This window comes from Pseudoduganella sp. GW821-FHT05F09 (assembly GCF_059419605.1).
In genome coordinates this window covers 279,045-690,950 of the sequence record NZ_JBWKSD010000004.1, presented here as the reverse complement: position 1 = coordinate 690,950, position 411,906 = coordinate 279,045, and the positions used below count along the sequence as shown (strand labels likewise).

General features: G+C 65.5%; 401 protein-coding genes, 5 tRNA genes, 6 pseudogenes and 1 riboswitch (1 of these 413 cut by a window edge). Of the genes and pseudogenes, 161 read left to right on the top strand and 251 right to left on the bottom strand.

Going from position 1 to position 411,906, the window contains the following annotated elements; translation table 11 throughout:
* The 51 genes and pseudogenes from AC07S4_RS16855 to AC07S4_RS16605 form a co-directional block, all read right to left on the bottom strand.
* Positions 1-581: pseudogene (locus tag AC07S4_RS16855) on the bottom strand (hypothetical protein); the annotation flags it as partial.
* 47 nt (positions 582-628) lie between these two features.
* Entirely contained in the window at positions 629-1,756 is a 1,128-nt protein-coding gene (locus AC07S4_RS16850; RefSeq protein ID WP_494987736.1) for a hypothetical protein, read from the bottom strand.
* On the bottom strand, positions 1,753-7,053 hold the full coding sequence (locus tag AC07S4_RS16845; protein ID WP_494987735.1) for a phage tail length tape measure family protein: 5,301 nt from the start codon (positions 7,051-7,053) through the stop codon (positions 1,753-1,755). Before AC07S4_RS16845 ends, AC07S4_RS16850 begins: the two co-directional genes overlap by 4 nt.
* A gap of 6 nt (positions 7,054-7,059) precedes the next feature.
* Entirely contained in the window at positions 7,060-7,287 is a 228-nt protein-coding gene (locus AC07S4_RS16840; protein ID WP_494987757.1) for a DUF1799 domain-containing protein, read from the bottom strand.
* A gap of 89 nt (positions 7,288-7,376) precedes the next feature.
* Positions 7,377-7,850 carry a phage tail assembly chaperone gene (locus AC07S4_RS16835; RefSeq protein ID WP_494987734.1) on the bottom strand — a complete coding sequence of 158 codons (474 nt, stop codon included), beginning with the start codon at positions 7,848-7,850 and terminating at the stop codon, positions 7,377-7,379.
* Positions 7,851-7,952: 102 nt separating this feature from the next.
* On the bottom strand, positions 7,953-8,594 hold the full coding sequence (locus AC07S4_RS16830; RefSeq protein ID WP_494987733.1) for a phage tail tube protein: 642 nt from the start codon (positions 8,592-8,594) through the stop codon (positions 7,953-7,955).
* Between the two features lie 105 nt (positions 8,595-8,699).
* Positions 8,700-9,053 (bottom strand): DUF3168 domain-containing protein, encoded by a 354-nt coding sequence (locus tag AC07S4_RS16825; protein WP_494987732.1) that lies wholly within the window; start codon positions 9,051-9,053, stop codon positions 8,700-8,702.
* Positions 9,050-9,571 (bottom strand): HK97 gp10 family phage protein, encoded by a 522-nt coding sequence (locus AC07S4_RS16820; protein ID WP_494987731.1) that lies wholly within the window; start codon positions 9,569-9,571, stop codon positions 9,050-9,052. The genes AC07S4_RS16825 and AC07S4_RS16820 overlap by 4 nt, the downstream gene beginning before the upstream one ends.
* Entirely contained in the window at positions 9,568-9,876 is a 309-nt protein-coding gene (locus AC07S4_RS16815; RefSeq protein ID WP_494987730.1) for a phage head closure protein, read from the bottom strand. Before AC07S4_RS16815 ends, AC07S4_RS16820 begins: the two co-directional genes overlap by 4 nt.
* Positions 9,877-9,884: 8 nt before the next feature.
* Positions 9,885-10,445: a head-tail connector protein gene (locus AC07S4_RS16810; protein WP_494987729.1), complete on the bottom strand. Its 561-nt coding sequence runs from the start codon at positions 10,443-10,445 to the stop codon at positions 9,885-9,887.
* Between the two features lie 298 nt (positions 10,446-10,743).
* Positions 10,744-13,245 carry a fibronectin type III domain-containing protein gene (locus AC07S4_RS16805; RefSeq protein WP_494987728.1) on the bottom strand — a complete coding sequence of 834 codons (2,502 nt, stop codon included), beginning with the start codon at positions 13,243-13,245 and terminating at the stop codon, positions 10,744-10,746.
* Positions 13,246-13,248: 3 nt separating this feature from the next.
* Positions 13,249-13,743: a hypothetical protein gene (locus tag AC07S4_RS16800; RefSeq protein WP_494987727.1), complete on the bottom strand. Its 495-nt coding sequence runs from the start codon at positions 13,741-13,743 to the stop codon at positions 13,249-13,251.
* A 7-nt stretch (positions 13,744-13,750) separates the two neighbouring features.
* Complete coding sequence (locus tag AC07S4_RS16795) at positions 13,751-13,996, bottom strand: hypothetical protein (protein WP_494987726.1); 246 nt, start codon at positions 13,994-13,996, stop codon at positions 13,751-13,753.
* A complete protein-coding gene (locus AC07S4_RS16790; protein WP_494987725.1) occupies positions 13,996-14,310 on the bottom strand; it encodes a hypothetical protein in 315 nt (104 codons plus the stop codon). The genes AC07S4_RS16795 and AC07S4_RS16790 overlap by 1 nt, the downstream gene beginning before the upstream one ends.
* A gap of 40 nt (positions 14,311-14,350) precedes the next feature.
* Positions 14,351-14,794, bottom strand: a complete 444-nt coding sequence (locus AC07S4_RS16785; RefSeq protein WP_494987724.1) for a hypothetical protein — start codon at positions 14,792-14,794, stop codon at positions 14,351-14,353.
* Between the two features lie 53 nt (positions 14,795-14,847).
* Positions 14,848-16,233: a phage major capsid protein gene (locus AC07S4_RS16780; protein WP_494987723.1), complete on the bottom strand. Its 1,386-nt coding sequence runs from the start codon at positions 16,231-16,233 to the stop codon at positions 14,848-14,850.
* A 65-nt stretch (positions 16,234-16,298) separates the two neighbouring features.
* Positions 16,299-17,297, bottom strand: a complete 999-nt coding sequence (locus AC07S4_RS16775; protein ID WP_494987722.1) for a head maturation protease, ClpP-related — start codon at positions 17,295-17,297, stop codon at positions 16,299-16,301.
* An 8-nt stretch (positions 17,298-17,305) separates the two neighbouring features.
* A complete protein-coding gene (locus AC07S4_RS16770; protein ID WP_494987721.1) occupies positions 17,306-18,517 on the bottom strand; it encodes a phage portal protein in 1,212 nt (403 codons plus the stop codon).
* A complete protein-coding gene (locus tag AC07S4_RS16765) occupies positions 18,517-18,708 on the bottom strand; it encodes a hypothetical protein (protein ID WP_494987720.1) in 192 nt (63 codons plus the stop codon). Before AC07S4_RS16765 ends, AC07S4_RS16770 begins: the two co-directional genes overlap by 1 nt.
* Positions 18,705-20,411, bottom strand: a complete 1,707-nt coding sequence (locus AC07S4_RS16760; RefSeq protein ID WP_494987719.1) for a terminase large subunit — start codon at positions 20,409-20,411, stop codon at positions 18,705-18,707. Before AC07S4_RS16760 ends, AC07S4_RS16765 begins: the two co-directional genes overlap by 4 nt.
* On the bottom strand, positions 20,401-20,889 hold the full coding sequence (locus tag AC07S4_RS16755; RefSeq protein WP_494987718.1) for a phage terminase small subunit P27 family: 489 nt from the start codon (positions 20,887-20,889) through the stop codon (positions 20,401-20,403). Before AC07S4_RS16755 ends, AC07S4_RS16760 begins: the two co-directional genes overlap by 11 nt.
* A 113-nt stretch (positions 20,890-21,002) precedes the next feature.
* Positions 21,003-21,182, bottom strand: coding sequence for a hypothetical protein (locus AC07S4_RS16750; RefSeq protein WP_494987758.1), 180 nt, complete (start codon positions 21,180-21,182; stop codon positions 21,003-21,005).
* A 165-nt stretch (positions 21,183-21,347) separates the two neighbouring features.
* A pseudogene (locus AC07S4_RS16745) lies at positions 21,348-21,431 on the bottom strand (DUF8602 domain-containing protein); the annotation flags it as partial.
* Positions 21,431-21,676 carry a hypothetical protein gene (locus tag AC07S4_RS16740; protein ID WP_494987717.1) on the bottom strand — a complete coding sequence of 82 codons (246 nt, stop codon included), beginning with the start codon at positions 21,674-21,676 and terminating at the stop codon, positions 21,431-21,433. The pseudogene AC07S4_RS16745 and the gene AC07S4_RS16740, both read right to left, overlap by 1 nt.
* Entirely contained in the window at positions 21,673-21,903 is a 231-nt protein-coding gene (locus tag AC07S4_RS16735; protein WP_494987716.1) for a YodC family protein, read from the bottom strand. The genes AC07S4_RS16740 and AC07S4_RS16735 overlap by 4 nt, the downstream gene beginning before the upstream one ends.
* A gap of 243 nt (positions 21,904-22,146) precedes the next feature.
* Complete coding sequence (locus tag AC07S4_RS16730) at positions 22,147-22,344, bottom strand: hypothetical protein (protein WP_494987715.1); 198 nt, start codon at positions 22,342-22,344, stop codon at positions 22,147-22,149.
* A gap of 97 nt (positions 22,345-22,441) precedes the next feature.
* On the bottom strand, positions 22,442-22,648 hold the full coding sequence (locus tag AC07S4_RS16725) for a hypothetical protein (protein WP_494987714.1): 207 nt from the start codon (positions 22,646-22,648) through the stop codon (positions 22,442-22,444).
* 248 nt (positions 22,649-22,896) lie between these two features.
* Complete coding sequence (locus AC07S4_RS16720) at positions 22,897-23,058, bottom strand: hypothetical protein (protein ID WP_494987713.1); 162 nt, start codon at positions 23,056-23,058, stop codon at positions 22,897-22,899.
* A gap of 100 nt (positions 23,059-23,158) precedes the next feature.
* Positions 23,159-23,653 carry a hypothetical protein gene (locus tag AC07S4_RS16715; RefSeq protein ID WP_494987712.1) on the bottom strand — a complete coding sequence of 165 codons (495 nt, stop codon included), beginning with the start codon at positions 23,651-23,653 and terminating at the stop codon, positions 23,159-23,161.
* A 115-nt stretch (positions 23,654-23,768) separates the two neighbouring features.
* Positions 23,769-24,818 (bottom strand): tyrosine-type recombinase/integrase, encoded by a 1,050-nt coding sequence (locus AC07S4_RS16710; RefSeq protein WP_494987711.1) that lies wholly within the window; start codon positions 24,816-24,818, stop codon positions 23,769-23,771.
* 93 nt (positions 24,819-24,911) lie between these two features.
* On the bottom strand, positions 24,912-25,283 hold the full coding sequence (locus tag AC07S4_RS16705; RefSeq protein WP_494987710.1) for a DUF1064 domain-containing protein: 372 nt from the start codon (positions 25,281-25,283) through the stop codon (positions 24,912-24,914).
* Positions 25,280-25,642, bottom strand: coding sequence for a hypothetical protein (locus AC07S4_RS16700; RefSeq protein WP_494987709.1), 363 nt, complete (start codon positions 25,640-25,642; stop codon positions 25,280-25,282). The genes AC07S4_RS16705 and AC07S4_RS16700 overlap by 4 nt, the downstream gene beginning before the upstream one ends.
* 22 nt (positions 25,643-25,664) lie before the next feature.
* The gene (locus AC07S4_RS16695; protein WP_494987708.1) at positions 25,665-25,964 is read right to left on the bottom strand and encodes a hypothetical protein; all 300 of its coding nucleotides are present in this window, start codon (positions 25,962-25,964) and stop codon (positions 25,665-25,667) included.
* Positions 25,965-25,966: 2 nt separating this feature from the next.
* Complete coding sequence (locus AC07S4_RS16690; protein ID WP_494987707.1) at positions 25,967-26,722, bottom strand: ATP-binding protein; 756 nt, start codon at positions 26,720-26,722, stop codon at positions 25,967-25,969.
* Positions 26,723-26,732: 10 nt separating this feature from the next.
* The gene (locus AC07S4_RS16685; protein WP_494987706.1) at positions 26,733-27,632 is read right to left on the bottom strand and encodes a DUF1376 domain-containing protein; all 900 of its coding nucleotides are present in this window, start codon (positions 27,630-27,632) and stop codon (positions 26,733-26,735) included.
* Positions 27,620-28,432 (bottom strand): hypothetical protein, encoded by an 813-nt coding sequence (locus AC07S4_RS16680; protein ID WP_494987705.1) that lies wholly within the window; start codon positions 28,430-28,432, stop codon positions 27,620-27,622. Before AC07S4_RS16680 ends, AC07S4_RS16685 begins: the two co-directional genes overlap by 13 nt.
* A complete protein-coding gene (locus AC07S4_RS16675; protein WP_494987704.1) occupies positions 28,429-31,032 on the bottom strand; it encodes a DNA methyltransferase in 2,604 nt (867 codons plus the stop codon). Before AC07S4_RS16675 ends, AC07S4_RS16680 begins: the two co-directional genes overlap by 4 nt.
* Before the next feature lie 7 nt (positions 31,033-31,039).
* Complete coding sequence (locus tag AC07S4_RS16670) at positions 31,040-31,540, bottom strand: Ref family recombination enhancement nuclease (RefSeq protein ID WP_494987703.1); 501 nt, start codon at positions 31,538-31,540, stop codon at positions 31,040-31,042.
* On the bottom strand, positions 31,537-31,950 hold the full coding sequence (locus AC07S4_RS16665; RefSeq protein ID WP_494987702.1) for a DUF6283 family protein: 414 nt from the start codon (positions 31,948-31,950) through the stop codon (positions 31,537-31,539). The genes AC07S4_RS16670 and AC07S4_RS16665 overlap by 4 nt, the downstream gene beginning before the upstream one ends.
* A gap of 169 nt (positions 31,951-32,119) precedes the next feature.
* Positions 32,120-32,590, bottom strand: a complete 471-nt coding sequence (locus AC07S4_RS16660) for a hypothetical protein (protein WP_494987701.1) — start codon at positions 32,588-32,590, stop codon at positions 32,120-32,122.
* Positions 32,587-34,824: a DNA cytosine methyltransferase gene (locus tag AC07S4_RS16655; protein ID WP_494987700.1), complete on the bottom strand. Its 2,238-nt coding sequence runs from the start codon at positions 34,822-34,824 to the stop codon at positions 32,587-32,589. The genes AC07S4_RS16660 and AC07S4_RS16655 overlap by 4 nt, the downstream gene beginning before the upstream one ends.
* The gene (locus AC07S4_RS16650) at positions 34,821-35,204 is read right to left on the bottom strand and encodes a DUF4406 domain-containing protein (protein ID WP_494987699.1); all 384 of its coding nucleotides are present in this window, start codon (positions 35,202-35,204) and stop codon (positions 34,821-34,823) included. Before AC07S4_RS16650 ends, AC07S4_RS16655 begins: the two co-directional genes overlap by 4 nt.
* Positions 35,201-35,560, bottom strand: coding sequence for a hypothetical protein (locus AC07S4_RS16645; protein ID WP_494987698.1), 360 nt, complete (start codon positions 35,558-35,560; stop codon positions 35,201-35,203). The genes AC07S4_RS16650 and AC07S4_RS16645 overlap by 4 nt, the downstream gene beginning before the upstream one ends.
* Positions 35,557-35,835, bottom strand: a complete 279-nt coding sequence (locus tag AC07S4_RS16640) for a hypothetical protein (RefSeq protein ID WP_494987697.1) — start codon at positions 35,833-35,835, stop codon at positions 35,557-35,559. The genes AC07S4_RS16645 and AC07S4_RS16640 overlap by 4 nt, the downstream gene beginning before the upstream one ends.
* The gene (locus AC07S4_RS16635) at positions 35,832-35,963 is read right to left on the bottom strand and encodes a hypothetical protein (RefSeq protein WP_494987696.1); all 132 of its coding nucleotides are present in this window, start codon (positions 35,961-35,963) and stop codon (positions 35,832-35,834) included. Before AC07S4_RS16635 ends, AC07S4_RS16640 begins: the two co-directional genes overlap by 4 nt.
* On the bottom strand, positions 35,960-36,202 hold the full coding sequence (locus AC07S4_RS16630; protein ID WP_494987695.1) for a hypothetical protein: 243 nt from the start codon (positions 36,200-36,202) through the stop codon (positions 35,960-35,962). The genes AC07S4_RS16635 and AC07S4_RS16630 overlap by 4 nt, the downstream gene beginning before the upstream one ends.
* A 27-nt stretch (positions 36,203-36,229) precedes the next feature.
* Entirely contained in the window at positions 36,230-36,616 is a 387-nt protein-coding gene (locus AC07S4_RS16625; RefSeq protein WP_494987694.1) for a hypothetical protein, read from the bottom strand.
* Between the two features lie 70 nt (positions 36,617-36,686).
* On the bottom strand, positions 36,687-36,959 hold the full coding sequence (locus AC07S4_RS16620) for a hypothetical protein (RefSeq protein ID WP_494987693.1): 273 nt from the start codon (positions 36,957-36,959) through the stop codon (positions 36,687-36,689).
* Positions 36,960-37,026: 67 nt separating this feature from the next.
* Complete coding sequence (locus AC07S4_RS16615; RefSeq protein WP_494987692.1) at positions 37,027-37,335, bottom strand: hypothetical protein; 309 nt, start codon at positions 37,333-37,335, stop codon at positions 37,027-37,029.
* A gap of 42 nt (positions 37,336-37,377) precedes the next feature.
* Positions 37,378-38,094, bottom strand: coding sequence for an Lcl C-terminal domain-containing protein (locus tag AC07S4_RS16610; protein ID WP_494987691.1), 717 nt, complete (start codon positions 38,092-38,094; stop codon positions 37,378-37,380).
* Positions 38,091-38,414, bottom strand: a complete 324-nt coding sequence (locus AC07S4_RS16605) for a Cro/CI family transcriptional regulator (protein ID WP_494987690.1) — start codon at positions 38,412-38,414, stop codon at positions 38,091-38,093. The genes AC07S4_RS16610 and AC07S4_RS16605 overlap by 4 nt, the downstream gene beginning before the upstream one ends.
* A gap of 91 nt (positions 38,415-38,505) precedes the next feature.
* On the opposite strand from AC07S4_RS16605, the gene AC07S4_RS16600 reads away from it, so the two are divergent.
* The 12 genes and pseudogenes from AC07S4_RS16600 (at position 38,506) to AC07S4_RS16545 (ending at position 46,261) form a co-directional block, all read left to right on the top strand.
* On the top strand, positions 38,506-39,027 hold the full coding sequence (locus AC07S4_RS16600) for a helix-turn-helix domain-containing protein (RefSeq protein WP_494987689.1): 522 nt from the start codon (positions 38,506-38,508) through the stop codon (positions 39,025-39,027).
* Between the two features lie 623 nt (positions 39,028-39,650).
* Positions 39,651-39,878, top strand: a complete 228-nt coding sequence (locus tag AC07S4_RS16595) for a toxin-antitoxin system HicB family antitoxin (RefSeq protein ID WP_494987688.1) — start codon at positions 39,651-39,653, stop codon at positions 39,876-39,878.
* An 816-nt stretch (positions 39,879-40,694) separates the two neighbouring features.
* The gene (locus tag AC07S4_RS16590; RefSeq protein WP_494987687.1) at positions 40,695-41,336 is read left to right on the top strand and encodes a hypothetical protein; all 642 of its coding nucleotides are present in this window, start codon (positions 40,695-40,697) and stop codon (positions 41,334-41,336) included.
* Between the two features lie 318 nt (positions 41,337-41,654).
* Complete coding sequence (locus AC07S4_RS16585; protein ID WP_494987686.1) at positions 41,655-41,885, top strand: hypothetical protein; 231 nt, start codon at positions 41,655-41,657, stop codon at positions 41,883-41,885.
* On the top strand, positions 41,882-42,025 hold the full coding sequence (locus tag AC07S4_RS16580; protein ID WP_494987685.1) for a hypothetical protein: 144 nt from the start codon (positions 41,882-41,884) through the stop codon (positions 42,023-42,025). Before AC07S4_RS16585 ends, AC07S4_RS16580 begins: the two co-directional genes overlap by 4 nt.
* Positions 42,022-42,336, top strand: a complete 315-nt coding sequence (locus tag AC07S4_RS16575) for a hypothetical protein (RefSeq protein ID WP_494987684.1) — start codon at positions 42,022-42,024, stop codon at positions 42,334-42,336. Before AC07S4_RS16580 ends, AC07S4_RS16575 begins: the two co-directional genes overlap by 4 nt.
* Positions 42,326-42,529 carry a hypothetical protein gene (locus AC07S4_RS16570; protein ID WP_494987683.1) on the top strand — a complete coding sequence of 68 codons (204 nt, stop codon included), beginning with the start codon at positions 42,326-42,328 and terminating at the stop codon, positions 42,527-42,529. The genes AC07S4_RS16575 and AC07S4_RS16570 overlap by 11 nt, the downstream gene beginning before the upstream one ends.
* An 81-nt stretch (positions 42,530-42,610) precedes the next feature.
* Entirely contained in the window at positions 42,611-43,021 is a 411-nt protein-coding gene (locus tag AC07S4_RS16565; protein ID WP_494987682.1) for an Lcl C-terminal domain-containing protein, read from the top strand.
* 18 nt (positions 43,022-43,039) lie between these two features.
* On the top strand, positions 43,040-43,393 hold the full coding sequence (locus tag AC07S4_RS16560; protein ID WP_494987681.1) for a four helix bundle protein: 354 nt from the start codon (positions 43,040-43,042) through the stop codon (positions 43,391-43,393).
* A gap of 197 nt (positions 43,394-43,590) precedes the next feature.
* A complete protein-coding gene (locus tag AC07S4_RS16555) occupies positions 43,591-44,817 on the top strand; it encodes an RNA-directed DNA polymerase (RefSeq protein ID WP_494987680.1) in 1,227 nt (408 codons plus the stop codon).
* A 1-nt stretch (position 44,818) separates the two neighbouring features.
* Positions 44,819-45,712 (top strand): annotated as a pseudogene (locus AC07S4_RS16550) (recombination-associated protein RdgC); the annotation flags it as partial.
* A gap of 180 nt (positions 45,713-45,892) precedes the next feature.
* Positions 45,893-46,261, top strand: a complete 369-nt coding sequence (locus AC07S4_RS16545; protein WP_494987756.1) for a DNA translocase FtsK — start codon at positions 45,893-45,895, stop codon at positions 46,259-46,261.
* Between the two features lie 37 nt (positions 46,262-46,298).
* On the opposite strand, the gene AC07S4_RS16540 is transcribed toward AC07S4_RS16545, so the two are convergent.
* Positions 46,299-46,610, bottom strand: a complete 312-nt coding sequence (locus tag AC07S4_RS16540; protein WP_494987679.1) for a hypothetical protein — start codon at positions 46,608-46,610, stop codon at positions 46,299-46,301.
* A gap of 38 nt (positions 46,611-46,648) precedes the next feature.
* Here AC07S4_RS16540 and AC07S4_RS16535 point away from each other — a divergent pair, with 38 nt between their 5' ends.
* The 10 genes from AC07S4_RS16535 to AC07S4_RS16490 all read left to right on the top strand — a co-directional run bounded on the left by AC07S4_RS16535 (position 46,649) and on the right by AC07S4_RS16490 (position 53,883).
* On the top strand, positions 46,649-47,632 hold the full coding sequence (locus AC07S4_RS16535; protein WP_494987678.1) for a phage Gp37/Gp68 family protein: 984 nt from the start codon (positions 46,649-46,651) through the stop codon (positions 47,630-47,632).
* Positions 47,629-48,009 (top strand): hypothetical protein, encoded by a 381-nt coding sequence (locus AC07S4_RS16530; RefSeq protein ID WP_494987677.1) that lies wholly within the window; start codon positions 47,629-47,631, stop codon positions 48,007-48,009. The genes AC07S4_RS16535 and AC07S4_RS16530 overlap by 4 nt, the downstream gene beginning before the upstream one ends.
* Complete coding sequence (locus tag AC07S4_RS16525; protein ID WP_494987676.1) at positions 48,006-48,311, top strand: hypothetical protein; 306 nt, start codon at positions 48,006-48,008, stop codon at positions 48,309-48,311. The genes AC07S4_RS16530 and AC07S4_RS16525 overlap by 4 nt, the downstream gene beginning before the upstream one ends.
* Before the next feature lie 115 nt (positions 48,312-48,426).
* Complete coding sequence (locus AC07S4_RS16520; protein ID WP_494987675.1) at positions 48,427-50,391, top strand: hypothetical protein; 1,965 nt, start codon at positions 48,427-48,429, stop codon at positions 50,389-50,391.
* Between the two features lie 160 nt (positions 50,392-50,551).
* A complete protein-coding gene (locus AC07S4_RS16515; protein ID WP_494987674.1) occupies positions 50,552-51,055 on the top strand; it encodes a DUF1643 domain-containing protein in 504 nt (167 codons plus the stop codon).
* Complete coding sequence (locus AC07S4_RS16510; RefSeq protein ID WP_494987673.1) at positions 51,052-51,321, top strand: hypothetical protein; 270 nt, start codon at positions 51,052-51,054, stop codon at positions 51,319-51,321. Before AC07S4_RS16515 ends, AC07S4_RS16510 begins: the two co-directional genes overlap by 4 nt.
* The gene (locus AC07S4_RS16505) at positions 51,314-51,997 is read left to right on the top strand and encodes a hypothetical protein (RefSeq protein WP_494987672.1); all 684 of its coding nucleotides are present in this window, start codon (positions 51,314-51,316) and stop codon (positions 51,995-51,997) included. The genes AC07S4_RS16510 and AC07S4_RS16505 overlap by 8 nt, the downstream gene beginning before the upstream one ends.
* Positions 51,994-52,593, top strand: coding sequence for a hypothetical protein (locus AC07S4_RS16500; RefSeq protein WP_494987671.1), 600 nt, complete (start codon positions 51,994-51,996; stop codon positions 52,591-52,593). The genes AC07S4_RS16505 and AC07S4_RS16500 overlap by 4 nt, the downstream gene beginning before the upstream one ends.
* Positions 52,590-52,814, top strand: coding sequence for a DUF4224 domain-containing protein (locus AC07S4_RS16495; protein WP_494987670.1), 225 nt, complete (start codon positions 52,590-52,592; stop codon positions 52,812-52,814). Before AC07S4_RS16500 ends, AC07S4_RS16495 begins: the two co-directional genes overlap by 4 nt.
* Positions 52,807-53,883: a site-specific integrase gene (locus tag AC07S4_RS16490; protein WP_494987669.1), complete on the top strand. Its 1,077-nt coding sequence runs from the start codon at positions 52,807-52,809 to the stop codon at positions 53,881-53,883. The genes AC07S4_RS16495 and AC07S4_RS16490 overlap by 8 nt, the downstream gene beginning before the upstream one ends.
* Positions 53,884-53,964: 81 nt before the next feature.
* Here AC07S4_RS16490 and AC07S4_RS16485 read toward each other — a convergent pair.
* The 6 genes from AC07S4_RS16485 to AC07S4_RS16460 all read right to left on the bottom strand — a co-directional run bounded on the left by AC07S4_RS16485 (position 53,965) and on the right by AC07S4_RS16460 (position 59,340).
* A tRNA-Arg gene (locus AC07S4_RS16485) sits at positions 53,965-54,041 on the bottom strand.
* An 80-nt stretch (positions 54,042-54,121) separates the two neighbouring features.
* Positions 54,122-54,198, bottom strand: a tRNA-Pro gene (locus AC07S4_RS16480).
* Positions 54,199-54,269: 71 nt separating this feature from the next.
* Positions 54,270-55,619 carry a phosphoglucosamine mutase gene (gene glmM / locus AC07S4_RS16475; protein ID WP_494987668.1) on the bottom strand — a complete coding sequence of 450 codons (1,350 nt, stop codon included), beginning with the start codon at positions 55,617-55,619 and terminating at the stop codon, positions 54,270-54,272.
* A gap of 17 nt (positions 55,620-55,636) precedes the next feature.
* Positions 55,637-56,470 carry a dihydropteroate synthase gene (gene folP, locus AC07S4_RS16470; protein ID WP_494987667.1) on the bottom strand — a complete coding sequence of 278 codons (834 nt, stop codon included), beginning with the start codon at positions 56,468-56,470 and terminating at the stop codon, positions 55,637-55,639.
* A gap of 129 nt (positions 56,471-56,599) precedes the next feature.
* The gene (gene ftsH / locus AC07S4_RS16465; protein WP_494987666.1) at positions 56,600-58,483 is read right to left on the bottom strand and encodes an ATP-dependent zinc metalloprotease FtsH; all 1,884 of its coding nucleotides are present in this window, start codon (positions 58,481-58,483) and stop codon (positions 56,600-56,602) included.
* Positions 58,484-58,671: 188 nt separating this feature from the next.
* Complete coding sequence (locus AC07S4_RS16460) at positions 58,672-59,340, bottom strand: RlmE family RNA methyltransferase (RefSeq protein WP_494987665.1); 669 nt, start codon at positions 59,338-59,340, stop codon at positions 58,672-58,674.
* Positions 59,341-59,383: 43 nt separating this feature from the next.
* On the opposite strand from AC07S4_RS16460, the gene AC07S4_RS16455 reads away from it, so the two are divergent.
* Complete coding sequence (locus tag AC07S4_RS16455; RefSeq protein ID WP_494987664.1) at positions 59,384-59,851, top strand: YhbY family RNA-binding protein; 468 nt, start codon at positions 59,384-59,386, stop codon at positions 59,849-59,851.
* A 34-nt stretch (positions 59,852-59,885) separates the two neighbouring features.
* Here the strand turns inward: AC07S4_RS16455 and AC07S4_RS16450 are convergent, their stop codons facing one another.
* From AC07S4_RS16450 to carA, 4 genes are all read right to left on the bottom strand, one after another.
* Positions 59,886-60,338, bottom strand: coding sequence for a DUF4149 domain-containing protein (locus tag AC07S4_RS16450; protein ID WP_494987663.1), 453 nt, complete (start codon positions 60,336-60,338; stop codon positions 59,886-59,888).
* Positions 60,338-60,814 carry a transcription elongation factor GreA gene (greA, locus tag AC07S4_RS16445; RefSeq protein WP_132137431.1) on the bottom strand — a complete coding sequence of 159 codons (477 nt, stop codon included), beginning with the start codon at positions 60,812-60,814 and terminating at the stop codon, positions 60,338-60,340. Before greA ends, AC07S4_RS16450 begins: the two co-directional genes overlap by 1 nt.
* A 96-nt stretch (positions 60,815-60,910) precedes the next feature.
* Complete coding sequence (carB, locus tag AC07S4_RS16440; protein WP_494987662.1) at positions 60,911-64,129, bottom strand: carbamoyl-phosphate synthase large subunit; 3,219 nt, start codon at positions 64,127-64,129, stop codon at positions 60,911-60,913.
* 4 nt (positions 64,130-64,133) lie between these two features.
* Positions 64,134-65,294, bottom strand: a complete 1,161-nt coding sequence (gene carA, locus AC07S4_RS16435) for a glutamine-hydrolyzing carbamoyl-phosphate synthase small subunit (protein ID WP_494987661.1) — start codon at positions 65,292-65,294, stop codon at positions 64,134-64,136.
* Between the two features lie 247 nt (positions 65,295-65,541).
* Between carA and AC07S4_RS16430 the strand changes: the two genes are divergently transcribed.
* Positions 65,542-66,666, top strand: a complete 1,125-nt coding sequence (locus AC07S4_RS16430) for a DUF4351 domain-containing protein (RefSeq protein ID WP_494987660.1) — start codon at positions 65,542-65,544, stop codon at positions 66,664-66,666.
* Here AC07S4_RS16430 and AC07S4_RS16425 read toward each other — a convergent pair.
* The 9 genes from AC07S4_RS16425 to pstS all read right to left on the bottom strand — a co-directional run bounded on the left by AC07S4_RS16425 (position 66,663) and on the right by pstS (position 74,707).
* Positions 66,663-67,067 (bottom strand): heme-binding protein, encoded by a 405-nt coding sequence (locus AC07S4_RS16425; protein WP_494987659.1) that lies wholly within the window; start codon positions 67,065-67,067, stop codon positions 66,663-66,665. The genes AC07S4_RS16430 and AC07S4_RS16425 overlap by 4 nt on opposite strands.
* 33 nt (positions 67,068-67,100) lie before the next feature.
* Positions 67,101-68,084: a patatin-like phospholipase family protein gene (locus AC07S4_RS16420; RefSeq protein WP_494987658.1), complete on the bottom strand. Its 984-nt coding sequence runs from the start codon at positions 68,082-68,084 to the stop codon at positions 67,101-67,103.
* Positions 68,085-68,155: 71 nt separating this feature from the next.
* Complete coding sequence (gene phoR / locus AC07S4_RS16415) at positions 68,156-69,433, bottom strand: phosphate regulon sensor histidine kinase PhoR (RefSeq protein ID WP_494987657.1); 1,278 nt, start codon at positions 69,431-69,433, stop codon at positions 68,156-68,158.
* A 4-nt stretch (positions 69,434-69,437) separates the two neighbouring features.
* A complete protein-coding gene (gene phoB / locus AC07S4_RS16410) occupies positions 69,438-70,127 on the bottom strand; it encodes a phosphate regulon transcriptional regulator PhoB (RefSeq protein WP_161072171.1) in 690 nt (229 codons plus the stop codon).
* A gap of 9 nt (positions 70,128-70,136) precedes the next feature.
* Positions 70,137-70,841: a phosphate signaling complex protein PhoU gene (phoU, locus tag AC07S4_RS16405; protein WP_057155568.1), complete on the bottom strand. Its 705-nt coding sequence runs from the start codon at positions 70,839-70,841 to the stop codon at positions 70,137-70,139.
* A gap of 28 nt (positions 70,842-70,869) precedes the next feature.
* A complete protein-coding gene (gene pstB, locus AC07S4_RS16400; protein ID WP_494987656.1) occupies positions 70,870-71,670 on the bottom strand; it encodes a phosphate ABC transporter ATP-binding protein PstB in 801 nt (266 codons plus the stop codon).
* Between the two features lie 18 nt (positions 71,671-71,688).
* Complete coding sequence (pstA, locus tag AC07S4_RS16395) at positions 71,689-72,552, bottom strand: phosphate ABC transporter permease PstA (RefSeq protein ID WP_228896010.1); 864 nt, start codon at positions 72,550-72,552, stop codon at positions 71,689-71,691.
* Entirely contained in the window at positions 72,549-73,517 is a 969-nt protein-coding gene (gene pstC, locus AC07S4_RS16390) for a phosphate ABC transporter permease subunit PstC (protein WP_494987655.1), read from the bottom strand. Before pstC ends, pstA begins: the two co-directional genes overlap by 4 nt.
* Before the next feature lie 152 nt (positions 73,518-73,669).
* Positions 73,670-74,707 (bottom strand): phosphate ABC transporter substrate-binding protein PstS, encoded by a 1,038-nt coding sequence (gene pstS / locus AC07S4_RS16385; RefSeq protein ID WP_494987654.1) that lies wholly within the window; start codon positions 74,705-74,707, stop codon positions 73,670-73,672.
* A 266-nt stretch (positions 74,708-74,973) separates the two neighbouring features.
* Between pstS and ppk1 the strand changes: the two genes are divergently transcribed.
* A complete protein-coding gene (ppk1, locus tag AC07S4_RS16380) occupies positions 74,974-77,073 on the top strand; it encodes a polyphosphate kinase 1 (protein ID WP_494987653.1) in 2,100 nt (699 codons plus the stop codon).
* A gap of 19 nt (positions 77,074-77,092) precedes the next feature.
* Positions 77,093-77,560: a phosphohistidine phosphatase SixA gene (gene sixA, locus AC07S4_RS16375; protein WP_494987755.1), complete on the top strand. Its 468-nt coding sequence runs from the start codon at positions 77,093-77,095 to the stop codon at positions 77,558-77,560.
* Positions 77,561-77,841: 281 nt separating this feature from the next.
* On the opposite strand, the gene AC07S4_RS16370 is transcribed toward sixA, so the two are convergent.
* From AC07S4_RS16370 to alr, 5 genes are all read right to left on the bottom strand, one after another.
* On the bottom strand, positions 77,842-78,960 hold the full coding sequence (locus tag AC07S4_RS16370) for a polyamine ABC transporter substrate-binding protein (protein ID WP_494987652.1): 1,119 nt from the start codon (positions 78,958-78,960) through the stop codon (positions 77,842-77,844).
* Between the two features lie 114 nt (positions 78,961-79,074).
* Positions 79,075-80,481 (bottom strand): flagellar filament capping protein FliD, encoded by a 1,407-nt coding sequence (gene fliD / locus AC07S4_RS16365; RefSeq protein WP_494987651.1) that lies wholly within the window; start codon positions 80,479-80,481, stop codon positions 79,075-79,077.
* A 75-nt stretch (positions 80,482-80,556) separates the two neighbouring features.
* On the bottom strand, positions 80,557-80,877 hold the full coding sequence (locus tag AC07S4_RS16360; RefSeq protein WP_494987650.1) for a PilZ domain-containing protein: 321 nt from the start codon (positions 80,875-80,877) through the stop codon (positions 80,557-80,559).
* Positions 80,878-81,023: 146 nt separating this feature from the next.
* Positions 81,024-82,403: a DNA repair protein RadA gene (radA, locus tag AC07S4_RS16355; protein ID WP_494987649.1), complete on the bottom strand. Its 1,380-nt coding sequence runs from the start codon at positions 82,401-82,403 to the stop codon at positions 81,024-81,026.
* Between the two features lie 2 nt (positions 82,404-82,405).
* A complete protein-coding gene (gene alr / locus AC07S4_RS16350; RefSeq protein ID WP_494987648.1) occupies positions 82,406-83,503 on the bottom strand; it encodes an alanine racemase in 1,098 nt (365 codons plus the stop codon).
* 227 nt (positions 83,504-83,730) lie between these two features.
* Between alr and lplT the strand changes: the two genes are divergently transcribed.
* Positions 83,731-84,993, top strand: a complete 1,263-nt coding sequence (gene lplT, locus AC07S4_RS16345; protein WP_494987647.1) for a lysophospholipid transporter LplT — start codon at positions 83,731-83,733, stop codon at positions 84,991-84,993.
* A gap of 3 nt (positions 84,994-84,996) precedes the next feature.
* Here lplT and AC07S4_RS16340 read toward each other — a convergent pair whose 3' ends face one another.
* The 4 genes from AC07S4_RS16340 to tsaB are packed head-to-tail and all read right to left on the bottom strand — an operon-like array spanning position 84,997 to position 88,322.
* Positions 84,997-86,106, bottom strand: coding sequence for a DUF1853 family protein (locus AC07S4_RS16340; RefSeq protein ID WP_494987646.1), 1,110 nt, complete (start codon positions 86,104-86,106; stop codon positions 84,997-84,999).
* Positions 86,090-87,145 carry a uracil-DNA glycosylase gene (locus tag AC07S4_RS16335; RefSeq protein ID WP_494987645.1) on the bottom strand — a complete coding sequence of 352 codons (1,056 nt, stop codon included), beginning with the start codon at positions 87,143-87,145 and terminating at the stop codon, positions 86,090-86,092. Before AC07S4_RS16335 ends, AC07S4_RS16340 begins: the two co-directional genes overlap by 17 nt.
* A complete protein-coding gene (gene rimI, locus AC07S4_RS16330) occupies positions 87,142-87,612 on the bottom strand; it encodes a ribosomal protein S18-alanine N-acetyltransferase (RefSeq protein WP_161072185.1) in 471 nt (156 codons plus the stop codon). The genes AC07S4_RS16335 and rimI overlap by 4 nt, the downstream gene beginning before the upstream one ends.
* Positions 87,609-88,322, bottom strand: coding sequence for a tRNA (adenosine(37)-N6)-threonylcarbamoyltransferase complex dimerization subunit type 1 TsaB (gene tsaB, locus AC07S4_RS16325; protein WP_494987644.1), 714 nt, complete (start codon positions 88,320-88,322; stop codon positions 87,609-87,611). The genes rimI and tsaB overlap by 4 nt, the downstream gene beginning before the upstream one ends.
* Positions 88,323-88,398: 76 nt before the next feature.
* Here tsaB and AC07S4_RS16320 point away from each other — a divergent pair, with 76 nt between their 5' ends.
* Complete coding sequence (locus tag AC07S4_RS16320) at positions 88,399-88,824, top strand: thioredoxin family protein (protein ID WP_494987643.1); 426 nt, start codon at positions 88,399-88,401, stop codon at positions 88,822-88,824.
* Between the two features lie 22 nt (positions 88,825-88,846).
* Here AC07S4_RS16320 and AC07S4_RS16315 read toward each other — a convergent pair whose 3' ends face one another.
* Together AC07S4_RS16315 and AC07S4_RS16310 are read right to left on the bottom strand one after the other, a co-directional pair.
* Positions 88,847-91,108 (bottom strand): xanthine dehydrogenase family protein molybdopterin-binding subunit, encoded by a 2,262-nt coding sequence (locus AC07S4_RS16315; protein WP_494987642.1) that lies wholly within the window; start codon positions 91,106-91,108, stop codon positions 88,847-88,849.
* Between the two features lie 28 nt (positions 91,109-91,136).
* The gene (locus AC07S4_RS16310) at positions 91,137-94,256 is read right to left on the bottom strand and encodes an EAL domain-containing protein (protein ID WP_494987641.1); all 3,120 of its coding nucleotides are present in this window, start codon (positions 94,254-94,256) and stop codon (positions 91,137-91,139) included.
* Positions 94,257-94,432: 176 nt separating this feature from the next.
* Between AC07S4_RS16310 and AC07S4_RS16305 the strand changes: the two genes are divergently transcribed.
* Positions 94,433-94,939 (top strand): DUF1993 domain-containing protein, encoded by a 507-nt coding sequence (locus AC07S4_RS16305; RefSeq protein WP_494987640.1) that lies wholly within the window; start codon positions 94,433-94,435, stop codon positions 94,937-94,939.
* A 9-nt stretch (positions 94,940-94,948) separates the two neighbouring features.
* Here the strand turns inward: AC07S4_RS16305 and AC07S4_RS16300 are convergent, their stop codons facing one another.
* Together AC07S4_RS16300 and AC07S4_RS16295 are read right to left on the bottom strand one after the other, a co-directional pair.
* Positions 94,949-95,170, bottom strand: a complete 222-nt coding sequence (locus tag AC07S4_RS16300; RefSeq protein ID WP_494987754.1) for a DUF1289 domain-containing protein — start codon at positions 95,168-95,170, stop codon at positions 94,949-94,951.
* A gap of 20 nt (positions 95,171-95,190) precedes the next feature.
* On the bottom strand, positions 95,191-95,766 hold the full coding sequence (locus AC07S4_RS16295) for a DUF1415 domain-containing protein (RefSeq protein ID WP_494987639.1): 576 nt from the start codon (positions 95,764-95,766) through the stop codon (positions 95,191-95,193).
* A gap of 229 nt (positions 95,767-95,995) precedes the next feature.
* On the opposite strand from AC07S4_RS16295, the gene AC07S4_RS16290 reads away from it, so the two are divergent.
* The 4 genes from AC07S4_RS16290 (at position 95,996) to AC07S4_RS16275 (ending at position 100,005) form a co-directional block, all read left to right on the top strand.
* Entirely contained in the window at positions 95,996-97,396 is a 1,401-nt protein-coding gene (locus AC07S4_RS16290) for a transglycosylase SLT domain-containing protein (protein ID WP_494987638.1), read from the top strand.
* A 177-nt stretch (positions 97,397-97,573) separates the two neighbouring features.
* A complete protein-coding gene (fabI, locus tag AC07S4_RS16285; RefSeq protein WP_494987637.1) occupies positions 97,574-98,365 on the top strand; it encodes an enoyl-ACP reductase FabI in 792 nt (263 codons plus the stop codon).
* An 84-nt stretch (positions 98,366-98,449) separates the two neighbouring features.
* Positions 98,450-98,992 carry a sigma-70 family RNA polymerase sigma factor gene (locus AC07S4_RS16280; protein ID WP_494987636.1) on the top strand — a complete coding sequence of 181 codons (543 nt, stop codon included), beginning with the start codon at positions 98,450-98,452 and terminating at the stop codon, positions 98,990-98,992.
* Positions 98,989-100,005 (top strand): hypothetical protein, encoded by a 1,017-nt coding sequence (locus AC07S4_RS16275; RefSeq protein WP_494987635.1) that lies wholly within the window; start codon positions 98,989-98,991, stop codon positions 100,003-100,005. The genes AC07S4_RS16280 and AC07S4_RS16275 overlap by 4 nt, the downstream gene beginning before the upstream one ends.
* Positions 100,006-100,012: 7 nt before the next feature.
* Here AC07S4_RS16275 and AC07S4_RS16270 read toward each other — a convergent pair whose 3' ends face one another.
* A complete protein-coding gene (locus AC07S4_RS16270; protein WP_494987634.1) occupies positions 100,013-103,000 on the bottom strand; it encodes a DUF2135 domain-containing protein in 2,988 nt (995 codons plus the stop codon).
* Positions 103,001-103,117: 117 nt separating this feature from the next.
* Entirely contained in the window at positions 103,118-104,257 is a 1,140-nt protein-coding gene (locus AC07S4_RS16265; protein ID WP_494987633.1) for a helix-turn-helix transcriptional regulator, read from the bottom strand.
* 389 nt (positions 104,258-104,646) lie between these two features.
* Between AC07S4_RS16265 and AC07S4_RS16260 the strand changes: the two genes are divergently transcribed.
* The 4 genes from AC07S4_RS16260 (at position 104,647) to AC07S4_RS16245 (ending at position 108,982) form a co-directional block, all read left to right on the top strand.
* Positions 104,647-106,110 (top strand): DEAD/DEAH box helicase, encoded by a 1,464-nt coding sequence (locus tag AC07S4_RS16260; protein WP_494987632.1) that lies wholly within the window; start codon positions 104,647-104,649, stop codon positions 106,108-106,110.
* A 103-nt stretch (positions 106,111-106,213) separates the two neighbouring features.
* Complete coding sequence (locus AC07S4_RS16255; protein ID WP_494987631.1) at positions 106,214-106,666, top strand: MarR family winged helix-turn-helix transcriptional regulator; 453 nt, start codon at positions 106,214-106,216, stop codon at positions 106,664-106,666.
* 10 nt (positions 106,667-106,676) lie between these two features.
* On the top strand, positions 106,677-108,002 hold the full coding sequence (locus AC07S4_RS16250; protein WP_494987630.1) for an MFS transporter: 1,326 nt from the start codon (positions 106,677-106,679) through the stop codon (positions 108,000-108,002).
* A gap of 113 nt (positions 108,003-108,115) precedes the next feature.
* A complete protein-coding gene (locus AC07S4_RS16245; protein ID WP_494987629.1) occupies positions 108,116-108,982 on the top strand; it encodes an outer envelope protein in 867 nt (288 codons plus the stop codon).
* Here the strand turns inward: AC07S4_RS16245 and AC07S4_RS16240 are convergent, their stop codons facing one another.
* From AC07S4_RS16240 to AC07S4_RS16230, 3 genes are read right to left on the bottom strand one after another with little or no spacing between them, the layout of a single operon-like run.
* Positions 108,983-110,290, bottom strand: coding sequence for a glycerate kinase type-2 family protein (locus tag AC07S4_RS16240; RefSeq protein WP_494987628.1), 1,308 nt, complete (start codon positions 110,288-110,290; stop codon positions 108,983-108,985).
* An 8-nt stretch (positions 110,291-110,298) separates the two neighbouring features.
* Positions 110,299-111,195 carry a 2-hydroxy-3-oxopropionate reductase gene (gene glxR / locus AC07S4_RS16235; RefSeq protein WP_494987627.1) on the bottom strand — a complete coding sequence of 299 codons (897 nt, stop codon included), beginning with the start codon at positions 111,193-111,195 and terminating at the stop codon, positions 110,299-110,301.
* A gap of 27 nt (positions 111,196-111,222) precedes the next feature.
* On the bottom strand, positions 111,223-111,993 hold the full coding sequence (locus AC07S4_RS16230; RefSeq protein ID WP_494987626.1) for an aldolase/citrate lyase family protein: 771 nt from the start codon (positions 111,991-111,993) through the stop codon (positions 111,223-111,225).
* 140 nt (positions 111,994-112,133) lie between these two features.
* Here AC07S4_RS16230 and AC07S4_RS16225 point away from each other — a divergent pair, with 140 nt between their 5' ends.
* From AC07S4_RS16225 to AC07S4_RS16210, 4 genes are all read left to right on the top strand, one after another.
* Positions 112,134-113,096 (top strand): LysR family transcriptional regulator, encoded by a 963-nt coding sequence (locus AC07S4_RS16225; protein WP_494987625.1) that lies wholly within the window; start codon positions 112,134-112,136, stop codon positions 113,094-113,096.
* Between the two features lie 161 nt (positions 113,097-113,257).
* A complete protein-coding gene (locus AC07S4_RS16220; RefSeq protein WP_161074024.1) occupies positions 113,258-114,544 on the top strand; it encodes a Glu/Leu/Phe/Val family dehydrogenase in 1,287 nt (428 codons plus the stop codon).
* A gap of 82 nt (positions 114,545-114,626) precedes the next feature.
* The gene (locus AC07S4_RS16215) at positions 114,627-115,859 is read left to right on the top strand and encodes a malic enzyme-like NAD(P)-binding protein (RefSeq protein WP_494987624.1); all 1,233 of its coding nucleotides are present in this window, start codon (positions 114,627-114,629) and stop codon (positions 115,857-115,859) included.
* A gap of 188 nt (positions 115,860-116,047) precedes the next feature.
* On the top strand, positions 116,048-116,827 hold the full coding sequence (locus AC07S4_RS16210) for a glycosyltransferase family 2 protein (RefSeq protein WP_494987623.1): 780 nt from the start codon (positions 116,048-116,050) through the stop codon (positions 116,825-116,827).
* Positions 116,828-116,831: 4 nt separating this feature from the next.
* Here the strand turns inward: AC07S4_RS16210 and senA are convergent, their stop codons facing one another.
* Positions 116,832-118,043 carry a selenoneine synthase SenA gene (gene senA, locus AC07S4_RS16205; protein ID WP_494987622.1) on the bottom strand — a complete coding sequence of 404 codons (1,212 nt, stop codon included), beginning with the start codon at positions 118,041-118,043 and terminating at the stop codon, positions 116,832-116,834.
* An 89-nt stretch (positions 118,044-118,132) separates the two neighbouring features.
* Here senA and selD point away from each other — a divergent pair, with 89 nt between their 5' ends.
* Positions 118,133-119,179 carry a selenide, water dikinase SelD gene (selD, locus tag AC07S4_RS16200; protein ID WP_494987621.1) on the top strand — a complete coding sequence of 349 codons (1,047 nt, stop codon included), beginning with the start codon at positions 118,133-118,135 and terminating at the stop codon, positions 119,177-119,179.
* 2 nt (positions 119,180-119,181) lie between these two features.
* On the opposite strand, the gene AC07S4_RS16195 is transcribed toward selD, so the two are convergent.
* From AC07S4_RS16195 to AC07S4_RS16160, 8 genes are read right to left on the bottom strand one after another with little or no spacing between them, the layout of a single operon-like run.
* Positions 119,182-120,402 carry an acyl-CoA reductase gene (locus tag AC07S4_RS16195; RefSeq protein WP_494987620.1) on the bottom strand — a complete coding sequence of 407 codons (1,221 nt, stop codon included), beginning with the start codon at positions 120,400-120,402 and terminating at the stop codon, positions 119,182-119,184.
* A complete protein-coding gene (locus tag AC07S4_RS16190) occupies positions 120,402-121,487 on the bottom strand; it encodes a LuxE/PaaK family acyltransferase (RefSeq protein WP_494987619.1) in 1,086 nt (361 codons plus the stop codon). The genes AC07S4_RS16195 and AC07S4_RS16190 overlap by 1 nt, the downstream gene beginning before the upstream one ends.
* On the bottom strand, positions 121,484-122,071 hold the full coding sequence (locus AC07S4_RS16185; protein WP_494987618.1) for an esterase/lipase family protein: 588 nt from the start codon (positions 122,069-122,071) through the stop codon (positions 121,484-121,486). The genes AC07S4_RS16190 and AC07S4_RS16185 overlap by 4 nt, the downstream gene beginning before the upstream one ends.
* Positions 122,071-123,093 (bottom strand): N-acetylneuraminate synthase family protein, encoded by a 1,023-nt coding sequence (locus tag AC07S4_RS16180; protein ID WP_494987617.1) that lies wholly within the window; start codon positions 123,091-123,093, stop codon positions 122,071-122,073. The genes AC07S4_RS16185 and AC07S4_RS16180 overlap by 1 nt, the downstream gene beginning before the upstream one ends.
* Positions 123,094-123,102: 9 nt before the next feature.
* Positions 123,103-124,875, bottom strand: coding sequence for a thiamine pyrophosphate-binding protein (locus tag AC07S4_RS16175; RefSeq protein ID WP_494987616.1), 1,773 nt, complete (start codon positions 124,873-124,875; stop codon positions 123,103-123,105).
* On the bottom strand, positions 124,872-125,345 hold the full coding sequence (locus AC07S4_RS16170) for a 3-hydroxyacyl-ACP dehydratase FabZ family protein (RefSeq protein ID WP_494987615.1): 474 nt from the start codon (positions 125,343-125,345) through the stop codon (positions 124,872-124,874). The genes AC07S4_RS16175 and AC07S4_RS16170 overlap by 4 nt, the downstream gene beginning before the upstream one ends.
* A gap of 2 nt (positions 125,346-125,347) precedes the next feature.
* Positions 125,348-125,581, bottom strand: coding sequence for an acyl carrier protein (locus AC07S4_RS16165; protein WP_494987614.1), 234 nt, complete (start codon positions 125,579-125,581; stop codon positions 125,348-125,350).
* Between the two features lie 18 nt (positions 125,582-125,599).
* Positions 125,600-127,027, bottom strand: coding sequence for an AMP-binding protein (locus tag AC07S4_RS16160; RefSeq protein WP_494987613.1), 1,428 nt, complete (start codon positions 127,025-127,027; stop codon positions 125,600-125,602).
* A gap of 115 nt (positions 127,028-127,142) precedes the next feature.
* Here AC07S4_RS16160 and AC07S4_RS16155 point away from each other — a divergent pair, with 115 nt between their 5' ends.
* Positions 127,143-128,246 (top strand): DegT/DnrJ/EryC1/StrS family aminotransferase, encoded by a 1,104-nt coding sequence (locus AC07S4_RS16155; protein ID WP_494987612.1) that lies wholly within the window; start codon positions 127,143-127,145, stop codon positions 128,244-128,246.
* A gap of 27 nt (positions 128,247-128,273) precedes the next feature.
* Here the strand turns inward: AC07S4_RS16155 and AC07S4_RS16150 are convergent, their stop codons facing one another.
* Positions 128,274-129,599: a glycosyltransferase gene (locus AC07S4_RS16150; protein WP_494987611.1), complete on the bottom strand. Its 1,326-nt coding sequence runs from the start codon at positions 129,597-129,599 to the stop codon at positions 128,274-128,276.
* Between the two features lie 476 nt (positions 129,600-130,075).
* On the opposite strand from AC07S4_RS16150, the gene AC07S4_RS16145 reads away from it, so the two are divergent.
* Positions 130,076-130,537, top strand: a complete 462-nt coding sequence (locus AC07S4_RS16145; RefSeq protein ID WP_494987753.1) for a methyltransferase domain-containing protein — start codon at positions 130,076-130,078, stop codon at positions 130,535-130,537.
* A gap of 777 nt (positions 130,538-131,314) precedes the next feature.
* On the opposite strand, the pseudogene AC07S4_RS16140 reads toward AC07S4_RS16145, so the two are convergent.
* Positions 131,315-131,737: pseudogene (locus AC07S4_RS16140) on the bottom strand (glycosyltransferase family 4 protein); the annotation flags it as partial.
* A gap of 467 nt (positions 131,738-132,204) precedes the next feature.
* Complete coding sequence (locus AC07S4_RS16135; RefSeq protein WP_494987610.1) at positions 132,205-133,026, bottom strand: glycosyltransferase family 2 protein; 822 nt, start codon at positions 133,024-133,026, stop codon at positions 132,205-132,207.
* 505 nt (positions 133,027-133,531) lie between these two features.
* On the opposite strand from AC07S4_RS16135, the gene leuA reads away from it, so the two are divergent.
* From leuA to AC07S4_RS16095, 8 genes are all read left to right on the top strand, one after another.
* Entirely contained in the window at positions 133,532-135,232 is a 1,701-nt protein-coding gene (gene leuA / locus AC07S4_RS16130) for a 2-isopropylmalate synthase (protein ID WP_494987609.1), read from the top strand.
* A 36-nt stretch (positions 135,233-135,268) separates the two neighbouring features.
* A complete protein-coding gene (locus AC07S4_RS16125) occupies positions 135,269-136,057 on the top strand; it encodes an alpha/beta fold hydrolase (RefSeq protein WP_494987608.1) in 789 nt (262 codons plus the stop codon).
* Between the two features lie 89 nt (positions 136,058-136,146).
* Positions 136,147-137,709: a methyl-accepting chemotaxis protein gene (locus AC07S4_RS16120; protein ID WP_494987607.1), complete on the top strand. Its 1,563-nt coding sequence runs from the start codon at positions 136,147-136,149 to the stop codon at positions 137,707-137,709.
* A gap of 142 nt (positions 137,710-137,851) precedes the next feature.
* Positions 137,852-138,094, top strand: a complete 243-nt coding sequence (locus AC07S4_RS16115; RefSeq protein ID WP_494987606.1) for an acyl carrier protein — start codon at positions 137,852-137,854, stop codon at positions 138,092-138,094.
* Between the two features lie 6 nt (positions 138,095-138,100).
* Positions 138,101-139,138 (top strand): ketoacyl-ACP synthase III, encoded by a 1,038-nt coding sequence (locus tag AC07S4_RS16110; protein WP_494987605.1) that lies wholly within the window; start codon positions 138,101-138,103, stop codon positions 139,136-139,138.
* Entirely contained in the window at positions 139,135-139,887 is a 753-nt protein-coding gene (locus AC07S4_RS16105; RefSeq protein WP_494987604.1) for an SDR family NAD(P)-dependent oxidoreductase, read from the top strand. Before AC07S4_RS16110 ends, AC07S4_RS16105 begins: the two co-directional genes overlap by 4 nt.
* A gap of 3 nt (positions 139,888-139,890) precedes the next feature.
* Positions 139,891-140,523: an acetyltransferase gene (locus tag AC07S4_RS16100; RefSeq protein WP_494987603.1), complete on the top strand. Its 633-nt coding sequence runs from the start codon at positions 139,891-139,893 to the stop codon at positions 140,521-140,523.
* Positions 140,524-140,534: 11 nt separating this feature from the next.
* Positions 140,535-141,656, top strand: coding sequence for a 3-oxoacyl-ACP synthase III family protein (locus AC07S4_RS16095; RefSeq protein ID WP_494987602.1), 1,122 nt, complete (start codon positions 140,535-140,537; stop codon positions 141,654-141,656).
* Here AC07S4_RS16095 and egtB read toward each other — a convergent pair.
* Together egtB and egtD are read right to left on the bottom strand one after the other, a co-directional pair.
* A complete protein-coding gene (gene egtB / locus AC07S4_RS16090; protein WP_494987601.1) occupies positions 141,653-142,864 on the bottom strand; it encodes an ergothioneine biosynthesis protein EgtB in 1,212 nt (403 codons plus the stop codon). The genes AC07S4_RS16095 and egtB overlap by 4 nt on opposite strands.
* Positions 142,865-142,875: 11 nt before the next feature.
* A complete protein-coding gene (egtD, locus tag AC07S4_RS16085; RefSeq protein WP_494987600.1) occupies positions 142,876-143,886 on the bottom strand; it encodes an L-histidine N(alpha)-methyltransferase in 1,011 nt (336 codons plus the stop codon).
* A gap of 145 nt (positions 143,887-144,031) precedes the next feature.
* On the opposite strand from egtD, the gene AC07S4_RS16080 reads away from it, so the two are divergent.
* The 10 genes from AC07S4_RS16080 (at position 144,032) to AC07S4_RS16035 (ending at position 156,363) form a co-directional block, all read left to right on the top strand.
* Positions 144,032-144,898, top strand: coding sequence for a putative selenate ABC transporter substrate-binding protein (locus AC07S4_RS16080; protein WP_494987599.1), 867 nt, complete (start codon positions 144,032-144,034; stop codon positions 144,896-144,898).
* 13 nt (positions 144,899-144,911) lie between these two features.
* Positions 144,912-145,742 (top strand): phosphonate ABC transporter ATP-binding protein, encoded by an 831-nt coding sequence (locus tag AC07S4_RS16075; RefSeq protein WP_494987598.1) that lies wholly within the window; start codon positions 144,912-144,914, stop codon positions 145,740-145,742.
* 8 nt (positions 145,743-145,750) lie between these two features.
* Positions 145,751-146,605 (top strand): PhnE/PtxC family ABC transporter permease, encoded by an 855-nt coding sequence (locus AC07S4_RS16070; RefSeq protein ID WP_494987597.1) that lies wholly within the window; start codon positions 145,751-145,753, stop codon positions 146,603-146,605.
* Positions 146,602-147,396, top strand: a complete 795-nt coding sequence (gene phnE / locus AC07S4_RS16065; RefSeq protein ID WP_494987596.1) for a phosphonate ABC transporter, permease protein PhnE — start codon at positions 146,602-146,604, stop codon at positions 147,394-147,396. The genes AC07S4_RS16070 and phnE overlap by 4 nt, the downstream gene beginning before the upstream one ends.
* Positions 147,397-147,402: 6 nt before the next feature.
* Positions 147,403-148,086 carry an ABC transporter ATP-binding protein gene (locus AC07S4_RS16060; protein WP_494987595.1) on the top strand — a complete coding sequence of 228 codons (684 nt, stop codon included), beginning with the start codon at positions 147,403-147,405 and terminating at the stop codon, positions 148,084-148,086.
* 172 nt (positions 148,087-148,258) lie between these two features.
* A complete protein-coding gene (locus tag AC07S4_RS16055) occupies positions 148,259-148,546 on the top strand; it encodes a hypothetical protein (protein ID WP_056404796.1) in 288 nt (95 codons plus the stop codon).
* Positions 148,547-148,677: 131 nt separating this feature from the next.
* Positions 148,678-150,102 (top strand): hypothetical protein, encoded by a 1,425-nt coding sequence (locus AC07S4_RS16050; protein ID WP_494987594.1) that lies wholly within the window; start codon positions 148,678-148,680, stop codon positions 150,100-150,102.
* Positions 150,099-151,994 (top strand): hypothetical protein, encoded by a 1,896-nt coding sequence (locus AC07S4_RS16045; RefSeq protein WP_494987593.1) that lies wholly within the window; start codon positions 150,099-150,101, stop codon positions 151,992-151,994. Before AC07S4_RS16050 ends, AC07S4_RS16045 begins: the two co-directional genes overlap by 4 nt.
* Positions 151,987-154,704, top strand: coding sequence for a DEAD/DEAH box helicase (locus AC07S4_RS16040; RefSeq protein ID WP_494987592.1), 2,718 nt, complete (start codon positions 151,987-151,989; stop codon positions 154,702-154,704). Before AC07S4_RS16045 ends, AC07S4_RS16040 begins: the two co-directional genes overlap by 8 nt.
* 93 nt (positions 154,705-154,797) lie before the next feature.
* Positions 154,798-156,363, top strand: coding sequence for a methyl-accepting chemotaxis protein (locus AC07S4_RS16035; protein ID WP_494987591.1), 1,566 nt, complete (start codon positions 154,798-154,800; stop codon positions 156,361-156,363).
* Here the strand turns inward: AC07S4_RS16035 and AC07S4_RS16030 are convergent.
* The 11 genes from AC07S4_RS16030 to AC07S4_RS15980 all read right to left on the bottom strand — a co-directional run bounded on the left by AC07S4_RS16030 (position 156,360) and on the right by AC07S4_RS15980 (position 167,668).
* On the bottom strand, positions 156,360-156,917 hold the full coding sequence (locus AC07S4_RS16030; RefSeq protein WP_494987590.1) for a TetR/AcrR family transcriptional regulator: 558 nt from the start codon (positions 156,915-156,917) through the stop codon (positions 156,360-156,362). The two genes, AC07S4_RS16035 and AC07S4_RS16030, sit on opposite strands and share 4 nt — an antisense overlap.
* Positions 156,918-156,934: 17 nt before the next feature.
* A complete protein-coding gene (locus AC07S4_RS16025; protein WP_494987589.1) occupies positions 156,935-157,405 on the bottom strand; it encodes a nuclear transport factor 2 family protein in 471 nt (156 codons plus the stop codon).
* A 68-nt stretch (positions 157,406-157,473) separates the two neighbouring features.
* Positions 157,474-157,965: a molybdenum cofactor synthesis domain-containing protein gene (locus tag AC07S4_RS16020; RefSeq protein ID WP_494987588.1), complete on the bottom strand. Its 492-nt coding sequence runs from the start codon at positions 157,963-157,965 to the stop codon at positions 157,474-157,476.
* 2 nt (positions 157,966-157,967) lie between these two features.
* Entirely contained in the window at positions 157,968-158,726 is a 759-nt protein-coding gene (locus tag AC07S4_RS16015) for a GNAT family N-acetyltransferase (protein WP_494987587.1), read from the bottom strand.
* A 94-nt stretch (positions 158,727-158,820) separates the two neighbouring features.
* A complete protein-coding gene (locus AC07S4_RS16010; RefSeq protein ID WP_494987586.1) occupies positions 158,821-159,441 on the bottom strand; it encodes a hypothetical protein in 621 nt (206 codons plus the stop codon).
* Between the two features lie 38 nt (positions 159,442-159,479).
* Positions 159,480-160,607, bottom strand: coding sequence for a response regulator (locus tag AC07S4_RS16005; protein ID WP_494987585.1), 1,128 nt, complete (start codon positions 160,605-160,607; stop codon positions 159,480-159,482).
* A 7-nt stretch (positions 160,608-160,614) separates the two neighbouring features.
* Positions 160,615-163,782: a hybrid sensor histidine kinase/response regulator gene (locus AC07S4_RS16000; RefSeq protein WP_494987584.1), complete on the bottom strand. Its 3,168-nt coding sequence runs from the start codon at positions 163,780-163,782 to the stop codon at positions 160,615-160,617.
* Positions 163,782-164,591 carry a substrate-binding periplasmic protein gene (locus AC07S4_RS15995; RefSeq protein ID WP_494987583.1) on the bottom strand — a complete coding sequence of 270 codons (810 nt, stop codon included), beginning with the start codon at positions 164,589-164,591 and terminating at the stop codon, positions 163,782-163,784. Before AC07S4_RS15995 ends, AC07S4_RS16000 begins: the two co-directional genes overlap by 1 nt.
* Before the next feature lie 2 nt (positions 164,592-164,593).
* Positions 164,594-166,048, bottom strand: a complete 1,455-nt coding sequence (locus AC07S4_RS15990) for a Ppx/GppA phosphatase family protein (RefSeq protein ID WP_494987582.1) — start codon at positions 166,046-166,048, stop codon at positions 164,594-164,596.
* Positions 166,049-166,195: 147 nt separating this feature from the next.
* Complete coding sequence (locus tag AC07S4_RS15985) at positions 166,196-167,359, bottom strand: GGDEF domain-containing protein (RefSeq protein WP_494987581.1); 1,164 nt, start codon at positions 167,357-167,359, stop codon at positions 166,196-166,198.
* 33 nt (positions 167,360-167,392) lie between these two features.
* Positions 167,393-167,668, bottom strand: a complete 276-nt coding sequence (locus AC07S4_RS15980) for a hypothetical protein (protein ID WP_161073990.1) — start codon at positions 167,666-167,668, stop codon at positions 167,393-167,395.
* 149 nt (positions 167,669-167,817) lie between these two features.
* On the opposite strand from AC07S4_RS15980, the gene AC07S4_RS15975 reads away from it, so the two are divergent.
* Together AC07S4_RS15975 and AC07S4_RS15970 are read left to right on the top strand one after the other, a co-directional pair.
* A complete protein-coding gene (locus tag AC07S4_RS15975; protein WP_494987580.1) occupies positions 167,818-168,609 on the top strand; it encodes a spermine/spermidine synthase domain-containing protein in 792 nt (263 codons plus the stop codon).
* Positions 168,610-168,734: 125 nt separating this feature from the next.
* Positions 168,735-171,602: a bifunctional diguanylate cyclase/phosphodiesterase gene (locus tag AC07S4_RS15970; protein WP_494987579.1), complete on the top strand. Its 2,868-nt coding sequence runs from the start codon at positions 168,735-168,737 to the stop codon at positions 171,600-171,602.
* Positions 171,603-171,619: 17 nt separating this feature from the next.
* Here AC07S4_RS15970 and AC07S4_RS15965 read toward each other — a convergent pair whose 3' ends face one another.
* The 5 genes from AC07S4_RS15965 to AC07S4_RS15945 all read right to left on the bottom strand — a co-directional run bounded on the left by AC07S4_RS15965 (position 171,620) and on the right by AC07S4_RS15945 (position 173,720).
* On the bottom strand, positions 171,620-172,075 hold the full coding sequence (locus tag AC07S4_RS15965; protein ID WP_494987578.1) for a DUF4351 domain-containing protein: 456 nt from the start codon (positions 172,073-172,075) through the stop codon (positions 171,620-171,622).
* A 207-nt stretch (positions 172,076-172,282) separates the two neighbouring features.
* Positions 172,283-172,747, bottom strand: coding sequence for an acyl-CoA thioesterase (locus tag AC07S4_RS15960; protein WP_161073987.1), 465 nt, complete (start codon positions 172,745-172,747; stop codon positions 172,283-172,285).
* 33 nt (positions 172,748-172,780) lie between these two features.
* Entirely contained in the window at positions 172,781-173,149 is a 369-nt protein-coding gene (locus AC07S4_RS15955; protein ID WP_494987577.1) for a hypothetical protein, read from the bottom strand.
* 111 nt (positions 173,150-173,260) lie between these two features.
* A complete protein-coding gene (locus tag AC07S4_RS15950; RefSeq protein WP_494987576.1) occupies positions 173,261-173,410 on the bottom strand; it encodes a hypothetical protein in 150 nt (49 codons plus the stop codon).
* 157 nt (positions 173,411-173,567) lie between these two features.
* On the bottom strand, positions 173,568-173,720 hold the full coding sequence (locus tag AC07S4_RS15945; protein ID WP_494987575.1) for a hypothetical protein: 153 nt from the start codon (positions 173,718-173,720) through the stop codon (positions 173,568-173,570).
* A 133-nt stretch (positions 173,721-173,853) separates the two neighbouring features.
* On the opposite strand from AC07S4_RS15945, the gene AC07S4_RS15940 reads away from it, so the two are divergent.
* From AC07S4_RS15940 to AC07S4_RS15915, 6 genes are read left to right on the top strand one after another with little or no spacing between them, the layout of a single operon-like run.
* Positions 173,854-174,711, top strand: coding sequence for an HTD2 family dehydratase (locus AC07S4_RS15940; protein ID WP_494987574.1), 858 nt, complete (start codon positions 173,854-173,856; stop codon positions 174,709-174,711).
* A gap of 14 nt (positions 174,712-174,725) precedes the next feature.
* Complete coding sequence (locus AC07S4_RS15935) at positions 174,726-175,886, top strand: acyl-CoA dehydrogenase family protein (protein WP_494987573.1); 1,161 nt, start codon at positions 174,726-174,728, stop codon at positions 175,884-175,886.
* A gap of 10 nt (positions 175,887-175,896) precedes the next feature.
* Entirely contained in the window at positions 175,897-177,075 is a 1,179-nt protein-coding gene (locus AC07S4_RS15930) for a CaiB/BaiF CoA transferase family protein (protein ID WP_494987572.1), read from the top strand.
* A 26-nt stretch (positions 177,076-177,101) separates the two neighbouring features.
* Complete coding sequence (locus tag AC07S4_RS15925) at positions 177,102-178,457, top strand: MmgE/PrpD family protein (protein WP_494987571.1); 1,356 nt, start codon at positions 177,102-177,104, stop codon at positions 178,455-178,457.
* Positions 178,454-179,314, top strand: a complete 861-nt coding sequence (locus tag AC07S4_RS15920) for an HpcH/HpaI aldolase/citrate lyase family protein (RefSeq protein WP_494987570.1) — start codon at positions 178,454-178,456, stop codon at positions 179,312-179,314. The genes AC07S4_RS15925 and AC07S4_RS15920 overlap by 4 nt, the downstream gene beginning before the upstream one ends.
* 45 nt (positions 179,315-179,359) lie before the next feature.
* A complete protein-coding gene (locus AC07S4_RS15915; protein ID WP_494987569.1) occupies positions 179,360-180,358 on the top strand; it encodes a TRAP transporter substrate-binding protein in 999 nt (332 codons plus the stop codon).
* Here AC07S4_RS15915 and AC07S4_RS15910 read toward each other — a convergent pair.
* From AC07S4_RS15910 to AC07S4_RS15885, 6 genes are all read right to left on the bottom strand, one after another.
* Positions 180,324-181,250 carry a LysR family transcriptional regulator gene (locus AC07S4_RS15910; RefSeq protein WP_494987568.1) on the bottom strand — a complete coding sequence of 309 codons (927 nt, stop codon included), beginning with the start codon at positions 181,248-181,250 and terminating at the stop codon, positions 180,324-180,326. The genes AC07S4_RS15915 and AC07S4_RS15910 overlap by 35 nt on opposite strands.
* 35 nt (positions 181,251-181,285) lie before the next feature.
* Entirely contained in the window at positions 181,286-182,962 is a 1,677-nt protein-coding gene (locus tag AC07S4_RS15905) for a glycoside hydrolase family 30 protein (RefSeq protein ID WP_494987567.1), read from the bottom strand.
* Positions 182,963-182,966: 4 nt separating this feature from the next.
* The gene (locus AC07S4_RS15900) at positions 182,967-183,704 is read right to left on the bottom strand and encodes an SIMPL domain-containing protein (RefSeq protein ID WP_494987566.1); all 738 of its coding nucleotides are present in this window, start codon (positions 183,702-183,704) and stop codon (positions 182,967-182,969) included.
* An 88-nt stretch (positions 183,705-183,792) separates the two neighbouring features.
* Complete coding sequence (locus AC07S4_RS15895; protein ID WP_494987565.1) at positions 183,793-185,670, bottom strand: sensor histidine kinase, YfiR-like protein-associated; 1,878 nt, start codon at positions 185,668-185,670, stop codon at positions 183,793-183,795.
* On the bottom strand, positions 185,670-186,311 hold the full coding sequence (locus AC07S4_RS15890) for a TOL_0243 family YfiR-like periplasmic protein (RefSeq protein ID WP_494987564.1): 642 nt from the start codon (positions 186,309-186,311) through the stop codon (positions 185,670-185,672). The genes AC07S4_RS15895 and AC07S4_RS15890 overlap by 1 nt, the downstream gene beginning before the upstream one ends.
* Positions 186,299-188,230, bottom strand: a complete 1,932-nt coding sequence (locus AC07S4_RS15885; RefSeq protein ID WP_494987563.1) for a TOL_0244 family TonB-dependent receptor — start codon at positions 188,228-188,230, stop codon at positions 186,299-186,301. Before AC07S4_RS15885 ends, AC07S4_RS15890 begins: the two co-directional genes overlap by 13 nt.
* Before the next feature lie 550 nt (positions 188,231-188,780).
* Here AC07S4_RS15885 and AC07S4_RS15880 point away from each other — a divergent pair.
* Both AC07S4_RS15880 and AC07S4_RS15875 read left to right on the top strand, forming a co-directional pair.
* A complete protein-coding gene (locus tag AC07S4_RS15880) occupies positions 188,781-190,562 on the top strand; it encodes an ABC transporter permease (protein ID WP_494987562.1) in 1,782 nt (593 codons plus the stop codon).
* A 10-nt stretch (positions 190,563-190,572) separates the two neighbouring features.
* A complete protein-coding gene (locus tag AC07S4_RS15875; RefSeq protein WP_494987561.1) occupies positions 190,573-191,844 on the top strand; it encodes an ABC transporter ATP-binding protein in 1,272 nt (423 codons plus the stop codon).
* Positions 191,845-191,985: 141 nt separating this feature from the next.
* On the opposite strand, the gene AC07S4_RS15870 is transcribed toward AC07S4_RS15875, so the two are convergent.
* Positions 191,986-192,075 (bottom strand) — tRNA-Ser (locus AC07S4_RS15870).
* A 60-nt stretch (positions 192,076-192,135) separates the two neighbouring features.
* The gene (locus AC07S4_RS15865) at positions 192,136-193,269 is read right to left on the bottom strand and encodes an FAD-dependent monooxygenase (RefSeq protein WP_494987560.1); all 1,134 of its coding nucleotides are present in this window, start codon (positions 193,267-193,269) and stop codon (positions 192,136-192,138) included.
* 108 nt (positions 193,270-193,377) lie between these two features.
* Here AC07S4_RS15865 and AC07S4_RS15860 point away from each other — a divergent pair, with 108 nt between their 5' ends.
* Positions 193,378-194,130 carry an IclR family transcriptional regulator gene (locus AC07S4_RS15860; protein WP_494987559.1) on the top strand — a complete coding sequence of 251 codons (753 nt, stop codon included), beginning with the start codon at positions 193,378-193,380 and terminating at the stop codon, positions 194,128-194,130.
* Positions 194,131-194,269: 139 nt separating this feature from the next.
* Here the strand turns inward: AC07S4_RS15860 and AC07S4_RS15855 are convergent.
* From AC07S4_RS15855 to AC07S4_RS15835, 5 genes are all read right to left on the bottom strand, one after another.
* Positions 194,270-194,359, bottom strand: a tRNA-Ser gene (locus AC07S4_RS15855).
* Positions 194,360-194,390: 31 nt separating this feature from the next.
* Positions 194,391-194,480 (bottom strand) — tRNA-Ser (locus AC07S4_RS15850).
* Positions 194,481-194,546: 66 nt separating this feature from the next.
* Positions 194,547-195,836 carry a serine--tRNA ligase gene (serS, locus tag AC07S4_RS15845; protein ID WP_228895923.1) on the bottom strand — a complete coding sequence of 430 codons (1,290 nt, stop codon included), beginning with the start codon at positions 195,834-195,836 and terminating at the stop codon, positions 194,547-194,549.
* Positions 195,837-195,940: 104 nt separating this feature from the next.
* Positions 195,941-196,144, bottom strand: a complete 204-nt coding sequence (locus AC07S4_RS15840) for a hypothetical protein (protein WP_494987558.1) — start codon at positions 196,142-196,144, stop codon at positions 195,941-195,943.
* 238 nt (positions 196,145-196,382) lie between these two features.
* Positions 196,383-197,054, bottom strand: a complete 672-nt coding sequence (locus AC07S4_RS15835) for a glutathione S-transferase family protein (protein ID WP_494987557.1) — start codon at positions 197,052-197,054, stop codon at positions 196,383-196,385.
* Positions 197,055-197,151: 97 nt separating this feature from the next.
* On the opposite strand from AC07S4_RS15835, the gene AC07S4_RS15830 reads away from it, so the two are divergent.
* Together AC07S4_RS15830 and AC07S4_RS15825 are read left to right on the top strand one after the other, a co-directional pair.
* Positions 197,152-198,069: a LysR family transcriptional regulator gene (locus tag AC07S4_RS15830; RefSeq protein WP_494987556.1), complete on the top strand. Its 918-nt coding sequence runs from the start codon at positions 197,152-197,154 to the stop codon at positions 198,067-198,069.
* A 66-nt stretch (positions 198,070-198,135) separates the two neighbouring features.
* Entirely contained in the window at positions 198,136-198,840 is a 705-nt protein-coding gene (locus AC07S4_RS15825) for a GntR family transcriptional regulator (protein ID WP_494987555.1), read from the top strand.
* Positions 198,841-198,954: 114 nt separating this feature from the next.
* Here AC07S4_RS15825 and AC07S4_RS15820 read toward each other — a convergent pair whose 3' ends face one another.
* Together AC07S4_RS15820 and AC07S4_RS15815 are read right to left on the bottom strand one after the other, a co-directional pair.
* Complete coding sequence (locus tag AC07S4_RS15820; protein ID WP_494987554.1) at positions 198,955-200,331, bottom strand: 8-oxoguanine deaminase; 1,377 nt, start codon at positions 200,329-200,331, stop codon at positions 198,955-198,957.
* 127 nt (positions 200,332-200,458) lie between these two features.
* The gene (locus AC07S4_RS15815; protein WP_494987553.1) at positions 200,459-201,814 is read right to left on the bottom strand and encodes a uracil-xanthine permease family protein; all 1,356 of its coding nucleotides are present in this window, start codon (positions 201,812-201,814) and stop codon (positions 200,459-200,461) included.
* A gap of 363 nt (positions 201,815-202,177) precedes the next feature.
* Between AC07S4_RS15815 and AC07S4_RS15810 the strand changes: the two genes are divergently transcribed.
* Entirely contained in the window at positions 202,178-203,059 is an 882-nt protein-coding gene (locus AC07S4_RS15810) for an alpha/beta hydrolase family protein (RefSeq protein WP_494987552.1), read from the top strand.
* Between the two features lie 18 nt (positions 203,060-203,077).
* Here AC07S4_RS15810 and AC07S4_RS15805 read toward each other — a convergent pair whose 3' ends face one another.
* The 4 genes from AC07S4_RS15805 to AC07S4_RS15790 form a co-directional block, all read right to left on the bottom strand.
* Positions 203,078-203,524 (bottom strand): Hsp20/alpha crystallin family protein, encoded by a 447-nt coding sequence (locus AC07S4_RS15805; RefSeq protein WP_494987551.1) that lies wholly within the window; start codon positions 203,522-203,524, stop codon positions 203,078-203,080.
* 89 nt (positions 203,525-203,613) lie between these two features.
* A complete protein-coding gene (locus tag AC07S4_RS15800; RefSeq protein ID WP_494987752.1) occupies positions 203,614-204,921 on the bottom strand; it encodes a replication-associated recombination protein A in 1,308 nt (435 codons plus the stop codon).
* A 71-nt stretch (positions 204,922-204,992) separates the two neighbouring features.
* Positions 204,993-205,610 carry an outer membrane lipoprotein chaperone LolA gene (gene lolA / locus AC07S4_RS15795; RefSeq protein WP_494987550.1) on the bottom strand — a complete coding sequence of 206 codons (618 nt, stop codon included), beginning with the start codon at positions 205,608-205,610 and terminating at the stop codon, positions 204,993-204,995.
* A gap of 11 nt (positions 205,611-205,621) precedes the next feature.
* Entirely contained in the window at positions 205,622-208,180 is a 2,559-nt protein-coding gene (locus tag AC07S4_RS15790; protein ID WP_494987549.1) for a DNA translocase FtsK, read from the bottom strand.
* 199 nt (positions 208,181-208,379) lie between these two features.
* Between AC07S4_RS15790 and trxB the strand changes: the two genes are divergently transcribed.
* The 3 genes from trxB (at position 208,380) to AC07S4_RS15775 (ending at position 210,732) form a co-directional block, all read left to right on the top strand.
* Complete coding sequence (gene trxB / locus AC07S4_RS15785) at positions 208,380-209,333, top strand: thioredoxin-disulfide reductase (RefSeq protein ID WP_161074952.1); 954 nt, start codon at positions 208,380-208,382, stop codon at positions 209,331-209,333.
* A gap of 4 nt (positions 209,334-209,337) precedes the next feature.
* Positions 209,338-210,030 carry a Smr/MutS family protein gene (locus tag AC07S4_RS15780; protein ID WP_494987548.1) on the top strand — a complete coding sequence of 231 codons (693 nt, stop codon included), beginning with the start codon at positions 209,338-209,340 and terminating at the stop codon, positions 210,028-210,030.
* A gap of 75 nt (positions 210,031-210,105) precedes the next feature.
* Positions 210,106-210,732, top strand: a complete 627-nt coding sequence (locus AC07S4_RS15775; RefSeq protein ID WP_161074950.1) for a trimeric intracellular cation channel family protein — start codon at positions 210,106-210,108, stop codon at positions 210,730-210,732.
* Positions 210,733-210,734: 2 nt separating this feature from the next.
* Here the strand turns inward: AC07S4_RS15775 and AC07S4_RS15770 are convergent, their stop codons facing one another.
* Together AC07S4_RS15770 and AC07S4_RS15765 are read right to left on the bottom strand one after the other, a co-directional pair.
* The gene (locus tag AC07S4_RS15770; protein ID WP_019922031.1) at positions 210,735-211,073 is read right to left on the bottom strand and encodes a P-II family nitrogen regulator; all 339 of its coding nucleotides are present in this window, start codon (positions 211,071-211,073) and stop codon (positions 210,735-210,737) included.
* 23 nt (positions 211,074-211,096) lie between these two features.
* Positions 211,097-213,160 (bottom strand): NAD(+) synthase, encoded by a 2,064-nt coding sequence (locus tag AC07S4_RS15765; protein ID WP_494987547.1) that lies wholly within the window; start codon positions 213,158-213,160, stop codon positions 211,097-211,099.
* 183 nt (positions 213,161-213,343) lie between these two features.
* On the opposite strand from AC07S4_RS15765, the gene AC07S4_RS15760 reads away from it, so the two are divergent.
* Positions 213,344-214,477, top strand: coding sequence for a GNAT family N-acetyltransferase (locus tag AC07S4_RS15760; RefSeq protein WP_494987546.1), 1,134 nt, complete (start codon positions 213,344-213,346; stop codon positions 214,475-214,477).
* An 18-nt stretch (positions 214,478-214,495) separates the two neighbouring features.
* On the opposite strand, the gene AC07S4_RS15755 is transcribed toward AC07S4_RS15760, so the two are convergent.
* Positions 214,496-214,882: a hypothetical protein gene (locus AC07S4_RS15755; protein WP_494987545.1), complete on the bottom strand. Its 387-nt coding sequence runs from the start codon at positions 214,880-214,882 to the stop codon at positions 214,496-214,498.
* Positions 214,869-215,396: a winged helix-turn-helix transcriptional regulator gene (locus AC07S4_RS15750; RefSeq protein WP_494987544.1), complete on the bottom strand. Its 528-nt coding sequence runs from the start codon at positions 215,394-215,396 to the stop codon at positions 214,869-214,871. The genes AC07S4_RS15755 and AC07S4_RS15750 overlap by 14 nt, the downstream gene beginning before the upstream one ends.
* 107 nt (positions 215,397-215,503) lie before the next feature.
* Between AC07S4_RS15750 and AC07S4_RS15745 the strand changes: the two genes are divergently transcribed.
* The gene (locus tag AC07S4_RS15745; RefSeq protein ID WP_494987543.1) at positions 215,504-216,685 is read left to right on the top strand and encodes an MFS transporter; all 1,182 of its coding nucleotides are present in this window, start codon (positions 215,504-215,506) and stop codon (positions 216,683-216,685) included.
* Here AC07S4_RS15745 and AC07S4_RS15740 read toward each other — a convergent pair.
* Complete coding sequence (locus AC07S4_RS15740) at positions 216,678-218,084, bottom strand: heavy metal sensor histidine kinase (RefSeq protein ID WP_494987542.1); 1,407 nt, start codon at positions 218,082-218,084, stop codon at positions 216,678-216,680. The two genes, AC07S4_RS15745 and AC07S4_RS15740, sit on opposite strands and share 8 nt — an antisense overlap.
* Entirely contained in the window at positions 218,081-218,752 is a 672-nt protein-coding gene (locus AC07S4_RS15735) for a heavy metal response regulator transcription factor (RefSeq protein WP_494987541.1), read from the bottom strand. The genes AC07S4_RS15740 and AC07S4_RS15735 overlap by 4 nt, the downstream gene beginning before the upstream one ends.
* A 143-nt stretch (positions 218,753-218,895) precedes the next feature.
* Here AC07S4_RS15735 and AC07S4_RS15730 point away from each other — a divergent pair, with 143 nt between their 5' ends.
* Positions 218,896-219,228 (top strand): CzcE family metal-binding protein, encoded by a 333-nt coding sequence (locus AC07S4_RS15730; RefSeq protein WP_494987540.1) that lies wholly within the window; start codon positions 218,896-218,898, stop codon positions 219,226-219,228.
* Between the two features lie 129 nt (positions 219,229-219,357).
* Here AC07S4_RS15730 and AC07S4_RS15725 read toward each other — a convergent pair whose 3' ends face one another.
* A complete protein-coding gene (locus AC07S4_RS15725) occupies positions 219,358-220,128 on the bottom strand; it encodes an alpha/beta fold hydrolase (RefSeq protein ID WP_494987539.1) in 771 nt (256 codons plus the stop codon).
* 81 nt (positions 220,129-220,209) lie between these two features.
* Complete coding sequence (locus tag AC07S4_RS15720; protein ID WP_494987538.1) at positions 220,210-220,995, bottom strand: TlpA family protein disulfide reductase; 786 nt, start codon at positions 220,993-220,995, stop codon at positions 220,210-220,212.
* A gap of 183 nt (positions 220,996-221,178) precedes the next feature.
* Here AC07S4_RS15720 and AC07S4_RS15715 point away from each other — a divergent pair, with 183 nt between their 5' ends.
* The 5 genes from AC07S4_RS15715 (at position 221,179) to AC07S4_RS15695 (ending at position 228,296) form a co-directional block, all read left to right on the top strand.
* Positions 221,179-222,903, top strand: coding sequence for an Hsp70 family protein (locus tag AC07S4_RS15715; RefSeq protein WP_494987537.1), 1,725 nt, complete (start codon positions 221,179-221,181; stop codon positions 222,901-222,903).
* A 15-nt stretch (positions 222,904-222,918) separates the two neighbouring features.
* Positions 222,919-225,216, top strand: coding sequence for a tetratricopeptide repeat protein (locus tag AC07S4_RS15710; protein WP_494987536.1), 2,298 nt, complete (start codon positions 222,919-222,921; stop codon positions 225,214-225,216).
* Positions 225,217-225,362: 146 nt separating this feature from the next.
* Positions 225,363-226,709, top strand: a complete 1,347-nt coding sequence (locus AC07S4_RS15705; RefSeq protein WP_494987535.1) for an MFS transporter — start codon at positions 225,363-225,365, stop codon at positions 226,707-226,709.
* A 47-nt stretch (positions 226,710-226,756) separates the two neighbouring features.
* Complete coding sequence (locus AC07S4_RS15700) at positions 226,757-227,845, top strand: porin (protein ID WP_494987534.1); 1,089 nt, start codon at positions 226,757-226,759, stop codon at positions 227,843-227,845.
* Positions 227,835-228,296 (top strand): cache domain-containing protein, encoded by a 462-nt coding sequence (locus tag AC07S4_RS15695; protein ID WP_494987533.1) that lies wholly within the window; start codon positions 227,835-227,837, stop codon positions 228,294-228,296. Before AC07S4_RS15700 ends, AC07S4_RS15695 begins: the two co-directional genes overlap by 11 nt.
* 6 nt (positions 228,297-228,302) lie before the next feature.
* On the opposite strand, the gene AC07S4_RS15690 is transcribed toward AC07S4_RS15695, so the two are convergent.
* Positions 228,303-229,217 carry a LysR family transcriptional regulator gene (locus tag AC07S4_RS15690; protein WP_494987532.1) on the bottom strand — a complete coding sequence of 305 codons (915 nt, stop codon included), beginning with the start codon at positions 229,215-229,217 and terminating at the stop codon, positions 228,303-228,305.
* A gap of 111 nt (positions 229,218-229,328) precedes the next feature.
* On the opposite strand from AC07S4_RS15690, the gene AC07S4_RS15685 reads away from it, so the two are divergent.
* Genes AC07S4_RS15685 through pcaD form a run of 9 tightly spaced genes read left to right on the top strand, consistent with a single transcriptional unit; the run spans position 229,329 to position 237,339 of the window.
* Positions 229,329-230,438, top strand: coding sequence for a muconate/chloromuconate family cycloisomerase (locus AC07S4_RS15685; RefSeq protein WP_494987531.1), 1,110 nt, complete (start codon positions 229,329-229,331; stop codon positions 230,436-230,438).
* A 12-nt stretch (positions 230,439-230,450) separates the two neighbouring features.
* Positions 230,451-230,741, top strand: a complete 291-nt coding sequence (gene catC, locus AC07S4_RS15680; RefSeq protein WP_494987530.1) for a muconolactone Delta-isomerase — start codon at positions 230,451-230,453, stop codon at positions 230,739-230,741.
* Between the two features lie 25 nt (positions 230,742-230,766).
* Positions 230,767-231,687, top strand: a complete 921-nt coding sequence (catA, locus tag AC07S4_RS15675) for a catechol 1,2-dioxygenase (protein WP_494987529.1) — start codon at positions 230,767-230,769, stop codon at positions 231,685-231,687.
* Between the two features lie 12 nt (positions 231,688-231,699).
* The gene (gene benA / locus AC07S4_RS15670; protein ID WP_494987528.1) at positions 231,700-233,079 is read left to right on the top strand and encodes a benzoate 1,2-dioxygenase large subunit; all 1,380 of its coding nucleotides are present in this window, start codon (positions 231,700-231,702) and stop codon (positions 233,077-233,079) included.
* Positions 233,076-233,561, top strand: coding sequence for a benzoate 1,2-dioxygenase small subunit (gene benB / locus AC07S4_RS15665; protein WP_494987527.1), 486 nt, complete (start codon positions 233,076-233,078; stop codon positions 233,559-233,561). Before benA ends, benB begins: the two co-directional genes overlap by 4 nt.
* Before the next feature lie 14 nt (positions 233,562-233,575).
* Positions 233,576-234,595, top strand: a complete 1,020-nt coding sequence (benC, locus tag AC07S4_RS15660; protein ID WP_494987526.1) for a benzoate 1,2-dioxygenase electron transfer component BenC — start codon at positions 233,576-233,578, stop codon at positions 234,593-234,595.
* 1 nt (position 234,596) lies between these two features.
* On the top strand, positions 234,597-235,382 hold the full coding sequence (locus AC07S4_RS15655; protein ID WP_494987525.1) for a 1,6-dihydroxycyclohexa-2,4-diene-1-carboxylate dehydrogenase: 786 nt from the start codon (positions 234,597-234,599) through the stop codon (positions 235,380-235,382).
* A 2-nt stretch (positions 235,383-235,384) separates the two neighbouring features.
* On the top strand, positions 235,385-236,551 hold the full coding sequence (locus AC07S4_RS15650; protein ID WP_494987524.1) for a benzoate/H(+) symporter BenE family transporter: 1,167 nt from the start codon (positions 235,385-235,387) through the stop codon (positions 236,549-236,551).
* An 11-nt stretch (positions 236,552-236,562) separates the two neighbouring features.
* Positions 236,563-237,339 carry a 3-oxoadipate enol-lactonase gene (pcaD, locus tag AC07S4_RS15645; protein WP_494987523.1) on the top strand — a complete coding sequence of 259 codons (777 nt, stop codon included), beginning with the start codon at positions 236,563-236,565 and terminating at the stop codon, positions 237,337-237,339.
* Positions 237,340-237,427: 88 nt separating this feature from the next.
* On the opposite strand, the gene ppa is transcribed toward pcaD, so the two are convergent.
* The 5 genes from ppa to hemC all read right to left on the bottom strand — a co-directional run bounded on the left by ppa (position 237,428) and on the right by hemC (position 242,364).
* Positions 237,428-237,970, bottom strand: a complete 543-nt coding sequence (gene ppa / locus AC07S4_RS15640; RefSeq protein ID WP_161074928.1) for an inorganic diphosphatase — start codon at positions 237,968-237,970, stop codon at positions 237,428-237,430.
* 149 nt (positions 237,971-238,119) lie between these two features.
* Positions 238,120-239,316, bottom strand: a complete 1,197-nt coding sequence (locus AC07S4_RS15635) for a heme biosynthesis protein HemY (RefSeq protein ID WP_494987522.1) — start codon at positions 239,314-239,316, stop codon at positions 238,120-238,122.
* Between the two features lie 3 nt (positions 239,317-239,319).
* The gene (locus tag AC07S4_RS15630; RefSeq protein WP_494987521.1) at positions 239,320-240,513 is read right to left on the bottom strand and encodes a uroporphyrinogen-III C-methyltransferase; all 1,194 of its coding nucleotides are present in this window, start codon (positions 240,511-240,513) and stop codon (positions 239,320-239,322) included.
* A complete protein-coding gene (locus tag AC07S4_RS15625; RefSeq protein WP_494987520.1) occupies positions 240,510-241,283 on the bottom strand; it encodes a uroporphyrinogen-III synthase in 774 nt (257 codons plus the stop codon). Before AC07S4_RS15625 ends, AC07S4_RS15630 begins: the two co-directional genes overlap by 4 nt.
* Before the next feature lie 22 nt (positions 241,284-241,305).
* Entirely contained in the window at positions 241,306-242,364 is a 1,059-nt protein-coding gene (gene hemC, locus AC07S4_RS15620; protein WP_494987751.1) for a hydroxymethylbilane synthase, read from the bottom strand.
* Between the two features lie 134 nt (positions 242,365-242,498).
* Here hemC and ppc point away from each other — a divergent pair, with 134 nt between their 5' ends.
* From ppc to AC07S4_RS15600, 4 genes are all read left to right on the top strand, one after another.
* Positions 242,499-245,321, top strand: coding sequence for a phosphoenolpyruvate carboxylase (ppc, locus tag AC07S4_RS15615; protein WP_494987519.1), 2,823 nt, complete (start codon positions 242,499-242,501; stop codon positions 245,319-245,321).
* Between the two features lie 237 nt (positions 245,322-245,558).
* Positions 245,559-247,169, top strand: a complete 1,611-nt coding sequence (locus AC07S4_RS15610) for a methyl-accepting chemotaxis protein (protein WP_494987518.1) — start codon at positions 245,559-245,561, stop codon at positions 247,167-247,169.
* A gap of 163 nt (positions 247,170-247,332) precedes the next feature.
* Positions 247,333-248,352, top strand: a complete 1,020-nt coding sequence (locus AC07S4_RS15605) for a PEP-CTERM sorting domain-containing protein (RefSeq protein WP_494987517.1) — start codon at positions 247,333-247,335, stop codon at positions 248,350-248,352.
* A 128-nt stretch (positions 248,353-248,480) separates the two neighbouring features.
* Positions 248,481-249,734, top strand: a complete 1,254-nt coding sequence (locus AC07S4_RS15600; RefSeq protein ID WP_494987516.1) for a PAS domain-containing sensor histidine kinase — start codon at positions 248,481-248,483, stop codon at positions 249,732-249,734.
* Between the two features lie 26 nt (positions 249,735-249,760).
* Here the strand turns inward: AC07S4_RS15600 and rpoD are convergent, their stop codons facing one another.
* Entirely contained in the window at positions 249,761-252,289 is a 2,529-nt protein-coding gene (gene rpoD / locus AC07S4_RS15595; RefSeq protein WP_494987515.1) for an RNA polymerase sigma factor RpoD, read from the bottom strand.
* 357 nt (positions 252,290-252,646) lie between these two features.
* Between rpoD and AC07S4_RS15590 the strand changes: the two genes are divergently transcribed.
* Positions 252,647-253,105, top strand: a complete 459-nt coding sequence (locus AC07S4_RS15590) for a ProQ/FINO family protein (protein WP_494987514.1) — start codon at positions 252,647-252,649, stop codon at positions 253,103-253,105.
* A complete protein-coding gene (locus AC07S4_RS15585) occupies positions 253,105-253,785 on the top strand; it encodes a 3'-5' exonuclease (RefSeq protein ID WP_494987513.1) in 681 nt (226 codons plus the stop codon). Before AC07S4_RS15590 ends, AC07S4_RS15585 begins: the two co-directional genes overlap by 1 nt.
* A gap of 75 nt (positions 253,786-253,860) precedes the next feature.
* Here the strand turns inward: AC07S4_RS15585 and AC07S4_RS15580 are convergent, their stop codons facing one another.
* Positions 253,861-255,303, bottom strand: a complete 1,443-nt coding sequence (locus tag AC07S4_RS15580) for an aminotransferase-like domain-containing protein (protein ID WP_494987512.1) — start codon at positions 255,301-255,303, stop codon at positions 253,861-253,863.
* 103 nt (positions 255,304-255,406) lie between these two features.
* Between AC07S4_RS15580 and AC07S4_RS15575 the strand changes: the two genes are divergently transcribed.
* Positions 255,407-256,144 carry a c-type cytochrome gene (locus AC07S4_RS15575; RefSeq protein WP_494987511.1) on the top strand — a complete coding sequence of 246 codons (738 nt, stop codon included), beginning with the start codon at positions 255,407-255,409 and terminating at the stop codon, positions 256,142-256,144.
* Positions 256,141-257,415: a c-type cytochrome gene (locus AC07S4_RS15570; protein WP_494987510.1), complete on the top strand. Its 1,275-nt coding sequence runs from the start codon at positions 256,141-256,143 to the stop codon at positions 257,413-257,415. Before AC07S4_RS15575 ends, AC07S4_RS15570 begins: the two co-directional genes overlap by 4 nt.
* Positions 257,416-257,424: 9 nt before the next feature.
* Here AC07S4_RS15570 and AC07S4_RS15565 read toward each other — a convergent pair whose 3' ends face one another.
* Positions 257,425-258,540, bottom strand: a complete 1,116-nt coding sequence (locus AC07S4_RS15565) for a type IV pilus twitching motility protein PilT (protein WP_494987509.1) — start codon at positions 258,538-258,540, stop codon at positions 257,425-257,427.
* 40 nt (positions 258,541-258,580) lie between these two features.
* Positions 258,581-259,228, bottom strand: a complete 648-nt coding sequence (locus AC07S4_RS15560) for a class I SAM-dependent rRNA methyltransferase (RefSeq protein ID WP_494987508.1) — start codon at positions 259,226-259,228, stop codon at positions 258,581-258,583.
* Between the two features lie 169 nt (positions 259,229-259,397).
* Here AC07S4_RS15560 and AC07S4_RS15555 point away from each other — a divergent pair, with 169 nt between their 5' ends.
* Positions 259,398-260,183 (top strand): head GIN domain-containing protein, encoded by a 786-nt coding sequence (locus tag AC07S4_RS15555; protein WP_494987507.1) that lies wholly within the window; start codon positions 259,398-259,400, stop codon positions 260,181-260,183.
* 50 nt (positions 260,184-260,233) lie between these two features.
* On the opposite strand, the gene AC07S4_RS15550 is transcribed toward AC07S4_RS15555, so the two are convergent.
* The 8 genes from AC07S4_RS15550 to purU all read right to left on the bottom strand — a co-directional run bounded on the left by AC07S4_RS15550 (position 260,234) and on the right by purU (position 267,317).
* Positions 260,234-261,268 (bottom strand): Rpn family recombination-promoting nuclease/putative transposase, encoded by a 1,035-nt coding sequence (locus AC07S4_RS15550; RefSeq protein ID WP_494987506.1) that lies wholly within the window; start codon positions 261,266-261,268, stop codon positions 260,234-260,236.
* A 109-nt stretch (positions 261,269-261,377) separates the two neighbouring features.
* Positions 261,378-263,657 (bottom strand): TonB-dependent receptor, encoded by a 2,280-nt coding sequence (locus AC07S4_RS15545; RefSeq protein ID WP_494987505.1) that lies wholly within the window; start codon positions 263,655-263,657, stop codon positions 261,378-261,380.
* A 7-nt stretch (positions 263,658-263,664) separates the two neighbouring features.
* Complete coding sequence (locus tag AC07S4_RS15540) at positions 263,665-264,177, bottom strand: YcnI family copper-binding membrane protein (protein WP_494987504.1); 513 nt, start codon at positions 264,175-264,177, stop codon at positions 263,665-263,667.
* An 8-nt stretch (positions 264,178-264,185) separates the two neighbouring features.
* On the bottom strand, positions 264,186-264,641 hold the full coding sequence (locus tag AC07S4_RS15535) for a copper chaperone PCu(A)C (RefSeq protein WP_494987503.1): 456 nt from the start codon (positions 264,639-264,641) through the stop codon (positions 264,186-264,188).
* A 55-nt stretch (positions 264,642-264,696) separates the two neighbouring features.
* A complete protein-coding gene (locus AC07S4_RS15530) occupies positions 264,697-265,089 on the bottom strand; it encodes a DUF2946 domain-containing protein (RefSeq protein ID WP_494987502.1) in 393 nt (130 codons plus the stop codon).
* A gap of 32 nt (positions 265,090-265,121) precedes the next feature.
* A complete protein-coding gene (locus AC07S4_RS15525; RefSeq protein WP_494987501.1) occupies positions 265,122-265,817 on the bottom strand; it encodes a M48 family metalloprotease in 696 nt (231 codons plus the stop codon).
* 61 nt (positions 265,818-265,878) lie between these two features.
* On the bottom strand, positions 265,879-266,421 hold the full coding sequence (locus tag AC07S4_RS15520) for a YaeQ family protein (protein WP_494987500.1): 543 nt from the start codon (positions 266,419-266,421) through the stop codon (positions 265,879-265,881).
* Positions 266,422-266,447: 26 nt separating this feature from the next.
* Positions 266,448-267,317, bottom strand: coding sequence for a formyltetrahydrofolate deformylase (purU, locus tag AC07S4_RS15515; protein ID WP_494987499.1), 870 nt, complete (start codon positions 267,315-267,317; stop codon positions 266,448-266,450).
* A gap of 148 nt (positions 267,318-267,465) precedes the next feature.
* On the opposite strand from purU, the gene AC07S4_RS15510 reads away from it, so the two are divergent.
* Both AC07S4_RS15510 and AC07S4_RS15505 read left to right on the top strand, forming a co-directional pair.
* On the top strand, positions 267,466-268,482 hold the full coding sequence (locus tag AC07S4_RS15510) for an NADP-dependent oxidoreductase (RefSeq protein WP_494987498.1): 1,017 nt from the start codon (positions 267,466-267,468) through the stop codon (positions 268,480-268,482).
* Positions 268,483-268,582: 100 nt separating this feature from the next.
* On the top strand, positions 268,583-268,903 hold the full coding sequence (locus AC07S4_RS15505; RefSeq protein WP_494987497.1) for a KGG domain-containing protein: 321 nt from the start codon (positions 268,583-268,585) through the stop codon (positions 268,901-268,903).
* A gap of 30 nt (positions 268,904-268,933) precedes the next feature.
* Here the strand turns inward: AC07S4_RS15505 and AC07S4_RS15500 are convergent, their stop codons facing one another.
* From AC07S4_RS15500 to modA, 4 genes are read right to left on the bottom strand one after another with little or no spacing between them, the layout of a single operon-like run.
* Entirely contained in the window at positions 268,934-269,770 is an 837-nt protein-coding gene (locus AC07S4_RS15500) for a TOBE domain-containing protein (RefSeq protein ID WP_494987496.1), read from the bottom strand.
* Positions 269,763-270,455 (bottom strand): ATP-binding cassette domain-containing protein, encoded by a 693-nt coding sequence (locus AC07S4_RS15495; protein WP_494987495.1) that lies wholly within the window; start codon positions 270,453-270,455, stop codon positions 269,763-269,765. Before AC07S4_RS15495 ends, AC07S4_RS15500 begins: the two co-directional genes overlap by 8 nt.
* Before the next feature lies 1 nt (position 270,456).
* Positions 270,457-271,122, bottom strand: a complete 666-nt coding sequence (modB, locus tag AC07S4_RS15490) for a molybdate ABC transporter permease subunit (protein ID WP_494987750.1) — start codon at positions 271,120-271,122, stop codon at positions 270,457-270,459.
* A gap of 15 nt (positions 271,123-271,137) precedes the next feature.
* On the bottom strand, positions 271,138-271,884 hold the full coding sequence (gene modA / locus AC07S4_RS15485; RefSeq protein WP_494987494.1) for a molybdate ABC transporter substrate-binding protein: 747 nt from the start codon (positions 271,882-271,884) through the stop codon (positions 271,138-271,140).
* 94 nt (positions 271,885-271,978) lie between these two features.
* Between modA and AC07S4_RS15480 the strand changes: the two genes are divergently transcribed.
* On the top strand, positions 271,979-272,485 hold the full coding sequence (locus tag AC07S4_RS15480; protein ID WP_161075115.1) for a YgjP-like metallopeptidase domain-containing protein: 507 nt from the start codon (positions 271,979-271,981) through the stop codon (positions 272,483-272,485).
* A 70-nt stretch (positions 272,486-272,555) separates the two neighbouring features.
* Here AC07S4_RS15480 and AC07S4_RS15475 read toward each other — a convergent pair whose 3' ends face one another.
* The 5 genes from AC07S4_RS15475 to AC07S4_RS15455 all read right to left on the bottom strand — a co-directional run bounded on the left by AC07S4_RS15475 (position 272,556) and on the right by AC07S4_RS15455 (position 276,618).
* A complete protein-coding gene (locus AC07S4_RS15475; protein ID WP_494987493.1) occupies positions 272,556-273,089 on the bottom strand; it encodes an LOG family protein in 534 nt (177 codons plus the stop codon).
* Positions 273,090-273,866 carry a hypothetical protein gene (locus AC07S4_RS15470; RefSeq protein WP_494987492.1) on the bottom strand — a complete coding sequence of 259 codons (777 nt, stop codon included), beginning with the start codon at positions 273,864-273,866 and terminating at the stop codon, positions 273,090-273,092. It lies immediately after the preceding gene.
* Between the two features lie 10 nt (positions 273,867-273,876).
* Positions 273,877-274,542, bottom strand: a complete 666-nt coding sequence (locus AC07S4_RS15465; protein WP_107870807.1) for a TetR/AcrR family transcriptional regulator — start codon at positions 274,540-274,542, stop codon at positions 273,877-273,879.
* A 70-nt stretch (positions 274,543-274,612) separates the two neighbouring features.
* Entirely contained in the window at positions 274,613-275,827 is a 1,215-nt protein-coding gene (locus AC07S4_RS15460) for a patatin-like phospholipase family protein (RefSeq protein ID WP_494987491.1), read from the bottom strand.
* A gap of 98 nt (positions 275,828-275,925) precedes the next feature.
* Positions 275,926-276,618: a phasin family protein gene (locus AC07S4_RS15455; protein ID WP_494987490.1), complete on the bottom strand. Its 693-nt coding sequence runs from the start codon at positions 276,616-276,618 to the stop codon at positions 275,926-275,928.
* 192 nt (positions 276,619-276,810) lie between these two features.
* On the opposite strand from AC07S4_RS15455, the gene AC07S4_RS15450 reads away from it, so the two are divergent.
* The gene (locus tag AC07S4_RS15450) at positions 276,811-278,796 is read left to right on the top strand and encodes an SDR family oxidoreductase (protein WP_494987489.1); all 1,986 of its coding nucleotides are present in this window, start codon (positions 276,811-276,813) and stop codon (positions 278,794-278,796) included.
* A gap of 1 nt (position 278,797) precedes the next feature.
* Here the strand turns inward: AC07S4_RS15450 and AC07S4_RS15445 are convergent, their stop codons facing one another.
* The 7 genes from AC07S4_RS15445 to AC07S4_RS15415 form a co-directional block, all read right to left on the bottom strand.
* A complete protein-coding gene (locus tag AC07S4_RS15445; RefSeq protein WP_494987488.1) occupies positions 278,798-279,580 on the bottom strand; it encodes a substrate-binding periplasmic protein in 783 nt (260 codons plus the stop codon).
* A gap of 72 nt (positions 279,581-279,652) precedes the next feature.
* Positions 279,653-280,462 (bottom strand): substrate-binding periplasmic protein, encoded by an 810-nt coding sequence (locus AC07S4_RS15440; protein WP_494987487.1) that lies wholly within the window; start codon positions 280,460-280,462, stop codon positions 279,653-279,655.
* A 4-nt stretch (positions 280,463-280,466) separates the two neighbouring features.
* Positions 280,467-284,099, bottom strand: coding sequence for an EAL domain-containing protein (locus AC07S4_RS15435; RefSeq protein WP_494987486.1), 3,633 nt, complete (start codon positions 284,097-284,099; stop codon positions 280,467-280,469).
* Between the two features lie 35 nt (positions 284,100-284,134).
* Positions 284,135-285,229 carry a sensor histidine kinase gene (locus AC07S4_RS15430; RefSeq protein ID WP_494987485.1) on the bottom strand — a complete coding sequence of 365 codons (1,095 nt, stop codon included), beginning with the start codon at positions 285,227-285,229 and terminating at the stop codon, positions 284,135-284,137.
* A 156-nt stretch (positions 285,230-285,385) separates the two neighbouring features.
* Positions 285,386-286,336 (bottom strand): esterase/lipase family protein, encoded by a 951-nt coding sequence (locus tag AC07S4_RS15425; protein WP_494987484.1) that lies wholly within the window; start codon positions 286,334-286,336, stop codon positions 285,386-285,388.
* 7 nt (positions 286,337-286,343) lie between these two features.
* A complete protein-coding gene (locus tag AC07S4_RS15420) occupies positions 286,344-288,017 on the bottom strand; it encodes a GMC family oxidoreductase (protein ID WP_494987483.1) in 1,674 nt (557 codons plus the stop codon).
* Positions 288,017-288,535, bottom strand: a complete 519-nt coding sequence (locus AC07S4_RS15415) for a hypothetical protein (RefSeq protein ID WP_494987482.1) — start codon at positions 288,533-288,535, stop codon at positions 288,017-288,019. The genes AC07S4_RS15420 and AC07S4_RS15415 overlap by 1 nt, the downstream gene beginning before the upstream one ends.
* A gap of 138 nt (positions 288,536-288,673) precedes the next feature.
* On the opposite strand from AC07S4_RS15415, the gene AC07S4_RS15410 reads away from it, so the two are divergent.
* Positions 288,674-289,372, top strand: coding sequence for a DUF8198 family protein (locus AC07S4_RS15410; protein ID WP_494987481.1), 699 nt, complete (start codon positions 288,674-288,676; stop codon positions 289,370-289,372).
* Here the strand turns inward: AC07S4_RS15410 and AC07S4_RS15405 are convergent.
* The gene (locus AC07S4_RS15405; RefSeq protein WP_494987480.1) at positions 289,365-290,156 is read right to left on the bottom strand and encodes an RNA methyltransferase; all 792 of its coding nucleotides are present in this window, start codon (positions 290,154-290,156) and stop codon (positions 289,365-289,367) included. The two genes, AC07S4_RS15410 and AC07S4_RS15405, sit on opposite strands and share 8 nt — an antisense overlap.
* A 169-nt stretch (positions 290,157-290,325) precedes the next feature.
* Between AC07S4_RS15405 and AC07S4_RS15400 the strand changes: the two genes are divergently transcribed.
* From AC07S4_RS15400 to AC07S4_RS15375, 6 genes are all read left to right on the top strand, one after another.
* A complete protein-coding gene (locus AC07S4_RS15400) occupies positions 290,326-291,108 on the top strand; it encodes an inositol monophosphatase family protein (RefSeq protein ID WP_494987749.1) in 783 nt (260 codons plus the stop codon).
* Positions 291,109-291,314: 206 nt separating this feature from the next.
* Complete coding sequence (locus tag AC07S4_RS15395; protein WP_494987479.1) at positions 291,315-292,721, top strand: DEAD/DEAH box helicase; 1,407 nt, start codon at positions 291,315-291,317, stop codon at positions 292,719-292,721.
* 116 nt (positions 292,722-292,837) lie between these two features.
* On the top strand, positions 292,838-293,629 hold the full coding sequence (gene hyi, locus AC07S4_RS15390) for a hydroxypyruvate isomerase (protein WP_494987478.1): 792 nt from the start codon (positions 292,838-292,840) through the stop codon (positions 293,627-293,629).
* Between the two features lie 61 nt (positions 293,630-293,690).
* The gene (locus AC07S4_RS15385; RefSeq protein ID WP_494987477.1) at positions 293,691-294,599 is read left to right on the top strand and encodes a hypothetical protein; all 909 of its coding nucleotides are present in this window, start codon (positions 293,691-293,693) and stop codon (positions 294,597-294,599) included.
* Positions 294,600-294,609: 10 nt separating this feature from the next.
* Positions 294,610-295,188, top strand: coding sequence for a hypothetical protein (locus tag AC07S4_RS15380; protein WP_494987476.1), 579 nt, complete (start codon positions 294,610-294,612; stop codon positions 295,186-295,188).
* 48 nt (positions 295,189-295,236) lie between these two features.
* Positions 295,237-296,118 (top strand): universal stress protein, encoded by an 882-nt coding sequence (locus tag AC07S4_RS15375; RefSeq protein ID WP_494987475.1) that lies wholly within the window; start codon positions 295,237-295,239, stop codon positions 296,116-296,118.
* 11 nt (positions 296,119-296,129) lie between these two features.
* Here the strand turns inward: AC07S4_RS15375 and AC07S4_RS15370 are convergent, their stop codons facing one another.
* Positions 296,130-296,489 carry a hypothetical protein gene (locus tag AC07S4_RS15370; RefSeq protein WP_161075367.1) on the bottom strand — a complete coding sequence of 120 codons (360 nt, stop codon included), beginning with the start codon at positions 296,487-296,489 and terminating at the stop codon, positions 296,130-296,132.
* Positions 296,490-296,839: 350 nt separating this feature from the next.
* Between AC07S4_RS15370 and AC07S4_RS15365 the strand changes: the two genes are divergently transcribed.
* From AC07S4_RS15365 to AC07S4_RS15340, 6 genes are read left to right on the top strand one after another with little or no spacing between them, the layout of a single operon-like run.
* Positions 296,840-299,053: an EAL domain-containing protein gene (locus tag AC07S4_RS15365; protein ID WP_494987474.1), complete on the top strand. Its 2,214-nt coding sequence runs from the start codon at positions 296,840-296,842 to the stop codon at positions 299,051-299,053.
* Positions 299,050-299,388, top strand: a complete 339-nt coding sequence (locus tag AC07S4_RS15360) for a hypothetical protein (protein WP_494987473.1) — start codon at positions 299,050-299,052, stop codon at positions 299,386-299,388. Before AC07S4_RS15365 ends, AC07S4_RS15360 begins: the two co-directional genes overlap by 4 nt.
* A 1-nt stretch (position 299,389) precedes the next feature.
* Complete coding sequence (locus AC07S4_RS15355; RefSeq protein ID WP_494987472.1) at positions 299,390-300,235, top strand: HDOD domain-containing protein; 846 nt, start codon at positions 299,390-299,392, stop codon at positions 300,233-300,235.
* 18 nt (positions 300,236-300,253) lie between these two features.
* Complete coding sequence (locus AC07S4_RS15350; RefSeq protein ID WP_494987471.1) at positions 300,254-301,741, top strand: ATP-binding protein; 1,488 nt, start codon at positions 300,254-300,256, stop codon at positions 301,739-301,741.
* Positions 301,738-303,087 carry a response regulator c-di-GMP phosphodiesterase, NosR family gene (gene nosR / locus AC07S4_RS15345; protein WP_494987470.1) on the top strand — a complete coding sequence of 450 codons (1,350 nt, stop codon included), beginning with the start codon at positions 301,738-301,740 and terminating at the stop codon, positions 303,085-303,087. The genes AC07S4_RS15350 and nosR overlap by 4 nt, the downstream gene beginning before the upstream one ends.
* Positions 303,084-303,602 carry a response regulator gene (locus AC07S4_RS15340; protein ID WP_494987469.1) on the top strand — a complete coding sequence of 173 codons (519 nt, stop codon included), beginning with the start codon at positions 303,084-303,086 and terminating at the stop codon, positions 303,600-303,602. The genes nosR and AC07S4_RS15340 overlap by 4 nt, the downstream gene beginning before the upstream one ends.
* Here the strand turns inward: AC07S4_RS15340 and AC07S4_RS15335 are convergent.
* From AC07S4_RS15335 to AC07S4_RS15320, 4 genes are all read right to left on the bottom strand, one after another.
* On the bottom strand, positions 303,592-304,902 hold the full coding sequence (locus AC07S4_RS15335; protein ID WP_494987468.1) for an ATP-binding protein: 1,311 nt from the start codon (positions 304,900-304,902) through the stop codon (positions 303,592-303,594). The genes AC07S4_RS15340 and AC07S4_RS15335 overlap by 11 nt on opposite strands.
* Before the next feature lie 78 nt (positions 304,903-304,980).
* Positions 304,981-305,901, bottom strand: a complete 921-nt coding sequence (locus AC07S4_RS15330; RefSeq protein WP_494987467.1) for a M90 family metallopeptidase — start codon at positions 305,899-305,901, stop codon at positions 304,981-304,983.
* 125 nt (positions 305,902-306,026) lie between these two features.
* Positions 306,027-306,638, bottom strand: coding sequence for a winged helix-turn-helix domain-containing protein (locus tag AC07S4_RS15325; RefSeq protein ID WP_494987466.1), 612 nt, complete (start codon positions 306,636-306,638; stop codon positions 306,027-306,029).
* An 11-nt stretch (positions 306,639-306,649) separates the two neighbouring features.
* Entirely contained in the window at positions 306,650-306,880 is a 231-nt protein-coding gene (locus AC07S4_RS15320) for a hypothetical protein (protein WP_494987465.1), read from the bottom strand.
* On the opposite strand from AC07S4_RS15320, the gene AC07S4_RS15315 reads away from it, so the two are divergent.
* From AC07S4_RS15315 to AC07S4_RS15305, 3 genes are all read left to right on the top strand, one after another.
* The gene (locus tag AC07S4_RS15315; protein WP_494987464.1) at positions 306,879-307,148 is read left to right on the top strand and encodes a hypothetical protein; all 270 of its coding nucleotides are present in this window, start codon (positions 306,879-306,881) and stop codon (positions 307,146-307,148) included. The genes AC07S4_RS15320 and AC07S4_RS15315 overlap by 2 nt on opposite strands.
* Before the next feature lie 295 nt (positions 307,149-307,443).
* Positions 307,444-308,496 carry an OmpA family protein gene (locus AC07S4_RS15310; RefSeq protein ID WP_494987463.1) on the top strand — a complete coding sequence of 351 codons (1,053 nt, stop codon included), beginning with the start codon at positions 307,444-307,446 and terminating at the stop codon, positions 308,494-308,496.
* Positions 308,497-308,570: 74 nt separating this feature from the next.
* Positions 308,571-309,467 carry a YihY/virulence factor BrkB family protein gene (locus tag AC07S4_RS15305; RefSeq protein WP_494987462.1) on the top strand — a complete coding sequence of 299 codons (897 nt, stop codon included), beginning with the start codon at positions 308,571-308,573 and terminating at the stop codon, positions 309,465-309,467.
* Here the strand turns inward: AC07S4_RS15305 and AC07S4_RS15300 are convergent.
* The 3 genes from AC07S4_RS15300 to AC07S4_RS15290 form a co-directional block, all read right to left on the bottom strand.
* Positions 309,464-310,042 carry a hypothetical protein gene (locus AC07S4_RS15300; protein ID WP_494987461.1) on the bottom strand — a complete coding sequence of 193 codons (579 nt, stop codon included), beginning with the start codon at positions 310,040-310,042 and terminating at the stop codon, positions 309,464-309,466. The genes AC07S4_RS15305 and AC07S4_RS15300 overlap by 4 nt on opposite strands.
* Before the next feature lie 84 nt (positions 310,043-310,126).
* On the bottom strand, positions 310,127-311,245 hold the full coding sequence (locus tag AC07S4_RS15295; protein ID WP_494987460.1) for an AI-2E family transporter: 1,119 nt from the start codon (positions 311,243-311,245) through the stop codon (positions 310,127-310,129).
* A gap of 52 nt (positions 311,246-311,297) precedes the next feature.
* Positions 311,298-311,612, bottom strand: a complete 315-nt coding sequence (locus AC07S4_RS15290; RefSeq protein ID WP_494987459.1) for a BON domain-containing protein — start codon at positions 311,610-311,612, stop codon at positions 311,298-311,300.
* Positions 311,613-311,819: 207 nt separating this feature from the next.
* Here AC07S4_RS15290 and AC07S4_RS15285 point away from each other — a divergent pair, with 207 nt between their 5' ends.
* The 3 genes from AC07S4_RS15285 to AC07S4_RS15275 are packed head-to-tail and all read left to right on the top strand — an operon-like array spanning position 311,820 to position 312,823.
* Positions 311,820-312,263 (top strand): outer membrane lipoprotein, encoded by a 444-nt coding sequence (locus tag AC07S4_RS15285; protein WP_494987458.1) that lies wholly within the window; start codon positions 311,820-311,822, stop codon positions 312,261-312,263.
* Positions 312,264-312,294: 31 nt separating this feature from the next.
* Positions 312,295-312,447: a DUF3309 domain-containing protein gene (locus AC07S4_RS15280; RefSeq protein ID WP_161075382.1), complete on the top strand. Its 153-nt coding sequence runs from the start codon at positions 312,295-312,297 to the stop codon at positions 312,445-312,447.
* A 25-nt stretch (positions 312,448-312,472) separates the two neighbouring features.
* Complete coding sequence (locus AC07S4_RS15275) at positions 312,473-312,823, top strand: hypothetical protein (RefSeq protein ID WP_494987457.1); 351 nt, start codon at positions 312,473-312,475, stop codon at positions 312,821-312,823.
* Positions 312,824-312,882: 59 nt separating this feature from the next.
* Here AC07S4_RS15275 and AC07S4_RS15270 read toward each other — a convergent pair whose 3' ends face one another.
* From AC07S4_RS15270 to AC07S4_RS15245, 6 genes are read right to left on the bottom strand one after another with little or no spacing between them, the layout of a single operon-like run.
* Positions 312,883-313,308 carry a hypothetical protein gene (locus AC07S4_RS15270; protein WP_494987456.1) on the bottom strand — a complete coding sequence of 142 codons (426 nt, stop codon included), beginning with the start codon at positions 313,306-313,308 and terminating at the stop codon, positions 312,883-312,885.
* Between the two features lie 18 nt (positions 313,309-313,326).
* The gene (locus AC07S4_RS15265; protein WP_494987455.1) at positions 313,327-313,707 is read right to left on the bottom strand and encodes a phage holin family protein; all 381 of its coding nucleotides are present in this window, start codon (positions 313,705-313,707) and stop codon (positions 313,327-313,329) included.
* Between the two features lie 21 nt (positions 313,708-313,728).
* A complete protein-coding gene (locus AC07S4_RS15260; protein ID WP_057155779.1) occupies positions 313,729-314,031 on the bottom strand; it encodes an ElaB/YgaM/YqjD family protein in 303 nt (100 codons plus the stop codon).
* Between the two features lie 56 nt (positions 314,032-314,087).
* Entirely contained in the window at positions 314,088-314,654 is a 567-nt protein-coding gene (locus tag AC07S4_RS15255) for a ferritin-like domain-containing protein (protein ID WP_494987454.1), read from the bottom strand.
* A 19-nt stretch (positions 314,655-314,673) separates the two neighbouring features.
* A complete protein-coding gene (locus tag AC07S4_RS15250; protein WP_494987453.1) occupies positions 314,674-315,594 on the bottom strand; it encodes an OmpA family protein in 921 nt (306 codons plus the stop codon).
* Positions 315,595-315,607: 13 nt separating this feature from the next.
* The gene (locus AC07S4_RS15245) at positions 315,608-316,000 is read right to left on the bottom strand and encodes a DUF4398 domain-containing protein (protein ID WP_494987452.1); all 393 of its coding nucleotides are present in this window, start codon (positions 315,998-316,000) and stop codon (positions 315,608-315,610) included.
* A 155-nt stretch (positions 316,001-316,155) separates the two neighbouring features.
* On the opposite strand from AC07S4_RS15245, the gene AC07S4_RS15240 reads away from it, so the two are divergent.
* From AC07S4_RS15240 to AC07S4_RS15230, 3 genes are all read left to right on the top strand, one after another.
* Positions 316,156-318,198, top strand: coding sequence for an AsmA family protein (locus tag AC07S4_RS15240; protein ID WP_494987451.1), 2,043 nt, complete (start codon positions 316,156-316,158; stop codon positions 318,196-318,198).
* A gap of 108 nt (positions 318,199-318,306) precedes the next feature.
* Entirely contained in the window at positions 318,307-318,618 is a 312-nt protein-coding gene (locus AC07S4_RS15235) for a BON domain-containing protein (protein WP_494987450.1), read from the top strand.
* A gap of 27 nt (positions 318,619-318,645) precedes the next feature.
* A complete protein-coding gene (locus AC07S4_RS15230) occupies positions 318,646-318,858 on the top strand; it encodes a YMGG-like glycine zipper-containing protein (protein ID WP_494987449.1) in 213 nt (70 codons plus the stop codon).
* A gap of 13 nt (positions 318,859-318,871) precedes the next feature.
* Here AC07S4_RS15230 and AC07S4_RS15225 read toward each other — a convergent pair whose 3' ends face one another.
* Complete coding sequence (locus AC07S4_RS15225; protein WP_494987448.1) at positions 318,872-319,615, bottom strand: Crp/Fnr family transcriptional regulator; 744 nt, start codon at positions 319,613-319,615, stop codon at positions 318,872-318,874.
* A 137-nt stretch (positions 319,616-319,752) separates the two neighbouring features.
* Here AC07S4_RS15225 and AC07S4_RS15220 point away from each other — a divergent pair, with 137 nt between their 5' ends.
* From AC07S4_RS15220 to AC07S4_RS15205, 4 genes are all read left to right on the top strand, one after another.
* Entirely contained in the window at positions 319,753-320,424 is a 672-nt protein-coding gene (locus AC07S4_RS15220) for a glycine zipper 2TM domain-containing protein (RefSeq protein ID WP_494987447.1), read from the top strand.
* A 98-nt stretch (positions 320,425-320,522) separates the two neighbouring features.
* The gene (locus AC07S4_RS15215; RefSeq protein WP_161075394.1) at positions 320,523-320,669 is read left to right on the top strand and encodes a lmo0937 family membrane protein; all 147 of its coding nucleotides are present in this window, start codon (positions 320,523-320,525) and stop codon (positions 320,667-320,669) included.
* A gap of 15 nt (positions 320,670-320,684) precedes the next feature.
* Complete coding sequence (locus AC07S4_RS15210; protein ID WP_494987446.1) at positions 320,685-321,356, top strand: YiaD family glycine zipper/OmpA-like lipoprotein; 672 nt, start codon at positions 320,685-320,687, stop codon at positions 321,354-321,356.
* Positions 321,357-321,393: 37 nt separating this feature from the next.
* Complete coding sequence (locus tag AC07S4_RS15205; protein WP_494987445.1) at positions 321,394-321,933, top strand: DUF3617 domain-containing protein; 540 nt, start codon at positions 321,394-321,396, stop codon at positions 321,931-321,933.
* An 11-nt stretch (positions 321,934-321,944) separates the two neighbouring features.
* On the opposite strand, the gene AC07S4_RS15200 is transcribed toward AC07S4_RS15205, so the two are convergent.
* Both AC07S4_RS15200 and AC07S4_RS15195 read right to left on the bottom strand, forming a co-directional pair.
* On the bottom strand, positions 321,945-322,781 hold the full coding sequence (locus AC07S4_RS15200; protein ID WP_228895834.1) for a branched-chain amino acid aminotransferase: 837 nt from the start codon (positions 322,779-322,781) through the stop codon (positions 321,945-321,947).
* A 49-nt stretch (positions 322,782-322,830) separates the two neighbouring features.
* Positions 322,831-323,898, bottom strand: a complete 1,068-nt coding sequence (locus AC07S4_RS15195) for a porin (protein ID WP_494987444.1) — start codon at positions 323,896-323,898, stop codon at positions 322,831-322,833.
* A 157-nt stretch (positions 323,899-324,055) separates the two neighbouring features.
* Between AC07S4_RS15195 and AC07S4_RS15190 the strand changes: the two genes are divergently transcribed.
* From AC07S4_RS15190 to cls, 3 genes are read left to right on the top strand one after another with little or no spacing between them, the layout of a single operon-like run.
* Complete coding sequence (locus AC07S4_RS15190; protein WP_494987443.1) at positions 324,056-325,366, top strand: acetyl-CoA hydrolase/transferase family protein; 1,311 nt, start codon at positions 324,056-324,058, stop codon at positions 325,364-325,366.
* Between the two features lie 48 nt (positions 325,367-325,414).
* Positions 325,415-327,418 (top strand): site-specific recombinase, encoded by a 2,004-nt coding sequence (locus tag AC07S4_RS15185; protein WP_494987442.1) that lies wholly within the window; start codon positions 325,415-325,417, stop codon positions 327,416-327,418.
* 3 nt (positions 327,419-327,421) lie between these two features.
* Positions 327,422-328,819: a cardiolipin synthase gene (gene cls / locus AC07S4_RS15180; RefSeq protein ID WP_494987441.1), complete on the top strand. Its 1,398-nt coding sequence runs from the start codon at positions 327,422-327,424 to the stop codon at positions 328,817-328,819.
* Positions 328,820-329,048: 229 nt separating this feature from the next.
* Here cls and AC07S4_RS15175 read toward each other — a convergent pair whose 3' ends face one another.
* The 3 genes from AC07S4_RS15175 to AC07S4_RS15165 are packed head-to-tail and all read right to left on the bottom strand — an operon-like array spanning position 329,049 to position 331,552.
* Positions 329,049-329,867: a metallophosphoesterase family protein gene (locus AC07S4_RS15175; protein WP_494987440.1), complete on the bottom strand. Its 819-nt coding sequence runs from the start codon at positions 329,865-329,867 to the stop codon at positions 329,049-329,051.
* A gap of 10 nt (positions 329,868-329,877) precedes the next feature.
* Complete coding sequence (locus AC07S4_RS15170) at positions 329,878-330,807, bottom strand: diacylglycerol/lipid kinase family protein (RefSeq protein WP_494987439.1); 930 nt, start codon at positions 330,805-330,807, stop codon at positions 329,878-329,880.
* 10 nt (positions 330,808-330,817) lie between these two features.
* On the bottom strand, positions 330,818-331,552 hold the full coding sequence (locus AC07S4_RS15165; protein WP_494987438.1) for a phosphatase PAP2 family protein: 735 nt from the start codon (positions 331,550-331,552) through the stop codon (positions 330,818-330,820).
* 140 nt (positions 331,553-331,692) lie between these two features.
* Between AC07S4_RS15165 and AC07S4_RS15160 the strand changes: the two genes are divergently transcribed.
* Complete coding sequence (locus AC07S4_RS15160; RefSeq protein ID WP_494987437.1) at positions 331,693-331,920, top strand: hypothetical protein; 228 nt, start codon at positions 331,693-331,695, stop codon at positions 331,918-331,920.
* A gap of 1 nt (position 331,921) precedes the next feature.
* On the opposite strand, the gene AC07S4_RS15155 is transcribed toward AC07S4_RS15160, so the two are convergent.
* Positions 331,922-332,821, bottom strand: coding sequence for a LysR family transcriptional regulator (locus AC07S4_RS15155; RefSeq protein ID WP_494987748.1), 900 nt, complete (start codon positions 332,819-332,821; stop codon positions 331,922-331,924).
* A gap of 99 nt (positions 332,822-332,920) precedes the next feature.
* On the opposite strand from AC07S4_RS15155, the gene AC07S4_RS15150 reads away from it, so the two are divergent.
* Complete coding sequence (locus AC07S4_RS15150) at positions 332,921-333,934, top strand: zinc-binding alcohol dehydrogenase family protein (RefSeq protein WP_494987747.1); 1,014 nt, start codon at positions 332,921-332,923, stop codon at positions 333,932-333,934.
* Here AC07S4_RS15150 and AC07S4_RS15145 read toward each other — a convergent pair.
* Positions 333,931-334,443 carry a hypothetical protein gene (locus tag AC07S4_RS15145; RefSeq protein ID WP_494987436.1) on the bottom strand — a complete coding sequence of 171 codons (513 nt, stop codon included), beginning with the start codon at positions 334,441-334,443 and terminating at the stop codon, positions 333,931-333,933. The genes AC07S4_RS15150 and AC07S4_RS15145 overlap by 4 nt on opposite strands.
* Before the next feature lie 245 nt (positions 334,444-334,688).
* Between AC07S4_RS15145 and AC07S4_RS15140 the strand changes: the two genes are divergently transcribed.
* Positions 334,689-336,704, top strand: a complete 2,016-nt coding sequence (locus AC07S4_RS15140) for a methyl-accepting chemotaxis protein (RefSeq protein WP_494987435.1) — start codon at positions 334,689-334,691, stop codon at positions 336,702-336,704.
* A 29-nt stretch (positions 336,705-336,733) separates the two neighbouring features.
* Here AC07S4_RS15140 and AC07S4_RS15135 read toward each other — a convergent pair whose 3' ends face one another.
* From AC07S4_RS15135 to AC07S4_RS15025, 23 genes are all read right to left on the bottom strand, one after another.
* On the bottom strand, positions 336,734-337,195 hold the full coding sequence (locus tag AC07S4_RS15135) for a lysozyme (protein ID WP_494987434.1): 462 nt from the start codon (positions 337,193-337,195) through the stop codon (positions 336,734-336,736).
* A complete protein-coding gene (locus AC07S4_RS15130; RefSeq protein WP_494987433.1) occupies positions 337,192-337,668 on the bottom strand; it encodes a hypothetical protein in 477 nt (158 codons plus the stop codon). Before AC07S4_RS15130 ends, AC07S4_RS15135 begins: the two co-directional genes overlap by 4 nt.
* On the bottom strand, positions 337,665-337,904 hold the full coding sequence (locus AC07S4_RS15125; RefSeq protein WP_494987432.1) for a hypothetical protein: 240 nt from the start codon (positions 337,902-337,904) through the stop codon (positions 337,665-337,667). Before AC07S4_RS15125 ends, AC07S4_RS15130 begins: the two co-directional genes overlap by 4 nt.
* Positions 337,904-338,266 carry a hypothetical protein gene (locus AC07S4_RS15120; protein WP_494987431.1) on the bottom strand — a complete coding sequence of 121 codons (363 nt, stop codon included), beginning with the start codon at positions 338,264-338,266 and terminating at the stop codon, positions 337,904-337,906. The genes AC07S4_RS15125 and AC07S4_RS15120 overlap by 1 nt, the downstream gene beginning before the upstream one ends.
* A 14-nt stretch (positions 338,267-338,280) precedes the next feature.
* Complete coding sequence (locus AC07S4_RS15115) at positions 338,281-339,333, bottom strand: phage late control D family protein (protein ID WP_494987430.1); 1,053 nt, start codon at positions 339,331-339,333, stop codon at positions 338,281-338,283.
* Between the two features lie 9 nt (positions 339,334-339,342).
* Positions 339,343-339,549 (bottom strand): tail protein X, encoded by a 207-nt coding sequence (locus AC07S4_RS15110; RefSeq protein ID WP_494987429.1) that lies wholly within the window; start codon positions 339,547-339,549, stop codon positions 339,343-339,345.
* A complete protein-coding gene (locus AC07S4_RS15105; RefSeq protein WP_494987428.1) occupies positions 339,524-340,432 on the bottom strand; it encodes a phage tail protein in 909 nt (302 codons plus the stop codon). The genes AC07S4_RS15110 and AC07S4_RS15105 overlap by 26 nt, the downstream gene beginning before the upstream one ends.
* Positions 340,423-342,531, bottom strand: a complete 2,109-nt coding sequence (locus AC07S4_RS15100) for a hypothetical protein (RefSeq protein WP_494987427.1) — start codon at positions 342,529-342,531, stop codon at positions 340,423-340,425. Before AC07S4_RS15100 ends, AC07S4_RS15105 begins: the two co-directional genes overlap by 10 nt.
* Before the next feature lie 93 nt (positions 342,532-342,624).
* Positions 342,625-342,966, bottom strand: coding sequence for a phage tail assembly protein (locus AC07S4_RS15095; RefSeq protein ID WP_494987426.1), 342 nt, complete (start codon positions 342,964-342,966; stop codon positions 342,625-342,627).
* Positions 342,967-343,033: 67 nt separating this feature from the next.
* Positions 343,034-343,537, bottom strand: coding sequence for a phage major tail tube protein (locus AC07S4_RS15090; protein ID WP_494987425.1), 504 nt, complete (start codon positions 343,535-343,537; stop codon positions 343,034-343,036).
* Between the two features lie 27 nt (positions 343,538-343,564).
* Entirely contained in the window at positions 343,565-344,734 is a 1,170-nt protein-coding gene (locus AC07S4_RS15085) for a phage tail sheath subtilisin-like domain-containing protein (RefSeq protein WP_494987424.1), read from the bottom strand.
* 105 nt (positions 344,735-344,839) lie between these two features.
* On the bottom strand, positions 344,840-345,379 hold the full coding sequence (locus AC07S4_RS15080; RefSeq protein ID WP_494987423.1) for a DUF4376 domain-containing protein: 540 nt from the start codon (positions 345,377-345,379) through the stop codon (positions 344,840-344,842).
* Positions 345,380-345,386: 7 nt separating this feature from the next.
* The gene (locus AC07S4_RS15075) at positions 345,387-347,303 is read right to left on the bottom strand and encodes a DUF7483 domain-containing protein (protein ID WP_494987422.1); all 1,917 of its coding nucleotides are present in this window, start codon (positions 347,301-347,303) and stop codon (positions 345,387-345,389) included.
* Positions 347,300-348,040 (bottom strand): hypothetical protein, encoded by a 741-nt coding sequence (locus tag AC07S4_RS15070; protein WP_494987421.1) that lies wholly within the window; start codon positions 348,038-348,040, stop codon positions 347,300-347,302. The genes AC07S4_RS15075 and AC07S4_RS15070 overlap by 4 nt, the downstream gene beginning before the upstream one ends.
* Positions 348,041-351,520: a DUF4815 domain-containing protein gene (locus tag AC07S4_RS15065; RefSeq protein WP_494987420.1), complete on the bottom strand. Its 3,480-nt coding sequence runs from the start codon at positions 351,518-351,520 to the stop codon at positions 348,041-348,043.
* 10 nt (positions 351,521-351,530) lie between these two features.
* Complete coding sequence (locus AC07S4_RS15060; protein ID WP_494987419.1) at positions 351,531-352,013, bottom strand: BW3TFN family phage tail fiber component; 483 nt, start codon at positions 352,011-352,013, stop codon at positions 351,531-351,533.
* Between the two features lie 3 nt (positions 352,014-352,016).
* Positions 352,017-352,937: a phage tail protein gene (locus tag AC07S4_RS15055; protein WP_494987418.1), complete on the bottom strand. Its 921-nt coding sequence runs from the start codon at positions 352,935-352,937 to the stop codon at positions 352,017-352,019.
* Entirely contained in the window at positions 352,931-353,788 is an 858-nt protein-coding gene (locus tag AC07S4_RS15050) for a baseplate assembly protein (protein WP_494987417.1), read from the bottom strand. The genes AC07S4_RS15055 and AC07S4_RS15050 overlap by 7 nt, the downstream gene beginning before the upstream one ends.
* On the bottom strand, positions 353,785-354,117 hold the full coding sequence (locus AC07S4_RS15045) for a GPW/gp25 family protein (RefSeq protein ID WP_494987416.1): 333 nt from the start codon (positions 354,115-354,117) through the stop codon (positions 353,785-353,787). Before AC07S4_RS15045 ends, AC07S4_RS15050 begins: the two co-directional genes overlap by 4 nt.
* Positions 354,118-354,119: 2 nt before the next feature.
* Positions 354,120-354,314: a hypothetical protein gene (locus AC07S4_RS15040; protein WP_494987415.1), complete on the bottom strand. Its 195-nt coding sequence runs from the start codon at positions 354,312-354,314 to the stop codon at positions 354,120-354,122.
* Between the two features lie 60 nt (positions 354,315-354,374).
* Positions 354,375-354,911: a phage baseplate assembly protein V gene (locus AC07S4_RS15035; RefSeq protein WP_494987414.1), complete on the bottom strand. Its 537-nt coding sequence runs from the start codon at positions 354,909-354,911 to the stop codon at positions 354,375-354,377.
* Positions 354,912-354,921: 10 nt separating this feature from the next.
* On the bottom strand, positions 354,922-355,464 hold the full coding sequence (locus AC07S4_RS15030) for a hypothetical protein (protein WP_494987413.1): 543 nt from the start codon (positions 355,462-355,464) through the stop codon (positions 354,922-354,924).
* A 154-nt stretch (positions 355,465-355,618) separates the two neighbouring features.
* The gene (locus AC07S4_RS15025) at positions 355,619-356,278 is read right to left on the bottom strand and encodes a hypothetical protein (protein WP_494987412.1); all 660 of its coding nucleotides are present in this window, start codon (positions 356,276-356,278) and stop codon (positions 355,619-355,621) included.
* Positions 356,279-356,385: 107 nt separating this feature from the next.
* Here AC07S4_RS15025 and AC07S4_RS15020 point away from each other — a divergent pair, with 107 nt between their 5' ends.
* From AC07S4_RS15020 to AC07S4_RS14995, 6 genes are all read left to right on the top strand, one after another.
* On the top strand, positions 356,386-357,108 hold the full coding sequence (locus AC07S4_RS15020) for an XRE family transcriptional regulator (RefSeq protein WP_494987411.1): 723 nt from the start codon (positions 356,386-356,388) through the stop codon (positions 357,106-357,108).
* Between the two features lie 45 nt (positions 357,109-357,153).
* Positions 357,154-357,807: a MarR family transcriptional regulator gene (locus tag AC07S4_RS15015; protein WP_494987410.1), complete on the top strand. Its 654-nt coding sequence runs from the start codon at positions 357,154-357,156 to the stop codon at positions 357,805-357,807.
* A 60-nt stretch (positions 357,808-357,867) separates the two neighbouring features.
* Positions 357,868-358,410 (top strand): carboxymuconolactone decarboxylase family protein, encoded by a 543-nt coding sequence (locus AC07S4_RS15010; protein WP_494987409.1) that lies wholly within the window; start codon positions 357,868-357,870, stop codon positions 358,408-358,410.
* A 13-nt stretch (positions 358,411-358,423) separates the two neighbouring features.
* Positions 358,424-358,960, top strand: coding sequence for a redoxin domain-containing protein (locus AC07S4_RS15005; RefSeq protein WP_494987408.1), 537 nt, complete (start codon positions 358,424-358,426; stop codon positions 358,958-358,960).
* Between the two features lie 128 nt (positions 358,961-359,088).
* Entirely contained in the window at positions 359,089-359,526 is a 438-nt protein-coding gene (locus AC07S4_RS15000; RefSeq protein ID WP_494987407.1) for a hypothetical protein, read from the top strand.
* 98 nt (positions 359,527-359,624) lie between these two features.
* On the top strand, positions 359,625-360,143 hold the full coding sequence (locus AC07S4_RS14995) for a pyridoxamine 5'-phosphate oxidase family protein (RefSeq protein ID WP_494987406.1): 519 nt from the start codon (positions 359,625-359,627) through the stop codon (positions 360,141-360,143).
* A 7-nt stretch (positions 360,144-360,150) separates the two neighbouring features.
* Here AC07S4_RS14995 and AC07S4_RS14990 read toward each other — a convergent pair whose 3' ends face one another.
* The 3 genes from AC07S4_RS14990 to AC07S4_RS14980 form a co-directional block, all read right to left on the bottom strand.
* Positions 360,151-364,347 (bottom strand): DUF3857 domain-containing protein, encoded by a 4,197-nt coding sequence (locus AC07S4_RS14990; protein WP_494987405.1) that lies wholly within the window; start codon positions 364,345-364,347, stop codon positions 360,151-360,153.
* A 126-nt stretch (positions 364,348-364,473) separates the two neighbouring features.
* Entirely contained in the window at positions 364,474-364,821 is a 348-nt protein-coding gene (locus AC07S4_RS14985; RefSeq protein ID WP_494987404.1) for a YggL 50S ribosome-binding family protein, read from the bottom strand.
* Positions 364,822-364,889: 68 nt separating this feature from the next.
* Positions 364,890-365,462: a hypothetical protein gene (locus AC07S4_RS14980; RefSeq protein WP_494987403.1), complete on the bottom strand. Its 573-nt coding sequence runs from the start codon at positions 365,460-365,462 to the stop codon at positions 364,890-364,892.
* A 230-nt stretch (positions 365,463-365,692) separates the two neighbouring features.
* Here AC07S4_RS14980 and AC07S4_RS14975 point away from each other — a divergent pair, with 230 nt between their 5' ends.
* Both AC07S4_RS14975 and AC07S4_RS14970 read left to right on the top strand, forming a co-directional pair.
* Positions 365,693-366,853, top strand: a complete 1,161-nt coding sequence (locus tag AC07S4_RS14975) for an iron-containing alcohol dehydrogenase (protein ID WP_494987402.1) — start codon at positions 365,693-365,695, stop codon at positions 366,851-366,853.
* Positions 366,854-366,867: 14 nt separating this feature from the next.
* A riboswitch (TPP riboswitch) is annotated at positions 366,868-366,967 on the top strand.
* Positions 366,968-367,015: 48 nt separating this feature from the next.
* Positions 367,016-369,139 carry a TonB-dependent siderophore receptor gene (locus AC07S4_RS14970; RefSeq protein WP_494987401.1) on the top strand — a complete coding sequence of 708 codons (2,124 nt, stop codon included), beginning with the start codon at positions 367,016-367,018 and terminating at the stop codon, positions 369,137-369,139.
* A gap of 8 nt (positions 369,140-369,147) precedes the next feature.
* On the opposite strand, the gene AC07S4_RS14965 is transcribed toward AC07S4_RS14970, so the two are convergent.
* The 3 genes from AC07S4_RS14965 to pnuC are packed head-to-tail and all read right to left on the bottom strand — an operon-like array spanning position 369,148 to position 371,061.
* Positions 369,148-369,897: a hypothetical protein gene (locus AC07S4_RS14965; protein WP_494987400.1), complete on the bottom strand. Its 750-nt coding sequence runs from the start codon at positions 369,895-369,897 to the stop codon at positions 369,148-369,150.
* A complete protein-coding gene (locus AC07S4_RS14960) occupies positions 369,894-370,427 on the bottom strand; it encodes an AAA family ATPase (protein WP_494987399.1) in 534 nt (177 codons plus the stop codon). Before AC07S4_RS14960 ends, AC07S4_RS14965 begins: the two co-directional genes overlap by 4 nt.
* A gap of 10 nt (positions 370,428-370,437) precedes the next feature.
* Positions 370,438-371,061: a nicotinamide riboside transporter PnuC gene (pnuC, locus tag AC07S4_RS14955; RefSeq protein ID WP_494987398.1), complete on the bottom strand. Its 624-nt coding sequence runs from the start codon at positions 371,059-371,061 to the stop codon at positions 370,438-370,440.
* A 157-nt stretch (positions 371,062-371,218) separates the two neighbouring features.
* Between pnuC and AC07S4_RS14950 the strand changes: the two genes are divergently transcribed.
* Entirely contained in the window at positions 371,219-373,195 is a 1,977-nt protein-coding gene (locus AC07S4_RS14950) for a S9 family peptidase (RefSeq protein ID WP_494987397.1), read from the top strand.
* A gap of 68 nt (positions 373,196-373,263) precedes the next feature.
* On the opposite strand, the gene AC07S4_RS14945 is transcribed toward AC07S4_RS14950, so the two are convergent.
* The 7 genes from AC07S4_RS14945 to AC07S4_RS14915 all read right to left on the bottom strand — a co-directional run bounded on the left by AC07S4_RS14945 (position 373,264) and on the right by AC07S4_RS14915 (position 388,841).
* Positions 373,264-375,408, bottom strand: a complete 2,145-nt coding sequence (locus AC07S4_RS14945) for a S46 family peptidase (RefSeq protein WP_494987396.1) — start codon at positions 375,406-375,408, stop codon at positions 373,264-373,266.
* A gap of 64 nt (positions 375,409-375,472) precedes the next feature.
* Entirely contained in the window at positions 375,473-376,678 is a 1,206-nt protein-coding gene (locus tag AC07S4_RS14940; RefSeq protein WP_494987395.1) for a sensor histidine kinase, read from the bottom strand.
* Positions 376,675-379,251, bottom strand: a complete 2,577-nt coding sequence (locus AC07S4_RS14935; RefSeq protein ID WP_494987394.1) for a chemotaxis protein CheB — start codon at positions 379,249-379,251, stop codon at positions 376,675-376,677. Before AC07S4_RS14935 ends, AC07S4_RS14940 begins: the two co-directional genes overlap by 4 nt.
* Before the next feature lie 74 nt (positions 379,252-379,325).
* Positions 379,326-380,882, bottom strand: a complete 1,557-nt coding sequence (locus tag AC07S4_RS14930) for a TolC family protein (RefSeq protein WP_494987393.1) — start codon at positions 380,880-380,882, stop codon at positions 379,326-379,328.
* Entirely contained in the window at positions 380,879-384,106 is a 3,228-nt protein-coding gene (locus tag AC07S4_RS14925) for an efflux RND transporter permease subunit (protein ID WP_494987392.1), read from the bottom strand. Before AC07S4_RS14925 ends, AC07S4_RS14930 begins: the two co-directional genes overlap by 4 nt.
* The gene (locus AC07S4_RS14920; RefSeq protein ID WP_494987391.1) at positions 384,103-387,240 is read right to left on the bottom strand and encodes an efflux RND transporter permease subunit; all 3,138 of its coding nucleotides are present in this window, start codon (positions 387,238-387,240) and stop codon (positions 384,103-384,105) included. Before AC07S4_RS14920 ends, AC07S4_RS14925 begins: the two co-directional genes overlap by 4 nt.
* Positions 387,237-388,841, bottom strand: coding sequence for an efflux RND transporter periplasmic adaptor subunit (locus AC07S4_RS14915; RefSeq protein ID WP_494987390.1), 1,605 nt, complete (start codon positions 388,839-388,841; stop codon positions 387,237-387,239). The genes AC07S4_RS14920 and AC07S4_RS14915 overlap by 4 nt, the downstream gene beginning before the upstream one ends.
* A 263-nt stretch (positions 388,842-389,104) precedes the next feature.
* Between AC07S4_RS14915 and AC07S4_RS14910 the strand changes: the two genes are divergently transcribed.
* Together AC07S4_RS14910 and AC07S4_RS14905 are read left to right on the top strand one after the other, a co-directional pair.
* Positions 389,105-389,797 carry a response regulator gene (locus AC07S4_RS14910; RefSeq protein WP_494987389.1) on the top strand — a complete coding sequence of 231 codons (693 nt, stop codon included), beginning with the start codon at positions 389,105-389,107 and terminating at the stop codon, positions 389,795-389,797.
* The gene (locus AC07S4_RS14905; RefSeq protein ID WP_494987388.1) at positions 389,797-391,308 is read left to right on the top strand and encodes a sensor histidine kinase; all 1,512 of its coding nucleotides are present in this window, start codon (positions 389,797-389,799) and stop codon (positions 391,306-391,308) included. Before AC07S4_RS14910 ends, AC07S4_RS14905 begins: the two co-directional genes overlap by 1 nt.
* Here AC07S4_RS14905 and AC07S4_RS14900 read toward each other — a convergent pair.
* The 3 genes from AC07S4_RS14900 to AC07S4_RS14890 form a co-directional block, all read right to left on the bottom strand.
* Positions 391,284-391,490, bottom strand: coding sequence for a hypothetical protein (locus AC07S4_RS14900; RefSeq protein ID WP_494987387.1), 207 nt, complete (start codon positions 391,488-391,490; stop codon positions 391,284-391,286). The two genes, AC07S4_RS14905 and AC07S4_RS14900, sit on opposite strands and share 25 nt — an antisense overlap.
* A gap of 222 nt (positions 391,491-391,712) precedes the next feature.
* Positions 391,713-393,584, bottom strand: coding sequence for a signal peptide peptidase SppA (gene sppA, locus AC07S4_RS14895; RefSeq protein ID WP_494987386.1), 1,872 nt, complete (start codon positions 393,582-393,584; stop codon positions 391,713-391,715).
* 44 nt (positions 393,585-393,628) lie between these two features.
* A complete protein-coding gene (locus AC07S4_RS14890) occupies positions 393,629-395,092 on the bottom strand; it encodes a sodium:solute symporter (RefSeq protein WP_494987385.1) in 1,464 nt (487 codons plus the stop codon).
* Between the two features lie 98 nt (positions 395,093-395,190).
* Here AC07S4_RS14890 and dgt point away from each other — a divergent pair, with 98 nt between their 5' ends.
* The gene (dgt, locus tag AC07S4_RS14885) at positions 395,191-396,408 is read left to right on the top strand and encodes a dGTP triphosphohydrolase (protein WP_494987384.1); all 1,218 of its coding nucleotides are present in this window, start codon (positions 395,191-395,193) and stop codon (positions 396,406-396,408) included.
* A 20-nt stretch (positions 396,409-396,428) separates the two neighbouring features.
* Here the strand turns inward: dgt and AC07S4_RS14880 are convergent, their stop codons facing one another.
* Positions 396,429-397,646 carry an MFS transporter gene (locus AC07S4_RS14880; protein ID WP_494987383.1) on the bottom strand — a complete coding sequence of 406 codons (1,218 nt, stop codon included), beginning with the start codon at positions 397,644-397,646 and terminating at the stop codon, positions 396,429-396,431.
* Between the two features lie 98 nt (positions 397,647-397,744).
* On the opposite strand from AC07S4_RS14880, the gene AC07S4_RS14875 reads away from it, so the two are divergent.
* Positions 397,745-397,993: a DUF3820 family protein gene (locus tag AC07S4_RS14875; protein ID WP_494987382.1), complete on the top strand. Its 249-nt coding sequence runs from the start codon at positions 397,745-397,747 to the stop codon at positions 397,991-397,993.
* The gene (locus AC07S4_RS14870) at positions 397,990-398,553 is read left to right on the top strand and encodes a DinB family protein (RefSeq protein WP_494987381.1); all 564 of its coding nucleotides are present in this window, start codon (positions 397,990-397,992) and stop codon (positions 398,551-398,553) included. Before AC07S4_RS14875 ends, AC07S4_RS14870 begins: the two co-directional genes overlap by 4 nt.
* Here AC07S4_RS14870 and ampC read toward each other — a convergent pair.
* Positions 398,550-399,566, bottom strand: a pseudogene (gene ampC / locus AC07S4_RS14865) (class C beta-lactamase); the annotation flags it as partial. The gene AC07S4_RS14870 and the pseudogene ampC sit on opposite strands and share 4 nt — an antisense overlap.
* 63 nt (positions 399,567-399,629) lie before the next feature.
* Positions 399,630-400,400: pseudogene (gene blaOXA, locus AC07S4_RS14860) on the bottom strand (class D beta-lactamase); the annotation flags it as partial.
* Positions 400,401-400,531: 131 nt separating this feature from the next.
* Here blaOXA (AC07S4_RS14860) and AC07S4_RS14855 point away from each other — a divergent pair.
* A complete protein-coding gene (locus tag AC07S4_RS14855) occupies positions 400,532-400,930 on the top strand; it encodes a BlaI/MecI/CopY family transcriptional regulator (protein WP_494987380.1) in 399 nt (132 codons plus the stop codon).
* On the top strand, positions 400,927-402,708 hold the full coding sequence (gene blaOXA, locus AC07S4_RS14850; RefSeq protein WP_494987379.1) for a class D beta-lactamase: 1,782 nt from the start codon (positions 400,927-400,929) through the stop codon (positions 402,706-402,708). The genes AC07S4_RS14855 and blaOXA (AC07S4_RS14850) overlap by 4 nt, the downstream gene beginning before the upstream one ends.
* On the opposite strand, the gene AC07S4_RS14845 is transcribed toward blaOXA (AC07S4_RS14850), so the two are convergent.
* The 3 genes from AC07S4_RS14845 to AC07S4_RS14835 all read right to left on the bottom strand — a co-directional run bounded on the left by AC07S4_RS14845 (position 402,703) and on the right by AC07S4_RS14835 (position 404,764).
* A complete protein-coding gene (locus AC07S4_RS14845) occupies positions 402,703-403,098 on the bottom strand; it encodes a PPC domain-containing DNA-binding protein (protein WP_494987746.1) in 396 nt (131 codons plus the stop codon). The genes blaOXA (AC07S4_RS14850) and AC07S4_RS14845 overlap by 6 nt on opposite strands.
* Before the next feature lie 2 nt (positions 403,099-403,100).
* Complete coding sequence (locus tag AC07S4_RS14840) at positions 403,101-403,478, bottom strand: glutaredoxin (protein WP_494987378.1); 378 nt, start codon at positions 403,476-403,478, stop codon at positions 403,101-403,103.
* An 83-nt stretch (positions 403,479-403,561) separates the two neighbouring features.
* On the bottom strand, positions 403,562-404,764 hold the full coding sequence (locus AC07S4_RS14835) for an MFS transporter (protein ID WP_494987377.1): 1,203 nt from the start codon (positions 404,762-404,764) through the stop codon (positions 403,562-403,564).
* Between the two features lie 100 nt (positions 404,765-404,864).
* On the opposite strand from AC07S4_RS14835, the gene AC07S4_RS14830 reads away from it, so the two are divergent.
* Entirely contained in the window at positions 404,865-405,773 is a 909-nt protein-coding gene (locus AC07S4_RS14830; protein WP_494987376.1) for a LysR family transcriptional regulator, read from the top strand.
* A 3-nt stretch (positions 405,774-405,776) separates the two neighbouring features.
* Here AC07S4_RS14830 and AC07S4_RS14825 read toward each other — a convergent pair whose 3' ends face one another.
* From AC07S4_RS14825 to AC07S4_RS14815, 3 genes are all read right to left on the bottom strand, one after another.
* Complete coding sequence (locus AC07S4_RS14825) at positions 405,777-407,945, bottom strand: putative bifunctional diguanylate cyclase/phosphodiesterase (protein WP_494987375.1); 2,169 nt, start codon at positions 407,943-407,945, stop codon at positions 405,777-405,779.
* A complete protein-coding gene (locus AC07S4_RS14820) occupies positions 407,938-408,909 on the bottom strand; it encodes an EAL and HDOD domain-containing protein (RefSeq protein ID WP_494987374.1) in 972 nt (323 codons plus the stop codon). The genes AC07S4_RS14825 and AC07S4_RS14820 overlap by 8 nt, the downstream gene beginning before the upstream one ends.
* A gap of 116 nt (positions 408,910-409,025) precedes the next feature.
* The gene (locus AC07S4_RS14815; protein WP_494987373.1) at positions 409,026-409,943 is read right to left on the bottom strand and encodes a LysR substrate-binding domain-containing protein; all 918 of its coding nucleotides are present in this window, start codon (positions 409,941-409,943) and stop codon (positions 409,026-409,028) included.
* Positions 409,944-410,096: 153 nt separating this feature from the next.
* On the opposite strand from AC07S4_RS14815, the gene AC07S4_RS14810 reads away from it, so the two are divergent.
* From AC07S4_RS14810 to AC07S4_RS14800, 3 genes are all read left to right on the top strand, one after another.
* On the top strand, positions 410,097-410,798 hold the full coding sequence (locus tag AC07S4_RS14810) for a pirin family protein (RefSeq protein ID WP_494987372.1): 702 nt from the start codon (positions 410,097-410,099) through the stop codon (positions 410,796-410,798).
* 136 nt (positions 410,799-410,934) lie between these two features.
* The gene (gene ribA / locus AC07S4_RS14805) at positions 410,935-411,585 is read left to right on the top strand and encodes a GTP cyclohydrolase II (protein WP_056397224.1); all 651 of its coding nucleotides are present in this window, start codon (positions 410,935-410,937) and stop codon (positions 411,583-411,585) included.
* Between the two features lie 36 nt (positions 411,586-411,621).
* Positions 411,622-411,906, top strand: partial view of a S1 family peptidase gene (locus AC07S4_RS14800; protein WP_494987371.1) — the start only. The gene runs 1,128 nt beyond the window's last position; 285 of the gene's 1,413 nt are visible here — the first part of the coding sequence; its start codon is at positions 411,622-411,624; the stop codon falls past the right edge of the window.

Genomic DNA, 411,906 nt, shown 5'->3' with positions numbered 1-411,906 from the left:
CCGATGGTGACAGTCGTCATCGCCGGAATGAACCCGATCAGCGTGCCGGCCGAGTTCAGGATCTTCCGGCCGAATGTAGAGCGCTCAGCCACGGTGAACAGCAGCGCGCACTTCAAGCACGTCGTTGCATCCGGCAGCGTCACGCTCTGCCCGAACGTCGTGGCGGTCAGCGATTGCGCGCCCGCGCTGCTGGAAGTCAGCGTGACGTTGCCGCTGGCGGCCGAGCCCCCGAGGCCGATCGGGCTGAGCTGAATATTCCAGTTCACGCCGTCCAGCGCGGGGTCGGTGCTGCCTGCCCCGGCACCGTTGCGGCGGTATGGCATGCGGCTGAGCGGCGACCAAACCACTACACCGTCGGCATATGCCGTGCCGGCGACCCACTTCGGGGCATTCGATGCGGCCTGGGACGCCCATGCAGACGACTCGGACGCCTGGGCGGAGGCAGCTGAGGCCTGCGCGCTGGCGTCCGCCGCCAGTGTGTTCGCATTCGTCTCGGCCACCGCCGCATTGAACTGCGCTGTGTACACAGGCTCGGCAGCGATGCGCGCCGCGTTCGCCTGGTCAAATTCCAGCTGCGTCATGCTGCGGTTCGGCGCCGGTTGCGGCATGGGATCTACATGTGTCACCATTAAATTACTCCATCAATTTTGAGGGCCATACGGGAGGTCGGCCAGTCAGCGATGACCGATTTGAATGTGTTCCGCTTGCCGAAGACGATGGTGTGCCCGAAGGTGGACTCTCCAATCCAGACCACGTTGCGCTGCCGGTAGTCGGCCATTTGGTCGACAGCCGTGTCGATCTGGTCGTTGTAGATCACGACGTCCAACGTGAGTACCTTCGAATACCCGCGCACTACAGTTTCGCTGGCGCCGTCCACGTCGAACCTCGTGCTGGAATAGTCCTTCTCCTCCAGGCCCAGGCCGTACTGGGTAAAGCCCAGGTCCGTCAGCGGACCGATGGCGCACATGCCGCACTTTGCAATGCCACCTGGCTTGTTGATCGAGACCGTTACGACGGCCTCCCAGTACGCGGGCAGGTCCAGCGCCACGAAGAAATTCTTCTTGCGAAGCTTGTTAAAACACCAGCCCCAGAAGCTGCTGCCAGAGTTCGGCAGGTCCAGGCTCGTGGTTTTGTCGTACACCAGGCCATCGGCGCCGCCGACCACGTGCACGTCGACAGATTCGCCCACCACGCCTCCAAGGTAGAGGCCCGTAGCGATCTGGCTGGGTGTCAGCTGAACGACGATTGCCTCAGGGTTTGTCGTCTGCGTGTTGTTGACCGAGTCGAACATCTTCCGGGCGTTGGTCGCACTGACCAGCGTCCATGAAAGAGGGCTACTGGCCGGCGCCTGCCCGATGGTGTTTGCTGTCAACGTGTGCACGCCGGACTGTGCGCCTGTCGTGTTGATAGCTGCTCCGCCCACTGTCGCCGCCAGGTTGAACGTGTTGGTTGCCGTCCCGACGACGTAGTACGTGGCGCCGGCAGTGAGGCCGGTGGGCAGCGCCCCGGTGGTGGTCAACTTCACCGGCTGACCATTGGCGAAGGTGTGCCCGGTCTTGGTCACTACACACGGACTCGCCACCGTCAGCGTGACCGTGCCGACGGTGCCCAGCAACTGCTGATAGATGTTGTGCGCATCGATCACGCGCTCGCCGGGTCCGTACACGCCGGTGAGACTGTATGCGGAATGCTCGTTCTCGGGGACGTTTGTCACCAACATCGCATCGGTGATCGTGATTGGATCCAGAACAATCATGCTGTCTCCTTAACGGCCAGCGGCACCTCGCCGCGCTGCGCAGCATCGAGCACATCCGCAGTCTCGCCGGTGTTTTTGGCAATTGCGTAGAGCGCAGCGTCGAGACGCTTTGCCATGTCGGCGTTCTGTTCACGCAGTGCGCGGACTTCGGCGACAATCTCGCTGGTCGACTCACTTTGCCGCGAGAATGGACGGTTCGATGCGGCCGGCGTGATCTTCTCGCCCTCGTGGATGAGGGCCAAGCCGGTGCGGGACACGTAGTCGGTGCCCTCGGCAAACGCCGGCACCTTCAGGCCGTACTGCGCCCCCAGCAGGCCGCCGGTCTGCGTCAGGCTGGCCGCCGCCTGGGCGCGCGCCAGGCGCAAGTCGAACGCGGTCACGGCATTGGCTTCGGCCAGGTCCAGCATGGCCTTGCTCAGGCCGGGCAGAAGCTTGGCGGCCTCTTGGTCGCCGGCCCTGGCCTGCGCCGTGGCGATGGCGAATGCGGATTGCGCGCCAGCGTAGGATTGCTGGCCGCTGCCGTCGATCAGCCCACGGATGCGCGCCACCTCATCGAAAATCGAGTCAGTAGCTGACTTCCACGCAGCAGTCAGCGCCTCAGCTGCACGCCGCGAACTTTCAGCGGCCTGCTGCTGTGCCTGAGCAATCGCTTGCGCAGCTGCCGATGCAGCTTGGTCGGCGGCCATCTTGTCCTGCAGATCGTAGTAGGCCTGCTTCGCAGCACGATTCGCCGGGTCCAGCGCTGCCAACTCGAGCGCGCGCAGGCCGGCAGTGTCGCCTTGCAGCTGCAGCACGTCGCGCCGGATGCCCGCACCTTCTGAGGCGACATTCGCAGCCTTCTGGGCCGCTGCTTGAATATCGTTTGCAGCCTTTGTCGCGGCATCAGCCAAGTCCTTCTGCGCATTGATCTGCAACTGCAATGCGGCAACCGTAGCTGGCATTGCATCCAACTCGAGCTGCCGCGCGCGGGCCAACTGCTCCGCCTCGGTGTGCGTCAGGTTGTACAGCTCGGTTTCCTTGGCTGCGTACTGGGAGGCCAGCGCCTCCTGGTCAGCAAGCTGCTTCTGGTACGCGGCAGTGCTCGCAGCGATGTATTCCTGCATACGCTGGTTTGCCGCAGCATCAGCATCGGCGCGCGTCTTGGCTGCAGTAACCGCTGCGGCATCCTCCGCCTTCAACCCGGCCAGGCGCTCGTATAGCGCGAGCGTGCTGGACTGCATGCCTGCCGTCTCTAGATCGCGAAGCTGCTGCTCCGTCATCCGTGCTTTCAGGATTGCGTCGATCTGCTGCTGATAGCCGGCGTTCGTGCTGGCGAGCGCATCGGCGGCAGCCTTTGCATCCGCCACCGCCTTGGCCTCCGCTTGCAGCGCTTCGCGGCGCTCGTACAGAGCAAGCGTGGTATCGGCCATGCCAGCCACTTCAAGCTTGCGCTGCTCGGACAGCGGCAGCGAAGCTTTCACCAGCGCATCGATGTCGGCTTGGATGCCCTTCTCGATTGCCACACGCGCAGCCACCGCATCGGCCGCCGCCTGCGTTGCAGCATCGATTGCGGCCTTCTCGGCCAGCCGCACCTGCAGCGAGTCGTAGAGGTCGACGTTGGTGGCCGCGATGGCAGCCTTTTCCTTCTCCTTATCGGACATGAAGGCTTGATCGTATTGCTTTTGCAAGTCGGCGCGCTCAGCGGCAATGTCAGCGGCCGAGCGCAAAGCGGCACTGGTCGCTTCGATGGCCGGATGCACTTGGGCGAACGCATCTTGCAAGCCCATCAGCGATGCATATTGTTTGGCGCCCGCCTCGGTGGTCAGGTCCAGGCCAAGCACGACCTGCTTGAATTGATCGCGAGTGTTGACGCCGGCAAGACCAAGGCCAGCCAAGGCCGCCTCGACTGCTTTCGCCACCGGTGCCAGACGCTCGGATTCGGTCAGGTAGTTCTGCGCGAAGCCCGACACGTTGGTAGAGAGCTGTTGCAGGCCGCCGGACAGTTCAATCAGCCGCTCGCGGGCGGCGATACTGTCAACGCCCACCGCACCAAACTTGAGGCCAATAGTGCCCAGCACCAAGTCCAGCCCGGCGTAGTTCGTGGCCAGGCGCTCCAGCGTTGCGCTGGCCGCCTCGCCCTCTTTGGAGAACTTCGCAAGACCTGGAACCAACTCGCCAGCCACGGCATCTGCTACGCCGGCGAAGAAGGCGCCGATGGCCTTCTCGTTCTCCGCTGCATCCTTGCCCAACTGAATATCGAATATCTGCGAGCGGCTGGAAATATATTCCGCGTTAACGCCCAGTGCCTCGGCATATTCTCGGCTGGCCCCAATGATGGCCTTGTAGGTACTGCCCAGACTGGTGACGGTTTCCATGTCAGCAGTTGCCGTGTCGATGCCGGACTTATCGGAACGAAGCAGTCCACCTTTTTGCGCCCACTTGCTATAAGTGCTGACACTAGCACCACCAGGGCCCAATTCGCCATAGATGCCACTGGCAGTCTGCGTCTTCGCACCCATCCCAAAGGTGCGATTAATTAGGCCGCTAATTGCACCTGCGATAGATCCGCCCAAAGGACCGCCAAAGTAGCTAGCGACTGCTGTAGCGATCTTCTCGGCTGCTTGGACGCCACTACCGGTCTGGTACTGGCCGGAGATCAGGCTATTGATGCCGGAACCAAGGCCGTAGCCAGCAAAAGTACTTCCTGCTTGACCGAGAATCGACGCGAGTTGACCGGGCGCGCCGCTGCTCATTGACAGGCCGAGCTTATCGAAACCAGTCTGTATTGATTTGGCGATCGCGTCCGACGTGCCAGTCCACAGAGAGCTTGCACTTGAGGCGAGGCCGGCCACGGATGAGCCACCGCCGGAAGCGCCCCGGCTGCCACCAATTGCGGCCTGGACAGCAGAGGCCATGCTGCCGTTGTCAATTGAAGTGCCAACGTTGACGAGCCACTTCTTCAACGTCATCTGGTAGAGCCAGTCGAAGAAGGTGTTTTTGAACGCGTCTTTCAGGCGCTGAGCTGCAGTCTTGCCGCCGTCGGCGATGCTCACAAACGTCTGGTGCGCGGTTTGCTCGATAGAACTCCAGAAGGCCTTCTGCTGCTCAAACACTTCCGACTTAATGACGCCTTCGCGCTGCGCCGCTGCGAGCTCGCGCATCTGCTGCGCGGACGCCATCATGGCGGCAGCTTCTTCCTTCCGAGCGTCATTCGCACCAATGGTGGCGGCGCGACTCTCCAACTGGAGGGCGTTCTGCTCGGCCAACCGCACGTTGTAATCGGCGATCTGCAGCTTGCTCATGCCGATTTGGGCGTTTGCATCGCGCTGGGCGCGCACCTGCGCTTGGAGCGACTGTAATTCTTCGGCGCGCTTGTCGCTCAGAGCCGCCAGATTGGCGGCAGCCTGCCGCGTGTCCTTGACATCCAGTTCGTAAATCTGATTCTTCAGCTGCACTTTGCGGGTGAGCGACTGCTCCTCGTTCAGCGCGATCTGCGCGCGCAGGGCTTCCTGGGCCTTCCTGTTTTCGGGCGAATCCGGCAACTGCTTCTGCAGAGCGATCAGTGCCTGCAGGCGCGCCTTCTCGCGGGCCAGCGCGGCTTGGTCAAGGGCTTCTACCTGTTCCGCATAGCCGATCTGTGCAGCGAGACTGGTTGCGATACCAGCGGCCTGCGCAGATGCGATAGCCATCGCTGAGCGCTTCGCAACTTCCTCCTCGATCTTTCCGCGCTGCTCCACCGCGGCGATCTGGTCGTTAATGCTCTTGAACGCAATATCAGCATATTTCTTGCGCACCTCGCCGACCTGGATGGCAATATCTGCATCAGATGCACCAGCATCCAATCCCTTCTGCCGGACCAGCGCGACATCCCTCTGCATTTGCAGTTCTCGCGTTAGGCCCTGTTCCTTTTGCTTCTGCCACGCAATATCAGCCTCATCCAGCTTCAAACGCCCCGCCTCGATAGCTGCAAGCCGCTTCTGCCAATCGATCTGCGCAATGAGGCTCGCCTCCTCCGCCAGGTTCTTCTTCAGCGAGCCACGATCCTCCGCATTGCCGCCGAAGGATATGTCCAAGGGCTTCTGACCCTTTTTAATGGCGGCCTGCACTTTTGCCAGCTTTTGCTCGAGCGTGTCCTCTCGGCCCACGTCCAGCATGGCGTCCCATGCGCCTTTTGCAACGCCGGTGATGCCGGCCCACGCGCGCTGCGCCAGGCCCAGATTCGCAATCAGCTTGTTCGAGCGCGAATCCATCGCATCGGCGTAGGCCTTCTGCGCCACCTCGCCCGCCTCTTGAATCTTCCCTTGCTCCTGCAGGGCCTTGATCTGGGCGTAGATGGAAGCGGTCAGGTAGCGGTATTGGTCGTTCAGCTTCTCGCTGGTCGCGAGCGGCGCCTTGCCCAGGTCGCCAAAGATCGTTGCCGTATCAGCAGCGCTCTGGCCGATTGCCTTCTGTACCCGAACAGCGGTTTCGCCGAAGCGCTGCAGGTTCTCAACGCCGACCCGGCCTGAGCCGGCGAGCGCTGCGAGCGCCTCTGCTGCGGCGCCCTGGGTGCCGATGGACTTGCTGATGTTGCGTGCCATATCGGACAACTGGTCCGATGTCGTACCGGCAGCATTGCCGGTCAAGATGAGCGCTCGGCTGTACGCTTCAGCCTCTTTGCTGCCCTGGTGATACGCAACACCCAGCGCAACAACTGCAGCCACCACGACGCTCAGCGGCGTGATCAACCCCGCAATGGTGCTGCCGAGCGCACGTGCGGCGCCGCCCACGCTGCCGAACATATCGCGCAACTGGCCACCCTGCTGGAACAGGACGGTGAGTGGCGACTGCCCACCCTGCAGCGACACAGCGATATCGGTCAACTGCGCCGGCACCCCGCGCAACGCCGCCGCCGTGGCGCGCGCTGACATCTGGACGCCATTCAGCGCAGACGACGCCCCGCCAAGGGAGGTGTTCGCGCGTCCTTGGGCGGTTTCCACCGCGCGCAGCTGTGCCAAATATGGCTCAAGAATTGCAGGGTCGATCCCGCGCTGCCGCGCCAGAACCGAGAAGTACTCGGAGCTGGAGCGCCCACCGGCCTCCATCGCCGCAGTCGTACGCTGGATGGACCCAATGAGGCTGCGCTGCGCATTCTCCACAGTTCGCGCGGCGCGATCCGCCCCATCGCCGACCCCACCAACGGCGCGGCCAGCACGGTCACCAGCAGCTGCGACAGTGGCGGACATGGTTGTCGCCTGCTGCCCGATCTCCTGGAATCCTTCGCGCGTGCGCGTCGTGTCGACGTCTGCAACAAGCTGGATGCGGCGCTCTTCAGTCATGGTTCCTCACTCTTGTTTTTCATTCATGGCGTCAAGCGCTGCAAATTCGAGAACGCGCACGTCTGCCTCCCACCGTTCGTACTCATCGGGGGATAGCGCCTTGCGGTCCAGCTTGTGAAACAGGGTGTTGTAGTCCAGGCCGAGGACGCCATTTGGGGCGGCGCGCCATTGGGTTTGCAACTCGCAGAAGAGAAGGAATACCGGCCAGTTCTCTGGCCAGACTTCTAGTTCGATCTCCCCTTGCGATTTCGCTATGGATGCGAGCCAAGGATTGCCTTGCGGCGACTTCTCCTTGGGTCGATATAGCTCGGCGCCGGCCTGCCTCAGTTTCCCAGGCGACCTTCCGTGATGGCTTCGCGGTAGGTATCGATGATGGTGGTAGCCGCCAGGGGCAGCTCGGCGACCAGTTGGCCCACCGCCTCACGGTCAAATGGGATATCCAGGTTCCAGTCAACGACGTTGTCCAGAATGAACGCCACCTGGCCAGCAGTCTTCTTCTCGTACATCTGGACCTGGCTTACGCCAAAGTCGATAGTCGGCAGCGGCGGTTCTGCGCCGTCGGCGGCAGCCAGCTTGCGCTGCTCCGTTTCTGCCTTGGCCGCATCCGAAATCGCCTTGATCTCCGCTTCGCTGGTACGCTTGATCTCGGCCAGCCGTTCGTCCATGTAGGCGGCGAAGTCTGCGCTGGTACGGTATTTGTAATCCACCTTGATGTGACCGACGGTGCCATCCAGCATTGGGAATTTCAGTTCTTTAGTGAACGATTTAGGGGTGCGGCCGAGGATAATTTTTGCCATGGTGTTCTTTCGCGGGTAGGTAAATGCCCGTGCCAGCCGCCGCGCCCGCGAAGGCGACAGCGACCGGCCGGTGCTCAGTTCAGGCTTGCGCCTTGGGAGGGGTTAGTACGAGATCGAGCGGCCCAGGAACGCCATTGCGACGTCGACCGTGTTGACCTGGTTGTTGTTCAGCTTGGGGAATTCCGACACGCTCATGTAGCCGTAGCCGTAGGTGATGGCGCCGCCATTCAGCACCTGCTTGAATGCCACCTTTTTCAGCGCGCGGCCGATCTTGACCATGGTCTTGTAGTTCGCGTTGCTGGCGTCGTGGCCCAGACTCACCGTGACGCTGGTGGCGTTGAAGCCGGTCGGGATCTTGATGGCGTTGCGCTTGGCCAGCGGAGCCACGTCGGTGAACTTCGGATCGCCGCCCGAGCTGCCGATGGTCAGCACCTGCGGCATTGCGACCCAGGTGCTGATTTTCTGCGTGGTACCGACGCCGGAGCCGGCTGGGAAGAAGTTGGTGTCGGACGCATCCAGGCCGTCGATGCTGTACGTGTCGGCGGTCAGCACGGTGACCTTGAACACCGCATCGGTCGCGTCCTCCCAGCCGATGTTGAACAGCAGTTCGTCGCCCGTGGTGTAGCCGTGCGCAACGCTGGTGGCCACGGCCGGGTCCGCGTTGGTCAGCGCCGTGATGGTCTTCGCGGGTGCGAAGGTCTGCGAGAACTGCTGCGAGCTGCCCTCTGGGAAGTTGTAAGCCATGGTGGCCCTTTCTATGGACGAAAAAAAACCGCATTTCTGCGGCTGGTTGCGCCCTGTGCGGGCAAGAAAAAGGCCCGCCGAAGCGAGCCTTGAATTGGATTCTGCCTACCTGTCGTGCCAAATACTGAAGTCCTGCCTGCTGCAGTACACAGGCACGTCCGCGTCGAAGTCGGACTGTGGCGCCGCCACTGGTTTCGCGACGAAGTCTGGTGACAGGATCAACGCGGCCTCGATGGCCTTGATCATCACCTTGGCCTCGGCGCGCGAGTCAGCCCAGACGTTGATCTGCATGACGGCGTTCTCTTTGCCCGGCACTTCCCTGCCCAGCGGCTTAATCGTGTCGCCACCGATTTGCTGGAAGGTGATGTAAGGGCGTGGCGTGGTTGGTGGCGCAAAGTCACCGAAGGCGCGTGGGCTGGATTGCTTCAGCAGCGCAACCAAAATGGATTCCAGCGTCATACGATCCGCTCCAACAGCACAGCCTTCGCCGCATCAGCCGCAGCGGTGAATTTCGAAACCACCTTCCGCACGAACGGGTTGGCGGCCACCTGGCGCGGCGCCGGCAACGGCACGTAGTAGGCATCCTTCACCGCCTGGGACGCGCTGCGCTTTGGGCGCGGTTTGCCGCGCATCTCCGGGCGCACTGCGGTGTACCAGCGCCCGTCGCTTCCGACATAGGTTTTGTACCGCTGGATGTAGCCGAACTCCACTAGCCCGCCGTGCGGCGCCTTGCGGTGATTCCAGCTCACGTGATAGGTGGCATGGCCAGGGCCGCTGTTCCGCGCCGAATAGGCTTGGTAGACGGCGCGATCCAAGTTGCCCGTGACGCGACCAAGTGCGGCCACGTTGGCCTTCACGCCGTCGTACAGGACCTGGGCGGCTGCCTGCGCCGCCGGCCGCGCCGCGTCCTCCGCCTGATCCCCCATCTGCTCCAACGTGGCATGCAGCCCGGATAAATCCACGCTCAGCATCCTCATACAACCACCTCGCAAACCAGGTCGGTGTGCACCTTGCGAACCAGATCGGGCAACACCGCCTTAATGTTGTAGATCACGCCGGCGTGCACGACGCGCATGCCAGCGTTCAGATCGGTCCGGTATCGGATGCGGATGGATTTTTTGACCACCGATGTCTCGGCACCGCCTTTAATCGTTTCAAGCCCGCCGGCGCCGCGAATGTCAGCCCAAGGCTCAGCGAACAAGTTCCACGTGGACGATGGCTGCCCTTCATCATCGCTGCCCACCACAGGAGCCTCAATGCGCACTTTGTGGCGAAGCGTCATGGGGAAGCTCATCCGTACACCTTGAATGGATCTAGCAGGTGGTCGATGAACGTGCTCTGCACCGTGTCCTTCTCTGGCCGCGCCGCAGGGTCGAACTGCTCGACCAGCTTCGCCAAGATGAACAGCTTGATGCCGTCAGGCACATCCGCGTCGCCTGGGCCATAGCCGCAGGTGTAATCGACCTGGACCGCATTGATCTCGTCGAACGTCTCTGGCCAAGCGCGGCCGCGTGCCGGCACGACATAACCCGGCTCGCTCACGTCGTCTACCACGTAGTCGGCGGGATCCAGCGTCTGTTGCACGCCGTCCGCATCCATGAAGCGAACCGCGCTGACTTCAATCGTCGGCGGTTTCCCCAGTTCGATGGCATCGGGGAAATCGTCCAAAGTCACGCGCCAGCCCTGGGAGATCAGCGCGCGCCCGATATAGTGCTCCACGTAGGCGGTGATGCCGGTGATCCACGCAGTGATCGAGACGTCCAACTCAGTGCCATCGGTGCGCACCGCCTCCCGCGCAGCAGCCATGGACACCGGAAGCGCAGCCGGCGGCGTGATCAGTCGTGCGGTCATCGGTCATTCCTTTGAATTGCGGCGGGCCGCTGATGTAGCTCTACGCGTCGTGGCTTGTAGCCAGAGCCAAGCGGAGCTCGAACATAAAGCTCATCCCCAGAAATCAGGTAAGCCACGGTCAGATCCGAGTTCACGCGCGCCGCGATGGCGTATCCCCCGGCGAGATCTGAATTGACCCTGGCCTTGACGCTATAGGTACCAGACAGATCGGAGCTCACCTGCGCTGTGACAGCCGGTGGCAGCAGTGGAGCTAAATATGCGTCGCCTCCGACCAGACGCGGTGCGAAGTAGACTCCCATCACGACACCGCGACCGCGCCGTTGAAGTGGCGCCCATCAGCGGCGCGCACTTCAATACTGCCGATACCGCCTGAGGTCAGAGTCGTGTTCACGGAAAACGTCAGCACACCGGAGCCGTCTGTCACTGCGCTTCCACTTTGGTAACGCGGCACCGTGTACAGGTCCGGCGTCGCCTCGTCGTAGAAAGCGACCTTCAATCCCGTTAGGTCAGCCAGCGGCCCAGCGGTATCAGCGAGCGTGATCGAGACGCTGCGGGAAGTGAGCGCCGGCGGCGAGGCACCATCGATAAGCGCCTGCATCTTGACGGCCATCGCCGATGCAATGCGCGCGTTCCAGTTGCTGCGCGGGTGCAGGTTGTCAATGGCCTGCTCGGTTGCGTTGCCGAATCCCGTTAAGCCAACTTGCCAAGCGGTCCCCAGGTCAATCAGGTGCACGCCGGTTTCCGCCGGGTGCGCCGACAGATATGCCGCCACGGCGGACGTGATGTTCGCCCGCCCCGTGCCACCAACAGGGACCACCACGAAGATGCGGGCAGCAGGGGCAGCGGCGCGCATGTTGACCATGCTCGTATTGACCTCGCCCGTGGTTGGGTTGCCATTGGCACCAAACCATAGCGCGATGTAATCCGGGGCTGGGGAGAACAGCCCGCCAACCAACCGTGTCCGCCCGTTGTAGTAGGAGGAATACGAAGTGTTGAACGCCGGGACAGAGTTAAAGCCGCCCCCGTAGTTCTGGCCGCCAAAGGACACGTTGCCAAGCTCGCAGCCGAGCGAAGCGGCCAAGTACATCGGGGCGCTCTCGTATGCGTTCTGGCATCCCGGCTGTACGTCGCTGTAGTTGGCCCGGATGCCCTCGCTGATCGAATCGCCGCCCCACAGCATGTTTTTGTCGAGCCAAACAGGGGCAGCAGTCGCCGCCCCTGCGTCGATAGTCGCGCCCGTCACCTTGACGCAATATACCGGCGTCGTCCAGCGGTCAGGCGCAGTGCCGCCGATGTTCTCCCACCAGCCACTCAGATACCACACGGAGATGCGATGCGATCCTGCCGCCAGCCCCGAGATGGTCAGCGCCGTTGTGGTGGGGGTTAATTGGATGTCCGTCTGCGGGCCACCATCAACCGAATATCGCAGGCTCGGATACCAGCTGGACGGCACTCCTCCGGCAACCAAGCTGGATACATCCAGGCCAATGGTCACGCTGGTGCCGGTGAAGCCCAGTTTGAAGTAGGCGCTACCATTGACGGCAATTTTCTTGCCCGCGCTCGTATCCCAGTTGTAGGGGGAGAACTTCCAGTTCGCATCGGTGACTGGCACCACAACGGGGCCGGTTGACGCCGTGTATGTGATGTTCGATGGGTTTGTCAGGCCGCCGTTATTCGTGACGCTGATCGTTTTCGCGCCCGCACTCGCTGCCGTGTAGGTGAACGTCGCAGTCGGCGCGCCGGACGAAATTGCCACGCTGGTCGGCGTGAAAGTGCCTCCACTACCGCCGGAGGACGGCGTTACCGTAACCGTGCCGGTGATCGTCCCGTTTGCGCCGATAGTGAAGTTCGACGAAGCTGCACCGACCGAACCGCTGGAAGGTCCGGACATAGTAATCGCCGTGGCCGCAGTTGACGCCGGGGTAACGCTGTTAGATGCTGCCGATTCAGTGGAATTGCCCACGGCGTTCGTCGCATGCACGGTGAAGGTATAGGCCGTGCCATTTGTCAAGCCTGAAACTGTGATCGGGCTAGATGCCGCGCTTCCCGTAATGCTGCCTGGCGTAGATGTCGCAGTGTACCCGATGATGGCGCTGCCGCCATCGCTGCCAGGAGCAGTGAAGGCGACACTTGCCGTCGTGTCACCGGCGGTAGCGGTTCCGATAGTTGGCGCGCCTGGGACCGAAGCAGCACCGGAAGCATCATCGAAAACGAAGTCATCTATTTTCATGGTTACTGCAACCCCATCCTTGGAGTTGTATAAGCCAGGGTATCCCGCTGCAGTAATACTGGAATCGGTGATCGTCAGGGTCGGTGAGCCAGGGATGCTACCGTTTCCAAGGTAAATACTGATTGTATTCCCCACGATCTTCGTGCGCATGTAAATAACATCATTTAGCGCCTGAGCAAGAGAGACCGCGTGGTCACTGCCAATTTGAGAATAAGAGCCACTTATTTTTTTAAAAAGAAGAACTTTCCCACCAGTGGATGTACCTGCGCTAAATATAATTGCATAATGATTGTTGTTTCCGGAATCGGATCGCAAGATATGGCTCATCAATGGGAAAGCAGGCCCCCCGCTCCCCTGCTTCTGCTTAGTGTCAAGCTGCATATCTGCAACGGCAGAACTTCCAGTATAAAGAACAACATCGCCGTCGCCGTTGGTAGTCGAACCCAGCGTATTCGGCGCGCTAACCGGGTTCGTTGTGCCGATTACCCAGGTGCCGGTTTTATTTGCCCAGCCGGTTGGCAATGACCCGACTGCGTCTGACTCAAAATTATTGGAATAGATAGTGGTCATAATCTACGCTGCCGTGTCGCCGGTCACGCGAATAGTGAATGTGTCGTTTGCAGCAATGGTTCCTGCACCAATCACGCGGCGGAACCAGACCGAACGGCCCTGCCCGGCTGGGATATCTCCCAGGGCCACACCAGCGCCAAACGAAGCGGCGGGTGAGAATGAAACTCCGGATGGTGCTGCGCTCTCGTCGGCCACCGTCTGCTCGACGCCGTTCATTGCCGCCGCGCCCAGGCCCACCTCTATTGCCGTCGTTGGGCTCGGCGTGTTCGCTGCCATCCACAGCACGCCCCCAGTCAGAGGAAGCGTCGCATGAGCGTTATGCACGTAGACACACCTGTACTCGATGTCTCCAGCAGCGCTCTCCGCCGACTGAACCGTGTCGAACAGGTTGGCGCCGGCGGCCACGCTCGACTTGGTGCCACCCAGCGATGCGGCGGGCACTGCGTTACTTGCGCCGCCGGATAGGCGGTACTGGATGTCAGATGGTGCAATGGGCATAGTTCGCCTATCGGGAAGGTGGTGGCTCGTCGCCCCAGTGCGCGCGGCCGGCGAAGACCGGCGGCGGGCAGGCCTTGAAGGCCGTGTTGTTCGGTTTGTAGCTGACGATGCGGATCCGGCCGCGCCGCACCTCCGCATACAGGAAGTGCGGCGTCCAGCCCAGCCGCGAGCGGCGCGCCAACAGGTAGCGCTGCCCTGCCCGCCCGCGCCGGCGCCAGTACAGCGCCAGGGCGAAGAGCAGGCAGTTGGTCATTACGACGCGGCCAGCAGCGCCTGCAATTCCGCCTTATTGGCGGCGGCAGGGTATTTGATGCCCTTCTCGTCCAGCGCAGCCTGCAGCTCGGCCTTGCTCATATCACCGCCAGGTGCCGGTGCAGCCGGGGTTATTGGGACCGATGGGTCAGCGTCGCCCCTCACTTCCTCTGCCATCCCGGCGGCAACGAACGCAGCGGCCAGGTCCAGCGCGCCCAGAGGCCGCGCCAGTTCATACTCGCAGCCAGCCTCGTATGTAGCAATGCGAATGCCATCCACCGACCCTTCTTGGGTCGAAATCATTTTGATTTTCATGGGAGTCCTTTATGCGGCGACCTAGGCCGCCGCGGAGGTATTACGCCAGATCAGGATCGCTGATGGTCGTGCCGGCGATCACAGTCGAGCCTTGAACGACGGGCTTGTTGCCTGCGCCATACTGGATGGCCAAAATACCGTCGAACGGCGCGTTTGCGGTCACATGGAAGATCTGGCACTCCAGGTAGCGCTGGTTCGGCTTAACCACGTCCAGGACCAGCAGCTTGTCGTCATAGTCCGATGCGCCGGCCGTGCCGCCAGCGGCGCCGGCGATCAGCGCCATGGTGCCGGTGCTGTTCGTGTCGGAGCCTGCAACGCGCAACGAAACTGCAGCGGTGGCCACGACGTCGCCCATCATGGCGACGAACATCACATTCTGGAAGCCCTGCATGTCGATGATGTCGCACTTCGTCGGCGTGGCCGATGCCGCGCCGGCACCGTCTGCTTTAACACGGGTAATCTTGCAATTCTTGAGCAAATTCATATTGTTCTCCTGGCGATTGAGGTGAGATGCACCCGGCGACCCGGGCGTTTCGATTAGGACGTGGCGATTTTCAGTTTGCGAATCGCCTCGGCCTGGCGCACGCCGCCGCCAGTACGCTTGCGGGCACGGAACACGATCAGGCCGTCGTCGGCACCCGTGGTGTAGTCGGCCTGGAAGGAGATCGCGATGCGGTCGACGATGACGTAGGCACGCTTGAAATCGCCGAAGACGACTGGGAACGAGTTCGCCGCGATGTTGGGCATGTCGGGCATCTCGACATAGCTGGCGCCCAAGATGGTGTTTGGCACGTTACCAGCGATGCCAGGTGCCCACAGGTACTGGCCGCTGACGGAATCCTTCAGCTTCCGGATGGCAGCCAGAGTCAGGCGGTTCAGGCCGAACACGGCGTTGCGGGTGTAACCGGTCTTCAGGCCATAGAACAGGCTCATCAGCCCGTCAGCGGTGATCAGCGAGGCGTCGCCGCCAGCGCTGTAAGCTACATCGGGGTTCACCAGAATGCCTTCTGCCTGGTTGGCTGCGCCAGCGCCGCTGATATATTCCAGGCCTTCGCGCACGGAGAACTGCTCGCTGGCGTCCTCGCGCATTTCGGCCATCAGGTCGTAGTCGCTGTCTTCCAGCATCTGCTGGGAGACCTCGATGCGCGCGAACATCTCCGGCGCGGTCGCTTCGAACAGGCCATATGCTGGGTCGCCAGTGTTGACGCGCCGTTGCACTTCGCCAGTGCGGGACGCGGCGCCGGTGCCGGTCTTTTTCGGCTGCTTCAGGCTCGCGGAGCCGATGGTGCGCACCGTCGCCAGAGTGCGGAACGGCGTCATCTCGATCAGGTTTTTGATGATTTCGGCTTGCATTTCTGCCGGGGCCAGCAGATATCCGGCGCCGGTATCGCTGCCACTGACCAGGGCATTCTGGCGCTGGATGATCGCCATGTCGGCTGCCTCGCGTGCATCCGCTGGCTTTCGCATGACGCGGTTGAAGGCGGCGGCGTGCTCCTTAGCTGCCTTGGCGTTGGCATCGGCGCCGCCCAGTTCAGGGCGATTCAGGATGGTTTCAACGCGGTCCAGTTGCTCTTGCATTGCCTTGGCCTGCTGCTCGCCCAGGGTGAGCTTCTGGTTCGTGGTTTCGAACTGGTTCAGTGCCTTGTCGATGTTGGCCAGCTTCGCATCCAGATTGTCATCGCGCTTTTTCTGGTTTTGGTCGTTTGCCTGCTTGTACTGTTCCCAGGCCTGCCCCTGCTGCTCGACCATGTCTTTGATTTCGGTCAGCGATGTATTGCCCATGGCAAACGGCGCCAAGCCCAGTCCAGCCATGGTTTCAGGGGAGACCAGCGGAGCGCCGCACAGCGACGCGATGGTCATGATGGACAGAACTACGACCATCATGATGGTCACGTGCTTCATGGTGAGTTTGGAGAATTTCATATATGCCTTTCAGACGAAAAAAAACCACCTCGCGGTGGTCTTGTGGTTTAGAACGATGGTCCGCGTTATGCGGCTAAAGCCTTCGCCCGGCGTTTCAGGGCCTCTTGAAGTTGCTGCATTTCGCCCCCATCAGAATCACTCTGTCCGAGGCCCTTGACCCGTGACAGGAACGCCACGGAAGCGGCGCGCGAGATACCTGAATCCCTCAGGTATTGCTCGGCGTCGCGCAAGTCGGTAATTTCTTCAATATTCGTGCTGATAGTCGTTGCCGTTGCTTTGCGCGGCGCCAACAGATTGCTCGGCGTCTTCTTGAACAGGTTCAGCAGGCTGGAATTGGCCGCTTTTTTCTTCTTGGCCGGCACCATCTCATCGGCAAAACCGGCGTCGACGGCTTCTTTGCCAAGGAACCAGGTTTCAGCCTCCACCCATGCAACCAGATCAGCACGATCAGCGTCGGTGCGGGCTGCATAGATGTCGATCAGGCCAGCCTCCAACTTATCAAGAATGTCGGCCTCCTTGCGCATACTCGCCGCGTCGCCCATCGCGAATGACCACGGCTTATGGATCATCACGTGCGCGCCCTCGCTGATGAGGATGGTGTCACCAGCCATTGCGATAATGCTCGCGATAGAGGCAGCGATACCGTCGATGTGCACAATCACATTCGCCGGGTGCCGTACCAGCGCGTTGTATATCGCGATCCCCTCGAAAACCAGTCCGCCGCCACTGTTTATGCGCACGTGTAGGTCATCGACATCGAGGTCAGCGATTTCATTCGCAATCGATTCGCCCGTAATGCCTTCGTCGTACCAGCCGTAGCCGATGTCGCCATAGATCAAGATCTCGGCTTCGCGCGCAGTCGCGCCGGCGGCAACGCGCACTTGGCCGGAATGGAGTGCGGCGCATGCCAGATGACGCGCATGTGCAGCTTCCTCACTATCGTCCCCAGCCAACTGCTCCAGCACACTGTCCAGACTGTCGCGCGCGGCGCGGAGCCGCTTTTCGTTTTCAGCGGACAGCACTCGGCCCGCCGCCTTAGGCCGCATAATCTTATTTCGGTGCATTTTTTCTCCTACGTGGATTCGGCTGACGCGTCGGCTGGCGACTTCGATGCGTCCGTGGTGTTGAGCTGCACGCGATAGATATCGCCGCCGTCGTATGGGTTCTGATCTTCCATCGCGCGGATCTGATTCGGATTCAAGGTGCCCATCGACCACATCTTGTAGTAGTAGTCGGCGCGGTCCTTGGCCGTACCACGCATCAGCGCATTCGGCAGGAATTTGGAGTAGAGCCCTTTGGCACGGTCCTCGCGCGAAAGTAGGTTCTTGTCGATCGACTTCTCGATTCGGCGGTACCACGGCATGAGGGTGTACCGGACGTGCGCAAGGAACATCTGCTCGGCGCTGGCATACGTAGCGGCCTTATCGGCCTGGCCGATCATGATCGGCATCACACGGAGCGCGCGGCAAATCTCCATGATCTGGTGAACCCGTGTCTCCAAATGCTGGGAGTCAACGCCATTCATCGCGGACGGGGTCCACTTCGCGCCGCGGTCCAGGATAAGTGGCTTGGATCGGTTGGCACCCGCAATCTGGCGGGAAACCCAATCGCTTAGGGCCTTGTACTGCTCCTTGCTCAGCTCGCCATCAACTGAATATAGCCCGCTTGGTTGCGCGCCGTTTGCATGCAGCTTTGCGTGCGCGTCCTCAGTTGCGATGGCTAGCCCGATCGCCTCGCGCGCTTGGCGAATGGCAGCCAAACCTGTGCGGGTATCCCACGATAGGCCGCGCACGTGCCAAATTGCACTCGCCGGGAACTCCTGCTGCTTGCCATTTGCTGTCGCCAAGTACGACGGGATACCTCTGTCCGACCACAATTCTTGCACTGTGCCAGGTGGGAACGGGATGATCTCCCTGATACTGCTGCGGACAGTGTTCTTGAAGCCGTAGAAATTGCCGCCAAGAGCCGCCTGAATTACCAAGTTCTCAATGAATTCAAAGCTGGTTTGCCAGTCGTTCGGGCCCACGTCGAATGCATCGGCAAGCGGATGATCAGTGACCTCCTCACTGCCACCAGCCTTCTGCTTTTGGAATAGCTTAAGAGGAACTTGAGCTACATCCTCCGAAATCACACGCACGCAGGCCAGTACCGCCGTCACTTCCAATGCACTCGCCGCGTTGACGACGGGACCGGCACGCGACTGCCCCAGCGACATCAGCCCACCCCAGAAATCCTCCGAGAAAGCTTTATTGCTGCGCTTCGCGTTAGGTACGAACAAGGCCATTATTTAGGAGCCTCTACGTCAGCCTCAGAGGCAGCGCGATTTCGCGCTGCAATCCATCCGCCGGTGATGGAAAGGATGCCGCCAGCGATGACGCCGGCAGCCACGTTCAACATGCCAATCCCGCAAGCTAGCGCAACCGCCCCTCCGACAACGAGCGCATCGGGTAACGCCAGCGCAACTGATTTTTTCATTCTTGCTCCCAGAAGGACTTGGCGGCCGGTTCGGCGAGCAACGCGCGGCCCACGCCCATAATCAGCGTCACGGCGCCGTCGATCTTGTTGTCGGCGCCCTGCTTGATTGGGCGAACGACGTCGTCGTTGCCCGGCAAATTCTTGCCGATCACGTTACTGATGCACCAGGTCATGATCGGATTTCCATCGTGATGGAAGCGGCCGGAGATGATGGCCGCCTCGAGCTCCTTCATCGGGTCGCTCATGTTGGTGTAGTTCTGCGTCACCGTGATGGGGTTCAGCCCTTCGTCGTCCAACTGGTGCCCCAAGTTGGTTGCGCCGCTTGGGTCCATCGGGCAGCACGTGACCGGCGCAACCCTATTCGCCTGCACCGCCTCCTCCAGGATTTCCCGATAGTCGATCTCGGAGCCGTCGGTCTCGGTGAGCAGCCCCATATCCACCCACTTCTGGTAGCGCTCAGCCATGCGACGGTTGTCGGTGTCCTTGACCGTGTCCTCCGGTACCCAGAACTTGGGCGCGACGCTGTAGTAGTGCTTCTTCCCTTCTATGTCGCGCGTGAAAATGCGGCTCATGCTGTTCATGTCCAGCTTGCGCGCCAAGTCGAAAGACAGAATGCAGTCCTGCCCCTCGAACGAATCCAAGGTCAGCGAGGTGTCCTCGCAGTCCTTCCACTTCTCCAGGTTGAAATAGCCCGCCTTCGCCGAGGTCCAGATGCCCAGGTGCTTCATCTTGAAGCTGTTAGCGAAGCGCGCGCTTCGGATCGCGCGCTGCTGCTGGCTCTCCAGGTACTCGCGGTAGACCGACACCCCCATGTTCGGATTGGCCTTGGCCAGCACCTTGGGGTCCGTCCAGTCGTCGCCCGGGTCAATCGTAAATATCCAGCCGAACAGCTCGTCGTCGGGCGTCACGCCCTCAAGCATTTCCACCACCTGGCGGCGCTTGTCGTAGCACGGTCCTTCAATATTGGCGCCAGCCGTGGTGATCATCAGAATCAGCGGCTGCCGGCGCGCGCCCATGCCGGTCAGCATGGTCTCGTACAGCGCCGCCGAGTCATGCTCGTGATACTCGTCAATGATCGAGCACGACGGCGATTGGCCGTCGCCCGGATTCCCGATCAGCGGTTCGAAGCGACTGCCGTCGGCGGGGATGTTGATGTTCGAGGCATTGACCTCGATGCCCGCCGCCTCTACCAGCATCGGCGACCGCTTGACCATCAGCCGGGCCGGGCGGAACACCTCCCAGGCTTGCTTTTCCGTCGTGGCGCCGGAGTACACCTCGGCGCCGAATTCGTTATCGAGCACAAACATCGCTAGCCCGACGCCGGCGCCGATCACCGACTTGCCGTTCTTGCGGTTGACCTCCCAGTAGCTCTCGCGAAAACGCCGGAGCCCCGATTTTTTGTGCTTCCAGCCGAACGTGCACGCCAGGCCAAATTTCTGCCATGGCTCCAGCGTCACTAGTTGCCGCTTGAAGCCCCATTCACCTTTGGTATGCGGCAGCAGCTCGATGAATTTCAGTTTGCGTTCAGCTGCTTCAGGGTCGAATTTGAAGCGATACGTCTTCTTCCGACTCTCTGCCATATCGTCGAAATGCCGTTGGCACGCGAGCTTGACGTAACGGCACGCTGGCAGCTTCCCAGCAACGATGGCCCGCGCGTATTTGATGGCCTGGGCGACGCGCGGATATTTCTCTTTACTTGCCACCGATCAAATTCCCAAACGGGTTTGTCTTCTCGCTCTTTCGTCCACCCATCACCCTGCTGCGGCTGGAAGGATCCAGTCCCAGCAGCGCTCCGAAAGATGCCATCTGCTTACTCGCTTCATTCAGCGCGGTGAGCGCCGGGTTCTTCACCGGCCCACCCGTCGCGCCCGCCACCACCACGCCGTTATTCGCGATATCGACGCTGGCCAGCCGCCAGTTGCTGTAGGCCATGCAGAAAATCTCGACGTTGTGAATGTCTGTTTCTTGCAGGACGCCCTCGCGGCAGAGCAGCGGCGTGATGCGCATCCACATGTCGCGCGCAGTGCCGGTGATCCAGTCAGGCGGATCGATATTTACGACGACGCCAAAATCAGGTTCGTTGTCGTTGAGGGCGCGCTTACCCGGGTTGCCGGCGGCCTTCTTGCGGGCGGTCGGTTTCGGTTTTCGCCCCCGGCCAGGGACCGTAGCGATCCCTCCCATGCCGCCACCTTTCAATTTTTAATTACGCGGGTGTGAAAATTTGACGGACATGACGGTCTAGGGGATCAAAAGCCCCAAAGATTTAACCCGCCCCACCCCTCTACCACCCTGATTCAGCCGCCGTCCGCGCCGCGGCGCCGGCCAAAGCCGCCATCCTCGGCCGCCGTCTTCGCGTCGTGGTGCGGCTTGCACAATGGCTGCCAGTTGTTGGCGCTATCCCAGAACAGTGCTCGCGCACGCTGGATTGCCGCCGGATCGCCGCTGTCAATTGCCTGCTTGAGGCGATGCGCCACGATGTGATCGACGACGGTCGCCGCTATCGGCCGGCCCGTTGCCAAGCACTTGACGCAGAGCGGGTGCTTAGCAAGGTAGGCTGCGCGGGCGCGGGCCCAGGCGCTCGTGTAACCACGCTCGGATGCTGAGCCACGCTGCGACCTGTCTGCTTGGTCGCGCTCTTTCGTGTGCGTCGCGCAGTAGCCGGGCTTATCAATCAGCTCGCCGCAGCCACGCTGCCGGCATGTGGTTTTAGGGCGCCGAGGCATTACTGCGGGTCGACCGCTAGCATTACAGGCGGCATCGTTACGCCTAACACGTGCAGCGCAACGGATCCGCCAGCATTCAGCACAGCCAGTTCGGCCGCGTCCGGGCGCCAGTACGACACCACGGCGGGCGTGCCGCCCACCTCAGTGCGAGTGATCGCCAGAGCGTTGCATGGCACGCGCCCTTGGTCCCAGCCGGCCGGCGCGCCAAGCACATCGTTGTTCGATGGGTGTTGGATTTTGTTCATTTAGCGCCGTAGCAGGTCAGGCACACGAGCGGGAACGCTGCCGACTGCAACTTGCCGGTAGCTCCCACCCACTGGCACAGCGCATCGCCGTTTGGCGCGATGTCGTAGACCGTCATCTCGGGCCCGCCGGAGCGCAGCATGACCTTATTGCCCAGCATGACGGAATGCAGATTGGCTGGAGCGTAGACCTGTATTAGATCGCTTATGCTGAATTTGCCTGTGTTCATTTTTATTCCCTCTATCGCGCCGCGCGCTCCGAGCGGGAACCGCTTCGCCTTGCAGGGCGTTGCGGCCGAAACCCTGCCGCTGGTGCGCGATGACAGGCCCGCTCAGCTTCGATTGCCAATCAGGATGAAGTACAGGCTGGCACCAACCCAGCCACAGCACCATGCGTACTGCGGGACAGCCAGCGCGGGCCAATGCACTCAGGCCCGCGATGCTTGCGCCGGACAGGAGACGAATAGCGAATTTCATGCATGACCTCGGCTGCTCGGTACTTGCGCGGCCGTGGCGCTGGCCGACATGCCGCTGGCGCCATAGCCCTTCGCCCGAAGGATCTCGCGGGCGCGCTCGGCGTCCGCCAACTGCGCCACCAGCAGGTCCATGGTCTTGCCATTGCGTTCGGCAGCGGCGCGCAGCACCAGGCCGCGGTAGCAGCGCGGTGTCATTTGAACGGCCAAGTGCTGGGTACCGGCACGCGCGGCGCAGATGGCACCGGCGCCGGACGGTCGACGCTAAACAGAATCAGCATGGCGACGAGCAGGCTCACGACAACAGGCCAGACTGAAGAATGATCGGCAGCCCGCCAATTGTCTCCAGCAGCACTTCGCCAGCGCGCAGTTCAGGAACTGCGTGCGTGAAGGTTGGGTCGCCACCTAGGTACTGCACCACATCTCGGATGTGCGCTCGCCGGCGGTGCACAGCGCCGTTGATCATCACCTTCATGAGTCCGTCCGAATCGATGGCCTGCATAGCGCACCTCAAATAGAAAAGCCGCCAGCGCAGTGATGCTGCCGGCGGCGAAGGCCGGCGCTTGGTAGCGACGGCGGAGACTCTGTCTGGTGCCAGGGTACAGCGTCCTGGCGGCCGGTCTGGCGCGCGGCCCGAAGGCGGTGCCCGGCTGATGATCTTGCTACGGGTGATCGTTTGCAACTACTTCATGCCCAGGCCCTCCCTTCAGCGGCGCCGCGCCTGGACCGGCCAGCGCGCGGCCTCACCGCTCATTCCCTTTCGGCCTGGTCGGGCCGCTTATTCTCGTCGATCAGGTCCCAGCCCAGCTGGCGGCGAATCTCTTCGGGGCTCGGCGGCGGGTCGTCGCTGTCGGCGCGGCGATCCATGTAGTCGCGAACAAGCTGCTTCAACGACCTTTGAATCTCTGCCATAGCGGCCTCGCGGAACGGGCTGCGGAAATGAAAAAGCCCGCAATCCTTTCGGAGCGGGCTTTTCTTTAGGCGAACGAGGTCCGCCTGTGCTGACACTATATCAGAACAGCACTGCCGTGCAAATGTTTTTGCGCAGTTTCTCGGACAACTCAATGCGCGCTTCAAGCACAACGTCCTGCAAGCAAGCATTCGGAAAGCGCCAGGCCGTGGTCAGACTGCATGCCCGATAGATAGCCCACACGTGGATCCTTGTAAGGCTGTTGATCATCGCGTCCGTGGCCTGGGCCATGCGCATGTCGCTGGCCTGCTGTGCCTCGTGCAGGTCCTCGCCGTGCCCGTCGCCCTCGCCGCTCAGCCCGCGCATCGTCTTCGCGCCCAGGTCGCGGTCTGGATCGCCGGCCATCCAGCGCTTCCACATGTCCAGGCACAGGTCGACGGGATCATCAGTCGCCGGCGCGGCGGCGTGCACCATCTGCACGGCCGGCGTGATCACCCTCACGCGCAGCACCGGCGGTGGCACCTCTTCCACGAACGTGATGTCCGGTACCGGCACCGTGGCGCCGCGCCAGCCCAACGTCAATTTTTCTCGTTTCATATTTTCCTTGCCGCTCAAGTTTTGGATAGTGCTGCTGAGCGCTGTTCCGCGCCTCGCTCTGCTTGCTACCGATGACTGCTAGTCATCATCAACATCAATGCCCGCTTGGGCTACTTCAAAGACCATTGCCATTTTCTTGCCGCACATATCCCAATTTTCCAGTGATATTTGATTGCGCCTCGGAGACCTTCGTCATGTCCTTTTCCAAATAGCCCATGGTGGTGATGTGGCTCTTGTGGCGCATCACCGCCTGGATCGTCTGAATGGTGGCCCCGTTCTCCGACAACAGCGTGGCGAAGCTGCCGCGGAGGCGGTGCGGCGTGATGCCCTTGGTGCTGCATTTGCTGTTGGCCTGCTGCATGGGCGTGCGCGCGAATCCTGGCGGCATCTGCGTGCCGTCAGCGCGCGGGGCGATCAATCCCTCATCCTGGCGCAGCGGTCGCAGGTATTCCAACAGCCACTCCGGCAGCGGGATCGGCTCGGCCTCCCTGCCCTTGGTGATGCCCGGGGTATAGGTGCCGCGTGCCCAATCCAACCATTCCCAGCGGGCAGTCGCCGACTCACTCTCGCGCAGGCCGGCGCCGAACATCAACCTGATGGCCGTGGCCACCGAGGGTGTGCGCGTCGTGACCGCATCGATTTCCGCAAACCAGTCCATCGCGGCGTCGACTGGCAAGATTGCGCGCGGGCGCTTTTGCACCTTGAGCATGTCCAACTGCCACGGCATTCGCACGAGGATCCCGCGCTTCACCGCCCAGCCCACCATCAGCTTCATGATCCGCAGCCAGTGATTGACCGATGCCGGCTTGTGCTCCAGTAGATGTTGGTTGCGGGCCCGCTCCATTCGGTCAGTGGTCAGCTCGGTCAATCGCAGGTCGGCCAGGTCGTGCAAGTGCAGGCGCCGCACCACGTCGACCGCCTTTCGGTGGGCCACGCTGGCCACAGGGGCGCGCTGACGTTCCCAGTCGGCGAACAGTTCGCGCAACGTGGGCACCGCCTGGCCGCCATTGGCAAGCTCCAGTGCTTTGGCATAGGCGCGCGCGGCAACCTTCTCGGCTTCATCTTTGTTGCGCAAGCGAGTGGTGCGCTGTTCACGCACGCCCTCGACCTGGAACCTGTAGTGGTACACATTGCAACCCTTGGGCTTGAAGACGTCAATACTCATCCGTAAAACCCTCCTTTGCCGAGAATGGTAGGACGGTTATTCGGAAACGCCAAATGTGACCAAGTTGCCGAAAGGTAATGTATTTCCACCCCTTCATTTTGTTTCAAGAACATCTATTCCATGCACGGTTTTGAGAAGGTGCCGCTTGATTTTGTAGGCCTCGGTCAGCACTCCCTTGACGTCCTCCACCACCAGGCGCCCCGTTGCCGTCTCGCGGTACTGGAAGTCAGCGCGGTAGTCCAGGCGGCGCTTCGGTTTGCCGGCCACAATGGCGGCCGGCGCCAAAGTGAACGACACCTGGCGCGTCAGCTCGCTTATCCGGCCGGCCTGCTGCAGCTGCAGCAGGACCTGGTACCGCGCCAACTCCGCCCTCGAGTCGAACGTCTCGCCGTTCAGCGTCACCTTTGAGTTGCCGTACTTCGGGGCGCGCTTCGCACCGGGCTGCCGCCAGATCACGGCGGTCACCCCCGCTGCTCCAGCATCGCCGCGACGGCACGGGCGGCGGCGAGCCGCACCGCATTGTCCGGCGTCACGTGGTCCGCCAGTTGCTCGGTGAATTTTTCGTACATCCCGCGCGTATTGACCAGTGCCGTCACGGCCGTATCGCCGTGTGACCAGTCCAGGTCGATGCCGTAGGCGCCGAGCAGCGGCCCGGCTGCCGCCCAATCGCCGCACCAGTCCGGGACCGGTGCCTGGCCACGACAACTCGGCGCGCCGGCCGGCGGCGTGCCCAACAACGCGCCGCCGGCGGCAAAGAGGTTCGTCCAGCCAAGCAACGTGGCCAGGCGCATATTCGCAGCATTCATGATTTCGCTATTTTTCAACAGGACGCTCCAGGATCAATTATTATCGCCACACATGAGGCGAGGTAGCGGACAGGTCGTCCGCGTGCCGTGGCGGCCCCGCAGAATCGACCCCAGCCGCATTGGAAGGATTGCCTTTCGCCGCAACTCGTGCCGCAACCCACTTCTCGCGCTCGGCTGTCGTCTTCGCGGGCCGATAGATGCCGCACCGGGGACGGTCCCAGGCGACAAGCTCCTGCAGGGACTCAAGGTACCCGACGCACTGTCCTTCGTCAGCGGTGGCGCCGGCCGGCAGGTCTTTGCGCGTGAAGAAGCGGCAGCTGGCGCAGATGTCGTCCGCCATGCTCACACCTTGCCTGGCCGTTGGTCTGCCCAGTCGTGCGCGCAGAGCAGCATGTGTTCTTGCAGGCGGCTGTACACGCGGTCGCCGACGAATTTCGATAGGCGCTCCATCGGCTGGTTGCTGATGGCGACCAGTGGCCGCATGGCGTTGTAGCGTCGGTTGACGACCTCGCTGAGCAGCAGCGCGGCGTTCTCGCTGGAGCGAATGACATCGATTTCGTCGAGAATCAGCAGGTCGTACTTGGCGAAGCGAGCGATTTCGCTTTCCTCCGTTTTCCCCTCGGCGCTGTAAGCCGCCTGGATTTCCGAAATCATCTGACTGGCGGTGCAGTAGCGCACCTCGAACGACGCCGCAATCAGCGAGCGCGCCACCTCGGTGGCGAGCAGCGACTTCCCGGTGCCCGTGACACCGATCTGCAGCAGAACCGACCAGCCAGCACGGGCGATCACACCATCCCGGAATGCCCGGGCCGTGGCGCGAACCCGCTTCTGCTCCGGAGTTGTCGCTTCGAACTGCTCGTTCCGGTATCGCTCGGGCAGCTGGGCGATCCGCAGCAGCCGTGCAGCCCCCTCACGCACCGACTTGGCCTCGCCTTCCTGGCGATCAAGATCCTCGCGACAGGACGGGCAGCACCAGCCGCTGGCGAGCTTAGGGTGGATCAGGATGTTGCTAAATCCGTGCTTATCGCACGTGCCAGACACCTCGCGCAGCACGCGCAGCCCAGCCGGCTTGGATATGAATTTTGACGCTTCGTTCATGACTTCTCCCCTAGAGCGGCGCGTTGTCGGCGTCGTTGACGATGATGTTGTTTCGGCGCATCGATTCTTCCATGGCCGCCCTGCTTGCGCTGTAGTCCTGCCCGGCGACGGCGAATTTCTCACCAGCCTGCCCCTTCGGCCGCCCGATCCGGGCGTTCAAGGACGCCGCCAGCCAGCTCGCGGGCTCAAGCGGCTTTTCGCGCATGCAGTCCGATGCCAACTCCCAAGCGCCATCGTCACCAAGCTGTTTGCGAGCGGCGCCGAGCAGGGAACGCGCCGCCTTATCGGCCATGCCGCGCTCGACCATCCACGGCACGGCGACCTGGAAAACTGCATCAGCAGAGGAGAGTCCAGCCGGCGGCGCGGCAGCGCCCGTTCCGTCAGGAACGGAATAAGGTTTTACTTCACTTCCCTTCACTTCACTACTTAACGGTTTCGTCGCTGCGTCGAAACGCGTTTCAGAATCGTTTCCATCAGTGTTTCCAATGCTGTTTCCATCTGGCGTTGACACGTGTTTCTTATCGCGCCATCCGCGAAGTCGGTCAGCGTCCTTCTCACGTTTCTTCACGTAGGCGACACGCTGGGCCCATGCCTCCATCACTCGTTTGCAGAGGGTGCGGTGGTACAAGCGGCCATCGCTGCACAGCACAAAGCCACGCAGCGCCATGTCGCGCACCTTCTTCCAGTTCTTCGCCTTGGAGAAGGCCGCCAGAACCCGATCATCATTCGGCAACGAGCCATGAGGCGTCTGCTGCCAGGCGCGGCACCAAAGCATCAGCGCAGCGGTGATCTCCTCCGCTGACGCCAGCGCGACCATCTCGCTTGCGAGCAGGGCCTCTACGTCCAATACGAACCCAGGGAACCCCTTAAGGTCGACATCCATGGGAACAAGCGGTGCTAATTCAGACATGCGGCCTCCGGAAATACGCGGTTCAGGAAGTCGCGCAGCACCAGTGCTTCGGCGCGCGCCAGCGTGCCGACAGGAGCGCCATCACGCTGCATCTCGATCACGTCGTCCAGCCATATGCCACAGCGGAACGTAGAGGGCGATACGGCCGGGCCCGGCGCCGGCGGCGCTGCAACCGACGGCCGCGGCGATACGGCCTTCGCTGGGCTGCGCGGGAGCGGCGTCGAACCTGGCAGGCTAAGCGCACCGCCAAATGCGGTACCACGCGGCTTCGGATCCGCACCCAAGGTATAGACCTTCCCATCCCACTTCACGCGGCCATCCTGCAGCGCGCACTTGAGGTATGACGACGGCGATCCGGTCTTTTCAACCAGCCCCATCACCTCGCGCAACTGGGCGCTGCTGGCCTGGCCGTGTTCGCTGATGTAGCCGATGGCCCGATCGACCTTGGAAGGTGACGATGGCCACGCCGCAGGTGCTGGCAATGGCGCACTGGTCGGCACCTGCGGCACCGCGCTGGGCGCCGGCGTAGATGCCCTTCCTGACTCAGCGCCCTGGGCCGCGATGCGCGCCAAGATGGCGGTGCCGTCCTTGGACCGCTTGAACTCTGCACTTAGCTCGTAGACCTGCGTCGGGTTCCCTTTGGGCGTAAAGCCGGCGCTCTGCACCACATCGCCCATTTCGACCAGCGGCCGCAGCGCATCGCTCACGTCGACCAGCTCCTGGCTGAGTGCGTCTGCGATCTGGACGGCGCGGATCTTGGGCGTGCGCGCGATCAATTCGTAGAGTTTCTGATCATTCATGCTGCTTGCTCCTGGTCGAGTGCCACTAGATCGAACAGCGTCGGCATGCTCAGCTCGCGCTCCATCGCGCGGCAGTAGTGCACCTGGTCGGTGAAATATGCAGGGTTCAGTTCGGAGCCGGCGCCACGGCGGCCCAGCTTCATGGCGCGCACCGGGACCGTGCCCAGGCCGCAGAACGGGTCGTAGACCAAGTCGTCCGGATTGCTGTAGCGGTTGATGATCCGGTCCACGATGTCGATCTGGAACGGGCACACGTGCTTTTCGACCGCACGCGCCGACTGCTCGCCATTCAAGGTGCGCATGCGCACGATGTCGTGCCACACCATCGGATCGGCGCTGCCCGGGGCTAGGCTCAAGTAATCGGCCGGCAGCGCCTTGTTCGCCAGCAGCGTCTCGCCGACGCGCACGTGCAGCTCGTAGTCGTAGACGTTGGTCAGCGACAGCTCGGTGAACACCTTGGCCAGCTTGGCCGGGCCGTAGGCGGCTATCTCGCCGGCGCCCAGCAGGCGGTTGCCGCTGGAGCGCCAGAATGCGTGCGCGTCCACCTGCCAGCGCGCGACGCTGTAGCCGCTGCCAGGGATCGGCGCCAGCTTGCGGTCGAAGTCGACGGCCGCGCCGTCGTCGGTCAGGCATAGGGGCTTAGCCTTCGTGACCGGCTCGTCCGCGTAGCCGCGCGTGCGATCGGTTTGCGGCTTGTGGAACAGCAGGATGTATTCGGGCGAGCCCACACCCATCTTCGTGCCGTCCTTGCACACCTCGGAATAACCCAGGCGGTAGGTCTGGTTGTTCTCGCGCACCACGTCCGTCACCACCGTGATCATGCCCATGTAGTCGAAGCCGTGTTTCAATCCATGGAACAGCGCCTCGGCGTGGAAGGGGCTTACGGTGGGCACGCCGGCGCCGGTCACGTTACCGAAGTTGATCCGGTCCTTCACATGGCAGGCGTAGATGCGGCCGGGCTGCAGGATGCGCAGCAGTTGCGGCGTCAGGAAATCCATCTGCTCCCAGAAATGGGCGTTGTCCTGAGTGTGGCCGAAGTCGTTGTAGCTCGGCGTGTATTCGTAATGGTTGGCAAATGGAACACTGGTGACGATCAGCCCGACCGAGTTGTCCGGCTGCTGCAGCGCTTCCAGCACACAGTCGTTGTTCGCGACGCTGAAGCGCTCGCCGGCCACGACCTGGCGCTCGACGCCAATGGTGCGCGCCAGCGTGTCCTGCATGGACAGTTGGTCCAGACCATAGGTCCGGATGATCGCGCCCATCTTGGTCTGCATTTCCTCGTGCTGTCGCCACTTCTCCATGAGGCTGGCCAGCACCGCGCGCTCGACTTCGGTGTGCACGATATCAATCCGCACACGGTGCTGCTGCTGGAAGCGCTGCAGGCGGTGGATGGCCTGGATGAAGTCGTTGAACTTGTGGCCGATGCCGGCGAAGATCGCCCGGTGGCAGTGCTGCTGGAAGTTGCATCCGCTGCCAGCGATGATCGGCTTGGTCGACAGGTCCTTGATCTTGCCATCGCTGAAGTCCGCGATGCGCTGCTCGCGCTGCTCTAGGTCCTGCGTACCCCACACGCTGACGACGCCCGGCACCGCTCCCTGGATGGCGTGGCGCTCATCCTCGAGGTCGTGCCAGATGACGAAGTGGTCGTCCGGATCCGCCGCGATAATCTCGGCAACCTTGGCAACGCGGGCGGCCATGCTCTCGCGCTTCTCGCCGGCGGCAGCCGACAGGCCCATGGCCACGTTCGGGATCAGCAGGCCTTGCCCGTTCTTCTCGGCGCCGGCCGCATCGTAGTTGCTGGCGACTTCATGGAAGCGCACGTCCAGCTCGGGCAGGTCATAGCCCTCGTCCGAATGGCCCAGGTCGCTCGGCTTCTGGATGAATACCGCCCAGCTGGCCACCCAAAGCCAGAACTCCTGCTCCTTGTGTGGGTAGAGCGTCAGGTTGCCCGCCTTCTCGCTGTCGCGCTGGAAGAAGCGCGTCAGGGCCTGGCCGGTGTCCATCACGCCCAGGAAGCCGGCGTAGTGGATCAGCTCCTTGAAGCGGTTCGGGCTCGGCGTCGCCGTGTAGACGAACTTGAACTCCACGCCATCGAACATCGGCAAGAATTCCTGATAGGTTTTGCTGCCGTAGCTGCGCAGCACGCTGGCCTCGTCCAGCGCCACAGCGCGGAACCGCTTGACGTCGATCTTGCCCTCACGGACCGACTCGTAATTCGTCAGGTAGATGACGCTCGGGTCGACTGCCTCGGCGTCGCTGCGGATGAAGCGCACCTCGATGGCCTGCTCGCCAGTGAAGCGGCGCGCCGCCTCACGAATGAACTCCTGGCGCACGCCCAGCGGCAGCACGATCAGGCGCAGGCCAGGCCGGTGGATGCCGATCTGGCGCATCACCTCCAGGTTGGTGCTCGTCTTGTGCAGGCCGAACGAAGCGAAGATGGCGCGCTGGCCGCCTGCGAGCGCCCAACGGACGATGTCGCGCGTGTGGGGCTTTAGCCTAGGGTGGATGTCCGCCAGTGGGACGTCGAAGCCCTTGCTCTGCGCCAGACGGATCTTGTTTCGGAGGAATGAATTGTAATCGGCTAAAATGTTGTCAAACATAACTTCCTCAGAGGTGGTGGTGTTCAGAAGCCGGGCGGGCTGCAACCTGCTCGGCTTCGTCTTTTGTGGTGTTGATGTGGTGCATGCACTCTGCGAGCAGCTCGAGTTGGGTGCCGTAGCGAGCCTCAAAGCGCGCCTTCCATGGGTGGACCGCGACCAGCGTCTTGTCCTCGCCGGTGCCATCCTGGTGGTGGCCGGCACACAGCGGCAGCACCAGCTGGTGACAGCCCGGCTTCGTGCGGCCGTCGATGTGGTGGATGCTGACGCGCGGGCTGTGTACGCCATCCTTTATGCAGGCGATGCAGCCCAGCGCGGCCAAGCGGTCGTGCAGCAGGATGTCGGCCGGCGTGCGCGGGCGCTGCCCCGACTTCATGGTCGCCTCCCGCACCGGCGCCGCACGCTGGTGCGCCTGCACGGACAGCATGCCGGTGCTGGGCATGGGGGCGCGGCGCTTGAATGGCGTGCGTGCCAGCGGCATGGTGCTGGGCTTCATGCCGGTGCGCTTCATGAGCGACACCCCGCTATCGCTGGATCGTCTGCAGGGACGCCGTTGGCGATTGCCATTGCCCGATAGTTGGCGTGCAGCGCGTGGCCGCCGTCGCTCACATCATTGCGGTACCGGCCACGGATAAGGCCCAGGCGCACACTCATGTTGTGCGCGGCGCCGCGCAGCAGGAACCCCGCGCAGGTAGCTGGCTTGATGGTGCCGGATTCGTGGCAGCCGAACGTCGTGGTCGACATGTCGTGCGCAGTGTGTGCGCTGTGCCGAAATGCCTCGGCCGGAAACTCGCCTATCGCGTCGACGCGCCACGGGCAATTCGCGCAGGGCTGGCGCCGGTAGCCTGCGTGGCCGCCCTCGGTCGTTACAACCTGGTTGTTGGCGTCGGCGGGCCGGATGTTGGTGATGCGGGCGATCATGGCGCCCGCCGAGCGCAACGCATGCACACCGTGCTGCCGGCCGCGAACTGGCCAACGGAGCGCTGCCGGCGGCACTCGCCGGTGCAGGTGCGCATGGAGAAGTGCATCGGAGGCCGGGTGTCGGCCTGGATAGCGCGGTGCTGGCGCTCCGCTCTTGCTAAATCGTAAATCATGCCGCCTCCATTATTTCACGCACGCATCCGGACATCGCCGCCGCGTGGCGAGCACGCACCTCGGCGGCCAGCTGCTCGGAGCCAGTCGCCAGCCTGCCCTCGTCGGCCAGGCGCTGCAGGTCGTCATTGCCGTGGTATTTGCCCAGTTCCGTCAGCTGCACGCTGATGGCCAGCGCCCGGTGTAGCGGGCAGCTCTCCACCCACGAGCCGTATTCCGGCGCGGCGTAGATGCGCACGCTGGCTAGGTCGCCGGTGATCGTCTCGATCACGCCCGGCAGCATCTGGGTGTAGCGGCGGCCGACGCCCTCAATCTCGCAGAACAGCGGCAGGCTCGTGACAATGCCAACCTTCCAGTGGGCACGAGCCATAGCTGCGGGATCCTCAGTCTGGCGACGGACGGTACCGGCGCTGCGCGGTGCGCCCGGCGCCAGCGCGTCGAAATCGAAGCTTGCTTGCACGCCTATCATGCTGCCCGTCCTGCAATCTGGCGCTCATGACCGAAATTCGCCGCAATCAGGGCGCGCGCCATGGGCGGGCAAACGCTGTTGCCACACATGCGCACTTGGGAGCTCTTCGTCAGCGGGATGCGCGGCAGGTCCAGAGGGCTGCCATCCACTTGGTGCCCGTCCTTGAACAGCAGGTCAGGGTCCGGGATCTCACGGATGATGTAGTCGGCCGGAAAACCTTGGGCGCGGTATAGCTCTGCCGGATCCAGCATGCGTAGGCCGATGTCCACGATCTGGTAGTCCACGCCCCGGATGGTCACCAGACCAAAGCGGTCCCGGCTCGTCACTGTCGCCAGCGGCGAATCTGGAGATTGGTCCTGGTCGGTTCCGTAGTACGCCAGCAGGAAGGCGCGCACCTCGGCGTGGTGCTGGCCGCCGGCGCTGACCGTATGCAGCGGCTCGTCCATGCTGGCGGTGCTACTGGTTCCGCGCAGCTTCACCAGGCTGCTCGTTACGATACCGCCGGCTGCACCGCTGGCCGTGATCGTGTTTAGCGGCACTTCTAAATCACGGATCCCGTGACTGAAGCGCTTGCCGCCATCCTTGCCCTCGCCGTGCCCCATGTGAATGAGGTTTGCCGTGACGATCCCCATCGCGTGCGCATTGCCTGCGGGGTTCTCTTTCGGGCCAGCTGTAATCGTGTGCAGCGGCTCGTTCATATCGCTGCCGGTGGCGCCGGTGCGGAACTTTGTGATGTGCGCCGTGACCAGGGCCTGGTTGCCGGCAGATGTGACGGTCGGCACCGGCGCGCCGACTTCTGCGCCAGGGTGTCCGGTGGTGTTGGTCATAACGAAAGGCGCGAGTTCAGCAGGCGCCAGCGCGGTGTCACCCGTTGCGGGGATCGTGGCCGCCGCTTCGTTGGCGCCGCGCGGGTGGCACTCACCACCACCTCCCATGCCCACCAAGGTGGCGGAGACTGCGCTGAAGTGCCCACCCTTTACCTGGGCGCAGATCGTGCGCAGCGGCTCGTCCACGGGCATTACCCGCTGGTTGCTGCCGTTGGCGTGCTCGTTCAGGAATGCGCTGACCAGCGCGGCCTTGCCGCCGCCGGCAGTGATCGTTCCCAGCGGCTTCTCGATATCGAGTGCACGTGGCGCCTGGCCCTCGCGCTCGCCGTAGCCCACCTGCACCATGGATGCCACGGCCAAGGCCTTCTCGCCGCGCTGCGCGCCGGTGATCGTGCGGAACGGCTCGTGCACGGATTCGCTGCGGTCGCCGCCCTGGTGCGTGACTGGCACAATGCTGGGCACGACCACAGCCCGGTGGTTCTCTGTGGTGAGCGTGCCGAAAGGCTGCGCCGCCGACACTGGCTTGCCGGAATAGATCGGACCACCCTGCCCCACGATGAACGGCGCGGGCGCGTCGACTACGTAGCGCATGATGCCCTTGGCGATGCGCCGCAGCGTGGCAGGTGCCAGCGGGCGCTTGCGCTCGAAGATCGACGGACACGGGATGGACCAGTCGATACATTCGGCGGCCGTGCGGTGCGGCAGCAGCTTTCCGGCCAGCACGGCCGGCGAGCTTGGCGCGCCGTGCGTTGCGGCCGGCCAGCGGATCGGCAGGCCATCGCGGCGCGCCACCAGAAAGAAGCGCTTGCGGATGGTCGGCGTGTCGTGGTCGCTGGCGCGCAGCTCCTTGTGGTCAACCGTGTAGCCGTGGCCGCGCAGCTGGCGCAGGAAGCTCTCGAAGGTCTTGCCCTTCTTCGCAGGATCGGGCATCCACGCTGATGTCGTAATTGGTTTTCCGCAATCGTCGATTTCCTGGCGCTCAACACGAATGAGCGGCCCCCACGTTTTGAACTCCTCGACGTTTTCCAGCATGATCACGCGTGGCTTGCACTTGGCCGCCCAGCGCAGCGTCACCCAGGCCAGGCCGCGAATGTTCTTCGCCACCGGCGTGCCGCCCTTGGCCTTGCTGAAATGCTTGCAGTCTGGGCTGAGCCAGACCAGGCCGACGGGCTGGTTGTTGGTCACCTTGATCGGATCGACATCCCACACGCTTTCGCACAGGTGCTTCGTGTGTGGGTGGTTCATGGCGTGCATAGCCAGCGCTTCGGGATCGTGGTTGATCGCGATATCGACCGGGCGTCCGAAAGCCTCCTCCAGGCCCGTGCTCGTACCACCGCCGCCGGCGAAGTTGTCGATGATCAGCTCGTGGCCCAGGTCCAGTGCCATGCTCATGAGATCGCGCTTCATGCAGCCTCCCGATCCACGTCGCTGAAATTCGACACGCGCGCCACCAGGTCACTGACCATGCTCACCGACATATCGAACTTGGAGGCAATGTGCACCTCCAGGCTCGCGCCTTTGGATTTATACCAGCCGGGAAGCAGCGCCACGCCGGCGCAGGTCAGCAGCGCTGCGATGTCGTTGCGCATGCACGCGCGCCAGTGCTCGCGCAGCTGGTCGGGCGTCATGGCTGCCGTGTCCACCAGTTCGTCGGCGCCGCCGTTGATCTCGGCCGGGTTGACGACGTCATAGCCCAGCACGCGCAGGCGGGCGGCTTCGGCATGGAACAGGGGGAAGTTCAGATCAGGGTGTCCGGACATCGGGCCGGCGAGGTAGATGCGGGTCATGGTCGGACCTCGCTCACGGTGGCGCGGCCGAAGAAGTGGGCTTCGAGCAGGCCGATGCGCACGGTCACGCTCGGCAGGCGGATGATGCCCTGGATGTCGACCTGGCCAGCCATGCCTGGCACGATTGGCTCCGGGCCGGGCGCCCAGATGCCGCCAGCTGGCGCGCGGCGGCCGGCGGGCTTGACGCGGTGCACGCGCCCACGCTTACTCAGCGCGCGGATGTGGCGGCTCGTGGTGACGGCACTCATGTTAAGCGCGGAAGCGAGGTCGGCGCCCTTGATCGGGCAGCAATCGCGGACGATGCCCTCGATCTTGCGGCGGGTCTGCTCAGTCGGGATGATGGTCCGGATGGTCATGGCTGGCCACCTTTGCGGATGTCGCGGTCGCAGGCCTCGGATAGGCGCTGCTCGGCGGCGTACAGCTTGGATTTCGCGCGGGTTTTCTCGCCGGCCGGCGCCGCGATGCACTGCTTGCGATCGGCATTCCAGTTGTGCGCGCACTGCACGATATGATCTTTGGGCGTGACTTTCCCGTCAGCGCTTGCCGTGGTGGCCGCGCTGCTGTCATGTGATATGCTCATGGTGTCTTTCGAAGTCTTGGATTGGCCGGCCTGCACGCCGGCCTTTTTCATTTCTGCTCGGCTGCCGCTTCCTGGGCCATGCGCTCGTAGTGCACGCGCTGCATGACGTGGCCAGGCTGGTGGTCAAGCACTTCGTCGGCGACGTCGTCGCGCCGCTCGTTTTGCTTCTGTTCGCTCATGCCGGGACCACCACCATGTGCGAGCGAATTTCGGCGACTGGAATGTCAAACTTTTCGTGGATCCGTAGGATGAGGCGATCAATCGGGATCGGCTTGCCGTGGCGACCCTTGCTGATTTCCGGCGGCGCCACTTCCAGCGCGCGGGCAAGCGCGGCGTCGTTCTTCAGGTGGAACTGCCCCAGCAGTTTGTCGAACAGCGGGACCAGCGAATAGCGGGTGGATGCGGACTTCTTGGGCATGATCAATCTCCTTGTGTTTGGTAAGAACTATGGTTGCGCGCCGCGCGCGACTGCCGGCGCGGCACCTTGTGGTGAAACGGATCGGGCTGCAGCGCAGCGGCGGCGATAGATCTCGCGGCCGGCTGCGCCAAGCATGTAGAGCAGTGCGGCGGTCACCTGGAGATTGAGCAGGAGCAGGAGCGCAATCACCTGCGTGCTGGCGGCGCTGGCGGCCATGCGGGCGACGCTGCGCTGGCACAAGCCGCGGTTCGGCCACAGGCACGCCGCAAGCATGCCCGTGACACCGAACAGCCAGGCGACGACCTGCAGCAGCACCAGCGCGCTGTCGATGCCGGCCAGGCGCCACAGCGATATCAGCCCGAACACCAGCACCTGCCATGCGATAAACCTGCACCACCCGCTCAATTTCTTCATCTCCGCCTCCACTGGTTGTTACTCGACCTGCACGCTGCCATCCGGGTTAATGCGGTATCGGAATGCCCCATCAAAGACGCTGGTGAACCATCTGCGGGCCGAACACCGCCCGGCGCGCCGTCGCCAACATGGCCATGTTCTGGCCAGCGCCTGGCCATTCCTTCTTCGCACGCGGCGGCATACCATTTGTGCAACGGGCGACGAAGCCCTTAATCAGATCACGGAGGGCTTTGCTATGCGAAACATCGGACTTGTCGCACGCGTTACGAAAGGCCAGGAACTCGTCAGGGTTCAGCAGCGCTTTAACAACAACGTCGCGCGGGGATTTGGCGCTCTGGGTCATGGTGGTTCTCCTAGTAAAGGTGGTGCAGGAAAAGGGATGATGAATCGGGTGATGCGTTCGTAGCGGGCTAACCCGGTAGGCCGCCGAGGTCGGCGATACGCACCGGATCGCTGGCGGCGCTGACGTAGTCCAGCTGAAACTCGCCCTGCTTCGCGATCACCTCCAGCAGAGTGGTCTGCTTACGCAGTTCCGCCAGCGCCAGGTCCTGTGCGTCGCCGGCGCGCAGCACGCCGGCGAACGCCACGGCCAGGTCGGTCAGCACGCCGGCGGCGGCTTCCTGATTGGAGTCGTCAGCCTTGAAGGCGGCGAGGATGGCTTGGTGCAGTACTGCCCTTACGGTCGGCACATCGGCATGGTCTTGGTCGGCGGTTTGCATAGCGGCTCCTCGGAATGCGAAAGGACAAATCGAATGGATGAATTACTGAATTGGCAATCTGCGGACGGCGCGAGCGCGGCCGGCGAACGACTTGTGGCCGTAGTACTGGTAGCCGTCGTAGAAGTACTGGTCCCAGGCATAGCCGCTGTCGTCGGCGTGCTGCGCGCAGGACCAGTACCAGCGAGGCTGGAATTGGCTCTGGAGCCTTTCGAACAGCAGGCGCTGCTCGGCACGCGTAGGCAGCGCACCACCTTGCAGCTCGGCCCACTTCATCGCTTCGTCCCAGGACACGTCCTGCGCATCGCCATCGAGCAGGATCACGCGCTCACGCACGCGGGCGGCGCTTTCTACGATGCCCAGGTAGATTCCGCCGTCCACGCGATCGCCAGCAGCTGGCTCTGGCGCCGCGGCGGAGATTGCGCAAGCAACCTTCAGTTCAGCGACCTTGGCCAGCGCCGCGTCGATCTGGCTGGTGTCGACTTCCACGACCACGCGGCGGACGATGGCGACCTGCTCCGGTGGGCGAACGAGTGCGGTGGGGAGCGCGAAAGCTTCATTGATTTTCTGCTGCATCTCGGCCATCAGCTGCTGGATGTCCCCACTCAAAGTCGCGAAGCGCGCAGCAGGCGCAGGGGTTGGGTTATCCAGCACCGCCTTAAGGTACTCCAGCACGTCGCCGGCAGCCGGATCGGATTCGAATACGTGACGGGTCTGAGCGATGGCAGCGGCCAGTTCTTCAGCGTTAATTGTGTCGGTCATGGCAGGCTTTCGGAATCAGGAGCGCCGACAACCACTGCCGCATGCTCCGGCACGGTGTCGAGGATGTTGTTGGTGGTGGGCGGCTGGCGGCCGGCGCGGGCAGCAGAATTGGAGTCGGCAGCGCGGCGAGGTGCAGATGCGGTAGCCTTAAACACGTCTGGTCGAGCCAAGCGCAGATACTTTAGTTGCGTCTTGGGAACGCCATTCTTCTTCCACTGTGAAACGGCACTTTTTGAAATGCCGAGCAGCTTCCCTGCGGCTGATGGGCCACCTAGCGCATTTATGATGCGACTAGCTTCAGCTTGTTCCTGGTAGGTCATGGCGTCCTCGATTCAACATTGAGTCGAGTATAGAACGCTACACCCAATCAGGTCAAGCACACTTTACCCCTATTTGTTTAGAGTTCTAACCATGGACGATTTGATTTCTAGAGTTAAGCTCATCTGTGATGACCTGGCCGGCCCAGATGGGAGTGGCGGCCAAATCGCGCTTGCGAAAGCTGCGGAGGCCTCAAAGAGTGTGGTCAACCAATGGCTTGCTGGCAAGATTAAGTCGATAGATATCAACTATGCATTGGCGATCGAAAAGAACTTGGGGTACAACCACATCTGGCTAATGATTGGCAAAGGTCCAAGAAAGCTAGGGTCGCTTCCGGCGCCAGAGACTAAAATCCCAGGGGCTGACGAGGCGCACCATGCGCTTCCGCTGCCGAGAACAGATAGCCCTGTTCATGCCGACGTGTTGATGAGGATTGGATTTATCACAGATTTTGAGGCAAGGATTCTAAACCTCGTTCGTATGGCGACGCCGAAGGGTAGAAAACTCATTGAGGTTGCTGCCGCCGCTGCGCCCAGAGCCGGGCTCGCCTCTGTTCTTGCTAGCGACGAGCCTCAGAATCGGCTTCCTGGGGCAAGCGACAGCCAAAGCAGATAACACAACGAGCATATCGTTCTTGCTTTCGTCATCCAATGCTCGATAGGCTTTCATGGCCGATTCGATAGCGTTCATTTTAGGCAAGTTGTGTATTTGAAGAACAACAATACGCCTATTCCTACTCTTGCATTCTCGCCAATTGTAACGTTCAGTGCAGATTGTCACCAGGACGATTGATCTGCGAGGTCGAGGCAGATCAATATTTAACAATTAGTCGTGCCGCTTCGTGCCCTCTTTGATGACAGCCAGGTCGGTGCGGGGCTGCCTTGGGTGCTTCTTTGCCATCTCCTCCATCATCTTGGTGGCCATTGCCAAGGCATCGTCGTCCATGCGCTCCAGTGCCGCCCTAGCCCGGTCCTCGTCTGCGCGGCGTGGGTCACTACACTCCATTGCTAACTCCTTGTGTTGATTGGGGAATTCCAAATATACGCGAATTGTCACACACTCCCAATTGGGAATAAGTATTGCCAAGTGGAACTTAAGAAGCGGTCACTATCGTTTGCGTAGTTAGCAGAGAGGACTGGGAATTGTTAAATTCACCACTAAAACCGTTGAAGAGAAAATTTGACGCCAAATGGCGTCAAAAACAACACTAGCCGGTTGGCGCGCGCAATCATCGCGCGATGAAAAATCCAAAAAAACAACTGGAGCAGAAGAAGTTGTCTCTGCGAGTGTCTCTGCAACTGCACGATGAATTGCTGTCGGCAGCGGAGTCCAATGGCTGGAGCGTAAATGCCGAGATCAATCATCGCCTGCGTGCCGGCCCTATTCTTAACCACATTCGTGAACTTTCTCTAGAACTAGCCGAGGTCAAGGCCGCCCTTAGGGTGCTACAAGATGCCCAACAATAGGGCGCGAAACAATTGAATAGAATTGAAAGAGCCGTTCCCCGGTACCATCGCCCTACTACCCGACTCCTCCCAATGAAATATGGCACTCATCCCATGTACTGAATGTGGCAAACCTGTCAGCAGCAAGGCGCGATCCTGCCCTGGGTGCGGGGCTAAAGTGCGTCGACACAAACTGGCCCTTTACATTGTACTGGGCGGGATGGCTACTTTTTTCGGAATTGGGTATTTGGCTAGTGGGACGTCCGAAGGGCAAGCGCGATCCGCTGCCAGAGCCGCTATAGAGCAATGCTGGGAAACGCAAAAGGTGAAGTCCAATAGTCCTGGCGACGCCCGTTTCATAGCTAGTGCTTGCGAGCGCATGGAGCGTGAGTATTCGACGCCAACCGCGCCAGCATCGCTGGCAGCGGTCATCCCAGCTGGCACGTCTCCTGAGATGCAAAAGCTTATAGAAAAGAGCAACATCGACCAATGCCTCGATGACATTAGGGCGTTCCGCCCGGGCGAGGCAATGGACAAGCGCTCGCAGTGCGATGCATTAACAACATCCTATAGAGTCAAATACGGGCACGCGCCTTAATTCGTACCGTAACTCCTTTCCTCCTTAGTCGAATTCGGCCGAGCAAACGGCGCAACATATCGACATGCCTTACCTGTCCGCCAATTGAATATTCACCGCTCTCGGGGCACTTTATCGTACTGACTGCGTAAAAATCTCCGATCGTAAAATATTTCAAACAATCGGTGTAGAACACTTGACTTTAGTGGGTTAAGAGTTCTACACTTATCCATCGAAACACTAAACCGATGGAGACCGAAATGTCCGCACAACTCGCAGCAGCACCTGTAGTAGCAGAATCCACCACGCCATCCCCTTCCCTGCCCGCCATTGGCGCGCCGTTCGGCGGCGGGTTCTTTATCGGCGTCACGATCGAGAATGGCCAGCGCTTCGCCAACATCTCCGCTGGCGCCGCCGGCGAGCTGAGCGGCGCGTGGAACGTGAGCCTGGCGCGCGTAGATGGCGCCACCAGCCGCACCGACGGCCTGTCCAATACCATCGCCATGGCCGAAGCCGGTAGCGAGCTGGCCAAGGCCGCCCTGGCCCTGACCATCAACGGTTTCACCGACTGGGCCATCCCGGCGCAGGACCAGCAGGAACTGCAGTACCGCCACCTGAAGCCGACCGACGATGAGAACTACGCCGACGGTATCGATGGCGTGAATCCGAGCAGCCTGCCTGTTGGCGAGGCCTATGGTGACGAATCCCCGCTGCAGACCACCGTCGAGAGCTTCCGCGCCGGCGGCGCCGATGCCCTGGCCGCCGGCTGGTACTGGTCCAGCACGCAGCACGCCGACTACAGCGACTTTGCCTGGATCCAGTACTTCTTCAGCGGCTTCCAGAACGTCAACCGCAAGTCGTTCGCCGGCCGCGCTCGCGCCGTCCGCAGATTGCCAATTTAATCATTTATCCATTTCTTGGAGCAGATGATGACGCCTACTTCGCACCCGACAAAACAGCAGGTCCGCTATTGGGGCCAGCTGCGCCGGCTCTCCAGCTTGCCGCCGCCAACGCCAGAAGAAACCCGCCGCCAGCTTGGCTGGGGGCTTCTGGGCTCGACCACGCGCTCGCGGTAACGCCTCACCCGCGCAAGGGTGTCAACACGAGGGCCAACTGCCCGCCAGGCGGCTCTCGTGTTGGTGGTCCAGCTTCACTCATCAGGAATCTCGCGCCCGACCGTACCGCCGGGCCGCCAACAACGACTTTTAAAGGAGATCGACATGCACCGAAACCATGCTTCACTGCTGCGAAATGCCACAGGCGGCCGCGCCGCGCGGCTGCGGGTGTGCGACCAGTTGGACTTCGCCTATCAGGACAGCGGAATGCTGCCATCCCTCATGGACGGCAACCTCGATGCGCCTGACGACATCCCGGCCGGCGGCGTCCTCGCCCATGAGTACCATCGCTGCGGCGCAATGCAAGTGGCCGCTCGTTCCGGAGCGGCATCGTGAGCGCGCGCATATTGTTCGGCGAACCGGGCGGCTGGTGCGAGCGTCACGGCGGCGTGCTGGTGGTGAGCGTGTTTCTCCTCGTAGCGCTGGCGGACTGGATGTCGAACGTCGCCGGCGCCGCCGTAGCGAGCCTGCCATGACCTGGCGCCTGCTTCTCCGTATCCTGGCCGCATTCGTGCTTGGCATCCTGGTGTACGCCAACGCGCTGCGCAAGGATGAGGACCACCTCGGCGAGATCGCCCGCGCCACTGCGAACACCGCAAGCTCCGGGCAGCCTGCAAACCCTTCGACCAGGCAGCGCGAAATGGACGCGCTCAGCCTAATGGTGGCCGAAATCTCGAAGCAAGCCGCCCGAAACTGGCGCGCCGGCCACACCATTCAGCATTCGGTACGGCTGGCCATCGCCAGCGCCAAGGCCTCCGCCCTGCTGCGGAGGGCGCATGTCCGATAAGACTGATTCAAACGGCATGACCGCTGAGGATCGCAAGGCGGCGCGCACCTTCCGAACCCGCCAGCACCTCCGGGGAACCAGCAAGGGATTCACCGCGCGCGAGGCCGACGACGATGAGCGTTCTCGCCTCCAGGCCGCCGCTGATCAAATGCTTGCCGATGCACGCGCCATAGCGCCAAGGGGCAAGAAATGATCACTGTGCACGTCGTTGGCGAACCGCCCTGATTTGCCGCATGCAGTACACGGCGCCCTATCAACCATACAAGGAAATTCCATGAAATCCACTGTAGTAGAAGTCGAATCGGTGATGGCGGCGGCAAAGCGCCAGTTCCTCGCCGAAAACCTGAAACCGGGCGAGGTCTACGCTGGCCTGCTGCTGGGCGAGAGCGGCGCGCCTGACGCGCATCTGTTCCTGCTGCCAGGCGATGCAGCCAAGGTCACGTGGCAGCAGGCCAAGGATTGGGCCAAGACGGCTGGCGGCGAACTGCCCACCCGCCGCGAGCAGCGGCTGCTGTTTGCCAATGCCAAGGATGCTTTCGAGAAGGCATGGTACTGGTCCTGCGAGCAGCACGCCGGCAACAGCGACTATGCCTGGACCCAGTACTTCGGCAACGGCGACCAGGACAACATCCTCAAGTCGTTCGCCGGCCGCGCTCGCGCCGTCCGCAGATTAGCAATTTCTTAATTTAACTATTTTCTCAGCATGGCACTCCATACCTCTCTGCCGATCTATAAGGTCGCCTACAACCTGTTCGATATCAGCGTGGCGCTGGTCAAAAATATGCCTCGCGACTTCAAGCAGGGTGTCGGTGGACGCCTTCGCGACGAATGCCTTTCCATCGTCATGCTGGTGTTCCGGGCGAACGTTGCGCAGCACAAAGCGCCTCACCTGTCCGAACTGATTGAGCGCCTGCAGGTCGCCGAATTGCTGCTTCGCCTGTCTTGCGACCAGCAGCTCATATCGAAGGGCCAGTACGCCAAGGCCATCGATTTGACGACCAGTGTGGGCAAGCAGGCAGCCGGCTGGCGCCGTTCCGCAACTTCGCTCGCTTCATAATGGTCAAGGCCGCTATGACTACGCGAATCTTTAATCTGGTCGTACCGCTGGCTCACAAGGCCACCGACATGCGCGCAGCAGATACCACTGGCGTCGTCCAGGCTCGGTCTGGCGCAGTTTCCCCGCTGACTGGCCACGGCCCTTGGCTCGGCGACGTAGTTAGTACGATAGGACGCAGCACGCCGACAACAGCGACTATGCCTGGAACCAGAACTTCAACAACGGCAACCAGAACAACAACCACAAGTCGTTCGCCGGCCGCGCTCGCGCCGTCCGCAGATCAATCCGCGCGCCACCATGCTGATTTTTCTTTCACCGAACTCGTCGAGGCCTACTTCGACTGCCGCCGCACGAAGCGCAACAGCGCAAGCGCCCTCGCCTTCGAAATGAACCTCGAGCAGAACCTTGCCGACCTGCGCGACGACCTGGTCGACGGGAGTTACCGGCCAGGCCGCAGTATTTGCTTCGTCGTCACCCGCCCGAAGGCGCGCGAGGTGTGGGCCGCCGACTTCCGCGACCGGGTCGTCCACCACCTGCTGTACAACCGGGTGGCGCCGCGGTTCCACCGCTCTTTCATTGCGGACAGCTGCGCCTGCATCCCCGACCGGGGCACGCTGTACGCGGCTCGGCGGCTCGAATCGAAGGCGCGCAGCATCACCCAGAACTGGACCCGGCCGGCGTGGTACCTGAAATGCGATCTCGCTAATTTTTTCGTCGCCATCGACAAGACCGTGCTGCACGCGCAGATCGCCGCACGCGTAACCGAGTCCTGGTGGCTACGCTTGGCCGAGACGATTCTGTGGCATGACCCACGCCAAGACTTCGAACTGCGCGGCGCGGCCGAGCTGCTGGAGCGCGTTCCGCCGCACAAGCGGCTGACCAACCAGCCGGCTCACCTCGGCCTTCCAATCGGCAATTTGAGCTCGCAATTCTTCGCGAACATCTACCTGAATGCGCTGGACCAGTTCGCCAAGCACACGCTGCGCGCGCACCACTACATTCGCTACGTCGACGACTTCGTGCTGCTTCACGAATCGCCGCACTGGCTAAATGACGCGCTCGCCCAGATCGCCGCGTTCCTGCCACGTGAACTGCACGCGCACCTGAATCCAACCAAGACCATCCTGCAGCCCGTGGCACGTGGTCTGGACTTCGTCGGCCAGGTGATCAAGCCGCACCGCACTATCACCCGGCGGCGCACCGCGCACGAGGCAGTGAAACGCATCGAGGCCGCATCGCCGGAAGACCTGTACGCCTCCGCCAACAGCTACTTCGGCCTGTTGCGCCAGGCCACCCACAGCCACGGCGACCGGATCTCGCTCGCCCGCGCGCTGATGAAGCGTGGCCACTGCATCAATCAGGCCATCACCAAAACCTACCGGAAGGCGGTCACACCATCCTCCGCCATTCTCCTGGAGCAATAGCATGTTCAAAAACTCACAAATTTACCGGCTGCCCGCCGCGTGGCAGTTCACCGCCGAGCAGATGATGTCCGCCCTGGCTGCCAACCGCTTCACGTCCGCCAGCAGCAACGAGCTGCTGCGCCAGGGCTGGACGCCGCCGCGCGGCACCGGCCCGGCCGCGCCGCTGGTGCACGTCGTCAACGGCCAGTGGCTGCTGCAGCTACAGTGCGAGAAGGCGCTGATGCCCGCGACCGTTGTCAACCAAGTCACGCAGGAGCGCGCTGCCGTGCTGGAGGATGAGCAAGGTTTCGCGCCCGGTAAGAAGGCCATGAAGGAATTGAAGGAGCGCGTCGCTGACGAACTGCTGCCGCAGGCCTTCCGCATCAAAAACACCATGCACATCTGGATCGACCCGGTGCACGGCTGGCTGGTGGTGGACGCGGCCAGCCCGGCCAAGGCCGATGAGGCGATCAAGCTGCTGCTCAAGGCCGTCGACCGCATGCCGCTGGAATCGCTGCGCGTGCAGCGCTCGCCAGTGGGCGTGATGACCGAGTGGCTGCAAACCGACGAGGCGCCGGCCGGCTTCACGGTCGACCAAGACGCGATCATGCGCGCTACCGGCGAGAGCAAGGCCCAGGTGGCGTACAAGCGCCACACGCTGGAAGCGGACGAGGTGCGCCGCCACATCGCCGCCGGCAAGCAGTGCACGCGCCTGGCCATGACCTGGGAGTCGAAAATCTCCTTCGTGCTGGACGAGAGCCTGGCCATCAAGAGCATCAAGCCGCTGGACGTGCTCAAGGAATCCGAGTCCATCACCCGCAACGACGACGAGCGCTTCGACGGCGACTTCGCGCTGATGACGGGCGAGCTGGCCAAGATGCTGGCCGACGTGGTGGAAGCGCTGGGCGGCGAGGCCGATGGCGAGGCGCCAGTGGTGCGGCCGGCGGCGCGCGCGGCAGGCGCTGGCCAGCAGAAACTCGAGCGCGCGGTGGGCCTGTCGGCCGAACTGTACCAGCTGCGCGCGCGGCACCGTGACGTCCTTAACGAGCTCTACGAGCAAACTGTCCTACCTGTGATTAAGCGGCTGCGCGAGCAGATGCTGGCTACCGGCGACACGCCGATCAAGTGCGCCATCGACCTCGCCAAGCTGCTGCCGGCAGGCTCATCCGCCGGCGATATGCTGCTGGTGGCCGCTGTCGAGATGCTGGAGCCAAGCGGCGCGCTCATACCGGCCGCATCCGACGTGCCCGCCGGCGACGGTAGCGCCAGCGACCCGCTGTACGAGCAGGCCGTGGCCGTGGTGCGCACCAACCAGCGCGCGTCGATATCGCTGGTGCAGCGTCACCTGCGCATCGGCTACAACCGCGCGGCGCGGCTGCTGGAGGCGATGGAAGGAACGGTAGTCGGGCCGATGCAGTCGAACGGCAATCGGGAAGTGCTGAGCACCTTGGGGCTCGCATCGTGAGCCAACATCGTCACTTCCGCGTGACAACCTGCCAAGTTCACCCAGGGAAATGGTATGGACGCAGCTCGCCAGACCACGGCTCAGTACGCTCGTCAAGCGGGGCGGGCGAATACATAACATTGCCCGTTCGCGCACCGCGTGCCACAAACATCGCTATGGCGATACGGCACAGCGTCGTTTTCGAACTTTCATCGTACTGGCGAGGCGGTATTGAACGCGAAATCTCAAACCGATCGGTCTGCGTCCTGCGACCTCGTCCGCATGAAACACTGACTTCTGCGGAAAAGCCATTGGTCCAAAACGTGACGAACCCTGCTTCAATACCGGCCGCCGAGAATTCGAATTCCATAGTAGTCGCCAATTAGATAACGGGAGTGCAATACTACCATGAGCGAAAACACAAAAATCGAATGGGCGGACCACACGTTTAATCCGTGGGAAGGCTGCCAGAAGGTTAGCCCCGGGTGCGACCACTGCTACGCCGAGACGCGCAATGCTCGCTTCGCCGGCGGCAGGGCCATCAACTGGGGCCCGGGTGCGCCGCGCCGCCGCACCAGCGCCGCGAATTGGATGAAGCCGCTGGCCTGGAACGCAGCTGCAGCCGAATTCATGGCCTCGCACGGCCGGCGCCAGCGCGTTTTCTGCTCGTCGCTGGCCGACGTGTTCGACAACGCAGTGGATCCGCAATGGCGCGTCGACCTGCTGGAACTGATCGCCAAGACGCCGCACCTCGACTGGCTGCTACTGACAAAACGCATCGGCAATGCCCACGCCATGCTGGACCAGGCGCTGGACGTCATGTCGCATGGGCTGACGCGCTGGCGCGACGCGCCGTGGCCGAGCGTGTGGATCGGCGCGACGGTGGTGAGTCAGGCCGAGGCCGACCGCGACATTCCGAAGCTGATGGCCATGCCGGCCGCGCGTCGATGGCTCAGCATGGAGCCGCTGCTCGGCGCGGTCGACCTGCAGCAGTTCCTCTGGCAAGACGTGAACGGCAACATCGTGCCGCAGGGCAGCCGCCAGCCGCGCCTGGACTGGATCGTGGTCGGCGGCGAGTCCGGTGCCGGCGCCCGCCCGATGCACCCGCACTGGGCGCGCAGCCTTCGGGATCAATGCGCGGCCGCCGGGGTGGCCTTCCTGTTCAAGCAGTGGGGCGAGTTCCATCCTGCATGCGAGCACGATCCGGCATCGCATACCAACACCGTCGAGTTCGCCGCGCTTCATGTTGACGGCGCGCGTGAGTTCCGCCCGGCAGAGGCCTATGCAAACACCGGCGCGCCAGGCTGGGAAATTCTCTGCCGCATTGGCAAGAAGGCCGCCGGCCGCGTGCTGGACGGCGTGCTGCACGACGGCTATCCGGAGGTCGCATGAAAGAAGCCCACGACCACCACCGCGTCAGCGCCGCCGGCAAGGCCATGGGCCGCACGGCTGCTGCCTTGGCGGATGCCGAGTGCGCGGCCCTGGCCCGCGCTGACGAGGCGGACGAGCGCTGCCCATCGTGCGCCTTCCGGGCTGGCACCGTGCCAAACGGCTGCGTGCAGACCCAGTTGGACGTTATGAAGGCCGTGGCCGAGGACGTGCCGTTCATGTGCCACTGCCACCGCGACGCGGCCGGCCGCCCGACGCGCATCTGCCACGGCTGGTTTGCGGTGCGGCGCATTGCCGACCGCTACGAGAAGGCTACCGGCCAGAAGCTGGCGCCGGCGCCGTATGACTTCTCGCCACCTGACACTCCGGAGGCCCCATGACCGGCATCCTGATCGGAGGCCGCAAGACTGGGCGCCATTTCGCCCTGCTGAGCATGGCCGTCGGAATACCTGTGGCCCGAGAAATTATCGAGTCTGCGCAGCGGGCCGAGGCCGAAGCGATCGGCGCAGAACTCACCAGGCTGGGGCTGAAGGCGATGCGAAGCGTGGAAGCATTCCGCGTCGTCGTCAACGCCATGAATGTCCTGGCCGGCCCTGCGGTAGTGCCGCTGGAAGACCCACAACCCGCGCCGCGCTGGCAAAGCGCCCGCCCCTACCTGAAACGCAAGAAAGGACGCTCGTGATGAACAACCAACAGAAACGCGACCCTAACTGGGGCCTGATCCTCCTGCTGCTCATTGTCGCCGGCATGTGGCTCGGCGCGCTGGTCAGCGCATACACAAAATGGAGTGCAGCATAATGGATTCGAACAGCATGAACCTGGTCAACGCCGGCAGCCAGTTGGCCAACATCGCCTATAACCTGGCGCAGCGCGCGGGCGAACCCCTTACGCAGCACGAGGCCTCGCTGCTGGACGCCGCCTGCAAGCAGTGGGACGAGGCGCGCCACGCGCTGGCAGCGCCGGCCGCACCCGTCACCCAAAACCCGCACACCGGCGCGGCGTGCGACAAGCGCGATATCGCCAGCGACCCGCAGGCCGTTCTGTGCGTGGAGCCGGGCGTGCCGCTGCGCGCCGCAGCCCAGCCTGCCGTAGTGCTGGATGAGGCCGTTATCCGCATGCTGGCTAGTGCCAGTGGCGAGCTGGATGGTGATGACGCCGACTGGTGCTTTACTGATGCCGCGCTGATCGCGTTCGCCAACAATATCGCCGCTCAGCCAGCACCAGCCGATGCCGTCGCCCTGCCCACCAACGCCGACCAGGCCGCGCTCATGGCGCTGCTGGGCACCCAATGGCTGGAGCAGCACGCGCCCGAGCGCCTGAAGGCCTCAGCCGATGCAGGGCAGGCACAGGCTTGTTCGCCAAAACCCGTCACGAATGAACATCAAGAAGGTTTGACCGCCAAGAATGGCGAAGAAGCGCTGGCGGATGCGGAACCGTCCGCGCAAGAGCAGAAGCTGGCCGAACGCGTGAACTGGACCACGAAGCAGTGGTACGAGCACGTCGGGGCGCGCGAAGACGACAAGGACCAGATCATATTCGGCACAGTGATGGCGCTGTGGGCCATGCTGGTGCAGTTCCAGGCAGTGACGCTGCATGCCGCCGAGCGCCGCGCCACCCAGCCCGCCCAATGCGCAGCACCGGATGAGCGCGCGGCGTTTGAGCGTGAGTTCCGCAACGATATTGGGGCCAAGGATAGTGATGACCTGACCCACGTATTCGGACATTCTTGGGCATGGAAATGGTGGAGCAAGGCCCACGCATCCCTCGCGCCAGCACCAGATCAGCACGCCGATTCCGACTTCGCCTCGATGTCAGTTTGGGAGCAGTCGATATTCATGCGCGGCGTAAATCGCGGTCGCGCCGCGCCAGCATTTCAGGCACAGCCAGTAGCTGCGCAGCAGACCATCGACACTCCGGAATTCAGCGAGAAGCTGGCGAATGCACAGGAAGCGCACGAAGCAGGCGAGGAAGCCTACATGGATGCTCGCGCCGCTCTGATCGCCCACATCAACCTGTGGGGCCATGGGCGATATATTCGCGGCTACGACAAGCGCAAGGCAGAGGAAATCGCCCCACCAGCACCAGCCGCGCAGCCAGAAGCCAAGGCCGCGCCAGTGGATGCGCTGAGCGACAGCGAAATTAAGATGCTCGCCTACAAGGCGGGGATAGGATCCAGCGCTGCGCTGCGCTTTGCCGCCCTGCTGGCCGCTGCCGGCAACAGTCAAGGGCAGGCCGCGCAGCCAGCCCAGGGTACATCAGAACTCCGCGCAGGGATCGCGTCGAATCAGAGCTACTGGAACGGCATGCAGCAAGGATGGCGTCTTTGCGCCGCTGGCGACGTCGAGAAATTCCACGCTGAACTGAATGCGGTGAAAGCTGAGATCGCGCCTGCCCGTGCCGAGCTGCAGGCCTCGCAGCCAGAACAGCAGCCAGACGATACCGCAGCATGCCTACCGCCTATTGAATTGGACAGCATCGCCACCTTCTCTAGCCTACACGGAACATTGATTCGGCGCGCCGATGTCGAATGCATGCTTGCGCGGCTGCGACCTACTGCCCACGCCGCGCCTGTACCAGCAGCCGCACCCGAGCCGCTGCAAGGCTGCGAGTGGACGCATGACGAACCGCAGTATTCTTGGGATTCCGCGTGCGGCGAAAAGTGGAGCTTCATCGAGGGCGGCCCGAAGGAAAACTTCGTGCGTTTCTGCCAAGGCTGCGGCAAGCCTGTTGTGCTGGCCGCCGCTCCAGTAGGAGGTGCATGATGGCTACCGGCTACAGCGACAAAGTGAAATGTCCCAAGGGTCACACCTTCCGCATTCAGCGCCGCGCCACCACCGCAGGCAAGACTGTGCGAACTTACTGCCGCATTTGCGAGTGCACCTATCAGATCAAAGCAGGGCCAGTTCAAGTAGGAGGTACGCAGTGAGCGCCATCATCAGCCCATGCGGCCAATATCGGTACAAGCTCACCCGCGAGGCGCACGACCTGCACACGACCTGCGGCCCCGCGCTGTTCATCATGTTGAACCCGAGCACCGCAGACGCCGCGCTGGACGACCCGACCATCCGCCGCTGCCGTGGCTTCGCAAAGGCATGGGACTGCGCCGGCATCGTGGTGGCGAACCTGTACGCCCTGCGGGCGACGAATCCGGCCGAGCTGTGGACGCATCCGGATCCAGTCGGGCCGGACAATGACATGCACCTGGCCGCCCTGATCCGCGAGCACGAGACCATCGTCTGCGCATGGGGCGCGAACGCGGCGCCGGATCGAGTGGAGCAGGTGCGCAAAATGTTCGGGCGCATGAACCGTCCGATGAGCCTGGGCGTGACGAAGGCCGGCGCGCCGCGCCATCCGCTGTACATTCGCGCGGACCAGCCGCTGGTTGATTGGTCAGGGCAAGGCCCAGTAGGAGGCACCCAGCCATGAGCGTAGTTGCAATGTACTACCTGCGCGCCACTCGTGGCGGGATAAATGGCCGCAAGAAATGCTACCTGAATGGGGTTAGCGACGATGGGCTACTCGCAACTTTTACGGCGGAAACTAAGCTGGCGTGGTCGTTTGATAGGACGCAGCGCGACGATTTCATAGCCAAGCACCCCCACATCAAGGGGCGATGGGTTTCGCTGCACAACGAGCTGGCACGAATCCGGGCCGCCGCAGCCCCAACACCTAAAGGAGAGCAGCATGGCTGACGTGAAGACGTGGCAGGAGCGCATGGCCGACTACTACACGACCGGCGACGGCAAGCAGTTATGCCGTCGTGACGCGCACTTCATGAAGGAAGAGATAGTCGACCTTCGCGCAGCCCTCCAGACTCAGCAGGGCGCGCCGTTTCAGGCCCGCGTGCAACCGTGGCTGCTGGCCTGCTTTGGCGAGATGATCGCTGGCGACCGAGAGGAACGCAACCATCGCTTCCTGGAAGAAGCGCTTGAACTCGTGCAGGCTTGCGGTTGCACGACGAGTGAGGCGCACCAGCTGGTGGACTATGTGTTCGGGCGACCAGTGGGCGCGCCCGCGCAGGAAGTCGGCGGCGTCATGGTGACGCTGGCGGCCCTGTGCCTGGCGAACGGCCTGGATATGCACCAGAATGGCGAGACCGAGTTGGCGCGCATCTGGACGAAGGTCGAGCAGATCCGCGCCAAGCAGGCCGCCAAGCCGAAGCACGGCCCGCTGCCAGTCGCACCCCAGCCCATCTCCGTGCCAGCGGGAAGTGAGCTAGCGGCAGTGCATGCGTTCCTGCTTGGCGAAGGCCCGCTTGATGGGCTGCAGTTCAGTGAGCGCGATGAAAACCACAACGCGCCATACTGGTGGCGCAAGAACCTGCGTTCTGCAATCGCTGCGCAGCAGAAGAGCGGAGGCCAGAAATGAGCGACCTGATGTTTTACGGGGTATTGGAAATGCCCTACGACATGGCCATGAGCGACGAAATCAGCCGCCTGCAGTTCTACCAGCGCGTGCAGCAGGCTGTAGTGCGGCTGAAGGCGGCCGAGGCGGCGCCGAACTGGCAGTGGCTGGCCATCGCCGCCCGCGCCGCGCAGCTCGAGGCGTCACTGCACGCCATGGTGGCGGACGCCGCGACGTTCCCAGCGCACTTGCAAAACGCGGCCGTGCTGGAAGCCGCGCGCGCGGCTTTGGCTGCCCCACAGGTGGCTATGGCAGACCCGCTCGACATGCCCCTGCCCTGCGACATCACCGTGGGCTCCGCCACCATTCGCCAGGGGTGCAAGCTCCGCACGCTGGTGGCCAAGATGCAGGTACTGCACGACATGGCCATGGAGTCGCCGCTGGCGCTGCGCGCTGTCCAGTTCGAACTGATCGCGGCCGGCACTGCCGACGTGCAGGTGCGCGAGAAGGCCGACCACTCTGCGAGCCAGGATGGCGCCTGCAGCATTTGCCGGGGCACGCGCGTCACGTTCGGGAAGCGCTGCGAGTGCGCCGGCGCAGCTGCGGGAGGCCCACCATGAGCAGCACATTCCTCGATGCCGAAGAGGTGGTGGAAATGACTGGCCGCGTCCAACACCGGGCGCAGGCCAAGGCACTCAACGCATTGGGTATCATCTACAAGGTGCGGCCGGACGGCTCGTTGCTGGTGTTGCGCTCGCACATCGAGAAGGAGCTCGGGGGCGCGCCCGCCGGCGGCAGGACGAAAGAATTCAAACCGAACTGGGAAGCGGCGAATGCCTAGGAAGCGCAACAAGGAAAACGAAGGCCTGCCAACGCGCTGGAAGCACACCCACGGCGCGTATTACTACCAAGTGCCGCCTGGCTTGGAAGATAAGTGGGATGGCAAAAAGAAATTCCGTCTTGGCAAGACCCTGCCGGAAGCCTATGCCCTCTGGGCCAAGCGGCTGGTCGTGGTGGACGCGGCCAATACCATCGGCGCGCTACTGGACCGGTACGCCTTGGAAGTTGTGCCAACGAAGGGCGCGCGCACGCAGGTGGAAAACCAGCGGGCAATCCGCAATCTACGCGCAGTGTTTGGTGAGGCCCCCTTAACCTGGTTAAAACCTCAGGCGGTGTACCAATATGTAGATAAACGCAAGAAAACACCAGTCGCGGCCAATCGCGCAATCGACGTCCTTTCTCACGCCTTCACGAAAGCGGTTGAGTGGGGCTACATCGATCGACACCCATTTAAGGGTGAAGTCCGCCTGCCAGGCGAGAACTCGCGGACGCGGTACATCGAGGATTGGGAAATCGTGGAATGCTTGTCCATGGAATCGAAACGGAAGAAAGGCAGCGTGCGGGCCATTCAGGCGTATATCCGAGTAAAGCTGTTGACCGGCATGGCGCGCAGCGATTTACTCCGACTCGACCCTACGCCTGGCCGCAGCTTTAAGGAAGATGGCATTCATATAACACGCCATAAGACCGAAGGGAAGACGGGGAAGGCAACCATTTATGAATGGTCCGACGACTTGCGCGCGGCGGTTGCGCTGGCACTCTCGGTGCGGCCAGTCGACATTGCCCCATTCCTTTTTTGCACGCGAAATGGTGATGGTTATATCGACGAGGAGAAGGGAACTGCGTCAGGCTGGGACTCGATGTGGCAGCGCTATATGGAGCGCGTGATGGCGGAAACGAAAGTGACCGAGCGCTTCACCGAACACGACCTGCGCGCCAAATGCGCGAGCGACGCGGAGACTCTGGAGCATGCCCGCGCCCTGCTTTCCCATGCTGACAGCAAGACGACCAACCGCATATATCGGCGCAAGCCGGAGCGGGTTAAGGCCGGGAAAATCACATTTGAATAGCACAACCGCATTTGAATAGCACAGTGCTATATTTTTAAGCAGCGAGCGAATGCTGCAACTTAATGATTTGAAACGGAATTTTGGCCTGCCCAGCTGGGTTCGAACCAGCGACCCTCAGCTTAGAAGGCTGATGCTCTATCCAACTGAGCTATGGGCAGTCAGGGGTTTTGATGCCGGCAGAGAAGCTCTGCGGAAATGAAAAACGGGCTGTCTTTCGACAGCCCGTCTTATACGTTCTTGGTCGGAGTACAAGGATTCGAACCTTGGACCCCCTGGTCCCAAACCAGGTGCGCTACCGGGCTGCGCTACACTCCGATGAACGTATTATAGGCCCTGGCCCCCTATGGCGTCAATGAAACGGCGGAAAAGTTTCAACTGATTAATACTTAGGCAGCGAGCTTGGCGTCCACTTTATCGGCGATGCGGCGGGCGCAGCTTTGCGCGGCGGCGGCGTCGCGCGCCTCCACCATCACGCGTATCAGCGGCTCGGTGCCGGAGGCGCGTATCAGCACGCGGCCGCTGTCGCCCAATTCGCGCTCCACCGCTTCCTTCTCGGCCACCATGGCGGCATTCTTCTGCCAGTCGAAACCTGGCTGCACGCGCACATTGATCAAGGTCTGCGGGAACAGCACCAGCTCGGCGGCGCACTGCTCCAGCGACTTGCCGCTGCGCTTGAGCGCGGACAGCACTTGCAGCGCGGACACGATGCCGTCGCCGGTGGTGTGCTTGTCCAGGGCCAGCAGGTGGCCGGAGCCCTCGCCGCCCAGCAGCCAGCCGCGCTCCTGCATCACTTCCAGCACGTAGCGGTCGCCCACCTTGGCGCGCGCGAAGGGGATGTTCTTGTGCTTGAAGGCCACTTCCAGCGCCATATTCGTCATCAGCGTGCCGACGGCGCCGGCCACCGGGCCGGTGGCGCAGCGGTCCATCACCATCACGTACAGCAGCTCGTCGCCGTTGTAGAGGCGGCCCTTGGCGTCGCACATGATCAGGCGGTCGGCGTCGCCGTCCAGCGCGATGCCGAGGTCGGCGCCCTGCTCGACCACGGCGGCGGCCATGGCGGCCGGCGCCGTGGCGCCAAAGCCGTCGTTGATGTTGTAGCCGGACGGCTTGTTGCCGATGGCGATCACTTCCGCGCCCAGTTCATGGAACACGTGCGGCGCGATGTTGTAGGCCGCGCCGTGGGCGCAGTCGACTACCACTTTCAGGCCGCGCAGGTCCAGCGCGTTGGGGAAGGTGCTCTTGCAGAATTCGATGTAGCGGCCCTGCGCGTCGTCCAGGCGCTTGGCGCGGCCCAGCTTCTCGGGGGCAACGCATTCCATGGGCTGGTCCAGCTGGGCTTCGATGTCCAGTTCCACCGCGTCGGGCAGCTTGGCGCCCTGGTCGGAGAAGAACTTGATGCCGTTGTCCTGATACGGATTGTGCGAGGCGGAAATGACCACGCCGGCCTGCAGGCGCAGCGCGCGCGTCAGGTAGGCAATGGCCGGCGTCGGCATGGGGCCGGCCAGCATCACGTCCACGCCGGCGGCCGCGAAACCGGCTTCCAGCGCCGCTTCCAGCATATAGCCGGAGATGCGGGTGTCTTTGCCGATCAGCACGGTCGAGCGGGCCGTGCCGCTCATGTTCTTGACCAGCACTTTGCCTGCGGCGTAGCCCAGGCGCATGACGAAGTCGGGGGTGATGGGCGATACGCCCACCAGGCCGCGAACACCGTCGGTACCAAAATATTTACGTGCCATGTCGGATCTCTTTATCGTTAGTTTGCCGCTTGCCATACTTTCAGCGCATCGACGGTCTCTGCCACGTCGTGCACCCTGACTATCCGCGCGCCATGCGCCACCGCCGCCAGCGCGCCGCCTATGCTGCCGGCCATGCGCTGCTCGACCGGCTTGCCGGTCACCGCCCCTATCATGGACTTGCGCGACAGGCCCGCCAGCAACGGCACGCCCAGTTCTTCCACCATGCGGCGGCCAGCCTTGATCAAAGCATAATTATGCTCGACAGTCTTGCCAAAGCCAAATCCCGGATCAATCCAGATGCGACTTGGATCAATACCGGCGCCGGTCAGCGCGGCGATGCGCTCTCGCAGGAACGCCGTCACCTCGCTCACCACGTCAGTGTAATCGGGCTGCTCCTGCATGGTGGCCGGTTCGCCGCGCATGTGCATAATACACAACGCACAGTCGCTGTCGCGCACGGCTGCGATGGCGCCTTCGGCGCGGAAACCGTTGATGTCGTTGATCATGTCCACGCCGGCCAGCACCGCTTCGCGCATGACGGCGGGCTTGTAGGTGTCCACCGAAATGGCCTTGCCGCAGTCGCGCAGCGCGTACACCACGGGCATGACGCGGCGCAGTTCGTCCTCCAGGCTGACGGCCGGGGCGCCGGGGCGGCTCGACTCGCCACCGATGTCGATAATGTCCACGCCCTGCTCTATCATCTGCTCGGCGTGGGCGATGGCGAATTCCAGCGAGGCATGCTGGCCGCCGTCGGAGAAGGAGTCCGGGGTAACGTTGAGGATGCCCATGACCAGGGCGCCTGCAGGGTGCAGCGGGAGGTTGAAACGGCCGAAGGGGATGGTCTGTCGCATAAAAACTGATAATGGCGTCTGAAAAGGAAAAAGGGGGATCGTACCGCAGTGCGGGACGATCCGAGCCCAGTAGCCAAAAGCAAAAAGGGCGAGGATTGCTCCTCACCCTTTCTGTCTGGCGCGCGGCGTTTAGGCCGGTGCGGTGGCGCTGCTCGGCGTGGCGCCGGGGCCGTCGCCGCTAGGCTGCTTGCGCAGCGTGACGCCGGCCTTCGGCGGACGCGGCTCGATGCCGGCCATGATGTCGTTGATCTGGTCTGCGTCGATGGTTTCCCATTCCAGCAGCGTCTTGGTCATCACTTCCACCTTGTCGCGGTTTTCTTCCAGCAGCTTGCGGGCCAGCGCGTATTGCGTGTCCAGGATGTTGCGGATTTCCGCATCCACCTTTTGCTGCGTGGCTTCCGAAATGGTCTTGTTGGTGCCGCCCATGAAGCCTTCGTTCTGGGTGTCCTCGTAGACCATGACGCCCAGCGCGTCGGACATGCCGAAGCGGGTCACCATGGAGCGGGCCAGCTTGGTGGCGCGCGAGAAGTCGTTCGAGGCGCCGGTCGACATCTGGCCGACGAAGATTTCCTCGGCAATACGGCCGCCGAACAGGATGGAGATCTCTTCCAGCATCTTGTCCTTGTAGCCGGAGATGTTGTCGTGCTCAGGCAGCTGCCAGGTCAGGCCCAGGGCCCAGCCGCGCGGCATGATGGTCACTTTATGCACCGGATCGGCCTTCGGCAGCAGCTTGGCCACGACGGCGTGGCCGGACTCGTGGTAGGCCGTGTTGCGGCGCTCTTCCTCGCGGATGATCATGGACTTGCGTTCCGGACCCATGAAGATCTTGTCTTTCGCGTCCTCGAAGTCCTGCATGTCGACCAGGCGCTTGTTGCGGCGCGCGGCGAACAGGGCTGCTTCGTTGACCAGGTTGGCCAGGTCGGCGCCCGAGAAGCCGGGGGTGCCGCGCGCCAGGATGTCGGCCTTCACGTCGGTGCCGATAGGCACTTTGCGCATGTGCACGTTCAGGATCTGCTCGCGGCCGCGGATGTCCGGCAGGCCAACGGAAACCTGGCGGTCGAAACGGCCCGGACGCAGCAGCGCCTTGTCCAGCACGTCGGCACGGTTGGTTGCCGCCACGACGATCACGCCGGAGCTCGCTTCAAAGCCGTCCATCTCGACCAGCAGCTGGTTCAGCGTCTGTTCGCGTTCGTCGTTGCCGCCGCCCATGCCGGCGCCGCGATGGCGGCCGACAGCGTCGATCTCGTCGATGAAGATAATGCAAGGCGAATGCTTCTTGGCGTTCTCGAACATGTCGCGCACGCGGCTTGCACCGACGCCGACAAACATTTCCACGAAGTCCGAACCGGAGATCGAGAAGAACGGCACCTTGGCTTCGCCGGCGATGGCGCGCGCCAGCAGGGTTTTACCGGTGCCCGGAGGGCCGACCATGAGCACGCCGCGCGGAATGCGGCCGCCCAGTTTCTGGAATTTGGTGGGGTCTTTCAGGAAGTCGACGATCTCGGTCACTTCCTCTTTGGCTTCGTCGCAGCCGGCCACGTCGCCGAAGGTGACGGTGTTGTTGGTTTCATCCAGCATGCGCGCCTTGGACTTGCCGAAGGAGAACGCGCCGCCCTTGCCGCCGCCCTGCATCTGGCGCATGAAGAATATCCACACGCCGATCAGCAACAGCATCGGGAACCAGGACACGAACACCTGCTGCAGGAACGATGGCTCCTCCGGCGGCTTCACGTCGAAATGGACGTTGTTGTCGCGCAGGTCGCCGATCAGGCCGCGGTCCAGGTAGGTGGAGGTGGTGCGCACCTTGCTGCCGTCGTCCTTGGTGGCGGTGATGACGTTGCCTTCAATCACGACGTCCTTGACGCGCCGGCCTTTTACGTCATCCAGCAAATCGGAATAAGCAATGGTCTTCGAACCAGCGGCCGTGCCATGATTCTCGAATTGCTTAAACAGCATGAATAATAGCAGGGCAACGACTACCCAAATGGCTGATTTGGAAAACATGTTATTCACGAAAACTCCTTGAATGCGGGGCGCATCTTTGACCGATAGCTAGAAATCCGATTTTACTCGCAATACCGCCAACCGTGCCATAAACCTGCCCCGTACGGTGCACAAATCCGGCGTGCACCTGCCGCGAAGAGACGCAAAGCCGCTCCTCACCGCAAGATTTGCGGCCGGGACCGCAAATATCAAGGGCTTTACACTATGGGATTGGACTTATTTTCCACGGGATTTTTCAATCCGCGGCCCAGCAGGAAGATTTCCGAAGACTTATCGCGGCTGGCCTTGGGCTTTTTCTGCGTCACGGTCTTGAACTCGGCGCGGAATTTCTCGTACACCGAGTTGAAACCCATGTCCTTGAAGCATTTGACCAGCAGCGCGCCGCCCGGTTTCAGGTGCAGCTGCGAAAATTCGATGGCCAGGTCGATCAGATCCTCCATGCGCGCCGAATCCGCCGTGGCGATGCCGGACAGATTGGGCGCCATGTCGGACAGCACGAGGTCGCATTTGCGTCCTTGCAACACTTCGCCCAGCTGCTCCAGGATTTCGATCTCGCGGAAATCGCCTTGTATAAAATGCATGTCCGCGATCGGCTCCATGGGCAGCATGTCCAGGCCTATCATGGTGCCGTTGATGCCGCCGCCCTCCTTGCCGGCCAGCTTGCGCCGGACGTACTGGCCCCAGCTGCCGGGGGTGCAGCCCAGGTCGACGATCACCTGCCCTGGTTTGACCAGATGTTCGTCTTCGTCGATCTCCTTGAGCTTGTAAGCGGCGCGGGCGCGGTAGCCATCTTTCTGCGCTGCTTTCACGTAAGGATCGTTAATATGGTCATGCAACCAGTTTTTGTTTAATTTCTTCTTCTTCATTCGCGTAGAATACTGCCTTTAGAGAACCACCGAAAATAATATTATGATCAAACTCACCCCCGTTGAACGCGCCGCCCTGCGCGCCGAGGCCCACGGCCTGAAACCTGTCGTCATGATAGGCGAAGCGGGCTTGACGCCTGCCGTCATCAAGGAAATCGAACTGGGCCTCGACGCCCACGGCCTGATCAAGGTCCGTGTGTTCGGCGACGACCGCGAAGCCCGTGCCGGCATGTACGACACCATCTGCGAGGAGCTCAAAGCGGCTCCGGTGCAGCATATCGGCAAACTGCTGGTCCTGTACCGTCCGAAAAAGGACGTGGAAAAGGAACGCAGCGGCAAGGTCGGCAAGGGCATGCGCATGGTCACCATCGTCAAGCCTAGCGCCAGCGGCACCAAAAAGCCGTCGGTCAGCAAGGTCTTGCTGAAGGGAAATGAACGCGTTACCGAAGGCGGCACCATCAAACGTGCCAAGGTACGCCAGAAAAGCACCAAGAAGTCGTCGCTGGCTTAAAAAAGAAACCGGGGTTTGCGCCCCGGTTTTTTTATCACTGCTTCAGCACCAGCCAGCCGGCCAGCAGGCTCTGGATCAGGTAGATGCCGCTCGACACACCGTGCAGCATGCCGAAGCGGCTTTTCATGGCCGACTCCATCACACCCGCCGGCCCCGCGGCCTCGCGCAGTTGCGCCATCATCGGCTGCAAGCCGAAGTGGCTCACCACCGTGCACATCACCATCAGCACAATAATCGCCAGCACCGTGCGGCGGCGCTGGCCGTCCCAGTCTGGCGTGCCGCGCCACAGCAACAGCAGCATGGCCAGGCCGCAGCCGAGCGACAGCATGGCCATGGCGTGGAACATGCTGCCGGCGATGGTGCCGGCCAGCACGCGGTCGCTCAGGGTGGCGAACAGCGTGGGCGCCACCAGGTAGCCCACCGCCCACAGGCTGCCGGCCCACAGGACGGCCACCAGCAGGCGCAGCTTGGGCAGCAGGCCGCGCATCAGATGTAACGCACTTCCAGGATTTCGTATTCGCGCGGGCCGGACGGCGCCTGCACTTCCACCACGTCGCCGGCCGACTTGCCGATCAGCGCGCGGGCGATCGGCGAGGTCACCGACACTTTGCTCAGTTTCAGGTCGGCCTCATCCAGGCCGACGATCTGGTAGGTCACCTTGGCGCCCGATTCCAGGTCTTCCAGGTCCACGGTGGAGGCGAACACCACGCGGCCTTCCGCGTCCAGCTGGGTAGGATCGATGATCTGCGCTGCGCTCAGCTTGCCTTCCAGTTCCGCGATGCGGCCTTCCACGAACGCCTGGCGCTCCTTGGCGGCATCGTACTCGGCGTTTTCGGACAGGTCGCCATGCGAACGCGCTTCGGCGATCGCGTCGATCACGATGCGGCGCTCCTTGGTCTTCAACTGGTGCAGCTCCTCCTTCAGGAGTTCTGCGCCGAATTTAGTCAATGGAACTGAAGTCATATTTGTCTCTCTAGGTTACGAAAAGCACAGAGCCCGCGCCATGCATCGGCGCGGGCTCTGTGTCAGCGATTTGGATTGCGTATCGCTTAAAGGAGCTTAGTGTAAGGTTTTATGCAGGCCTTGTAAATCGTACACACGCAACTCGTCCAAATGGCGGATACCGGCCACGGCCGCTTCGGCGCCGGCGATGGTGGTGTAGGTCGTCACGCGGGCGGCCAGCGACGAGGTACGGATGGCGCGCGAGTCCGTGATGGCGCTGCGCTTTTCTTCCACCGTATTGATCACCAGCTTGATCTCGTGGTTCTTGATCATGTCGACCACGTGCGGACGGCCTTCGGCCACCTTGTTGACCGCCGTCACCGGCACGCCTGCCGCCGAGATCACCGCTGCGGTGCCCTTGGTGGCCACCAGGGTGAAGCCCATGTCGACCAGGTCTTTCGCCACTTTCACGGCGCGCGGCTTGTCCGACGCTTTCACCGACAGGAACACCTTGCCCGACTTCGGCAGGTTCACGCCGGCGCCCAGCTGCGATTTCACGAAGGCTTCGCCGAAGGTCATGCCCACGCCCATCACTTCACCGGTCGATTTCATCTCAGGGCCGAGGATGGTGTCCACGCCGGGGAATTTCACGAACGGGAACACGGCTTCCTTGACGCTGAAGTAAGGCGGCACGACTTCCTTGGTGATGCCTTGCGATTCCAGGGTCTGGCCGACCATGCAGCGCGCGGCGATCTTGGCCAGCTGCAGGCCGGTCGCCTTGGACACGTAAGGCACGGTGCGCGAGGCGCGCGGGTTCACTTCCAGCACGAACACCACGTCCTGGCCATCCTGCTTCTGGATGGCGAACTGCACGTTCATCAGGCCCACCACGTTCAGGCCCTTGGCCATCAGCGAGGTCTGGCGCTTCAGTTCGTCGATCGTTTCCTGCGACAGCGAGTAAGGCGGCAGCGAGCAGGCCGAGTCGCCCGAGTGCACGCCGGCTTGTTCGATGTGCTCCATCACGCCGCCGATAAAGGTGGTCACGCCGTCGGAGATGCAGTCCACGTCGCACTCGATGGCGTCGTTCAGGAAGCGGTCCAGCAGCACCGGCGAGTCGTTCGACACCTTGACCGCTTCGCGCATGTAGCGCTCCAGGTCGCGCTGCTCGTGCACGATTTCCATCGCGCGGCCGCCCAGCACGTAGGAAGGACGCACCACCAGCGGGTAGCCGATTTCCTGCGCCAGCGTCAGCGCTTCGGCTTCGGTGCGCGCGGTGCGGTTGGGCGGCTGGCGCAGGCCCAGGTCCTGCAGCAGCTTCTGGAAACGCTCGCGGTCTTCGGCGGCGTCGATCATGTCCGGCGAGGTGCCGATGATGGGCACGCCGTTCGCTTCCAGGTCCAGCGCCAGTTTCAGCGGGGTCTGGCCGCCGTACTGCACGATCACGCCCACCGGTTTTTCCAGCGCCACGATTTCCAGCACGTCTTCCAGCGTCAGCGATTCGAAGTACAGGCGGTCCGAGGTGTCGTAGTCGGTCGACACGGTCTCCGGATTGCAGTTGACCATGATGGTCTCGTAGCCGTCTTCGCGCATGGCCAGCGCGGCGTGCACGCAGCAGTAGTCGAATTCGATACCCTGGCCGATACGGTTAGGGCCACCGCCCAGCACCATGATCTTTTTCTTGTCCGACGGGTTGGACTCGCATTCCTCGTCGTAGGTCGAGTACATGTAGGCGGTGTCGGTCGAGAACTCGGCGGCGCAGGTGTCCACGCGCTTGTACACCGGACGGATGTTCAGCTCGTGGCGCTTGTTGCGCACGGCGGTGTCGCTGGTCTGCAGCAGGAAGCCCAGGCGGCGGTCCGAGAAGCCCTTCTGCTTCAGCTTGTACAGCGTGGTCTTGTCCAGGTTGTCCAGCTTCTGCGTGTCCAGCCACAGTTCCAGGTCCACGATCTCCTTGATCTGGATCAGGAACCACGGATCGATCTTGGTCAGCGCGTGCACTTCTTCCAGCGTGAAGCCTTGCGCGAAGGCGTCGCCCACGTACCAGATGCGCTCAGGACCAGGCTCGCCCAGTTCTTCTTCGATCTTCTCGCGGTCGCGGGTTTTCTCGTTCATGCCGTCCACGCCCACTTCCAGGCCGCGCAGGGCTTTCTGGAACGATTCCTGGAAGTTGCGGCCGATGGCCATCACTTCGCCGACCGATTTCATCTGCGTGGTCAGGTGGTGGTCGGCGGTCGGGAACTTCTCGAAGGTGAAGCGCGGCACCTTGGTCACGACGTAGTCGATCGAAGGCTCGAACGAGGCCGGGGTTGCGCCGCCGGTGATCTCGTTGCGCAGCTCGTCCAGCGTGAAGCCCACGGCCAGCTTGGCCGCCACTTTGGCGATCGGGAAGCCGGTCGCTTTCGAGGCCAGTGCCGACGAACGCGATACGCGCGGGTTCATTTCAATGACGATCATGCGGCCGTCGGCCGGATTGATCGAGAACTGCACGTTGGAGCCGCCGGTGTCCACGCCGATCTCGCGCAGCACCGCCAGCGAGGCATTGCGCATGATCTGGTATTCCTTGTCGGTCAGCGTTTGCGCAGGAGCGACGGTGATGGAGTCGCCGGTGTGCACGCCCATCGGATCCAGGTTTTCGATCGAGCAGATGATGATGCAGTTGTCCGCCTTGTCGCGCACCACTTCCATCTCGTACTCTTTCCAGCCCAGCAGCGATTCTTCAATCAGCAGCTCGTTGGTCGGCGAGGCTTCCAGGCCGCGCTTGCAGATGGCTTCGAATTCCTCTTCGTTGTAGGCGATGCCGCCGCCGCTGCCGCCCATGGTGAAGGACGGACGGATAATGGTCGGGAAGCCCACTTCGCGCTGCACCGCCCACGCCTCGTCCAGCGAGTGCGCCACGCCGGAACGGGCCGAGCCCAGGCCGATCTTGGTCATCGCGTCCTTGAACTTGGCACGGTCTTCGGCCTTGTCGATGGCTTCCGGGGTGGCGCCGATCAGCTCGACCTTGTACTTGTCCAGCACGCCGTGGCGGTGCAGGTCCAGCGCGCAGTTCAGCGCGGTCTGGCCGCCCATGGTCGGCAGGATGGCGTCCGGCTTTTCCTTGGCGATGATTTTCTCGACGACTTGCCAGGTGATCGGCTCGATGTAGGTCACATCGGCCATTTCCGGGTCGGTCATGATGGTGGCGGGATTGCTGTTCACCAGGATGACTTTGTAGCCTTCTTCGCGCAGGGCCTTGCAGGCCTGGGCGCCGGAATAGTCGAACTCGCAGGCCTGGCCGATGATGATGGGGCCGGCGCCGATGATCAGAATACTTTTAATGTCTGTACGTTTTGGCATCTTATTATTTCTCCACCGCTGCCATCATCGAGATGAAGCGGTCAAACAGGTAGGCGACGTCGGTAGGACCAGGCGAGGCTTCAGGGTGGCCCTGGAAGCAGAAGGCCGGGGTGTCGGTGCGGGCGAAGCCCTGCAGCGAACCGTCGAACAGCGATTTGTGGGTGACGCGGCAGTTGGCCGGCAGCGTGTCCGCATCAACCGCGAAACCGTGGTTCTGCGACGTGATCAGCACTTGCTTGCTGTCCAGGTCCTGCACCGGGTGGTTGGCGCCGTGGTGGCCGAACTTCATCTTCAGCGTCTTGGCGCCGGAGGCCAGCGCCATGATCTGGTGGCCCAGGCAGATGCCGAACACCGGCAGCTTTTTGTCGAGGAAGACTTTGGTGGCGGCGATGGCGTAGTCGCATGGCTCCGGGTCGCCGGGGCCGTTGGACAGGAACACGCCGTCCGGGTTCAGGGCCAGCACTTCTTCCGCGCTGGTCTGGGCCGGCACCACGGTCACACGGCAGCCGCGCGAGGTCAGCATGCGCAGGATGTTGCGCTTGACGCCGAAGTCGTAGGCCACCACGTGGAACTTGGGATCGGTGAGCTTGGCATAGCCTTCGCCCAGCGTCCATTCGGCTTCGGTCCACTCGTAGGCGGCTTTCACCGTCACCACTTTGGCCAGGTCCATGCCGGACAGGCCGGGGAAGGAGCGGGCCAGTTCCAGCGCCTGCTCGACCGACGGTTCCTTGCCTTGCGTGCCGGTCAGGATGGCGCCGCCCTGCGCGCCTTTTTCGCGCAGGATGCGGGTCAGCTTGCGCGTGTCGATACCGGCGATGGCGACGATGTTCTCGGCCTTCAGGTAATCGGACAGGGACTGGGTGGAGCGGAAATTGGAGGCCAGCAGCGGCAGGTCACGGATGATAAGGCCGGCGGCGTGGACTTTGGTGGATTCGACGTCTTCAGGATTGACGCCGGTGTTGCCGATGTGGGGATACGTCAGGGTGACGATCTGGCGGCAGTAGCTGGGGTCGGTCAGGATTTCCTGGTAACCGGTCATGGAAGTATTGAAAACTACTTCGCCTGTCGTGTGGCCGACGGCACCGATGGAAAAACCTTTGAAAATGGTTCCGTCAGCAAGAGCCAGGATGGCTGGGACGGCGGGGCCAGAAAAAAATGGCGGCAAGGGCAACTCCTGATAAAGTTACCGTAGCTGCGCCACGTCAGACGACCAACAGAATCCCTGGCTGTGTGCCCGGGTTGCAAGTCAGATTGATGATGGATGAGTGGTAGTCGCTACGGTAGATGTGAGATTGGCTAAACCTTTGAATTATAACCCAAAGAGGCCCGTTCCACAATGCCGGCAGGAACTCTGCGCGGCAAAGTTTGCGCCAGGTCGAAACGCCCCGGCGCCGCCCGGCTAGACTGGGCCGGTGCCCCACATCCCCCTGCCCCTGCCGCCCGAAACCTACGACGCCCCATGGAAAGGCGCCCTCGCCTTTTATTTCACCGATTTCATGGCGTTCTTCTTCCCGGACATCCACGCGGCCATCGACTGGTCATGCCCGCCGGCATTCCTGGACAAGGAACTGCAGCAGCTGGCCCAGGACGGCGCGCTGGGCACCCGGCTTGCGGACCACCTGGTGCAGGTCCGCATGCTGGACGGCGAGGCCAAATGCCTGCTGATTCATATAGAAGTGCAGGCCAGCCGGGATGACAGCTTGCCCGAGCGTCTCTACGTCTACCAGTACCGCATCTACGACCGCTACCGGCTCCCCGTGATCTGCCTGGCGGTGCTGGCCGACCGCAGCCCGCGCTGGCGCCCCGGCAGTTTCAGCTATGGCTATGCCGGCTGCGGCGTCCGCCTGGATTTTCGCAGCATCAAGCTGCTGGATTATGCCGGGCGGGTGGACGCGTTGCTGGCGCAGGAAAACCCCTTCGCCCTGCTGACAGCGGCCCATCTGCTGACACAGCAGACCCGGCACCAGCCCATACAGCGCCACGCCGCGAAATGGAAGCTCGCGCGGCTGCTCTTTGAGCGCGCATGGGACAAACAGCGCGTCATCAACCTGTTTCATGTCATAGACTGGATCATGCGCCTGCCCGAGGAACTGGAAGACCAGCTATGGCAGGACATAATGGATTGGGAAGGGAGGAAAGCCATGGAAACCTATGTGCCACGCGGCGCCAGGATAGCAATGATGCGTGAGCTGAACGAGGCCCGTGAAAAAGCGCAGCAAGAAGGCTGGCTCGAAGGTCAGCAGCAGGGGTGGAAGGAGGGACAGCGGGAGGGGATGCTGTCCGGGAAACTGGAAGGGAAACTGGAAGGGAAACTGGAAGGAAAACTGGAGGGACTGGCGGAAGGCCAGCGGCTGGGCCAGGCGGCACTGCTGTCCAGATTGCTGGCCAAGCGCTTCGGTCCGCTTCCGGCAGATACCGCGGCAAGCATCGCCGCCGCGGATCTGGAACAGCTGCTGGCCTGGGCCGAAGCAGCGCTGGACGCCGCGTCGATTGACGAAGCCATCCCGCGCCGGCCGGGCGGGGCCCGCAGCGATTAGCCCAGCGCGGCGATGCCGGCCTTGGCCACTTGCGCGTCTTCGTTCGACTTGACGCCGGACACGCCCACCGCGCCCACCACGTGGCCGTCCACGATCACCGGCACGCCGCCTTCCAGCATGCCTTCCATTTCCGGCGCGCTCAGGAAGGACACGCGGCCGTTGTTGATCATTTCCTCGTACACGCGCGATTCGCGGCGGCCCAGCGCGGCCACGCGCGCCTTTTTCGGGGCGATGTGCGAGGAGATCGGCGCGGCGCCGTCCAGGCGCTGGAACCACAGCGCATGGCCGCCGTCATCCACGATGGAGATCGACACCGCCCACTTGTTGGCCACAGCCTCCGCTTCCGCAGCGGCGGCGATCTTTTTCACGTCTTCGATGGTCAGTACTGGTTTGGTTTGCATGGAACGTCCCGATAAGTATATTTAATAACAAGCTCACTGCTCGCGCATGGCTTTCAGTTTCTGCTTCAGCTGCGCCATGATGGCGTTGGTGGCGCGCTCCCCGGCCTGGATGGCCTTGTTGCGGTTGCCAAAATCATTACCCGCCATGCGGCCCAGCGGCGGCTGGATCACGATGTCGGCGTCCTTCAGTTCATACTGGTTGATGCGCTGGCCCATGATGCTGAAGGTCTGCAAAATCACCTCCAGCGAGCTGATCGCCGCCTGGGAGTCGGTCTGGGTCGAGATATTGACGGCGATAATGAAGTCGGCGCCCATTTCGCGCGCGAAGCGCACCGGCACCGGCGCCACCAGGCCGCCGTCGACATAAGTGTGGCTGCCGATTACCACCGGCTGGAACACGCCGGGAACCGACGAGCTGGCACGCACCGCCATGCCGGTATTACCGCGCTGGAACAGGATGGGCTGGCCGTTTTTCAGGTCGGCCGCCACCGCGCCGAAAGGTATCTTGAGTTTTTCCATGGGGCGGTTGTGCACCGCCTTGTTGACGTAGGCCTGCAGCGCCTCGCCCTTCAGCACGCCGGACGACTTGCCGAACAGCGGCATGGCCCAGTCGGAAATGGCGGCCTCGTCCATTTCATAGGCCATCTTCTGCAGCGCCACGCCGGAATTGCCGGCCGCGTACAGCGCGCCGACCACGCTGCCCGCGCTGGTACCGACCACCACGTCCGGCACGATGCCCTGCGCCTCCAGCGCCTTGATCACGCCGATATGGGCAAAGCCGCGCGCAGCGCCGCCGCCCAGGGCCAGGCCGATCTTGACTTTGCGCTGAGGCGCGGCAGGCGCGGCGGCGGCCGCCGGCGGCGCCAGCGGATTGGCCGGCACGGCGGCGGGCGTGGCCACGGCGGCGGCCGGCGTGGCGGCCACCACGGGCGGGGCCACCGGCGCCAGCGGCGTGGATGCGCAGCCGGCCAGCGCAGCGGCAGCCAGGACGGAAGCGAGGATATGTTTCAGGGACATGTATTTACTATCTGCACAGTTAAAGCGGGCAGATTGTAACGCAAGCCGGCCCCGGCCCTGCAATTCCGGTTTTAAATCTTGGGCAGGCACACCGTAAAACTGCTGCCCTTGCCGGCCTCGGACTTGATCGACAGATTGCCGCCGTGCCGCAGCAGCACGTGCTTGACGATGGCCAGCCCCAGCCCGGTGCCCTGGGTTTCGCGCGAGCGGCTCTTGTCGACCCGGTAGAAGCGCTCGGTCAGCCGCGAGATGTGCTCCGGACTGATGCCGATGCCGGTATCCTCGACCACGAACTTGGCGCCCTTCTCGCTGTCGCTCCAGCTCAGGCGTATGCTGCCGCCGGCCGGGGTGTAGCGCACCGCGTTCGACGCCAGGTTGCCGAAGGCGCTGTGCAGCTCGTCGTAATTGCCCTGCACGGCCACGTCCTCCATCTCCAGCGAAATCTCGTGCTTGCCGGACGACAGCGCGCGCGCGTCGCGCAGCACCTGCTCCAGCAAGGTGCGGGTGTCGATCTTCTCCGGCCGCAGCGGGTGGTCCACCGACTCCAGGCGAGACAGCGTCAGCATGTCCTCGATCAGATGCTGCATGCGGTGGCCCTGCTCCGTCATCAGCTTCAGATGCGCCATGCGGGTGGCCGCATCCAGGTCCTCGGACGCGGCGATCTCCAGGAAGCCCACGATCACCGTCAGCGGCGTGCGCAGCTCGTGCGAGGCGTTGGCGATAAAGTCGCGCCGCATCATCTCGGTGCGCTCCGTTTCCGTCACGTCGTGCGTCACCAGGATCTGGCGCCGGTTCTCGAAGGGAATGATGTGCACGATCAGCTTGCGCTCGCGGAAGGCCAGCGTCAGCGGCTGGTCGTAGCGGCCCAGGATAATGTAGTCCATGAATTCCGGGCTGCGTATCAGATTGGTCACGCGCATGCCCTTGTCGCGGTCGTTGCGCAGGCCCAGATGCGCCTCGGCGGCCGGGTTGCACCACTCCAGGAACAGCACGTCGTCCATGATGACCACGCCGTCGGGCAGCAGGTGCATGGCCTGGCGGAAGCGCGCCAGCCATTCGGTCAGTTCGGCCTGGTTCTTTTCGTCGTCGCGGCGCAGCCGGTACAGGCGCGAGAAGATGCCGGTCCACGCGCCCCAGCCGTCCGGCAGCTTGGCGCTTTGCGGATCGTCCAGCCAGTCGCTCAGCTGGTACAAGTAGTTCAGCTGCGCAAACACCATCGCGCCCATCATGATGACGGCCACGATCAGCGCCGGCGTGGCGCCGAACAGCCACCACAAGATGGCCACGCCCGCCAGGATCAGCCCCATGCGCAGCGCAGCCGGTACCCAGAACACCAGTTTGGGATTCATGGGCTTATTTTTCCGACAGCATATAGCCGACGCTGCGTACCGTCCGGATCAGGTGCTCGGCCTCTTTCAAGGCCTTGCGCAGGCGCAGCACGTGCACGTCCACGGTGCGCTCTTCGATGACCACGTGGTCGCCCCACACCTTGTCGAGCAGCTGGCTGCGCGAAAACACGCGCTCGGGGTGGGCCATGAAGAATTTCAGCAGCTTGTACTCCGCGTGGCCGATGTCGATCTTCTGCTCGTTCATCAGCACCGTGCAGCTGACCGGGTCCAGCGTCACGCCGCCCACGTTCATGGCGGCCTGCGCGTGCTCCGGGCTCTTGCGGCGCAGCAGCGCCTTGGCGCGCGCCAGCAGCTCGCGCGGCGAGAACGGCTTGGTGATGTAGTCGTCGGCGCCGCTGTTCAGGCCGGCCAGCTTGTCCTCTTCCATGCTCTTGGCGGTGAGCATGATGATGGGGATGTCCTGGAACTGGCGGTCCGAGCGGATGCGCGACAGCAGGCGCAGGCCGGTCTGGTCGGGCAGCATCCAGTCCAGCAGCAGCAGCTGCGGCGTGCGCCGGGTGATGAAGTCCCAGGCGTCGGCCACGGTGGAGACCGAACACACGTTCCAGCCGGCGTCGCGCAGCGAAAAGCTGACCAGCTCGACGATCGCGGGCTCGTCCTCCACTATCAATACAGTCGTTTTATCAGATGCCATGGTGCCGCTTTATTCTGGGAGATCGTCCGGCAGTGGAACGGTCTTGGTATGGCGGATGTCCTTGCCTTCCACCACGTAAATCACGTACTCGGCGATGTTCTTCGCATGGTCGCCGATGCGCTCGATTGCCTTGGCCACCCACAGGGTGTCCAGCGCGGCTGAGATTGTACGCGGATCTTCCATCATGAAGGTGATCAGATTGCGCATGATGGAGCGGAACTCGTGGTCGATCACCGCGTCCTGGGCGATCAGCTGCAGCGCCTGCTTGCCGTCGTTGCGCGCGAACGCGTCCAGCGCGTCGTGCAGCATGTCGCTGGTGGCGTTGGCGATGCTGCGCACCATCTCGTAGTGGCTCACCGTCACGGCGCCGCGGCTGTGCAGGCTCTTCGCGGTGCGCGCGATCTTGGTGGCCTCGTCGCCAATGCGCTCGAGGTCGGTAATCACCTTGATGGTGGCCATCACGGTGCGCAGGTCGTTCGCGGTCGGCTGGCGGCGCACGATCAAATGGCTGCAGGCGTCGTCCAGCTGCACTTCCAGCTGGTTGACGGTGTCGTCCTCGCGCATCACGCGCTCGGCGCGCTCCAGGTTGCCGATGCGGAAGCAGGTCATGGCGTCCAGGAACTGCGTCTCGACGATGCCGCCCATCAGCAGGACCTTGGAGCGGATCGCTTCCAGTTCTTCGTCGTATTTTTTGGATGAATGTTCGCCCATCATATTATTTTCTCTCTTTCTGGTCCGAAGCTTAGCCGAAGCGGCCGGTAATGTAGTCCTGGGTTTCCTTGCGGGCCGGATTCATGAAGATCTGGTCGGTCTCGCCGAACTCCACCAGCTCGCCCAGGTACATATAGGCGGTGTAGTCGGAGCAGCGCGCAGCCTGCTGCATATTGTGGGTCACGATGGCGATGGTGTAGTCCTGCTTCAGTTCGCTGATCAGCTCTTCCACCTTGGAGGTCGAGATCGGGTCCAGCGCCGAGGTCGGCTCGTCGAGCAGCAGCACGTCCGGCTTGACCGCCACGCCGCGCGCGATGCACAGGCGCTGCTGCTGGCCGCCCGACAGCGACAGGCCGCTCTTGCTCAGCTTGTCCTTCACCTCGCCCCACAGTGCGGCCTTTTTCAGCGCCCATTCCACGCGCTCGTCCATCTCGCCTTTCGACAGGTCTTCATACAGGCGCACGCCGAAGGCGATGTTGTCGTAGATCGACATCGGGAACGGCGTCGGCTTCTGGAACACCATGCCCACCTTGGCGCGCAGCATGTTCACGTCCTGGCCCGGCTCGAGGATGTTGGTGCCGCGGTACATGATGGAGCCTTCGGCGCGCTGGCCCGGATACAGGTCGTACATGCGGTTGAGCGTGCGCAGCAGCGTCGATTTGCCGCAGCCGGACGGGCCGATAAAGGCCGTCACCTGCTTCTCGTGCACGTCCAGGTTGACGTTGTGCAGGCTCTGCGTTTTGCCGTAGAAGAAATTCAGGCCCGAGATTTCGATGGTCTTGCGCTTGGCCGCGGTCGCGGCTTTGATGTCGTTGCTCATTTGCGTATTCATCTTGTATGGTCTGTTGAATTAATTCGGGGCTTTTTGGCTGAACACCGTGCGCGACAGGATGTTCAGGCCCAGCACGCTGAACGTCACCAGCAGTGCGCCGCCCCAGGCCAGCGAGCGCCAGTTGTCGTAAGGGCTCATGGCAAACTGGTAAATCACCACCGGCAGATTGGCCACCGGCGCATTCATGTCGGCGCTGAAGAACTGGTTATTCAGCGCCGTGAACAGCAGCGGCGCGGTTTCACCCGAGATGCGGGCCACGGCCAGCAGCACGCCGGTCACCACGCCGGCCTTGACGGCGCGCAGGCGCACGGTCATGGCCACTTTCCAGCGCGGCGCGCCGAGCGCGAAAGCCGCTTCCAGCAGGCTGTTGGGAACCAGCTTGAGCATATTGTCGGTGGTGCGCACCACCACCGGCACCGCGATCAGCGACAGCGCGATGGAGCCGGCGTAGCCCGAGAAATGCTTCACATTGGCCACGTACAGCGCGTACACGAACAGGCCGATCACGATGGACGGGGCCGACAGCATGATGTCGGTCACGAAGCGGGTCACTTGCGCCACCTTGTTTTCCTCGCCGTACTCGGCCAGGTAGATGCCGGCCAGGATGCCGATCGGGGTGGACACCAGCGTGGCCACGCCCACCATCATCAGGCTGCCGACGATGGCGTTCAGCAAACCGCCGCCTTCGCTGCCCGGGGCCGGCGTGTTGGCGGTGAACATGGTGTAGTGCAACGCCGAGAAGCCGTTGATCAGCAGCGTGGCCAAAATCCACAGCAGCACCAGCAGGCCGATCGACATCGCCATCACCGACAGCGCGATGCCGACGCGGTGCACCAGCAGGCGCTTGCGGTAGACCGGGTTCATAGGGGTAGCTACTTTCATTTCACGCCTTCCTTGCGGGACATGCCGGCCAGCATCAGCTTGGCGGCGGACAGGACAATCAGGGTAATCACGAACAGGATCAGCGCCAGCGCGTACAGCGAGGACACGTGCAGCTTGCTCTCGGCTTCGGCGAATTCATTGGCCAGCGTGGAGGCGATCGAGTTGCCGGCGGCGAACAGCGACCAGGACAGCTTGTTGGCGTTGCCGATCACAAAGGTCACCGCCATGGTCTCGCCCAGCGCGCGGCCCAGGCCCAGCATCACGCCGCCGACCACGCCGGTCTTGGTGTAAGGCAGCACCACCTTGCGCACCACTTCCCACTTGGTGCAGCCCAGGCCGTAGGCCGATTCCTTCAGCACGGCCGGCACGATCTCGAACACGTCGCGCATCACCGAGGAAATAAAGGGGATGATCATCACGGCCAGGATCAGGCCGGCGGTCAGGATGCCGATGCCCATGGTCGGGCCGCTGAAGAAGCTGCCGATCACCGGCACCTGGCCCAGCGTGGCTTTCAGCAGCGGCTGCACGTGGTCGCCGAACAGCGGCGCGAACACGAACAGGCCCCACATGCCGTAGATAATCGACGGCACGCCGGCCAGCAGCTCGACCGCCGTGCCCAGCGGGCGGCGCAGCCAGGCCGGGCAGATCTCGGTCAGGAACAGGGCGATGCCGAAGCTCACCGGGAAGGCGATCAGCAGCGCGATGCCGGCCGTGGCCAGGGTGCCCACGATGGCGATCAGCGCGCCGTACTGGTCATTGACCGGGTCCCACTCGACGGTGGTGATAAAGGCCGGTCCGAAGTGCTCCAGCGCCGGCATGGCGCCCAGCACCAGGGAAACGATAATCCCTATCAGCACGAACAGCACTGACAGGGAAAAGCCCATGGTGACTTTGTGGAAGATGAAATCCTGGATGCGCTGCTTGCGCATCGTCGAGAGCATGGCTGCATGGGACACTTCTGTCATGGCGGGCTCCGACAGGGTGATCGGCGGGGAAGTAATGTCTGCGCTCATAGGTTGGTCTTATTCTGGGTGTGGGCTAGCCGGGTGCGCCGCGCAGCGGGGCTGGGCAGCGCGCCCGGCTAGCCCCCTTGGCAAGGCCAAGGAGGCTGAAGCGATTAGTAGACTGCCTTGCCCGAAGCATCTTTCAGGTTGGCTTTCCACGAGTCCTGCACCAGTTTCACAACCGATGCCGGCAGTGGCACGTAGTCCAGTTCGGCAGCAGCGGCGCCACCGTTCTTGAAGGCCCAGTCGAAGAATTTCACGACTTCCTTGCCCTTGGCTGCGTCAGCCTGGGTTTTGTGCATCAGGATGAAGGACACGCCGGTGATAGGCCAGGAAGCTTTGCCAGCCTGGTCGGTCAGCACCACACCGAAGCCTGGGGTCTTGGTCCACTCGGCATTGGCGGCGGCGGCTTTGAAGTTGTCGTCGTCAGGCTGGACGTACTGGCCGTCCTTGTTTTTCAGCTGGGTGTGCGCAATCTTGTTTTTCTTGGCGAAAGCCCACTCCACGTAGCCGATCGCGCCCTTGATGCGCTGCACGTTGGCGGCCACGCCTTCGTTGCCCTTGCCGCCCACGCCCACCACCCACTTCACAGCGGTGCCGGCGCCGACCTTGGTCTTGAATTCGGCATTGGTCTTGGACAGGTAGTCGGTCCACAGGAAGGAAGTGCCGGAGCCGTCGGCGCGGTGCACCACGGTGATTTCGTCGGCCGGCAGTTTCAGGCCTGGGTTCAGGGCCACGATTTCAGCGGCGTTCCACTTGGTGATCTTGCCCAGGTAGATGTCGCCGATGACCTGGCCGGTCAGCTTCATTGCGCCGGGCGCCACGCCGTCCAGGTTCACCACGGCAACCACGCCGCCCATGATGGCCGGGAACTGGGTCAGGCCTTCCGCGTCCAGCTCCTCGCCTTTCAGCGGGCTGTCGGTGGCGCCGAAGTCAACGGTCTTGGCTTTGATCTGCTTCACGCCGGCGCCGGAGCCTACCGATTGGTAGTTCAGGCCGTTGCCGGTGGCTGCCTTGTACGACTCCGCCCATTTGGCGTAAATCGGATAAGGGAACGTTGCGCCTGCGCCGGTCATGTCCGCAGCGGAGGCGGTGGAGAAGGCCACGGCGGCGGTTGCGCCGATAACCAGGGAGGTGAACAACTGTTTCATACGCATATCAATGTCCTTAGGGGTTGTGACGGTTTGAATGCTGCGCAGTCTACCGAGCCAATATGACAGCTTTATGACATGTGTGAAAATAATTAAAACACCCGCTTCAGAGGGGATAGTACCGCGATTTGCGCCGATTATGACAAGCGTAGCAATCGCCTTGTCATACGTTTGTCATGGACTTGTCACAATTTACATCTACACTGGGCCGCGTCCAAAGTGGGCTAGAATTAACCATCTGCAAAGATAAAGCGATAGATAACATCATGAAGCCTGACCTGCGTTCGGAAACAAACAAGCACGGTATATTCCTCGACCGCGAACTGTCCCAGCTGGCTTTCAACCGCCGCGTCATGGCGCAGGCGGCCGACCCGGCGGTGCCGCTGCTGGAACGCCTGCGCTATTTGTGCATCGTCAGCAGCAACCTGGACGAATTTTTCGAAGTGCGCGTGGCCAGCCTGCTGGCGGCCGCCGCCACCGACGGCAGCCCCACCGCGCTGCACCCTGCCCTGGCCGCCAATCTGCGCCGCATCTGCGACGAGTGCCACGAGCTGGTGAAAGTGCAGTACGACTTATTAAATACCGAAGTGCTGCCGCAGCTGCAGCAGGCCGGCATCCACCTGCTGCGCCACAACCAGCGCAACGAAGCGCAGCGCGCCTGGGTCAAGCAGTATTTCGAGCGCGAAGTGCGGCCCCTGCTCACGCCCATCGGCCTGGACCCGGCCCATCCCTTCCCGCAGGTGGTCAACAAAAGCCTCAATTTCATCGTCTCGCTGACCGGCAAGGACGCCTTCGGGCGCGGCACGGCCATCGCCATCGTCAAGGCGCCGCGCGTGCTGCCGCGCGTGATACGCCTGCCGGACGAGTTGTCGGACAACGGCGGCGTGTCGTTCTGCCTGCTCTCCTCCGTGATCCACTCGCATATTTCCGACCTGTTCGCCGGGCGCGAAGTGATCGCCTATTCCCAGTTCCGCGTCACGCGCGACTCCGACCTGTGGGTCGACGAGGAGGAAGTGAAAAACCTGCGCCAGGCGCTCAAGGGCGAGCTGCAGGGCCGCCAGTTCGGCACCTCGGTGCGGCTGGAAGTGGCGAAAAACTGCCCACCCGAGCTGTCCCAGTTCCTGCTGGACCAGTTCGCGCTCGACCACAGCCGCCTGTACGAAGTGGACGGCCCGGTCAACCTGGTGCGCCTGACCGAGATCATCAACAACGTGGCCCACCCCGAGCTGCGCTTCCCGCCCTTCTTCCCCGGCGTGGCCAGCAAGGCCGCCAACACCGACATCTTCGGCGCGCTGCGCCAGCAGGACATCCTGCTGCACCATCCCTACCAGTCCTTCCAGACCGTCATCGACTTCATCCGCGCCGCCGCGCTGGACGCGAGTGTGGTGGCCATCAAGCAGACCATCTACCGCACCGGCATGAACTCGGACCTGATGGAGTCGCTGATCATGGCGGCCCGCGCCGGCAAGGAAGTGACCGTCATCGTGGAGCTGATGGCGCGCTTCGACGAGGAAGCCAACATCAACTGGGCGGACAAGCTGGAACAGGCCGGCGCGCAAGTCGTGTACGGCGTGGTGGGCCTGAAGACGCACGCCAAGGTGGCCCTGGTGATACGCCGCGAGGAAAGCGGCCTGCGCTACTACGCCCACCTGGGCACCGGCAACTACCACCCCACCACCACCAAGCTCTACACCGACTTCGGCCTGCTGACCAGCAACCCCGAGCTGGGACGCGACGTGAACGAAGTGTTCATGCACCTGACCAGCCTGACCAAGCCGCAGAAGCTGAACCACCTGTGGCTGGCGCCGTTCGCGCTGCAGAACGAAGTGATCAAGGCCATCCGCAACGAGGCCAAGATCGCGCGCGCCGGGCGGCCCGGCCGGATTATCGCTAAAATGAATGCGCTGGTGGACGAATCGGTGATACGGGCTTTGTACGCCGCCTCCAAGGACGGCGTGAAGATCGACGTGATCGTGCGCGGCGCCTGCACCCTGAAGCCGGGCGTGCCGGGGCTGTCGGAAAACATCCGCGTGCGCTCCATCATCGGCCGCTTCCTGGAGCACAGCCGCATCTACTACTTCCGCAACGACCTGACGCACGACGTCTACCTGGGCAGCGCGGACTGGATGAGCCGCAATCTGTTCCGCCGCATCGAGGTGGCCTTCCCCGTGCTGGACCGCTCGCTGAAGCGGCGCGTGATCGCGGAAGGCTTGAATCCCTACCTGAAGGACAACAGCAACGCCTGGGAACTGGAAGCAACCGGCCACTACCAGCGCCGCCGTCCGCGCGGCAAGCAGACCCTGTTCAGCGCCCAGCAGTACCTGATGCACACACTGGGCACGCCAGCCAGCGAGGACAGCGAGTAAACCACGAAAGGGGAAGATGATGGACCTGATCTTGTGGCGTCACGCCGAGGCCGAAGACGCCGGCCCCGGCCAGTCGGATTTGGAACGGGCCCTCACCGCCAAAGGACAGAAGCAGGCGCGGCGCATGGGGCAGTGGCTCAATTCGCAGCTGCCGGAAAGCTGCCGCGTGCTGTCCAGCCCCGCCGTGCGCACCCTGCAAACGGTGGAAGGCCTGGGCCGCAAGTACAAAATCCACAACGACCTGGCGCCAGGCGCGGACGCGGCCGACGTGCTGAAAGCGGCCAACTGGCCAAACGGCAGGGAAACCGTGCTGATCGTGGGCCACCAGCCCACGCTGGGCCAGGCGGCGGCGCTGCTGATGACGGGGGAAGACCTGGACTGGGACATCCGCAAGGCCAGCGCCTGGTGGTTTTCCCAGCGCGAACCGGGCGAACCGGACAGTCTTTACCTGAAGGCGGTGATGGCGTCCGACCTGGTGGTGAAATGAATCGGCCGGCGGGGCTTGAAAAGCAAATCGCTTCTGCTAAAGTTTAGTTGTATCAACTCTAGGGAGCGACTGTCCGAAAGGCGGTTGAAGACATATGTTTACCCTCCTCACCATTGGCATTTTCGGCGGCATGATTGCTCTGGTCGTTTATGAGCTGATCCAGGAATCCAGTGGGAGTCATCACAAACTATCCGATCGCTATCACGAATAGCAAAACCGCAATGCGGAACCGGGCGCCTTAAGCTGTCAACTTAAGGCGCCTTTGTCGTTTACTTTGTCGCTTACATACCTGTTTTGAACTTGGTGTAGATGCGGGTGATCGAGCGCCGCACGTCGGCCGGCACCGCCTCCGGGGCGATCATGCGCTGCATGTCGGCCGGCGGCAAGAACACGGTCTTGTTGTCTGCGATGTCCTTGCGCACGAACTTGATGGCCGCCGTATTCGGATTGGCGTAGAACACCTTGTTGGTCAGGCTGGCGTGCACTTGCGGACGCAGGATGTAGTTGATGAACAGGTGCGCATTGTTCGGGTGCGGCGCATCGGCCGGAATGGCCATGGTGTCGAACACCAGCGCGGCCGAGGTCTTCGGCACCAGCACCTGGATCTGGTTGCCGTTCTTCGCTTCGATGGCGCGCTGGCGCGCGATATTGATGTCGCCGGACCAGCCGAAGGCCACGCAGATAGCGCCGTTGGCCATGTCGTTGATGTAGCCGGACGAGCTGAACAGCGTCACATAGGGACGGATGGCGGTCAGCACCTTGCCCGCATCGGCGTAGTCGGCCGCCTTGGCCGAATAGGCCGGCTTGCCGATGTATTGCAGCGCCGCCGGCAGCACCTCGGACGGCGAATCCAGGAAGGACACGCCGCAGGACTTCAGCTTGGCCGCGTATTTCGGATTGAAGATCAGGTCCCAGGCGTTGTCCGGCATCGGCTCGCTGCCCAGCGCCGCCTTCACCTTGGCCACGTTGATGCCCACCGTGGCGTAGCCCCACAGCCAGTCCACCAGGTATTCGTTGCTGGGGTCGATCTTGGCCAGCTTGGCCTGGATCTGCGGGTCCAGGTTGGACAGGTTGGTGAGCTTGGACTTGTCCAGCTTGCGCAGCTGCTTGGCGTCGATCTGCAGCTTGGCCCACGGGGCGGTCGGCACCACGATGTCGTAGCCGGACTTGCCGGCGGCCAGCTTGGAGTTCAGGATTTCGTTGTTATCAAAAACGTCATAGCGGACCTTGATGCCGGTCTCTTTCTCGAAGTTCTTGATGGTGTCTTCAGCGATATAGTCCGACCAGTTGTAGATGTTCAGGACTTTTTCTTCCTGCTGCGCCTGCGCCTGGCCGGCAACGGCCGCCACTGCCAGCGTGCATGCCGCTACCGCCAAATTTCCCCAACGCTTCCCCGCCATATGAATGCCCCCAAATAAAAGAAGAAATACTCACGAAAACCCACGAACGCGAGATGATCGGGCATTGCGGCGTCAAATGCAAGCACCCCCGGCAAGCACCCCGGGGCGAGCGCATCAGACCAGGAAGTCGAACAGCGAGCGCGCGCCGGTGTAGCCGGGCAGCGCGTCGCTGGCGGCAGATTGTTCCTGCTGGGTATAGAAGGCCACCAGCGCATTGGCCTGGGTGGTCAGCGCCTTGGCCAGGTCGGCCTTCTTCGACGACAGTGCGTTGATGTCCTTGCCCACCTGTAGCGCCTCGCGCTGTATGCTGCCGGTCTTGCCCGTCAGGATGTCGATCTTGGCGTCGAACTGGTCGGCCAGGCCCTTGCCGTCCTTGGTGAACAGGCCGGCCACGGCGCCGGCGTCGGCCGCGATGGCGCTTTTCAGCTTCTTGTCGTCCAGCACCAGCTTGCCGCTGCTGTCGATCGTCACGCCCGCCGCCGCCAGCGCGGACTTGGATACGCCGCTATTGCCCTGCACCAGCGCGTTCAGTTCGCGGCTGACCTGGCCCAGCGCCTGGTCGGACTTCAGGTCGCCCTTCTGCAGCGCCGTCAGCTTGCTGTTCAGGTCGTTATAGGCCTCGACGAACAGGCTCACGTTCTGCGCAATCTGGCTGCTGTCCTGGCTCACGGTGACGTCGGTCTTGCCTTTGCCGGTCAGCGTCAGGCTGACGCCGTCGATGGCGTCCTTCAGCGTATTGCTGGCGCTTTTGACTTCCTTGCCGGCCACGGTGGCGATCGCATCCTGCGCCGCCGCAGCCTGGGTCAGGCCCTGCGCCGAGGGGCTGTTGTTAGCGGCCGGATTGTAGGCCACCAGGTTCTTCACGGCCGCGTCGCCGGATACGCTGATGCGCACGCTGTTCGCTTCGCCGTTCTCGCCCCGGATCTGCAAGGCATAGCCGGTGCCGCTCTTGACCACGCTGGCGTTGATGCCGGCGTCCTTGAATGCGGATGCAATGCCGTCCAGCGTATTGTTCTTGCTGTCGATGGTAATCGTCTTGGCGGAGGTCTTGCCGGGAGTGAAGGTATCGCCGCCGTCGGTGCCGAACTCCACCTTGATGGTGGCGGGCGAACCGGTGCCGATCTTGGCGCTGGACGACGCCTGCTGGTCGCTATTGAGGATCTGGCCCTGCGCCAGCTGTTTCACGTCCACCGCATAAGTGCCGGCCTTGGCGGTGCCGGCCGCGCTGGCGTTCAGCACGCCCTTGCCGGACGAGGTGGCCGTGGTGCTCAGCCCGCTACCAGCGAGGCGCTCGGCAATGGACTGGAAGCCGGTCAGCGCGCTTTGCAGCTGGCCCAGGCCGGACAGCTTGGCCTGGCCGCTGGCCAGGCTGGTGTTCAACTTGGCAACCGATCCGGCCTGGCTGGCCAGCGTGCGCTCCACCTTGGCCAGCACGGAGGCCGACGGCGTGCTCGACGTGCCCAGCCCGTAAGCCGAGGCGCCCGTCAGGTTGCCGTAATTGCCGATTGTCGTATTTGCCATTTTGTGTCATCCGGGTAAAGTGGAAGACATGATAAGGTCTTCGCCTGTCCACCCATGCGGAAAACAACGCTGGAATTACCGCATGAATTTACCGATGGCAGCCACAGCGGCAGCATCAGGATTAATAAATTGTAGGCCGACTTTCACATCGTCGCCGCTAAAGATGCAATATGTTACTTTTGAGCGGCAGCTAATGATGACAGGCTTGCCATCAACAAACATCTCAAACGAGATCTGGCCGAGCTGGCCGGACGGCACCATATGGCTCATGGTGACCGACATGCCGGTCGGGCCGAGGTCGATGGTACGGGCTGGCGCCGGCTGGGCGCCGTCCATCACCACTACTGCTTTGGCACGCAAAATTTTACGGGTTGTTTGCCTTTGGTCTACTAGCACTCTGTTACTTCCTGGTTCATGATTGTCTGTCAAGAGTGCAAGCCCAGGCTGCACTCTGCAAGCTGACATTCTACTGCGCATTCATTTTTCATGCTGGGCTGAGTTGCCGTGCGGACAAACTTGCAGCATAAAACTCAATACGGCGATTATTGCAATTCGCGTAATTTGTTAAATGCATCGTCGATGCGCTCGACCGCCACGATGGTCATGCCCTCGATGGCCTGCTTGGGCGCGTTCGCCTTCGGTATCATGGCTATCGAAAAGCCCAGCTTGGCCGCCTCGCGCAAGCGCTCCTGGCCGCGCGGCGCGGGCCGGATCTCGCCCGCCAGGCCCACCTCGCCAAACACCACGAAACCGCGCGGCAGCGCCTTGCTGCGCATGGACGAGTTAATCGCCAGCAGCACCGCCAGGTCGGCCGCCGGTTCGGTAATCTTCACGCCGCCGACGGCGTTGATGAACACGTCCTGGTCGAAGGCGGCAATGCCTGCATGGCGGTGCAGCACCGCCAGCAGCATGGCCAGGCGGTTCTGCTCCAGCCCCACCGACAGCCGGCGCGCGTTGGGCAGATGGCTGGCGTCCACCAGCGCCTGGATTTCCACCAGCAGCGGGCGAGTGCCCTCCTGCGTCACCATCACGCAGGAGCCCGGCACCTGGTTGTCGTGCTGGGACAGGAATAGCGCGGACGGGTTGGAGACCCCCTTCAGGCCCTTGTCCGTCATGGCGAACACGCCCAGCTCGTTGACCGCGCCGAAACGGTTCTTGATGGCGCGCACCAGGCGGTAGCTGGAATGGGTGTCGCCCTCGAAGTACAGCACGGTATCGACGATGTGCTCGAGCACGCGCGGACCGGCCAGCGCGCCCTCCTTCGTCACGTGGCCCACCAGGATGATGGTGATGCCGCTCTGCTTGGCCATGCGGGTCAGCTGGGCCGCGCATTCGCGCACCTGGGCCACCGAGCCGGGCGCGCTGCTGAGCGCGTCCGAATACATGGTCTGGATGGAGTCGATCACCGCCACCTGCGGCTTCAGGTCGGCCAGCGTGCCCAGCACTTTTTCCAGCTGGATCTCGGCCTGCAGCTTCAGTTCGCGCGCATCGATCGCCAGGCGCTTGGCGCGCAGCGCGATCTGGGCGCCGGACTCCTCGCCGCTCACGTACAGCACGCTTTTCGCGTGCGACATATGGGCCAGCGCCTGCAGCAGCAGGGTCGACTTGCCGATGCCGGGGTCGCCGCCGATCAGCACCACGCCGCCGGCCACCAGGCCGCCGCCCAGCACGCGGTCGAATTCCTCGATGCCGGTCGGGAAGCGCGGCACGTCCAGCGCCTCGATGTCCTGCAGCGACAGCACCGGCGCGGTCTGCGCCAGCGACAGGTGCTGCGGATTGGAATAGCGGTTATTGCCGCCGCCGGACTCCATCACGGTTTCCACCATGGTGTTCCACTGTTGGCAGGCGCCGCACTGGCCGGTCCATTTGCTGCTGGTGCCGCCGCATTCGGTGCAGGTGTAATTGGTTTTCGCCTTGGCCACGGTCAGTCCTCCTGCACGCGCACGCGGGGCGCCACGGCGCACATCAGCTCGTAGCCTATGGTGCCGGCGGCGGTGGCCACCTCGTCGATCGGCATGCCCACGCCCCACAGCACCACCTTGCTGCCGACGCGCGCGTCCGGCAGGCCGCTCAGGTCCACGGTCAGCATGTCCATCGACACGCGCCCGACCAGGCGGGTGCGCACGCCGTCCACCAGTACCGGCGTGTCCTGCGGCGCGTGGCGCGGGTAGCCGTCGGCATAGCCGCAGGCGACCACGCCGATGCGCATCGGCCGCTCGGCCTGGAAACGGCTGCCGTAGCCGACGCAGTCGCCCGCCGCGATCTCCTGCACGCCTATCAGTTCGCTGGCCAGCGTCATGGTGGGCAGCAGGCCGAATTCCTCGGCGCTCTTGCCGCCCGGCGAACCGCCGTACAGCATGATGCCGGGGCGCACCCAGTCGCTGGCCAGCTCGCCGCCCAGTTCCTGCATATGCAGGATGCCGGCCGAATTGGCCAGGCTGACCGGTCCCGGCAGGCCGGCCGCGCCGGCGTTGAAGCGGCGGATCTGCTCGCGGATGGGCAGGCGCGGATGCGCCGTCTCGTCGGCGTTGGCGAAGTGCGTCATCAGGGTGATTTCCCCCACATGCGCCAGCGCGCGCAGGCGCGCGTGGGCGGCGGCGAACTGCTCAGGCTTGAAGCCGAGGCGGTTCATGCCGGTGTTCATCTTCAGGTGCAGGTTCAGCGGGCGGGCCTGGGCGGGCAGGCGCGCCGCCTCGATCAGCGCCAGCTGCTCCTCGCAGTGCACGGCGCCGTTGATATCGTGCTCGGCCATCATGGCCACGTCGGCCGCGTCGAATCCGCCCTCGAGCAGCAGGATGGGCTTGGTCCAGCCCAGTTCGCGCAGGCGCAAGGCATTGTCCGGTTCGATCAGCGCCAGCCCGTCGGCGGCGGCAAAGCCGCGCATGGCGCGCTCCAGGCCGTGGCCGTAGCCGTTCGCCTTCAGCACCCCCCACACCTTAGACCCCGGCGCGCAAGCCCTGGCGCGCGCCAGATTGTGTTTCATGGACTCTATATGGATGGTAGCGGCGATCGGCCTTGGCATAGTGAAATCTGGAGCGGTTGAGCGAAGCCGGTATTCTACCGGAAGCCGCCTCCCCCGCTTAGCGCCAAATCAAACAGGGCGGAAACAGCGCCATGCAGCAAGTTTTCCACCGAGAAACACTATACTTACAGGCGTTTTAACCCAGCCCCTACATCCGGTTGATTTCTTGGGAATACCAGTTATTCATGGTATAAAGCAAACCGAGATTAGTTTCCAGGCCTTCCAGTATGAATCGTGGTTTTTATACCATTATGGCAGCGCAGTTCTTTTCGTCACTGGCAGACAATGCACTGCTGTTTGTGGCTATCGACCTGCTGATTTCCATGAAATCCCCGGCGTGGCTGACGCCGCTGCTGAAATTGTCGTTTGTGCTGTTCTACGTGCTCTTGGCCGCTTTTGTCGGCGCTTTCTCGGACGCCCTGCCCAAGGGCCGCGTCATGTTCATCGCTAACATGATCAAGATCCTGGGCTGCGCCATGATCTTTTTCCACGTCCACCCTTTGCTGGCTTACGCCATCGTAGGCTTTGGTGCGGCCGTGTATTCGCCCGCCAAGTACGGCATCCTGACCGAGCTGCTGCCGGCTGAAAAGCTGGTGGCCGCCAATGGCTGGATCGAGGGCCTGACCGTCACCTCCATCATCCTGGGCACCGTCATGGGCGGCGCACTGGTGACCGGCCGCCTGTCGACCATGCTGCTCAATATCGATATCCCGCTGATCGACACCGGCATCGACACCAGCACCGAGGCGGCGCTGTGCGTGCTGGGCCTGACCTATGTGCTGGCCGCCATCTTCAACCTGCGCATCCCGGACACCGGCTGCATCTACCCGCACCAGGAACGCAATCCGATCAAGCTGATCGTCGATTTCTCGAACTGCTTCACGCTGCTGTGGAAAGACAAGCTGGGCCAGATTTCGCTGGCGGTCACCACGCTGTTCTGGGGCGCCGGCGCCACCTTGCAGCTGATCGTGCTGGAATGGGCGCAGAAATCGCTGGGCATGCGCTATGACCAGGCCACCAGCCTGGTGGGCATGGTGGCCATCGGCATCGCCATCGGCGCGGTGCTGTCGGCGCGCTTCGTCACGCTGCGCAAATCGCTGTCGGTGATCCCGCTTGGCATCCTGATGGGCGTGATCGTGATGGGCATGACGCTGGTGTATTCGACCTGGATCGCCTACCCGCTGCTGGTGCTGATCGGCGCAATCGGCGGCTTCTTCGTGGTGCCCATGAACGCGCTGCTGCAGCACCGCGGCCACGTGCTGATGAGCGCGGGCCACTCGATCGCGGTGCAGAACTTCAACGAGAACCTGTCCATCCTGACCATGCTGGCGCTATATTCGCTGATGATACGCCTGCACCTGGGCCTGAACACCATCATCATCCTGTTCGGCCTGTTCATGGCGGGCATCATGGTGTGCGTCATGCAGATGCACAAAGCCAACCAGCGCGAACACGATTCGCTCGCGCTGATCGGCGAAGCCAAGCACTAGGAATCAAGGGGGCAGCAGCCCCTGCTCACGGCGCGCGGCGGCCCGCGCGCGCCAGTCGTCCGGCGCCACAAAGCCGCGTTCGCGCTCCACCAGCCAGCCATCCCGCTCCACCACCGACGCCACCATCACCGGCGACATCTCCTGTTCAAAACGGGCCAGCACGGCCTGCACCACCTGTGCGGCGTCCAGCGGCGCGGCGCTGTCCACGGCCGCGATGGAGTTGATGCGCGCAGGGCCGGCGGCGGGCGCGGTGGCGTTGGCCAGCGCAGTGGCGAGCGAGACGCCGGCGGCGGATGCGGCGCGCACTTTCAGCGGCGCCAGCCATTGCAGGCGCGGCATCACCACGTATTGCTGGTCCGGCTGCGCGGCGCCGTTGCGGCCAGCGGCAAATTCGCTCAAGGTGCTCCAGTAGCCCAGGCAGTGCTCGGGCGAAATACCGGCCACCGCGTGCGGCGAACCTTGCGGATAAAACAGCCAGCCCTTGACCAGCGCCTGCGCCCTGTCCACCGGCTGCGGCAGCAGCGGCTGCGCGGCCGGGTGGTAGGCCAGCTCCAGCTGCTTGGCAAAGGTCTTGCGCATCTTCACGCCCAGCGTGTCCGCCAGATTGGGGCCGACCAGGTGGTTGAAGCTGGCCGCGCCAGCCGTGTCGTCCAGCAGATAGAACTTGGTGGCGAACTCCCAGTGCAGCAGTTCGCTGCCGTGCCGCAGCAGGAAGTCGAACTCGCCCACCGTATCATTGCGGTTGGCGCGCACTTGCAGGCCGTGGGCCACCAGCGTGCCTTGCTGCTCGAAATAGAAGGCCATCAGCTTCTCGGCGTAGAGGCCGAGGCGCGAATAGAAACGGCTGCCCAGGGCGGATTCCAGCGGCGCAGGATCGTTCTCCAGCGCGGCCAGCCAGCCGGCGGCGGCCTGCGCCGCCTGGCCCAGCGTGGCGATACGCCCTTGCCAGTGGGGAGAACCGGGATCGAGCAGGTCCGGCGCTTCCAGCAGCCAGGCCAGCGCCCGCACATGGGGACGGGTCAGGTGTCCCCATGTGCGCTCGAAGCGCTCCTGGTAGGTTTCCGCGCCTGCGGCGATGCCCGTGCCAGGCGTGGCGTCAGGCCCGGCCGGCATGGGCCGCTTTCGCCAGGCACAGGTCGGACCACGCCTTGGCCTTGTCCGCCGGTTTGCGCAGCAGGTCGGCCGGGTGGTAGGTGGCGATGGTGGGGATGCCGTCGTAGCGCAGCACCTTGCCGCGCGCGGCCGCGCCCAGCAGGCCCTTGCCAGCCGTATGGCCCAGCGTGACGATCATGCGGCTGCCGGCCAGCTCCAGCTCGCGCTGCAGGTAGGGGCGGCAGGCCGCGAGGTGTTCGGCGGTGGGCAGGCTTTCGCCGCCATCCTCCGCCACCGGTGGGCGGCATTTCACCAGCGTGGTCACGTAGGCGTCTTCTTCCGGCGCCACGGAGATGGCTTTCAGCATATTGTCCAGGAGCTGGCCCGGCTCGCCGGTAATGGCGCGTAATTCCTGCTCGTCCGCCGCGCCGGGCGCGGTGCCCAGCACCAGCCATTGCGCGCGCGGATCGCCGCGTCCGGGGACGGCGGCCTGGCGGCTGTGGCACAGGTCGCAGCGGGTGCAGGAAGCGACGGCGGCCTGCAGCGCGGGCCAGTCCATGTCGGCGATCTGCTGGCCGGCGGCTTGCGGCGCGCGGGCAGCCGTGGGGCCGGCTTCGGGCACGGGAACGTCATCGAACCAGGCGGTCGATTCCGGCTCTTCGGCGCCGGCGGCAGGCGGGCGCGCGGGCGCCGGCTGTACCGGCTTGGCGGGCGACTTCGTTACCGTGGGCGGCGGCGTGGCGGGCAGCGGCGTATTGTCGAACCAGGCGTTGTCGCCGTCCGCAGCGGCGGCGGGCGCAGGGGCCGCTGCAAGATTTGCGGCAGGCTGCTGCGGCTGGGGCGCAGCCGCAGTCACAGCGGCTGGCGCGGCTACGGCTGGCGCGGCAGCAAACACCGGCTGCGGTGCCGCGTGCGGCACGGGCTCCGGCTCCGGCTCGGCGGCAAAGGCCTCAAGCTCCGGCGCATCGCCATCGGCATCGTCCATGCCTGCCACCGGATTGCGCAAGCGCCATTGCACGCCCACGCCCATCTCCTGCAGGAAGACCTGGTTGCGGTTCATAAGGTATAACGCATGACGATCGCGTCCTCGCGTTGCTGGCTGCCTGCCGGGTAGTAGCCCTTGCGGCGGCCGATCTGTTCAAATCCGTAGCGCTCGTACAATTCCAGCGCGCGCGTGTTCGACGGCCGCACTTCCAGCAGCATCGACTCCATCCCCAACCCGCGCGAGCAGGCCACCGACTGGTTCAGCAGGAAGCGTCCCAGCCCCTGCCCCTGCCACTCCTGCGCCACCGCCACGTTCAGCAAATGCGCCTCGTCGACCATCTGCATCACCAGGAAATAGCCCATCAGGCGCATGTCCTGGCCGCGCAGCACCCAGGCCTGGTAGCCGCTGGCCAGCGAGTCGGCGAAATTGCCCCGGGTCCAGGGGTAAGGATAAACACTCTCCTCCAGCGCCACCACTTCGTCGATATCGCTGTCGCGCATCGGTTCATAGTTCAGCCGAGCCAGATCCCACACAGGCTTCATGCGGCGGCCTTTGCGGCATTGATCTCGCGCCGCTCTGCGCTGGTGTAGGCGATCTTGTTGCGCAGGTAGAGCGGCTGCGCACCGGCCGCCTTCACGCCCTGCCCGGCCTCGAAGGCAATCCGGCCCAGCTGCGCGATCTGCGCCGCATGCGGCATCACGTCCGCGTGCGCGCCGGCCGCGAAGGGCTTGCCCGCCAGCGCTTCCGCATAAGCCGCAAAACCGTTGCCGCAAGCGGTCACCTCGCCCTGCGGCGCCACCGCGTCCGGCGCCGACAATGCCGGCGCCAGCACCGCCACAGGCGCTGCCTGCCGGCCGCCGTCGAAACGGTACTGCGCCCAGTAGACTTCGCTCATGCGCGCGTCCAGCACGGCCAGGATCTCGCTGCCGCCGTGCTGCTGGTGGCAAGCCAGCGCCATCGCGTCCAGCGTCACCACCGGCACCAGCGGCAGGCCTGCGCCATAGCCCAGGCCCTGCGCGATGCCGCACGCGGTGCGCACGCCGGTGAAGGAGCCGGGACCGGAACCGTAGGCGATCGCGTCGCAATCGCGCAGCGCCACGCCGGCCTCGGCCAGCAGTTCCTGGATCATCGGCAGGATGGCCTGCGAATGGGTGCGCACGCCGGTCGACGAGCGGGTGATGACTTCCTCGCCGCGCAGCAGCGCGCAGGAAGCCATTTCGGAAGATGTTTCAATTGCAAGTATGGTAGACATACCGTATTTTAACCCGGCGCAGCCCCAACAACCCAGCCTGCTGCCTTGCTTTCCGGCTCGGGGTACAATACCGCGCATGCACAGCACTACCTTACATTCTGATAACCGCGCCGACGTAGCCGACGCACTGACGCAAGACCGTTGGATCGTGGCCTGCCTGTGCGCGGCCTGGTGCGGCACTTGCGCAGGCTACCGCGCCACCTTCGACGAACTGGCCGCGCGCCATCCGGACAAATACTTCCTGTGGGTGGACATTGAAGACCATGCCGACGTGGTCGGCGACCTCGATGTGGAAAACTTCCCCACCCTGCTGATCCAGCGCCACGAAGACGTGGCCTTTTTCGGCACCATGCTGCCAGACCCGAACGTGGCGCACCGCCTGATCCAGGCCCAGGCCGGCATGGACGACGCGGAACTGGCGCGCTATGCGCAAAGCAGCGAAGAACGCCGCCACTGGCAGCGCGACTGCAATCTGCGCACGCTGCTGGCCGGCGCCTCCTGATCCGCCGCGCTACACCCCGGTCTTAAGCCAGGCGCAGCGGCAGGCTGCGCAGGCGCTGCCCGGTCAGCGCGAACACCGCGTTGGCCACCGCAGGCGCCACCGGCGGCACCGCAGGCTCGCCCATGCCCTCCGGCGGCTCGGCGCTCAGCATGATGATGGTTTCCACCTTGGGCGCCTGCGGCATGCGCAGCACCTCGTACTGGTGGAAATTGCCCTGCTCGACCTTGCCGTCCTTGATGGTGATTTCCCCGCTCAGCGCGGCCGACAGCCCGAATACCACCGCCGACTCCACCTGCTGCGAAATAATGCCGGGATTGACGGCAATGCCGCAATCGACCGCGCACACCACGCGATGCACAATAATCTGCTTGTCCTGCACCGACACCTCCGCCACTTGCGCGACGATGGTGCCAAAGGACTGGTGCAGCGCCACGCCGTGCGCCCGCCCCGGCGGCGGCTGGCCGGCCTTGTCCACCGCAGCATTCAGCACAGCCAGGTGGCGCGGATGGCGGTGCAGCAGGCCGCGCCGGAAACTGGCGCCGCTCTGGCCCGCCGCATGCGCCAGCTCGTCGACGAAGCTCTCCTTGAAGAAGGCGTTGTGCGAGTGGCCCACCGAGCGGAAATAGCCGATCGGCACGGCGCTGTCGGCAGTGACGTGGCGGATGCGCTGGTTCGGAATCTCGTACTGCATGTCGAACGCGCCTTCGGCCGTGGTCTTGTCCGGCCCCGCGCCCGGCAAGCCGAGGTTGCGCTTGAAGAACTGGTGGCCGATGGCGCCGCTGACCGACTTGCTGTCCCACGCGGCGATATTGCCCGCCGCATCCAGGCTGGCGGCAAAGCGCGCCAGCGCGGCCGGGCGGTACACGTCATGCGTGGTGTCGTCCTCGCGCGACCAGATCAGCTGCACGGGGGCGCCGTTGCACTCCTTCGCCACCGCCACCGCCTGCGCAATGAAGTCGGTTTCCAGGCGGCGCCCGAAGCCGCCGCCCAGCATGGACACTTCCAGCACCACATCGGCCGCGCCCACTCCCGCCGCTTTGGCGGCAGCGTCGATGGCCAGCGCCGGCGCCTGCGTCGACACCCACAGCCTGACCTTGCCGTCCTTGACCTGGGCCGTGCAGTTGAGCGGCTCCAGCGCGGCGTGCGCCAGGAAGGGCGCGCGGTATTCCGCCTTGAGCGTCTTCACCGCGCCCGGCGCCTGGGCCACATCGTCCACCTCGCCCCGCGTGTAGTAGGCGTGGCCGTCCTCGTCGTCCAGCTGCTGCGCGAAATGCTTGAACACGCCTTCGCTCGACAGCTTGCCGTGCGCGCCCTCGTTCCACGTGACCGGCAGCGCGGCCGCAGCCTGCTTCGCCTGCCAGTACTGGGCCGCCACCACGGCCAGGCCCGCGCCGGCACCGGTCTTTTCCGCCAGCGCCGAGGAGAAGTCAACCACGCGCGCCACGCCCGGCATCTTCAGCACCGCAGCCGTATCCACGCTGGCCACGGTTCCGCCGATCACGGGCGACATCTTCACTGCAGCGTACAGCATGCCCTCGGGCCGCGCGTCCAGCCCGAACTGGGCGCTGCCGTTAACTTTGAATGGCGTATCTCGGCGCGGCGCTGCCGTGCCGATCAGGCGGAACTGGCCCACCGATTTCAGCCGCACCGTGCCCGGCGTCATGCCTGCGGCAGCGGCCACCAGCGCGCCGTAGGCGGCCCGCTTGCCGTTCGGATGCGCCACAAAGCCAGCCTCCGTAAAGCACTCGGCCGGCTTAACCTTCCACTCGCGCGCGGCGGCCTCGATCAGCAAGGCGCGCGCGGTGGCGCCGGCCTCCCGCATCGGCAGCCACAAGTCCTTCACGCTGGACGAGCCGCCCGTCATATTGATGCCCAGCTCGCGCCCCACCTTGGACACCAGCCATCCGGCCAGGCGCTTGCCGCGCCCCTCCTCGTCCGGATGGAAAGGCAGGCTGTCGACCAGGATGGAGACGTTGCCGTAGATTTTGTCGTTCGGCGCCTGCACCAGCTTCACCTGCGCCAGCGGCACGTCCAGCTCCTCGGCCAGCAGCATGGGCAGCGCGGTATGCACGCCCTGCCCCATTTCGCTGCGCGCCATCACCACCGAGACGGTGCTGTCCGGCGCGATGGCGACCCAGCCGTTGAGCGGCACGGCGCCGCCGTTGACGGGCAGCGGCAGCTTGCCGCGCACGCGCTGGCGCGGCGGCAGCGCGCCCCAGCCAACCACCATGGCGCCGGCCACCGCAGTGGCGCTCAGCAGAAAACGGCGGCGCGACAACTTCATAACTTCCTTTCGGTTGGGGAGATGCGGATCAGGACTGCCAGCGCTGCAGCAAATCGTCCGGCAGCACGGGCTTGCTGTAGAAGTAGCCTTGCGCCAGGTTGCAGCCGTGGCGCAGCAGGAACGCGGCCTGCTGTTCCGTCTCCACGCCTTCGGCGATGACGGACAGGTTCATGCTCTTGCCCAGCTGGATAATGGCGATGGCAATGGCCTCGTCGTTGGCGTCGGTCGAAATATCCTTGATGAAGGAGCGGTCGATCTTCAGCGTCTGCACCGGCATCTGCTTCAGGTAGGCCAGCGAGGAATAGCCGGTGCCGAAATCGTCGATCGCCAGGCCCACGCCGATGGAATGCAGGTCGTTGATGAAGACCATGGCGTCGCCGGTGTTCATGATGACGGACTCGGTCACTTCCAGCTGCAGGCGGTGCGGCTCCAGGCCGGTTTCGCGCAGGATGTCGCCCACCATGGAGGCAATGCTGCCGCGCTCGAACTGCTTGGCCGACAGGTTGACCGCCATCTTCGGCACCCACAGGCCGGCCTCCTGCCAGCGCACCATCTGCAGGCAGGCCTGGTACAGCACCCACTTGCCCAGCTGGTTGATGTAGCCGGTATCCTCGGCCAGCGAAATAAAGCGGTTCGGCGGCACCAGGCCCAGTTCCGGATGGTTCCAGCGCACCAGCGCCTCCACGCCCACCAGGCGGCCGGTATCGATCTCCACCTGCGGCTGGTAGTTCAGGAACATCTCGTCCTTCTCCAGCGAACGGCGCAGGAAGGTCTCCAGGCGCAGGCGCTCCACGCCCTCGCCCGACATGGACGGCGCGTAGAAGCGGTAGCCGTTGCGGCCGCGCGCCTTGGCCTGGTACATGGCCACGTCGGCATTGCGGATCAGCATATTCAGGTCGGTGGCGTCGGCCGGCGACAGGCTGATGCCCACGCTGCAGGTGATGAACAGCTCGTGCCCGGCCACCATGAAGGGCTGCTCGAACATGCCCACCAGCTTTTCGGCCACCTGGCTGGCGCCGTACTGGCCGTCCACGTTCTCCAGCAGCACGATGAATTCGTCGCCGCCCAGGCGGGCCAGCGTGTCGCCGTCGCGCAGCTTGTCCTGCAGCGCCGTGGCGACCTGCTTGAGCAGCTCGTCGCCGATATGGTGGCCCAGCGTGTCGTTGACGTTCTTGAAGCGGTCCAGGTCGATGAACAGCAGCGCCAGCTGCTCGTGCTCGCGCGTGGCGCGCTGCAAGGCGTGGTGCAGGCGGTCGTGGAACAGCAGGCGGTTCGGCAGCGCGGTCAGCGGATCGTGATGCGCCAGGTGGTCCAGTTTTTCCTGCGACTGCTTGACCAGGGTGATGTCGCTGAACACGCAGACGTAGTGCGTGGTCACGCCGCGCGTGTCGCGCACCGCGCTCACCGTCAGCCACTCCAGATACAGCTCGCCGGTCTTGCGCAGGCTCCAGATCTCGCCGCGCCAGAAGCCGGTATTTTCCAGTTCCTGCCACATGGCGTCGTAGAAAGCTTCCTCGTGGCGGCCGGAGCGCGTCAGCGAACGGTCCTGGCCCAGCGCGTCCTGCTCGCTGTAGCCGGTGATCTGCGTGAAGGCCGGATTCACCGCCACGATGGTGCCCTTGTCGTCGATGACCATCACGCCGTCGGCGATGTGCTCGAGCACCGTGGCCGACAGGCGCAGCTTTTCCTCCGCCTCCTTGCGCGCGGTCACGTCGGCATAGACCCAGATGCTGCCCTCGTTGGCGCGGCTCTGGTCGATGGCGCAGCCGCTCACCATGCACCAGAACAGCGTGCCGTCCTTGCGCCGGTAGTGGCGCTCCTCGCTGAAGTACTCGCCGGCCGACAGCGTGGGGTACTGGCGCGCGCCGGCCGACTCGAACTCGAAGGCGGTGGGGAAGACAATGGCGGTGGAGGCGCCGGCCATGTCGCCCGGCTCGTAGCCGAACAGCTCCTCGCAGCGCCGGTTGACCGAGACGATCTGGCGGTTGCGCACAAACATCACGCCGAACATCACGTTGTCCAGGATGGCGCTCTGCTCGGCCAGCAGGCCTTCGATGCGCATTTCATTGTGCTTGCGCTGGCTGATGTCGGAAATAATGCCGTCCACCCAGGGCGCCTTGTCGCCCGGCTCGGACACCTGGGGCTGGCCGTTCTCGGCCACCCAGCGCTCGGTGCCGCTGGCGTCCGTGATGCGGTACTCCACCGCATACGGCTTGCCGTCGCGGATGGCCTGGCTCACCACGCGACGCTGCATGCGGCGGTCCTCGGGGCAGATCAGGTTGGCCCAGGAATGGCTGGTGCTGCGCATGAACTGCGCGGCCGAGTAGCCGGAAATGTCCTCGATGGCGTCGCTGACGAAATCGACCGGGCCGTCCGGGCGGAAGCGGAACACCGCGCCCGGCACCTGGGTCACGATGGTGCGGAAGCGCTCCTCGCGCTGGCCAATGTCTTCGAACAGATGCTTGATCGCCACCCGCATCTGCTCCAGCTGGCCGGACAGGCGTCCCAGCTCGTCGTTGCCGGTCAGTTCCAGCCGGGTTTCGAAGTCGCCGTGCGACAGGCGGTCGGAGAAGCGCATCAGCTTGCGCAGCGGCTTGATCAGGCGCTTGTTCAGGAACAGCACGATCAGCAGCAGCGACACGGTCAGCTGCGCCGCCAGCACGAAGACATAGGAAAGCTGCTTCTCGCGCAGCTCCTGCTGGCTGCGGGCGTCGTCCATCTCCACCATGATGCGGCCGATCTTCTCGCCGCGCACCAGGATTTCGCGCTCGGCGCGGTAGACGTTGCCGGTGGTCTGGCGCGGCGACTGCAAGTGCATGAACTGGGTTTCGGCCTGGCCGGTGACCTGCACCTGCAGCACCGAACGGTCGCGCATGACCGATTCGACCAGCGAATGGGCCGACTCGGCGTTCATATTCCACAGCGATTCCTGCATGCCGAGCGCCAGGATGTCGGCATTGCGCTGCAGCGACTCGTTGAGCGCCATCTTGGCCGACTGCTGCTCGTGCACGCCGATCAGCAGATAACTGCCTATCATTGCAGGAATCACAAGACCGCCAAACACCACCAGCAGCAAAGCGCCGTAGATGGAAAGGCCGTACAGCGCGCTCAGTCGGGAACGCATCCTTCTGTATAAAGAACTAATCATGCACCACGGGGACTTGGTCTTACGCTTGTTTGCAAATACAGGATTCTTCGTTTGCAACAATTATGCACGCAAACAAGTGTCCGAGTCACCAGAATACATTTCGGCGCACGCTATCGCCTCAAGCAGGAATGCCGCAAGCTTGCTATTATCGCCGCTCTTTCAACGAGGAGCCCGCCATGACTTTTAATACCTACACCGCATCCATCCCAGTGTTCAAGCAGATTCTGAACAGCCTGCTGGCCATCCTCGACAAGGCCGAAGCCCATGTGACCGACAAGAAACTGGACGCTAATGCTCTGTTGCAATTCCGTCTGTTCCCCGACATGCTGCCGTTCTCGCGCCAGATCCAGATCGCCACCGACTTCGCCAAGGGCGCGGGCGCGCGCCTGGCCGGCCAGGAAGTGCCGCCATACGAAGACACCGAAAAGAGCTTTGCCGAGCTGAAAGCGCGCATCGCCAAGACCATCGCCTTCCTGGACAGCCTGAACGCGGCCGACTTCGGCGGCGCCGAAGACCGCGCCATCACCACCGGCAGCGGCGAGAAGACCAAGCACTTCACCGGCAGCACCTACCTGCTGCACTACGCGCTGCCGCACTTCTTCTTCCACGCCACCACCGCTTACGACATCCTGCGCCACAACGGCCTGGAAGTGGGCAAGAAGGACTACATCGGCACCTATTGATGCCTTGAACTAGCTGTTACGGCGCGGGTAACCCTGCGCCGTAATGCGCTGCCACACCAGCTCCTTTTCCGCCTCGCCCATCGACACCCAGTGCGCCACTTCCATATAAGTGCGGCCGCAGCCGCGGCAGATGTCGTCGAAGGTGGTGGAACAGACGGCCACGCAGGGCGTGTCCGGGCGCTGCGCCGGGGGCGCGGCAGGCGTTGCCGCCTCGTGCACCGCCGCCGCCATGCGCTTCAGTTCCAGCTCCGTCATTCCTTCACCTGGCGCTTCACGTCGAGATCCAGTGCGTCCCAGCCCTCGTGGCCCAGCTTTTCCATGGTTTCGATGTTTTTCTCGAAAATATCTTCCGCTTCCGGGAAGGCTTCCACCGCGCGGTCCACGCTTTCCTCGCGCAGCAGGTGCAGCGTGGGGTAAGGCGAACGGTTGGTGTAGTTGCCGATATCGTTCTTGTCGGTGTCGGCGAACTGGTAGTCCGGGTGGAAGCTGGCCACCTGCAGGATGCCGTCCAGGTCCATTTCCTCCAGCGCGCCGTCGGCCACGTCCAGAAAGTCGTTATAGTCCTCGAAGTCGTTCAGCACCTGCGGGTGGATGATCAGCGTGGTGTCGATCTTTTCCGGGCTCGCTTCGGCCAGCAGCTCCAGCTCGTCCATCAGCACCTCCATCAGCTCCTCGTCGGTGGCGGCGTCCGTCACCACGTAGCGGATCTGGTTCTTGATATGCACGGCCTTGGCGAAGGGGCACAGATTGAGGCCGATAACGGCTTTTTCCAGCCATTTCTGGGTCTGGGCGATGATGGTGGCGTGGTCGGCGATGGGCTTGCTCATAGGGGTCTTCCTTGTAAATGCTTGCGGCGAGGGCGCATTGTACGCACTCCGGCAAAATGCCGTCTACTTCCCTCATCTGTAATACAACTACGATATATTTGCCGACATTATTACATTAAAGAAACTGTCATCCGGACGACATAATTCTTGACTCAGCCAGCCCAACCTACGTACACTGCCCCATTATTCATGGTTCGTCCGTGTTTCTCGACGACAACAATGGAATACTATGCAAGCACGATTTAAATCACTATCCTTGCTGGCGGCGCTGATTGCACTGGCGCCGGCGATCAGCCAGGCACTCGACAGCGCGCCCCCGGCGGCGCCATCGGCCAGCCTCCCCCTGATCCCGCTGGCCACGCCCGCCACGGCAAAACTGCCGACCTCCGAACTGCTCCCCGCCTCCAAAGTTGTAGCCAAGCCCGCCGTCAGCGAAGACGCGTTCCGGGAGACCGACGTTTGGGGCCGCATCCGCACCGGCTACGCCATTCCGGATATTAACAACGAACTGGTGCACAAGCACGTTACCTGGTACGCAACGCGTCCGGACTACATCGCCCGCACCACCCAGCGCGCCTCGCGCTACCTGTTCCACGTGGTGACCGAACTGGAAAAGCGCAGCATGCCGACCGAACTGGCGCTGCTGCCCTTTATTGAATCGGCCTTCAACCCGCAAGCGCTGTCCAGCGCCAACGCGGCCGGCATGTGGCAGTTCGTGCCGGGCACCGGGCGCGACTACAACCTGAAGCAGGACGCCTTCAAGGACGAGCGGCGCGGCATCCTGGCCTCGACCGACGCCGCCCTCAGCTATCTGCAGCGCCTGTACGACATGTTCGGCGACTGGCAGCTGGCCCTGGCCGCCTACAACTGGGGCGAAGGCAATGTGCAGAAAGCCATCAAGCGCAACCAGGCCGCCGGCAAGCCCACCGATTTCGAAAGCCTGGCCGAGCTGATGCCGGCGGAAACCCGCAATTACGTGCCAAAACTGCAAGCCGTGAAGAACATCGTGGCCAATCCGGCCCAGTTCAGCCTGCATTTGCCCGTGATCGACAACCAGCCCTATTTTACCGCCGTCGACAAGACCAGCGATATCGACCTGGCCATCGCCGCCCAGCTGGCGGAAATGCCGGTGGACGAGTTCAAGGCGCTCAATCCGCAGTTCAACCGCCCCGTCATCACCGGCGGCGAACAGACCCGCATCCTGCTGCCCAAGGCCAACGCCGAAAAGTTCAACCTGAACCTGGCGCAATGGGGCCGCGCGCTGTCGAGCTGGACCACGCACAAGATCACCAGCGCGCGCGAGCGCATTGAAACGCTGGCGTCCAAATTCCACACCACGCCGGAAGTGATACGCCAGGCCAACAATATCCCGAGCAAATCGGTGCTGAAAGCCGGTTCCACCATCCTGGTGCCGAAGATCGCGTCCTCGCTGCACATGGACATCGCGCCGGAAGTGGCGGACAACGCCGTGGTGGCCTTCGAAGCCGACCGTGGCGGCAAGCGCGCCAGCAACCGCAGTAGCAACTACCAACAGGCCAAGTCCGGCAGCGCCAAGGATGCCCCGGTCGCCCTGGTCAAGGCCCGCGTCCCGCGCGACGCCGCCGGCAAAAAGAAAACCAAGCAAAACTGAGCGGGGTTGGCGGGCAGGCTGCCCGCCCACGAAAAGTTGCAGTCCCGGCAGCTACCCCCTACAATCTCGGTCTCACGGTATCGGGTCTCCCACCCACCACTAGAATAAACAACCCATACTGTCGCTAACGCCGCCGCGTGCGCGCGTGCCATCGCAGCAGTAGCAATTGGAGTGAATATGGCGTTCTTACAAGGCAAAAAAATCCTCATCACCGGCCTGCTGTCCAACCGGTCCATCGCCTACGGCATCGCCAAGGCCTGCCAGCGCGAAGGCGCGGAACTGGCGTTCACCTATGTCGGCGAGCGTTTCAAAGACCGCATCACCGAGTTCGCCGCTGAATTCAACAGCAAACTGGTGTTCGATTGCGACGTGAGCAGCGATGAGCAGATCGAAGCCCTGTTTGCCGACCTGGGCAAAGAGTGGAGCCAGCTGGACGGCCTGGTGCACGCCATCGGCTTTGCGCCGCGCGAAGCCATCGCCGGCGAATTCCTGGACGGCCTGACCCGCGAAAACTTCCGCATCGCGCACGACATCTCCGCCTACAGCTTCCCGGCCATGACCAAGGCCGCGCTGCCGCTGCTCAAGCCGGGCTCGTCGGTGCTGACCCTGTCCTATCTGGGTGCGGTGCGCGCCATTCCTTACTACAACACCATGGGCCTGGCCAAGGCATCGCTGGAAGCGTCGGTACGCTACCTGGCGGAAAACCTGGGCCAGATCGGCATCCGCGCCAACGGCATCTCGGCCGGCCCGATCAAGACCCTGGCCGCATCCGGCATCAAGGACTTCAGCAAGCTGCTGGGCTTCGCCTCCTCGCACGCCCCGCTGCGCCGCAACGTGACGATTGAAGAAGTGGGCAACACCGCCGCCTTCATGCTGTCCGACCTGGCCTCCGGCATCACCGGCGAAATCACCTACGTCGACGGCGGCTTCTCGCACGTCATGGGCCTGAACGCCAGCGACTATCAATAATCGCACCTCACCGCCTAAGCGAGCTGAGCCGCATTCGGGGTCAGACCCCGAATGCGGCTCAGGCCGCTTAGAGCACGGCGCAGCATGAACGATCTTTCCGACGAGGCCTTGATGCTGCGCTACTGCGAAGGCGACTTGTCCGCCTTCCAGGAGCTGTACGGCCGCCATAGCCGCGGCCTGTACCGTTTTCTCTGCTGGCGCTCGCCGCGCCGCGACTGGGTCGACGAGATCGCCCAGGACAGCTGGTTCAGCCTGCACCAGGCGCGCGCCAGTTATACCCCGCAAGCCACCTTCCGCACTTTCCTGTACCAGATCGCCCGCAACCGCCTGATCGACCTGCTGCGCCAGCCGCAGGCGGCCGAGCTCGAGCTGACTGCGCCGGTCGCGGACGCCGCCGCCGCGCCCGATGCGGCGATGGAGTCGCGCCAGCAGAACAGCGCGCTGCACTCGGCCATCCATGCGCTGCCCGCCGAACAAAAGGAAGCGCTTATACTGCAACAATTCAGCGGCATGTCGCTGGAGGAAATCGCCCTGCTGGTGGCGGCCCCGGTGGAAACCGTGAAGAGCCGCCTGCGCTACGCGATGAAGAAATTGCGCGGGCAGTATGCGCAGGAGGAACAGGCATGAGCGGCAAGGACCACGATCAACTCGACGATGCGCAATTCGCAGCCTTCCTGCAAGGCGACGATGCGCTCGCGCGCGATCTGGCCGCGCTGGAACAGCCGGCGCCGCCGCCCTCGCTGGACGCCGCCATCCAGGCCCGCATCGCCGCCGCCCTCGCCGCCGAACGCCTTGCCGCGCAGCCGGCCGCGAATGATCCCGTTGCGGAATCCGCCACCGACAGCGGCGCAGCACCCTCGGTACCCGGCCGACAGTCTCGCTGGCAGTCGCGCTGGCAACTGCCCCTGGCGCTGGCCGCCGGCGTAGCAGCTATCTCCGTCGCACTGCCATTGTGGCAAACGCACGATCCAGTCGCCGAGGCCATGGTGGCTGCCGTACCAGTAGTACCCGCCGCGCCTGCCGTCGCCACGCCTTCCGCCGAGCCTCCCGCCCCCTCCGTGGCCGCCCCCAAACAGGAGCCTGCACCGGCAATGGCGGCGAAGCGGGAGCAGGCGCCAGCGCCAGCGCGGGAAAAGCCGCCGGTCGCCCGGAAAGCATCCGAACTGGGGGACGCTGTGGTTGCCGAGGACATCGGCCGGCCGCCCGTGTTCATTCCCGAGCCGGCGCCCGTGACCGAGCGCCCTGCCCCGCTGATGTTTGCTCCGCCCCCTCCCCCTGCACCGGCACCGGTTCTTGCTCCCGCACCTGCGCCTGCGCCGCCAGCACCGCCCGCGCCTGCGCCGGCAGGCTCCGTGGCCGGCACGGTCATCGCCAACGCCACCAATGTGCGTCCTGCGCCTCCAAACGAATTGCTGCGCCGCGCGCCGCAAACCGTATCCATAACAGGATCGCGCGTCATGCCCCCCGGCGAAGCGCAAGGCGAGATCCCACCCCAGGCCTGGCTGCAGAAAATTGAAGACCTGCTGCAGAAAAACGAACGCGGCGCGGCCCTCGCCGAATGGCGAAAGTTCCGCGCCGCGTATCCAGCCTATCCGGTGCCGGACAAGCTGTCCTCCAATTTCCCTCCAGCCGCCGAATAGCGCCGGATTAGCTGCCGGGCACCTCGAATTCGCCCACCAGCACCGTGCTGCCACGGCCGGTCAGGCGCACCGTCACCATCTCGTCTTTGGCATCCGGCGTGCCGAAAGCCGTTGTCAGGCGCAGCTGAACCGTCGTCGCGCCCGCGACCAGCTGCTGCCTGTGCCCAAAGAAGTTGGCGTGCACCTGGTACTTGCCCGGCTTGGCTTTGCGCAGCGAGAACTCTTCCGGACCATAACCGCCCGTGAAGTCGCGCGAGATACGGCCCCCCTGCGCGGTGATCATCTGCGCGTAGTAGCAGCGCTCGCCGTTCGGATCCGTCACCCACAGGTCCATATCGCTGTTGTCCGCATCCCAGGTCAGCACGGCACGCAAATCCAGCGGCAGGTTTTTCAGCAGCCGGCCATCGACACGGCTGGTGTCCACCGTCCCTTTGGGCGCGGCAGCGATTATGGCGTTCATTTCGGCCAGCGCAATCAGTTCGATATCCGCAAAGCGCCCGTCCCACGGCCGCAGCACCACTTCATACAACTGCTCCACCGCCTGCTGCGGCTTGCCTGCTGCGGCATACGCCAGGCCCAGGTCGCGATATGACTGCGGTTCCTCGCCCGCCAGCAGCAGCACCTGTTCAAACAGCGGTACGGCCAATTGGGGCAGGCCCGCCTGCAGCAGCCTGTAGCCCAGGATGCGCAGCACATGGCGGTTCTCCAGTTCCAGTTCGGCCAGGTTGGACAGTACGCGCAGGCCCAGGTCGCGCTGGCCGCGTTCAAACAATATGTCCGCCACGTCCAGGTAGAAGGCGCTGCTGCCGCTCCATGACGGCCGCTCGTCCAGGTAGACCGCATACAGCGCCTCGCTGCTGGCAGCCTTCATGCGTGAGATGTAGGGCGCGTTCGGAGACCACTTCTTCATCGTGATGGCGCCCGCGCCCGCAGGTCCGGCCGGCGGCGCCGCAGTGAACGGGGCCGGGGCCGGGGCGTAAGCCAAAGCAGGCGCCGGGGGCGGAGGCGGCGCTGGCGCCGGCATTGCAGGCGCACGCTCAAGCGCCAGTGGTGCGGACGCCCGCCGCGCCACATTGGTGGCATTGGCAATCACGTTCCCCGGCGCGGTCCCCACATCCTCGGCCACCACGACATCGCTTGTTTGCCGGACGCTGCTGCCCGTCACCTTGACAGTCTCCAGGCCCTGCCCACCGTCGGCGCGCGGCAGAACTTGCGCACGCTTGGAAGCAGCCTCTTTCGGATAGTCCTTGTTCCACCACGCTTCCTTCTGCTGAAAGCGCCGCACCACGTCGTCAAGCTGCTTGACGCGCCGCTGCGCAAGCTGGGCGCCGAAGCGCGCCTTCATCTTCTCGTAGTCGGCCAGCAGTTCGGCCGGCGGCGTCACGTCGTAGCGCACGTAGTCGTCCAGGCGCTCGAGCACCAGCAGCGAAGTTTCACGCGTCGGCAGGCCGAACTGCGCGCCCAGGCGGCGGATTGCGCCGCGATGCAGATCGAACTCCGCCTCCAGCTCGCGCAGCTTGTAGCCTGCCCACACCAGGGCCGCTTGCGGATGCAGCGGCGCCTTTTCCCCGATGGCCAGTTTGATATCGGCGGCTTTCCCTTGCTGCACTATGGTCACAGCCACTTGCGCCGACGGCTGCGTGAGCTTGCCCGCCACGCGCAGCATGCCTTGCCGCGCACCGGACAAGTCGGCCAGCAGGTCTTTGGCGCCGTCCGCGCGCAGATCGTGCAATTGCGGGCCGTCGGTCAGCAGCAGCTCCGCCGCCGCGCCGGGGCGGTCCGCCCGCACCTGCACCAGCTGTCCGCCGCTGCGTTCGGCCAGCGCAGCCAGCCGGCCCGTGTCCGCACTGGCGGCCGAGTTCATGGCATGCAGCCGTTGGCCCGGCGCCAGCGCCGGGAACTTCGCGCCGCCGTAGTTCAGCAGGCCGTCGCTCACCAGCAGGTATTCGTCCACGCCGCGCTGCGGCTGCCAGTCCGCCAGCGCACTGGCGCCGTCATAGACGGTGGACTGCAGCTCCTTGCGCAAGGCGCTCCAGTTACCGCCTTCGATTTGATAGGCGACAGCTGCCTCCGGCCTGTCACGCAGGCGCTGCAGCCGCACTTCGGCCCGGCCCAGGGCCTTGAAATAGCGGTCCAGCTCAGCCAGTTCCGCGTCGATATGGCGGCTGGCGCCGGAGCCGGAACTGTCCCACAGCAGGCCCACCACCTTGGGAAGCTTGCGCGCCACGCGCCGCGCCGCCACCGGAATCTCCGCCACAAAATAGCGTTCGCCATCGAATTGCTGGACGTAGGCCTGCGGCTGCGCGCTGCCCGGCAGGCGCAGCGCCAGCGCGGCGTTGGCGGCGCCGGTGTAGTCCTGCTTCGCCACCTGCGCGCGGTAGCCGCTGCGCAGGCCCTCGAAATGCAGCTCGCCCAGGGCGCCGCTGGTGCTCGGCGCGGCGCTGGCGCCGTTCACCTGCAAGCTCAGGTCGAAATCCCGCACCCGCTCGCCGTAAGCCAGCGGCAGGCGGTAGATCCACCCCGTCCCGTCGCGCGCCAGCGTTTCGCTATATTTCAGTTCCACCGTGCGCGTTCCCTGCGCGGGTATCGGGTACACCCGCAGCCGGAAGTTATTGCCTTCGGTGCGCTCCAGCAGGCCCGGATCGATGCCGCGCCGCTCCACCGCCTCCAGTATTTCGCGCCCCCGGCTCTTTTCCACCGGCACGGCCGGCCGCAGCTTGCCGTCGATATCCAGCGCAAAGGCGCTGATCTGCTGGCCTTCCAGCAGCGGGAAATGCAGATGCCCCTCCAGCGCGCGGCCGTTCGGATTGAAGAACACCATGCGCACCGTGGTTTCCGCCATGCCGCCGCTGACGGCGCCGGCGATGCTCACGCTTTGCAGCCGCACCGGGCGCTCGCCGTTCAGGGTTTCCATGCGCGGCACGGGGACAGCTGCGCCGGCGCCGCATGGCAGCGCGCACAGCATCAATAACAGGACTAGCAATCGCAACAGCATGGCACTCTCCTTGACCCGGCTTCTTCCGGCATGGGAGTGAAACGGTGCGATGCGCCGAACGGGGTTAAAAAGGCAAAAATATTTCAAACCCGGCGGCCCGGGCGCCGGATGCGGTATCTATTCCTGCCCGTGCTGCGCCAGGAAATAGGCGGGGCTGGTCAGCAACAAGGACACCAGGTCGGCCTGGCGGCGCGTGCCGGTCTTGTTGAAGATGCTTTTGAGCTGGCTGCGCGCCGTGCTGATGGCCGTGCCGCGCTCGCCGGCCGCCTCCTCCAGCGTTTTGCCGCCGCACAGCGCCGACGCCAGCGCCGCCTCGGCGGCCGACAGGCCGAACAGCTGGCGCATCAGGCCCGCCGGCACCACCGGCGCGCTGAGCGGATCATAAGCCAGCACCAGCGCCGCCCCGGGCAGCGCGCTGCCCTCTCCCATCGGCAGCGGCGTCACCAGCAGCGACAGCGGCGCGGCGCCGGCGCGCGGCAGCAACACCACGCCCGGCTCAGGCGATCCGTCGCCGTGGCTGGCGCGCACCGCGCCGCAAAGCGCCAGCGCCAGTTGCCGCGCCACCGGTTCGCTGCGCGCGCGCAGCAGGCCGCCGTCCAGCCACAAGCCGCCGCCCGCCTCCAGCAGCGCGCGCCCGCTGCGGTTGCAATGGGCCATGCGGCCGCGTTCGTCGCACAGCAGCGCCGGCATGGCCAGCACGTCCAGGCTGCCGGCCAGCATGTCGCGCCCCAGCTGCAGCTCGGCGAAACGCTGGCGCATCTGCAGCGCACGTTGAAGATGGGGCACCAAGCGCTCCAGCTGCACCATGGTGCGGCGCGAGAACGGCGGCTGGGCGGTGGAGCGCTGCAGGAAAATCTGGGTCAGCCATTGGCCCTCGCGCAGGATCACGCAGCCGGCAGCGTACGCCATGCCTTGCGGCTGCACCCAGTCCCGGTAGAACGGCAGCTCGTGGTAGTGCGCGCGCTCGGGCACGTCCAGGTTGCTGGCGTAAAAGCGTCCGATGGGCGATTGCTCCATGTGCAGCGCCAGCACGTCCTCGCCGGCGTAGCGCAGCGCGTAGCTTTCCAGGTAAGCCGGATCCATGCCCACCACCCACACGCCCTGCAGCTCCTGCGACACCACATGGCGCATAATCAGCAGCACACCGCTGGCGCCCGCTGCGGCGCTGAATTCGGCAATAAATTGCTGGAAGCCACTGGCGGCGGTCACGGCGGCATAGATGCTGCCGATCAGGGCGTCCATGGTCGACTGTTTCACGCTGAGGCTCCTGGATAGCAAGGAACCAATACTATTGCTCAATGGATAATGCCTGTCAATGAGGGAAACCAGCATGCAAAGCCGGGCCGCAGGTAGCGCGCATTACAATTAAGCGTGCAAATTGCCCGGAAATACGTTATAGTGTCGGCTTGTGCGCTGCAACACGCAGTCGGCACTAAGAATAACAGCAGCTACGCAAGCCTTAGCGCATCGTCCCTGATGACGCTTATAAAGCCCCCCGCCTTGTGTGTCGAATAAGACACCGTCCCGGCGCAAAGCTTTTGTGCCGAAATTTCTAATCTAGTTTGTTAGAGTCATTTCGTTTGGTTGGCGTTGCTATTTTGCGTTCTGCGTTTTTGCATGAACGCTGATTTTTACGAAAGATAAGAATGACTTTTGAAGCACTTGGTATCAACACGTCCGTACTCAAAGCCCTGACCGATGCCGGCTACACCAAGCCGACCCCAGTACAGGAGCAAGCTGTGCCTGCCGCTATCGCAGGCAAGGATCTGTTGGTATCCTCCCAGACCGGTTCCGGCAAGACCGCAGCATTCATGCTGCCGTCGCTGACCCGTCTGGCCGCACTGCCGCCGGCCGCCGCCGGCAAGACCCCTAATCAAGAAATGCAAGCCGCCAAAGCGCGCGGCGAGCGTCCGCGCTTCAAGGCTGCCCAGCCAAAAATGCTGGTGCTGACCCCAACCCGCGAACTGGCCCTGCAAGTCACCACCAATACCGACAAGTACGCAGTGAACCTGCGCGGTATCAAGGCTGTGTCCATCCTGGGCGGCATGCCTTATCCAAAGCAGATGCAACTGCTGTCGCGCAATCCTGAAATCCTGGTGGCGACCCCTGGCCGTCTGATCGACCATATGGAATCGGGCAAGATCGACTTCTCCCAGTTGCAGATCCTGGTGCTGGACGAAGCCGACCGCATGCTGGACATGGGTTTCATCGACGACATCGAAAAAATCGTCGCCGCCACCCCGGACAGCCGCCAGACCATGCTGTTCTCGGCCACCCTGGACGGCGTGGTAGGCAATATGGCCCGCCGCATCACCAAGGATCCGATGGTCATCCAGATCGTCAGCGCCGCCAACAAGCATGAAAACATCACCCAGCGCGTGCACTTCGTGGACGACCTGTCGCACAAGAACCGCCTGCTGGACCACCTGCTGCGCGACGAGTCGATGGACCAGGCCGTGGTGTTCACCGCCACCAAGCGCGACGCGGACACCATCGCCGACCGCCTGAACATCGCCGGTTTCTCGGCTGCCGCGCTGCACGGCGACATGCACCAGGGCGCGCGCAACCGCACCCTGGACAGCATGCGCCGCGGCCAGGTCAAAGTGCTGGTGGCAACCGACGTCGCCGCGCGCGGCATCGACGTGCCGACCATCACCCACGTGGTCAACTACGACCTGCCGAAATTCGCTGAAGACTATGTGCACCGCATTGGCCGTACCGGCCGTGCCGGCCGCAATGGCCTGGCGGTATCGCTGGTGAACCACGCCGAAGGCATGAACGTGAAGCGCATCGAGCGTTTCACCAAGCAGCTGATTCCTGTCACCACGATCGAAGGTTTCGAGCCTAAGCGCACCGCGCCTCCGCGCTCGGCTTCGCGTCCAGGCGGCTGGAAACCAGGCGACAACCGTGGCGGCAAGCCAGCGCAGCGCAGCTTCAGCAAGCCAGGCGCACCGCGCAAGGAAGGCGGCGGCTACCCGCGTGAAGGCGCGAGCACCGGCGGCTACCCACGTGAAGGCGCCAGCACCGGCGGCGGCTTCAACCGCGAAGGCGGCGGCGGTGGCTACAAAGGCCGTACCGACGGCGCCCGCCGCACCTACGGCGACCGTTAATCTGTTGCGCTAAGCAACACGCAAAAGCCATCGAAAATTTCGGTGGCTTTTTTTTCGCCCCGACCATATACTTGATCGCTCAAGTATATATCAAGGACTGATCATGGAAACCATTACCGGCGACGCCGCCCTCGACTTCTGCCTGCGCCTGGCGCGCGCCCAGGCCGCCATGGTGCGCCGCCTGGACGCGGCGCTCGGCGGCCACTTCGGCCTGAGCTTCGGCGACTTCATGCTGCTGCATCACCTGGCCCGCGCGCCCGGCGGCCGGCTGCGCCGCGTGGACCTGGCCGAGCGCCAGGGCCTGACCGCGTCCGGCGTCACGCGCACCCTGCTGCCGCTGGAGAAAAACGGCATGGTGGCGCGCCAGCCGGACCCGCGCGACGCCCGCGTCGGCTACGCGGTCATCACCCCCGCCGGGCACGAGATGCTGGACAACGCCCTCGTCACCGCGCGCGAAGTGAGCGCCGAACTGCTACGCAACTCCGCCCCCGACCAGCTGGACGCGCTGGCCGCCGTGCTCGGCAGCGTGGCCGGCATGAACCTCACCAACAGCTAAGGCACAGCCCATGAGCAAACCGCGCTCCCCCATCCTGCAAGACGCCAACTTCCGCTGGCTGCTCGGCGGCGGCGTCATCTCCGGCCTGGGCGACCAGTTCACCATGATCGCCCTGCCCTGGCTGGTGCTCACCATGACCGGCGACCCGCTCGCGCTGGGCGCCGTCATCGCCATCATGAGCGTGCCGCGCGCCGTGTTCATGCTGCTCGGGGGCGCGCTGGTGGACCGCTACTCGCCCAAGCGCGTGATGATGGTGACCAAATACGTCAACGCCGCGCTGCTCGGCGTGCTGGCCTGGCTGGTGCTGTTTGCGCCCGCGCTGCTGTCGCTGCCGCTGCTGTACGCGCTGGCGCTGGGACTGGGCCTGGCGCAGGCCTTCGCCATCCCGTCCGGCACGTCCATCATGCCGCAGGTGGTGCCGCCCGAGCATCTGCAAGCCGCCAACGGCGCAATGATGGGCATGCGCCAGCTCACCATGCTGGCCGGGCCGGTCCTCGCCGCGCTGCTGATCGCCATCGCCGGCGACGGCGGCGTGGCAGCGGCGGCGGCTGGCACAGGCGGCCTTCACACCCTGCACGCGCCGGCGGGCGCCTTCGGCATCGGCCTGGCTTTCGCCTTCGACTGCTTCACCTTCCTGTTCACTGCCTGGACGCTGGCGCAAGTGCGCATGCGCGCCGGAGCCGCGCGGCCGGCCGGTCCGCCGCAGTCCATCTTCAGCTCGGTGGGCGAAGGCCTGATGACGGTCTGGCGCGACGTGGCGCTGCGCACCTGCTTTATGTATTGGTCCGTGGTGGCGGTGTTCGTCGGCGGCGCCATGCAGGTGGCCCTGCCTCTGCTGGCCAGCCAGAACCTGCACGGCGCCGGCTCGCTGGGCCTGCTGACCGGCGCGCACGGCACCGGCATGCTGCTCGGCATGGCGCTGTCCAGCGCCGGGGTGAAGCTGCGCTTCGGCGGCTTTGGCGCCACGCTGCTCGCCATCGACGCCATCGTGGCCCTGCTGCTTGCGCCGCTGGGAGCGATCACCGCCACCTGGCAAGGCGCCGCCTTGCTGCTGCTGGCGGGATCGCTGGCGGGCTTTATGCAGATTGCCGTCTTCACCTGGATACAGGGCAGCGTGCCGCCGCGCATGCTGGGGCGCGCCATGAGCATCTTCATGTTCATTTTCATGGGGCTGGCGCCGTTGTCGGCGGCGGCTATCGGCGCGCTGCTCAAGGTGATCACGCTGGCGCAGCTGTTCGCGGGCGGCAGCGCGCTGCTGCTAGCCATTTCCGCACTGGCGTGGTGGCTCACGCCGATGAGCCGCATCGGCTCCGGCGGGTTACGCTCGGGGAGCTAACCCGCCCTACGGCCGTTTGCAAGGGGCGCGGGCGTGTCGCTTTCGCCACGCCTGCGCCCGGCGGCCGGTGTTTTGGGGGACAATGCAGGCTCACTAACAGGGGGGAGCGCGGCATGCACAGGCAAACGATGGGGATGGGCTGCTTTGCGGCGCTGGCCTTGCTGGGACCGGGCGCTGCGCAGGCGGTGGACTGGAGCGACACGGCGCTGAGCTACCGCTACGGCACACACTACGCCGAGCCGTTCAATCCGGTGGACATCAGGAAGAACATCGTCAACCTGAGCCACGTCAACGGCTATGCCTACGGCAAGAACTTCATCAGCGCGGACCTGCTGCTGTCGGATAAGAACGATCCGGACAGCGCCGGTTCCGGCAGCGGCGCGCGCGAGCTGTATGTGCTGTACCGGCACACGCTGGACCTGGGCAAAGTGACTGGCAAGGACTTCAAGGCAGGCCCGGTCCGTGGCCTGGGATTGACCGCCGGATTCGACTTCAACGTCAAGCACGACGCGGGCTACAACTCCAGGAAGCGCATGCTGGTGGCCGGCCCCACGCTCAACCTGGACGTGCCGGGCTTCCTCGATATCAGCCTGCTGGCCCTGTGGGAAAGCAACGCGCCCTACAACGGTTTCTCCAGGACGGCCACGCCGCGCTACGACTACGACGTGCATCCCATGCTGAACGCGGTGTGGGGCATTCCGTTCAACGCGGGCGTGCCGCTGTCCTTTGAAGGCTACGCCAACTTCATCGGCAGCAAAGGCCGCAATGAATTCGGCGGCGCCACCAAGCCGGAAACCAATATCGACATGCAGATCATGTACGACATGAGCGCCGCCGTGGGCGCCGCCAGGAACACCTTCAAAGTCGGCGTCGAGTACCAGTACTGGAAGAACAAGTTCGGTAACAGCACCAAGGGCAACCCCGGCAACCCCGGCGCAACGGCGCGCACACCCATGGTGCGCGCCGAATACCATTTCTGATCAGGGAAGCGGCTCCACGTAGACCGCGCGGAAGTCGTTCACATTGGTCAGCGTGGGGCCACACACCACGGACGCGCCCAGCGCCTGGAAGAAACCGTGGCCGTCGTTGTTGGCCAGGCTGCGGCGCGGGTTGATGCCCAGCGCCCAGGCCCGCTCCAGCGTTTCCGGCGTGAGCACGGCGCCCGCGATTTCCTCCTGTCCGTCCACGCCGTCCGTATCGCAGGCGATGGCGTAGATGCCGGGGTGGCTGTTCAGCGCCACGCCCAGCGACAGCAGGAACTCCACGTTGCGCCCACCCCTGCCCTCGCCGCGCACCGTGACCGTGGTTTCGCCGCCGGACAGCAGCACGCACGGCGCCGCGAACGGCTGCCCGCGCCTTGCCACCTGGCGCGCAATGCCGGCGATGACGATGCCCACGTCGCGCGCCTCGCCCTCGATGCTGTCGCCAAGAATATGCGGCGCCACGCCGGCCTGGCGCGCCACTTCGGCCGCCGCTTCCAGCGCAATTTGCGGCGCGGCGATCATGCGCACCTCGCTGCGCGCCAGCCGCGCATCGCCCGGCTTGACGCTCTCGCCGGCGCCCGATTCCAGCAGCCGCTTCACCGCCTCCGGCACGGCGATGCGGTAGCGCTGCAGGATGGCCAGCGCGTCGGCGCAGGTGCTGGCGTCGGCGCAGGTGGGGCCGGAGGCGATGTCGGACGGGCTGTCGCCCGGCACGTCCGATATCACCAGCGTCACCACGCGCGCCGGATGGCAGGCCGCAGCCAGCCGCCCGCCCTTGATGGCCGAAAGATGGCGCCGCACGCAGTTCATCTCGCTGATGGTGGCGCCGCTTTGCAGCAGCGCGCGGTTGATTTCCTGCTTCACCGCCAGGTCCAGCGACGAATCGGACAGGGCCAGCGGCAAGGCCATCAGCGCCGAGCCGCCGCCGGAAATCAGGCAGATCACCAGGTCGTCTTCGCTCAGCCCCTGCACCATGGCGAGAATGCGGCGCGCCGCCGCCATGCCGTTTTCATCCGGCACCGGGTGCGCGGCCTCCACGATCTCGATGCGTTCGCACGGCACCGCATAGCCGTAGCGCGTGACCACCAGGCCGGTCAGCTCGCCCGGCCAGTGCTGCTCCAGCACGCGCGCCATTTCGGCCGACGCCTTGCCGGCGCCTATCACCAGCGTGCGCCCGCTCGGCGGCTCGGGCAGGTGCGCAGGCAGGCAAAGCGCGGGCTGCGCAGCCGCCACCGCCGCGTCGAACATGCGTCGCAGCAGGGCCGGCATGTCGGCGCCGGCCGGCAAAGTCGCTTGGGTTGTCATGGCTACTCCTATTCAGGCAGCTTGGCGCCGATCTCGTAGTTTGCCATGATCTCCAGCGCGCGCACCAGAGCGGAATGGTCCCAGGCCTTGCCGCCGTGCGCCGAGCAGGTGTTGAACAGCTCCTGCGCCGTCGCGGTGTTCGGCAGGCTCACGCCGATGGCGCGCGCGCTGCTCAGCGCCAGGTTCAAATCCTTCTGGTGCAGCTCGATTCGGAAGCCCGGATCAAAAGTGCGCTTGATCATGCGCTCGCCGTGCACTTCCAGGATGCGCGAGGCGGCGAAGCCGCCCATCAGCGCCTGGCGCACCTTGGACGGGTCCGCGCCCATGCGCGAGGCGAACAGCAGCGCCTCGCCCACCGCTTCGATGTTCAGCGCCACGATGATCTGGTTCGCCACCTTGGTGGTCTGGCCGTCGCCGTTGCCGCCCACCAGCGTGATGTTCTTGCCCATCAGTTCGAACAGCGGCTTGACGGCGTTGAAGGCCTGCTCGCTGCCGCCCACCATGATGGTCAGCGTGGCGGCCTTGGCGCCCACCTCGCCGCCGGATACCGGCGCGTCCAGGTACTCGCAGCCCAGCGCGTTGATGCGGGCCGCGAACTTCTTGGTCTCCAGCGGCGAGATCGAACTCATGTCGACCACGATCTTGCCCGCGCTCAGGCCCTGCGCCACGCCGCCCTCGTCGAACAGCACCTCGGCCACCTGCGGCGTGTCCGGCACCATCATGATGATGATGTCCGCGTTCTGCGCCACTTCCTTGCTGGTGGCGCAGCCCACCGCGCCCAGTTCCACCAGCTGCGCCGGCAGCGGCTTGCGCTGCTGCACAAACAGCTGGTGGCCGCCTTTCAGCAGATTCGCCGCCATCGGCGCGCCCATGATGCCCAGTCCGATAAAGCCCACTTTACTCATATCCACTCCTTCGATGTTGGTCCGCGCTCAGGCGGCGATTTTGAATTTGGCGGCCAGCGCTTCGGCGCCGCGCGCCAGCAGGCCGATGTCGCTGCCCACGGCGGTGTAGGTGCAGCCCGCCGCAATGTAGCGGCGCGCCAGTGCTTCGTCCCCCATCAGCACCCCGGCCGCCTTGCCGGTGGCGACGATGCGGCGCACAGCGCCCTCGATGGCTTCCACCACCTCCGGGTGCTTCAGGTTGGCCAGGTGGCCCATGGACGCGGCCAGGTCGCCCGGGCCGATGAAGATGCCGTCCACCCCGTCCACCGCCGCGATTTCCTCGATATTGGCAATGGCCAGCGGCGTTTCCACCTGCAGCAGCACGCAGATGTCGTCCGAGCTGGTGGCCCAGTAGTCGCTCACGCGGCCATAGTCGGAAGCGCGCGCCGCCGTGGAAAAGCCGCGCACGCCCTGCGGCGGATAGCGCGTGGCGGCCACCGCCTGGCGCGCCTCCTCGGCGTTCTGCACAAAGGGTATCAGCAGCGTTTGCGCGCCCACGTCCAGCAGGCGCTTGATCACCACGGTGTCGTTCCACGGCGGCCGCACGATGGGATGGGCCGTACCCTGCGCGGCGGCCTGGAGCTGGGAATGCACCATGGGCAGCTCGTTGGGGGAATGCTCCATGTCCAGCAGCAGCCAGTCGAAGCCCGCATTGGCCAACACCTCCACCGTGACGTTGCTCGACAGCCCGGACCATAGCCCGATCTGTAATGTGCCCTGCTTGAGGGTGCGCTTGAAATGATTGATGCGTTTGCTCATGCCACTGCTCCTGTTCGGGTTGTGATACATAAACAACAAGTGGTAGGACATCATATGACTGGACTCAGTATATGCCGCAATTCAGAGAATGCGCAAGAAATGAAATACAATCGCACTCTCTCGTTTGCGCTGGATCAAGCATGGAAACCAAATGGCTGGAAGACTTCATCTCGCTGGCCGAGACCAATAACTTCAGCCGTTCCGCCTCGCAGCGGCACGTGACGCAGCCGGCCTTCTCGCGCCGCATCCAGTCGCTGGAAAACTGGCTCGGCACCGACCTGGTGGACCGCACCTCCTACCCCACCCGTTTGACCCCGGCCGGCCTGGTGTTCTACGAGCAGGCGCTGGAAATGCTGGGCCAGATCAACGGCGTGCGCGAGCTGCTGCGCAACAAGCGCGCCGCCGCCATGACCAGCATCGACCTCGCCGTGCCGCACACGCTGTCGCTGACCTTCATCCCGAAATGGATCACGCAGCTCGAGACCGATTTCGCGCCCATCAACAGCCGCCTGATGGCGCTCAACGTGCACGACGCCGTGCTGCAGCTGGTGGAAGGCGGCTGCGACCTGCTGCTGTGCTACCACCATCCGCGCCAGCCGGTGCAGCTCGATCCGGGCCGCTACGACATGCTGGTGCTGGGCCGCGAAGCGCTGCGCGCCTACGCCCGCTGCGACAAGGCCAGGACGCCGGAATTCACGCTGCCCGGCACCCGGCAGGACCCGCTGCCCTTCCTGTCCTACACCAACAACGCCTACCTGGGCCGCATGGTGGAGCTGATCCTGGCCGACACCAAGACCGCGCTGCACCTGGAAAACCATTACGAAACCGACATGGCCGAGGGCCTGAAGATGATGGCGCTGGAAGGGCGCGGCATCGCCTTCCTGCCCGAATCGGCGGTCACGCGCGAGCTCAAGCAGAAGCTGCTGGCGCCCGCCGACGCCGGCGTGTCGGACTGGCAGATCGAGATGGAAATCCGCCTCTACCGCGAGCGCCCTTCGCCCGCGCGGCCCGGGAAAACCATCGTCTCGCGGCTGTGGGACTACCTCGAAAGCCAGCAGAAAACCTCCGCCAAAAAGCAGCGCGTGCCGGCCTCGGAACGTTAAACTTTTCACATCGATTGTGAGACTATGCATTTTTTGCATAGCCGGATGCGGATACAGCATTAGCCGCCCTGCGGGGCTCCAGCCTATGATTCGCTTCGCTAACGCAGCGCCACGAGCGCAGCGCCCAACGAAGCCTTAGACGAACAACAGGAGCCAATAGCATGACCACCGAACACGCACTGCCGTCCTACCTCAATCCCGACGATCTCGGTCCCTGGGGCCAGTACCTGAAGCAGATCGACCGCGTTACCCCGCACCTGGGCAACCTGTCGCGCTGGGTGGAAACGCTGAAGCGCCCCAAGCGCATCCTGACCGTTGACGTGCCTATCGAGCGCGACGACGGCTCCATCGCCCACTACGAAGGCTACCGCGTGCAGCACAATATGTCGCGCGGCCCGGGCAAAGGCGGCGTGCGCTTCCACCAGGACGTGACCCTGTCCGAAGTGATGGCCCTGTCGGCATGGATGACCGTGAAAAACGCGGCCGTCAACGTGCCATACGGCGGCGCCAAAGGCGGCATCCGCGTTGATCCGAAGACCCTGTCGCGCGGCGAGCTGCAGCGCCTGACCCGCCGCTACACCAGCGAAATCTCGCTGATCATCGGACCGAACAAGGACATCCCTGCACCGGACGTCAACACCAATGAACAGGTGATGGCGTGGATGATGGACTCCTACGCCATGATCGAAGGCAACCTGTCGACCGGCGTGGTCACCGGCAAACCAATCTCGCTGGGCGGCTCGCTGGGCCGCCGCGAAGCCACCGGCCGCGGCGTGTTCGTGGTTGGCCAGGCGGCAGCGGCCAAGCGCGGCGTGGCGATCCAGGGTGCGCGTGTCGCCATCCAGGGCTTCGGCAACGTCGGCGGCGTGGCCGCGACCATGTTCGCCGAAGCGGGCGCCAAAGTCATCGCCGTGCAGGACCACACCGGCACCGTGGTGCACTCGAACGGCCTGGACGTGGCGCAGCTGCACAAGCACGTGGCGGAAGCGGGCGGCGTAAAAGGCTTCCCGGGCATCGAGCAGTTCATGGACCGCGATGCGTTCTGGGGCATTGAATCGGACATCCTGATTCCCGCCGCGCTGGAACAGCAGATCACCGCCGCCAACGCGCCGCTGATCCGCACCAAAATCATCCTCGAAGGCGCCAACGGCCCAACCACGCCGGAAGCGGACGACATCCTGTCCGACAAGGACATCCTGATCGTGCCGGACGTGCTGGCAAACGCCGGCGGCGTAACCGTGTCATACTTTGAGTGGGTGCAGGACTTCTCCAGCTTCTTCTGGAGCGAGGACGAGATCAACGCCCGCCTGACGCGCATCATGCAGGACGCGTTCAATTCGGTTTGGGAAGTATCGCAGGACAAGAAGGTAACGCTGCGTACCGCGACCTTCATCCTGGCTTGCACCCGCGTGCTGCAAGCACGTGAAGTACGTGGCCTGTATCCATAATCCGATACGGTCCTGACCATTACCGCGCCTGCCCCGGCTTTTAGCCTGGGCAGGCGTTTTTCGCATATAAAAGGATTTTTTAATGAGCAATCTGGAACAGAAAGCGCTGGACTACCACCAGAACGGCGCACCGGGCAAAATCGCCATCGCCGTCACCAAGAGCGTCGCCAGCCAGGACGACCTGTCGCTGGCCTACTCGCCCGGCGTGGCCGTGCCCTGCGTGGAAATCCAGCGCGACCCGTCGCTGGCCTATAAATACACCGCCAAGGGCAACCTGGTGGCCGTCATCACCAACGGCACCGCCGTGCTGGGCCTGGGCAATATCGGCGCGCTGGCCGGCAAGCCTGTGATGGAAGGCAAAGTGGTGCTGTTCAAGAAGTTCGCCGGCATCGACTCCTTCGACATCGAAATCGACGAGACCGACCCGGACAAGCTGGTCGACATCATCGCCGCCCTGCACCCGACCTTCGGCGGCATCAACCTGGAAGACATCAAGGCGCCGGAGTGCTTCTACATCGAGCGCAAGCTGCGCGAGCGCCTGTCCATCCCCGTGTTCCACGACGACCAGCACGGCACCGCCATCGTGGTCGGCTCCGGCCTGCTGAACGCGATCGAAATGACCGGCCGCGACATCGCCGACGTGAAGATCGTCTGCTCCGGCGCTGGCGCCGCCGCCATCGCCTGCCTGGAACTGATCCTGTCGCTGGGCGCACGCCAGGAGAACATTTTCGTGTGCGACAGCAAAGGCGTGCTGACCACCGCGCGCGAACTGGACGGCGAAAAGAAAGCCTGGGCGCGCGACACGCCGGCCACCAAACTGTCGCAAGTGATCGAAGGCGCGGACGTGTTCCTGGGCCTGTCCGGTCCCGGCCTGCTGTCGCAGGCGGACGTGAAATCGATGGCCAAGCAGCCGATTATTTTCGCGCTGGCCAATCCCGAGCCTGAGCTGCGCCCGGAACTGGTGCGCGAAGTCGCGCCGGACGCCATCATCGCCACCGGCCGTTCGGACTATCCGAACCAGATCAACAACGCGCTGTGCTTCCCCTACCTGTTCCGCGCGGCGCTGGACTCGGGCGCCAGCACCATCAACCAGGAGATGAAGATCGCCTGCGTGGTGGCGCTGGCCGGCATGGCGCGCAGCGACGAGCGCTTCGGCAAGGACTACGTGGTGCCCGGCCTGCTGGACCCGCGCCTGCTGGTGGGCGTCACGCCCAAGATCGCGCAGGCTGCCTTCCGCAGCGGCGTGGCGCGCAAGGAGCTGGACCCGGAAGCCTACGCGGCCCACCTGGCCAAGCTGGGCGAGTCGCTGATCTGAAAGCCGGCGGGTTACGCGGCGCTGCCGCTAACCCGCCCTACGCGAACCTGCGCAGGGGGCACGTAGGGCGGGTTGGCCGCGCAGCGGCGTAACCCGCCAACAACTCCGGCCAAGCCCAGCCTTTACAAGCGGCGGCGGGCATGTGATATTGGCAGGCATTTCACAGTCCAGCCATCCAGGAGCACCGTTTGTTTACCATCATTATCCCGACGCATGAGCGCCCCTTGCTGCTGCGCCGCGCCCTCCAGTCCCTGATCGCGCAGACCTATAAAGACTTCCAGGTGATCGTCGTCGACGATACCGGCGCCTACATTCCGCCCTTCCCTGAGCTGGCGGAGCTGCACGGACGCTACACCTACGTCATCCGCAGCGGCCAGAACGGCCCGGCGGAGAGCCGCAACATGGCGCTGGACCTGGCCAAAACGCCCTACGTGATGTTCCTGGACGACGACGACACCTTCGAGCCCGGCCACCTGCAGGCGCTGGCCAGCCATATCGGCACGCGCACGCCGGAAATCGTCCACTGCGACTTCCGCGTGCTGCGCGAGGACCGCCGGCACAACCCGCCGCAGTTCCTGGGCGGCGACGACATGTCCACCGCCGGCATCACCGCCGACAGTATTTTCATCCTCAACCGCATCCCGAACAACTGCCTGGTGTACCGCCGCGACGTGGTGCAGAACGTGCGCCATGCCGGCGACATGCGCATCTACGAGGACTGGGACTTCCTGCTGGCCTGCCTGGCCGGGCGCACGCTGGAACACGTGGCCACCAATGGCGTGAACATCTACAAGAGCACGGCGGACTCGCCGGAAAATGAACGCCGCGGCAACACCCGCGACGACCTGCTGGTGCCCACCATGCTGTATTTGTACAAGAAGCATCCGGCGCCGAACATGGCCACCCGCCTGGGCCGCCAGGAACTGATGGCCCACGCCGGCCACCCGGTCACGCTGGAGCAGTGCTGACCGCTCACCAGGCGCAGGTGCGCAGGCCCGCAAACACGTGGTCGGTGCCCGGCAGCTGGAAATTGCGGAACTTGGCCGATCCCAGCCGCGACGGCGTGGCGAACGAGGCGCCGCGCAGCACCTGGCTGGCGGCGAAATGCGGCGCCGAGTATTCGCGCCACGGCCCCGGCTGGAAGCCCGGGTAGGCTTCAAAAGGCGTCGACGTCCATTCCCACAGCTGGCCCCAGCTGAACGCCGCGTGCCCGGACAGGGCCGCATATTCCCATTCGGCCTCGGTCGGCAGCCGCCGTTCGGCCCAGGCGCAATAAGCCTGCGCCTCGTACAGGCTGATGTGGCGCACCGGCTCCGGCCCGGCCAGCGTGCACAAATGCCCGAAGCGCATGGTGCGCCACACACTGCCGCCGCCACCGCCGCCCTCGCGCTGCCAGTAGCGCGGCGCGGAACGCTCCTGCCGCATCAGCCAGGCATTGCCGGCCGCGCTCCAGAACTGGCGCCGCTGGTAGCCGCCATCTTCCACGAAGTCCGCAAACTGGGCGTTGCTGACCAGCGCCGCATCCATGCGGAACGGCGCCACCTTGCAGGCGTGCGCCTGCAATTCGTTGTCGAACACAAAGCCGCCGTCGTTCGCGCTGCCCAGCTGCAGCGTGCCGCCGGGGAAGCCGATCTCGGACTGCTGCGGCCAGGACGGCTCGTCGCGGGCCAAGCCGGGCGGCACCGCCAGGCCCAGCGTCTGCAGGGCCGACAGCATGGCTTCGCCTTGCATGTCCTCGTGCGCCAGCGCCAGCCGGTAGGGATACAGCTCGGCGTCGCTGCCGCCGCAGCGCGACAAGCGGTCCAGCACCCGGTCCAGCACTTCATGGCAATAGGTTTTCAGCGCGCCCGCGCCGGGCAGGTCCAGGTTCCAGCGCGCGCCGTGCGGCACGGTGTTGGCGTCGAACCAGTCGTCGCCCTTGCTCAGCAAGGCGTTGGCCTCGGCGTCGGCCGGGTGGCTGGAGGCGGCCTCGCGCAGCACGAACCACTCGGCGAACCAGGCCGTGCGGCCCAGCTCCCACAGCGGCGGATTCAGGCTGCGCAGCTGCGGCACGCGGATGGCCGCGTCCAGCCCGGCCGCCGCCGCGCAGTCGAACAGCGCCAGCGTGTGCGTCCGGGCATGCAGCAAGGCCTCGGCCAGCTGTTGCGGCCGGGCGCTGCGGAATGATGCATGAATTGAACTCATGGCCGATTGTAACCGGAAAGCAAGGGCGTCCGGCCCTTACAAGCGGCGGCCGCCATGTGATATTCTGCAACACTCAAATTGGCGGCCCTATGCAAACACCTATCAAACTCACCTCCTTTTCCCACGGCGGCGGCTGCGGCTGCAAGATCGCGCCCGGCGTGCTGTCGGAAATCCTGAAAAACTCCCACGGTTTCCCGGTTCCCAAGGAACTGATGGTCGGCATCGAGACCTCGGACGACGCGGCGGTCTACAAGCTCAACGACGAGCAGGCCCTGATCGCCACCACCGACTTCTTCATGCCCATCGTCGACGATCCCTTCGACTTCGGCCGCATTGCCGCCACCAACGCCATTTCGGACGTGTACGCCATGGGCGGCACCCCCATCATGGCGCTGGCCCTGGTCGGCATGCCGGTCAACAAGCTGCCGATCGAGACCATAGGCCAGATTATCCGGGGCGGCGAATCCATCTGCGCCGAGGCCGGCATTCCCATCGCCGGCGGCCACACCATCGATTCGGTGGAACCCATCTACGGCCTGGTGGTGCTGGGCCTGGTGCACCCGTCCAAGGTCAAGCGCAACAGCGGCGCGCAGGCCGGCGACGTGCTGGTGCTGGGCAAGCCGCTGGGCGTGGGCGTGCTGTCGGCGGCACTGAAAAAGGACAAGCTGGACGCGGACGGCTACGCCGCCATGATCGCCAACACCACCAAGCTGAACAAGCCGGGCCAGGCGCTGTCGGCCATGCCGGGCGTGCACGCCATGACCGACGTGACCGGCTTCGGCCTGCTGGGCCATTTGCTGGAGCTGGCGCGCGGCGCCGGACTGGAAGCGCAGCTGGAGATGGCGCGCATTCCGCTGCTGCCCGGCGTGGAGCAGCTGGCCACGGACGGCTATTTCACCGGCGCCTCGGGCCGCAACTGGGACGCCTACGGCAAGGACGTGGCGCTGGCCGCCGCCATCAGCCCGGCGCAGCAGGCGCTGCTGACCGACCCGCAAACCTCCGGCGGCCTGCTGGTGGCCTGCGACCCGGCCAGCGTGGACGAGGTGCTGGCGCTGTTCGCGCGCGAGGGCTTTGAGGGCGCCGCCGTCATCGGCCGCACCGCTGCCGGCGCGGCGCGCGTCACCGTGGCGGCCTAGGCTTACAGCTGGATGTCTATCCTGCGCGTGAAAGCGTGCAGGAGATTGCAGCCGTCCCAGATATAGCCGAAGTCCAGCGCCTGGCCGACCCTGGTGATGCGGTCCAGCGCGCGCATGGGCAGCTCGCCCAGGCTGAGCGCCATCTCCTGCGCGCCATAGCCGAACACGGACAGGGTCTGCTCCTGGTCCGTCATGGTGCGCAGGAACTCCGGCACCGTCCCAAAACACTGCTCGTAGAACAGGCCATTGCCGCAGTGGTAATGCTTGACCGCCGCCAGCGGTTCGCTGTCCAGCAATATCCGGGTGGGGAACTGCAAAGCGGCCGTTTCGCGGTGCGACGGTTCCGTGGCGGCCAGGCAGGCCGTCACCAGGCGGTCCATCGCCATGCCGGGCGTATTTTCATACTCCTTGCGCTGCAGCACCTGGTCGAAAGCCTGCCAGAAGCGCTGCCGCGCCGCCGCGCATTCCTCGGCGCCGCCTATCCACGCCACCAGCCTGGGCGACGAACACGCTTGCTGCGCGAACCAGATGGCGTCGTTGTAGAAGCGCGAGCACAGCTCGTCCAGCGCGGCCGCTTCCAGGCCGCCGACCGCCTCGGCGCGCAGCATGGCGGCGGAAAAACGGTCCGGGAAACACAGCTCCGAGGCGGTCGGCCGCAAAGGCAGCGAGCGGATCTTGCGCACCGTCGCGTCGCCGCCCCACACCACGCGCATATGGCAATACGAGGAAATCAGCGAGGTGATGGCGTCGTCGTGCTCGTAGGTGACGACAAAGAAGCGGTCCGCCAGGCCGGACTGCTCCAGCGTGCGCGCCAGCTTGTCCAGCACGAAGGCCAGCTGCGGCCCCGCGCCGCGCGAGATGCGTATCAGGTTCACATTGCCGCACAGCAGGGACAGCAGGCTGGAGTACAGGAACACCGAGTCCACATTGGACGGCGCGATATGGAACACCAGGCCGCGCGCCAGGCAGGCCGCCCCGCCCTGCGGCGCCAGCTCATTCTTGAGCCGGGCGATATTGGCCGGCCTGAAGAAATTGGCCAGCACCACCAGTTCCGGATAGTTGCGGGATTCCCTGTCCAGCAGGATGGACTTGCCGAAAGCGGTGACGAAATCGACCAGCGCCGGATCGAAGGGCGCCAGCACCTTGCCGCCGGCGGCGCCGCGCAGCACGGTGTTGATATCGCTGCCGGCCGCGCTGGACGGGACGAAGAACTGCACATTCATCAGAACTGCCTCACATCGCTGCAACCACGCACCTCGGCCGATTTCAGGCGGCCATGCACATGGAAGTATTTCCCCATCCGTCCGCAAGGACAGTCGTCCTCCCCCAGCAGCACGCCCACGTCCTCGGTCAGCAGGCTGTGGCCGGGATAGCTGTACGGCAGCAGGCTGATCACCTGCAGCACGCCCTCTTGTCCCGCCGGCAAGGGCTTGAAGCTGATGGGGTCGCGCACGATCACATCCGAGTAGTTGGACGTGTGCAGATGGCCGTGTTCGCATTCCATATAGATCGAACCGGTCTGCTCCACCATGCCGTAGTAGTTGTGCACGCGGCGCAGGCCGGCGCGTTCCAGCAGCCTGGCCTTGAACACCTCGTTGGACACGCTCTCGTCGGCCAGCTTTTTCCAGCCGCCGCCGTGTATCAGTATGCTGCCCGGGCCGAAATCGAGGCGGCTGTTGCTGCGCTCCAGCGCCTGGCACAGGAACTTCCACACCACGAAGGTGAAACCGAAGGCGTAGATGCCGGTCTCGCGGTACTTGGCGCAATAGGCTTCCAGCGCCTCCATCTTGAGCGCCATGTCCGGGTCCAGCGCGTAGGCGATGTCCTTGCCGTACATGGAAAAGCCCAGCACGCCGGCCGCGCGCGCGTTGAACTGGCGGCGGTCGGCCAGGATGTTGTCGGCGTCCACCACCACCATGGGCGAGCGCTGCTTGCCCAGGAAGCTGGACACGATGGAGCCCAGTATGCGGGTCTGCATGGCCGCATTGTCGCGCCCCAGGTAGATCTTGGACACGCTCTGGCCGCTGGTGCCGCTCGAGGTCAGTGTCTTGAAGACCTCGCTGCGCGGCACGCTCAGCAGGTCCAGGTGTTTGAACAGGCGCACCGGGATGAAGGGCAGCTCCTCCATGCGCGCGGCCACCAGCGGCTGCCCCAGGCTGGCGATGATTTTCGCGTAGGGCGCCGAGTGCCGCGCGTGGTGCGCCGTCAGCTCATTGAGCAGCGCGAGGAACAGGCGCCGCTTGTCCGCCGCCGGCAGCGCGTAGGGACGGTCGAAGTCCAGTTCCGCAAAATGGTCGTAATAGCTCATGCGGCCAGCTCCCTGCCGATGTCCGCCACGGCTTCCGCGATGTCGAAATGGTCGCCGTGGAACTGCTGGCTGGCCGCCGCGGCGTGGTAGGCGAAGTAAGGGTCGGCGTCCGGCAGGTAGATGGCCGCGCGCGGCGCCGGCGCACCGGCGCGGTGCCGGACGATGGCGCCGTCCACCTCGGCCAGCAGGCTGCGGATCTGCTCGCCGGACATGGCGAACTTGAGCTTGCTTTCGATGTCGCCCACGAACTCGTCCGAGTTCAAGCGCGTGGCGCAATACACGGGGCACACTTCAAAACTGGACTGCCGCACATGGCCGGGCAGCCGGCTGGCGATCAGCGCGCCCAGCGAGTGGGCGATCACCGCGTCCACCTGCCCGCCCGCCTCGGCGTCGATGATTTCACCGACGCGGCGCAGATAGGGCTCGATATCGCCGATGGCGCTGTAATCGATATCGAGTATCAGCAGCCGGCATTCCTTCAGGCTGGCCAGGTAGGGCAGCCAGTAGCCGGAGCTGGTGAACAGGCCGTGTATCAGCAGCACCGTCCTCGGCTTGGACCTGTTCAGGATGTTAAAACGGATCATTATTGCAGCATGCCGCCGTAAATCACTTCGTCCGCCGCGATATCCTGGCCCGCCTTGCGGCCCAGCACCTGGTCCACCTCGGCCGGGCTGTAGCCGTCGCCGGGGCGCTTGAATTGAATGTCGTCCGCCGTGATCACCGCGCCGGCCGGAATCGCGCGGCGCGACACCACGCTGCGGCGCATATTGCGGCGCTGCGCCAGTTCCGCTTCCGACACCACGCGCTCGGGCGAACCCAGCGACTGCCAGGCGGCGTGGCAGGACGCGATCATGGCGCCGAAATCGGCCGGCTCCATGGCCATCTGGTTGTCCATGCCTATGCGCTTGGAATCGAGCGTAAAGTGCTTCTCGATCACCGGCGCGCCCAGGGCCACGGCCGCGATCGGGGTGGCGGCGCCCAGCGTGTGGTCGGAATAGCCTATCGCCAGGCCGGCGTGCTGCCGGCGCAGCGTCAGCATATTGTTCAGGTTGATGGTCGAGGGCTCGGCCGGGTAGATGGACACGCAATGGAGCACGCACACATTGTCGTTGCCGGCCTCGCGTATCACGCGCACGGCGCGCGTGATCTCGTCCTGGTCGGCCATGCCGGTGGACAGGATGATGGCCGTGCCCGTCCTGGCAATGTATTCCAGGTAAGGGAAGTTGTTGATCTCCATCGAGGCGATCTTGATGAAGGGCACGCTGCACTGCTCGAGCAGGAAGTCCACCTCGTCGTTCGAATACGGCGTCGATGCGAAGGCGATGCCCTGCCCCTGCGCGTAGTCGGCCAGCACCTTCAGCTGCTCGGAGGAAAAGGAGAACTTGTCCACGAAGCGCTTGGCGATCGGATTCTGGCGGTAATAGGTGTTCGAGTACAGCGTACCGGCCGACCAGGACTGGAACTTGACGCAGTCGCAGCCGGCCGCCTTGGCCGCCGCGATCATTTCCTTGGCCGTCTCCACATTGCCGAAGTGGCTGGTGTTCAGCTCGGCGATAAAGTACGGCTTGCCGTGGTTCTCGATGATGGTGCCGTCATTCAACTTCATGGTATGCCTTTATTGATCGATTGCTTCGACTATCATCTCGGCGATGAAAGCGTCCCGCTCCAGGAACGGCCACTGGTCTTCCAGCGGACGGCGCACGAATTTGCCGGCGCTGTTCTTGGCGTGGGAAACCTCGATGTACTCCTGGTCGTCCTTGCCCATCACCTCGCACAGCACCGCGCCTTCGCTGCTCAGCACCTGCCGCAGGCCGGCCTGCAGGCCGTCTATGCCGGCTATGCGCACATAGCCGAAGCCGAACAGCGCCGCCACTTTCTCGAAGCTGGGCACGGTCACGCCGTTGCCCGGATCGGTGCCTATGGTGCGGTTGCGGAACAGTTCCTTCTGGCGGCGGCGGATAATCGAGTACACATTGTTGTTGACCACGATCAGCTTGAGCGGAATGCCCTGCGCGCGTATGGTCTCCAGCTCCTGCATATTCATCATGAAGGAACCGTCGCCCACCACCACCACGGTCTGCCGCCCGCTGTCGGCCACGCCCAGCACGGCCGGAATCGAGAAGCCCATGGCGCCCTGCGACACCGGATGGATGGCGCGGCGGCTGCCGCCGAAATCCAGGTTGGACGGCAGTATCACTTCGATCAGGCCGGAATCGGTGATGACGATGGCGTCGTCGTCCAGTTCGGAGGACAGTGCGCGCGTGAGGTCATACAGGTCGACCCGGTCTTTCGACGCGAAATACGGCTCGCTGGCGTATTGCACCTTCCAGCGCGCGCAGCGTTCCAGCCAGCCGGCCGTATCGCCGGCCAGGCGCGCCGTGCCCAGCGCGCCGAACAGGGTGGCGAGGTCCTGCACCACCAGCCGGTCTATGCGCAGATCGCTTTTCTTGTGCTCGTCCGCGTCGATGTCCACCACGATCAGCTTGGCGTTCCGCGCGAACTTGCACAGGTCCACGCCGGTCGTGATCGACGACAGGCGGTTGCCCAGCACCACCACGCAGTCGGCGTTCTGCACCGCGAAGGCGCCGGCGCGCGAGCAGCCCATGCTGCCCAGCGAGCCCACCGACAAGGGACGGGACAGGGGATAGCAGTCCGCCGAACTCGGCGTGTAGACCACGGGAATCTGGTTGCGCTCGGCGAAGGCCGCGAACGCGTCCAGCTGGCCGGCCGAGCGCAGGCCCGAGCCGATCAGCAGCACCGGACGCTGCGCCGCCGCCAGCGCCGCGCGCAGATAGTCCAGGTCTTCCTGCGGCGCCTGCACCGGGGACGGCTCGGGCGTGAAGCCGGGCAGCTCGTCCGGCTCGATCTGGGCGCTTTGCAGGTCGAGCGGAATATCCAGCCAGACCGGGCCCTTCTTGCCTTCATTGGCCAGGTACAGCGCGCGCTCCAGGTGCTGGCGGATGTCGCGCGGGTCGGTCACCGTCACCGCGTACTTGGTGATGGACTTGACGATCTCGACGATGTTGGCTTCCTGCTGCCCGTAGGTGCGCAGATTGTGGCCGGTGTAGTAAGTGGTTTCCTTGAGCACGTTCTGGCCCGAGATGAACAGCACCGGCAGGCCGTCCTGGTAGGCGCTCAGCACGCCCGTCACCGCGTTGGTGGAGGCGCAGCCGGTCGACACCAGGCACACGCCCAGGGCATTGTTCAGCTGGGCGCGCGCGGTGGCGGCGTAGGCGGCCGCCTGTTCGTGGTGGGTGCACACCGGGCGCAGGCGCTTGCACTTGGCGACGGCGTCGGTCAGGAACAGCGCGCCGCGGCCGGTGACCAGGTAAACCGTGTCCACGCCCTGGTCGGCCAGCGTCTCGAAGACGTAGTCGGCCAGCCTCATACGGCACCCTTGGGCTTGAACTGGTCCAGTATGTCCGGCACGGCCACGATGAAGTCGGCCGAACAGGCCGGCTGGTCGCCCACGAAGCTGACCGCGCTGCCGGTGGCGATGCCCCGGCGGAACGATTGCAGCGTGGCGTGGATGATCAAGGTGTCGCCCGGTACGATCTTGCGCTTGAACTTGACGTTGTTAATGCTCAGGAAATTGGTTTTCTTGCCCCGCAATTCGTCCTTCGACAGGAAACTCATGATGAAGGTCTGCACCAGCGATTCCACCTGGATAAAACCAGGCACATTGGGCTCGTCGTCAAAATGGGCCGGGAAAAACCACTCGTTGTAGCTGAAACACTTCAGCCCGGAGGCTTTTTCGCCGGGGATCACGTCGAAAACACGGTCGACGAACAGCAGCGGATGCCGGTTGCGCTGGCAGGCCTTGATGCCGTTGATATCGAATTCCAGGGGCAAGCTCATGCTCAGATCACCACGTTGTATTTCGCCAGTATGGTAATGCCCTTCTTGAAGCTGGAGAAGTCGATGATGTCGTCGACGTCCAGCTCGATGCCGAAGGAGTCTTCCAGCGTGGCCATCAGCTGCATGTGGCCGACGCTGTCCCACTCGGCGATGGCCTGGTACACCAGCTGCTCGACGTCGCCGTCGTACTGGAAGGATTCCTTGAAAATGCTCTGGTATTTTTCGAGATTGCTCATTTTACTTTTCCAAATATATCAGTTATTAGTTTGCAAGCGGTCCTGTTGATCCAGGGCATTATAATTCACCTTACCGTTGCCCAATCTAGGAATCTCAGCGATAAAATCGCAGCTGATCGCGGTACGGTGGATGGACAACTGCCGGGAAACAAAACCCAGCAGTTCGTCGCGCTCCAGTCCGCCCACGCAGGCGACACGCAGGCGGTCGTCCTGGCCGTGGCAGACGAACTCGCAGGCCGGATAGGCGGCCAGCAGCAGGGCCTCCACTTCGTCCAGCGAGATCCGGTTGCCGAAGATTTTCACGAAACGCTTCAGGCGGCCGGCGATGTAGTAAAAACCGTCCTCGTCGCGGTAGGCGATGTCGCCCGTGTGCAGCTTGCCGCCCCACTCGTCGCCCAGCGCCAGGTCGGCCCCGCCCACGGCGTAGCCCAGCGCCACGTTCGGCCCGGAATACAGCAGCTCGCCCTGCGCCAGCGGCGTTTCCAGCAGCGCGCCGTCCGCGCCGGCAATCTCGAAGCGGCCCTGCGGAATCGCGTGGCCTATGCTGCCCGCCTTGCGCTCCAGCCATTCGGCGGGCAGATAGGACATGCGCGCCGTGGCCTCGGTCTGGCCGTACATCACAAAGCAGGGCCAGCCCTTTTCGGCCGACAGGCGCTGCAGATAGGCCAGTCCCTGCTGGCTCATCTTGCCGCCGGCCTGGGACAGGTAGCGGATCGCGCCCAGGTCGAAGCGCTCGAACTTGATGCGCTTGAGCATGTCGTAAGTGTAGGGCACGCCGGACAAGGACGTCACCCGCTTGAGCTGGACCAGCTCCCAGAACTCGCGGCTCAGCGGCGTCAGCTCGGTGACCTGGATGGACGCGCCCGCCAGCAGATGGGTGTTGACGATGGACAGGCCGAAGGAATAGCTGAAAGGCAAGGTGGTGACGGCCACATCCTCCGCCGCTATGCCCAGGTATTCGGTGATGGAGGCCGCGTTGGCCAGCAGATTGGCCCGGCTCAGCCGCACCAGCTTGCTGCTGCCGGTCGAACCCGACGTGGTCAGCAGCAGCTGCAGGCGCGCGTCCATGGGCCAGCCGTCCTGGCCCGCGTGCGCCAGCCTGAGCAGCACATAGTGGTCCAGGCGGTACACCGCTTCGGCGCCCGGCAGCTCGGCGCTGCGCTGTTCCGCCATCCACACGTAGCGCGGCCGGTAGGCGGCGACCATGGTTTGCAGGGCCGGCGCCTTCAGGCCGGCCTCGGCCAGCAGCGGCACCTGGCCGTGCACCATCATGGCGATATAGCCCAGCATGGCGGGGATGGAGTTTTCGCACAGGCACAGCACCAGGCTGCGGCCCTCGAAAGCCGGCTGCATCAATCCGGCCGCGTGGTGCACCTCGGCGTAGCTGTACGCCCGGCCATCGCCTTCGAGACAGGGATGGCCTGCATATTTGAGTAAATCGAACATAAGCCATCATATCATCGGCGCCCTGCCATGGGGAACGGCGGGCGGGACCGGATTGCTTGCCAAAACGTCTTGCCGTGGGTGATGATGGCGGCAGCCACGTCTTTTCGAGTCCCAGATGAAACCAATTTACGTTACCGAGCCCACCCTGCCGCCCCTGGAAGAGTTCATTCCCTACCTGCAGCAGATCTGGGACAGCAAGACGCTGACCAACGGCGGCCCCTTCCACCAGCAGCTGGAAGCCGAGCTGTGCCGCCACCTGGGCGTGCAGCACGTGGCCCTGTTCACCAACGCCACCATCGCCCTGATCACCGCCTTGCAGGCGCTGCGCATCACCGGCGAAGTGATCACCACGCCCTACTCTTTCGTCGCCACCGCGCACTCGCTGCTGTGGACCGGCGTGAAGCCGGTGTTTGTCGACGTCGACCCGGTCACGCTGAACCTGGACCCGCGCAACATCGAGGCGGCCATCACGCCGCAGACCACGGCCATCATGCCGGTGCACTGCTACGGCACGCCGTGCGACGTCGACGAGATCCAGCGCATCGCCGACACCTACGGGCTGAAAGTGATCTACGACGCGGCCCATGCCTTCGGCGTGCGCAACCAGTCCGGCAGCATCCTCAACTACGGCGACCTGGCGGTGCTGAGCTTTCACGCCACCAAGGTGTTCAACACCTTCGAGGGCGGCGCCATCATCTGCCCGGACGCCAAGACCAAGCAGCGCATCGACCACCTGAAAAACTTCGGCTTCGTTGACGAGGTGACCGTGGTGGCGCCCGGCATCAACGGCAAGATGAGCGAGTTCAACGCCGCGCTGGGGCTGCTGCAGCTGAAAGACCTGGAGCAGGCCATCCAGAAGCGCCAGCAGATCGACGCGCGCTACCGCGGCGAGCTGGCCGGCGTGGCCGGCATCCATTGCGTGCCGCGCGGGCAGGACGCAGTGTCCAACTATGCGTATTTCCCCATCATGGTGGGGCCGGAATACGGCAGCAGCCGCGACGCGCTGTACAACAGGCTGAAGGAACACGGCATCCATGCGCGGCGCTACTTCTATCCGCTCATCAGCGACTTCCCCATGTACCGGGGCCTGCCTTCGGCCGCGCGCTCCTCGCTGCCGCTGGCGCGCCAGGCGGCCGACCAGGTGATCTGCCTGCCTATCTACCCGGCCCTGCCGGAAGAGGCCCAGGGCCGCATTATTGAACTGATACGGGCAGGCTGAGCCGGCGCGGCGGGTGTATTGGGCCCGCTAAATGCCGCGCTTGATCTTCAGGTTGGTGTCCGCAGGCATCAAGCCCAGGCGCCGGCCGTGGTGTTTCATGAACACCCAGCTGTTGCGTTCGTGCACAAAAATGGCGGAATCGCTGGACGTGTGGTTGTCGTGCACGCGGAACTCGCTGAGCAGGTCGGCCAGGAACACGCATTCGCCGCGCCCCAGCAGGTGCAGATACAGCGCCACGTCGCCCGCGCCCTGGATCTCAAAGCCGCTGAAGCTCATCACCGTGGGCGCCATGGTCAGCGCGTCGGCGCGCCGCAGCATCACCGACGACGGCGGGCCGATGAAGTTGCGGCCGGTGGCCAGCGTGAAGGCCGCCATGCTCAGGCCGCTGATTTCGCAGCTGGCATTGGCCGCCGCCAGCGTCTGCTCCTCAAAGCGCTCGCCGGCCGCGTTGATGGTGTAGCGGCGCGAAATGAGCAGCGCCGCGTCCGGACAGGCTTGCATGCCCTGCACCATGCGCTCCACGCAATGCGGCAGCAGCACGTCGTCGTCGTACAGCGGCTTGACCAGTTCCCCGCGCGCCTCGCGGATGCCGCGGGTTACGCTGTGCCCTTCGCCCAGGCGCGGCGTGTTCTTCAGATAGCGCACGCGCCCGGCGCCGGTGCTGGCCTCGATCAGCTGGCGGATCTCGTCGTTGTCGCTGTCGTCCAGCACGATGATCTCGATATTGCCGTAGGTCTGGGCCAGCGCGCTGCTCAAGGCGGCCTCGAAATAGCGCGCGCGGTAGCCGGGTATCACGATGCTGACCAGCGGATTGGCGCCCAGCACCGGCTTGTGCGGCGAGAACTCCATGATCAGCTGGCCGGGCGAGCCGGCCGCCTGCCCGGCCAGCGGCGCCATGCCGCTTTCGCCGGGCGCGCGCCGCACCGCGCCGTCCAGGCCGGCCAGCATGGCGGCGCGCGCCAGGTCCTGCGCGTTGTAAATCCACTGCCGCCCTTCCAGGCGCATTTGCAGGTTCAGGGCCTCGGCCGCGTTGTTGATCCACTGGTGCGCAGCCGCGCCGGGCGCGCTTTGCGCGGCGAAAATGGCCTGCATGGCGTCCAGGTCCGGCGTGGCGATGCGCAGCACGGCGCCGCGCGCCAGCACCCGGCGGCACTCGCGCAGGAACAGCAGTCCCTGCTCCTGGCTCAGGTATTCGAGATGGTTCTCGCAGTGGATGCCGGCGATGCTGTTGTCGGCAAACGGCAGGCCTTGCGACAGGTCCACTTGCAGGTCCGCGCCGGGGCCCTGGAATACCGACACGAAGCCGGCCAGGGCGGCATGGCCGGCCCCGATGTTTAGGAAGTGTTGCGTCATATCAGGCTGCGGCGCAGCGTCGGGCTGTTGAAGAGGGTACGACCTTATGCAATCTGGCGGGCAATGTCAATCATGCTGACGCTGCTGCAACAAGCATGGCGCAGCCGCTGCGCCAGCGGGTAGAATGGCTGGCACGTCCCATCAACCATAAGGAAGACTAGTCCCTTTCCGCCAGCGGCAGGGCGTCGACACCCAACCATGAAATATTGCGTCATCTGCAAGCAGGACGTTGCCCAATTTTTGCCCTATAAAAACGGCTCCGCCGACGCGCCGCCGGCGCAGAAAGCGCTGCAATGCGTCGGTTCCGACGTCGACAACTTCGCCTGTCCGCATTGCCGCAGCACCGACCGCGAGCGCCACCTGTTCATCTACCTGAGCCTGCCCAACACCCTGGACAAGATACGCGGCGGCAAAGTGCTGCACTTTGCGCCGGAGCGCTATGTGCGCATGCTGGTTGAAGCCCAGCAGCCGCAAGAATACGTGATGGCCGACATGTTCCCGCGCGACCCGGCGGTACGGCAGATCAATATGCAGGACCGGTACGGCAGATCAATATGCAGGACATCAGCTTCCCGGACAGCTATTTCGACGCCGTTATCGCCAACCACGTGCTGGAACACGTCAGCGACGACACCGAGGCCATCGGCGAAGTGACGCGCGTGCTCAAGCCGGGCGGCATCGCGATCCTGCAAACGCCGTATTCGGCGCTGCTGCCCAGCTCCATCGGCGAACTGACGCCCTCCTCGCCCGTGACCCGCGACATCCTGTTCGGCGAACCGGACCATATGCGCTTGTACGGCCTGGACGTGTTTGACCGCATCGCCGCGTCCGGCCTGCAGTTTATCGGCGGCAGCCACGCCAGCCTGGGCATCCAGATCGACTCCGCCCACCTGGGCGTGAACGGCGCGGAGCCCTTCTTCCTGTTCCGGAAACTATAAAACGGCGCCGGCCGCGCGCAGCGCCACCTGCTGCGCCTGCCTGTAGCCGCGCCGCCGCAATTCGGCGCCGTTCTCGCTGCACCAGTTCATGGCCTCGTGCAGCGCCGCGCCGGACGGCGCCGCCAGCTGCGCGCCGGGCTGCTGTTCCAGCAGCTCGGCCAGGCGGCCCTGGCGCACGCCCAGCAGGTAGACGCCGCAGGCCATGGCCGCAGCGGCGGCGGCCAGCGCATAGTCCTGTTCCGAGGTCAGCAGCAGCACATCGATGGACTGGAAGAAGGCGGCGGCCTCGGCCGGTCCCGCCTGCTCGTCCAGGATGGCCATCTGATGCCGGCTGCCCATGGCGGGAATCAGCAGGCTGTTCACCTCGTCGGTCCGCTTGGGCACCGTGCCCACCCAGCCGAAACGCACCGGGCCTTCGCGGTAGGCGTCCACATGGAAGGCGGCGAAGTCGACGCGGCGCGCGAACTCGGCCAGCAGCGCTCCGCGCGCATGGCCTGCCGGCGTCGCGGCGTCCGCATCCGCCAGCGCCGCGCGGACCTGCCGCATGCGCTCAACCAGGGCCGCGCCCGGCTCGAAGGAGCGCTGCAGGCGGCCGGTTTCGATCAGGTCCATCCAGCCGCGCAACACCACCGGCCAGGCATAGCATTCGCTCCAGTGCGCATGGCTGACTTCGCCCAGCTCCTTGCGCAGCGCGGGCTGCGCGGCCAGTTGCCGCAGGCGCGGCATAAAGCCGGGCAGGTCCGTGATGAAGCCGCCCAGGTGGTCGTTGGCGGCGCCGCATTGCGGCGTGGCCAGCCAGGGCTTGCCGTGCGACATGGCCTCCAGCAGGGTGATGGGCGAGCCCTCGCCGTGCGAGGCCAGCACCACCACGTCCGCCGCGCGCATGGCGGCCGAAACCCATTCCGGCGGCAGGCCGGGGATGTATTTGATTTCCGGGCGGCTGGCCAGCTTGGCCTGCACCGCCTCCACGCAGTCGGTGGCGCCGGTGGGCGTGCCTATCATCACCAGCTGCCAGTTGTCCGGCATGCCGGCCAGGGCGTCGATCAGGCCGACGTGGTTCTTCACCCAGTACAGATTGGCCACATGCAGTATCACGAAGCGGTCGGCCGGAATGCCGAGCTGCTGGCGGAAGTCGCCCGCCGGCACGGCCTGGCTGCTGGCGTTGGGCAGGTAGACCGGCTCCACGCCGGCTTCGCGCATGAAGCGGTGGTCCGGACCGCTCTTGGTCATGGTCAGCGCGGCGGTGGACGACTTCAGGATGGCGGCCAGGCGCTGGCGGAAGTCCTGGTTGTCCTTCCAGCGCGCGTAGCCGTCCTCGTTGATGATGGGCTGCACCAGCACGCGGGTGTGCGCCGGCGGCGCGAGCTGCTCCACGCTCCACACGATATTGCCCAGCGGGTCCTGGATCAGCAAGCAGCAGTCGTAGACGCCGGACGCCACCGCCGCGCGGATGGCGTGCTGGAAGGCCGGCATGTCCACGCTGATGATGGCAACGCCCTCATGGCTGTCCGCGCTGCGCCCGGGGAAGGCCAGCGTCATCACGCTGACGTCGTAGCCGGCCGCCGCGAGTTCGCCGCCCAGCTGCCCCATGCTGGTCTCCAGCCCCCCGATGGAAGGCCAGAAATGGCTGCAGGCGATCAGTATCTTTTTTGGCATCGAGATCGCTGTCAAGCCTCCATGGCCAGGCGCAGCTCCTCCATGGTGGCGCGCAGGCGCGCGTTGTAGCGCGCCATGGAGTCGTCCATCTGGTGGTTGGTGTTGAAGCCGGTCCACCATTCCTCTTCGCGGATGGCGGCGGCGCTGGCGTCGGCGTGGCCGCTGGCGCGCTTGTGCTTCTCGTAGTATTCCCGGCTCTGGCAGACGTAGTGGTTCATGCGGAACTGGCGGTAGCTCGGCACGTAGTCCGGCATGAAGCCCCAGGTGATGGGCCGCATCTGCTCGTCGACGGTGCCGCCCGGCGTGGCGAACACGTGGCCGCTGGACGAGATCGCCACCTGCTGGCGGCCCTTGACCAGGCTTTTCACGCGGCTGTGCGCGTAGAAGCTGTCCTCGGCGCGCATGCGGAAGTTCTCGGTGATCAGGCCTTCCGGTTCGGCCACGTGGCCGGAGCTGCCGTAATTGACGTTGTAGACGCCGAGCGCCGACGCAGGCATGCTGTCGTACTGCCACAGCGCTTCCTGCATGGTGTAGGCCTTGGTCGGGAAGAGGAATTCGTCGCCGTCGATGAAGCCCATCCAGTCGACTTCGTTCATATAGTTCTGGCAGGCGTGCTGGTAGGCCTGCAGCTGGATGCGGTCGCCCGGCGCGGGCAAGGCGATGACATTGATATCGAGCCGCTTTTTCAGCTTCAGCAGGATCTCTACCGTGTCGTCCTGGCACATGTGCGCATAAAAGTAGAACTTGCGGAAGCCAACCAGGTAATGGAACGCAAACCACTCCAGCAGCCAGGGGCCGCGGTCCCGTTGGATGGTAACTAGCCCTAATATCATTCCCGACCTTCCCTGGCCCTATAGCCTTATAGCAACACAGACCATTGTACGAGTCGCCAATTCGGCTGGTCAAGCGCTAATCGGCGTGGGCTACGCCGCAAATTCGCTTGACAAGCGGGAAGCTGCTCCCTTACATTAAAGCCCATGTTCCCGCATCCGCACCTATCCGCTTTCCTGCTGCCGGCTCCTAGCGCCCTATCGCTAGCGCTGCGCCTACTAGCACGCGCCTGATTTTACCCAGAATCAACGCACGTCTCAGTTGTACCCCTGCCAGCCACAAGCTGCGCAAGTCTCCCCAAAATCAGGAAAGTTTGCACCGATGTCCACCACGGCTATTCACACGCACCGTAGCACCGCACGCACCGCCCACGCCATTGCGCCTGCGCTGCTACTGCTATCGCTACCGACCGGTTGCCAGGCCTAGCGTCACGTGGCCCGCCCGGCAGCCCACGCCACATCGAATGCGCTTTACCTTCCCAAAATTCAGAAGACTCAGGAGTACCACATGATGTTGCAAAACCCAGCAGCGAAATACCGCGCCTTCCCGGCTGTCCAATTGACCGACCGCACCTGGCCGAACGCCGTCATCAGCAAGCCGCCTATCTGGATGAGCACCGACCTGCGCGACGGCAACCAGGCGCTGATCGAGCCCATGAGCCCGGAGAAAAAGCTGCGCTTCTTTGAAATGCTGATCAAGATCGGCATCAAGGAAATCGAAGTGGGCTTCCCTTCGGCCTCGCAGACCGACTTCGACTTCGTGCGCAAGCTGATCGACGAAGACCGCATTCCGGACGACGTCACCATCATCGTGCTGACCCAGTCGCGTGAAGAACTGATACGCCGCACCGTGGAAGCGGCGGCGGGCGCCAAGCGCGCCATCGTCCACCTGTACAACTCGGTGGCGCCGGTGTTCCGCAAGGTGGTGTTCGGCATGTCGCGCGAAGAGATCACCAATATCGCCACCACCGGCACCACGCTGGTGAAAGAGCTGGTGGCCCAGCACCCGCAGACCGACTGGGGCTTTGAATACACGCCGGAATCGTTCTCCACCACGGAGCTCGATTTCTCCAAGCATATCTGCGACGCTGTTTCCGCCATCTGGAAACCGACCCCGCAGAAGAAAATGATCATCAACATGCCATCGACGGTGGAGTGCAGCACGCCCAACGTGTATGCCGACCAGATCGAATGGATGTCGCGCAAGCTGGAGCGCCGCGATTCCCTGATCCTGTCCGTGCACCCGCATAACGACCGCGGCACCGCCATCGCCGCCGCCGAACTGGCCGTCATGGCCGGCGCCGACCGCGTGGAAGGCTGCCTGTTCGGCAACGGCGAGCGCACCGGCAACGTCGACCTGGTGACGCTGGCATTGAACCTGTACACCCAGGGCGTGCACCCGGGCCTGGACTTCTCCGACATCGACAGCGTGCGCAAGCTGGTCGAGGAGTGCAACCAGTTGCCGGTGCACCCGCGCCACCCTTACGTGGGCGACCTGGTGTTCACCGCCTTCTCCGGCTCGCACCAGGACGCGATCAAGAAGGGCTTCGCCAAGCAGCAGCCGGGCCAGCCGTGGGAAATCCCCTACCTGCCGATCGACCCGCAAGACCTGGGCCGCAGCTACGACGCGGTGATCCGCGTGAACAGCCAGTCCGGCAAGGGCGGCATGGCCTATCTGCTCGAGCAGGACTTCGGCCTGGTGCTGCCGCGCCGCCTGCAGATTGAGTTCAGCCGCGCCGTGCAGGCCGTGGCCGACCAGACCGGCCTGGAGATCACCTCCGAAGGCATCCACCAGATCTTCAGCCAGGAATACCTGGAGCAGACCGCGCCTTACGCCTACAGCTCGCACAAGATGCAGGAAGACACCACCAGCGACGAGCCGGTGCAGATCGACATCGCCCTCAGCCACCGCGGCGCCAGCATGGCGCTGCAAGGCGGCGGCAACGGCCCGATCGACGCCTTCGTCGACGCGCTCGGCCTGGACATCAAGCTGATGGACTACCACGAGCACTCGATCGGCTCGGGCGCCAACGCCAAGGCGGCCTGCTATGTTGAGCTGCGCCTGGAAAACGGCCCTACCCTGTTCGGCGCCGGCATCGACAGCAACATCGTCACCGCCTCCTTCAAGGCCGTGCTGAGCGCCGTCAACCGCCAGATCAAGCAGCGCGAAACTGCCTCCGCCCCGGCGGACGCCGGCGCCGCCGCTTAAAAAAACGTCCCGGCCAGCCGCCGCCAGAGCCGGATATTGAAGGGCGCCCCACGAGGGCGCCCTTGTACCTTTATCGTCAAGGTCGACGTGGGCGGCCGCCAGCTCAATCTGTACTGCACCGGCAAGGGCACGCCCACCGTGCTGTTCGAGGCCGACGCCGGCCGCGCGGGCTGGGACTTCAGCGACCCGGCCACGCGCGCCGCCTCGGTGGGCAACGCCAGCCGGGATTTGAATTTCCTGATCAAGAACGCGCGCATCGACGGCCCTGTGGTGCTGGTGGGCGCAGGCTTCGGCGCCATGGTGGCGCAGCAGTTCGCCGCCCGCCCGCGCGGCGGCATCGCCGGCCTGGTGCTGGTGGAGCCGCCGCAGGACGAGGCCCTGGCGGCACCGCAAGCTGCCGCCCTCGACGCCGCGCTGGCCTGCCTGGACGCCGCCAGCAGCGGCAAGATAGCCGCGGCGCCGGCCTGCGCCTACGCCCCCGGCGGCGAAACCGGCGCCAAGCTGGCTGCAGCACAGGCGGCGCAAATCGCCAAGCCGGCCTACTGGCGCTCGCGCGCCTCCGAAATCGACAACCTGCCCGCCGGCGCCGGCCAGCTGCGCGCTGCGCGCAAAACCTTCGGCGACCTGCCGCTGGTGGTGCTGGCTCGCAGCGAGGCTGCGCAGTCGGCCGCAGCGCAGCATCTGGCCGGCCTGTCCACGCGCGGGCGCAGCGTGGCGATGCCGGACACCGGCCAGCCCATCCTGTTCGCGCAGCCCGAAGCCGTCACCGCTGCGGTGCTGCAGGTCCTGCAGGTTCTGGAGGCGGCGGAAAAACCACAGCCCTGAAACGCCGGACAACGGCCGCCGCCTGTTTCCGGCAGTCCCACATATTTGTTGCTATACTATTTTTGCACTGCAACATTTTGGAGGATGGCATGAAACTGGCGAATCTGAACATCGGCGCCCGGCTTGGCCTGGGTTTTGGCATGGTACTGCTGCTGATGGCGGTGCTGATCGGCATAGGCCTGCAGCGCCTGGCGCAAATTGGCGAGCTGAACGGCACCATGGTGGACCAGGACTGGCGCAAGGCCGACGCCGCCGCCATCATCGCCGCCACCACGCGCGCCAACTCGGCGCTGGTGCTGGAAATGTTCATCGCCACCGACAAGGCGGCCGAAGCGCGCATCCTGGCGCAGATCGACGCCAACAAGAAAATCATCTCCGCCGAACTGGAAGTGCTGGGCAAACTGGTCTTCCGCGAGGACGGCAAGGCGCTGCTGGCGGCCATCCAGGCCCAGCGCGCGCAATACGTGCAGTCCTTCAGCAAAGTGGCAAAACTGCTGGCCGACGGCCAGCGCGACGAAGCCGCGCAGTTCATGCGCAGCGACACCCTGCCCGCGCTGGGCAATCTGCAAAACAGCGTCAAGCAGCTGAACGACTTGCAGCGCAGCATCGTCGTTGAGCACAGCGGCCAGGTGAAAGACAACATCGGCACGGCGGGCCGCATGATGGCCGGCCTGGGCGCGCTGGCGCTGCTGCTGGGCGTGGCCTTCGCCTGGCGCGTCACCCGCTCCATCACCACCCCTATCGGCCATGCGCTGCAAGTGGCGCGCGCCGTGGCGGCGGGCGACCTGACCAGCCAGATCAAGGCCGACACGCGCTGCGAAGCCGGCCAGCTGCTGGGGGCGCTGGGTGAAATGAACAGCAGCCTGGCGCGCATCGTCGGCCAGGTGCGCAGCGGCACGGGCGCCATCGCCAGCGCCTCCAGCCAGATCGCCAGCGGCAATATGGACTTGTCCTCGCGCACCGAGGCGCAGGCCAGCGCGCTGGAGCAAACCGCCTCGTCGATGATAGAACTGACCACCACCGTGCGCAACAACAGCGACAATGCGCGCCAGGCCAACGAACTGGCGCGCAGCGCTTCGGCCGTGGCGCAGCGCGGCGGCAGCGTGGTGTCGCAAGTGGTCGACACCATGGGCTCGATCAACGCGTCCTCGCGCAAGATCGTGGACATTATCGCCGTCATCGACGGCATCGCCTTCCAGACCAACATCCTGGCCCTGAACGCGGCGGTTGAAGCGGCGCGCGCGGGCGAACAGGGGCGCGGCTTCGCCGTGGTGGCGTCCGAAGTGCGCAACCTGGCGCAGCGCTCGGCCAGCGCCGCCAAGGAAATCAAGGAGCTGATCGCCGACTCGGTCGAGAAGGTCGACGCCGGCGCCAGGCTGGTGGAACAGGCCGGCAGCACCATGGACGAAGTGGTGGCCAGCGTCCAGCGCGTGAGCGACATCGTGGGCGAAATCACGCTCGCCAACCACGAGCAGACCGACGGCATCGAGCAGATCAACGTCGCCATTTCGCAAATGGACCAGACCACGCAACAGAACGCCGCGCTGGTGGAGGAAGCCGCCGCCGCAGCGGCCGCCATGCAGGACCAGGCCGGCGCGCTGAAAGAGGTGGTCAGCCAGTTCCGCCTGGGCGGGCGCATTATCGTCGCATAGAGGGGAAATACGCCCCGCGCGCTGGTATCCCCCTGCCCGGCCTGTTATACTCAAAAGCAAGAGTCTGGCTGGGCAATCCATGCTGCAAGGACGAGTCCGAACACGCCGGCCGCCAGCTCAACCCTCATATAAGGAAGAGTCCATGTCTCTCAACGACCAGATGCCAAGCATTGAGCAGTTCATCCAGCAATTCCTGATTGCTGTCGATTTCCAGGCACCCGTCGAGCTGACGGCCGAGACCACGCTGCAAAGCCTGCCCGAATGGGATTCGCTGGCCTCGCTGGGCGTCATCGTCATGTTCGATTCGGAGTACAACAAGTCCATCTCCGGCAGCGAGATCAAGAAGTGCGCCACCATCGGCGACTTGTACAAGCTGCTCGGCTAAGCAGGCATGGGGCAGTCAACTCTGCACAAGGTGCGCTTTGCCGGCATGGCCACCTGCGTGCCCAAGCGCATCGTCGATAATATTGAAGATGCTCCGCCGCACTTGCGCTCCGAGCGCGAGCGCCTGGTGCGCAATATCGGCATCCAGAAGCGCCGCCTGTGCCCGGAATGGCAGTGCTTTTCCGACCTCGCGTTCGACGCCGCCGAAGCCCTGCTGGCCGACCTGGCCTGGCAGCGCGACGAGATCGACGCGCTGATCGTGGTCACGCAGTCGCCGGATTACCTCACGCCGGCCACCGCCATCATCCTGCAGGACCGCCTCGGCCTGCCCCAGACCACCATCGCCTTCGACGTGAACCTGGGCTGCTCTGGCTATCCTTTCGGCCTGCAGATCCTGGGCAGCCTGATCGCTTCGGGCGCCGTCAAAAAAGGCTTGCTGCTGGTGGGCGACCGTGGCGGTTCCGTGCGCGACCCGCTGTTCTCCGACGCCGGCACGGCCACCGCGCTGGAATACAATGCGGACGCCGCGCCCATGTACTTCGACCTGAACAGCGACGGCAGCGGCCACAAAGTCCTGATGACGCCGGTTGGCGGCCACCGCGACCCGGTCCGCCTGCAGCACCTGATCGGCTATCGCGACGAGAACGGCTTCGAGCGTTCGCCGCTGGAGCCGGTGCTCGACGGCACTGCCGTGCTGAGCTTTGCCACGCAGCGCATTCCGCCGGCGGTCGAACGGCTGATGGCCTATGCCAACATGGACAAGGACGCCATCGATTACTTCGTGTTCCACCAGGCCAACCGCATGATCAACGAAACCATACGCAAGAAGCTGGGCCTGGCGGTGGAGAAAACGCCGTCCTCGCTGCAGGACTTCGGCAACACCAACGGCGCCTCCCTGCCTGTGACGCTGACCTCGCGCCTGCACGCAACGCTGGACCAGGCCAAACACCGCGTGCTGATGTGCGGCTTCGGCGTCGGCCTGTCCTGGGGCAGCGTGATTGTCGATATTGAATCGGCCCGCTTCCCTGCCCTGATCGAATCATGACCGCACCCAAGCAATTTTCACTGAGCGGCAAGCGCGTCCTGGTGACGGGCGCTTCGTCCGGCATCGGCCGCCAGGTCGCGCTGAGCTGTGCGCAAGCGGGCGCCACCGTGATCCTGACTGGCCGCGACGAAACCCGGCTGCGCGAGGCGCTGGCCGAACTCGGCGGCGGCGCGCACGCGCAGTTCGCCTGCGACCTGAACGACGACGCCGGCGTCAAGGCGCTGGCGCATCAGGCCGGAACGATAGACGGCGTGGTGCACTGCGCGGGCGTGGCGATGTCGGTGCCGCTGCGCATGGCCTCGCGCGAGCATATCGAAAACATGTTCCGCATTAACACCGTCGCCCCCATGCTGCTGACCCAGCAACTGCTGCTGCGCAACGCCATCAACACCGGCGGGTCCATCGTCTTCATCTCCTCCATCTCGGCCACCGCGATCGGGGTGCCGGGGATTTCGGCCTACAGCGGCAGCAAGGCGGGGCTGGAAAGCATGGCGCGCTGCCTGTCGATGGAAGTGGCCAAGCGCAAGATCCGCGTCAACTGCCTCGCGCCCGGCTTTGTCGAAACGCCGATGCTGCAGCGCGGACGCGAGCACATGCTGGACGCCGTGGAAGACACGGCGCTGCGCTATCCCCTGGGCATAGGGCAGCCCGAAGACGTGGCCAACGCGGCCATCTTTTTCCTGTCGCAGGCCAGCCGCTGGATCACGGGGACCTCCCTCGTGCTCGACGGCGGCCACACGGTGCGCTGAGCCATGGCGCGTGAACGACTTGTCATCGTCGGTGCGGGCGGACTCGGCCGCATTCTGCATGATCTGCTCTCCAAGGACGCCGGCTTGATGGCGCAGGCCGATGTGGCCGGCTTTCTCGATACGCGGGCCGACCCGGGCCTGCCGCAAGGACTGGATTGCCCGGTGCTCGGCAGCCCGCTCAACTACCAGGCCCAGCCGGGCGAGGTGTTCGTGCCCGCAGTCGGCGATCCGGGCATGCGCAAGCAGCTGGTCGAGCCATTGCGGCAACAGGACGCGGCCTTCCTCGGCTATACGGACCGGGCCACCATAGGCGCGCGCACGCAAATGGGCGACGGCGTGTTCATGATGCCCGGCGTGGCGGTGGGAACCGATTGCAGCATAGGCGCTTTCGCCTTCCTGGACACGGCCTCCATCATCGGACACGACACCGCCATCGGCGATTACTGCATGATAGGCGCGATGACCTTCATCGCCGGCGGCGTCAGCATCGGCGACGGCGTCACCATCCACCCGCGCGCCGTCATTGCCAAGGGCGTGCGGATAGGCGAAGGGGCGACCATCGGCATCGGCTCGGTGGTGGTGAAGGACGTGCCGCCGGCCGTCACGGTGTTCGGCAACCCGGCCCGCATCATTTAAGGTATTCCACAATGGCAAATCTGACCTTCTCCAATTACCGCATTGCCGCCATCGCCAGCAGTGTGCCCAAGGATTTGCGTTCGAGCCATTCCTTTGCCGACAAATACGGCAGCAGCTACGTCGAGAAAATCATCAAGGCCGTGGGCGTGCTGCAAGGCTATGTGGCCGATGAAAAAACCACCACCTCGGACCTGTGCGAACACGCCGCCAATACGGTGATCAACGGGCTCGGCATCGCGCGCGATTCCATCGACGTGCTGCTGTTCGTCAGCCAGACGCCGGACTACGTCGCACCCTCGACCGCCTGCGTGTTGCAGGAGCGCCTGGGCTTGTCCGTCGACTGCATGGCCTACGACATCAACCTGGCGTGCTCGGGATTCGTGTACGGGCTCAACGCCGCGCTGTCCTATCTGAGCAACAGCGGCATCAACCGGGTGCTGCTGCTGTGCGGCGACACCGTGAGCAAGCACTGCTCGCCGGAGGACAAGGGCCTGGTGATGCTGTCCTGCGACGCGGGCTCGGCCATACTGATTGACAAGGACACGGCCAGCACCGCCCCGGCTTACTTCAAGCTCAGGACGATAGGTTCCGGCTACCGCGCCTTGATCGTTCCCTACGGCGGCTACCGGCACCGCGTCGGCTCGTCCGAGCGCACCCTGCGTGAACCGGATGTGTCACGCTGCGACTACGACGGCTATATGAACGGCGCCGACGTGTTCCGCTTCTCCATCACGGAAGTGCCCAAGCTGGTCAAGGACTTCAAGGCCGATTTCGGCATCGACTACGACAAGATCGACCGCCATGTGCTACACCAGGCGAATATCTTCATCATGAAAAATGTGGCCAAGCGCGTCGGCATCGTGGAAGACAAAATGCCGGTCAGCATAGACCGCTACGGCAACACCGGCGCGGCCACCATCCCCCTGACCATATGCGACTGGTACGCCAGGGATGCCGATGGCGTGGCGAACGAAACGATATCGGTGTGCGGATTCGGCATCGGCCTGTCGCTGGGGGTGGGCGTCGTCACCCTGGACAACACCAGGGTCTTCAAGATCGGCACCTGCACCTCCTACTTCGAAGACGATATCGACAATCTTCACAGCGAAACCGGCACCCTGGTCAATCTTTAACGCCGCGCCAGGCGTATGCCGGTGAACTGCCAGCGCGCGCCGGCCGGGAAGAAGTTGCGGTAGCTGGCGCGCGCGTGCCCGGCCGGCGTGGCGCAAGACGAGCCGCGCAGCACATACTGGTTCAGCATGAATTTGCCGTTGTATTCGCCCAGCGCGCCGGGAGCGGTCTCGTAGCCGGGATATGGCGCGTAGCTGCTGCTGGTCCATTGCCAGCAATGCCCGAACATCTGCCTCAGCCCGCCCTGCTCCTGTGCCGGGTGCTGCGCGGCGAACTCCCACTCGCCCTCCGTCGGCAAGCGCGCGCCGCACCAATGGGCGTAGGCGTCCGCCTCGAACAGCGACAAATGCGTGGCCGGAGCGTCCAGGTCCAGCGCCTGCAATCCCGCCAGCGTGAACTCCTGCCACTGCCCCTCCGCCTCGCCGCGCCGCCAGTACATCGGCATGCGCAAACCCTGGGTGCAAACCCAGTCCCAGCCCTCGGCCAGCCACAGCGACGCGGTCTCGTAGCCGCCCGCCTCGATGAAGGCGAGGTACTCGCGGTTGCTCACCAGCCGCGAAGCCAGCGCGAACGGCGCCACATACTGGCGGTGGCGCGGCAGTTCGTTGTCGAAGCAAAAACCGTCGCCGCCGTAGCCGATATCGGCCAGCCCGCCGTCGAAGGCCACCCACTCCAGCGCGCCGGCGTCGCTGCGGGCCCCGGCCTGCTGCGCATACGCCGGCTGCAAAGGATTCTGCGCCAGCAAATGCTTTACGTCCGTCAGCATCAGCTCCTGGTGCTGCTGCTCGTGCTCCAGGCCCAGCGTGGCCAGCATCTCGAGCTGCGCGCGCTGCGCCCCATCCAGCGCGAGGCCGAACAGGCGAGCCATGCGCGCGTCCACATTGGCGCGGAAAGCCTTGACCTCGGCCAGCGAGGGCCGCGTGAGCAGGCCGCGCTGCGGGCGCGGGTGCTTTTCGCATATGCCGTTGTAATAGGAATTGAACAGCACCCGGAACGCCGGATGGAAGGGCTCGAAGTCCGCCTCCATGCGCTCCAGGATAAAGGTCTCGAAGAACCAGGTGGTATGCGCCAGGTGCCATTTGATGGGGCTCGCGTCCGCCATGGACTGGGCGCAGCAATCCTCGTCCGACAAGGGCTCGGCCAGCGCCAGCGAGTGTTCGCGCACCGAGTTGTAGCGCGCAATCCAGTGCGCGGGGCCGCTCATTTGCATGGTTTATTCACCTATTCACCTATCGCCCGGGCGTGCACCACGGCGTACCATTCCGCGCCGTCGGTCCAGGTATGCGTGGCGGCGAAGCCGGCTTCCTGCAGCAGGTCGATGAAGCCGCGCCGCGTATATTTGTAGCTGTCCTCGGTGTGGATGCGCTCGCCGCGCGCGAAGTGGCGCTCGTAGCGCTCGCGCCCCTCGGCCGGCCAGCTCACCGTCAACGCCTCGCGCGCCTCCAGGTGCATTTCCACCCTGCTCTCTTCCGCATTGAAGAAGGCGCGGTGCTGCCACTGCGCGACGTCGAAATCGGAACCTGTCAGGTGGTTCAGGTGACGCAGCATGTTCAGGTTGAAGGACGCCGTGACGCCGATCGCGTCGTCATACGCCGCGTCCAGCACGGCGCCGTCCTTGACCAGGTCCACGCCTATCAGCAGGCCGCCGTCGCCCTGCTCGTTGGCGCGCATGCGGCGCAGGAAGGCGATCGCCTCGTACGGCGCGAAATTGCCTATCGACGAACCAGGGTAGAAGAAAACGCGCCGCTCGGGCCGCACGCTGGCGGGCAAATGGAAGCTGCGCGAGAAATCCAGCCCCAGCGCCGTCATTTCTATGTGCGGGAAACGCTGCTGCAGCCGGCTCACCGCCTCGTTCAGGAAGTCGCGCGAAATGTCGATCGGCACGTACTGCGCCGGGTGCAGCAGCGGGAACAGGCTGGCCGCCTTGGCGCAATTGCCCGCGCCGAGGTCAATCAGCGTGGAGCCCAGCCCCACCGCCTGGGCAATTTCGCCGCCGTAGCGCTCAAAGATGGACGCTTCGGTGCGCGTGGGATAGTATTCGGGCAGTTCGCAAATTGCTTCGAACAGCTTGGAACCCAGACTGTCATATAAATACTTGGGCGAAGTGGCCGCGCGCTCCGCCAGCAAGCCGCTGCCGATTTCGGCGATGGTGGCCGGGCTGCCGGCAGGAACGCTGGCTGGCCGGCTGCTAATCTCGGGCGAAATCACGCGGATGGCCGCGGTACGGGACATAGGCATAGTGTGCTCAGGCAAGTTGATCGGCTATCACCGCCGCTGCTGCCGATGACAGATTTGCTATCATAGCTGAATATCAAACACGGGGTGCCACGCTACGCCAGCCCCACCTGCAACCATTCATTCTTTACAAGGCCTGTCCATGAAATTTTCTCCCCTGAAACTCGTCCAATCCCTGATGGCCGCCGGCATGCTGTTCGCCGCCGCCCAGGCGCCTGCCCAGCAAGTGCTGCGCGTGTCCGCCATTCCGGACGAAGCGCCGACCGAACTGCAGCGCAAGTTCAAGCCGCTGGGCGAGTACCTGGAGAAGAAACTGAACATGAAGGTCGAGTTCACCCCGGTGACCGACTACGCCGCCTCGGTGGAAGGCCTGATCAACCACAAGCTGGACATGGTGTGGTTCGGCGGCTTCACCTTCGTGCAAGCCAAGGACCGCAGCAAGGGCCAGGTGGTGCCGCTGGTGCAGCGCGCCGAGGACGAGAAATTCCGCTCGGTGTTCGTCACCACCAGCAAAACCATCAACAAGCTCGATGACCTGAAAGGCAAGACCCTGAGCTTCGGCTCCGAGTCGTCCACCTCCGGCCACCTGATGCCGCGCTCCTTCCTGCTGGGCGCGAAGATCAATCCGGACACCGACCTGAAACGCATCGCCTTCTCCGGCGCGCACGACGCCACGGTGGCGGCGGTTGCCGGCGGCAAGGTGGATGCAGGCGCGCTGAACATCTCGGTATGGGAAAAGCTGGTGGCCGAGAAGAAGGTCGATCCGGCCGCCGTGCGCGTGTTCTACACCACCCCCGGCTACTACGACTACAACTGGACCGTGCGCGCCGACATGAACCCGGAACTGAAGAAGAAGATCACCGACGCCTTCCTGGCGCTGGATCCTTCCAAGCCGGAAGACAAGGCCATCCTGGACCTGCAGCGCGCCTCCAGGTTCATTCCGACCAAGGCCGAGAACTACACCGCCATCGAAGCTGCTGCCGTCAACGCGGGCCTGCTGAAGAAATAAGCTGAAGAGTCCCATGTCCGCTCCTTTGTACCTGCTCGAGCGCCTGACGGTGCGCCATATCGGCGCCGCCAGCGCGCCCGCGCTGCACGCCATCGACCTGGCCATCGCGCCGGGCGAGCAGCTTGCGCTGATCGGCCCTTCCGGGGCCGGCAAGACCACGCTGCTGGCCACGCTGGCCTGCAACCACCAGCCGCAATCGGGCGACGGCGGCCGCTACACGGCCTTCGGCGCCGATCCGTGGGCGCTGGACAACGCCGCCCGCCACCGTTTGCGCGCGCGCCTGTTCCTGGCGCCGCAAACGCCGCCGCTGCCGCCGCGCCAGCGCGTGGTGACGGCGGTGCTGGCCGCGCGCCTGCCGCACTGGAGCTTGTGGCGCGCCCTGCGTTCGCTGGTCAAGCCGGACGAGCCGGAAGCGGCCTACCGCGCGCTGGCCCGCTTCAACCTGGGCGACAAGCTGTATAGCCGCGTGGACCGCCTGTCCGGCGGCGAGCGCCAGCGCTGCGGCCTGGCCCGCCTGCTGCTGTCGGACGCGCAGGCGCTGCTGGTGGACGAGCCGCTGTCCGCGCTCGACCCCGCGCTGTCGCAGCTGACGCTGTCCACGCTGCAGCAGGAAGCCCGCGAACGCAACGCCGCGCTGGTGTGCAGCCTGCACCAGGTGGAACTGGCGCTGGCCAACTTCCCGCGCATCGTGGCGCTGAAACAGGGCCGCATCGCCTTCGACCTGCCGCGCGAGCAGGTCACCGAGGCCATGATCGCCGAACTGTATCTGGGCGAGCAGCCGCCGGCCAACGCGCCGTCGCTGCACGAGTCGGCGGAAAAACTGGCCATCGGCGCCTGCCTCTGAAACACCGTATGCGCAATCTCCCCGCTGTCCCCTATACCAGCCCGGCCGACCGCCATCCCGACCCCGCCTGGCGCGGCCGGGTGACGTTCGCCGTGGTCGCCCTGATTGTGCTCTGGCCCATGGTAGTGGCCAGCGAATTCAAGCCCTTCGACCTGCTCGACTGGCAAAGCCTGACGGCCACCGGCCGCTTCCTGGCCGGCTTCGTGCCGCCCGCGCACGACGCCGAATTCCTGGCCATGCTGCTGCGCGAGACCTGGCTCACCATCGCCATCGCCACCGCCGGCCTCACGCTCGCGCTGCTGGGCGCCATCCCCGCCACGCTGCTGGTGACCGAACGCCTGTCGATCTCGCGCCTGGGCAGCGGCCGCATGGCGCTACCTTCGCGCCTGCTGCGCCAGGCCGTGCGCTGGCTGCTGATTTTGCTGCGCAGCGTGCCCGAGCTGGTGTGGGCGCTGCTGTTCGTGCGCATCGTCGGCCTGGGGCCGACGGCCGGCGTGCTGGCCATCGCCCTGACCTACTGCGGCATGCTGGGCAAGGTCTACGCCGAAATCCTGGAATCGTCCGACGCCCACGCGGCCGACACGCTGCTGGCCAACGGCAGCGGCAGGCTGGCGGCGCTGCTGTACGGCGCGCTGCCGGAAGCAGCGTCAGAGCTGGTGTCCTACACCGTGTACCGCTGGGAGTGCGCCATTCGCGGCTCGGTGGTGATGGGCTTTGTCGGCGCCGGCGGCCTGGGCCAGCGCATGGACGAATCCATGAAGGCCATGACGGGCGGCGAAGTGTCGTCCATGCTGCTGGTGTTCGTGCTGCTGGTGGCGGCCGCCGACCTGGTGTCGAAATACCTGCGGAGGCGCCTGGGATGACGCCAAACGGTATGCCTACCCCGCCCGCGCGCTCCTGGTCCGCCTGGCTGATGGCGCTGGCCCTGGCTGTGCTGGTGACCGCCAGTTTCGCCACCCTGCCGCTCAAATGGTCGGCCCTGCTGAGCGCCGACGCGGTGCGCAGCAGCAGCGAATTCCTGGCCGGCTTCGCGCCGCCGGAACTGGCCGCGCCCTTCCTGATCAAGACCGCCAACGCCACGCTGGAAACGCTGGCCATGTCCGCCCTCGGCACCTTGCTGGCGGTGGCCGGCGGCCTGCTGCTGGCACTGCCGGGCGCTGGCCGCTTCGGCCGTCCCGCGCGCGCCGCCGTGCGCGCCGTGCTCAACGTGCTGCGCTCGGTGCCGGAACTGGTGTGGGCCTCCATCCTGATGATCGCCGCCGGGCTGGGGCCGTTCGCCGGCACCATGGCGCTGGCTGTGCACACCGCCGGCGTGCTGGGACGGCTGTTTGCCGACGCGCTGGAAAACGCCGCGCCGCTGCCGGAGCAAAGCCTGCGCATCAACGGCGTCGCGCCCATGGCGGCCTTCCTGTACGCCACCTTGCCACAGACGCTGCCGCAAATGCTGTCCTACACCTTGTACCGGTGGGAGAACAATATCCGCGCCGCCGCCATCCTCGGCGTGGTGGGCGCGGGCGGGCTGGGGCAGATGCTGAAATACCATTTGTCGCTATTCCAGATGCAGGCGGCGGCCACCGTCATCGTCGCCATGCTGCTGCTGGTGGCGCTGGTGGATGCGGCCAGCTTCGCCACCCGCCGCGCCCTCACCCGCTGACCGTCCATGCTCGCCCTGAACAAGCTGTCCAAGACCTATGCCGGGCGTCCGGTGCTAAGCGAGCTGAGCTGGCTGTTCCGCGCCGGCGAATTTGTCGCCATCATGGGCGAATCGGGGGTGGGCAAGTCCACCCTGCTGAATCTGGTGGCGGGCCTGGACCAGCCGGATATGGTTACGGCGGCCGAGGCCCCCATCGTGCTGGACGGCGTGGCCATGTCCGCGCTGGACGACGACGCCGCCACCCGCCTGCGGCGCCGGAAAATGGGTTTTGTCTTCCAGGCCTTCCACGTTTTGCCGCACCTGACCCTGCTGCAAAACGTGGCCCTGCCGCTGCTGCTGAACGGCCTGCCGCAGCAGCGCGCGCTGGACATGCTGGCGGCGGTCGGCCTGCAGGGGCGCGGCGGCGACTACCCGCACCAGCTGTCCGGCGGCCAGCTGCAGCGCGTGGCCATCGCCCGCGCGCTGGTGCACCGGCCCGCCCTGGTGCTGGCGGACGAACCCACCGGCAATCTCGATCCGGAAACCGCGCACGGCATACTTTTGCTGCTGCGCAACGAAATAAAATCCAGCGGCGCTTGCACCATCATGGTGACCCATTCCCATGCCGCCGCCGCGATGGCCGACCGCACGCTCGTGCTGACCAGCTCGGGACTACAGGAAACAACATCCGTCAACCGGTTTGCTCAATAAATAAGAATATTTTTTGTCCTAGACCTACCAATAATCTACCGTTGCAGTATCATACATACAACTTGCTTGGTTATTAATAGTTGAGTTGATCCGCCTGTTTACGCCGTTTGGGCGGTAGAACACAAGCCAGGAGACGCCAATCTATCCACGTTTTCTAACTAAGGAGGAAAAAATGAGCGTGCGGCAAAAGAAACTGGAACTGATCGAGGCAATGAATCGAGCAAGGGCGTTGGAACCCTCCAGCTTTGTGCCCAACAAGCTGCTCGATACGCTGATAGAGAAAATGCACCTCAAAAATGATGCTGAACTCTGCCGCGTACTGGAGGTACAACCTCCTATCATCAGCAAAATCCGACACCGGAAACTGGCTGTCGGAGCCACCATTTTGCTGCGTATGCACGAAAAATCCGAACTGAGCATACGCGAACTAAAAGATCTATCGACTGCCTCGATGCATTGACCGAATTCCGGTCGTGCAATGCCAGGCGCCGGCATCGCGGTCACCGGCGCCAATCTACAGCCTAGCCCCCGCTGTTACCCTTCCAGCAATCCCCCTCCCAAGCCCCCACCTGTTTCCGTATAGAATGTTGCATGTCCAGTATCAGGAATGCGCCATTGGAAATCCGCGACTTTTTCACCGAGTACAACGACGCCATCAGCGGCGACAGCAACACCGATCCATTGGGACTGACCGTCATCTGGGCGGCGCTGGGCCAGCGCATCTTCAACAACCGCATCAGCTCCATTTCCTATGACGTGCGCAGCTACACGCTGAACCTGTTCCACCACCATATGGTGCGCGCGCTGGCGGACCACGGCGCCATCGCCCGGCAATATGCCGCGCTCGATTTGCCCGACAGCATGGACAGCCTGGCCTTCAAGAACAGCTGCCTGATCCATTTTGAAAACCTGTTCACCTACGCCATGGCGCAGCACGGCTCCGCAGCCCAGGCCAGCGGCGTGCTGGGCATTTCCAAGGCGCGCCGCAAGCTGCGTGAAGCGGGCGCCGTGGCGCTGGGATTCGGCCACAGCCAGGCGCACCAGATCCTGCGCCGCCAATTGCTGCTCGGGGTGAGCGGCCGCTACAAGACGCCCATGATAGAAATGCGCTTCTTCGACCGGGCCTACCGCTACCAGCTGCCCAAACAGCCTCCGGGCCTGTGGCCGGCTGCCGACGCCCTGGTCCGCACCGTGCCCGAACTGTCGCTGTTGAAGAGCAAACTGCTGGCGCACTTGCGCCGGTTTCTGCAGCCCGGACAGCCGCTCTCCATGCCGCTCGACAGCGTGGATTCCGAACTCAAGCTCGCCTACGTGGACGCGTTCCGCTCGCCTGCCCACGTTGGCGGCTATGCGCGCGGCTTCTGGCTGGAAGCCACCGGCCTGAGTGGCGGTATCGCCGGGGCGGTCCTGGCGCAGCTGGACGGCGCGGGCAAGGCCGGCGCAGCGCAGCCGCCGCGCCTGGTGCTGGCCCAGGCCCGCGCGGCGATGGCGCAAGCCTCCCCGGCAGCATCCGGCAGCGCCGAACTGGAAGCGGCGCTGCTGCCCATCCGCCACATAGAACAGGTGGAGCCCTTCATTGCGGACCTGGACCTGCTGTTCCAGCTGGCGCTGCGTCGGCCGCACAGCAGCATGCGGCAGATAGAAGAGGACTGGAACCGCTACGGGCGCACCAGCTTCACCCTGCCCGCGCAGGCCGCCGCGCTGCAGTCCTCGCCGCAGCTGATGCAGTCCTTGCCTGGCACCGCGCAGCGCCGCCTGAGGAAACTGCTGGAGATTGCCGCCTGTCCGGACCTGGAAGCGCAGTTGGCCCACCTGCTGCGCTACCACGGCAGCATCATGCAGCAGCGCGGACAGGGCGCCTGGCTGAACGTCAACGCGGCCGGGGCTTACGCGGTATCGGTCCGCACCAGCAAACCGCCCGCTGCGGAAAAACGCCCTCCCGGCGCCTGGATACACGGCTACTACCTCGGTGAATTCAAGCAGTTCGCCCAAGGCCTGCGCGGAGTCGCCGCATGAAGCTGCTGGACGAATTCCAGCGCCAGCTGGACAAAACCGGGCCGCCGCGCCGCGTCTTCCTGACCACCTTCAACATGGGCATCGAGCTGGTCGAGACCCATTTGCTGCCGGCCATCCTCGGCATGGAGACGCCGCGCTCCGCGATGGAGTTCGAGCAGATGCAGCAGGAGCTGGCGCTGCGGCTGGCCGCCGCCGGCAACGCCGATGCGGATGCCGGCGCCGCCGCGCCACCGCTCGACCTGCGCGTGTTCGCCGACCGCCGCATGCTGTTCAACAGCGTCGAACGCAAGCGCACCTCGCTGGCCGTGACGGCCATTTCGCCGCCACGGTTGGGCTTCGGAGCGGCCAGCCTGTTCCATCCCAAGGTCATCTATATTGAAGGCGCCGAGGGCGCCATACTCGGCTGCGGCAGCGCCAACCTGTCCGTGGGCGGCTGGGCCAACAACCAGGAGGTATTCGTCTTCCGCAAGATCAGCAGCGCAGCGCAGGCGGCGCAGGTGCAGGCCTTCTTCGCGCCGCTGCTGGCCGCCGCGGGCCAGCCGGAGACGGCGCTTGCCGCCAGGCTGTGGGGTGAGGACATCGGCTGGTCGTTCTGCCACAGCTTCCAGCCGGCCGCACTGCTGGCGCAACTGGCGGCGCACCAGCCGCCGGACACGCCGATGGAGAGGCTGGGCGTCTGGTCGCCCTACTTCTCCGACGACCTGGCGTTTATGCTGGACGCGGCGCGCCGGGCGGCGGGCCGCCCCGGCATGCCGGTCAGCGTGGTGGCCGACCGCAACGATACCGGCCAGATCCGCACCGGCTGGAGCGGCGCACTGGCCGCGCAATTGCAGGATGGCCGGCTGGCCTTCCACGCCGGCAACCACCAGGCGCGCCAGGACGACAGGATCAAGATGAGCCACGCCAAGGTGTGGCTCACGCCGCACGCGATCGCCATCGGTTCCTGGAACTGCTCCATGCCGGGCGCCCAGCTGCAAGGCCGTGACAGCAATATCGAAGCCGGCATGCTGCTGCCCGACCCGCCCGATTTCCAGCACGCGCTGGGCGCCGTCATCCCCGTGGACGAAAACCACTTCTGCAGCCCGGCGCAGCTGCTCGCCGACGATCTGCAGGTGCCGCCGCTGCCTCCGTTCGACCTGGCCGTCTCCTTCGACTGGCGCACGCTGGGCTACAGCGTCCGGCTGGACTGGCTGGAGGGCGGCGGCGCAGCGGACTACGTGCTGCACTTGCCCGACCTGCCAGGCATCGCGCTTGCGCCTGGCGTGCCGGCGCAAGCGCACTACCCGGTGCCGGAGCCGCAGCGCATCCTCACCAACCGCTACTACACCGTGGAGCTGGACGGCGACACGGTGGCGCGCGGCATCGTGAATGAACAGCACGCGCAGCTGCGCCGCGGCGAGCGCTTTGCGTCGCTGGACGACCTGCTCGAGGCCTTGGTGCTGGGCTTCGACTCGGCCAGCTGCCCCGCCACCGAATTGCGCGCGGAAGCCGCGCTGGAACTGGATGGCGGCGACGCAGCCGGCCTGGAGCCGCGGTCCAACGCTGCCCTGTCCAGCTACTTCCGCCTGTTCCATGCCTTCGGCCAGTTCCGCAGCTTGATCGCCGAGTGCGGGAACGCCGTCAGCCTGCACATCTGCGTGCTGGCGCGTCCCGGCTGCGTGAAGGAGCTGCACGAGAAAATCCAGCAGCATCCCGAAGGCGGCAATGCGATTTACCACTGGTTCCTGGTCCAGGAATTCAACACGCTGCTGCTCGCCGCGCAGCAGAAGGCCGCCGCGCTGGGGGCCAATCTGCCGCTGGAGCTGGACAGCCTGCGCCTGGCCACCGCCGCGCCCGACGGCAACGCGGCCCGCTACATGGAACTGATACGGAAAGAATGCAGCTATGCGTGACTGGAGCACCCTGCGCCCTGAACAAATCAGCCAGGAAATGAATTTCGACCTGGCGTCGCCGGCGTGGCAGTACCAGCCGGGCCACGTATCGATGGCCAACAAGCAGGCCGAGGGCGTGGCCTATCTGTGCCGGCTGCTCGAACGCGAAGGCCTGGCGCTGCTTGCCGACGAGGTAGGCATGGGCAAGACCTTCCAGGCGCTGGGCGTCATGCATCTGCTATGGCAAGCCAGGCCGGAGGCACGCGTGCTGGTCATGGCGCCCAACCGGAGCATATGCAGGCACTGGCAAAACGAGCACCAGCAGTTCCTGCTGGAGCATTGCCGGCCGCCCGTTGCGGCCGACACGGCCGCTGCCGGCGCCGCCACCATCTGCGCCAATCTCGCCGCGCTGTGCGAACAGGTGCGCGATGCGGACAAACGCTTCTTCCTGGTCACCACCCACTCGCTCAGCATGCTGGGCGATGGCGATGGGGCCGATGGGGACAGCGAAGACAATGCGGCGGCCAGGGCCAAGCGCATCGCCGAACGCCTGCGCCTCGACATCCACGCCGCGCTGCCCGGCGGCTTCGACCTGCTGGTGATCGACGAGGCGCACTATTTCCGCAACATCAACGGCGGCTCGCAGCGCGTGGCCGCCGGCAAAGGTTTCTTCGGCAAGGCCGCCGCGCCGCTGGCGCGCAAGGCATTGCTGCTGACCGCCACGCCCAGCCACAAAGGCATGCAGGATGTGCGCAACATTCTCGGCTTCTTCAAGGACATCGCGCAGCAGCCCGCCCCCGAACTGCTGCGGCGCTACGCCCTGCGCCGCCTGCGGCTGATGCCTGGGCCGGACAACAACCATGTCACCAAGCACAGCTACCGGCGCGAACTGGCTGTACCGGCCAGCTTCGGCGCGAACGCGCTGTCCGAGCTGTTCTTCGCCTTCTACCAGAAACGCCTGGGCCAAAAATTGGGCCGCAAGATACTGTACGGCTATCTGGAAGGCTTCGAATCGCTGGGACCGGGCACGCTGCCCGAGGCGCAGGCGGCAGGCGGCGACGCCGGCGGCAAGGACTTCCACGAGGCGCCCGACTCCCAACTGCTCGGCGCCATGTCGGCCGAGTTCTACGGCCTGTTCGGCCGCCTGCCTGACCACCCCAAGTACGACGCCACCATCGCCAGGCTGGCGCCGCGCGCCTTGCTGGATGCGGATGTGCCCCTGCACCACAACAAGCACCTGGTATTTGTGCGCCGCATCCCCTCCGTGCGCGAGCTCACACAGCGCGTGAACCGCGCCTATGATGAACTGTACATTCCGCTCCTGCTTGACGCATGGGACTTGAAAGCGGACGACCCGGCCGCGCAGAATTGGAAGAACAGCAAATGGAGCCGCGCCGGCTTTGCGGCGCTGACCAGGGAAGTCACCGAGCGGTACAGCAAACGCGGCGTCCCGCCGGAAGCGCCGCCCGCGCTGGACGATGCCGGCGCGGAGCAGCCGGCCGCGCCGCACGACGACAGGCTGGGCTCGGTGGTCGCCAACCTGTTCGTGGTCAAGCGCAACGCCGGCAAGGAGGACGGCAAAGACGGCGGCAACGAGCGCACCGACTGCGCCAACGTGCGGCTGCGCTTCCGCAAGCCGGAGTCGGTCTTTTCGCTATTCCTGGAACCGGCGGCCGATTACCGCAGCGCGGGCTACAGCGCCTGCTACGACAGCATCGACGGCCACAAAAGCCTGTATGCCACCGCTGCGCGCGACACGCGCCTGCACCGCCACAAGCTCGCCGGCGCACCGCAGGCGCCCGAGCACTATGTGCCGGCGCGGATCGCGCCGGCCGCGCAGGAACTGGAAACGGCCTGGGGCCTGATCTATCCGCTGCTGACCGGCGGCGAACGCGAGATACTGGATGGCTGGCAAGGCCGCATAGGCGTGGCGGAAAACTTTGCCAACTACCTGCGCGAAGGCTTCCTGCAGGCGAGCCCGGTCATGATAGAACTGTACTGCTGGTTCACGCGTTTCCGGCTCGAACAGTGGCAGAAACAGCGGACGGAGAGGGACAGCAGCTATGAGCACGCCAGCGCGCCCGAGCGCTACCGCATGTTTGTGGCATACGCCAGGCGCCGCATGCCCGGTTCGCTGATGCTGGCCTATTTCCGCGAAGCGCTGCCCAGCTTCGAGACGCTGTGCAAGAAAATCGCAGGCTACAAGCCTGCCGACCACAACAAAAAGTGGAGCGTCCTCACGCAGATGCACAACCCGGCCTGGTACGCCAGCGGCGCCTCGGGCGACCGCGAGCGCCTCATTATCGGATTCAACAGCCCCTTCTTCCCCAACGTACTGGTGGCCACCTCCGTGTTCCAGGAAGGCGTGAACCTGCATCTGCAATGCCGCCAGGTGCACCACTACGGCATCGCATGGACGCCGGGCGACAATGAGCAGCGCGTGGGACGCGTGGATCGCCTGTTCGGCCGCGTCTACAAGGAACTGGCGCAGCCTGGGTCCACCACGCTGGACATCCATTTCCCCTATCTGGAGCGCTCGTTCGACGAAGACCAGGTCGGCTCATTCGTCCGCCACAAACACGGCGTGGAGGCGGCCATGGATTTCTGCGTCCAGGACGCCTTCGACAAGGCCATCGACACCACTCTTGCACCGGGTGAGTGGAAGCAATACCTGCGCACCCCCGCAAGCGGCGCCGAACAGCGGCCCGATCCGTATGAGGCGCGCTTCTGACCATGCGCCGTGGCAGGTTGCAATCGTCAAATTCCGCATAAGCTAATTCACTTTCAGCATATACTGATGGTTTCTCTTGATTCCATACCAGGCATGCAACCCCCTCGCTTCACGCTCTCGCACCGTTTCGCCCTGCTCCTCGGCATTTTCGTGTTTGGTTTCGCCGCCTACGGCTACTGGTCCTTCCATACGCTCAGCAAACTGAAAGTGAACGGACCGCTGTACCAGAATATTGTCCAGAACAAGGACCTGGTGGCGGACGTGCTGCCGCCGCCCGAATACATCATCGAGTCCTATCTGGTAGCGCTACAGCTGGACCGTGCCGCCGGCGGCGCCGAGCAGCAGGCGCTGGCCGCCCGCCTGCAGGCGCTGAAGAAGGACTACGACACCCGCCACAGCTATTGGCAGCAAGCCGGACTGGACGCCACGCTGGGCGACATCCTGCTGCGCCGGGCGCACGAGCCGGCGCTGGCCTTTTACGCGCTGGCCTTCGACAGCTACCTGCCCGCCCTGCGCAGCGGCGAGCGGGACGCCGCCAGCGCCGCGCTGGCGCGCATGGGCGCGCAGTACGAGCAGCACCGCAAGGCCGTCGACGAGGTGGTGCAGCTCGCCGTCAAGCGCACCGAAGACGACGAAGTGGCGGCCCGCTCCAGCATAGACTCGGCCCACGCCGGCCTGCTGGCGCTGTTCCTGCTGTCGCTGGGCGCGGCCGTGGCGGTGGCGGTGGTGATATTGCGCGGCCTGCTCAAGCGCCTGGGCGGCGAACCGGACTACGCGGCCAGCGTGTGCAAGGAAATCGCCGCCGGCAGGCTCAATGTGCCGATCGCCCTGCGCGCCGGCGACAGCGGCAGCCTGCTGGCCGACATGCATGCCATGCAGGAGCGGCTGGCGCGCACCGTCTCCGGCATCAAATCGGCGGTGGACACGCTGGGCACCGGCGCGGCCCAGATTTCCGCCGGCAACCTGGACCTGTCGGTGCGCACCGAACAGCAAACCGCCTCGCTGGGCCAGACCACGGCGGCCATGCAGGCGCTGACCGACCATGTGCGCAGCAACGCCGGCAACGCGCGCGAAGCCAACCAGCTGGCGCAGGCCGCCTCCGGCATCGCCGAACAGGGCGGCGCGGTGGTGGCGCAGGTGGTGGACACCATGGCCGCCATCAACGCCTCCTCGGCCCGGATCGTGGACATTATCGGCGTCATCGACGGCATCGCCTTCCAGACCAACATCCTGGCGCTGAACGCCGCCGTGGAAGCGGCGCGCGCCGGCGAACAGGGGCGCGGCTTCGCGGTGGTGGCCGGCGAAGTGCGCAGCCTGGCGCAGCGCAGCGCCACCGCCGCGCACGAAATCAAGCAGCTGATCGACGACTCGGTGCAGAAAATGGCCAGCGGCAGCAAGCTGGTGAGCCAGGCCGGCGGGACCATGGTGGACGTGGTGGACAGCGTGCGCCGCGTCACCGGCATCATGGCCGACATCGCCGCCGCCAGCGAACAGCAGCAAGGCGGCATCGAGAACGTGCACGGCGCCATTGCGCAAATGGAAGACGTGACGCAGCAGAACGCGGCGCTGGTGGAGGAAGCGGCGGCCGCCGCCGCGTCGCTGCAGGATCAGGCCGAGCAGCTGGCGGAGGCCGTCAGCATCTTCAGGCTGGCGCGCTAAACCTGAAGCTGCGCGCGCATGCGCTGCAGCCGGGACACAAACAGCTCGGGGCGGTCGAGGGCGCGGGCCAGCACCAGCGCGCCCTGGATGCCGCCCACCACCTCCTCGGCCAGCGCCGCAGCCTGCGCGCCGTCCATGCCGGTGCGCACCAGGGCGCTGGCCAGCGCGTCTATCCACGCCGCGAAATAGTCCCGCACCCGGACGGCGAAGCGGTCGCGCTCGTTGCCCAGGGCGAACACGCCCACCAGGCAGACCTTGCGGCCGGACAGGAAGTAGCGCTCCACCTCGTCGAACATATTGGCGATGCCGGCCGCCGGGTCGGCGCCTTCGTGCAGCGGCTCGAACACGCGCAGGCGGAACCAGGCGTCGATTTCGCCGAGCACGGCGTCCGCCATTTCCTCTTTGCCGCCGGGAAAGAAATTATAAATACTGCCCTTTCCCAGGCGCGTGCCTTCGGTGATGCGGGCCAGGCTGGCGCCCTCGAAACCGAAGGCGCGGAACACCTCCGCCACCAGCGGCACCACATCGGCCCGCTCTGCGATCATTCTTGCCATGGCTATTCCTGTTGCTGTCAGAAGCCCAGCGCCGTCAAGCCGGGGTGGTCGGCCGGGCGCGGGCCGCTGGCGTCCCAGAACAGCTTGCGCTCCGACTCCTTGATCGGCGTTTCGTTGATGCTGGCGTGACGGTGGTGCATCAGGCCGTTCTCGTCGAATTCCCAGTTTTCGTTGCCATAGGCGCGGAACCACTGGCCGGAGTCGTCATGGTATTCGTAGGCGAAGCGAACCGCAATGCGGGCGCCGTCGTGGGCCCACAATTCTTTCACTAGGCGGTAGTCCAGCTCGCGCGTCCATTTGCGCTTGAGCAGGCCGACGATGGCGGCGCGGCCCTGGACGAATTCGCCCCGGTTGCGCCACCAGCTGTCTTCGGTATAGGCGAGTGCGACTTTTTCGGCGTCGCGGGTGTTCCAGCCGTTTTCGGCCAGACGGACTTTTTCGATGGCGCTGTCGCGGGTAAACGGGGGCAGAGGCGGACGGATAGACATGGCGGATTCCTATGGTTGTTCCGATCGGTACGAAATGTACCGATCAGTACAATCAATATAATCCGTGTTCAGGCCGTATGCAAGCTGTTTTTGCGGAACGGGACGGCGAGCTGGGCGCTGATAATGCGGTCCCAGGCCAGCGCGCAGGCGCCCACCACGCCCGGCAGGCAAAACACCAGGGTGCCGTTGGCGTAGCCGGCCAGCGCGCGCGATTGCACGATGGTGCTGCCGACGGCGCTGTAGACCAGGTGCTGCAGCACGTCGCCAAAGCCGCGTATTTCCTGCTCCAGCAGGCCGGCCGCCGCTTCCGGCACGGCATTGCGCCGTGCGAAGCCGCTGCCGCCGGAGCTGAGCACGACCTGGATCTCGGGGTCGGCGATGCAGTCGCTGAGCATGCGGCGCACTTCGTCCACGCCGTCGCCGACGCAGACGCGGCGCACCACGCTGTGCCCGGCCGCTTGCGCGCGCGCGGCCAGCAGCTCCCCTGCCCCGTCCCTGGCCGCGCCGTGCGCGCTGCTCACGCTGAGCACCGCGCAGCGCAGGCTGATTGCTTCGGCCACGTTCAGCCCTCCACGCCGTAGTGGCGGGCGTAGCGGCTGTCCAGGTTGGCGAGCGGCATCAGCAGGAACAGGTCGGCGCTTTCGAAATCAGGATCCCAGGCCGGTTCGCCGCAGATCCATGCGCCCGAACGCATATAGCCCTTGAGCAGCGGCGGCACCTGGGGGCTTTGCGCGGCTTCCAGCTTGCTGTAGGGGAAAGGCAGGTGCGGGGTGACACGGTATTCCACCGGCGCCATATGCTTGGCCGCCAGCGAGGTGTACACCGCCACCGCGTTGTGGCCGCCGTCGGCCAGGCTGATGCTGGCGCAGCCGGCCAGGAAGTCGCAGCGCTCGCGGCGCATGTATTCGGCCAGGCCGGACCACAGCAGCATGATGACGCTGCCGCCACGGTAGTCCGGGTGGATGCAGGCGCGGCCCGCTTCCACGATGCGGCTGCGCACATTGTTCAGGCGGCTGAGGTCGAATTCATTCTCGGAGTAGACGCGGCCCAGCTTGTGGGCGCGCGCGGCGCTCAGCAGGCGGTAGGTGCCCACCACGCGCAGGGTGTTGGTGTCGCGCACGATCAGGTGGTCGCAGTGTTCGTCGAACTCGTCGCTGTCCAGGCCGTCTTCGCTGGCCAGCGCGGTCAGGCCCATCGTTTCGATGAAGACCTTGTAGCGCAGGCGCTGCACCTCGCGCAGCTCCTCGGCCGTGCTGGCCATGCTGAGCGACAGCTTGGCGGAGGAAGTGCGGATTTCCGTCTGTAAGATAGGCTGTTGCATGCTTCGTCCTTGTGAGTTGAGAACGAAGCAAGCGTAGCCGGGGAATACTTCAAGACTGTGACAAAGCTATGTCACTTTGGTTACATGCAACGGCTCAGGCCTTTTTCGGGCGGCCGGTTTTCAGTTGCGGCAGGGAAGCCAGCACGCCTTTCAGGGTGGCCATGTCGATCTTGCTGATCAGGGCGACGCCAACGCGCAGCAGTTCGCTCTTCTTGATCTCGAAACCGGCTTTCAGGGCGGCTTTCTTCACATGGCCCAGCACCGCGTATTCGGTTTCCGGCATGGTGAAGCTGTCGCGCACCAGTTTTTCCTTGCGCGCTTTATCCTTGGCCGGCGCTTCGGCGGGCTTGGCGGCTTTGGCGGGGGATGCTTTAGGGCTTGCGGCCTTCGGGGCGGCGGCCTTGGGCGCTGCTTTCGCAGCTGCTTTAGGGGCTGCTTTCGGGGCTGCTTTAGGAGCGGCGGCTTTAGGAGCGACGGCTTTAGGGGCTACTGCTTTCGGGGCTGCGGCCTTGGCGGCGGCAGGCTTTGCGGCAGGCTTTGGTGCTGCGGTCTTGGCGGCTGCGGCCTTCGGTGCTGCCTTGGCGGCAACGGCTTTCACTGCGGCCGGCTTGGCGCCATTGGCCTTGGCGGCGGCAGCCTTGGGGGCGGCGGCAGGGGCGGCCACGGTTTTCGGGGAGGTTTCCGCCGGTTTGACAGCGCTAACAGCTTTGTTCATTTTAACTCCAGAATATTCAACAATATAAACAATATATACTATTTTTCGCCGGCGTGCTCGTTCTTGCCATTTTCAGCATCCCTGAACTGCGCCGCAATGTCGGCGAAACTGGCCTCAATGGCGAGGAAAGCGTCCAGAATGTCCGGGTCGAAATGGCTGCCGCGCCCGTCCTGCATGATCTCGACCGCCTCCGCATGGCTGTACGGCAGCTTGTAAAGACGCCGCGAAATCAGCGCGTCGTACACGTCGGCGACCGCCATCAGCCGCGCCGACAAGGGTATCGCCTCCCCCACCAGTTTTTCCGGATAGCCCGAGCCGTCCCATTTCTCCTGGTGCGAATGCGCGATCTCGCGGGCGTAGGTCAGGAAGCCGTTGCTGCCCCCGATGTATTCCTCCACCTGGCGTATCGTGTCGCGCCCGCGCACGGCATGCAGCTTCATGATTTCAAATTCGTCCTGGTCCAGCTTGCCCGGCTTGAGCAGTATGGCCTCCGGCATGCCCGCCTTGCCTATGTCGTGCAGCGGCACGGACTTGTACAGCAGCGTGATGTTCTCGTCGGTCAGTTCGGCGGCGAAGCGCGGATGGTTTTGCAGCTTGCGCGCCAGCGCGGCCACGTAGTTCTGCGTGCGGCGGATATGGTTGCCGGTCTCGCTGTCGCGCGTTTCCGCCATCGTGGCCATGGCCATGACGGTTGCGTCGTGCAGCAGCGAGAGCTGGCCGGTGCGCTCCTGCACCAGGCTCTCCAGGGCGGCGTTCTCCGCTTTCAGGCTAAGGTTGGCGGCGCGCAGCTTCAGGTGCGTGGCCACGCGCGCGAACAGGATGGGCGGGCTGATAGGCTTGGTCAGGTAGTCGGCCGCACCGGCCCGCAGGCCGAGCGCCTCGTCCTCGGGCTGGCTTTTGGCGGTCAGGAACAGGACCGGGACGTCCGCGCTGGCCGGATTCTGCTTGAGGCGGCGGCAGGTCTCGTAGCCGTCCATGCCGGGCATCATCACGTCCAGCAGGATCAGGTCGACCTTGGAAGCCTCCACGATCTGCAGCGCGGTGGCGCCGTCCTTGGCGACCTTGGTGAGGTATTTGTCTTTCAGCAGGCTGGAAAGCAGCGTGATGTTATCCGGCGTGTCGTCAACGATCAGGATAACTGGGCGGGCGGTCTGTTTGGCGTTCATATGGCGTTCATTCAGGATCCAGTTGGTTGGCTGCGGCGGCCAGCAACTGGCTGGCGGCGGCGAAGTCATAGTGTGCCATGTATGCGGCCAGGCGGTCCATTGCGGACTGCGACAGCAGCGTGGCCAGCGCGGGGCGAGCGCTGTCGAAACAGTCGGTGCTGTCGCCGCTGAATTCGGCGAGCAGCGCTTGCAGCTTGCGCAGCGCGGCAACGGCGTCGGCCAGGGACGCGCCCGCGCCGCTGCCTGGGCCGGCGCCGTTGACGGCATCCGGCTGCGCCGGCGGGACGGTCAGGAAATGGCGGTCGAGCGCGGCGCGCGCACCGGCCAGGGCCTGCTCCACGGCGGCCAGTTGGGGCGCGCCGTCCTGCGCGGCCCCGTCCTGCGCGGCCCCGTGCTGCGCCAGGACGGCTTCCAGCCCGGCGGCCGCACGTTCCAGCACGGTTGCGCCCAGGCTGCCCGCAACGCCGCGCAGGGTATGGGCGATGCGGCTCGCCTCGTCCCTGTCGCCGCGCGCAAGGGCGGACTGCACTTCGGCTACCGTTCCGGCCTGGGACTGGCGAAAGCTGTCCAGCAGCTGCAGGTATAGCGCGGCATTGCCTGCAACGTGGTACAGGCCGAGCGCCGTGTCGAATCCTTCCAGCACGGGCGGGACGGCGGGAGGCTGGCCGGCGGCGCGGTAGCGCTCCGCCGCGCCGGGCGCCAGCGCCGTGTCCGTGGCCGGCGGCTGCGCCGGCGCCAGGCGGGCAATGCCCAGCCAGCGCGCCAGCACGGCGTAGAGCCGGTCCGGCTCTATCGGCTTGGTGACATAGTCCTGCATGCCTTCGGCCAGGCAGCGCTCGCGGATATCGGGCAGCGCGTGGGCCGTCATCGCCACCACCGGCAGCGCGTCGAAATCCTTGTCCTCGCGCAGGCGCCGGGTGGCGGCATGGCCGTCCAGCAGCGGCATCTCCAGGTCCATCAGCACCAGCGCGTAGCCTTCCGGCCCGGCCTCGCGCAGCATCTCCAGCGCCTGTTCGCCGTTGCCGGCCATGTCCACGCAGATGCCCAGCGTGGCCATCAACTCCGCGCCGATCTGCTGGTTAACCGCATTGTCCTCCACCAGCAGCACGCGTGCGGCGTAGCGCTGGCCCGGCAGGGCCTCGGCGGCGGGCGCTTGCCCGTTGCGCCGGTCGCCCAGGCGGCGGTCCCGCTCCGACCTGCGGTCCGCGCCGCGCTGGGTGAAGCCGGGCGACAGCAGCGACACCAGCGTGTCAACCAGCGCCGACTGCCCGATAGGCTTGAACAGGAAGGCCACCACGCCGGCCTGCTCGGCCTCGTGCTGCACTTCCTCGCGCCCGAAGGCAGTCACCAGCACAATGCGGGGCCGCTCGCGCAGCGCCGCGTCCTGCTGCACCCTGCGCGCCAGCTCAACGCCGTCCATGTCCGGCATGCGCCAGTCGCTCAGCACCAGCCGGTAGGGATCGTCCGCCTTGTCGGCCGCCGCGATGCAGGCCAGCGCCTCGGCTCCGCTGGCGGCGGTATCGGTGCGCAGCGGCAGCGCGCGCATGGACTCGGCCAGGATTTCCAGCGCCACCGGGCTGTCGTCCACCAGCAGCAGGCGCACGCCGTTGAGCGCGGCGGGCGCCACTTCGGGATGGTCGGGCTGCACGGTCAGCGGGAATTCCAGGTCGAAGCTGAATACCGAACCCTGCCCCGGCACGCTCTCCACGGCGATCTCGCCGCCCATCAGCCGCACCAGCTGCTGCGAAATCGACAGCCCCAGGCCGGTGCCGCCGTACTCGCGGGTGGTGGAGCCGTTGGCCTGGCTGAAGGCCTGGAACAGTTTCGCCATCTGCTCGGGCGTCATGCCGATGCCGGTGTCGCGCACCGAGAAACGCAGCAGCGCGGTATGCTCGCCGGGCGCCGCGTCGCGCCGCATACAGGTCATTTCCAGCTCGCCCGCAGGCGTGAACTTGACGGCGTTGTTGACCAGGTTGATCAGCACCTGCTCCAGCCGCAGCGGATCGCCCACCAGGTGGCGCGGTATGGACGGCGGCACGTGGAACAGGTACTCCAGCCGCTTGTCCGCCGCCAGCTGGCTGGTGACGCTGGCCACGTTGGCCAGCACGTCGTCCAGGAAGAACGGCACGTGCTCCACTTCCAGCCGGCCCGCTTCGATCTTGGAGAAGTCCAGGATGTCGTTGATGATGGCCAGCAGCGACATGGCGGCGCGGTGGATCTTGCTCACATAGTCGTGCTGCTTGGGCGTGAGCCCGGTGCGCAGGGCCAGGTAGGCCATGCCGATAATGGCGCTCATGGGCGTGCGGATTTCGTGGCTCATATTGGCCAGGAATTCGGACTTGGCCTCATTGGCCGCCTCGGCCGCCTGGTTGGCTTTCACCAGCTGTTTCTGGCTGTCGCTGGCCAGCTGCACCGCGCGGGTCAGTTCGGCGGTGCGCTCGGCGATCTTCAGCTCCAGGTGGCTATTGAGCTCGCGCAGCTCGTGCTCGGCCTGGCCCAGCCGGGCCAGCGTGTCGCGGAAACTGTACACGGCCTTGGACAGCCGCCCAACCTGGTCGGCGCGGTCTATGCCGGAGAGCTTGATGTCCGCCTCGCCCGCCGTCAGCTTCTCCAGCGCGTTCTGGATGTCGGCAAAGGGCCCGATCACCTTGCGCCCCACCAGCAGGATGGACACCACGATGGCCAGCGCCAGCAGCAGGTTGGCCACCACCGTGTGGGTGATCTGGCGCCGCAGCTGCAGGTCCACCTGCTGCCGCGAGAAGGCCAGCTCCAGCGTGCCGACCGGGTAGTTGCGCTTGCCGTACTCGAATTCGACGGCACGCCGCACGTGGATGGCGTCCGCGGTTGCGCCGCGCCCGGCGTGCAGGCGGGCCAGCTCCTCGCCGCCCGGCGCCAGCACCCTCAGGTCCAGCACTTCGGGGCTGGCCTGCATGGCGTCCACCACGCCGGCAACGGCGGCACTGTTGATGTCGAACAGCGGGCGCGCCAGGGTTTGCGCCAGCACGCTGGCCAGGTGGTCGGCGCGCTCGCGCAGGTGCTGCTCCGCTTCCGCGCGCAGAGTGTGCGCGGCGTAGGTGGTGTAGACCGCCGTGGTGAGCACCACCGCCAGCAAGATGCCCGTGGCAAGGCGCAGCAGGATATCTTCGCGCCAGGCCCTGAGCAGGTAGCGGCGCATCAGTTGTTCCCGCCTTCCAGCGCCGCCTGTTCTATTTTCTTGTAGGCCGGACTGTTGCGCACCTGCGCCATGGCCGTCCAGATGCGCTGCGCCAGCTCCGGCCGCCGTTCGGCCATACCGTGCGACAGCACCAGGTAATAGGGTTTTTCGATCAGCGGCAGCGGCAGCACTTCCAGCTGTGCCGCCAGCGGGCCGCGCATGATGGCGGCGGTGTCGCTGCCTCCCATGGCTGCCGCGCCAAGGCGGCCCAGTATCAGCTTGCGCGCCAGTTCGTCGGCGCGCTGGCTGCCTTCGTCCACCTCCACATGCAGGCCGCGCAGCACCTCGCCCACCGAATAGCCCAGCTGGAAACCGACCGGCCCTTGCAGCTTGCGCAAGGCCTTGCCGTCCCACTCCACGGCGCTGCCCTTGCGGCGCAACAGCATGTAGCGGTCCACGTGCATGCGCTTGGCGCTGTCCGCGCTGCCTGAGCCGGCGCCGTCCGTGCCGGGAAACACGCCCAGCGCGCGCCGCTCGGGCATATAGCTGACGGCGAAGGCGCCGTCGTAGGCGTTGGCCTGCAGCTGCGCCAGGCAGCGCTTCCAGGGCACGCTTTGGAAATCGAAATGGATGTTGAGGCGCTGCTCCACCATGCGCAGCAGCTCGAAATTCAGGCCGCCCAGCTGCTCGGTGCGCCAGGGGGTGACGTTGGCACGCTCAAAGCACAGGGTGACGGTCTCCACCGGGGGCGCAGCCTGGGCGGCGGCGGCAGCCATGGCGCAGCAGGCCAGGGCAGCCAGCGTCCGTTTGGCGCGGCGGCTGCCCATCATGGTCAGGCCGTGGCCCGTATGCTGAAATCCACGCCCACCTCGTCCCATAGCTCCTGCTCCTTCTCCATCCAGTAGGATACGGTCGGATGGCCGCTCACCCACTCGCGCCGCAGTTCCAGTTCGATACGGTTTTTCATGCGCAGCCTCAGCTCCGTGAAATCGATCTCTATGCGCGAATGCATGAACAGGATGGCCAGGCGCAGCGCCACCACGGCCTTGGCGAAGTCCGCGTCGGTCAGGAACTCGCCCACCTTGCGCAGATTGCCCTTCTGCGCCACGATCAGGCGCCCCATGGTTTTCTGGTCGCGCGTGGTGAAGCCCGGCAGGTCCGCGTTCTCCACCATATAGCAGGCGTGCTTGTGGTAGCCGGTTTGCGACACCGCCATGCCCACCTCGTGCAGCAGCGCGCTCCAGGACAGCAGGCGCGTGTAGTTGTCGGTGACGGGCTTCATCTGCGCGTACAGCGCGCCGGCGTATTCAGCCACGCGGTCGGCGCGCGCCTCGTCGACCTGGAAGCGCTGCAGGAAGGCGCGCACCGACTGGTCGCGCCGGTCGCGCTTGGTCGAACGCAGGTGCAGGTCCCACATCACGCCCACGCGCAGGCCGGCTTCTATCGGGGTCAGCGAGGCCACGCCCAGTTCATGCACCAGCGCGATCAGCACGGCCAGGCCGCCGACGATGGTGCCGGCGCGGTCCGGGCGCAGGCCCGGCATGTCCATCTTGGCCACGTGGCCGGCCGCGATGAAGCGCTTTTTAAGCGCCTCCAGGCTGACCGCCGTCACGCCGTTGCCCAGCTTGTTTTTTTCGATGATGTCGGCAATCGCCCGGATGGTGCCGGACGAGCCGTAGCACTTCTTCCAGTATTCTGGGTGGTAAGGCGGCGCCGCGTCCTCGAAATGGCTGCGCGCCGACAGGATGGCCGCCTCGAACGAGGGCCCGTCCACCCGGCCGCCGACGAAGAAGGACAGGCTTTGCTTGACGCTACCGATGGAGAAGGACTCGACGCGCTCGATGTCGCTGCCGCGCCCCAGTATCAACTCGGTCGAGCCGCCGCCGATGTCGATCACCAGGCGCCGCTCGCCCGGCAGGTTGAGGGCGTTGGACACGCCCATGTAGATCAGCCGCCCCTCCTCCTCGCCGGAGATGATTTCGATGGGCTGGCCGATGGCCTGCTCGGCGGCGGGCAGGAAGGCGGCGGCGTTGCGCGCCAGCCGCAGGGTGGACGTGGCCACCACGCGCACCGCTTCCAGCTCGTAGGCCTCCAGCACGGCGCGGAAGTTCTTCAGGCAGCCGAGCGCGGCCTGCATGGCTGCCTCGGTCAGATTGCCGGAGGCGTCCAGGCCGGCCGCCAGGCGGATCGGCTCGCGCGCCGTTTTGACGACGCGGATCTCGTCGCCGTCGTGCCTGCCGATGGCAAGGCGAAAACTATTGGAACCCAGGTCTACCGCTGCGTACATGCTAACTGCTCCAGGTGTGGGTCCGTGTATTGATTCCAGCATCGATTTATACTGTTTATATGAAAATGCTACCACAGTACGGCTCGATTATGACGCGATGATGACAGTCTGTCTCCCGTGCGCGACGAAGCGCCCGGCCGGCGGCGGCTACACTTCGGCCATGGTCACGTCCGGCGCTTCCATCACCCGGTTGGCGCCGGCCAGCATGGCCTGCTGCAAGGCGCCGTCGGCGCGCTTGAACAGGGTGACGGTGCTGTCGTCGGCGCGGATGGTGGTCACGCCCATGCTGGCGGTGACGCTGATCATGGCCTTGTCGGCCCGCACCGGCTGCGCGGCGATGGCGGCGCGGATGCGCTCGGCCACCATGGCGGCGTCCTGCTGCGAGGTGCGCGGCAGCTGGATGGCGAATTCGGCCCCGCCCAGGCGGCCCATCAGGTCGCTGTCGCGCAGCTGCTTCTTGCAGATGTCGGCCATGGCCTTCAGCACCACGTCGCCCACGGTGTGGCCGTAGCTGTCGTTGACGCGCTTGAACTGGTCCATATTGAGGATGATGAGCGCGGTGGGCATGCCGGGGCGGCGCGCCAGCGCCATCCACGGCGCCAGCGCCTGGTAGAAGCCGCGCCGGTTCGGCACGTCCGTCAGCGCATCCATCACTTCCAGGCGCGCCAGTTCCGACTGCAGCTTTTCGCGCGACAGCAGCAGATAGCCGAAGGCGTTGGTCAGCATCATCAGGTACAGCGCGCCGAAGCCCACGCCCTGCAGCACGCCGGGGCCGATCCAGGACCAGCCTTCGGGATGCATGGCGGCCAGCAGGCCGCGCCCGGCCACCAGCACGCTCAGCGCCGCCATCGTGACCACCAGGTAGCGCCGCAGCATGGAGCCGCCGCGCCAGGCCAGCGCCAGCGCGGCCACGCCGGACAGGAAGAAGCCGCTGACGATGAGGAAGCCGGCGGCGGCGCGCGCGCCCGGCTCCACTTCCAGGAAATGGCAGGCCAGGTAGACGAAGGCGGCGCCGGCCAGCGCCGGCAGCAGCAGGCGGCGCCAGCCCGGCCGGCCGGCCGCCTCCCACAGCGCGCCCGCGTCCAGCGCCATGCCGGCGAACAGCAGCACATTGGCCAGCGGGCCGGTCAGCATGTCCGGCAGCACGCCGCGCAGGTACAGCAGGAACCAGGCCGCCGCCTGCAATTGCTTGGCGACAGCCCAGGTGGACAGGCTGAGGGACTTCTTGCTTTCGTACTGGAAGAAGAACAGCGCGGCGCACAGGCTCAGATTGCCCAGCGCCAGAGCCAGTACCAGGGTTTTTATATCCATGTCGGGGACACCGGGCCGCGCCTGCGGCCCCGCTTAGACTTCGTGTTCGACGTTGGCGCTGCCGTCGCCGATCTTGCTGGCCCAGGCCTTGGAGAAGAATTCCTTCTCGTCCTCGGTGGGGGCGTCGTGCCAGAACACGATCAGCGTGCCCTTGTGGTCGTGGATTTGCGAAAATTTCTCGATAAAGCTGGATTTGCCGGCGATATCAGCCAGCGCCGCCACATAGCCATAAACGCGGCCCAGACGCTCGATGCGGTCGGGTTCGGTGAAGCTGTTTGTGGCGGTAATGGTCGGGTGATCTAAAAACATGGTGTGCTCTCTCCGCGGTGGCCGCTGCCTATGACGGCAATGTACCGATAAATAGTGTGCGTGTAAATGAATATGCGCGGGCGCATGCTCTCCGCTACAATTCCCCGAGCTTATCAGAACTTAATGGTTGACAACAAGGCCAGCGCCCCATGCCGCCCACTCCCGAACCCACGCCAGCAACAGTCGCAGCGCCGCCGCGCGTACTCACGCACGGCGGCCTGCGCACGCTGGAGTTCGAGCCCGGCCTGGTGCAGAGCGAAATGAGCATGGCCGATCCCGACCGGCTGGTGCTGGCCTATGCGCGCGCCATGATGTGCTTTGTGCTGTTCCAGCCGCGTCCGGCCCACATCGTCATGGTCGGCCTGGGCGGCGGCTCGCTGGCCAAGTTCTGCTACCGCTACCTGCCGCACAGCCGCATCACCGTGATCGAGCTGCGCGCCGACGTGATCGCGCTGCGCGCGCAATTCGCCATTCCGCCGGACGACGAGCGCTTCCGCGTAGTGCACGCCGACGCCAGCCGCTATCTGGCCGGGCTGCGCGCGGCGGCCGACGTGCTGCTGGTGGACGGATTCGACGGCGACGGCCTGCCGCCCGCGCTGAGCAGCGCCAGCTTCTATGCGGACTGCCGCCGCGCCCTGCGCCCCGGCGGCGTGCTGGTGGCCAATGTGTTCAGCTACGACCCGCAATATCCCGCCGTGCTGCGCCGCCTGCGGGCCTGCTTCCAGCAGCGCGTGGGCAGCTTTTATGGCATCGCGGGCAACAACCGCCTGCTGTTCGCGCTGAAAGCCAGCCCCGGCGCCCCGCCCTCCCCGGCCCAGCGCGCGCTGCAGCGGACCGTGCACCGCCGGGGGCCGGCCTGGGGCCTGGCGCACCGCATGCTGGCGCGCTGGACCGTGTTCCGGCTGCGCTGGCCCGCCCGGCTTGGCAACATTACTAAATAGAAATAGTTGTTGTTCAGGGGAATTATTTTTGCTTCGGATTATGCCATGTGGCAAGTTTTTGTGACAAACTAGTGGCGGCCCTTCGTGGGCCAAGTTCCACCAATTTTTCACTGAACAGGAAAGTAATGACACGTCGCCGCAAATCCACCCTGACCGTTGCGGCGGCCTGCACCCTGGCTGTCGGCCTGATCATCTCCTGCGTGCTGTTCGCCGCCGTGGGGGCGCTGGAATACGGCAAGATGCAGCTCGACTTCGAACAGCGCGCCAACCTGCGCACCAGCGCCATCCAGCGCGGCCTGAACGAAGCGGTGCAGGTGCTGAAAGTGACCAACCAGCTGTTCGTGGCCGCCGCGCCGGTCAGCCGCCAGCAGTTCCGCGACTTCACCGCGCCGCTGCTGCTGCAATACCCGTTTATCCAGGCCTTCAACTACCACCGCATCGTGACCCTGGCCGAGCGCCCGGCCTACGAGGCCGACATGCGGCGCGAGTTCCCGGGCTTTATCATCAACGAGCATGAGAACGGCGTGCTGCGCCCGGCCGGCGAGCGGCCCACTTATGACGTGGTGCACTTCCTGGAGCCGGTGGACGGCAACCAGCGCGCCTTCGGCCTCGACTCCGGCTACACCCCGCCCATGCAGCGCGCCATCGACGAGATCCTCACCACCGGCGAACCGCGCTCCACCGGCCTGCTCAAGCTGGCCCAGTCCAAGGGCAACGAGCCCGGCCTGGTCATGGTGATGCCGGTCTACCGTCCCGGCGCGCCGGCGGGCAACGCGCTCGAACGCAAGGCCGCCTGGCAGGGCGACACCGCCACCGTGATCCGCGCCACCTCGCTGGTGAGCAAAATCCTGCAGTCGGCCGGCCTGCTGGCGGACAGCGGCCTGGCGCTGCGCGTCTACATCGGCGCGCCGGCGCAGGCCGGCAACCTGGTGTTCAGCCACGGCGAGCTGCCCGGCACGCCCGGCGCGGCGCATCCGCTTGCGCGCTGGCTGGCCTTCCACCAGCACGCGCTGTACCGCCAGACCTACACCGTGCTGGGCCAGCCGTGGGAGGTGCGCGTGACCGCCCTGCCCCAGCCCTTCATCGACACCCACCTCGGCTCGCTGTGCACGCTGCTGGGCGGCGTGCTGTTCAGCGTACTGATGGCGGCGCTGGTGCAAAGCCTGGTGCTGCGCTCGCGCCGCGTGCAGATGCTGGTGGACGCGCGCACCATCGAACTGCGCCAGTCCAACGAGCGCCTGGCGGCCGACGTGGCCATGCGCAAGCACACCGAACGCGCCCTGCTCGACAGCGAGCAGCGCTTCCGCCGCCTGCTGGCGCTGTCCTCGGACTGGTACTGGGAGCAGGACGCCTTCTTCCGCTTCACCAGCATCACCGACGGCTTCTTTGAAAAAGGCCACATCAGCCCGGGCCGCTTCATCGGCCTGACCCGCTGGGACTGCACGCCGGAGATGCTCACCACGCGCTGGGGCCGCGACCATATCGCCCAACTGGAGGCGCGCCTGCCTTTCTCCAACCTGGAATATGCCATCACCGGCGACGACGGCGTGCTGCGCTGGTACAACACCAGCGGCGAGCCGGTGTACGACGCGCGCGGCGAGTTCAAAGGCTACCGCGGCACCGGCAGCGAGATCACCGAGCGCAAGCTGTCCGAGCAGCGCATCCAGCACATCGCCCACCACGACGTGCTGACCGGCCTGCCCAACCGCGCGCTGCTGCAGGACCGCCTGGGCCAGGCCATCGCCTACGCCAACCGCAGCGGCCATCCGATGTGGGTGCTGCTGATCGACCTGGACCGCTTCAAGTTCGTCAACGACAGCCTGGGCCACAAGGCCGGCGACCAGCTGCTCAAGACCGTGGCCGAGCGCCTGCAGACGGCGGTGCGCAGCAGCGACACGGTGGCGCGCCTGTCAGGCGACGAGTTCGTGGCCATCCTGGGCGAATCGAACGAGGCGGCGCTGTCGCCCGACATCGTGCAGCGCGTGATGCAGGCGGTGGCCCAGCCGGTGCTCCTGGAAGGCAAGGAATTCTTCGTCACCTGCAGCATCGGCGTGGCGTCCTACGACGGCAACGGCAACGCCCAGCACCTGATCGAACACGCCGACATTGCCATGTACGCGGCCAAGAAAATGGGCCGCAATATGTTCCAGTTCTACGAGCCGGCCATGAACGAGGAGGCGCAGGAGCGGCTGCGCATCGAGAACGCGCTGCGCAAGGCGCTCGAGCGCGGCGAGTTCGCGCTGCACTACCAGCCGCAGGTGGACCTGGAAAGCGGCCGCATTATCGGCGCCGAGGCGCTGCTGCGCTGGCAGCATCCGGAGCTGGGACTGGTGTCGCCGGCGCGCTTTATCGGCCTGGCCGAGGAAACCGGACTGATCGTGCCGATCGGCGCCTGGGTGCTGCGCACCGCCTGCGCGCAGGCCAGGGAATGGCTGGAGCACAGCCACGGCCATGCGCCGATGCGGATGGCGGTCAACCTGTCGGCGCGCCAGTTCAGCCAGCCGGACCTGGTGCAGACCATCGCGGCGGTGCTGGCCGAGACCGGCCTGCCGCCGGCCTGCCTGGAACTGGAGCTGACCGAGAGCGTGTTCATGAATGATGTGGCGCAGGCCGTCAGCCTGCTGCGCCAGCTCAAGGCGCTGGGCGTAACCCTGTCGATCGACGATTTCGGCACCGGCTACTCCAGCCTGGCCTACCTGCGCGACTTCCCCATCGACGTGCTGAAGATAGACCGCTCCTTCGTCAACGACATCATCACCGATCCGGACGACGCGGCCATTGTGGTGTCCGTGATTGCGCTGGCGCACAACCTGAAGCTGCGCGTGGTGGCCGAAGGCGTGGAAAACCGCGAGCAGCTGGACTTCCTGCAGCAGCACGGCTGCGACGCCATCCAGGGCTACTACTTCAGCCGTCCCGTGGCGCCGGAGCAGTTCGAACACATGGCGCGCCAGGGCCGCCACCTCGATTCCGCCAGCTCAACCCTGGCCGCCTGAGCGCGGCGCAATTCGCCTTACTGCCCGCCGGTCCCGGATGCAAATAACTGCCTCAGCGAGCGCGCCTCCTCCAGCGCATCGCTCCAGGCCGCCAGTTGCTCCTCGCTGGCCTTGGCCAGCTTGCTGCGGGCGGTGCGCGGCAGCGGCCCGAAACGCCGCGTGAGCAGGCGCTCCAGCAGCGCAGCCGCCCCTTCCTTCCGGCCTTGCTCCAGACCTTGCTCCAGGCCTTGTTTCAGCCCTTTTTTCAGGCCCAGCGCCTCTCCTTTGTCGAGAAACATTTGCTCCAATGGCGTGATCCATTCCATTGGATGCTTCATATCGAGCTCCATATTGTGCTCCTTTCCCAAGCAGAGAAAACCCTGCCAGAAGACTTCCTGCTGAGGCGCCGGCAAAGTCATCATCCAGTTAATCACCTTGAAAAAAACAATTATGCGCTGTTTGCTCCAGCCATGTTGATACAGTAGCTTGGTCAACTGCCACTTTGCCTCGTAGCGTTGATCAGCATCACGCCCGGCTTGCTGCGTGGTCGGCCAGCAGCACGAGACTGGCCACCGGCCGCGCGTACTCCGTGAAAATCCGGTAGTTGTAATCGAGAGTGCGGCGCGCCAGGGACGTCCATGCCCGGGGCTGCCACCTTGATCAAATGCAAAGCACAGCGGAATCGCTGCGGAGTGCTTTGCTTATTTGCGCTTGGGCGCGATCTGCTGGCGCGCGGCCTTGCGCAGCTTGGCTTGCTCGTAGCGGGCTTTCTGCTCGTCCGTCTCCGGCACCAGCGGCGGCACGGCGACCGGCTTGCGGTCCTTGTCCACCGCCACCATGGTGAAGTAGCAACTGTTCGCGTGGCGCACCAGGCGCTGCTGGATGTTTTCCGTCACCACCCGGATCCCTACTTCCATCGAGGTGTTGCCGGTGTAGTTGATCGAGGCCAGGAAGGTCACCAGCTCGCCCACGTGGATAGGCTGCAAAAACATCACCTGGTCCACCGACAGCGTCACCACATACGCGCCCGAGTAGCGGCTGGCGCAGGCGTAGGCCACGCTGTCGAGATATTTCAGGATGGTGCCGCCATGCACATTGCCGGAAAAGTTGGCCATGTCAGGGGTCATCAGTACGGTCATCGTCAGCTCGTGGGCCGACCAGTGCATTGCGCTATCCATCGCGAACCTTGAAGTGGTGGGTTAGATGCCTTGGGCTTCGATATCGGCCAGCGACTCGCGGCCTTTGTCGGTGATATCGTAGCCGCCGGCTTCGCGCGGCACGATATGGGCTTTCTTGCCGAGGAAGGTGGCCACTTCGCTGTCCAGCTTGACGTCGCCGCCTTCGGCCACGGCGCGCAGGCCGAGCACGCAGCGGCGCAGGAACAGCGCCTGCTGGCCTTTTTCGGTCAGGGTGATGTGGCCATTGCGGGCGATGCTGAACATCTTCAGCCCGGACAGGCGTTTGGTGTTGCGGCCGATGCATGCACTGATGCGCTCGCCCAGCTTGAGGCCGCGCGACACTTCTTTCAAAGCGTCATATTCGTCGGCGGAGAGTTTTTCGTTTTTCATTGCCTAAATTCCAAAAGAGACTTGCGGCCCTCATGGTACGCGCCTGGCAGCGCCAGGGCAAGGCAATGCGGCCGCGGGCTTGCGCCCGGCGGCCTTTTCAGCGCGGCGTGATCAGTTCAGCGCCTGGATCGCGAACCACGCGACTGCGGCGCCCGCTACTGCGGTGAACAGCAAGACAGCCTGTACCCGCTTGGTGCTCAGGGCGTTCAGGGCGGCGTGGCGGCGGCCAAGATAAATTTTATTGTGTAAGGAATTGCCCATGATGGCCTCCGAGATCAATAAACCGAATGTCGATGATTCATTATATGAATAGATTCATGACGCTACTGTGACGGTGGGCACAAACATCGAAATTTGTAGCTGATCAGCAACGGCGTTTCTCGTCGATCAATATTGTCCGCGCAGCTACGCCCCGCCGTTACTGGCGCGCTTTGATTGGCGGCTGCGGCGGTTCCGGTTCTTCTATAGGCGGAGTTTCCGGCAAAGGCGTGTTGTCGGGCGGCGGATCTTTCTCCGGCTCGGGCTTGGGAATGTCCGGCTCGGGCGTGGTGTGGGCGTAGATGCGGCTCATGGCGTTCTCCTCTATTCCCGGAACGGAGCGCTTGCCTCAAGCTGAAGCGAAGCCCCCCTTCCGAAATGGCAAATTGTGGCGTGCCCGCGCGCGGCCTACACTGGCTCATCGCTTCAATCTTGATGGGCCGACAATGAAACCCGACACCGACGACATCACCCTGCTGCAGCAGTGGACCGGCAAAACGGAAACCCTGCATGACGTGGTGCGGCCCGAAGCGGTTGCCGCGCTGGCTGCCACCCTAGACTATCCGAGCGCGCCGCAGCACGGCGCACCCTTGCCGCCGCTGTGGCACTGGATTAATTTCTGGAGCACTGCGCCGCAGTCCGGCCTGGGACCGGACGGCCATGCGCGCCGGGGCGGCTTCCTGCCGCCGGTGCCGCAGCCGCGCCGCATGTGGGCCGGCGGACGCCTGTCCTTCCCCGGCAGCGTGCCGGTCGGCGCCGCCATCAGACGCACCTCCACCATCCAGGACATCACGCAGAAACACGGCGCCGGCGGCCAGCTCACTTTCGTCACCGTGCGGCATGAAATCCACCACGCCGGCCTGCTCGCCATTACCGAAGAACACGACATCGTCTACCGCGACCTGCCCGCGCCGGGCAGCGCCGGCCCCGCGCCCAAGATGCCGCCCGGCGAAGCGCAGTGGACGCGCAAGATCACGCCCGACCCGGTGCTTCTGTTCCGCTACTCCGCCCTGACCTTCAACGGCCACCGCATCCATTACGACCGCAGCTACACCACCGAAGTGGAAGGCTACCCCGGCCTGATCGTGCACGGCCCGCTGATCGCCACCTTGCTGATGGAGCTGCTGCGCACAGAACTGCCGCAAGCGCGCGTGGCCGAATTCAGCTTCCGCGCCGTCTCGCCGCTGTTCGACATTGCGCCCTTCACCGTCAACGGCCGCCGCAACGCCGACGGCACCGCCACGCTGTGGGCGGCCAACAGCAAGGGCGAACTGGCCATGCAGGCCGAAGCCAAACTGGATTAATAGAGGAGACACCCATGCACACCCCCAACCAGGACCACCAGGACATCCGCGACGCCGTGCGCGCGCTGTGCGCCGAATTCCCGTCCTCCTACTTCCGCGACATCGACGAAAAGCGCGGCTACCCGGAGACCTTTGTGGACGCGCTGACCAAGGCCGGCTGGCTGGCCGCGCTGATCCCGCAGGAATACGGCGGTTCCGGCCTGGGGCTGACGGAAGCCTCCGTCATCATGGAGGAAATCAACCGCTCGGGCGGCAATTCCGGCGCCTGCCATGGCCAGATGTACAACATGGGTACCCTGCTGCGGCATGGCTCCAAGGCGCAGAAGGAGTTCTACCTGCCCAAGATCGCCAGCGGCGAACTGCGCTTGCAGTCCATGGCCGTGACCGAGCCCACCACCGGCACCGACACCACCAAGATCAAGACCACCGCCGTGAAAAAGGGCGACCGCTACGTGGTCAACGGCCAGAAGGTGTGGATCTCGCGCGTGCAGCACTCGGACCTGATGATACTGCTGGCGCGCACCACGCCGCTGGCCGAAGTAACCAAGAAATCCGAAGGCATGTCCATCTTCATCGTCGACATCAAGGACGCCATGAAGCAAGGCATGTCGGTGGTGCCCATCCTGAACATGGTGAACCACGAGACCAATGAACTGTTCTTCGAAAACCTGGAGATCCCGGCCGAGAACCTGATCGGCGAGGAAGGCAAGGGCTTCAAATACATCCTCGACGGCCTGAACGCCGAGCGCACGCTGATTGCCGCCGAGTGCATAGGCGACGGCTACTGGTTCATCGACAAGGTCACCAAATACGTCAACGAGCGCGTGGTGTTCGGCCGTCCCATCGGCCAGAACCAGGGCGTGCAGTTCCCGATCGCGAAAGCCTATGTGAACCTGGAAGCGGCCAACCTGATGCGCTACAAGGCCTGCGAGCTGTTCGACGCGCACCAGCCCTGCGGCACGCAGGCCAATATGGCGAAGATGCTGGCGGCGGACGCCTCGTGGGAAGCGGCCAACGCCTGCCTGCAGTTCCACGGCGGCTTCGGCTTCGCCCACGAGTACGACGTGGAGCGCAAATTCCGCGAGACGCGCTTGTACCAGGTGGCGCCCATCTCCACCAACCTGATCCTGTCCTTCGTGGCCGAGCACGTGCTCGGCATGCCACGCTCGTTCTGAGGAGAGCACCATGCGCCCACTCGACGGCATCACCGTCATCACGCTGGAACATGCGATCGCCGCGCCCTTCTGCACCCGCCAGCTGGCCGACCTGGGCGCGCGCGTCATCAAGGTGGAGCGGCCCGGCGTGGGCGACTTCGCCCGCGCCTACGACGCCCGCGCGCGCGGCCTGGCCTCGCACTTCGTCTGGACCAACCGCTCCAAGGAAAGCCTGACGCTGGACGTGAAGCACGGCGAAGCCGCCGTCATCCTGGACAAGCTGCTGGCCGATGCCGACGTGCTGGTGCAGAACCTGGCGCCCGGCGCGGCGGCGCGGCTGGGCCTGTCCTACGAAGCGCTGAAGGACAAGTATCCGCGCCTGGTCGTGTGCGACATTTCAGGCTACGGCGCGGACGGGCCATACCGCGACAAGAAAGCCTACGACCTGCTGATCCAGAGCGAATCGGGCTTCCTGTCGATTACCGGCTCGCCGGACGAACCGGCCAAGGCCGGCTGCTCGATCGCCGACATCGCGGCCGGCATGTACGCCTACACCAACATCCTGGCGGCGCTGATCCAGCGCGGCAAGACCGGGCAAGGCTGCAATATCGACGTGTCCATGCTGGAGAGCATGGCCGAGTGGATGAGCTATCCGCTGTATTACGCGATGGACGGCGCTGCCCCGCCGCCGCGCGCCGGCGCGGCGCACGCCACCATCTATCCCTACGGTCCCTTCCCTGCGGGCGACGGCAAGACCGTGATGCTGGGCTTGCAGAACGAACGCGAGTGGGAGCTGTTCTGCGCCAAGGTGCTGCTGCAGCCGGAGCTGGCCAAGGACCCGCGCTACTCGTCCAACGCGGTGCGCACGGCGGCGCGGCAGGAACTGCGGGAGATGATCGTGCAGGTGTTCTCGGCGCTGAGCGCCGAGCAGGTGATAGCGCGGCTCGACAGCGCGCAGATCGCCAACGCGCACATGAACGACATGCACGACCTGTGGCAGCACGCGCAGCTCAAGGCGCGCGAGCGCTGGGTGGAAGTGGGCACGCCCGCCGGCCCCATGCCCGCGCTGCTGCCGCCGGGCGTGCCCAACACCTACCAGGCGCGCATGGACGACGTGCCCGCGCTGGGGCAGCACACGGACGCCATCCTGGCCGGACTGGGCTACGGACAGGAGGCCATATCAGCCCTGCGTGCCGCCAGCGCCATCTGACAACGAGAGCCAAAACCGGAGACACCATGAACGCCATCAACCACCCCAGCCTGGCCCTGGCCACCTTCGCCGCCACCTTGCAATTCGACACCATCCCGCACGAGGTGCTGCGCCGGGCGGAAGACCTGATGCTGGACTGGGCCGGCTCCGCGCTGGCCGGCAAAGGCGCGCGTCCGGTGGAAACCATCGCCCGCTACGCCGAACAGATGGGCGGCCCCGGTCCCTGTGAAATCCTGATCTCCCGCACCCACGCCACGCCCATGTTCGCCGCCATGGTGAACGCCGCCGCCTCCCACTACGCCGAGCAGGACGACGTCCACAACGGCTCCGTCTTCCACCCCGCCGCCGTGGTCTTCCCCGCCGCGCTGGCCGTGGCGCAGACGCTGGGCAGCTCCGGGCGCGAGCTGCTTACCGCGGTGGTGGCCGGCTACGAAGTGGGCATCCGCGTCGGCGAATTCCTCGGCCGCCCGCACTACAAGATCTTCCACACCACAGGCACCGCCGGCACCATCGCCGCCGCAGCCGCCGCGGGCCGCCTGCTCGATCTCACGCCCGAGCAGATGCTGCACGCCTTCGGCTCGGCCGGAACGCAAGCGGCCGGCCTGTGGGAATTCCTGCGCGACGCCGCCGACTCCAAGCAGCTGCACACCGCCAAAGCCGCCAGCGACGGCCTGATGTCGGCCTATCTCGCCCAGGCCGGCTTCACCGGCGCGCGCCGCATCCTGGAAGGCGCGCAGGGCATGGGCGCGGGCATGACGCGCGACGCCGACCCGGCCAGGCTGACCGACCGCCTCGGCGTGCGCTGGACGCTGGCCGAAACCTCCTTCAAGTTCCACGCCAGCTGCCGCCACACCCATCCCGCCGCCGACGCCCTGCTGCAAGTCATGCGCGAACACAGCCTGGCGCCGGACCAGATCGCCCATGTGGACTGCCATGTGCACCAGGGCGCCATCGACGTGCTCGGCCCAGTGGTCAACCCGCAGACGGTGCACCAGGCCAAATTCTCCATGGGCACGGTGCTGGGCCTGATCGCCGAATTCGGCAGCGCCGGTTTGACCGAATTCGACTCCAGCTTCAATGCGCAGCGCGTGACCCAATTCCGTGGCAAAGTACACATGGTGCTGGATAAAGAGGTGGACCAGGTCTACCCGGCGCGCTGGATAGGCAAGGTTACCGTCGGCACCACGGATGGCCGCACGCTGCACGGCCGCGTCGACGAACCAAAAGGAGATCCCGGCAACACCCTGAGCCGCACCGAGCTGGAAGACAAAGCCGCGCGCCTGGCCGCCTTCAGCGGGGCCGCCACCCCGGCTGAAATGGCCGCCCTGGCCGACAAAATCTGGTCCATAAGCCGCATTACCAATATGGGAGACTTGTTATGAGCACTGCCGTACATGCTGCCCCACCCGACGCCAGGCTGGCCCTGGCCCATTCCTTCCTGTTTGTTCCCGGCGACCGCCCCGAGCGCTACGCCAAGGCCTGCGCCTCGGGCGCGGACGTGGTCATCATCGACCTGGAGGACGCCGTGGCGCCCGCCGCCAAGGGCGCGGCGCGCGACGCGCTGGAAAACTGGCTGTCCAGCCCCGAAGGCCGCGCGCCGCACGTGCCGGTGCTGGTGCGCGTCAATTGCGTGAACTCCGGCTGCTTTGGCGACGATTTGATCCTGTGCCACCGGCCCGGCATTGCCGGCATCGTGCTGCCCAAGGCCGAGCGGGTGGCGGACGTGGCCAGCGCCTCGTCCAGCGCGCCGCTGTTTCCGCTGATCGAGACCGCGCAGGGCTTCGCCAACATGAGCCAGATCGTGACCGCGCCGCGCGTGCAGCGCCTCATGTTCGGCTCCATCGACTTCAAGCTCGACATGGGCATCCACGGCGACCGCGACGAGCTGCTCTTTTTCCGCTCGCAGATCGTGCTGGCCTCGCGCCTGGCCGGCCTGCGCCCGCCGGTGGACGGCGTGACGCTGGACATAGGCGACGGCAGCGCCACCGAGGACGACGCCCGCTACGCGCACAGGGTCGGCTTCGGCGGCAAGCTGTGCGTGCATCCCGGCCAGCTGGAGGCGGTCAACCGCGCCTTCCTGCCGTCCGGCGAGGAAGTGGCCTGGGCGCGGCGCGTGCTGGCCGCCGCCGAGGACGCGCGCGGCGCGGCCGTGGCGGTGGACGGCAAGATGATAGACAAGCCGGTACTGCTGCTGGCGCAGCGCATCGCCTCCGAGGCGGCGCGCAAGAATCTGCATTAAAAACCCCAAGGGGCCGGCAAGAGCCCTTCACCATCTGGAGACACCATGAAACTGCAATCCCTGCTGTTTGCGGCCGCCACTGTATTCGCGGCCAGCGCCTTTGCGCAAAATCCCATCATCATCAAGTTCAGCCACGTGGTCGCGACCGACACGCCGAAAGGCAAAGGCGCGCAGAAGTTCAAGGAACTGGCGGAAGCGGCCACCAAGGGCCGCGTGAAGGTGGAGATCTATCCGAACAGCCAGCTGTACAAGGACAAGGAAGAGCTGGAGGCGCTGCAGCTGGGATCGGTGCAGATGCTGGCGCCGTCGCTGTCCAAATTCGGCCCGCTGGGCGTGAAGGAATTCGAGGTGTACGACCTGCCCTACATCCTGCCCAGCAAGGCGGCGCTGGAGCGCGTGAACGACGGCCCGGTGGGCAAGGCGCTGCTGAAGAAGCTGGAGGCCAAGGGCATCGTCGGGCTGGCGTTCTGGGACAACGGCTTCAAGGAAATGACGGCCAACAAGCCGCTGCGCACGCCGGCCGATTTCAAGGGCACCAAGATGCGCATCCAGTCGTCCAAGGTGCTGGACGCGCAGATGCGCGCGCTGGGCGCCAATCCGCAGGTGCTGGCCTTCTCCGAGGTCTACCAGGCCATGCAGACCGGCGTGGTGGATGGCAGCGAGAACACGCCGTCCAATATCTACACGCAGAAAGTGCATGAGGTGCAGAAGCACCTGACCGTGTCCGACCACGGCTACATCGGCTACGCCGTCATCGTGAACAAGAAGTTCTGGGATGCGCTGCCGGCCGACGTGCGCACCGCGCTGGACGGCGCCATGAAGGAGTCCACCAAGTACGCCAACGACATTGCGCAGAAGGAGAACGACGCGGCGCTGGAAGCGATCAGGAAATCCGGCAAGACCGAGGTCTACACGCTCACGCCGCAGGAAAAAGCCGCTTGGCGCGCGGCCATGCTGCCGGTGCAGAAAACCATGGAAAGCCGCATCGGCAAGGAGCTGATCGACGCGTTCAACAAGGAAGCGGCGGCGGCGGAAGGGAAGTAGGCGGCGCTTCCATCGTACAAATAAAGTCCACAAGCTCGCGCGCATACAGCGGCAATGCGTCGAGCTTTTGCACCACCACGCTGCGTTCGCGCACGGCCCACGGTTCCGTCAATTCCACCAGCGCCAGCTTCATGCTGCGGCTCAGCCGCAGCGCCGACGAATGCGGCAGGATGGCCACGCCCACATTGTTCTCCACCATGCGGCACATGGCTTCGAAGCCGCGCACCTGGATGCGCAGTTGTAGCCGCTGCCCGGCTTCGTGCGCGGCGCGCGCAAGGAAGTGCTGCAAGGTGCTCCCTTCGTGCAGGCCGATGTGCTGGTAGTCCAGCGTTTCGGCAAAACCTATCTGGCCGCGCGTTGCGAGCGGGTGGTCGTGGGCCGTGGCCAGCACCAGGCGGTCGGTGGAAAACGGAATAATCTCCAGTCCCGCGCCCTGCACCGGGCCGGCCGCGATGCCGATATCGGCCGTCCCCTCCTGCACGCCGCGCACGATGTCCTGGTTGAGCCGCTCCTCCAGCGCCACGTTCACCTGCGGGTGCACGCCCAGGAAGCGGCCCAGCACTTCCGGCATGAATTCGGTGACGGCGGTGGTGTTGGCGAAGATGCGGATATGCCCCTTGATGCCGTTGTTATATTGCTGCATCTCGCTTTTCAGGCGCTCCACCATCTGCATGAACTGCTGCGCGTGGGACAGCAGCGTTTCGCCTGCGGGCGAGAGCTGCACGCCCTTGTTCTCGCGGTACAGCAGCCGCGTGCCGAAGCGCGCCTCCAGCTCCTTGACCCGGTTGCTCGCCGCCGCCAGCGACATATGCATGCGCTCGGCGCTGCGGGTAAGGCTTTTCAGTTCGGCGATATGGATAAACAGGCGTAAATCAGTCAGGTCGAACAGCATGGCGCTCCTCTGGGCTAAGCGCCGATTCTACGCCATTATGGCCTGTCCCGAGGGGCCGCTGGCGTGGCTGCTGCACGCCAGACATAGGTGGCAACGCTGGCGGGCGGGAGGGTGGCGCTGAAGGCTTGCGCGGCGGCCTGGATGGTGAAGGTGCGCGCTTGGGCGGCGGAGTTGACGGCGACGAGCACCAGCGTGCCGTCGGGATTGTCGAAGGCGGCGCTGTCGATGCCGTCCTTGGTCGCGCCGGAGGCGATGCGCCAGGCGCCGGCGCGCGCGAAGCGGCTGGCGTGGGCCAGCGCGTAATACTCGGGGTTGCGCGTGACCGCGCCGCCCTCGCCCACCGTGACCACGCCCCGGCAGCCACGGCAGCCGCCTATGCGCGGGCCGCCCTGCCCGTCCAGCGCAAGGTTGCCCAGCATGATGCCCTTGGCCGCGCCGAGCGCGGCGCCCTGCACCAGCGTGCGGGCGAAATGGGTGAGGTTGTCGCTCCAGGCCGGCGCCCAGGCGCCGCCGGAGCATTCGGTGATATAGCTGTCCTTGCCGGGATGGGCGGCGGCCACGGCGGCCTGCGCGCCCACGTCGCCCGCGTAGCAGTGCCAGGCCACGCCGGCCACGTACTGGCCTGCGGCTTGGTCGGCCAGCACCTTGAGCGGGGCTTGCGGGGTGTCGCGGTTGCCGTCCCAGTCCAGTATCAGCGGGCCTTCGTCCTCCAGCAGCGGACCGAGGTGCTTGCCTATCAGCTGCGCGCGGGCGGCGTCGTCCAGACGCATGCCGGGGGCGTCGGCGGGCTCGGCGGACGGCTCGTTCTGCACGGTGATGGCGTGGATGGGAATGCCTTCCTCCAGGTACACGTCCACGTAGCGTTTCAGGTAGCGGGCGTAGGCGTCGAAGGTCTCCGGCTTGAGCGTGCCTTGCAGCAGGCTGCCGCTGGTTTTCATCCATCCCGGCGCGCTGGCGGGGCTGGCGATCAGTTCCAGGGCCGGATTGTAGGCCAGCGCCTCCTGCAGCAGCGGCAGTAGGTGGGCGCGGTCAGGCTCGTTGGAGAACTGGGCCAGGCCGTCGTCGCTCTGGCCGGGCGGCAGGTCGTTGTAGCTGTAACGGCCGAGGGCGAATTCATTGGCGCCCAGCGGCAGCCTGGCCACGCTCAGGGCGATGCCGGGCGGCGGGCCGAACAGCTCGGCCAGCAGGGCGTTACGCTGGGCAGGGTCCAGTTTTTCCATCAGCAGCCAGGCGGACGAGGCGCTGATGGCGGCGCCGAAGCCGGACATGCGCTGCCGGCGCGCGCTGCGGTCCACAGTAATGACGAGCGGCGCGGCCGGCAGCGGGCCTGCGGTTTCCACGCCGGGCGACCAGGGCGTGAGCGCGCGCGGCGCCGCGCCCAGCGCGATGTCCGGTTGGCGCTGAAGCAGGCGGGACTGGTCGCCGCTGGTGAGCCAGGCGGCCACCATGCCGGGCGCAGGCTGGTCGATGGCGGATGCAGTCCGGGCGGCGATTGGTCCGGTAGCGGCGCCCGTAGCGAGGCCTGAACCCGACGGCCGGCTGGCGGCTGCTTTGGGCCGGACAGCGGCACTGGTGGAAGCTGGCGCCGCCGTGGGAACGGCGGCTTTCGGAACGGCGCGCGGGGCGCCGAGCAGGCCGCCCAGGCCGCCCGCGCAGCCGCTGAGCGCCACGACGACGGCTGCGATCAGGGCGGAGGCGGCACGGCACGCCATGGGCTTACTTGAAGCGGAACAGCACGTCGACCGACTGCGACATCTTCATCGCGCTCACCAGCAGCAAATCCGCCGGGTCCGTGTCGTTGCGCTTGGTGTTCGCGCTGTTGCTGTTGCGCGGCCATTCCACCGGCGCCAGGCCGATCGAGCGGGTGAGGTTCTTGATCTCGTCCGACGACACGCCGGCCACCGCGCCCACGCGCTTGCCGAAGCCTTTGGCCATCGCGTCCGCCTTTGCGGTGGCCTCCTGTACCGCCTGCCCCATCAGTTCGGCCTCCACCTTGGCGCGGTCTTTCAGGCCGAAGGTAGCGGCGAAGGCATCCAGGTTCTGCTTCTTCAGCAGCGGCATCATGATGTCGCGCCACTTGCCCAGGTCGCGCACCACGATGTGGATCGAGCACTTGATGTCGTACTCGGGCTCGGTCGCGCTGGCGCTGGCCTTGCGGATCTGGCGGCGCATGTCGCGCACGTCCACGTCCGTGTCCGGCACGCCCTGCTCGGCCAGCAGCGCGCGGATCTCCAGCACGCGTTCCTGTATCACCGCCACCGCTTTCTCGGCCTGCGCGTCGTAGGCCGACACGTCGAAATCGATCTCGCCCATGTCCGGCCCGACGTACATGAAGCCGGTGCCGCGCGCGTGGATGAAGGGATAGGACGGCAGCTCGGCGGCAACGGCGCCTTGCAGGCTGGCCAGCGCAAGTGCTGCGGCGCACACGGCCTGATACAGGGATTTTTTCAGCATGGCAAAGTTATAAAATAGTAAATCGCAAGTATTGCCGAATGGATAAACTTTAGCAACCCAAATGTGCGCCGCCAAGGGGGGCCAGGGATTAGCCGCCGCCGTCCAGGATGGCGAGGAACTGCTCCAGCCCCACCGGCTTTACCAGATGGGCCTGGAAGCCCGCCTCGAAGGCCAGTTGCCGGTCTTTCTGCTGGCCCCAGCCGGTGACGGCCACCAGCACCGTATTGCGCAGGCCGGGCAACTGGCGCAGCGCGCGCGCCAGGTCGTAGCCGTTCAGCTGCGGCAGGCCGATATCGAGGAAGGCGAAATCCGGCGCGAAGTCCGCCGCCGCGTCCAGCGCCTCCTGGCCGCCGTGGCAGACGCGCACCGTGTGCCCGGCCGCGCCCAGCAGGGTGCCGATGCCGTCGACAAAGTCGGCATTGTCGTCCACCAGCAGGATGCGGTGCCGCTGCCGCCGGCCCTCCGCTTGCGGCGCCAGCGTGGCGGCGGCGGGCGGCGGCGCCATCAGCGGCAGGGTTACGATGAACTCGCTGCCCTGCCCCAGTCCCGCGCTGGCCGCCGCCAGGCTGCCGCCGTGCAGCTCCACCAGCTTGCGCGCCAGCGACAGGCCCACGCCCAGCCCGGCCGTGCTGCGCTCGAGCGAGGTGTCCGCCTGCACAAACATCTCGAAGATTTCGCCCAGCATATGCGGCGCCAAGCCGATGCCGTTGTCGCGCACGCGGATGCGCAGGCTGCCCCCGTCCAGTTCGGCCAGCAGCGCCAGCTTGCCGCCCCGGTCGGTGTACTTGGCCGCGTTGTTCAGCAGGTTGGACAGCACTTGCGCCAGGCGCGTGCCGTCGCCATGCACGCACACGGGCGGCGGCGGCAGCGCCACTTCCAGCTCGTGGCCCAGCGCGGTCAGATAGGGCCGCACCAGCTCCAGCGCATCGCCCACCACCGCGTGCAGCTGCACCGGCTCGCGCCGTATCGCCAGCTTGCCGGTGTTAATGCGCGACACGTCCAGCAAATCGTCCACCAGCCGCACCATCTGCTTGAGCTGGCGTTCCATGATGGCGCGCGCCTTCGCGCCGGCGGCCAGGTCGTCCGGGTTCACGCGCAGCATGTCCAGCCCGGTGCGGATGGGCGCCAGCGGATTGCGCAGCTCGTGCGCCAGCGTGGCGAGGAATTCGTCCTTGCGCCGGTCCGCCAGCAGCAGCGCGCGCTCGGCGCCCTGGCGCACCGCCATCTCGCGCTCCAGCGTCTGGTTGGCCTCCTGCAGCGCATAGGCGCGCCGTCCCACCTCGGCCAGCATATTGTTGAAGGCCGCCACCAGGGTGCCGATCTCGCCGCTGCCCGAAGGCGGCACGCGCAGGCTGAAATCGCGCTTTTCCATCACCTCCCGCGCCACGCCGGTCACCGCCGCCAGCGGCTCGGTGATGCCGCGCTGCAGCCGCCTGGCCACCAGCGCCGCCAGCGCCAGGCTGAGCAGCATGACGCCGCCCAGGATGGCGGCGTAGCTGCGCACCCGGTCGATCAGCCGGTAGCGCGCGCTCAGGTAGATGCTGCCGATGACTTCGCCGTTTTCGACGATGGGATGGTTGACCACCAGCCGCCCGCTCTCGATGCTGTAGCCGGGCCGTCCCGGCTTGGCGGGGAACACCGGCGTGTCCTGCACCGACTGCGCGTAGGCGGCAAACAGCTTGCCGTTGGCGCCGTAGATGGCGCCGGCCTGGATCTGCGGGCGCACCCGCAGCAGCGACAGGTTCTGCCGCGCCGCCGTCTGGTCGTTGAAACTGAGCGCGGGCATGCTGACCGCCGCCACGATTTCGGCCTGCGTGGTCATGTCGTCCACCCAGTACTGCTGGAAGGAGTCCAGGTCGTACAGCAGCATGGCGGCCGAGGACGCCACCAGCGCCACGAAGGTGGTCGCCAGTGCCATCAGTATCAGCTTGCCGCGTACCGTGCCTGGCTTCAGGCGCGCCAGCATCAAGAGCCGCCCTTGTTCACGTGGTAGGCCACCGACAGCAGGCGCGAGCTGAGTTTGAGCTTGCTTTTCTCGGCCGCCGGCAGCGACACTTCAAACCGCACGCGGTCTTCCACCAGGCGGAAATTGATGGTGCTGCCCTGCTGCAGGCCGTCGCTGTTCTCGGTCACGGCGAGCACGCCGGCTTGCTGGGCTGCGCGCAGCATGGCGCCCGGCCGCTCGGCCTCGCTGCCGACAAACAGCATGTGCAGGCCGGCCGGCGCATCGCCCTCGTGCAGCACGCGCACGGCGATGGCGCGCGCGCCGACCTGGCGGCCGGCCGTAATGCGGCTGAGTTCGGCCGCAATATCGTCCGCGTCCAGCACGCCCACCACCAGCGGCCCGGCGGCGTCCACTCCTGCGCCGAATTCAACATAGCCGAGGAATTTGTAGAGGAAGGCCGCTTTCACGCTGCGTTCCACATTGGCAGGCGGCTGCACGGGCGCGTCCGCCCCGCCGGCCAGGCAATGCAGGGCCAGGCACAGACAGGCGGCCAGCATCAGCCAGCGCGCGCTTGTCAGGCTGCGCCAGGGCCCGGTCCAGCGTTGCGCCAGGGGCAGCGCAAAGCAGGCGGCGCCGGCGGCGGCAGGTATCAGAATCGCCATGTTACCTTCAGCAATGCGCTGCGCTCGAACACGCTGCGGTTGGGCGCGGCCGCCCATTCGGCATGCCTGGCATGCAGCAGGTTCTGGCCGATCAGCGCCACGTCGACGTCGGGCCGCACACGCCATAACCATTGCACATCCATTTCATAATAGGACGGCACCACGGGATGCGGCAGTTTCCCATTGTAGCGCAGCGTCAGGTCCAGCTGCTGGGCATCGGACAGCTCATGCGAAGAGCGCAGCAGCCAGTGCAGGCGCGGATCATTGGGCAGGAAGAGGCCCGCCTGCAGGCTGTCGCGGCTGCCCGGCTTGAGGCCCAGCTTGACCTTTTGCGCGGTCAGCCCGCCGCTCAGGCGCCAGTTGGGCGTGGTCTGCCAGCGCGCCCACAACTCCAGGCCGCGCGTGGTGGCCTGGCCCAGGTTGCGGAACTCGCTGCCCAGCACCGGCAGCGGCTCCATGGTGCGCAGCTTGTCGTAGTCGGCATAGAACAAGGTGCCGGAATAGCTCCAGCGCGCGCCGGGCTGCGCGCGGTAGCCCAGCTCGGCCACATTGGCCACCTCGGATTCGAACTGCTGGCCGCCGCCGATGACGAAGCGCGGCTGGCCCGCGATGATGATGGGCGTGCCCGGCACATACCAGTCGCGGTCGATGCGCGACGGCGCGCGCACGGTGCGCGCCAGGCTGGCCCATAGCAGCCGGGCCGCGTCCGGCATCCACGCAGCGCGCAGGCTGGGCAGGTATTCGGCGCCGGTGTAGTTGTTGTGCTCCGCTTTCAGGCCGGCGGTCAGCTTGAACTGCGGCGTGATGGCGATCTCGTCCTGCGCGAACAGATTCCCCCAGTGCATATTGAGCTTGCCGGGCAGGAAGCCGTAGCCCCCGGGCGTGACCTTGTCGCGGCTTTGGCGGTAGCCGCCGCCCCACACCAGGCTGTGCACGCCGCCAAAGCGCACGCCGTGCTGCGCTTCCAGTTCCATCGTGTCCAGCCGTTCGATAAAGTTGAGCGGCTGGTTGCGCTCGGTATGGTCCAGCACCAGCTGCACGCGCAGGTCGGCGTCGCCGGACAGTTTGCGGGTGTAGCGGTTCACCAGGTTGGCGCCCGAGACGTAGATGTCGCGCGTGGCGGCCTGGCCGAGCGCGCCCTGGTAGGCGTTGCCCAGCATGGTGAAGCCGCCCTGCAGCACGTCCATGTCGGCGCGGAAGCCGGCCTGGCGCCGCCGCATGCCGGTGACCGTATTCACGCCGGCGGCCGAGGTGGTGGCGTCCACGTCCATGTAGCGCGCGTACAGCCGGTAGTGGGCACCGTTGTCCAGCTTGCCGCCATAGCGCAGCGTGCCGTCCCTTTCGTCCGCGCCGGCCGCCACGCTGGCCAGGCCGCCCTGCGTATCCTTGGCCGAGCGCGTGATGACGTTGATGACGCCGTTCACCGCATTCACGCCCCAGATGGTGGCGCCCGCGCCGCTGATGACCTCGATGCGTTCCACGTCCTCCATCACCACGTCCTGCGCGTCCCAGTACACGCCGGAGAACAGCGGCGTGTAGACGCTGCGGCCGTCGATCAGCACCAGCAGCTTGTTTTCGAAGGCGTTGTTGAAGCCGCGCGCGGTGACGGCATAGTTGCGCGCATCGATGCGCGCCACCTGCAGATTGGGCGCCAGGCGCAGCGCCTCGGGCAGGCTGCGCACGCCGCTGCGGCGCAGTTCGCTGCCGGTGATGATGAAGACCGAAGCGGCCGCGTTGCTCAGCTTTTCGTCCTGGCGCGACACGGAGGTGATGACGATATTGCTCAGCTGTTCAATGGACAGGTCGGCCAGGTCGCTGTCCGGCAAGGTTGCGGCATGGGCTGCCGGACCGGCCAGCAAGACGGGAAGCAGCAGGGAAAGCAGGGGCAGCGGCAAGCTTTGGGGGGCGCGTATGGTCATGGCCGGACTCTCCTGTGGCTGGTCTGAAAAGATTATAAACATTTCCCTCAGGCTCCCCCGTTAGATTTGCAGATTTGCAATTGTTCAGGACAGCGATTGGGGGCGGATGCAACAGTCGCCCCGCGTTAAGGACGCGTTAAGAAGCGCTTAGGACGGCCTTAGGCTGGCCGGAATTCAAGCATGTATGTATTGACCAGCCGCAAGTAGCTGGATAGACTCGCCCTGTTTACGTTTTATGGAGCCCCTTCATGGGCACTTGTTCGAGTGGTAGTTGTAGCCAGGCCCGCCCTGGCTCCGCCCCGGCAAGATAACGCAGGCTTCCCCTGCCGTCATCCTGCCCTGCGCGGATGATGGTGTCTTTCCCGCCCCGGAGCCGTTCCGGCGCAGGACTTTCCCCACACTGATTTGTTTGCATGCCCTGCCGGCCTGGCCGCGCGCGCACATGCCCATGCATGCCGGTGCGCCGCCGCTGGCCGCAGGCATGGCGGCCCGCGCGCTCCCGCGCAGGCTGGAACCCGGCTGCCCCGCGCAGCCCGTATCGGGATTGCTTATGGTTGAACTGTTCTTCCCCCGCCGCGCCGGCACGGCCGCCACCGTCGCAGCGTGGCGCGCATCCGGCCCCAACCGCTGGGACTGGGCCCTGCTGCCGCTGGTGCTGGCCGTGCTGGCCGCCGCCGGCTTCGGCGCCTCGCAGATGGCGCGCCCCTTCACGCTGGGCCAGCCCGCCGTGATCGCGCTGGACGCCGCCTGGCTGCCCTACTACCTGCTGCGCACCATGCTGCGCATGTTCATGGCGCTCGGCTGTTCGCTGCTGTTCGCCTTTGTGTTCGCGGCGGTGGCGGTCAAATCCCGCGCCGCCGAAAAAGTGCTGCTGCCGCTGCTCGACGTGCTGCAGTCGGTGCCGATTCTCGGCTTCCAGGCCGTCGCCATCGCGCCCTTCATCGCGCTATTCCCCGGCAATCTGCTGGGCGTGGAATGCGCCGCCGTATTCGCCATCTTCACCTCGCAGGCGTGGAACATGGCGTTCAGCCTGTACCAGTCCATGCGCAACGTGCCGGCCGAACTGAACGAGGCCGCGCGCGTGTTCTGCCTGTCCGGCTGGCAGCGCTTCTGGCGCCTGGAGCTGCCCTTCGCCATGCCCAACCTGCTGTGGAATATGATGATGTCCATGTCCGGCGGCTGGTTCTTCCTGGTGGCCGCCGAAGCCATCTCGGTGGCGGGCCAGGACATCAAGCTGCCCGGCATCGGCGCCTATATCGCGGTGGCGATTGAACAGGAAAACGGACGCGCCATCGCGCTCGCCATCGCCGCCATGCTGGCCGGGATCGTGCTGTACGACCAGCTGTTTTTCCGTCCCCTGCTGGCCTGGGCCGACAAGTTCCGCTTCGAAGATACCCAGGGCGACACGGCGCAGCGTTCCTGGCTGCTGGATTGGGGCCGCCGCAGCCGCTGGACGCGCAAGCTGACAGGCCAATTCTGGACCGCCATGCGCGGCACGCTGGGCTGGTTCGCCGCCGCGCCCGCAGGCGCGCGGCCGGCAGCCGCGCCGCCGGCGCTGCACGGGCCGCACGCATGGCTGCGCGCCCTGCTGGCCCGATACGGCGAACGCAGCTGGGATGCGGTCATCGTCCTGGCCGCGCTGCTGGCGGCGTGGCGGCTGCTGGTGTTCGTGCACGGCACGGTGGGCTGGGCCGAGGTGGCCCATGTGGGCGGGCTTGGTTTCATCACCCTGCTGCGCGTGATGGTGCTGATCGCGCTGGCGTCGCTGCTGTGGGTGCCGGTGGCGGTGTGGATAGGCCTGCGGCCGCGCTGGGCGCAAGGCGTACAGGCGGTGGCGCAGTTCCTGGCCGCCTTCCCGGTCAACCTGATGTTCCCGGTGGTGGTCTACCTGATGGTGGCGTTCAGGCTCCAGCCCAATATCTGGCTCAGTCCATTGATGGTGTTCGGCACGCAGTGGTACATCCTGTTCAACGTGGTGGCGGGCGCCTCCACCATACCGAACGAGCTGCGCCTGGCGGCGGACAACCTGGGCCTGAAAGGCTGGCTGAAATGGAAGCGCGTGTATCTGCCCGCCGTGTTCCCGGCCTATCTGACCGGCGCCATCACGGCCTGCGGCGGTTCGTGGAACGCCAGCATCGTGGCCGAATACGTCACCTGGGGCAAAACCACGCTGGCGGCCGATGGCCTGGGCAGCTACATCAAGCAGATGACCGACGCGGGCGACTTCCACCGCATCGCGCTCGGCGTGAGCGTCATGTGCATCTTCGTGATGCTGTTGAACCGATTCTTCTGGACCCGCATGTACCGGCTGGCCGAAAACCGTGGACTGTAAGGAGTAGAACATGGCTGAAAATATTCTGATGGAGCTGGCCGGCGTCGGCAAATCCTTCAACAAGGCGGACGGCGCGCCGCGCGTGATCCTGGACGGCGTGGACTTCTTGCTGCACAAGGGCGAGATCGTGGCCCTGCTCGGGAAATCCGGCTCCGGCAAGTCCACGCTGCTGCGCATCATGGCCGGGCTGATCGCGGCGGACAAGGGCCGCGCGGCCTATCGCGGCGCGCAGATCAACGGCCCGGCCGGCGGCGTGGCCATGGTGTTCCAGTCCTTTGCACTCTTCCCTTGGCTGACGGTGCAGCAGAACGTGGAGCTGGGCCTGGAGGCGCAGGGCGTGCCGCCCGCCGAGCGCGAACGGCGCGCGGACGAGATGCTGGAGCTGATAGGCCTGGCCGGCTTTGGCGGCGCGCTGCCGCGCGAGCTGTCCGGCGGCATGCGCCAGCGCGTGGGCATCGCGCGCGCGCTGGTGACCAACCCCGATGTGCTGCTGATGGACGAGGCCTTCTCGGCGCTGGACGTGCTGACCGGCGAAACGCTGCGCAACGATATCCTGGACCTGTGGGACAGCGGCCGCATTCCCACGCGCGGCATCCTGGTGGTGTCGCACAATATCGAGGAAGCGGTGATGATGTCGGATAGGATTGTGATCCTGTCCAGCGATCCGGGCCGCGTGCGGCACGAGATCGCCATCAATCTGCCGCGCCCGCGCAATGCGGATTCGCAGGAAGTGCGGGATTTGATCGACGAGGTGTATGGCTTGATGACGATGCGCGCGGCCGCTCCGCCGGATTACCGCTTGCCGGAGACGGATATCAGCCGCATCGAATCAGTGCTGGAGCTGGTCGCTGCTGCGCCGTTCGGCGGACGTGCGGATTTGCCGCAGCTGGCCGAGGAGACCGAGCTGCCGGACGAGGAGCTGTTCCCGACCTGCGAGGCGCTGGCCATGCTGGATCTGGCCGTGGTGGAGAAAGGCGATATCACGCTCACCGCGCTGGGCCAGCGCTACGCGGCGGCGGACCAGCAGCAGCGCCAGGAGCTGTTCGGCCAGCAGCTGCTCAGGCACGTGCCGCTGGCTGCGCGCATCCATGCGCAGCTGGCGCAGGCGGATGGGGGGTCGGTGGCGGAGGAGCCTTTCATTGAGCTGCTGGAGGCGATGCTGGAGGCGGAACAGGCTAAGCGCACGCTGGAGATTGCTGTGGAGTGGGGGCGGTATGGGGAGGTTTATGAGTATGATTTTCATACGCGGAGGCTGACATTGCCGGAGCGGAGCTCGCTTTAAAGGCGAAGTCAAAAGCAACTGCAGAATGGGCGATTCGGAGAGCCTCCGCGCCCCTTAGGGCGCGAAGTCTTCGAATCCCACCCTCTCCGTCCAAACAAATAAAAACGGGCTCCCGCAGGGGAGCCCGTTTTTATTTGTTTCTGGCGGAGAGGGTGGGATTCGAACCCACGGTAGGGTCGCCCCTACGCTTGATTTCGAGTCAAGTACATTCGACCACTCTGCCACCTCTCCTGGTCTCGCACTTTCGCGAAGGCTGGATTATAGGTGCCCGCGCGGGAAATAGATAGCCCCTCAGCCAACTTTCCACGCGTCGTATCCGTACACCCAGTCCGCGTTGCCGCCTTCGCGCAGCCAGTTGTTGCCGCGCGAGCCGAGTTGGATCTTGGAGGTGCGTTCGATGCGCAGTTCTTCGAAGCTGCGCAGCGCGGCGGGAATGCCGCCGGCTTGCGTCACGCCGCGCAGAACCCGCGCCAGCACCACGCCGTCTTCGATGGCCATGCCGGCGCCTTGCGCCATGAAGGGCATCATGGGATGCGCGGCGTCGCCCAGCACCACCATGTGGCCGCTGGCCCAGGCGGGCAGCGGGTCGCGTTCGTAGAGCGCGGTCTTGAGCACTTCGTCGCAGGCGTCCAGCAAGGCGCGCGCGTCCGGGTGGAAGCCGGCGTAGCTGTCGCGCAGTTCCTGTACGCTGCCTTGCGTGGTCCAGGATTCGAGGTGCCAGCTTTCCTGCGCGGTGGTGGCGAAGATGAAGATGTCTTTGCCGGCGTTGAGCGGGAAGGTGACGATCTGGCTTTCCGGCGTCGGTCCCCACCATTTGGTGAACGCTTGCAGGTTGGGGACGCCGGCCAGGCTTGCGGCGGGAACCACGGCGCGGTAGGCGACCACGCCGGTGAAGCGCGGACGCTCCTGGCCGAACATGGCGCTGCGTACTGCGGAGTGGATGCCGTCGGCGCCGACCAGCAGGTCCAGCTTGTGAGTGCTGCCGTCGTCAAAGGAGACGGTGGCGCCCTGCTCTTCGGCCTGGATTTGCTCCACGTGCTTGCCGAACAGGACGCGCTCGGCCGGAAAGGCGGCGGCCAGCGCGGCCAGCAGGTCGGCACGGTGGATGGTCAGTTGCGGGGCACCGTATTTTTGTTCGGCGGTGTCGCCCATTTCGAGGCGGGAGGTTTCTTCGCCGCTGTCCCAGGTGCGGCTGATGCGGTGCGTGGGACGCGCGGCGGTGCGGCGCACGGCTTCGGCCACGCCGGCGCCCAGGCCGTCCAGCGCGCGCACCGCGTTGGGGGTGAGGTTGATGTCGGCGCCGACGCGCAGGAATTGCTTGGTGTGTTCAAAGACCACGACGTCGTGGCCCATTTCGCGCAGTGCGATGGCGGCGGCCAGGCCGCCTATGCCGGCACCGGCGATGCCGATTTTCAGTTTGCTCATGGTGTTGTCTCCACTAGGGTTGCAAGGTGGTTTGACTATAGCAACGCTGTTTTTCCTTGTGCGATTTTTGTTCAATGTGTTCAAATATGAACATGTTGAGGAGGAATTATGGCGGATGGGGATGGCTCGGTGTCGCGTGCGTTCAGGCTGCTGGCTTTTGTGGCCGGGGGCGGGTCGACGGGGAATTTGAGCGCGCTGGCGCGGGAGGTGGGGATTAACCGCATCACGGCGGCGCGCTTGCTGGCGACGCTGGAGGCGGAGGGGGTGCTGGAGGCGCTGCCGCAGGGCGGTCACCGGATAGGCGTGCGCTTTTTGGGGCTGGCGGCCGATGCGCTGGGACAGGATGATTTGATCGGCCATGGCCGGCGCCTGGTTGCACTGTTGAGCAAGCAGGTGCGCTGGTCGGGTTATATGGTGGAGCTGGACGGGCCGTTTGCGGTGTATCTGGTGAAGGAGGTGCCGCAGACGCCGCTGGTGAGCAATATCCGGCCGGGGAGCAGGTTGCCGGCGTATTTGATCGCGCCGGGACGCGTGCTGATGGCGCGCTTGCCGAGGGAGACCTGGCGCGGGCTTTATGATGCGGCGCAGGGGGATCCGAGGGCGGGACGATTTTCGTTTGAGGAGGTGGAGGCTTTGCTGCTGGATGCGGGGCAGCGGGATTGCTGCTGGAGCTTGGGGAAGTTTGAACAGGGGATTGATGCTTGCGCGGCGCCGGTGTTTGATGCGGCTGGGGAGGCGGTGGCGGCGATTAGTGTGGCGGGGGCGAGTTATTTGCTGGCCAGCGATCCGGGGCAGAAGGTGGCGATTGAGGCGGCGGTTATTGAGACTGCGCGGCGGCTGTCGGGGGTGTTGGGGGCGTAGCTGGCTTTTACGGCGCACTGCAAAATGGGCGATTCGGAGAGACTTCGCGCCCCTTAGGGCGCGAAGTCTTCGAATCCCACCCTTTCCGTCCAAACAAATAAAAAAGGGCTCCCGCAGGGGAGCCCGTTTTTATTTGTTTTGGCGGAGAGGGTGGGATTCGAACCCACGGTAGGGTCGCCCCTACGCTTGATTTCGAGTCAAGTACATTCGACCACTCTGCCACCTCTCCTGGTGACGCATTTCCTGCAGCAGCTTGTTTGTGGCGGAGAGGGTGGGATTCGAACCCACGGTAGGGTCGCCCCTACGCTTGATTTCGAGTCAAGTACATTCGACCACTCTGCCACCTCTCCGTTTTCCCACATGCTGCTGCGAGAAGGCAAGATTATAGCAGGCCTTCGCAGAAAGGGAAGGCTTATTTATGCCTTGAGGTGAGTTATTCCGCCCATGTAGGGACGCAGCACTTCCGGCACTTCCACCGAACCATCGGCTTGCTGGTAGTTTTCCAGCACGGCGACCAGGGTGCGGCCCACCGCCAGGCCGGAGCCGTTCAGGGTGTGCAGCAGCTCGGGCTTGCCTTGGGCGTTGCGGAAACGGGCCTGCATACGGCGCGCCTGGAAGGCTTCGCAGTTGGACAGGGACGAGATCTCGCGGTAGGTGTTCTGCGCCGGCAGCCACACTTCCAGGTCGTAGGTCTTGGTGGCGCCGAAGCCCATGTCGCCGGTGCACAGCGACATGACGCGGTACGGCAGGCCAAGGTCCTTCAGGATGCGCTCGGCGTGGCCGACCATTTCTTCCAGCACGTCATACGAGGTGTCCGGATGCACGACCTGGACCAGTTCCACTTTGTCGAACTGGTGCTGGCGTATCATGCCGCGCGTGTCGCGGCCGTAGCTGCCGGCTTCGGAGCGGAAGCATGGGGTGTGCGCGGTCATCTTCAACGGCAGCGCGTCGGCCGCCAGGATTTCGTCGCGCACGATGTTGGTCAGCGATACTTCCGAGGTCGGGATCAGGTAGAAGGTCTCGCCCTCGCCTTCCGCGCCGCCCTTCTTCACCGAGAACAGGTCGGCTTCGAATTTCGGCAGCTGGCCGGTGCCGCGCAGGGAATCGGCATTGACCATATAGGGCGTGTAGCATTCGGTGTAGCCGTGCTCGCCGGTGTGCGTGTTCAGCATGTACTGCGCCAGCGCGCGGTGCAGGCGGGCGATGCCGCCCTTCATGACGGAGAAGCGCGAGCCGGTCAGCTTGGTGGCGGTGTCGAAGTCCAGGCCCAGGGCCGCGCCCACGTCGACGTGGTCTTTGACTTCAAACTCGAAGGCACGCGGCGTGCCGACTTTGCGCACTTCCACGTTGCCGCTTTCGTCCTTGCCGACAGGGACCGATTCGTGCGGCAGGTTGGGCACCGCCTGCATGAAGTCGCCCATCTGCGCCTGCACGGCCGACAAAGCTTGTTCATTGTTCTTCAGCTCATCGCCCAGGCCGGCCACTTCCGCCATCACGGCGGTGGTGTCTTCCCCTTTGCCTTTGAGCATACCGATCTGCTTGGACAGCGAGTTGCGCTTGCTCTGCAGTTCTTCGGTGCGCATCTGGATCGCTTTGCGTTCCGCTTCGAGGGCGTTGAAACCGGCCACGTCCAGCTGGAACTTGCGCGTCGCCAGGCGGGCTGCGACGGTGTCAATATCTTTACGGAGAAGTTGGATGTCTATCATGGGAGTTGCCGCTAGGTCGGAAAGACAGCAATTGTACCAAGACGACGCCACTTCTTTCGAGTTTTCAGCCCTCCGGCCTGCTGCTCCTTAAAAACCGCCCCGTTTCAGATCAGGGCGGCTTTCTCTGCCGCGGTCAGGCGCTTGGCGGCTACGACGACGACGGGCATCTTGGCAGGCGCAGCGGCCACGGTGGCGACGGCGGCGGCAGGCACTTCGATCACGGGCGCGCTGGCGGTAGCGTAGCTGGTGACAACGGCCAGCGAAGCGGCGGCGACGAAGATGATTTCCATGTTTTTCAGTACGTTCATTTTAAGCTCCTCAGGTGGTTGGGACTACGTTGTGTGCTGCGATGGTTGTACTGTACCTAAAGGCTCCCCGCCCTTCCATCGGCGTGCGATGAAGCGCAAAAAACGGGGAATGAAACGCAGAAATCGAGGAAAAACAGCGCCGGGCCAAGCACGAAGCGGACTGAGCCGCATTCGGGGTCAGACCCCGAATGCGGCTCAGTCCGCTTCGCATATCGCTTCGTGTGTTCCGCAGGGACTATCAGGCGTTTTGCGGGAACAGGGCGCGGCGGGTTTCTTCGTCGAAGTCCTGCTTCAGCGTGACCTTGTCTTTCAGCGCCAGCGCGCGCGTTACTGCCGGACGGGCCGAGATTTCGGCCATCAGGCGCTGCAGGTTCGGGTAGTCGCTCAGGCCCTTTTCGCCCAGGATGTAGCCGGCGAAGTTGGCCCAGCCCCACAACGCCATGTCGGCGATGGTGTATTCGTCGCCGGCCAGGTATTTGCTCGCGCCCAGGCGCTGGTCCAGCACGCGGTAGTGGCGTTCCACTTCTTTCAGATAGCGGTTCTGCGCATAGGCCAGCTTTTCCGGGGCGTGGTGCAGGAAGTGCACGGCCTGGCCGGAGAACGGCGACAGGCCGGTGGCGATGAACATCAGCCAGGACAGCATGGAGGCGTGGCCGGCGGCGGTCGACGGCAGGAATTTGCCGTGCTTGGCGGCCAGGTGCAGCAGGATGGCATGCGAGTCGAACACGATCACGCCGTTGTCGTCCAGGGCCGGCACTTTGCCGTTCGGGTTGATGCCCAGGAAGGCGGCCTGGTGCTGCTCGCCCTTGAAGGTGTCCACCGCGATCAGCTCGAACGGCAGTTGCAGTTCCTCCAGCAGCAGCGCTGCCTTCATGGGGTTGGGCGAGGTGTGGAAGTAGAATTTCAACATGTTCGTTTCCTTTGGATGGGTTAGTGCATGCATGGTAGCGGCCGGAAGCGGCCATGCCGTACAATCTGGACGATGAACACATTCGATAAAATTGCACATGTTGTCTGAGGACGAACTGGCGCTGCTGGACGCCATCCGCAGCAGCGGCAGCCTGTCGCGCGCGGCGGCGCGGCTGGGCAAGGCGCCGTCCACGGTGTCGCACCAGGCGCGCCAGCTGGAATCGCGCTTCGACGCCCTGCTGTTCGACCGCCGCCGCTATCGCCTGCAGCTCACGCCCGCCGGGCAGCTGCTGGCCGACGAGGCCGAGCGCCTGATGCGCGACGCGGCGCGCATGGCGCAGCGCGTGCGCCAGGTGGCCAACGGCTGGGAGGACAGACTGTGGATCGTCACCGACGAGCTGTTTGAATTCGACCTGCTGGCGCCGCTGGTGGCGGACTTCGACGCCTTGCAGTCCGGCGTGAGCCTGCGCTTCAGCAGCGAGGTGCTGGGCGGTACATGGGAGGCGCTGCGCGACGGCCGCGCCAGCGTGATCGTCGGCGCCACCAACGAGCCGCCGGCGATACCGGAGCTGCGCTGGTTCGAGCTGGGCACGATGGAGTGGGTGTTCGCGGTGGCGCCGGACCATCCGCTGGCGCGCGCCACGGCGCCGCTGCAGCGCGACGAGATCGCCGCCCACCGCGCCGTGGTGGTGGCCGATTCGGCGCGCGTCAGCGGGAGCCGGGCTTACGGCACCGTGGGCGGCCAGGCGGCGCTGGCGGTGCCGAGCATGCGCGCCAAGGCGCTGGCCCAGCGCCAGGGACTGGGCGTGGGCTGGCTGCCGCGCCAGCGCGTGTCGGCGCTGCTGGCGCGCGGCGAACTGGTGGAGAAAGCCACCGCCAATCCGCGCGAGCCCAATGTGCTGTATGTGGCCTGGCGCGGCAGCAGCGAGGGGCGCGCGCTGGCGTGGTGGCTGGAGCGCCTGCGCGAGCCCATGCTAAAGCAGCGCTTGCTGGCAGGCGGCAGGCCTTATGACTAGGGGCCGGGCGTAGCCAATATATAGTCATCCATGTATGATTGGACAATTGATTACTGCTAGCGCTCCATGCCAACGTCCATCATCGCCATCGAAGAAAAACAGAGCAGTGGCGAGAGCTCGAACGACATTGCAAACCATATCGCGGAGGCCATCGCGGCGCGCAAGCTGCCGCCGGGGACCAAGCTGCGCGAGGAGGCCTTGTCGCGCCTGTACTCGGTCAGCCGCACCAAGATCCGCGCCGCGCTGCTCATCCTGTCCAAGGACAAGCTGATCCAGATGGTGCCGGACAAGGGCGCCTTCGTGAGCCAGCCGAGCGAGAAGGAGTCGCGCGATATTTTCGCGGCGCGGCGCATCCTGGAGGCGGCGCTGGCCAGGGAGTTCGTGGCCAAGGCCGGCGCGGCGGATTACAAGATGCTGGCGCGGCACCTGGAGCTGGAGCGCAAGGCGCTGGGCGACCACAAGGTGCGCTCGCAGCTGCTGGGCGATTTCCATGTGCTGCTGGCGGAGGTGGTGGGCAACCAGGTGCTGCATGAGATGCTGAGCGAACTGGTGGCACGCAGCTCGCTCATCACCATGCTGTACCAGTCGGACCGCGACGCGGTGTGCTCGTCGAACGAGCATGAGGAATTCTTGAATGCGGCCAAGGCGGGCGACGCCGACCTGGCCGCCAGGCTGATGCTGGAGCACCTGCTGCACGTGGAGGGCGCGCTGCGCTTCGACTCGAGCGGCCCCGCGCCGGACAAGGATCTCGTAGCGGCGCTGCTAAAGTAGCGGCGGGTTACGCTACGCTCGGCGCGCCCCGCTAACCCGCCCTACGCAGCCCGACGCCCGCAGCCCTTTGCCCGCGTAGGGCGGGTTAGGCGCAGCCGTAACCCGCCGTCCCGGCTATGCCGCCTTGCGCGTTCCGGTGACCAGCGCCAGCTCGCGCGCCAGCGTGTTGTGGCGCTCTATCACGATCGGCAGGTCCACCGTCTGCAGCAGGCCGTCCCGCACCACCACCCTGCCGTTGATAACGCTGTGCGTCACATTGGACGGCGTGCAGAACACCAGCGCCGCCACCGGGTCATGCAGCGCGCCGGCAAAGCCGATCTGGTCCAGCCTGAAGGTGATGATGTCGGCCGCCATGCCCGGCTTGAGCGCGCCGATATCGTCCCGGTTGAGCACCTTGGCGCCGCCCAGCGTGGCCAGTTCCAGCGCCTGGCGCGCGGTCATCGCGTCCGGGCCGAAGCCCACGCGCTGCAGCAGCATGGCTTGCCGCACTTCGCCCAGCATGTGGCCAGCGTCGTTGGACGCGCAGCCGTCCACGCCCAGCCCCACCGGCACGCCCGCGTCCACCATCTTGCGTATCGGCGCGATGCCCGACGCGAGCCGCATATTCGAGCACGGACAATGCGCGATGCCGGTGCCGGTCTTGGCGAACAGGTAGACTCCGTCGTCGTCCAGCTGCACGCAGTGCGCGTGCCACACGTCATGCCCCACCCAGCCGCAATCCTCGGCGTATTCGGCGGGCGTCATATTGAATTTCTCGCGGCTGTAGGCGATGTCGTTCACGTTCTCGGCCAGGTGCGTGTGCAGCGACACGCCGTAGCTGCGCGCCATCGCGGCCGCCTCCTTCATCAAGTCGCGCGACACCGAAAACGGCGAGCACGGCGCCACCACGATGCGCTGCATGGCGTAGCGGCCCGCGTCATGATAAGTCTCGATCAGGCGCTGCGTATCCTTGAGGATGGCGCCCTCCTCCTCCACCACGCGGTCCGGCGGCAGGCCGCCCTTGGACTGGCCCACGCTCATGGAGCCGCGCGCGGCGTGGAAGCGCATGCCTATCTTGCGCGCGGCCTCGATGCTGTCGTCCAGGCGGCAGCCGTTGGGGTAGATGTAGAGGTGGTCGCTGCTGGTGGTGCAGCCCGACAGCATCAGCTCCGACATGGCCGTCAGCGTGGACACGTGCACCATCTCGCCGGTGAGGTTGGCCCAGATTGGATACAGATTGGTGAGCCAGTTGAACAACTCGCCGTTCTGCGCGGACGGGATCACGCGCGTCAGGCTCTGGTACATGTGATGGTGGGTGTTCACCAGCCCGGGCATGACGAGCTGGCCGGTGGCGTCGATCACCTCGTCGGCGTGCTGCGGCAGGTCGGCCGTGAAGCCCACCTGCTCGATCACATTGTCCCGCACGAACACGGCGCCGTTGTCGATCTCGCGGCGCTGCTCGTCCATGGTCACCACCACGCGCGCATTTTTGATCAAGAGAGTTTTAGTCATTTTCAGGTCCATAGGAATGATTAAACACTGCGGAAACAATGCGCGGGCACTGCGGAAACAATGTCAAAAACCGCGCCGGGTGGTCGTCACCGGCGCGGGGCTTTACTGCGGGGAGGCGGCCAGGAAGTTAAGCCGCCTCAAGCTTTTTTACCAGCATGGGCTGGGGCACTTCCTCCTCGTCGTCATCGCTCGCTTCGACCGGGCGCTCCGGCAGGATCAGGTTCAGCGCCACGGCCACGATGGCGGCGGTGCTGATGCCGGAGCCGAAGATCTCGTGCACAAAGGCGGGCAGCTTGGCCAGCAGCTCCGGCCGCACGCTGACGGCCAGGCCGCAGCCGATGGAGACGGCGATGATAATGCCGGTGCGCTTGCTGTGCTCAACTTTGCTCAGCATCTGCACGCCGGCGGCGATAATCATGGCGAACATCATCAGGCCCGCGCCGCCCAGCACCGGCTGCGGGATAGTGACCACCATGGCGCCCAGCACCGGGAACAGGCCGGCCAGCGCCAGCATCACGCCTGTCAGCGCCACCACGTGGCGGCTGGCCACGCCGGTCAGCGAGATCACGCCCACGTTCTGCGCAAAGGTCGACACCGGCGGGCTGCCCAGCATGGCCACGCAGGCCGAGCCCACGCCGTCGCACAGCACGCCGCGCGCCAGCGTCTTGCCGCGCATCTTGGTGTTGGTGGCCGAGCCCAGCGCCATGAAGGTGCCGGTGGTTTCCACCATGGTGACCACGTAGGCCACGCCCATGGCGACGATGCCGCTGATGGGGAAGGTCATGCCGTGCGCGAAGGGCTGCGGCAGCGAGAATGCAGCGGCTTTCTGCACCGACGAAAAATCCACCAGGCCCATGGCCACGCACAGCAGGTAGCCGACGAACATGCCCAGCACCACGGCGGCGGCCGAGAAGATGCCTTTGCCGTACTGCACCAGCGCGATCACCGTCACCAGCACGAACAGCGCGATGCCGAGGTTGACCGGGTCGCCGTAATGCGCGCCCGAACCCTTTCCGCCGGCGGCCCAGTCGATGGCGACCGGCACCAGCGACAAACCTATCATGGTGACCACCACGGCGGTCACGGCGTGCGGGAACAGCTTGCGGATCTGCGGCATGAAGCAGGAGCCGATAATCATCACCGCCGAACCGGCCAGCGAGGAGCCGAGGATGCCGGGCACGCCGTGTTCCAGGCCGATGCTGATGGCCGCGCCGACGAAGGCGAAGCTGGTGCCCATGACGCAAGGCAAGCGGATGCCGATCGGGCCGACGCCCTTGCACTGGATGATGGTGACGATGCCCGAGCCGAGCAGCGCGGCGTTGATCAGCGCCACGATCTGGTCGGCTGGCAGTTTGAGGACGGCGCCCACCACCAGCGGCACGGCGATGATGCCGCCCAGCGCGGCGAGCATGTGCTGGGCGGCCAGCAGGGTGGTGGTGATGAGGGGTGGACGGTCGTCCACTTGGAATAGCAGCTTGTTCATGTGTGTCTCCATCAATGATGTTGTGTCGTGAACTACTTGTTCCGGTGCTATCCGGCATGCCCCACCGCGCAGATCGTGGCGTCTGTTTTTATCGTGGCGAGGTCGTACTTACTGTGGCGGGGTGGCGGGCTGGACAGCCGCGCCACTGGGGATGCTTACACGCTGCTCTGCGGCCGCGTTTCATGCAATCGATGATGCCCACTGCCCAAAAAGTTGTCAACCGATTTTGTATACAATCTATGCATACCGCAAATATCGTATTGCAAAAACCACAAGCGGGGTCAGTTCTCTCATCGCGTCATTTATGGCAGGATGGTAGAACTGACCCCGACTGTTTGGTCCGCTTATTGTGAAGGATATTGCATGACATTTGCCTGTGGCTGCCGTTTGATGGAGGTGCATGACGCCGTGCAGGAGGCGGTGGTGCCGCTGGCCCTGCTCTACCCGGCTGAGGGAACGGAGGCGCTGGCGCATTTCGGGCCGTATGGCCTGGAGGTGGCGCGCGATGCGCCGCCGGCGGCGGGCGCTTGGCCGCTGGTGGTGCTGTCGCACGGGAATTCGGGCACGCCCTGGGCTTACCGGCAGCTGGCCAGGCATTTGGTGCTGGCGGGCTTTGTGGTGGCGCTGCCTTCCCATACCGGCAATACGCGCCTGGACAACTCGCTGGCAGGCACCGCCGCCAACCTGGCGAACCGGCCGCGCCATATCTCCTTGTGCATCGATGCGGCCTTGGCCGACAGCCATGTCGGCGCGCATATTGCGCCCGGCGGGGTGGCGCTGATCGGTCATTCCATCGGCGCTTATACGGCGCTGGCGGCGGCAGGCGGACAGCCCTGGACCGGACCGCACGAGAGCAAGGGCGCGCCGCCCTCCCCGGTTCCGGTGCAGCCGGACGCGCGCGTGCGCGCGCTGGTGCTGCTGAATCCGGCGACCTTCTGGTTCCCGGAAGGCTCCCTGGCGCAGGTGCGCGTTCCCATCCTGATACGCACCGGGGAGAAGGACGACATCACGCCCATCTCGCACGCGCACAGCATCATCAACGGCGTGCCGGATGCGGCGCTGGTGGAGCATGTGGATGTCCCCGGCGGAGGCCACTTCGCCTTCATGAGCAAGTTTCCGCCGGAGATGACGCGGCCGAATTTCAAGCCTTCGCAGGACCCGCCGGGCTTCGACCGCGAGACGGTCCAGCCCGCGCTGTTTGCCGACCTTGCCGCTTTCCTGCGCCGCACGCTGCCAGCAGCCTGACGCTGCTCGCGGCGGCGCTTATTGGACCTGCAGCTGCCGGCCGTGGCCGCCGACCTTTTTCGGCAGCGTCAGTTCCAGCACACCGTTCTTGCAGCTGGCACTGGCTTTCTGGTCGTCCACTTCCTGCGGCAGCGTGAAGCTGCGGTATTGTTCGCCGTGGAAACGCTCGCTGCGCACCATGGTGCCAGGGTGCGGTGTTTGCGGCTGGGCCTGGTCGTGCTTGGCGCGGATGGTGACCGTGTGGCCGTCGATCGACACATTGATGTCCTGCTTTTCATAACCGGGCATTTCCGCCCTGACCGTGTAGGCCTGGTCGGTCTCGGACACGTCCATGCGCATGGTGCGCGCCTGCTCGGCCATGCCGTAGGGACGATCGAACTCGTCGAGGAAGCGCTCGATGTCGCGGAATGGATCGAAGCGGGCGATGTCGCCGAAGGGGCTGAAACGGGTGAGATTGCTAGCCATGATTTCCTCCCATATCAACTGGTGCTAATGCATTCAGCATAGCACCGGCCCGGGAGACGTCTACCAGACGCTTCAATCGTGCGGCCGTATCAGCCCTTGCGCGCCTCGTCGTCCAGGCTGCGCAGGAAGGCCAGCTTGTCGGCGATCTTGCTTTCCAGGCCGCGCGGCACGGGCTGGTACCAGCCGGGCTCGGCCATGCCGTCCGGCAGATAGGTTTCGCCGGCCGCGTAGGCGTGCGGCTCGTCGTGGGCGTAGCGGTATTCGTGGCCGTAGCCCAGCTCTTTCATCAGCTTGGTCGGCGCGTTGCGCAGGTGCACCGGGACTTCGCGCGACTTGTCGCGCTTGACGAAGGCCATGGCCTGGTTGAAGGCGTTGTAGCCGGCGTTGCTCTTGGCCGCGATGGCCAGGTAGATCACGGCCTGGCCCAGCGCCAGTTCGCCTTCCGGCGAACCCAGCCGTTCATAGGTGGCGGCCGCGTCGTTGGCCATGGTGAGCGCGCGCGGGTCGGCCAGGCCGATGTCTTCCCAGGCCATGCGCACGATGCGGCGCGACAAGTAGCGCGGGTCCGCGCCGCCGTCTATCATGCGGCAGAACCAGTACAGCGCGCCGTCCGGATTGGAGCCGCGCACGGATTTGTGCAGCGCCGAGATCTGGTCGTAGAAGTTGTCGCCGCCCTTGTCGAAGCGGCGCGCGTTCAGGGTCATGGCATTTTCCACGAACTTGGCGTCGATCTTCTGCACGCCAGACGAGGCGGCGGCGTTGTCGGCCTGCTCCAGCAGGTTCAGGAAGCGGCGCGCGTCGCCGTCCGCGTAGCCGACCAGGGTGTCGGCGGCCGCGTCGTCGAACTGCAGGTGCGGCAAGGCTTCCTTCTGCGCCTTGGCCAGCAGCTCGCGCATTTCCTCGTCGCTGAGCGACTTCAGCACGTAGACCTGGGCGCGCGACAGCAAGGCCGAGTTCACTTCAAAGCTGGGGTTCTCGGTGGTGGCGCCGATAAAGGTGACCAGGCCGGATTCGACGAAGGGCAGCAAGGCGTCCTGCTGCGATTTGTTGAAGCGGTGGATCTCGTCCACGAACAGCAGGGTGTGCTTGCCGTGCCGGTCCAGGTTCTGCTGGGCCTGCTCCATGGCGGCGCGGATGTCTTTCACGCCAGCAAACACGGCGGACAGGGCGATGAACTCGGCGTCGAAGGCGTTGGCGGTCAGGCGCGCCAGCGTGGTCTTGCCCACGCCGGGCGGCCCCCACAGGATCATGGAATGCGGCTTGCCGGCCTGGAAGGCCAGGCGCAGCGGCTTGCCCTCGCCCAGCAGATGCTGCTGGCCGATGACTTCGTCCATGGTTTTAGGACGCAGGGCTTCGGCCAGGGGCGCGCGGGGTTCGGTTTTGAAAAGATCGTCCATCATGCTTTACTGTAGCGGCGGCGGTGCGCGCAGCGTTTGCGCGCGCGCAAAGCCCTTGCGCATTTTCTTCATTATTGCTGAGAAATTTCCACGCCCTTGGGCATCACGAACTTGTAGTGCGCGGCGCCCACTTGCGGGTTTTTCTCGAACTTGCTGAAGCTCAGCACGGACATGGAGCCGAAGTTGTCCTTCAGCTCCATCGCTTCCGGCGTGCCGTTGCGCAGGCCAATGGTGATCTGTTCAAAAGTGGAGTCCGGCGTTTTCGGCACCGCTTTCAGCCATTCCAGGCCGTCGCGCGCGCCCGCTTCGGACAGCGTGAAGTTCTTTTCCAGGTCGTTGCTGCCGAACAGGATGGCGGCCGGCGACGAGCCCAGCGCGTTGCCCAGCTTCTTCACGGTGACCTGGTTCAGGTCCTTGTCGTAGATGTAGAGCTGTTCGCCGTCGGCCTGCAGCAGCTGGTCGTAGGGCTTGAGATAGGTCCAGATGAACTTGCCGGGACGCGCGAATTCAAAGGTGCCGCTGGCCGTGTTGGAGCTCTTGCCGCCCTTCACCTGGCGCTGCGTGAACTCGCCGCGCGCCGACTTGGTGCTGCTGACGAAGCTCTTGAACTGCTCCAGCGCGGCGGCCTGGGCGGCGCCGGCCAGCAGCAGCGAGGCTGCGAAGACGGCGATCATTTTCAGTTGGGTCATGCTGTGTCCTTTTATTCTGCGCTGGCGGCCGGCACCAGGATGTCGCGGTTGCCGTTCGACTGCATGGGCGATACCACGCCGCTCTGTTCCATCTGCTCCAGCAGGCGCGCCGCGCGGTTGTAGCCGATGCGCAAATGGCGCTGCACCAGCGAGATCGAGGCGCGGCGGTTTTTCAACACCACCTGCACCGCCTGGTCGTACATCGGGTCGGCTTCGCCGCCGCCCTCGCCGCCCGCCGCGCCGCCTTCCGCGCCGCCCTCGCCTTCCAGCGTGCCGCCTTCGAGGATGCCTTCAATATAGTTCGGCTCGCCCTGCTGTTTCAAATGCTTGACCACGCGGTGCACTTCCTCGTCCGACACGAAGGCGCCGTGCACGCGCACCGGCAGGCCGGTGCCCGGCGGCATGTAAAGCATGTCGCCCATGCCCAGCAGCGCTTCCGCGCCCATCTGGTCCAGAATGGTGCGCGAGTCGATCTTGGACGACACCTGGAAAGCAATACGTGTCGGGATATTGGCCTTGATCAGGCCGGTAATCACGTCCACAGATGGGCGCTGCGTGGCCAAAATCAAGTGCAGGCCGGCCGCGCGCGCTTTCTGCGCGATACGGGCGATCAGTTCTTCCACCTTCTTGCCGACCACCATCATCAGGTCGGCCAGCTCGTCGATGATGATGACGATGGTGGGCAGCTTCTCCAGCGGCTCGGGCGAATCCGGCGTAATGCTGAAAGGATTCGGGATGTGCTCCTCGCGCTTGGCCGCCTCGGCGATCTTGGCGTTGTAGCCGGCCAGGTTGCGCACGCCCAGCTTGGACATCAGCTTGTAGCGGCGCTCCATCTCGTTCACGGCCCAGTTCAGCGCGTGGCCGGCCTGGCGCATATCGGTCACCACCGGCGCCAGCAGGTGCGGAATGCCTTCGTAGACCGACATCTCCAGCATCTTCGGGTCGATCAGTATCATGCGCACGTCGGCCGGGTCGGACTTGTACAGCAGCGACAGGATGGTGGCGTTGATGCCCACCGACTTGCCGGAACCGGTGGTACCGGCCACCAGCAAGTGCGGCATCTTGGCCAGGTCGGCCACCACCGGCTTGCCGGCGATGTCCTTGCCCAGCGCCACCGTCAGCGGCGAGGCGTTGTCGTGGTAGACCTTGGAGCCGACGATCTCGCTCAGGCGCACAATCTGGCGCTTGGGATTGGGCAGCTCCAGCGCCATGTAGTTCTTGCCCGGAATGGTTTCCACCACCCGGATGGAGGTGAGCGACAGCGAACGCGCCAGGTCGCGCGCCAGGTTCACGATCTGCGAACCCTTCACGCCCGTGGCCGGCTCGATTTCGTAGCGCGTCACCACCGGGCCGGGGTAAGCGGCCACCACGCGCGCTTCCACGCCGAAGTCCGACAGCTTCTTCTCTATCAGGCGGCTGGTGAATTCCAGCGTTTCCACCGCCACGGTTTCCTGCGTCTGCGGCGCGTCGTCCAGCAGCGACAGCGGCGGCAGGTCGCCCGGGCGGGAGTCCTGGAACAGCGCGCCCTGGCGCTCCTTGACGGCGCGCTCGGACGGCACCACCGACGTCACCTGCTGCTCTATCTTCACCGCCACCGGCGCGGCGAACTTCTCCGGCGCCACGGTGGGCTGCGGCCGGGAGGCGTCGCCGTCGTAGGCGTCCGCGCCCATGGCGCCGGCCAGGCCGGCCGCCGGGGTTGGGGCCTTGAATGATGGTTGCGATGGCGCGGCGTCCATGCGCGGCTCGGCGCGCACCGGTTTTTCCACGTGTTTCTCGATATGCTTGGCGCGCTCGCTGACCACCACTTCCTCGCGCAGCACGGTGGCGCGCTCGCCCTGGCGGCGGTCTTCGCGGTCCTGGTAGCGGTGCATCACCCACTCGCCGCAGTCCTCGATAAAGCCGCCGATGCGCTCGGCCACGGCCAGCCAGGACACATGGAAGAACAGGCTGAAGCCCAGCCCGAACAGCAACAGCATCAGCAAGGTGGCGCCGGTAAAGCCCAGGCCGACGTGCGCGCCGTGGCCGATCACCTTGCCCAGCACGCCGCCAGGCGCCAGCGGCAGCGGCATCTTGAGCGTATACATGCGCAGGAATTCCAGGCCCAGGCTGCCCACCAGCAGGAAGGCGAAGCCGATCACGCGTATCAGCCCTTCGTGGCGGTGCTCGTCGTCCTCCTCTTCCTTGGTGAGGAATCTGCGGGTCAGGCGGCGGTAGCCGCTCCACACCGCGCGCAGCAGCCACACGCACCACCACCAGGCCGACAGGCCGAAGATGTAAAGCATCAGGTCGCTCATCCACGCGCCTGCGCGGCCGCCCAGGTTGTACACCTTGGGCACCACATTGGAATGGGACCAGCCCGGGTCGGCCTTGTTGTAGCTGGCCATAATGAGCAGAAAGTACAGCGCCAGCGCCGCCAGCGCGAACCAGCGCGCCTCCGACAGCAACCGCACCAGCCGGTTCGGCAGCGGCTGGCGTTCGGTCGGCGTGCGGGTGTAGCTTATCGGCTGCTGCTTGGTCGGCTGCTGTTTTGCCGGGGGCTGCTTTGCAGGCTGTTCTCTCGTTTTAGGCATTGATACTTTTATAAGATTTTTGCGGGCGCACCATAGGGCGCTAGCCATTTGTGGGTATTCTAAGCCATCTCTATAGGAAGCGGCCTCCCAATTCAACCAGTTTCCCTGCTTGGACTATAATTCTGTCTTTGCTCGCCGGCATTGTTATCGCCGCGCCTGCCCCCAACTGCGGTTTATCCAATTAATTAAGAAGCCTTCCATGACCACTACCAAACACGCCCGCGTTTTGATTCTCGGCTCTGGCCCAGCCGGCTACAGCGCCGCCATTTACGCCGCGCGCGCCAATCTGAACCCCATGCTGGTGACCGGCGTGGAACAGGGCGGCCAGCTGATGACCACCACCGACGTGGAAAACTGGCCCGCCGACCCGATGGGCGTGCAAGGCCCGGACCTGATGCAGCGCTTCCTGCAGCACGCCGAGCGCTTCAACACCCAGATCGTGTTTGACCACATCCACACGGCCAAGCTGAGCGAAAAGCCGATCCGCCTGATCGGCGACAGCGCCGAATACACCTGCGACACCCTGATTATCGCCACCGGCGCCTCGGCCCAGTACCTGGGCCTGCCGTCCGAGCAGGAATTCATGGGCCGCGGCGTGTCCGCCTGCGCCACCTGCGACGGCTTCTTCTACCGCGGCCAGGAAGTGGCCGTCATCGGCGGCGGCAACACCGCCGTGGAAGAGGCGCTGTACCTGTCCAATATCGCCACCAAGGTCACGCTGGTGCACCGCCGCGACAAGTTCCGCGCCGAAGCCATCCTGATCGACCGCCTGATGGCCAAGGTCGCCGAAGGCAAGATCGAGCTGAAACTGAACCACACGCTGGAAGAAGTGACGGGCGACGAAGGCGGCGTGACCGGCCTGACCCTGGCCGCCACCGCCGACGGCGCGCAGACCAAGATCAAGGTGCACGGCCTGTTCGTGGCGATTGGCCACAAGCCCAACACCGGCATCTTCGAAGGCCAGCTGGAAATGCACAACGGCTACATCAAAACCAAGACCGGCACCGAGGGCATGGCCACCGCCACCACCGCGCCGGGCGTGTTCGCCGCCGGCGACGTGCAGGACCACATCTACCGCCAGGCCATCACCAGCGCCGGCACCGGCTGCATGGCCGCGCTGGACGCCCAGCGCTACCTGGAAGGCCAGGAATAAAGCCATGGCGGGACTGAAGGACTTTGCCGACCTGAAATCCCTCAGCAAGCAGCTGAAGGAACAGGGCGAGGCGCGCGCGGCCGCCGAGGCCGAGCGCGCCAAGCGCGAAAAAGTGGCGGCGGCGGAGGCCAACATCTTCCGCAACACGCTGGGCCAGGTGCAGCGCATGCCGGAGCAGAACCGCTATGTGCACCAGCCGGCGCCGGTGCTGTCGGCCAAGGCGCTGGCGGCGGCAAAGAAGCGCGGCCCGCTGACGCCGGAAGAACAGCGCCAGGACGACGCGGCCGTGTTGCAGGAGTCCCTGTCCGACCTGTTCGAGGTGGACCACTACATGGAGGAAGACCCGGCGCTGAACTACGCCGCGCCCGGCGTCGGCCCCGATGTGGTGAAAAAGATGCGCAAGGGCTACTGGCCGGTGCAGGACGAGCTGGACCTGCACGGCCTGAACCGCGACGGCGCGCGCGACGCGCTGGGCGCCTTCCTGACCCGCGCCAACCAGCGCGGCATGCGCTGCGTGTGCGTGATCCACGGCCGCGGCTTCGGCTCGCGCGGCCAGGAGCCGGTGCTCAAGTCCATGGTGCACAGCTGGCTGGTGCAAAAGGAAGTGGTGGCGTTCTGCCAGGCCCGTCCGTCCGACGGCGGCGAAGGCGCCCTCATCGTCCTGCTGCGCGCGGCCCTGCAGCCCGAGCGGCGTTAATTAAATTACCCTACCCGGCAGCCGCTGCCGCATGTTAACCTGTGGGAATTAGCAACTTTGCCAATCCCACAGTAAATGAAGCACATCCCGCACGTCTCCCTGATCACCATCATCGAAGTCGTGGCTATCCTGGTCGGGGCGATTTCCGGCTTCATTGAGGCGCGCCGCAAGCGCATGGACCTGGTGGGCGTGTTCACCGTGGCCTTCATCGCGGCCTTCGGCGGCGGCACGCTGCGCGACATCCTGCTCGACAAGCGCCCGCTGTTCTGGGTGCAGCACCAGGAATACGCCATCCTCATCTTCGTGCTGGCCCTGATCGCCACGCCGCTGATACGCACCCTGCGCCAGATCGTCTCCGAACGCGTGATCGTGGTGGCCGACGCCGTCGGCCTGGGCCTGTTCGCCGTGGCCGGCGTGTCGCAGGCGCAGCAGGCCAATATGCCCATCTTCATCGCCTCCATGATGGGCGTCATCACCGGCATCTTCGGCGGCGTGCTGCGCGACATCGTCTGCAACGAAGTGCCGATGGTGTTCCGCGACGGCAAACCCTACGCCATCTGCGCCTTCATCGGCTGCTGGATGTACATCGTGATGCAGAAAACGTCCGTGTCGGACGATTTCGCACTGTGGTCAAGCGCCACGGCGATTACCGTCATGCGCTTGCTGACCTGGAAGTTCGATATGCGGCTGGGCCGCCCCTGAGCTTAGACCGCGTCCGGGCCGGTTTCGCCGGTGCGGATGCGGATCACCTGCTCCACGTTCTGCACGAAGATCTTGCCGTCGCCGATCTTGCCGGTGCGCGCCGCCTTGATGATGGCGTCCACCACCTGCTCTGCCACGCCGTCGTCCACCACCACTTCCACTTTCACTTTCGGCAGGAAGTCCACCACGTATTCCGCGCCGCGATACAGCTCGGTGTGGCCCTTCTGGCGGCCAAAGCCCTTCACTTCCGTCACGGTCAGGCCGGTGACGTTCACTTCGGCCAGCGCTTCGCGTACTTCGTCCAGTTTGAACGGCTTGATTACTGCGGTGATCTGCTTCATGGGATTCTCCTGTTTAATTACGGTTATGCGTCCGGCACATTCTTCAGCTCTTCCATCCACACCACGGATTCCGAATCGCTGGGGGCGCGCCAGTCGCCGCGTGGCGACAGCGATCCGCCCGATCCCACCTTGGGTCCGTTCGGCACGCAGCTGCGCTTGAACTGGCTGGTCTGGAAGAAGCGGCGCAGGAAGATGCCCAGATTGTGCTTGATATCCTTGAGTGCGTACTGATTGCGCACCACGTGCGCCTCGTTAGGCCAGCCGCCGATGCTGCGGTCACGCCAGGCGGCATGGGCCAGGAACGCCACTTTTGACGGCGAGAACCCGAAGCGCAGCGTGTAGTATAAGTTGAAGTCCTGCAATTCGTATGGCCCAATCACACTTTCGGTGATCTGGGCCGGCGCGCCGTCGTCCGCCTTGCCCGGCACCAGCTCGGGACTGATCTCGGTGTCGACCACGGCCAGCAGCACCGCCGAGTCCTGTTCGCCGAACTGGCGGCTTTCGGCCACCCAGCGCACCAGGTGGGAAATCAGGGTCTTGGGCACGCTGGCGTTGACGTTGTAATGCGACATATGGTCGCCCACGCCGTAGGTGCACCAGCCCAGCGCCAGCTCGCTCAGGTCGCCGGTGCCGATCACGATGCCGTTGTGGAAGTTCGCCAGCCGGAACAAATGGCTGGTGCGCTCGCCCGCCTGCACGTTCTCGAAGGTGATGTCGTACTGCGGCTCGCCGTCCGAGAACGGGTGACCGATGTCCTTCATCATCTGGATGCAGCTCGGGCGGATGTCGATCTCGGACGCGCTGCAGCCCACGAACTCCATCAACTGGCGCGCCTGCAGCAAGGTTCGCGCGCTGGTGGCGAAGCCCGGCATGGTGACGCCGACGATGTTGGTGCGCGGCAGATCCAGCCTGTCCATCGCCTTCGCGCACACCAGCAGCGCGTGCGTGGAATCGAGGCCGCCCGAAATGCCGATCACCACCTTCTTGATACTGGACGAGGACAGCCGCTGCACCAGCGCCTGCACCTGGATGTTGTAGACCTCGTTGCAACGCTTGTCGCGCAAAGCAGGATGGGCCGGCACATAAGGGAAGCGCGCCACATTGCGCTCCAGCGCCAGCACCGGCTGCGCCGGCAGCTCCAGCGCAAAGCGCACGGTGCGGAAGGCCGCCACTTCCTGGCGGTGGCGGCGCATGGACTGGCCGAAGGTGGTCTGGCGCATGCGCTCGCGCGACAGGCGCTCCAGGTCCACGTCCGCGTAGATCAGGTGCGACTCGTCCTGGAAACGCTCGGCTTCGGACAGCAGCTCGCCGTTTTCATAGATCAGCGCCTGGCCGTCCCAGGCCAGGTCGGTGGTGGACTCGCCCCGCCCCGCCGACGAATACAGGTAGGCCGACAGGCAGCGCGCCGACTGCTGGCTCACCAGTTGGTGGCGGTAATCCGCCTTGCCCACCACCACGTTGGAGGCGGACAGGTTCACCAGCACGGTCGCCCCGGCCAGCGCGGCGAAGGACGACGGCGGAATCGGCACCCACACGTCCTCGCAGATCTCGACGTGGAATTTGAACAGCGGAAGGTTCTCCACCTCGAACAGCAGCGCCGAGCCGAAAGGCACGGTCTGGCCCAGCAGCGATATCTCGGTGGAGATGGCCTCGTCGCCCGCGCTGAACTGGCGCGCCTCGTAGAACTCTCCATAGTTGGGCAGATAAGACTTCGGCACCACGCCGTGGATGCGGCCGCCGGACAGCACCACCGCGCAATTGAACAGCTGATGGTCCACCCGCAGCGGCACGCCCACGACCAGCGCGGCGCTGATGGATCTGGACGCCTCCAATACGGTCTGCAGCCCCGCCAGGCAGCCCTCCAGCAGCGCGCGCTGGTGGAACAGGTCGTCGCAGGTGTAGGCCGAGATACCCAGCTCGGTGAACGCCACCAGCGCGGCGCCCCTGGCGGCGGCCTGCTGGGCCAATTTGACGGTTTCGGCAGCGTTATAGGCCGGATCGGCCACGCGGCAGCGCGGCACGGCCACGCTCAGGCGCGCGAAATCGTGGGAATACAGATTGAAAAATGACTGCGGTGCGTGCGGCATAAGACGGGCTTCCTCTATGGATAAGCCGATTTTAGCATTCGCCCTTAGCTATCGTGCAAAGTTGCCCACAAGCGAGCTGAGCCGCATTCGGGGTCAGACCCCGAATGCGGCTCAGGTCGCTTAGGCCCCGATGGGGCTCAGCTCGCTTCGGTGAGGTTTGCCGATTTTGCGTAAAATGGCCCAATGAGCTATCGCCCCGACGTTATTTCCTCCCTCGCCGAAGTCGGCGAAGCCGCTTGGAACGGCTTGCTGGCCGCGCAGGGCGAAACCAATCCCTTCCTGTCTTACGCCTTCCTCCATGCGCTGCACGAATCCGGCAGTGCCAGCGCGGAGACGGGCTGGCAGCCGCAGTATCTGGCGCTGTGGGACGGCGGCGAACTGGCCGCCGCCATGCCGCTGTATGTCAAATCGCATTCCTACGGCGAATATGTGTTCGACTGGGCCTGGGCGGACGCCCACCACCGCAACGGCATCGAGTATTACCCCAAGCTGCTGTCGGCCATTCCGTTCACGCCGGTCACCGGCGGCCGCCTGCTGGCGCGCGACGGCCAGGCCCGCGCGGCCCTGGTCGCGCTGCTGAAGGCGCAGCAGAAATCGGCGGACATCTCGTCCACGCACGTGCTGTATCCGCCGGAGGAGCAGGCCATGCAGCTGCACGAGGCGGGCTTTATGCTGCGCAGCGGCGTGCAGTTCCATTGGCTGAACCAGGGCTACACCGACTTTGAACAGTTCCTGTCCACGCTGGAGCACAAGAAGCGCAAGAACATCCGCGCCGAACGCCGCAAGGTGCGCGAGGCCGGCGTGACCATGCGCCAGATACGCGGCCGCGACGCCAGCGACGAGGACTGGCGCTTTTTCCATCGCTGCTATTCGAACACCTACGCCGAGCACCGTTCGTCGCCGTATCTGAACCTGGATTTTTTCCGGCGCATCGGCGCCGCCATGCCCGGCAATATCCTGCTGGTGGTGGCCGAGCGCGCGGGCCGCGCCATTGCGTCGTCGCTGGTGATCCATACGGAGGACACGCTGTATGGCCGCTACTGGGGCGCCGACGAGCACGTGCCCTGCCTGCACTTTGAGACGGCCTATTACCAGCCGCTGGAGTTCTGCATCGCCAACGGCATCGCCACCTTCGAAGGCGGCGCGCAGGGCGAGCACAAGATGGCGCGCGGCTTCCTGCCGCAGAAGACCTGGTCGGCCCACTGGCTGGCACACCCCGCCTTTGCCGACGCGGTGGAACGCTTCCTGGAACGCGAGAGCGGCGGCATCGACGATTACATCAGCGAGCTGAATGAGCGCAATCCGTTCCGCACGTAGCGGCGCAGGCGGCCTGTGTTACAGGGCTGCGTCTACCAGCAGTTCGGGGCGCAAAGCGCGCATGCGCAGTTCGGTGAAGTAGCCGCCGGCCTCGTTGTAGCGCAGATAGTGGCGGCCGCAAACCTGGCAGCGCAGCACCTGGCTGAGATTGGCCGGGTAGTAGCGCGGCGCGATGGGCGCGTCTTCGCTTTCGTAGCGCGTGCCCTTGGGATGGTATTCCTTGAAGGTGGGATCATCGTAGGGGTCTTCCACCAGCGTGCCCACTTCGACCAGCTGCTCCAGATCCAGCGACGTCGGCAGGCTTTGCCAGGCCAGCAGCGGCACGCTGTTGCAGCTGCATTTCGCACTGACCGCCGCCGAACCTGCGGCCAGCGCCATCAGGGCCGGAAAATCAATGATCTGCATCTTGTTCCTCGCTTTCACCTAGCAGCGCCGCGTTGCGGGCGTCTATCCTGGCCTGGGTGGACGCGGTAGCGCCCGGTCCCGGCATCATGCGCAGATCGCGCAGGCCAAGCGCGCGGCCGTCGGCGGACTTGGGGCCTACCGGCTCCACCTCCCGGCCGCTCCCGCGCTCCACATAGCGCACCGAACCGCCATTGGGTCCCGGCGCCCATTTGTCGCCCCATTGCAGCAGGGCCAGCAAGACGGGGAACAATTCCTCGCCCTTGGGCGTCATGCGGTAGCCCTGGCGGCGTTCGTGCCCCTCGAGCGCGGTTTTTTCCAGTATGCCCAGTTCCGTCAGGCGGTTGAGCCGGCTGGTCAGGATGTTGCGGGCGATGCCCAGCCGCTCCTGGAATTCGTCAAACCGCGTCGTGCCCAGCGTGCATTCGCGAATGATAAGCAGGCTCCACCACTCGCCAACCTGGTCGAGCGCGCGGGCTATGGAGCAGTTCATGCCTTCGAAAGTTTTACGTTGCATGCGGACGATTCTAAATCCATCAGTTGCATTACGCAACTTTATCTGCTAAGTTTCATTATGAAACTAAACTTACGCCTGCAAAGGCACGCTTTTTAAGGAGCAGTACCATGGATCGTCGTTTGATCGTGCTGGCAGCGGGCATGTTCGCCATCGGCACAGACAGTTTTGTCGTGGCCGGCATACTTCCCCAGGTGTCGCGGTCGCTGGGGGTGTCGATAGGCGTGGCCGGGCAGATGGTCACTTTGTATGCGCTGAGCTATGCGCTGCTGTCGCCGGTGGTGGCGGCCACGGCGGCGCACTGGCCGCGCAAGCGCCTGCTGCTGACGGGGCTGGCGGTGTTTGTGCTGGGCAATCTGATCACGGCGGTGGCGCCGACCATAGAATGGGTGCTGGCCAGCCGGCTGATCGCCGGCCTGGGCGCGGCCATGTTCAGCCCCACCGCCACGGCCACCGGCGCGTCGCTGGTGCCGCCCGAGAAGCGCGCCCAGGCGCTCGCCATCGTCATCGCCGGGCTGACCAGCGCCACGGCCTTCGGTTCGCCCATCGGCACCTTCATCAGCGGCCTGGGCGACTGGCGCGCCACCATGTGGTTCGTCACCGCCGTGGGCCTGATCGCCGGCGTGGCCGTCTACGCCATGCTGCCAGCCATCCCCGCCCTGCCCGCCGTCACGCTGCGCCAGCGCCTGGCGCCGCTGAAGGACAGCCGCGTGCTGCTCACCCTGCTCACCACGCTGACGGCCTATTCCGGCATGTTCGCCGTGTACACCTATATCGGCGTGACCTTCGACCGTGTAACCGGCGGCAGGACGGAAGTGCTGGCGGGCTTGCTGCTGCTGTGGGGCGCGGCCGCCACGGTGGGCAACCTGAGTGCGGGCAAGCTGACGGACCGTTTCGGCAGCCGCACCATCATTTACGGCGCGCTGGCGCTCGGCGCCGTCAATTTCGCGCTGCTGCCCTGGGCCGCTGCGCAGCTGTGGAGCGCGGCGCTATCCATCGTGGTGTGGGGCGTGTGCGGCTGGGGGCTGCTGGTGCCGCAGCAGCACCGCCTGATCAGCCTGGCGCCGGCGTCCGCGCCGCTGCTGCTGGGGCTGAACTCGGCGGCGCTGTATGTGGGCGTGTCGGCGGCGGGCGTGGTCGGCGCGGCCAGCATCGCCTTGCTGGACCGGCACCAGATCGGCCTGGTGGGCGCGGCCCTGCTGGCCGCCGCTTTCATCATTGCGCGGCTGGCGGACCGGCTGATCCGCAAGGAGCAAGCGGCGGCGCGGCCGCTGGCCGCAGCCGTCAATTAAAACGTAGGAAGAAGCTTGTGCTGCCGCCCGGTACGCTCTCCACGCGCACCTCGCCGCCATGCAACTGCATGATGGCGCGCACGATGGACAGGCCCAGCCCCGCCGAGTGGGCCTGGCTGGAGCGGGCCGCGTCCGCGCGGTAATAGCGCTCGAAGATGTGCGGCAGGTGCTCGGGGGCGATGCCGGTGCCGGTGTTGCTGACGGCCAGTTCCACCCCGCGCTGCACACGCCGCGCGGACAGCCGGACCTCGCCGCCCGCAGGCGTGTAGCGGATGGCGTTCGAGACCAGGTTGTTGACGGCGCGCTGCAGCAGCACGGGATCGACCTGCAACTCCAGCGCCGGCACGTCCACCGCCAGCCGCACGCCCACGTCTTCGGCGAGGATTTCAAAGTAGTCGTGGATGCGCAGCAGCTCGGCGCGCAGGTCCAGGGTTTCGCGCTGCAAGGCCAGCTGCGCGTTGTCCACGCGCGCCAGGAACAGCGTGTTCTCTATCATGCGCGCCAGCCGCTCGTATTCCTCGGAGTTGGACGCAAGCAGCGCCTGATACTCCTCCACGGTGCGCGGACGCGACAGCGCCACCTGGGTTTCCACCATCAGCGTGTTGAGCGGCGTGCGCAGGTCGTGCGCCAGGTCGGCGGCAAAGCCGGACAGGCGCTGCACGCCCTCCTCCAGCCGGTCCAGCATTGCGTTGAAGGCGGCGCCCATGTCGCGCAGTTCGGCCGGAGCGTCCTTCACCGACAGGCGCGTATTGAGGCGGCTGGCGTTGATGTCGTTGGCCTTGCCGATCAGCGAGCGCACGCTGCGCATGCTGTGGCGCACGATGGCGTAGCCCAGCAACGCAGCCAGCGCCGCGCCGCCGGCCAGCGCCAGCAGCAGGTCCGCGCCGTAGCGCTTGAGGATGCGCAGCCGGTCGGAGCGCTCGCGCGCCAGCGTGATTTCCACCGGCTCGCCGCCAGCCAGGCCCTGCGCGCTGACCATGCGGCCGCTGCCCTGCTCCGGCACCCAGTCGTGGATATCGTCCAGCGTCAGCGCGTTCTGCGCGGGTACGCTGGCGATCTTCGGCAGCGGGCGCGAGGTGATGGACGTTTGCAGCAGCCGTTCGCCCGCCGGGCCGCGCACGCGCAACATGAAGTCGTTGTGGCCGGACAGGGTTTCCACCAGCGGGCGCTGATCCTGCGCGATGGCCTGCGGCGACGGCAGGCTGGCCACGATGCGGCGGATTTGCGTGGCCTTGTTCACCAGCTCCACGTCGTCGCGGTAATACATCTGGGTGGCCAGCGTCTGGTACAGATAGGCGCCTGCGGCCAGGAAAGTGGCGATGGCCACCGCCGCCAGCAGCAGCGCCACCCGCGCCGTCAGCGACAACGGCCCCAGGCGCCTGGCGGCGGCCGCGCTCATGGCCGGTGCTCCAGCAAATAGCCCATGCCGCGCACTGTCTGTATCAGCTTGGCCTCGTAAGGATCGTCTATCTTGGCGCGCAGGCGGCGCACGGCCACGTCCACCACGTTGGTGTCGGAGTCGAAGTTCATGTCCCACACCATGGAGGCGATCTGCGTGCGCGACAGCACCTCGCCCTGGCGCTTGGCCAGCAGATGCAGCAGCGCGAACTCCTTGGCCGTCAGTTCTATGCGCGCGGACTGGCGCGTGACGCGGCGGCGCAGCACGTCGATTTCCAGGTCGGCCACGCGTATCAGTTCCATCTCGCGCACCGGGCCCCGGCGCATCAGCGTCTTGACGCGGGCCAGCAGTTCGGCAAAGGCGAAGGGCTTGACGAGGTAGTCGTCCGCGCCCAGTTCCAGGCCTTTTACGCGGTCCGCCACGTCGTCGCGCGCGGTGAGGAACAGCACCGGGGTCTGCTTGCGCTCGCGCAGCCTGGCCAGCACGGCCCAGCCGTCCATTTGCGGCAGCATCACATCCAGCACGATCAGCTCATAGTCCAGTTCCAGCGCCAGCGCCAGGCCGTCCACGCCGTTGCGCGCCAGGTCCGCCACGTAGCCGGACTCCTGCAATCCCTTGACCAGGTAATCGCCGGCCTTCGGTTCGTCTTCCACCACCAGTATTTTCATCGTGCCCTCCAGATGGGCCATTGTCGGCTTTTCCGGCCGCCGTTTGGATTACAAATCTGTAATTTGCGCGTCATCTTCGCGTCAGTGGCGCCTAGTTAGCATGGGAACCGTGACAAGCCCACTCCCAACCAAAGGACTACAACATGTTTAACGCACTTCGCATGGCGGCACTGACCGCCGCACTGGCCGCCGCTTCCGCCGGCGCTTTCGCTTCCACCGGCGGCACCGCCATCTACGGCAAGGCCGTCGCGCCAGCCAACGCACAGCGCACGGTGACGCTGACCGCAGCAACCGCCGGCGTCAACGTCGACAACGGCGATACGGTGGAATTCAAGACCGCCAGCGGTGAACGCTTCACCTGGCATTTTGACACGCTGACAGGCGAAAGCGCCTTCCACCTGGCGAAAATCGCACCGGCGGGCAGCGTGGACCCCAAGGTTGTAGTTTATGTGGGAGCCAATCCACTCTACCGCTGATCAGCGCGGTTGGCGGGTTGGACGCTTACACCGCCAACCCGCCCTATACCTGTTTTTTCCGGACTCGAAAAAGCCCCGGCGCGCCACGATGTTTCGTGGACGCGCCGGGGCTTCCGGCGTCTGGTCCTCTTACTTTGCCGCTTCCAGTATCAGGTTGGCGATGTCGTCGGGATGGGAAATCATCGATACGTGGCTGGAGTCCAGCTCTATCGTCTTGGCGCCCATGCGCCTGGCGACGTAGCGCTCCAGCTCAGGCGAGGTGGTACGGTCTTGCAGCGAGATGGCGTAGTAGCTTGGCTTGTTTTTCCAGGCTGCCTGCGTGGTGCGGCTGGCGAACAGCGCCTGCGAAATGCGGCCCTGGCCGGCGTACAGCACGCGCGCCTGCGCCGGGTCCAGGTCTCCTGCGAAGTCGCGCACAAATGCCTGCTCGCTCAGCTGGGCGAAACCGTCCGGCGACTTCACCAGGCCCGCCGCCGCTGGCGCGGCAGGGAATTTGGCGGCCAGTGCGGCGTAGTCTTCGCCCACGTCCGGCGCGCGCGCCGCAACGTAGACCAGCGCCTTCACTTTCGGATCGTTGCCGGTTTCGCTGATCACAGTGCCGGCCCAGGAGTGCCCCACCAGGATGGTCGGCCCGTCCTGCAGCGCCAGCACGCGGCGCGTGGCGTCGGCGTCGTCCGCCAGCGAGGTCAATGGATTCTGTACCGAGGTGACATGCATGCCGGCCTTTTGCAGGCGCGCGATCACGTCGTTCCAGCCGGAGCCGTCCGCATAGGCGCCGTGAACCAGCACGACGTTGTGCACGGAGGGCGCGCTGGGCGCGGCTGTGGCGGCCGAGGCGGAAATGGCGAGGCCGCCGGCCAGCATGGCTGCGGCCGCAGCCGCGAAGATTGAGCGTTTCATGGTCCTGTCCTTTTACTGGTTGAAAGACCCAGTATAGAAACCGGCGCATGACCCAAACATGACCCGCAAATTACAAAAAGATTACAGCGGCCGCGCGATCTTTTCGAGGTAGGCATTGAGCGAGGCTTGCGACAACTCGCCGATGTGCAGGCTGGCCAGCTTGCCGTCCGCGCCGTAGAACAGCGTGGTGGGGAAAGCGGAAGCGCCTACCGCGTGCGCGATCTTCGCGTCCGCGTCGTGCACCGTATTGGCCACCGTGAAGCCGCGTTCGGCCAGGAAGCCATGCCCGGCCGCCGCTTCGGTGTCCTCGTTGACGAAGACGAAGGCCACGTCGCCGCGCTGCTGCTGCGCCTTGGCCAGCACCGGCATCTCGCGCCGGCACGGCGGGCACCAGCTGGCCCAGAAGTTCACCACCATAGGCTTGCCGCCCGCGTAGTGCCGGATGGCGGCCGGCGCGGCCGCGCCCTGCGGACTGCGCAAGGCGATGGCCGAACCGGACATGTCCCACGCGAACACCGCCGCGATCAGGCCCGCAGCCAGCGGCGCTTGCAGCTGCGGCTTGCGCCAGCAGCGCCACACAGCCACCGCAAGGCCGCCCGCGATGGCCGCAGGCCAGTTGCCGCCGCCGTCGCGAAAATCGAATACCGACCACCACGGCGCGCTGCGGAAATCGTCAAAGCGCATGACAACGAAGGCGATGCGCCCCGCCACCAGCGCAGCCAGCGCCATGTCCAGCAATATGCCGGTGACGTTCACTTTGTTCTTTCGCCCGGCCAGATAAGCCACGCCGGCGGCCACGCCGAACGCCATCGCCAGCGGCAAATGGCTGGCCTGCAGCACCAGCGGTCCCACATTCACTGAAAACACCCGCCCTCTCCCTATCCAACTACCGGCACGCCCGGCCCAGCGGCAAGATAGCACAGGCCCCCCCCTGAAAGAATCCCGCTTCGCTGTGCTGCCAAGTCCATCCCCAGGCTTCCGAATAAAAGATTTCCGGATGAAAATTGCATTTCTGGTAAAATTTTTTATTTGCCAAAAGTTGAGGCCGTCATGATCGTCGCAATAGACCTGGGTACGACTAACAGCTTGATTGCAGTGTGGGAGAACGGCGCGTCCCGGCTGATCCCCAATAGTCTGGGCGATGTATTAACGCCTTCTTGTGTCAGTCTGGACGAAGATGGCAGCATTCTGGTTGGCCGCGCCGCGCGCGAGCGGCTGCAAACCCATCCGGACCGCACCGCCGCCGTATTCAAGCGCTATATGGGAAGCGACAAAACCCTGCGCCTCGGCGGAAAGGATTTCCGCCCGGAAGAACTGTCTGCGCTGATTTTGCGCGCATTAAAGGAAGATGCGGAGGCCGCGCTCGGCATTGCAATCACCGAGGCCATCATCACTGTGCCCGCCTACTTCTCCGACGCCCAACGAAAGGCCACCCGCGCGGCAGGACAGCTGGCAGGCCTGAAAGTTGATCGCCTGTTGAACGAGCCCACTGCGGCCGCACTCGCCTATGGCATTCATCTGCGCGGCTCGGAAACTCGCTTCCTGGTGTTCGATCTGGGCGGAGGCACTTTCGACGTCTCCGTGCTGGACCTGTTCGAAGGCGTCATGGAAGTGCGCGCTTCGGCAGGCGACAATATGCTGGGCGGAGAAGACTTCATGCGTTGCCTCGTCGACCACTTCTTCGAGCATTGCAAACTCCCGTCCACACTGAAAAACGACCACCGCTTTATGCAGCGCCTGTACGCACAGGCCGAAGCGGCGAAGCGGGCACTCAGCGATTCCGCCAACGCGACTATCCGTATCGTTGAGAAGGACGTAGAGCACCTGCTTGAAATCGACGAGCACGCGCTGGAGCGCATCTGCGATGGCCTGCTGCGGCGCCTGCGCGACCCGGTCGAACGCGCCTTGCGCGACGCCAACCTGCGGACGGCGGAACTGGACAACGTTGTGCTGGCAGGCGGCGCCACGCGGATGCCTATGGTGCGCCGCCTGGTTGCGCGCATGTTCGGCCGCTTCCCGGCCTGCGACATCAATCCAGACGAGGTGGTGGCGCTGGGCGCCGCCGTCCAGGCAGGGCTGAAGATGCGCGACGCCGCACTGGACGAAGTAGTGATGACGGACGTTGCGCCCTACTCGCTCGGCATCGCAGTTTCCATGGAGCTGGGCGACGGCACCTTCTCGAATGGGCACTTCGATCCCATCATTGAACGCAATACGCCCGTACCGGTCAGCCGCGTCAAACGCTATTTCGCCGTCACCGAACGCCAGAAACAGCTCGACCTCAATGTATTCCAGGGGGAGGCACGCATGTGCCGCGACAATATTCATCTTGGCAACCTGCAAATTGCGCTGCCGCAACTGGCGCGGGAAGACAGCGGCATCGATGTCCGTTTCACATACGATATCAATGGCCTCCTTCAGGTTGACGCCACCATAGTCAAGACGGCGCAAAAACACAGCATCGTCATAGAAGGCAACCCCGGCATGCTGTCGGAGGCGGAAATCGCCGCGCGTTTCATCGAGCTGTCGGAACTCAAAATTCACCCGCGCGACCGCCTGGAACACCGCACGCTGCTCGCGCGCGCGGAGCGCCTGTACCAACAAATCCGCGGCCCGCAGCGCGAGTGGTTCGGCGCGCAGATCCTGGCCTTCGAACAGGCACTGGAGACGCAGGACAAGCGCCGCATTGAACCGCAGCGCAAGCAGTTCGAAGCCATGCTCAATGACGCCGAACACCACAGCTTTACAGCCCCCATCAACGACGGCATCCAATAAGCTCGGATCACCACCATGACGACGCTGCCCGCATACCTTCAACGCCTGTCCATTTCGGCCGATGCCGATGAACGCAGCATCCGCCGCGCGTATGCACGCGAGCTGAAGGCGATCGACCAGGAAGCAGACCCGGCTGGATTCCAGACGCTGCGCGAAGCCTATGACGAGGCCTTGTACTGGGTGCGCTACCGCGCCTCGGAATTCCATGGCGAGCTTGCGGAACAAACGGCGCAACCAGATCTGGAACCGCGGGCCGCAACAACGCCGCCAGCGGACGAAGACATGCCCGCGCAGCAGCAGTTCGCCGACGATCAGGAGGCAATGGCAGGAGCCGTGTTTGCCGAGTTTTTAGAGCGCAGCGGCCGCATCTCTGACGAAAGGCCGGCTATCGAGGATGCCGCATGGAAGCGCGAGCTGCGCCATAGCCTCGCGGACCCGCGCCTGATCAGCATCGTCGCGCGCGACAATTTCGAACACCACGTAGCCCATCTGCTGGCGGAAGGCTGGCGGCCCGGGCACGACGCCTTGCTGGTGGCCGCCACAGCGGTGTTCGACTGGGACAATGACCGGCGGCGCGTTGCCGGCCTCGGTCCCGCCGGTTGGACACTCGACCGCGCCCTTGAGCAGCGCGCCATGTTCGACTTGCAGGAGGAAGCCGCGCGTGAACGCCAGCAGTCCCTCATCACGCGCTTGCGCGAGGAGCGCGAGCCGACCACGCGCGAACTGGTTCTGCAATCGCCTACGCTGGAAACGCTGGTGGCGCGCTTTCCCGAGTGGCTGGCCTTGGTCGCGAGCGTCCCGCGCATTGTGAACTGGCGCGAACGGAATGCCCAGGTGCCCGCATGGCGCCGGGCTCTAACCTTCAAAGGCTGGAACAAGTCTGCCGAAGCGTCCTACGAAAAACAATCGGGCACCGGCATAAACTGGATTTGGCTGGCATTCATACTCACCATCTGGCTGGTGCGCTGCGCCAGCAATTTCAGCCATGACAGCGGCGACAGCCGCGCGGGCCAAGGCGGCGGAAAACCGCTCGTCGAAATCAATGCCAGCGCCAAAGCGCTGCTCGATCGCGGCAACCTGCGCTTAGACGACGGCGACACGGCAAGCGCCATTACCAACTACACACTGGCAATCGAGGCCACCCCTTCCTATGCTCAGGCCTACGCCAACCGCGCCTTGGCATACTACTATGAGAACCGCTATGAGGAGGCCACAAAGGACGTGCTGCGTGCCGAAGCGCTCGCCCCCAACAACTTGATCATCATCCGCACGCGAGGCTTGCTGGCATTGGCGGAAAGGGACTACAACGGCGCCATCGCCGACTTCACCCGTGCCATTCAGCTTGCCCCCAACTGGTATCACTACCAGCAGCGCGCCCTGGCGTATGAAGGCGACAGGCAAATTGACCAGGCGCTGTCCGATGTGTCGGAGTCCATCCGGCTCAAGCCCGAAGGCAATGTCTTTTCCTATCTGATCGCCGCGCGCCTGCACCAAGCGGCGGGCAAGCCCGAGAAGGCGGCCCACCAGGCCGAAGCGCTGATTGGAGCCGATCCCAAGAACGCCAGGTCGTATGTCAATGCGGCCGAGATTTACTTGACCCTGGGCCGGAAAAAGGACGCACTGGCGATACTGGAGCGAGGTACGGCAGAGGTCCGTTCCGTGGACCTTTTCCTGGAACGCGCAAAATTGCTGCCCGTAGCCGATATCATCGGCCGCCGGGCCGCCATCACGACCGCCCTGGCCATCGACGCCAGCGACGAAGGCGCCCTGCATTTGCTTGCCCTATCCGAGTTTGAGGCGAAAAATTACGGACTCGCGGCTGAGGCATACGGCGCCGCACTGGCAGCGCAGCCTGCCGGCCGCGCGAACCGCGTGCAGCTACAGTTCGAGCGTGGCATGGCCCTGCTGCAGTCCGGAAAAGCCAAGGAATCCGAGATTGATCTGGCCGCCGTGCGCGAAGCGAACAAGACGCATGTGCAGCTCAATAGCATCTGCTGGTTCCTGGCGACGCACAATCTCGCCCTTGATACAGCCTTGGCCAATTGTTCCGCCGCCTTGGAAAAAGCGCCAAGGAACGCGCCTGCGCTGGACAGCAAAGGGCTGGTGCTGTTGCGCCTCGGACGCTACGATGAGGCAGTCGCCGCGTACACCGCCGCTTTAAACCTGCAACCTGCCATGTCCAGCTCGCGCTACGGGCGCGGCATCGCCCAGCGCCAACTCGGCAAGCTTGACGACGCAAAGGCCGACATGCAGGCCGCAATGGCTGCGGACGGCGACATCGCGCGGCGCTATCTGAGTTACGGCATCAAGTAGCTCCATCCCGCAAGCAGTTAGCTATCTGATACCTGCCGGGTATCGAAAAGCTACCAAATCGGTCTTGGACGCCGCTGCAAGGTATATCTATTCTCCGAATGTCCCCATTTCAAAACTATTAACCGGGGCTTTCAGGAGACTAAACCATGCAACAAATCGACGTTCACAAGCTGTCGGACGGGGCGCGCTTCACGCGCTTCCACGCCGGCGTGCTGTTCTGGTGCGCCCTCATCATCATCTGCGACGGCTACGACCTTGCCGTCGCAGGCATCGCCCTGCCCTCCATCATGAAGGAGATGGGCGTGACCGCCCAAAATGCCGGCTTCATGGTCAGCTCGGCGCTGTTCGGCATGATGTTCGGCGCCATCTTCCTCGGCACCGTGGCCGACAAGATCGGCCGCCGCCTCGCCATCGCCATCTGCATCGGCCTGTTCAGCGTATTCACCGCAGCGGCGGGCTTCGCCACCGATCCTTATACCTTCAGCGCCATGCGCTTCCTGGCAGGCCTGGGCATAGGCGGCGTGATGCCGAATGTGGTGGCGCAGATGACCGAGTTCTCGCCCAAAAAAATCCGCTCCACCATGGTCACGCTCATGTTCAGCGGCTATGCGGTCGGCGGCATGCTGGCCGCGCTGCTGGGCAAGGGACTGATCGAGAGCTACGGCTGGTCGTCCGTCTTCCTGGCGGCGGGCGTGCCGGTGCTGCTGATTCCCTTCATTTTGAAGTTCATGCCGGAGTCCATGCCCTTCCTGATCAGGGAGAACCGCCTGGCGGAGTTGAAAACCATCCTGACGCGCATGGAGCCGTCCTACCACCCTGGCAGCGGCGACCGCTTTGCCATACCCGCCGTCGACAGCGCAGCGGGCGCGCCCATCCGCAAGCTGTTCCAGGATGGACGCGGCTTCAGCACCGTGATGTTCTGGGTGGCTTTCTTCATGTGCCTGTTCATGGTGTACGCGCTCAGTTCCTGGCTCACCAAGCTGATGGCCAGCGCCGGCTACAGCCTGGGCTCCGCGCTGACCTTTGTGCTGGTGCTGAACTTCGGCGCGGTGATAGGCGCGGTCGGCGGCGGCTGGCTGGCGGACCGCTTCAACATCAAGCACGTATTGGTCGGCATGTACGCGCTGGCAGGTGTCTCCATCACGCTGCTCGGCTATAAGGTGCCGACCGAAGTGCTGTTCCTGCTGGTGGGCCTGGCCGGCGCGTCCACCATCGGCACGCAGATCGTCACCTACGCCTATGCGGGCCAGTTCTACCCGATGGCGATCCGCGCCACCGGCATCGGCTGGGCTTCCGGCGTGGGCCGCAGCGGCGCCATCCTGGCGCCTATCGTTATCGGCACGCTGGTCGGCATGCAACTGCCGCTGGAGCAGAATTTCATGGCCATGGCCATCCCCGCCGCCATCGCCGTTGTCGCCGTGTCGCTGATCCGGCAGAAGCCTGCGGCGTCGGCCTCGCACGGCGCCACGGCGGCGCAAGCCGAAGCGGCGTAGTCCGCGCGTTTGCGCACGTCCATAAAACACAACAATCTGGAGACACCATGAAAAGAGCAGTACTGTGCGCCGCACTGGCCGCCATCATCCATCCGGCCATGGCGCAAAGCCAGGTCACCATCTACGGCATTCTTGACAGCGGCCTGGCCTACACGACCAACACCAACGCGGCGGGCGACTCGATGGTGAAAGTGCCGGGCCTGACCGGCAGCGTGCCTTCCCGGCTGGGCTTCCGTGGCGTGGAGGACCTGGGCGGCGGCCTGCAAGCCGTATTCACGCTGGAGACCGGCGTGAGCCTGGACACCGGCACCGTGGGCCAAGGCAACCGCCTGTTCGGCCGCCAGGCCAATGTGGGCCTGAAAGGCGCCTGGGGCACGCTGACGCTGGGCCGCCAGGTCAACATGACCTTCCTGGCGCAAGCGAAGGCGGACGTGCTGGGACCGAATCTGTTCAGCATGTCCAGCATCGACCTGTACATCCCCAACGCGCGCAGCGACAACGCGGTCGGCTACCTGGGCGTCTTCAACGGCTTCGCCGTGGGCGCAACCTATAGCCTGGGACGGGACGCGTCCTCGGCGGGCGGGCCGGGCGGCACCAATTGCGCCGGCGAGGTGGCGGGCAATTCAAAAGCCTGCCGCCAGATCACAGGGCTGCTGGGCTATGACGGCAAGGACTGGGGCCTGAACGCCACCTACGACATCATGTACGGCAATACCGGTGCGGCGGCCGGGCTCACCACCAGCGACAGCAGCGACAAGCGCGTCACCGCAAACGGCTACGCCATGCTGGGCGCGACCAAGATAGGCGCGGGCGTGATGGCGCGCAAGAAGGTGGCGGCCACGCGCGCCAATGACCTTGAGTCGGATCTGTACTACATCGGCGCCAGCTATCCGCTGTCGCCGCTGACGCAGCTCGACGCCCAGGTGGCGCGCCACGACGTGAAGGACAGCGGCAACGACTCCACGCTGTCGGTGCTGCGCCTGACTTATTTCCTGTCCAGGCGCACCGCCATGTACACCTCGCTGGGCCACATGAAGAACGCCGGCGCCGCCGCCATCGCGCTCGACGCCGGCGGCACGGTGGGTACGGGCCTGAACCAGTCGGGCATCTCGGCCGGAGTGCGCCATGCGTTCTGAACTGCGAAAAAGCGCCGCCGCTGCGGCCTTGCTGACGGCGGCCGGCCTGGCGCATGGACAGAACGCATCGCGCGAGGAGGCTATGGCGCTGGCGAAAAAAGCCGTGGCCCATGTGAACGCCAAGGGCGTGGAGCAGGCTTGCGCCGACTTTGCGAATCCTCAGTCCGGCTTCATAAAGGGCGAGATGTATGTCTTCGTCCAGGATATGACGGCCAAGATGATCTGCCATGCCGCCAACAAGCGCATGAACGGCAAGGACCTGTCGGAACTGAAGGACGCGGACGGCAAGTACTTCTCCAGGGCGATGGCCGAACTGGCGAAGTCCAAGGGCTCCGGCTGGGTGGACTACCAGTGGGTCAATCCGGGCAGCAAAGCGCTGGAACCCAAGACCTCCTATGTCGAGAAGGTGAACGACACGGTGTGGCTTGGGGTTGGCATCTATCGCAAGTAGCGCAGGCTACAGCTCTTCCTTCACGTGCGGGATGCCGCGCGACTCGTAGACGTCGTAAATAATCTGCAGCATGTTGCGGATTTCCTCGGTCCTGTCCATCAGCCGTATGCTGAACAGGATGGGGGACACCGCGTGCTTGTCGTCGATCTCGACGTATTGCACGTCGGTGCGCTTCATGCCTTGCAGGCTGTCCGGCACGATGGAGATGCCCTGCCCCGCCGCCACCATGCCAATGGCGATCTGCAGCTCGCGCACTTCCATGACGTGCTCGGGATGCAGCGCGCGGTCGCTGAAGATGGCCAGCACCTGGTCGGCAAAGCTGGGACGCGGATTGCGCGGGTAGACGATCAGATTCTCGGCCACCACCTCGCGCAGCTTGAGCGGCCGCCCCAGTTCGGCCAGCCGGTGCCCCACCGGCAGCGCCACGATCAGCCTCTCCTCGCGCAGCAGGATGCGGCGTATCGAAGGGTCTTCCGATTTCACGCGGCCAAAGCCCACGTCGATGCGGCCTTCCTTCAGCGCGCGCATCTGTTCCATCGTCGTCAATTCGTGGAAGGTGATTTCCACGCCCTCGTATTGCGTGCGGAAGCGGCGCACAATCTCCGGCAGCAGGCCATACAGCGTGGACGCCACAAAACCGATCGACAGCGTGCGCTCGATTTTGCCCACGCGCTGCGTCATCGTCTTCAAATCGGCCATCTTGTCGAGCAAGACCTGGGCGTGCGCCTGAAAAAAAACACCGGCCTCGGTGAGGCGCAGCGGCCGCGAGCCTTTCTCGAACAGGGCCACACCCAGCTCCTCCTCCAGCTGCTGGATCTGCCGGCTGAGCGGCGGCTGCGCTATGAACAGGCGGTGCGCCGCCCGTGTGAAGTTTTTCTCCTCTGCAACAGCGAGGAAATAGCGCAAGTGCCGAATCTCCATCTTCATACCTTATAAGTATTGACGCGATACCAAATCAGTGTTGGACGATGCTTTTTCAAGGGTTTATCGTGGTGTTATCCCTTCGAATTATACCGACTATACGGATAAGATATGATCAAAAGCATAGAAACCATCCTCGCAGACGTCCCCACCATCCGTCCGCACAAGCTGTCCGTGACCACCATGAGCACGCAGACTTTGGTGCTGGTGCGCGTGCGCTGCGGCGACGGCGTGGAAGGCTGGGGCGAGGCCACCACCATCGGCGGCCTGAATTACGGCGAGGAGAGCCCGGAGAGCATCAAGACCAATATCGACACCCATATCGCGCCGCTGCTGATCGGCATGGAGGCAAGCCAGGTGGCCAAGGCCATGGCCAAGCTGCGCAAGGCGATCCAGGGCAACCGCTTCGCCAAGTGCGCCATCGAAACCGCGCTGCTCGACGCGCAAGCGCGCCGCCTCGGCATCCCCCTGAGCGAGCTGCTGGGCGGCCGCGTGCGCGACGAGCTGCCGGTGGCCTGGACCCTGGCCAGCGGCGACACCGCCAAGGACATCGCCGAAGCCGAAAAAATGCTGGAACTGCGCCGCCACCGCATCTTCAAGCTGAAGATAGGCGCGCGCGCCGTGGCCGACGATGTGAACCACGTGCTGGCCATCAAACGCGCCCTGGGCGACGCGGTCAGCGTGCGCGTGGACGTGAACCAGGCCTGGAACGAGCTGCAGGCGATCGAGGCCATCACCGCGCTGGAAGCGGGCGGCGTGGACCTGATCGAACAGCCGGTGCCGGCCCACCACAAGGCCGCCATGGCCCGCCTGGCGCAGCGCTTCTCGGTGCCGCTGATGGCCGACGAAGCCCTGCAAGGCCCGCTCAGCGCCTACGACTACGCCACCAGCGCGGCGGCGGACGTGTTCGCGGTAAAGATCACCCAATCCGGCGGCCTGGTGCAAGCAGGCCAGGTGGCCACCGTGGCGCAGCTGGCGGGCGTGGCCCTGTACGGCGGCACCATGCTGGAAGGCGGCGTGGGCACGGCCGCATCGGCCCACCTGTTCTCCACCTTCGCCGACCTGTCCTTCGGCACCGAACTGTTCGGCCCCTTGCTGCTCACTGAAGAAGTGCTGCAGGAACCGCTGGTCTACAAGGACTTCATGCTGCAAGTGCCCACCGGCCACGGCCTGGGCGTTGCAGTCGACACCGACAAACTCGGCCGCCTGCGCCGCCACTAAGGAGAAATTCAAATGCTGTTCCACGTTCGCATGGATGTGAATATCCCATCCACCCTGCCTGAAGCCGAAGCGGCCGCCATCAAGGCGCGCGAAAAAGCCTACTCGCAGGAGCTGCAGGCAAGCGGCCAGTGGCGCCACCTGTGGCGCATCGCCGGCCAGTATTCGAACATCAGTATTTTCGACACCGCCAGCATCGACGAGCTGCACACCCTGCTCTCCACGCTGCCGCTGTTCCCCTTCATGAAGATCGAGGTGATGCCGCTGTGCCGCCATCCATCTTCAATCCGCAGCAACGACCTGTAACCACACCCACTAGACGGAGACTGACATGACGCATAACGACATCGACAAGCTGGTAAAGAGCTGGATCATCGACACCGCAACCCGCCCGGCCAACCCGCGCGTGCAGGCCGTGGTGGCGCGCCTGGTGGCGGACCTGTGCAAGGCGATTGAAGATCTGGACATCCAGCCGAGCGAATTCTGGAAAGGCCTGGAGTTCCTGACCAACGCAGGCAAGGCCAATGAACTGGGTCTGCTGGCGCCTGGCCTGGGCCTGGAGCGCTTCCTCGACATCCGCGCCGACGAAGCCGAAGCCAAGGCCGGCCTGCAAGGCGGCACGCCGCGCACCATCGAAGGCCCGCTGTACGTGGCGGGCGCACCGGAAAGCGCAGGCTTTGCGCGCCTGGACGACGGCAGCGAAAGCGCCCAGGCCGAAGTGCTGTTCATGCAGGGCACCGTGTACGACGAAGCGGGCCAGCCGCTGCCTGGCGCCAAGGTGGAAGTCTGGCACGCCAACCTGATGGGCAACTACTCCTTCTTCGATTCCACGCAATCGCACTTCAACCTTCGCCGCACCATCATCACCGACGCCCAGGGCCGCTACCAGTTCCGCAGCATCATGCCGAAGGGCTACGGCTGCCCTCCGGGCGGCAGCACCCAGACCCTGCTGGATCAGCTGGGCCGCCACGGCCAGCGTCCCGCCCACATCCACTTCTTCGTCACTGCGAACGGCCACCGCAAGCTGACCACGCAGATCAATATCGACGGCGACGAGTACCTGTGGGACGACTTCGCCTTCGCCAGCCGCGAAGGCCTGGTGCCGGAGGTGAGCAAGGTGACCGATGCGGGCGCCATCGCGCAAAAAGACCTGCGCCAGCCCTACTCCAGCATCGACTTCGACTTCCGCCTGTACGGCGAGCATCCCGCCGCGCCGGAAGCTGAAGTGGAACGCGTCCGCGCCGCCGCCTGAACGGAGAACGCCATGATCCCTATCATTCCCGTCAAGTCCGAGGCCAGGCGCCTGGACGACTACCTGGTGGAAGACCACGCGAAAGGCGACTTCCGCCTGCACCGCAGCGCCTTCACCGACGAAGCCCTGTTCGAACTGGAGATGAAGCACATCTTCGAAGGCAACTGGATCTACCTGGCGCACGAAAGCCAGGTGGCCAATGTGAACGACTACTACACCACCCACATCGGCCGCCAGCCCGTGTTCATCGCGCGCAACCGCCAGGGTGAGCTGAACGCCTTCATCAACGCCTGCAGCCATCGCGGCGCGCAGCTGTGCCGCCACAAGCGCGGCAACAAGGCCACTTACACCTGCCCCTTCCACGGCTGGACCTTCAACAACAGCGGCAAGCTGCTGAAAGTGAAAGACCCGGAAGAAGCAGGCTACCCCGAGTGCTTCAACAAGGAAGGCTCGCACGACCTGAAAAAGCTGGCGCGCTTCGAGAACTACAAGGGCTTCCTGTTCGGCAGCCTGAATGAAAACGTGGCGCCGCTGTCCGAGTTCCTGGGCGAAGCGGCCAAGATCATCGACATGATCGTGAACCAGTCGCCGGACGGACTGGAAGTGCTGCGCGGCTCGTCCACCTACACCTTCGAAGGCAACTGGAAGCTGCAGGCCGAGAACGGCGCGGACGGCTACCACGTCTCCGCCGTGCACTGGAACTATGCGGCCACCACCAGCCGCCGCAAGGAAGCGGAAGCGGATGCAGCCAGCGGCCGCGAAGACAAGATCAAGGCCATGGACGCCGGCAAATGGGGCAAGCAGGGCGGCGGCTTCTACGCCTTCAAGCAAGGCCACATCCTGCTGTGGACCAAATGGGCCAACCCGCAGGACCGCCCCAACTATCCGCGCCACGCGGAGTACGCGGACAAGTTCGGCGCCGCCACCGCCAACTGGATGGTGGAGCGCTCGCGCAACCTGTGCCTCTACCCCAACGTCTACCTGATGGACCAGTTCGGGTCGCAGATCCGCCTGCTGCGCCCCATCTCGGTGGACAAGACCGAAGTAACCATCTACTGCATCGCCCCGAAAGGCGAACCGGCCGAGGCGCGCGCGCGCCGCATCCGCCAGTACGAGGACTTCTTCAACGTCAGCGGCATGGCCACGCCGGACGACCTGGAAGAATTCCGCGCCTGCCAGCAAGGCTACGCGGGCAAGGCCATGGAATGGAACGATATGTGCCGGGGATCCACGCACTGGATCGAAGGCGCGGACGACGCGGCCAAGGAGATCGGCCTGCAGCCGGTGATGAGCGGCGTGAAGACCGAGGACGAAGGCCTGTACACGGTGCAGCACCGCTACTGGCTGGACGTGATGAAGCAGGCGCTGCGCGCCGAAGAGGAGCAGAAATGAGCAGCATTAACGACATCGCAGCTTTCCTTTACCGCGAAAGCCGCCTGCTGGACGACGAGCAGTGGGACGAGTGGCTGGAGTGCTACCACCCGGACGCCCAGTTCTGGATGCCCGCCTGGGACGACGACGACACGCTGGTCTCGGATCCCGAGCGCGAAATCTCGCTGATCTACTACCCCACCCGCCAGGGCCTGGAAGACCGCGTGTTCCGCATCAAGACCGAGCGTTCCAGCGCCACCATGCCGGACACGCGCACCAGCCACAACATCGCCAACGTGGAGCTGGAGAAGCAGGAAGGCGCGGTCTGCACGGTGCGCTTCAACTGGCACACGCTGAGCCACCGCTACAAGACGGACTACAGCTACTTCGGCATGTCGCGCTACGTGATCGACTTTTCCGGCCCGGCGCCGAAGATCCTGAACAAGTACGTCGTGCTGAAAAACGACTACATCAACCAGGTCATCGATATTTATCATATTTAGTCTGGAGCACGGACATGAGCCATACCATCGCACTGCAGTTCGAAGACGGAGTGACCCGCTTCATCAGCTGCAACCCCAATGAAAAACTGGCCGACGCGGCCTACCGCCAGAAGGTCAACATTCCGCTGGACTGCCGCGACGGCGCCTGCGGCACCTGCCGCGGCCTGTGCGAATCAGGCAGCTACGACATGCCCGAGTCCAGCTATATCGAAGACGCGCTCACGCCGGAAGACGCGGCCGGAGGCTATGTGCTGAACTGCCAGATGCGTCCCACGTCGGACTGCGTCATCAAGATTCCCGCCACCTCCGCGTCCTGCAAGACGGCGGCGGCCAGCCACCCCGGCAGCATCGCCTCGGTGGAAGTGCTGTCCGAGTCCACGCTGCGCTTCTCGGTGGAGCTGGCGCAGCCGGACACGCTCGACTTCCTGCCCGGCCAGTATGTGAACGTGGAGGTGCCCGGCACCGCGCTCACGCGCTCCTACTCCTTCAGCTCCGTGCCCGGCTCGCCGCACGCCTCCTTCGTGGTGCGCAACGTACCGGGCGGCCGCATGAGCAGCTATCTGTCAGACGCGGCGCAGCCCGGCCAGCAGATCGCCTTCTCCGGCCCCTTCGGCAGCTTCTACCTGCGCCCGGTGCAGCGCCCGGTGCTGATGCTGGCCGGCGGCACCGGCATCGCGCCCTTCCTGTCCATGCTGGAAGTGCTGGCGGCGCACGGCTTCCCGCAGCCGGTGCGGCTGGTGTTCGCCGTCACCCGCGATTGCGACCTGGTGGCGCTGGAGCAGCTGGACCGCATCGCGGCGGCGCACCCGCAGTTCAGCTACCTCACCTGCGTGGCCGACCAGGCCAGCGCGCATCCGCGCAAGGGCTACGCCACGCACCACGTTGAGCCGTCCTGGCTGAACGGCGGCGATGCCGACGTCTACCTGTGCGGCCCCGTACCCATGGTGGACGCGGTGCGCACCTGGCTGGGCGACGTGGGCGTGGCCCCGGCCAACTTCTATTTCGAAAAATTCTCGGCCAGCAGCGGAGCCTGATATGCGATTCAAGGATAAAGTCGTCATCGTTACCGGTGCCGCACAAGGTATAGGGCGCGGCGTGGCGCTGGAAGCCGCGCGCGAAGGCGCATCGCTGGTGCTGGCGGACCGTTCGCCGCTGGTGCTGGAAGTGCTGGCCGAGGTGCAGTCCGGGCGCGACTTCCCGGCCGCGCTGGCCATCGCCTGCGAAGTGGACCTGGAGACGCATGCCGGCGCGCGCGACATGGTGGGCGCGGCGATGGCCGCCTTCGGCCGCGTCGATGTGCTGATCAATAATGTGGGCGGCACCATCTGGGCCAAGCCCTACCAGGAATACGAGGCCGAGCAGATCGAAGCGGAAATCCGCCGCTCGCTGTTCCCCACCATGTGGTGCTGCCACGCGGTGCTGCCGGCCATGATAGAGCAGCAGCGCGGCGTGATCGTCAACGTTTCATCCATCGCCACGCGCGGCATCTACCGCATTCCCTACTCCGCAGCCAAGGGCGGCGTGAACGCCATGACGGCCAGCCTGGCGCTGGAGCATGCGCAGGACGGCATCCGCGTGAACGCCGTGGCCACCGGCGGCACCGAGGCGCCGCCGCGCAAGGTGCCGCGCAATCCCAAGCCGCTCAGCGAGCAGGAACAGGTCTGGTACCAGGGCATCGTCGACCAGACCATCGCCAGCAGCTTGATGCACCGCTACGGCACCATCAGCGAACAGGTGCGCGCCATCCTGTTCCTCGCCTCCGACGAAGCCAGCTACATCACCGGCACCGTGCTGCCGGTCGGTGGCGGCGACCAGGGCTGACCGTGCGCGACTGGTCGCTCTCGGCCGTGCTGGCGGGCTTCCTGGCGGTCGTGATCTCGTATTCCGGCCCGCTGGTGATCTTCTTCCAGGCCGCCAGCGCGGCGCACGCCACGCAGGCCATGATGTCGTCCTGGATCTGGGCCATCTCGCTGGGCGCCGGCCTGTCCGGCCTGTGGCTCAGCTGGCGGCTGAAGACGCCCATCATCACCGCCTGGTCCGCGCCCGGCACCGCGCTGCTGGTGACGCTGTTCCCCGCCATGAGCATCAACGAGGCGGTGGGCGCCTATATCACGGCAGCCGCAGCGATACTGGCCATCGGCCTGTCCGGCTCCTTCGACAAGCTGCTGCGCCATATTCCAAAAGGCGTGGCGGCGGGCATGATGGCGGGCATATTGTTCCAGTTCGGCGTGAACACCTTCAAATCCATCGCCACGCTGCCGGTGCTGGCGGTAGGCATGGTGGTGAGCTACATCGTCTGCAAAAAATTCGTGCCGCGCTACGCGGTGGTGGTGGTGATGCTGACCGGCGCGGTGATCGCCTGGTCCACCGGCGCGGCGGACCTGAGCGGCGTGCGCATCGCCGCCGCCGCGCCGCAATGGATAGCGCCCGAATGGAGCTGGCGCTCCACCTTCAGCTTCGCCTTGCCGCTGGTGCTGGTCAGCCTGAGCGGCCAGTTCCTGCCCGGCATGGCCATCCTCAAGCTGTCCGGCTACCACACCAGCGCAAAACCCATCATGGGCGCCACCAGCATCGCCTCGCTGGCGGTGGCCTGCTTCGGCGGCATCACCATCGTCATCGCCTCCATCACGGCGGCACTGTGCACCGGCAAGGATGCGCACGAGGACCCGGCGCGCCGCTACGTGGCGGGCATGGCCAACGGCGTGTTCTACATCATCGGCGGCACCTTGGCGGCCACCATCGTGGCGCTGTTCGCCAGCCTGCCGAAAGAACTGGTGGCGGTGCTGGCGGGCCTGGCCCTGCTGGGCGCCATCACCTCCAACCTGATGGGCGCGGTCGAAGACGAGCAGCACCGCGAAGCCTCGGTCATCACCTTCCTCGCCACCGCATCCGGCATGAGCTTCCTCGGCCTGGGCTCGGCCTTCTGGGGCATCCTGATAGGGCTGTTCGCCTATTTCGTCCTGCAACGCAAACCAGCCGCAACGAATTAACGAGTACTACCATGCCTATCGCAATCATCAACGACACCTGCATCCACTACCGGACGGACGGCGACCGCAGCCTGCCCGCGCTGGTGTTTTCCAACTCGCTCGGCACGGACCTGAGCATGTGGCAGGAACAGGCCTACGCGCTGGCCGGCCGCTACTTCCTGGTGCGCTACGACACGCGCGGCCACGGCCTGTCCGCCAGTCCGCCCGGCCCCTACTCCATCGATCAGCTGGGTGCGGACGTGGCAGCCCTGCTGGACCACCTGGACATTGAGCAGGCCCACTTCTGCGGCATCTCCATGGGCGGCGTCACCGGCCAGTGGCTGGGCGTGCACGCGTCCAAGCGCATCAACCGGCTGGTGCTCGCCAACACGGCGGCGAAGATCGGCACGGCGGACGGCTGGCACACCCGCGCCGCCGCCGTGCGCGCGCAAGGCCTGGGCGCGATTGCCGACAGCGCTGCCTCGCGCTGGTTCACGCCGGAGTTCGTGCAGCGCCAGCCCGCCGTGGCAGACGCCATGGCCAACCGCCTGCGCGGCCAGAACTACGAAGGCTACGCCGCCTGCTGCGACGCACTGGCCGGCGCCGACCTGCGCGAGGCCATCCACGCCATCACCGCGCCTACGCTCATCATTGTTGGCGCGGCGGACCCGGTTACCACCGTGGCGGACGCGGAAGCCATGCGCGGCGCCATCCCCGGCGCCAGCGCAGTGGCGCTGCCGGCCTCGCACATCTCCAACGTCGAGGCGCCGGACCGGTTTACGCAGACGCTGCTGGCGTTCCTGGCCTGACACCGGCGGGCGACACAGCAACTGTTCAGACGTAAAAAAAGCACCCGGCCTTGCGGCGCGGATGCTTTGATCGCTAGCGGACTGAAAATCAGCCTGCTGCGTTTTCTTTGTTGTAGTTGGCCACGCCGTTCAGGATTTCCTGTTTGGCTTCTTCCGGACCGTACCAGCCTTGCACTTTCACCCACTTGCCTGGCTCCAGGTCTTTGTAGTGCTCGAAGAAGTGCTGGATCTGCTGCAGGCGCAGGTCTTGCAGGTCTTCCGGTTTTTGCCAATGTTTGTAGATCGGCAGCACTTTGTCGACCGGCACGGCCAGCACTTTCGCGTCTTCACCGGCTTCGTCGCTCATTTTCAGCACGCCGATGGCGCGGCAGCGCACCACTACGCCCGGGATCAGCGGGAACGGGGTGATAACCAGCACGTCGCATGGGTCGCCGTCGTCGGACAGGGTGTTCGGCACGTAGCCGTAGTTGCATGGGTAGTGCATGGCGGTGCCCATGAAACGGTCGACGAAGATCGCGCCCGATTCCTTGTCCACTTCATACTTGATCGGATCGGCGTTCATCGGGATTTCGATGATGACGTTGAAGTCGTTAGGCACGTCGCGGCCGGACGATACTTTATTCAGGCTCATATTTTCCTCGTTTGCTATGCTGGGAGATTGCTTTTGGATAGTCTAACCGCGTAATTATAGCGAAGTGGACAGCACTTGTGCGCCGCAGCAGGAAACGGCGCAGAAAAAAGCCCGTCGCAAGGACGGGCTTTTCAGGGAATGGCAGGCATTTACAGGATGGTGGCCAGCGCGCATTGGCGGTAGTGGCTGGCCGCTTCCTCGGGCTGCTGCAGCGCTTCGTGCATCTGCGCCAGCTTCAGGTGCGACTCGCGCACCATGCGCGGGTCTTCCGCATCCGACAGGGCCTGCTCCAGGTAGCGCTGGGCCTTGCCCCACAGCTTCTGCTTCAGGCACAAGGAACCCAGGGTGAGCGCCAGCTCGGCGTCGGTCGGGCGTTCCTGTATCCAGCGCTCGCAATGCTCGATCTGGGCCAGCAGGGCCGGCGTGCCGGCCGGAGCGGCGGCGTCGCGGTAGGCGCGCACCACGCGGTCGTCCCAGTTGGCGGCCAGCGCTTCCTCGGCCACCACGCGCGCCGCGTCGTGCAGGCCGCGCGCGTTCATGGCGGCGGCGGCGCGGCAGGCGATGTACGGTTTCAGGCGGTCCGAATTCGGTATGGTGGACCAGACGCGCTGCACCGATTCGGCGTCGTGCGACTTGTCCGACAGCAGATCGTCGTAGGCCAGCTCGCGCAGGCGCGCCGACAGCGCCGGGTGCAGCGCCTTGTGCTTGTCCAGCGAGCGCACCAGGCGCAGCACTTCGGGCCAGTTCTTGGCCTGCTGCTGCGCCTTGAGCGACCATTGCAACGCGTGGATGTGGCGCGTGCCGCTGGCGTTCAGTTCGCGCACCGCTTCCAGCGCCGCCTCCGGCTGGTGGTCGTCCACCAGCAGTTCGGTCATGGTCATCAGGCGCGCGGTTTTCAGCGCGTTGTCGCCGGCGGTCTGGGCCAGCCAGTTGTCGCGGCGGTGGTTCTGGCGCATGCGGTGCGCGGCGCGCGCGCCGATCAGCGCGGCCACGCCGGCGTTTTCAGGCAGCTCGGCGGCGCGCAGCGCGGCCTTTTCCGCATGGCCGAAGCGGCCTTCGAACAGGGCCTTGAGCGCGTCGCGCAGGCCCTTGTTGCCGTCGCGCTCACGCTTGCGCAGGCGGTAGGCGGCCACGCGGCCCGGCATCTGCATGGTGCTGCGCAAAGCGCCTATCACCAGGTACAGCAGCGCGAACAGGGCCAGCATCAGCACCACGAACAGGTTCAGCGACAGGTCGATGCGGTGCGGCGGATAGAACAGCACCACATTGCCCGGATTGAAGCGTGCCGTCACGGCAACGCCGATGGCCAGCGCCATCAGTGCGAGTAACCAGAGGAAGAAACGCATGGCTTAAGGTTTCGCTTTGTAGTTGCGCACGGCGTTCAGGCTGTCGGCCAGCGTCGGCATTTCGATGGCCAGGTTGCTGCCCTGGACCTGGCGCAGCAGCGCCTGCACCGCCAGCGTGCTCTTGGCGCGCGTGTCGAAGTATTTGGCCAGCGCTTCCTGGGCGGCGATCAGGTCGCCGCGGAAGGCGGTCTCGTTGCGCGACAGCAGCGCCATGCGGGCGTTCAGCAGGCGCAGTTTCAGGTTCTCGCGCAGGAAGTAGGCCTGCGACGGCGACAGCATCAATGCATCCGGCGTGTCCACGCTGCGCACGCGTATCAGCTGGCGCACATCGGACCACATGTCGGTGCTCCAGCTGCTCCATGCGTCCTGCACCTGGTGCAGCCACGGGCTGGTTTCCTCGGCCGGGACGCTGGCGTCCTTGCCGGACTTGGCGCCCTTGCCGGCAACGGCGGGCTTGGCGGCCACGCGCACTTTCTTTTCCGGCGCGGCGGGCAGCGTCGGCTTTTCGTCGGCCAGCATGGGCAGCGTGTCCACTTGCGCCATCACGTTGTCCAGGCGCAGCGCGAGGCCGACCGAGTCCACACTGGGCAGCGCTTTCAGCTTCTCGGTGTCCTTGGCGATGGCGCGGCGGATGGTGATGAATTGCGGCTTGTCCGAACGCGACAGGCTGCGGTCGGCATTTTGCAGCGCGATCAGCGCACCCTGCACATTGCCGGCCAACTGCAGTTGCTGGCTGGCGGTCGACAGCACTTGCTCGATTTCGGCCAGCGCCCATTCGTCGCGGTTCTTGGACAGGTCCTGGTACAGCTGCTCCAGCGCCAGTTGCTGGCTCTGGGCTTCGGTCTGGCGGTTTTCCAGCAGCGCCACTTTAATCTGCAGCTCCTTGGCGCTTTCCTGCACCGTGCGCGCCAGGGCGCCGGTTTCGGTGTTGACCACGTCGCCCTTTTGCAGGCGGCGCGCCATTTCTTCGCGCAGGTTGCGCATCTGGTTGTGCGAAGACCAGGTCTGTGCGGCCAGCAGAATGCCGAGCACGATGACGGCGATGGTCAGCGGGCGTTGCAGGGTGTCGGCGACGCCGGATGCCGTGGCAGCAGGTGCAGCAGGTGCGGCAGGTGCAGCGGCGGCGGCCGGCGGGGACTTGTCCGCCGCGCCGTCGGGCAGCGCAACAGGGTCGGGTTGGGTAGGCAAATCGTTCATGGACGTGATTGTAACGCGGCCAGCAGGCGTTCGTCGCCTGAACCTGTCTGCGTGATGCTATGGAAGCCCAGGCCGTTTGCCGTTTGGGCAATGCGGGCGTGGGGGACAATTAAATGCTGTTGTTGCAACTTTACAACGGCGCTCTCGCCGCCGGGCAGCTGCGCGGCCAGCTGCAGCAAGCCGCGCAGCGCCTCGGAACTGGTGATGACCCAGTCGGCCGGGCGCGCCAGCAGGCGCTCCAGCGTGGCGCCCAGCGCCGGCGTCATGGCGGGCGTGCTGCGGCGGTAGGCCGCCACCACGGTGACGTCGGCGCCGGCGGCGCGGAAGGCGTCGCCCATCAGCTCGCGGCCGCTCTCGCCGCGCACGATCAGCACGCGGGCGCCGCGCAGCGCGTTCAGGTCCAGCGCCTGCAGCAGGTGCTCGGTGTCCGCATGGGCCGGGTTGGCGGGGCTGGCGATATGGGCGTTGGCGTCGGTCACGCCGTGCGCGGCCAGCGCGGCGCGGCTGCCCTCGCCCACCACGGCCGCCGTCACGCCCTTGGGCCAGGCGGCGATGTGGGCAAAGGCGGCGTCGATGGCGTTGGGCGACACGAAGGCCACCAGCGCGTAGCCGGCCAGGCCGGCCAGCGTGGACTGCAGCAGCGTGCTGTCGGCCAGCGGCGCGATCTCCAGCAGCGGCAGCACCTCCACCGGACGGCCGAGCGCGGCCACGCGCGCAGCGAGCGGCTGCGCTTGCGCTAAGGGACGGGTAATGACGACGGTGGCGGGCATCCGGTGCTGGCTAGTCCGCGCGTCAGACGCCGGAACGGCCGCCGGTGGGCTCGCCGGGCTGCGTGTTGGCGACGTCATCGGGGCTGCCGGGCTGCGGCGCGGCTTGCGGCGCAGCTTGCGGCGCAGCTTGCGGATTAGCTGCGGCCGCGTCGGCAGCGGCGGCGTCGGCCAGGCACGAGGCCAGGATGGCGACCGCGTCCTGCTGGCGCAGCAGCTCGGCCACGTCCTGTCCCAGCTGCTCGGCGCTGGCGGCAGCGCCGCGCACTTGGGCGCTGGCCATGCGCGCGCCGTCCGGCGTGGCGACCATGGCGCGCAAATGCATGCTGCCGTTTTCCACCGTGGCGTAGGCGGCCAGCGGCACCTGGCAGCTGCCGCCGAAGACCTTGGACACCTTGCGCTCGGCCGTCACGGCCTGCGCGGTGGCCAGGTGGTTCAGCGGCGCGAGCAAACGCATCAGGTCCAGGCCGTCGCTGCGTTCGGCGATCTCGATCGCCATCGCGCCCTGCCCTGCGGCCGGCAGGCTGCTTTCCGGCTCCAGCAGCGCGCGGATGCGCTGCGGCAGGCCCAGGCGCTTGAGTCCGGCGGCCGCCAGGATGATGGCCGCGTAATCGCCACGGTCCAGCTTGCCCAGGCGGGTGTCCAGGTTGCCGCGCAGCGGCTTGATCACCAGTTGCGGATAGCGCGCCGCGATCAGCGACTGGCGGCGCAGGCTGCTCGTGCCCACCACCGCGCCGGGCGGCAGTTCGTCCAGCGAGGCGTAGTCGTTGGAGACGAAGGCGTCGCGCGGGTCTTCGCGCTCGAGCACGGCGGCCAGCGCAAAGCCCTGCGGCAGCTCCATCGGCACGTCCTTCAGCGAATGCACGGCCAGGTCGGCGCGGCCCTCGGCCATGGCCACTTCCAGCTCCTTGACGAACAGGCCCTTGCCGCCCACCTTGGACAGGGTGCGGTCCAGGATCTGGTCGCCGCGCGTGGTCATGCCCAGAATTTCTACGCTACACTGTGGATACAAGGCCGACAGCCGCGCACGCACGTGCTCCGCCTGCCACATGGCAAGGCGGCTCTCGCGCGAAGCGATCACCAGTCGGGAAGGAAGCTCTTGAGCCGTATCGGTAGTATTCAAAGCCTGTTCTTTCGTATCGTGCGTGGTTATATTTTGCGAGACTGCAAATTTTATCATGCGCGCCCCATTCGAGAATCATGCATAGGGCATATACCATGGTTGCATCCGCAGCAGACACCGGCGCCGACAAGGACGCGCCGCTCAAAGAAGACATCCGCTTGCTCGGCCGCCTGCTCGGCGACGTGCTGCGCGCGCAGGAGGGCGAGGACATGTACGCGGTGGTGGAAACCATACGCCAGACCGCCGTGCGCTTCCGCCGCGAGGCCGACGCCGGCGCCGCCAAAGAGCTGGACGGCATGCTGAAGATCCTCACCCGCGAGCAGACCATCACCGTGGTGCGCGCCTTCTCCTACTTCTCGCACCTGGCCAATATCGCCGAGGACCAGCACCACATCCGCCGCCGCCGCGCCCACCTGCTGGCCGGCTCGCGGCCGCAGCAGGGCAGCGTCAGCTTCGCGCTGTGCAAGCTGGCCGGGGCCGGCGTGGATGAAGCCACCGTGACCGGCTTCTTCCGCGCGGCCCTGATTTCGCCGGTGCTGACCGCCCACCCCACCGAAGTGCAGCGCAAGTCCATCCTGGACGCCGAACACGACATCGCCCGCCTGCTGGCCGAGCGCGACCGCCCGCTCACGCCCAAGGAACAGGGCGCCAATCTGCACCTGCTGCGCGCGCGCGTGGCCACGCTGTGGCAGACCCGCATGCTGCGCTACTCCAAGCTGACCGTGGCCGACGAGATCGAGAACGCGCTGTCCTACTACCGCATCACCTTCCTGCGCGAGCTGCCCGGCCTGTACGACGACATCGAGGCCGACATCGCCGCCCAGTACGCCGGTCCCGACGCCGCGCCGCAGGCCATAGGCGCGCCCTATGTGCAGATGGGCAGCTGGATAGGCGGCGACCGCGACGGCAATCCCAACGTCAACGCCGCCACCATGCGCCACGCGCTGGCGCGCCAGGCCACCACCATCCTCGACTTCTACCTGGACGAAACGCACACGCTGGGCGCCGAGCTGTCCGTCTCCACGCTGATGGTGCGCTGCACACCGGCCCTGCAATTGCTGGCCGACTCCTCCACCGACAGTTCCGACCACCGCAGCGACGAGCCCTACCGGCGCGCACTGATCGGCATCTACGCGCGCCTGGCCAGCACCGCGCGCGCCCTGGGCGCGGCCAACATCCTGCGCCAGGAGGTGGGCCACGCCGAGCCCTACGCGGACGCGGCCGCCTTCGCCGCCGACCTGCAGATCCTGATCGATTCGCTGAACGCCAACCACGGCGCCATGCTGGTGCAGCCGCGCCTGTCCACGCTCAAGCGCGCCGCCGACATCTTCGGCTTCCACCTGGCCTCGCTGGACATGCGCCAGAGTTCGGACGTGCACGAACGCGTGCTGGCCGAGCTGTTCGCCAAGGCCGGCGCGGCGCCCGCCTACGCCGAGCTGGACGAGGAAGCCAAGGTGGCGCTGCTGCTGGCCGAACTGGGCCAGCCGCGCCTGCTGTACTCGCCCTATATCGCCTACTCGGCCGAAACCGAGTCCGAGCTGGGCGTGCTGCGCGCGGCGCGCGAGATCCGCCAGCGCTACGGCGCGCGCGCGGTGCGCAACTACATCATCTCGCACACCGAGACCGTGTCCGACCTGCTGGAGGTGCTGGTGCTGCAACAGGAAACCGGCATGCTGCGCACGACGGACCAGGGCAGCGCGCTGGACCTGATGGTGATCCCGCTGTTCGAGACCATCCCCGACCTGCAGCGCGCGGCCGGCATCATGCAGCGGCTGATGGCGCTGCCGCTGGTGCGCCGCCTGCTCGAAGCGCAGGGCCTGCAGCAGGAGGTCATGCTGGGCTACTCGGACTCCAACAAGGACGGCGGCTTCCTCACCTCCAACTGGGAACTGTACAAGGCCGAGCTGGGACTGGTGGAGGTGTTCGCGCAGGCCGGCGTGAAGCTGCGCCTGTTCCACGGCCGGGGCGGCACCGTGGGCCGGGGCGGCGGTCCCAGCTACGAAGCCATCCTGGCCCAGCCCAGGGGCACGGTGAACGGCCAGATCCGCCTGACGGAACAGGGCGAAATCATCGCCTCCAAATTCTCCAATGCGGAAATCGGACGGCGCAACCTGGAGCTGCTGGTGGCCGCCACGCTGGAGGCCAGCCTGATGCCGCCAGCGGCGGACGACGCGCAGCAGGGCCAGCTGGCGGGCTTCGAGGCCGTGATGGCGGAGATTTCCGAACGCGCCTACCGCGCCTACCGCGACCTGGTGTACGACACGCCCGGCTTCACCGACTACTTCTTCGCCGCCACGCCCATCGCCGAGATCGCCGAGCTGAACCTGGGCTCGCGGCCGGCCTCGCGCAAGTCCACGCGCCGCATCGAAGACCTGCGCGCCATTCCCTGGGGCTTCTCATGGGGCCAGTGCCGCCTGCTGCTGCCGGGCTGGTACGGCTTCGGCAGCGCCATCGGCAGCTGGATAGCGGACGGCGGCGATCAAGACGGTGCCAATGCCCGCCTGGACCAGCTGCGCGCCATGTTCCAGCACTGGCCCTTCTTCGCCACGCTGCTGTCGAATATGGACATGGTGCTGGCCAAGACCGACCTGGCCATCGCCTCGCGCTACTCGCTGCTGGTGCAGGATGCGGCGCTGCGGGAGCGCATTTTCAAGCGCATCACCGCCGAGCACGCGGCCACGCTGGCCTGCTTGGAGCGCATCACAGGCGCCAGCGAACGGCTGGCCGGCAATCCGCTGCTGGCGCGCTCGATCCAGAACCGCTTTGCCTACCTGGACCCGCTGAACCACTTGCAGGTGGAGCTGATCAAGCGCCACCGGTCTGTGGGGCACGAGCCGGGCAAGGTGGACGAGCGCGTACACCGGGGCATCCACTTGTCCATCAACGGCGTGGCGGCAGGCCTGCGCAACACCGGCTGACCAAGCGTAAAAATGATGCATTGCCGCAACGCATCGTCAAAAACCGTGTGAAATTGTGACATTTGGAGAGAATTGCACCAAAGTACAATGACAACACCATGATGCTAAGAATATATTGAAGGTGAAGCTGGCCCTGGGCCAGCGCCCTTCGCGCCTCATCCCTGCGCGAATCCGGTTTCGGCGCCTTGCCGGTTGCAGCCCCTCCCCGCTGCAAGTTCACCAGATCAAGACGACATCATGAAAAACCTGACTATCAGAACACGCCTGACTTTCGCCATGGGCTTTCTGTCGCTGTTGCTGCTGGCCATGGGCGCGGCCAGCCTGTACAGCCTGGGCAGCACCAACGCCTCCCTCAAGACCGTGTACGACGACCGCCTGGTGGCCATGGGTATGCTCTCGTCCGTGATGGAGCAGCAGCTGCGCAGCCAGGTGCGCTACGCCAAGGCGGTGGGCGCCAGCCCGGAAGAAGCGGCTACCCATCTGGCCGAACTGCGCAAGCATATCGACAAGTCCGACGCCGAGTGGACAGCCTACATGGCCACCTATCTGACGCCGGAGGAAAAGACCCTGGCGCAAAACTACGAGACCGGCCGCAAGGCCTACTACGAGCAGGCGCTGGCCCCGGCCGTGGCGGCCGTCCAGTCCCACAACGCCGAGCAGGCCGACGCCATGTTCAAGGGCGCCATGAGCAAGCTGTTCGCGCCCGCCCGCGAAAGCCTGCGGGAACTGATGACGCTGCAGCTGGCGGTGGGCAAAAGCGAGTTCGAAGGCGCGCAAAGCCGCTACACGGCGTTCCGCTTCATGGCCATCGCCGCCGTCGCCGCCGGCTTGCTGCTGGCGGCGGGCATGTGGTACTGGCTGGTGCGCTCCATCTCTGTGCCGCTGGCGCAGGCGGTCCGCATCGCCAATGCCGTCGCCGAGGGTGACCTGACGCAGCAGATCGAAGTCCTGTCCACCGACGAAACCGGCCAGCTGACCAGCGCCCTCAAGCACATGAACGAAAAGCTGCTCGACATCGTGGGCCAGGTGCGCACCGGCACGGACACGATAGCCACCGCGTCCGCTGAAATTGCGGACGGCAACCTGGACCTGTCCTCGCGCACCGAGCAGCAGGCCAGCTCGCTCGAGGAAACCGCCTCGTCGATGGAGGAGCTGACCTCCACCGTCAAGCAGAACGGCGAAAACGCACGCCAGGCCAACCAGCTGGCCGTGAACGCCTCCGCCATCGCCACCCGGGGCGGCGAAGTGGTGGCGCAGGTGGTGCGCACCATGGGCGACATCAATGCTTCGGCCAAGCAGATCGAAGCCATCATCAGCGTGATCGACGGCATTGCCTTCCAGACCAACATCCTGGCGCTGAACGCCGCAGTGGAAGCGGCGCGCGCCGGCGAGCAGGGACGCGGCTTTGCCGTGGTGGCCTCGGAGGTGCGCAACCTGGCCCAGCGCTCGGCCAGCGCGGCCAAGGAGATCAAGACCCTGATCGACTCCTCGGTGGCCAAGGTGAACATTGGCAGCACGCTGGTGAACCAGGCCGGCGCCACCATGGAGCAGATCGTCGCCAGCGTGCGCCAGGTGACCGAAATCATGGGCCAGATCACGGTGGCCGGCAGCGAGCAGGAAGCCGGCATCGAGCAGATCAACCAGGCCATCACGCAGATGGACACGGTGACGCAGCAGAACGCGGCGCTGGTGGAACAGGCAGCCGCTGCGGCGGCGTCCATGCAGGACCAGGCGGGCAAACTGGAAAAGTTGGTTAGTGTGTTCAAGCTCACCGGGCAGCAATCCGCCGCCGCCGCGCGCCCCGCCGCACACCGCCGCCTGGTGCTGGTTTCTCCTATGGCTGGATGAAATAACATCTTTTCACGCAGGCAATGTCGATTTTCTTTACAGACGCCTGCGTGAAGAAAACGTTAACTCTTGGTAACTCGCTGATTGCACGTGAATTTTTCCCGCAGGCACGGCTTATGCATTACTTCCCGTGTGCTACCCACCACCCTGACAGGAGAAAATCATGAATATCAAAAAGGTCTCCCGCGTGGCGTTGATGGCCTGCCTGCTGCTTGCAGGCGCCGCCAAAGCGACCACGCTTGAACTGCCAAACATCAATCCACTGTCCGCCACCACGTATAACAATTTCAACGTCTATTCGCTGGACTTGTTGAGCAAATGCGCTGCAGATCCGCGCTGCCAGCCTGCCGGTCCGCTCCCCGTGGATTCCAGCCCGGGCCAGATCGCAGACCAGGCCATCGTCCTGACAGCCGCGAACGGCACCAACGTCAACAATTTCCCCGCCCCGTTTACTGCCGGCCAGCCGGTAAATGATTCCTTCGACACCTCAACCTCGTCGTCCGGCAGTTTTACCATGACCGATGCCGGCGGGGCTTTTGCCGGCGACCTGGCAAACCGCTGGGACATCAATCTGGGCCTGCTGAAAACCTATCTGGGCAGCAATGACCTGGTCTTCTTGTTCGACAACAACCAGTCGGCCAACGGCGGCGCCCAATTCATCAGCATTTGGGGCCAGGCGCGCATTTACGACAACCTCGGCAACGTGGTCAGCTGCTTCGAGATCAGCACCTCGGCCGCCAATTCCGGCTGCCACGGGGGCGACAATCCAACTCCCGCCACCAGCGACTACCTGAACGTCATTAGCGACTTCTGCGTCGACAAAAACACCGGCGAAAGCTACAACCTCGGCGGCGCGCACAATGCCGGCGATTGCCCGATTGACGGCACCCACACTGCCGGCGGCTACCAGGTTAACAACAACCTGAGCACCAGCCAGGCCGAGTTCGCCGCCTACAACAAGGCCCTGAGCGACGCCGCCAAATCGTCGGCCAATAACTACACCTTGTCGGTCAACATCAAGTACATCGGCCAAGGCGCCGGCGCCGAACAACTGTGGATTTGCAGCGCCTGCGATGTGAACGACGAAACCACGCGTATTCCTGAACCTGGCACTCCCTTCCTGATCGGCATCTCCCTGCTCGGCCTCGCCGTGGCACGCCGCCTCCCCAAACGCGGCGCGTAAGACTGCCCCATCAGCACACATGGGCGGCGCCAGGCAGGCGCCGCCCAAAAATAATTTCCGTGCGCCAAATTCAGATTGTGCTATACATAGGAGATGGCAAAAGAATAACAGCAGAGTACAATCCAGGAATGCTTCCAGAAATCACTATTCCGTGGGCGCAAACGGCCGCAGCCGGCGCCGCACTGTTTGCCACACTTTGGCTGTGGCGCCGCGCCGAGGCCGCGCGCAGCGCCGCCGAAAAAGAACTGGCTGGGCTGCGCCTGCAACTGGCCGCCAGCGAGAGCAGATCGGCCGCGTGCGCACACAGTGAACGCCAGTTGCGCGAGGTGCTGGAACGGCTGCCGCTGGCGCTGTTCCTGAAGGACGCCGATTCGCGCTTCGTCATGATGAACGCGGCCTGCGAGCAGACTTTCGGGCAGAGCTACGCCACCATGGCAGGTACGCACGGCGGCGAACACTACCCGGCCGAGCAGCAAGCCGGTTTCCTGGCCGCCGACCGCGCCGCCTTCGCATCGCGCCGCCTGTGGTGCGACGAGGAATGGCTGTGGCACGCCGGCCTGCAGCAGGACCGCCGCCTGCTGACCTACAAGCAGCCGCTGTACGACGAGGACGGCCAGCCTTCGCTGCTGGTCGGCATGTGCGTGGACGTGACCGAACGCCGCGCCGCCGAAGACGCGCTGGAGTCCACCTTGCGCCAGCTGCGCGAACTGAGCGACCTGCAGGAAACCACGCGCGGGCAGGAGCGCCACCGCCACGCGCAAACCCTGCACGACAGCCTGGGCCAGAGCCTGATGGCGCTCAAGCTGGACGCCAGCATGCTCGCCAGCGCCAGCCGGGGCCGCCATCCGCGCCTGCACGCCCACGCCCAGCGCGTCCAGGGCACGCTGGACAAGGCCATCTACACGGTGCGTTCGCTCATCAACGACCTGCACCCCAGCACCCTGGAACTGGGCCTGCCGGCCGCCACCGACTGGCTGCTCAAGCAGCAGGAACGCGGCGGCGGCATGCACTGCCAGCTGCACCTCATCAGCGACAGCGCCGTGCTGGCGCAGCCGCAGACCTGGGCCATCTTCCGCATGATCCAGGAGGCCCTGTACAGCATCCAGGCGCACGCCCAGGCCACCCGGCTGGACGTCTCGCTGGACCTGCGCGTCAGCGCGCTGCTCGTCGTCATCAGCGATAACGGGCTGGGCTGCTGGGCGGCGGGCAGCCGCCGCGCCACCCTGTCCATGCTGGCCTTGCGCGAGCGCGTCTCGGCCCACGGCGGGCAGCTGACCGAAGACAGCATGCCCGGGCGCGGCACCACGCTCACCTTCATGTTTCCCGGAAATGAAAAACGGGAGGCCGCAGCCTCCCGTCTTCATACTCCCGCCGACGCCTAAACGCGCTGGCGTGCTCCCGCCACCGCTTAATGCGTGGTCAGGAAGGTCTTCAGCTTGTCCGAACGCGACGGCTGGCGCAGCTTGCTCATGGCCTTCGCTTCGATCTGGCGGATACGCTCGCGCGTCACGTCGAACTGCTTGCCCACTTCTTCCAGCGTGTGGTCGTTCGACATTTCCACGCCGTAGCGCATGCGCAGCACTTTCGCTTCGCGCGGGGTCAGCGAGTCCAGCACTTCCTTGATCACATTGCGCATCGAGGCGTGCAGCGCGGCGTCCAGCGGCGCCAGCGTGGTGTTGTCTTCGATGAAGTCGCCCAGCTGCGAATCGCCGTCCTCGCCCATCGGCGTTTCCATGGAAATCGGCTCCTTGGCGATCTTCATGATCTCGCGCACCTTGTTCTCCGGCATTTCCATCTTCACCGCCAGGGTGGCCAGGTCCGGCTCGCTGCCGGTTTCCTGCATGATCTGGCGCGAAATGCGGTTCATCTTGTTGATGGTCTCGATCATGTGCACCGGCACGCGGATGGTGCGCGCCATGTCGGCGATCGAACGCGTGATGGCCTGGCGTATCCACCAGGTCGCGTAGGTGGAGAACTTGTAGCCGCGGCGGTATTCGAACTTGTCCACCGCCTTCAACAGGCCGATATTGCCTTCCTGGATCAGATCCAGGAACTGCAGGCCGCGGTTGATGTACTTCTTCGCGATCGAAATCACCAGGCGCAAGTTGGCCACGGTCATTTCGCGCTTGGCGGTGCGGGCGCGCTTCTCGCCGGCCGCCATCTGCTTGTTGATCTTGCGCAGGTCGGCCAGCGGCAGCGCCACGCGCGCCTGCAGGTCTATCATCTTCGACTGCAGCTCTTTCACGGCCGGCACGTTACGGCCCAGCACGGCGCTGTAGGGGTAGGCCGAATCGACTTCGCCGTCCACCCAGTCCAGGTCGCATTCATTGCCCGGGAAAACCTTGATGAAGTGGGCGCGCGGCATGCCGCAGCGGTTTACGCACAGCTCCAGCACGGCGCGCTCGATGGAACGCACCTGCTCCATCTGGCCGCGCAGGGTGTCGCACAGCTTTTCCACCACCTTGGCGGTGAAGCGGATGCCCAGCAGCTCGGCGGAAATGACTTCCTGCGCCTTGTTGTAGGCCGGCGAACCGTAGCCGCCGGCGGCCTTGCGCATTTTCTCGAACTGCACTTCGATCACTTCGAACTTTTCCAGCGCGCCTTTTTTCAGCTGCACCAACTGCTCGGTGGAGAAACCGGCCGCGCCGCCATTGGCGTCGCCGTCTTCCTCTTCCACTTCTTCTTCCTCTTCCTCGTCGTCATCGGAAGCGGCGTGCTGGGCGGCAGGCGCCGGGGCCGGCGCGTTGCTCGCTTCGTTCAGGTCGACGAAGCCGTCCACCACTTCGTCCACCTTGAGTTCGTCGTTTTCGATCTTCTTGGCCAGCGCCACGATCTCGGCGATGGTGGTCGGGCAGGCGGAGATGGCCTGGATCATGTCCTTCAGGCCGCCTTCGATGCGCTTGGCGATTTCGATTTCGCCTTCGCGGGTCAGCAGCGCCACGGCGCCCATTTCACGCATATACATGCGGACCGGGTCGGTGGTGCGGCCGAAGTCGGAATCCACGGTCGACAGCGCGGTGGCGGCGGCGGCTTCCACTTCGTCGTCGCTGGTCACGGCGGCAACGTTGTCGGTCAACAACAGGCTTTCAGCGTCCGGCGCGCGCTCGTAGACGGCGATGCCCATGTCGTTGAAGGTGGCGATGATGCCTTCGATCGCTTCCGGATCGATGATGTTTTCCGGCAGCTGGTCGTTGATCTCGGCATAGGTCAGGAAGCCGCGGTCCTTGCCCATGTTGATCAGGTTCTTGATCTGCAGGCGGCGGCGTTCCAGGTCCTCGGCGGTCACGCCTTCGGTGCTGAGCGCGTCCAGGCCCTTGGCCTTGCGCTCGCGCGCCTTGGACACGGCCTTCAGTTCGGCGCGCTCAACGGCGTTCAGCGCCGCTACTTCGTCGTTTTCCGGCGTGAATTCGCTCGGCTTGCGGCCGCGGCGGCCCGGCACCTTGACGCCCGGCAGCAGGTAGCCGGAGGTGTCGATGGTGGCCAGGGTGGCGGCGTCGGTGACCTGGCTCACGGCCGGGGCGGTGCCCGGCGCAACCACGGTGACCGGCGCCGGTTCAATCTTGCTCTTGGCGGCGCGGGTTTTCACCACCACCGGCTTGGGGCCGGCAGGCGCAGCCAGCGACACGGCGGCCGAGGCGGCGCCGGCCTTGCGCGCCACCTTCACGGTGGCCTTCTTTTCTTCCGCTGCCACGTCGGCCACGGCGGTGGCTTCCACCAGCGCCGGGGTGGCCAGTTCAGCCGCGCCATCGGTCTCGACGATATCGGACGCGACGGCGGCCAGGCGGGAACGCGTCTTTTTTACAACGGTAACTTTGCCGGCAGCCTCTTGCGCATTGTCGATGACATAAGATAGAGTGGTCTTAGGTACAGCCAGTTGGGCCGCGGAACTGCGTGGGGCTTTGGCGGACAGCGTGAGGGTTTTCGGCGTTTTCGTCATTACAAATATCTCTCAATAGCAGACCCAAGGGCCGGCGGCGCGTAGTGAAAACAATGCCACCCGGGCCGGCAAGGGTCCGATGGCGCTTAGGTGTGCTGGAATGAAAAAAGCCCGCATTGACGGGCTGGCAACTATGTATCAGTGCGGAGCGGTAGGGGTGATCACTACTTGGAGGTTCACTTCCTGTTTTCAAGCTGCTGAGTACGTTCTTCATTTGGTGCGTCGGCAATTATAGCGCGTTTCAGGCCGGCGCGCACGCGCAAAATTGTGGTTGAAATAACATTTTAGCGGATCCGGCAATGCACTCCCTTCCCCAGCGTGATATGCTGGCGGCTCTTTGCTTAACCTGTGATGTCGATGAACACTAGCCTTACCCCTGAGCCAGCGGCTGCCGTTACCCCTTCGGAAACCGCGCCGGCGCTGACCGCCCGCACCCTGCTGAAGCAGCTGCAGCAGCAATTTCCTCCATTTCGCGATTGTTTGCCCCTGTCGATCGGCATCGACAAGCAGATCCTGGCCCAGCTGCCAGGCATCGATAAAAAACTCATGCGCACCGCGCTGGGCATCCACACCGGCTCGCAGCGCTATCTGCGCGTGATGGAAAAAGCCACCGTGCGCTACGACCTGGACGGCACCGCCGGCGCCGAAGTGACCGATGTGCACCGCAAGCACGCCAAGGAAGTCCTGAAAGAGCGCCTGAAGAAGGAAGCCGACCGCAAGAAGGCCGAGCGCGACGCCGCCGCCGCCGAAGAAGCGGCCCGCCTGCGCCAGGACAAGCTGGCCCAGCTGACGGCCAAGTTCTCCAAAAAAGGCTGATGAGCGACACCGCCGGCCCGGCCAGCAGCGCCGCCGCGCCGGCGCCCGAACTGCCCCCGTACATCGGCATTACCTTGGCCGAAGTGCGGCTGGTGAAAACCGCCGCCGACGTGGAGGAAGCGCAGGCCGCGCTGCTGGCGGCCGACGTGGTCGGCTTCGACACCGAGTCCAAGCCGACCTTCCAGAAGGGCCAGAGTTCCGACGGCCCGCACCTGATCCAGCTGGCCACGGACCGGCTGGCCTATCTGTTCCAGATCGGCGCCACGCCCTCGCCCGCCCTGCAGGCGCTGAAGGCGGTGCTGGAATCCGAGCTGACCATGAAAGTGGGCTTCGGCCTGTCCGACGACGTGCGGCGCCTGCGCGCCAAGCTCGGCATCGAGCCGGCGCGCGTGGTCGATCTGTCGGTAGCCCTGCGCGGCGGCCAGCGCAACGACCTGGGCGCGAAAAGCGCCGTGGCCAAGTTCTTTGGCCAGAAGCTGCAAAAATCCAAAAAGATCTCCACCACCAACTGGGCCAGCCCCCGCCTCAGCGAACGCCAGATCCTGTACGCGGCCGACGACGCCCAGGTGGCGCTGCGCGTGTACCGCCACTGGATCGCCGCCGGCAACGCACTGCCGCCGCAGCGCCCGGCCAAGCAACGCCGCCCGCCCCGTCCACGCCCCCCCGCGCCGGAACTGTAGGGCGGGTTAGCGGGCAGCGCTTAACCCGCCGGAGCCGCCGGAGCCGCCGAGACGCTGGCGGGTTACGCGCAAGCGCTAACCCGCCCTACGGTCACCGTTAGCTCGCCGTACCAGCCCCCCCAGCGTGGCGATCGCGGCCGCGTGCTCGGCGCTCCACGGATGTCCGTAATTCAGCCGCAGGCAGTTGCGGAACTCCCGCTTGGCCGAAAACATCGGGCCCGGCGCGATGCCGATGCCGCGCTCCAGCGCCGCAGCGTGCAAGGCCAGCGCATCCACACCCTCGGGCAGCACCACCCACAGAAAATAGCCTCCCTCCGGATGCGTAACGCGCGTGCCGGCCGGGAAGTGCTCGGCCAGCGCCGCCAGCATTTGCGCCTGCTGACCCATCAGCGCGGCGCGCAGCTGGCGCAGATGGCGGTCGTAGCCGCCCTGCCCCAGGTATTCGGCCAGCGCCAGCTGCGACGGCATGGCGGCCGCCAGGCTGGTGGTCAGCTTGAGCCGCTCGACCGTCCGCGCGTAGCGTCCCGGCGCCGCCCAGCCCACGCGGAAACCCGGCGCCAGGCATTTTGAAAACGAACTGCAGTGCAGCACCAGTCCCTGCGCGCCTGGCGCATCGTAACGCTTGGCCAGCGCCGGGCGGCGCGCGCCGAAATACAACTCGCCATAAACATCGTCCTCGATCAGCGGCACGCCGTGCGCGGCCAGCAGCGCCACCAGCGCCTGCTTTTTATCGGGCGCCATCAGGCTGCCCAGCGGATTCTGGAAGCTGGTCATCAGCCAGCAGGCGGCGGGACGGTGGCGCTCCAGCGCCTCGGCCAGCGCGCCCAGCTCCATGCCTTCGCGCGGATGCGTGGCCACTTCCACCGCCTTCAGCTCCAGCCGCTCCAGCGCCTGCAAGGCCGCGTAGAAACTGGGCGACTCGACCAGCACCGTGTCGCCCGGCCGCGCCACCGCCTGCAGGCACAGGTTCAGCGCCTCCAGCGCGCCGTTGGTGACCACGATGTCGTCCGCCGCCACCGCCGCGCCGTCGAGCTGGTAGCGCAGCGCGATCTGGCGCCGCAGCTCGCCGTTGCCGGCGCCCAGGTCGGCCACCGTGCTCCACGGGTCCAGCCGCCGCGTGCTGGAGGCCAACGCGCGCGCCAGCTTGGGCAAGGGGAACAGCTCCGGGCTGGGAAAGGCGGAACCGAACGGCACCACGCGGCGCGAGCGGGCCGCCTCCAGCACGCCGAACACCAGCTCGCTTACATCGACGCTGCGCGGCGCGCCGTCCGGGCGCGACGGCTCCGGTTCGGGAGCGGCCGTCGGCGCGCGGCCCGGCGCCACATAGTAGCCCGAGCGCGGCCGCGATTCGATCACGCCGCGCGCCTCCAGCAGGTAGTAGGCCTGGAACACCGTGCTGGGACTGGCGCCGCGCCGCGCGTGCTGCTGGCGCACCGACGGCAGCCGCTCGCCCGGCCGCAACACCTGCTGCGCCACCATGTCCTCGATTTCCTGCGCCAGCGCTTCGTACAGTTTCAATCTGATCCCTGGTTTTATTGCGAATCTGAGCCTGTCAAACTTGGCAACTCAGGCGTATCCTGTCCCTGATTCCCATCCAAAAGCTATTTTAAACGGGACCTCCATGCCTGCCACCATATCGAAATCCTGCGCCGCGCTGCTGCTGGCCTGCGGCCTGGCCGCCGCAGCCCGCGCCGCCGCAGCGCCGGCCACGCCGGCCGCCCTGAAAGCCCTGCCCGACACGCTGGAACAGCGGGTGGCCGCCTGCACCGCCTGCCACGCGGCCAAGGAGCGCAGCGACGCCTACTTCCCCCGCATCGCGGGCAAGCCGGCCGGCTATCTGTACAACCAGCTGGTCAATTTCCGCGAAGGCCGCCGCAAGTATCCCATGATGACGTATATGGTGGACCACCTGCCGGACGCCTATCTGCGCGAGATCGCCCAGTATTTCTCCGAGCTGCATCCGCCCTATCCCGCGCCGGCGCAGAACGCCGCCACTCCCGCCATGCTGGAGCGCGGCCGCGTGCTGGTGCATGAGGGCGACAAGGCCGGCAAGGTGCCGGCCTGCGTGTCCTGCCACGGCGCCCAGCTGACCGGCGTGGCGCCCGCCATCCCGGGCCTGATCGGCCTGCCGCGCGACTATATCAACGCGCAGTTCGGCGCCTGGCGCAACAAGGTGCGCCGCGCCCACGCACCGGACTGCATGGCCGAAATCACGTCCCGCCTGTCGGACGCCGACGTGGCCGCCGTCTCCGGCTGGCTGGCATCGCAGCCGGCCGACGCCGACGCCCGCCCGGCCGCATCCATCGCCCTGCCGCTACCGCCGGCCTGCGGCAGCGTCCCTGCGGAGGCCAAGCCATGAAGAAGATATCCATCACCGCCATCGCGGCACTGGCGCTGGCGGCCGGCGCCGGCTTCATGCTGTATCCGGCCGACGACCCGCTGCCGGCGCTGAGCAGGACCGCCTCCCTGCCGCAAGCCGAGCGCGTGGCGCGCGGCGCCTACCTGGCCAGGGCGGGCGACTGCATGGCCTGCCACACGCCGCGCGGCGGCGCGCCTTACGCGGGCGGCCGCGCGCTGCAAACGCCGTTCGGCAGCGTGATCTCGCCCAACATCACGCCCGACCGCGAAACCGGCATCGGCCAGTGGAACGCGGACGATTTCTGGCGCGCCCTGCACAACGGCAAATCGCGCGGCGGCCGCATGCTGTATCCGGCCTTCCCCTACACCAGCTACACCCACATCACGCGCGACGATGCGGACGCGCTGTTCGCCTACTTCCAGAGCCTGCCACCGGTGAAGCAGGCCAACCAGCCGCACCAGCTGCGCTTCCCCTACAACCAGCAGCTCGGGCTGGCGTTCTGGCGCGCGCTGTACTTCCGTCCGGCCGCCTTCCGCACCGACAGCGCCCAGAGCGCGGACTGGAACCGGGGCGCCTATCTTGTGCAGGGCCTGGGCCATTGCAGCGCCTGCCACAGCACGCGCAACGCGCTGGGCGCCTCCGCCGACGGGCTGTCGGGCGGGCTGATACCGGTGCTGGGCTGGTACGCGCCGTCGCTGACCTCGGACCGCGAGGCGGGTCTGGGCGAGTGGGCGCAGCAGGACGTGGAACAGCTGCTGAAAACAGGCGTGTCGCCGCGCGCGACCGTGTTCGGGCCGATGGCCGAGGTGGTGAGTGAAAGCCTGCAGCACCTGAGCGACGGCGATGTGAAGGCGATGGCGGTGTATCTGAAAACGCTGCCGCGCAAGGAGCCGGCCGAGCGCTACGAGCGCAGCCAGGCGCCGGAAGCGCGCGCCCAGCTGGAGACGGGGGCGCGGCTGTACACGGCGCATTGCGTGGAATGCCACGGCGTGAGCGGCAAGGGCTTGCCGCCGCATTATCCGCCGCTGGCTGGCAACCGCGCGCTGCTGATGGACGAGGCGGTCAATCCGATACGCATTGTGCTCAACGGCGGCTTCGCGCCCGGCACTGCGGGCAACCCGCGCCCTTACGGCATGCCGCCGTTCAGCCACAAGCTCAATGACGTGGAGGTGGCGGCGGTGGTGTCCTATCTGCGCAGCGAATGGGGCAACAACGCGCCGCCGGTGAACGGCAACGATGTGAACCGCTACCGCGCCGTGCCGCTGGATTAAACCGAGGCTTCAGGCGATAAGGCCCAGCCGGTCGGTGGTGGCGTTGCGCGCGTCCTCGACCGCGATCTTCCCCTCGCCCAGCAGCACGCGCAGCGCGGCGTTCATGGTGTGGCAGCCTTCGCCGCCCTTGGTTTCCATCCAGTCGCGGATGGCGTTGATGCTGCCGTTTTCGATCAGCCGCGCCACTTCCGGATTCATGGTCAGGCATTCCGTGGCCAGGTGGTAGCGGTTGCCCTCCACCGACGGCAGCAGCGCCTGGCACAGCACGCCGCGCAGCGCGTGCGCCAGCGCCTGCTGCTGCGGCTCGCTGTTGCCCAGCATGCGCAGCATCTTCTGCAAACCCAGCTCGGTGGAGCGTGCGTGCAGCGTGGCCAGCACCAGCGGGCCGGATTCGGCCAGCGCCAGCGCTTCCTGCGCCGTCTGCGCGTCGCGGATCTCGCCGATGACGATCACGTCGGGCCGCTCGCGCAGCGCGTCCAGCGCCCCCAGGTAGAAGCTCTCCACGTCGCCGTCGAAGCCCACTTCGCGCTGCGTGACAATGCAGCGCCGCTGCGGTATCAGCGTTTCCACCGGATCTTCAATGGTGATGATGTGGCCGGAGCGGGTCTTGTTGATCTCGTCCAGCATGGACGCGATGGTGGTGGACTTGCCCTGGCAGGTGTCGCCGATGATGAGCACCAGGCCGCTGGTCAGCTTGGAGAATTTCTGCTCGTTGGCGCGCAGGCCCAGCTGCGCCATCGCATGCGGCTCCTTGGGGAAGCGGCGGATCACGCAGCCCAGCCGCTTCTTGCCCTGGAAAGTGAAGCAGTTGGCGCGGATGCGCGCCGTATGCAGGTCGATGGAGCGGTCGAAGGCGCGGTCCTGGATGCGCTCGCGCCAGTTCGGCTCCACCACTTCGAAGAATTCCTCCAGCTCCTCGCGCGTGATGGGCGAATCCGTCACCGCCACCAGGCCTTTGGGCTGGCGCAACAGCAAGGGGCTGTTCTGGTGGATCAGGATGTCGCTGAAGCTCAGCCTGGAATTGAGCAGATGCAGTATCTGCTCAACCAGGGTGCCGAAGACCGGATGGTCTTCGTTTTCTTCATAGCTGAGGGTGCGGATCTGCGAAGACTGGTGGTTTTCCATCGTACTCTACTCTCCGGGTAATAAATGTCGCCTGGAAAGATTATACGGGACGCTTGGGGAATTCAAAGCCTGTTTTCAGGTCCATGTAGACCTTTACGCCACCCTTGTTGACAACCGACTTGGGCGGTGGTGGAACGCCGGCCAGTTCGCGCGTAAACACCTGCAGGCCCTCGCCCTTGCGCAGGTCCTCGTCGGCGCGCTGGAACACATTGGGGCAGCCGGTCTCGGCGAGCAGCGCTTGCACGATGGGCACTTTCCAGGCGTCGGCGGCGCCGGACTGGAAGCTGCACAGCAGGAAGCCGGCCGCACCGCCGTAATAGTCCACCACCAGGCCGGGCAGGCCGTCGTCCTCGGCGTTAATCAGCTGCATCAGGTCTTCCGGTCCGAGCTTGGCAACGGCGGCGGCGCGCTTGGCGATGGCGGCCTTGACGCGGCGCTTCATCATGGCGTGGTCGACCGGTTCGTCCTCGCGGAAGGTCCAGACGCGGGCGCTGATTTGCTTGGCGTGCGCATTGTAGGCGGCCCGCGCCAGGAATTTGCGCGACGACGATTGCACGGTCGCGGTGGCGCCGGCCTTGCCTTTTTCCTGCGGACGGCCTTCGACGCGCTCGATGGCGGTCGGATAAATCCAGGGGTCGCCGGCCAGCAAGCTCTTTTCCTTGCCCTGTTTGATGGTGATGATAAGCATGTATTTCCAATGTAGTTGCAGCCGCAATGATACCGCATGGCACGCGCCGCCCCCGGGGGAATGCATTCTATTCCGCCTCCGGCGCAGTCTGTCGCATGGCGGGGGCGCCGGCCGGGGCGATTCCGTACTATCTCCAACATCGAAGCAGATCATACGAGGAGATCACACCATGGCAATCAAACCGACCGTCCGCGCCGTGCTGCGCAACACCCTGCTGGCCGCCAGCGCGCTGGCCATCGTGCTGCCGGCCGTCAGCGTGCAGGCCGGCCCTTTGAGCTGGCTGGCCAATGGCGAGCGCGTGCAAGGCAGCGGCAAGACCAGCAAGCAGACGCGCGATGTGGGCCACTTCACCGGCCTGGCGCTGTCCTTGCCGGGCGAGGCGGAAGTACGCATAGGCAATACCGAAAGCGTGACCATAGAAACCGATGACAACATCCTGCCGCTGGTGGAAACCGTGGTGGAGGACGGCACCCTGCGCGTGCGCCCCGTCAAGCGCAATATGCGGCTCGATACGCGCAATATGAAAATCATCGTGCAGGCCAGGAGCCTGGAGCGCATCGCCGTGGGCGGCTCGGGCACGGTGGATGCGGAAAACCTGAAAGGCGCCAACCTGACGTTCGACGTCGGCGGTTCGGGCGCCATCAATGTGCGCGGTATGGAAAGCGAATCGGTGTCGGTGTCGCTGGGCGGCAGCGGCAGCCTGAAGGCAAGCGGCAGCACCGAGCGGCTCAAGGTATCGATAGGCGGTTCGGGTAAAGTCAACATCGGCCAACTGGCCGCGCGCGACGCCTCGGTGAGCATAGGCGGATCGGGCCAGGCGACGGTATGGGCCAAGCAGTCGCTCAGCCTGAGCGTGGCCGGTTCCGGCGACATCGGCTACTACGGCGACCCGCAGATCAGCAAATCCATCATGGGCTCGGGCAGCGTCAAGCGCCTGGGCGGCAGCCCGCAGTAAATCCGCGCAGATCACTCCAGCCCGGCAGGCGCACACCCCGCCGGGCTGCACTATTTGGTGTTGAACACGTCCTGAGCGGCGGCGCCGTCCAGCAGGCGCTCGATCCACGCCTCCAGCTGAGGCGCCGGCGCAGCGGCGATCCGCTCGGCCAGGCGGGGCGGCGCCGTCCCGGCCTCCAGCACCAGCAGCCGCTCCACCATCTGCCGCAACGCTTCCGCCCGGCCCAGTTCGCGCCCTTCCGCTCTGCCTGCCGCTTTCCCTTCAGCCCTGCCTTCAGCCAGTCCGAGGGCCCGGGCCTCGGCACGCTCGCGCTTGCGCGTCTGCTTCGCTTCCCGGACGATAGACGCGGTCCATTGATCCAGCGTCAAATTTCCCATGATAATCTCCTCCTCCGGCACAAAGTCCGCCATATACTCCTTGCGCTGAACGCATCCGGACAACCAGCGCAACAGGCTGTCGCGGAAGGGCTCGGTGCTGCCGGCTTGCAGCCATCTGGCCAGCGACCTCAGCACCTCCACGCAAGCTTGCCTGGACCGCGAGCGCTCCAGCGCAAACAGCGCCGCGACCATATTGCGCTCGGTGTCATCCAGGGCAGTCGCCACCTTGCTTTGATCTATCAACAGGTATTTTAGTTCCGGCTGAAGGGCTGCCAAGCCCTCTGGCTGCGGCAACCTCAAGCCCGATAGCGTATGGCTGGCACTCCAGCGGCGCCTGCCGTTGTAGAGCACGATGGGCAGTACCGGCGGCAGCTTGCCGCGCCGGCCAAGTTTACGCTGCTTGATCAGATCCTGATACAGCAAGCCGGTGTAGACCTGCATGCGCAGCGCCATCCAGTAATCGCAAGTCGACTGGAATTCCAGCAGCAGGTAGACATAGACGCACTGGCCACCCACGCGCAAGCGCCACACCATATCGTCATGGCGCTGCTCGCCGTTGCTGCCGACATAGCTGGCATTGATGCGCTCCAGAGCGGACACATCCAGATCCTTGACCCACGGATAGGAAACAAAACCGCGCAACAAGTCCAGCATCAGCTCAGGATGCCCAAACAGCTGCTTGTATCCGCTATCGTGCTTGGCCTTCATGGCCTGATTCTAGGCCGCCGCGCCTAGGCACGGCCGTGCTACCAGGGCCGGGCTTGACCGGCCTCAAGCAAGAGAGAAAAAGCCCGGCCGGTGGCCGGGCGCGGGGAACTTACAGGTCGAACTTAAGTTCCGCAATCAGCGTGCGCTGGGTGTAGGGGTGGAAGGCCCAGTACTTGCGGTTGTTCAGGTTGTCGATGCCGAGCGCGCCGGTCCACTGGGGCGAGAAACGGTAGCGCACCCGCAGGTCGGCCACAAAGTAGTCCGATACGCCGGTGTACGTGGCGCCGTTAGGATCGCTGTTGTCCAGCGTGCCGTACTGGCGCCCGCTGTAGCGCGCCCCCAGGCTGGTGGTCCATTTGTCCCCGAGGTGGTAGGACGCCAGCAGCGTCGCCCGCCAGTCCGGCACGCGCGGCTGCCGCTTGCCCACGCTCGCCGGCAGCCTGGCGTTGCGGACAATCTCCGAATCCGCATAGGTTGCGCTGCCGCTGAGCGACAGGCCATGCAGCAGCACATGGTCGGCCTGGCAGGACAGCTCCAGGCCCGTGGTGCGGATCTCGCCTACGTTCTGCACCGTGTTCACCGTGGGCGTCAGGGCCTGCGAATACAGCGCGTCGCGCGTGTTCTCGTGGAACACGGTGGCGCGCAGGCTGCCGTGTTCCAGCATGCGCTCGGCCGTCAGCTCGCTGGTCCACGAGCGCTCGGCGCGCAGCGTGGGATCGGTGTTGATGATCTTGCCGTCCACAATGGAGCCCTGGAACAATTCCGCCGCAGTGGGATTGCGCACGGCGCGGCCGGTGGAGGCCTTCAGCGTCCACAGCTCGGACGCGCGATAAGCCAGCGCCGCCTTGGGCGACCAGCTGCTCTCGGAACGGCCCGAAAAATACAGCGGGCCGGCCACGTTCGATATCTCGCCGCCGAAGGCCTGCCAGCGCTCGAAGCGCAAGCCCAGCGTGGCCTTCCACAGCTCGCCGATGCGCCAGGTGTCCTGCACATACAGGCTGTCCAGACGGGTCTCGCCGTTGAAGGTGGACACATGCTTGCCGTCGTCCGCGCCTATCCAGTCGGCGCTGCTGAAGACGCGGGTGCGCAGCTTGGCGCTGTCGCGCTGCACGCCGAAATCCAGCACATGCGGCGCCGCGCCGCCCTGCGCGTCCACGCCCGGCCGCCACGTGCCTTTCAGCGCCAGCGTATGCCAGCCGCTGCCGCCCATGTCCGTGACATTGCCCTGCCCATTCGTATTCAGGTCCGGCACCGCCACCGTGGGCGTGCGCACGCGGTCCCTGGCATAGTCGTACAAGCTGGCCGCCACTTCCCAGCTGAACTCCCCTTTGCTGTGCTGCTTGAGCGAGAAGCCGTGCATGATGTGTTCAAGCTCGCCACGGCTGGGGGCAAAATCCGATGGCAGCAGGCTGTATTTCACGCCTCCCACATTGATGTCGCCCCGGTAGACCGTACTCCCGGCCGCGTCGCGCAGATACGATTGCGAGCTGCGCTCCGCATCGTTCTTCCACCAGCCCAGCGTGTAGCTGGCGCGCAGTATCGGCGACGCGTCGTAGGCCAGCTTCACCTTGGCGTGGTCCTGCACCGTATGGATCTGGTTGGTGGCGCCCAGTATCAGCCAGTCCTTGTTGGCGGGGTTGCGGTCCGCGATGGCCCCCGTCACCGGCACGCCGCCGCTGCCCGCCGTCCCCTGCGACAGCAGCTTGTTGGCGAAGGCGATAGGCTGGCCGTCGCTGTCCAGGCGCGACACGTCCACCCACCACGACCACGCGCCCTGGCGGTCGCCGATGGAAGCGCTGCCCTGCTTGCCGTAGGGACGGGTATCGCTGCCGTACTGCTTGAAGCCCTGGCCATAGCCGGACAGCTTGACGTGCGCTTCCAGCCGCGTCGGCATGCGGGTCTGGAAGTCCACCACCGCGCCCACCGAGTTGCCCGGATACGCTGCCGAAAATGGTCCGTACAGCACATCCACGCGCTCGATTTCCTCCGGCGTCACCAGGCCCCAGCGCGGCGTGTACGTGGCGCCGTTGCCCAGCAGGTTGGACAGCAGTATGCCGTCCGCATACACCATGGAGCGCGCACTGTTGCCGGTACCGGAAGCGCGGCTGGCCAGCACCGCATGGTCATAGTCGCCGATGTAGCGCTTGCGCACGTTCAGGCTGGGCAGGTATTTCAGCGCATCCTCGCTGTCGCTGGCGTTGATGCGGTCCTCCACCTGCGCGCCGGTGATGCCTTCTATGGTGGTGGGAATCTGCGTCGGCAGCGAGCTTGGGCGGCCGCCGTTCACCGTGACCACGGCATGGTCGGCGTGGGCAGGACAAAGCACGGACGCGGCAGCGCCCATCGCCGCCAGCATCACTGCCAGCGGCTTGCATTTCAAATTGTTCATGGCGTTCTCAGTGCTGGTGGGCGGCGCCTTCGGCCGGAAGGACGTTCAGTATGGGTGCGGGCGCCTTGACTTTGACGCCGGCCTCGCCGGGAAGTTCATCCCAGGCCACACTGCCCTTCACGCACTGCTGCACTATCTTGAAATACTGCTTGCCCGGTTCGGCCGGCAGCTTGACCTGCAGGGTGAACTCGTCGAAATACGCGTCCTCCAGCGGGCCGCCGGTCCACGTCACCTCGCGCACGGAAGTGCCGATCTTGCGGCCGTGCGACTCCACCGGCACCGACAGCGGACCTTCCACCGTGCGAATTTTCCAGCCCGGCTTGGGCATGGGCTTGGCGCCCGTCACCGCCTCCGGCAGCATGACGGTGATGGACTTGGTCGGACTGCCGTCGCAGCCGTGGCCGACGCGGAAGGTCAGCTTCTGGTAGCTGTCCGCCACGGCGGTGGTTTGCTCCAGCGTGACGTGGGCCTGCGCCTGCGCGGCCATGAACAGGGCGGCGCACATGATGGTTTTCTTCATGGCGGGCCTCACTTCGCGGCGGAATAGGTCAGCGGCCGCACGGCCACATTCAGCTCGATGGTCTCAAGCTTCTTGTCCTTCTTCTGCACCACCAGCGTGAGCGGCACGGTCTCGCCCTCTTTCAATTGGCGCTTCAGCTGCATCAGCATGATGTGATAGCCTCCCGACGCCAGCTCCACGGTCTTGCCGGCCGGGAGGTCCACGCCATCGACCGGCTGCATTTTCATCATATTGTTTTCCATCGCCATCTGATGGATTTCGGCCATGCCGGCCACGCTGGAGCGCACCGCCACCAGGCGCGCGTCCTGCGCCGACTGCAGCTGCATGAAAGCGCCGCTGGCTTTGGCGGCGGGCACGGTGGCGCGCACCCAAGGATCCTTGACGGTGACCTGGGCCTGGGCGCAGGTGGCGGAGAGCAGGAGTGCGCATGCCAGGGCCGCGCAGGTACGGAATGTGGTTTTCATATCTACCTCTGAAACGATTACGGGATGCGCCCGAAGGCGCAGGTGTAAAGCAGGATCAGACTTGCGCAGGCGGCCCGCGCGGGCGCGCAGCCGACCACACCGCGAGCGGCTGCGGTGCGCGATAGAACAGGAATGGGTGCAGCCGGGACGGCGCAGCGTAGGGCAGGCCGGACACCAGCGAAGGCGGCAGCCCCAGCGCGCCGGCGTGGTTGAGGCAATAGCCGCAATCCTCGCCCATGGACATGCCCTTCTTGCCGCCCTCGTCCTCCAGCTGAAGGAAAGACAGCGACAGCGGCTTGCTCTTGTCGGCGCGGCAGATTTCAAACGCGGCCGGGTTGCCCTCGGCGTAGGCCATGGCGTGCGAGATCGACGGCGCGAGCGCGTTCATCAGCACCGCGGTAACCGCGATCCAGATCCACAGCGCCTGGTGTTTCCACCGTTTGGTCAATCCCGTTTGCATGGTGCGAAATTATACATTAGCTAGCGCCCCGCCGCTTCCAGCGCGGCGGCAAGTTCCCGCGCCGCCTTCCAGCGCTGGGACGGCGCCGGATGGACGTGCTGCTCGAAATTGGGCGCGTGGCTGGCGCGCACCAGCTTCTGGTAATAGCGCGCCAGCGCCGCGCCGGGCCAGCCCACGCGCCAGGCCAGCTTCAGCCCTTCGCGGTCGGCCTCGGCCTCCTGCTTGAGGCCCAGCGGCGCCAGCTTGCGCATCAGCGCCGTGTCGTTGTCGACCGCGTCCTCCAGCTCGGCGAAGGGACGCTCGCGCCACGCCGGCTCCAGGCGCATGGCCTCCTCATACTCCAGCAGGTTGTGGCGCAGCACGGCGTGCGCAATCTCATGCGCCAGCAGCATGGCCAGTTCGGCGTCATTGAGCAGCAGCTTGTCCACGTAGGCGCGGCTGACCAGCAGCTTGCCGCCCGCCATGGCGTAGGCGTTATCGTCGCCTTCCGGCGTGGTGTGGACTTCCCACTGCCAGCCGGCGGATTCGGGATAGTCATGCATGGCCTGCGCGATCAGGGGCTTGGCGATGCGCTGCACGCGTTCGTGAAAAGCCGGATCGGAGTCCAGCTGGTGCTGGGCCTGGAGTTCGCGCAGATAGCCGCGGTACTGGCGCTCGGCGCCGGCCATGACTTCGGCGTGCGTCAGCGCCGAGGCGGCGCCCGCATAAGCCAGCAAGAATAATCCGTATAAGTAGCGGCGCATGGGGCCATTCTGCCACAGCGCCGCGCGATACCGCTTAGCGCTCGTCCTTGAAGGACTCGCGCTCGATCAGCACCGTGTCGGCGCCGTCGGTCAGCCAGATCTGGCCATCCTGGATGGTGCATTGCAGCTGCATGGTGCGCTGGGCCATCTTGGCCAGCTGTTCGGTGGCTTCGGACTGCAGGTTGATCACGCTGAGGTTCTTGGCGCGATCCACCTTGTTGGCCAGCGCCTTCCACCAGATATGGCTGGTGGCGTTGTAGCTGTACACCACCACGTGCTCAGAGCGGCCAGCCCCCTTGAGCAGGCGCTTGTCGTCCGGCTGGCCCACTTCCACCCACAGCTGGATGGCGCCGGTCAGGTCCTTCTGCCACAGGTCCGGCTCGTCCACGTCGAACAGGCCCTTGGTGAAGGTCAGGTGCTCGTGCGCGTGGATGGCGAACGCCAGCAGGCGCACCATCATGCGCTCGTCGGTCTCGGACGGATGGCGCGCCAGCGTCAGCACATGCGTGTCGTAGTAATTGCGGTCCATGTCCGCAATCGATAGTTCTGCTTTGTAGATTGTTGCCTTGAGTGCCATTGCTTACTTCGCTAAATTCTAAAGGGTTATTTGAATACGACGGTCTTGGCGCCGTTCTGCAGCACGCGGTGTTCCACGAACCACTTCACGGCGCGCGCCAGCACCACGCACTCGACGTCGCGGCCGATGGCCGACAGCGTGTCCGCATCCATGGAATGGTCCACGCGCTCCACGTCCTGCTCGATGATGGGGCCTTCATCCAGGTCGCTGGTGACGAAGTGCGCCGTGGCGCCGATCAGCTTCACGCCGCGATGGTGCGCCTGCGCATACGGCTTGGCGCCCTTGAAACTGGGCAGGAAAGAATGGTGGATATTGATCGCCTTGCCCTTCAGGCGCGCGCACAGGCGCGGCGACAGGATTTGCATATAGCGCGCCAGCACCACCAGGTCGATCTGGTGATTGTCCATCAGCTCGATAATGCGCGCTTCCTGCGCCAGCTTGGCCTCCTCCGTCGCCCCGGCCGCCAGCGGCAGGTAATGGAAAGGAATGTTGTAGCTGGCCGCCAGCTGGTAGAAGTCCATGTGGTTGGACACGATGGCGGGAATCTCCACCGGCAGCAGGCCGCTCTTGTAGCGGAACAGCAAATCGTTCAGGCAGTGGCCGATTTTCGATACCATCAGCATCACGCGCGGCTTGGCGTGCGCGTCGCGCAGCTGCCAGTCCAGCTTCATGCTCTCGGCCAGCAGGGCAAAGTCGGCGCGCAGCTGCTCGTCGCTCACGCCCGGCTCGTCGCGCGAGAAATGCACGCGCATGAAAAACAGCTGCGATTCGGCGTCGCCGAACTGCGCGGAGTCGATGATGTTGCAACCGTGCTCAGCCAGGAAGCCCGACACGCGATGCACGATGCCGCGCTGGTCCAGGCAGGATAAAGTTAGGATGTATTCTGGATGCGTCATGTCAATTTGTAAGGTTAGACGAATATCAACCCGCTATTGTCGCACGCTTGTGCGGCCCCGCCGTTAATTTGAAAAATAGCACGATCGTTCAATTTTGCGCTATAGTTAGCAAAGCAGTTAAGAACCCCACCCATCAGGAGACATACAAATGACCTTGGAGAACCTGCAATTCCGCCTGGCCAACCGCCCCGTGGGCATGGCGAAGGACACCGACTTCCAGCAGGCGGCCGAAGCGCTGCGCGAGCTGGCCGACGGCGAGATCACCGTCAAGACGCTGTACCTGTCGCTGGACCCGGCCATGCGCGGCTGGATGAACGACGCCAAATCCTATATCCGCCCGGTGGCCATCGGCGAAGTGATGCGCGCCGGCGGCGTGGGTGAAGTGGTGGCCTCCAAGTCGCCAAAATTCGCGGTGGGCGACGTGGTCTCCGGCGGCATCGGCGTGCAGGCCTACTGGCAAGGCGCGGCCACCGACAAGACCGCGTCCTTCTTCAAGATCGACAGCAAGCTCGCGCCGCTGACCACCTGGATGAACACCCTGGGCATGCCCGGCATGACCGCCTACTTCGGCCTGCTGGAAGTGGGCCAGCCCAAAGCCGGCGAAACGGTGGTGGTATCCGGCGCGGCCGGCGCCGTGGGCCAGACCGTGGGCCAGGTGGCCAAGCAGCTCGGCTGCCGCGTGGTGGGCATTGCGGGCGGCAAAGAGAAATGCGACTTCGTGGTCAACGAGCTGGGCTTCGACGCCTGCATCGACTACAAGACCGGTTCGGTGCGCGACGGCCTGAAAGAGCACTGCCCGCAAGGCGTGGACGTGTACTTCGACAACGTGGGCGGCGACATCCTGGACACGGTGCTCACGCGCATCAACATGAAGGCGCGCATCGTCATCTGCGGCGCCATCTCGCAATACAACAACACCACCCCGGTCAAAGGCCCGGCCAACTACCTGTCGCTGCTGGTCAACCGCGCCCGCATGGAAGGCATGGTGGTGTTCGACTACGCCGACCGCTACCATCTGGGCGTGGCCGCGCTGGCGGGCTGGCTGAAGGAAGGCAAGATCAAGAGCAAGGAAGACGTGGTGCAAGGCCTGGAAAACTTCCCACAAGCACTGACGATGCTGTTCGAAGGCAAAAACTTCGGCAAACTTGTGCTCAAAGTCGCCTGAACCTCAAACTCGCGGAACTAAGCGCCGCGACGCTTCTCTAATTGACGGAGCAGCCAGCTTGGCTGCCCGTCCAACGTTCACGACGATCAAGGAGAAGGTCATGGCTACAAGCGAACAAGGCAAAGGCAGCACCACCAAGGGCACGGCAAAACGCGGCTTTGCGGCAATGGATGAAGCGCAGCAGCGCAGCATCGCCAGCAAGGGCGGCCAAGCCGCGCACCAGAAAGGCACGGCGCACGAGTTCGACTCCGAGGAAGCGCGCCGCGCCGGCCAGAAAGGCGGCGAGGCAGTCAGCCGTGACCGCGAGCATATGGCGGAAATCGGCCGCAAAGGCGGCGAAAGCCGCCAGTCCGCCAGCCGCCAATCGGCCAGCCGCGCCGCCGGCAACCGCCAGGGCGGCGACAAGACAGAAGGAAAATGAGGGCGCCGGCGAGGGCGGCCCGCCCGGCTGCTAGCCGGGTGCGCCGACGATGACGCTGGAGGCCTTGAACAAGGCGGTCACTTCCATGCCCTCCTTCAGCGCCAGCGCCGCGCAGCTTTCCAGCGTGACGGTGGCGCCTATGGTGCCGCCGCCGGGCAAGGCGATGCTTACGTCCGCATTCACGGCGCCCGGCACCAGGCGCGACACCACGCCTTTCAGCTGGTTGCGCGCCGACAGCCGCGCCCCTTCGGCGGACACCGCCACGATCACCGACGTCGCCTTCACCAGCGCGAACGCGGCCGAACCCACCGCCAGCCCCAGCGCTTCCGTGCTCTCGCGCGTGATGACGGCGACGATGCGCTGCCCGCCGACGATGTCCAAGCTCACTTCGTCGTTCACCGCGCCGGTCTTGATGGCGGCCACCGTGCCTGCGAAATGGTTGCGCGCGCTGGTTTTCATTTTCATGGTCTGGATCAAAAGGAAATCATCGGCCAGCGCATGCGACTGGCTGCTCAGGTGCTCGACAAACAGGCGGTGCTCGCGGTCTATCTTGCGAAAATTCTCCACCAGCTGCGCGCCGCGCCGGGTCAGGCGCGTGCCGCCGCCGCCCTTGCCGCCCGCCAGGCGTTCCACCAGCGGCTCGCCGGCCAGGTTGTTCATCGCCTCGATCGCGTCCCACGCGCCCTTGTAGCTCATCTTGACGGCCTTGGCGGCCTGCGTGATCGAGCCGTGTTCGGCGATGCTGGCCAGCAGCGCCACGCGGTCCGCGCCGCCCAGCTGCTGGCCGCCCACCGTCATCCAGACTTTGCCCTGCAAGGCCAGCTCTTGTCCTTGCTGCTGCTCCTGCTGCTTCTGCTCCTCAGCCATGGCCGCCCTCCTCCCTGTTTTCTTCAATGATGGCGCCATCGGCCATCGTCAGCACATGGTCGCCGAAGATGCGCGCATCTTCCGGATCATGGGTAATCATCAGCATGGGAATGCCCAGGCGCGCCAACAAGGCGTCCAGCTCGGCGCGCATGCGCACGCGCAGCACCGGGTCCAGCGCGGCAAAGGGCTCATCCAGCAGCAGCGCGGCCGGATCGGCGATCAGCGCGCGCGCCAGCGCCACGCGCTGCCGCTGCCCGCCCGACAGCTGCGACGGAAACTGGTGCGCCACCGCCTGCAGCTGGAAAGCCTCCAGCCAGTATTCCAGTTGTTCACCATGCGCGCGCGGCGAGGGATTGAACCATCCCTGCTTCAACCCGAACACGATATTCTGCCTTACGTTCAGATGCGGGAACAGCGCATAGTCCTGGAACAGATAGCCCACGCGGCGGCGCTGCACCGGCAGGTTGACGCGCGCCGCGCTGTCGAACAGGCGCCGCCCGCCGAGTTCTATGCTGCCCGCGTCCGGCGTAATCAGCCCCGCCACGGCTTTCAGCAGCATGCTCTTGCCCGCGCCCGAAGCGCCGTAAATGACGATGCGGCGGCTGTCCGACTGCAGGCGCGCCTTGAGCGTGAATTCGCGCGCGCCGGCGCGCAGGGTTTTGGCAATGTCGATCTGGATCTGCATATCAGGCCTCCCGTCTGGGCGTGAGCTTGTTGGCCAGCACCAGCACGGCGACGCAGGTGACGGAGGTGATGATGACCAGCAGATTGGCCGTATCGTCCTGCCCCGCCTGCACCGCCTCGTAGACGGCGATGGACAGCGTCTGCGTCTTGCCGGGGATGCTGCCCGCCACCATCAGCGTGGCGCCGAATTCGCCCATGGAGCGCGCGAACGCCAGCAAGGTGCCCGCCAGCACGCCACGCCAGGCCAGCGGCAAGGTCACGCGCAGGAACACGCCAACCGCCGGCACGCCCAGCACGCGGGCGGCGTCCTCCAGCTGCGTGTCCACCGTTTCAAAAGCGGAGCGCGCCGCCTTCAGCACCAGCGGGAACGCCACCACGGCGGCGGCAATCACTGCCGCCTGCCAGGTGAAGATCAGGTTGATGCCGAAGTGCTGCTGCAGCCAGTGGCCTATCGGGCCGTTGCGGCCGATCAGCACCAGCAGATAGTAGCCCAGCACCGTGGGCGGCATCACCATGGGCAGGGTCAGGAGCGCGTCCAGCGTGTCCCGGCCGGGGAAGCGGCAGCGCGCCAGCAGGTAGCCGAAAGCCACGCCGCACACCACGTCCAGCAGCGTGGCCCACAGCGCCACCTTCAGCGACAGGGCCAGGGCGATCCATGCGGACTGCATCACGCGGGATATCGATTACGGACGGCCGAAGCCGTATTTCGCCAGGATGGCCTGGCCGGCCGGCGCCTGCGCGAACGCCAGGAAAGCGCTTGCGCCGGCGGCGTTCGGCGCCGTGCGGATGGCGGCGATGGGGTACAGCACCGGCGTGGTGGTCGGCACTGGCAGCGCGACCTTCACCTTGTCCTTCATCACCAGCGCATCGGTGGCGTAGACGAAACCGGCGTCCACTTCGCCGCGCGCCACGTAGTCCAGACTCTGGCGCACCGAGGTGCCGAACACCAGCTTGGGCTCGACCGCGGCCCACAGACCGGCCGCCTCCAGCGCTTCCTTGCTGTAGCGGCCCACCGGCACGCCGGCGGGGTTGCCCATGGTGATGCGGGCCACGGCGGGCAGACGCAGGTCGGCCAGGGTTTTCAGCGGCAAAGTACTGGCGGAAGGCACCACCAGCACCAGCGTATTGCTGACGAAGTTCTTGCGGCTGCCGGCTGCCAGCAACTGCTGCTGCGCGGCCTTGTCCATCGCATCCTGGTCGGCGGAGGCGAACACGTCCACCGGGGCGCCCTTGGCGATCTGCGCAACGAGGGCGTCCGAGGCGGCGAAGTTCAGCAGCACCTTGTCGCCCGGATGCGCGGCCTCGTAGGCCTGCGCCAGTTCCTTGAAGGCGTTGGTCAGGCTGGCTGCGGCGGACACGGTAATGTCGGCGGCGAAGGCGCCGCCCAGGGCCGAGGCGAGCGCGGCGGCGAGACAAATCTTCTTCAGCATCAAGTACTCCTTCTGGATGGAAAACCGCAATATACCTGATTATATAGCGAAATATGATACATTCTCGCCTCCCCACCTATCCGGCAGTCCGTATATGCAGCCCCTGAAGTACCTCAGCGCCTATTCCGAGCAAATGCAGCAGCAAGTCCAGCAACTGATTGCGCAGGACAGGCTGGGCGAAGTGCTGAAAAAGCGCTACCCGAGCGCGCACGACATCCGCACCGACAAGGCGCTGTACCAGTACGTGCAGGATTTGAAGACCGAGCACCTGCGCAACGCCTCGCCGATCGACAAGGTGGCGTTCGACAGCAAGATCCACGTGATCAACCACGCGCTCGGGCTGCACACGTCCATCTCGCGGGTACAGGGCGGCAAGCTGAAGGCCAAGCACGAAATCCGCGTGGCCACCATGTTCAAGGAAGTGCCGCTGGAATTCCTGCGCATGATCGCCGTGCACGAGCTGGCGCACGTAAAGGAAAAGCAGCACGACAAAGCCTTCTACAAGCTCTGCACCTACATGGAACCGAACTACCACCAATACGAATTCGACCTGCGCCTCTACCTGACGCAGCTCGACATCAGCGGCAGCAAGCTCTGGTAAATTCCGAAATGCAAAAAGGGGTCAGGGTTAGTTTTCCCGTGCGGGAAAACTAACCCTGACCCCTTTTTGGTTAAAGGAAACGCTGCAGCAGCGCGCCCGGCTCGGATTCGACCATCATCATGGCCGCGTGCTGCGGGCGGATGAAGCCTTGTTCGGTGGCGTGGCCGATGAAGCCGACCAGGCTGTCGTAGAAGCCGTCCACGTTGAGCAGCCCTACCCGCTTGCTGTGGATGCCCAACTGCGACCAGGTCAGCATCTCGAACAGTTCTTCCATCGTGCCCATGCCGCCGGGCATGGCGATAAAGCCATCCGACAGCTGCGCCATCATGGCCTTGCGCTCGTGCATGTCCTTGACGACGAACTGGCGCGTCAGGCCGGTATGGCCCACTTCGCGCTCGACCAGGGCGGTGGGTATCACGCCCGTCACTTCGCCGCCCAGGCGCAGCACTTCGTCCGCGATCACGCCCATCAGGCCGACCTTGCCGCCGCCGTACACCAGCGACAGATTATGCTCGACCATGCCGCGCGCCAGCGCCCTGGCCGCTTCCGCGTAGCGCGGCGTGGCGCCGCCATTGGCGCCGCAGTAAACACACAACGATTTCACTTATTCTTCCTCGATCTCGGCCTTCGCCAGTTCCACGTCCAGCCGCTCGTTCGCGTCGCGCGCTTCGCACGCGGCTGCCTCTTCGTACAAGGCGACAGCTTCGTCCATTTTCTTCTTGCCGTCCAGCATGGCCAGCGCATTGGCGTATTCGATGCGCGCTATGGCGCTGTCTGGATTGAGCTCCAGCGCTTTCTTGAACAGCTTGTAGCCTTCTTCCTTTTTCGCGCCGTAGGTCAGCCCGCCTATCATGGCGCCCACCTTGTCGACGATCTCGGCGTGGTAGCTGCCCAGCGCAATGTGGGCGTCGGCGTGCTTGGGGGCCAGCTTGATGGCCATGTCCAGGCTGTTCTTGACCTTGGCGCCTATGCCCTGCGCCAGCGCCTTGACCACCGAGATGCCCTGCGCGTAGCGGCCCAGCGAGTAGGCGTGCCAATACCAGGCTGCGGCGTTCTTGGGCTGCTCTTGCTGCTGCTGTTCGCAGCGCTCGGCCACTTCCTGGAAGATGGCGAGCTTTTTCTTTTCGCTCGGCTCCAGATAGGTGGCGTAGATGCAGGTGGCGCGGTGCGCCACCGCGTAGCCGTCCGCGCCCTGCGCCAGGCCCAGCTCCGCGGCTTTTTCGAACTCGCCGGCATGGTAGGCGATCCAGGCTTGCACCAGTTCCGCCTTGGCCGGGTAAGGCTCGGCGTCGTTGGCGTGCAGGCGCGGCCAGGCTTTTTTCAAACTGGCTGCCGTGTAGACGTAAGCGTCTTCAGGATGCGGGAAGGTCTTCCATGCCATGCTTATCTCCTCAGGTTATCTTTTTTAGGTATTCTTCCGACAGTTTCTGGAACAGCAGCTGCGTTTCATTGCGCAGGTAGGGGCCGATTTGCGACAGCACCTGGTAGCAGCCGCGCGCCAGCGCGTCCGCCATGGACTGCTGCTCGCTGTATTTGCGCGGGTTGCGCACGTATTCGTAGGACAGCCAATACGTCGCCACCACCACCATATTGGTCGACATGGCGTCGATCACCGCGTCCGACGCTTCCAGCGAGCCTTCGCTGCGCAGGTCTTCGCACAGCTGCTTGGCCACCTTGATCTTGTGCGCCAGGATCTGCTTGAAATGCAGCTCCAGCTTGCGGTTGCGCGACAGCAGGTCGTTCAGGTCGCGGTAGAAAAAGCGGTAGCGCCAGATCAGTTCAAACATCAAATGCAGATACAGCCACACGTCTTCGATATTGGAGCGGCGGCCGTCCGGCACTTGCAATATGCGTTCTATCTCCCCTTCGAATTGCGTGAAGATGGAATTGACGATGTCGTCCTTGTTGCGGAAGTGGTAGTACAGATTGCCGGGCGAGATATTCATCTCCTCGGCGATCACCGTCGTCGTGATATTGGGCTCGCCGAATTCATTAAACAGGCGCAGGGATAATTCGAGAATTCGTTCGCGGGTACGGCGAGGTGCTTTCTGTAGCATGGCGGATGATCTTTGTTTTTGTTCCCGCAAGGATAACACCGATGATGCGCTTTTAGAAACGGCGTACCGGTCAGCGCCCATGCGCTACTTTCAGGTAGCGCTCCAGGTCGGACAGGGCCGCATCCAGCCGCCCGAGGGCCTTGCGGCGCGGCCGCTGGCGCACAAGGGTCAGGCTGCTGTCTTCCAGCACGTTCAGCTTCAGGCGCATGCCGTGCCGCGCCAGCCGGGCGCCCAGCTCATGGCGCTGCTGCCACAGTATCAGCCGCGTGTTCTGGTAGGCCTGCTCGCAGGTGCGGCGGCGGTTGTTATAGCTGAACATATTGGTGAAGAACAGCTCGGCGTCGTGCTCGCTGGGCTGGAACAGCAGGATGTCCACGTCCGGATGGCTGACCTGGTAGCTGGCGAGCCCGGTTTCCAGGCGCGAGTGCAGGATGGAACGCACGGTCTGCGACAGCACGTCGATCAGGCCGCCGTTGGTGAGCTTGCGCGCGCCCTGCTTGAAGCGGGCGTTGTAGGGCACGATGGGGTTCACGCACAGCAGCAGGTCCACGCCGTGCTCGAGCGCGATGGAGCCGTGCATGGTCTTGCGCAGCGCGCCGTCGACAAAATGGTGGCCGCCGATTTCCACCGGCGGGAACAGGCCGGGCACGGCGGAGCTGGCTTGCACGGCGACCGAGATCGGCGTGTCGTCCCGGCCGGGCTCGCCGAAGCAGACGGCTTTGCCGGTATCGAGGTCGGTGGCGACGATGCGCAGCTTGCGCCGCAACTGGCGGAAGTCGTTGCTGCGGCCCGGGGCGGCGAAGGCGGCCTTGAGGAAGTTGCCGATGGCGTCGCCGGACAGGAAGCCGGCCGGCAGCGCTTCGGTCAGGCGCTCGAAGGACGAGGCCAGGCTGCCGCGCTGGCGCGCGTAGTGCAGCGCGCCGCCGGCCAGCAAGCCGGGCAGCATGCGCGCGCGGCGGCCGAACTCGCGCAGGGCCGGGCGCAGCAGGGTTTCGGGTTTGAACAGCATGCCGCCGGCCGGGGCGTGCGGATCGTCCACATCGCTCTCGACGAACAGGCGGCACATCTGGTGCGGGGTGTAGCCGTTGGCCAGCGCGGCGCTGATGATGGCGCCGGCGCTGACGCCGACATAGATTTCGGCGTCGTTCAGGTCCAGGCCTTCAATGGCTTCGGCAATCGCGGCCAGCGCGCCTATCTCGTAGACGACGGCCAGCGGTCCGCCGCCAGCCAGGGCCAGGCCGACCTTGGGTGCCACGGCAGGCGCGGCGGCGGGTTTTCTAGGCATAGACTTTCATTGCAGCTTTCCCTCGGACCCGGTCCGCGAACGGACCGGGGGAGGAGGACCGAGGGAACTGTTACAGCCGGCTCGATTAAGCAGCTTAATTAAGCGGCTTTATTGGCGGCGCTGACCGATTCAGCGGTCGGGAAGGCGATCGCTGGAGCCTTGGGAGCAGCTTTAGCTTTTGGAGCGGCCTTCACGGCCGGCTTGGCTGCCGGCTTGGCGGCGGCTTTGGCAGCAGGCTTGGCGGCGGCTTTGGCGGCTGGCTTGGCAGCGGCCTTTGCTGCAGGCTTGGCGGCTGGCTTGGCGGCCTTGGCGGCTGGCTTAGTGGCTACCTTGGTGGCTGGCTTGGCGGCTGGCTTGGCAGCGGCTTTCGGCGCGGCTTTGGCCGGGGCCAGCTTCTTGCCGGTCAGTGCTTCCACGGCCTTGGTCAGCGCTTCAACGCGGGCATTCAGTTCCTGCACGTCCTTCTGGGTCGGCACGCCGATGGTGCCCAGGGCGCGCGACACGCGGTCTTCGAAGACCTGCTCCAGCTTGTCCCACGAACCGGCGGCTTGCTTGCCCACGCCGGACACGGTTTCACGCACTTCCGATACTTTGTCTTCCGCCAGGTCGCGGGTGCGCTGCTGCAGCGCGTTGCCCTCTTTAACCAGCTTGGCGAACACGCGGCCGCCCTCTTCCTGCGCCTTGGCAAATGCGCCCAGGCCGGCTTGCCAGATTTGCTGGGCCGAATTGCGCACTGCGCTGGCCAATTGCTTGTCGTCGGCGTTCGCCAGGGATTTCAATTTCTTTACCATAGTGGGCTCCAGTGGGATTCGTTGGGTAGGTTCGTTACTTTTGATGAAATCATTCTAGGCCGCATTTCTAGAGATGGGCTTCTAATGGGATAGAGCGGCGGTTCTAATCAACTCTGCAACAGCGCTTGCCATTTGTTGCCCATCCTGTAATGATTGTCCGCGGCAAATACCTAAGAATAAAGGAGAGACTTGATGCAATATTTTGTTACCGGAGCCACCGGATTTATCGGCAAGCGCCTCGTGAAAAAACTGCTGGCGCGCAAAGGCAGCGTCGTCTATTTCCTGATGCGCGAAAGCAGCCGCGACAAGCTCGCCGGCCTGTATGAATATTGGGGCACCACCAAAGCCCGCGCCATTCCGGTATTCGGCGACCTGCGCAGCGCCAAGCTCGGCGTGTCCAAGGACGATATCAAGAAACTAGCCAAAACTGTCGACCATTTCTATCACCTGGCCGCCGTCTACGATATGCTGGCGGACGCCGAGGAACAGATCGCGGTGAATGTGGAAGGCACGCGCAATACCGTCGATTTCGCCAACGCCATCCAGGCCGGCACGCTGCACCATGTGAGCTCGATTGCCGCCGCCGGCATGTTCGAGGGTATCTTCCGCGAAGACATGTTCGACGAAGCCGAGAATCTCGACCATCCCTACTTCGCCACCAAGCACGAATCCGAGAAAATCGTCCGCAATGAAACCAAGGGCGCGTGGCGCGTATACCGCCCCGGCCTGGTGGTGGGCGATTCCAAGACCGGCGAAATGGACAAGATCGACGGCCCGTACTACTTCTTCAAGCTGATACAGCGCATCCGCCAGCTGCTGCCGCCGTGGATGCCCACCATCGGCATCGAGGGCGGCCGCATCAACATCGTGCCGGTGGACTACGTGGTCAACGCCATGGACCACATTTCCCATCTGCCCAAGCTGGACGGCCGCGCCTTCCACCTGACCGACCCCGAGCCGATGCGCGTGGGCGAGGTGCTCAACACCTTCTGCCGCGCCGCCCATGCGCCGACCATGAGCATCCGCATCAACGCCGCGCTGTTCGGCTTCATTCCGAAGTCGATCAAGAAAGGCGTGTTTGCGCTGTCGCCGGTGCGCCGCGTGCGCGACGCCGTGATGAAGGACCTGGGCCTGCCGCCGGACCTGATGACTTTCGTGAACTACCCTACCCGCTTCGACAACCGCGACACCGCGCAAGCGCTGAAGGGCACCGGCATCGCCTGCCCGCCGCTGGAGAAATACGCCGCGCCGGTGTGGGACTACTGGGAACGCAATCTGGACCCGGACCTGTTCATCGACCACACGCTGCGCGGCCAGGTGGCTGGCAAGGTAGTGCTGGTGACGGGCGGCTCGTCCGGCATCGGCCTGGCGGCGGCGCACAAGCTGGCCGAAGCGGGCGCCATCACCATCATCTGCGGCCGCGACGAGGACAAGCTGCTGGAAGCGAAGAAGGAAGTGGAAGCGCGCGGCTTCGAGCTGATCACCTACCCGGCCGACCTGTCGGACATGGCCGATTGCGACCGCTTCGCCCAGGTGCTGATCGCCAACCACGGCGGCGTGGACGTGCTGGTGAATAACGCCGGCCGCTCGATCCGCCGCGCCATCGAAGCGAGCTACGACCGCTTCCACGACTTCGAGCGCACCATGCAGCTGAACTACTTCGGCGCGCTGCGCCTGACCATGGCGCTGCTGCCGTCGATGACGGCCAAGAAGCGCGGCCACGTCATCAACATCTCGTCCATCGGCGTGCTGACCAACGCGCCGCGCTTCTCGGCCTATGTGGCCTCGAAAGCGGCGCTGGACGCGTGGACGCGCTGCGCCTCGTCCGAGCTGCAGGATCTGGGCATCAAGTTCACCACCATCAATATGCCGCTGGTGCGCACGCCGATGATTGCCCCGACCAAGATCTACCAGAACGTGCCGACGCTGTCGCCGGAGGAAGCAGCCGACCTGATCGCCAACGCCATCGTCTACAAGCCGGTGCGCATCGCCACCCGCGTGGGCATCTTCGGCCAGGTGCTGCACGCCATCATGCCGCGCGTGGCGCAGATCGTGCTCAACACCAGCTTCCGCATGTTCCCGGATTCGGACGCGGCCAAAGGCGAAGGCAAGAAGGCGCCGCAGATGTCGTCCGAGCAGATCGCCATGCAGCAGCTGCTGCGCGGCGTGCACTTCTAAGCTAGTGGCCCGCCTTGGCCGGCACGCCGGCCTTGGCCTCGCCCGGCAGCGGGTAGCCGGGCAGCCATTTGCGGTGCAGCTTCTGGAAGGTGCCGTCGCGCTTCATGTCGCGCAGCGCGGCGTCCCAGGCCTGCACGGTGGCCAGCGGCGTGGCCCTGGAAAAGGCAAAATTGACTTCCTGCGTTTCCAGGTGCTGCAGCAGTTCCACGTCGCCGTCGCGCAGGCCCGCCACCCGGGCCGCGTCCATGGCGATTTCCTCGCCTTCGAACCACAGGTCGAACCTGCCCTGCACCAGCATGCGCGCCGCCGATTCCGAGCCGTTGGTCTCGTCCGTGATGCGGTAGCCATGCCGCTGCGCGATACCGATAAAAGCGCTGCCGCGCCGGGCGCCGCCACGCAGCGCCAGCCAGCTGCTGCTGCCCTGTGCGCGCAGTTGCGGGGCCTGGGCCTTGCTGGCGAAAATGGCGACATAGGAATTGAAAATAGGGCCGACAAAGCGCATCGTCAGCTCGCGCTCGGGCGTCCGCACCATGGTCAGCGCCATCACGTTCGGCGCCGCCAGCGCCAGGGCGCTGGCGCGCGCCCAGGGCACCACCTTGATGTCGTCACGCCGGTTCAAGCGGTAGGCCACCTGCTGGGCAAGTTCGACGGCAAGGCCGGCCGGCTTGCCGTTCTCGGTAAAGCAGATCGGTTTGCTCTCCATGCCATAGATGACCAGCGCGGGCTCCGGCTCCGCGGCGCGGGCCGCGCCCGCCATCAGAGCCAGCAAAACCAGCAACTGCAATAGTCTTCCCGGTGCTTGCATAGGTATCCGCCAGTAGAGTGATCGCCCCAGCCGCCATATTACTCTTTCCGCTCAGGGATGTTTGGCGTCTCGGGCGTCGGGCGGCAGCGGGTAGTGCGGCAGCCATTTGCGGTGGATCTTCTGGAAGCTGCCGTCGCGTTTCATCTCGCGCAGGGCGGCGTCCCAGGCCTGCACGGTGGCTTGCGGAGTGCCGGCCGAGAAGGCGAAATTCACGTCGTCCGTGCTGAGCTGGCGCACCAGCTCCACGTCGCCGCGCGCGTAGCCCGCCTGTTCCAGCGCGTGGCCGATGATTTCCTCGCCGTCGAACCACAGGTCGAAGCGGCGGCTCATCAGCATGCGGGCGGCCAGCTCCGAACTGACTGGTTCGTCGGTCACGGTATAGCCCTTGCTGCGCGCGCGCTCCACAAACACGCTGCCGCGCCGGGCGCCGCCCCGCAGCTGGTAGATGCCGTCGCCCATGGCGGCTATCCTGGCCGCCTCGCCCTTGCGGGTAAAGACAGAGATATAGCCGACAAACACCGGGCCGACAAAACTGAGGCGCCGCTCACGCTCCGGCGTGCGGATGATGGACAGCAGCAGAATATTGGGCTGGTTCAGGGCCAGGGTGTTGGCGCGCGCCCAGGGCACGATTTCGATCGGGTCGCGCCGGCCCAGCCGCTGCTGGATGTGCTGCGCAATCTCGACCACGATGCCCGAGGGGCCGGCCTCGCCCATGAAGCTGACCGGCTTGCTCTCCATGCCGTAGATGCGCAGCGGGGCCTCCTGCGCCCCGGCCTCGCCGGGGGCCAGCAGCAGCGCCAGGCACAGTGCCAGCGGCAGCGCCCGCAGCGCCGTCCTGCGCGAAAGGCGCTGCGCGCACACCGGCTTACGCTGCCACTTGCGAAGGCCCGCCGTGCAACTGGCTGTGCAGGCGGAAGCCTTCCTTGATGTTCTCGCGCAGCACCGCGCCTTTCCACGGCTTGGTGTAGAAGCGGTCGATGGCGCCGTGGTTGATGGCGGCCATGATGGGCGTCAGGTCGGCATAGGCCGACAGCATGATGCGGAAGGTGTCCGGCGCCAGGTTTTTCACCCGCTCCATAAACTCGGTGCCGCTCATCAAAGGCATGCACTGGTCGCACAGGATCACCTGCACCTTGTGCCGCGCCAGCACATCGAAACCCTCGGCCGCCGTCTGCGCGGTGAGGATGCGGTAGCCGTCCTGCGCCAGGAAGTCGCTCAGCACGTCGAGCATGAAGGCGTCGTCGTCGACGATCAGCAAGGTCTGCTGGTCGGCCTGGACCTCGTCCACCGGCGCCTGCAGGCATTTGCCGTCCCGCAGCATGGCCTCGAATTCTTCCTCCGGCAGCGGCCGGCTGAAGTAATAGCCCTGCATCTCGTCGCAATTGTGGCGGCGCAGATAGGCCAGCTGCGCGTCGCGCTCCACGCCCTCGGCGATCACCTGCAGCTTCAGGCTGTGCGCCATGTTGATAATGGCCAGCACGATGGCCGCGTCGTCCGGATTGCTGGTCACTTCGCGCACGAAGGCGATGTCGATTTTCAGCTTGTCGATCGGGAAGCGCTTCAGATAGGCCAGCGAGGAATAGCCGGTGCCGAAATCGTCGATGGAAATCTGGATGCCGAGCTTCTTCAGGTTCTGCAGCACCGTGATGGTTTCCTCGGCGTTCGACATCAGCGAGCTTTCCGTCAGCTCCAGCTCCAGCAGCTCGGGCGCGATGTCGTGCTGCTTGATGGCGCGCATGACCTCCTCCTCCAGCCCGCCCACGAAGAACTGGATGCCGGACACGTTGACCGACAGGTGCACCGCGCCGATGCGGGTCTTGCCCCATTCAGCGATTTTGCGGCAGGCCTCGTTGAGCACCCAGGTGCCCACCCGCACGATCAGCCCGGTCTCTTCCAGGATGGGGATGAACAGCGCCGGCGACACCATGCCGTGGCCGGGCCGCTTCCAGCGTATCAGCGCCTCGGCGCCGCTCACGCGGCCGCTGCCGATGTCGATCTTGGGCTGGTAGTACAGCACGAATTCGTCGTTGTCGATGGCGCGCCGCAGCGCGTTTTCCAGGTCCAGGCGCGCCAGCGACTGCGCGTTCATCTCCGCCGTGAAGAAGCGGAAGGCGTCGCGCCCGGCGGCCTTGGCGCGGTACATGGCGGTGTCGGCGTACTGTATCAGCGTATCGGCGTCGGCGCCGTCGTCTGGGAAGACCGAGATGCCGATGCTGGCCGTCACCGTCACCTCGTGGCCCTTCAGGTCGAAAGGCTTGCGCATCGATTCGCGGATCTTGTCGACCACCGCGATGGCGTTCTGCGCGCCCTCGGGCAGCATCAGGATGGCGGCGAATTCGTCGCCGCCGAAGCGGCCTATGGTGTCGCGCACGCGCAGGCAGTCCACCAGGCGGCTGGAGAACTGGCGCAGCAGCTCGTCGCCTATGGTGTGGCCCAGGGTGTCGTTGATGTTCTTGAAGCGGTCCATGTCCAGGAACAGCACCGCCAGCGCCCATTTGTGCTCGGCCGCCTGGTGCAGCGAATGCGTCAGCGAGTCGTAGAACTGGCTGCGGTTGGGCAGGCCGGTCAGGGTGTCGAAGTGGGCCAGCTTGAGCAGGCGCTGCTCGGCCTCCTTGCGCTCGGTGATGTCGCGCGCCACGGCCACCAGGATCCAGCTCTCGCCCGAGCGCAGCGTGCGGCGCTGCACTTCCACCGACAGCGGCGAGCCGTCCTTGCGCTGCAGCAGCAGCTCGGCCATGGCGCCGCTCTGGTCGCCGGCCAGCAGCTTGTCGTACAGGTCTTCCAGGCGGCGCAGGTCGCCGTCCACCGACTTGTTGGGGCCGACCTTGAGGAAGTCCTCGCGCAGGTAGCCCAGCATGCGGCAGGCGGTCGCGTTCACGTCCACGAAGCACATGCCGGCGCGGTCGACCAGGAAGATGGCGTCTGCGGTGGCGTCCATGGCCAGGCGGAAGCGGCGCAGGTCCTCGTCCAGGCGGATGCGGGCATTCATGTCCAGCTGCAGCTGGGCGTGGTGGCGGCGGATCTGGTCGTACAGCAGCAGGTTCTCGTAGGCCACCGAAATCTGCGCCGCCACCGTGGCGGCCACGCGCTCGTCCACTTCGCTGAAGCTGTCCGCGCCCAGCTTGTCGACCAGGTAAAGCCAGCCGTGGATGCGCTCGCGCGAGGCGATCGGCACGCCGAGGAAGGAGTGCACCGCCGGATGGCTGGCCGGCAGGCCGATGGCGGCCGGGTCGCCCGGCAGCGCGTCGATGCGCACCGGCTGGCGCTGTTCCAGCAGCCCGCCCAGCACGCCGGCGCGCGGCGAGGAAGCGATCAGGCGCGCCTGCTGGCCCACGCCGCAGGCGGCGAAATGGCTCAGCTCAAGGGCGCCCGCTTCCAGCACGCCGATGCAGGCGTACTTGGACACGCAGATGTTCTGCGCCACCCGGCAGCCCACTTCGATCAGCGCCTGCGGGTCGCGCTCGGCGCCCAGCTCGATGCCCAGCTCGATCAGCGCGGTCAGGCGCAAGCTCACCGCCTGCAGGCTGGACAGGGAACGCGACAGGCGCTCCGTCATCGACGTCAGCGGCTCGGCGCTGGCGTGCGGCGCCTCGCCGTGGCTGGCCATCTGCGACAGCAGCGCGCTGCTCGATTCGAGCTCGCCCAGATACTCGGCCACCTTGTTGTCGATGCCGAGGTAGCGCCCGCCGCTGGGCGGCTCGGGCGAGAACTGCGGCACCTCGTCCTCGCCGTCCGGCAGCACGCCCAGCGCCTCGCGCACGGTGCGCAGTATCACGTCCGGGTCGGACGGCTTGGGCAGCACCCAGCGCACGCCGCAGGCCTCGGCCACCGCCATCGCCTCGCGCTCGCGGTAGGTGGCGGTGTAGAAGATGATGGGCACGTGCGCCGTGTCCGGATTGCTGTGCATGCGGGTGACAAACTCGTAGCCGTCCATATTCGGCATCAGGATGTCGGAGATGACCAGGTCGGGCCGTTCGGCGCTGACCATTTTCAGTCCCTCGGCGCCGTTGGAGGCCTCCAGCAGGCGGTGGCCGCCGTAGCCCAGCAAGGTCATCAGGAATTCGCGGTTAAGCACATGGTCGTCCACGATGAGGATGGTGGCGATGTCGTTTTTAGCCGGGGGCGACACCTCCCCCGGCAAGAAAGACTCGATCTGCGCCACGAAGGTGTCCGGCTCGATGGGCTTGCCGATATAGCCGTCGAAGCCGGCCGCCAGCAGGCGCTCGCGGTCGCCCACCATGGCCAGCGCGGTCACGGCCAGCGCCGGGATGGGGCGCAGCGCCGGGTCCTGCTTGAGCTGGGCCACCACACCGTAGCCGTCCAGCTTGGGCAGGTGCACGTCGCAGATGATCAGGTCGGGCCGCTCGCGCCGCGCGGTGGCCACGCCCTCCTCGCCGTCATGCGCCATCAGCGGGGTATAGCCGAAGGCGTTGAGCAGGTACACCATCAGCTCCATATTGGTCGGATTGTCTTCTATGATAAGGATGCGTGCGGACACGTTTGCGCTCCCGGTTAAGTCATTCTTACGGCAGACTAGGCCGCCGCCAGCGGCACGGCCAGCGTAAACACGCTGCCCTGCCCCAGGTGGCTGGCCACACTGATCCGTCCATTCAATAGCTGCGCCAGCTGCAAGCTCAACTGCAATCCCAGGCCGGTGCCATCGAAGCGCGCCGTGCCGCCGAGCTGGCTGAACGCCTCCGTCAGCATGCGCTGGTGCTCAGGGGCCAGGCCGGCGCCGGTATCGCTGACGCTGACGGTGGCGCAGGCGCACCCGCCGACATCGGTCATGCCGAGCTCGATGCGCACCGCGCCGCTGTCGGTGAACTTGATGGCGTTGTTCACCAGCCGGCTCACAATCTGCTGCATGGCGCGCCGGTCGCAGCACACGTGCAGCGCGTCCTTGGGCGCGTTGAAATCGAACTGCAATCCCTTCTGGTGCGCTTGCGGCTGGAAAACCGGAAGTAGCTCCGCGATCAGCGCGTGGCACTCCAGCTGCTCCAGCGTCAACTCCACTTTACCCGAAGCGATCTTGCTCAGGTCAAGCAAATCGTTTATCAAGGCCAGCAACTGGCGCGCGCTGGCCTGGATGGTGCGCAACTGGCGCTCCTGTTCCTGCGTCACCGGGCCGGGCAGCTTCATCAGCAAGGTGCCGGCAAAGCCGATGATGGCGTTGAGCGGCGTGCGCAGCTCATGCGACATGCTCGCCAGGAAGGTATCCGTGACGCGCCGGGCATGGTCCAGTTCTGCATTCTTTGCTGCCAGCGCGAGGTCGAGGCGCTGGCGGTCGTGGCGGTCGCGCACGGTACTCAGTATCAGTGCGCAGCCGTCGGCGCTGATGACCTGGGCCGCGCAATCGACAGGCAGCGGCGTGCCGTTCTGATGCTGCCACAGCGCCTCGTAGCGCGCGTGGCCGTGCTGCGTGATGTGCTGCTCGATGGCCAGGCCATCGTCGTCCTGCCCTGCCGGCAGCAGCAGCTGATGCAGCCGGCGGCCCAGCGCGTCCTGCTGCGCATAGCCGAACATGGCTTGCGCCCGGCGCGTCCAGCATACTATCTCCCCGCCCGCCCTGGTTACGATAACCGCGTCGGGCAACTCCTCCAGAATCAGCTTAGCGAAGTCAGTTGGCATCGTCTTGCCTTGTGCTGGGCATGCATGCATAACCATACAGCAACCGGGCGCGTGGAATCTCACCAATAGTCACAACCGCCCGGATAGCCGAGGCGCGATGAGCACGCTATGGATTGCCGCTACTCAATGCAGTCTACCTAATGACTGGCGGGCTGTCTATTTTGTTTCAGAAACTGCAAAATTCGGTGAAATTTGCGCGATTTCGTCCAGCACAAAACGCAGTACCCGGGGGTGGTAGCCCAGCTCGACGTGGCCGATGCCGCCCAGTTCCACATTGCGCGCGCCCGGCAAGTGGCCGGAATTCTGCGGCGCCACGATGTTGTCGTGATATGACCACACCGAAACCATCAGCGCGCGCAGCGCAGGCGTTTCGGACGCGGCCAGCTGCGCCAGCCAAGGCGAGCCGCAGCGCATCTGGCGCGCGTTCAGGCCGGGGCCGAAACCGGCCAGCGCGGTGCCGTGGTGCGGCGTCCCCACCGTGATCACGCGCGCCACGCGGGCGCTGCCGAAAGCGCGCAGGTGCGCGCGCGCCACCAGGCCGCCCATGCTATGGCCCACCACGATGGCTTGCGGCTGGCCCGTGGCGGCGCACAGCCGCTGCAGCGCCGCCTCGATTTGCGGCGCGTAGTCGTCTATGCCGGCGCCCAGCGGCTCCAGGTCCACCGCCGCGTAGCTGCGCCCGGCCTGGCGCAGCAGCGCCGCCAGCCGGCCCCAGTAGGCGCCGTTGCAGGCATAGCCGTGCACCAGCAGCACCGGCAGCCCCGCCGGCTTGGCGGCGAGATGGAATGTGCTGCGCGGACGCAACACCGTCCACGAGGACAGCTTCATGGAAGAGGCAAATTCGCGGCAAAACATGCGCAGCGAAGCGGCCGGCGCCAGCGCATGCGGCGCCGGAACCGGCCCGCCGGCGCGGCGCGCCATGCGGAAATTGTTACTGGAAATCACTAACCGGACCAGCACGACGCTGGCCAGGCCCAGCAGCAGCGCGGCCGGCCAGCCCGGACCGGCCCAGCCCAGCAGCACGCCCGCATACACCGCCAGGCCCGCCACCGCCAGGCCAAAGCACAGCTGCAGCAGCAGGATGGCGAAGAGCAGGCGGCGCAGCATGGCGGCCTCAGGCGGCCCGCACCAGCGGCATGGCCGCGCCGGTGCCAGGGCCAGCCGCGTAGCCGGGCGCAGGCTTGCCGGTCAGTTGCTCGGCCAGCCCGCTGGCCAGGCGGGCAGTGATGCCGTAGATCGACAACTGCGGATTGGCGCCTATCGACGTCGGGAACAGCGAGCCGTCATGCACGGACAGATTGGCCACGCCGTGATAGCGCCCTTTGCCGTCCACCACGCCGTGGCGCGCGTCGGCCGCCATGCCGCAGCCGCCCATCACGTGCGCCGACACCACCCGCATCAGCAGCTTCTTGAACGGCAGCGCGTTGATGGCCTCGCGCGCCTGGCCCCAGCTGGTGTAGCTCTGCGCCAGCTCGTGCACCGGCAGCACGCTGCGCGCCCCGGCGGCGAACTGGATCTCGGCCATGGACAGCAAGGCGCGCCGCGCCCCGTCCCACATGAACGGCGTGATGCGGTAGTCCAGCACCGGTTCGCCATGCCGGTTCAGCGCCACGCTGCCGCCCGGCGCCTCGGCATGGAAGCCGTCGCGCAGCAGCGCCAGCAGGCCTTGCGCGTGCGGGAACTGGCGCATCATGGCGGCGTGCTGCTCGCCGAAGCCGGCCATGGTGGTCGACAGCAGCAGCGGGTGCAGCGGCGGCGCTTCCAGCTTGTAGCCGACGGCGCCGTCTATGGCCTGGGTTTCCAGGAAGTGGTCCGAATAGATCGACTGCGGCGCACCGGCGTAGCCGTCCACGCGCTGCTCGAACAGGCCGGCCGAAATCACCGTGGGGTGCAAAAACGTGCGCTTGCCCAGCAAGCCGTGCGGATCGGGCGCGCCCGAGCGCAGCAGCAGGGCCGGGCTGTTGATGGCGCCGCCCGCCACCACGTAATGGCGCGCCTTCACCGTCACCCGCTTGCCGGTGGGCGCCTGGCCGCTGGCCGAGAGCGGCGTGGCCAGCAGATGGTCGACCTGGCCGTTGCGGAACACCAGCTGCTCGGCGCGCACGCGCGTCAGCAAGGTGGCGCCCTTTTCCAGCGCGGACGGGATGGTGGTCACCAGCATGGACTGCTTGGCGTTGGTGGGGCAGCCCATGCCGCAATAGCCCAGGTTCCAGCAGCCGTTTACATTGCGCCGGATGGCCGCCGTGGGTATGCCCAGCTTGGCCGCGCCGCGCCGCAGCAGGTCGTTGTTCTCGTTCGGCGGCACTTCCCAGGGCGTGATGTGCAGGCGCCGCTCCATCATGGCGAACCAGGGCGCCATCGCTTCCGGCGAATAGTCCGCCAGGCCGAAATTGCGCTGCCAGTAGGCCAGCGTGGACGGCGGCGTGCGGAAGCTGGAGGTCCAGTTCACCGTGGTGGAGCCGCCCACCGTGCGGCCCTGCAGAATGTTGACGCCCTTGTCGCGCGTCTTGCGCGCGCCGGCCTCCTGGTACAGGGTGGGATAGGCGTCCGCCTCGCGCATCTTGAAGTCGCTGGACGACTTCAGCGCGCCCTCCTCCAGTATCAGCACCTTCAGGCCCGCCATCGCCAGCAGTTCGGCCGTCACGCCGCCGCCGGCGCCGCTGCCGATCACCACCACGTCGGCGTCGAAGCTGCGGTCGCGCTCCAGTGCGGAGCAGTCCAGCACATCCCAGCCCGCCGCCAGGCCGGCGCGGATGGGGTCGGGAATGATGTTATGCGTTGCGCTCATCAGCTCAGCTCCTTGATGGGACCGGGATAGCCGGTGCCGGCCCAGCTGGCCGGGTCCGCATACCAGGCGCCCAGCACCAGGTCATGCAGCGCGTGGTAAGCGGTTTGCAGCATCTCCAGGCGGTGCAGGCGCCAGCCCTGCAGGAAAGCGGCGGCCTGCTCGGGCGTGGTCTCGCGCCAGGCCGGCACGCCGGCCAGCAAGCGCCGCGCCGGCGCCAGCGCCAGCAGGCCGAACAGGTCCTGCACTTCCTTTTGCGTGCTCAAGGGCAGACTGGCGACGGCCTGCTGCACCCCGTCCGTGGTGCGGGAAACGGCGGCGTCGCGCGCCGCGCCCGCCGGCGGCAGCATGGGGCCAATAATGGCCGGAATAATCGCCACCAGCACGGCGCGCGCCTCGCCGTCCAGCACATAGCGCTGCAGCGGCGCGCCGCCCTGCACCGAACGGTACAGCGCTCCCCCTGCCGCCAGCGCCAGCGCGCCCAGCACGCCCGTCTTCAAAAAAGTCCTGCGTTTCACCATGTCTCTGTCTGCCCGGAATGATCGTAGGGCGGGTTAGCGTAGCGTAACCCGCCAAACCCAGTGTACGCCAAAGCCTCCCCGCGCCCCGCGTGCAAAAATAGAGCCACGCATCTATTTGCTTCTGGTAAAAACGCATCCATGAAGACACAAGCCCACCCTAGCCCGCTGGAGCAGCAGCTGCGCGCCGCCCGGCTGGAACGCCAGGCCGCCGGGCGCGATCCGGCCCTGGCGTCGGCCCGCTTGGCGCTGAAAACCTTCCAGGCCGCCCGCCTGGCGCGCACCCACGCCGACCTGCTGGCCGCGCCCGACACCCGCGACGCGGCGCTGTTTTTCCTGGAAGAACTGTACGGCACCCACGACCTGAGCCAGCGCGACACCGACCTCGAGCGCATCGCCCCCACCATGCAGCGCGTGCTGCCGGCCGACGCGCTGCAAACCATCACCGAAGCGATGCGGCTGGACGCGCTGGCCGAGCGCCTGGACACGGCCATGGCCCGCCTGCTCGGCCCGCAATTCACGGAAAGCGACTACCTGCGGGCCTACCGCAGCGCCCTCGCCCCCGACGACCGCGCGCGCCAGCTGGAGCTGGTGCAGGCGCTGGGCGACTCGCTGAGCCAGCTGGTGCGCGTGCCCATGCTGAACACCACGCTCAAGCTCATGCGCGGCCCGGCCAGGCTGGCCGGACTGGGCAGCCTGCAGCAATTCCTGGAGCGGGGATTTTCGTCCTTCAAGCGCATGAAGCAGCCGCGCGCCTTCGTGGCCGCCGTGGCGGGGCGCGAGCAGGCCATCATGGAGCGGATCTACGCCGGCCATGCGGCGCCGTTCGAGCTTATTTAGCTGATTTGGCCTTGACGTCCGTGATCTTGCGCGCAATGCCGCGCAGGATGTTGACTTCCTCGGTTTCCAGCTGGGCGCGGGAAAACATCCGTTTCAGGCGCGGCATCAGCTTGCGCGGATTGTTCGCGTCCAGGAAGCCGATCGCCACCAGCGCCTGCTCCAGGTGGGCGTACATGCCGTCGATCTGCGCCAGGCTGGCCGCCTCGCCCTGGAAGCCGATGGCGGGCGCCTCGGCAGCCGCCTGCGCCTCCGGGGACACCCGGGCCGCCAGCGCGGCCATGCGGCACTCGTACACCAGCACCTGCGCCGCCTGCGCCAGGTTGAGCGAGGAATAATCCGGGTTGGCCGGGATATTGATCAGCGCATTGCACTTTTCCACGATCTCGTTTGGCAGTCCGAAGCGCTCGTTGCCGAAGATCAGCGCCGCGTTCAGCTCGGCGCTGGCGGCGGCCTGCTCGGCGAACTGGCGCGGCGCAAGCACCGGCGGCGAATATTCGCGCAGCCGGGCCGACACGGCCGCCGCGAAGTTGATGCCCTCCAGCGCCTCGGCCATGCTGCCGACGATGCGGGCCGAGGCCAGGATGTCCTGCGCGCCGCTGGCGAAGGCCACCGCCTCCTCGTGCTCCAGCATGCCCTCGAAGCGCGGCGTGACCAGCACCAGCTCGGCGAAACCCATGGTCTTCATGGCGCGCGCCACCGAGCCAATGTTGCCAGGACGACTAGTTTCCACCAAAATTATTCGTAGGCGTTGAAAAAGAGTCGCTGTGTTTTCGGGCTGCTTCATTTAAAATAGCGCCATTACGCGCGTCTGAGGTGGATTTTGGTGGCATTCTAACCATTCCAACCCGTTCCCGCACCGCTCTTTCTCATAATTGTTCACACGCCAACCTGCCTGGATGCAATGCGCCCGGCGGGCAGCAGCGTTTTTTAAATCGGAAGCTTACATGCACCCAATGCTCAACACGGCTATCAAAGCCGCCCGCCGCGGCGCCGCCGTCATCAACCGCGCCAGTTTCGACCTGGATCGCGTCATTGTTAATGAAAAGCAACACAACGACTTCGTCACCGACGTCGACACCGCTGCTGAACAGGCCATCATCGAGGTGCTGAGCAAGGCTTACCCCGACCACGGCTTCCTGGCCGAAGAATCCGGCGCATCGGCCAATGTGAACGACGAGAGCGAGTACGTGTGGATCATCGATCCGCTCGACGGCACCACCAACTTCATGCACGGCTTCCCGCAATACGCCATCTCCATGGCGCTGCAAGTGCGCGGCGTGATCACCTTGGCCCTGGTCTACGACCCGGTGCGCAACGACCTGTTCACCGCTGAAAAAGGTTCCGGCGCCTTCCTGAACGACAAGCGCATCCGCGTGGGCAAACTGGACCGCATCGGCAAAGCCCTGCTGGGCACCGGCTACCAGGCCGGCAACCCGGGCGCGCTGACCGAATACCTAAAAATGTACGGCATCATGGCCGAGCGCAGCCAGGGCGTGCGCCGCGCCGGATCGGCCGCGCTGGACCTGGCCTACGTGGCCGCCGGCCGCCTGGACGGCTTCTACGAAAAAGGCCTGAAGCCTTGGGATATCGCCGCCGGCGCGCTGCTGGTGTCGGAAGCGGGCGGCATCATCGCCGAGTTCAACGGCGAGTCCGATTACCTGCATAAAGGCAATATCATCGCCGGCAGCCCGAAGGTGTTCGGCCAGATGGTCGGCCTGCTTGCGGAATTTGCATGATATAGACACAAGTCAACAAAGTTTGTTACAAAATAAAAGGGGCTGCGGCCCCTTTTTCATTTCCGTAACGCAACTTGAATGACAACTAGCTGTTATACTCGGCGGTGCGGCAACTCAACCAGTCCACGGCCGCCACCCCGAGAAATTACAGATTGCCTCTGACTGGCGCCCACAAGGCGATGAGCCGATCCTCACACAAAGTTACTATGTCATTTACTACTCTTGGCCTGTCTGACGCCATCGTTCGCGCTGTCGCCGAAACCGGTTACACCACGCCGACGCCCATCCAGACCCAAGCGATTCCGGCTGTACTGAACGGCGGCGACCTGCTGGCCGGCGCACAGACCGGCACCGGCAAAACCGCCGGTTTCACCCTGCCCATCCTGCACCGCCTGTCCACCGACGCGAATGGCGCCAAGCTGAGCAACCGCACCGCCGCCCGTCCCATCCGCGCGCTGATCCTGACCCCGACCCGCGAACTGGCGGCCCAGGTTGAGGAAAGCGTGCGCGTGTACGGCAAGTACACCAATCTGAACTCCGCCGTGATTTTCGGCGGCGTCAGCATCAACCCGCAGATCAAGCAGCTCAAGCATGGCGTCGACATCCTGGTCGCCACCCCGGGCCGCCTGCTGGACCACATGATGCAAAAGACCATAGACCTGAGCAAGGTCGAGATCCTGATCCTGGACGAAGCCGACCGCATGCTGGACATGGGCTTCATCCGCGACATCAAGAAAGTGCTGGCCGCGCTGCCGCCCAAGCGCCAGAACCTGCTGTTCTCGGCCACCTTCTCCGACGAGATCAAGGCCCTGGCCGACAATCTGCTGGACAGCCCGGCCACCATCGAAGTGGCGCGCCGCAACTCCACGGTGGAAGTAATCGCGCAGAAGATCCACCCGGTCGACCGCGACAAGAAGCACCCCATGCTGTCGCACCTGATCCGCGCCCACAAATGGACGCAGGTGCTGGTGTTCACGCGCACCAAGCACGGCGCCAACAAGCTGGTGGAACAGCTGGGCGGCGACGGCATCGGCGCCATGGCCATCCACGGCAACAAGAGCCAGGCTGCCCGCACCCGCGCGCTGGCCGAGTTCAAGGACGGCACGCTGCAAGTGCTGGTGGCAACCGACATCGCCGCGCGCGGCATCGACATCGACCAGCTGCCGCACGTGGTGAACTACGACCTGCCGAATGTGCCGGAAGACTATGTGCACCGCATCGGCCGCACCGGCCGCGCCGGCGCCACCGGCGAAGCGGTCTCGCTAGTGTGCGTGGACGAGCACGGCATGCTGAAAGACATCGAAAAGCTGATCAAGCAGACGCTGACGCGTGAAGTGATACCAGGCTTCGAGCCGGATCCGAACGCGCGCGCCCAGCCTATCCAGCTGCGCAGCGGCGCCGGCCAGCACCGCAACCCGCGCCAGGGCGGCGGTGGCGGCGGCAACGGCCGCAACAAGCCAGCCGCAGGCGCGGCAGGCGCAGCCAAACCGCGCAGCGCAGGCGGCGGCAATGGCGGCGGCGGCACCGGCGGCCGTGCCCCGGCCGTGCCGGGCGGCGGCCGCAGCGCCCCGCGCGCAGCGCCACCGCACCGCTCCGGCGGCCGCGGCCGTTAAAAAAAGGGCGCCACACCTCGGTGTGGTTCCAAAAAGCAAAAAGGGGTCAGGGTTAATTAAGTGAGTATACTTAATTAACCCTGACCCCTTTTTGCTGCCCCTTTTTGCTTTGAAGTATGCCTAAATTCTGCGCCAACCTGTCCATGCTGTTCACCGAACTGCCCTTCCTGGACCGCTTTGCGGCGGCGCGCGAGGCGGGGTTTGATGCGGTGGAATTCCTGTTTCCCTATGCCTACGATCCGGACCAGCTCAACGAGCGGCTGCACCGCCACCAGCTGAAACTGGTGCTGCACAATATGCCGCCCGGCGACTGGGCCGCCGGCGACCGCGGCATGGCCTGCGATCCGCGCCGCGCCGACGAGTTCCGCGACGGCGTGCAGCAGGCCATCGATTTCGCCACCGAGCTGGAGGTGGGCAAGCTGCATTGCATGGCCGGCATCCTGCCCGGCGGCCTGGCGCCCGAGCGCGCCCGCGAAACGCTGATCGGCAATCTGCAATACGCGGCGGACCGCTGCCAGGAGCATGGCATCGCCCTGCTCATCGAGCCCATCAATACCTACGATATGCCGGGCTACTTCCTGAACCGCAGCAGCCAGGCGCTCGACATCATGGCCGCCTGCGCCCGCGCCAATCTGTTCCTGCAGTACGACATCTACCATATGCAGCGCATGGAGGGCGAGCTGGCCAACACCATCCGCGCCTGCCTGCCCCGCATCGGCCACATGCAGCTGGCCGACACGCCCGGCCGCCACGAACCGGGCACCGGCGAGATCAACTATCCCTTCCTGTGCCGCCTGCTCGACGAGCTGGGCTACGAAGGCTGGCTGGGCTGCGAATACACGCCGCTGGCCGGCACCGCCGAAGGGCTGGGCTGGATGGCGGCACTAGCTGAAGGCCGTTTGCGCTAGCGCAAAACCCCGATCTTTGCTCGGAGCAAGATAGGTCCTCACCTTCAAGCGAGAGGACCCGATGAAACTGCCCCGCCTTCCGGCAAGCGCGCTTGCCGCCCCGCTCGCGGCGCTGGCCGCCGTGCTCGCCCTCGGCGGCTGCGCCGGCAATCCGCGCCTGCACGAAGCCCGCGAGTTCGCGGCCGAGTCCGCCAAGCTGGGCGGTTTTGCCGACCTCACCCAGCGCTTCCGCGACACCTACCAGCGCGAACAGCCCTATCTGTCGCCCGCCGCCGACCAGCGCGAGCGCGCCGCCGACGCGCGCCGCCGCGCCGCCTATCCGGACCTGATGGCCATCCACGAAGCGGTGCTGCTGTATATGCAGACGCTGGGCAAGCTGGCCGGCGGCGACACCTTCGACCTGAAGGAGCCGCTCAAGGCCATGGGCGCCGGCATCAAGGCCTGGCCGGACACCGGCCTGACCGACCGCCACGTGAACGCCTACAGCGGCCTGGCGCAGCTGCTGGCGCGCACCGTCACCAACCCCTACCAGGAACGCACCGTGCAAACCATGGTGCGCGACGGCGACCAGCAGCTGCAAGCCCTGCTGGAGGCGATGCAGAACCTGCTGCGCTACTACGACAAGAGCAGCGACAACGAGCGCGACATCGTGCTGGGCATGCTGGAGGTGGAGATCGCCTACGCCGACACGCCGCGCGACCGCCTGCTGGCGGCGCTGGCCAAGTCGCACCGCCTGGCCAAGCGCAACGAGTACCGCCTGATCGGCCTGCGCCACACGCTGGCGGCCAAGCATGTGGCGGCCATCGCGGCGGCCCACGCGGTGCTGGTGCAGCACATGGCGCAGGACGGCAAGCCGGACGCCGCCGGCGGCCAGGCCGGCCAGCAAGCGCGCGCCGCGCTGCGCGCCAGCGCCGCCGCCGTGGCCGACGAATCTTCCATCGCAGCTGCCGCCGCAGCCGCCAGCCAATAAGGAGCACAGCATGAACCAGCCCGCCAGTCCAGCCGTCACCGCCAGCGCGTTTGAAACGCTGGCCGACAGCCTGTCCGCCTGCGCCGACGAACTGCATCTGCGCATCATGAAGGCGATACGCCGCAATCCGCCCGGCGGCCCGGCCCGCGAGCCGCAAACGGACCCGACCACGCAAGCCGCGCTGACCGGCCTGCCGGCGGCCGATCCGGCGCAGGCCGCCGCGCAGCCGGCCGCCCCCGCGTCCAGCCCGGCCAACGGCAACCTGGAGCTGGGCATTTCCCACGGCGCCGCGCAGGCGCTGTTCGAAAACGAGGTGGCCCTGCGCCAGCGCGCCAACAGCCTGTACGTGGACGCCGCGCTGCTGGCCGCGTCCGGCCTGCGCGTGCCCGAGCGCACGCTGCTGGACCTGGTGGCGGTGGCGCGCCGCCGCATCCGCAACGCCGGCATGCTGAAAGACCTGATCGGCATCACCGCCGACATGCTGGGCCTGGCCGCCGCGCTGGCCGCCGGCAAGCCCGAGCACCTGCCCGGCGTGGTGGAGAGCATCAAGGACCGCTACGCGCGGCTGAAGGAAGACCGCGCCGGCTGACGCCGCGGCGGCCTATAATCAAGGCATGCCCCCGCCAAGGAGCGCCGCATGTCTTACAAATCTATCGTGGTCCACGTGGACGAAGCGCCGCGCGTGGCCGAACGCATACGCTATGCCGTCGAACTGGCGCAGCAGGACGACGGCCACCTGCTGGGCGTGGCCATGACCGGCATCGCCCGCGCGCTGTACCAGAACGCCATCGTCGACGAGCAGGACCCCAACCTGGCCCTGCATCTGAATTTCCTGAGAGAACGCGCCAACCGCGCGCTGGAGCAGTTCGGGCCGCTGGTCCAGCGCCTCGGCCTGCAGGACCATGAACAGCGCGTGATCGACGACGACCCCGGCGCCGGCCTGAGCCTGCTGGCGCGCCATGCCGACCTGGTGGTGATGGGCCAGGCCGATCCCGAACACGCGTCCACCTCGGCCGGCAGCGAATTTCCGGCCCAGGTGCTCAGCCATGCCGGCTGCCCGGTGCTGCTGGTGCCCTACGCCGGGCTGCCCCGGCCCGCGTCCGGCCAGGCCGGGCCGGCGCGGCGCATCCTGGTGGCCTGGAACGCCAGCAAGGAGGCGGCGCGCGCGGTGCGCGAAGCGCTGCCGCTGCTGCGGCGCGCCGAGCGTGTGCAGATTGCCGTGTTCGATCCCGACAGCGAGCGCGCGCTGCACGGCGCCTCGCCCGGCGGGGACCTGCTGCAATACCTGGCGCGGCAAGGCGTGCAGGCGGACATCCTGGTGCGCCAGTCGCAGCGCGCCGGCCTGCTGAAGCGGCCCACCGGCACCGGCGAAGCGCTGCTGGCCCTGCTGGCGGAGGAAGGCTGCGACCTGCTGGTGCTGGGCGCCTACGGGCATTCGCGCTTCCGCGAAACGCTGCTGGGCGGCGTCACGCGCACCGTGCTGGAAAGCATGACGGCGCCGGTGCTGATGGCGCACTGAGCCGGCGGCGGCTAACCCTCGGCCCAGGACTGGCTGCGGATCTTGGCCACCTGGCGCTGCGCCAGCCATTTCCACAGCTGCAGCGCGTCGGCCTGCGGCGCGCCCGCCATGCGGCGCGGGCTGGCCAGGGCGATTTCACAGTCGCGGTCGGACCATTCGGCGAAGATGATGTCGCCGCCGCTGGCCACTTCCACTTCATACATCAGGCCGTCGTCATAGCCGAAGCGCAGCACCGCCGTACCGGGACCGCCATCCGGTCCGGGCACGGCGCCGCTGTAGATTTCCGCCAGGGCCGCAGCCAGCTGGGATTCGGTCGGCGCAGCCACGTCGCGGCCGTCCGGGCGAGTCAGCACTACCCATGCCTGTGTCATTGACGCTCCCCCTTCTCAACTCGTTAGCATTCTTCTGGCGAATAATGTACCGGCTCGGGCAACTACGCCATGATCCATGTCTAGCATGGGCCTTGAGGACCGCATATTGGTATTTTTATTGTAGCAACAATCCAGCCCGTGGCCTGCCCGCCCCCCAAATTCCCTGCCCCGGTTGCAGGCCCACAACAATGCGCGCCAGGCAGTGGGTTTCGTCTTGCAATCTGGAAAGAAGCAGCGCCGTCCTGTGGCGCCGCGCCCCCGGCGTGCTGCGCGCACACAGCGCCGCGCCCGCCGTATAATCAAATCAACCGCCGCTCCCACGCCAGCATGTTCACCGATAGGAACGCCTGATGGAACTGGATGCTACGCCGCTGTTATCCGCCCGCGTCAAGGAACTGGAAGATCTGCTGGCCTTCCACAGCACCTACGACAAGCTGACCGGCCTGCCCAAGCGCAACCTGTTCACCGACCGCCTGCAGCAAGCCCTGCTCAAAGCCCAGCGCCACGGCGGCCAGCTGGCCCTGCTGTGCATCGGCATCGACAACTACAACTTCATCAATGAAAGCTTGGGCCACGCGGGCGGCGACCAGCTGCTGGCCGGCGTGGCCGAGCGCCTGCGCGCCTGCGTGCGCAGCGACGACACCGTGGCCCTGCTGGGCGGCAACGAGTTCATCGTCATGCTCAGCGAGGTGAACGGCCCGGCCGACGCCGTGCCGGTGTGCGAGACCATCTTCGCCGCGCTGGCGCCGCCCTTCGTGCTGCAGGGCCAGCAGGTGCACGCCAGCGCCAGCATAGGCGTGGTGCACAGCCCGCAGGACGGCCGCGACGGCGCCACGCTGCTGCGCTACGCCGACATGGCGCTGACGCGGGCGCGCGAGCTGGGCGGCGCCCACTACCAGTTCTTCGCCTCCGAGATGAACCACCGCACGCTGGAGCGCATCGGCATGGAGGCGGCGCTGCGGCTGGCGGTGTTCCGCGACGAGCTGCAGCTGCGCTACCAGCCGCTGGCGGACCTGCAAAGCGGCGCCGTGGCCAGCCTGGAAGCGCTGGTGCGCTGGCAGCATCCGGAGCTGGGCCTGATTCCGGCGCAGCGCTTCGTGCCGGTGGCCGAGGACGCCGGCCTGGCCGGCGCCATCGGCGCCTGGGTGCTGCGCCGCGCCTGCCAGGACATGCGCGCCTGGCTCGACGCCGGCCTGGCGCCGGTGCGGGTGGCGGTCAACCTGTCGCCCAAGCAGTGCCGCGACCGGCTGCTGCCGGGCCAGCTGGCAGCCGCGCTGGAGGAGTTCGGCCTGCCGCCCGGCGCCCTGGCGCTGGAAATCACCGAGGCCGCGCTGCCGCTGGAGAACGCCGCCGGCGGCGAGCTGCTGGGGCCGTTCAAGGCCCTGGGCGTGGCGCTGGTGCTGGACGACTTCGGCACCGGCTATTCCTCGCTGAGCAACCTGAAGCGCTATGCCTTCGACGCCGTCAAGATCGACTGCGCCTTCATCCGCGACATCGTCACCGACGCCGGCGACGCCGCGTTGTCCAAGACCATCATCTCCATGGCCCACCTGCTGGGCATGCAGGTGGTGGCCGAGGGCGTGGAAAGCGAGGCGCAGTGCGACTTCCTGCGCCGCCACAGCTGCGACCTGATCCAGGGCTATTTCTTCGCCGCCCCGCTGCTGGCCGACGAGGTGCAGGCGCTGCTGCGCGAAGGGCGCCGCCTGCCGCAGCACCTGCTGCGCATCCAGAAGCAGCAGCGCAGCCTGCTGCTGGTGGATGACGAGCAGAACATCGTGTCGGCCCTGAAGCGCCTGCTGCGCCGCGACGACTACCAGATCCACACCGCCCACAGCGGCCAGGAGGGCCTGGACCTGCTGGCGCGGCAGGCGGTGGACGTGATCGTGTCCGACCAGCGCATGCCCGGCATGCTGGGCGCGGACTTCCTGCGCAAGGCCAAGGAGCTGTACCCGGACACGCTGCGCATCATGCTGTCGGGCTACACCGAACTGCAATCGGTGACGGACGCCGTCAACGAGGGCGCCATCTACAAATTCCTCACCAAGCCATGGGACGACGAGCAGCTGCGCGGCCATATCGCCGAAGCCTTCCGCCTCAAGGAAATCGCCGACGAGAACGAACGCCTGAACCTGGAGCTGCGCACCGTGAACCACGAACTGGCCTCGGCCAACCGCCGCCTGGAGGAAGTGCTGCGCCAGAAGCAGCAGCAGATCAGCCGCGACGAAATCAGCCTGGGCGTGGCGCGCGAGCTGCTGCAGCACCTGCCGCTGCCCGTCATCGGCATGGACGACCAGGGCATGATCGCCTTCGTCAACGCGGCCGCCGGGCATCTGTTCCGGCATAGCGGCGCCCTGCTCGGCAACGAGGCCTGCGTGGTGCTGCCCGAGCTGTTCCCGGCCGGGGACGGCTTCCAGGCCATGGCCGCCGGCGGCCTGCGCGCGCCCGGCACGCACGAAGCCGACATCGGCGGCGTGCGCTACGCGGTCGACGTCTACCCCATGGGTGAAAGCTCCAGCTCGCGCGGCAGCCTGATCGCCCTCAGCCGCACCGGAGCCCGGCCATGAACGCGATGCAGATCGAACTCGAGAACGCCAGCGCCGGCATGGTGCTGGCCGAAGCGCTGCTCGACAGCCACGGCGGCGTGCTGCTGCCGCCGGGCGCCGTGCTCAGCGAGGCCACGCTGGCCTCGCTGCGCCGGCGCGGCGTCCCCGGCTGCAGCGTGCTGGCGCCGCCGGAGCAAGACGGAGAAGACGCAGCCGACCCCGCGCTGGCCGCCGCGGGCCCACAGCAACACCTGCAGGCCCTGCAGCGCCTGCAGCACCTGTTCCGCCACAGCGCGGACAGCGAAGCCACCGGGCAGCTGCTGCGCCTGCTGACCGACTACCGCAGCCGGAGCTGACATGGCCACCCTGCCCACCATGGAAGACGTGGCCCGCCGCGTACAGGACCTGCCCTCGCTGCCGGCGGTGGTGGGCGAGCTGCTGGCCTGCGTCGGCCAGGAAGGGCTGGACCTGCAGGTCCTGGCCGGCAAGATCGCGCTCGACCAGTCGCTCTCGGCCAAAACCCTGCGCCTGGCCAACTCCTCCTTCTACGGCATGCCCTCGCGCGTGACCACCATCCAGCAGGCGGTGGCGGTGCTGGGCGTGCACAATATCCGCACCCTGGTGACGGCCTGCTCGGTGACCGGCAGCTTCCGCGGCATGGCCAGCAGCAGTTTCGACCTGCCCGCCTTCTGGCGCCATTCCGTGGCCACCGCCGCCTGCGCGCGCGCACTGGCCCGGCCGCTGCGCCAGAATCCGGACACAGCCTTTATCGCCGGCCTGCTGCACGACCTGGGCACCCTGGTGCTGGCCACCCGCTACCCGGACGAATACGCCATGCTGGAAGCGCACCGCGTGCAACACGATTGCAGCCAGAGCGAGGCCGAGCGCGCCATCTTCGGCTTCGACCACGCCGGCATAGGCGGCGCACTGGCCGCGCGCTGGCAGTTCCCGCAACAGATCCAGCACGCCGTGGCGCGCCACCATGACAGCGGCGAACTGGAAACGCCGACGCTGGCCCTGGCCATCCACCTGGCCAACGCCATTGCGCACGGGCTGGACCTGGCCGGGCGCGAGGACGAGCAGGTCCCGCCGGTGGGCTGGACGGCCTGGCAGGCCGCCGCGCTGAGCGACACGGTCTGCCAGCAAGTGTTCGCCGAGTCCGAGCGCACTTTCCACGACCTGTGCCAGATTCTGGTCAACTGAGCGCCCCGGAGAACCGCCATGCCCCACAGCACAGCCAGCGCGGCCGGCAGCAGCAGCCCCGGCGCAACAGGCCCGGCGGCCATCGCCCTGTCGGCCTTCCTCGACGGCCACCCGGTGGCCACTTTTGTGCTTGACACCGGACACACCATCACGCACTGGAACAAGGCCTGCGAGCACCTGCTGGGCTGGAGCACCGAGGAAATGGTGGGCACGAAAAACCATTGGCAGGCCTTCTACCCCAAGCAGCGCGCGCTGCTGGCCGACCTGATCGTGTCCGGCGTGGACCCGGCCGCCAGCGAGCACTACCGCGAGCGCCACAAGCGCTCGGCGCTCATCCCCGGCGCCTACGAGGACGAGGACTTTTTTCCCAACATCGGCGTCAGCGGCCACTGGCTGCATTTCACGGCGGCGCCGCTGCGCGACGGCGCCGGCCAGGTGGTGGGCGCGATCCAGACGCTGCGCGACGTGACCGAGCGCCGGGTGGCGGAAAACGCGCTGCGCAAGGCGCACGACAGCCTGGAGCACCTGGTGGAAAAGCGCACGGCCCAGCTGGCCGAGGCCAATCAGCGCCTGGAGGACGACATCCGCCAGCGCGAACTGGCCGACGCCGAACTGCGCCGCCGCAACATCGAGCTGACCCAACTCAACGAACAGCTCGGCATGGCCCAGCAGCAGCTGCTGCAGTCGGAAAAACTGGCCTCCATCGGCCAGCTGGCGGCTGGCGTGGCGCACGAGATCAACAACCCCATCGGCTACATCTTCTCCAACTTCGGCACCCTGCAAAGCTACCTGGACAGCCTGTTCGAGATGCTGCAAGCCTACCGCGAGGCCGAACCCCACGTGGCCGACGCCGCCACCGCCGGGCGCCTGCGCGCCATGCGCGGGGAGCTGGACCTGGACTTCCTGCGCGAGGACATCCCCTCGCTGATGAACGAGTCCAGGGAAGGCATCGTGCGCGTGCGCCACATCGTGCAGGACCTGAAAGACTTCTCGCGGGTGGACGCCAACCAGGAATGGGTGTGGGCCAATCTGCACCAGGGCATAGACTCCACGCTCAACATCGTCAGCAACGAGGTCAAGTACAAGGCCGACGTGGTCAAGCACTACGGCGACATCCCGGACATCGAATGCCTGCCGCTGCAGCTCAACCAGGTGATCATGAACCTGGTGGTGAACGCGGCGCACGCCATAGGCGGCGAGCGCGGCACCATCACCGTCGCCACCGGCGCCGATGCCGGTGACGCCGGCCACGTGTGGCTGGAAGTGCGCGACAACGGCAGCGGCATCGCGCCGGACAACCTGTCGCGCATCTTCGACCCCTTCTTCACCACCAAGCCGGTCGGCAAGGGCACCGGCCTGGGCCTGTCCATGGCCTACGGCATCGTGCGCAAGCACAACGGCGCCATCACGGTCCAGTCCACGGTGGGCGCCGGCACCACTTTCCGCGTGCTGCTGCCGGTGCGCCACGACGAATCCCCGACCGCACCAGGAGCCCCCCAGCCATGACGCCTGCCCAGCCCCTCGCCGCCGCGCCCCCGCCCGCCGCCCCGGCGGCGGCCATGCCCACCCTGCTGTGCGTGGACGACGAGCCCAACATCCTGGCCTCGCTGCGGCGCCTGTTCCGCCCCGCCGGCTACCGGGTGCTGCTGGCCGAAAGCGGCGCCGAGGGCCTGCGTGTGCTCGAGGCCGAAGCGGTGGACCTGGTGATTTCCGACATGCGCATGCCGGAGATGGACGGCGCCCGCTTCCTGGCCCAGGTGCGCCAGCGCTGGCCGGACACGGTGCGCCTGCTGCTGACCGGCTACTCCGACATCCAGTCCATCCAGGACGCCATCAACTGCGGCGAGATCTACCGCTATATCACCAAGCCCTGGGACGACACCGACATCCAGCTGGTGGTGCGCCACGCGCTGGAGCGGCGCGCGCTGGAGCAGGAAAAGCAGCGCCTGGAAGCGCTCACGCTGCGCCAGAACGAGGAACTGAAGCAGCTCAACCACAGCCTGGAGGCCAAGGTCGAGGCGCGCACCCTGCAGCTCAAGCTGTCGCGCGATGCGGCCATTGCCGCGAACGACAAGCTCAAACACAATTTCGTCACCACCATCAAGGTCATTTCCAGCATGCTGGAGATGCGCGGCGGCGCCCTGTCCGGCCATGCGCGCCAGGTGGCCGACCTGGCGCGCAAGATCGCCGTCCACCTCAAGCTGGACGCGCGCGAGGCGCAGGACGTGTTCGTGGCCGGCCTGCTGCACGACCTCGGCAAGATAGGCTATAGCGACGACATGCTGGCCACCCCGCTGACCATGCTGCACGGCGAGGAGCTGGGCCTGTTCCGCAAGCACCCGCTGCGCGCCGAGCAGCTCTTGATGCCGCTGGAGGACTTGCGCGGCAGCGCCGCCATCCTGCGCGCCCAGCTCGAGCGCTTTGACGGCAACGGCTTCCCGGACGGCGTGGCCGGCCTGGCCATCCCGCTGGGCGCGCGCATCCTGGCGCTGGCGGTGGACTATTTCAACCTGCAGCAAGGCGCCATGGTGCAGCGGCACCTGCGCGCCGACGAGGCCAAGTCGCTCATCATCAACGCCAGCGGCACGCGCTACGACCCGCACGTGGTGAACGCCTTCCGCCAGGTGGTGGACGGCGGCGGCGGCGACGAGGCCGGCGGCGTGGAAGTGCTGTCGGGCGAGCTGGTGCCCGGCATGGTGCTGGCGCGCGACCTGGTCAGCCGCGACGGCCTGATGCTGCTGGCGGCCGACCATGTGCTGGACGCGCGCATGATCCAGCAGGTGCAAGATTTTGAAGCAAAAAGCGGCGGCCGCCTGCCGATACGGGTGCGGCCCGCAAAGGAGAAGCAATGAGGCGCATCCTGCTGCTGGACGACGAAATGAACGTGCTGCTGGCCTTGCAGCGCTCCATGCGCGCCCACCTGGCCATCCCCGACCTGCGCGTGGAGATCTTCACCAATCCCTACGACGCGCTGCAGCGCGTATGCGCCTGCGAGTTCGACTTGGCCATCTCGGACTACCGCATGCCCCACATGAGCGGCATCGCCTTCCTGCAGGCGCTCAAGGACGTGGCGCCCAACACGGTGCGCATGATGCTGACCGCCTCCACCGATTTTGAAACCGCCATGAGCGCCATCAACGAGGCCCAGGTGTTCCGCTTCATTCCCAAGCCCTGGCATCTGGCCGAGCTGCAAACCAATATCGGCGAGGCGCTGGCGCAGCGCGACAGCCTGCTCGCCAGCCAGGGGCTGCAGCCCGCGCCGCCCACGCCGCTCACGCCGCAGGAACTGGAGGCGCAGCGCCTGGAGGCGGAGGAACCCGGCCTGCTGAAGGTCAACTGGGCGCCGGACGGCTCGATTATCCTGTAGCCAGGCTTGCTGCAGCTTCGGTCTTGGGCGGATGCACCGGCAGCCGTATCGTGAAGCGCGTGCCCTTGCCCACCTCCGAGGCCACCTCGATGCGGCCGCCGTGCTTGTGCACGATGCCGTAGGACAGCGACAAGCCCAGCCCCGTGCCGCTGCCCACCGGCTTGGTGGTGAAAAAGGGTTCGAAAATGCGGTTCAGGTTCTCCGCCGGAATGCCGCAGCCGCTGTCGCCCACCTCTATCCATACCCAGCCGTTCTCGGCGCCGGTGCGCAGGGTGATGATGCCGCGCTCCTTGATGGCGTGGCCGGCGTTGACCAGCAAGTTCATGAACACCTGGTTCAGCTGCGAGGCCAGGCATTCCACCTGCGGCAGCACGCCATAGTCCTTCTCGACCGTGCATTTGTACTTGATTTCATTGGCCACGATATTCAGCGTGCTGTCCAGGCCGTGGTGCAGATCGGCCACCTGCCACTCGGTTTCGCCCACGTGGGAAAAATCCTTGAGCGCCTGCACGATGTCCTTGACGCGCTTCAGGCCGTCCATGGACTCCTTCACCAGTTCGGTCACGTCCTCGCGCAGGAACGCCAGGTCGGCCGCCTGGCGCGCCGCCGCGATGCGCCCGGCCAGCGCCGCCGGCAGCGGCTGCGCGGCCAGCGCCTGGTCGTAGGCGTCCAGCACGCCGAACAGCGTGCCGACATAGCTGCGCAGCGTGTTCATATTGGAATTGACGAAGCCCACCGGATTGTTGATCTCGTGCGCAATGCCGGCCGCCAGCTGGCCGATGGAGGCCATTTTTTCCGACTGCAGCAATTGCTCGTGCGCCTCGCGCAGCTTGGCGATCAGCTCGTGCTGGGCCTGCTCCATATGCTTGCGCACCGTGATGTCGGTCAGCGAGCCTATCACCTCCAGCGGCGCGCCGTGCTCGTCGCGCACCAGGCGCAGGCTGTCGTGCATCCACAGATAGGAGCCGTCCGCGGCGCGGAAGCGGTACTCATAGGCGCGCTGCCCTTCGGTGAATATGCTGGCCAGGCTGGAGAAGATATTGGGCGCGTCGTCCGGGTGGATATGGTCGAACCAGAAATTGGGGTCGGCCACCATGTCCTCCGGCCGGTAGCCCAGCACATTGAAGGCGTTGTTGCTGACGAAGGTCATCTTGAAGTCGCCGCTGGGCACGGTGCAATAGATGATGGCGGGCGTGTTGTCGACCAGGTACTGCAAGCGCACCAGCGGCGAGGCGGCCTCGGCGGCGGTGGCCGGCGCCGAGGGAGCTTGCGTGAAAAAATCGAATTCCTCGAATTGCATGCCCCCCTCCGCCCACGCCCAGGATATGCAGCAATTATGCGCTTTTCCTTTTCGGAAAGCGCACTATATATTCGCCCGCTACCAGCTTGCAATCGCGTAGGAACGGCGCGGCTCGCCGCCCTGCGCCGGCATGGGCGGCACGCCGGCGGCCAGCGCCATCAAGGGCTCCGGCGGCGCCGGCGGCGGCAGCCAGGCGCGCGGGTCGACCCGGTAGTATTTCAGGAACTCGCCGAACAGCGCCGCATGGCGTTCGGCCATCTGCCACGGCTTTTCGAAAAAGGTTTCGGTGGCCACGGCGAAGAACTCGGCCGGGCTGGTGGCGCCGTAATGGTCGATCACGCTGTCCTGGCGGCCGTAGTACGCGTCGTAGCGCAGATTGTCGTAGTCGCGCGACAGCACGGCGGACCAGCTGCGGTAGCTGTCCTGGCTGCCCAGATAGGGCGCGCCGTTGGTGCTGCCCGACTCGCTGTCGAGCTGGTGCGCAAATTCGTGCAGCACCACGTTGTGGCCGTCGGTCCAGTCGCGGTAGCCGAGCTTGACGTCCGCCCAGGACAGCACCACGCGGCCATCGTCCCACGATTCGCCCAGCAGGGTTTGCTTATGGGCCGTCACCACGCCGCCCGCCTCCACCTGCTGGCGCGGCGCCAGGAAGGCGCTGGGATAGAGCAAGATGGTGTGCAGCGCGCGGTACACCTTGCTGGGCCGGTTGAGCAGCAGCAAACACGCCTGGCCGGCGATGGTGTAGCGCATCTCGTCGTCCACCTCCAGCCCTTCGCAGCCGACGAACTTCTTGGTGTGCAGGAACTGCTTGATCAGCTGGTGCAATTGCTGCTGCAATGCCGCGTCCATGCTGCCGTAGACCGGAATATTGCGCAGCAGCACAGCCTGCGCGGCGGCCGGCAAGGGCCGCGCCAGCGCGCGGCGCAGCGTCCAGCGCGGGTACAGCAGGGGTGCGGCCAGCGCCAGCGCCAACACGGGGAGCCACAACAATCCGTCCATAGTGCCATCCATAAGGAAACTCGTCCGCCTCAGGTGGGGTTCCTTTGCGCCAATTCAATGCGCAACAGCCGGAACGCTGTCCGGCTGCCTTACTTTAGCACTATGGCGCTGCTGCTGCGCCGGCCTTACGCTTTCTGCAGCGACGTGGGCGCGCCGAACAGGGCCGCGACCAGCGGATCGCGGGTGACCGGGCCGCGGTTCACGCGGATGGCGTAATGGGTGTCGTCAGCCAGGATGTGGAAATGGCGTCCGGCGCCGGCCATGGCCTGCTCCCGCAGGCTGGGGCGTTCCTTGCGCGGCGGCGCGCCTTCGCGCTTGGGCTGCGAAATGGCGGCCAGGAACATCTTCACGCGCTCCGGGTCCGGCGTCAGCTGGTAGACCGCCTTGCCGAGGTAGGTGGCGGTGCCTTCAATATAGCGCGCCAGTTCAATCACGCCGGCATCGCGCAGGTCGCGGATGTATTTGCGGGCGCCGGACGGCGAAAACTTGAGGAACCATGCAATCTCGTCCGCCAGCATCTCGTGCTGCTGCAGTTCGCCGATCAGCTTCTGCATGTTCTCGATGCGGCGCAGCGTGGCGGAGGTCGAACGCACGCGCTCGATCGGCGCCAGCGACAGGGCCTTGCGTTCAGAAATGGGACCGGGACGCTCCACCAGCGTCAGACGGGGCTTGTCAGCCGCTTTGAGGGGTTCCTGCAGGGCAAGACCGGAATTTTGGTTTTCTCTGATTGCATGCATTTCATCACTCCTTAATAACGATAGCCAGCATTGCTTGGAGCAGGCCCGACTGCCTTTTCCAGCGACACACTAGTCTGGTTTCTTGGCTCAAGAATGCCGCCCAGGGCGTTTTTGGTCTGTGCGGCAACGAACATAAATGAGCAATACGCAAACCTCGGGCTTGGTGCGTTCGCGTACAGAAGGGAACGCTGAAGCCCGCTAATCTGGCTGCAGCTTGTCCACTTGAAGAGAGGATTCATCATGAAACTATCCGTCCTGTTAGCTGCCGCCGCCGCCACCCTGGCCCTGGCTGCCTGCGAACGCACCACCGTCAACAATCCGCCGCCGGTGGAAACGCCGGCGCCTGCCGCCGTTCCGGTGCCTGTACCGGTGCCCGGCCCTGCCGGCCCGCAAGGCGCTCCGGGCGCGCCAGGTGAACCCGGCAAAGCCGGCGACACCGTGATCGTGGTGCCGGACGCCGCCAAACCGGCGCCTGAAACCACGCCCGCCCCCACCCCACCGGCACGCTGATTACAAGTAATTACAAGTCATTACAAGTCACCAAGCTTGTTACTCTGATACAATGCCACCGCGCCGCACCATTTTTGGTGCCGGCGCTGTTTCCATTGGACCGCGCAATTTGTATGTGGTTCGCGGACTGGGGCGTCACAAATCGACAACACTTTTGATTTTGCGCAAGGTTTTGTGCGGTAGCGCACGGTTCTGTTGGATGAATGTCCATAGAGTCCAGTCCAACAGCAGAGCAACACGCTGGAAACTTCGCTGTGTAGGCAGCACCACCCTCAAATAAAAACGGGAGTTACTTGTGAAAAAGACCAACAAGCTCGCTATCATTGCAGCCATCCTCACGCTGTCGTCGACCGCCGCCATGGCTCAAGATGCACAGATCAATCCAAGCTGGTACATCCAGCCTAGCCTGAGTGCCTTCAAGCCGGACTCCGGCTTTGTGACCGACCAGAGCGCATACGGCGCCGGCCTGAAATTCGGCAAAGCCATCGCTCCAAGCTGGGACATCCAGGCTGGCTACACCTATGCCCGCGCCAAGGAAGACGCGCGCCGCTACCAGCAAGAGACCCTGGGCCTGGACGGCTTGTACCTGTTCTCCCGCAACTCCTTCCGTCCCTTCCTGCTGGCAGGTATCGGCGCTGAGCGCGACACCCAGAACCAGCCCCTGCGCAGCGAAGTGCGCAAGAGCTCCCCGTTCATCAGCGCCGGCCTGGGCTTCCAGGCTGACCTGACCGATCGCGCGGCACTGCAAGTGGACCTGCGCAATGTGCACGGTTTCCTGCGCGGTTCGGCCTTCCCTGCCGTCGGCAGCAAGAGCAACAACCTGTACCTGACCGTCGGCCTGAACTACGCCCTGGGCGCCAAGCCAGTGCCGCCGGCGCCAGCGCCGGCGCCAGCACCGGCTCCAGAGCCAGTCGCCGCTCCAGCGCCAGCACCGGTTGCTCCGCCGCCACCGCCACCAGCGCCGCGCTTCGAGAAAATCACCATGTCGGCGACCGAACTGTTCGCCTTCGACAGCGCTAAGCTGAACCCGAACCAGCCTAAGCTGGACGAACTGGCCACGCTGCTGAACAACAACCCATCCGTCGGCAATGTGACCATCACCGGCCACACCGATCTGATCGGTTCGGACAAGTACAACCAGAAGCTGTCGGAACAGCGCGCCAACTCGGTCAAGGCTTACCTGACCGGCAAAGGCGTTGCCGCTGACCGCCTGAACGCTGTAGGCAAGGGCGAAACCCAGCCTGTCGTTAAATGCGACAACAAAAAACGCGCAGACCTGATCAAGTGCCTGGAGCCTAACCGCCGCGTTGAAGTCGACCAAGTGACCATCGAACGCCGCGTGAACTAATCGCACGGCTGGTCATCTGACTGATAGAGAGGGGGCTTCGGCCCCCTCTTTCCATTTCGGAAGGAGAACTTGCCATGAAACACATTCCGCCCAAGGTGAAGACCCTGCGCAGCGTGGCCGTCTGCACCGTCACCGAATGGCTGGAGCACCGCGCCAGCAGCAAAGGCGCGGCGCTGGCCTTCTACACCATGTTTTCCATCGCGCCCATCCTGGTGCTGGTGATCGCCATCGCCGGCGCCTTTTACGGCCAGCAGGCGGCGCAGGGCGAATTGTTCGGCCAGCTGCGCGGCCTGGTCGGGCCGCAAGGCGCCGAAGCGCTGCAGGCGGTGCTGGCCGGCGCGCGCAACCCCGAGCAGGGCCGCTTCGCCACGCTGGCGGCCGGCGCCCTGCTGCTGTTCGGCGCCACCACCGTGTTCGCCGAATTGAAGGCCAGCCTGGACGAGATCTGGCAACTGCCGCCGCTCACGCAGGGCACGCTGTGGGACACCGTGCGCACCCGTTTGCTGTCCTTCGGCATGGTGCTGGTGCTGGGTTTCCTGCTGCTGGTGTCGCTGGTGGTGAGCGCGGCGCTGGCCGTGCTGGAGAAGTACTGGCAAGGACTGTGGAGCAAGGCCACGCTGGCGCTAAGCGTGCTCAACTGGGTGATCGGCTTCGCCGTCATCGCCGCCATGTTTGGCGTGATCTACAAGCTGCTGCCGCGCATCGCGCTGTCGTGGCGGGACGTGACCATAGGCGCGCTCGGCACGGCGGCGCTGTTCACGCTGGGCAAGTATGGCATCGGCGCGTATATCGGCAACAGCGGCGTGGCCAGCAGCTTTGGCGCGGCCGGCTCGCTGATCGCCCTGCTGCTGTGGGTCTACTACTCGGCGCAGATCTTCTTTCTCGGCGCCGAGTTCGCGCGCCAGTACGCGCTGCAGCTGGGCAGCCTGCGCCACCACCCGCGCGACGAACACGGCAATCTGCTGATTTAGTGCCGCTCGCCCGGCAGGCCGGCCGCCGCGTGCGTGATCTCCAGGCGTCCGCCGCCCAGGCAGCCGGCAATGGCGGCCGGTACGGCGCCGGGCCGGTTCACCGCATGCAAATGGAATAGCAGCTGCCCCGCCGCCAGTTCGCCCCAGCCGGCCATGGCCAGCTCTCCGGAGCGGTGCTGCACCAGCACGTGCACGCTGCAGACCAGGCCCGCCACCGGCTCGGCCAGCAGCATATGGTCGATGCGGTAGCTGTCGTCGCCGATGGCACGCGTGGCCACCGCGCCCAGCACGGTCTTCTGTTTCAGCAGATTGTCCGCGCGGTCCGGCGCCAGCGCCTGGCGCGCCATGCAGACCATGTACTCGGCACGGCCCAGGCGCAGGCAAAGGAATTGTTCGGGGTCGCATTCGAGTTGGGGTGCGGCTTGCTGCACGGCGGCCATGGCGGCGCGCGCAGCCTGGGGCGTGGGGCGCTGGACGGGAATGGCGTGTCCGCCGCAGTCCTCCAGCGCCAGCAAATCGTCGCTACAGGGAAAAGGCAGCTCCGTGCCTTGCTTGCCTTCAAAAAGAATAGCCATCTTCATTCTCCGGTCAGTGCCAACGCAGGGGTGGTGTTGATTTTATACGCCCCCTGCCGGAGAAATTCAAGCCCGGCCTGCCGCCTATTCTCCCAGCAGCTCGGCCACCACTTCCATGCCCTCGACCCGCTCGGCCACCACCTTGACAATGACGATCACCGGCACGCCCAGCAGCAGTCCCCACACGCCCCACAGCCAGCCCCAGAACAGCAGGCTGACGAAGACGGCGGCGGGATTCATGCGGGCGATGCGGCCCGTCATCCAGGTGGTGACGAAGGTGCCCACCAGCGTGGCGATGGCCAGCGAAGCGCCGGTCACCAGCAGCACCATTTGCAGCGATTCGAACTGCATGAAAGCCACCACGCCGGTGGCGCTGGTAATGAGCAAGGGGCCGAAATACGGCATCAGGTGCAGCAGCCCGGCCACGATGGCCCAGGCGCCCGCGTTCTCCAGGCCGATGGCGCGCAAGGCCATCCACATCAGCAGCGCCAGCAGCACATTGGTCACCAGCAGCATGAACATATAGCGCTGGATGCTGCTGTTGATGTCCTCCAGGATGTGCACGGTGACTTTCTTGCGGCTCAGCGAAGGCCCGGTCAGCTTGACCAGCTTGCGCTTGAAGGTATCGCCCGAGAGCAGCAGGAAGAACACCAGGAAGATCACCATGGTGGCCTGGCTGACAAAGCCGGCCACGCCCATGGAGCCGGCCCACACCCAGTCGATCACCTTGATGCCGCCCTGCTCCGCCGGCGCGGCCTTGCGCACGCTGCGCTTGGCGCTGCCGGACGCGGCCTGCTCGATTTCGGTGGCGACGGCCTGGATGCGTTCTATCGTGCTGGGGCCTTTGCCCAGCTTGTCGGACATCAGGCGCGCGAGTTTATGGGTAACGGTGGGAAGTTCGTCGACGATGTTTTCGAATTCGCCGTGCAGCTTGTCGGCAATGGCGGCCGAGCCGCACAGGATGGCGGCGGTGACCAGCGTGGCGCCCAGGGCGCGCGGCAAGCGCAGGCGCTCCAGCCAGCACACCAGCGGATTCAGGGTATAAGCGAGGAAAATGCCGAGCAGCAGGGGCACCAGGAAATTCTTGGCCCATTGCAGCGCGTAGAGGAAGGAAACGGTGGCAATAATGCCGAGCGCGATGCCTCGCGCGTGTACATGCAGGGGAAGGCGGGATGCGGCCTCGGTGTCGTCGGCGGGCGTCATGGGGATGTCGGCAGGCGGCGCCATCCCCGCAGGGACGGCGCCGCGCGCAGGCTTACTTCACGCGAATGTCGTTTTTGACCGACTTCACGCCGGCTACGCCGCGCGCAATTTCACCGGCCTTGGTGATGTCGCCGGGCTGGGCCACAAAGCCGCTCAGCTGCACGGTGCCCTTGAAGGTCTCGACATTGATCTCGGTCGATTTCAGGGTCGGCTCGTTGAAGATGCTGGCCTTCACTTTGGTGGTCAGCACGGTGTCGTCGACGTATTCGCCGGCGCCTTCCTTGGTCGGGCTCGAAGCGCAGCCAACAATGGTGAATACGGTAGCGGCGGTGAATACGGCGGTAGCGAATTTTTGAGCGATCTTCATGGTGTTCTCCTTGGTTTTGAAAAGGTGCTCAACTGAGCAGTCTGCAGTATTGCCCAGGCGCGGCGGGCCTTCTGTACGCTAGCGTACACACCGCGAAGTTTGTGCCCGTTTTGAAACAAGCCCTGCCGCAAAAGGCTGCGTGCGTCATCGCACAGACCCCGGAAGGCAAGCTGACTATGCTGTAAGCACACTTTCCAGGAGATCGATATGAAGACCACACCAACTCTTGCGGCATTGATGATCGCAGCTTCCGCCTTGATCACCGGCTGCTCCAGCACCCCGATGCAATCCACCAGCTACTCCACCGCAGGCAACGAATCGACCACCGGCGTAATTGACAACATCCAGATCGTGCGCCTCGATCCCGCCACCAGCGGCGTGGGCGCCGTCACCGGCGGCCTGGTGGGCGCGCTGGTCGGCAACCAGGTCGGCTCCGGCTCGGGCCGCGCAGCCGCCACTGCGGCCGGCGCCATCGGCGGCGCCGTGGTCGGCAACCAGGTGGAACGCAACCGCAACCAGCCTTACGACGCCTATCAGATCACCGTGCGGCTGGATAACGGCGAGTACCGCACCATCAACCAGGACAGCGTCTACGACCTGCGCGTGGGCAACCGCGTGCGCATGGTCGACGGCCGGGTTTATCGCTACTAATCGCTACTAATTACAACTCAAGGAGAACGCCATGGGAACCATCATTTTGATCGTACTAGTCCTGCTGCTGATCGGTGCGCTGCCGGCTTGGCCGCACAGCCGCAATTGGGGCTATGCGCCCAGCGGCGTCACGGGACTGATCGTACTGGTCCTGCTATTCATGCTGATAACAGGCCGGCTGTAAGCGGCCGCATGCAAAGGAGCCCATCATGAAAAGCACTCTCGTCTTAGGCCTGCTGGCCGCCTGCTGCGCGGCCCAGGCACAGGTCACGCCGCCGGAAGTGGAGAAGCACCAGCGCCAGGAACTCAGGCACGGCGATCCCGCCCGCTGGAGCAAGGCGGACCGCACCGAGGCGCAGCAGCTGGCCACGCTGCGCAAGGAAATCAACGCCGCGCTGGCCGAAGCGCGCGCCGGCTGCAAGCAGCTGGAACCGTCCGAACGCGCCGATTGCCTGAAGGAGGCGCAAGCCACCTACGCGGCGGATATGGGGAATATGCGGCAGCAGCTGGCCAATGCCAACAATCCGCGCCAGGCTGTGTACGACACCAGCGGCCAATAAGCCGCCGCCTCAAAAAAAAACGCCGCGATGATCGCGGCGTTTTGCTTTGGGTACAGTGCTTATGGCTTGCGCCGCGAGAGCCACAGACCGGCCGCCAGGGCGGCCACGCCGGCGACCAGCGCGGGCTTGACGAGGCGGCGGCGCGCCACGAAGGAGCCGACCCGGATCGCCATCGGCAGCGCCCGCGTCAGGCCCATGCCTTTGACCACGCCGATAATGCCGGCCAGGCTGGCCAGTCCGCCCAGTGCGGCCGTACCGCCCTCGCCCGGCGCGCCCTCACGGCCGCCATGGCCGCCGAACAAGCCGGCGAAGCGGTGCTGCACCGCGCCCAGCGCGTGCTCGATGGCGCTGTGCACCAATGCGTCCGGGCGCAGTGCGTTGCCCAGCTGGGCCTTGGCGTGCACCACGCTGACGCGGTAAAGCTGGCCTTCCAGCACCAGCTTCTCCTTGGCGGCGGCGTGCGCCGCGCGTTCTTCCTTGGTCATCGATAGTCCCTTGGCATGTTACAGCAGCATGTCGCGGTCGCCTTGCAGCTCCGCCATGGTCATGGGCAAGCCCAGCTTGTTCTGGCGCAGCAGGGCGCGCGCCATCATCACCAGCCATATGGTGATGATGACGAAGGCCACGGCCAGGATAAGCAGGATTTTCCAGCCTATCGCAGCCCATGCCAGATACACCACGGTGGCGGTGGTGAACGCCACCGCAAACCAGCCGGCCACCAGCGCCAGCGCGAACACCACCGACAACTGCACCAGGTGCTCGCGCACCTCGGACAGTTCCAGCGCGGCCAGCTCTATGCGCGACAAGATCAGCCGCGCCGTGTTGCGGCAAATGCCGGCCAGCGAGCCGATCAAGCCAGGGGCGTGCGATGCGGGTTGCTCCATTTCAGCTCCTGGCAAGCGCAATTACTTGCGGCCCAGGATCACGCCGACCAGCAGGCCGACGCCGGCTGCCAGGGCGATCGAACGCCATGGATTTTCTTTGACGTAGGCGTCGGTCGACTGCGCCATTTGCTTGCCGGCCGCAACCGCGCTTTGCTGCGCTTCGTGGGCCTTGGCCAGCGCCGTGTCCAGCGCGCGCATGCCGCGGCCACGCAGTTCCTCGGCCTTTTCACCGGTCAGCGCGGTGGCGGCGGTGAACAGGGCCTGGGCGTCTTTGACCAGGGTTTTCACGTCGTTGTTCACGGTACTGATGTTATTTTCAAGCATGATGGACTCCTGTTGTTATGGTGGGTTGAAACGGTACAGCAAAAAAATGAAGTGTTCTATTCCAGCAAGTCTCGCATATCGTCGGCGTGTTCTTCTTCCACCGCCATGATCTTGATCAATAGTTGCCGCGTCGTCGGGTCGGTATCGCCTATCGTCTCTATCATCTGGCGGTAGCTCTCGATGGCCACGCGCTCGGCGATCAGGTTGGCGCGCACCATCGATTGCACCTCCGCTGACTCATCATACTCGGCATGACTGCGGTCGAGCAATGTTGCCGGATTGAAATCAGGTTCGCCGTTCAGCTGAATGATACGCTCAGCCAGCCAGTCCGCGTGTTCCTGCTCCTGCATGGCGTGCTCCAGGAACTCGGCCTTGACGCCGGCGTTGTCGCGCCCGCTGACCGTGTAGTAGTGGCGCTTGTAGCGCAGAATGCAGACCAGTTCGGTGGCCAGGGCGCCGTTGAGCAGCTTGATCACCGCCTCGCGGTCGCCTTTGTAGCCGGCCGTCACCGGGCCGTCCGCCAGGTTCTGCGCGGCGGCGCGGATGGCGGCCGTATCGATGCCTGGCGGGACCGGCGCTGCCGCCGGTGCTTGGGATGCTGGGGTTACTGTCGATTCAGCCATGATGCGTCCTTTCAAAAGTTCATTGGCGCGAGGAGACCGGGCGGCCCGCTTCGGACAACACGATTTCCACGCGGCGGTTCAGCTGGCGGTTGCCCGCCGAGTCGTTGCCGGCCACCGGATAGGCTTCGCCGTAGCCGCGCGTGGCCACCCGCGTGCCTTCCACGCCCATGCCCATCAGCGCGCTACGCACCGCCTCGGCGCGCCGCTGCGACAGCTCCAGGTTGTGCGAGGAAGTACCGGTGCTGTCGGTAAAGCCTTCCACCATCACGCTGCGGTCCGGGTTCTGCTGCAGCACGTCGGCCAGCTTGCGGATGGTGCGCTGGCCGCCTTCGGTCAGCACGGCCTGGTCGGTGTTGAACAGCACGTCGCCGAAGGTGATGACGATGCCGCGTTCAGTCTGCTTGGCCTGCAGTTCGGCCAGCTGCGCCGCCAGCGCATCGGCCTTGGCCTGCGCGTCGCGCGTGGCGCCGGCCTGCTGCTCCGTGGCCAGGCGCGCCGCATCGGCCTGCGCCTTGGCGGCCTCGGCCTCTGCCTGGGCCTGCTCGGCGCCGCGCTTGGCGCGCTCAGCCTCGACGGTGCGGGCCTCCAGGCGGATCTGGTCGCGCTGGCGCGCCGAATCGGCCACCGACGCTTCCGCACCCTTCTGCTTGGCCACTTCCTGCGCCACGCCTATGCGCTGCTTGGCAAGATAAGCCAGCTTGTCGACCTCGGCCGCATTCTCCTTGCGCGCGGCCGCTTCATTGGCGCGGTCCAGCGCCGCCGTGGCCTGGCGCCATTCGCTCTGGGCATACTGCGCCACCGCCGGGTTGTTCTGCGCAGCCATGTAATCGCCGCGGGTCTGGTCCAGCAGGCTGGTGGTGGTGGGTGCCGAGCTGCAGGCGGACAACGCGGCGGCCAGCGCCAGTACCAGCGCGGCGGGTTGGAAGTTGGATTTGTTCATGGTGGTCTCCTGCTTACTTGACAGTGGTGGTGTTGGCGCGGTCCAGCTCTTCGCGCAGCACGCGGATGTTTTCCTGCAGCGCGTCGGCGGCGGCGGTGGCTTTGGCCGAATTGGCCTTGCTTTGCGCCAGGCGGGCGTCGGCCTGGGCCTGGGTGGCCAGGTCGCGCGCGGCCTGGTAGTCCTTGGCGGCCAGCGCCTGGTTGGCGCGCAGCATTTTTTCACGGGCCGATGCAATCTCGGCCGGAGCCAGTTCGGCCGCACCGGCCGAGGTGGCGCTGTCGACTGCGGCGCGCGACACGGCGACGTCGGCGGTGGCCGGCGTCTTCTGGCTGGCGCAGCCGGTAATCACGAGCAGCGCCAGGGCGCACAGGGCGGCGGCGGATTGCCTGCGCAGCGGTGTATTCATTGTTCCTGCATTCATTGTTATTCTCCTTGATGGTTGCGATGTGTAAACGTTATAAGCGTTCTGAGGAAACCATTCAGTACGGTGCCGCACATTGCCGCTGCAGCGCGTGGTGTAGGCTGCGCGTATAGACCCGGAACACAAAGAAAGGCCGCATCATGCCCATGCCACGCAAGACAAAAATCGCCCTCGCCATCGGCGCCACCGTGCTGGCCGTGCCGGCCGTGGCGCTGGTGGTGCTGCTCAACTACGACTGGAACCGCGCGCGGCCCTGGCTCAGCGAGAAAACCAGCGAGGCCATAGGCCGTCCCTTCGCCATCAAGGGCAACCTGGCGCTGACGTGGGAAAAGCAGATCGTGCCGGAGCGCGAGCGCAGCTGGCGCGACCACCTGCCCTGGCCGCACCTGGTGGCGCGCGACGTCCACCTCGGCAATCCGGCAGGCATGGAGCCGGCCGAGATGGCCAGCGTGGGCGAATTCTCCTTCTCGCTGAATCCCTTCGCGCTGCTGGGCAAGGAGATTTCCATTCCGGTGCTGCGCTTTGAAACCCCGGCCGTGCTGCTGCAGCGCGGCGAGGACGGCCGCAACAACTGGACCTTCGACAAAAAGGACAAACCCTCGCCCTGGCGCCTGGACCTGCAGCGCGTGGTGTTCACCAAGGGCACCGTGCACTACCAGGACGCGCTGGCCAAGGCCGACGCCACCGCCGAGATCGACACCATCAACGCCGACCCGCTGTACGGCGTGTCCTGGAAACTCAAGGGCCAGTGGCGCGGCGCGCCCGTCAGCGGCGGCGGCAAGGCCGGCGCGGTGCTGTCGCTGCAGCAGCAGACCGCGCCCTATCCGATCGCGGCCGACGTCAACCTGGGCGGCACCCGCATCGCCGTGGAAGGCACGCTGACCAAGCCCGCCGCGCTGGCCGCGCTCGACATGAAGCTGACCCTGTCGGCGCCCAGCATGGCGCGCCTGTACGCGCTGACTGGCATCGTGCTGCCGGAAACGCCGCCCTTCACCACATCGGGCCGCCTGAGCGCCACCCTGGGCAAGGACAGCGGCCACTACACCTACGACAAGTTCACCGGCAAGGTCGGCTCCAGCGACATCAGCGGCCATATGGAGTATCAGCAGAAGCAGCCGCGCGGCTACCTGAGCGGCAACGTCCACTCGCGCCTGCTGCAGTTCGCCGACCTCGGCCCGCTGGTGGGCGCCGACTCCAACGCCAGCAAGGAAGCGCGCGGCCTGCCCGCCGTGCAGCCCAGCGGCAAAGTGCTGCCGGTGGAAAAATTCCGCACCGAGCGCTGGACCAGCATCGACGCCGACGTGAAATTCAAGGCCGACCGCATCGTGCGCGAGCACCAGCTGCCGATCGCCAACCTGGTGACCGACATCCACCTGAAGGACGGCGTGCTGGCGCTCACGCCGCTCAATTTCGACTGGGCCGGCGGCACGCTGGCCTCGAACGTCAAGCTCGACGGCAGCGGCCGCACCGACAAGAACGCCATCCGCGCCGAACTGAAAGCCACCGCGCGCCACCTCAAGCTGAAAGAACTGTTCCCCACCCTGGACGGCCTGAAGGCCAGCGTGGGCGAGATCAACGGCGACGCCTCGCTGAGCGCCACCGGCGACTCGGTGGCCACCCTGCTGGCCGGCTCCAACGGCGAAGTGAAGGCGCTGATCAACCAGGGCAGCATCAGCAAGCTGCTGCTGGAGCAGATGGGCCTGAACCTGGGCAACGTGGTGCTGACCAAGCTGTCCGGCGACAAGCAGGTCAAGCTCAATTGCATGGCGGCCGATTTCGCCGTCACCAAAGGCCTGGCGCAGACGCGCGAGTTCATCGTCGACACCGACGACGCCATCATCAACGTGAACGGCAGCGTGAACCTGGCCAGCGAGCAGCTCAACCTCACGCTCAAGCCCGACAGCAAAGGCCTGCGCGTCATCACGCTGCGCTCGCCGCTGTACGTGACGGGCACCTTCAAACAGCCTGACGTGAGCGTGGATAAAGGCGTGCTGGCCCTGAAGGCCGGCGGCGCGCTGGCGCTGGCCGTGGTGGCGGCCCCGGCGGCGGCACTGCTGCCGCTGATCAACACCGGCCCCGGCAAGGACAGCGAATGCGGCAAGCTGCTGGCGCAGGCGCGCGTCAAGCCGGTGGCGCCGCCGCCGGGCAAGACGCTGGAAAGCAGGCCCGCGCAGAAACAATAGGGCAGCTTTGCTCCTGCGTGTGGTGGCGTACAGAACAATCAGCCCGGACCGGCTACGCTGTTCCTGTAGCAAGCGCCGCTCCAGGCGCCACACCACAAGGAGCCAACAATGAAACCTCTGCAATCCCTCCCTGCCCTGCTTGGCGCGCTGATGCTGGCCGCCACGATGGGCTGCGCATCGACGAGCACCTCGGAAAGCACCGGCGAGTATCTCGACGATACGGTGCTGACCGCCAACGTCAAAGCCGCCATGGTGAACCAGCCGGACCTGAAAGCCTCCGAAATCAATGTGGAGACCTACAAGGGCGCCGTGCAGCTGAGCGGCTTCGTGTCCTCGCAAGAGGAAATCGACAAGGCAGTGGCGGCCGCGCGCAGCATCAACGGCGTGAAAAGCGTAACCAACGACATGCGTCTCAAGTAATCCCCCCAACCATCAAGGAGAACCACCATGAACACCATCAAACACCTCGCGGCAATTGCCGCCATCCTGTCCCTGAGTGCTTGCGCTGGCATGTCCCAGCAAGATAAGAACACGGCGGTCGGCGCGGCCGTCGGCGGCGTGGCCGGTTCCGTATTGACCGGCGGCAGCGCGGTTGGCGCCGTGGGCGGCGCGGCAGTGGGCGGCGTGATCGGCAACCAGGTCAGCAAGCCGCCGCGTTAATTCGTAGTAGCTGTCACAGAAACACGTTAGCCATACCGATACTCCCCGTGTCCTTGACCATTTCGTAGCAACGGCAGGACACGGCTTCCAAACCGGCCGAATCCAGTATCTCGATATTGCCCCGACTGTAGGTAATCAGCTTCTGGTTCTGCAATGCGCTGGCCGCCTTGGTCACGCCGACGCGCCGCACGCCCAGCGCGTGCGCCAGGAATTCATGCGTCAAATGGAATTTCTCCGATTGCAGCCGGTCCCGCGTAATGAGCAGCGAACGCGCCAGGCGCGCCTCCAGCACATGGAAGCGGCTGCACACGGCGATCTGGATCGCCTGCGCCAGCAAGGTGTCGGTGTAGCGGTACAACAGGCGCTGCAGCGACTCCATGCGGCCGAACTCGGCGCAGAAATCGGCCGCGCGGATGCGGCTGGCGTGCCCGGCGCGCTGCACCACGGCCCGCACCTGCGCCAGTTGATGGCCCAGCGCCACCGACGCGCCTATCATGCCTTCCCGCCCCACCGAGCCCACTTCCAGCGTCATGCGCCCTTCCGCCACGGCCAGCAGCGAAATCAGGCTGTCGCTGGGGAAGTAGATGTACTGGATGGCCTGGCCCGGCTCGTACAGCACGTCCCCGACGTCCACATGCACCTGCTCGCAAAGCGAATCGAGGTGCAGCAAATCGTCTTCGGGCAGGCTGGCCAGCAGCCGGTTGCCGAAATCCGGCGGCGGCATGCTGCTATGGGCGGTGGCGAAGGTCAAGTCCATGGGATGGGAATAATTATCGTTTCTTTATCGTGAAAGTCAGCTTAGCGGCTGTGAATAGCGCTGTATGTACGCTGACGCACTGAACCAGCCGGGCAGCGGGGAGAAAATCCACGCATCAGACTGTCAAGGAAAACAAAATGAACACCACCTCCCTGCGTAGCAACCATCCTCTGCTGCTGGCTGCGGCTGTCGCCGTCATCCTGTTCTGCAGCGTGGGCGTCGCCGCCCTGATGGGCTGGCTGCCCAATTCCAACAGCACGCCCTCGCCCCGCGCGGACATGCCGATCCAGGCGGCCGCCGCGCCGCTGCCCGAGCCCCAGGGCCAGGCGTCCTATCCCGGCTACCATCCCGGCCCCGGTCCCGGCTCCAGCCTGACGCCGGTGCCGCCGCCGGCGAACCGCGCCGACAGCGGCGGCGGCTACGCTCCCGCCGCCGAACCGCAGCGCGTGGCGCAGGCCGAACCCGCGGCGCCGGCAGTGTGCAAGAGCTGCGGCGTGGTGGAATCGGTGCATGAAGTGAATACGCGCGCCCAGGGCAGCGGCCTGGGCGCCGGCGCGGGCGCCGTGGTCGGCGGCCTGCTGGGCCACCAGATCGGCGGCGGCACCGGCCGCCAGCTGGCCACCGTGGCCGGCGCAGTGGGCGGCGCAGTGGTCGGCAACCAGGTTGAGGGCAATATGCGCGCCACGCGCAGCTACACCATCAAGGTTCGCATGGACGACGGCAGCTACCGCACCTTCCACCGCAGCGCGCCGAACTGGCAGCAGGGCGAACGCGTGCGCGTGGTGAAAGGCGAACTGCGGCACGGCTAGGAAATTTTCCTGTATGTACGGCACCGTACAGATAAGCAGTCCAGCAAGGCCGATACTGAAGCTTCCAACATCAACATTCACACAAGAGGACTACTATCATGCTCTATACCATCGCAGTTGTACTGATCATACTCTGGCTGCTGGGCCTGGTGACTTCCTACACCATCGGCGGCTTCATCCACGTTCTGCTGGTCGTCGCTGTCATCATGATCCTGCTGCGCCTGATAAGCGGACGCGGCATTTAGCATAAGGAACACAGCATGCAGCATCTCAGCAAAAAAACCCTGGCTGGCGCCCTGGCGCTGGCCATCGCCAGCACCGGCTGCGCCGACATGTCCGCCACCCAGCGCGGCACGGCCACCGGCGCCGGCGCGGGCGCTGCGCTGGGCGCGCTGATCGGCGGCACCACCGGCAGCCACAGCAGTGGCCGCACGGCCGGCGGCGCGCTGATCGGCGCGGCGGCCGGCGCCGTCATCGGCAACATCTGGTCCACCCGCATGGAGAACCAGAAGCGCGCCATGGAGCAGGCCACCCAAGGCACCGGCGTCCAGGTAAGCAAGACCGACGACAACCGCCTGCGCCTGGAGATTCCCAGCGATATCTCCTTCGACACCGGCCGGGCCGACATCAAGTCCAACTTCCGCCCCATCCTGGACCGCTTCGCCGCCACCCTGAACGACAACCCTGCCGCCACGGTCAGCATCATCGGCCACACCGACAGCACCGGCAGCGACGCCATCAACCAGCCGCTGTCGATCGACCGCGCCGCCAACGCGCGCGACTACCTGGCCGCGCGCGGCGTGTCGCCCACCCGCATCGTGGTGGAAGGCAAAGGCTCGCGCGAACCGGTGGCCTCCAACAACGACGACAGCGGGCGCGCCCGCAACCGCCGCGTGGAGATCTTCGTGGCAGAACCGCAAAGCCGGGGCTGATTGGAGTATGCTGGCGGCTATGCTTACAGGAGCCGCCATGCCAAACGCCCGCCACATCCTGCCGGCCGCCATCCTCGCGGCCGGCTTTATTCTGCCCGCCGCCGCCCAGACCATACGGCCCGGCCTGTGGGAAATCACCAACAAGATCCAGTCCGCCAGCGGCGGCAACGCCCAGGCCTTGTCCGAGGCGCAAAAGCAGCTCGCCAGCCTGCCGCCCGAGCAGCGCAAGATGGTCGAAGCCATGATGGCCAAGCAAGGCGTGGCCCTGAGCAGCAGCGGCGACGGCGGCATGAAGCTGACCTACTGCGTGACCAGGGAAATGGCGGAGAAAAAGGAATTGCCGACGGGGCAGCAAGGCGACTGCAAGTCCACCAGCACGCCCATCGCGGGCGGCATGAATGTGAGCTTCACCTGCACCAAGCCGCCGTCCAGCGGCAGCGGGCAGGTGATCTTCCAGGGCGACAGCGCCTACACCATGCGCATGACCATCAACGGCGCCATGCAGGGCAAGCAGGAAAGCATGACGGTGGACAGCACCGGCCGCCTGCTCAGCCCGGATTGCGCCGGCAAGAAATAGTCAGCCAATAATCAGTGCTGGTCCATGAAGGCGAAATACAGATCGCGCGCCTGCGTGGCCACCGGCCCCACGGGCAGCGTCCGGCCTTCATAGCGCACGCACGGCGTAACCTTGCCGTAGTTGCCTGTGTTGAAGATCTCCACCGCCGTCAGCAGCTCCTCGGGCTTGACCGAACGCTCCTCCACCGCCACGCCCGCCTCGGCCAGCAGCTTGATCACGCGAGCACGGGTGATGCCGGACAGGAAAGTGCCGTTCGGCACCGGCGTCACCACCTTGCCTTCGGGCGTGACGAAGAACAGATTGGCGGTGGCGAATTCCGCCACGTGGCCCTGGCTGTCCACCATCACCGCATTGTCGTAGCCCTTGTCCTTGGCCAGGCGCAGCGCCTTGGTGGAATTGGCGTACAGCGCGGACGCCTTGGCGTCGGCCACCGCCATGTCGGCATCCGGGCGGCGCAGCGAGGACAGGCAGGCCGAGAAGCCCGTGAACGGCGGCATGGGCGCGTCGAACAGCGTCAGCGCGAAGGCCGACTTCTCGGCCACCGGGATCAGCAGGCCGTCGGTGCCGAACACCAGCGGACGGATATACAGCTCGGCGTCGGCCGGGAATTTGGCCACGCCCTCGCGCACCAGCTTTTCCATCTCATCCACGCTCAGCGGGCACACCAGGCCCACGCTGGTGGACGAGCGCACCACGCGCTCCAGGTGCGGACGCAGGTCCGGCATATGGCCGCGCACCGAGCGCGCGCCGTCGAAAACCGAAGAACCGAGCCAGACGCTGTGGTCCATGGCGCCGAACAGCGGCGCATTGCCTTCACTCCAGCTGCCATTGAAATAGGTGAGATACATAGATTTCCAAGCGGTTGTTGTACACAGTCTTCGACTGTAGCACAGCCGCCTAGAAGGAGTGGTGCAAGCCCACGTTGATGCCGCTGTTGCCGCGCCCCCGGTCGGTGGCGTTGCCCACCGTATAGCCGGCGCCGTTCCTGTTCTTGATCTTGGCATAGGCCGCATACAAGCTGGTGCGCCTGGACAGCGCATAGGTCATGCCGGCCGCCATCTGGTCCGCGTCCTGGTTGGCCAGCGTGCGGTCGTTCTTGTGGATGTAGGACACCATGAAAGTCGCCGCCCCCACCGGCACGGCCACGCCGGCCAGCATGTCGTGGCTGTTGCTCGACGGCGTGGGCGCCACCAGCGCGCCGTAGGGATTGGACGCGTCCCACGGCGAGCTGCCGATGCCTCGGTTGACGCCGTAGGCCGCATACACCGTGGCCCAGCGCAGGTTGACATTGGCGGCCACCAGCGTGTTGCGCGAGGAATAGTCGACCGCCGGCACCACGCCGGTCGCGTCCGACAGATTGTTCTTGCGCTGGTGCGCCACGCGCAGCGTGAACGGCCCGTGCTCATAGCCTATGGTGGCGCCGTAGGCGCGGTTGAAACGCGTGCTGTAGGGCGACTCGCCGAAACTGTAGATGGCGCTGGCGCTCCAGCCGCGCAGCTGCGGCGTGGCGTACTTGACGGTGTTGTCGTAGCGCCGGACGGTATAGCCGGCCAGGTTGGTCGCCGCGCCGGCCATGCCGCCCCGGAACGGGTCCGCCACGTCGATCAGGGTTTCGTACTGCAGATTGTACTGGCGGCCCAGCGTGATGGCGCCCCAGCCGCTCTGCAGGCCCACAAAGGCCTGGCGGCCGAACAGGCGGCCCTCCTCGGACTGGCCGGTGTCCGCGCCCAGGCCGGCCTCCAGCGTGAACACGGCCGCCGTGTCGCCGCCCAGCTGTTCCTTGCCCGACACGCCCAGCCGCGAACCGCTGGCGATGCCGCTGCTGACCTTGGTCCTGGCGCAGGCCGTGCCGCAGCCGCGCTCGGCCACCACGCCCGCGTCGAGCACCCCATAAATATTCACCGACGACTGCGCAAATGCGGCCAGCGGAGAAATCAGGGCGACGGTAAGGAGAGCGGTCTTCATGATAGGAACCAGACTACGCCGCGCAAGGCGGCAATTCTGTGCGCGCGCTCACATTCAAACCGGTCAATTGTCGTCCACTTGATATTCATCATATCAACAAGGGTATAGTTTAGAGAAAAATAGACGACGATCAAAAAACTTGGAAAGGCAGGAGACCATGAGCACCGCAGCATCGCAGTACGCCAGGCAATACGCCGATAAACGCATGTCCGCCAGCGACGCCATCGAACAGGTGCGCGACGGCGACTTCATCATCGTGCCGTCCGGCGCCGGCGAGCCGCCCGCGCTGCTGACCGAGCTGTCCGAACAGCGGCGCCGTTTCCGCGACGTGAAAGTGTCGCAAATCCTGGCGCTGCGCAAATACGGCTATTTCGACTGCGACACGGTGCAGCATGTGCGCCACGTCGCCCTGTTCTTCGGCGGCGCCTCGCGCGCGGCCGGACAGGCGGGCTGGGCCGACTTCATCCCGGCCTATTTCTCCGAACTGCCCAGCCTGATCGAGCGCGCCCAGATCCCATCCGACGTGGTGTTCTCCATGGCCTCGCCGATGAACGAGCAAGGCTGGTTCTCGCTCAGCCTGGGGGCCGACTACACCATGGCGGCGGTGCAGAAGGCGCGCGCCGTGGTACTCGAAGTCAACCCCAACGTGCCCTTCGCGCACGGCCAGTGCCACGTCCACATTTCGCAGGTGGCGGCGCTGGTGGAAAGCAGCGAGCCCATCATTGAAGTGGGCTTACCCAAGATCGGCCCGGTGCAGGAAGCCATCGGCAAATACGTGGCCGACATGATAGAAGACGGCTCCACCCTGCAGATCGGCTACGGCGGCATACCGGACGCGGTGGTGATGCAGCTGACCGATAAGCGCGACCTCGGCATCCACACCGAAATGATAGGCGACGGCATCCTCAACCTGGTGGAAGCGGGCGTGGTGACCAACCGCAGGAAGACCTGGCTGCCTAACAAGATGGTGGCCACCTTCGCGCTCGGCTCCAAGCGCCTGTACGACTATATGCACCACAACCCCATGCTCGAAATGCACCCGGTCAACACCACCAACGACCCCTACATCGCCGGCCAGAACGACAAGCTGATCGCCATCAACGCCAGCCTGCAGATCGACCTGCTGGGCCAGTGCGGTTCCGAGAGCATTGCCCACCTGCCCTACTCCGGCACCGGCGGCCAGGTCGACTTCGTGCGCGCGGCCAACCGCTCGCGCGGCGGCAAAGCCTTCATCGTGCTGCCCTCGACGGCCAAGGACGGCACGATCTCGCGCATCGTGCCCACGCTCACGCCGGGCACCCACGTCACCACCGGCAAGAACGACATCAACTACGTGGTGACGGAGTACGGCGTGGCCCAGCTGCGCGGCAAATCCGCCCGCCAGCGCGCCGACGAACTCATCAGCATCGCCCACCCCGACTTCCGCGCCGAACTGCGCCAGGCCGCCGCCAAAATCAACCTGTGCTAAACCGGTGGGGAAAATGTGCGATTGCAGCATTTAGGGTAAACTGTCGGGATGCTTAATATTCTTGAAAGCATCTCCGATGCGACCACCGGCATCGATACGCTGGTACAACTATTCAACACCCTGCGCCCGAGGCGCGCTGCCGACGCTGCCCAAGCGATCGCCCATGTCCGCACCCTGACCCGCTTGCTCAAGGCCGATCCGGCCCACGCCCAGGCCTTGCGCGACTACATCGTGCGCCTGCTGGGCGAGCGCCGCCATTCGAGCCTTTATACCGAGATCGGCGTGCTGTCGAACGACGGCTTCTTCACTGAACTGAAACGCCGCATCGCCTACCGCCTGCTGCCGCCCGCGCTGGGCGACGAGTATCTGAGCGACGCGCTCGACCAGCTGGCCCACGAGCAGACCGACCACCTGTGGATCGCCGCCGTGCCCGCCGCCGACTGGCTGGATTTGTTCGACACCATCTTCACCGCCGTGCCCGGCATGCGCAATGTGATGCTGGCCGGCCTGCTGGATGCGATCCGCACCCTGTCCTACCGCGTGGCGGCCATCGGCCTGGAGCCGAAGCTGACCAACTTCCACACCGAAATCGAAGTCTTCGATTCGCCATTCACCGAACAGAACCGCGAGGTGAACGCCTACCTGGACGGCTACCAGCGGCTGCTCGCCGGCGAGGCCGACGAGGTGGAGGACGCGCGCCACCTGCTGGTGATGCTGGACCAGTGCGAGGACGTGGTGGCCAAGATCCGCAAGAAGGCCCTGCTGCAAGGCACCAGCATCGCGCTGACCTACCTGCTGGTGACGCTGACGCAAAGCGTGGACCGCCTGCGCAAGCTGCTGTTCCTGGTGGACACCTCGGCCGCCTCGGCCGATGCCCGCCGCGCCGCCGGCGTGGCCCTGATGCTGGAGCTGATCGAAGCCCACAACAAGAAGTACACCGTGCGCGACCTGCTGGCCGACAATATCCACCTGCTGGCGCGCAACGTCACCGAGAACGCCAGCCGCACCGGCGAGCATTATGTGGCCGACAAGCGCAGCCAGCTGGGCGGCATGTTCCTGTCCTCGGCCGGCGCCGGCGTGGTGATCGGCTTCATGGCGCTGTTCAAGATACTGATGTCCTATCTGCGCGCGGCGCCGCTGGTGGAAGCCTTTTTGTTCAGCATGAACTATTCGCTGGGCTTTATGTTCATCCACCTGCTGCACTTCACGGTGGCGACCAAGCAGCCCGCCATGACGGCCTCGCGCATCGCCGCCGGCCTGCAAAGCCGGGACGGCAAGTACCTGGACATCGACAGCATGGCCGAGCTGGTCAACAAGGTGTTCCGCACCCAGGTGTGGGCTGTGCTGGGCAACCTGGCCACCGCCATTCCCGTGGCCTGGCTGATCGCCGTCGGCTGGCAGCGCGTCACCGGCCACCACCTGGTGTCGCCGGACAAGGCCATGCATCTGCTGCACGATATCGACCCTATCGGCAGCCCCGCCCTGCTGTACGCGGCGGTGGCGGGCGTGTGCCTGTTCCTGGCCGGCCTGATCTCGGGCTACTACGACAACAAGGCGCTGTACACGCGCTTTGCGCAGCGCGTGTCGCAGCGGCGCGGCCTGGGCCGCCTGATCGGCCAGCAGCGCCTGGACCGCCTGGCCGTCTACCTGGAGAACAACCTGGGCGGCCTGATGGGCAATTTCTACTTCGGCATCCTGCTCGGCACCATAGGCACGCTGGGTTTCCTGCTGGGCCTGCCGCTCGACATCCGCCACGTTACTTTCTCCTCTGCCAACTTCGCGACAGCAATTGTTGGACTCGATCACAATGTCACCTGGCAACTGGTGTTGAAGTCCGTATCGGGATTCCTTGCCATCGGCGCGGTCAACCTGCTGGTCAGCTTTGCGCTGGCGCTGTGGGTGGCGCTGCGCTCGCGGCAGGTGCGCTTCAAGCATGGCTTTGCGCTGCTGAAAGCGCTGGGACGCCGTTTCATCACGGCGCCGGTCGAGTTCTTCCTTGGTGCCAGGGATACGGCACCCATATTGCCGGACGAGTCCACCATCAAGAGATAAACCATGACATTCCGAGGCGCGCACTGCTGGCTGGCTACTTTACTGACCTGCTGGTCCCTGGTGGCGTGCGCTTCGCTGCCGGCCGTGGTCACCGACGACGCCAGGGCCAAGGCGGCCGTTTCCGCCCCGACACGCATCGAATCGGCCAACGGCAAGCTGTCCGCCGGCAACAGCGCGGCGCTGCTCAAGAAGCGCTGGGCCAAGGGCGCGCTGGACGTGCAGCAGCAGGCCGCGCTGGAGGAAGCGGCCACCGGTGTGCCGCTGATCGCGGGCAACAAGGTGCAGCTGCTGTTCGACGGCCCCGCCACCATGACGGAAATGCTGAAGGCCATCGACGGCGCCAAGAACCACATCAATTTCGAGACCTATATCTTCGACCAGGACGAACTGGGCAACCAGTTCGCCGACCTGCTGCTGAAGAAGCAGGCCGAAGGCGTGACCGTCAACATCATCTACGACAGCGTGGGCACGCTGAGCGTGCCGCAAGCCTTCTTCGACCGCATGCGCGCCGGCGGCATCAAGCTGGTGGCCTTCAACCCCGTCAACCCGGCCAAGGTGCGCGGCAACGGCTGGAAGGTGAACAACCGCGACCACCGCAAGGTGCTCATTGTGGACGGCAAGGTGGCCTTCGCCGGCGGCGTCAACATCAGCGACACCTATTCCAAGAGTTCGCCCTTCCGCTCCAAGAGTCCGCCGCCCACCGACAAGTCGCAAGTGGGCTGGCGCGATACCCATGTGAAGCTGGAAGGCCCGGCCGTGGCGGCCTTCCAGTGGCTGTTCATCCAGGCCTGGGCCCAACAGGACAGCGACGACCTGCGCGACGCCGACTACTTCCCCACCCCGGTGATCGCCGGCGACCGCATCGTGCGCGTGCTGGGCAGCGCCCCGGGCGGCAAGTTCGAGATTTTCAAGGCCTATCTGCTGGCGATGCAGGAGGCGAAGAAATCCATCCACATCACCATGGCCTATTTCGTACCGGACGAACAGACCATGGCGACGCTGACCGACGCGGCCAGGCGCGGCGTGGACGTGCGGCTGGTGCTGCCCAGCGTGTCCGACAGCGGCCTGGTCTGGCACGCCGGACGCGCCAAGTACGACGAGCTGCTGGCGGCCGGCGTGAAGATCCACGAGCTCAAGCTGGCCGTGCTGCACGCCAAGACCGCCGTCATCGACGGCGTCTGGTCCACCGTGGGCTCGACCAACCTGGACACGCGCAGCTTCCTGCACAACAGCGAGATCAGCGTGATCGTGCTGAGCGACAGCTTCGGCGCCGAAATGGAGCGCGCCTTCCAGGAGGACCTACGCAACTCCAACGAAGTGACGCTGGACCAGTGGCGCCACCGCCCCTGGAGCATGCGCATGAAGGAATGGTCGGCGCGCTTCATGGATTACTGGCTGTAGGCCAAGCGCCCTCCACTCAGCTTTCCCCCACTGGTACTGGCGCAAGCCCAGGTCAACGAAGCGGCCGAACAGGCTATGCCCGTTGGCGGAGTACCTGCACGACAAGCGGGTCACCGACTTCGGCATTCCGTCCTGCCAGGGCGTGCTCGATGCGGCGCCGGGCGCCTGCCATGGCGCCGCCCACGCCAGGGACCAAGACTTCAGCGAGTCCCGCGTGAAGGCGGCGGGCCTAAGCCTGCCCTGCCGCCTCCCACACGTCGCCGCTGCGGCGGAACACTTCGGTGCTGGCCAGTTCGAAGCTGGCCAGCGCGCTGATCCAGCTGTAGCGCTCCACCGTCAGCTGGCCGTCCTCCACGCGGATGGCGTTGAAGGAGTTTTCCTCGCCGCGCTTGCGGGTGGACGTGGCCGTGCCGGCCTGCACCACCAGCGCGGCGTAGCCGGCGATCTTGTAGCGCTGCGCGCTGTTGCCCGCGTGGCTGGCGTGCAGATGGCCGGCCAGCAGCAGGTCCACGCCGCAGCGCGCGAACGCCTCCATGGCCATGGGCGCGCGGTCCACCAGGTCATCCTCGTCGAAGCTGTCCGGCAGGTCGAAAGGGTGGTGGGTGACGACGATGTGCGTCAGCCCCTCCGGCATGGCGCTGAAGCGCTCGCGCAGCCGCGCCACCTGCTCGCGATTCACGCGGCCGTCCTTGAAGGTCAGCGAGCGCGCCGTGTTCATGCCGAGCACGGCGATTTCATCATCCACATATTCCGGCGCCAGGTTGGCCGTGATATGGCGGCGGTACTTCACCAGCGGCGAGAAAAAGCGCGCCGCCACGTTGTAGAGCGGAATGTCGTGATTGCCTGGCACCACGATCTGCGGCAGCGGCAGCGTGTCCAGCCAGGCGCGCGCCGCCTTGAACTGGGCGCTGCGCGCGCGCTGCGTCAGGTCGCCGGAAACCACCACCACGTCCGGCTTCAGTCCTTCCACGCGCGCCCGCAGCGGCGCCAGCAGCGCCTCGTCGACGCGGCCGAAATGCAGGTCGGACAAATGCACCAGGGTGCGCATGGCCTACTCCTTAAATGGTTTTGGGCGCCATTTTGGGCGTCACCACGGTGAGCGCGCCGGCCCGGATGCGGTAGGACAGCGGCGTCTGCATCACCGTCACCTCGCCGTCGGTGGCGACGCGGATGCGTTTATTGACCTCCTTGCGGGCACTGCGCGTGTCGATCTCCAGCTCGGTGGCCAGCAGCACGTCGAAGTCGCGCTGCTCCGCCAGCGTGCCGAGCAGCGCGTGCCAGGCCAGGCGCACCAGGCCCAGGCGGCTGGGCCGCTGCGCCACGTACAGGCTCAGCTTTCCGCCGTCGATGCGCTCACGCGCGCCGATGTTCAAGCCCTGCATCAAATACTCGTTGTTGCCGATGAAGACAAAGGGTGTGCGCCGCGCGTGCTCCTCGCCGTTCACGCTCAGGCGCACGTTCAGGAAGGGATAGCGCCGCAGCGCCGCCAGCGCGGCCCAGGTGAAGGCCAGCCACTTGCCGCGCCCCAGCCTGCTCTGCTGCTTTTCGCGGTCGCGCACAATGTCCGGATACAGGCCCAGGCTGGAGTTGTTCAGGAAAATGCGGCCGTTCACCTCGCCCACGTCCACCCGCACATGGCCGCCGGTGGCGATGGCGGCGATGGCGGCGTCCAGCTCCAGCGGTATCTTCAGATCCTTGGCGAAATGGTTCAGCGTGCCCAGCGGCAGTACGCCGTAGGCCACGTCCGTGCCCGCCAGCACCGAGGCCACGGCATTGATGGTGCCGTCGCCGCCTCCCGCCACCACCATGCGCACGCCCGACTCCACCGCCGCGCGCGCGGCGGCTATCATCTCCTCGCCGCTTTGCGCCAGCGTAATGTCGGCCACATAGCCGTGCGCGGCAAACTTGGCCAGCAACTGCTGCGAGAACTCGCCGCAATAGCCCAGCCCCGCGCTGGCGTTGATGATGACGGGTAGCAGTATGGCCAAGGATTTCCTTTCAGCTCGATTGAAGGCGGGCCGTCTGCGCCGCGCGGCGGCGCCGCAAGGTGGAACAGCCGGTGATGCAGACCGCCAGCCAGCCGCAGCCCTCCACCATGGCCGCCAGCACGTCGCTCGGGTAGTGCGCGCCCAGGTAGATGCGGCTGATGCCGGTCAGCAGCACCATCAGCGTAGCAGCACCGGCCAAAGCGCAGCGCACGCGCCAGCGCCCGCCCGCCATCACCGCGTAGCTCGCCATCAGACCCCAGAACAGCGTGGCCGCCACCGTGTGCCCGCTGGGGAAGCTGTAGGTGGCCAGCGTGAGCATAGGCTCCTCGAACACGGGCCGCGCGCGCTGGTAGATATGCTTGAGCGCCACGTTCAGCAGCATGCCGCCCGGCACCGACAAGACCAGCGCCAGCAGCCAGTAGCGGCCATGCGGCTGCGCGCGGCGCCAGAAGAACAGGCCGGCCAGCAGCACCAGCACCACCATGCCCGCCACGCTGTGCAGATGCGTGAACAGCCACATCAGGCTGGTGTACGGCTCCTGCGCGTGCGCATGCATCCAGTCCGACACGTGCCGGTCGAAGGCGGCCACGCCGTCGTTCTCGGCCACGTCTTCCGCCACCTCGGCAAACACGGCCACGGCGGCCATCATCAGTGCGGCGCCGGCGGTCAGGTGCAGGCCGAATTCGTCGCCGGGGGTCAGGCGCGCCTCCACGAAGCGCATCAGTCTTGTTGCTGGCTTGCTCAAAATGCCCGGCTCTCCAAAAATACAACAGTTATTAAATTAAACTGATATTTCATACAGTACTGTGTTTTTCAACAGTAGTTATGCTAAAGTGTAGTCACTGCATCATAACCAAGACACCCAACTGACACTAAGGAAGAATCATGACTACATTGAATAGCGGTTTCGGCTCCCGTTTTGGCCTGGAATATGCACCGATGTCTTTCCTGGTACGCTTCGGCAAACGTGAAGTGCTGGTATGCCGCGACTTCCGCAAGCGCTTCTACGCCGTCAACCCCATCCTGGAATGCGACACCGGCGTGCAGGCCGGCCACCTGGAAATCCTGGTGTTCCGCCGCTGGCTGCTGATCCTGTCCAAGGCGGCGCACTAAGCTACATTTGCTCATACTGGGCGCGCAGGAAGTCGCGCAGCTGCAGCACCGTCGGCGTCACTTGCGAGCGGTGCATGCACACCAGATGCAGCGGCGTGGCTTCGCCCACGATGTCGGGCAGCAGCACTTGCAGGCGGCCGCTGCGCAAGTCTTCCGACAGATCCATTTTTGATTTATACGCAATGCCCAGGCCCGCCACGGCCCAGCGCCGCACCAGGTCCGCATCGTCGGCGCAGCGGTTGCCGCGCACGGCCACGGTGAGCGGCGCGCTGCTGCCGGGCGGGTAAAAAGTCCAGTTGTTGTGGATCACGTCGTCCAGCGCGTAGCACAGGCAATTATGCCTTGCCAGTTCGTCCAGCGACGCCAGCCTGCCGTGCTTGCGGATATAGTCCGGCGACGCCACCAGCACGCGCCGGTTGTCCGGCGCAATCGGCATGGCGATCAGGCTGGAATCGTCCTGCTTGCCGTAGCGGATGGCAATATCGACCGGCTGCCGGTACATATCGGCCTGGCGGTCGCCCACGCTGATCTGGTAATGCACGGCGGGATACTGGGCCTGGAATTTATCCAGCCAGTACAGCAGGATGTTGCGGCCCAGGTCGGACGGCATGGCGATTTTCAGCGTGCCGCCGGGTACGTCCTTGGCCTGCATCAGCGTGTCGTGCCCCTCTTTCAGCAGCCGCAGCGCCTCGCGCGCGTGCACCAGGTAGCGTTCGCCCTCGTCCGTCAGGCGCAGCGAGCGCGTGGTGCGCGCGAACAGGCGCAGCCCCAGCTCGCCTTCCAGGCGCTTCAAGCCCGCGCTCGCCAGCGCCGGCGAAATCTCCAGCGCCCTGGCGGCCGCCGACAGGCTGCCCGCATCCGCCGTGCGCACGAATACCGTCAAATCATCGAGCCGCAGCACTATCTTCATTCCTTTGAAAGTGTTTCACAGAATGGCCTCTTTTTCGGGCCTGCGAAATAAGTGATGATACTCGCATCCATCATCACCCAGGAGTTCCCCATGAAAGCCGTTGCCTACCGCGCCTCCCATCCCGCCAGCCACGCCGAAGCGCTGATCGACGTAGAACTGCCCGACCCGCAGGCGGGCGGCCGCGACCTGCTGGTCGAAGTGAAGGCGGTCTCCGTCAACCCGGTCGACACCAAGATCCGCAAGAACGTGGCGCCGGCGGACGGCGAGCTGAAAGTCATCGGCTGGGACGCGGCCGGCGTGGTGAAGGCGGTCGGCCCGGATGTGACGCTGTTCAAGCCGGGCGATGAAGTCTGGTACGCCGGCTCGCTGACCCGGCCCGGCACCAATAGCGAGCTGCACCTGGTGGACGAACGCATCGCCGGCTACAAGCCCAAGACCCTGGACTTCGGCAAGGCCGCGGCGCTGCCGCTGACCGCCATCACCGCGTGGGAATTGCTGTTCGAGCGCCTGGCGGTGAGCCGCGATCCTGGCGTGACCGGCAAATCGCTGCTGGTCATCGGCGCGGCGGGCGGCGTGGGCTCCATCCTGGTGCAGCTGGCGCGCCAGCTGACCGGGCTGACCGTCATCGCCACCGCCTCGCGCCCGGACACGGCCGACTGGGTGCGGCAACTGGGCGCGCACCACGTGATCGACCACAGCAAGCCGCTGGACGAGGAAATCAAACGCCTGGGCCTGCCGCCGGTGAACTACGTGGCCGCGCTGAACCAGACCGACCAGCACTTCGCCGCCATCGCTGAGCTGATCGCGCCGCAGGGCAAACTGGGCCTGATCGACGATCCGGGCCAGCTGGACGTGAGCAAGCTCAAGCGCAAGAGCGTGTCGCTGCACTGGGAATTCATGTTCACCCGCTCGATGTTCGAGACGGCGGACATGGCGCAGCAGCATGCGCTGCTCAACGACGTGGCGCAGCTGGTGGACAGCGGCGTGCTGAAGACCACGCTGGGCGAGCGCTACGGCAGCATCAACGCCGCCAACCTGAAGCGCGCCCACGCGCTGATCGAGAGCAACCGCGCCAAGGGCAAGATCGTGCTGGAAGGGTTTTAACCGGCCCGGCTGTCCTGCATCTGGCGCAGCAGCGCCAGCGCGCCGGCGTCGTGCTCGGCCAGGGCGCGCTGCAGCTGCGTGGCGGACTCGTAGGACTCCGACAGCAGCCTGACCAGTTCCTCCTGCAGCCGCGCCAGCCGGCGCGAGCTGTAGCCCACGGTGGTGAACATCCGCGTCACGTCGATGCAGATCTCGCGCAAGTCCCACAAGGTGCGCTTGGTGCATTCGAGATCGTCGCGCATGGCCTGGCGCACGTCGATCAGCTCGGTCCTGGCCTCCTCTTTCGCGCACAGTTCCAGCACCGTCGCGTGCCAGCTGCGGATGCGGCGGGCAACACGCTCGATGCGCGCCAGCTTGGGCCGCATGGTGTAGTAGTACTGCAGCGCCAGCAGCCAGTACGGCAGGCGCGCCAGCGCCAGCGGCAGGCCCGCCGCGCACAGCCGCTGCTCCAGCCTGCGGATTTTCGACAGCATCGCCCAGATGCCTTTGTTGACCGGATGCGGATGCATGATGTCAGCCTCCGAAGCCGGCGGCGCACCGCGCGCCGCCCAGTCCCCCCAGTATAGCCAGCACACTACGGCACGGTACGGCATCGGCTTTGATGCAGCGCAAGGACTGCGGCCGAAGCCGACGCCTGCCCGCCACTCAAACCGGCAACACAGTAAGAATACTTGCTCGTCTTCCTAAAGAAATAGGCATAGAATAAATTCAAAGAATTGCTTCTAAAAAAGTAGTGAACCTTGGGGGATGCATCGTGAACGTTCATACGTGGCTCGACCGCTTACTACTTTGGCAGAAGTTCATCATCCTCAGCGTGATCGCCCTGCTGCTGGCCAGTATTCCCACCGCGCTGTACCTGAACGAGGCCGGCAAATCGCTGGCTGCGGCGCAGAACGAGACCGCCGGCCTGGCGCCCTCCGCCGCCGTCCTGAAAGTCATCCAGAACACCCAGCAGCACCGCGGCCTGGCCGCGCTTGCGCTGGGCGGCGTGGCCGGCGCGCAGGAGAAGCGCGAAGCCAAGCAGCGCGAGGCGGACGAAGCCTACGAAAAAATGGACGCCATCATCCGCACCTTCCACAACCGCGCCATCGAGGAGGCGTGGGAACAGCCCAAGCGCGACTGGGCCGCGCTGCGCGCGCAGGTGGCGGGCCGCAGCATTTCGGCGCCGGCCAGCTATGAAGCGCACACGGCGCTGGTGCCCCGGCTGCTGGTGGTAAACGACCTGATCGGCGACCTGTTCGGCCTGAGCCTGGATCCCGAGCTGGACAGCTACCAGCTGATCCAGGCCATGTACTACCAGCTGCCCTATCTGACTGAGGAAACCGGCAAGATGCGCGCCAAGGGCGCCGGCCTGCTGGCCAAGCAGGAAGCGTCGCTGGAGGACAGGATGGCGCTGGCGGCCATCGTGGCGCGCGTCAACGACAGGCTGACCCAGACCGGCACCGCCTACAACAAATCGGTGGGCGCCAATCCCGAGGTAAAAGCGAAGCTGGGCGCGCAATGGCAGGACGTGCAGGAGCTGGCGCAGAAATCCATGCAACTGGCCAACGAGCAGATCGTGCGCGCCGAGGCCCTCACCTATCCCGGCACCGATTACGTGGCGCAGACCACCAAGGCCATCGACGCGCAGTTCACCGCCAACCAGGCCGCCAGCAAGGAGCTGGAGTCCATGCTGGCCGAACGCATCGCCGGCCTGCGCAGCACGCGCTGGATCATGATCGCATCCATGCTGGGCCTGATCGTGCTGGCAGGCCTGGTGGCGCGCCTGATCGCGCGCTCGGTCAGCGTACCGCTGGAAGACGCGGTGCATATCTCGCAGCGCATTGCGCAGGGCGACCTGACGGCGCACTTCAAGCTCGGCGGGCGCAGCGAGACGGCACAGCTGATGCATGCGCTGAAGGCGATGAACGACAGCCTGGTCGGCATCGTCGGCAGCGTGCGCAGCAGCATCGCCACGATAGGCCATGCTTCCAGCGACATTGCCAACGGCAATTCCGACCTGTCCGCGCGCACCGAGGCGCAGGCGTCCAACCTGGAGGAAACCGCCGCCTCCATGGAGCAGATCACCTCCACCGTGCGCCAGAGCGCGGACCACGCGCGCCAGGCCGACGAGCTGGTCAGCAGCGCCACCGCCGTGGCCAGCAAGGGCGGCCACGTGGTTGAACAGGTGGTGCAGACCATGGGCGCCATCAACGCCAGCTCGCGCAAGATCGTCGACATCATCGGCGTGATCGACGGCATCGCCTTCCAGACCAATATCCTGGCACTGAACGCGGCCGTGGAAGCGGCGCGCGCGGGCGAGCAAGGGCGCGGCTTCGCCGTGGTGGCGAGCGAGGTGCGCAACCTGGCCCAGCGCAGCGCCAGCGCCGCCAGGGAAATCAAGGACCTGATCAACGACAGTGTGCACAAGGTCGATGCCGGCAATGTGCTGGCGGCCGACGCGGGCAAGGCGATGAACGAGGTGGTGGACAGTGTGCGGCGCATCACCACCATCATGTCCGACATCGTGCACGCGGCGCAGGAGCAGAGTTCGGGCATCGAGCAGGTGAACCAGGCCATCACGCAGATCGACGAGATGACGCAGCAGAACGCGGCGCTGGTGGAACAGGCGGCGGCGGCGTCGGAAAGCTTGCGCGAGCAGGCCGGCGCGCTGTCGGACGCGGTGGCCGTCTTTACCCTTCAGGAGAACGAAGCGGCGCACACGCCGCACGCAGCGGCCCGCCAGCAGGCGCGGCCGCTCGCGCTGGTGCGCAGCGCACGGGCGGGCTGAGCGCGCGGCAAGGCGGCAGCCCTTCCCTGCTACGCGCCGGCCGCCAGATAGCAAGCCCGCTCCGCCGCGCGCCGCCGCGCCAGCCCGGCCACGCGCCGCCCGCCTGCCTTGTCCCACAGCAGGAAGCTGTCGGCCGCGCGGGCGTAGTCCTGCGCCATGCTGTTGCGGCACACCGAACTGGCGCCGAACGCCCCCAGCCCGATATTGTAGGCCAGCGACACGCAGGCGGCGGTGCGCAGCGGCGGCTCCAGATGCAGCGCCGGACAGCGCTTGAGCACGCCCAGCAGAAACTGCGCCACACGCCGCGCCAGCTCGGCATCCGCCTGCGGCTGGCTCCACACCATGCCCGGCGCCACGCCCAGCGTCTCGCCCCAGCCTATGGTCCAGATGCCCGCCACGTCCTGGTAGGCGCGCAGCCGGCAGCCCTCGAAGCGGCGTATCAGCTCCAGGGCCAGCTCCAGCGCGCCGGGCTCGGACAGCGCGGCCGTCATTTGCCGCGCTCGCGGATGGCGCGGCCCACGAACCAGAACGCCAGGATACCGGACAGGATGGCGCGGTCCTCGGCGTCGTAGATTTTCAGGATGGCCTCCCAGCCGCCTATGCCGCCCTCGCGCGCCACCATGAACATGGCCAGCTTGGCCATGCCGTACAGCAGCAGCACGTAATAGGTTGCCACCGGCCGCACCAGCACATTCAGCGCGTCCGCCCAGCGGATGCCGCTCAGCTGCATCTGCCCCTGCAGCGCGGACCGCTGCGCCTCCAGCAGCGCCAGCGTTTCGTCCACGCCGCCCTGGAATTCGGCCAGCGCCTGGCGGCTGGCGGCGCGCGTCTGCTCCAGCTGGAACTGGCGCTCCAGCATGGCCAGCTCATGCGCGTTGTCGCTGCGCTTGCTGAGCAGGCCGAACAGCTCGGGCAGCAGCCTCAGCAAGCCGCCGCCCAGCATGGACAACAGGGAAATAATCATGGTCGTTCTCCTTGCAGATACCAGGCCAGCCACGCCAGCAGCAGCGCGTCGCCATAGCCGGGCGCGGCGACGCGGCCGAACAGCGGCGCCAGCACGATGTCCAGCGCGCCCGTGGTCAGCAGCAGCCAGCCCAGGCGCGCGGCCAGCTGCGTGTGGCGGCCCATGTGGTTAATGGTGTGAAACAGCCCCTGGCACAGTATCGCCAGGGCTGCGATGAGATGGATAGCCGGCAGCATCACTGCCCTCCGACAAAGGAGCGCAGCCGTTTCAGGCCGGCCGGGATCAGCACCTGGGCCGCGATGCCGAGGCCGGCGCCGCCGGCCAGGCGCATGAAATCGCCCACGCTGTGCAGCCACGGAAAGTAGTGCAGCGCCGCCGCCGCGATCACCGGCGCGAAGAAGCCCGCCAGCAAGGCCGAGCCGGCCACCGTGCCGGTGATCTTCAGCCCCGACATCGGCGGCAGATAGGACAGCGACACCAGCCCGCCGAAAAAGCCGGCCAGCAGCGCGTCGTATTGCACGCCGAACACCGAACCGCTCAGCGTAATGGTGCCGGCCGCGATGGCTATCGACGCAGTCGAGCTTGCGGGTTCCGCCATAGATTTCCTTTCGTTTAATGGGTTGCGGGCGGCGCCACCAGCGCCTTGCCTCCTTTGCGTGCTGGACCGTGGCCCACCTGGGCCTTGCCACCATTGGCGCCGTTGATGCTGAAAGTGGTCCGCCAGCCGCTCTTGCTGAAGCTGTGCGTGACCCGTTCCACCAGATAGCTGCCGTCCACGCCATGCTTAAAGCCCTGCAAGATCAACTCGCGCTCGGCCCCGATGTCCGGACGGCCAGCCAGCGTCAGCATGCCCTTGGCAGTGCTGCGGTTCAGCGCCTCCAGCGCGGCAGCGGCGGCGGCCTGCGCCGACGGTATGCAGGCGTACACGCGCCGATCAGTATGCACGGCGCCGCCGCCCGGCGCCTTGCTGCGGTTGCCCGCTTCCACGATGGTTTGCTTGCCGGTTTTGGGATCGTGCGCGATAGCCTTGGCCGCATCCACGCTGGCGCGGTCGGCATAGGTGAACTGGTAGCTCGACAACATGTAAGGCGCCAGCGTCACGGCAGGCAATTCCTCGCCGCTGGCGCGCTTGCCGCCGCCGCGCGGCATGACCAGCAGCTTGCCATTCTTCACCGCCGCCGTGGCGCCGTAGTGCAAGGCCAGCCGGGTAATGAAATGCAGATCGCTTTCGTTCAACTGGTCTGCGCGCCGGATGGACGCGGCCACCTGGCATACCCCCTGCCAACCATGCCGCCCCGCCACCTCGGCCACGATGGCGGCCAGTGTCGTATTCTCGTATGCCTGGCAGCGATGGCTTTTGGCGGCCTGACGCATGTCTACGCCCTTGCCGTGTATCCTCAAGGTCATGGGCGAGCTGTCCAGCACGACCTCGTCAATAACGAAAGTGCCCAGATAGTTCAGCCCGCTGCCGACCCAGCCCAGCGAGACGGTCAGCGTGGCGCCACGCGGCGGAATCGCCACCAGACCGTCGCGGTCGTCAATATGGATGTCGCAGGTATCGGTATTGAGCCCGGCGCAATCGGTCACGTCGATGCTGATCAAGCGATCCTGCAGCAAGGGCGTGATGTCGCTGTCGTTGGCCATAACCTGGAATTCAGCTTGCATTGCGCCTCCTCAGTTCCACAGTTGCACCACGTCGCGGCGCGGCGCGGGCAGGTCCGGCAGGTGTATCAGCACGCCCGCCGCATAGGGCTGCGGCTGCGCGGCCAGCCCGGGATTGGCCACATACACAGCCTCCACCGTGCCGGCCAGGGCGCCGTAGTGCGCATGGCACAGGACGTCCAGCACATCCCCGTCACACGTTCTTATAATCATCGCCATAGCGTTTGAACTCCAGGTTGAAGGTTTGCTTGCGCGGCAGGCCGTCCATGCGCAGACCGCTCTGATTCTCGGAAATCGAAGTCAGGTACCAGCGCCCCAGCACCTCGCCGTAGCCGGTGGTCAGCCGCACAGGTTTCAGCGCCACGCCAATGGCGCGCAGCTGGTTCAGCTGTGTGCGGTCCGATTCGACCGGGCCAGTGCCACCGGTCTTGGCCGGCTTGTCGCGCTCCACATAGACTGCGCCGCTCAATGTCAGCGTCTCGCCGCCTTGCGTTGTGGCCTGCAAGGCGTCGGACCGTCCCAAACGGACCACTTCATCGATGCCGAACTTGGTCTGGCGCTGCAGGCTGTCGAACGCGGCGGACGACAGGCCGAAGTAATAGCTGGCGCCCTCGTCCGCATTCAGTATCAGCAGATGATTCATCTCCACCGCTTTTGGCGCCGCAGCTACCGCCGCGCCGCTCCTGGCCTGCAGCGCCAGCGACGATACCGCGCCCAACGCCGCCTTGGGCTTGCCCACGCCGCCCAGCGCCGCAAACTTCTGCTGCAGGCCCGTCACGGCGCCTTGCAGCTTGCCGGCAGCCGCCTGCACGGCGGCCACCTTGCTGCCCACCAGCTTGTCCGCCGCCGCTGTCAGCAAACCGATGCTGCGCTGTACCACATCGCCCTCCAGCAGCGGCAGTACACGGTTCAGCGTACCCGTGGCGGCGCTCACCAGCTTGGTGATCGCCTCCACATGCGCCACGGCTTTTTCCGCATCCTTGGTGATACGCCCCACTTGAAGGCCGATGCGCGCCTCCAGCGCGGCCTCGGCCTTCTTCACGCGCTCCTGTGCCCGCGCCGCCTCGCTGGTGGCCTGGCTGATTAATTTGTCTATGCCCATTTTTGTTCTCCTGTGACGGGCGACAAATCAAACATACTGCCGCGCCGCTGCTGGTCGCTGTACTGGTCGAACAGCTGGCGCAGGTACGGCATCAACTCCTCCGCAATCCTGCGTGGTTCGCGTACATCGCCCTGCACTGTGATTGAAATGCTTGGTTTGAAATTGAATTGGGGGGGACCAGCCTGGGCCGTGGAGGAAGCCGCGGGCGCCAAAGCAGCGGCGCCTTGGCCTGCAGCTTTGGCTTGGGCCGCCGGGACAGCCGCCGCAGTGGCCGCCGCCCGCAGTACCGCTTCGGCGTCCGGCGCGGCCGACAAGCCGGATGCGCCGGCCGGCTTGACCGCCACTGCTGCGCCGATGGCGGCCGCCGTTGCAACAACAGTCGCAGGTACAGGCGCTTTGGGGCCGTTCGGTGCAACGAAGGCAGCAGGAGCTGCCGGAGCTGCCGGCGTGACGATGGAGGCAGGCTGAGGTTTCTCTCTCCAGGTATCGCGCCAGTCCAGCACTTTGTCGCCGAAATACCCCCACGCCGCAGAGCCCGCCGCAGAACCCAGCATCGCGCCAGCCGGACCGCCCAGCAGTCCCCCGATGGCAGCCCCGGCCACATTGGCGACCGCGCCGCCGATAGCGCTGGCCTTCTCCCTTTCCGAACCGTTTCCGGCCAGCGTAGTGACCAGTTGCAGTCCTTGATACACCGTCCCCAGCAAGCCTATCCTGCCGGCCAACTGCTTGACCAGCGGCGTGCCGTTCAGGGCCGTCGCTACAGTGCTGCGGGCGGAGAGCACGCCGCTGCCCAAGGCCTTGGTGCCAGCCCACGCACGGCCCAAAAAGCCCACCTTGGGCACCGCAGCCGCAGCACGCGCGGCAGCCTGCGCTGCGGCACGCTGCGCCTGCGTACCGCGCGGAAGCGGACGCCGTTTCTTTCTTCCATCCAGGTCGATGCCGTCGCCACCGCTATCGCCGCCGCCGCGCCAGTTAGTGACAAAGACGCGCTGTACTCCTTTCGATCCGTCTTTCGCGTCCTCGGCGCCGGTTTTCCCTTTGCCTATGCCCATCCACTCCAGTGTTTTGCCCACGCCAACGCTCAGCGCGCCGTAGGTACGCTTGCCCAGCGCATAGCCGCCAAGCGCCGCCGCCACGGTACCCAGCCCCAAAACCAGCGGCGGAAACGCCTTGACCACGTCCGCAGCCCCGTTGGCCAGCCAACGCAACGCCACTGCCGCCTGGTCACTCACCGGACGGATGGCATCGCCTATGCTGACCGAAAGATTGCTCCCCGCCTGTCCGGCTTCAGCCCATTTCGACTCGGACCTGGCGCGGATTTTCTGTTGATCGGCAGCCAGCATACCGGGATCCGCCTTCTCCACCGGAAGCAGGGGCGCGTAATTGCGCACCGTTTCCCGCGCCTTGGCCAGTTCCACCTCACTGCCTTGACCGCGCAGCTTTTCCACCGTCGTGTGGAAATCCTTTGCGCCGCCGGCAACGTCGTTGCCGCTGGCCTTGCTGGCCGACAGCACGGACAACACCTGATCAAGCGCCTCCCGGCCACTCAAACCTAGCCTGCTCATGTCGTGTAGCAGGCCCGGCAATGCCTGCGCCAATTCCGCGCGGGCTATCCCGTTGTCCTTGCCGAATTTGGCGATGGACGCCAGCGCTGCATCCATTTCTGCAGCAGGCAGCTTGACGTCCTGGTTCAGCGACGTCACCAGTTTAGCGCTGTCATCAATAGCAACCTGCTGTCCGACGGAGAATTGCGCCATCCCTTTCGCGGTGGCGAGCGCATCGGGATACGCAACGCCGCCCGCCATGATCTGTTCAACCGCCTTGCCTAATGCCAGCGTGGCCACGCCATTATCGCGCGCAACAACGGCGAGACTGGCGCCCAATTTGTCTTCCAGATCGCCGCCGCCTTCGATACCGGCCATCAGGGCGATATTGCGGATAACGGATTCATTCCCCGCCGCAGCCTTCGCGCCGTCCTTGAATACGCCGCCAATGACCGTCACCGGCTCTAGCACGGCCTTGCCCACGGCCATGCTCGCACTGCCCCGCTCAGCCATGGCGGTGGCAAACCCCTTGCTGCCGTCTTCTTTGTCAGCCATTTTTACGCCCCTCCTTTCATGCCCACGCCCTCCAGCCACCACAAAATATCCTCCAGCGTCATGCCGTCGATCTCCGATGGCTGGAACGCGTACTCACGCGCCAGGCGCCGCGCCAGGCTGCGCAGCTGCTGGGGCGTCACCTGCGGCATCGGATACCAGGCGAAAATAGGCTTCCTGGATGCGGTTGTAGTCCGTCAGCTTGAGCTGCTCCAGGTCGGCCGGCGACACTTGCGCCAGGCTGGCGAACAGCGCCAGCTCGCGCTCCTCCACGTCGTTCGGATGCATCTTCTGCGCGCCGCGCATGTCGCGCACGGTGGGCGCGCGCAGCACCAGCTGGTTGGTCTTCACGCCGTTGAACGACTCGGGGCGCGACAGCGTGACGGTGATGGCGTCGGTGCCCGGGCGCAGCCAGGCGGGAATGATGTTGTGGTCCATGCTAGTCCTTGAAATGAAAAAGCCCGGCGCTCAGGCCGGGCTGGGGTTTAACTAAACTGCGCCGTGCTTACTGGCCCAGCGCGGCGCGCACGCCGGCCAGCTGGTCCTGGCCGCCGATCAGGCGGATGCCCGCCACCGGATCGATCTCGATCACGGGCGCGCCGTCGATCTCCAGCTTGTAATAGCTGCAGCCCACGGTGTACTTGGTTTCGCCCTTCTCGCCGGTCTTCCAGTCGCCCATGTCGACTTCGCTCAGCAGGCCGCGGAAGGTGGCCACGGCCGCCACGATTTCGCCCTTCTGGTTCTTGAAGGCGCCACGGAAGCTGCCGTTGAAGCTGTTCTGGTCGGACAGGCCGAAGAAGGCCAGCACGTCCTTGGCCACGCCGGTCATGGCGAAGGCCGCGTCCATGGCCTCCAGGCCCATGTCCATCTTGACCGGAGCGTCCATGCCGCCGGCGCGGTAGTCTTCGGTTTTCACCTTCAGCTTGGGCAGCGTTACCTGGCTGGTCACGCCCGCGTAGCTGTTACCGTCGACGAAGAGATTGAAGTTGTAGAGAGTCTGAGGAATCATGTTGTGGTCCTTGTGGTTGTGGGTTGATTAGTTCGATGCGTCCAGCACTTCGGCGACCCACTGGTTGGTCACCTCGACGCGGAAGTTCGGGTTCTCGGCCGGCGGCACGTCGGTGAAGCGGATGTTCCAGTACACCTTGCCCTGCTCCAGCTGGCTGGCCGAGTTCAGCTCGGGATCGGCGTAGACCTCGAAGTTGATGATGCAGCCGGCGTTGCGCAGGTCGCGCATGAAGGCGTTCAGGCCTTCGGTCACGTCCTTCACATAGGTCTTGGTGATGCCGCGGTCCACCGCCCATTTGTGCGCGTACAGGATGGCGTCCATCACCATGTCGGTGGTGCGCACGCGGGTGACGAAGGCCCATTTCGGGTCGGACGACAGCGTGCGGTTGCCCCACAGGCGGAAGCCGCCGTCGCGGATGATGGTGGTGATGTTGGCCTGGTTCAGCAGATTGGCGCGGCAGGTGGCGTCGCCGTCCAGGAATTCGACCGGGCGCTTGGTGCCGGTGATGCCCACCAGTTCCTTGTTGGACGGAGAAACCCAGAAGCCGTATTCGGCGTCGGTCCAGGCGAACAGGCCGGCGGCGGCGGCCGACGCGGGCGCGTCGACGTCCTTGCTGGTGGCCGCGTCCCACACGCGCACGCCCGGATCGACCAGGTAGACGCGCTTGCTGCCGAAATTCTCGGCATAGGCGATGGCGGCATCATCGTCGGTGTTGGGGCCGTCGATGATGGCAATGGCGCGCAGCTTGCCGGCGATGCCGTCCATCTCGGTGGCCACCGCTTGCGCGGACGAGTGGCCCGGCGCGGCCAGCAGGCGCGGATGCAGGCCCAGCACCGACTTGGCGTCCAGCAGCGCCTGCAGGCCGGTGCGCGCGCCCTGCGCGGTGACGCCGCCGATAACGGCGGTGGTCTGCGTGGCAGTGTCGGCCGCCTTGGCCACGCCGACGGCGGCCACCACCGCGCTGGTGCGGGCGTAGATGGCGCGCAGCGACTGGTAGATGGCGCTGTCGGCGCCGAAGGCGGCAGCCGCTTCGCGCAGCGAGGTGATCTTCACCGGCGTGTTCGGCGCGGCCAGGCCGGCGCCGGGCGTGTAGGTGTCGACCAGGCCGATCACCGAGCTGGAAGGCGTGGCGATCGAGCGCGGGCCGGTATCGACCAGGGTAACGGTGACGCCGTGGAAGAAGGATGTTGCTGGCATTGTGATTCTCCTAAAAATAAAAAAACCCGCCGAAGCGGGTGGTGCGGGTTAAACGCCGGCAGAACGCCGGCTGCGGTCTTACTCAAATCTTGATCGGCCGTGGCCTCACAGCACCCACAGCGCCGTTTGCGCCAGTCCAGCCTTGGCCAGCGCCATGCGCAGGTCGGCGGCCGTGACTGAGGTCGGGAGGTTGTTGGCCAGTACCCAGGTGGTATCGGTCGCACCGGTGCTGTCGAGCGCGAGGATGGCGCGGGCCATGCGGCCCTGGCTGATCTCGTCGCCGTCGAACACCTTGCCGTCCACATCGACGGTAATGCGCGCTACGGCGGCAGCGCGGTCAGCCTTCGCCGCTTCGCGCGCCTGCGCTTCGGCTTCCGCATGGCGCTGAGCTACTATGCTGGCCGGCAGCTCATCCACACGCCAGGCGTGGACCCAGTTGCCATTGCTGTCCATCACCACGCCGTTACGCACCGCGACTTGCGATACGCCGATAGCGGGAGCAGGCGCGGCCAAAACAGCTTCATAGTCCAGCGACGCCAGTGTGGCGAGGTCCAAAACTTGGGGGAATGCCACGTTGGGGAACGCGGCGCGGAGTTCGGCCTCGCTGACAACGAGGCCGTCTGCCCGGTTACGGTATTCGTTCATAAGCTCCTTATGCAATGGCAAGGAAAATGTAGATGCCGCCACTCACGTTTATATTAGTTGCGGGCACTTGGTTAACAACGAAGCCGGAAGCAGCAGGATCAACGCTGTCGTCGGTCGTCACTTCGGCAAGTGGGTTATTCAGACTCAGATGTGGATCATTTCCAGCCACGATGCCGCGTGCGCTATCCCATAAATACCAGTCGCCTGCCGCGTCGCTACGCTTAATGAGGATAAAACGAGCCCCCGATGAAAAACCACAGTTGATCGTCTGGTTACTGCCATTTCCGGTGTAGCTGCCGACTTTGCTGATGCCCGTCTTTGTTGCGAATAAGTAAGATACATAACTACTACTCTGCATATTCTGGCTGTTGCCAACACTAAAAACATTTTCCGTCGGAGCAGCATTATTCCAATACCCGGAATTAATCACTCCTGCATTTTCACTATTCAAAAAAAGGACTTTCGAACCACCTAATGGCGCCACATAAACACCCCAACTATCGTTAGAACTTCTTCTCTTTGAAATTATCAACTCCGGGACCGTACCTAGGGCATGGGGTATTGTGGAGACATTGCCCACACCGGCGTAACATACCACATCAAGAAATCCAATAGCTCGTTTAAAACATCTAGTTGTAAAATTTACACCCAAGGCATTTGTAAAACTCCAACCCGAGTCAACCCCATAGTCAATTGACGTACTTCCCCAAGGTGCCGAAAAGCAAGAGCCCCCAGAATCCTGCTCCGCAGATATGGAAAATGTCTGCATCATATTTCTATATCCCGACAGCCTTGAAAAAAATGCCTGCCCCATACCTGAATATCCAGATCGATTTCCAGTCAGCATTAAGTCTACAGGAAATCCAATCTGTATCAGAGGAGTGATCGCACCATTCCCTTGCCAAGAATATGCGCTATACACTTGATCCGCATTTTCAGGTGGCTTATTAGAACGACGGATAGCCACAAAAATATATGTTGTGTTAGCCGAAAAGCCCTTTGCAAAAAATCCTGTGGCGGTTGGCACTGTGAGATACGAGGTAATGGTGTCTTCCGAATTCGGTAAATTCGGCATTAATCTAGCGACTTCGTTCTGCGTCATTCCTCGAAAAGAATCAGCGATCATCCAATTATCATTGGTTGCGCTCGACTTTGTGAGAGTCCACTGCGGTTCCCAGCCCAGCGGCACGGTCGCATCACCATTCCCATTCGTCGTAAAACTTCCGCACTGAATTAGGCTATCAGGTGTCACATCGTGGGCGAACAGATAGGCCACATAAGCAACACCATTTTGATTAACATTAGCGTTTATCCCCACAGTAAAACTAGTGCCTGCAGGTTCCATGTTGTTCCATGCACCGAGATCAGCAGCAAAAGAATTCGGCGAATTAAGCGTAGCAAATTTTGCAGCTCCGATAGATCTGTGATAAACATACCAGTTTGACCCAGCCCCAGTAATGCTCTTAACTATCATCGCCCCAGGTGGGACACCCAATCCATGCGGAACAACGCGACTAGCCAGTCCATTTCCGATGTACTGGACTTCGTCGAAAAACTTCGGAGCCTTTACAAAAGACCAAGAGGAAAATCTCTCACCATTATTATTTACTGCCGCAGATCCTCCGGCAATAGTAAACCCATTGGCAGTAAAACCATTAACCCCAGTACCTGGTGAGGTTGGCATAGCCCCGGAGATCGAATCAAGTGTATTATTTCCTCCACGCATCGTATCATTCCATGACCACGAACGCCCAGCACCTATAGACTTAATAATGGCAAGGCCGCCCTTTCCTGCCAAGTCTAATCCATTATTAATACTTGCTGACACGCCAGTACCAGTGTACATAAACGTCGCAAAAACATCGTCCACGTAAATTTTTAGTGCATTCGCACTCCCCGCAGCCATTTTTCCCAACGTACTCATAACAACTTTCCGAAAATGGTTGCCCCGGCGTCGTCAGTCCAAAGGTAAATAAAATCCGCTCCGGCTGCTTGCAAGGATGTTCGGCCGATTGCCGTCAGGTAGGTGGCAAAAGTAAGCGTGGGGACGCCAGATGGCTGGACCCATTGCACCGACGGCAGGGCGACGGCATATGCACCGCCGTTGATTAGCTTTATAAGCAGATCGGCGAAAATGCCTGCTGAAGGAAAGCCGTTGAGTGCCAACGTCAGTGCTCCGCCGACCTGCAGCCGCTGGATATTGCCAGCGGCACGGTTGAAAGTTACCGTGCCGCTGGTCACAGTGCCCTTGTCTACCCGGCTAAACGACTGCGCGCCGGTGAAGGTGTTTGCCCCTGTGCTGGCGCATGCCGCCAGGGCCGCGCTGGTTGCTGCAGCATCTGCCTTGGCGGCAAGCTGAGTGGTCATTGCCGAAGCATCTGCCTTGGCTGCAAGCTGTGCGGCCACTGCCGATGCATCCGCCTTGGTCGCCAGCAAGGCGGTGACATTGCCGATGCTGCCCTGCGCCTGCTTCAGCACGGTGACGACTTCCTGCACCGTGTCCAGGTTGACGTCGTCGCTGGCGACCAGGGAGCGCAGCGAGAACACGGCGCCGTCCACTTGCGTCAGCGCGTCGCGCAGCCGGACCACGTCCGTCTCCAAGTCGTTGTCCGGATGCGGCAGCGGCAGCCCCAGGTGGGGCGTGGTTTGTTGTATCGTCATTTACATCACCATGATGCGAAGGTTGCGGACAAAGGGCCGCGCGGCGGCGGTGCCGGCGGTGGCCAGGCGCGCCTGGACCATGTTTTCGTTCACGCCGGTCTGCTCGTACACCAGTTCGTGCCAGCCGTTGTCGAGCGCCGTCGTGCGGATCTGCGGAATCGGCGCGGACCAGGTGTCGCCGACGTCGCCGCCTTTCAGCTGCACGGTGGCGGCGGCGCCGCTCGGCAGCATGGCGTCGATCACCACGCGCACCCGCGAGCCAGTGCCGGCCTTGACGGCGCGGCTCACGTAGTCGCCGGTAGCGCCCAGCCAGCCCACCAGCAGCTGGCCGCCGCGGTGCAGCACCGGCGATACGGAACTGTCGCCCCGCAGTTGGGCGCGCAGCGTGACGTTGCCGGTCACCGGCGCGGCCAGCGCCAGCGGCTGGTTGCTCGATGCGGCGATCTCGCTGCCGTCCGGCAGCACCACGGTGTAGCCTATGGTGGCGTGGGCAGCGGCCTTCTGCTCCAGTCCCATCACCATCAAATCGGTAGCGCCCTGCACCGCCACCGTGCCCAGGTCGATGTTGCGCACAGTCTCCGTGTAGTTGGCGGCCAGCACGCGGAAACGGATATCGCGGTCCTGGTGCGGGGTCCAGGTGCTGTTGTTGCTCGACGAGAGCAGCACGCCGATGGTGTAAGGCTGCGCCGTGATCCAGGCAGCGCCGTCCCACTTGCCCAGCTCCGCGATGGACAGCGCGGTCTCGGCGTCGTTGCACATGACGACAAATGCCAGCTCCTCGTTCGCCTCCGTGAAATACGGCAGCGCGAACAGGGCGCGGGTCGCTTCGCCGCCGATGTTGATCTGGCTGGGCGACAGGCGCGCTTCGGCCAGCACGCGCCGGGTTGGAATGCCGGTCTGCACGGTGCGCAGCTGGACCATCACGTCGGTGCTACCGACCGCTTCAAACCACAGGTCCACCCCCACCAGGTGCGCCGGCGTCGGCGACAGGAAAGTTTGCGCCAATGGATCGACACCGACATCGGCATAATGGCTGGACGCATGCTTGATATCCAGCCACGCGTCTTGAGCAACGGGCTCCAGGCTCTCCTCGTGCGACACCGCTGAGCTCAAAAACTCCTTCTTCAGTTCCGCGTGGGACAGTCCGCCATTGACGACATCAACCCAATAGTCCACCCCAGCCGGTTCGCCTTTACGCCCAAGGTAGACCGAGTACATGGATTCGACCAGGGCCCTGACCGGATCAGAGGACGGTGGCTCTGGCAGCGGCGTTGGAATCGGCGCTGGCAGGCCAGGACATTCAGTTGTGGGAACATCAACCGGCATGGATGGCACAGGCGCCGGCTCGTATTCGTAAGCGTATTCGGTCACAACGCGCCGCAGCACACGGTCCTCGCTCCAGCTAGCCGCGGTGTAAAAGGCGCAGCCAAAACTGCCGCCTTTACCGATGATCTGCACCAGCTTGCGGCCCACCGGCACATTCGGCGGAATGTTGAACTGGCCGCTGACCACGCCGTCCGCGTCCGCCGCTGGCAGTACCGCGTAGTTGGCAAGCGAACCCGGCGTCACGGCAATGTTGTCGAAGCTGGCGCCGGCCACCACCTCATGGGCGCCAAACCCATGTACGGTGAACTTGACGGTCACGGGACGAATAACCTGGTCTTGGCGCCGCGCGCTGCTCAAGGTCTCGACCGACGAGGTGGAAGACGGGCCGGCGCTGTCGCCGTAAGCCACACGCTGCACGATGCGATTGGTCAGGTCGCTGGTCCAGTTCTCCGTGCTATAGGTCATCTGATCGATAGACGGCTCCAGCGTCACGCTGGCGGGCAGCGGCGCGAATGCCTGGTAGGGATTCACAGCCATCGAACCGGTGCGGCGGCTCTGCTCCACCAGCGGAATCACGGTGTGCGCCAGCGTGGTCGGACCAGCAACGTCGCTGCCGTAGCGCGATGCGGCCAGCGATACCGGCAAGGTCAGCGTGCCGCCGACAATGGCGCCGGACTGCACCTGGCCCGCGTCGCGCATGCTGTCGTCCATGAACGGGTCGACGAACACGCCCTTCTTCTGCACGGCCTCGCGGTTCATCGCGTCCGACTGCAACTGCTGCTGGGCGATCAGCATCTTCAAGCCGTCCAGCTGGTCCTGCACGTGCGCCAGGTCGGACATCGGCACCATGCGCGGGCTATCGAGGCTGATGGTGGTGCCGGCGTTCCAGTGCTGGTAGATGGTCGCCAGCAGCAGCAGGCCCGAAGCCACGCTGGGCGGCGGCGGCATCCAGTCGCTGGCCACGCCCTTGATCGGCACGATGTCGCCGGACTCGTTCAGGCACAGGCGGTCAACGCGCGGCATCTTGTAGCGGTAGCTGGCCAGAATCAAGGTACCGGCCACCGCGCCGGTCACCGTAAAGCCGGTGCCGTCAGCCGCCGTCGGCGTCACGCTGGCGATGTGCTGGTACTTCACCGTGTAGGTGCTGCCGGACGCCGGTTCCGCGCCGCTAGGGCTCCAGTCCACCTTGCCCGCCGTGAGCTTGTAGTCGGTGTTCTTGGCGTAGACGGTGGCGCCCTGCTTCACTTCCACGATCTGCAGCACCGACGTATCGGGCAGCGGATCCTGGCCGCCGGCGATCACGCCGTGGCTCAGCGTCACGGTGCGCTCGGCCGTCATGCTCACGCTGTCCAGCTGGGCGATGGGGCCGTAGTCCACGTTCACGCGCTGCGCCGCCGTGCCGCTCGACACATGCGGTTCGTCGGCGATGGTTTTCAGGTCCGGCGCGGCGGAGAACACGTAGCGCAGCGCGGCGCGCAGCTCCACCTGCTTGCCGTTGGCGCGCGCGGCGCCGGCCGAGATGATGTAGGTCTGTTTGTCGCCTTCCAGCTCGGCGCCACGGCGCACGTCCATGCCGCTGATGATGTAGTTGCCGCCCGTGCTGTCGCGGTCATAGCGCTGCAGCGCCACCGACACGGCGTCGATGGTCGGCGGCGGCTCCTTGGCCTTCAGCACGCCGTTCAGCACCTGGTACACCGGATAGAATTTGCCCGTCTTGCCGTCGCCCGCCACGCCCCACACGGGGTTGAGCTGGAGGCGCGCCGCGCCCGGCTCCATATAGCCGCGCGTGCCTTGCGCGGGGTTCAGCAGTTCCGGGTCTTCGAGTTCGGTGACGGTGGCTTCCTGCAGGTAGACGCCCACCACCACTTCGCCCTCCACCGCCACTTTCAGCGTGGCCGGGCCGATGCCGCGCACGGCGCCGGCCAGCCACAGCGCGCCCGACGCCAGGCGCGTGTCGCCGGTGACGCCGTCCACCACGCAGCCCGCATCGCGTATCAGGTCGCCGTCCTTGAACAGCACATTGCCGATGTTGGCAACGCGGTCGATCAGGCCGGTCTGCATTTCGTTCAGCTCCGCCGACTGCAGCACGCGGTCGGCGCTGAACAGGTGCTTCTCGTGCCGCTTGGCGGGATTGTAACGGTCGTAATATGTCATGCGCTTCCCCTTAGAACGGTAATACGTATTCGAACGCCGGACGCACCGCGCCGTTGCGGTCGAACATCTGGCTGCGGTCCAGCAGATACAGCTTGCCGGGGCTGGTGATCTCGTCCGGCGCGAAGTAGCGCTGGCCGGCCGGCAGGCCGCTCTTCAGCTGCGTGCCGAGGAAAATGCCCAGCTCGCGGATGCGTGCGGACGGCGCCTCGTTGAAGGCGAACACCACGCGCACATACAGCCAGCGCGTGGGCGTGGCGGAGGTGCGGAAGTTGCCCTGCGGGGTCTCGATCGCGCCGGCCGCGTCGGGTTCGACAAAGCCCACCTGGGTGGCGGTGCGGCGGCCGATCTCATTCACCAGGGCGGCGGCGTTCACCGGCTCGGGCTCGGGCTGGGTGTCCCAGGCGGGATGGCCGCTGCCCCAGGCCACATGGACGGGCTGGGCGGCGACCAGTTCGGCGACGGCCACGCGGCCGTCCAGTTGTTTTGCTGGCATGGTTCAAACTCCTTCGAAGGTGGTACGGGTTGGTATGGGGTCGCGCCAGGCGCCGGCCCAGCGGCCGGTCCAGTAGCGCGTTTCGATCGGCATGGCGAAGGCGGCTTCATCGCGGCGCGCATGGCTTTCCGCTTCATCGGCCACGGTGATCAAGCCGATGCAGTTGTCGTAGCGGGCCGCGATGGCCGCCTCGCCCGGCTCGGCTTCCAGCGTATAGCCCTGCAGGGAGACCATGCCGCCGGCCACGTCGATCAGGACTTCGGAATCCAGCTGGAAGGCGTCCAGGCGCCAGCTGTTGTCGTCCCACACGCGGGTGGAATAGGTGCTGAGCGCACCGCAGCTGACGGGCGGATCTTCCGGCGCCAGGACGGCGGCGGCGCGGGTGCCGAAGCTCAGCTTCAGGCCGTCCACGTCCACGCCGGAATCGTCGTCCAGCAGCGCCGCGTCCAGGCGCGAGAAGTCCAGTTCCAGCGGGCGCAGGTCGTAGCCGTGGTACATGCGGTAGAAGCGTGCATGCGCCGGCAAGGACTGGCCGACCAGGTGCCGGATGGCCGCCAGCTGCGGCTGGACCCGGGCCGTGCCGGGGTCCATCTGCAGCCAAGGACCGCTGTCTTCGAGCGCCACGCTGTAGCCCAGCCACGACAAGGCGCGCTTCACGGAGGCGGCGCTGCCGCGCTGGCGCAGCCAGGGCAGGCCTTCTTCGATCAACTCGCCGCTGCTGCCGAAATAAGGCGCAAATTCGGCCAGCTGCCATTCGGCGGCCTGCCATGGAGCGAAGCTGGGCGGGCGGCGGGCGCGCAGGCCGGCCGGCGCGTCCGCCAGCGCATCGAGCGCCGCACGCGGCGCGGTGCGCGCCAGCGCCCGCTCCAGCGCGCTGCTGTTGGAGGGCAGCAGGCGCGCCGCATCAAGCCCGGCGGCTACCATGCCACACCCCCGTCGCGGATGTCGACCGCGCCCGGCTCGACATATTCATGCGGCGCCGCGGCGATGCCGCCGCTGTCGAGCTGTACGCGGGAAACGCCTTCCACATGCAGGCGGCCGGCCAGCCAGGAAGCGGACAAGTCGCGCCCCAGCCGCGCGTACCCGGTGATCTGCGCGGGCAAGGCCAGCTGCAGCTGTGCGGCCAGGTCCAGCGGCGCCGTGCTTTCGCGGTAGATGGTGGCCCTCACCGCGAGCGGACGCGCTTGCGCCAGCACCACCGACAGCGGCACGCCCAGCGGCTTGGCGTCGTCGGCGGCGAAGGCGCGCTGCACATCGGCCAGCACGCCGCCGGCGCCGGCTTCCGGCTCCGGCCACACGGCCAGCGCCACGCTGCCCGGCGTGGACGGCATGATGGCCGCATCGTGCACCAGCGGGCTGGCCGACAGCGCCACGTAGCGGTACTGTTCCGGCGTGCCGTTGCCGGCCAGCGAAGCAATGCGCAGCTGCGTGCGCAGCCGCAGGCGCTCGTCGCTTTCGTTCTGGTCCGGGTCCGCACCGCCTGCCGCGGGCAGGCGCGCCACGTTGTAGAACGCGGCGGCGTGGTCCAGGTCCGTTCCTTCGGCGTAGGCGATCAGGTTGGCGCGCGCCGCGTCGTTGATGCGGGCGCGGATCTGCAGCTCGCGGTAGGCCGCCAGCTGCAGCAGCTTGACCACGGGGTCCGATTCCAGCGCCGCGTTCCAGCCCTCGCCCATATAGGCGCGGAAGCCGGCCAGCATGTCCTGGTAAATCTGCTCGAAATCGAGCGCCTCCACCACGTCGGGCGCAGGCAGTTGCGTGAGGTCGATAATGCTCATGTCTGCACTTCCATAATCATGCTGGTCCCGAGATAGACGCCGCTCAGCTTGAGCGTGACGCTGCCGTTGATGACCGACTCCACCGCCACCGCCTGCAGTTGCAGGCGCGGCTCCCAGCGGCCGAGTGCGCGCGCCACTTCGGCCTGCACCGACGACTTCCAGCCCGCCGTCAGCGGCAAATCCACCATGCGCGGCAGCTCCGAGCCGTACTGCGGCCGTTCGCGGCGGCTGCCTTGCGGCGTGGTGAGGATGTCGCGCACGCTTTGCAGCAGATGGGCCACGGCGGTGAGCGGCTGGCCGGTGTGCCGGTCCATGCCGACGATGGCCATGGTCAGCCCGCCGCGCGGACCACGGGCACGCGCTGGAACTCGGCGTGCTGGTCGAGGTGCGCAATCAGTTCTGGACTGGCGGCCGTGATATGGCCGTGCATTACGCGGTGCATGGCGCCGTTGGCCAGCACGATGCTGCGGGATTTGTAGGCGGTGTCGCGGAATACGACCGGGGTTTTGGGTTGGGCTTTTGCCATGTTGACCTCCTTGGAATGAAAAAAAAACCCGCACGGGGCGGGTCGGGATGAAGTTTGAAATCAGTGCTTGTGGTGGTTGCTGTTGCCGCCGCCGTCCATGACGGTGCCTGCGGCGTCGACGTTGCCGTTCACTTTGAGACTGCCTGTGAATCTGGTGCTGGGCGCATCCACCACCAGCTCGGCGCATTTCAGCGTCACCGTGCCGCTGGTTTCAATGCTGATGCTCTTGCTGCCGCTGGCCTTGAGCGCGCCGGCTTCCCAGTCGTATTCGAGCAGGCAGCCATCCGGCATGCGCCAGGCCACCGCCTTGGGGCGCGCATCGCCCGCCTGCGCATGCTGTTCGGTGTAGAAGCCCGGCAGCACAAAGCCGCCCGCCGGTTCGCCCGACGGCGCCACGATCAGCGCCTGTTCGCCCACCGACGGCGCGCGCCAGTGCCGCGCTTCGCCTGCGCCCAGGCTGAGCCAGGGCAGCATGGCCGATATCCACGGCCCCACCTGCACGCGGCAGCGCGCGCCGGCGTGGTCCACTTCGGCCACCGTGCCGGCCTGTATCAGCGCCGCCAGCCGGCGGTCCAGTTCCGCTATTGCGTAATCCATGCCGCCTCCGTCAGATGGCCGGCGCGGCGCCGGCCGGCCAGTACAGCGCTTCGCGGCCGGCGCCGGTGTCGGGCGCCAGGCCCAGCATCAGCACTGCGCCGCTGCTGTCCTCGTGCGGCCACTCGGCCTGGCCCAGTTCAATCTCGTGGGTCCATTCCAGCAGCCAGGCCAGGCGCCCGCTGTCGTCCGCAGCGCCGGTCTCCAGCGCAGGCGCGGCGAGCACGAATTGCGCGGCGCCGATAGCGAGGTTCCAGGTTTCGTTGTGGATGGCCAACGCCACCCGCGCCGCCAGGCCACGCACTTGCAGTGCGGCGCCGGCGGCAGCCGCGTCGCAGAGCACGCGCGCCTGGAAATGGGCCAGCATGCCCATTTCGCCGCCGCCCGGATCGCTCGCCGGCGCCAGCTGCGCCAGCTCGATCAGTACGGCGGGCAGCGCCAGCGCGGCGTCCGCCGCCGGATAGTGCGCCACCGTCGGTATATCGTGCAGCTTGGCGGCGAGGCCGGCGCGGACCGCCTCGTGCAGCTGCTCTATGGTTTGTAATCGTTCACTCACGTCTGCAAGCTCCTGGGGCAAAAAAAAAACCCCACGCGGCGAAGCCGGGCGGGGAAATAAAAAAGCCCGCTTCGGCGGGCTTTGGATGCAATTACTGCTATGATGACTGAATCTTATAGGCGCTGTAACAGCCCGTCAAGCGGTTTTTTCAAAATTATTCAAAAAAGTCGCCGACCACGCCCTGCTCGCGCAGATACGGCTCCAGGCGGTCCAGCGCCACCTGCTCCAGTTCGCGCAAGCGGGTGCGGATTTTGTCGAAGGCGCGCGCATACGTCATATGGTTGCCGCCGAAGTTGCCGGCCAGCTCGCGGAAGCTGATCTCCATCTTCTGGTGGTTGGCGTACAGCTTGCCGATCATGCAGTCAACGGCGAACGGCTTCACCGCCGGGAAGGATGGCGCCAGCCAGTCCGACAGGCCCTTGATCGCATCGATACGCTCGGCCGAAAAAGCGAAGCGGCGGTTGCCCTCCCCGTCCTCCATCTCCGTATGGCCGTAGCGCGCCTGCAGCGCCCAGGTTTCCATGCGCGGCAGCTTGCTTTTCACCGCGTGCACAATCAGCGCGCACTGGGCGCGCACCTCCAGCGGGCTCAGGCCCGCAAAATTCACGCGCCGCGAACTCTGGCCGCGCAGCTGCTCCAGCCAGGCGCGCTGCTCGCTGCCCGGATTCGCCGCGTGCTCCAGCATCCGTATCAGCATCTTGCGCAGCGGCGCGTCCTGCGGCGCCTCCTGCCCGGTGATCATGTACGCCACGTGCACGGCCTGCCCCGCGCTGGTGAAAATCGCATCCTTGTTCGCTGTATCCACTGCCGTCATCTTTATGTCCTCTTGGTTGTTCGTGCTTTCCATGGAGAACAATATATACGAGAATGAATAAAGCAACAATACGTGAATGAATAAATATTGCACTTATCTATACGCGGATGTATAGTGTAGCCATGGATATCTCTAGCCGGCTGGAATCAGCCATGAAAGCAGCGGGTTACGAATCGCAGAGTGCGCTGTCGCGCGCTTCCGGCGTGCCGCAACCCACCATCAACCGCATCCTCAACGGGGTGGGCAAAAAAGGACCGGAAGCGCATACCCTGGCGCAGCTGGCGGCGGCCTTGCACGTGTCCTTTGAATGGCTGCATGAGGGAAGCGGCATGCGCGAGCGCGGCGCGGCGCCGGCCGGCCTGCTGCCCGCGCAATACACGCCGGTGGTGCTCGCGCCTGAGGACGATGCGCGCTTCTATCAGATCCAGAAGGTCAAGCTACGCCTGTCGGCCGGCATCACCGGCTTTGCGGTGGAGCCGGAAACCCACGACGGCAGCACGCTCAGCGTGCCGCGCAACTGGGCCGACCGCAACGGCTACAACCCGGAGCGGCTGATCGGCATCAAAGTGCGCGGCGAGAGCATGGAGCCGTCGCTGTTCGAAGACGACCTGGTCATCATCAACACGGCCGACAATAAACCCGTGGACGGCGTGGTGTTCGCCGTGAATTACGAAGGCGAGCCGGTGGTCAAGCGCATGTCGCGCGATGCGGGCCAGTGGTGGCTCACCTCGGACAATCCGGACCAGCGCAAATACCACCGCAAGGTGTGCCGGGGCTCGGACTGCATCATCATCGGCCGCGTGGTGCGCAAGGAAAGCGACAGAATTTAGTTAGGAGTCCTTTACAAATGCAGAAATGGGTCTATAATTCGCTGCATGGACATCAAACCTGAAACCCCTTGGGACGGCACCCCGGACGTGTCGGCGCGCATCATCACGGCGATCTCGCGTATCGCCAGTGTCATGCGCTCCGGCGTGTGGGAGTTCGCCACCAGCGAAGGCCTGAACCCGGCCCAGGTCGACATACTGCAACTGCTGCACGCGCGTCCTAAAGGCGTGCGGCTGTCGTGGGTGGCGGCGCAGCTGTCCATCTCGGCCGCCAGCGCCAGCGACTCGGTCGCCTCGCTGGTGTCCAAAGGCCTGGTGCGCAAGGCGCGCGCCGTGGATGACGGGCGCGCCACGGCCCTGTTCCTCACCGCCGTCGGCAACGCGGTGGCCGAGCGCATCGGCAGCGCCGTCGGCTTTGCCGACGAGGCCGCCGCCGCCCTGCCGCCCGCGCTGCAGGTGCAAATGCTGACCGGCCTGCTGAAGCTGATCGCCGAGCTGCAAACGTCCGAACGCTTTCCGGCACTACGGGCCTGCCCGTCGTGCCGCCACTTTGAAGCCAACAAGTATCCCGGCGCGGCCACCCCGCACCACTGTGCATTGGTCAACGCGCCGCTGCCGATCTCGTTTATCCGCATCGACTGCGCTGAGCATGAAGAGGCCGACTTGGCCACCCAGCAACGGAACTGGGCGCAATTCGCATGACCTTCCGTTTTTTTGCCTTAATTAATTAGGACTCCTACTTTAACTTTGAAAGGAAATACCATGTCCCGCATTCAACTCATCACCCCGGCCGACACCACCGGCGAACGCCAGCAACTGCTGGGCCAGATCCAGCAGGCCTTCGGCGCCACGCCGAATATGTTCAAGGCCGTGGCCAATTCCACCGCCGCCCTGAAAAGCATGTGGGGCTCCTTCGGCGCGCTGGGCGGCGGCGTCATCCCGGCCAAGCTGGGCGAACAGATCGCGGTCGCCATCGCCGACCGCAACAACTGCGAGTACTGCCTGGCCGCGCACACCGTCCTGGGCCGCAAGGCCGGCGCCAGCGCCGAAGAAATGAGCGCCGCGCAAGCCGGCCAGTCGGCCGACGCCAAGACCGCCGCCGCGCTGCGCTTTGCCGTCGCCGTGGTGAACAATCGCGCCCAGATCGCCGACGCGGACGTGGCCGGCCTGCGCGAAGCGGGCTACAGCGACGAGGAAATCGTCGAAATCCTGGCGCACGTGGCGCTCAACCTGTTCACCAACTACATCAACGTGGCCTTCCAGGTGCCGGTCGATTTCCCGTCCGTCAAACTGCGCGCCAAATAAGGGAGGAAGCGCCATGCTCATCAATCATCCCGCGCCGGAACTACAGGTTGCGGCCTGGCTCAATACTGGCCAGCACGCCAGCCAGCCTCTCAGCCTGGCCGCGCTGCGCGGCAAAGTCGTGGCGCTGTACGCCTTCCAGATGCTGTGCCCCGGCTGCGTGTCGCACGGCATACCGCAGGCCAAGCTGATCCGCGAAAGCTTCAGCGCGGACGAGGTCGCCGTTATCGGCCTGCACAGCGTGTTCGAGCACCACGACGTGATGACGCAGCGCGCGCTGGAAGTGTTTATGCATGAATACCGCATCAACTTTCCGGTGGCGGTGGACATGCCCTCCTCCAACGGCCCGGTGCCGCTGACGATGGAGCAGTACCAGCTGCGCGGTACGCCCAGCCTGCTGCTGATCGACCGTGCCGGCAAGCTGCGTTACAGCCATTTCGGCCGCGCCGGCGACATGCAGGTGGGCGCGCTGATCGGCCGGCTGCTGGCCGAGCCGGTGGGCGCGGCGGACAGCGCAGCGTGCAGCGAAGACGGCTGCGCCATCGGGCGCTAGCGCCGGGCCGCGTGGAGTGCCGCCCGCCAGTTGCGGGCGGCACTGCTTTGCATTCAATTCGGCAACTATGTTTCCTTGAAGGAAAAATAGTGACATAATTACGCGAGCAAAAAACCGCACGCGCCACAATGACTTACGCATCAGATATTCAGACCCTGCTGGACCAGCGCTTGAAGGCGACTGGCTGGCAAATTGCCCAAACCGTCGTCCTCGGCCTGCTGGCCGGCTGCCTGGCCCTGTTCGGCCAGGTTTGCCTGGCGCGCGCGCGCCCCATCTTCCCCTTCATCGACCAGAACTATGAAGCCTGGCAAGGCGGTTATACGCTGGTGCTGATCATGATAGGCATCGTGTGGGTGGTGGCCATGCTGCAAAAAATAAGCTTCTTCCAGGACTGCCTGGAACGCCTGCGCAGCCAGCGCCGGCTCGACGAACAATACGCCTTGCGCGCACAGCAGGCCGAAGAAGCGCGGCTGGCCAGGGAGGCCGCCAAACACGCCAGGGAAGCCGAGGCGGCGCGCCCGAGCAGAGTCAACCGGGAAGCGCGCAGCAATAAATTCGACTACTGAGCCGTCCGCCACGCCGCCACTGTTAGTTGGCACACTGTCCAGCCGGCCCGTCTCGCCTAGCATCGTTCCTGACCACTACGACACTTCAGGAGAGCAGCATGGACAGCATCAACCGCGAACAGCCGGAACACAACCGCAGCGACCTCACCGGCAGTGAAGCCGTCAAGCGCATCAAGGATATCGTGGACGAAGCCAAGGCCGGCTTCTTCTGCACCAGCAACCGCGTCATTCCCATGAGCCCGCTCAAGGTCGATGAAGCGGGCAATCTGTGGTTCCTCAGCGCCAGCGACAGCCACCACAACCAGGACATTGCCGCCAATCCGGCGGTGCGCCTGTATTTCCAGGCCTCGCACCACTCCGGCTTCCTGTACTTCGACGGCCACGCCGTCATCTCGCGCGATCCGGCCATGATCAAGGAACTGTGGAGTTTTACCTTGAAAACCTGGTTCACCGAAGGTGAAAACGATCCGCGCATCACGGTGATCCAGGTGCGCCCGGTGGAAGGCTACTACTGGGACAACAAGCACGGCAACGCCGTGGCCGGCGCCAAGATGCTGCTCGGCGCCGTTACGGGGCAAACGCTGGACGATTCCATCGAGGGGACGCTGCGGCTGTAGTTTCGGCTTACGGCGCAGCGAGGACCGTGTCCGGCAACGGCTGCGTCCGGGCCCAGGATTTGGCCAGTTGGCGCCCCATAGCGATCTGCTTTTCGCTCAGTTGGGACGCCACGCCATCGCGTCTGGCGGCTGCCGCCTTATATTCGTTCAAGTGGGCCAGCTCAAAGTAGACATAGGCAAAGTAGGCATTCGCGGGCATGCCTTTGCCCTGCTCGTTCAATTCTCCAAGGCTGAATAGCGCCGTGGCATTGCCGTCTTGCGCCGCCTGGCGGTAAAGGCTGATTGCTTGCGGCAGGTCCGTCGCTACCCCCTCGCCTTTCTCATACAAATCTGCCAAATTGTTCATGGCGTTCGATATTCCCTTATCGGCCGCCCGGCGATACCACAGGGCGGCTCCAGCCGGATCCTTGGGGCCATTTTTCCCGGAATGCAGGAAAGTTCCCACCCTATGCATGCACCAGGCGTCTCCCAGTTCTGCGCAGCTCCGGAAGTGCTGTTCCGCCAGCGGTAGATTCACCGGGCCGTCCTTGCCGTCCTCCGCCATCCTGGCCAGGCCGTAATAGCCGTTGGCGTCCTTCATGTTCACTAATACATTGAAGTGCGCCCGTGCTTTGACTGGGTCCGCCGTCACCCCGTCGCCGTCCAGGTAGGCTTCAGCCAGCTGTCTGATGGCGTAGGGATTGCCGTCCAGGGCAGACTTGGAAAACCATTCAAAGGCCAGGCGCAAGTCTTTCTCGACACCGCGCCCACGCTGGTAGGCATTCCCCAGCTGCACGCGGGCAGCTGCAGCTCCTTTGCCTGCCGCCAGCGTCCATAGCTTGATTGCAGCAAGCCGGTCCTCCTTGATGCCATGGCCATAGGCCATCATAAATGCCAACTGCGCCATGCCGTCAGCATTGCCGCCTTCCGCCGCGCGAGAGTTCCAGTACAGCGCCAATGGCAAATCGGCGGTGGTGCCTTCGCCTTCAAGGTAGCGTCGCCCAATTTCCGCTTGCGCACCAGCGTGGCCAAGCTGCGCTGCGTCGAAATAGTGGGCAAAGGCCAATTGCTGGTCTCTGGGCAAGCCACCCAGGCCGAAGGCGTAAAAACGCCCCAGGTTGCGCGAGGCAAAGTAGTGCCCGCCCTCTGCCGCACGCTGGAACCATTGCACGGCCAGCACAGCGTCCTTCTCCACTCCCAGACCGTCATCATAAGCGACGGCCAGGGCATTCATGCCGTCCCGATCCCCGTGCTGTGCCGAGCGCTGATACCAGACAAAGGCGGTCTGCGGATCCGCTTTCCCCAGCTTGCCGTGTTCGGCCAGGAAGCCCAGTTCCATCTCGGCACTGGCGTTGCCACGTGCAGCCGCCTTGGCAAAGTGCTCCTGTGCCTTCCTGAAGTCCGGCCTGTCCGCGTTCGATGCTTCCAGGCCAGCCTCCAAATCCGGATCGCCGGACCTCAATTGCTTCAGCTCGCTCTGCGCCAGTACAAAAGGCAAACTGCGCCAGATGCCATGCACCGGGAACCACCGTAGCGCCTGCAACGCCTCCTGTTTTTTGCCCTCCAGCCTCAACTTTGCGCCGATATAGAACCACGCTTCGTTCAGGGCGCTTTCGCGCTTGACGGGCGCAAAGCCGCTGGCCAAACGCAGCAATTCCTGCTGGCTCATCCGTCCGGCGAGAAACTCCATCACAGGACGCGGCCAGGGGCCGTCGGGCATGGCGCGCGCGTACTCATCCAGAGCGGCTGGCATAGCGGCATGGCAACGCTGCAACAGCAGCATGGCCAGTGCGGCATCGTCGGGAGCCAGAGTGCGCGCTACCAGGCGAGCCTGCACGAACCGCTGCGTGTCCGCCATGGCACCGACGGCATCGCCCGTCCCCAGTCTCGCCCAGGCCAGACTAAGCAGTTGCGCATCGTCATCGCTCACTGCGGCCGCCTTGCTGAAGTGGTCCAGCGCCTGTTTATAGTTGCCAGCTTCGAAGGCCGCCCGGCCGCGGCATTGCGCCTTGCCCGCATCTTGGCCGCTAATTGCATCGAGCTTCCGAACCAAGGGCCCGATACTACTGCGCGAGCTAGGATAGATGTCCCCCAGGAACACCAGGTCCAGCAAACTGTCGCACAGCAGCTCGAGCCGTGCTGCATCGTCTTTCGCCTGGATCTTGTCGGGCGCCGCCGTTAGTTGGGTCAGCATCAGCGCGGCGTTGGCAACACGCCCATCCCGAATGGACACTGCCTTGGACTTGACCGTGCCGATGGCGTTGAACTGCAGCGTAGATTCCATCAACGGCTCCAGCAGTTTCGATTGTGATTCCAACTCGGGCAACTCGGACGCCTCAATCTGTTTGCGCTTGACTTTGTAGTCCAGCACATAATCAACTTCGTTCCCGCGCCATGAAAACTCCTTGTGCGCGCGGAAGAAGGCGTTGTCGATGGTCTTGGCTTCCGCCACGTTGACCAGCTTGACCTCCTCGGGCCACACAATATGCAGGCGGTAGCGCCCCTGATACATGCCCAGCGGCGGCGCGAAGGGAGCCGAGCGGGATAGTTTTTCCGGAATGCCCAGCGTGCCGTCCATCACACGGTTCTTGTGAGATAGCGCATACCAACCGTCCACCTCCTTGACCGGCTTGGGAAGCCTCAGACGGGCGCTAACAGAGAACACCGTGCCGTCGTCGCTGTCCCGCACAATGGGTGGTTCGCTCAATGTGGCGCCACGGAATTGCTTGTCGTAATCGCCCAGCATGTCCTGGCGCAGCTCGGCTGCAGACATCGCTGCATAGCGGGCGCGCGCGAAACGGGCGTACTGCGCACGAAAACTGGACGTCACCTCCAACTGGACGTCTCCAGTCAGATCGTTGACGATGAATTTCTCGCTGCTGTCGTACAGTGGAAAGCCGGTGGCTTGCTCCGGCAAGGTCACCAGAGCTGTGGTGTCGGCCGCCACCACCAGCGCCGCAGCGCCTGGAATCGCGCTCGGCAGCTGCGACAGCAGTCCCTTTTCGCCTTCGCGCGTGGGGTCCACATAGTACGTCACGCCGTCCGCCACTACACGCACGATGACGTGATCAAACCACGACGGCGTTGGGAGCAATTTTTGCGGAAACTCCGGTGCTTGCGCATTGACCAGCACCGGCTCGGACTTGATACCCAGCTGCGCCAGCACAGCAATCAGCAAAGTAGTCTTGTCCTTGCAGTCGCCGAAGCGCCGCCTGAGCACAGCGTCCGGCGGCTGCGGCCGGTGCGAATTTTCTCCCAGCGCCACGCTGAAATAACGGATCTCATCCTGCACCCAGTGCAGGGCAGCGCTGGCGCGCTCCTCCTCAGTCCTGCCGGACGCGAACTGGGCCGCGATAGATTTCAACTCTGGCGAAGCGGTCGGCCTCTCAAACAGGCTGCTGGCCCACGCCGCCACTTCCTGCCAACTGCCGTACTCGCTCAGCTGCAACTTGCGGAACGGCAGATAGCTGGCTGGCACACCGGCCTCTGGTTGATACGCTTCAAGATTCTTTTCGTCGAAGCGCAGACGCTCCACGGTTCCGTTGCGCTCGACCACAGGCACAATCCCGTGCGGCCGAGAATCACCTAATTCGCGCCAGTGCAAGCGCTGACTGGCCGGATGCGACACCGTCAAGCGACGCTGCTCGGTCGGCAGCATATAGTCCCAGCTGAAGTCGTCTGCCCACAGGCGCCCGAACACTGGATTGCGGCCTTCAACGCTAAAGACAAGGTGCAGGGTGTCGCCAACGCGCACGTCCTCCAACAGCAGTTGCACCGTGCTCTCTCCAACGTAGAAGCCGCTTTCCAGGCTGGGCTCGCGTTCAAGCAGCCGCGCGTTGACGGTTGCGGTGCGGTCGATGACCTCCGTCCCGCGCAGCAGCGCAACCCGGTGCAGATGCAGCTTCTGGTAGGCAGGATAATAGGGCAGACCGATTTGACCTATTTCGCGCAGGCGGGTTTTGTCGTTCACCAGGATCGCCCGGCTGACCAGATATGCTGGGTTGGCGCCGGTCCACACTTGTGTTTCCGAAAGACGAACGACTACCGGATCCGACCTTACCGCCGGTGGCACATCGGCAAGTGGGGCCAGCCATTTGGGCAGCGGCGTACCCCGAAAAAAGGAAATTACGGGTTTAGCAGCTTGCAATGCAGGCTTGGCTGGAGCTGCTATTGCGACGCTGAAAGGCAGCAGGAGAGTGCAGGCGAATAAGTAGTTAGAGCGCATGGGCGGGGGCAAGTTGCAGGAAAGCGCAGGGCCAACAAAGGCGTGTGCAGGAAGCCACCAGCATATCATCTTGCCTGATGGAAAAATGCACACATTCTCACATCGCCGACGCGCCTTGCCGCCCGCTCAACCCCAGCCGTACCAGGCGTCGCGCAGTTCGCCGACCTGGACTTGCTGCAGCACGCCCTGGCTTTCCAGCCAGGCGCGCACCAGCTCGCGGTGGTTTTCTTCGACTTTGCCGTAGGCTTTGCCGGACACCACGAAGCCGCTGAAGTCGCTATTCATGCCGCCGCCGAAGGCCAGGCCGTTGGCCTCGACGGCCTCGAGCAGGAAGCGGTACAGCAGGCTGTCGCGCTGCGCCGCGTCCTGGCCGTCGGCCAGCTTGGCGTCGACCATAAAGCCCAGTTCCTGGAATTCGCCCAGGTGCATTTTCTTGCGCTGGCGCCGGTTGGCGCGGTGATGGGATCGGCTCATGTTTTTCTATCCGCTGAGTGTTAAAGCCGGATTGTCGCATGCCCCCGCGCCAGCGCAAAGCGCCTGCGCTAGTCGCCCAGGCAGGCCTTGCACGCCGCCTCGGAGAAGCGCGCCTGGCAGCTGCGCTGTCCCGGGTACTTGAGTTCGAGTTCCTTGTAATTGATGCAGCTGGCCGGCGATAAGGCGATGATGGCGGGCTGCTGGTAGGTCAGGCCGGCCTTGTCTCTCACGCTGAGGCGGGAACCGTTGCCGTCCGAACGCAGCTCGATGCCGCCGTCCCTGGTGATGAGCGTCAGCGCGCTGTCCTGCGACGGGTCCGGTCCGGCCACCATGAGCGCCGCCATGCGGTGCTTGGAGTCCAGCGTGATCATGGCGTTGCTGCCCTCGTCCATCGTCACGTATCCGCCGCGCTCGATGCCCTCCTCGTCATAGATAATCAGGCCGCCGGCCTTGCTGCCGCGCTTGGACACGTGGCCACCGGCCATCACGGCGTCCGGCAGATCGCCGCCCAGGCGGGCGCGGACGATGCCTTTGGCGTCGACCACCACCACTTCCCTGGCGCGCACGCTGTCGAAGATGGCGTTTTTCAGGCTGGCGCCGGCCACGGCGCCGCCCCCGGCCAGCAGCAGCAAACCGGCCACCCACAAGCCGTTCTGGCGGTTCAGGCGCTTGCGCAGCCGGACATTCTCTTGCTCGCAGGCGAGCAGGCGTTGTTCTATCTAGGTCAAATCAGGTCTCCTGGCGGGTGAATTGCCAATTTTGCCATATTTCTCGACGGAAATGCAACCGGGATGGGCCTGTCAAACGCATTGCAGGCGGCTGAGCGATAATGGCGGGCTCAAGCCAGCCAAATTCAAACAAGGAGCCCGCTTTGCTTAACTTCGATTTCCACAACCCTACCCAGATCCTGTTCGGCCAGGGCCAGATCGCCGCCATCACGCCGCTGGTGCCGGCCGGCGCGCGCGTGCTGATGCTGTACGGCGGCGGCAGCATCAAGCGCAACGGCGTCTATGAGGAAGTGAAGGCTGCGCTGAGCGGCCATACGGTGATTGAATTTGCCGGCATCGAGCCCAACCCGCACTACGAAACGCTGATGAAAGCGGTCGGCATCGTCAAGGCCGAGAAGATCGACTTCCTGCTGGCGGTGGGCGGCGGTTCGGTGATCGACGGCACCAAGTTCGTCGCCGCAGCGGCGCTGTTCGGCGAAGAAGACCCGTGGCTGATACTGAAGAAAGGCGGCGCCAACATCAACGCCGCCCTGCCCTTCGGCAGCGTGCTGACCCTGCCCGCCACCGGCTCGGAAATGAACGCCGCCAGCGTGGTCACCCGCGCCGCCACGCAGGAAAAGCGCGCCTTCCACAGCCGCCACGTATTCCCGAAATTCTCCGTGCTCGACCCGAGCAAGACCTTCACGCTGCCGCTGCGCCAGGTGGGCAACGGCGTGGTGGACGCCTTTGTGCACGTGATGGAGCAGTACCTGACCTATCCGGTCAACGCGCCGGTGCAGGACCGCTGGGCCGAAGGCCTGCTGCTGACGCTGATCGAGGAAGGCCCGAAAACGCTGAGCGAGCCGGACAACCTGGACGTGCGCGCCAACGTCATGTGGAGCGCGACCATGGCGCTGAACGGCGTGATCGGCGTGGGCGTGCCGCAGGACTGGGCCACCCACATGATAGGCCACGAGCTGACCGCGCTGTACCAGCTGGACCATGCGCAAACGCTGGCCGTGGTGCTGCCGGGCATACTGACGGTGCGCAAGGAAGCCAAGCGCGCCAAGCTGCTGCAATATGCGGCGCGCGTCTGGGGCGTGAGCGAAGGCGATGAGGACAGCCGCATCGCCGCCGCCATCGCACGCACGCGTGCCTTCTTCGAGCAGATGGGCGTGCCGACCCGCTTGTCCGGCTACGGCCTGGACGCGTCGGCGATCGACGCCGTGGTGGCCGCGCTGGAGGCGCACAAGCTGGTCAAGCTGGGCGAACACCGCGACGTGGACGCCGCCGCCGCCCGCGCAGCACTGGAGCTCAGTTTGTAATTCGTGCTACACTTGCAGCTCGCTAGGGGTCCTGGAAACGCGTTTTCCGGGTGAGAGATACCCTTCGTACCTGATCTGGATAATGCCAGCGAAGGAAAGCGCAAAGTTGTTTCCCCTCCTTTGTACCCTTCCCGTTGGCTCCCATTTTTACGAGAGCCTATAATGTCCGCACGAAATTTCGCAGTTAGCACGATCGCCCTGGCGGTCTCCCAAGCCTTTACCGTTTCCGCCTTTGCAGACGATGCGCCAGCCGCCGCGCCCGCCGGGCAAACGCCGTCCGAGGTGGTCGTCATCACCGGCAAGAACACCGCCACCCGCGCCTCCGTGGCCGGCTTCACCGACCTGCCGCTGCTGCTCACGCCGGCCTCGGTGACGGTGCTGGGCCGCGAGAAGATGCAGGATCTGAACATCCGCTCCACCACCGACGCCGCCAAGTTCGACGCCAGCATCAGCGACGCCTACAACGCCGTCGGCTACGCCGAGCAGTTCTCCATCCGTGGCTTCAAGCTCGACAACGGCAGCAGCTACCGCAAGGATGGCATGATCATCCCGGGCGACACCCAGATCCCGCTGGAGAACAAGGAAGCCATCGAAGTGCTGAAAGGCCTGGCCGGCCTGCAGTCCGGCATGGCCACGCCGGGCGGCATCATCAACTACGTGACCAAGCGCCCGACCGCCGCGCCGCTGCGCTCCGTCACCATCGAAGCGAGCGAGCGCGGCACGGTGCTGGGCGCCGTGGACGTGGGCGGCCGCTTCGAGGACCGCCGCTTCGGCTACCGGGTGAACCTGGCCAGCGAGCGCCTACGCTCCTACGTCAAGGGCGCGGACGGCCACCGCAACTTCGTCTCCGGCGCCTTCGACTGGCAGATCTCGCCGCAGGCCCTGCTGCAGCTGGATGCCGACTACCAGAAGAAGTCGCAAGTGTCGGTGCCCGGCTTCCAGCTGATTAACAACGCCACGCTGCCCAAGATCTCCGCCGACAATATGCTGAACAACCAGTCGTGGAGCTATCCGGTGGAGACCGAAAGCAGCAACATCGGCGCGCGCTTCACCTACCAGTTCAACCAGGACTGGAACGCCACCGTGAGCGCCAACAGCCACTCCTTCAAGCGCGACGACTACACCGCCTTCCCTTACGGCTGCGGCGCGCAGGACCTGTATCCCGGCTTCTGCACCAACGGCGACTACGACGTGTACGACTACATCAGCCTGGGCGAGCGCAAAAAGCCGCAAGCCATGCAGGCCATGGTGCAGGGCAAATTCGCCACCGGCGCCTTCAAGCACGCCGTCACCGGCGGCTACTCCTTCTACAAGAACAGCGAGAAGTGGGGTGACGACATCTACGAATACGCTGGCACCAGCAATATCTTACACCCCGTCGTAGTCAAGGCCACCGGCCTGACCAGCGGCCCGGTGACGGAGCGCCGCAGCGACCGTGAGCGCGCGGTCTTCTTCCAGGACGTGGTGGGCCTGACCGAGCAGCTCACGCTGCACGCCGGCGCGCGCCACACCCAGGTGGAACGCAATCAGCTGGCCGCCAAGGCCGCCACCGACGAGAGCTTCTGGCTGCCCAACGTGTCGCTGGTGTACGCGCCGCTCGCCAACGTGTCGGCCTACGCCAGCTGGGCAGAAGGCCTGGAGCGCGGCGGCATCGCGCCCAAGCTGACCAGCAACCAGAAAGAGGCGCTGGCGCCGTCGCTGTCCAAGCAGGTGGAACTGGGCGTGAAGGCGGACCTGTACAAGGACCTGAGCCTGGCCATGTCCGTGTTCCAGATCCGCAAAGGCCTGGAATACACCGACGCGCGCAACACCTATGTGCGCAACGGCCAGGCGCAGCACCGCGGCCTGGAGCTGTCGGCGCAAGGCCACGCCACGCCGGACCTGATGCTGGCCTTCACCGCCATGGCGCTGAACACCGAGCAAAGCGGCACCGGCCAGGCCGCGCTGGACGGCAAGCGCGTGACCAATGTGCCCAAGTTCAAATCGTCGCTGTACGCCGAGTACGCGCTGCCGCAAGTGGCCGGCCTGAAGCTGAACGCCAACTGGCAGCACGCGGGCAAGAAGGCCTTCGACCCGGAGAACACCTTCTTCGTGCCGAGCTACGACACGCTGAACCTGGGCGCGTCCTACGCCACCAAAATCGGCGCGACGTCGGCCATCTTCCGCGCGCAGGTCTACAACGCCACGGACAAGTTCTACTGGCGCGACGTGACGCCGGACCTGGGCGGCTACCTCTTCCCCGGCGCCGAACGCACCTTCAAGCTGTCCGCGCAGCTGGACTTCTAAGCTCTAAGTCAGAAAATGTACTGCACCCGCATGGCGAAGCTTTTCGCCGTGCGGGCCGAATTGCGTCCCACCAGCCAGGCGGCTTCGTATTTCAGCTCCTGGCCCGCGCCCAGTTCGCGCGATCCTAACAGCGCCGGCCCAAACCGGTGCGAGCGCTGCTTCTCCGGCAGCCAGTCGTTCCACTTCCCCACTTCGCCAAAGCCCTGGATACCGGGCTGCAGCCAGCTTTTCCAGCGCTGCTTCACCTGCCACTGGTAGACCAGCTGCGTCTGTTCCGGCTCGCCGGTACGGTAGTCGCGCTGCAGGAAGGCGTTGAAGTTGAACTGCGTGCGCCAGACTTCCGTCTGCAGCACCGGGCCTATCTCCACACTGTAGCTGTGCGGGCCGGAGTTGCTGCGGCCAACGCTGGTGTGCAGCGCCAGGTCGAAGGCGTACTGGCCCTGCGTGAGCATGTAGTCGTTCTGCCATTCCAGTTCGGCCAGCCGGTCGCTGCGGCCGTGCAGCCGTATCCACACTGCCGACAGCTCGGTGTACCAGCGCGACGTGACGCCGTAGCCAAACCCCAGTTCGGGCGAGGAAACGCTGAAGCTGTGCTTGTAGTCGGCGTTCCAGTATTTGAAGTCCACTGATTTCTGGCCTTCCACGTCATACGTGGAGACCAGGTAGTAGCCGGTGCCGGCGCAGGCTTGCGGCAAGGGGCCGGCAAGCAAGGCGGCGGAAAGGAGGAGGAAGCGGGGGACGTTGGGCGCTCTTTTCATCCTGCCAATGTAGCAGGACTCCCAAGCAAACGCTCGACTTTCATCAAGCGTTGTTCAGGTGAGCCGCTCACCAGTGTGTACGAAATGCCACGCGCGGCCAGTTCCTCCAGCAGCAGCGCGCTGACAGGGCCGCTGGCGTCCTCCGGCTCGCGCATCAGGCCATCGGGCACCCAGGGCAGATCCGGCGCGCACAGCAAGGTGACATCGTAGCGGTGCGCGGCGGCCAGCGCGGCCAGTTCGGCGTCGATGCCGCCGAAGTAATGGCGGCTGTAGACGGCCGTCATCAGCGGCGTGGTGTCGCAGAACAGGAAGCGGCGCGCCTGCGGCATGGCGGCCTGCTCGCGCGCCACCTGGGTGCGGGCGATGTGGATCTGGTCGGCGGACACCGGCAGGCGCGCCTCGGCGTCGACGAACTCGCGCAGGTACTCCGGCACCCAGATGGTGCGGTAGTGCTGCGCCAGGCGCGCCGCCAGCGTGGTCTTGCCGGACGACGCGGAGCCGACGATGGCCACGCGCAAAGGCTGCGTCATCGCCGCACCATCACTTCAGCACCATGGCCCCGGCGGCGGCCCCGCCCTCGCCCATCGATTTTTTCCAGGCCAGCAGGCCGACGGCGGCCATCGCCACGAACATGCCGTACAGGAGCGCGGTCAGCATCAGGCCCTTGTGCAGATACAGGCCGACGTAGATCACGTCGACCACGATCCATACATGCCAGTTCTCCAGCTTTTTGCGCGACAGCAGGAACTGGCCCACCAGGCTGCCGGCGGTCAGGAAGGCGTCCGTGCGCGGCACGTCGGTGTCGGTGTAGCGGTGCAGGAACCAGGCCAGCACGGCAAAGCCCACGGCCCAGCCGGCAGCGGCCAGCCACAGGCCGCGCCGCGTGGTGCGGGTGACGGGCAGCTGGTCGTGCGTGGCGTCGCCGTGCAGCCACTGGTACCAGCCCCAGAACGACACCGTGATGAACACCGCCTGCAGCGCCATGTCGCCATACAGGCGCGCGCCGTAGAACACCACGCCGTAAGTGGCCGAGGACAGGATGGCGAACAGCCAGGCCCAGTGGTTCTGGCGGATATTGAGCAGCACCGTGGCGACGGAGAGCACGAAGGAGAGCAGTTCCAGTGGCGTGGTTGAAAAACCAAGCAGGTCGATGGCAGAGTTCATAGCAAGATCGGGCGGGGACGCCGGATTATGCACCCAATCGGCGGATAAGCCAACCACGGCCACGCTGCGACTTGCATATTGCTTGTAAGTAATTATTTCTTTGAGTTAATTGATTTTATTGCTACGATGCAGGCATCGAAACCGTCCTTATCCACCCATGCAATTCCGCACCCTTGCACTGCTCATGGCGCTGGCCGCAGCCCAGCCCGCCCACGCCGCCGACTCCGCAGCCAGCCCGCCGGCCGGCCCCATCCCTATCGACGCCTTCGTCCACCGCGACCAGTACAGCATGCCTCTCCTGTCGCCGGACGGAAAATATCTCGCCATCACGGTGCGCATGAAGCGCGGCCAGCGTGAAGTGCCCACCATCTGCGTGCTGGCGCTGCCCAAGCTGAACATGCTGGCGGCGGTGCAGCTGCCGGTGTTCCAGATACCGGCAGGCTATCTATGGGTAAGCAACACCAGGCTGGCAGTGGCCAAAGGGGAGGAAGTGGGCGTGCGCGAAGCACCCCAGCTCACCGGCGAAGTACTGGCCATGGACTTCGACGGCGGCAAGCAGGAATACCTGTACGGCATGGACGGCTTCAAGTTCAGCCGCCAGAGCGACCGCTACGGCGACGACTATGGCTACGGCGAGATTGCGGGCGCGCCAAAACCGCTCAACGGCCACCTGCTGCTCAACTCGCATCTGTGGCGTGTGGACAGAAGCCAGCTATACGACATCAACACAAGCACCGCGATCCGCAAACTGGTGGCGGAAATTCCGGTGCGCTATATGAGCTTCATCCTGCAGCGGGACGGCACGCCGCGCTTCGCCTACGGCACCGACGAGCAGAACGAACCGCTGCTGTACCAGCGCGACATCGCCAGCGGCAACTGGAGCGTACTGCCCGCCGACAAAGGCGGCGACATCTATCCCTTCGCCTTTTCGCCCGACGGCAGCGAGTTCGCCGCCACCCAGAACGTGCACGGCGGGCCGGACATCCTGGTGCGCCAGAACAGCGTCAGCGGCGCGCGCACCGTGCTGATGTCGCACCCGGCCGGCAACATCAACGACTATCTGTTCGGTGCGAACCACGGCCTGCCGCTGGCGGCCACTACCCAGGTCGGCATGCCGCAGTGGACGTACTTTGCGCCGCAGCACGCGGACGCCCAGCTGCACAAGCAGCTTAGCGCCCAGTTCCCTGGCAACGTGGTGGACTTCATCAACTTCACCAGCGACGGCCAGCTGCTGCTGTTCAGCGTGCGCAGCGACCGCGACCCGGGCAGCTATTATCTGTTCGACCGCCGCAGCGGCAAGGCCGACTTCCTGCTCGCCGCCATGGAGGCGATCGAACCGGAACAGATGGCCGAACGCCGGCCCATCAGCTTCAAGGCACGCGACGGCCTGGAGCTGCACGGCTACATCACCTTGCCGCCCGCAACGGCCGGCACGCCGCCCGGGCACAAGCCGCCGCTGGTGCTGATGCCGCACGGCGGCCCCTTCGGTCCCTTCGACACCTGGTACTTCGACACCGACGCCCAGTTCCTGGCCAGCCGGGGCTACGCCGTGCTGCAGGTGAACTACCGCGGCTCCGGCGGGCGCGGGCGCAGCTTCCGCGAAGCGGGCTACCGGAAATGGGGCACCGCCATCCAGGACGACCTGGCCGACGGCGTGCGTTGGGTGCAGGCACAGGGGCTCAGCGATCCAGGCCGCAGCTGCGTCTACGGCGTGAGCTTCGGCGGCTATTCGGCACTGATGCTGGCCGCGCGCGAAAGCGCCCTGTTCCGCTGCGCCATCGGCTACGCCGGCGTGTACGACCTGCGCCGCTTCAAGGACGAACCGATGCAGAACGTGCGCAAGGAACGCGACTGGCTGAGCAAGCGCGTCGGCGACGATGCCCAAGAACTGGCGCACCAGTCGCCCGCCGTGCTGGCCGGCAGCATCACCATGCCGGTGCTGCTGATCCACGGCGGCAAGGACAAGATCGCGCCCAAGGAGCACGCCTTCCAGATGCGCGACGCTCTCACCGCCGCCGGCCGCCCGCCGCAGTGGCTGTACGTCGACTACGAGGGCCACGGCTTCTACGACACCGAGAACGCCGCCGATGTATACCGCACGCTGGAAGCCTTCCTGGCCAAGCATCTGAAATAAAAAAAAGGGGTCAGGGTTAGTTTTCCCGCATGGGAAAACTAACCCTGACCCCTTTTTGGTTTACCGAATTATTTCTTCGGGTATTTGATGGTCATTTCTTTCAGCAGGTTGTCGGCGTGGTCGACTTCCTTCATGACCCACAGCATGTAGCGGATGTCCAGGTGGATGGCGCGCGTGATGGCGGTGTCGAAGTACCAGTCCTTGGTGATCGATTCATACGTGGAGTCGAAGTTCAGGCCGATCAGCTCGCCGCGCTTGTTCATCACGGCGGAACCGGAGTTGCCGCCGGTGGTGTCGGCGCTGCTCAGGAAGTTGACCGGCACCGTGCCCAGCACCGGGTCCTTGAACTGGCCGTAGCGCTTGGCCTTCACCGCGTCGATCAGGTTGTCCGGGGCGATGAAGGGGTCTTTGCCGGTGTGCTTCTCGACGATGCCTTCCACCGTGGTGAACGGGCCCTTGGTAATGCCGTCCTTCGGCGAGTAGGCCGACACGGTGCCGTAGGTGACGCGCAGCGTGGAGTTGGCGTCCGGGTAGACCGGCTTGCCCTGCGATTTCTTCCACGCGATCACGGCGGCCATGTATTGCGGCACCACGCGCTCCAGGTTGCCGTCCACTTCCATGCGGCGCTCTTCCAGCGACAGGCCCACGGCGTGCAGCTTGACGGCCAGCTTGAGGAAGGCGTCGTCGGAGGCGGCGATGGCGGCGGCGTCCTTGTCCATCAGCGCCAGGCGCTCGGCGGTCACGCCCAGCTTCGACTGCGCGTACAGCGCCGGCACGTCGGCCACCGCAGGCAGCAGCGCGTCCAGGCCTTGCGGATGGGACTTGGCGGCCAGCTTGGCGTAGCGCGCCAGGCCGTCGGCGAAGCGGGCCTGGTCCACTTTCAGCGTGAAGGACTGCTCCAGGCGGCTCAGGCGGGCCTTGATCGGGCTCACGTCGCGCTGCTGGTAGCCGCCCTTGCGCTCGGCGTCCGGCTTCTGCTTTTCCAGCGCCAGGCGGTGCAGCGTGCGGGCGCTTTTCAGCAGGTCGCTATTGGTGGCCACGTTCCAGGCGAATTCTTCGTCGGACAACGCCATGTCGGCGGCAATCGCCGCGTCCAGTTCGGACAGCATGGCCGACGAGACGCCGGGCTGCTTGGCGTACCAGGCGTGGAATTCGGCGTCCTGGCCGTCCTTGACGGCGGCCAGGTCTTTGCGCGCGAAGCCGTCCAGCAGGCCGAGCGTCTTTTTCATGCGGTTGTTGATGCTCTTGACCACGCTGGCGTAGCGCACCACGCCCGCTTCGTCGCCCTTGGTGGCGGCGGCGATGGTGTCCAGGTCGGACTGGTATTCGGCCGCCTGCAGCGGGTAGGCCGAGTCGCGCGCGTTGCGGATTTCCACCGGCAGCTTGTAGCGGCTGGTGCGGCCCGGGTAGCCGGCCAGCAGGATGGGGTCGCCGTTCTTCAGGCCTTCGGCGGAGACCACCAGGAAGTCCTTGGATTTGTAGGGCACGTTGTCCGGCGACGGGTCGGCCGGGCGGCCGTCCTTGCCCACGTAGGCGCGCAGGAAGGAGTAGTCGCCGGTGTGGCGCGGCCATTCGTAGTTGTCGATGTCGCCGCCGTAGTTGCCGATCTTGTCGGACGGCGCGTAGACCAGGCGCACGTCGCGGATCTGCATCTGGCGGATGCGGTAGTACTCGGCGCCGCGGTGGAAGCTGGGCACCGAGCAGCGGTACATCTTGTCGGTTTCGCATTCGGCCACCAGGGCCTTGATGCGCTTCTGCGCTTCTTCGTGGCGCGCTTTGCCACCCAGCTTGTCCAGGCCTTGCAGCACGCGGGCGCTGACGTTCTCCACCTTGTCGGTGATGTAGACCTGCAGGTTGGGGCCGCCCGGCAGTTCGGCGTCGCGGGTCTTGGCCAGGAAGCCGTTGGCGATGTAGTTGTGCTCCGGCGTGGAGTTGCGCTGGATGGCGCCATAGGCGCAGTGGTGGTTGGTGACCACCAGGCCGTCCGGCGAGACGAAGGACGCCGAGCAGCCGTCGGTCGAGACGATGGCGCTCATGGGGTGCTTGGACAAATCGGCCAGTTTTTCAGCCGGGATGGCGATGCCGATGCGTTTCAGCTCGGCCTTGAGCTGCGGCAGCTGGTGCGGCTGCCACTGGCCTTCGTCGGCGTGGGCAGGGCTGAAGGCGGCCAGCAAGGCGGCCGGCAGTGCTGAAAAAGCTAGCGTTTTGAACAAGATAGTCCCCTAATATAAAAAGCTGCCGCAGTATAGACCGTGCGCTTGCCGCTGAAAATGGTTTTTAGCTATTGCGGCCCGGCAGGCGCATGCTGACACGGCAGCCCTGCCCCGTGCCGTAGGCCACGTCCAGCGTGCCGCCGTGGGCGCGCAGGCGTTCCCCCACGCCCAGCATGGCCAGGGCCTGGCGCTGGCGCCGCCCGGCGACAGGCACGCCGCCGCCGTCGCCGGCGCCGTCGTCGGTCAGCATCAGCTGCACGCCCGAGCCGCCGTTGCGGCGCAGGCTGACCGCCACCGCGCTGGCGCCGCCGTCGCGCTGCACCGATTCAAGCACGGCCTGCAGCTGCCGGAACAGCATCAGGGACGCCACGCCGTCCAGGCAATCGAAGACCTGCTCGTCCTGCACGTCCAGCGTGCAGGCCAGGCCGCTATGCTTGCGGAACTCGGCCAGCTGCCAGTCCAGGGTCGCTTGCAGGCCCAGTTCCAGCACGGCGGGCCGCAGCCGGTTCAGGATGGCGCGCACGCTGCGCAAGGTGGCGTCGATGTTGTCCAGTGCGGCGCCGCTGCGTTCGCGCAGCGGGCCGTGGTGCGCCAGGCTGCGCTTGTTCAGCAGCGCTGCGTCCAGGCGCAGCGCCAGCAGGTTCTGCGCCACGCCGTCGTGCACGGCGCGCGCCATGTCCTGCCGCTCCGCTTCCAGCATAGTCGCTTCGTGCTCGCCCAGCAGGCGCAGTTGCGCATTGTCGCGCTCCAGCGCGGCGGTGCGGTCGGCGGCCTGGGCCGCCGCCGGGGTGGGCGCCGCCGGGGTGGGCGCCGCCGGCGCCAGCACCACGCAGCACAGGCCGGAGGCCGCGTCGAGCCGGGCCTCGATGCGCACCGCGCCGGCGCCGGGTATGCCGCCGAACAGCTGCGACTCCATGCCGGCTGTCCCGGCGCTGGTGTGCAGGATGGCGGCGAACGCGCGCCAGGCCGGCTGCTCCTCGGGCGCCAGATAGCGCTCGAAGGGCTGGCCCTTGAGCGCGGCCGCGCTTTGCCCCAGCAGCGCGGCGCCGGCCTGGTTGACGCTGACCACGCGCCCGGCTGCGTCCAGCGCGTAGCTGCAGGCCGGCGACAGCTCGAACAGCTGCTGGTACAGCGCCTGCCCGGCCTGCGCCTGGTCGGTGCTTTCCTGCAGCGCCGTGAGCGCCTGCTGCTGCAGGTCCAGCTCGATCTTGCTGAGCTGGAGCGCCTGCCATTGGCGCAGCTGGTCGCTCGGGTGCGGGCCGCCGCTCACTGGCTGCCTCCGTCGGCGCCGTCGGCTAGGCTCAGCGCCCGCAGCTGCGATTCAAGCTGCTTGGCGCCGGTGATGTTGATGAAGGTGAGCACCAGGCCGTCGATCACATTGTCCACCGTGCGGTAGGGCATGATGCGCACCGTGAACCAGCGTCCGTTGCGGGTGGGGATCTGCTTTTCGCTGAACACCAGCGTGCGCAGCACTTCGCCGGCGTCCTGTTCCAGCTCCGGGTAGACCAGGTCGCTGGCGATGTCGCTCAGCGGGCGCTGCACGTCGCTGGCGATCAGCTTGTAGACCTGGCTGGCCTGGGTGGTGAAGCGGCGGATGCGCAGCACGTTGTCCAGGAAGATGGTGGCGATGTCGGTGCTGTTGAGCAGATTCTTCATGTCGCTGTTCACCAGCGACAGGTCGTCCACCTTCGATTGCAGCTCGGCGTTGACGGTGTACAGCTCTTCATTGAGCGACTGCATCTCCTCCTTCGAGGTGGTCAGCTCCTCGTTGGTGGACTGCAGTTCCTCGTTGGTCGACTGCAGTTCCTCGTTGGCCGAGCGCAGCTCCTCGCGCGAGGTCTGCATTTCGTCGCGCACGGCCTGGATTTCCAGGCGCGCCTGCGCCAGCTGCTGTTCCAGCTCGGTCACGCGCGGGCTGGCCACGCGGGAGCGGCGCGCGGCCTGGCGCGGCACGCCGAGGAAGGTCACCAGCACCATGCCTTCCAGCGCCTCGCCGTCGCGCAGCGCTTCGGCGCTCAGGTCCACCGACAACTCCTGGCCGCTGGCGTTCTTCATCACCAGGCCGGCCAGCACCTGCGGCCCTTCCTCGGCCAGCGCGCGCTGCAGCAGGTCGTCCAGCGGGTAGCGCAGGCCGTCGCGCGCCATGGCGTGGATATTCCAGTTGGCCTTGCCCGCCGCCGGCTCCAGATAGGAGCCGGTGCGGCCGTGGATGTAGAGGATGTCGCCGTCGCGGTTGAGCAGGACGGCCGCCGGCGTGTGCTTTTTCAGCAGCAGCTGTTCGACCTGCGATTGGAGGTTGCCGTTCATGGATGCGGACCTGACTTCGTTGGGAGTGGGCGCGACAGCCGCCACCCTGGTTGGGAAATAGTGTACCAGCCGCTGGCTGCCGGCATCGAGCCGCTGGTAAATGCGGCTGCCGCCGGGCAGCGGCGCAAACAGCTCGGTGAAATGGCCCGGCGTGTCGGCGCTGCCCAGCAGCAGCAGGCCGGCCGGCTTGAGCGCGTAGTGGAACAGCGGGATCAGGCGCTGCTGCAGCTTGGGGCTGAAATAGATCAGCAGGTTGCGGCAGCTCAGCAGATCGAGCTTGGTGAACGGCGGATCGGAAATGATGTTCTGCTGCGCGAAGATGATCATATTGCGCAGTTCCTTGCGCACCCGGTAGCCGCGTTCGTCGGCCACGAAGAAGCGCTGCAGGCGCTCGGGCGAGACGTCGGCCTCGATGCTGTGCGTGAACAGGCCTTCGCGGGCGCGGTCGATGGCGTCCGGGTCGAGGTCGGTGGCGAAGATCTGCAGGCTGTACTTGGCGCGCGGGCTGACATGCTCGATGGCTTCGCTGAACACCATGGCCAGCGAATACGCTTCCTCGCCGGTGGAACAGGCCGGCACCCAGGCCTTGAAGCTGGCGCCGTCCGGATGCGCTTCCAGCAGCTGCGGCAGGGCCACGGCCTTGAGCTGCTCCCATACTTTCTGGTCGCGGAAGAAGTTGGTCACGCCGATCAGCATTTCCTTGAACAGCAACTGCACTTCGCCCGGATTGTCCCGCAGCAGCGCGACGTAAGCGTCCAGCGTGGCGCACTGGTGCAGCGCCATGCGGCGTTCGATGCGGCGCATGACCGTGTTCATCTTGTAGTCGGCGAAATCGTTGCCGGTGCGGGTCAGCAGGTATTGCAGCAGTTCGGCCAGCGCGTTGCGGCGCGGCGCGCGGTGCGGCGCGCGGTGCGGGGCGTTCAGCGGCGGCTGCCGCGCCAGGCGTTCCGCGATCAGGGCCGGCATGTCGCCGGCGCAGGCAATGATGTCAGCGCTGCCGGCGTCGATGGCGCTTTGCGGCATGGCGGCGAAGCGCGCCGACACGGGCTGCTGGGCCAGGGTCATGCCGCCGTGTTCCTGGATGGCGCGCAGGCCGGCGCTGCCGTCGCTACCCATGCCGGACAACACCACGCCGGCCGCCAGCGGACCGCATTCAGCGGCCAGCTGGTTCAGGAAATGGTCGATCGAGAGCGACTGCACCCGGGTTTGCGGGCGCCGGGTCAGGCGCAGCACGCCGTTCGCGTAGCCCAGGTCGCGGTTGGGCGGGATCACATAGACGTGGCCCGCTTCCAGCGGCATGCCGTCGGCAGCCTCCTGCACCGGCATGGCGGTCACGCGCTGCAGCAGTTCGGGCAGCATGCCTATCTGCAGCGGATCGAGGTGCTGCACCACCACGTAGGCGAACGGGCTGGCCGGCGGCACCGCTGCCAGCAGCTCGCAGATGGGCTCCAGTCCGCCGGCCGACGCGCCTATCCCCACCACGGGAATGGCTGGCCTGACTGCCGGCAAGGGCTCGGCGGTATCGCGTTGGTTCATGGTGCTGGACTTGGGCAAGGCGCTGACTTGGATTGCCGATTATACAAAGCGCCTTGCCTGAAAGCCAGCCCGCGCTATTCGGCGTGCCAGCCGCCGCCCAGCGACTGGATCAGGGCCACGGCCGTGGTCTGGCGGTCCGCCTGGGCTTGCAGCAGCGCGCGGCGGGCGTTCAGCGCCGTGACCTGGGCTTGCACCACTTCGGTGTAGCCAACCTGGCCGGCGCGGTAGCGGTTGAGCATCTGCTGCTCGACCTGGTCGGCGGCGGCGGCGGCCGTGCGGCGGTGCACCTGCTGCTGCTCCAGCGCGCGGCTGGCGGCCAGCTGGTCCTCGACGTCGGCGAAGGCGGCCAGCACGGTCTGGCGGTAGCGCGCGATGGCGGCGTCGCGCGAGGCTTCGGCGCCGGCCACGCGGGCCTTGATGGCGCCGGCGTCGAAGATGGTCTGCGCGGCGGACAGGCCGAGCGACCACAGGCTGTTGGAGGCGCTGAACAGGCCGGAGGCGGCGCTGGCGCCGAAGCCGTAGGAGGCGCTCAGGTTCAGGCTGGGGAAATAGGCGGCGCGGGCGATGCCGATCTGCTCGTTGGCGGCGGCCACGCGGCGCTCGGCGGCGGCGATGTCCGGACGGCGCTGCAGCAGCACCGAGGGCAGCACCAGCGGCACGGCGGGCACCACCGCCCCGCCCCACGCGGCCGGCTCGGCGCCCGGCCCGGCCGCGAGCAGCGGCGGCGCCATCACGATGCGCCCCGAGCCGTCGGGCTGCGGAGACGCGGCGCTGCCGGCCGGGGCCGCACCGGCGCCGGCGGCGGCACCGGCGGCGGCAGGCAGCGCGAGGCTGGCCGCTTGCGGCAGCGGCGCCAGCGAGAACTCGGCGGGCGCCTTGCCCAGCAGGACGGCGATGGCGTGTTCGAGCTGGGCGCGCTGGCGGGTGATGCTGATCAGGTCTATGCGGGCGTTGGCCAGCTGGGTTTCGGCTTGCAGCACGTCGGACTTGGCGGCGATGGCGGCGCCGAAGCGGTTTTGCGTGATCTGCAGCACGCGCTCGTAACCCTGGACGGTCGCTTGCAGCAGCGCTTTCTGGGCGTCCGCCTGGCGCAGCGCAAAGTAATTGGCGGCCAGTTCGCCCTGCGCGGACAGGCGCGCCGAGGCCAGGTCGGCGGCGCTGGCGGCGGCGCTGGCGCTGGCGGCCGTGCTGGCGGCGCCGAGGCGGCCCCAGATGTCCGGCTCCCAGCTGCCGCCCAGGTTCACGCGGTAGGCGCCGGCGGTGCGGGTGTTGCCGCCGCCGCCGCTGCGGTTGGCGCTGCCGTTCAGGTCCACTTGCGGGAACAGCTGCGCGCGCTGCTCGGACACCAGCGCGCGCGCCTGCGCGTAGGAAGCGGCGGCGGCGGCCACGTTCTGGTTGGAGACCTCGATGGACGCGGCCAGGCCGTCCAGCACCGGGTCGCCGAACAACGTCCACCACGGGCCGCGTTCGAGCATGTCGGCCGGCGCGGCGGGCGCCCAGCCGTCGGCTTCCTTGAAGGCCGCGGCCTGCGGCGTGGCGGGCACTTCGTATTTCGGCCCGGCCGCGCAACCGGCCAGGGCAAACGCCGCCAGCAGGGCCAGGGCAACGGGAGTCAGTGTGTGTTTGGTCATGGCGTGCTCGGTTCGGCAGTTGCCTGCCTGCTCAATTGGAGTTCGGACGCGCTGCGGCTGCGCAGCTTGTCCATCAGGATGTAGACCACCGGCGTGGTGAGCAGCGTGAGCAGCTGGCTGGCGATCAGGCCGCCGATAATGGCGATGCCCAGCGGCTGGCGCAGCTCGGAGCCTTCGCCGAAGCCTATCGCCAGCGGCAAGGCGCCCAGCGCGGCGGCCAGGGTGGTCATGAGGATGGGGCGGAAGCGCAGCAAACAGGCTTCGCGCACCGCCACCACCGCCGTCAGCCCGCGCGCGCGCTCGGCCTCCAGCGCGAAGTCGATGATCAGGATGGCGTTCTTCTTGACGATGCCGATCAGCAGGAACACGCCGATCAGCGCGATGATGGAAAACTCCATCTTGAACATCAGCAGCGCCAGCACGGCGCCCACGCCGGCCGAGGGCAAGGTGGACAGCACCGTGACCGGATGCACCAGGCTTTCGTACAGGATGCCCAGCACGATGTAGATCACCACGATGGCCGCCAGGATCAGCAAGGGCTGCTGCTTGTTGCTGTCGTCGGCCGCCTTGGCCGTGCCCTGGAAGCTGCCGCGCACGTTGTTGGGCATGGCGATGTCGGCCTCGGCCTGCTTGACGGCGGCCTGCCCGTCGCTCAGGCTGGCGCCGTCGGCCAGGTTGAACGACACCGTGGTGGCCAACTCGCCGTCCTGGTGGTTGACGGAGGTGGGGGTGGAGCTTTCGGCGAAGCTGGCGATGGCCGTCAGCGGCGCCATGGCGGCCACCGAGGTGCTCAGCGCCGCGCCGGTGGAGGCGTCGCGCGCGGCCGCCACGTTGTTGCTGCCGCCGCCTGCGCCCTTGGCCGACACGTACACGTCCTTCAGCGCCTCCGGGCTCTTCGCGTATTCCGGCGCCACCTCCATCACCACCTTGTACTGGTTCAGCTCGTCGTAGATGGTGGCGACCTGGCGCTGGCCGAAGGCGTTGTAGAGCGCATTGTCCACGTCGCGCACGCCGATGCCCATGCGGGTGATGGTGTCCTTGTCGATGGTGACGAAGGTCTCCACGCCGTTTTCGGCCTGGTCGGTGTCGACGTCGGTCAGCTCCGGCTGCTGCTTCATGGCGTCGGCCAGCTTGCTGGCCCAGGCTTTCAGGTCGGCGCGGTTGTCGCTCTTCAGCGTGTACTGGTAGGTGGAGTTGCTGGAGCGGCCGCCCATGCGCAGGTCCTGCACCGGGTTCAGGAACAGCGACACGCCGGTGACCCTGGCCAGCTGCGGGCGCAGGCGCGCAATCACGGCCTGGCCCGAGTCGCTGCGCTCGGCGGCCGGCTTCAGGTTGATGAACATGAAGCCGCCGCCGGCGCGCCCGCCGCCGGTGAAGCCGACCACGGTGGCCACCGCCGGGTCGTTCTTGATGATGTTCACCAGCTGGCGCAGCTTGCCCTGCATGGCCTGGAAGGAGATCGACTGGTCGGCGCGCATGCCGCCGTTGATCTGGCCGGTGTCCTGCTGCGGGAAGAAGCCCTTGGGCGCGGCCGAGAACAGGTAGACGTTCAGGCCGATGACGAACACCAGGATGGCCATCACCAGCCAGACGCTGTGCAGCGCCCAGTCCAGCGCGTGCTGGTAGACCTTGAGCGTGGCCTGGAAGGCGCGCTCGAACTGGCGCGCCAGCCAGCCTTCCGGCCTGCCGTGGTCGCCCGGCTTGAGCAGCCAGGCGCACATCATGGGCGTGGTGGTGAGCGAAATGAGCAGCGAGATCATGACCGCCACCGACAGCGTGACGGCGAACTCGCGGAACAAGCGCCCCACCTGGCCGCCCATGAACAGCAGCGGGATGAACACCGCCACCAGCGACAGGCTGATGGACAGCACCGTGAAGCCCACTTCACGCGCGCCCAGCAGCGCGGCCTGGAAGCGCTCCATGCCGGACTCGATATGGCGCGCGGTGTTTTCCAGCACCACGATGGCGTCGTCGACCACGAAGCCGGTGGCCACCGTCAGCGCCATCAGGCTCAGGTTGTTCAGGCTGAAGCCCATCAGATACATGGCGCCGAAAGTGCCCAGCAGCGAGACGATGGTGGCCACCGCCGGGATGATGGTGGCGCGCGCGCTGCGCAGGAAGGCGCTCACCACCAGCACCACCAGCACGATGGAGATGATCAGCGTGAGTTCGATCTCGTGCAGCGAGGAGCGGATGGAGTTGGTGCTGTCGGAGGCCACTTCCAGCTTGACGTCCGACGGCAGCTGCGCCTGCAGCTGCGGGATCAGGGCGCGCACGCCGTCCACGGTTTCGATCACGTTGGCGCCGGGCTGGCGCGTGACGAGAACGATGACGGCCGGGTCGCCGTTGAACAGACCCAGGGTGTTCTTGTTCTCCGGGCCGTCCTCCACGGTGGCGATGTCGCGCAGGCGGATGGCCGAGCCGTCGCGCCAGGCCACCACCAGGTCGCGGTAGTCGACCGCGCTGGGGCGGGCCTTGGGCGCGTCCACGCCGCCCTGGCCGGGCACGACGCCGCTGTTGCGCATGGGCGCCGAGTAGATCTGCAGGCGGCGCTCGTCGCCCTCCAGCGCGCCCTTGGGGCGGTTGGCGTTGGAAGCCTGGATGGCGGCGCGCACGTCCTCCATCGACACGCCGTAGCGGCTCACCGCGTAGGGCAGCAGCTCCACGCGCACGGCCGGCAGCGAGCCGCCGCCGATCTCCACGTCGCCCACGCCCTTCACCTGCGCCAGCTTCTGCTGCACGATGTTGGACACGGCCTCGTAGATCTGGCCCGGCTTGCGGGTGGGCGAGGTGAGCGCCAGGATGATGACCGGCGCGTCGGACGGGTTGGCCTTGCGGTAGGTGGGGTTGCTGCGCAGCGTGGCCGGCAGGTCGGCGCGCGAGGCGTTGATGGCGGCCTGCACTTCGCGCGCGGCCGCGTCGATCTTGCGGTTCAGGTCGAACTGCAGGCTGATGCGGGTGGAGCCGCTGCCGGAGGACGAGGTCATCTCGTTGACGCCGGCGATCACGCCCAGGCGCCGCTCCAGCGGCGTGGCCACGCTGGAGGCCATGATGTCCGGACTGGCGCCGGGCAGGCTGGCGCTGACCGAGATCGACGGATAGTCGACCTGCGGCAGCGGCGACACCGGCAGCACGAAGAAGGCGCCGATGCCGGCCAGCGCCAGGCCTATGGTCAGCAGCACGGTGGCGATGGGACGCCGGACGAAGGGTTCGGACAGGTTCACTGCGCAACTCCAGGCTGGCCCGGCGCGGCGCCCTCGCCCTCGCCTTTCCTGCCGCGCCAGCGGCGCGCCAGGCTGTCGAAGCCCAGGTAGATCACCGGCGTGGTGTACAGGGTCAGCACCTGGCTGACGATCAGGCCGCCGAAGATGGACAGGCCCAGCGGCCGGCGCAGCTCGGCGCCCTCGCCGAAGCCCAGCATCAGCGGCACGGCGGCGAACAGCGCGGCCAGCGTGGTCATCAAGATCGGGCGGAAGCGCAGCAGCGCGGCCTGGTGGATGGCCTCGCGCGGCGGCATGCCGGGCTTGCCGTCCTCGCCGCGCTCGGCCTCGATGGCGAAGTCTATCATCATGATGGCGTTCTTCTTGACGATGCCGATCAGCAGGATGATGCCGATAATGCCGATCACGCCCAGGTCCTGGCCGCTGACCATCAGCGCCAGCAAGGCGCCCACGCCGGCCGAGGGCAAGGTGGACAGGATGGTGAGCGGGTGGATATAGCTCTCGTACAGCACGCCGAGCACGATGTAGACGCAGATCACGGCGGCCAGGATCAGCCACAGCTGGTTCGACAGCGAGGCCTGGTAGGCGCCGGCCGCGCCCAGGAAGGTCATCGACACCGCCGGCGGCAGCTTGATTTCCTCGGCGGCGGCGCGGATCTCCTCCACCGCGCGGCCCAGCGACACGCCGGGCGCGGTGTCGAAGCCCAAGGTGGTGGCCGGGTACTGCGCCACGTGGGTCAGCTGCAGCGGCGCCGGGCGCTCGCTGATGCTGGCCACCGCCGACAGCGGCGTGGGCTTGCCGGAGCTGGTCTTGAGGTGCAGGTTGCCGAGCGACTCGACCGTGGTCAGGGTGCCCGGCTGGGCCTCCAGGATCACGCGGTACTGGTTGGTCTCGGTGAAGATGGTGGAGACGATGCGCTGGCCGAAGGCGCTGTAGAGCGCGTCGTCGATGGCGGCGGCGGTCACGCCCAGGCGCGAGGCGCTGTCGCGGTCTATGCTGACCTGGGCCGCCACGCCGGTGGCGCCGGCGTCCGACACCACGTTGCGCAGCTGCTCGTGCTTCTGCATCTGCGCGGCCAGCTTGCCGGCCCATTCGGTGACGGTGGCCGTGTCGGCGCCCTCCAGCGAGACGCGGTACTGGGTGGGGCCGGATTCGGCGTCTATGGTCAGGTCCTGCGTGGGCTGCAGGTAGATGGTCACGCCGGCCACCTCGGCCACGCGGCGGCGCAGGCGCTCCATGATGGCGTCCTGGTGGCCGCGCTTGTCCTTCAGGTTGATCAGCATGCGGCCGGTGTGCAGCATGGTGTTGTTGGCCGCGTCCACGCCCACCAGGGAGCTGAGGGTGTCCACCTCCGGGTCTTCCATGATGGCGCGCGCGGCGGCCTGCTGCAGCTCGGCCATGCGGCTGTACGACACCGCCTGCGCGGTCTCGATGCGGGCCTGCAACTGGCCGGTGTCCTGGGTCGGGAACAGGCCCTTGGGAATGAGCACGTACAGCAGTACGGTCAGGCCCAGCGTGGCCAGCGCCACCAGCAGGGTCAGGCCCTGGCGCCGCAGCACCCATTGCAGCGAGCTGTCGTAGTGGCCGATCACCTTGTCGAAGAAGCGCTGCACGCGGGCACCGAAGGAATTGGGGGCGTCGTCCTTGTGGCTGGTGAGCCAGCGCGCCGACATCATGGGCACCAGCGTGAGCGAAACCACGGCCGAGATCAGGATGGTGATGGCCAGCGTGACGGCGAACTCGCGGAACAGCCGGCCCACCACGTCGCCCATGAACAGCAGCGGGATCAGCACGGCGATCAGCGACACCGTCAGCGAGATGATGGTGAAGCCGATCTGGGTGGCGCCCTTGAGCGCGGCGGCCATCGGCGTTTCGCCCTCCTCGATGTAGCGGGCGATGTTCTCTATCATGACGATGGCGTCGTCGACCACGAAGCCGGTGGCGATGGTGAGCGACATCAGGCTCAGGTTGTTCAGGCTGTAGCCCAGCAAATACATCACGCCGAAGGTGCCCACCAGCGAGATCGGCACGGCCAGGCTGGCGATGACGGTGGCGCGCACGCTGTGCAGGAAGAAGAAGATCACCAGCACCACCAGCAGCACGGCCAGCACCAGCTCGAATTCGACGTGCTTGACGGAGGCACGGATGCCGGTGGTGCGGTCGCTCAGCACGTCGACCTTGAGCGCGCCGGGCAGGCCGGCCTGCAGCTCGGGCAGGCGTTCCTTGATGGCGTCCACGGTGGCGATCACGTTGGCGCCGGGCTGGCGCTGCACGTTGAGGATGATGGCCGGCACCAGCGCGCCGCGCTGGCCGGACCAGGCGCCCAGCTTGACGTTCTCCGCGCTGTCGACCACGCGCGCCACTTCCGACAGGCGCACCGGGGCGCCGTTGCGGTAGGCCACGATCAGGCTTTTGTAGTCCTGCGCCGTGACCAGCTGGTCGTTGGCGTTGATGGTGAAGGAGCGCGTGGGGCCGTCGAAGCTGCCCTTGGCGCTGTTGGCGTTGGCCGCGCTGATGGCGCTGCGCAGGGTGTCCAGGCCCAGGCCGTAGGACGACAGCGCCTGCGTGTCGGCCTGGATGCGCACGGCCGGGCGCTGGCCGCCGCTCAGGCTGACCAGGCCCACGCCGGAGACCTGGCTGATCTTCAGCGCCAGGCGGGTGTTGACGATGTTCTGCACTTCCGTCAGCGGCATGGTGTCGGAGGTGATGGCCAGCGTCAGCACCGGGGCGTCGGCCGGGTTGACCTTGGCGTACACGGGCGGCGCCGGCAGGTCGGTGGGCAGCAGCGAGCCGCCCGCGTTGATGGCGGCCTGCACTTCCTGTTCGGCCACGTCCAAGGTCTGGCCCAGGCCGAACTGCAAGGTGATGATGGACACGCCGGCGGCGCTGGTGGAACTCATGCGCTGCAGGCCGGACATCTGGCCGAACTGGCGCTCCAGCGGGGCGGTGACGGTCTGGCCCATCACTTCCGGGCTGGCGCCGGGGTACAGCGTCTGCACCTGGATGGTGGGGAAGTCGACCTGCGGCAGCGCCGACAGGGGCAGGAATTTGAAGCCGACCAGGCCGGCCAGCACGATGGCCAGCATCAGCAGCGAGGTCGCTACCGGGCGCTGGATAAAGGGGCGCGACGGACTCATGGCGCGGACTTCGGCGCCGGTGCGGCTGCGGTGGTGGCCGATGCGGGCGGCACCGGCGCGACGCCGGCGGCCGACCAGTCGCGGCGGCGGTGTTCGCCCGGCGCCGAGGCTGAGGCGGAGGCCGTCCCCGGGGCGGAGGCCGCAGCAGAGGCAGAGGCAGAAGCAGAAGCAGAAGCCGAAGCCGGGCCGGAGCCGGCAGCGGGGCCGGAGCCTGCGCCTGCGCCGCCGGCGGGACCGGAGGCGCCGCCCTGGCCGCCATGGCCGCCCTGCCCGCCGCCCTGCCCGTCGCGCTTGCCGCGCTTGCCGCCGCCGCCACCACCGCCCGCGCCCGGCTTATCGCCCGGCAGCATGACCTTGGCGCCGTCCTTCAGGCGGTCCGCGCCTTCGGTGATGACCTGTTCGCCCGCTTTCAGGCCGGTGCGGATTTCCACCTTGTCCACCGTGGCCTGGCCGCGCGTGACCGGGCGCGTGCTGACCGTCTTGTCGCCGTTCAGCACATAGACGAAATCGCCCTTGCTGCCGTGGCGCAGCGCCGTGACCGGCACCATGACGGCGTCCTTGATGGTGCGCAGCTCCAGGCGCACGTTGACGAACTGGCTGGGGAACAGCGCGTTGTGGCTGTTGGCGAAGCGCGCCTTGGCCTTGATGGTGCCGGTCTGGGTGTCGACCTGGTTGTCCAGCGCCGAGAAGCGGCCGCTGTCGAGCGTGACGGCGCGGGTGCGGTCGAGCGCAATGGCCGGCAGCGGCGCGCCGGCGTTGACGCCTTCCATCACCAGCGGGCCCTGGTCCTGCGGCACGGAGAATTCCACGTCGATCGGCGAGAGCTGGGTGATGACGGCGATGCCGGCCGCGTCGCCCGAGCCGACCAGGTTGCCCACGTCGACCACGCGCAGGCCGACCCGCCCGCTGATCGGCGCGACCACCTTGGTGTAGCCCAGGTTCAGGCGCGCCGTGCCCTCGTTGGCGCGGTCGGTCATGACCGTGCCTTCCAGCTGCTTGACCTGCGCGGCCTGGGTGTCGACGTCCTGGCGCGCGATGGAGTCCTGCGCCAGCAGGGTGCGGTAGCGTTCCAGCGTCAGCCTGGCGTTGTCCAGCTGGGCCTCGTCGCGCTGGCGCTGGCCGCTGGCCTGCATCAGCGCCAGTTCGAACTGGCGCGGGTCGATCTGCGCCAGCACCTGGCCGGCCTTGACCATCTGGCCTTCCTTGAACAGCACTTTCTGCAGGATGCCGGACACCTGCGGGCGCACCGTGGTGGTGGCCGCCGCCGTGACGGTGCCCAGCGCGTCGAGCACGATGGGCAGGTCGGCCGTTTCGGCCGTGGCCACGCCCACCGTGGTGGACGCGCCGCCGCGCCGTCCGCCGCCACCTCCGCCGCCACCCGGGCCGCCGGGACCGGGAGCGCCCGGAGCCGCGCCGGGGCCGCCGGGACCGCCCTGGCCCGCTGCGGGATGGGTCAGGTGCCAGGCCAGGCCGCCCAGGCCGGCCATGGCGGCCACGGCCAGCACGCCGCCTATCACTTGCGCGCGGCGGCTGCGTTTAGGGGCGCCCGGCGCAGGCGTGCCGGCGGAGTTGGTGGTAGTCGGTGATGCTGGCGATTTCATCGCTGTTGTCCTTGTTTTTTGGTGCGGCGCGCCCAGTACGCGCCATAGATGAAACGACTCTAGCACAATGCCATTTGGGCAAAATGTCGAATTGAAACAAATCGCGCCCCCGCTGCGGCGTTGCAACATGCATGGCGCCAGCATGCGGGCCAGAGCGCCTGCAACGGCAAGACGTTACACGCGCTCACCAGCCGATACAAAGCTGCTACAAAAAAATCACAAAACAGCATCATGGGCGGCGGCCCGGCTCCGTAGAATGGGGCATGAGCGAACATATCCTGATTATCGAGGACGATCCGCGCCTGAGCGAGATGCTGTCCGAATACCTGACCACGGCCAAATTCGAGGTCACCGCCCACACCCGCGCCAAGCCGGCGCTGGCCTGGCTGGCGGCCAACCAGGCCGACGCCGTGATCCTGGACCTGATGCTGCCCGACATGGACGGCCTGGAGGTGTGCCGCCAGCTGCGCGCCGGCTCCAACATCCCCATCGTGATGCTGACCGCGCGCGGCGACGCCATCGACCGCATCATCGGCCTGGAACTGGGCGCGGACGACTACCTGCCCAAGCCCTTCGAGCCGCGCGAGCTGCTGGCGCGCCTGCGCGCGGTGCTGCGCCGGGGCGGCGAGGCGCAGCGCGCGGCCACCGAAGTGCTGCGCTTCGGGCGGCTGGAGATCGAGCCGGGGGCCTACGGCGCGCGGCTGGACGGCCGGCCCTGCGAGCTGACCGCCTGCCAGTTCGACGTGCTGCTGATGCTGGCCCGGAACGCGGGCCGTGTGCTGTCGCGCGAGGCGCTGATGGACGCCACCAGCGGCGGCCAGGCCGAGGCCTTCGACCGCTCCATCGACGTGCACATGTCGCGCATCCGCGCCGCCGTGGAGGACGATCCCAAGCATCCGCGCCGCATCATCACCGTGCGGGGAGCGGGCTATCTGTTCGCCAAGGACCAGGACTGATGCCGCGCCTGTATTTCCGCTTTTACGCCGCACTGCTGGCCAGCCTGGCGCTGCTGACGCTGGCCGTGGTGCTGCTGTGGCAATGGGCAGGCGCGCCGACCGAGCTGTCGGACCGCACGCTGGGCACGCTGCTGCGCAACGCCCTGCCTGCCGCCGAGGCGCCGCCCGAGCAGCAGCAGGCCGCGCTGGAGCGCCTGACGCGCGGCCTGCGCGCCGACATTACCCTGTTCAGCAAGGACTGGCAGCGGCTGGCCTACGTGGGCGAGCCGCTGGAGCGCCCCGACCGCCGCATGCTGCGCCAGCAGCGCATGGAGATGCTGGAGCGCATGCAGGAGCGCAGGCGCGGCGAAGGCAGGCTGCACGGTGACGGTGACGGCGGCAACGGCGGCGGCGAACGCAGCGCCGGCGACGGCGGCCGCAACGGTGCTGGCGCTGGCGGCGACGGCGCTCCCGGCGAGAGCCGCGCGCTGCCGGACGCCGAGCCCTTGCCGCGCGCCGGGCCGCTGGACCGCGCGCGGCGCTGGGCGCGCGGCGACGAGGACCTGGACCGGCCGCTGCGCCTGCGCCGCTTCCAGATGCGGCTGGACGACGGCCGCCATATCATCTCCAACACGCCGCTGCGCCAGATGCCTTCGCGCATGCGCCTGCACACCATCCTGATCGGACTGGCCATCTTTATCGCGATTGCCGCCTACCCGGTGGTGCGGCGCGTCACGCGGCGGCTGGAGCATTTGCAGCGGGGCGTGGAATCGCTGGGGGCGGGCAATCTGTCGGCGCGGGTGGAGGTCAAGGGCAGCGACGAGGTGGCGGCGCTGGCGGCCAGCTTCAACCGATCGGCGGACCAGATCGAAGCGCTGGTGGGCGCGCACAAGACCATGCTGGCCAATGCTTCGCACGAGCTGCGCACGCCGCTGGCGCGCATCCGCCTGGCGCTGGAGCTGAGCAAGGAACAGGTGGACGCCAAGCGCCGCGCGGGCCTGGAGCAGGATATCGCGGAGCTGGACCAGCTGATCGACGAGATCCTGCTGGCCAGCCGCCTGGATGCGGTGGGCGAGCGCACCGAGAACGAGGAACTGGATCTGCTGCCGCTGGCGGCCGAGGAGTGCGCGCGCTACGAGGAGGCGGACCTGGACGGCGAACCGCTGCCGGTGCGCGGCGACGCGCGCCTGCTGCGCCGCATGCTGCGCAACCTGCTGGAGAACGCGCGCCGCCACGGCGTGCCGCCCACCACGGTGAAGCTGCGCCGCAGCAGCGCGGACGGTGTGGACGTGGCGGAGATCGTGGTGCGGGACGCGGGGCCGGGCATACCGAAGGCCGAGTATGACAAGGTGTTCGAGCCCTTTTACCGCAGCAGCAACGCGCGCGACAGCGTGGGCTCGGGCCTGGGCCTGGCGCTGGTGCGCCAGATCGCCCGCCGCCACGGCGGCGACGCGCGCTGCGACCATCTGCACACCGGCCATAGCGCTTTCGTCATCACCTTGCCGCTTCAGAACGGTTCCCAATCGGTATAGAGGAACAACATCTTCCATTGGTAGCCGTCCGGCACGCGTCCGGGATGGCCTTCCCGGCCCATGCGGTCTATCCATTCGCGGATCGCCTGATCGGCCGCTTCCGCCGCGTTGAGCCCGCTGCCGGTGTTGCGCAAAAAATCCAGCAGGCGGTGCAGGGTATCCGTTGGTAGTTGGAGCGACATACAGGACAACATACTGAAATTCCTCCTGAAACGTACTGAATCGTACTGAAAGATACTGAATTCCCAGCCAACTCCAGTTAGACCTCAACAAGAGCAGAAGGTTCAGGCCATTCCAGGGAAGATTTCAGTATATTCCAGTACCGTTCAGGGAATTTCAGTACCAAATCCAGTACGGTGTCCTGCAGGGAGGCGAATCAAACACCCGCCTCCCCGGCGATTGAATCAAGGTGATTCGCAGAGGCAGTGCGTCACTGCCGTAAAGGGTTTGCGCTTGTCGGCCACCTCGGACAGCCAGCTCAAGTCCCGCGCCGCATCTGCGGCCACGCCCATAGGCAAGCCGGTCGGCGCCACGGCCGCCTTGACGTAAGGCGCAAACGCCTGCGCCGCAGCCTGCGCCGCCGAACCGCCGAAGAACTCCACAAAGCGGTCAAACTTCGACACCTCGCGCTCGATATACGTCACGCGGTAATCGCTGCCCAGCTTCGCGCGCTCGGCGGCAATCTTCAGCGCATCGCCATACGTGCCCAGGCGGTCCACCAGGCCGCGCTCCTTGGCCTGCACACCGGTCCACACGCGGCCCTGCGCCACCTCGTTGATCTTCTCCGGCGTGGTCTTGCGCGCCGCAGCCGCCTTGGACGTGAACTCCGAATAAATATGGTTGATGCTGCCCTGGATCACCTGCCCGAAGCGCGGATCCAGCGGACGCAAAGGATTGGCCGCATCCGCCAGCCACGTGGTGGTCACGCCCGCCGTATGGATGCCCAGCTTGTCGATCACCTTGTCGGCGCGCGGCAGCAGCGCAAACACGCCGATCGAACCGGTAATGGTGTTCGGCTCCGCAATCACCTCATCGGACGCCATCGAAATCCAGTAGCCGCCCGAAGCCGCCACGTCGCCCATGGACACCACCACCGGCTTGCCGGCCGCGCGCGTCAGCTCCAGCTCGCGGCGGATCAGCTCCGAACCGAAAGCGCTGCCGCCGGGCGAATTCACGCGCAGCACGATGGCCTTGATGCTGGCGTCCTCGCGCGCCAGGCGGATCAGGTTCGAGGTCGACTGGCCGCCGATGGAACCGGCCGGCGCCATGCCGTCGCTGATTTCACCGACCGCCATCACCACGCCCACCGCATCGCCCATCACCTTGGGATGCACGCGCGCCAGATAATCGCCATAGCTCACCTGGCGGAAGGACTTGCCCTTCTCGTCCTTCTCGCCGCGCTCCATCATCAGCGCGCGGATTTCGTCGCGGGTTTTCAGGCCGTCCACCAGCTTGGTGTTCAGCGTCACCTGGGCCAAATTGCCCTTGGCCGCCTCCACCAGCGCCGGCAGCTCATTGATGCTCTTCATGATGTGGCCCTGCGGCAGCTTGCGCGCCTGTTCCACTTCATTCGTGTAGCTGGCCCACAGCGCGTTGGTCAGATAAGCCTCGGCCTCGGTGGCCGCCTCGGACGGGCCGTTGGCGATATACGGCTCGGCAAAGCTCTTGTAGGTGCCCACTTTCAGCAGATTGACGGTCACGCCCAGCTTGTCGAGCGCGTCGCGGTAGTAGTTGCGGTGGCGGCCGAAGCCCTCCAGCAGCACCGCGCCCATGGGATGGACGTAGACCTCGTTGGCGTGCGCCGCCACCAGGTACTGGCGCTGGCTGTAGCTCGAACCCCAGGCCACCACCTTCTTGCCGCTGGCCTTGAAGCGCTCGATGGCGCCGGCCACTTCGCGCAGGCTGGCCTGGCCGCCGCCTTCCAGCTCGTCCAGCAGCAGCACGGCGCCGGCGATCTGCGGGTCCCTGGCGGCCGTGTCGAGCACATTGCGCACGTCGCGCAGCTGCACCGTGCGGCGCACTTCGCCGCCCAGCAGGTTGGCTTTGACCGCCTCGCGCACGCCGGCGGCGCCCTGCTCCACCAGCTCGCCCTTCAGGTCCAGCACCAGCATGGTCTTGCCGCCCAGCGGCTTGGGACCGCCGCTGAAGATGGCGATGGCCAGCAGGATCAGCACGATCAGGAACAGCACATTCAGTACGGCGCGGCGGCCGAAGTCCAGCGCGCGCCAGGCGTAGCCCAGCCCGCTGCCGATGCGGGAAACAATAGATCGTGACATGGATGCTCCTTCAATAATTTAAATCTGACAACACTGTAAGCGAATCAGCCAGTCTTGCCTAGTGCGCGCGCGGGCGCCGAAATCAGGAACAGCCCCGCCATCACCAGCAGGCCGTTAATGATAAGCAGTTCCAGCCCCAGCTTGTAGCTGCCGAACAGCAAGGCTTGATTGCGGTCAATCAGCCAGCACAGCAGCGGGCCGGCCAGCACCGCCAGCGGCACCCAGCGGTCGCGCACCGTGCGCCGGGTCAGGATGCCGAAGGCGAACAGGCCCAGCAGCGGGCCGTAGGTGTAGCCGGCCAGCTTCAGGATCACGCCTATCATGCTGGCGCTGTCTATCCACTTGAACACCATCACCAGCGCCAGGAACAGCGCGCAGAAGCCCAGGTGGACCCGGTGGCGCAGGCGGGTGCGGGCGCGCTCGTCCAGGCCGGGGCGGCGCTGCAGGCCCAGGATGTCGATGCAGAAGGACGAGGTCAGCGCCGTGATGGCGCCGTCCGCGCTGGGGAACAGCGCCGACACCAGCGCGATGAAGAAGATTAGCTGGATGGCGGCCGGCATATGGCCCATCACCACCGCCGGGAACAGCTTGTCGCCGGCCGCCGCCACACCGGCCAGCGGCGCGTACAGGTGCAGCAGGCCGCCCAGGAACAGGAACAGCGCCAGCACGCCGACCAGGATCACCGTCAGCGCCACCATATTCTTCTGCGAATTGCCCACCGTGCTGACCGAGATGTTCTTCTGCATCATCTCCTGGTCCATGCCGGTCATGGCGATGGTGATGGCCATGCCGGCCAGCACCTGCTTCCAGAAATAGGCCGGGCTGTCCACGTCCAGCGTCAGCACGCGCGCCAGGCCGGCCGTCTCCATGCGCGCCAGGCTGTCGAGCAGGCCCAGGTCCATGCGGTGCAGCAGCCAGCCGGTGCAGACCACCAGGCCCAGCAGCATGCCGGTGGTCTGCAGGGTGTCGGTCCAGACGATGGTCTTGACGCCGCCCTCGTAGGTGTAGAGCAGTATCATCAGCAGTATCACCAGGTTGGTGGCCCAGAACGGCACGCCCAGGCTGTCGAGGATGGTGGCCTGCAGGATGTTGACCACCAGGTAGAGCCGCGCGGTCGCGCCCAGCGTGCGCGACAGGATGAAGAAGGCGGCCCCGCTCTGGTAGGCGCGCCGGCCCAGTCTCACGTCCAGGTAGTGGTAGATCGAGGTCACTTTGAGGCGGTAGTACAGCGGCAGCAGCACATAGGCCACGGCCAGGTAGCCCAGCACGTAGCCGAGCACGATCTGCAGGTAGCCGAAGCCGTCGCGCCCCACCGCGCCCGGCACGCTGATGAAGGTGACCCCGCTCAGCGTGGTGCCCACCATGCCGAAGGCCACCAGCATCCAGTTGCTGTTCTTGTTGCCGATAAAGAAACTGTCGTTATTGGCGTTGCGCGAGGTCAGCCAGGCCACCCCCAGCAGCAGGGCGAAATAGGCGAGAACGACACTGAACAGGGCAGCTGGCGACATGGGACTCCGATGAGGAAATATTTCGCCAGCAATATACACCCGATCCGGCGCGCGCTGGTCTAGAATCCCTTTGCCCTTCCATCACCCAGAGTTATCGCATGTACTCATCAGTAACGATCGCCTACGCGCGCGCCCAGGAAGCCCTGGTGCGGCCGCTGGAATACCGCGTCCACCAGCAGCAGGACAGCCGCAGCGACGGCCGCGAGGACGCCATGCGCGACTACGCGCGGGTGCTGTACGCGGCCTCCTTCCGCCGCCTGCAGGGCAAGATGCAGCTGCTCGGCGTGGACGCCAACCAGTCCAACCGCAACCGCCTCACGCACAGCCTGGAGGTGGCGCAGATCGCGCGCTCCATCGCCGCCGACATGGGGCTGGAGCGCTGCGTGGTGTCCGAGACCTGCGCGCTGGCGCACGACATCGGCAACCCGCCGTTCGGCCACTACGGCGAGAAGATCCTCAACAGCCTGTGCGCCGAACACGGCGGCTTCGAGGGCAACGCGCAGGCCTTCCGCATCCTGCGCACGCTGGAAAAGCGCCACTACGGCTACGCCGGCCTGAACCTGACGGTGCGCACCCTGTTCGGCATCACCAAGTATTTCCACACGCGCAGCGAGAACCCGCGCAAATTCCTGTACGACGAGGACCACGCCTTCCTCACCGCCGAACTGGCGCGGCACGGCATCACGGCGCGCAAGAGCATCGACGCGCAGATCATGGATTTGTCCGACGAGATCGCGTACGCGGCGCACGACGTGGAGGACGCGCTCAGCTTCGGCATCATCACCGTGGGCGAGATCGCGCACGAGTTCAAGATCAGCGCCGACTACGCCGGCGCCTACCCGCTGTTCTCGGCCATCGCCGAGCGCGCGCACAACGAGGCGCTCAAGTGCGAGCAGCAGGCCTCGTCCGAGGAATATTCCATCGTGCTGCGCAAGGAGCTGACCTCGGAAATCGTGCATACGCTGTGCCGCGACCTGGCCGTGGTGGACGGCCAGCTGGGCTACCGCTCGGCCGAGCTGCTGGCCAAGGGCCTGAAAAGCCTGCTGTGGAAGGCGATCCTGCGCAAGAAGGACGTGCAGCTGTACGAAAAGCGCGGCGAGAAGATCATCCGCGGCCTGTTCGAGGTGCTGACGGACCAGCAGTACAACAAGGACAACATCCTGCTGCCGCCGGAGCTGCGCTGCCTGAAGGACAGCCGCGAGCGCCTTGTGATCGACTACATCGCCGGCATGATGGACTCCTACGCGGCGCAGGAATACGAACGCTATTTCGGCCCGGGCAGCCTGGAGCGCATCTACCCGGGCCAGCCGCGCTAGGGCCACCGCGCCTGATGCCCCTAATGCGCCGCCACGCGCACCGTGCGCGGCGCGGCGCCGTCCAGCGCCGCCGCGCGCGGGTGCAGGCGGTCCAGGCGGCCGCTCAGCGCGGTCAGGCCCAGCGCGCCCAGCACCACCAGCGCGCCTATCCAGCCCGTGTGCACCAGGCCCAGGCGCTCGACGATCAGGCCGCCGCCCCAGGCGCCGCCGGCGATGCCCAGGTTGAAGGCGGCGATGTTCAGGCCCGAGGCCACGTCCACCGCGCCCGGCGTGTAGTGCTCCGCCTGCTGCACCACGTACACCTGCAGGCCCGCCACGTTGCCGAAGGCCACCGCGCCCCACAGCAGCACGGTCGCCACCACCAGCCACGGATGCGGCGCGGTGAAGGTCAGCGCCAGCAGCACCGCCGCCAGGCCGGCAAAGATGATCTTCAGCGCGCCCACCGGGCCGCGCCGGTCGGCCAGCTTGCCGCCCCAGATATTGCCCACCGCCACCGACACGCCGTACACCAGCATCACCAGGCCCACCGCGTTCTCGCCGAAGCCGGCCACGCCCTGCAGTATCGGCGCCAGATAGGTGAAGGCGATAAAGGAACCGCCGTAGCCGACCGCCGTCATGGCGTACACCAGCAGCAGGCGCGGCTGGCCCAGCACCTTGACCTGCTGCAGCAGCGAGGCCGGCGCGCTGTGCGCGATCGCCTTGGGCACATACAGCAGGCTGCCGATGAAGGCGAGCACGCCCAGCGCCGACACGGCCAGGAAGGTGGCGCGCCAGCCGAAGTGCTGGCCGATGAAGGTGCCCAGCGGCACGCCCGTCACCAGCGCCACGGTCAGGCCGGTAAACATGATGGCGATGGCCGACGCCGCCTTCTCGCGCGGCACCAGCGAGGTCGCGATGGTCGAACCGATCGAGAAGAACACGCCGTGCGCCAGGCCGGTCAGCACGCGCGCCGCCACCAGCGATTCATAGCCCGGCGCCAGCCAGGCCATCAGGTTGCCGGCGGTAAACAGCACCATCAGCGACAGCAGCAGGGTCTTGCGCGGCAGCTTGCCGGTCAGCGCGGTCAGCGCCGGCGCGCCGACGGCCACGCCCAGCGCGTACAGGCTCACCAGCAGCCCGGCCGACGGCAGGTTCACGCCCAGGTCGGCGGCGATGGTCGGCAGCAGGCCGACAATGACAAACTCGGTGGTCCCGATGGCGAACGCGCTGATGGTCAGCGCCAGCAAGGCAATAGGCATGGCATAACTCCTGTAAAGTAGATGCCATGCAGTATCGGGGCATTCATTATTCCGAAAAAGATGCCGCCGAGCAGAATATATTTGAACTGAAATCAACAATGAACCTGGATTCCGACGCCCTGGCGCAGCTGCTGCGCTATGAAATGCCCTACGGCAAATACAAAGGCCGCGTGCTGGCCGACCTGCCGGGCCACTACCTGGGCTGGTTCGCGCGCGCAGGTTTTCCCGGCGGCCAGCTGGGCGCCCTGCTGGCCCTGATGTACGAGCTCGACCACAACAACCTGCGCAGCCTGCTCGACCCTTTGCGCCCCCCTGCGCCGCGCCCCTATCCGAGAAAGCCCCAATGAGCCGCCACCGCCATGTGCAACTGATGGCCAGCTATAACAGCTGGATGAACAAGAAGCTGTACGAGGCGGCCGGCGCGCTGCCGGCGGCCGAGCTGGTGCGCGACCGGGGCGCGTTTTTCGGTTCGGTGCAGGGCACGCTGAACCACCTGCTGGTGGCCGACACGGTGTGGCTCAAGCGCTTCGCCGCCGAGTCCGCCTTGGCGCCGCCGCAGTCGCCGGCCGCCTTCGCCGCGCTGGCGCCGCTGCGCGCGCTGGCCATGCCGGCCAGCCTGGACGCGCCGCAGTTCGACGCGCTGGCGCCCATGGCCGCCCAGCGCGCCTGGCTGGACGGCGTGATCACCGCGTGGACCGGCGCGCTGACCGAGGCCGACCTTGGCGCCGCGCTGCACTACGCGCGCATGAACGGCGAGCAGTACGCCAAGCCGCTGTTCGACGTGCTGCTGCACTTCTTCAACCACCAGACCCACCACCGGGGCCAGGCCAGCACCCTGCTCTCCCAGGCCGGCGTGGACGTGGGCGTGACCGACCTGCTGGCGCTGATCCCGAATCTCGACCCCTAGGGCGCGGGGGCCGGGGCCGGCGCGACCCGGCTCAGCACCTCATACGCCGCGCCGACCCGCTCGCTGCCCGGCAGGCCCCGGTTGGACAGCATCACGATGCCCACCTTGCGCGCCGGATTGAACAGCGCATAAGCCGCAAAGCCGCCAGTGGCGCCAGTCTTGTGCAGCCACGCGTCCGCCTGCGGCGGCAACGGCGGCGCGATGGCGCTGACCGGGTTGGCCTGCCACACCGTCTTCTCCGCCGTGCTGAGCAGCAGCTGATCCAGCCCGGCCCGGCCGGGATACTGCTCCCAGATCAGGTCCTGCGTCATGGCGCCCAGCGTGAAGTAGCCCGCATGCGTATCCGCCACCGCGCGCGCCAGCGTGGCCTCCAGCGGCAGCAGGCCCATGTTGGCGTCCACAAAACGTATCATGTCGCGCGTGTTGCTCTTCACGCCGTAGGCCTCCTCGGCCAGCACGTCGGGATTCACGCGCACCGGCGCGCCCTTGCTGTTGTAGCCCTGCGCATACTGCGCCATCTGCGCGGCCGGCACCCGGATATAGCTGTGCTCCATGCCCAGCGCCGGGAACAGCGTCCGCTCCACCGCGTCCGCATACGGCACGCCCAGGCTGCGGGCGGCGGCGATGGACAGCAGGCCTATGCCCAGGTTGGAATAGGTGCGGTGCGTGCCCGGCGCGTGGCTGGGCTGCCAGTTCTTGTAGTAGTCCATCAGCTGCTCGTAGCTCTTGATCTCCGCCGGCACCTGCATCGGGAAGTCGCCCACCGTGTGCGTGCCCAGATGGATCAGGCTGACGCGGTCGAACACGCTGCCGCGCAGGGATGGCACGTGGCGGCTGACCGGGTCCGTCATGGCCAGCTTGCCCTGCGCCTGCGCGTAGGTCGCCAGCGTGGCCGTGAAGGGCTTGCTCAGCGAGCCGAGCTCGAACAGCGTGCTCTCGCTGACCGCCTGCCCGCTCTCTTTGGACGCCACGCCGTAGTTGTAGAAGTAATGTTTGCCGTTCACGCTGAGCGCCACGGCCATGCCGGGAATCGCATTCTTCTCCAGCAGCGGCTTAATCGCCTGGTCCACCTCGATGGCGTTGACCAGCGCGGGAAAGTCCGCGATAAAACCGTCGCGCGCCAGCGGGCCGCTGGACGCCTCCTGCGGCATGCTCTGGTCCCTCTGTATCAGCCGCGCGAACAGGTACTTGCGCTCGCCCTTGGCCGCCCAGCCCACATACCAGCCGTAGCCCGCACCGGCGCCGGTCTTGCCGTGGATGCGCCAGCCCTCCGGCGACTGGCCAAAGCGCATCAGCCGCTCCGTCATCTCGTAAGCGTGCGCGCTCACGCCGAGCTGGCGGTTCACCACCTTGCCCAGGAAGGACAGCTGGCCCAGCGGCGAAATGCGCAGCGAGGACTCCAGCCAGGACGCGGTCAGCCCGTCATGCGCGGCGTCGCCCGACACGTCCGCGTTGCCGTACTCGAAGCGCCGCGTGTAGGCGGCGAACTGCACCCTGCCCAGCGCCAGCGTGACCTGCTGCGAATACCACACCACCGACTCGCTCATCCACTTGGCCGGATCGGACGCGCTGCGCCAGCTGGGCCTCCAGTCCACATAGCCCGGGCGGAAAGGCAGCTCGGGCGTGTGCTCGTCCTTCAGGAAGCCGGCGTCATAGCCCATCAGGCTGATCGGGATCTTGAAGGTGGACGCGGGGGTGACTTGGCGCTGGCAGTCGCCGCGCTGCATCCGCACCTTGCCGGTGGCGGCGTCGGCAATGGCGGTGCAGACTTCGGCGCCGTGGGCGGCGGGCGCGGCGGCCATGCCGGCCAGCGCGGCCAGACTGCCCAGCGCCGCCCTGGCGATCATGCGGAATTCCATACTTCTCCTCTCAAAGCCGCAAAATGCGACAAACATGACCATCATGCGACATTGGTCACATACGTGTCAAACATTTTATTTTTGGTGACATTGGTCGCAATCCCTTGCACAATAGCGCCATGGCCATCCCCTCTATCTCCGAACTGTCCGTGCTCAAGGCGCTGTGGAAGCAGCAGCCGCTGAGCGCGCGTGAAATCCATGACCAGGTTGAACCCGAACTGGGCTGGTCCTTTTCCTCCACCCGCAAGACGCTGGAACGCATGCTGGACAAAGGCTCCGTGAGCCAGCACACGCGGCACGGCGTGCAGGTGTACCAGGCGGCGCTGGAAAAGGTCGGCACCCTGGCCGCCTTCGCGCACGACTTCGGCAAGCGCGTGATGGAAATGGACACCCCGCTGCCGGTCAATATGTTCACCGGCAGCAAGCTGGTCGACCAGGCCGAGCTGGCCCAGCTGGAGCAGCTGCTGAACGACTGGCCGGAGGAGCCGGATGGACTGGATGGGCAGGACCCGGCATGAATGGCGCCGCACCGCTGGACGAATGGCTGCTGCGCTTCCTGCTGGCCAGCGTCGGCTGCCTGGCCGCCGGCCTGGGCGTGTGGGCGTTGACGGCGCTGTGCCGCCGCCTGCCAGGCGTGGCGCTGCAGCGCTCGACCTGGCTGCTGGGCCAGGCCACCGTGGTGGCGGCCTTCCTCGTGATCCTGCTGCCGCACAGCGAGCGCCTGCGCCTGGTGCCGCCCATAGACCTGCCCGAAGCCGCGCAAAGCCGCCCCGCCGCGCAAGGCGGCCCGGCCGCGCCGCAGTCCAGCGCCAGCTCAACCGATGCCGCCGCCGCCCGGCACCAGCCCGCCTCCTGGCTCACGCGCGCCGCGCAAGCCTGGCTGCTGGCCTACCTGCTGGGCCTGGGCTACAGCGTCGTGCAGCTGCTGCAGGCGCGCCGCATGCTGAACGGCCTGGCCGCCACCGGCAGCCGCCTGCAGCCCGCGGACCTGGGCGCGCGCGCCCCCGCCGTCATCGAAGTGGACGCCCCGATTTCCCCCATGCTGTTCGGCCTGCTCAAGCCGCGCCTGCTGCTGCCGCGCCACCTGCGCAGCTTCGACCCGGCCCAGCAGCAGCTCATCGTCGAGCACGAGCTGACGCACTGGCGCCGCCGCGACCTGCAATGGATGGGCGTCGGCATCCTGCTGCAAACCCTGCTCTGGTTCAATCCCTTCATGCGCCTGCTGCGCGGCAGCCTGTCTTGGGCGCAGGAGCTGGGCTGCGACCGCGACGTGCTGCGCGGCCGTCCGCCGGCCCAGCGCAAAGCCTACGCGGCGGCCCTGGTGGCCCAGCTGCGCCTGCAGCACGGCACGCCCAAGACCGCGCTGGCCTTCGGCGGCGTGTGCGCCAGCACCCTGGCCTCGCGCATCGCGCTGATACGCGAACCGGGCCGCGCGCTGGGCCGCCGCGCGCGCGGCGCCCGCCTGCTGGCGCTGGCCGGCCTGGCCTGCGTGTTCACCGCCAGCCTCGCCTTCCAGCCCGCGCTGGCCTGGCGCATCGGCCCCGCCGCATCGCAATCGCCCTTCGTCTGCACGCTGCTGGTGGACGCGGCCAGCGGCAAGGAACTGGCGCGCGAAGGCCATTGCGACGAGCGCGTCACGCCCGCCTCCACCTTCAACATCCCGGTCGCGCTGATGGGCTACGACAGCGGCATCCTGCGCAGCGCACACGCGCCGGTGCTGCCGTTCAAGAGCGGCTACCCGGCCTACATCCCGTCCTGGCGCGCCGATACCGATCCCGGCAGCTGGCTGCAGAACTCGGTGCTCTGGTACGCCCAGCAAGTGACGGCGCGGCTGGGCGCGGCGCGCTTCCAGGACTATGTGGCGCGCTTCGGCTACGGCAACCAGGACCTGTCCGGCGATCCCGGCAAGGACAACGGCCTGGCACAATCGTGGGTCGGCTCCAGCTTGCGCATTTCGCCGCTGGAACAAGTGACCTTCCTGCGCCAGGTGGCAAACCGCACGCTGCCGGTGTCCGAACAGGCTTATCAGCTGACCGAGAGCATCATGCCGCGCCAGGTGCTGGAGAATGGATGGGAAGTATTCGGCAAGACCGGCACCGCCTCGGCGCTGCTGCCCGGCGGCGCCGACGACCCGGCCCGCCAGTACGGCTGGTATGTCGGCTGGGCGAAAAAAGACGGACGCAAGGTGGTGTTCGCCCGTTTGGCGATGGATGCGAAACAGCAGGAAGCCATGGGCGGCGCGCGCTCCCGCGAAGCCATGCTGCGCGAGCTGCCTGCGCGGCTGGACGCGCTATAGCGTCCGCACCACCAGTTCCTTGTAGCCCGAGGCCGGATCGGTCTCGCGGCTGAAAGCGTGGCCGGGCAGCAGCGCCAGCAGCACTTCGGCCGTGGTGCGCACCACGCAGCCCGGCGCCACATGGCCGCCGAACACGCGCCCCTGCGCATCCGACACGGACATATGCAGATGCGCGCCATCCGGCGCCACCGAGCCGGCCAAGGTCAGGATTTCCAGATCGCCGCGCAGTTCGCTCGCCGACGGCATGCCCGCATACCGCAGCTGCGCCACGCCCAGGCTGCCGATGCCCTGCACCACGAAAGCCGCCTGCGCGCCCAGTTCGGCGGCGGCGGCCTCTATGGCCGCGCGCAGATCCGCGCCCGGCCCCAGCCTGAGCGGATGCGCTAGCAAGCTCATACCAGCTTGGGCGCCACCAGCGCGGTGAACTCGCCGCTGTCGACCAGCTTCTTCAAGTCCTGGAAGCCGCCCACCAGGGTGCCGTTGATGAACACCATCGGCAGCGTGGGCCAGCCGCTCCACATCTTCAGCGCGGTGCGGCGGCGCCACTGGCTCAGGTAGCTGCCGTACTCCAGGTAGACGTAAGGCGCGCCCTGCGCGTCGAGCAGCGCGCGCGCCTTGCGCGGGAAGGGATTCATCGCCATGCCGACCACCACCACCTTGTTGGCGGCAACGGCGGCCTGCACCTCCTGCACGATGTCGGCGTGCAGGCCGTCGATCTTGCTGCGGATGGCGGGATGGATGCGGGATGCTTCTAATACGGGACGGCTCATGGCGCCTCCAGGGACATTGCGGATGACGCAATGTATCCGGCATCGCGCGCCTTGACAAGCGCGCGGTCCAACTCGGGTCCAGTTCAGTGCGCGGCCACCGCGCCGGCCGGTGCGCCGATATTGCGCCGCGCCAGCCAGGCCAGCGGCACCAGCGCCGCCAGCGAGATCGCCACGCCGGCCCACGGCGTTGCACCCATCAGGCTCCGCGCCACCATCAGGCCGCCCAGCGAGGAGCCAAACGAGATGCCGAAGTTGAAGGCCGAGATGTTCAGGCCGGACGCAAAGTCCACCGCCTTCGGCGTGTAGTGCTCGGCCGTGGCCAGCATGCCGGCCTGCAGGCCGGGCGACAGGCCGAAGGAGAACAGGCCCCACAGGAACAGCAGCGGCACCAGCGCCCAGGGCGTATGCAGCGACAGCGCCAGCCCGGCGTGCGTGACGGCCAGCAGCACCAGCATCATGCGCAGCGAACGCTGCCAGCCCAGATGGCTGCTCAGGTAGCCGCCCGCCAGGTTGCCGGCAAAGGTGGCCGCGCCGAACACGATCAGCAGCGCGCTGGCGGTGGTGGCCGAGAAGCCCGCGATTTCGGTCAGGATGGGCGTGACATAGGTGAAGGCGGCGAAGATGCTGCCGAAGCCCAGCGTGGTCACCGCCATCATGGTGAGGATATGGCGGTCGCCCAGCGCGGCCAGCTGCGTCGAGGCCTTGCCGCTGCTCGCTTGCGCCATGCCGGACGGCAGCCAGCGCAGCATGGCCAGCAGGCCCGCCAGCGCCATTGCCGCCACCGCGAAGAAGGGCAAGCGCCAGCCCATCAGATTGCCCAGGAAGCTGCCCAGCGGCACGCCCAGCACCATGGCCAGCGTCAGGCCGCCGAACATGACCGAGATCGCCTTGCCCGCCTGCCCCTTGGGCGCCAGCGAGGCCGCCACCGTGGCGCCGATGCCGAAGAAGGCGCCGTGCGCCACCGCCGTGATCACGCGCCCGGCCAGCAGCACGCCGTAGCTGGTGGAAAACGCCGCCAGCAGGTTACCGAGCAAGAACACCGCCATCAGCCCCGCCAGCACCTGCTTGCGCGGCAGGCGGGACAAGCCCAGCACCGCCAGCGGCGTGCCGAGCGCCAGCGCCAGCGCATACAGGCTCACCAGCGCGCCGGCCGCCTCCAGCGACACCTTCAAGTCCGCCGAAATGGCCGGCAGCACGCCCACCACGATGAATTCCGTCACGCCGATGGCAAACGCGCCCACCGACAGCGACAGCACGCCCGGGTGCATCTTTTCCTGGTTATTCATGGAGTACTCCATTAGTGAATTGATTGCCTCCATTCTAGAACCCGGCACACTAATGATATAGACTCTCAAATAGCCAAACTCTTATGAAATGGATTCACACATGGCCCGGCAGGAGATCAACCGCGCGGCGGAAATGGCGGTATTTGTGGACGTGGTGGACGCGGGCGGCTTCAGCGCCGCCGCCCAGCGCCTGAAGATGACGCCGTCGGCCGTCAGCAAGCTGATAGCGCGGCTGGAGGCGCGCCTGGGCACGCGGCTGCTGCACCGCTCCACGCGCCAGGTGCGCGCCACGCCCGAAGGCGCGGCCTTCTACAGCCAGTGCGTGCGCATCCTGGAGGACATGGACAGCGCCGAACGCGAAGCCTCCACCACCGGCGTGCCGCGCGGCCGGCTGCGCATCAACTGCTTCGTGCCTTTCTTCATGCTCTACCTGCTGCCCATCCTGCCCGAATTCCTGCAGCGCTACCCCGACATCACGGTCGACATCGCGAGCACCGACATGGTGGTGGACCTGCTGGAAGACCGCACCGACATCGCCATCCGCGCCGGCACGCTGAAAGACTCGAACCTGGTGGCGCGCAAGCTGGGCGAAGGCCGCATGGTGGTGCTGGGCTCGCCCGAATATCTGGCCCGGCACGGCACGCCGCAGGTCCCGGACGACCTGGCGCAGCACAACCTGCTCGGCTTCAACTTCCGCCGCCAGGTGCCGCTCTGGCCCTTCCTCGACGGCAAAGGCGGCATCCTGCAGCTGCGCCCGGAAGGCAATGCGCTGCTGGGGGATGGCGAAAGCATGCGCCACCTGGCGCTGGCCGGCGTGGGCCTGGTGCGGCTGTCGCGCATGCACACCAAGCACGACATCGCAGCCGGGCGGCTGGTGCCGGTGCTGGAAGACTACAACCCGGCCGACCTGGAAGCGGTGCACGCCGTCTTCCTCGGCCCCGGCAAGCAGCTCCCGCCGCGCGTGCGCGTGATGCTGGACTACCTGATCGAGAAAATCCGGCTGGACTGACGTTCAGCGCAGCCCGAACGCCAACCGCTTGCCCTCGCGCAGCATGCGCTCGAAATCGTCCGCCGGCACCGGCTGGCTGAACAGATAGCCCTGCAGCTGGTCGCAGCCCAGTTCGCGCAGGAAGCTCATCTGCTCAGCCGTCTCCACGCCCTCCGCCACGATCTCCTGGCGCAGCTGCTGCGCCATGGTGACGATGGCGCGCGCGATGGCGCAATCGTTCTCCTCGTAAGGCAGGCCGATCACGAAGGACCGGTCTATCTTCAGCGTGCTGATGGGGAACTTCTTCAAATAAGCCAGGCTGGAATAGCCGGTGCCGAAATCGTCCAGCGCCAGCGCCAGCCCCATCGCCACCAGCTCGTTCATGATCGCCACCACATTCTCGGTCCCGCGCACCAGCAGGCTTTCGGTAATCTCCAGCATGATCTGCTCGGGATGCACCTGGTGGCGCTGCAGCACGTCGGCCATGCGCGCGGGCAGCTCGCGGTCGAACTGGCGCGCCGACAAGTTGACCGCAATCGGCGGCATGATCAGGTTGGCGTCCTTCCACGCGCGCACCTGGCGGCAGGCCTCCTCCAGCACCCAGTTGCCCAGCTCCAGTATCAGCCCGGTCTCCTCGGCCACCGGGATGAACACGCCGGGCGACACCAGGCCGCGCACCGGATGGCGCCAGCGCAGCAGCGCCTCGGCGCCCACGATGCGGCCGCTGCGCAAACTCACCTTGGGCTGGTAATACAGCTGCAATTCGTCGTGCTGCAAAGCCTGGCGCAGCTCGCTTTCGATGCGCAGATGCTCCTTGGCGCGCTGGTTCATCTCCTCGCTGTAGAACAGGAAGGCCGATTCGGCCTGCACCGCCTTCGAGGTGGCCACGTCGGCGTGGCGTATCAGCGCGCCGGTCTCCAGCCCGTCCTCCGGGTAGACGGAAATGCCTATGCTGCAGCCCACCTGCAGGCTGTGGGCGGCCAGCTGGATGGGCGCGGCCAGCGTCGACGCGAGCTTCTGCGCCACGATGGCTGCGTGCTCGCGCTTTTCTATATGCAGCAGCGCCACGCCGAAGCGGTTGCCGTCCAGCCGCGCCAGGATGTCGGCGTCGCGCAGCGCGGTGCGGAACAGCTTGCCGATCGCGCTCAGCAGTTCATTGCCCACGTCGTGGCCCAGCGTGTCGCTGATCGAGCCCAGGCGGCTGATCTCCACCACCAGCAAGGCGCCGTGCTCGTGGTTGCGGCGCGCCTCGGTCAGCGCCTGCGTCATCAGCTGGGTCAGCAGGCACTGGTTGGGCAGGCCGGTCAGCGTGTCGTAGTTGGCCATGCGCTGCATGCGCGCCTCGGCGTCCTTGTGCACGCTGATGTCGGAAAACAGCGAGAAGGTGTGGCTGACCCTGCCCTCGCCGTCGCGCACCGCGCTGATGGTGACCGACTGCGGGAACAGCTCGCCGTTCTTGCGCCGGCCCACGATCTCGCCGCGCCACGGCCCCTCGCCGTTCATGGCGGCGCGCACCTTGGCGCGGAACTCCGCGTCGTGCACGCCCGAGCGCAGCAGGTCCGGCGTCTTGCCCAGCGATTCTCCCGGCGTGTAGCCGGTGATGCGGGTGAAGGCGCTGTTGATGGAGACGATGCGCTCCTTGGCGTCCGTGATCAGCACGCCCTGGTCGCTGTCTTCGATAATGCGGGCGTGCAGGCTGATCTTGTCGTGGTCCGACAGCGGCTCGCTCACGTGCGCCATGCGCACCCGCATGCCCTGCGGCTCGCCCAGCTCGTCCTGCAGCAGCGCCAACGCCAGCTGCACCCAGATCACCTCGCCGGACTTGCGGCGCCGCCGCACTTCGGCCATGCCGCCGTCCTGCTCGTGCAGCAGCTCGGCCAGCGCGCCGTCGTCGTCCTCGGTGTACAGGAACAGGATGTTCTGGCCCAGCGCCTCCTCGGCCGGATAACCGAACAGGCGCTCGGCGCCCGCGTTCCAGGCGGTGATGTAGCCGGCCAGGTCCAGCTCCAGCATGGCGCCGCTGTCGGTGCCGCCATCGTCCCTACTGTCCGCGCCGCGCTGCGCGGCGCGCGCGGCGGTCAGCTCGGCCAGCGCCGTGTCGAGTTCGGCCAGCGTGGCGGCCAGGGCGTCGCCCTGTTGCGTCCGGGCGGCCTGGCTCAGGGCCAGGCAGCGCGCGATCGCCGCGTCAAGCATGGCCACCGCCGGCCCGGTCCGTGGCCACCGTCAGCATCCACAAATGGGCGTCGGCCACTACGCGGTTGAACTCGGCGGCCTCCAGCTGCACCGCCTCCAGCCGGCCCGCCACGGCGGCGAAGTCGCCCCGTTCGGCCGCCTCCAGCAGCGCCAGCAATTCACCCAGCTCGCCCAGTTCGCCCGGCTTGCCCAGCAGCGCCTGCTGCGCCGCCTCGCTGATGGTGAGCGGCTCCAGCACCTCGGCCAGCGGCATGCCGAACAGCACGCCCAGCAGCGAAAACATGCCGACCATAAAAGCCTGCTCCTGCTGCGGCTTGCCCAGGCCGGTGCTGCGCGCCAGCAGTTCCAGCGCATGCGCGCGCACCGCCACCCGCGCCAGCAGCATGGGCGAACGGATGTCGCCTTCGCGCGCCGAGAACAGCATCAGGTTGAGCCAGCGGCGCAGTTGCTGGCGCCCCAGTATCAGGATCGCCTGCGCAAAGCTGCTCACGCGGCGGCTGCTGCCCATGCCCAGCGAATTGACCAGCTTGAGCAAATGGTAGGACAGCGTGGGATCGCGCCGCAGCAGCGCTTCGATTTCATGGGTGTCGGCGTCGTTGCTGACCAGCTGCACCAGCTGCAGCGCCAGCGCGCGCGAGGCCGCTTGCGCGCCCACCGCCTTGGCCGGCGGCGCCAGCGGCCAGTTGCCTTCGATTAGCACCACCCCGGCCGGCAGGGTGGCCTTGTCGAACACCGTGTCGGCCCGCACCATCTGGCCCGGCAGGGCCAGCCAGCCGGCCTCCAGCCAGGCCTGCGCCTGCTCCAGCCCGGCCCGCACAAAACAGGGGAACTGGCCCGCCAGCGCGCGCATCTGCTCGTCCGGCAGCGCGGCGGCGCCGCCGTCCAGCACCAGCCCGGCCGGCTTGCCGTTGCGGTCGGCCAGGAGCTGCAGAAAAACAGGTGGAGTGTCGGTAATTACGGTCATGTTGTGGTTCCGGGTAGAGCGCGAGGCTGGGCCTTTAATGATTCCATCATGTTACTCCGAAAGCATTGGCACTGGTCAACAAAGCTGCCGCTTGGGCACAACAGACGGCTGCACATTCAGCTCGACAAAAACCGGCACAAATGGGCGAACACGCCCGGCTCGCGCATGCGTTTGATCCACCAGCTCAGCGCCGCGCCCTCCTCGCCCGTGCGCCAGGCCAGGTAGAAGGTCTCGTCCGGCTTGGGCTCCTCCACCTCCTTCTCCACCAGGCGCCCGGCGGCGATGGCCGCGCGCGCGCACTGCTCGGGCAGGAAGCCGAAGCCCAGTCCGGCCTCCTGGTACTGGAACTTGGCGTGCATGGTGGGCACGGTCAGCGTGTCCTGCCCCAGCAGCAGGCCCACGGTGCGCGGCGCCATCTGGCGCGCGGAATCGGCCATGACGATGGCGCGGTGGTGCTGCAGCTCGTTGCGGCCCAGCTTGCCCGTGGCCGTGGCCAGCGGATGGCTGGGCGCCACCGCGAACACGAATTTGACCGTGCCCATGGGGTGCGACACATAGCCGCCGCCGGCCGGGCCGTCGCCGGGCGCGCCCACCAGCAGGTCCACCCGGCGCGCCAGCAGCGCTTCCCAGGTGCCGGACAGCGCCTCCTGCACGATGCGCAGCCGGGTTTGCTGCGCCACCTCGTAGAAGGCGCGCACGTCCTGGTCGAAGGCCACCGCCGAGAACATCGAATCGATGCCCAGCGCCAGTTCAGTTTCCCAGCCGGAGGCCACGCGCCGCACGCGGTGCTCCAGGTCCAGCGCCGCCTTCAGCAGGTAGCGGCCCTCCTTGAGCAGCTCGCGCCCGGCGCGCGTGAGCTCCACGCGCGGACCGTTGCGCTCGAACACCTGCACCCCGAGGTCGTCCTCCAGCTTGCCCACGGTGTAGGAGATGGTGGACGGCACGCGGTGCAATTCCTTGCCGGCGGCCGAGAAGGAACCGCGCCGGTCGATGGCGTCCACGATTTGCAAGGCTTCCAGGCTCAGTCTAAGCATTCGATTTTTTCGATGATAGGTCCATAAATTTTCCGTTTTTTGAAACGGCCGCGCAGGCCTATACTTTGACCTATCGATGCAGCGAATTCAAGGTTCAAGTAAGAAAACCCTTCGAATTTATCGCACATAACCTGAAAAGAAACGGAGTTCACCATGTTGCAAGTACGTAAAAGCGAAGAACGCGGTCTGGCTAATCATGGTTGGCTGAATTCGCGCCACACTTTCTCTTTCGGCCACTATCACGACCCGAAACACACCGGCTTCGGCCCGCTGCTGGTCATCAATGAAGACAAGGTCACCCCGGCGCAGGGCTTCGGCACCCACGGCCACCGCGACATGGAGATTATCTCCTACGTGCTGGAAGGCGAGCTGGCCCACAAGGACAGCATGGGCAACGGTTCGGTGCTGAAATACGGCGACGTGCAGCGCATGAGCGCAGGCACCGGTGTGCGGCACAGCGAGTTCAACCACTCGGAAACGCAGGGCGTGCACTTCCTGCAGATCTGGATCCAGCCCAACGTGACCGGCATCCAGCCCAGCTACGAAGAGAAGCACTTCGCGCCGGAAAGCAAACAGGGCCAGCTGCGCCTGGTTGCCTCGAGCGACGGCCGCGAAGGCTCCGTGCTGATCCACCAGGACGCGGCGATCTACGCCACCATCCTGAACGGCGCCGACGCCCTGGAGCACACGCTGGAAAAAGGCCGCACCGCCTACGTCCACGTCATCCGCGGCAACGTGACGGTGAACGGCGTGGACCTGAAAGGCGGCGACGCCCTCAAGGTCAGCGGCGAGCCCGGCATCACGCTGGCGCGCGGCGACGCGGCGGAAGTCCTGGTCTTTGATTTACCCTATTGAAATAGGGATAACAGGGCCTAACATATCTATAGCGTAATTTTTGCTATGATGGCAGGGCGCGCGCGATCCGCAGGACGGTTCGGCGCGCCCTTTTTAGTTTCAAGCACCTGAATTTAAAGCAATTGAGAGTACAGCCATGCAGTCCGCCGCCGAAGCACCAGTGAAAGAAGAACTCGATTACGTGACCTCCTGCGCGCTCCCCACGCCGTGGGCGCAGTTCACGCTGCACGCGTTTGTCGAGCACGCCACGGGCAAGGAGCACCTGGCCATGGTGCTGGGCGACATCGGCGACGGCGCGCCCGTGCTGGCGCGCGTGCATTCCGAATGCCTGACCGGCGACGTGCTGTTCTCGCAGCGCTGCGACTGCGGCGCCCAGCTGGAAGGCGCGCTGAAGAAAGTGGCCGCCGAGGGACGCGGCGTGGTGCTCTACCTGCGCCAGGAAGGACGCGGCATCGGCCTGATCAACAAGATGCGCGCCTACCGCCTGCAGGAAGCCGGCGCCGACACGGTGCAGGCCAACGAACAGCTCGGCTTCAAGGCCGACCAGCGCAACTACGCGCTGGTGGAACCCATGCTCAAGCAGTTCGGCGTGCAAAGCCTGCGCCTGATGACCAACAACCCGCGCAAGATCGCCGCCATGGAAGCCTTGGGCATTCCGGTCGCCGAGCGCGTGCCGCTGCTGGTCAACCGCAACAAGTTCAACCAGAATTACCTGAATACCAAGGCCGCCAAGCTGGGCCATATGATGACCCCGCCTCCGGCGGCCGCCGAGGACGGCGAACTGTAAGCGCCAACGGCCCCGTCCCCAAGTCACAAGGAATGCATGAAACTTACCCGTCTTGCCACCATATTGACCATGACTTGGGGCTGCGCCCAGGCGCTGGCGGCCCCGCCCACGGCGCCGGCCCCCTCGTCAGTTCCGCCCGCGCCCGGCATCGCCCAGCGCCCCATTCCCGGCACGCCGCCGCAAACTCAGCCCGGCCAGCCGCCTTCCGCTGAAGCCGGCCAGCCGCTGCCGCCGCCGTCCAGCGCCGCGCAAAAACTGTATTCCTCCGCCAAGGCCGACCTGCTGCAGGTGCGCTCGCTGCTGAAAAGCGGCCGCACCCAA

Bases quoted from the DNA above. Each gene is read 5' to 3' on its own strand.
- AC07S4_RS16850 (WP_494987736.1), bottom strand. From the start codon at position 1,756: ATGATTGTTCTGGATCCAATCACGATCACCGATGCGATGTTGGTGACA.
- AC07S4_RS16845 (WP_494987735.1), bottom strand. From the start codon at position 7,053: ATGACTGAAGAGCGCCGCATCCAGCTTGTTGCAGACGTCGACACGACG.
- AC07S4_RS16835 (WP_494987734.1), bottom strand. From the start codon at position 7,850: ATGGCAAAAATTATCCTCGGCCGCACCCCTAAATCGTTCACTAAAGAA.
- AC07S4_RS16830 (WP_494987733.1), bottom strand. From the start codon at position 8,594: ATGGCTTACAACTTCCCAGAGGGCAGCTCGCAGCAGTTCTCGCAGACC.
- AC07S4_RS16825 (WP_494987732.1), bottom strand. From the start codon at position 9,053: ATGACGCTGGAATCCATTTTGGTTGCGCTGCTGAAGCAATCCAGCCCA.
- AC07S4_RS16820 (WP_494987731.1), bottom strand. From the start codon at position 9,571: ATGAGGATGCTGAGCGTGGATTTATCCGGGCTGCATGCCACGTTGGAG.
- AC07S4_RS16815 (WP_494987730.1), bottom strand. From the start codon at position 9,876: ATGACGCTTCGCCACAAAGTGCGCATTGAGGCTCCTGTGGTGGGCAGC.
- AC07S4_RS16810 (WP_494987729.1), bottom strand. From the start codon at position 10,445: ATGACCGCACGACTGATCACGCCGCCGGCTGCGCTTCCGGTGTCCATG.
- AC07S4_RS16805 (WP_494987728.1), bottom strand. From the start codon at position 13,245: ATGACCACTATCTATTCCAATAATTTTGAGTCAGACGCAGTCGGGTCA.
- AC07S4_RS16800 (WP_494987727.1), bottom strand. From the start codon at position 13,743: ATGCCCATTGCACCATCTGACATCCAGTACCGCCTATCCGGCGGCGCA.
- AC07S4_RS16795 (WP_494987726.1), bottom strand. From the start codon at position 13,996: ATGACCAACTGCCTGCTCTTCGCCCTGGCGCTGTACTGGCGCCGGCGC.
- AC07S4_RS16790 (WP_494987725.1), bottom strand. From the start codon at position 14,310: ATGAAAATCAAAATGATTTCGACCCAAGAAGGGTCGGTGGATGGCATT.
- AC07S4_RS16785 (WP_494987724.1), bottom strand. From the start codon at position 14,794: ATGAATTTGCTCAAGAATTGCAAGATTACCCGTGTTAAAGCAGACGGT.
- AC07S4_RS16780 (WP_494987723.1), bottom strand. From the start codon at position 16,233: ATGAAATTCTCCAAACTCACCATGAAGCACGTGACCATCATGATGGTC.
- AC07S4_RS16775 (WP_494987722.1), bottom strand. From the start codon at position 17,297: ATGCACCGAAATAAGATTATGCGGCCTAAGGCGGCGGGCCGAGTGCTG.
- AC07S4_RS16770 (WP_494987721.1), bottom strand. From the start codon at position 18,517: ATGGCCTTGTTCGTACCTAACGCGAAGCGCAGCAATAAAGCTTTCTCG.
- AC07S4_RS16765 (WP_494987720.1), bottom strand. From the start codon at position 18,708: ATGAAAAAATCAGTTGCGCTGGCGTTACCCGATGCGCTCGTTGTCGGA.
- AC07S4_RS16755 (WP_494987718.1), bottom strand. From the start codon at position 20,889: ATGGGAGGGATCGCTACGGTCCCTGGCCGGGGGCGAAAACCGAAACCG.
- AC07S4_RS16740 (WP_494987717.1), bottom strand. From the start codon at position 21,676: ATGAACAAAATCCAACACCCATCGAACAACGATGTGCTTGGCGCGCCG.
- AC07S4_RS16735 (WP_494987716.1), bottom strand. From the start codon at position 21,903: ATGAACACAGGCAAATTCAGCATAAGCGATCTAATACAGGTCTACGCT.
- AC07S4_RS16730 (WP_494987715.1), bottom strand. From the start codon at position 22,344: ATGACACCGCGCTGCTACCGCGGCCTGGTGCTGCGCGCCGCTGCCGAA.
- AC07S4_RS16725 (WP_494987714.1), bottom strand. From the start codon at position 22,648: ATGCAGGCCATCGATTCGGACGGACTCATGAAGGTGATGATCAACGGC.
- AC07S4_RS16720 (WP_494987713.1), bottom strand. From the start codon at position 23,058: ATGGCAGAGATTCAAAGGTCGTTGAAGCAGCTTGTTCGCGACTACATG.
- AC07S4_RS16715 (WP_494987712.1), bottom strand. From the start codon at position 23,653: ATGAAACGAGAAAAATTGACGTTGGGCTGGCGCGGCGCCACGGTGCCG.
- AC07S4_RS16710 (WP_494987711.1), bottom strand. From the start codon at position 24,818: ATGAGTATTGACGTCTTCAAGCCCAAGGGTTGCAATGTGTACCACTAC.
- AC07S4_RS16695 (WP_494987708.1), bottom strand. From the start codon at position 25,964: ATGGCGGACGACATCTGCGCCAGCTGCCGCTTCTTCACGCGCAAAGAC.
- AC07S4_RS16690 (WP_494987707.1), bottom strand. From the start codon at position 26,722: ATGAACGAAGCGTCAAAATTCATATCCAAGCCGGCTGGGCTGCGCGTG.
- AC07S4_RS16685 (WP_494987706.1), bottom strand. From the start codon at position 27,632: ATGTCTGAATTAGCACCGCTTGTTCCCATGGATGTCGACCTTAAGGGG.
- AC07S4_RS16680 (WP_494987705.1), bottom strand. From the start codon at position 28,432: ATGAATGATCAGAAACTCTACGAATTGATCGCGCGCACGCCCAAGATC.
- AC07S4_RS16675 (WP_494987704.1), bottom strand. From the start codon at position 31,032: ATGTTTGACAACATTTTAGCCGATTACAATTCATTCCTCCGAAACAAG.
- AC07S4_RS16670 (WP_494987703.1), bottom strand. From the start codon at position 31,540: ATGAAGCGCACCGGCATGAAGCCCAGCACCATGCCGCTGGCACGCACG.
- AC07S4_RS16665 (WP_494987702.1), bottom strand. From the start codon at position 31,950: ATGATCGCCCGCATCACCAACATCCGGCCCGCCGACGCCAACAACCAG.
- AC07S4_RS16660 (WP_494987701.1), bottom strand. From the start codon at position 32,590: ATGATAGGCGTGCAAGCAAGCTTCGATTTCGACGCGCTGGCGCCGGGC.
- AC07S4_RS16655 (WP_494987700.1), bottom strand. From the start codon at position 34,824: ATGAAGCGCGATCTCATGAGCATGGCACTGGACCTGGGCCACGAGCTG.
- AC07S4_RS16650 (WP_494987699.1), bottom strand. From the start codon at position 35,204: ATGACCCGCATCTACCTCGCCGGCCCGATGTCCGGACACCCTGATCTG.
- AC07S4_RS16645 (WP_494987698.1), bottom strand. From the start codon at position 35,560: ATGACCATCCGGACCATCATCCCGACTGAGCAGACCCGCCGCAAGATC.
- AC07S4_RS16640 (WP_494987697.1), bottom strand. From the start codon at position 35,835: ATGAAAAAGGCCGGCGTGCAGGCCGGCCAATCCAAGACTTCGAAAGAC.
- AC07S4_RS16635 (WP_494987696.1), bottom strand. From the start codon at position 35,963: ATGAGCGAACAGAAGCAAAACGAGCGGCGCGACGACGTCGCCGACGAA.
- AC07S4_RS16630 (WP_494987695.1), bottom strand. From the start codon at position 36,202: ATGCCCAAGAAGTCCGCATCCACCCGCTATTCGCTGGTCCCGCTGTTC.
- AC07S4_RS16625 (WP_494987694.1), bottom strand. From the start codon at position 36,616: ATGAAGAAATTGAGCGGGTGGTGCAGGTTTATCGCATGGCAGGTGCTG.
- AC07S4_RS16620 (WP_494987693.1), bottom strand. From the start codon at position 36,959: ATGACCCAGAGCGCCAAATCCCCGCGCGACGTTGTTGTTAAAGCGCTG.
- AC07S4_RS16615 (WP_494987692.1), bottom strand. From the start codon at position 37,335: ATGCAAACCGCCGACCAAGACCATGCCGATGTGCCGACCGTAAGGGCA.
- AC07S4_RS16610 (WP_494987691.1), bottom strand. From the start codon at position 38,094: ATGACCGACACAATTAACGCTGAAGAACTGGCCGCTGCCATCGCTCAG.
- AC07S4_RS16605 (WP_494987690.1), bottom strand. From the start codon at position 38,414: ATGACCTACCAGGAACAAGCTGAAGCTAGTCGCATCATAAATGCGCTA.
- AC07S4_RS16600 (WP_494987689.1), top strand. From the start codon at position 38,506: ATGGACGATTTGATTTCTAGAGTTAAGCTCATCTGTGATGACCTGGCC.
- AC07S4_RS16595 (WP_494987688.1), top strand. From the start codon at position 39,651: ATGAAAAATCCAAAAAAACAACTGGAGCAGAAGAAGTTGTCTCTGCGA.
- AC07S4_RS16590 (WP_494987687.1), top strand. From the start codon at position 40,695: ATGTCCGCACAACTCGCAGCAGCACCTGTAGTAGCAGAATCCACCACG.
- AC07S4_RS16585 (WP_494987686.1), top strand. From the start codon at position 41,655: ATGCACCGAAACCATGCTTCACTGCTGCGAAATGCCACAGGCGGCCGC.
- AC07S4_RS16575 (WP_494987684.1), top strand. From the start codon at position 42,022: ATGACCTGGCGCCTGCTTCTCCGTATCCTGGCCGCATTCGTGCTTGGC.
- AC07S4_RS16570 (WP_494987683.1), top strand. From the start codon at position 42,326: ATGTCCGATAAGACTGATTCAAACGGCATGACCGCTGAGGATCGCAAG.
- AC07S4_RS16565 (WP_494987682.1), top strand. From the start codon at position 42,611: ATGAAATCCACTGTAGTAGAAGTCGAATCGGTGATGGCGGCGGCAAAG.
- AC07S4_RS16560 (WP_494987681.1), top strand. From the start codon at position 43,040: ATGGCACTCCATACCTCTCTGCCGATCTATAAGGTCGCCTACAACCTG.
- AC07S4_RS16555 (WP_494987680.1), top strand. From the start codon at position 43,591: ATGCCTGGAACCAGAACTTCAACAACGGCAACCAGAACAACAACCACA.
- AC07S4_RS16545 (WP_494987756.1), top strand. From the start codon at position 45,893: ATGCTGGCTACCGGCGACACGCCGATCAAGTGCGCCATCGACCTCGCC.
- AC07S4_RS16540 (WP_494987679.1), bottom strand. From the start codon at position 46,610: ATGGAATTCGAATTCTCGGCGGCCGGTATTGAAGCAGGGTTCGTCACG.
- AC07S4_RS16535 (WP_494987678.1), top strand. From the start codon at position 46,649: ATGAGCGAAAACACAAAAATCGAATGGGCGGACCACACGTTTAATCCG.
- AC07S4_RS16530 (WP_494987677.1), top strand. From the start codon at position 47,629: ATGAAAGAAGCCCACGACCACCACCGCGTCAGCGCCGCCGGCAAGGCC.
- AC07S4_RS16525 (WP_494987676.1), top strand. From the start codon at position 48,006: ATGACCGGCATCCTGATCGGAGGCCGCAAGACTGGGCGCCATTTCGCC.
- AC07S4_RS16520 (WP_494987675.1), top strand. From the start codon at position 48,427: ATGGATTCGAACAGCATGAACCTGGTCAACGCCGGCAGCCAGTTGGCC.
- AC07S4_RS16510 (WP_494987673.1), top strand. From the start codon at position 51,052: ATGAGCGTAGTTGCAATGTACTACCTGCGCGCCACTCGTGGCGGGATA.
- AC07S4_RS16505 (WP_494987672.1), top strand. From the start codon at position 51,314: ATGGCTGACGTGAAGACGTGGCAGGAGCGCATGGCCGACTACTACACG.
- AC07S4_RS16500 (WP_494987671.1), top strand. From the start codon at position 51,994: ATGAGCGACCTGATGTTTTACGGGGTATTGGAAATGCCCTACGACATG.
- AC07S4_RS16495 (WP_494987670.1), top strand. From the start codon at position 52,590: ATGAGCAGCACATTCCTCGATGCCGAAGAGGTGGTGGAAATGACTGGC.
- AC07S4_RS16490 (WP_494987669.1), top strand. From the start codon at position 52,807: ATGCCTAGGAAGCGCAACAAGGAAAACGAAGGCCTGCCAACGCGCTGG.
- glmM (WP_494987668.1), bottom strand. From the start codon at position 55,619: ATGGCACGTAAATATTTTGGTACCGACGGTGTTCGCGGCCTGGTGGGC.
- folP (WP_494987667.1), bottom strand. From the start codon at position 56,470: ATGCGACAGACCATCCCCTTCGGCCGTTTCAACCTCCCGCTGCACCCT.
- AC07S4_RS16460 (WP_494987665.1), bottom strand. From the start codon at position 59,340: ATGAAGAAGAAGAAATTAAACAAAAACTGGTTGCATGACCATATTAAC.
- AC07S4_RS16455 (WP_494987664.1), top strand. From the start codon at position 59,384: ATGATCAAACTCACCCCCGTTGAACGCGCCGCCCTGCGCGCCGAGGCC.
- AC07S4_RS16450 (WP_494987663.1), bottom strand. From the start codon at position 60,338: ATGCGCGGCCTGCTGCCCAAGCTGCGCCTGCTGGTGGCCGTCCTGTGG.
- greA (WP_132137431.1), bottom strand. From the start codon at position 60,814: ATGACTTCAGTTCCATTGACTAAATTCGGCGCAGAACTCCTGAAGGAG.
- carB (WP_494987662.1), bottom strand. From the start codon at position 64,129: ATGCCAAAACGTACAGACATTAAAAGTATTCTGATCATCGGCGCCGGC.
- AC07S4_RS16425 (WP_494987659.1), bottom strand. From the start codon at position 67,067: ATGCAAACCAAACCAGTACTGACCATCGAAGACGTGAAAAAGATCGCC.
- AC07S4_RS16420 (WP_494987658.1), bottom strand. From the start codon at position 68,084: ATGTCCCTGAAACATATCCTCGCTTCCGTCCTGGCTGCCGCTGCGCTG.
- phoR (WP_494987657.1), bottom strand. From the start codon at position 69,433: ATGAATCCCAAACTGGTGTTCTGGGTACCGGCTGCGCTGCGCATGGGG.
- phoB (WP_161072171.1), bottom strand. From the start codon at position 70,127: ATGGCATCTGATAAAACGACTGTATTGATAGTGGAGGACGAGCCCGCG.
- phoU (WP_057155568.1), bottom strand. From the start codon at position 70,841: ATGATGGGCGAACATTCATCCAAAAAATACGACGAAGAACTGGAAGCG.
- pstB (WP_494987656.1), bottom strand. From the start codon at position 71,670: ATGAATACGCAAATGAGCAACGACATCAAAGCCGCGACCGCGGCCAAG.
- pstA (WP_228896010.1), bottom strand. From the start codon at position 72,552: ATGAAAGTAGCTACCCCTATGAACCCGGTCTACCGCAAGCGCCTGCTG.
- pstC (WP_494987655.1), bottom strand. From the start codon at position 73,517: ATGACAGAAGTGTCCCATGCAGCCATGCTCTCGACGATGCGCAAGCAG.
- pstS (WP_494987654.1), bottom strand. From the start codon at position 74,707: ATGAAACAGTTGTTCACCTCCCTGGTTATCGGCGCAACCGCCGCCGTG.
- ppk1 (WP_494987653.1), top strand. From the start codon at position 74,974: ATGAAGCCTGACCTGCGTTCGGAAACAAACAAGCACGGTATATTCCTC.
- sixA (WP_494987755.1), top strand. From the start codon at position 77,093: ATGGACCTGATCTTGTGGCGTCACGCCGAGGCCGAAGACGCCGGCCCC.
- AC07S4_RS16370 (WP_494987652.1), bottom strand. From the start codon at position 78,960: ATGGCGGGGAAGCGTTGGGGAAATTTGGCGGTAGCGGCATGCACGCTG.
- fliD (WP_494987651.1), bottom strand. From the start codon at position 80,481: ATGGCAAATACGACAATCGGCAATTACGGCAACCTGACGGGCGCCTCG.
- alr (WP_494987648.1), bottom strand. From the start codon at position 83,503: ATGCCAAGGCCGATCGCCGCTACCATCCATATAGAGTCCATGAAACAC.
- lplT (WP_494987647.1), top strand. From the start codon at position 83,731: ATGAATCGTGGTTTTTATACCATTATGGCAGCGCAGTTCTTTTCGTCA.
- AC07S4_RS16340 (WP_494987646.1), bottom strand. From the start codon at position 86,106: ATGCCGGCCGGGCCTGACGCCACGCCTGGCACGGGCATCGCCGCAGGC.
- AC07S4_RS16335 (WP_494987645.1), bottom strand. From the start codon at position 87,145: ATGAACCGCAACCAGGTCTTCCTGCAGGAGATGGGCGTGGGCGTGCAA.
- rimI (WP_161072185.1), bottom strand. From the start codon at position 87,612: ATGAAGCCTGTGTGGGATCTGGCTCGGCTGAACTATGAACCGATGCGC.
- tsaB (WP_494987644.1), bottom strand. From the start codon at position 88,322: ATGTCTACCATACTTGCAATTGAAACATCTTCCGAAATGGCTTCCTGC.
- AC07S4_RS16320 (WP_494987643.1), top strand. From the start codon at position 88,399: ATGCACAGCACTACCTTACATTCTGATAACCGCGCCGACGTAGCCGAC.
- AC07S4_RS16315 (WP_494987642.1), bottom strand. From the start codon at position 91,108: ATGAAGTTGTCGCGCCGCCGTTTTCTGCTGAGCGCCACTGCGGTGGCC.
- AC07S4_RS16310 (WP_494987641.1), bottom strand. From the start codon at position 94,256: ATGATTAGTTCTTTATACAGAAGGATGCGTTCCCGACTGAGCGCGCTG.
- AC07S4_RS16305 (WP_494987640.1), top strand. From the start codon at position 94,433: ATGACTTTTAATACCTACACCGCATCCATCCCAGTGTTCAAGCAGATT.
- AC07S4_RS16300 (WP_494987754.1), bottom strand. From the start codon at position 95,170: ATGGCGGCGGCGGTGCACGAGGCGGCAACGCCTGCCGCGCCCCCGGCG.
- AC07S4_RS16295 (WP_494987639.1), bottom strand. From the start codon at position 95,766: ATGAGCAAGCCCATCGCCGACCACGCCACCATCATCGCCCAGACCCAG.
- AC07S4_RS16290 (WP_494987638.1), top strand. From the start codon at position 95,996: ATGCAAGCACGATTTAAATCACTATCCTTGCTGGCGGCGCTGATTGCA.
- fabI (WP_494987637.1), top strand. From the start codon at position 97,574: ATGGCGTTCTTACAAGGCAAAAAAATCCTCATCACCGGCCTGCTGTCC.
- AC07S4_RS16280 (WP_494987636.1), top strand. From the start codon at position 98,450: ATGAACGATCTTTCCGACGAGGCCTTGATGCTGCGCTACTGCGAAGGC.
- AC07S4_RS16275 (WP_494987635.1), top strand. From the start codon at position 98,989: ATGAGCGGCAAGGACCACGATCAACTCGACGATGCGCAATTCGCAGCC.
- AC07S4_RS16270 (WP_494987634.1), bottom strand. From the start codon at position 103,000: ATGCTGTTGCGATTGCTAGTCCTGTTATTGATGCTGTGCGCGCTGCCA.
- AC07S4_RS16260 (WP_494987632.1), top strand. From the start codon at position 104,647: ATGACTTTTGAAGCACTTGGTATCAACACGTCCGTACTCAAAGCCCTG.
- AC07S4_RS16255 (WP_494987631.1), top strand. From the start codon at position 106,214: ATGGAAACCATTACCGGCGACGCCGCCCTCGACTTCTGCCTGCGCCTG.
- AC07S4_RS16250 (WP_494987630.1), top strand. From the start codon at position 106,677: ATGAGCAAACCGCGCTCCCCCATCCTGCAAGACGCCAACTTCCGCTGG.
- AC07S4_RS16245 (WP_494987629.1), top strand. From the start codon at position 108,116: ATGCACAGGCAAACGATGGGGATGGGCTGCTTTGCGGCGCTGGCCTTG.
- AC07S4_RS16240 (WP_494987628.1), bottom strand. From the start codon at position 110,290: ATGACAACCCAAGCGACTTTGCCGGCCGGCGCCGACATGCCGGCCCTG.
- glxR (WP_494987627.1), bottom strand. From the start codon at position 111,195: ATGAGTAAAGTGGGCTTTATCGGACTGGGCATCATGGGCGCGCCGATG.
- AC07S4_RS16230 (WP_494987626.1), bottom strand. From the start codon at position 111,993: ATGAGCAAACGCATCAATCATTTCAAGCGCACCCTCAAGCAGGGCACA.
- AC07S4_RS16225 (WP_494987625.1), top strand. From the start codon at position 112,134: ATGGAAACCAAATGGCTGGAAGACTTCATCTCGCTGGCCGAGACCAAT.
- AC07S4_RS16220 (WP_161074024.1), top strand. From the start codon at position 113,258: ATGACCACCGAACACGCACTGCCGTCCTACCTCAATCCCGACGATCTC.
- AC07S4_RS16215 (WP_494987624.1), top strand. From the start codon at position 114,627: ATGAGCAATCTGGAACAGAAAGCGCTGGACTACCACCAGAACGGCGCA.
- senA (WP_494987622.1), bottom strand. From the start codon at position 118,043: ATGAGTTCAATTCATGCATCATTCCGCAGCGCCCGGCCGCAACAGCTG.
- selD (WP_494987621.1), top strand. From the start codon at position 118,133: ATGCAAACACCTATCAAACTCACCTCCTTTTCCCACGGCGGCGGCTGC.
- AC07S4_RS16195 (WP_494987620.1), bottom strand. From the start codon at position 120,402: ATGAATGTGCAGTTCTTCGTCCCGTCCAGCGCGGCCGGCAGCGATATC.
- AC07S4_RS16190 (WP_494987619.1), bottom strand. From the start codon at position 121,487: ATGAGCTATTACGACCATTTTGCGGAACTGGACTTCGACCGTCCCTAC.
- AC07S4_RS16185 (WP_494987618.1), bottom strand. From the start codon at position 122,071: ATGATCCGTTTTAACATCCTGAACAGGTCCAAGCCGAGGACGGTGCTG.
- AC07S4_RS16180 (WP_494987617.1), bottom strand. From the start codon at position 123,093: ATGAAGTTGAATGACGGCACCATCATCGAGAACCACGGCAAGCCGTAC.
- AC07S4_RS16175 (WP_494987616.1), bottom strand. From the start codon at position 124,875: ATGAGGCTGGCCGACTACGTCTTCGAGACGCTGGCCGACCAGGGCGTG.
- AC07S4_RS16170 (WP_494987615.1), bottom strand. From the start codon at position 125,345: ATGAGCTTGCCCCTGGAATTCGATATCAACGGCATCAAGGCCTGCCAG.
- AC07S4_RS16165 (WP_494987614.1), bottom strand. From the start codon at position 125,581: ATGAGCAATCTCGAAAAATACCAGAGCATTTTCAAGGAATCCTTCCAG.
- AC07S4_RS16160 (WP_494987613.1), bottom strand. From the start codon at position 127,027: ATGTTCGATTTACTCAAATATGCAGGCCATCCCTGTCTCGAAGGCGAT.
- AC07S4_RS16155 (WP_494987612.1), top strand. From the start codon at position 127,143: ATGAAACCAATTTACGTTACCGAGCCCACCCTGCCGCCCCTGGAAGAG.
- AC07S4_RS16150 (WP_494987611.1), bottom strand. From the start codon at position 129,599: ATGACGCAACACTTCCTAAACATCGGGGCCGGCCATGCCGCCCTGGCC.
- AC07S4_RS16135 (WP_494987610.1), bottom strand. From the start codon at position 133,026: ATGATATTAGGGCTAGTTACCATCCAACGGGACCGCGGCCCCTGGCTG.
- leuA (WP_494987609.1), top strand. From the start codon at position 133,532: ATGATGTTGCAAAACCCAGCAGCGAAATACCGCGCCTTCCCGGCTGTC.
- AC07S4_RS16120 (WP_494987607.1), top strand. From the start codon at position 136,147: ATGAAACTGGCGAATCTGAACATCGGCGCCCGGCTTGGCCTGGGTTTT.
- AC07S4_RS16115 (WP_494987606.1), top strand. From the start codon at position 137,852: ATGTCTCTCAACGACCAGATGCCAAGCATTGAGCAGTTCATCCAGCAA.
- AC07S4_RS16110 (WP_494987605.1), top strand. From the start codon at position 138,101: ATGGGGCAGTCAACTCTGCACAAGGTGCGCTTTGCCGGCATGGCCACC.
- AC07S4_RS16105 (WP_494987604.1), top strand. From the start codon at position 139,135: ATGACCGCACCCAAGCAATTTTCACTGAGCGGCAAGCGCGTCCTGGTG.
- AC07S4_RS16100 (WP_494987603.1), top strand. From the start codon at position 139,891: ATGGCGCGTGAACGACTTGTCATCGTCGGTGCGGGCGGACTCGGCCGC.
- AC07S4_RS16095 (WP_494987602.1), top strand. From the start codon at position 140,535: ATGGCAAATCTGACCTTCTCCAATTACCGCATTGCCGCCATCGCCAGC.
- egtB (WP_494987601.1), bottom strand. From the start codon at position 142,864: ATGCAAATGAGCGGCCCCGCGCACTGGATTGCGCGCTACAACTCGGTG.
- egtD (WP_494987600.1), bottom strand. From the start codon at position 143,886: ATGTCCCGTACCGCGGCCATCCGCGTGATTTCGCCCGAGATTAGCAGC.
- AC07S4_RS16080 (WP_494987599.1), top strand. From the start codon at position 144,032: ATGAAATTTTCTCCCCTGAAACTCGTCCAATCCCTGATGGCCGCCGGC.
- AC07S4_RS16075 (WP_494987598.1), top strand. From the start codon at position 144,912: ATGTCCGCTCCTTTGTACCTGCTCGAGCGCCTGACGGTGCGCCATATC.
- AC07S4_RS16070 (WP_494987597.1), top strand. From the start codon at position 145,751: ATGCGCAATCTCCCCGCTGTCCCCTATACCAGCCCGGCCGACCGCCAT.
- phnE (WP_494987596.1), top strand. From the start codon at position 146,602: ATGACGCCAAACGGTATGCCTACCCCGCCCGCGCGCTCCTGGTCCGCC.
- AC07S4_RS16060 (WP_494987595.1), top strand. From the start codon at position 147,403: ATGCTCGCCCTGAACAAGCTGTCCAAGACCTATGCCGGGCGTCCGGTG.
- AC07S4_RS16055 (WP_056404796.1), top strand. From the start codon at position 148,259: ATGAGCGTGCGGCAAAAGAAACTGGAACTGATCGAGGCAATGAATCGA.
- AC07S4_RS16050 (WP_494987594.1), top strand. From the start codon at position 148,678: ATGTCCAGTATCAGGAATGCGCCATTGGAAATCCGCGACTTTTTCACC.
- AC07S4_RS16045 (WP_494987593.1), top strand. From the start codon at position 150,099: ATGAAGCTGCTGGACGAATTCCAGCGCCAGCTGGACAAAACCGGGCCG.
- AC07S4_RS16040 (WP_494987592.1), top strand. From the start codon at position 151,987: ATGCGTGACTGGAGCACCCTGCGCCCTGAACAAATCAGCCAGGAAATG.
- AC07S4_RS16035 (WP_494987591.1), top strand. From the start codon at position 154,798: ATGCAACCCCCTCGCTTCACGCTCTCGCACCGTTTCGCCCTGCTCCTC.
- AC07S4_RS16030 (WP_494987590.1), bottom strand. From the start codon at position 156,917: ATGGCAAGAATGATCGCAGAGCGGGCCGATGTGGTGCCGCTGGTGGCG.
- AC07S4_RS16025 (WP_494987589.1), bottom strand. From the start codon at position 157,405: ATGTCTATCCGTCCGCCTCTGCCCCCGTTTACCCGCGACAGCGCCATC.
- AC07S4_RS16015 (WP_494987587.1), bottom strand. From the start codon at position 158,726: ATGCAACAGCCTATCTTACAGACGGAAATCCGCACTTCCTCCGCCAAG.
- AC07S4_RS16010 (WP_494987586.1), bottom strand. From the start codon at position 159,441: ATGAACAAAGCTGTTAGCGCTGTCAAACCGGCGGAAACCTCCCCGAAA.
- AC07S4_RS16005 (WP_494987585.1), bottom strand. From the start codon at position 160,607: ATGAACGCCAAACAGACCGCCCGCCCAGTTATCCTGATCGTTGACGAC.
- AC07S4_RS16000 (WP_494987584.1), bottom strand. From the start codon at position 163,782: ATGCGCCGCTACCTGCTCAGGGCCTGGCGCGAAGATATCCTGCTGCGC.
- AC07S4_RS15995 (WP_494987583.1), bottom strand. From the start codon at position 164,591: ATGATGGGCAGCCGCCGCGCCAAACGGACGCTGGCTGCCCTGGCCTGC.
- AC07S4_RS15990 (WP_494987582.1), bottom strand. From the start codon at position 166,048: ATGTACGCAGCGGTAGACCTGGGTTCCAATAGTTTTCGCCTTGCCATC.
- AC07S4_RS15985 (WP_494987581.1), bottom strand. From the start codon at position 167,359: ATGGATATAAAAACCCTGGTACTGGCTCTGGCGCTGGGCAATCTGAGC.
- AC07S4_RS15980 (WP_161073990.1), bottom strand. From the start codon at position 167,668: ATGTTTTTAGATCACCCGACCATTACCGCCACAAACAGCTTCACCGAA.
- AC07S4_RS15975 (WP_494987580.1), top strand. From the start codon at position 167,818: ATGCCGCCCACTCCCGAACCCACGCCAGCAACAGTCGCAGCGCCGCCG.
- AC07S4_RS15970 (WP_494987579.1), top strand. From the start codon at position 168,735: ATGACACGTCGCCGCAAATCCACCCTGACCGTTGCGGCGGCCTGCACC.
- AC07S4_RS15960 (WP_161073987.1), bottom strand. From the start codon at position 172,747: ATGCACTGGTCGGCCCACGAGCTGACGATGACCGTACTGATGACCCCT.
- AC07S4_RS15955 (WP_494987577.1), bottom strand. From the start codon at position 173,149: ATGAAAAACGAAAAACTCTCCGCCGACGAATATGACGCTTTGAAAGAA.
- AC07S4_RS15950 (WP_494987576.1), bottom strand. From the start codon at position 173,410: ATGGGCAATTCCTTACACAATAAAATTTATCTTGGCCGCCGCCACGCC.
- AC07S4_RS15945 (WP_494987575.1), bottom strand. From the start codon at position 173,720: ATGAGCCGCATCTACGCCCACACCACGCCCGAGCCGGACATTCCCAAG.
- AC07S4_RS15940 (WP_494987574.1), top strand. From the start codon at position 173,854: ATGAAACCCGACACCGACGACATCACCCTGCTGCAGCAGTGGACCGGC.
- AC07S4_RS15935 (WP_494987573.1), top strand. From the start codon at position 174,726: ATGCACACCCCCAACCAGGACCACCAGGACATCCGCGACGCCGTGCGC.
- AC07S4_RS15930 (WP_494987572.1), top strand. From the start codon at position 175,897: ATGCGCCCACTCGACGGCATCACCGTCATCACGCTGGAACATGCGATC.
- AC07S4_RS15925 (WP_494987571.1), top strand. From the start codon at position 177,102: ATGAACGCCATCAACCACCCCAGCCTGGCCCTGGCCACCTTCGCCGCC.
- AC07S4_RS15920 (WP_494987570.1), top strand. From the start codon at position 178,454: ATGAGCACTGCCGTACATGCTGCCCCACCCGACGCCAGGCTGGCCCTG.
- AC07S4_RS15915 (WP_494987569.1), top strand. From the start codon at position 179,360: ATGAAACTGCAATCCCTGCTGTTTGCGGCCGCCACTGTATTCGCGGCC.
- AC07S4_RS15910 (WP_494987568.1), bottom strand. From the start codon at position 181,250: ATGCTGTTCGACCTGACTGATTTACGCCTGTTTATCCATATCGCCGAA.
- AC07S4_RS15905 (WP_494987567.1), bottom strand. From the start codon at position 182,962: ATGGCGTGCCGTGCCGCCTCCGCCCTGATCGCAGCCGTCGTCGTGGCG.
- AC07S4_RS15900 (WP_494987566.1), bottom strand. From the start codon at position 183,704: ATGCTGAAAAAATCCCTGTATCAGGCCGTGTGCGCCGCAGCACTTGCG.
- AC07S4_RS15895 (WP_494987565.1), bottom strand. From the start codon at position 185,670: ATGCTGGCGCGCCTGAAGCCAGGCACGGTACGCGGCAAGCTGATACTG.
- AC07S4_RS15890 (WP_494987564.1), bottom strand. From the start codon at position 186,311: ATGGCGATTCTGATACCTGCCGCCGCCGGCGCCGCCTGCTTTGCGCTG.
- AC07S4_RS15885 (WP_494987563.1), bottom strand. From the start codon at position 188,230: ATGACCATACGCGCCCCCCAAAGCTTGCCGCTGCCCCTGCTTTCCCTG.
- AC07S4_RS15880 (WP_494987562.1), top strand. From the start codon at position 188,781: ATGGTTGAACTGTTCTTCCCCCGCCGCGCCGGCACGGCCGCCACCGTC.
- AC07S4_RS15875 (WP_494987561.1), top strand. From the start codon at position 190,573: ATGGCTGAAAATATTCTGATGGAGCTGGCCGGCGTCGGCAAATCCTTC.
- AC07S4_RS15865 (WP_494987560.1), bottom strand. From the start codon at position 193,269: ATGAGCAAACTGAAAATCGGCATCGCCGGTGCCGGCATAGGCGGCCTG.
- AC07S4_RS15860 (WP_494987559.1), top strand. From the start codon at position 193,378: ATGGCGGATGGGGATGGCTCGGTGTCGCGTGCGTTCAGGCTGCTGGCT.
- serS (WP_228895923.1), bottom strand. From the start codon at position 195,836: ATGATAGACATCCAACTTCTCCGTAAAGATATTGACACCGTCGCAGCC.
- AC07S4_RS15840 (WP_494987558.1), bottom strand. From the start codon at position 196,144: ATGAACGTACTGAAAAACATGGAAATCATCTTCGTCGCCGCCGCTTCG.
- AC07S4_RS15835 (WP_494987557.1), bottom strand. From the start codon at position 197,054: ATGTTGAAATTCTACTTCCACACCTCGCCCAACCCCATGAAGGCAGCG.
- AC07S4_RS15830 (WP_494987556.1), top strand. From the start codon at position 197,152: ATGTTGTCTGAGGACGAACTGGCGCTGCTGGACGCCATCCGCAGCAGC.
- AC07S4_RS15825 (WP_494987555.1), top strand. From the start codon at position 198,136: ATGCCAACGTCCATCATCGCCATCGAAGAAAAACAGAGCAGTGGCGAG.
- AC07S4_RS15820 (WP_494987554.1), bottom strand. From the start codon at position 200,331: ATGACTAAAACTCTCTTGATCAAAAATGCGCGCGTGGTGGTGACCATG.
- AC07S4_RS15815 (WP_494987553.1), bottom strand. From the start codon at position 201,814: ATGAACAAGCTGCTATTCCAAGTGGACGACCGTCCACCCCTCATCACC.
- AC07S4_RS15810 (WP_494987552.1), top strand. From the start codon at position 202,178: ATGACATTTGCCTGTGGCTGCCGTTTGATGGAGGTGCATGACGCCGTG.
- AC07S4_RS15805 (WP_494987551.1), bottom strand. From the start codon at position 203,524: ATGGCTAGCAATCTCACCCGTTTCAGCCCCTTCGGCGACATCGCCCGC.
- AC07S4_RS15800 (WP_494987752.1), bottom strand. From the start codon at position 204,921: ATGGACGATCTTTTCAAAACCGAACCCCGCGCGCCCCTGGCCGAAGCC.
- lolA (WP_494987550.1), bottom strand. From the start codon at position 205,610: ATGACCCAACTGAAAATGATCGCCGTCTTCGCAGCCTCGCTGCTGCTG.
- AC07S4_RS15790 (WP_494987549.1), bottom strand. From the start codon at position 208,180: ATGCCTAAAACGAGAGAACAGCCTGCAAAGCAGCCCCCGGCAAAACAG.
- trxB (WP_161074952.1), top strand. From the start codon at position 208,380: ATGACCACTACCAAACACGCCCGCGTTTTGATTCTCGGCTCTGGCCCA.
- AC07S4_RS15780 (WP_494987548.1), top strand. From the start codon at position 209,338: ATGGCGGGACTGAAGGACTTTGCCGACCTGAAATCCCTCAGCAAGCAG.
- AC07S4_RS15775 (WP_161074950.1), top strand. From the start codon at position 210,106: ATGAAGCACATCCCGCACGTCTCCCTGATCACCATCATCGAAGTCGTG.
- AC07S4_RS15770 (WP_019922031.1), bottom strand. From the start codon at position 211,073: ATGAAGCAGATCACCGCAGTAATCAAGCCGTTCAAACTGGACGAAGTA.
- AC07S4_RS15765 (WP_494987547.1), bottom strand. From the start codon at position 213,160: ATGCCGCACGCACCGCAGTCATTTTTCAATCTGTATTCCCACGATTTC.
- AC07S4_RS15760 (WP_494987546.1), top strand. From the start codon at position 213,344: ATGAGCTATCGCCCCGACGTTATTTCCTCCCTCGCCGAAGTCGGCGAA.
- AC07S4_RS15755 (WP_494987545.1), bottom strand. From the start codon at position 214,882: ATGCAGATCATTGATTTTCCGGCCCTGATGGCGCTGGCCGCAGGTTCG.
- AC07S4_RS15750 (WP_494987544.1), bottom strand. From the start codon at position 215,396: ATGCAACGTAAAACTTTCGAAGGCATGAACTGCTCCATAGCCCGCGCG.
- AC07S4_RS15745 (WP_494987543.1), top strand. From the start codon at position 215,504: ATGGATCGTCGTTTGATCGTGCTGGCAGCGGGCATGTTCGCCATCGGC.
- AC07S4_RS15740 (WP_494987542.1), bottom strand. From the start codon at position 218,084: ATGAGCGCGGCCGCCGCCAGGCGCCTGGGGCCGTTGTCGCTGACGGCG.
- AC07S4_RS15735 (WP_494987541.1), bottom strand. From the start codon at position 218,752: ATGAAAATACTGGTGGTGGAAGACGAACCGAAGGCCGGCGATTACCTG.
- AC07S4_RS15730 (WP_494987540.1), top strand. From the start codon at position 218,896: ATGTTTAACGCACTTCGCATGGCGGCACTGACCGCCGCACTGGCCGCC.
- AC07S4_RS15725 (WP_494987539.1), bottom strand. From the start codon at position 220,128: ATGAAACGCTCAATCTTCGCGGCTGCGGCCGCAGCCATGCTGGCCGGC.
- AC07S4_RS15715 (WP_494987537.1), top strand. From the start codon at position 221,179: ATGATCGTCGCAATAGACCTGGGTACGACTAACAGCTTGATTGCAGTG.
- AC07S4_RS15710 (WP_494987536.1), top strand. From the start codon at position 222,919: ATGACGACGCTGCCCGCATACCTTCAACGCCTGTCCATTTCGGCCGAT.
- AC07S4_RS15705 (WP_494987535.1), top strand. From the start codon at position 225,363: ATGCAACAAATCGACGTTCACAAGCTGTCGGACGGGGCGCGCTTCACG.
- AC07S4_RS15700 (WP_494987534.1), top strand. From the start codon at position 226,757: ATGAAAAGAGCAGTACTGTGCGCCGCACTGGCCGCCATCATCCATCCG.
- AC07S4_RS15695 (WP_494987533.1), top strand. From the start codon at position 227,835: ATGCGTTCTGAACTGCGAAAAAGCGCCGCCGCTGCGGCCTTGCTGACG.
- AC07S4_RS15690 (WP_494987532.1), bottom strand. From the start codon at position 229,217: ATGGAGATTCGGCACTTGCGCTATTTCCTCGCTGTTGCAGAGGAGAAA.
- AC07S4_RS15685 (WP_494987531.1), top strand. From the start codon at position 229,329: ATGATCAAAAGCATAGAAACCATCCTCGCAGACGTCCCCACCATCCGT.
- catC (WP_494987530.1), top strand. From the start codon at position 230,451: ATGCTGTTCCACGTTCGCATGGATGTGAATATCCCATCCACCCTGCCT.
- catA (WP_494987529.1), top strand. From the start codon at position 230,767: ATGACGCATAACGACATCGACAAGCTGGTAAAGAGCTGGATCATCGAC.
- benA (WP_494987528.1), top strand. From the start codon at position 231,700: ATGATCCCTATCATTCCCGTCAAGTCCGAGGCCAGGCGCCTGGACGAC.
- benB (WP_494987527.1), top strand. From the start codon at position 233,076: ATGAGCAGCATTAACGACATCGCAGCTTTCCTTTACCGCGAAAGCCGC.
- benC (WP_494987526.1), top strand. From the start codon at position 233,576: ATGAGCCATACCATCGCACTGCAGTTCGAAGACGGAGTGACCCGCTTC.
- AC07S4_RS15655 (WP_494987525.1), top strand. From the start codon at position 234,597: ATGCGATTCAAGGATAAAGTCGTCATCGTTACCGGTGCCGCACAAGGT.
- pcaD (WP_494987523.1), top strand. From the start codon at position 236,563: ATGCCTATCGCAATCATCAACGACACCTGCATCCACTACCGGACGGAC.
- ppa (WP_161074928.1), bottom strand. From the start codon at position 237,970: ATGAGCCTGAATAAAGTATCGTCCGGCCGCGACGTGCCTAACGACTTC.
- AC07S4_RS15635 (WP_494987522.1), bottom strand. From the start codon at position 239,316: ATGCGTTTCTTCCTCTGGTTACTCGCACTGATGGCGCTGGCCATCGGC.
- AC07S4_RS15630 (WP_494987521.1), bottom strand. From the start codon at position 240,513: ATGAACGATTTGCCTACCCAACCCGACCCTGTTGCGCTGCCCGACGGC.
- AC07S4_RS15625 (WP_494987520.1), bottom strand. From the start codon at position 241,283: ATGCCCGCCACCGTCGTCATTACCCGTCCCTTAGCGCAAGCGCAGCCG.
- ppc (WP_494987519.1), top strand. From the start codon at position 242,499: ATGGTTGCATCCGCAGCAGACACCGGCGCCGACAAGGACGCGCCGCTC.
- AC07S4_RS15610 (WP_494987518.1), top strand. From the start codon at position 245,559: ATGAAAAACCTGACTATCAGAACACGCCTGACTTTCGCCATGGGCTTT.
- AC07S4_RS15605 (WP_494987517.1), top strand. From the start codon at position 247,333: ATGAATATCAAAAAGGTCTCCCGCGTGGCGTTGATGGCCTGCCTGCTG.
- AC07S4_RS15600 (WP_494987516.1), top strand. From the start codon at position 248,481: ATGCTTCCAGAAATCACTATTCCGTGGGCGCAAACGGCCGCAGCCGGC.
- rpoD (WP_494987515.1), bottom strand. From the start codon at position 252,289: ATGACGAAAACGCCGAAAACCCTCACGCTGTCCGCCAAAGCCCCACGC.
- AC07S4_RS15590 (WP_494987514.1), top strand. From the start codon at position 252,647: ATGAACACTAGCCTTACCCCTGAGCCAGCGGCTGCCGTTACCCCTTCG.
- AC07S4_RS15585 (WP_494987513.1), top strand. From the start codon at position 253,105: ATGAGCGACACCGCCGGCCCGGCCAGCAGCGCCGCCGCGCCGGCGCCC.
- AC07S4_RS15575 (WP_494987511.1), top strand. From the start codon at position 255,407: ATGCCTGCCACCATATCGAAATCCTGCGCCGCGCTGCTGCTGGCCTGC.
- AC07S4_RS15570 (WP_494987510.1), top strand. From the start codon at position 256,141: ATGAAGAAGATATCCATCACCGCCATCGCGGCACTGGCGCTGGCGGCC.
- AC07S4_RS15565 (WP_494987509.1), bottom strand. From the start codon at position 258,540: ATGGAAAACCACCAGTCTTCGCAGATCCGCACCCTCAGCTATGAAGAA.
- AC07S4_RS15560 (WP_494987508.1), bottom strand. From the start codon at position 259,228: ATGCTTATCATCACCATCAAACAGGGCAAGGAAAAGAGCTTGCTGGCC.
- AC07S4_RS15555 (WP_494987507.1), top strand. From the start codon at position 259,398: ATGGCAATCAAACCGACCGTCCGCGCCGTGCTGCGCAACACCCTGCTG.
- AC07S4_RS15550 (WP_494987506.1), bottom strand. From the start codon at position 261,268: ATGAAGGCCAAGCACGATAGCGGATACAAGCAGCTGTTTGGGCATCCT.
- AC07S4_RS15545 (WP_494987505.1), bottom strand. From the start codon at position 263,657: ATGAACAATTTGAAATGCAAGCCGCTGGCAGTGATGCTGGCGGCGATG.
- AC07S4_RS15540 (WP_494987504.1), bottom strand. From the start codon at position 264,177: ATGAAGAAAACCATCATGTGCGCCGCCCTGTTCATGGCCGCGCAGGCG.
- AC07S4_RS15535 (WP_494987503.1), bottom strand. From the start codon at position 264,641: ATGAAAACCACATTCCGTACCTGCGCGGCCCTGGCATGCGCACTCCTG.
- AC07S4_RS15520 (WP_494987500.1), bottom strand. From the start codon at position 266,421: ATGGCACTCAAGGCAACAATCTACAAAGCAGAACTATCGATTGCGGAC.
- purU (WP_494987499.1), bottom strand. From the start codon at position 267,317: ATGACGCATCCAGAATACATCCTAACTTTATCCTGCCTGGACCAGCGC.
- AC07S4_RS15510 (WP_494987498.1), top strand. From the start codon at position 267,466: ATGACCTTGGAGAACCTGCAATTCCGCCTGGCCAACCGCCCCGTGGGC.
- AC07S4_RS15505 (WP_494987497.1), top strand. From the start codon at position 268,583: ATGGCTACAAGCGAACAAGGCAAAGGCAGCACCACCAAGGGCACGGCA.
- AC07S4_RS15500 (WP_494987496.1), bottom strand. From the start codon at position 269,770: ATGGCTGAGGAGCAGAAGCAGCAGGAGCAGCAGCAAGGACAAGAGCTG.
- AC07S4_RS15495 (WP_494987495.1), bottom strand. From the start codon at position 270,455: ATGCAGATCCAGATCGACATTGCCAAAACCCTGCGCGCCGGCGCGCGC.
- modB (WP_494987750.1), bottom strand. From the start codon at position 271,122: ATGCAGTCCGCATGGATCGCCCTGGCCCTGTCGCTGAAGGTGGCGCTG.
- modA (WP_494987494.1), bottom strand. From the start codon at position 271,884: ATGCTGAAGAAGATTTGTCTCGCCGCCGCGCTCGCCTCGGCCCTGGGC.
- AC07S4_RS15480 (WP_161075115.1), top strand. From the start codon at position 271,979: ATGCAGCCCCTGAAGTACCTCAGCGCCTATTCCGAGCAAATGCAGCAG.
- AC07S4_RS15470 (WP_494987492.1), bottom strand. From the start codon at position 273,866: ATGGCATGGAAGACCTTCCCGCATCCTGAAGACGCTTACGTCTACACG.
- AC07S4_RS15465 (WP_107870807.1), bottom strand. From the start codon at position 274,542: ATGCTACAGAAAGCACCTCGCCGTACCCGCGAACGAATTCTCGAATTA.
- AC07S4_RS15460 (WP_494987491.1), bottom strand. From the start codon at position 275,827: ATGCCTAGAAAACCCGCCGCCGCGCCTGCCGTGGCACCCAAGGTCGGC.
- AC07S4_RS15455 (WP_494987490.1), bottom strand. From the start codon at position 276,618: ATGGTAAAGAAATTGAAATCCCTGGCGAACGCCGACGACAAGCAATTG.
- AC07S4_RS15450 (WP_494987489.1), top strand. From the start codon at position 276,811: ATGCAATATTTTGTTACCGGAGCCACCGGATTTATCGGCAAGCGCCTC.
- AC07S4_RS15430 (WP_494987485.1), bottom strand. From the start codon at position 285,229: ATGCCAACTGACTTCGCTAAGCTGATTCTGGAGGAGTTGCCCGACGCG.
- AC07S4_RS15425 (WP_494987484.1), bottom strand. From the start codon at position 286,336: ATGCTGCGCCGCCTGCTCTTCGCCATCCTGCTGCTGCAGCTGTGCTTT.
- AC07S4_RS15420 (WP_494987483.1), bottom strand. From the start codon at position 288,017: ATGAGCGCAACGCATAACATCATTCCCGACCCCATCCGCGCCGGCCTG.
- AC07S4_RS15415 (WP_494987482.1), bottom strand. From the start codon at position 288,535: ATGGTGAAACGCAGGACTTTTTTGAAGACGGGCGTGCTGGGCGCGCTG.
- AC07S4_RS15410 (WP_494987481.1), top strand. From the start codon at position 288,674: ATGAAGACACAAGCCCACCCTAGCCCGCTGGAGCAGCAGCTGCGCGCC.
- AC07S4_RS15405 (WP_494987480.1), bottom strand. From the start codon at position 290,156: ATGAAGCAGCCCGAAAACACAGCGACTCTTTTTCAACGCCTACGAATA.
- AC07S4_RS15400 (WP_494987749.1), top strand. From the start codon at position 290,326: ATGCTCAACACGGCTATCAAAGCCGCCCGCCGCGGCGCCGCCGTCATC.
- AC07S4_RS15395 (WP_494987479.1), top strand. From the start codon at position 291,315: ATGTCATTTACTACTCTTGGCCTGTCTGACGCCATCGTTCGCGCTGTC.
- hyi (WP_494987478.1), top strand. From the start codon at position 292,838: ATGCCTAAATTCTGCGCCAACCTGTCCATGCTGTTCACCGAACTGCCC.
- AC07S4_RS15385 (WP_494987477.1), top strand. From the start codon at position 293,691: ATGAAACTGCCCCGCCTTCCGGCAAGCGCGCTTGCCGCCCCGCTCGCG.
- AC07S4_RS15380 (WP_494987476.1), top strand. From the start codon at position 294,610: ATGAACCAGCCCGCCAGTCCAGCCGTCACCGCCAGCGCGTTTGAAACG.
- AC07S4_RS15375 (WP_494987475.1), top strand. From the start codon at position 295,237: ATGTCTTACAAATCTATCGTGGTCCACGTGGACGAAGCGCCGCGCGTG.
- AC07S4_RS15370 (WP_161075367.1), bottom strand. From the start codon at position 296,489: ATGACACAGGCATGGGTAGTGCTGACTCGCCCGGACGGCCGCGACGTG.
- AC07S4_RS15365 (WP_494987474.1), top strand. From the start codon at position 296,840: ATGGAACTGGATGCTACGCCGCTGTTATCCGCCCGCGTCAAGGAACTG.
- AC07S4_RS15360 (WP_494987473.1), top strand. From the start codon at position 299,050: ATGAACGCGATGCAGATCGAACTCGAGAACGCCAGCGCCGGCATGGTG.
- AC07S4_RS15355 (WP_494987472.1), top strand. From the start codon at position 299,390: ATGGCCACCCTGCCCACCATGGAAGACGTGGCCCGCCGCGTACAGGAC.
- AC07S4_RS15350 (WP_494987471.1), top strand. From the start codon at position 300,254: ATGCCCCACAGCACAGCCAGCGCGGCCGGCAGCAGCAGCCCCGGCGCA.
- nosR (WP_494987470.1), top strand. From the start codon at position 301,738: ATGACGCCTGCCCAGCCCCTCGCCGCCGCGCCCCCGCCCGCCGCCCCG.
- AC07S4_RS15340 (WP_494987469.1), top strand. From the start codon at position 303,084: ATGAGGCGCATCCTGCTGCTGGACGACGAAATGAACGTGCTGCTGGCC.
- AC07S4_RS15335 (WP_494987468.1), bottom strand. From the start codon at position 304,902: ATGCAATTCGAGGAATTCGATTTTTTCACGCAAGCTCCCTCGGCGCCG.
- AC07S4_RS15330 (WP_494987467.1), bottom strand. From the start codon at position 305,901: ATGGACGGATTGTTGTGGCTCCCCGTGTTGGCGCTGGCGCTGGCCGCA.
- AC07S4_RS15325 (WP_494987466.1), bottom strand. From the start codon at position 306,638: ATGCATGCAATCAGAGAAAACCAAAATTCCGGTCTTGCCCTGCAGGAA.
- AC07S4_RS15315 (WP_494987464.1), top strand. From the start codon at position 306,879: ATGAAACTATCCGTCCTGTTAGCTGCCGCCGCCGCCACCCTGGCCCTG.
- AC07S4_RS15320 (WP_494987465.1), bottom strand. From the start codon at position 306,880: ATGATGAATCCTCTCTTCAAGTGGACAAGCTGCAGCCAGATTAGCGGG.
- AC07S4_RS15305 (WP_494987462.1), top strand. From the start codon at position 308,571: ATGAAACACATTCCGCCCAAGGTGAAGACCCTGCGCAGCGTGGCCGTC.
- AC07S4_RS15300 (WP_494987461.1), bottom strand. From the start codon at position 310,042: ATGGCTATTCTTTTTGAAGGCAAGCAAGGCACGGAGCTGCCTTTTCCC.
- AC07S4_RS15295 (WP_494987460.1), bottom strand. From the start codon at position 311,245: ATGACGCCCGCCGACGACACCGAGGCCGCATCCCGCCTTCCCCTGCAT.
- AC07S4_RS15290 (WP_494987459.1), bottom strand. From the start codon at position 311,612: ATGAAGATCGCTCAAAAATTCGCTACCGCCGTATTCACCGCCGCTACC.
- AC07S4_RS15285 (WP_494987458.1), top strand. From the start codon at position 311,820: ATGAAGACCACACCAACTCTTGCGGCATTGATGATCGCAGCTTCCGCC.
- AC07S4_RS15280 (WP_161075382.1), top strand. From the start codon at position 312,295: ATGGGAACCATCATTTTGATCGTACTAGTCCTGCTGCTGATCGGTGCG.
- AC07S4_RS15275 (WP_494987457.1), top strand. From the start codon at position 312,473: ATGAAAAGCACTCTCGTCTTAGGCCTGCTGGCCGCCTGCTGCGCGGCC.
- AC07S4_RS15270 (WP_494987456.1), bottom strand. From the start codon at position 313,308: ATGACCAAGGAAGAACGCGCGGCGCACGCCGCCGCCAAGGAGAAGCTG.
- AC07S4_RS15265 (WP_494987455.1), bottom strand. From the start codon at position 313,707: ATGGAGCAACCCGCATCGCACGCCCCTGGCTTGATCGGCTCGCTGGCC.
- AC07S4_RS15260 (WP_057155779.1), bottom strand. From the start codon at position 314,031: ATGCTTGAAAATAACATCAGTACCGTGAACAACGACGTGAAAACCCTG.
- AC07S4_RS15255 (WP_494987454.1), bottom strand. From the start codon at position 314,654: ATGGCTGAATCGACAGTAACCCCAGCATCCCAAGCACCGGCGGCAGCG.
- AC07S4_RS15250 (WP_494987453.1), bottom strand. From the start codon at position 315,594: ATGAACAAATCCAACTTCCAACCCGCCGCGCTGGTACTGGCGCTGGCC.
- AC07S4_RS15245 (WP_494987452.1), bottom strand. From the start codon at position 316,000: ATGAATACACCGCTGCGCAGGCAATCCGCCGCCGCCCTGTGCGCCCTG.
- AC07S4_RS15240 (WP_494987451.1), top strand. From the start codon at position 316,156: ATGCCCATGCCACGCAAGACAAAAATCGCCCTCGCCATCGGCGCCACC.
- AC07S4_RS15235 (WP_494987450.1), top strand. From the start codon at position 318,307: ATGAAACCTCTGCAATCCCTCCCTGCCCTGCTTGGCGCGCTGATGCTG.
- AC07S4_RS15230 (WP_494987449.1), top strand. From the start codon at position 318,646: ATGAACACCATCAAACACCTCGCGGCAATTGCCGCCATCCTGTCCCTG.
- AC07S4_RS15225 (WP_494987448.1), bottom strand. From the start codon at position 319,615: ATGGACTTGACCTTCGCCACCGCCCATAGCAGCATGCCGCCGCCGGAT.
- AC07S4_RS15220 (WP_494987447.1), top strand. From the start codon at position 319,753: ATGAACACCACCTCCCTGCGTAGCAACCATCCTCTGCTGCTGGCTGCG.
- AC07S4_RS15215 (WP_161075394.1), top strand. From the start codon at position 320,523: ATGCTCTATACCATCGCAGTTGTACTGATCATACTCTGGCTGCTGGGC.
- AC07S4_RS15210 (WP_494987446.1), top strand. From the start codon at position 320,685: ATGCAGCATCTCAGCAAAAAAACCCTGGCTGGCGCCCTGGCGCTGGCC.
- AC07S4_RS15205 (WP_494987445.1), top strand. From the start codon at position 321,394: ATGCCAAACGCCCGCCACATCCTGCCGGCCGCCATCCTCGCGGCCGGC.
- AC07S4_RS15200 (WP_228895834.1), bottom strand. From the start codon at position 322,781: ATGTATCTCACCTATTTCAATGGCAGCTGGAGTGAAGGCAATGCGCCG.
- AC07S4_RS15195 (WP_494987444.1), bottom strand. From the start codon at position 323,898: ATGAAGACCGCTCTCCTTACCGTCGCCCTGATTTCTCCGCTGGCCGCA.
- AC07S4_RS15190 (WP_494987443.1), top strand. From the start codon at position 324,056: ATGAGCACCGCAGCATCGCAGTACGCCAGGCAATACGCCGATAAACGC.
- AC07S4_RS15185 (WP_494987442.1), top strand. From the start codon at position 325,415: ATGCTTAATATTCTTGAAAGCATCTCCGATGCGACCACCGGCATCGAT.
- cls (WP_494987441.1), top strand. From the start codon at position 327,422: ATGACATTCCGAGGCGCGCACTGCTGGCTGGCTACTTTACTGACCTGC.
- AC07S4_RS15175 (WP_494987440.1), bottom strand. From the start codon at position 329,867: ATGCGCACCCTGGTGCATTTGTCCGACCTGCATTTCGGCCGCGTCGAC.
- AC07S4_RS15160 (WP_494987437.1), top strand. From the start codon at position 331,693: ATGACTACATTGAATAGCGGTTTCGGCTCCCGTTTTGGCCTGGAATAT.
- AC07S4_RS15150 (WP_494987747.1), top strand. From the start codon at position 332,921: ATGAAAGCCGTTGCCTACCGCGCCTCCCATCCCGCCAGCCACGCCGAA.
- AC07S4_RS15145 (WP_494987436.1), bottom strand. From the start codon at position 334,443: ATGCATCCGCATCCGGTCAACAAAGGCATCTGGGCGATGCTGTCGAAA.
- AC07S4_RS15135 (WP_494987434.1), bottom strand. From the start codon at position 337,195: ATGACGGCCGCGCTGTCCGAGCCCGGCGCGCTGGAGCTGGCCCTGGAG.
- AC07S4_RS15130 (WP_494987433.1), bottom strand. From the start codon at position 337,668: ATGATTATTTCCCTGTTGTCCATGCTGGGCGGCGGCTTGCTGAGGCTG.
- AC07S4_RS15125 (WP_494987432.1), bottom strand. From the start codon at position 337,904: ATGCTGCCGGCTATCCATCTCATCGCAGCCCTGGCGATACTGTGCCAG.
- AC07S4_RS15120 (WP_494987431.1), bottom strand. From the start codon at position 338,266: ATGGCGGAACCCGCAAGCTCGACTGCGTCGATAGCCATCGCGGCCGGC.
- AC07S4_RS15115 (WP_494987430.1), bottom strand. From the start codon at position 339,333: ATGCAAGCTGAATTCCAGGTTATGGCCAACGACAGCGACATCACGCCC.
- AC07S4_RS15110 (WP_494987429.1), bottom strand. From the start codon at position 339,549: ATGGCGATGATTATAAGAACGTGTGACGGGGATGTGCTGGACGTCCTG.
- AC07S4_RS15105 (WP_494987428.1), bottom strand. From the start codon at position 340,432: ATGGGCATAGACAAATTAATCAGCCAGGCCACCAGCGAGGCGGCGCGG.
- AC07S4_RS15100 (WP_494987427.1), bottom strand. From the start codon at position 342,531: ATGGCTGACAAAGAAGACGGCAGCAAGGGGTTTGCCACCGCCATGGCT.
- AC07S4_RS15095 (WP_494987426.1), bottom strand. From the start codon at position 342,966: ATGGACCACAACATCATTCCCGCCTGGCTGCGCCCGGGCACCGACGCC.
- AC07S4_RS15090 (WP_494987425.1), bottom strand. From the start codon at position 343,537: ATGATTCCTCAGACTCTCTACAACTTCAATCTCTTCGTCGACGGTAAC.
- AC07S4_RS15085 (WP_494987424.1), bottom strand. From the start codon at position 344,734: ATGCCAGCAACATCCTTCTTCCACGGCGTCACCGTTACCCTGGTCGAT.
- AC07S4_RS15080 (WP_494987423.1), bottom strand. From the start codon at position 345,379: ATGAACGAATACCGTAACCGGGCAGACGGCCTCGTTGTCAGCGAGGCC.
- AC07S4_RS15075 (WP_494987422.1), bottom strand. From the start codon at position 347,303: ATGAGTACGTTGGGAAAAATGGCTGCGGGGAGTGCGAATGCACTAAAA.
- AC07S4_RS15070 (WP_494987421.1), bottom strand. From the start codon at position 348,040: ATGACGATACAACAAACCACGCCCCACCTGGGGCTGCCGCTGCCGCAT.
- AC07S4_RS15065 (WP_494987420.1), bottom strand. From the start codon at position 351,520: ATGACATATTACGACCGTTACAATCCCGCCAAGCGGCACGAGAAGCAC.
- AC07S4_RS15060 (WP_494987419.1), bottom strand. From the start codon at position 352,013: ATGCCAGCAAAACAACTGGACGGCCGCGTGGCCGTCGCCGAACTGGTC.
- AC07S4_RS15055 (WP_494987418.1), bottom strand. From the start codon at position 352,937: ATGGTAGCCGCCGGGCTTGATGCGGCGCGCCTGCTGCCCTCCAACAGC.
- AC07S4_RS15050 (WP_494987417.1), bottom strand. From the start codon at position 353,788: ATGAGCATTATCGACCTCACGCAACTGCCTGCGCCCGACGTGGTGGAG.
- AC07S4_RS15045 (WP_494987416.1), bottom strand. From the start codon at position 354,117: ATGGCCATCGTCGGCATGGACCGGCACACCGGCCAGCCGCTCACCGCC.
- AC07S4_RS15040 (WP_494987415.1), bottom strand. From the start codon at position 354,314: ATGGCAAAAGCCCAACCCAAAACCCCGGTCGTATTCCGCGACACCGCC.
- AC07S4_RS15035 (WP_494987414.1), bottom strand. From the start codon at position 354,911: ATGGATTACGCAATAGCGGAACTGGACCGCCGGCTGGCGGCGCTGATA.
- AC07S4_RS15025 (WP_494987412.1), bottom strand. From the start codon at position 356,278: ATGACGGCAGTGGATACAGCGAACAAGGATGCGATTTTCACCAGCGCG.
- AC07S4_RS15020 (WP_494987411.1), top strand. From the start codon at position 356,386: ATGTATAGTGTAGCCATGGATATCTCTAGCCGGCTGGAATCAGCCATG.
- AC07S4_RS15015 (WP_494987410.1), top strand. From the start codon at position 357,154: ATGGACATCAAACCTGAAACCCCTTGGGACGGCACCCCGGACGTGTCG.
- AC07S4_RS15010 (WP_494987409.1), top strand. From the start codon at position 357,868: ATGTCCCGCATTCAACTCATCACCCCGGCCGACACCACCGGCGAACGC.
- AC07S4_RS15005 (WP_494987408.1), top strand. From the start codon at position 358,424: ATGCTCATCAATCATCCCGCGCCGGAACTACAGGTTGCGGCCTGGCTC.
- AC07S4_RS15000 (WP_494987407.1), top strand. From the start codon at position 359,089: ATGACTTACGCATCAGATATTCAGACCCTGCTGGACCAGCGCTTGAAG.
- AC07S4_RS14995 (WP_494987406.1), top strand. From the start codon at position 359,625: ATGGACAGCATCAACCGCGAACAGCCGGAACACAACCGCAGCGACCTC.
- AC07S4_RS14990 (WP_494987405.1), bottom strand. From the start codon at position 364,347: ATGCGCTCTAACTACTTATTCGCCTGCACTCTCCTGCTGCCTTTCAGC.
- AC07S4_RS14985 (WP_494987404.1), bottom strand. From the start codon at position 364,821: ATGAGCCGATCCCATCACCGCGCCAACCGGCGCCAGCGCAAGAAAATG.
- AC07S4_RS14970 (WP_494987401.1), top strand. From the start codon at position 367,016: ATGTCCGCACGAAATTTCGCAGTTAGCACGATCGCCCTGGCGGTCTCC.
- AC07S4_RS14965 (WP_494987400.1), bottom strand. From the start codon at position 369,897: ATGAAAAGAGCGCCCAACGTCCCCCGCTTCCTCCTCCTTTCCGCCGCC.
- AC07S4_RS14960 (WP_494987399.1), bottom strand. From the start codon at position 370,427: ATGACGCAGCCTTTGCGCGTGGCCATCGTCGGCTCCGCGTCGTCCGGC.
- pnuC (WP_494987398.1), bottom strand. From the start codon at position 371,061: ATGAACTCTGCCATCGACCTGCTTGGTTTTTCAACCACGCCACTGGAA.
- AC07S4_RS14950 (WP_494987397.1), top strand. From the start codon at position 371,219: ATGCAATTCCGCACCCTTGCACTGCTCATGGCGCTGGCCGCAGCCCAG.
- AC07S4_RS14935 (WP_494987394.1), bottom strand. From the start codon at position 379,251: ATGAACCAACGCGATACCGCCGAGCCCTTGCCGGCAGTCAGGCCAGCC.
- AC07S4_RS14930 (WP_494987393.1), bottom strand. From the start codon at position 380,882: ATGACCAAACACACACTGACTCCCGTTGCCCTGGCCCTGCTGGCGGCG.
- AC07S4_RS14920 (WP_494987391.1), bottom strand. From the start codon at position 387,240: ATGAGTCCGTCGCGCCCCTTTATCCAGCGCCCGGTAGCGACCTCGCTG.
- AC07S4_RS14915 (WP_494987390.1), bottom strand. From the start codon at position 388,841: ATGAAATCGCCAGCATCACCGACTACCACCAACTCCGCCGGCACGCCT.
- AC07S4_RS14910 (WP_494987389.1), top strand. From the start codon at position 389,105: ATGAGCGAACATATCCTGATTATCGAGGACGATCCGCGCCTGAGCGAG.
- AC07S4_RS14905 (WP_494987388.1), top strand. From the start codon at position 389,797: ATGCCGCGCCTGTATTTCCGCTTTTACGCCGCACTGCTGGCCAGCCTG.
- AC07S4_RS14900 (WP_494987387.1), bottom strand. From the start codon at position 391,490: ATGTCGCTCCAACTACCAACGGATACCCTGCACCGCCTGCTGGATTTT.
- sppA (WP_494987386.1), bottom strand. From the start codon at position 393,584: ATGTCACGATCTATTGTTTCCCGCATCGGCAGCGGGCTGGGCTACGCC.
- AC07S4_RS14890 (WP_494987385.1), bottom strand. From the start codon at position 395,092: ATGTCGCCAGCTGCCCTGTTCAGTGTCGTTCTCGCCTATTTCGCCCTG.
- dgt (WP_494987384.1), top strand. From the start codon at position 395,191: ATGTACTCATCAGTAACGATCGCCTACGCGCGCGCCCAGGAAGCCCTG.
- AC07S4_RS14880 (WP_494987383.1), bottom strand. From the start codon at position 397,646: ATGCCTATTGCCTTGCTGGCGCTGACCATCAGCGCGTTCGCCATCGGG.
- AC07S4_RS14875 (WP_494987382.1), top strand. From the start codon at position 397,745: ATGAACCTGGATTCCGACGCCCTGGCGCAGCTGCTGCGCTATGAAATG.
- AC07S4_RS14870 (WP_494987381.1), top strand. From the start codon at position 397,990: ATGAGCCGCCACCGCCATGTGCAACTGATGGCCAGCTATAACAGCTGG.
- AC07S4_RS14855 (WP_494987380.1), top strand. From the start codon at position 400,532: ATGGCCATCCCCTCTATCTCCGAACTGTCCGTGCTCAAGGCGCTGTGG.
- blaOXA (WP_494987379.1), top strand. From the start codon at position 400,927: ATGAATGGCGCCGCACCGCTGGACGAATGGCTGCTGCGCTTCCTGCTG.
- AC07S4_RS14840 (WP_494987378.1), bottom strand. From the start codon at position 403,478: ATGAGCCGTCCCGTATTAGAAGCATCCCGCATCCATCCCGCCATCCGC.
- AC07S4_RS14835 (WP_494987377.1), bottom strand. From the start codon at position 404,764: ATGAATAACCAGGAAAAGATGCACCCGGGCGTGCTGTCGCTGTCGGTG.
- AC07S4_RS14830 (WP_494987376.1), top strand. From the start codon at position 404,865: ATGGCCCGGCAGGAGATCAACCGCGCGGCGGAAATGGCGGTATTTGTG.
- AC07S4_RS14825 (WP_494987375.1), bottom strand. From the start codon at position 407,945: ATGCTTGACGCGGCGATCGCGCGCTGCCTGGCCCTGAGCCAGGCCGCC.
- AC07S4_RS14820 (WP_494987374.1), bottom strand. From the start codon at position 408,909: ATGACCGTAATTACCGACACTCCACCTGTTTTTCTGCAGCTCCTGGCC.
- AC07S4_RS14815 (WP_494987373.1), bottom strand. From the start codon at position 409,943: ATGCTTAGACTGAGCCTGGAAGCCTTGCAAATCGTGGACGCCATCGAC.
- AC07S4_RS14810 (WP_494987372.1), top strand. From the start codon at position 410,097: ATGTTGCAAGTACGTAAAAGCGAAGAACGCGGTCTGGCTAATCATGGT.
- ribA (WP_056397224.1), top strand. From the start codon at position 410,935: ATGCAGTCCGCCGCCGAAGCACCAGTGAAAGAAGAACTCGATTACGTG.